The following is a 461,373-nucleotide window of genomic DNA, read 5'->3' on the forward strand; positions in this document are numbered from 1 at the left end:
ACATCGACGCCCAGCGAGATCGCCAGGTCGGCGGGTCCGACGTAGATGCCGGCCAGGCCGGGAACCGCGCAGATCCGTTCCACGTCGGCCAAGGCCGCGGCCGTCTCGATCATCGCGAAGACGTCTACCCGCTCCTGGAGGCCGGCCAGATCGCGGCCCAGGCCGGGCCGCAACGGCCCGAAGCTGCGGATGCCCGCCGGAGGGTAGCGGGTGGCGGCTACCGCGGCGGCCGCCTGCTCGGCGGTCTCGATCAGCGCGATGATGACCGCGTCGGCGCCGGCATCGAGCACCCGACCGATGGGGGCCGGATCCGCGTTGGGCAACCGGACCGCGGTGGCGATCGGCAGGTGCTCGGTGTGCCGGAGCATGGCGGCGATCTCGGCATCGTCGAGGTAGCTGTGCTGGGCGTCGAAACCCACGTAGTCATAGCCGGCGCGGGCGAATTCCTCCGGGCCCAGCACCGTGGGCCCGGTGACCCAGCCGCCCCAGAGCGGTGCCCGGTCCGCCAGGGCGGCACGCAGCGCCGACGTCATGCGACCATCGCGATCTTGACGCGGCCCGGCACCGGCCGGGTCGCCAACTCGAAGGCGGCCTGGGCTTCGTGGCAACCGAACACATGAGTGACATAGTCACCCAACAGTTCTGGATGCCCGGCGGCGAATCTGCCTGCGGCCGCCAGCATCCGGGGCCGCTCCTGGGTGACTCCGGAGATCAACGTGAGGTTGTTGCGCAGCATGGTGCGCATACTGATCGGATAACTGTCGTCGTCGGGGACACCGAAGTAGAACACCGTGCCACCGGGTGCGACGGCCTCGATGGCGTGACCCAGGGTGGCGACCTGGTGTCCGACGGCCTCGATCACGATCTCCGGGCGGTCGCCGGCGTCCAGGTGGCGCACCCACCGGTCGCTGGTCGCCTGCACGACGGTGTCAACACCGAAGGCGGCAGCCATATCTCGACGATCGACCGGGTCCACGCCGGTGACGCGGCGCGCACCCGCGGCTTTGGCGACGGCGCTGAACAGCAGGCCGATCGAACCCTGCCCGATCACCGCCACGTGGCGGCCGGCCAGGTCTGGCAACTGTTCGACGGCGTAGAGCACACAGGCCAGGGGTTGCAGGCCCACGGCTTGGGCGGGCACCAGCGCCGGGTCGTAGGTCATCAGGCCCTCGCCGTCGCTGATCACCTGCTCCATCAGTCCGTCGAAGCCCGATGCCCAGCCGACGACCCGGTCGCCGGGTTGGTGCTGCGGGTGCCGGCTGGTGACGACGTCGCCGACGATCTCGTGGATCGGGAAGCCGAGCTTCTCCGCAGCACCGGCACCGTCGTCACCGGGCAACCTGCCCTGCGCGCCGCGAAAGGCCGGCAGGTCACTGCCGCACACCCCGGCGGCGACGAACTGCAGCAGCACCTGCCCCGCGCCGACCTGCTGCTCGGTGGGGTCGGGGGCCTCGATCTTCTCGAACTGATACGGCGCGATCAACCGGTATGCCCACATGCCTCAGACCTCCACCGGGATGGTGTTCCAGCCCCATTGAAAACTGGACGGCAGCCTGGTCGCGCCGTCGTCGACGATCCGATAGTCCGGGACTCGGCGCAACCATTCCTGCACCAGGACAGTCACTTCCAGTCGGGCCAGGTGGTAGCCGATGCAGAAGTGCTGACCGCGGCCGAACGCCAGGGAGCGTTTGATCGGCCGGTCCCACTGGAATTCGTCGGGGTCGGGGTACTGACGCTCGTCGCGGTTGGCCGACGCGAGCAGGGTGATGATGCGTTGGCCCGGCTCGACAGTCGTGCCGTGCAGCGTGAACGGTTTGCGGGCGGTGCGCGCGAACCATTGCGCCGGTGCGCAATACCGGATCATCTCCTCGCGCGCCAGCTGCACCGTGTCGTGCGGATTCGCCCGCACCGCGGCCAGTTGGTCCGGGCGTCGAGCCAGCTCCCACAATCCGTGCGCGACGATCTTGGGCACGGTCTCGGTGCCGCCGATGAAGATGCACAGCAATTGCGTCGCGGCTTCGACGTCATCCAGGTCGCTGCCGTCCGGTAGCCGGTAGGCCAGCATCCCGTCGACGATCGGCAGGTCGCCGGAGCCCCGCTCGGCGCGCCGGCGTTGCACGGCCGGGATGAGGTACTGCAGGTAATTGGGCCGCGCCGCGGCGGTGTCCACGCCGCTGCCGGCCTGCGCCAGGCTGCCGGCGTTCACCGCCGCCAATACCTCCGCGGCGCAATCGGTCGGAATGCCCAGCAGTTCGCAGACCACCTGGGCCACTACGACTCCGCCGTAATCACAGGTCAAGTCGAACCGGCCCAGCGGAAGCAGCTCATCCAGCCGCTGGTTGGCCAAGGTGCGGACCCGGTCTTCCCAGTCAGCCACCGATCGGGGCCGAAACGCCGGGGACTGCAACCGGCGGATGTCGTCGTAGATCGGCTTGTCGAAGACGGCGTGGAAGGGCAGCGGGTGCAGCGGCGGGTCCGGGACCGGACCGCCGTTGTGGTGCGCCAGCACGTTGGCCGCGGGCAGCGTGCCCTCCGAAGCCACGAAGGTTCCATCACTGACGGCCAGCACATCCCAGATGTCGTCGAAGCGGGACAGGGCGTAGAGGTCCCACTGCGGTACGTAGTACATCGGGTGCTGGTCGCGCAGCACGCGGTAGTACGGCAGCGGGTCGGCCATCACCGCCGGGTCGAACGGATCGTAGGAGAACTCCGGCGCGGCAACGCTTGTCACGACGCGTCTCGCTGCAGCGGCGAGGGGGGCAGGGCCTGCAGGATCGAGTCCTCCCAGCCGTCGCGTAATGCGGGCGCCACGCTCATCCACGTCACGATCTCCGCCGGCGGATGGTCCTTCCACGACGGGTAATGCTCGGCGAAGCAGTCCCAGCCGCCGTCCAGTGCCCAGTAATGGATGACCTCGTTGTAGCGGAACGTGGTGGTGAACGAACCGAGCCAGCGCTTTCCGGTGCTCTCCGACCACGGCACGTACAGCCGCTCCAGTTCCCGGATGTAGTCGTCCTGTCGACCGGGCTTGGTCTGCATGATTTCCTGAATGACCACGGTGGCGTCGAAGTCGGCCGCGCACAGCGCAGACAGGGTCTTGTTGTGCGGGCCGGGGTACATGATGCGGCCCTCCCCCGATGCTCCGATGCCGGCGAGGTAGGCCGACCACTCGGCCGCGCGCTGGGCGTGGCTGCCACCGCGGTTCTGCGCCCGCCCGATTCGGGCGTAGTCGGCGAACGCGTCGATCTCCCAGATGATCGTGACCTGCGGCCAGTGCCCGTTGTAGGCGGTGGACTCCCACAACGCGAACAGGCGGGCACCCAGCTCGGTCATCATCGGCTGGTAGATCTCGGTGAAGTTGCGGGTGAAGTCGTCGCTGACGCCGCGGCCCAGATCGATCGTCTCGTGCAGGTAGAGCAGGGTGTGGTCGTAGTGCTTGCGCATCAGCCGACCGGGATCAGGTCGGAATTGACCGGCAGGCAATGCTTCTGGTCGCTACGGAATATCTCCGGACCGTCGAACGGGTCCGCGTGCCCGACATCGGCGGCAGCCAACGCCTGCCGCTTGAACGCCTGGCCCGCCACGGTGGGCAGGTGCTGCACGGTGCTGAGCCGATGGCTGACCTCCAGCGGCCAGCGCTCGCCCCACAACACGACCTCGGTCAGGCTGCTCCGCAGCGCGTGGTGTATCCGCGCGCTGATTCGGGGATCGGCGGTGAGCGAGTCGGCGACCACCGCCAGGCTGTGCCCGGGTGTATCGCTGCCGGAGGCAGACAGCTCCGTCTCGAGGTCCGCCGTATTGAGGCCCAGGATCTGCAACGGCCGGAGATCCTGGTGCGGTGGCACCAGCACCCGCACGTCCCAGCCGGTCGACGCACGGTGATACAGCCACCCGCCGGCCGCGCGCACCAGGCCGGCGACATCGGGGGCGATGACATCGAGGCGGTAGCGGAGGTAGTGGTCCTGCGCCAAGGAATCCAGCGCCGCAGCGGTACTCGTCATCGCATCATCCCAGCTCGTCGTGAGAATCTCAGACGGTGCCGCCGGCCGGGCGAACTGTCCGGCCGCGCAGCACAACTTCTCCGAGATATTACAGTTGAAGCTAAATTTGTAAAGCCGAATGAGGCGAACACGGGTAGGAGTGAAATGAGTCTGGTTGCCGGACACGGCCCGTTGAGTACCGAGCGCGCCGGTTGGTTCGCCCCGGAGATCACCGGCGCTCTGGTGTATGTCGAACCGCATCCGCGCCGCGTGCGGGCGATCCGCGGTGAGCGCACCGTGATCGACACCGAAAGCGCGCTGCTGGTGCATCGCCAGGGCGAGCCGCTGGGCTACGCCTTCCCCGCGGATGCCGTCGGCGATCTTCCGCATCGGGCGCTGCCCGAGGCAGCGGGCTTCGTGCAGGTGCCGTGGGACGCCGTGGACGCCTGGTTCGAGGAGGGCCGGCGGCTGGTGCACTACCCGCCGAACCCCTATCACCGGGTCGATTGCCGACCCACCCGGCGCGCATTGCGGGTCGACGTTGACGGAGTGCCCCTGGTGGACACCGATGACACCGTGATCCTGTTCGAGACGGCCCTAGTTCCGCGGCTGTACGTCGCCTCCGACCACGTCCGCACGGATCTGTTGCAGGCGTCGACGACGTCGAGCTACTGCAACTACAAGGGCTACGCCCGCTACTGGTCCGCGGTCGTCGGAGACACCGTCGTACCAGACGTGGCCTGGAGTTACCCGGACCCGCCGCCCGAGAGTGCGCCCATCGCAGGTCTATTCAGCTTTGATCTGTCGCTCGTCGGCGGTTTCGCTGAACTACCCTCCGCGGCCGGGCGCCCACGCCTATAACCGAGAGTGCTCGGCGATCTTGTTGTCGCTGGTGCGTAGCGGCCGGATCAGGCCGTCCTGGGTAAACGAGGCGAGTAGAGCACCGTCCTCGGTGTGCACGGTGCCGCGAACGTAGGACATGCCCGAACCCACCTGGGTGCTTTCATGGCTGTAGAGGATCCAGCCGTCCCAGCGCACCGGTTCATGGAAGCTCACCGTGACCGTCATGGGAGGGTTGCGTCCAGCAGAGTGGTGTACGAGTCGGACCTGATCAGCGGGACCGGCGTGTCGTTGCCGAATGATTGAAGGTCATCGCGTGATTCTTCGAGAGACCCGTCAAAGTCCGACTCGATCAAGCGGGTTGAGATTTTGTCGGCGGTGCAGGATCGGGTTCCGTCGTTGCCTGAGGTGGAGACGGCGACGATGGCGGCGTTGGTGACGCTGCAGGAGATCGTCGACTACCTACAATCACTGATGGGTTCATCACCACCGGATCTGGTGGCGCCCAACGGATTGTCGGCAGGTGATCGCGCCCCTTTTGAGTTGACCGGAGCGGAGGTGGCGCGCTACGCGGTACGCGCCACCGCCGCTCCGGTGAGCGGAATGGGCATGCCCGGCCTGTATGCCGCCAGGACCGTCGAGATCGTGACGGCCGAGGAAGCACTGGATGGGCTGATTCAGACGGCCGAGGCCCTGGCCGCAGTTCTGCGCACCCACGGCATTCGCGCGACGATCGCGGCCCGGCCCAGTGCCGACGCCGAAGCGGTCATCCATCTGGGCGGCCTGCGGCCGATCGCCACTCGTGACGAGGCGCTTGCCGTCAACCGGGTGCTGTTCGCCGACGCACAGCGCGTCGCCGCGCAATTCGCCGAACATGGCGGCGTCTTCGTCACCGTTCAAGACACCGGTGGCACGTTCGGTCTGCTCACCGATCCCGGCCTGCGGGTCTGGTCGGGTGGGATCGGCGCGCTGGCCAAGACGGCTGCGCAGGAGTGGACCAGCGCGCAGGTGAAGGCAATCGACATCGCCGTCGGGCACCGTTCCCCGCAAGTCGTCGCCGAGCAGATCGCCGCCGAAGTACTGGCGGGCGGGGTGGAACTCGAAGTGGGCCTGGGTAGTTCGCACGGGCGAACCACAGTCGTCGCGGGCGCACAGCAGGTGAGCACTCGCACGCACCGCATCGGTCAGCAAGACGTCATCGTGGTCTCCGGTGGCGCCCGCGGAGTGACCGCCGGTTCGGTGATCGCCTTGGCGCAGCAGACCCAGGCGGCGTTCGTGTTGATCGGGCGCACCGAACTCAGCGAGGAACCGCCGGAAGCCCACGGCCTGACCACCGATGCCGAGCTCAAGCGGGCGCTGCTCGCCAGCGCTGCGGCGCAAGGCCTCAAGGTCACCCCGAAGCAGTTGGAGCAACAGGCGCAACGGATCCTGGCCGACCGCGAGGTGCGGGCCACCGTGTCCGCGCTGACTGCGGCCGGCTCCCGCGTCCGCTACGCCGCCGCCGATGTCCGGGACACCGCGCAGCTGGGTGCGTTGCTGGACAGCGTGCGAAGCGAGTTCGGCCCCATCACCGGCCTGGTGCACGGCGCCGGTGTGCTGGCCGATGCGCCGCTGCACAAGAAGACCCTCGAGGGGTTCGACCGGGTCTTCGAGACCAAGGTCGGCGGCGCGTGCGCGCTGCTGGATGCCACGGCCAACGACGCGCTCAAGGTGATCTGCCTGTTTTCGTCGGTGGCCGCGCGCAGCGGAAACGTCGGGCAAAGCGACTACGCCATGGCCAACGAAATCCTCAACAAGGTAGCCCTGGCGGAGCAGGCGCGCCGCGGGCCGTCCTGTCTGGTGCGGGCACTGGGTTGGGGCCCTTGGGATTCCGGCATGGTGACACCGGGCCTCAAGGCGATGTTCGAGTCCCGTGGCATCTCGTTGATCCCGCTCGCCGACGGCGCGCGCGCGTTCGCCGCCGAGGTCCTCGACGGCGAAACCGGAAGCTCTGAGGTGACCCTCGGCGACGGCGTGCTCGCCGGACTGCCCACTCACCCGATCCCGCCGGAGGGCCGGGTCGCGCGGGTGCTCGCACACGTGACGCAGCAGCCCTACCTGCTTGGCCACCGGGTCCAGGGCAATGTCGTGTTACCCGTCGTGCAGGCACTCGAATGGTTCATCCGGATGGCCGAGGCATGCCGGCCCGGCCACTACGTGGATCGGGTGCTCGACCTCAAAGTGCTACGCGGTGTGACGCTCTACGAGTTCGAGAAGCACGGCAACCCCCTGCTGGTGCGGTGCGTGCCCGTCGACGATCGGCCCGAACTGCTGACGTTGACGCTCTCCGACATCGAAGACTCGACCGCCTACTACTCGGCCAAACTCGAGATGCGTTCGGGTGCGGCCGTGATCCCGGCCGCCCCGGTGTCGGTACCGGGAAATCGCAGGATCGACCGCGAAACCTGCTACACCGGCGGGGCGCTGTTCCACGGTGCCGCATTCCAGGTGCTCGATGGTGTGGACTGCGCCGAAACGGCTGCGACGGCCTACCTGTCCGGATTGACGACCGTGGGCTGGGCGGGCGAGGGCTGGGCGACGGACCCGGCCGCCGTCGACGGATGCCTGCAGACGGCACTGGTCTGGAGCTACGAGCTGCTCGGCCGCAACGTCCTGCCGCTGCGGGTGGGCGAGATCGTCCGGTACCGATCCGGCGCGCTGGGTGCGGGCCTGCGGTGCGTGCTCACCGGCGGGGACGCCAAGACCAGCCGCGCCGTCTGCGACCTGGATCTGGTCGACGCCGACAACCAGCTGGTGATCAGTCTCAAACGACTCGAGTTGTATCCCTACGGCGGCTGACTCGACGGTGGCTGATTCGAAGTGAAGTTTGATCCCATCGCGATCGTCGGGCAGGGCTGTGTCCTACCCGGGGGACTGAACGCGGGCGAGCTCTGGACAACGGTGCACGACGGCCGCGACGCACTGGGCTCACCCGGCCCCGATTACTGGGGCGTATCGCCGGCACGCGTCCTGTGTGCCCCGGCGGACGTACCCGAACTCGACCACACCTGGTCGGACCGCGGCGGCTACGTCCGCGGCTTCGACGACGTGTTCGACCCCCGCGGACTGTTCCTCGACGCTGACGACCTCGCCGGACTCGACCCGCTCTACCGGTGGGGAATCGAGGCGGCCAGGCAAGCCCTGGACAGTGCGGGATGGCGGGCAGGTGAGGTTCCGGGTTCCGCTGGGATCGTCCTGGGCAACCTGAGCTACCCGACAAAGAAGATGACGGATCTCGCCGAAACAGTCTGGCGGGGACAAGAACCCAGCCTCGAATCCAGGGTGGACTGGCGCAACCGCTTCATGTCCGGGCTACCGGCGCATCTCATCGCGCAGGCCCTGGGTCTGACCGGCGATGCCGCGGCGCTCGACGCCGCCTGCGCTTCGTCGCTGTATGCCATCAAGCTGGCCTGCGATCGGTTGCACGACCGTACCGCCGACGTGATGTTCGCCGGCGGCATCAACGGCGCCAGTGATCTGCTGCTGCACATCGGCTTCACCGCCTTGCAGGCACTGAGCCGAACGGGGCGGTCACGACCGTTCAACAACGGCGCCGACGGGCTGGTGCCCGCCGAGGGCGCGGCCATCCTGGTGTTGCGGCGCCTCGACGATGCGATGGCTAACGGCGACACCATTCTGGGCGTCATCCGGGGCGTCGGCTTGAGCAACGACGGTCGGGGACATGGATTTCTGGTGCCCTCCCAGGACGGCCAAGAACGCGCGATGCGGCTGGCCTACGAGATGGCCGGACTCGAGCCGCGCGACATCTCCCTCATCGAATGCCACGCCACCGGAACATCGCGCGGCGACCTGACCGAAATGTTGAGCATGGCGCGCATCTTCGCCGGCATGACCGACGTGCCCATCGGGTCACTGAAATCCAATCTGGGGCACTCGATTACAGCATCCGGCGCAGCGGGAGCCATCAAGGTGCTCGCAGCGATGCGTGCCGGGGTCCGTCCGCCGACCCTGCACGCCGAGGATCCGTTGCCCTTCATCGCCGACTCGCCGTTCCGGCTACTCACCGAGGCTGAGCCGTGGGACAGCGACGGCCCCCGTCGTGCCGCGGTCAACAACTTCGGCTTCGGCGGCAACAACGCCCACCTGCTGCTCGAAGAGTGGATCGAGGGACGCAGCGCCAACCCGGCTCCGCCGCCAGACGCGCCCCGGACCGAGCCGGAGATCGCGATCGTCGGCCTGAGCCTCCTGCTCGGCGACGGACACGAAACCGCCTCCGTCGCCGAGCATTTGAAGACGTGCCAGCCGATCCCCGCCGACATGGCCGACGGAGCCCGCGGCGCACGCATGGTTGAGGTCAGTCTGGACCTGACCCAAACCCGCTTCCCGCCTGCGGACCTCAAACAGACCCAACCCCAACAACTGGCGTTGCTCGGTGCGGCCCTGGGCATCGGCGAGTTGATCAAGAGCTTGCCGCCGGAGACCACCAGCGTCGTCGTCGGAATGGGCTGCGATGCCGAAGTCACCCGGTTCGGGCAGCGCTGGCGGCTGGCAGACGAATTCGACGAGCCCGACCAACTCGCCGCGGCTCGTGACGACGTCGTTGCGGGGTGGACCGCCGCGGGCGTCGTGGGGGCCATGCCCAACGTCGTGGCGAACCGCCTGAATAGCCAATTCGATTTACGGGGACCCAGTTTCACGGTGTCGCGGGAACAGCTCTCAGGCACCACCGCCCTTGAGCTCGCCGCGCGGGCATTGCGGCGCGGAGAGATCGACGCGGCAGTGGTCGGGGCGGTGGACCTCAGCTGCGAACCCGTGCATCAGGCAGCGGCGCGGGCATTACTGCACGCCGACGAGCAGATACCAGCGGACGCCGCTGTCGTTCTCGTGCTCAAGCGCGCCGCCGATGCGCGCCGTGACGGTAACCCGGTGTACGCGACCCTGCTGCCCGATCAGCAGGTGGACGCCGAATGCCTGCACCTGGGCACCGTTCCCGGGGCGGTGAACCTCTCGGCCCTGTTGGGTCACGCGCACGCCGCCTCGGGACTGCTGCATGTGGCCGCTGGCGTGCTCTACGGAGCCCTCGGAGTGTGGCCCGACGGCGAGCCCTGGACGTCCGAGCAACGGCGCGTCGCCGTGGAACTCACCGGAATGGCCGACCAGCGACAACACCTGACCCTGGTGTCGTCGGCGACCGGGGCGGAGGCCGCGACCTTGCTGGCACCGGTCGCAACCAACGCCGCCGGAAAACCCATCCGGCTCAACTTCCCCGCGCACCTGCCCGCGGTCCACCTGCCCCCACGCGTCACGGGCCCAGGAACGAACCCCCCTGAGCAACTGGAGCAATTCATGCCAACACAACTCCCGATGCCTCCGGCTCTGGCAACGGTCGCGGAGTCGCTGGCCCGGCTGCCGTTGGGTGTAGCCGCGGCGGTGCCGTCGCGACCGGAGCCGCAGGCCGCAGCCACCGAGGCACCCGCCGTCGCCATGCCCGCAGGCGCAAGCCGGGCGATCCAGCCCGTCAAGCCGGCCGACAAGGTGGTCCCGGCGCCGACGGTCAAGCGTGAGCCGGTGGGCCTCAAGCTCGACAAGGACGGCCTGCGCGTGCATTCCTCGGGGAACATCTCCGAGATCTTCGGCCCGGCGTTCGCCGAGCAGGACCAATACCCGCGACAGGTCCGGATGCCCGAACCGCCACTGCTGCTGGCGGATCGGCTGCTGGGCATCGACGCCGAGCCGGCCCGCCACGGCACCGGAACACTGTGGACCGAAACCGATGTCAACGCCGACTCCTGGTGGCTCCAGCAGGGTCGGATGCCCGCCGGCATCATGATCGAAAGCGGGCAGGCCGACCTGATGCTCATCTCCTGGATGGGCGCGGATCTGCTCAACAAGAGCGAGCGGGTCTACCGGCTGCTCGGCTGCGAGGTCACCTACCTGGGTGGCCTACCCGAGATCGGCGACACCCTGCGCTTCGACATCCATGTGGACGGCCATGCCCGCCAAGGCGATGTGCGGCTGTTCTTCTTCCACTACGACTGCACGATCGACGGCGTCGAGCGGATGTCGATGCGCAACGGCCAGGCCGGTTTCTTCACCGACGAGGAACTGGCGGCATCCGGCGGGGTCCTGTGGCGCCCCGAGGAACAGACCGTCAGCGGACCGATGGAGCAGACGCCGGCCCGGACGTCGCGCACCTCACTGCAGCGCACCGACCTGGAGGCGATGGCATCCGGCGAGATCTGGCGGACGTTCGGCGAGGGCTTTGAGAAGGCGGGCAGCCACACTCGCACCCCCAGTATTCACGCCGGCGACATGCTCTTCGTCGACGAAGTGACGGACCTGGACTTCACCGGTGGGCCGTGGGGCCGCGGCTACCTGCGGGCCGTCGCGCCCGTCACACCGGAGAACTGCTTCTTCGCCGGCCATTTCAAGAACGACCCGTGCATGCCGGGCACCCTGATGTACGAGGCGACAATGCAGACCATGGCGATCTATATGACCGCCCTGGGCATGACGCTCGACTGCGACGGCTGGCGCTTCGAACCGGTTCCCTTCGAGACCTACAAGCTGCGCTGTCGGGGTCAGGTCACACCGCAGTCGCGTGAGGTGGTCTATGAGGTGTTCGTTCGCGAGGTGATCGCCGGACCCGAGCCGACGCTCTTCGCCGACCTGCTCTGCACTGTCGACGGGCTGCCCGCCTTCCACTGCGAGCGGATGGGCCTGAAGCTGTCCCCGGGATGGCCGATGGACCTTGGCGCTAAAGAGCTCGAAGGCTACGTCGAGCCCAAACCGGTCGCCGAGGTCAACGGATTCCGCTACGACTACCAGGCGATGCTCGCCAGTGCGATCGCCAAACCGTCCATGGCCTTTGGGCCGTTGTTCGAGAAGTTCGACTCGCCGCGCAAGGCGGCCCGGCTGCCCGGACCGCCGTATCACTTCATGTCTCGGGTCACCGAGCTGGTTGGCGAGACCGGCGTAATGACGGCCGGCGCGGAAGTGGTGGTGGAGTACGACGTTCCCGCCGACGCCTGGTATTTCGCCGAGAACGGCGCCGCGGGCGGACACGAGACGATGCCCAACGCGGTGCTCATGGAGGTCGCGCTGCAGCCCTGCGGCTGGCTGGCCAGCTACGTCGGCTGCCCGCTTGATGGTGAGGCGGACCTGTTCTTCCGCAACCTGGACGGGACGGGAACTCAACACCGTGAGGTGACCCCGGCGACCGGAACGCTGCGCATCAAGGTGAAGCTCAAGAGCCTCGCCAAGGCCGCGGGAACCATCATCGTCGGCTTCGACGGCGAGATCACCGCCGACGACGGACCGGTCTACACCTTCGACACGGTGTTCGGCTACTTCAAACGCGAAGCGCTGCAGAACCAGGTGGGTCTCCCGGTCAGCGACTCTCAACGTGCCTCTCTCGCGCAGCCCTGCGAGGCTCCACTGGTCGATCTGACCACGCAGCCCGCCGAGTTCTTCGGTGCGGGAGCGCGGTTGGCGGACCCGATGCTGCTGATGGTCGACCGGGTCACCGGCCGCTGGCCCACCGGCGGCGCGGCTGGACTAGGCCAGTGGCGCGGCGTCAAGGACGTCAACCCCGGCGAATGGTATTTCAAGGCGCACTTCTTCCAGGACCCGGTTCAGCCGGGGTCTCTGGGCATCGAGATGCTGTTACAGCTCCTGCAATTCGGGATGCTCGACCTCGGACTCGGCAAGGAAGCCGGCCCGGCGGCCCGCTTCGAGCCGGCTGCCCTGCACGACGCCATGACCTGGCGGTATCGCGGCCAGATCATCCCCACCAACAAGCAGATCGCCGCACAGGTCGAGATCACCCGGATCGTCCGCGAGGACGCCGGCATCCTCGCGGTGGCCGAGGCATCGCTGTGGGTGGACAACAAACGCATCTACAGCGCCAGCAACCTGGGCATGCGCATCGTCGCCGGTACGGGCGAACGGCGGTCCCCGGCCGATGCCGACGCCGTCACGACGTCCGCAGGGGCACCCCTTCCCGCGGCAGTCGCAGCCCCCGCGGCAGCGGCGCCGCCCGAGGCGAATACCGCTGCCGCGGTACAGAACACCGCGGTCGCGACCACCACGATGGAGGTTGCGCTCGATCCGATCAACGACTCCTGGATCGTCGATCACTGTCCGACGTACGTGATCCCATCGCTGCCGATGATGTCGGTCATGGACCTGTTCGCCCAGGCGGCGGCCCGGGCCTCCGGCGGAGCCAAGGTCGTCGAGATCACCGATGTCCAGATGGTTCGGTGGGTCGTGGTCGACTCCCCGAAGAAGCTGCGGGTCGTACTGGAGCAGACGCAGGAGACCGGGCATTTCCAGGGCAGCCTCGAGGTCTGGCGTGATGCGCCACGAGCCGAGTTGTCCCGCTGGGAGATTCACGCGCACGCCGTTGTCGTCACCGCCGCGCAGTACAGCGGTGAACCGGAGCCGCCCGCGCCGCTGGAAGGTGCGGTGCCCTACGCCGACCCCTATGACGGAACGGTGTTCCACGGTCCGGCATTCGCGACCCTGACCGATGGTGCCCGTATCGGCCGCAACGGCTCAACCGGAACCCTGGCGATCGACCGCTGCGCCGTGCCGGTCGGCGAACTGCAGCCCGGACTGTTGGACGGCGCGTTGCACGTTGTACCGCACACCGCGATGAGCGTGTGGACCACCGACAGCGCCGATCCGGCGTCGTATGCCGATGCGAGCGACCCCGATGTCGGGTTCCCGCGCCGCATCCTCTCGGCCCGGTTCTACTCCGACGCGCCGGTGGCGGGAAACGTGGATGTTGAAGCGCGATTCGTGGGCTTCGACGACGACGAAGGCCGGATGCCGACCTTCGACCTGTGGCTCAGCGTTGCCGGTAAACCCTGGGCGCGCATCCGGATGGCCGAGTTCCTGCTGAGCAAGGGACCGCTGGCCGAGGTCGGCGGGCCCGAGCGGCGCGCCTTCATGGGTGACCGGCAGGCGGTCCCGGGGCTGTCGCTGAGCGAACGCCTGGGGCGCGGCGTCCTCGAGCTCGACACTGCCCGGATGGCAACCCTCGACTGGTTCAAGGGCACTCTGCAGGCCGTGTACGGCACTGACAGTCATGGCGATTCGTTGATGATCGACATCGTGACCAAGGAAGCGGTGGCCGACGCCGTTCACAATGCGGTCCACCCTGACCAGGTTCAGATCATCGACGGTCGGGTGAGCTGCCCCGCGCTGCCGCTGGAGCGCATCACGGTCGACGTCGAGAAACTGGGGCCGGGAGCGTGCCGTGCGAGCGCGTCATCGGCAACCGACTGGGAGCCGGTCCGAGCCTGGTGGACCGAGAGCGCGGGCATGCCGGACGGCTGGTTCGGCGAGCTGGCGCTGGGGGCGGTGCTGTCGCGCTACGTACGCCACGTTGTGGTCACCGACCCGGCCGCGATGGCGGCCGTGTACGGCCGGCCGGTATTGCTGCTGGCCAATCACCAGGTGCAGGTCGAATCGCTGTTGGGCACCACCATCGGATCGTGGCTGACCGGCACGAAGGTCGTCACCATCGGCCACGCCAAACACGAAACCGGCTGGGTCGGCAACCTCTTGCGAATGATCGACGCGGCCGCAGGCAAGGAGCTGGGCCATCTCCGCTATTTCAATCAGCAGCAGCCCCAGGAGTTCTTCGGGTTGGTCGACGAACTCAAGCGCGAGGCTGAGGCCTTCGGGGTGTCGGTCATGGTGCACGCCGACGGGACACGCAGCGTGAGTTCGGGCCAGCGGGTCGAGAGACTGACGTCGACACTGCTGGACATGGCGATCGAGATGTCGATGCCTATCGTGCCGGTGTACTTCGCGGGCGGGCTGCCCGAGGAGCCGTTGCCGCACAAGCTCGAAGTGCCCTACGGCCATGCCGCCCAGGACTACATCTTCGGCAGGCCCATCCTGCCCGAGGAGTTGCGTGTTCGGCCCTACGCCGAGTTGCGGCGCTACGTCATGGACGCGATCAACGCGCTCGCACCGTTCAGCGACGCACCGCACGCCCCGAATTACGATGTGGAGAGCCGGATCACCGCCGCCGCCCCGGGCGCCTCACCGCTGGAATCGGTGTGGTTCTGCATTGAGGACGCGCTGGACTCGCTGCCGGTCGACTGGCGAAACCTGATCGCCGACGAGGAATGGGAGACGGTCAAGGCGGCTGAACTCAGTCCGTCCTGATCGGGCCGGCTGAGTGCCGGTCTTGTTGACGACGGCGCAGGTGGGCGGCTAGCTTAGTGGCGATCGCGGAACGGCCGTCCAGCTACGCAGCTGGCCGTAGATCGTCCGTTAACGAATCGAGACCAACCAAGTCTTCGCAGACAGGAGCCCACTTATGGCGTCAGCATCTCTGGGCGTCTACACGTGCCTCGCGTGTGTCGTGATGCTTACCCTGGCACTCTTCTTGTCCAGCAAGTCCTGATCGGCCGCACTACCTCACGGATGTAGATTCCACTGGCCACAGTCCTGGGCCAGGACGTCGCTGACGTCGACTTCGATCCCGCCGACGATCGGGCCCGGGTTCGAGGCGGTACTCACAATCCGCTGGTAGAGCACCGCCCCGGGGTCGATCTGACCATGTGACCAGGATCGGGTCTGCCAGGCCCACCGCTTGCCGGGTGTGCGTGAGACCCCGATGACCCCGTCTTCGGCCGCCCACTGGCATGGTCTGATGCCGCCATAGATCCCGGTGCGCTGTACGCCGATCACCGAGTTGATTCCCTTAAACCATTGCAGTGCCACGGCGTTCCAGGTGTTGCGGTCGATGTCGTCGTCGACGCTGAAGAAGACCGGCGCACTTTGGCCGCCGCCGGCCGCGGTGTGCAGTTGCCAGGCGGTGCGGGCGTCGGCGACCCCGCCGGGGTACCCCCGGGTAAAGTCCGACGGTGCTGTTCCTCCAGGCTTGCCGTACTGGAAGTTGCTGACGATCACCAGCCCCGCGGCGGTCAATGACTCGGCGTAGGGCCGGGTGATCGGCTTGGCGCCGAAGTTGGAACCGGGCCGCGACGTCGACACGTAGTTGATGACGCCGGCGTGGCCCGCGGCCCGGATGTCCTGCGCGGGAATCTGGCGCATGGCGTAGTCGATCAACGTGGGTGCCGCAGCCGAAGCCGTCGGTGCGCCGAGGGACGCGGCACCCAGGCCGGTGAGAGCGGCGGCGGATGCGAACCGCAGTGCGTCACGTCGGGAAACATGGTTCCGAGGGCGGGAAGTCCGCGGAGAGTCAGGCACGGCCCGATGTTAACAATGTGACTGCTGTTAACGGTGCCGCCCGCGCCGAGAACGCTCAGATGCTTTGCCGCAAACATCGTTGCTTTGCCCGGATTGCGAGTCGTCGACGGATACGATTCGGGGCGTGTCGACGTCCGTCACCAGCACATCGCCGACGACTCCGCGCGCGCCTGGGGCCCCGCTGGTAATCGCGGGCTGGTGCCTCGTTGTGATCTGCTTCGCTGCGACGGTAACGACGGCGTTGAGTACCGGATCGATATCCGCTGTAGCCGAAGCCATCTCAGGTGCCACGCTGGCGCTGTTCGTGTTGCTCCATGCGTTGACGCTCTACAAACCCGCCGGAGCCCTCGCCTACTTCGCCATCGCCGTGACCGTGGGTTTCGGTCTCGAGGCGTGCAGTATCGCGACCGGCTTCCCGTTCGGCTTCTATGTCCATCACTTAGAAGGTCCCCGGGCGCTCGGCGTGCCGTTCACCGTTGTGGCAGCCTGGGTGATTCTGGCCTGGCTGGCGTGGATTCTGGCCCGGGTACTTGTGGGTCAGTGCCGGAATCGCCTCCTGTACGTGATCGTCACGCCCGTCGTCGCCACCCTCGTCGTCGCCGGCTATGACCTGGTGATCGATCCGATCGGGGCCTACGCGCGTCACCTATTCTCCTATCGGTCACCGAGTGGGGTTCTGGGTGTGCCGTTGAGTAACTACACCGGTTGGTTGATCACGGGATGGTTGCTGTTCCAGACGTTTGCCTTGATCGAACGACGGTGGCGACGCGAACCCGCCTCCTCAACCCGATCGGCGCTGTTGATGCCGGCCGTCATCTGGTTCGGCATGGGCCTGCAGGTGAACCTCGGACTGCTCCGTGCCGGCGACGCCACGACGACCATTGCGGGCACGCCCGTCGCACTGGTCGATATCTACGAGACGTGCTCCGAGATGACCTGGTTCATGATGGGCCTGGTGGTGGTCCTCAGCGTGGTCCGATTGGCCGCCGCCGACAGCCGGTACAGCTAGCCGACCACGACGGGACGCGGCATGACGGTCAACTTGACGCCATAGCGCGGCGTGCCAAGGCCGTAGCTGCCGTTGCGGCCGGCGCCACTCGGGGGAATCGGGGGAGGCATGGCGGTCATCGACCGGCTTTCCGGGGCGACGGTCCAGCCGCTACCCGTCCCAGCGACAGGAGCGCCCGTCGGGGTTGCCGCCGCCCAGCTGGGCGGCGTCGACAACGAACCGACCAGGGTGGCCCGGCCCACTCCCGCGGCCACCGGGGAGGTGGTGCCGCCGGCAGCGCGGCCGGCGGTCTCCAGCCCGCCAGTGGCCGTCGACGCCAGGGTCATGCCCGGGGTGGGGCCGAGCCCGCCGCGGGCCAGGGCGGCCGTGCCGCCATCCATACCACGCGCGAGAAACCCGAGCGTGGCCAGCCCGGAAAAGCCCTCGATGTTGCCACCGGGGTCGAAAATGCCGGTTGCGGCGATGGTGTTCCACAACTGGGCATTGACGTTCAAACCCGACCCGTCATCGTGGCCCCACGTTCCGTCGAAGAGGCCGTCGAAGAACTTCGTCCAGTGCCAGTCCGGATCCGTCGGACGCGTGCCCTCGGCCGGCGACGCCAGGCTCCGCAACGCATCGGGCAGCTGGGCGTGGGCATCCGTGGGGTCTACACCGCCGGCGGCCTGCGTGCCTTCGTCTTGATGAGTGGTGTCCGGAGCATCGGCAAACGGGATCAGTTGGGTGGCGGTGGCAGAAGCCGCGGCGTAGCCGTACATCGCCACCGCGTCTTGGGCCCACATCTGTCCGTAGCGCGCTTCGGTCGCTGCGATAGCCGGTGTGTTCTGTCCCAGAGCGTTGGTCTTGATCAATGACGCCAGCAACACGCGGTTGGTCTCGATCGCCGCCGGCGGCACCGTCATGGCGTGGGCCGCGGCGTACGCTTCGGCCGCGGCGTAAGCCTGTGCCGCGGTCTGCTCAGCCTGCTCGGCGGTCACGCTGAGCCACACAAAGTAGGGTTCGGCGGCCGCCGCCATCGCCGATGCGGATGGCCCCCACCAGCCTTGACTGGCCAGGCTCGCCACCAGCCATTCGAACGATGTTGCCGCCGAACGTAATTCCGCGGCCAGTAAATTCCAGGACGACGCGGCGGCCAGCATCGGCCCTGATCCCGCCCCGGCGTACATGCGCGCCGAATTGATCTCTGGTGGTATCGATCCGTAGTCCATTATCCAAAACCCTTTCAGTAGACCGAGATAACGTTTGCGGCATCGGTCGCTGCGTATGACTGTGCGCTGTGCTGCAGGGTTTTGACGAACATCTCGTGCACCACCGCGGCGCGCTTACTGATCACTTGGTACATCTGTGCGTGTCGGGCGAATTGAGCTGCGGTCAGGGCGGAGACCTCGTCGGCGGCGGCGGGAATCACGCCTGTCGTCGGCGCTGCGGCAGCGGCGCTTTGCGCGGCCACCGTATCGCCGACACCACGCAGATCGGCCGCTGTCGCGATGAGGTCTTCGGGCAGTGCGTACACGTAGGACATAGGGGGCTCTCCTTCGAGAGGGCACGACGAATTACGCCGTCACACAAGAACAGTTGCGCGCCGAAGCGGCGCTCGTCCGCGATGCAGACAGCGCTGATCCGGCACAGGCGAACCGATTCAGAGAGTGAAGGCAGCGCCGGGGCGGGGTTCGAACGAAATGGTCGTCGATCTCGGATAAGGACTATCGCTCGGACTCAATGTCGCTCTCACCTCCTCACGGCCAGGGCACACGGGGATGCCATTGCGGTGGGCACAGCGGGACTAACCGAACCAGCGCAGAGTCGGCCGGACGGCACCCCTCTCGACAGAGTTTTGGCACTGCACGGCGTATCCAGTCATATGCCGAAAGCCACTTGGGCTCAACCCTTAAGCCGGGAAGAGCTGTCCTGACCCTGGGCGTCTCTCGACGTTTGAGGTCAGTGGCCTGTATCCGTACAGACGCCTCACCTAGCGAGGTGCGTTCGCGGCCATGGTGGCATCACCGTAGGGGATAGTCAACTCGGATGAGAACGTCTGCGCGGCCAGACAAGTTGCCCGAAATGAAGCATGAGTTGCGAACGCTACTGGTTTCCAACATGATCCACGACAGTAAAAAGTTTGCCCATCCGCAATCGATGTGGTGTAGCTGAGAATGTCAAAGCAACGTCAGGGGTGAACAACTAGAATTACCAACGTATCCCGATGTCAAAGCCTCGACCGGAAGTCCGGACAGCCTCGTAGACCGGGCGATTCGGTAAACCGATCCGGATGGAGCTCCTGCTATTTGTGAAGTGCTCTCGGTCGATCTGAGCGCGCGTCGTTGCCTCAGTAGGGTTCGGGTTTCACCCTTGACCTATGTCGCTCGGATTTACTTAAATGGGCTAGCAGTCACATCACCGGCTACCCGTTGTCGGCGGTCCGCCGCGGACGGGCCACAGCGGGTGAGGAGGAACTTGTGCAGACGTCGGCGTCCGAGGTCTCCGCTCACCCCCACTACGGCGGCCCGCTGCTCGGGTCCGGAAGCCGACTGGAACGCGCCACGCGCGACGCGCTGGACCGGCTGCAGCAGGTATTGACGCTGCACCCGCTGGGCGATGACCGATTCCGGGCGGACAACGAGGCCGGCCGGTTCGGCCGGATCTTCGGCGGCCAGCTCATCGCCCAGGCGATGACAGCAGCCGCGGCCACGGTCCCCGAGCTCACCGCCCATTCCATCCACGCATCGTTTCTGCGTCCTGGCGACTCAGGTGTACCGCTGGAGATCGCCGTCGACCGCACTCGCGACGGGCGCACCATGTCGGCACGGCAGGTCACCATCCAGCAGGGCGGTCGCACCCTCGTGGTGGCGACGGTGTCCTTCGACACCAGCCCGGACAGCACAGATGCCGCCCCCGTGCCGCTGCCCGGACCCGAACCGGAAGCCCTTCCGCTGCTACAGCACTGGGTGCAATACGCCCCGCCATACCTGGCTGGGCGAGGGAGCATCTGGATAGAACGGCCCCCACCCCTGGAAGTTCGCACCGCTGAAGCTCCCGTATTCCTCGGCGGCCCCCAAGCGTCAGGTCCGCGTGCCCATTGGATGCGGTTGCCGCACGGAATCGACGGCGACCCGCAACTGCACGCGGTGCTGCTTGCCTATGCCAGCGACTACCTCCTAGTGGACACCGCGTTTCGTGCCCACCCGCAGCCGGTCGACCATGCCACGCACACTGGCTTGACCCTGGACCACAGCGTGTGGCTGCACCGCCCAGTCCACTTCGATCGATGGCACCTCTACACCCAGCAGACCGTCGCCACGGCCGGGCATCGCGCCCTGGTGCACGGCGCCATGGTGGATGCCACCGGTAGGCATGTGGCCAGCACCGCGCAAGAAGTCCTCGTCCGGCCGATAGCCGAGCCGCCGGGGCGTCAGAAGCCCGAGGGGCAGTAGTGGTCTTGCGTCGAGTGGCGGCTGCACTCGATGGACGTGTAGCCGTCATCACCGGGGGTGGTTCGGGGATCAGCCCGCCCACGACCACTTAGCGACTCCACGCGAAGGAGAGCCGTATGCGGTTCGCGTTCACCTACCCGATCATCACCCATCCATGCGATCCGGAACTGGTCTCGGCGCAAGCGGTGTCCACCGTTGCGCAGGCCGCAGAGGCCGCGGGGTTCGGCGCCATGGGTTTCACGGACCACCCGGCACCGACTCAGCGTTGGCTCGACGCTGGAGGCCACGACAGTCTCGATCCCTTCGTGGCGATGGGATTCGCCGCGGCGCACACCGAAATGATCCGGTTCATCCCGAACGTCGTTGTCTTGCCCTACCGCAACCCGTTCGTGGTGGCGAAATCGGGCGCGACCCTGGATCTGTTGTCGGGCGGAAGGTTCACCTTGACCGTCGGTGTGGGCTACCTCAAGGGCGAATTTGCCGCTTTGGGGGTGGACTTCGATGAGCGCGCCGCACTCGTCGAGGAGAGCCTGGACGTCATCCGAGCCATCTGGACCGGTGACGACGTCTCATTCGAAGGCAGGCATTTTCGCGCCCGCGGAATCACCGCGCATCCGCGACCGGTCAGCAGTCCCCATCCGCCGATCTGGGTCGGCGGAAACACGGGCAAAGCACGTAAGCGGGTGGCGGAGCGGGGTGATGGCTGGGCGCCGTTCCCGGCTCCGCCCGGCCTGGCCAGCGCCGCCCGCACCGCCGAGATGAATTCGGTCGAAGCCCTGGCAGCTGGCATCGACGACCTGAAACGGCGCTGCGACGGGGCTGGCCGTGACTGGGCCGCCATCGACATCTGCTTCTCGAACCTCGTCGGCGGCCGTCCCGGCTACGACGACTTCGATCCCGGCGTCTACCTGGATGGCCTGGGCAGGCTCGCCGAAGCCGGCGTGACCTGGGTACAGGTCCCCGTTCCCGGCGACAGCCTCAGCCATACGGTGGAGTCCCTGGGCCACTTCGGCGAATCGGTGATCGCGAAGTTCTAGCGGCCGGCCGTCTCCAGCACGGTTCGGGTCAATGATCGAACCAGCTCGGTCACCCGACGTGGCGGGGGTTTACCCGCGAGGAGGTACCGCCGTATCGCCGCCAGCGGCAGATCGAGCATCGCGAAGGCGGCCTGGTCGCGCGGCAGGCCGGTCTGTTTCGCCACCACCTGGAGTGCCCGCGCGATCTGGTGTTGGGTCGCGGAGTCCAGGTCGTTCAACGCGCTGCGTGCGGCCTCCGGCCACTCGTCGGGACTGAAGGCCCGCACCCCGGCCTGCAGCACGAGTGCTTCGTCCAGGTGGTCGCGGCACCAGTCGACCACCCAGGCTGCCGCAGTCACGACTCCTTCGACGGTCGGAGGATCGTCGAGGACGTCGAAGTAGGCCTGCTGGAACTTGCGCGACGTCCGCAACCACAGCGCGGCGAGCAGAGCGGCGCGTTCGGGGAAGCGGTGGTAGATGGACCCGTTCGACGCCCCGAGGTGCTGGGTGACCGACGTCATCGTGAGTCCGCGTTCGCCGCTTGCGGCGAACAACGCCGCCGCCGCATCCAGGAAGTCGTCTTCGGAGTGGACCGCCGCTCTACCCATAACTAGAGAATATCCTCTACTATCGTTTCTAGATGACAGTCTCTAGAAAAAGTTTGGTGGTGTCCACATGGACCTCGCAACGGCTCAGCGGGTTCTCGACGCGCAACCCTTCAACCGAGTGGTCGGGGCACGCCTCGAAGCTTTCGCGGACGGCAACGCCATCCTCGCAATCGATATCGCAGACCAGCATCGCCAGCAGTTCGGATTTGTCCACGGCGGAGTGATGGCCTACGCGGCCGACAACGCACTGACGTTTGCGGCCGGATCGGTCCTCGGCCCGAACGTTCTGACCGGCGGCATGACCGTCAATTACCTGCGGCCGGCCCGCGACGGCGTGCTGCGCGCCCACGCGGCCGTCGCCAGGGGATCGGCCCGCCAAGCCGTATGCACCGTAGAGATCTTCGTGACGGCGAGCGAGGACACCGCACCGACATTGTGTGCTATCGCGCAGGGCTGGGTGGTTCAGACCGATTCGCCGAAGAAGGCGGACTCCGCACCGGCGGACGGCGTCCGTGGAACTGTCGCTGCGCTCTACAGTGCATTCGCCGCCGCCGACGGTGCCGCGCTGGCGGATCTACTGCACCCGCAGTTCGTCGGTCGAGTCAGCTCCGGCATGCCGCTCGGAGCCGGCGGCCCGGTTGAGGGACCCGAGCAGATGCTGCTCGGCGTCTGGGGAGCCACCTTCGCCGAATACGACACCGCGCCACAGCCGGACGAGGTAGTCGTGGTCGGACCGGATCGCGCCATCGTGTTCGGTTACTACCGGGGACGCAGCCGCAGCACGGATCAAAACTTCGAGGCAGCGTTCACGCACGACATCACCGTGCGCGACGGCAAAGTCGCCTCGCTGATCCAGATCACCGACACCAAGCCCTGGCATGACGCGCTCGTTTAGCGGCGCTTAGTGACTGTCGTTTGGGCCGTCCGCCCGCCGAGACGCGGCTAGGCTCCCCGTTGTGACGCGTTCCGCTTCGCGGCGCGACGTGCTGAGGTATGCCGCGTTACTCGGCCCGGCGCTGGCCCTGCCCGGCGCCCTCGGGGCGACGGTCGGCGCTCCGCGGGCCGGCGCGAACGGGCTGCAGGTCATCGATTTCGCCCACCGGTTGGTCTCGCCCGACCAGATCAAGGCCGCCGGATTCGACGGGGCGTTGGTCTACGTCTCCGAGCTGCGGCCGGGCGCGACCTTCGATTTCAAACCCGTCACCCGCGACTATGCCGACGGGTTGCGCGCCGCCGGCCTGCAGGTCGCCAGCTGCTACCAGTTCGGCAAACCGGGTTGGACGCAGTCGCCGTCGGACTTCACCCGGGGCTACGACGGCGGCGTGGCCGATGCGCAGACGGCGCTGCGGCTGCATACCGCGGCCGGGGGGCCGCCGTCAGCGCCGATCTACTTCAGTGTCGACGAGGACATCGACGCCACAACATGGAAGAACGTCGCGGTCCACTGGTTCCGCGGGATCAACTCCGTACTGGGCGTCGACCGTACCGGAATCTATGGCGGCGCCCGCCCATGCACCTGGGCGATCAACGAGGGTGTGATCGGAAAGTCGACCACCCCGGGTCACCGGTGGGCGTGGCAGACCCGGGCATGGTCGCACGGAGACCGCGAACCGGCAGCCGTACTCTTCCAACGAGAAATCGTCACCGCGACCGAGCCGGGTTTCGTCATCGACGGCGCGCATGTGGACGTCAACGACGTCCTTGCCGCGGACTTCGGTCAGTGGGACCTCGCCCGACAACAGGGGGAACTTTCGTGATCGGCACATCCTGGGACGCGCCACGAGTGGCCCGGTGGTCCGGCATCCTGGGCGTCGTCCTGCCCGCGACCACATTGCTGGCCTACCCGATCTGGTCTTTCCCGGGGACCCGAACGCAGTCGATTGACGTGGCTCGGTGGGCCGCAGCCCACCACGACCGGCTGGTCGTGACGATGGCGCTCAACACCGTCGGCGTCACGCTCTGGTTCGTCTTCGGTGCCGCGGTGTGGACGTACATTCGGGATCGCGTTCCCATGAAATCGATCCTTCCGACCTGCTTCGCCGCGGGCTTCATCGGATGTGTGACCCTGCTGCTGAGCGGGTTCACTGCCTTTGACCTCCTGCTGTATCGGCGCCGCAGTGCCGACGCGGCGTCACTGCTCTACGACCTGACGTTCGGGCTGCTGGCCATGTCGGGGATGCCACTGGTGGTAGCCCTGGGCGCATTCGTGATCGCGGTCTATGCCCGCCAGACGTTGCCCGCATACTCAGGTCACCTGGCACTTGCTGCCGCGGTGGTGCATCCGGTGCTGCTCCTGACGTTCGTCTTCCGCAGTGGTCCGCTGTCGCTGGAGGGCTACTCGATCACCGCAATGCCGGCATTCTTGTTCGCCTGGATCCTGGGGACGGCGCTGGCGATGCCACGCTCCGGCGATAGCCCGCCCTCGGGCACGCCGTCAGCGCAGCGTCGCGGGTCCGGCGTGCGTATCACCTCGCCAGGGCGCTAACAGCAGTTCGCAGGCGCGCCGCATGTCGCGTTCGGCCTGCGCAGGCGTCGTTTCACCCATCACCGCCCAGGACAAGATGCCGTAGGCGCACTGCTCCACCAGCAGCGCCAGCTGGGCGTCGCGCGATGCCGGCCGAGAAATCCCTGCGACGGCCAAGATGTTGGCACGAAGGTCGAAGTCCCCGGTCGCCGCTGATTCCGAACGCCGGGCATTGACCGAGGTAATCATGGCGCGAGCCAGCCGCGGGCGCGCGAGCATCGATCGGCAGATGCCGACCATGAGATCGGTGACGTCGGCTACCGGACATCCCCTCGGCGGGTGCGACGGACCGACGGTCTGGGTGTAGTGCAACAACAAGGCGCTGAACAAGTGATGCTTGGTGGGGTAGTAGCGATAGAGGGTCGCGATCGATACCGCCGATTGGTCGGCCACATCCTGCATCCGGACAGCCTCCAGGCCGTCGCGCGCACCGAGCCGGGCAGCGGTGGCAAGAATGCGCTCGCAGCGTCGGCGTTGCGCCGGCGTGCTGGGAATTGCGGCGTCGCGCTCAACCGGCGGGCGGGGCATCAGCGGCTCGGGGTGCGGTTCGGAGCAGCTTCTGCATCAGCCGATGCGAGGCGAGCACGGCTTCGGCGCGATCTGCGGTGGCGCGCAGGGCAGGACTGTCGGCGTGCGCCGAGATGACGTGCACCGGCCCGCGGGAGAGCTGGTCGAGCCCTTCGCGGGCGACCTCGGCCGGATCGGATACTCGCAATCCCGGCACGTCGAAGTTGAGGCCGGCCCGTGCCATGGCCGGCGTCCTGGTCACGCCGAGCACCAACTCCAAGACGTGCACGTTGTAGTGGCGCAACTCCAGCCAAAGGCCCTCGGCGTAGATCCGGCTGAACGCCTTCGTCGCCCCGTAAACGGTCTGCCGGGCCGAACCGAGATACCCGGTCAGCGACCCGACCAGCAGCAGACCACCGCGCCGCCGACCGCGCATCGCCCGCCCGAAATGGTGGATCAGCGCCAGCGGCGTCCGTACGTTCAGGTCGAGCACCCGCTCGAAGGCAGCTAGATCGCCGTCGAGGAACTCCGCGCTGTGAGTGTTGGCGCCCGCGTTGTAGATCAGCAACCCGACTTCGATGTCCGACGTCGCCTCGCTGATCCGCGTGACGGCATCCGCGGCAGTCAGATCCAGAGCGAGCACCCGGACGTCAACTCCGCGCGCCCGGCACCGATCCGCGATGTCGCGCAATGGCTCTGACTTGCGACCGATCAGGACCAGATTGATACCGGCCTCGGCCAGCTGGAACGCGAACTCGGCGCCGACACCTTCCGAGCCGCCGGCGACCACAGCCCAGGGGCCGTATTGCTGCGCCCACTCGGGTCGATCACCGCTGGACAAGAGATGCCTCCATAACTAAAATTCATTCTAGTTTCACTCCGATGAGGCTACCTCACTCTCGCGGCGCAACGAAAGGCGTAGAGCCCTTGCAGTACAACGGTCCCCGGGTTCGGTCCCGCTGATGCGGCTCGGTTTGGCCACGCCGGTTGTCATCCAGGTCCCCGGCACCGCGTCGAGCTGGGAGGCCGAGGGCAGTGTCGAAGACATCGGCCAGATCGCCTCGACCGCCGACGAACTTGGCTTTGCCTACCTCACCTGCTCGGAACATGTCGCGGTTCCCGCCGAGGCTGCGGCCGGTCGTGGAACGACGTATTGGGATCCGTTGGCCACCTTGTCATTTCTGGCCGCCCGCACCCATTCGATTCGATTGGTGACCTCGGTTGTGGTGCTGGGCTATCACCATCCGCTGGAGCTTGCCAAACGCTACGGAACCCTGGACCGGCTTAGCGGTGGTCGGCTGACCCTGGGCGTCGGAGTCGGGTCGCTGCGGGAGGAGTTCGACCTGCTCGGCTGCGCGTGGGACGACCGCGGCGCCCGGGCCGATGACGCGATGCGGGCGTTGCGGGCGTCGTTGTCGACCACCCGCCCCGCCTATCACGGCACCTTCTACCGATTCGACTCGATGGTCGTGCAGCCGTGCGCGGTACAACCGCGGGTGCCGATCTGGGTGGGGGGACGCACCCGCCGCTCGCTTCGACGCGCGGTTGACCTGGGCGACGGCTGGACACCGTTCGGCCTCACCATCGACGAGCTGACGAAATATCTTGGCTCCGTGGATCTCCCGGACAGGTTCGCAGTCGTCTTGTCGACGCCGCCGCTGGACCCGATCGACGCCCCGCAGCAGGCCCTCGATCGGATCGGCAGGCTCGCTGACATCGGTGCCACAGACGCCAGCTGCGTGATCGCGGCGCGCTCTTCGGCGCACTTCTGTGACCAGCTGATCGCATTGGCCGAGCTGGCCGGCCTGTCGCGTCGGGAGGGCCGATGATCGAGCAACGGCTGGCCGAACTGGAGCGGCGCCTACAACAGATCGAGGACGAGCGCGCCATCGAGCGGCTGATCGCGTCCTACGGCCCACTGGTGGACGCCGGCGACCCCGAATCCACCGCAGCGCTGTGGCAACACGATGGCATCTACGACGTCGAGAACTGGCTGATGAACGGCCGCGAGGAGATTGCGGCGATGGTGCGCTCTCGTGGTCACCAGGACCTGATCGGTCGGGGATGTACGCACTTTCTGGGGCCGGCGGTGGTCACCGTGCACGGTGACGAGGCGGTCGCCGTGTGTGAGTCGACGCTGTTGGTCAAACAGGGCAACCAGTTTCGCGTCGCGCGCGGCGGCGCCAATTATTTTCACCTCAAGCGGGTCGCCGGCTCGCCCGGTCAGTGGCAGATCGTCAGGCGGATCACCCGGCTCCTCGACGGTGCCGAGGAGGGTCGCGCGCTGTTGGTGGACGGCATCGCTGGGCGCATCCGCTAGGCAGCTCGCGGTGTATTAGCCGAGGCGGCGGGAGTCGGGCCGGACAGTGCGGCGGTTAGACTGCGCGGCAAAGCGTCTATCCGCCGGTACGGCAGGGGAGATTGATGGATCTGCGGTGGTCGGAGGAAGATCGGGCGTTTCAAGCGGAGGTTCGGGATTTTCTCGACCAGAAACTGACCCCGGAGCTACGTCGCGCGGGCCGGCTGATGACCAGTGTCTACGCCGATCACGAGGCCAGCATGGCGTGGCAGGCGATTCTGCACGAGCGGGGTTGGGCGGCGCCCGCGTGGCCGGTGGAGCACGGCGGCTGTGACTGGAGCCTGACTCAGCACTACATCTTCAGTCGCGAGTCGACGCTTGCCGGTGCACCGTCGTTGTCGCCGATGGGAATCCGGATGGTCGCGCACGCGATCGTCCGCTACGGCACGGACGCACAGAAGGATTACTTCTTGCCCCGGATTCTCACCGGCGAGGTGTTCTTCTGTCAGGGGTACTCCGAGCCCGAGGCCGGATCGGATCTGGCGGCGCTGTCGATGGCGGCCACGGTCGACGCAGACGACCTGGTCTGCACCGGCAGCAAGATCTGGACCACCCACGCCGGCGAGGCGAACTGGATGTTCGCCCTGGTGCGCACCGCCCGGACTGCCAAGAAGCAGCAGGGCATCACGTTCTTGCTGATCGACATGACCTCGCCCGGCATCGAGATCCGGCCGCTGGTGATGACCTCCGGTGAAGAGATCCAGAACCAGGTGTTCTTCGACGAGGTGCGGGTCCCCAAGACCAATGTCATCGGAGAGATCGACAACGGCTGGACGGTCGCGAAATATCTGCTCGAATTCGAGCGCGGCGGTGGCGCGGTGGCGCCGGGCCTGCAGGTGGTGGCCGAGGAGATCGCCACGGCGGCCAAGAACCAGCCGGGACCGGGCGGTGGCCAGCTCACCGACGACGACGCCTTCATGCGCAAGCTGGCGGACGCGCGGATTCGCGCCGAAGTATTGGAGATCCTGGAATACCAGGTGCTTGCCGCCGTCGCCGAGGGACGCAACCCCGGTGCCTCGTCGTCGATGCTCAAGATCTTGGGCACCGAGCTGAGCCAGGAGCTGACCGCCCTGGCGTTGGAGGCGGCCGGCCCGCGCGGACGCATCTATCAGCCGCATGTCACCGCTCCCGGGGGACCGATCGCCGACTACCAGCCGCCCACCGACGGATATGCGTCTGGCGAACCGTGGCAGGCGGTGGCTCCACTGCGCTACTTCAATGACCGGGCCGGTTCGATCTACGCCGGTAGCAACGAAATTCAGCGGAATATTCTGGCCAAAGCGGCATTGGGGCTCTAATGGACTTCAACGTGAACAATGAGCAGCAGATGCTGCGTGACGGCATCACCAAGTTCCTCGCCGCACGCTACGATCTCGAGACGAGCCGCGCCGCAGCCAAGACCGGCGTCGGTTGGCAGCCCGAGATCTGGCGTGCCTTCGCCGGCGAACTGGGCATTCTGGGCGCGACGCTCCCCGAAGAATTCGACGGAATAGGCGGCGGCGCAGTCGAACTCATGATCATCACCGAAGCGCTCGGGCATGCGCTGGTGATCGAACCGTATGTCGACACCGTCGTCGTTGCCGGCGGTCTGCTGCGCCGCTCCGGCAACCCGGTGGCCGCCGGCGTGCTCAAGGAGCTCGTGGCCGGTACCGCGGTCGCCGCATTGGCTGCCGCAGAACCGGGTTCGGCCGACCGGTGGCAGGATGCGGTGACCCTGGCGCGCCCCGATGGGGACGGCTGGGTGCTGAACGGCTCGAAGATCATGGCCGTCGCGGCACCTCTGGCAACGCACGTGTTGGTCACCGCCCGCATCGAGGGTGAAGACGGAATATCGTTGTTCCTCACCGAGGCCGACGCTGCCGGAATCACCCTGCATCCGTATCGCACCATCGACGACCGGAGCGCGGCTGACGTCACCTTCACCGATCTGCGGCTTGGCGCCGACGCCCTGCTGGGTGAGCGCGGCGGGGCGTGGCCGTCATTGGCGCAGGCCCGAGACGAGGGCGCCGCGGCGATCTGCTCCGAGGCGGTCGGCTGCATGCGGAAAGTCTTGGCGGACACCGTCGAATACTGCAAGCAGCGTCAGCAGTTCGGGCAGCCCATCGGCAGCTTCCAGGCTCTGCAACACCGGATGGTCGACATGTTCATGGAGGTTGAGCAGTCGGCCGCGGCGGTCTACCTGGCGATCCTCAACCTCGAGGCCGACGAGGCCACCCGCGCCCGCGCGGTGTCGGCCGGCAAGGCCACCATCGGCCGGGCCGCCCGACTCGTCGGCCAAGAGGCGGTGCAACTGCACGGCGGTATGGGCATGACCGAAGAGTTGGCGATCGGCCACTACTTCAAGCGGCTCACCGCAATTCAATACGAGTTCGGAACCACCGACTCCCACATCGCCCGCTACGCCGAGCTCACGAAGGCGTAGGACGACTACTTCCGCAAGTGCTGCGGGCAGTAAGCATTGGCGGAGGCGGCCGCGAACTGCGCGGCGGCGTCCATGGGTAGCCCGGGATTGTCGGCCGTGAGTTGTTTGACGACCTGCAATCCCGTCTCGCCATTGTTAGCCATGCTGCAGACGGCATGGCCGGCCACAATGGCCTGATCGCTACTGGCGAAGGTGAGCCCGGCTGCCCTTACGGCAGTTAGGAAGGCGGCGTCGCCGCCGCCATCGCCGTCACCGGGATCCGCGTACGCCGGCGCGGCGCACCCGATGGCGGCGACAACGCCCAAGACCGATAGCACTCTGCGCATGTCGTTCCTCCTATTCACTCGGCTGGCTGGGGGCTTGCATACGGTGCGAGCCCCCTACTGCGAGGTAATGAGACGGGCGATCTCGATGTAGAGCGGGATGCCGATCGTGACGTTGTAGGCGAACGTCAGACCCAGCGATGCTGCCAACGGCAAGCTGGGACTGGCTTCCGGGATCGCCAGTCGCTGGATCGCCGGCACCGCGATGTATGAGGCCGCGCCGCACAGCACGGCGAACAGAACATAGGTGCCCAACTGGAAGTGGACGCCGGTCAGCTGCGAGTAGGTGTGTGCAACAAACAGACCCAGCGTCGCGAACAGGTTGGGAGCCAGCAGACCGAAGAGGATGAAACCCCGGCCAGCGGACTTCAGGTCCTTCAGCTTGCGCGCCGCGGTCAGCCCCATCTCGAGCAGGAAGAGGCACAGCACGCCCTGGAACGCGGTGACGAAGACCGGGTCGTCGACGCCGGTGACCTTCGAGCCCTGCAGGCCACTGATGAAGCCGATCGCGATACCACCGAGCAGCAGGCAGATGCCCGGGTTGAGGAAGACCTCTCGCACCAGTTCCCGGCTGATCAGGCGCCCGTTCGAGGTAGCCTCGGTCTCCACGCGACGCTCGGGGCTCATCTCGATGGCCAGGCCGCCGGTGGGGTCACCGGCCTGCGCGGCGCCGATGGCTGCCGGGACCGAACTGGCCGGCACCGTGTAGCCCGGCTCGTGGGGCATATTGCCAGCGGCGTCCATACCCCGATGACGCAACCGGGCGACCAGGAACAGCGCAACCAAGCAGCCGGGGATTTCCATGATGGCCAGCATGACGGGCATGTAGGCGTCGAAGGCCATGCCGATGGTGGCCAACACGCCCATGCAGGTGGCGAAGGTTCCGGCCGAATCGGAGCCGTAGTAGCCGGCGACCGTTGCGCGATCGACTTCGCGCATCTTCGTTAGATACTTCAGCAACAGGTAGGCGATCGTGCCGATCACAAAGTTCAGCATGAAGCCGGTGAGCATGAATCCCAGGATTCCGCCGACCTGGGAGAGGTCGATGCCGGCGAGTTCCTCGCCACCGTGCCAGCCGATGGCCAGCAACAGGTACATCGTCAGGCCTTGATACACCGCGTTCGGGAATTCGAACGGCACCTTGGCCAATGCCAGAAGGAAGCCGAAGTAGAAGAACAACAGCAGTGGCTTGAACAGGTTGTGCGTGAAGTTCTGCCAGAACTCGAGAAGCATGTCTCTCTCTTTCAGGGGAAGGCGGGGGAGGGTTGGCGCCGCTGGTGGGCGTCAGCTGAGGGGGGTTGCGGCTTTCTTGGCGCCCTTGAGGTGTACGGCGTGGACGCCGGGCTTCCGGGACAGCTCGTCGAGCAGTTCGTCGAGTCCGGCCTGGTCGACGTTCCAGTGCTGGACCGCCTCGGGTTGGCTCTGCAGCTTGGCGATCACTGCGTCGAGCTTGACCGGAGTCTTGGCTTTGCCGCCCTGGATCCGGATCCGTCCGCTGCCTCCTACGGTGCGGGGGCGGGCGCTGCCCAGGGCTCCGCCGGCCATACTGCCCAGCGCTGCCTGGTTGAGCAGGCCGCCGGACATGCCCGCGGCGGGGGCGGCAGCCAGGCCTGCAGCGGGCATGCCGGTGGTCGCCAGTCGGATCGCCGGGCTGGCAGAGGCCCAGCTCGGCGGGACGGACAGGTTGCCCACCAGATTCGCCTCCGACATGGTGGCCGACACCGACGAGGTCAGACCCGCCATGCCTCCGACCCGAAGCCCGGCGCCGAGACCGCTGAGCGGCAGGCCCTCGAAGACCCGGCCTATCGGAGTTCCGAACTTGAGGAAGTTCTGGATCGGGAAGTTGATTAGCAGCGAGGTGTCGTTGAACTGCGTGGTCATACCGACCGGCGCCTTCAGCGCCGCGAACAGTGCGGAGAATGTCGCGCCCGCAGACGGGTTCCCGGTGAGTGAGCCCAGCGCATTGTTGATGAAAGTGTTGTAGTCCGTTGCCAAGTCGGCGAAGAACTGCAAGATCGAATTGCTGCCCGAGGTGGTCGCTGCGGATCCCGCGTTGGCTGCCGACGTCGCCTCGGCGGTCCCGGTCGTGGTCTGCGGCGGCTCACTGAACGCATTGACCTTGGTGGCCGCCGTGGCCGAGACTGCGTAGGTCTCCATCGCCGCGGCATCTTGCGCCCACATCTCCATGTACTGAGCTTCGTTGGCCGCGATGGCCGCCAGATTCTGCCCGAGGAAGTTCGTGGCGTACAGCATCTGGTTCTGGGCACGGTTAGCCGCCACGACCTCCGGCGGGACCGTTGCCGCGTGAGCCGTTTCATAGGCGGTGGCGGCGGCCTGCGCCTGCGCGGCCGCCTGGGCCGCAGTGGCCGCGGTGGTCGACATCCAGGCGGTAAAGGGCTGGGCGGCAGCTGTCATCGCAGCAGCGGAAGGGCCGGTCCACGTTTCACCGGTGAGCGACGCGAGTACGGCGTTGTATTCGGATGCTGCGGCGCTTAACTCGCTGGCGAGTCGTCCCCAGGACGTTGCGGCCGCGACCAACGATGCGGAGCCGGCACCGGCGTACATGTTGCCCGAATTGATCTCCGGCGGTAGCAAAGAGAAGTACATTTCGACACCCTTACCTGGTCGAGTGCGACTGAGTCAGCTGGGAGAGGCCACGTTTCGTCATCGCTGGGTCACTCATCCAGTGCCGGAATGACGATGATGGTGGCGGCCGCGGGATCGGCTTCACCGGGCGGAACGGGGCCGAAGGCATCGGATCCGCCGCTGTTGCGCAGCGACCGGGTCGCCGCACCGACGGATTGGGTTGCGGTGCCGCCTATGCCGCGGCCCAACAGGCTCGATAGTGCCATCTCACCGAACATGGCGTCCTGACCGGCGACTGCGGCCATCGGAGCGGCCTCCAGCGTCGCCGGCAAGGACGAAGCCATGCTGACCAGCTTGGTCGCGGGTGCCGCAACCGCCCATGATGCCGGCACCGAGAGCTTGCCGACCGACGCCGCGTTGCCCAGTACACCTGTGGCACTGCTCAGACTTGCCGCCGGTAGTGCTGTTTGCGCCAGGGGTGCGAGCGGCAGGAGCGCTCCGGTAATGGCTTTCGGGCCGGCCAGGAAAGCCTGCGCAGCCATCCCGTTCATGATCCACGAGTACATCTGTCCGAACGCCAGGAAGAGACCGCCGGGGATAGATGTCCAACCGAGCAAGGGGCTGTAGGCGCCCGTCAGCGTGCCCCAGATCGTGTTCCAGTTGGTCAGGTTGGTAGGCACAGTCGCCGCGGCGGGGTTCGACACGAGCGACTGCAATGCCTGGGGCATCGCATTGAGCAGCTGGGAAACTTGCTGCGAGATGTTGGAAGCGGCCGAGTTTCCGGTTGCCTCTGCTGATGCCGCCGCCTGATTGGCCGTGCCGGTCGGGTTGGTGGTCTCCGGGGGCTGGTTGAACGGGGTGAGCTGCGTTGCCGCTGCGGCCGATCCGGCGTAGCCGTACATCGCCCCGGCGTCTTGTGCCCACATCTCCGCGTAGTGAATTTCGGTGGCGGCGATCGCCGGTGTGTTCTGCCCGAGGAAGTTCGTCGCGATCAGGGTCGCCAGTTGCGTCCGGTTTGCCGCGACCACCGGTGGTGGCACGGTGGCCGCGAAGGCCGCCTCGTAGGCTGCCGCGGCGGCGCGGGCCTGGTTGGCGGAGAGCTCGGCTTGTGTGGCGGTCGTGCTCATCCAGGTCACGTACGGTTCGGCTGCGGCGGCCATCGAAGTGGACGACGGGCCGGACCATTCTCCGGTGAGGCTCGACACCGCCGACTCGTAGGACGAAGCAGCAGAACCTAATTCCGCCGCGAGTGCGTCCCAGGCCGAAGCGGCCGCCAGCAGGGGGCCGGAGCCCGCACCCGCGTACATCCGGCCGGAGTTGATCTCCGGTGGCAATGCAGCAAAATCCATCTCGGGTGACTCCTTACGTCACGCGTTTCTGACCATCGACGCTCGAAACTCGCCGTCGAAACCCAAACCCTAGACGGCCGTTGTCTATTCAAGGTTCCCGCGATGTAAACAGCGTGCGACTTTTTCAGTTGATAGTGGTACCAGTACACCTTCGAAAACTGTTGTGAGGCAGCTGTCATCGAGCTAGCTGCAGCGATTCCCCGCTTACATCAAGCTTTTTGACGGCCCTAATGCCGTTAATTCCAAACAAGAGAAATCGCAGCCGGTTCGAGTTATCCGGCTGCGTCAGCAGCCGGTTTGTCGAGTCCGGTCCACGACTCTATGTTCTGGCGGAATTTTCTTCACAAGCGTCTTCTCAGTCGAACTGATAGTACGCAGTGGTTACTGGAAACTGGCTGTCAACGAACTGGGTCTTCCCTGTCGCTGCGCTGGAGGCGGCCTGTCAGGCTTGAACGTTCTCGTACTGAGGCTGAGGTCAGCGGAAGCGGACGTTCATCGTAGCGAGGCCGAAGATCTTCCGGTTTTCGGACTTCGCGGCCACCAAGATGATACCGCTGCGCGTCGCGGCGTCCAGCGACTTGATCCGGCCGCTGAATTCGATGTCGGCGCCTTCTTTGGCGGACACGATCGCGGGCGCGGACAGTCGTACGGCGTAGCGGGTGACGGCGCCCGGGTCACCGGTCCAGGAGGAGGCGAAGCCCGCACCCAGCCCCATGGTGAGCATGCCGTGCGCAATCACATCGGGGAGACCGGCCAGCTTGGCGATCTCCTCGTCCCAGTGGATGGGGTTGGCGTCACCGGCCACGCCGGCATAGTTCACCAGGTCACCCCGGGACAGCCGGGTGTGATGTACCGGCAGTGCGTCGCCGACATTCACGTCGTCGAAGGACGGTGTCGCCGGGACGCGGGTCAGGCCACCCTCGGAGATCCGGATCTCGCCAGCGGGCCGCACCGTCTTTTCGTAGCGCGCGGCCGATTCGCCGACGTCAAGGATGTTGACGTCGTGCATCATCGCGCGCTGCACCGCTGTCTTGACCTCCGGGCCGATGTCCTCGGCGGTGACACCGACGACCGTGGTGTGCAGGGTGTGCACCACTTCCCCCGCTGTGTCGGTGAAGGTGTTGGTGACGGTGATCAGGTCGCGGCCGGCGATCCGGCGCACCGAGGTCAGCTCGACGTCGATGGTCAGTTCGTCGCCGTCGACGATCGGGCGGTGCTGCTCGAAGACCTCTTCGGTCTGCATGTAGGTGTCGTAGCCGACGACGACGGATTCGAACATGCGCCGGTTGCACGCCATGCCCGGGGTCGAGGTGAACGTCAACGGCGCGACCAGACCCGAGTAGCCCATCTCCGCAGCAGCGGCGACATCCCAGTGTGCGGGGTGATAGTCCTGCACCGCGCGCGCGTACTCGCGAACCTTCTCCCGGCCCACCAGGTAGGTGCCGTCCATCTGGTAGTAGTGGCCGACCCGCGATTCCAGCGCCGACGTCTCTGCTGTGGTCATGAGTTGACTCAACCGTTCTATCGGCGGGTTTGCGGACGCCGACTAATGCACCCTAATGGGAATCGATCGGCGTGTCCTTGACGGGGACCTAGCGGCGATCGCAAACCCGGCGCAGCCGGGCGCTGCGGGTCTCCGCCATCAACCCAGCGGGGATCGCGAGCGCGGCGAAGCCAGGCGCTGTACCGGCGTTCGGCAGGTGGTGGGTCGCCACCACCACGGTCCGGTCGGCTCCGAACAGGCCGGGCACGGCTAAGACGTCGCGCAGGAGGTCATCTGCGTCGGCGGCGTGCAGGTGCTCGGTGGGTTCGTCAAGCAGCACGATCCGGGCCGGCGAGAGCAGGGCCCGGGCCAGCAACAGGCGCCGCCGCTGACCCGCCGACACTGCCTCGGCGCCGCCGGCCAGCACGGTTGCCAGACCGTCGGGAAGACCGGCGAGCCAGGGTCCGAGTCCCACCCGGCCCAAGGTGGCGGATAGTTCGTCGTCGCGGCAATCTCCCCGAGCCACCAGCAGGTTGTCGCGGACAGTGGTAGCGAAGATATGCGCGTCCTCGGCAAAGAAGCTGATCGCCAATCGCAGGTCGGCTTCGGACAGCTCCTGCAGGGCGGTCCCGTCGAGGGAAACGTGACCGGTCAGCGGTGCCAGCAGACCGGCCAGGGTCATCAGCAGCGTGGTCTTGCCGGCCCCGCTGGTGCCGGTGATCGCCAGCCGTTCTCCGGGAGCCAGATCAAGCCGCACCTGGACGCGCTGTTCTTCGCGATATCCGGAACGCAGGTCGGCGTGCAGTGCCGGCGTCGGGGTCGAATCGGCCGGGAGCACCACCGGCGTGTCCGCAGCCACGGGGTCTGCCGGTGCCAGGTCGAGCAGGCGTCGCGCCGCGATTCGTGCACGGGTCAGCGCGACGGCGGCCCCGGGCAGTGCGGTGGTCGCCTCAAACGCGGACAGCGGCAACAACATGAGTACGGCCAGGGTGGTGGGCGCCACGGCCTCGGCGAGCCCGATCCCGGCCACCACCGCGCCCAGCACACTGACCCCAATCGCGGCGGTGGGCAGAGCAGCGGCGATCGCGGCCGGTTTGGCGGCCCCGTCCAGGGCTGAGGCCCACGCCCGCTGCCGGTGTTCAGACTCGCCGATGACGGCGGGCAGCAGCCCGGCGATCCGCAGCTCGGGGGCATGGTCGAGCGCTTCCATCGCCGCGACGTCACGTTCGGCGAGGTGGTCGCGCGCCGTGTGTTCCTGGGCTGCGGCGGCCCGTGCGGCCAGCCACGGTGCCACGGCACCGGCGACCAGCAGGCAGACGGCCAGGACCACCGCTGCCCCCGGCGAGATCGCGGCGATCACCGCGGTGGCAACCACGCCCAGCACCGCAGCGACCGAGATCGGCAGTAGGGCACGTACTAGGACGTCTGCAAGTTCGTCGACATCGGCGCCCACTCGCGCCACCAACTCACCACTGGGCAACCGCACCGCGGCCTGCACCGGTCCGTGGGCCAGTCGCCGGTAGAGCCCGCTGCGGGCGCTGCCCGCGGCCCGCAGCGCTGCGTCGTGACTTACCAGCCGCTCGCAGTAGTGCAGTGCGCCGCGGGAGATCGCAAACGTCCGCACCGCCACCACGGCGATCGACAGGTCCAGCACCGGCGGCATCTGCCAGGCCCGAGTGATCAGCCAGGCCGAGATCGCGGCCAACGCGAGCGCGCTGCACAGTGACAGCGTCCCGAGCAGGCCGGCCAACAGCAGCCGGGGCAGGCGCGGCCGCAGTAGCCCGAGGGCTTCGCACAGCGGATCAGGCCGGCGCATGATCTGCGACCCCCTCGCTGTGCACGGCCACAACCCGATCGCCGGTCGCCAGCACCGGAGCGCGGTGGCCCACCACCACTACCGTTGCGCCGGCGCGCGCGCGTCGCACCAGTTCGGCCAGGACCCGTCGTTCGGTGGCAGCGTCCAGGTGGGCCGTCGGTTCGTCGAGCAACAGCACCGGGGCCGTCGACCCCAGCGCTCGCGCCAGCCCCAGCCGTTGCCGCTGCCCCAACGACAAGCCGACACCACCGCGACCCAACACGGTGTGCAGCCCGTCGGGAAGTCCCGCGATCACGTCGTCGAATCCGGCTGCAGCGCAAGCTGCTTCGGCATCGGCAAGATCGCCGAACAAAGCCAGGTTGTCCGCCACCGTGCCCGGGATCAGTGCCGGACGCTGCGGCAGCCAGGACAATTGGGCCCACCACGCCGGCAGGTCCAGGTCGGCGATGTCGACACCGGCCACCGTGATGCGCCCAGAGCTGAGTTCGGTGAGGCCGGCGACGGCTGCCAGCGCGGTGCTCTTGCCGGCCCCGTTGGCTCCGGTCAGCACGGTGACTTGGCCGGGTTCGATCACCGCGGTCAGGCCGGCCGGCGCATCGCCGTCTCGGCCGGCCACGCTGAGCGCGTCGAGGAAAATCTGCGCGCCATGTGCGGTTACCGTGCGGCTACCCGGCGCCGGGCGAGGCGATTCGCCGATCAGCGCAAAGGCCATCTCGGCGGCGGCGCGCCCATCCTCGGCGGCGTGAAACTCCACCCCGATCCGGCGCAGGGGCCAATACACGTCGGGGACCAGCAGCAACACCGTCAGGCCGGCGGTCAGGCTCATCTCGCCGAACACCAGGCGCAGGCCGATGCTGACGGCCACCACCGCCACGCTCAGCGTGGCCAGCAGTTCGAGCACCAGTGCCGACAGGAACGCGATCCGCAGGGTGGCCATGGTCGACCGACGCTGCGCGTCGGACAGTTCGGCGATGCGCCGCTCCGGCCCGCCCGCCCGCCCGAGGGCGCGCAGGGTCGGGATGCCGGCGATCAGATCAAGCAGCCGTGCCTGCAATGTCGTCATGGCGGCCAACGCCGCGGCCGAGCGATCCGCCGTGGCCAGGCCGATCAACACCATGAACACCGGGATCAGCGGCAGCGTGATCATGACGAGCATCGCCGCGCGTCGGTCGTAGCAGGCGATCACCAGCACGGTGACCGGAGTCAGGATCGCCGCCAGCAACAGGGCGGGCAGGTAGGCCGTGAAGTAGGGGCGCAGGCCGTCCAATCCCCGGGTGACCACGGCTGCGGCGGCATCTCGTTCGGCTGCCAGGCGGCGGGGGGAGCGCCCGGCGACCGCGGTCAGCACTTGCCCGCTCAGGTCGGCGATCACCGCACTGGCACCGCGCTGGCCCAGGCGTGCCTGCATCCAGTGCGCCAGCGCACGCACCGCCCACAACAGCGCGAGGGTCGCCAGCACCGGTGACCAGTGCGCGACGCTTCGCGTCGCCGGCTCGGTGATCACGTGAGACACGACGTCGGCCAACATGATCGCGGACCCGATAGCGCAGGCCGAGATCACCACTCCACAGCCCACCATCGCCAGCAGGAAGCGGCGCAAAGCCGCCGATGCCTGCCAAAGCCGAGGGTCCAGCGGCGCCCGAGACGCCTGGGCGCTCAGGAGGGCTGCCTCGTCAACCCGATGGACGGCGGGATCTGGTCCGCTGAGATCCGTTGCCGGAACACCCAGTACGTCCAGCCCTGGTAGACCATTGCCAGCGGGGCGAAGATCACCGCAGCCCAGGTCATGATCTTCAAGGTGTACGGGGTCGACGAGGCGTTGTAGATCGTCAAGCTCCACTGCGGATCCAAAGTGGAGGGCAGCAGGGCCGGGTACAGGGCGCCGAACAACAAGATGACCACCGCTGCGACAACGATTGCGCTGCAGGCGAAAGCCCAGCCGTCGGATACCCGGCGCCACACCAGTGCCACCGCGGCCAACTGCGCCACCACCGCGACGCCCAGCACCAGCCACGTCCACCCGGTGCCATAGGCGAGTTGGGTCCATACCCCGAAGCCGCCGACCAACGCAGTCGCCGGCAGCGCCAGCCTCGTCGCGAAGCGGTGCGCGTCGTCACGGATCGCCCCGGCTGTTTTCAACGCGGTGAAGACCGCGCCGTAAAACAGGAACAGGCTGCCGGTGGCCAGACCCCCCAGCAGGGTGTAAGCGTTGATTACGTCGCCGAATGCCAGGCGGACGTGGTGGTCGGCGTCCACCGGCAGGCCACGGACCAGGGCCGCGAACGCCACGCCCCACAGAATCGCCGGCAGCCAGGAACCGGCGGCGATCCCGAGGTCCGCCCAGGCACGCCACTTAGGGTCATCGACCTTGCCGCGCCACTCGATTGCGACGGCCCGCACGATCATGCCGAACAGGATTGCCAGCAGCGGTAGGTACAGCGTCGAGAACACCGTGGCGTACCAGCCCGGGAATGCGGCGAACATCGCGCCGCCGGCGGTGATCAACCAGACCTCGTTGCCGTCCCAGACCGGACCGATGGTGTTCAGCGCGGCCCGGCGGTGTGCTTCCGCTGAGCCACGGGGCTTATGCGGTGGTCCCAGCTTCGCCTCTCCTTCGTCGAGGCTCGCTGAACCACGGGGCTTATGCGGTGGTCCCAGCTTCGTCTCTCCTTCGTCGAGGCTCGCTGAACCACCGGACCCGAGGCGGCCGAAGGGCGCCATCAGCATGCCCACCCCGAAGTCGAAGCCCTCCAAGACGAAGAACCCGAGAAACAGCACCGCGACCAGTACGAACCACACCTGCTGTAGGTCCATCGCGACGACCCCCTTCTACGTCAGTAGGCGAACGACAGTGGCGCCACGTCGTTCTCGGCTGGCAGTGCCGGCGGTGCGGGTTCGGCGTCGTGCTCCAGTGGTCCCTCGGCCACATAGCGTCTGATCAACCAGAACCAGATCACCGCGAGCACCGCATAAACCATGGTGAACATCACCAGCGAGGTGACCACCACACCCACACTGTTTCCCGAGACGCCTTGGGCCACCGTCAGCCGTACGTTCGGGTCCCCAGTCGGGTTGGGGACGACAACCCAAGGCTGACGGCCCATTTCAGTGAAGACCCAGCCGGCACTGTTGGCCAGAAACGGGGTGGGGATGGTCAGCAGCGCCAACCAGGAGAACCAGCGTTGCCGGGGGATCTGTCCGCGGCGTGTCAGCCACAACGCGACCACCGCGAACAGCACCGGCAACAGCAGGAGCCCGATCATCGCGCGGAACGACCAGTACGTGACGAACAGGTTCGGCCGGTAGTCGCCGGGGCCGAACTTCTGCTCGTGGTGCTGCTGGATGTCCCGGACCCCGTCGAGCCGAACGCCGTTGAATCGGCCCTCGGCCAGGAACGGCAGGACATAGGGCACTTCGATCACCCGGGTCAGGTGGTCGCAGTTGTTCTGCCGCCCGACGGTCAAAACCGAGAAACTGGGGTCGGTGGCGGTGTCGCACAACGATTCCGCCGATGCCATCTTCATCGGTTGCTGGACGAACATCAGCTTGCCCTGGACGTCGCCGGTGAAGAACAGCCCAACCGCGGCGACCAGCGCGACCCAACACCCGAGGATGGTCGCCGGCCGGTACATGGTTGCTGCGTCGCTGTCGGCGCTCTGCGGGGCGCCGCCGGCGCGGGACCGGACCATCCACCAGGCGCATACCGCGGCGACGAACGTCCCGGCCGTCAAGAATGCGCCGGCGACCGCGTGCGACAGCGCGGCCTGGGCGGTGTTATTGGTGAACAACGCCATGATGCTGTCCAACTCGGCGCGCTTGGTCTCCGGATTGAAGTGAGCGCCGACCGGGTGCTGCATGAACGAGTTGGCGGCGATGATGAAGAACGCCGACACGTTGGTGGCGATCGCGACCACCCAGATGCACGCCAGGTGCACCGCCCGCGGCAGTCGGCTCCAGCCGAAGATCCACAGCCCGATGAAGGTGGACTCGAAGAAGAAGGCGGCCAGACCTTCCATCGCCAGCGGTGCGCCGAACACGTCGCCGACGAAGCGTGAGTATTCGCTCCAGTTCATTCCGAACTGGAATTCCTGCACGATCCCGGTGGCAACTCCCAGGGCGAAGTTGATCAAGAACAGCTTGCCGAAGAACTTCGTCAGCCGATACCAGGCGATGTTGTCGGTGAGCACCCACACCGTCTGCATGACCGCGACCAACGGGGCCAAACCTATGGTCAGTGGCACAAATATGAAGTGATAGACGGTGGTGATCCCGAACTGCCACCGCGATACGTCGACAACATCCATGGGCGATCTCCCGAAGCCGCGGAGCCGATTCTACGACCGAGTGTAGTAGTTGTGGCCAGGCAGCACTAGGGGTTTATTTGAACTGCTGTTATCACGCGGTCGACGGGCTGAGGCAGGCTAGGTGAGAATGGCAGTGCGCAGGACTACTGTGCTCAGCTCGGGTTTCCCAAGCGGAACAGGTTGAACCGGTAGGAGTTCACGACCTTGGGCAGAATTCGCGCCAGCGCCGGCAGGCCGTAGCGATAGCGCCACGGCAGCGAAGCGGTCAGCTCAGGCTGCGGGGACGCCATGGTGAGGCTTTCCTGCAGCTCCATGCCCCAGGTGTTGAGTTCACGCGGGTCGTCGCAGACCCATTTCATCCGGGCAGTCACTGCGCGCATCGCACCATTGCGGTGCTGGTTCTCGATCATCGTGCGGCCCCCGGTGTCGACGATGAGTTGCGACCCCGGGAACCGGTGGGCCAGATTGCGAATGGCGCTGCGCGCTTGGTCTTCGGGGAAGTACAGCAGTACGGCCTCGGCGACGAAGAGGTAGGGGCCCGGGGCGCCGGCGACGGTGTCGAACCAATCGGTGTCTAGGACGGAGCCGGCCAGCATGGTGCGACGGTCGGTGTCGGCGAAGTAGCGACGGCGCAGCTTGATGGTGTCGGGCAGGTCCAGGTCGAACCAGCGCAGACCGCCGTTGTCGACCCGTTCGAAGCGGGTGTTGAGCCCCGTGCCGATCTCAGTGATGGTGCCGACGGGATGGTCGCGCAGAAACTGGCGGACCCAGACATCGAAGATCGCGGTGCGCAGAACTGAGCCTGGCAGCGAACCGCCACGAAATCGTGTGAAGTCGTAATCCAGATCGTTCACCAGCTCCGCGGCACGCGCGTCATGGAGTATCGGATGCCGCTTCGCGTTATCGCGTGCGCGTCCGTACAGCGGGATCAGCAGGGTTTCTTGTACCTCACCGAGGTCGGGTTGGACCTTGCCCATTACTCACCTCACAACGCTGCCCCGTAATTTCCCGCCAGACTAGCCACGTTTGCCCCCGCCCGGGGGTTCGCCCGAGGCGTCTCGCGCCGCTGCAGGCGCCGGGCTACGGCGCCAGTGACACACCGCGCTCGAAGATCCGCGTGAGTGTCGGCACGATGGTGTGGCGCGGCACGGTTCCTCGCGCGGCCTCGCTGCAGGCTTTGACCAACAGGCCAAACAGTGCCACCCGAATCCATTCCGCGCTGATGTCGGGATCGAAGACGCCTTCTTGTTGGCCACGAATGATGAGTTCGAGGATCGGCGCGGCGTTCGGCAGGTTCTCGGCGGGGATGTCCCGAAGTACGGCGGGGTCGGCGAACAGGAACACGATCCGATCGCCTTCGGGGGCGAGCGTGGTGATCACACGGCGCATCGCGTCGATTGCCGGACCCTCAGCAGTCGCCGCGGCCGCGAGAATGTCGCTGATGACGCGGATCGAATCGAGGGTGGTCTCGTAGATCAGCCGATCCCGGTCGCTGAAGTAACGGTGCAGGGTCGAGCGGGCGACCTGAGCCGCCGCAGCGATCTCCGGCAGCGTGGCGGTGCGGTCGCGGGCCAGTACCGATGCCGTCGCGTCCAGGATGGCCGCCCGGGTGCGCGATTGCACACCGGTGAGTTCCTGGGACGGCTCGTTCACGATTCCCATGATAACCACAGCGTAGTCCCGTAATGAGATGTTGACGTCTCATTACAGGACGTTTAGCATCCCTAATCAGCTGTCCAGGCCACGGGGCTTGGCTGTTGAGGGCGACTGATTGGGGGCTGGCGTCGGCGATGAACTGGAATGTGTTCGGCACGAACTGGCACCTATTCGGCGATCTCGCGGCGGTCGTCTTTGTCGCGCTGTTGGCCTTCGCCACCGGCTTGTTCCTCTACATCCGGCAACTGCGAAGTCGGCCGCCGCTGCCGATCAGTGAAGGAATCGGCGTTCGTAGGGCGGTGCTGACCAAACTCCGCAAGCGTCAGCCCATGTCGCGCGAAGAGCTGGAGTTCGCCACGCGAGCCGTCACCGACCTGCGTACACCGCTGGCCTTCTGTATCCCCGCTGCCACGTTCTCGCTGGGCTGTCTCTACGTGTTGGGCAGTCTGGAACAACTCCACGGCGCCACCCCTTCGGAGCGAACGTTCATCGGGGTGATCCCGATGCTTGGGTCGTTGAACATGACAGCCCAGATCGTGCGGATCAGGAAGCTCAAGAAGCTACTCCCGGCGGCGTCGAAAATGGAGGTCGAGTGAGCCCGCAGCCGCCAGGCAGATCGATGCTGGCGCGCGCTTGGATGCCGCTGGTCGCCATTATCGCGCTGAGCCTGGGCGGGCTGTCGATGTGGAAGGTTCACCAGATGTCTGCTCCGGGGCCGGTTCTGACCGTCAATCCACCCCAGGCTCCCGAACAGTTCAACCCGAAGAAGCTCACCTATGAGGTGTTCGGCTCCGCCGGCGACGGCGCCTTGCTCTCCTACCTCGATATCAACGGGCATCCCCACACCGTCGAATTGGACGCCCTGCCATGGACGCACGATGAGACGACGATGCTGACCGTGGTGTCGGGCAGCATCTCGGTGCAGGTGCGTGGCGACTTCGTCGGCTGCCGGATCCTGGTCGACGACGTGATCCGCGACGAGCACACCAACACCCATGCGAATGCTGACATCACCTGCCGGGTGAAGTCCGCATGAGCGAGCATCGGGACAAGCGGCCCTTCGTCGCGCGGATTGTCCGCCTGCTGGCGATACCGATCATCGTCTGCTGGGGCCTGCTGGCCATGACCACGAACACCTTTGTGCCCCAGGTGGAGAAAGTCGCCGAGGAACTCGCCGGCCCGATGGTGCCGACCTATGCGCCCTCGCAGGCCGCGATGCTCGCGATCGGCGAGAAGTTCGAAGAGTCCACCTCGACCAGCATGACCATGCTGGTGCTGGAGGCTGACCGCCCGCTGGCCGCCCAGGACCACCGCTACTACGACGAGCTGGTGCGCACGCTGCGCGCCGACACCGAACACGTCCAGTACGTCATGGACACCTGGGGCAAACCGATCACCGCCGCCGGTGCCCAGAGCCTCGACGGCAAGGCCGCCTACGTACTGCTGCGTCTTGCCGGCGACATCGGCCAGATGCAGGCCAACGAGTCCGTCGCCGCTGTGCGGCACACCGTCGCGACCTCCGATCCGCCGCCCGGGCTCAAGGTCTATGTCAGCGGCGCAGCACCTCTGGCTGCCGACACGGTGGCGACGGCGAATTCGAGCCTGAACAACATCACGATCGCCACGATATTCCTGATCATCGTCATGTTGCTGCTGGTCTACCGATCCTTCATCACCATGCTGGTGCCGCTGTTCGGGGTGCTGATCCTGATGCTGGCCGCCAAGGGAGTGATCGCGACCCTCGGGCACTTCGGCTACATCCAGCTGTCGTCGTTCGCGGTGAACATGGTCGTCTCATTGACGCTGGGTGCGGGGACGGATTACGGCATCTTCTTGATGGGGCGCTATCACGAGGCGCGCCTCAACAGCGAAAGCCGGGAAGACGCTTATTACACCGCCTACCGGGGTGTTTCACACGTGATCGTCGGGTCCGGCTTGACGATCGCCGGTGCGGCGTTCTGCTTGAGCTTCGCGCGGCTGAACTACTTCAACACCATGGGGCCGGCGGTGGCCATCAGCATGGTGCTGACCATCGTGGGCGCCTTGACGCTCGGCCCGGCCATCTTGTGCGTCGGAAGCCTTTTCGGGCTGTTCGATCCGAAACGAACCGTCAAGGCGCGGTTGTACCGCCGGATTGCGACCAGCGTGGTGCGCTGGCCCAAGCCGATCCTGACCGCCAGTGCCGCGCTGGTGACGGCCGGGGCAGTGTTCGTGCCGACCTACCAGGTCAGCTTCGACGACCGCACCTACCAGCCGCGCAACTCCGCCGCCAACCTGGGATTCGCCGCCGCCGACCGGCATTTCGCCAAGAGCAAGCTGTTCTCCGAGATGCTGATGGTCGAGTCGGATCACGACATGCGCAATTCGGCGGACTTCATCTCACTGGACCGCGTGGCCAAGGCCCTGATCCGTCTGCCCGGCGTCGCGATGGTGCAGAGCATCACCAGACCGATGGGACGGGCGCTCGAGCACGCCTCGCTGCCGTACCTGTTCACCGTGCAGGGCAGCGCCAACGGCCAGCAGCTTCCGTTCACCCGGGAACAGAACGCCAACACCGAGAAGCAAGCACAGATCATGGGGCACACCGTTGAGGTATTGCAGACCACGATCGCGTTGACCCAGAAGCTGTCCGACGAAATGCATTCCACGGTGCTGACCATGGAGGAGATGCAGTCGCTCACCGAACAGATGGATGAGGAGCTGTCCAATCTGGACGACTTCATGCGGCCGATCCGCAGCTACTTCTATTGGGAGCCGCACTGTTACGACATTCCGGTCTGCTGGGCGTTCCGGTCACTGTGGGACATGATGGACAGCGTCGACAAGCTGGCCGAGAACATCAAGGACGCGGTGACCTCGCTGGAGGTCGTCGACTCGCTGTTGCCGCAGATGGTCGCGCAATTGAACATCATGGCCGACGATCAGATCGCCCTGCGGTCGCTGATTGTGAACACCTACGGTCCCACCAGCATTCAGGCCGAGAACACCGACCAGACCTTCGACGACATGATCAATGTCGGTAACGACTTCGACGCGTCTCGCAGCGATGACTTCTTTTACATACCCCGGCCGGCCTTCGACAACGAGGACATCAAGACCGGCATGCAGCTAATGATGTCCCCCGACGGCAAGGCCGCTCGATTCATCGTCACCCATGAGGGCAACGCCATGGGTCCCGAAGGCATCGAACATGTCGAGAAGTTTCCCGACGCCATCAAGATCGCGTTGAAGGAGACCTCACTGGCCGGCGCCAAGATATACATCGGCGGCTCGGGCTCGAACAACAAGGATATTCAGCAGTATTCGCGATCGGATCTGCTGATCGCCGCGATCGCGGCCTTTGTGCTGATCTTCTTGATCATGTTGGTCATCACTCGAAGCCTGGTGGCAGCGCTGGTGATTCCCGGCACTGTCGCGTTCTCCTACGCAGGTGCGTTCGGGCTGTCGGTATTGATCTGGCAGCACCTGATCGGGCTGCACCTGCACTGGCTGATCCTGCCGCTGACGTTCATCATCTTGGTGGCGGTCGGATCGGACTACAACCTGCTGTTGATCGCGCGCCTCAAGGAGGAGCTTCCGGCCGGGTTGAACACCGGTCTGATCCGGGCGTTGGGCAGCACCGGCGGGGTGGTGACCTCGGCGGGGCTGGTGTTCGCGTTCACCATGCTGGCCATGCTCGCCAGCGATCTGCGCACCATCGGCCAGGTCGGTTCCACGGTCTGTATCGGCCTGTTGCTCGACACCCTGATCGTGCGGTCGTTCATCGTGCCGTCGCTGGTGCGGATCTACGGGCCGTGGTTCTGGTGGCCGACGATTGTGCGGCAGCGACCGCTGCGGCAGCGAGCGCGTCCATTGACGGGTTCGTGACGGTTACTGGGGATTCCATGAGTGCCAAGGGGAGACCGGGTCAGGTCATCCGCCGAGGCGGGCCAACCAAGTCCGGCACTGACCTGGATTTCGGTCGGCTCGACAACGCGATGGCGGCCAGCGGCTCGCCTGCCAGACGCCTGCCGGGGGCCTGTAAACCTCATAGCAGCTGAAGATTTTCCCTTGAAAATTCGTTACTGATGAGTAACTTCAGGTGACGTTACTCATCAGTAACCAGTACCTCGGGTACACCCCTCATAGATCACCGGACACTATTCGCTAGGAGCACTACCAATGGATCGTCGCTTGATTCTGGCTGGTTTGGCCGCCGCTGGCGGGCTGTGCACCACGCCGCTTCTCTTGGCAGCGGTCGCCGCCGCCGATACCGGCACGGACCCCAGTGCCACCGGTGCGGACGCCTTCACCATCGGCAGCTACACCTTCGATCCGTTCACCGTCCCCGACACAGACGGCTTTCCGAGCGCAGTAGACAACCTCCCGCCGAGCGGGACCGAGACCGAGGGCTTCAGCCTTGTCAGCCCGTTGAGCAGCGGCCCCCCGCTGTTGAGCCTCGGCGGCGGATCCACCGGACCCGTCAGCACTGCCGCCCAGTACCTCGAGGTGTACAGCCCCAGCGGCACCGATCTCGGCAGCATCGACGCGGGTGAGACCGTGACGAACCTGGCGGGCTTCACCAACACGCAGTTCACTGTCAACGACGCCTTCCCACCCAGCGGTGGCACTGCCGCGGACCTTCCGGCCGTGGGATCGGTCTATGACTCCTTCAACCTCGGCAACGGGTACTACAACGTCTACTCCGCGGTCCCGGGCGCCAGCGGTGGAGCTGACACCGTCACCGACACGCTGGTCACGCCCTACGGCAACGTCAACCTCGACTCGTTGTTCGGCGGTATCGACGCCGCCGCGCCGCTGCAGCCGGGCGACGCCTTCACCGGGCTGGCGGACAGCGCCGTCGCCAAAGACGCCTTCACCATCGGCGGCTACACCCTGGACCCGACAATGGCGGCCGGCGGCGAGGGCTTTGACCCGATCGCCTCGAACGCCGGCGCGGCGCCGCTGCTGGACATCGGCGGCCTCACACTCGGCCAGAATCCCGCTGTTCCGGGTGACAGTCTGGACGCCCAAAGCTTCACCGTCTACGACGGAACCGGGTCGGGCGCCACTGACGTCGGGACCATCAGCACCGGCGAGGAGGTGGTCAGCTTGTTCGGCCTCACCAACACGGAGCTCTTCGTCACCGGTTCCACCGCCGCCAGCGGGGACACCGCTGCGCAAGCCGCGGACCTGCCGGCCACCGGAACGGTGCTGGACTCGCTCAACCTGGGCAACGGGTTCGAGAACGTCTACACCGCCACCCCGGGATCCAGCGGCACCGTCACCGACACCCTCGTGACGCCCTACGGCAACGTCAACCTCGACTCCCTGTTCGGCAGTAACAATGTCGCCAACCCGATCGACCCGAGTGCCGCCTTCACCGGGCTGGAGACAGCCGGCATCACCGGCGCCCCCGACGCCTTCACCATCGGCGGCACCACCTTCGACCCCACCCTGGCGGCCGGCGGCGAGGGCTTCGACCCGGTCTACCAGGTGGTCGGTGCGCCACCGCTGTTGAACCTCGGCGGTGGCGTGCTTCAACTTCCGGGCTTCCCGGTCCCGCTGGCATCGCAGGCGTTCAACGTCTACGACGGCACCGGAACCAGCGCCACCGAGGTCGGCAACATCGGCACCACCGAGTCGGTGACCAACCTGTTGGGCCTGACCAACACGGAGTTCACCGTGACGACTGCCACCGCGGCCAGTGGCGCAGATGGCACCGATCTGCCGACAGTGGGGACGGTCTATGACGTGTTCAACCTGGGCAACGGAATCGAGAACATCTACACCGCGATCCCGGGCATCAACGGTGCCGCCGACACCGTCACCGACACGCTGGTGACGCCGTCTGGCGACATCAACCTGGACTCGCTGTTCGGCGGTATCGACGCCGCCGCGCCGCTGGACCCGGGTGCCGCCTTCACCGGGCTGGACGCGGCGTCGGCGATGGCCACCTCGGTAGATCCACTGGGCTTCCTCGGGTTCTGAGGAACAACCGGCTGAACTGACCGACGAACCAGACATCCCAGACCGCTTGCGGTCTGGGATGTCTGGCGTTCGGCCGCCGCCGGCTGGGGGCGATTCCAGGTGCGGTCCTGCCGGAGATTTTGTTCACGGGCTCGGCGCATCTGATGGTCAAAGCACCTCCCAAAAGCGGTCAACCTCGACATGATGGTGCCGGGAGCACTGGCCGCTACGACCAAAGGAGCCCTTTGTGTACGACCTCACGATCACCGGTGGCACCGTCGTTGACGGAACGGGAGAACAGCGCTACCTGGCAGACGTCGGTGTCCGGGACGGACGCATCGTGGCCGTCCAGCGCCGCACCGGAGCCGATGATCCGGGGCTGACCGGGCCGGCAACCGAAACGATCGATGCCACCGGCAAGGTGGTCGCACCGGGGTTCGTCGACATCCACACCCACTACGACGGGCAGGTCAGCTGGGACAGTCTGCTGGAGCCGTCCAGCGGTCACGGTGTGACGACGGTGGTCACTGGTAACTGCGGGGTCGGCTTCGCCCCGGTTCGGCCGGGCCGCGAGGAGTGGCTGATCAAACTGATGGAGGGAGTCGAAGATATCCCTGGCACCGCCCTGACCGAAGGCATCACCTGGGGGTGGGAGAGCTACCCCGAGTACCTCGACAAACTCGAGCGTCAGAGTCTCGCCGTTGACGTCGGCAGCCAGGTCGCGCACGGCGCCATCCGTGCTTACGCCATGGGAGACCGCGGCGCCCGCAACGAGCCGGCCACCCCGGACGACATCGCGGCGATGAGCCGGCTGGTGCAGGAGGCCATTGAGGCTGGGGCGCTGGGATTCTCGACGTCACGCACCCTGGCGCACCGGGCCATGGACGGCGAGCCGGTACCGGGCACGTTCGCCGCCGAAGATGAACTGTTTGGCCTGGGCCGGGCCATGGCGGCCGGCGGACAGGCGGTCTTCGAACTGGCGCCGCAGGGGGCGGCCGGTGAGGACATCGTTGCGCCCAAGAAAGAGCTCGAATGGATGCAGCGCCTGGGTGCCGAGATTGATCGGCCGGTGTCGTTCGCGTTGATTCAGGTCGATGCCGACCCGAATCTGTGGCGCGAACAGCTGGATATCTCCGCGGCCGCCCATCAGGCCGGCAGCGCGCTGTACCCGCAGATCGCCGCGCGACCGTTCGGCATGTTGCTGGGCTTCCCCGGGCATCACGCGTTCACCCACCGCCCGACCTACCGCCGGCTGAAGGCCGAATGCAGCCGCGCCGAACTCGCGCAGCGCCTCGCCGAACCGGCGGTCAAGGCGGCGATCCTGTCCGAAGACGACCTGCCGGTGGATCCGTCTCTGCAGTTCGACGCGATGTTTGCGCTGGTCCAGCATTCCCTGCACCGCATCTACGACCTGGGTGACCCGCCGGACTACGAGCCGACCCCGGAGCGCTCGGTGGCAGCGATCGCCGCGGCGCGCGGCGATGATCCGTTGGCGACGCTGTATGACCTGATGCTGGCGGCCGACGCCGGCTCGATGCTGATGTTGCCGTTCTTCAACTACGCCGACGGCAACCACGACGCGATCCGCGAGATGCTCACCCACCCCGCCGGCGTGCTGGGTCTCTCCGACGGCGGCGCGCATTGCGGAATGATCTGTGATGCCTCCTATCCCACCTACCTGCTGACACATTGGGCGCGCGATCGGCATCGCGGCGACAAGCTGCCTTTGGAGTACGTGGTGCGCAAACAGTGCCGCGACACCGCGCAGCTGTTCGGACTCAATGACCGCGGGGTCATCGAGGTCGGCAAGAAGGCCGACATCAATGTGATCGATATGGATGCGCTGACCCTGCAGCCGGCCCGGATGGCTTATGACTTGCCGGCCGGCGGGCGCCGTCTGCTGCAGGGGGCGAGCGGGTATGTTGCGACGATCGTCAACGGTACCGTCACCCGGCGTAACGGCGCCGACACCGGTGCCCGGCCTGGGCGTCTGGTGCGTGGAGCGCGCTAGTAGGCCACCACCGAAAGGAACCAGCAGTTGTCTCGGATGCATCCGTGTGAGCAGGTCGGCCTCGATTTCCTCGAGCGTGCGCCGCAGCGGTTCAGCAACAGCGTTGACCTGGCCGTCACGCCCGATGAGATCTGGGAGGTGCTGGCCGACGCCGAAGCCTGGCCGCACTGGGCGAGTGTCATCACCAAGGTGACCTGGACCAGCCCCGAACCGCACGGTATCGGCACCACCCGCGTCGTCGACATGCGCGGCGGCATCGTCGGAGACGAGGAATTCCTGGCTTGGAAACCCGGAAAACACATGGCATTTCGTTTCAACGCGAGTTCGACCTCGGCGTTGGCGGTGTTTGTCGAGGATTACATCATCGAGCCCACCCCGCAGGGATGCCGGCTCACCTGGACCCTGGCCAATCGGCTGACCGGGCCGGCAGCGTGGTTCTCGCCGATCAGCGGGCCACTGATGAATCTGGGGTTCCGCCGCTTCCTGGTCAACCTGCGCCGCTACACCGACCAGCGTTTCGCGACGGCGGGCCGCGGGTAGATGACCGCGTCCGGATGGTTACCGGACCAGGGTGCTTCGCAGGCCGGCCGGGTAGCCGTCGTGACCGGCGCGAACACCGGCGTCGGCCTCGAAGTCGCGCGGGGACTGGCGATTCTGGGCGCCACGGTCGTGCTGGCTTGCCGCAACACCGACGCGGCTGCCGCGGCCCGGCTAGATATTCTCCGATCGGCTCCGGCCGCACGTGTCGACGTGGTCCATCTGGACGTCAGTGACCTGGCGTCGGTACGTGCTTGCGCGGACGAGCTGCGGGTCGGGTACCCGGTCATCGACATCCTGGTCAACAACGCCGGTGTCATGCACCAGACCCGGCACCTGACGGTCGACGGCTTCGAAGGCGACTTCGGCACGAACTTCCTTGGGCCGTTTGCGCTCACGGGACTCCTGCTCGATCGCGTACTCGCCTCCGCGGCGGGACGGATCATCGCGGTGAGCAGCAAGACCCACCGCAGTGGCCGGATCGCATTCGATGATCTGCAGTTGGCGACGTCGTTCACTCCGGCGAGGGCCTATACCCAGTCCAAGCTTGCCCAACTGATGGCCACCTATGAACTGCAGCGGCGGCTGGAATCGGCTGCCAGTCCGGCGATCGCGTTGGCGGCGCACCCGGGTGGCACCCGAACCTCGATCCTGCGTGAGCAGTCCCGGGCGGTCCGCTGGGTGTTCAACAGCCGGTCTCGTTATCTGACGGGCTGGTTCACTCAAGGCCCCGCTGAGGGGGCGCTGCCGATGTTGCGGGCGGCGACCGACCCGGCCGCCACGGGTGGTCAGTTCTACGGACCGGGCGGGCGTTTCGAGCAGATCGGCCCGCCGGTGCAGGTTCAGGCCGCCGGCCGAGCCTGTGACGCCGACGCGCAGCGGCGGTTGTGGACGGTCGCCGAAGATCTGACCGGCGTCACCTACTCGCTGACGTGCGATCCGGCCTAGCGCTGCGCGCGGCGCTCACCGCCGGGGCGATCCACCGGCGCAGCAGGCGACGTAGTTCGTCGCCCGATGCCGGCAGCGGCGCCAGGATGAATGACTGCAGCGTGCGCAGCACCATCTCGATAATGTCGTCGATGCCCTGATCGTCGAATCCGGTCCAGTCGACGTCGAGGCGCTCCAGCAGGGAGTGCCCGAAGCTTCGGCCGGTGTCGGTCGTGACGGTCACGGCGAAGGCGCTGGCCTGTTGAGTGCGCAGCAGCAGGCCAAGATAGGGGTCGTGAGGGAGGCGCTCCAGGGTGAGCGCGACGCCCTCGGCGACCGCTTCGCCGGGATCGGTCATTCCCGACAGGGCTGCGGCGAGCTGGTCCAGGAAGGCGCCGGCGCCGTCGGCGGCGGTTGCCGTCAGCAGCTCCTCGGTGCTGGGGAAGTAACGGTAGACCGTCTGCCGGGTGACGCCGAGCGTGCGTGCGACGTCGGCGATGCTGGTCTGCTCGCCCCGTTCGTCGATGGTCTGGCGAGTGGCGCGCAGAATCCGTGCCACCGCCTCCTCGTCGCTGGCGGGCACATTCCCGCCCCAACCGCGGGTGCGCATCAGAACCTCCGTGCCCAGGTGCGACGACGATTCATAGCCGGAACCGTAGCCGCGGTCGCCGCCGCCTGGCGCAATGCCCGCTGTTAGCCGCGCCGTGTCTTGAATGCTAAGCAGGTGCAAACGCGTCGTCGCGGGTATTGCCATGATCGGCGGGAAGAGATCTTTGGACCGGTCGTCACCATCTGGAATGGGCCACGAGTTCGGCTACCAGGGCGTCGACGGCCACCTCAAGACCCAGTCGATCTGGTCGGCACTGTAGAGGTCAGCGTGGCAGATTGGGCCACCAGACCCGATCGCCGATCAGTGAGAACAGCGCTGGAATCACCAGGGTGCGAACGACGAACGTGTCCAACAGGATTCCGAGTCCGACGATGATGCCCAGCTGGGTCAGCACGATCAACGGCAGCACCCCGAGCACGCAGAACACCGCGGCCAGCACGATGCCGGCACTGGTGATGACTCCGCCGGTGGCTGATACCGCGCGCACCATCCCGTCGCGGGTGCCGTGTGCGGGCGTCTCTTCGCGGGCGCGGGTCACCAGGAAGATGGTGTAGTCCACGCCCAGGGCTACCAGGAACAGGAATGCGAACAGGGGAGTGCTGTTGTCCAGCGCCGGAAATCCGAACAGGTGCAGGCTGGCCCAGCAACCCAACCCGAGCGCGGCGAGTGCGCTGAGCACCGTCGCCGTCACCAAGACCGGCGGGGCCAACACCGCCCGAAGCAGCACGAACAGCACGGTGAGCACCACCAAAAGGATCAGCGGGATCAGCACCGCGCGGTCGCGCACGGCCGCATCGCGCACATCGAAGGCCTGTGCGTCGGCGCCACCCACCAGCGTGCGTGCATCTACCGCACCGACCGAATGACGAAGGCCAGCAATGGTATTGAAAGCCATTTCTGTTGCCGGAGCGGCGTCGAGCACCACCGACCACATGGTTCGTCCGGTCTCGGAAACGCCCGTCTGGACCACCGAGACGACGCCGGGGACGGCGGTGATCGCCTGTTTGAGTTGCTGCGACCGGGCGGTGGCGCCGATCACGACGGTAGGACTGGCCGCGCCGTCCGGAAAGTGTGCTGCCAGCGTGTCGAATCCGGTCACCGAGTCGGCCTGTAACCGGAACTGCTCGGTCTGCGACAAGCCGATCCCGGCGCCCAGTAGGCCGGTGGCCGATACCGCCAGGACGGCGATCGCCGCCGTGCACACCAAGACCGGACGCCGTGAGACGGCCTCGGCGACGCGGTGCCACGGTCCCACCTGCGTCACCGCATCACCTGTGGCCCGGGGAATGAACGGCCAGAACACCTTCCGGCCGACCAACGCCAGCAGTGGAGGCAAGACCCACAGCACGAACACGGCGGCCACAACCAGCCCACAGCTGGCGCAGATCCCGAGACTGCGGGTGCTCGGGGTGACCGCCAAGATCAGCGTCAGCAGCGCCAGCACCACAGTGGCATTGCTGGCCAGGATCGCCGGGGCGGCTGCGGCCACCGCACGTCGCAGCGCGTCGCGATGCTCGGGTTCGGTTCGCAGTTCTTCGCGATAGCGTGAAATCAGCAGCAGCGCATAGTTGGTGCCGGCCCCGAAGACCAGGACGCTGGTAATGCCTGCGGTGGAGCCGTCAAAGGTCACGCCCGCTGCGCGTGCGACATCAGACCCCACCACGGTGGCTACCCGATCGGCGAACGCGATCACCATCAGCGGTACCAGCCACAACACCGGCGAACGGTAGGTGACGATCAACAGCAGCGCCACCACCAATGCGGTGACCGCCAGCAGGGTGACGTTGGCGCCGGTGAAGGCATCGGCGATGTCGGCACCGAACGCCGGTCCGCCGGTGATGTGGGTCGACAGTGTCGGTGGCAGGCCGTCGGCAGCCGCCGCCCGCAACGCTTTGACGGCATCGGTGAGTGCGAAACCGGACAACTCGGCAGTCAACGGCACGGTCGCCAGGGCCGCCTGACGGTCGGTGGACAGCAGTACCGGCGGGGCGGGGCCGGCGAGCACCTGCGGCACCTGCGCCATGCGGTCGCGGGCCGCATGCACCGCCGCGATGTCGGCCGGTGTCAGTGGCGCTCCATCGCTGCGGGTGGCGACCAACAGCGCGGTCGCCTGCTCCCCGCCGGCGAAGGTGGACAGCGCCGCGGCGGCGCGGGCGGATTCGGAGTTGGCCGGCAGCGCCTCGGGTGATTGGGTCGCGGCCGCGTTGTCGTTGTTGAGCACCATCAGTGCGACCGCGATCAGGATCGGAACCAGCGCGACGAGCCAGGAACGACGGCCAGTGACGGCGGCGGACAAACGCTCCCAAACCATCCGGCGAGCATGTCACCGAAACTTTGGCCGAACAACCGAATGCGCTCTGATCACCTACGGTGAGACTCAACTGGACCAGCTTCTCTACCGCCAGGGCGATTGGCGGCGGCACCAACCACTCCATCCAGTTCACCATCAGGATTCAGCCCGCGCCGCCGGTACCGGGCGAAGCCACCAGCTACCGCATCGACACCCTCAGCATCGCCGGTACCAAACCCGATGGTTTCGCGTTTTCGGTGGTCCCGTCGCTCGGCGAGACCAGTGCGCGGGCGATTTGGTTCCGGCCGCTACCTGAAAATCAGCAGACGGGAATCGGCTGATCGTCGTCGCGATGGCCGAAAATGCCGAAGTTGTCGACCAAGTGCGCTGACGGTTCGGGAGACCAGTCCCACCCGGCGATCTGACCGCGGGAACGCCGGCTGAACAATCCGCGCAGCAGCTCGTAGCCGTCGGCCCGCAAAGTGGTCACGGATTCTCCGGAGCCGCAACGCCATTCCTGCCCCAGTTCATCGCTGATCACCAGCGCCGCGGTATCACGCAGCAGCCGTCCGGGCAGGCGACCCAACACGTCCAGGAACGGCTGCCAGTGCTCGCGGTCGATCCGCGACAGTCCCAGCGCCTCGTGCAGGTCCCCCTCATGGCAGATCGCGTCGGCGGCGAGGTTGGGCCCGGCGAACCGCTCCGGAAGACTCGCCTCTGCCGCCGGGGAGGCGCGCTCCCACTCCTCGAGCAGCTCGCCGACCGGGCGGTCGCGCCGTTCCGCCACGTGCCGTGCGGTCCAGTATTCGCCCGGGGCGCCGTCGAGCCGTTGAGCCAGGACGTCTGCAGCGCCACCGGTCAGATGAGCCAACACATCGTGCACCGACCATCCGGGAGTCGCCGGAACCGCGAGGCTCAGCTGGTCCTCGGTGAGTCCGGCCGCCAGGCTGCTGATCCTGCCGCGCGCGGCCCGGTAGCTGGCGTCAAGCATGGGAGCCTCCTGTGTCGTGGCGTCGGTAAACCAGTGTGCGCAGCAGCTTTTGGGCCAGGCGCCGGTCTGTGGTGTTCTGCGAGCAGGCCAACAGCCAGCCGGTGCCAGTTCGCACCGCGACACTGGTGTTGATCCGCACACCCCGATTTCGGCCCTGCGCGCTCTTGGTCACGACGGCACGTGAGTGGATCAGCGCGACATCCGGTGTCACAAACCGAAGAGTAGATTCCTTGAGTTCGAGCCGCGTCCCTCGCAGCAGGTTGGCGAACAGCGGCGCATACGCCGCGGCAATAGCCTCCCGACCTTGGTAGCGGTCGCCCAGGAAAGTGACGTAGTCCGCGTCGGGGGTGAAGACGGATGCATAGGCCGCGGCATCGCCCGAGTTCCAGCCGCCGACCTGTCGGGCGAGCAGCTCTTGGAGCGCGGTTTCGTCGGCGGTCATGAGGCGAGCCTGGGTCCCCGCAGGTTGGCGAGCAGGATGCGGGCCAGCAGCACCGGATCGCGCAACCGCGCTGGGGAATCCACCAGGTTGCGCACCCGTAGGACGCGCTCGGTGACGGCGATGTCGCGGGACACGGCGGTCCCTACCGCTTCGGTGAACCACCCGCCCAGCCGGCGCCGAATCGGGTGCGGGTGGTCGTCGGCAGCGGGACGATCCTGGGCGGCGTTCGCCGCCCAGATCGGTCCGATCTGGGCGGCCGCCGCGCGGAAGAATCGCTGCGACAGGTCCGGACCACCGGCTGCCAGACAGTCACGTAGCGCCAGCGCTTGCAATGCTGCCACCGTCATCCCTTGTCCGTGTAGCGGATTGAGCCGGCAGAGCCCATCGCCGATCACCACCAGCCCTTCGGGGAAGCGCGTCATCTGGTGGTAGCGGCGCCACAGTGCACCGGTGTCATGAGAGACCGCGATATCGCCCACCGGTCTGGCGTCGCGCAGCCCGGCCATGATCGATGCCGGAAGCATCTGCCTGGCCGCTACCTGCATGGCGGTGAAATTTCTTGGGGGAGAGCCGTAGTCACCGTGGCGGGCGATCGACAGCATCCAGGCGTCATGCTCGTAGGCCACCAGTAGCAGACCGGGATAGGCGCGGCCCTGGTTGATGAAGACCAGCTGGTCGTCGAGCCGTCCGGGCGGGATGTGCAGCAGCTGGCTGGAGTAGGCCCAAGCGGGGCGCAGGCGGTGGTCCGGCACGCAGCCGAAGCCGTGTCTGGCCAGGAAGCCGGCAGTACGCGAGGCCCGTCCGGTGGCGTCGATGACGAGGTCGGCGGGCAGAACCTGGGTGAGTTTGTTGTCCCGGTTCGTGACGCGCACACCGCGGACGACGCCGCGATCGTGCACCGGCTCGATCGCGTCGTGGCCGTCGAGGAACGCGACGTTACCGAGCTTGTCGACGCGCCGCCGGACGTGGAACTCCATGAAGGGTCGGCTCGCGCTGTAGATCGCCAGGGCTTGGGGATCGGCGAGTGTGCCCGTCCGGGTCAGCTCATGGCTGCCGATGCGGGCGTAGCGCCCAGACAGATCACCGTTGTCGATCACCACCGCGCCGGCGGTGGCGAGCTCGTCGAGAATCCCCGGAAACAGTTCGCCGAGGATGCCCGTGCCACGGGTGAGGAAGCTGTGCAGATGGCGCCCCTGCGGGACCCCCTTGCGTTGGGCCGGGTGATCGGGGAGCCGATCGCGGTCCACGACCGTGACGGAGTCGTAGGACTCCGATACCACTCGGGCCGCCAGCAACCCGGCTATCCCGGCTCCCAGCACCACCGCAGACGTACCCGAACTGACCATCGCAAGCCCCTCTCCGTGACGCAAGGGACCCACGATACAGGCAAATTAAGAAAAATAAGAGTATCTTGGCGTCACAGTAAGATTCTTAGCCGGCGGGGACGGGCGGTGGCGGCGTCAGGGCGGGCGGTGTGGGCGTAACGACCGGCGACTTCTGCGCGAGCGTGAAGGTGCCTTCACGCTCGTCCTGCGACGTGCGGCCAACTTCACGCTCGGCGGGGTGGGCAGCCGGTTCCGGGGCCGGCCGCCGGTGCACGTTGATCGGCCACCAGAACCACCGGCCCAGCAGTGCCGCGATCGACGGGGTGATCAGGCTGCGGACGATGAACGTGTCGAACAGCAGGCCCAGTCCGATCGTGGTGCCGATCTGGCCGACGGACCGCAGGTCGCTGGCGATCATGGCGATCATGGTGAAGGCGAACACCATCCCGGCCGCCGTCACCACCTTGCCCGTGGCGCCCATCGCCCGGATCAGGCCGGTGCGCAGACCGGTCGCAGTACCGCTGTAGATCTCTTCCTTCATCCGCGAGACCACCAGCAGGTTGTAGTCCGACCCCACTGCCAGCAGCACGATCACCGACATCGCGATCACCAGCCACTGCAGTTCGATACCGAACACGTACTGCCACAACAACACCGACAGCCCGAACGAGGAGGCCAACGACAGCACCACGGTCCCCACGATCACGATCGAGGCCACCAGCGCCCGGGTGATCAGCAGCATCACCACGAAGATCAACACGATGGCCGCGATCGCCGCGATCAGCAGGTCGTAGTGCGCACCGGTCTGGATGTCGGCGTAGGTGGCAGCGGTGCCGCCCAGATAGAACTTTGCCTTGGCCAGCGGCGTGCCCTTGACGGCTTCCTTAGCGGCTTGCAGCTCAGCGCCCACGTGCGAGATCCCGTCGACGGTCGCCGGATCGGTGTCGTGCGTGATCAGGATGCGCGCGGCCTGGCCATCCGGCGACATCATCAACTCCATCCCGCGCTGAAAGTCGGGACTGTCGAACGCCTCCGGCGGCAGGTAGAACATGTCGTCGTTGCGGGCGTCGTCGAAGACCTGGCCCATCACCGCCGCAGTGTCGGTCATCTGCTCCAGCTGCGTCACCACCTGGCTGAAACTGCTGTGCATGGTCAACATCAGGTCGCGCATGTTGGTGGTGATGGCGATCATCGGCGGGATCTGTTCGGCGATGGCCGGCGTGATCGCGTCGACCCGGTCCAGCTGATCGGCCAGTGCCGTGGTGTTCTCCGCCAGTTTGTCGAAGCCGTCGGTGGCGTCGAACATCGACCGGAACGCGTTGCAGACGCCGATGTTGACACAGTGCGGCTCCCAATAGAAGTAGTTCCGCAGCGGCCGGACCTCGTCGTCGAAGTCGGCGATCCGGTCCCGGACCTCGGCCATGGTGCCTTCCATCTCGTGGGTCGCCTCGTCGGTGCCGTGCGTGGCATCGGAGAGCTGCACGGTCAGGCCGTGCAGCCGGTCCATCACCGTGATCATCGACGAGAGCTGGTCGGCCATGGTCTGGGTGTCGTCGAGGCGGGCCTTGAGGAACTGCAGGTTTTCTCGCATCGTGACGCCCTGGGCGCTGATCTGGAACGGCACCGATCCGTGTTCCATGGGCGGGCCCAGCGGCCGAGTGATGCTCTGCACCCGTTCGATGCCGGGCACCCGGAAGATGTTGCGGGCGATGCGGTCCAGCACCAGCATGTCGCGGGGATTACGCATGTCGTGATCGGACTCGACCATCAGCATGTCGGGGTTCATCCGCGCGGAGCTGAAGTGCTTCTCGGCCGCGGCGTAGCCGATGTTGGACGGCACGTCGGCGGGGATGTAGTGCCGGTTGTCGTAGCTGGTCTTGTAGCCGGGCAGCACCAGGACGCCCACGGCTGCAACGGCACTGGCGGCGGCCAGAATCGGCAGCGGCCAGCGCACCACAGCGGTGCCCACCTTGCGCCACCCACCGGTCTTGGTGACCTGCTTGGGGTCCAGCAACCCGAAGCGGCTGCTGACCGCAAGGACCGCCGGAGCGAAGGTCAACCCCATCGCCAGGATGGTGAACATGCCCAGGGCGCACGGCACCGCCAGGGTGTTGAAGTAGTTCAGCCGGGTGAAGTGCAGGCACAGCATTGCCCCGGCGATGGTCAGGCCGGAGCCCAGGATGACGTGGCTGACGCTGGACAGTGTTGTGTTCTGGGCGGTTTCGCGCTCCTCACCGGCATTGCGTGCCTCGTGGTAGCGGCCGATCAAAAAGATCCAGTAGTCGGTTCCGGCCGCGATGGCCAGCGCGGTGAGGATGCTGACCACGAATGTCGAGATCGCGAAGACGTGGGAGTTGCTCAGCACCGCGATCAGCCCACGGGCCACGCTCATCTCGGTGACGACCACCAGCAGCCCGATCAGCGTGGTCGCGATCGAGCGGTAGACCACCAACAGCATCACCGCGATGACGGCCATGGTGATACCGGTCATCTTCACCATCGAGGCATCGCCAGCCTCGTTGGTGTCGGCGACCAGGGCCGCCTGGCCCGTCACGTAGGCGCGCAGTCCGGCCGGCGGGTCGGAGTCCTCGACGATCTCGCGCACCGCGTCCACCGATGCCACACCCTGCGCCGAGCCTTGGTTGCCCGCCAGATGCACCTGCACGTAGGCGGCCCGGCCGTCCTCGCTCTGCGAACCCGCCGAGGTGACCCGGTCACCCCAGAAGTCCTGCACGTGTTCGACGTGGGTGGTGTCGGCCTGCAGGGTCGTCACCAGCTGGTCGTAGTAGCGGTGTGCGGCGCCGTCCTGGTCGCCGAGCGCCTCGTCACTCTCCAGCACGATCATCAGCACGCTGTCGCTGGTGAACTCACCGAACTTCTCGCCGATGTGCTTCATCGCGATCACCGATGGGGCGTCCTGCGGGGAGAGCGAGACGGCGTTGCGGGCGCCGACGACCTCCAGTTGCGGCACCAGCAGATTGGTCGCGGCGGCCGCAGCAAGCCAGAACAGGATGATCGGGATGGCACACACGCGGATCAGTCCCGGGAACCACGGAGCTCCTGCGCCGGCGGGGGTGTGGTGGCTGCTCATGCCGCCTTCACCACGCAGAATGTCGCGGCGCTGTGGCCATCGGTCTGGTGTTCGTCGCGCAGTTCGCCGTTGACGGTGATCCGGCAGCCCAGCTCGTGGCTGTCGCCCTGGGCCATGACGTTGGCGAACACGCTCGGTTGCGTGGTGGTCAGCGTCAGCGACCAGGGCAGCGAGTGGAACTGGGCTTCCTGGGACTGGGCGCGCTCGTCGACGTAGCTGACCATGCCCGACGTCGACTCGGGGCCGTAGAGCTCGTAGGTGACATATTTCGGCACTGTGGAGACGATCTCGCCACCGGTGCCGCCGGCGACTGCCGCGCCGTCCGCGCCGAACACGCCGTGGAACCGGTAGATGACCAGCCCGCCGATCGCGGCGACCGGGACGATCACCAGCACGATCCACAGTCGCTCGAGCGGTCCGCGAAGACCCCTCGGCTTTTTCTTTGCGCTCATGACGGTTAACCTTACGACCGTAAAGAAACAAGTGTAAAGTTAAACAGTGCCAGCTCACACTTGCGCGCGAGATGTTATGCAGAACGCAAGTGAGGACAACTAACAAACCGTTAGGATCACCGCGTGCCCACCCCCCCTCGTCGGCGCAATATGCGAGGTCACGGCGCGCTGCTGCGCGACGAGATCCTGGCTGCCGCTGTTCGGGTCATCGACGGTGCAGACAGCGAAGCCGAGGTTTCGCTGCGCGGCATCGCCCGGGAGGCCGGCATCGCCGCACCCTCGGTGTACGCGCACTTCGACGACCTGGACCGGGTGCTCGAGGCAGTCGCCGAATCGAGCTGGGTTCAGGTCTCCGACGAGATCGCCGAGCACGTCCAGCAGGCCACTGACCCGCGGCAACGCCTGCTCATCGGCTGTCGGGTGTATGTGTCATTCGCGCAGCGCCATCCGCTGCGCTACGCGCTGATGACCCAGGACGGTCACGCCCCGCCGGCGGCCCGCCGGGCGCTGGCCGTCGTAACCCGAGGGTTGCTGGCGTGCCGGGGCGAGACGCCGGATTCGGACTCGGATCCCGATTCGGACCGGATCGCCGCGGCGTTGTCGGTGGCATTGCACGGCGTCGCGATGCTGCACCGCACCGACGCCCCGAATCTGTGGCTCAGTGATTTCAGCACCGACCAGGTGATCGGAACACTGGTTGACGGCGCCACACTGCTGCTGGCCGAGGCCGAACGCGTCTGAGCTGAAGGCCATCGGGACCTGTCCGTGGCAGCGGTGGTATCCCGCGCGACTTACAGGCAATTTTCATTGAATGCTCAGCTCAAGCGGCCATACGCTTTTGATATCGAGCTCTTCTCTCGCGTCCCGAGGACATGCCATGAATACAGCGCTTCGTCCCTATGCCACCGCCGGTATCACCCTGATCAGTGCCGGACTGCTTGCCGCGACGCCAGTGGCGACGGCTGGTCCTGAGCTGGTGTTACGCGCGGTGCAGCTGACCGCCGGCCAAGATGTGGGCCTGGTCGTCGGCGGCACCGGCACACCGATTCCGTCGCAGGACTACATCGACGGCGCCAATGCCTACATACAGCGGATCCTGCCCGGTGCGGTCTCACAGGGAGTTTTCACCCCCGAGGGCGGGTCGCCGATCTACACCGGCGTCAAGAGCCTGCCGTTCGATACCTCGTTCGCGCAGGGCACCACCATCCTGACCGCCGACATCGAGAATCAGGTCGCCGCCGGCAACACCGTCGCCGTGTTCGGCGAATCGCAGAGTTCCACGATCTCCGGCATGGTGATGCCGAATCTGGAGGCCGACGGTGTCGATGCCAACGCGGTCAAGTTCGTGCTGGTCGGTGACCCCAGCAACCCCGACGGCGGACTGCTGGAGCGCTTCGAGGGACTGAGCCTGCCGGCGCTGGGCATCACCTTCAGCGGCGCCACCCCGCCGGACACCATCTACGACACCACCATCTACACCCAGGAGTACGACGGCTTCGCCGACTTCCCGAAGTACACCCTGAACTTCCTGTCCGACCTCAACGCGTTCCTGGGCATCGAGTTCGTCCACCCCACCTACCGGGATCTGACCCCCGGCCAGATCGACAACGCCATCCAGCTGCCCACCACCGCCGGCTATGACGGCAACACCACCTACTACATGGTGCCGATGGCTGACGGTCAGGTGCTGCCGCTGCTGCGGTTGTTCGAGGGCATCCCGTTGATCGGCAAGCCGCTGGTGGACCTGCTGAACCCGGCGTTGACCCAGATCGTGAACCTGGGCTACGACAACCCCGACAACGAGGGCTGGGATGTCGGGCAGGCCAATGTGCCCACCACGTTCGGGCTGTTCCCTTCGACCGACCAGCTGATGACGGCGCTGAACAATATGGGCCCCGCCTTGCAGCAGGGCTTCCAGGCGTTCGTCAACGATCTGGAGCACCCGGCGGCCACGGCCGATGCGTCGGGGCTGTTCGCCGGTCTGCTGGCGGGAAGCGGCGCCGGTGGTGCCCTGCCGAGCTTCACCGACATCGTCAACGGTCTGACGTCGGCGTTCTCGCAGGGCTACGCGACATTGTTGCCGCAGGCCGACATCCTGACCTCGTTGCTGGTCAACATGCCCGCCTACGACATCAGCCTGTTCACCGAGAACCTCAGCAATCCGATCGACGCCATCGGCCTGCCGTTGGCCGCCGATACCGGGCTGCTCACCCTGGCCGCCGGCATCGACCTCATGGTGCTGCAGGAGACCCTCTCGTCGATCAGCAGCACCCTGCAGGGTCTGTTCTGAGCCGAAAACCCGCCCGTCCGAGTCGGACTTCGGCGACGCGTCCACGGCGTGTCCCGTCGTGAGATTCTAATTTCGCGGGTGGGGCGGGGCCTAGCCGCCGCTGGGAGCGGGGGCTGGCGGCCGAGCCTGCGGCACGAAGCCCTTCAAGACGTCCGGCAGGCCCACCGATTGCTGGGGCACCGGTGCACAGGTGGGCGGGCATTCGGTCAGCTGCCAGGTCTGGCAGCGGTCGGTCCGGAACGCGGTGTCGCTCGGCTCGATCAGCACGACCTGTGACTTCTTGGTCATCGCGCTGTCGAGGGTCTTGTCGCCGCCGATACGGCGCCAGTAGCAGGCCGCGCCGTCACGCGGGCCGTCGGAGCGGTAGGTGCCCGGCACGATGTCCTTGCCGACCGCGAAGGTGCCATCGCCGTCGATAACCTGCTTAGGCGCGGGCGGGGGAGGAGGGGCCGGCTCAGCCCCGGCGATCCCGGCCGCGGTGCACCAGGTTGCCAGCGCGAGCGCCGTCGTCCCGGCCAGCTTCATCGATCTCATACCTAACGAAGGTACCGGGGAGGAATCGCAGAGGACGGCTCGTCGCCTGCCGTTTACGGTTTGACGCCGACCGTGATCAGATCCGAAACGACCAGCGTCCAGGCCGGACGCGCCACGCGATGCTGGTCGGGAACGGTGAAACCGGCGTCGGTGAACAGCGTGCGCATCTCACTGGGCGTCGGCTGCCGCGCCGGGTTCCACCGGATCCCGGTCAGCGCCTTGAGCGGGTCGGACAGGCGGGGGCTCATCGCCGTGACCGCGGCCATCCCGCCCGGCGCCAATACGCGGTGGAACTCGCGCACCGCGGCCGGCTGGTTGAAGAAGTGAAACGCGGAGCTGGTGACCACCGCATCGAGCGCGTCGTCTTCAAACGGCAGCTGTTCGGCGGGCCCGGTCAGCCACTGCACGCGCGACGAGCGTTCCCGTGCCTCGTTGAGCATGCCGTCGGACATGTCCACCCCGTAGACCGCGGCTGGGGACAGTTCACGTTCGATGCGGTCGGCCAGGATGCCGGTGCCGCAGGCGATATCGGCCACCCGGGCCGGCTTGTGCGACCGCAGTGCGGCGATCAGCTCGTCCTGGGCGGGACGATAGACCCAACGTTGCAGAAATCGGGCGTCATAGGCCGGAGCGGCGAAGCTCCAAAATCGGGTGACGACGTCATTGAACGCTTGGCGCGGAGCTTGAGACGACATGGTCTGAAATCTACCGGCAGCACTCGGGAACAAGTGCTCTGAGAGGGTTCTGAGAGGGTATAGCCATGACCGTCTGCTACCGGCATCCCGATCGGGCCACCGCGCTGCGCTGTACCCGCTGTGATCGCTACATCTGTGGCGACTGCATGCGCAGCGCCGCCGTCGGCCAGCATTGCGTGGAGTGCGCCCAGGCGGGCGGAACGCCGGTGCGCCGGGCGGCGCGGCCACTGGTCCGCGCCGCCGCGGGAACACCGGTGGTCACCTACGGGCTGATCGCGCTGAGTGTGCTGGCCTTCATCGCGCAGATGGCGTCGCATGAGATCGAGTCCGAGTTGGTGCTCTGGACACCGGCGGTGGCCGACGGGCAGATCTACCGCCTGCTGACGTCGGCGTTCCTGCACTACGGCCCGATGCACCTGCTGCTCAACATGTGGGCGCTGTACGTGGTGGGCCCCGAACTCGAAGGCCTGCTCGGCCGGGTGCGATACAGCGCGCTCTACCTGCTCAGCGCGCTGGGCGGCTCGGTTGCCGTGTATCTGTTGGCGCCGATCACCACCGCGACCGCCGGCGCTTCGGGCGCCATCTTCGGCTTGTTCGGCGCCACGCTGGTCATCGGACGCCGGCTGCGGATGGATGTCCGTGCGGTGGGCGCGGTGATCGTGGTCAACCTGATCTTCACCTTCACCATTCCGCACATCAGCTGGCAGGGACACGTCGGTGGTCTGATCACCGGGGTGCTGGTCGCGTTCGCCTACGTCTATCCGCCGCAGGCGAACCGGACCCGGATTCAGGCGGTGGCCAGCCTTGCGCTGTTGGCGCTGTTCATCGCGCTGATCTGGTGGCGCACTGCCGAATTGGTCTACTGATCGCGAGCGTGTCATCCGGCTGAGACGCCTGCTCGCCCCCTAAGCTTTCGGTGGTCCACCAGCGAGAGGATCGACCAATCGGCGCCAACGGCGACCAAGATGACATGAGTCGACCGGCCGGGAACCGGACTCGCCGGGCCACCTCGATGCGCACTTCGGGTAAATCCCGTTGGGTTGCGCCGGCCCCGCGTGCCGCCCGGTTGACCACCGCGCGCGCCGCGGACCGGGTTCGGCGGGAGCGACGACGTCCGGGCATTCATGCCCTGGACGGTCTGCGCGCGCTGGCCGTCGCGTTGGTGTTGGCCGACCACGGTGGCATCCCCGGGCTCTCGGGTGGGTTCCTGGGTGTGGACCTGTTCTTTGTGCTCAGTGGATTCCTGATCACCTCGCTGCTGGTCGACGAGCTGGGTCGGACCGGCCGCATCGACCTCACCGGGTTCTGGATCCGGCGCATCCGCCGGTTGTTGCCGGCTCTGGTGCTCATGGTGCTGACCGTCGCGATCGCCCACGAGCTCCTGCCGTCGGAGGCGGTGGTGGGTCTGCGCGAGGATGCGATCGCCGCCTTCTTCTGGGTGGCCAACTGGCGGTTCGTCGCTCAGAACACGGACTACTTCACCGAGGCCGGCACTCCGTCGCCGCTGCAGCACACTTGGTCGCTGGGCGTCGAGGAGCAGTACTACTTCCTCTGGCCGCTGCTGCTGATCGCGATCGCGTTGCTGTTAGGGGCCCGCGCCCGGCGCCGCGGCGGGTGGGCCACCGTCGGCGGGGTGCGACTGACGGTTTTCCTGTTGGCCAGCGCGGGGGCAGCGGCGTCGGCGACTGCCGCAGAGATGCTGGCCTCGGAAGCCACCCGCGATCGCGTCTATTTCGGCACCGACACTCGCGCGCAGGCTCTGCTGATCGGTGCCGCGGCCGCGGCTCTGCTGGTGGGGGACTGGCCGGCGCTGACCGCCGGCTGGTCGGTGGTGCGGAGCCGCCGCTCGCTGTGGGTCGCCCGTCTGCTGCCGCTGGCCGGCCTGGCCGTGCTGGCGATGGCGGTCCACCGGGCCACCGGTACCGCCGCGGAGTTCCATGGCGGCCTGCTCACCCTGGTGGCCGTCGCGGCGATCGCGGTGATCGCCCCGGTGGCCCTGCACCAGAGCGGCCTGCTGGCCCGGGCGTTGGCCTGGTCTCCGCTGGTCTGGCTGGGGACCATCTCCTACGGCGTGTACCTGTGGCACTGGCCGGTGTTTCTGGTCCTCAACGGCCAGCGCACTGGATGGTCGGGGTGGGCGCTGTTCGGCGTGCGGTGCGCCGCGACGCTGGTGCTGGCGGCGGTGTCGTGGTGGGCCTTCGAGGAACCGATCCGCCAGTGGCGGCCCGCGCGGGTGTCGCTGCTGCCGCTGGGGGCGGCCGTCAGCGGCACGGCGGTGGCGGTCACGTTGCTGGTGGTCCCGGTCGTTGAGCTGCCCTCGGCCGAAAACGGTGTGTCCCCGGACGTGGCTGCGGCCGCGGCGGTATCCTCCTCACCCCCGCAGCCTCCGTCGCGGCTTTCGGATTCCAAGAAGCCACGACCGCAGCCCGTGCGGCACGACCCGAATCGGCCGCGCACCGTGTCGGTGTTCGGTGATTCGATCGGCTGGACCCTGATGCACTATCTGCCGGACACGCCCGGCTACGACTTCATCGATCACACCGTCGTCGGCTGCAGCATCGTGCGAGCCGGCCCGTACCGCTGGGCCGGCAAGACCATCGATCAGGGCAAGGAGTGTGACGGATGGCCGGCCCGCTGGACTCGGCAGGTCAAGGCCGACCAGCCCGACGTCGTGTTGTTGTTCGTCGGCCGCTGGGAGACCGTGGACCGGGTCAACGAGGGCCAGTGGTCGCACATCGGCGACCCGACCTTCGACGCGTATCTGACCGCGGAGCTCCGCCGTGCGCTCGACGTGCTGGAGTCCGCCGGCAGCCGGGTCGTGGTGACGACCGTGCCCTACAGCCGTTACGGCGAGCGGCCCGACGGCAGTCTGTGGCCCGAGGACAATCCGGAGCGCGTGGACCGCTGGAACGCCCTGCTACGCCGGGAAGTCTCCGGGCGGAGTGCCGTCACGGTGATGGACCTGAACAAGAAGCTGGGGCCGGCCGGCACCTACACCGCCAAAGTCGACGGCATCAAGGTCCGTAGCGACGGTATTCACCTCACGCCCGAAGGGGTCAAGTGGCTGCTCCCGTGGCTGGAGGAATCGCTGAGCTGACCCTCACTGGCAAACAGCCGTGAGTGCAACGTCACACCCGTTCAGGCATCCTCAATTAAGTTAGTTTTGCTAACGTAGTTTACATCGGCGCAGACCGCGCCCTTGAAAGCCAAAAAAGTCAACTTTCGCGAGATATTCATCAGAGGTTTGAACATGCCCACTGTTTCCACCACAGCTGACGAGGAGCAACTCGCCCGCCACATCACCGATCTAGTCGCCACCGACCCGCAGTTCGCCGCTGCCCGTCCCGACCCGGCCGTCGCCGCCGCTGTCGAAGGACAGTCGCGGCTGGCCCAGATCGTCCGGACCGTCTTCCACGGTTACGCCGAGCGCCCGGCGCTCGGCCAGCGTGCGGTCGAGTACGTCACCGATCCGGCCACCGGCCGTACCGCTGCCGCACTGCTACCGCACTACGAGACCATCACCTACGGCGAGCTGGGGGAGCGAGTCCGAGCCGCTGCCGCCGCCCTGTCCGCCGGCGCGGTGCGGCCCGGGGACCGGGTTGCGGTGCTGGGGTTCACCAGTGTCGACTACACCGTCATCGACGTGGCGCTGGGCCAGATCGGCGCTGTTTCAGTGCCGCTGCAGACCTCGGCGGCGATCAGCACGTTGGTGCCGATCGTGACCGAGACCGAGCCCCGGGTCATCGCTGCCAGCGTCGACTCGCTGCCCGATGCGGTCGAGCTGGTGCGGACGGGCCCGGCCCCCACCCGCCTGGTGGTCTTCGACTACCACGAGCAGGTCGACGACCACCGCGAGGCGCTTGCCGATGCGCGGGCGCGACTGGCCGGCGTCGAGGTGGTTGTCGAGCCGCTGTCGCATCTGTTGACCCGCGGTCACGCGCTGTCTTTGGCGGACCTACCGGACTTCGGCGACGACGCCAACCCGCTGGCATTGCTGGTCTACACCTCGGGCAGCACCGGCGCCCCCAAGGGTGCGATGTACCCGGAGAGCAACGTGGCCCGGATGTGGGTGCGGTCGACCAAGAACTGGTTCGGCCCGACTGCCGTCTCGATCACGCTGAACTTCATGCCGATGAGCCACATCATGGGCCGCGGCATCTTGTACGGCACCTTGGGTAACGGCGGTACCGCCTACTTCAGCGCACGCAGCGATCTGTCCACCTTCCTCGAAGACCTCGCCCTGGTTCGTCCGACCGAACTGAACTTCGTCCCCCGGATCTGGGAGATGCTCTACCAGCACTTCCGCAGCGAAGTCGACGGTGTGAGCGCAGACCGGGCCGCCGCCGAAGCTCAGGTCTTGGCGCAGATGCGCGCCGAGCTGCTCGGCGGGCGGTGCGTGTTCGCGATGACCGGCTCGGCGCCGATCTCCGATGAGCTGCGGTCTTGGGTCGATCAGCTCACCGAGCAGCACGTGCTCAACGGCTACGGCTCCACCGAAGCGGGCATGGTGCTCTTCGACGGCGAAGTGCAGCGGCCGCCGGTTCTCGACTACAAGCTGGTCGATGTGCCGGACCTGGGCTACTTCGGCACCGACACCCCACACCCGCGCGGTGAACTGCTGCTCAAGACCGAGAACCTGTTCCCCGGCTACTACAAGCGTCCTGAGGTGACCGCCGAGGTGTTCGACGTCGACGGCTACTACCGGACCGGCGACGTGGTAGCCGAGATCGAACCGGACCGCCTGGTCTACGTCGACCGGCGCAACAACGTGCTCAAGCTGGCCCAGGGCGAGTTCGTCACCCTGGCAAAGCTGGAGGCGGTGTTCGGCAACAGCCCGCTGGTGCGCCAAATCTACGTCTACGGCAACAGTGCTCAGCCCTACCTTCTGGCCGTGGTGGTCCCGACCCCGGAAGCTGCGGCGCGCTTTGAATCCGAGGCCGCCCTCAAGGCCGGTATCGCCGAGTCGCTGCAGCAGGTGGCCAAAGACGCCGACCTGCAGTCCTACGAAGTTCCGCGTGACTTCATCGTCGAGACCGAGCCGTTCACGCTGGAGAACGGACTGCTGACGGGGATCCGCAAGCTGGCCTGGCCGAAGCTGAAGGCGCACTACGGCGATCGCCTTGAGCGCCGCTACGCCGAGCTGGCGCAGGGGCAGGCCAGTGAGTTGAGCGAACTGCGTCAACATGGGGCGCAGCGCCCCGCGCTGGAGACCGTCAGTCGCGCCGCAGCAGCACTGTTGGGGGCCTCGGCCGGCGACTTGGCCCCAGAGGCCCACTTCACCGACCTGGGTGGGGACTCCCTGTCGGCGCTGACGTTCGGCAACCTGCTGCGTGACATCTTCGACGTCGACGTGCCGGTGGGCGTGATCGTCAGCCCGGCCAACGATTTAGCGGCGATCGCCGACTACATCACCGCCGAGCGGAGCGGCTCCAGACGGCCCAGCTTCGCCTCGGTGCACGGCCGCGACGCGGTCGAAGTGGCTGCGGCCGACCTGACCCTGGACAAATTCCTCGACGAGGCGACCTTGGCCGCGGCACCGTCACTGCCCGGCCCCTCCGAGCAGGTGCGCACCGTGCTGTTGACCGGCGCGACCGGCTTCCTCGGCCGCTACCTGGCGCTGGAGTGGTTGCAGCGGCTGGCCCCGGTGGACGGAAAACTGATCTGCCTGGTGCGTGGCAAGTCCGACGAGGATGCCCGCCGCCGGTTGGACAACGTCTTCGACAGCGGAGACGAACAGCTGCTGGCCCGCTACACCGAACTGGCCGCCAAGCATCTCGAGGTCATCGCGGGCGACAAGGGCGAGGCGAATCTTGGTTTGGACCAAGAGGTTTGGCAGCGGCTGGCGGACACCGTGGACGTGATCGTCGACCCGGCGGCGCTGGTTAACCACGTGCTGCCCTACCGCGAGCTGTTCGGGCCGAACGCGCTCGGCACCGCCGAGCTGATCCGGGTAGCGCTCACCAGCAAGATCAAGCCGTTCACCTACTTCTCCACAATTGGTGTGGGTGACCAGATTCCGCTGGGCAAGTTCACCGAGGACGCCGACGTCCGGGTGATGAGTGCGGTCCGGGCGATCAACGACGGCTACGCCAACGGTTACGGCACCAGTAAATGGGCCGGCGAGGTGCTGTTGCGTGAGGCCAACGACTTGTGCGGCCTGCCGGTCGCGGTGTTCCGCTGCGACATGATCCTGGCCGACACCAGTTACGCCGGCCAGCTGAACCTGCCCGACATGTTCACCCGGATGATGTTCAGCCTGGTGGCGGCCGGTGTGGCGCCCGGTTCGTTCTACGAGCTCAGCGCTGACGGTCAGCGGCAGCGCGCGCACTACGACGGCCTGCCGGTGGAGTTCATCGCCGAGGCATCCACGGCGCTCGGAGCCTTCGCGAGCGGCGGGTTCACCACCTATCACGTGATGAACCCGTACGACGACGGTCTGGGGATGGACGAATTCGTCGACTGGCTGATCGAAGCCGGTTACCCGATCCGGCGGATCGCCGACTACGGCGACTGGTTGCAGCGGTTCGAGACCACCCTGCGCGCGCTGCCGGAAAACCAGCGCCAGGCGTCGCTGCTTCCGCTGCTGCACAACTACCAAAAGCCGCAGCCGCCGATCTGCGGGTCGATCGCGCCGACGGATAGGTTCCGGGCTGCGGTGCAGTCGGCCGGGATCGGGCCTGACCCCGAGCATCCCGACATCCCGCATGTCACGCCGGCGGTGATCGTCAAGTACGTCACCGATCTGCAACTGCTCGGGCTGCTCTGAACGAAGCGCTGAATAGCGCTAGCCGCGAATGGGTTTCGGGACGGTATTGGTCGCCGCCAGTTAGGCGGCCGGCACCGTCGCGACCCGTTTGCGGTTGACGGTCCCGTATTTCGATGCCACCATGGTGGACAATGCCACGACATGCCCGTGTGTCCCGACCGGAAGGGGGTGAGGGCGAAGTGAGTTCTAGTGACGGTCCGCATCCGTATCCGTGTTCCACGATCGATTTGTTCCTCACCGGTTCCGGCGCCTCCGCTAACGTATTTTCCAAAGCCTGAACCACGAGTTCCGCCGACCCGTAAGGGGTTGTGCCGGCCGGTGAGTTTCCCGGCAGGAGAAAATCATGGCTTTCATCACCATCAGTGTTCTGGCTCTCGACGGCTCGACGAACCACCAGGCGGGAGATCGCATGGTGAACCGGCTGCGCAACCGCATGGCCGCCCGTCGCGAAATGCGTCGCGAGCAGCGTGCTCAGCGCTACGTGGCGCACATGCCCACAGCGGTGCTCGGCGCCTGCTGACGCGGTGCGTCCCGGGCCGAGGCCAAGGCGAGCGTAGACGCGGCGAGCAATCGCCGCGTCTACGCTCGCCTCAGGTCTTAAGCCCTAGGCCTGCACGATGATTGGGTCGCCCAGATGCACGGAGTTGAAGTACCAGGCGGCGTCGTCGGGGCTCAGGTTGATGCAGCCGTGGCTGACGTTCGAATAGCCCTGGGAGCCCACCGACCAAGGAGCGGAGTGCACGTAGACTCCGCTCCATGTGACCCGAACGGCGTACTCGCCGTTGAGCAGGTAACCCTCCGGGTCATTGAGCGGGATGCCGATTGTGCGCGAATCGAACTTGATGGTGCGCTCTTTCGACAAAGCGGTGAAGGAACCGATTGGCGTGGGGCGCTTGGGTTTACCCATGGACGCAGCCATGATCCGCTGGATCTCGCCGTTGACACTGACGGTAAAGGTGTGGTCGGAGATGTCGGCGAGTCCCACGACCGCGTCGCCGGTCTCGAAGCCCGTTGACATCCCGTGGGCGTCGACGCTGATCTTGCTGTGCGGTGACCAGTAGCCGTCCGGGACCCACTGCACGACATCGCTGCTTGTCCATTCAAAATGACCGGCATTGTTGCCCGTGGAGTTGATGTGGATCCCGCGTTCGGCGGCCGCCCGGTTCCCAACCGGTCCGTTGAATGTCACGATCACCGGGTAGGCCACCCCCACGACCGAGCCGGCGGCCGGCTCGATCGCCGCGACGGCCAGTCCCGGTGCCGGTGAACTCTGAGCCGCTTCGCTGATTCCGGCCGTCACCCCTATAGACCCGAGAGCCAGGGCCACCGACCCGGCAATCGCCACAATTCCCCGCCTCACGTTGCGCATGCCGTCCATTGTGCCAACAGCAGCGCCGTCAGCGCAGGTTTAGCCGTCCTGCGACGCGCTGAGCAGGTCTCCCCACGCCGCCTCGGTCCCGGTCGAGCCGATGGTGTGGATCGCGAACATCGACCCGCCGGCCAGCGCGATCACCACGGTGACGACTCCCAGCCGCAGCAGTGAACCGACGTTGCTACCGCGCGACAGCGCCACGTGCAAACCGGCCAGCAATGCCGCGGCGACCGCAAGGCCCAACGCCATATAGAGGCCGTACTCGCCGGCGGCCATGTGTGCGTCCAGCTTGGGCGACGGGGCGACCTTGCCGGTGTCGGCCAGCCACTCGCCAGCGGTGACCGTGAGCGGCGTCACGAGCAGCGTGACGGCGGAAAATGTCACGATCAGCCAGACCAATCGCCGTCGGGCCGCCGGCCATACCGCACACACGATCAGCAGGACCGCGGTCAGCGGGACCAGCGAGACCACCACGTGCAGCAGCAGGACGTGTGCGGGCAACCCGGCGATTGTCGACATGAACGTCCTCTCTGCGGCGATCAGGCGGTGCTGGCGGCGTGCGCGGCCGCCGACTCCGACAGCGGTTCGTAGCGGGCGAAGCCGCGGGTGAACGAACCGGCGCCGTGGGTCAACGATCGCAGGTCGACCGCGTACCGGACGAGCTCGGTCTGCGGTACTTCGGCCTTCACGCAGGTGCGGTCGGCGCCGACTTTATCGCTGCCCAGCACCCGGGCGCGGCGGGCGGACAGATCGCCCATCACCGCGCCGACCAGTTCGTCGGGTATCAGCACGGTCACGTCGTCGATCGGCTCGAGCAGTCGCACGGTCCCGTTGGTCGCGGCATCACGGAGTGCGGCTGCGCCTGCCATCTGGAAGGCAAAGTCCGAGGAGTCGACGCTGTGCGCCTTGCCGTCGATCAGGGTGACCCGGATGTCGACCACCGGATACCCGCCGCCGGCGTCGCCGGTCAGCCCACGCTCCATCTGGGCGCGAATACCCTTCTCCACGCTGGGAATGAACTGGCGGGGCACGGCCCCGCCGACCACGCGGTCGACGAACCCGAAGCCGGCTCCTTGCGTCACCGGCTCCACTTCGATGTCGCAGATCGCGTATTGGCCGTGTCCTCCGGACTGCTTGACATGACGGCCGTGGCCTTTGGCCTTGGTGGCGAACGTCTCTCGCAGTGCCACCCGCAGTCCGACCGTGTCCACCGATACCGCATAGCGGTGAGCCAGCGCGTCGAGCACGATCCCGGAGTGTGCTTCACCCATGCACCACAGCACGGTCTGATGGGTTTCCGGGTTCCGCTCGATGCGCAGGCTGGGGTCCTCGGCGGCCAGCCGGGCCAGCCCGACCGCAAGCTTGTCCTCGTCGGTCTTGGCGTGCGGAATGACCGCCACGGGCAGAAGCGGATCCGGCATCGACCACGGTTTGCACACCAGCGGTTCGTCCTTGCCCGACAAGGTGTCTCCGGTCTCGGCATGGCTGAGGCGGCCGATGGTGCAGATGTCCCCGGCCATCACGACCGTGGCCGGGCGCTGTTGTCTGCCGAGCGGAAACGCTAGGGTCCCGATCCGATCGTCTTCGTCGTGGTCGCAGCGACCGGTACCAGCGCCGAAGAAACCCGCGCAATGACCGCTGACGTGGATTCCGCTGTCGGGCTTGATGGTTCCGGAGAACACCCGCACCAGGCTGACTCGGCCCAGATAGGGATCCGATGTCGTCCGCACGACTTCGGCCAGCAGCGGCCCATCCGGGTCGCAACTGAGTCCGGTGCGCGCCACACCGTTCGGGTTGAACACCTCCGGAAGCGGATGTTCCGGCGGCGCGGGGAAGCCGGTCGTGATGACCTCAAGCAGTTCGGGCACGCCGATGCCGGTGACGCTGCACGCCGGGATGACCGGGAAGAATGAACCGCGCGCCACGGCGCGTTCCAGATCGGTGGTGAGCACCGTCGGGTCGATACGCTCCCCGCCCAGGTAGCGGTCCAGCAGCGACTCGTCTTCCGACTCCTCGATGATCGCCTCGATCAGCGCGCCACGCTGCTGCTCGGCGCCGGGCTCGGCCGCCAACAGATCGATCAGGCCTGCGCTCTCGCCAGGCGCGGGTAGATACAGCGGCAGCACGGTGTCGCCGAACGCCGCCCGGGCGCCGGCCAGGCGGGCCGGAAAGTCGGCACGTGCGTGGTCCAGCTTCGTGACGACGACCGCACGCGGCATGGCGACCCGGCTGCATTCCTGCCACAGCGCGCCGGTCGCGTCGTCGACGTCTTCATTGGCCGCGATCACGAACAGCGCACAGTCGGCGGCCCGCAGCCCGGCGCGCAGTTCTCCCACGAAGTCGGCGTAGCCCGGGGTGTCGATCAGGTTGACCTTGACACCGTTGTGCGCCAGCGAGGCGCATGCGACTCCGACCGAGCGCTGCTGACGGAGCTCCGCGTCGTCGTAGTCGCAGACTGTGCTGCCATCGGCGATGCAACCGGCTCGAGGCAACACCCCGGCGGCCACCAACATCGCCTCGACCAGCGTGGTTTTTCCGGAGCCGGGCGGACCGACCAGAACGACATTGCGGATGGCGGCCGGTGTGGCCGCGGTCGGGGCAGCAGCGCCGCCCCGCGAAGTCCCGGTCTTGTCTGCCATGGGAGCCTCCTCGCAGAGTTCAGCCTTCCCTCAACTGGCGCTGAGCACAAGAGTTGCACCCTGAGGGCGTTTGCCCTGCTGGCGTATAGCGTTTGCCAGCCGGACTGGCGGTTCCGGTAAGCTGGGCATTCTTGTTTCGCGAGTCCAGCGTCTGCGATGTCCCGGGACGTGCCGGGTCAACGACGCCTGGACCGTGGCCCTGACTGCAGGAGGTATGACGTATGAGCAGAGCGCATCGCCCCGGACGGTGGCGGCTGCTCAGCGTGACGACCGCTGCGATCGCCACCGCGGCGCTGGTAACGGTGCCGGCCCAGGCGTCGCCCACTCTGCCCGCGCCTCCGCTCGACCCGGCGGCGATGGTGGCGCAGGTCGGCCCCGCGGTGGTCAACATCGACGCCCAGATGAACTACCAGAGCGCGGTCGGTGCCGGAACCGGCATCGTCTTGGACCCGAGCGGTGTGGTGCTGACCAACAACCACGTCATCGCCGGCGCTACCGGGCTCACGGCGGTCTCGGTCGCCAACGGCCAAACCTACGATGTCGACGTGCTCGGATTCGACCGCAGCCACGATGTCGCGGTGCTGCAGTTGCGGGGTGCCGACGGCCTGCCGGCGGCCAACATCGGCAGCTCCGCACGGGTTGCCGTCGGTGACCCGGTGGTGGCGATGGGCAATGCCGGTGGCCACGGCGGCGAGCCGAGCGCTGCACCGGGGCGTGTCATCGGTCTGAACCAGACCGTCTCCGCAGCCGACGAGCTGACCGGCAGCACCGAGACGCTGACCAACATGATCAAGGCCGACACCGCGATCCGACCCGGCGACTCGGGCGGTCCGATGGTGAACGCCGCCGGTCAGGTGATCGGGATGAACACCGCGGCCTCGGACAACTACAAGTTCGCCCAGCCCGGCGGCGAGGGCTACGCGATCCCGATCGACCAGGCGATGGCCATCGCCGGCCAGATCCGGGCCGGCATCTCGTCGAACACCGTGCACATCGGTGAGACGGCATTTATGGGTGTCGGTGTGATCGACAACAACGGCGGTGCGCGGGTCGCCCAGGTGCTCGACGGCACCCCGGCCGCGGCCACCGGTATCGCCCGCGACGACATCATCACCTCGGTCAATGGCCGGCCGGTGAACTCGGCAACCGACCTGACCGACGTACTTGACCAGCGCCACCCGGGCGACACCGTCACGCTGACGTGGCGCAACCCGGGCGGCGGCGAACACAGCGCAACCGTGACCCTGGTTCCGGGTCCGGTCGGCTGACGCACTTGGGCGCGCGTGCTAGATAAACGCTATGGCAGTGAAGCAAGACTGTCCTGGGTTCTTGCTGGGCTGGCCGGGGTCCTGGCCGCCACGGCGTACACCCACTCCGAGGGGTATTTCGTCACCTTCATGACCGGCAACGCCGGCCGTGCAGCGCTGGGCTTGTTCACCGACAGCCAGTGGATGTCGATTTCCGCGGCAGCCCTGCTGGTGTCCTTCATCTCCGGTGTGGTGATCGCCTCGCTGTGCCATCGCCACATGTGGCGCAGCCGGCCACACGGCGCGTTGCGGTTGACCGCGGTGTCGCTGCTGGCCGCGACCGTGACCGACTGGATCGAGGGCGGGCCCGCGCTGCCGGTGCCCCTGCTGCCGATTCTGCTCGTCGCGTTCGGGGTGGGCGCGCTGAACACCACTTTCGTCCGAGACGGCGAAGTGTCGATTCCCCTGAGCTACGTGACCGGCACCGTGGTGAAGCTGGGCCAGGGCATCGAGCGCCACATCAGCGGCGGATCCATTCACGACTGGTTCTTCAATTTCATGCTGCTGACCGGGTACATCTCGGGGGCAGCTGTTGGTGGCGTGATCAGCCTGTTCGTCGGTGGTACCTGGATGCTGGCTACCGCCACCGCCATCTGCCTGATGGCCACCTGGTACAGCCATCGCTATGTCGACCGCCGAGGGTTGTGGCGCTGATCGGGCTCTGATACGCCGAGACCGACGTTTGGCAGGCCCGTTCTCGGGCGTTGTCTGCAAAACGTCGGTCTCGGGTCTGGCGGTGTGTCGACCGTCGATCAGGTCGGGTCGACGCCCACGCCCAGGCTGCGCTGGATGTCGGCCTTCATCGCGACCAGCTGCTGGTTCCAGTACGGCCAGTCATGGGTTCCGTCGGCCGGGAAGTTGAAGACCCCGTTGTTGCCGCCGGCTGCGGTGTAGTTCTGCTGGAACGTCTTGTTGGTGCTCAGTGTCATGCCCTCCAGGAACTTGGCGGGCAGGTTGTCGCCGCCGAGCTCGCTGGGCGTGCCGTTGCCGCAGTAGATCCAGATCCGGGTGCGATTGGCCACCAGCCGAGGGATCTGCACCATCGGGTCGTTGCGCTTCCACGCCGGGTCGGACGACGGACCCCACATGTTGGAGGCGTTGTAGCCGCCGGCGTCACTCATGGCCATCCCGATCAAGGTCGGCCACCAACCTTCGGACGGGTTCAGGAAGCCGGAAAGCGCTGCCGCGTAGGGGAACTGCTGCGGGTAGTAGGCCGCCAGTGTCAGCGACGAGCTGCCCGCCATCGAGAGGCCGACGACAGCGTTGCCGAACGGTGACACGCTCTTGTTGGCCTGCAGCCAGGACGGCAGCTCCCGGGTCAGGAAGGTCTCCCACTTGTAGGTCTGGCAGCCGGACTTGCCGCAGGCCGGCTGGTACCAGTCCGAGTAGAAGCTGGACTGCCCGCCTACCGGCATGATCACCGACAACCCGGACTGGTAGTACTCCTCGAACGCCGGGGTGTTGATGTCCCAGCCGTTGAAGTCGTCCTGGGCGCGTAGGCCGTCCAGCAGGTAGACGGCGTGGGTGCCGCCGGGCTGGAACTGCACCTTGATCTCACGACCCATCGCCGCCGACGGCACCTGCAGGTATTCCACCGGCAGGCCAGGGCGGGAGAACGCTGACGCGTTACCCGCACCACCGACAGCCCCGACGAGGCCGCTCAGCAGCGCGGCCCCCACCGCCGCGACCATCAACCGGCGCGGTAGCCGACTGGCCGCGTTACGCAACTTCTCAACGCTCTTCATAGCTCTTGTCCCATCCCAATGTCGTGCGGTCTAGCCCTTCTGAACGGAGTCAAACACGGCGCGGTGCCGTGTCCTGTTCGCCGCCACGGGTTTTCATATCGCGGTTCGGCAACGATTGAGATTCAGCGCGGACTCGTCACCTCACCGGGTGGGTGTTTTGGTAGGCATATAGTCGAGGTAATCATCGACGAAGGGCAGGTCATGCAGGCCAGTGCTCGGGACTTGGGGACCGCTGGGGCTCCGTTGGCCGGGGTACGCGTCATCGAGATCGCCAGCTTCGTCGCCGTCCCGCTCGCCGGAATGACGCTGGCACAACTGGGCTGCGACGTGGTGCGCATTGACCCGGTCGGCGGTGCGGCCGACTACCGGCGCTGGCCCGTCACCGACGACGGCACCTCGATCTACTGGACAGGCCTTAACAAGGGTAAACGCTCCGTGGTCGCCGATCTGCGCGCGCCCGAGGGGCAGCGTGTGGTGCAGCAACTGATCGCCGACAGTGGCGTATTGCTGACCAATATGGCTGGCCGCCAATGGCTTTCCTACGACACTTTGGCGGCGGAGCGTCCGGACCTGATCCACCTCGAGGTGCTCGGACGCGCTGACGGCTCCACCGCGGTGGACTACACGATCAACGCCGGTGTCGGCTTTCCGCTGGTGACCGGGCCCAGCGACCACGCCGCCCCGATCAACCATGTGCTGCCGGCCTGGGATATCGCCTGCGGGCTACACGCCGCGCTGGCGGTCTCCGCCGCGCTGCATCGCCGTGACCACACCGGGGAGGGCTGCCGGATCCGGCTGGCGCTGGAGGACGTCGCACTGGGCACCGCCAGCACCCTGGGCTTCCTCACCGAGGCCATGGTGAACGGCGACCGCCGGGAACGCATCGGCAATGCGGTCTACGGGCAGTACGGGCAGAGCTTCGCCAGCGGCGACGGTGCGAATTTCATGGTCGTCACGCTGACCGATCGGCACTTCCGGGACTTGGCCGAGCTGACCGGTTCGACGAAAGTCCTTGCGGCGCTGGCTGAAGCGCGCGGCATCGACTTCGGCGACGAGGGCCAGCGCTATCGTCACCGCGACCTGCTGACCGGACTGTTCAGCGGGTGGTTTGCCGAGCGGCCGGCGGCGCAGATCGAAGCCGCCCTGGCGGGAACGTCGCTGCTGTGGGACCGCTACCGCAGCTTTGCCGAGGTGGCCGCCGACGAGCGCCTACGCGACAACCCGATGTTCGCGACGCTGCATCAGCCCCGGGTGGGGGAGTACTTGGCGGCCGGTCTGCCGGCGTCGATCGATGGCGCCCACCCGCCCGCCGTCGCCGCACCTGCGCTGGGCGCCGACACCGAGCAGGTGTTGGCTACCCGGCTGGGTATGAACACTCACGAAATCGACCGGCTGCGCCAAAGCGGCGCGGTGGCAACGGATTAGCAAAGGAGCTCCGACCAAGTGCGTACTTTCGCATCGATTGATGAACTTGCCGCATGCCAGGGCCAGGTGATCGGGCATAGCGACTGGGTGACGATCACCCAGGACGCCGTCAACCTGTTCGCCGACGCGACGGGTGACCACCAGTGGATTCACGTCGACCCCGAGCGTGCGGCCACCGGGCCCTTCGGGACCACGATCGCCCACGGATACCTGACCCTGGCCATGCTGCCGCAGCTGATGGCGCAGATCAGCCGCCTCGACGGAGTGAAGTTGGCGATCAACTACGGGCTGAACAAAGTGCGCTTTCCGGCGCCGGTACCGGTCGGCTCCAAGATCCGGGCCGAGACGTCCCTGGTCGAGGTCGCCGATGTGGGCGGTGGCGCCCACCAGGTGACCTACTCCACCACGGTGTCTATCGACGCCCATGCCAAGCCGGCCTGCGTCGCCGAGAGCGTCGTGCGCTACGTGCTCTGAGGACGGCCTTGCTTCGCGTCCCGGCCCCGGGGGCGGGACGCGAAGTAATGCGCAACGATCGCCGCGATCTGCAGAAATCGGCGACGGGTCGCCGGTGCCATCTCGGTCATCACGTCGATTACCCCGCCCGGGCGCAGGTGCGGGTCGAAGGGCACCTCAACCACCGCCTGGCCGTGCTGCAGGAACTGCGTCGTCAATGCGGAGCGGGTGCGCCGGTCGGCATGGCCGTCGGAGTCGTTGAGCACCACCACGGTGCGCTGCAGCAACCCGCCTTGGCCGCGGCCGGCCAGCCATTCCATGGTCTTGGCGGCCGCGCCGGCACCGTCCGCCCACGGCGAAGACACCACGATTAGCGCGTCCAGGTCACGCAGCGCCTCCTGGGTCACTGGCGAGTCCATCGTCGAACCACAGTCGATGATCGAGATGGTGAAGTGCCGGTCCAGGCGCAGCGCGGCCTCCCGGTACAACGCCGCGTCAAGGATCCGGCGACTTCCCGCGGCCGGCTCGCCCACCAGGACGTAGAGCCCCGCCGCGTTGGCGCCGACCCGGCTGCTGATGTCGGCGAACGATTGCACGCTCTGATCGGCGGCCAGATCCCAATAGGAGCTGGTGGCGCGCGGGTCGATGCGGCTGCCGAGCCGGCCGAACGCAGTGTCAGCGTCCACGGCCACCACATGGTCGGCCCGCCGCAGTGCGGCGAACACCGACCCGACGCTGGCCGCCACAGTCGTCTTGCCGACCCCGCCCTTACCGAGTACGCCGACTTTGTAGCTGCCATTGGGCAGGGATCGGATGGCCACCTGGTAGGCCATTTCTTCCCGCTCGGCCGGCGACGGGCCCAGGTTGACCAACCCCAGCGTCGCGGACAGGACCAGGCGGCGCCAGCCACGGGCCGGCTGGGGCCGCGGCATGGGGGCCGGCGGCAGGGGTTGCGGTGGTCGCTGCGGTGGCGGCGGCGCCCAGTGCCCCGGCTGTTGCTGCTGCGGCGGCATTCGCTGCCGCAGAAAGTCGTCGTCTGCGTTCATCGGCTCCTCGAGGCATACGGCGGCGGTACGGCCAGGTGGCCCAATAACCGCAGCCTAGTCGCGGAGGCGCCCATCTACCGTCAGCCAGCCCGAGAAGCGCGAGTCGGGCCGGCTCACCGGTCAGCAGTCGTAATAGAGGGCGAACTCGTAGGGATGCGGACGCAGGTTGACGGGGGTGATCTCGTTGTCCCGCTTGTAGTTGATCCAGGTCGCGATCACGTCCGGGGTGAATACCCCACCTTCGGTGAGGTATTCGTGGTCGGCCTCGAGGTTGTCCATCACCTCGGCCAGCGAGGTGGGGGCCTGCGAGATCGCCGCCGCCTCGTCGGCCGGCAGGTCGTAGAGGTCCTTGTCGACCGGCGCGGCCGGTTCGATCTTGTTCTTGATGCCGTCGATGCCGGCCATCAACATGGCCGAGAACGCCAGGTAGGGATTGCCGGAAGAGTCCGGGCAGCGGAACTCCAGCCGCTTGGCCTTCGGGTTGGTGCCGGTGATCGGGATACGCACGCAGGCCGAACGGTTGCGCTGGCTGTAGACCAGGTTGATCGGCGCCTCGTAACCCGGCACCAGCCGCTTGTAGGAGTTGATGGTGGGGTTGGTGAACGCCAGCAGTGACGGCGCGTGGTGCAGGATGCCGCCGATGTAGTGCCGGGCGGTGTCGGACAGTCCGGCATAGCCGATCTCGTCGTAGAACAGCGGCTCACCGTCCTGCCATACCGACTGGTGTACGTGCATACCTGAACCGTTGTCTCCGAAAAGCGGCTTGGGCATGAACGTCACCGTCTTGCCGTGCGCCCAGGCGGTGTTCTTGATGATGTATTTGAACAACATCAAATCGTCGGCGGCGTGCAGCAGCGTGTTGAACTTGTAGTTGATCTCCGTTTGCCCGCCGGTGCCGACCTCGTGGTGGCCGCGTTCGACAGTGAAACCAGCGCCTGCGAGGTTGGTCGCCATTGCATCGCGCAGATCGACGTATTGATCGGCCGGCGCGACCGGGAAATAGCCTCCCTTGGGGCGAACTTTGTATCCGAGGTTGGGGCTGCCGTCGGCTTCGGTTGTCCGGCCGGTGTTCCACCAGCCGGCGACCGAATCCACTTTGTGGAAAGAGCCGTTGATCTGTGAGTCGAAGCTCACGGAATCGAAGATATAGAACTCGGCCTCGGCGCCGAAGTAAGCGGTGTCGGCAATGCCGGTGCTGGTGAGGTAGCTCTCGGCCTTGCGTGCGATGTTGCGCGGGTCGCGCGAATAGGGCTCGCGGGTGAACGGGTCGTGGACGAAAAAGTTGAGGTTCAGCGTCTTTGCGGCTCGGAATGGATCGATGCGGGCGGTTTCCGGGTCGGGCAGCAGCAGCATGTCTGACTCGTGGATGGACTGGAAGCCGCGGATCGATGAACCGTCGAAGGCAAGCCCATCCTCGAATACGCTTTCATCGAGCGCGGCGGCCGGGATCGAGAAATGCTGCATAACCCCCGGCAGGTCGCAGAATCGAATGTCGACGTACTCAACCGACTCGTCGGCGACGAGCTTGAAAATGTCGGCGGCCATATTGGTCTCCTTCGCGTGCAGACAGCTAAACGATAGGCAGCGCACATTTCCTGGACATCATCCAGTTATTGCGTTGGCGTAACGCAAACCTCACCGCAAGCCCGCTGTCCAGCGAACTAGCACGTTTGCTAGGTCGGGGTATATCGTGGCGTTGCCTGTGAGATTTTTCAGGCAGGAACGCCGTTCAACGTCGCACGGACCAACCCCCTAGACCGCTTGTCCATATCGGGCAACGGGCGAGAACGTGCGAAGGGTCAGGTGACTCAGGTGGCGATGGCACCCCGTCGGGTGGGGCTCTACAACCCCGCGTTCGAACATGACGCGTGTGGGGTGGCCATGGTGGTCGATATCCATGGCCGGCGCAGTCGCGACATCGTCGACAAGTCGATCACGGCGCTGCTCAACCTTGAGCACCGCGGCGCTGCCGGAGCCGAACCCAACAGCGGTGACGGCGCTGGGATCCTGATTCAGATTCCGGACCTATTCCTGCGTGCCATAACCGATTTCGATCTTCCGCCCGAGGGCAGCTACGCCACCGGGATCGCATTTCTGCCGCAGTCGGCCAAAGAGTCGGCGGCAGCCTGTGTCGGCATGGAGAAAATCGTCGAGGCCGAGGGCCTCCAGGTGCTCGGCTGGCGCGAAGTGCCGACCGACGACTCGTCGTTGGGCGCGCTGGCTCGAGATGCGATGCCGACTTTTCGGCAGCTGTTCATCGGCGGGGCCTCCGGCATGGCGTTGGAGCGCCGGGCCTATGTGGTGCGCAAGCGCGCCGAACATGAGCTGGGTAGCAAGGGGCCCGGCCAGGATGGACCGGGTCGGGAATCCGTCTATTTCCCAAGCCTTTCCAGCCGGACCATGGTGTACAAGGGAATGTTGACCACGCCGCAGCTCAAGGCGTTCTATCCCGACCTGGCCGACGAGCGGTTGCAGAGCGCACTGGGCCTCGTGCATTCTCGGTTCTCCACCAACACTTTTCCGTCGTGGCCGCTGGCCCACCCGTTCCGTCGTATCGCACACAACGGCGAGATCAACACGGTTACCGGCAACGAGAACTGGATGCGCGCCCGGGAGGCGCTGATCCGCACCGACGTTTTCGGCTCTGAAGGCGGCCAACGCAGCGCGGATAAGCTGTTCCCGATCTGCACGCCGGGCGCCTCCGACACCGCCCGGTTCGACGAGGTGCTCGAACTGCTGCATCTAGGCGGCCGCAGCCTGCCGCACGCGGTGCTGATGATGATCCCGGAGGCCTGGGAACGGCACGAAAGCATGGATGGGCCTACCCGAGCTTTTTATGAGTACCACGACTCGCTGATGGAGCCCTGGGATGGCCCGGCCTCGATGACCTTCACCGACGGCACCGTGGTGGGTGCGGTGCTGGACCGCAACGGCCTGCGGCCGTCGCGTATTTGGGTCACCGAAGACGGGCTGGTGGTGATGGCGTCCGAGGCTGGTGTTCTCGACTTGGACCCCGCCACGGTGGTGCATCGACAGCGGCTGCAACCGGGCAAGATGTTCCTGGTGGACACCGCCGCCGGGCGGATCATCTCCGATCGTGAGATCAAGTCGACGCTGGCCGGCGAACGACCGTACCAGCAGTGGATCGATGAGTGCCTGATCGGAATCGGCGAGCTGCCCCCCGGCGATGCTCCCCGGATGGAGCGTCACCGGGTTCTGTTGCGGCAGCATATGTTCGGCTACACCTACGAGGAACTCAACCTGGTGCTCGCGCCCATGGCGCGCTCCGGCGCTGAGCCGATCGGATCCATGGGCACCGACACCCCGGTGGCGGTGCTCTCGGCGCGACCCCGGCTGCTGTTCGACTACTTTCAGCAGTTGTTCGCCCAGGTCACCAACCCGCCGTTAGACGCCATCCGCGAAGAGGTGATCACCAGCCTGCAAGGTGCGCTCGGACCCGAAGGTAACCTGCTCAATACTGACGAACCCACCTGGCGGCAGATCGTGCTGCCCCAGCCGATCCTGAGCAACTCCGAGCTCGCGAAGCTGCTGAAGTTGAGCCCGGACCAGCGGATCGGTGCCCGCGGCCCGCACGGCCTGTCCACGGCCGTCATCAGCTGCCTGTATCCGCCTGCGGCAGGCGGTGCCGGGTTGCGCGCGGCGCTCAAGCAGGTGTGCGCTCGGGCCTCGGAGGCGATCGCCGAGGGCGCCAGCTTCCTGGTGATCTCCGACCGGGAGTCCGACGAGACGATGGCTCCCATTCCGTCGCTGCTGGCCACCGCGGCGGTGCATCACCACTTGGTCGCCGAGCGGACCCGCACCAAGGTGGGCCTGGTGGTGGAGTCCGGCGACGCCCGCGAAGTGCACCACATGGCGGCGCTGATCGGGTTCGGCGCCGCCGCGGTCAACCCGTACCTGGCGTTCGAATCCGTCGAGGACATGCTCGACCGGGGCCTGATCGAAGGCCTCGATCGCGACAAGGCGTTGGCCAACTATGCCAAGGCCGCCGGCAAGGGCGTGCTGAAAGTCATGTCCAAAATGGGGATCTCGACGCGGGCGTCCTACACCGGGGCGCAGCTGTTCCAGCCGATAGGTATCTCGCAAGACGTTCTCGACGAGTACTTCACCGGCCTGTACTGCCCGATCGGTGGGATCACCCTCGACGACATCGCCGCTGATGTCGCCGCCCGCCACGCGCTGGCCTACCTGGACCGCCCAGAAGAGCGGGCGCACCGCGAACTGCCGGTGGGCGGGGAGTACCAGTGGCGCCGCGAGGGCGAATACCACCTGTTCAACCCGGAGACGGTGTTCAAACTGCAGCACTCCACCCGAACAGGCCAGTACGCAGTCTTCAAGGAGTACACGAAGCTGGTCGACGACCAGAGTGAACGCCTGGCCACGCTGCGCGGGTTGTTGCGATTCAAGGCCGGGGAGCGGCCACCGGTTCCTCTTGACGAGGTGGAACCGGCCACCGAGATCGTCAAACGGTTCGCGACCGGGGCGATGAGTTACGGTTCGATCTCCGCCGAGGCGCACGAAACCCTGGCGATCGCGATGAACCGGATCGGCGGCCGCTCCAACTGCGGTGAGGGCGGCGAGCATGCCGGCCGCTTCCTGCCCGACGCCGACGGCTCCTGGCGGCGGAGCGCGATCAAGCAGGTCGCCTCGGCGCGTTTCGGCGTGACGAGCGAATACCTGGTCAACTGCACCGACCTCCAGATCAAGATCGCGCAGGGGGCCAAGCCCGGAGAGGGTGGTCAGCTGCCGGGCAACAAGGTGTACCCGTGGATCGCCGAGGTTCGGCATGCCACCCCGGGTGTCGGGCTGATCTCGCCGCCGCCGCACCACGACATCTACTCCATCGAGGACCTCAAGCAGCTGATCCACGACCTGAAGAACGCCAACCCGGAGGCTCGCATCCATGTGAAGCTGGTCGCCGAGAACGGTGTCGGAACGGTGGCGGCGGGAGTGTCCAAAGCACACGCCGACGTGGTGTTGATCTCCGGCCATGACGGGGGCACCGGGGCGGCGCCGTTGACCTCACTCAAGCACGCCGGAGCGCCGTGGGAACTCGGGCTGGCCGAAACTCAGCAGACCTTGCTGCTCAACGGACTTCGGGACCGGGTTGTGGTGCAGGTGGACGGCCAGCTCAAGACCGGGCGCGACGTGGTGATGGCGGCGCTGCTGGGGGCCGAGGAATTTGGTTTCGCCACCGCGCCGTTGGTGGTGTCGGGCTGCATCATGATGAGGGTCTGTCACCTGGACACCTGCCCGGTGGGCGTGGCAACTCAGAACCCGGAGTTGCGTGAACGGTTCAGCGGACAACCGGAGTTCGTCGAGAACTTCTTCTGGTTCATCGCAGAAGAGGTGCGAGAGTACCTTGCGGCCTTGGGATTCCGCACCATCAACGAGGCAGTCGGGCAGGTGAATGCGCTGGACACCACGCTGGCCCGCGCCCACTGGAAGGCCCACAAGCTCGACCTCACGCCGGTCCTGCATGAACCGGAGTCAGCGTTCATGAACCAGGATCTGTACTGCACCTCCGGTCAGGATCACGGTCTAGACAAGGCCTTGGACCAGCAGCTGATTGTCATGAGCCGCGAGGCGCTCGATGCGGGTACCCCGGTCAAGTTCACCAGTGCGATATCCAACGTGAACCGGACTGTCGGCACCATGCTTGGCTACGAGGTCACCAAAGCCTATGGTGCCCAAGGGTTGCCGGACGGAACCATCGACATCACCTTCACCGGGTCGGCCGGCAACAGCTTCGGAGCATTTCTGCCGCCGGGGATCAACCTGCGGGTCTTCGGCGACGCCAACGACTACGTCGCCAAGGGGCTGTCCGGTGGCCGGATCGTGGTCCGCCCCCCACTGGACGCGCCTGACGGCTACGTCGCCGAGGAAAACATCATCGGCGGCAACGTGATCCTGTTCGGCGCCACGTCCGGCGAGGTGTTCCTGCGCGGGGTGGTCGGAGAACGGTTCGCGGTCCGCAATTCCGGTGCGGTAGCAGTGGTCGAGGGAGTCGGCGACCACGGTTGTGAGTACATGACCGGGGGCAAAGTGGTGGTGCTGGGACCCACCGGGCGCAACTTCGCCGCCGGCATGTCCGGGGGAGTGGCTTACGTCTACGACCCGGACCGGCAGTTGGGTGACCGGCTCAACACCGAAATGGTGGACCTCGACACATTCGACGATTTCGACGCCGACGATGTGGCCTGGCTGCGTGACGTGCTGGCGGCACACGCCGCCGCCACCGACTCGCTGCCCGCTCGCGCGATCCTGGCTGATTGGGCCGACCGCGGAAGGGACTTCGTCAAAGTGATGCCGCGCGACTACCGGCGGGTGCTCGCCGCGGTCGCCGAGGCAAAAGCCAGTGGCATAGATCCTGAGGAGGCAATTATGGCGGCGGCTCATGGCTGACCCGCGAGGATTCATCACCAACACCCAGCGCATCCTGCCGTTGCGCCGCCCGGTCTCGGAGCGGGTGAGCGACTGGCACGAGGTGTATCAGGATTTCGCCGAAGACACCCTGCGCCAGCAGGCGGGACGCTGCATGGACTGCGGTATCCCGTTCTGCCACCACGGCTGTCCGCTGGGCAACCTCATCCCGGAATGGAACGACTTGGTACGTACCGGGCGCTGGCGTGAGGCGTTCGACAGGCTGCACGCCACGAACAACTTCCCGGACTTCACCGGCCGGCTCTGCCCTGCGCCCTGCGAACCGGCCTGTGTGCTGGGCATCAACCAGCCGCCGGTGACCATCAAGCAGGTCGAGTACGAGATCGTCGAACGCGGCTTCGCCGAGGGCTGGGCGCAACCGATCCCGCCGTCGGTCCGCACCGGGAAGTCGGTCGCAGTGGTTGGCTCGGGGCCGGCCGGACTGGCCGCCGCCCAGCAACTCACCCGGGGCGGGCACTCGGTGACGGTCTTCGAGCGCGATGACCGCATCGGCGGGCTGCTGCGTTACGGCATACCGGAATTCAAGATGGAAAAGCGAATTCTGGACCGGCGGCTGGAGCAGATGGTCGGCGAGGGGACGACGTTCAAGACGGGCGTGAATGTCGGGGTGGATCTGACCGTCGAGCAGCTGCGCGAAGACTTCGACGCTGTGGTGCTGGCCGGTGGCGCCACCGCCTGGCGAGACCTGCCGATCCCGGGCCGGGAGCTCGACGGCATCCATCAGGCAATGGAGTACCTGCCGTGGGCGAACCGGGTGCAGGCCGGTGACCTCGCTGAGCCGCCGATCACCGCGCACGGCAAGAAAGTCGTCATCATCGGCGGCGGTGACACCGGTGCCGACTGCCTGGGCACGGTGCACCGCCAGGGCGGGACGTGCGTGCACCAGTTCGAGATCATGCCGCGTCCGCCGGAGATCCGTGATCCGTCCACCCCGTGGCCGACCTACCCGTTGATCATGCGAACCACGTCCGCGCACGAAGAGGGCGGTGATCGGGTGTTCTCGGTCAACACCGAGGCATTCACCGGCCGGGACGGCCGGGTGACCGGGTTGCGGGCCCACGAAGTACGCCGCCGCAACGGCAGCTTCGAGAAGGTCGACGGTACCGACTTCGAACTCGAAGCCGACCTGGTGCTGCTCGCAATGGGATTCGTCGGGCCCGAACGTTCGCCACTGCTGGCCGATCTAGGCGTGGAGTTCACCGAACGCGGCAGCGTGGCCCGCGATCCGGACTACGCCACCGCAGTGCCGGGTGTCTATGTCGCCGGCGACATGGGCCGCGGTCAATCCCTCATCGTGTGGGCAATCGCCGAAGGGCGCGGTGCCGCGGCGAGCGTGGACCGGTACCTGATGGGTCGCACCGCATTGCCCTCGCCGATCACCGCAACAGCGGCGCCGCTTCGCTGAGCCGCTGCCACGGCCGATCGTCCGGGCTCGCCGGCTGGCCGCCGACCAAATCGCCACTGCAGCTACACGCATCACTTAGACAACTTCTGCCCCAAGGTTCGGCGCGTCGGGTTTTGTTTGCCATGCGCTCGGTGTCTAATGGACAGCTATGTGATCCGCGTTAACAACGTGTTAACATGGTCCGCATTATTCCAATCTGGTCCGAGCCGGGGCGGGGGTCAGCGCCGTGTACATCAACCCGATATACCGATACCGGATGGGCCGTATGGCCTGGTCACTGCTGCGACATCCGCGCCGAAGCCGAGAGTTCCCCGCCAAGCACGAGCGCTTGATCACCGCCGACGAACTTTTGCGCTTCGCGACATAGGTCGGATCGAGCCGGTGGCCGCGGTCCCCCGAGAAGAGTTTGCTGACCGTTATCAGTTCGTAATCTGCGCCAGCAGTCCGGAGTCACGGATCGCTTCGGCCAACGGCTCCAGAACGGCCGGGTCGTGGGGCGTCGGCAGGTAGACGATCGCCAGATCCAGGCCCTCGGCGCCGAGCGCTGCGGCATCCTCGATCAGCTGCCCGTAATCGAGATCCGGCTGCAACCGTAGGTGCGCCGACAAGGTGATCTGCTCCGGGGCGCGCCCGATATCGGCGCAATGCGCGGCCAGCACGTCGCGCTTGCGGGCGAACTCGGCAGGAGTGCCCCCGACGAAGTTCCAGTGCTGGGCGTATTTCGCCGTGATCTTCAGCGTGCGCTTCTCACCGTTGCCGCCGATGCAGATCGGGGGATGTGGACGCTGCGGCCCTTTGGGCTCGTTGCGGGCTTCGGTGAGTTGATAGTAGGTGCCAGAGAAGGTGGTGGTGTCCGCGCTCAACAGACCGATGAGGACCTGGCAGGCCTCCTCGAAGCGGTCGAAGCGCTCGGTGATGCTGCCCAACTCGATCCCGTAGGCGCCCGACTCCTCTTCATTCCAACCCGCGCCGATCCCCAGCTCCAACCGTCCGCCGGAGATGATGTCGAGCGCGGCGGCCATGTTGGCCAGCACGGCGGGGTGGCGGTAGTGGATGCCGGTCACCAGCGTCCCCACTCGCAACCGGGTGGTCGCCTGGGCCAACGCCGTTAGGGTGGTCCAGCCCTCCAGACACGGCCCGGTGGGATCGGAGAAGATCGGGTAGAAGTGGTCGAAGGTCCAGCCGGACTCGTAGACGTCGATATCGTCCGCGGCTCGCCAGACAGCCAGCATGTCGGCCCAGGTGGTGTTCTGCGGTGAAGTCTTGAACGCGAAGCGCATCCCGCCGAGCCTAGCGGCGATCGCAAGGTCGGCGGAGCCGGCGGCAGCGGGTCGCCGTTATGGACCCCGCGGCGATCGCAAGGTCGGCGGAGCCGGCCGCAGCGGGTCGCCGTTATGAACCCCGCGGTGCCGTCGAGCTCAGCGGCGGAGCCGCAACCTCAGGTGGCGGGAAGTAGGCTCACCCGGTGGTCATGAATCTGGACATCGACACCAAGGTGACTTTGTTGTCGGCCGGCCTGATCTTTCTGCTCGCGCTGCTGTTGGGTGTGTGGAAGTACCAACAGATCGCCACCTCGGAGAATCGCCAGGCACACGTCTACGTTGACATTGCACACCGAGCGGCGCTGATGTACTCCTTCGCGACCATGCTGGTCGCGGTGTTCGTGGAACTCAGCGCCTGGCCGACCTGGGTGAACATGGTCGCGGCGATGGTCATCGTGTTCTTCTTCGTCGTCGCGATCGGCAGCTACATGCTGCACGGCGCGTTGCGCGACACCACCAACCAATTCGAGCGGCTCGGTTGGCGTCTGCACGCCGGCATGGTGCTGCTGATCATCGGCGAGGTCGGCGGCTTTGCGGTGCTGCTGGCCGGGTTCGGCGTCGGCGAGTTCTGACAGCGTCCGATTGTGGCCAGCGTCAGGACGCCTGGCCGTAGATGCTGCTGACCCAGACGTGGGTCAACGTGTCGACCACCTTCTCGTGAGGCACCGACGGCTGCTCGGCCACCAGTGCCGCCATCATGGTGCGCTCGTTCATCTGATTCAGTGATGTCGCCAGATCCAGGGCGTCGATGGTCGTCGGCGCGGCGCCGCGCTCGCGTTCCGCTGTGATCATCGCAGCGGTCTGCTCGATCCACCTCTGCATGAAGCCATTCCACATCGCCTTGAACTCCGGGCTGGTGGCTAGTGCCTCGGTTCCGGCCCGGGCGATCGCGCGGTGCGAGCTGAAAGCGATGAAGAACGCCTTGATACCGCTGCGCCAGATCCGGCGCGGGTCGGTGGGCAGTCGTTGCACCGCTCCGACGAACTCCGAGTCGGCCGCCGCGATCATCGGCTCCAACAGTGAGAGCAGCACCGAGTCTTTGGACTTGAAATAGAAGTAGAACGTGGGCCGCGAGATCCCGGCGCCCTTGGCCAGGTCGTCGACCGAGATCTCGGCCAGGGGGCGTTGCTCAAGCAGTCGTTCGGCGGTGGCCAGGATGGCCAGCTCCCGATCGTCGCCGGATGGCCGCGTTCCTCGGCGTCCGTGACGGGTCGCATTTGGGCTGGTCATGGCGGATACTTTACACGACGTTGACTGAATCAACAGGGTGTTGACTCAATCAACACACCGTTGATAACCTGGCGCCATGACTGAACATCTCGATGTTGTGATCGTCGGCGCCGGCATCTCCGGTATCAGCGCGGCCTGGCATTTGCAGAACCGCTGCCCGAACAAGAGCTACGCCATCCTGGAAAGCCGGGACAACCTCGGCGGCACCTGGGACCTGTTCAAGTACCCCGGCATCCGCTCGGACTCCGACATGTTCACCCTGGGCTTCCGGTTCAAGCCGTGGCGGTCGGCGCACTCGATCGCCGAAGGCGCCGACATCTGGAACTACATCAATGAGGCCGCCGTCGAGAACGGCATCGATAAGCACATCCGCTACCAGCACCGGGTCGTTTCTGCTGACTGGTCCGACGCCGACAATCAGTGGACGGTCACCGTCGACAACAACGGTAAGGAAGAGCAGATCACCGCGTCGTTCGTGTTTGCGTGCAGCGGCTACTACAACTACGCCGAGGGCTACGCGCCGGAGTTCCCCGGCGCCGAGGACTTCGCCGGGACCATCGTGCACCCGCAGCACTGGCCGGAGGACCTGGACTACGCCGGCAAGAAGATCGTGGTGATCGGCAGCGGCGCTACCGCGGTGACCTTGATTCCCGCGCTGGCCAACTCCGGTGCCGGACATGTGACCATGCTGCAGCGGTCGCCGACCTACATCGGTGCGCTGCCTCTGGTCGACCCGTTCGCGGTGCAGGCAAACCGGTTCCTGCCGACCAAAGCGGCGCACTTCGCCAACCGCTGGAAGGCGATCGGCTTCAGCACCCTGCAGTACCAGCTGGCGCGGAAGTTCCCGAAGTACATGCGCAAGACGCTGATGACGATGGCCAAGCACCGGCTGCCGGAAGGCTTCGACGTGCAGAAGCACTTCGGGCCGCGGTACAACCCGTGGGACGAGCGGTTGTGCTTGGCGCCCAACGGCGACCTGTTCAAGACCATCCGCAGCGGCAAGGCCGACGTCGTCACCGACACGATCGATACCTTCACCAAGACCGGGATTCGGCTGAACTCCGGCCAGGAACTCGACGCCGACATCATCATCACCGCAACCGGTCTGAACATGCAGCTGCTGGGCGGGGCGTCGCTGCTGCGCAACGGTGAGCCGATCGATCTGCCGAAGGCGATGACCTACAAGGGCTTGATGTTCTCCGGTGTGCCCAACGCCGCGGTGACCTTCGGCTACACCAACGCGTCGTGGACGCTCAAGGCCGACCTGGTCTCGGAATTCGTCTGCCGGGTGCTCAACTACATGGACGACAACGGCTTCGACCGGGTCGAGCCGCAGCACCCCGGTGCCGCGGTGAAGGAAGAGCCGTTCATGGACTTCAGCCCCGGCTACTTCCGCCGGGCGATGGACGACCTGCCGCGCTCGGGGTCGGAAGCCCCGTGGCGGCTCAAGCAGAACTATCTGCTGGACCTGCGGCTGATCCGGCACGGCAAGGTGGACGAGAAGTCACTGAAGTTCAGCAAGCACCGGGCGCCGGTGAGCGTCTAGCGGGCCGCCGCCCTTCCTTAAGCGCGCTCCGGCCAGTAGTAGGAGTCGGGGTAGGGTCGGGACCCGAACAGCGCGGTCCCGATCCGTACCTCGGTAGCGCCCTCGGCGATCGCCAGTGCGAAGTCGCCGCTCATCCCCATCGACAGCCGCGGCACGTCATGGCCATGTCCGGCGGCGGCGTCACGTAGCCGGCGCAGCCGGCGGAAACAACCGCGGACAGTGTCGGGGTCGTCGGCGTTGATGGCCAGCGTCATCAGGCCGCGCACCCGCATAGTGGAGTAGCCAGCCAGCTCGTCGAGGAACGGCAGCAGCTGATCGGGATCCAGACCGTACTTGCTGGGCTCGTCGGAGGTTTTGACCTGCACCAGCACGTCGATGACGCGGTTCTCGGCGCGCAGGTGGCGGTCCAGCGCTACCGCCAATTTGGGTCGGTCCAGAGACTGCACCTCGGCGGCCAACCGCGCCACCACGCCGGCCTTGTTGGTCTGCAGGTGCCCGATCATCACCCAGTCGATCCCTGCGTCGGACTCCTCGGTGGCCAGGGCCGCCGCCTTGTCCTTGATCTCTTGGGCCTTGTTCTCGCCGAACCGGTGCATGCCCAGATCGACGGCTTCTCGGATCAGCTCGGGACCGAAGGTCTTGCTCACCGGCAGCACTTCGACGTCCTCGGGCGATCGCCCCGCAGCGCGGCACGCGTCATCGACGCGTGCGCGGAGCTGTTCCCAACGCGCCCGCAAGGTGGCGTCCATCGGTGTGCCGGTCCTAGACGACGACGATGCCGTCGTCGTCACTGTGGGCGATCGCGCCGGGGACGAAGGCGGTGCCGCCGAACTCGACGACGACGTCACGCTCGCCGGCGCCGGTCTTGGTGCTCTTGCGGGGATTGGTGCCCAGCGCCTTGATGCCGATGTCGAGGGTGCGCAGGGTCGAGGCGTCGCGCACCGCGCCGTGCACGATCAGCCCTGCCCAGCCGTTGCTGCGCGCCAGCTCGGCGATGACGTCACCGACCAGCGCGGTGTGCACCGAGCCGCCGCCATCGATCACCAGCACCCCGCCGTCGCCCGGCTCGGAGAGCACCGATTTGAGCAGTGCGTTGTCCTGGAAGCAGCGCACCGTACTGATGCGACCGGCGAACTCCGTGCGGCCGCCGAGTTGGCGGAACTGAACATCACAGCTGCGTACGTCGGGGCCGATCTCGTCGACCAGGTCGGCGGTGGGCCGAAAGCGTGCGGTCACCGGCGGTCAGCCTCGGCGCGCACGCCGCAGCCGGCGAAGCAGCAGCAGTGCGAACACACCGAGGATTCCGGCGGCCAGCAGCGGGCCCGGTGAACGTCGCGCCGGTGACGGCGAGCTCAGCGGATTGCGGGCCGAGTCCACCGTGGACTTCGCCTGAGCGGCCGTTTCTTTGGCGCCCTCAGCGAGGTGTCCCGAGCCGTTGGCGGCGACCGCCGGCGGGCTGGGAACGGCGGGGGCAGGGGCCGCGGGAGCACTCTTGGCGGGCGCTTTCTTCGCGGGCGATTTCTTGGCGGCCTTGGCGGGTGCCTTCTTAGCGGTCGCCTTCTTTACCGGGGCCTTCTTGGCGGGTGCCTTCTTTGCGGGAGTCTTCTGCGGCGCCGGAGCCGGCGGCTCGGCCGGCAGGTCAGCTGCAGCCGGCGTAACCGGCTCGGGCGCAGCCGCGGCTTCGTGGTCGGGCTGGCCTTGCGGTTCGGTCATACGGCAGCTCCTCTGGCGGGTTCTCGTCTCAGATCAACTCGGCGTCACCGGCAACGTCCCCATCATGCCAGCATTCGCCAGCGGCGACCGCTGGCCGAAAGTCAGGACCGCGGACGGTTGAACCACAGACCGACCCCGACGAGCACCACCGCACCGGCGACGAAGGGCCAAATGGGCAGGTCACCCTGGGGGTCGGCGTAGCGGCGCGGAATGGCGGGTACGGCGTCGGTACGGTCGGTGACCGCGGGGCCGGGCTCCCCGGTGCCGGCTACCGTCAGTTGGAACGGCCACGAACCCGACACCACATGCCCGTCGGCGGAGGTGACCCGATAGTGGACCGTGTAGGTGCCGGCGGGTCCCAGCGCACGTACCGCGACACTGGCGACTGCGCCGTCCACCCGGGTGTCCCCGGTAGACCACAGGTGACCGTCGGGGCCCACCACTGTCATGGCCGCGAAGTCGGACTGCAGTTGCTCGTTGAAGGTGGCGCTGACGCGCTCGGGGCCACGCGCCAGTTGCGCGTCGCGCGCCGGGTCCGTCGACACCAGCACGGCGTGCGCGGCGGCCACCCCGGTGGCCGCGAACAGCATCCCCAGCAGGAACAGGCCCGCCAGCGCGCCGCGCAACGCCCGCCTCACGCGCGCCGCCTGCCCAGGGCGATCGTGGCAGCCAGTGCAGCGACCAGCAGTGCGGCGCCGCCGAGCAGCCGGGCCGCATTGTCGCCGTGATGCTCGCCGGCCTCGGATGCCGCCTCGGGCGCCGGGCCGGCGGACACGGCCGGCTCCGGGTGTTGGGCGTGGTGTTCGGCCGCCGACGCCGGGCCGGTGCCGAGTTGCAGCGTGGGTACCGGGTGCTGCGCCTCACCGCCGCCGGGCTGGGCAGTCTCGTCCCAGCGCACCTCGGTGCCGTCGGCGTACCGCTGTGCTGACGGGAAGTTCACCGTTTCTGCGTCGGGCAGCCGCAGTGCAATCCGGAACAGTCCGAACTGGTCGGCGCCGATGCCGGCGCCGGCAGTGGCGGTCCAGGTCACCGAACGCACCGCCCCGGATTTGGGGTCGCGGTCCAGGCGTGCGGTCCAGCCGGGCTTGGCTTCCGTGCGAGCCGAGGCCACATCGGGCAGCGTCACGGTGAGTTCCGTTGTGGCAGAACCGCTCGGTGACTCATTGGGCACCTCAAAAGTGACCATCGCAACCCCGCCGCGCACCGCGCCGGGGCTGCTGGCGTGCACGTGCGCCCAGGCGGGCGTGGCGCCGACGACGGAAGCTGCGGTGATCGCCGCGGCCAGCGCCATGGTGCGCATCCGGACGCTCATGACGGCAGCCCCAGCCGAGCCATCAGATCGGCGTCGATTCCATCGAGCTGATCGCTGATCGAGGCGGAGGCCACTCGCCGACGATCTCCCGGCATGGTCTCGATGGCAGTCACGGCCGTCGACAGGTCCGACAACCGATCGGTGATCGCCGCGACGAACAGCTTGGTTTCGGAGTCCTTGGGCTTGCGGTCTTGCACCAGGCGCAGGGTCTTCTCTGCCCCGGCGATCCGCGCCGAGAGCCGGGCGCTATTTCCGGAGAACTCGCCCACGCGGGCCAGTGGCACCCCGAGCCGGGCCGCTCGCTGCTCGTCGATCAGGCCGCGTACGGCCATCGCGGCCCGGTACACCAGCGGCACAATGACCGGCGCCAGCATGCGGGTGACCACCAGCGTGCGGCGGACGCGCGCGGGCGAGAGGATCCGGCCGTCGCGGGCGGCTTTGAGCTGGCTTTCGGCGGCCTTACGCGCGGTGCGGTCGCGGTTGCGGTCCGACTTGATCTGGGCCTTCAGTGCCCGGGCATCCGCGCGTTGGCTGGCCCTGAAGCGTTTCGCCTCGCCCTTGGCGGCCAGTCGCGCCTCAAGCCTGGCGCCGGCCTTCAGCGCCCGTGCTTCGGCACGCCGGGTCGCGCGGCTCTTGCGTTTTCTGAACAGGCCCATCGCGGCCGCCTCCCCGGTGTCTCGCTGGAACCGATCAAGCCACCCTAATCGCGGCGCCGACGCCTCAGGCGCTGAGGTGCTCCTTGCGACGAAGCTCGTCGATGCGGGCCAGGACGTCCTCCTGGGCCTCGGGCGAGAGCCCGACAGCTTGGGTCGCGATGCGCCGTACTCCGGCGTCGCGGACGCTGTCTAGCCATGACAACTCGGCGTCGAGCTTGGCGTAGTAGTCGTCGTCGGTGAAGAACGCCGGCTTGATCCGGAAGAAGTTGGCCAGCGCTGCCATGGTGGCGGTGGACGGGTTCGTCCGGTTCCCCGAGCGCAACTGGGAGAGGTAGGGGGCCGACATCGTGACGCCCTCCGCTTTGAGTGCCGCGATTACCTCGGCGGACGTGTGCGGTCCGCGGCCGGGTGGATAGACCACATCGAAAAGGCGATTCAAGCGGACAGCGAACGTCGCGCTCATCGATAGGACCTCCAGGGGGTAGGCAGGCGGCCGACAGGCGCTCCGCGCGGGGGAAAGCGGTAGCGCCTGATGATTTGCTGATCATCGTAGCGATAGTTACCGACACAACCAAGGGTGTTTCCGTAGCGAGTTCGATCTTGAAGCACGAGATCGGGCTTGGTGCAGTTCATTCGGCTCACCGTAGAGATCGCTGTGGTTCGATTTTCTTGTCGTACCAAGCACTATTGCGTCGGCACCGGCGAACGAAGCGATCCAGTAACACCGGCCCGTTGGTCCTCACTGCTGGAAGCCACTCCGGCGAAGTGAAGTTTCCACCGCGTGTTGGGTTATCGGCGGGATTTGCTACCGAGTGGTGGAATCGTCTCCGGGGGTCTGTCCGGAACGGCGCAGCGAAGCTCGCCACAGCGCTGACCCCAATGCCACCGAGACCAATCCCGCAACCGAGGCGATGGCCACCGGTCGCCAGCCCAGCGCCTCATCGAAGAGGATCCACAAGCCGCACCCCAGGAAGAGCAATCCGGCCGCTGCGTGCAGCAAGTGTTCGGGCAACCGCCGGTGCAGCACCGTCCCGACCGCGATCGCGACAGCGTCGGCGAGCACCATCCCGATAGTCGCGCCCAGCCACACGCCCAGCCAGTTGCGGTCACTGGCCAGCGCAACCGTCGCCAGCATCGTCTTGTCTCCGAGCTCGGCCAACAGCACCGAGGACACCACCGCGAACAGTACGAATCGAGGCTCGCGGACGGCGGTTTCCCCAGGTGTGGAGTTGGTTCCCTCGCGCCACGTCCACGCCGCGAAACCGATGAAGGCAACACCGGCGGCGGCGGCGATTGGGCGGGCCGGCAATGTCAGCCCGAGAAAGTGCCCCACTGTCACCGAGATGCCGTGGATGGCGAAAGCCGCGATAGCCACTCCGCTGAGAACCACCCACCAGCGGTGCCGTAGCGCGTACGTCATGGTGATCAGTTGTGACTTGTCGCCGAGCTCGGCGAGGAAGACCACGCCCAGGCTGATCAGCATGGCGGCAAGCATGCGGGGACGCCCTTTCGTCAGCTGCCGAGGCTAATGACTCCGCGGCCCGGCCGCCAGCCGACAAGGAATTTCGGCGGGCCGAAGTCGACGATCCGGCAACGGGACAATTTGGCGCGAATTGCTTTATGCCGCAAGCAGCATGGCCAGTACTGCGGTATCGGGGTGGCTGACCGGGTCGACGCCGACCCGGCTCACCATCGAGGTGACGGTGCCGTCGGATTCGGCTTCGACCCAGGCCGCGCGATGCTCTAGGCCCAGGTAGGGCAGGCCGGGCAGCAATATGCATCCCGATGCCGCGCCGCGGCATTCGGGCAGCGAGGGAATGGTCTCCGACGGCGGGTGCAGCATCAGTAGCGCGGAGGGCTGGCGGCCGGCGAAGTATCCCGGTGCGATCGCCGATTCGCCGGCGATAGTGCCTTCGGCCAGCAGCAATCCGACGGTGCCCGGACCGGGGTTGTCGGGCAGTTCCTCGTGAGTGCCGAACACCGTTGTGGTGGGCAGTAATCCGGGCATCGAAGCGACTCGGACGGTGATGCTGAGCAGTTGTGCCCATTCCTTGGTCGAATCCGGCCAGCGGCCGAAGACTACGAATCCGTGAAGCTCGCCACGGGAGTGAAACGGGGCGACTTCGATCGCCCGGCCGGAACCTGTCGTCTCCATCGCGCACCCTCCGCGACATTTTGGCTTGTTGGCTGATTCGCCTGCTCGCATTTCAGCGGGTGGGTTGTTTGGCAGCATGCGGCACCCGTCACGCGGATTCAAGGTGACACGGCGAGGCGGCGGATAACGAAACGGTGAAAAAAGCCGGCGGTTCAGCGAGGCTCGACGGAGGAGAGGCGAAGCTGGGGCCGCCGCATAAAACCCGGCGGTTCAGCGAGGCTCGACGGAGGAGAGGCGAAGCTGGAACCGCCGTATAAAACAAAGTGGGGCGCCACGCCAACGGCGCGACGCCCCACCCATGTCAGCGGTCCGGCTAGAAGATCAGCCCCGAAGTCTTCGAGGTGGCGGCCGCGAAACGCGACTGCACGTCGGCCCAGTTGACCACGTTCCAGAACGCCTTGACGTAGTCGGCCTTGACGTTCTTGTACTGCAGGTAGAAAGCGTGTTCCCACATGTCGACCTGCAACAGCGGGATGATGCCCAGCGGCACGTTGGCCTGCTGGTCGTAGAGCTGGAAGGTCAGCAGCTTCCCGCCCAGGGTGTCGTAGCCGAGCACCGCCCAGCCCGAACCCTGCAGGCCGTTGGCGGCCGCGGTGAACTGCGCACGGAACTTGTCGAACGATCCGAACGCGTCGTCGATGGCCGCGGCCAGTTCGCCCGTCGGCTTGTCACCGCCGTTGGGGGACAGGTTCTTCCACCAGATCGAGTGGTTGACGTGACCGCCAAGGTGGAACGCCAGGTTCTTCTCGTTCAAGAAGATCGCGCCGTGGTCGTCGTTGGCGCGGGCCTCTTCGAGCTTGGCCAGGGCGCCGTTGGCGCCGGCGACGTAGGCGGCGTGGTGCTTGCTGTGGTGCAGTTCGTTGATCTGGCCCGAGATGTGCGGCTCAAGGGCTCCGTAATCCCAGTCCAAGTCCGGCAAGGTGTAGTCGGCCACGGGGTTCCTTCCTTCGGTCTGTGCTGATCCGGTGTCAATCACCGTTGATCATTGTCGACAGGCGTTGACGGTCTAGCGGCACCCCACTTCACCGCGGTTGCAGTGTGATGGGGCCACCTTCAACCACATTGCTCCAACGCCGGGTGTACCGCAACAAACGGGTGGAGCTGATGCGCGACATCAGCCGATCGCAATACTCAGGCTGAGGTTCAGGTCAGGACGAGAACAACCAGGAAAGACAGCAGCACGAGGGCGATTACTCCGGCGCGCAGCGACGCCAGCAGATAGGCGCGCTTATAGGTGGACGATCCCGCGTGCCAGCCCGACGCCGCTGCGACGGGACCGGGTCCGATCGGCCGTGCCGTCATCTGCCTTGCCCCCAACTTCACCGTGCGCCCATCCCAGTGAGGCGCATCACATCTGTTCTGTGACGGCGATCATAGCGCTTTGTCCGCCCAGTGGAAAAATTCACCTCGATAACCCGACTTACCTGCACTGACGCGTTCCGGGTCCTCCTGGTCGTCAAATGCGGGCGGCAGGCGGCTGCTTAGCCGATCAAGCGATTTCGCTCGATGCTGTTAGTCGGTTCGCTTCGACGACGCTGCGTTATCCACAACCGATGCGTCTGTCGACATGTAAGAAGCACATCACGCCCGTGCAGCTGTCGATCGGTGTGTGGATAAACCTGTGGAAACTGTGGATAGCCGGTGGTAGCTGCCGGGCCGCACGGGGCGTCTTTGGCGCCGTTTACCGATGGCTCTGGCCACGGCGCCGCCGACCTTGCGGTCGCCGCGGTGTCGATGGCGTCGACCCGGCTGCGGTCGGCTCCGCCGACCTTGCGGTCGCCGCTAGGCTGGTGCGGTGATCCAGGTGTGTTCCCGCTGCAAGACGCGGTGGAACGTGCGTGACCAGCAGCGGGCCTGGTGCCCACGCTGCAACGGTGCGCTGTGGGCGCCGCTGACACCCGAGCAAGAAGCTGAGTTGCAGTGGACCCAGCCTGGGCCCCCTGCGCCGCCGGCAGCGCCCGGGCAGGCGCCACCACGGCCGGGGCACGGTTACCGGTGGATCGCGGTGCGGCCAGGACCGCCGCCTCCGCAGTCGCCGGCCCGGCGCCCGCTGGGGCCCACCCCGCGTTATTCGGTGATGCCCCGCTGGACGCTGATGGGCGGGCCGATTCGTGCTGCGGCACAGTCGAAACCGGGGGAGCGGCAGGCGCCTACGGCGCGCTCGCTGGAGAAGACGCTCGCTGCCGCGGTCGCCGCGCTGGGCGTCGCGGCACTGGTGCACGCCTTGATTTATGTGCTGATGATCGTCAATCGCACCATGCTGTTGAATCCCCTGATCGCCGGTGGCGCGGTGTGGCTGGGCCGGCTGGCCGGGCTGGCCGCTATCGCGGCAGTGGTCAGCTGTGCCGTGGTGCTGACCAGGTGGCTGCTTGCCCGGCGTTCGGTGGCCTTCGCCCGGTTGCACCTGCCCGAGACCCGCCCGGCTTGGGCGGTGTGGGCCGGTTGCCTGGTGCCGGTGGTCAACCTGGCCTGGGCGCCGGTGTTTGTCATGGAGCTGGCCAAGCGCGAGGACCGGCTGGACCGGCTGCGCAAGCCCATCGTGGTGTGGTGGGTCGTGTGGGCCGCTAGCACTGCCGTCGCGATCTTCGCTACCGCCACCAGCTGGGCAGCGGGGGCCCAGGGCATTGCTAACAACATGGTGGCGACCGTGGTGGCGTACCTCCTCGGGCTGGCAGCAGTGGTGACGGTGGCCCGGGTGGTCGAGGGATTCGAACGGCGATCGATGGGTCGGCCCGCCCACCACTGGGTGGTGGTGGCCGATGGGCGCGATACCGCCGCTGCACCGCCGCCGGCTCCGGCCGCCGCGCCGAAGCCGGAAGAAGGCAACGCCCCGGCCCCGGCTCTTGAGTCCGCGGGACGGGAACCGGCAGCATAAGTCCATGACCCCGGCCGGTGATGTCGTCTCGGAACACCCGTTCGTGGTCGCACACCGGGGTGCGTCTATCGATCGCCCGGAGCACACCCTGGCCGCCTACGACTTGGCGCTGCAGGAGGGGGCGGACGGCGTCGAGTGCGATGTGCGGCTGACCAGTGACGGCCACTTGGTCTGCGTGCACGACCGACGGGTGGATCGGACCTCCAGCGGGGCCGGGGTGGTCAGTGAGATGACGCTGTCGCAGTTGCAGCGCCTCGACTACGGCGCGTGGCATCGCAACGGGCAGACCGGCTCAGCGGCGGGTGTCGGCATTGGTGACACCGGTCTGCTCACCCTCGATGCACTGGTTGCGCTGGTTCTGGACTGGCACCGGCCGGTGAAGATCTTCATCGAGACCAAGCATCCGGTGCGATACGGCTCGATGGTTGAGCGCGAGGTGCTCGCGTTGCTGCATCGATTCGGGCTCGCCGCGCCGGCGTCGGCTTCGCGGTCGCGTGCGGTGGTCATGTCGTTCTCGGCGGCGGCGGTGTGGCGGATTCGCCGGGCCGCGCCCCTGCTGCCGACGGTTCTGCTCGGGTCAGGCGCGCGCTATCTGGGTGGCGGCGCGGCGACGACGGTCGGTGCCACGGCGATCGGTCCGTCGATCGAGACGCTGCGGGAACATCCCGAGTTGGTGGACCAGGCCGCCGTCCGGGGTCGCGCGCTGTATTGCTGGACCGTCGACCGCAGTGAAGACGTTGACTTCTGCAGGGACGTGGGGGTTGCGTGGATTGCGACAAATCAGCCCGCCCGAACCAAGGCGCGGTTGCGGGCGGGCTGATCGGCGGGCGAGGGGTTTACCCGCCGGCGATACGCGGCGCGCCGGCTTCTTGGCCGACCGTGATCTCGCGTGCGAGGAATGTCTCCAGCTCGAACAGGTTGTGCCCGGCGCGGTCGGCGACCCGCAGCAACCGGGTCATCACGGCCACCTCCTCGACCTGTTCGCGCAGGAACCACTGCATGAACTGCTCGCCGAGGTAGTCGCCTTCGTCGCGCGCGGCGCTGGTGAGTCGGCTGATCTGCTCGGTGACGGTCCGCTCCTGCTCCAGCGTCAGCGCCAGCGCATCCCGGGGGGCGTCGAAGTGGTTGCGCACCGCGTCGACACCGGGAATCTCCACTCGGATGTCCCGGTCGAGCAAGTACTGCACCAGCATCATCGCGTGGTTCCGTTCCTCGACGGCCTGGGCGTAAAAGAATTTGGCCAATTGCGGCAAATCCTCGCCGTCGAAATAAACCGCGACCGCGACATATTGCTGTGCCGCGGTAAATTCGTGATAGATCTGCTCTTGAAGCAGCGCGTGGAATTTCGTCTTGTGGCTTTCGTTCTCGATCATGAATGCGATGCTACCCCTGGTCAAAGTGGGTTTGCATCCAAGGCGAGACTTACTCAGGTCAGCATTGCCTAAGTAAAGATAGGGTAGGCTGAAATTGCGTAATCGCGCGTGGAAATTAGGTTCGGCTCAATTATCGGCGCTCGATGGGGGTGGTGCATCGCGGCGCAATGCCTCGAATAGCCGGGCGGCTTCGGCGTGGTTCCATACCACCGTGTCGCCGACGTCGGTCCAGAGGAACTCGCCGATCGGCACGGTCAGCGTGGTGGTGGTGCCATGCAACGCCCAGCCCAGGGCTGCCAGGTCTATGACGCCGGAGCTTTCGTCCAGGGTCACCGCGTGTGCGGCGGCGCGCGGCACCGTGTACCAGCGCAGCGGATTGAGCCAGACGGCCGGATCGGTAATGCGGGCCAGCAGCGCCGACAGGAACAGCCGCTGGTGGGCCATCCGGTCCAGATCGGCGCGCGGAGTGGCCCGACTACGCACGTAGCCGAGCGCGGCCGCGCCGGAGAGCTGCTGGCAGCCGGCCGGCAGATTCAGCCCGGCCAGCGGGTCGTCGATCGGTTCGTCCGGGCACAAGGTGACGCCGCCGAGGGCGTCGACGAGCGAGGCGAAACCGCCGAATCCGATCTCGACATAGTGGTCCAGCCGCAGGCCGGTGGCCTGTTCCACCGTCCGGGTCAGCAGGGGAGCCCCGCCGAGGGTGTACGCGGCATTGATCTTGTCTTTGCCGTAGCCGGGGATCGTGACGTAGGAGTCGCGCGGCAGCGACACCACCGTTGCGGTCGACTCGGATCCCGGGCCGGGTAGGTGTATGAGCAGCACCGTGTCGGTGCGACCGTTGCCGATGTTCCCGCCCGTGCTCAGGTCCTGCTGTTCCTGGAGTGTGAGATCGGCGCGGCTGTCTGAACCGACTAGCAGCCATGTCGTCCCGCGGCCCGGCGTCGGACGGTCGGCGTAACCGGCGAACGCCGCGGTCCGTTGCAGCGCGGTGTCGAGCCAGGCCGCGGCGCCCACCAGGGATGCGGTGGCGAGCAAGGCCAGCAGCAGAGTGAACACCGCCAGTCGGCGCGGCCAGGATCGGCGTCGACGCGAAGCGGGAGACCGCGGTGTGTGAGGACGTGCAGCGGGCGGGCGCGGTCCCGGCGGGCGCGGTGCGGGCCGAGTTGCCGGCCGCGGCACGGCCTGCGGCGGCGGCGAGACCGGTCGGCCGTGGGGGGCGCGGTACAACATCGGCGGAGGTTCACGACGCGGCGGTGGGGGATGCCAGGGCTGGCCCGGCCCGCGATCACCGTTCACCTGCCCAATCTACGTAGCGAGAGGCGTCGGGGCGATCTCCAGGGCGGGGCCAGCCGTGCGGTGGATGCCGAAGATTCCCAGCTCGCCCCCCCAGTTTCCGCGGAATTCTCAGTGATTATTAGTAATCTTCCGAAGAAATCGTTATCTTGGCCACGTCATTCGCCGCCGCGATCATGAAGAGAGATCTACCCGCAGATGACTCGTCAGTGCAGCACGAAGCGGAACCGCCGGGTCGATGCGGCGGTCCCAGCTTCGCCTCTCCTACGTCGAGCCTCGCTGAACCGTCGAGTCGCCGGGTTGGGCACCGCCGTGGGGGCGTTTCTGGCGTTTGGGGTGATGCCGCTGGCGCCGGCGCCGGTGGCGTCTGCCGAGGGCTTCGGCGACGTGTTTGACGTGGCGGTGGCGCCGTTTGTGGATGCGACCACCGGTGGGCTGGACTGGGATGCGGTGCTCAGCCCGGCGGCCTGGGAATCGTTCTTCGACCCGACGCACTGGGATAACGCGCTGGCCGGAGCGGCGGCGGGGCTGAACTTCACCCTCCCGACCCCGACGGCCTTGATGAACGACTGGGTGTACACCCCGATCTACACCGGTATCGACTGGTTGGTCAGTAGCTCGTTGCTGGCGCCGATCGTCGACGGGACCAACCAGATCAGTGAGGCGCTGGGGCTGGGCCTGATGATTGGCGACGGCGCGGCCGGTACGGAGGCATCTGCCGCCGGTGGCGCTGGGGGCTGGTTGTTCGGTGATGGCGGCGCCGGCTGGGACAACACTGAGGTGGGCGCCGTCGGAGGCGCCGGGGGCGCGGCCGGGTTCTTCGGCAACGGCGGCGCGGGCGGTGACGGCGGTGAAGGTGCTGCCGGCGGCGCCGGTGGGGCCGGCGGATGGCTCATGGGTGCCGGTGGTGCAGGTGGTGACGGTGGCGACGGAGTGAACGGCGGCATCGGTGGCGCCGGCGGCGCCGGGATCGGCTGGTTGTTGGGTATCGGTGGTGCCGGTGGCCACGGTGGTGACGGCAGCCACATCGGCGGGAACGGCGGTGACGGCGGCAACGGCGCGATGTGGTTCGGCAACGGCGGTGACGGCGGAGATGCCGGCAACGGTGTCTACCAGGCGCCGGGTGATCTGCCCGCCCTGGGCGGGGCCGGTGGCACCGCAGGCGCGTTGGGCACCCACGGTGCGGTCGGCCATTTCGGCACGCTGGAGGGCGCCCCGGAGAAGGCGCCGGCGGAATACGGCACCGCGGGCCAGTGGATCGTGGACAGCGACGGCCGGGTGGTCATCCTGCAGGGCGTCAACCAGGTCTACAAGTCGGCGCCGTTCTCACCCGGCGGCAACGGCTTCGGCGACGACGATGCGGCGTTCCTGGCCGCCAATGGCTTCACCTCGGTCCGGTTGGGCCTGTACTGGGGCCAGATCGAGCCGCAGCCTGGGGCGTACAACATGGCTTACCTGGAGTCGGTCAAGGAGACCATCGAGACCCTTAAGGCGCACGGCATCGTCAGCATCATCGACATGCACCAGGACCTCTACGGCACGGAGGTCGGTGGCAACGGCGCGCCGGACTGGGCGACACTGTTCAACCTCAAGGACAGCGACACCAGCCATCCGTTCCCGTTCGCCTACGCCCTCAACCCGGCGCAGAACCAGGCCTGGGATGCGTTCTGGGGCAACGAGAAGGCGGACGGCATCGGACTGCAGAACGCCTACGCCCGGATGTGGCAGGTCGTTGCCGACTACCTGGGTGGTACCCCCGGCGTGGCCGGCTACGAAATCATGAACGAGCCGTGGGCCGGCTCGTCATGGCTGGGCAGCCTGCTCGGCAACCCGCACTTCGACACCCAGTCGCTGACTCCCTTCTACGACCAGGTGATCTCGGCGATCCGGTCGGTGGACTCCAGCACCACGGTCTACTACGAGCCCAACGTGCTGTTCGGCAACGCCACCGGGGTCACCCACCTGGGCGGGGTCGACGACGACAATGCCGTCTTCGCGTTCCACGACTACTGCATCTTCGACGCCCTCGGCGGAGGCACCGCCACCGGCTGTTCACTGTGGGACGGCTGGATCAACGACGGCGCTCAGCAGTACAGCGACCGCTACGACGTCCCCGTAGTGGTCACCGAATTCGGCGCCACCCACAATATTCCGACCATCGCCAGCCAGCTGAACTCGATCAATCCCCACATGTTCGGCTGGCTGTACTGGGGCTACACCAACGAGGCGGGCTCGCTGGTGCACAACACCAACCTGCCGCCGACCGGCGACAACGTCGATGAGCCCATCGTGGCCACTCTGGCCCAGCCGTATCCGCAGGTGATCGCCGGAATCCCGAACAGCTGGTCGTTCAACAATGGAGTCTTCTCGTTCAGCTACTCCACGGCGATGGCCGACGGCTCGGGCAACTTCGGCGCCGGATCGGAGACCAAGATCTCCATCCCCGACATCCAGTTCCCGAACGGCTACCAGGTCAGCGTGACCGGGGGCCAGGTGGTCTCGGCGGACAACGCCTCGGTGTTGGTCATCGGATCCAACGCTGGCGCGGGCACCGTCACGGTCACGGTGACGCGCGCGAGCTGAGGTCTGCGCGGCGCCGTCGCGATCAGCGCAGCCAGCCGACCTTGTCGGCGAAGATCGCGTACCCGACGAACGCCACGGTATCGATCAGGGCGTGGGCCAGGACCAGCGGCCACAGCCGTCCGGTGCGCTGCCAGGCGTAGCCGAACACCAAGCCCATCGCGATGTTGCCCAGCCCGGCGCCAAAACCTTGATAGAGGTGGTAGGCGCCGCGCAGCAGGGCTGAACAGGCCAGCGCCATCCGCGGCGCCACCCCCAGCTGCGGTAGCCGGGTCAGCAGGTAGCCGACCACGATCACTTCCTCGGCGAACCCGTTGGCGAATGCGATCACGATCAGCATCGGAGCGCGCCACCAGGCGTCGTTGATCGCGGCGGGAATCACGTCGGCGTTGAGGCCCAGGGTTCGCGCCGCCAGGTACAGGCCCAGGCCGGGCAGCCCGATCAGGGCGGCCAGGCCGAGTGCGCCGGCGAGGTCGGTGCCGCGGGGTCGCCCATTCAGCCCGATGCAGGCGGGTCCGAATCCGCTGCGCCACAGTAGGTATAACGCCAGTGCGCCCCAGGCGATCAGTTGCACCGCCCAGGCGGCGTTGAGACCGAGGTCGATCAGGTCGAAATACGACCGGCGAGGGTTAAGGGCGATCCGCTGGGCGCTGAGGTCGCGCAGCACCGCGTCGGCGAGCTGCAGCATCGCGGTGACGGCGCTCAGGCCGTAAGTGACCGCCAGAACCAGGACGATCTCCAGGCGCAGCGCGTGTCGCGGGTTCTGGCGCTCGGTCACTGACACCACGGTAGCGACCTGCTACTGCTCCTGACGCCGGGCCTGCAACCCGTTGAGAAATGGGCAGCCCATCAGTGCGCGTACCGCCCGATTCAGACTCAGCACATCGTTTACCGGCCGCGGGAAACTCAGCCGCACGTCGCGGTCACCGTCGGGCGCCTCCATCCGCAACCACATGCCGTAGCGATCCACGGCAAGCGGGCGAGCCTGTCCGCGGCGCAGCTGCGGCGGTAGCTTGGCGGCGGCGAGCCGGGCGACCATGTCGGGGTGCGCCGAGTCGAGGTGCTGCAGCCAATGCGCCTCGATCGCGCAGAACGGGTCGGGTCGGGCTGCCAGCAGCTCGTGCACGTCGACCGCTTCGGCGCCGGTGGCGTCGGCCAGTACCGCAGACTCCGGCGTCAGCCGCAGCAGCGCGTAGTCGACGTCGGCGTCGCTGTACTCCGGTGCAGCCATATCGCGGGAGTGCGACGCCGAGCGCGGCGAGACGACCTGGAGCAGAGCAGGGTTGGGGTCCACCGCCGCGATCCGGTCCAGAAGTACCGGGATCTCGCGGTCGGGCACCGGGCGCAGCAGGCCCCGGATCCACGCCAGCGCACGCACGCGTTCGCGCAGCCGCAATGGCGCGTGATCGGTGAGCTCGAGCATCGCCTGCACGCCGGAGTCGGCCGCGGCCTGCGCGACCGGGTCCTCGACCGGGACCGCGACCACCAGGGATCCGTCCCGCAGCAGGTGGCAGACCGGTGCGTTGACCGGCGCGGCGTCGGCGGCGTCGGCGATGGCTAAGAGGGCCTGACCGCGGATGCAGGCGCTGCGAATCCGCTCGGCGGACGTCGGGACGGTTGCTGCTGTAGTCGTGGCCATCGATCACCTTTCGAAGTGAGGTAAGCCTAACTTAATTAATGACTCGGGTAGGCGCAACAGGAATTGCTGAATCGGATCGCGGTGGGACTTCCGCCGAACGTGAAGGTGGCGGCACGTTCGAGGGATCAGCGTGAAGCTGACCTCACGCTCGCGCCGCCGCTGAGCGCGCCGGCGAGCTACTGCCGATAGGGTTGTCCGGTGACCCGCATCAGCTATCTCGGCCCGGCGGGGACCTTCACCGAAGCGGCGCTGCTCGCGTTGAACGGCGCCGGACGGGTTCCCGGCGCCGACCTTCAACCGGTGCCGGCCGAGAGCACGCCGGCCGCTCTCGAGGCGGTGCGTTCCGGCGCCGCCGACTACGCGTGTGTGCCGATCGAGAACTCGATCGAGGGCGGGGTGACGCCCACTCTGGACGGCCTCGCGGTTGGGTCGCCGCTGCAGATATTCGCCGAAATCGCCCTAGACGTCACGTTCTCGATCGTCGTCGCGCCGGGTCGCGGCGAGGCGGCGATTCGCACTGTGGCCGCCCATCCGGTGGCGGGCGCCCAGGTGCGGCGCTGGCTGACCGAGCACCTGCCCGGGGCCCACACCGTGCCGGCCAACTCCAATGCCGCTGCGGCGCAGCAGGTCCATGACGGTGAGGTGGACGCCGGAGTGAGCACCGCGCTGGCTGCCCAGCAGCGCGGGTTGGTGGCGCTGGCCGAGGGCGTCATCGACGAGGCCAATGCCCGCACGCGTTTCGTGCTGGTGGGTGCCCCGGCGTCACCGCCGGCGCGCACCGGCGCCGACCGGACGTCGGTGGTGCTGCGCCTCGACAACGCGCCCGGAGCGTTGGCGGCAGCCCTGGCCGAGTTCGGAAGTCGCAGCATCGATCTGACTCGCATCGAGTCGCGCCCGACCCGCACCGAGCTGGGCACGTATCTGTTCTTCCTGGACTGCATCGGACACATCGATGACGAAGCCGTCGCCGAGGCACTGCAGGCCCTGCGTCGTAGCTGCGCCGATGTCCGCTACCTGGGCTCCTGGCCTATCGAGCCCGTCGGTCGATGCGGGGTGGCGTCATGAGCGGGCGGCTGGTGCTGCTGCGTCACGGCCAGTCCTACGGCAACGTCGACCGTCGACTCGACACCCGCCCGCCTGGATCGGAACTGACCCCGCTGGGCCGCGACCAAGCCAGGGCTTTCGCCGCCGAGGGCATCCACCGTCCGATGCTGGTCGCCCATTCGGTGGCCACCCGCGCGGTTCAGACCGCTGCCGAGATCAGCGGACGGCTCGGCGTGACCGCCCGCGCCCTCGAAGGCATTCACGAGGTGCAGGCCGGTGAGCTGGAGAACCGCAGCGACGACGACGCGATCGCCGAGTTCAACGCGATCTATCAGCGTTGGCACTCCGGTGAGCCCGGAGTCGCATTGCCCGGCGGGGAATCGGCCGAACAAGTGCTCGACCGCTACCTGCCGGTCGTCACCGACCTGCGGCTGCGCTACCTCGACGACGACGACTGGACCGGGGACATCGTCGTGGTCAGCCACGGCGCGGCGATCCGACTGGCGGCGGCGACGCTGGCGGGTGTGGACGGCAGTTTCGTCCTGGACAACCACCTGGAGAACGCCACCGCCGTGGTGCTGGCCCCGATCACCGACGGCCGATGGAGCTGTGTGCAGTGGGGCTCGCTGACGCCGCCGTTCTATCCCGAACCCCACCCGGACCCAGTGGGCGATGCGGTGCGGTCCGACACCGACCCGATGGGCTAGATCGCCAGCGCGTACACCTGCGCGCAGCGACACCCGACCGCTTCGCAATCCAGGGCGAACGAGTGCGGCAGCACCTCACCGGGGCAGCCGTCCTCGGTGCACTCCGCGGCCTGCTGGACGTGGTGGATGAGTGTGCCGTGGCAGTGCTCCAGCCCCGCTCGGCAGTCTCGGCAGTGGTGGGAGTCAGTCGTCATCGTCACCATGATCCACCGTGGCCTGCCATTAGTGGCGTGTTCTCGAAGCGTGTCGGCGAAAGCGCGGCGGCCGGCCAGACGGCCGGTAACGGCGGCAATGGCGGCGCGGGCGACATCGGCGCCCGGGGGCAACGGGTCCCCGGCCACCGCGCCCGTGGAGGGCTAGTCCCAACACCAACGGCGAAAGCCCCGGACGCTGCGGGGCTTTCCCGTGTGCGCACTGGTTTCGCCGGGGGGCGTCCGCGGCCGGCGAAGGTGATTTGCCCCGAGTCGAGGGCCGCCAGGCCTGCGTTTTCGCCGCTAGATCAGTCGAAGACAGTGACCAGGTCGTCGAGCAGTGGGACCTGATCGCCGAGCCCACCCCAATCGGGGTCGTTCAGCAATTGCTCGATCCCCCCGAGCGACGCGTCCGCGGTACCGGTGATCGGTTCGCCGGTGCCGTCGGCATCGGCAACATCCACACCGAACAAGTGGCCCAAACCGATGGCGCTCATGATCTGAACCAGCCACCCGAACGGGTCCACCACGGTGCCGTCGGTGGCGTCCGGAATCCACATGCTGGGCCCCCGGATGATGAAGTTGCCGGCCAACAGGTTGTTCAGCGCTTCGGTGTCGCCTTGCAGTGCCCAAAGCACCTCACCGCCCAAGGTGCCCGTAGAGATGAATGGATCGACAAGACCACCCCAGAACAGTCCGTCGTGTGACCACATGTTGTAAATGAACAGATTGAGCGGGTTGTACGGGCTGCGCAGGTCAAATAAGTCGGACAGCCAGTCGTCGGCAGCCGTCAACTCCACATCCAATGCGATCGGTGCGGGCTGAGTGGGCGCCGAGAATTCAGTCGCCAGTACGGGCACGGCCACCCCGGAACCGATCACAGCCGTTGCCAGGCCGGTCGCGCCCCAGCGCTTTATCGCAAGCACCACGATGTGACGTCCTTTCGACAAGCTGTGGAGGCCCGTGCCCCGGTCGATGTAAGATCGGACAAGCCACGTCGTCGACGAATGTGGAGTCTAATCCATCAATGCGGCGTCGTGGCGAGACCGGCGGCGGTGGTACTCAGCCCCAGCCCAGTTCGTGCAGCCGGTCGTCATCGATACCGAAGTGATGGGCGATCTCGTGGATCACCGTGATCCGAACCTCATCGACCACCTCGTCGTCGGACTCGCACATCTCCAGCAGCGCATCCCGGTAGATGGTGATGGTGTCCGGCAACGACCCGGCATAGCTCGAATCGCGCTCGGTCAGCGCCACCCCTTCATAGAGGCCGAGCAGGTCGGGTTCCTCGGCGTTGCGGTCGGCCACCAGGATCACGACGTTGTCGAAGGCGGCGGCCAGCTCCGGCGGAATCAGGTCCAGCGCGTCGGACACGAGGTCGTCGAACCGGCGCGGGTCCATCTGGACACTCACCGCGGCTGGCTACCGGCGGGTAGTTGGTTCAGCCGTTCCGCGGGGATGGACGGCGGCGGGATCGGGGGCTGGCCATTGATCAGCAGCGATCCGCGGGCGCTGTTGATCAGCGCCGCCCAGCCGCCGTTGCCCAGAGTGGCGCCGAGGCTGCACGCCACCTCACGGCTGCCCGCCGACCAGCTGGGCAGAGAGACCGTGGCGTAGGTCAACGTCAGCGTCGTGTCGCGTAGCTGGACCGGGTCCAGGTAGGCGTCGGTGAGCCGGGTGCAGGACTCCTTGATGAACGCATCCTGCTCGGGCTCTGGCGGTAGCGCGTCGGGGAACCGTTCGGCCAGGTTGACCGTGCCGGTGACTTCCTTGGTATGCGGTGCCGCGCAGTCGACCGGAACGTCGTTGGGCTGGTTGGTGGTCGGATCGATGCCCAGGCAGGTGCCCGGCGGCCAGACCTTGGACTGGTCGATGTCGGCGATCTTGCCGACGAACGCGGTCTGCTGGCCGCCCACGCCAGGCAGTTGCAGGCCGCACAACATCCGGCGCTCACCGTGGTGGCGCCACGCGCGTTCGCCGGCCCACAGCATGCTGGCCACGAACTTGCTGTGCGGGTCGAACTTGGCGCCGAGATACCGGCGCACCGACGACTCGCACTGTTCCTGGGTGATCTGTTCGATCCGGGCCATCGACGGCGGCGGAGCATCGGGACCGTACTCGGCGCCCGGGAACATCTTCATGTCCACCGGGCCGGCCACCTCGAATTTGTGCTCGTCGGCGCAGCTGACGATCGTCGCCGCGTCCAAGTCGTTCTCCGGCCAGTTCAGGCAGTCGCCGGCAACCGCGTGGTCGATCGCTTCGTTGCCCTTGACCGTGCCGAGTCCCAGTCCCGGCCCGGTGCCCTTGCCGCCCGCCCCCGGCGCCGGCTCGGCGTTCAGATGGCTCAGCAGCCCGCCGGGGCCCTCGCCGACGACGGGCACCACGGTGATCAAACCGGCGATCAGCAGCCCACCCAGCGCGGTCAGCAACAGGGCGCGGCGCGTCGGGGCGGCCTGGAGCGTGCGTCGCCAAGACACCCGCTTGGCGGGTGGATTCTCCTGGTCGGCTGCCTCTGACATCGCGTCCATTCTGACAGGCAGCCGCGAGCGCGTGACAAATGATGCGAAAGTGATGCAGCCGGCCAGGTTGTAGGGTTTTGCCGTGATCGACCTGAAGCTGCTGCGTGAAGATCCCGACCGTGTCCGCCGCTCCCAGGTGGGTCGCGGTGAGGACCCGGCCCTGGTGGACGCCTTGCTGGCCGCCGACACCGCACGCCGTGCCGCCATCGCGGCCGCGGACTCGATGCGTGCCGAACAGAAGACCGCCAGCCGGTCGGTCGGGGCGGCATCGCCCGAGGAGCGCCCCGCCCTGCTGGCGCGGGCCAAGGAGCTCGCCGAGCAGGTCAAGGCCGCCGAGACCGCCCAAGGAGTGGCCGAGACCGCGTTCACGGCCGCGCACATGGCGATCGCCAATGTGGTGATCGACGGCGTGCCCCCCGGCGGCGAGGACGACTTTGCGGTGCTCGACATGGTCGGTGAGCCACCGGCCATCGAGAACCCACGGGATCATCTCGAGCTCGGTGAGGCGCTGGGCCTGATCGACATGGGCCGCGGAGCCAAGGTCTCCGGTTCGCGGTTCTACTTCTTGACCGGCCGCGGCGCTCTGCTGCAGCTGGGTCTGTTGCAGCTGGCCGTGCGACTGGCCGTCGACAACGGGTTCACCCCGATGATCACCCCGTCGCTGGTCCGTCCCGAAGTCATGTCCGGCACCGGATTTCTGGGTGCGCACGCCGACGAGGTGTATCGGCTCGAGGCAGACGACCTTTATCTGGTGGGCACCTCCGAGGTACCGCTGGCGGGCTACCACTCCGACGAGATCCTCGACCTGTCGGGCGGACCGCTGCGCTACGCCGGCTGGTCGTCGTGTTTCCGCCGGGAGGCCGGCAGCTACGGCAAGGACACCCGCGGCATCATTCGGGTGCACCAGTTCGACAAGGTCGAGGGGTTCGTCTACTGCCGGCCCGAGGACGCCGAAGCCGAACACGACCGGCTGCTCGGCTGGCAGCGCGAGATGCTGGCCCGTATCGAGGTGCCCTACCGGGTGATCGATGTCGCCGCAGGCGATCTCGGGTCCTCGGCCGCCCGCAAATTCGACTGTGAAGCGTGGGTGCCCTCCCAAGGCACCTACCGGGAGCTGACGTCGACGTCGAACTGCACCACCTTCCAGGCCCGCAGGCTGGCGACGCGCTATCGCGACGAGAACGGCAAGCCGCAGACCGCAGCCACCCTCAACGGCACCCTGGCCACCACCCGGTGGCTGGTGGCGATCCTGGAGAACCACCAGCAGCCCGACGGCAGCGTGCGGGTGCCGCAGGCGCTGGTGCCCTACGTGGGTGTAGACGTGCTGGAGCCGACGGCCTCCTGATCCGCGGCCGGGTCAGGCGGCGAAGAGCCGCCGCGAGCAGTCCAGCAGCATCCGGTGCAGTTCCTCGTTGGGAATGTCCGAAGCCGCGGGATCGGCCGCCGCGCCAAGAATTCCGGGCACCAGAACAGCGTTCGCGATGAGGGTGGCCGGATCGGGTTGGGGTCCCGCCAGGATGGACTGTAAGCGCCGTGAGGCGTCCCGGAATTCTCCGATGGCCTCGACGACCCCCACCACGGCGGGATCGGTGTGGACCAGGGCCGTCGTGCGGCGGTGACGGACCGCCAGTTCGATGATGCCGCTGATGGTGGCCTCGCGCTGGACCTCGCGGGAGTCGATGGCCTCGGCGATGGTGACCACCCGGGCAATGTCCTCGAACACCGGGCGAAACACCGCGACGACAATGTCGTTCTTGCAGTGGAATTGGTAGTACACCGCCGACTTATTGACGCCCAATCGGTCGGCGATCATCTGCAGCGACGTACCGCTCACCCCGTGCTCGGCGAACAGCCCTTGCGCGGCCTCTAGTACGCGCTCCCGCGCGAAACCACGCGGCGACGTCGGCTTCGCCACTCCCATGCCTCCCTGCTCGGATCGACCGCTCACGGGCGTGAGCCACGTCGCGCAGTTTCACTGACCGATCGCTTGATTCTACTTTACTGATCGTATAACTTGACCTTCCGTCACGCTTAACCTCAGATCTGGGCCGAAAGGGGCGTCGCTGATGCTGAACCCACAGGTGCACAGGCTTTCCCGGCCTGAATCGGTCACGCCGGGCGATGGTCCGATGACCCCGGGTGTCACCGCGTATGTGGTTGACGCGCCGGAGATAGCGGCCGGCGACCACCCGTTGTTCGATGCGATCGCCGAACTGGGCGCCACGGCGAATCGGTTCGCGTCCGACACCCATGTCCTGGTGGTGGTCAGCAAGGCCACCGCCAAGACCGGGTCCGCTCGATGAAGGCGCTGCGGCGCGCGTGGATGCCACTGCTCATCGTGGTGGTGGTGGTGCTCGGGACGCTCACCGTCCTACGGTTGCGCACCTACTTCGGCGGCGACAACTCGCACCTGATCAGCACCAAGGTCGACGACACCAAGCCGTACAACCCGAAGGTCGTCACCTATGAGGTCTTCGGCGAACCCGGCGCGACCGCCGACATCAGCTACCTCGACCTGGACAGCAAGCCGCAGCGCGTCGACGCCGCGACGCTGCCCTGGTCGGTGACCCTGAGCACCACGTTGTCCGCGGTATCGCCGAACCTCTACGCGCAGGGCAAAGGCTCCACCCTGGGCTGCCGGATCAGCATCGACAACGAGCTCAAAGACGAGAGAACCACCACCGGCGCCAGCGCCCTGACCTTCTGCTTGGTGAAATCTGCATGAGCACTTCCACGGAGAACTTCCCGCCCGGGGCGCCGACCGAGGTGATCGCCGCTGTCACTGACCACGCCCAGCCCGGCCGGATTGCCAAATGGATTCGGCGGCTGGCCATCCCGATCATGCTGGGCTGGATCGGGATCATCGTCTTGGCGAACGTGACCGTTCCCCAGTTGGAGAAGGTCGCCGAGATGGCCGCGGTCCAGATGACCCCGGACGAGGCGCCGTCGATGATCGCGGTCAAACGTCAGGGCGAGGTATTCAAGGAGTTCACCTCCAACAGCTCGGTCATGCTGGTCCTCGAGGGCGACGAGCCGCTGGGCGCCGACGCCCACCACTACTACGACCAGATCATCGACAAACTGAAGGCCGACACCACCCACGTCGAACACATCCAGGACTTCTGGGGTGATCGCCTGACCGCCGCGGGAGCCCAGAGCCCAGACGGCAAAGCCGCATACGTGCAGATCTATACCGCGGGTAACCAGGGCGAGGCGCTGGCGAATGAATCGGTCAAAGCGGTCAACCAAGCAGTCGACAGTGTCACCGCACCACCGGGCGTCAAGGCCTATGTGACCGGCGGCGCGGCGCTGGCAGCCGATCAGGACAAGGCCGGCACCCGCAGCATGCACATGATCGAGGGCCTGACGTTCGTCGTCATCATCACCATGATGCTGGCGGTCTACCGATCAATCACCACCGTGGCGTTGGCGCTGGCGATGGTGGTGACCGGTCTGGCGTCGGCCCGGGGCATCGTGGCCTTCCTGGGCTATCACGGGCTGATCGGGCTTTCGCCGTTCGCCACCAGCCTGTTGGTCACACTGGCCATCGCGGCAGCCACCGACTACGCGATCTTCCTGATCGGCCGATATCAGGAAGCCCGCAGTGCTGGTGAAGACCGGGAACAGGCGTACTACACCATGTTTCGCAGCACCGCCCATGTGGTGCTCGGTTCGGGCATGACCATCGCGGGTGCCACCTTGTGCCTGCACTTCACCCGGCTGCCCTACTTCCAGTCACTGGGCATTCCGCTGGGGATCGGCATGACGGTCGTGGTCATCACCTCGCTGACGATGGGGTCCGCCGTCATCGCGGTGGCCGGTCGGTTCGGCACCCTGTTGGAGCCCAAGCGGGCCAACCGGGGACGCGGCTGGCGGAAAATCGGTGCGGCCGTAAGCCGTTGGCCGGGGCCGATTCTGATCGCCGCCACCGCGGCAGCCCTGGTCGGCATCCTCGCGCTGCCCGGATACAAGCCCGGCTACAACGACCGCGCCTACATGCCCGCGGATCTACCAGCCAACCAGGGCTTCCTGGCCTCCGACCGCCACTTTCCGTCCGCGCGGATGAACCCAGAGATGCTGATGATCGAAACAGACCACGACATACGAAACTCCGCGGACTTTCTGGTGATCGAGCGAATCGCCAAGCGAGTCACTGGGGTAGAGGGAGTGTCCCGGGTCATGTCCATCACCCGGCCGCAGGGCATTCCGATGGAGCACTCCACCTTCGGCTACCTGCTCGGGATGCAGGCTGTCAGCCAGGACATGACCCGCAAGTTCAACGACGATCGCACGGCGGACATGCTGGCCCAAGCACAGGATATGCAGGTCAACATCGACACCATGACGAAGATGATCGAGCTCATGGAGGAGATGAACGCCACCATGGGGCGCATGGTCGGCAAGATGCACCTGATGGTCGACGACATCGAAGAACTGCGCGACAAGATCGCCAACTTCGACGACTTCTTCCGGCCGATGCGCAGCTACTTCTATTGGGAACCGCACTGCTTCGATATTCCGGTCTGCCACTCGCTGCGGTCGGTCTTCGATGCCATGGACGGCGTGGACACCATGACCGACAACTTCAAGCAGATCGTCCCGGACATGGACGCGATGGCCGCCCAGCTGCCGCAGATGCTCACGCTGATGCCGCCGATGATCCAGATGATGAAGAACGCCAAGGCAATGATGCAGGCTACGTACGCCACCCAGAGCGGACTGGCCAAGCAGGCGCAGGAAGCCCAAGGAGATCCCGCCGCGATGGGGGACGCCTTCGACAAAGCCCGCAACGACGACTCGTTCTATCTGCCGCCGGAGATCTTCGACAACGCCGAATTCCAGCGCGGCATGAAGAGTTTCATATCGCCCGACGGGCATGCCGTGCGGTTCATCGTCAACCACGAGGGCGATCCTCTGAGCGCAGAGGGCATCAAGCACATCGACGCGATCAAGCTCGCCGCCAAGGAAGCCATCAAGACCACCCCCTGGGAGGGCTCGAAGATCTACGTCGGGGGTACCGCCGCGATGTTCAAAGACATGCAGGAGGGCTCCAATTACGACCTGATGATCGCGGGCGTCGCGGCGTTGTGCCTGATCTTCATCATCATGCTGATCATCACCCGTGCCGTGGTGGCCGCGCTGGTGATCGTGGGCACCGTGGTGGTGTCGCTCGGCAGCGCCTTCGGCCTCTCGGTGTTGCTGTGGCAGAACATCATCGGACTGCAGGTGCACTGGATGGTGATGGCGATGGCGGTGATCATCCTGTTGGCGGTGGGTGCCGACTACAACCTGTTGCTGGTGTCCCGCCTGCGCGAGGAGATCCACGCCGGGCTGCACACCGGCATGATCCGGGCGATGGGGGGCAGCGGCTCGGTGGTGACCGCCGCGGGACTGGTGTTCGCCTTCACCATGATGACGATGGCGATCAGTGAACTGCGGGTGATCGGTCAGGTGGGCACCACCATCGGCTTGGGGCTGCTGCTTGACACCCTGATCATCCGCTCGTTCATGACACCGTCGATCGCGACGCTGCTCGGCAAATGGTTCTGGTGGCCGCAGGTGCCGCGGCTGCGGCCCAAGCCCGCTCCCTGGCCGGCGCCGTTGCAGCGCAACCCAAGCGACGAGCTCGTGGAGTCCGGTGGCGGAGCGCATCGGGGAGGTTGGTGATGAGGTTCGGGTCCCTGGCCGTGTTGGCAGGTGTGTCGGCGGCAATCTTTCTCGCGGTACCGGCGCACGCCGATGTCGATACCGATTTCGCCGGCCGGTTGCACGGCTACGGGATCTACGGGGCGCGTGACTACAACGCCTGGATCGGCAAACTCACCTGCAAGCGCTTGGCCAACCACGTCGACCGCGACGCCTTCGAGTCGGCGACCTTCGTCGGCAAGAACATCAAGGGTGCCGACTCCCAACAGGTCTGGCAGTTTGTGGGTACGGCGCTGAGCACCTACTGCCCCGACAAGCTGACCGTTCTGGAACAGGCCGGAGTTACCCGATGATGCGCAACCCCTGGCATTTGGTGATACAGGTTCTGGCAGTAGGGCTTCTGGCCGGTATGGCCGCGGCGGGGACCGCGTCGGCGGATGCGACGGAGAACTTCCCGATTCCCAACCGGATGCTGCACACCAGCTGTACCGCCGAACAGATCATGGCGGCCGCCCGCGATGTCGTGCCGGTCTACTACGAGCGCTACATGATCGACTACAACAACAAGTCCCCGCAGGTACATCAGGCGGTGCAGGACCGGATTCACTGGTTCTACTCCATGGATTACTCGGGCCGGCGCGCCTACTCGGAGAACCTGGCCACCGATATCTACTACGAGAACCTCGCGTTCGTGTGGCCGAACTGGGCCAAGCTGTTCTTCAACAACCATGGCGTCGCTGCCCGGACCACCGACGTGTGCCAGCAGTACCCCGCTGACGACATGAGGGTGTGGAACTGGACCTGACCCTTAGGTCAGCGGTTCGACCACTCGCCGCGCGATGGCCAGCAGGATCTCATGCAGTTCCTCGTCGGCGATGTCTTCGAGTTCCGGATCCGCTGCAGCGGTGAAGGTTCCCGCCATCAGCACGGTGGTGATGACGCGGGCCGTCGCATCCGGTTCGGGACCGTGCAGGATCGCCGCGGCGTCATCACCCACGGCCATGAAGTCTTCGCGGGATCGCACGGCGTGCTCCACGGCGCGGTCATAGAACAGGAATGTGAGCCGGCGGTATCGCACGGCGAGTTCGACGACGCCGCTGACCATTACGTCTCGCTTGCCCTGCTGGGTGGGCATGGCCTGGGCAATCTTGATGACTCGGACGATGTCGTCGAACATCGGCTCCACCAGCGCGATGACGATGTCGTCTCGGGAGCGGAACTGGTAGTAGACGGCCGGCTTACTCACGCCGAGCTGGTCGGCGATCATCTGCATGGACGTACCGCCCACGCTGTGCTCCACGAACAGGGCCAACGCCGCCTGCAGCACTCGCTCGCGCGCGGATCCGCGCGGTGCCACTGGCTTGGCCACGACAGTCCTCCTCCTCGACGCGGCCAGCCTATCGCGGTGCGGTTGGAGGCAGTCCTGCAACGACCCGGCTAGGCCGCAGCCTTGGCATGCCGGTGCTGACGTTCCATGGTGGCGAAGTAGAAGGCATAGGCGAACGCGCAGCTGGTGAACAGACTCGACACGAAGTAGAGCCACGGTCGCCGCAGCCCACGGCGATAGCCGTCGACGATGGTGAACAACGGCAGCAGCACGACGTTGATGATCGTGTAGTCCTGGCTGGCCGAGCCGGCAGCCGGGTTGGTGAACATCAGCTGGATGTACTGCGTCCAGCTGCCCGGCCCCCAGATCGGATTGTGGTTGGGGCCGTGCGCGTATTCCTGGACGAACCGGATGTTGAAGTACCAACCCAGCACGATCGAAGCGATACCGATCGCGTAGTACACCATCTCTAGAAGTGAGAAGGCTTTGCCCCCAGAGGGTTTCGCGAAGACCGCGCGGTTGGACGCCACGATCCACCAGATAGTCGCCAGGCCGAGCACTGCATGCACGATGAGCGAGATCATGCGGTCAGTCTCACCACGCGCCGCAAGTTTTGTCAATAATGACATTTTGGGCGGTTGAGCGCTGAGGTACGTTTACCGGCATGCCTCGAGCGCCCCAGACCGCCCGCAGCGAACGCACCCGCGAAGCGTTGCGCCAGGCCGCGCTGGTCCGCTTCCTGGCGCAGGGTGTGGAGGACACCTCCGCCGAGCAGATCGCCGCCGATGCCGGGGTGTCACTGCGGACGTTCTATCGGCACTTCACCTCCAAGCACGACCTGCTGTTCGCCGACTACGACGCCGGGCTGCAGTGGTTCCGCAGCGCCCTGGCCGCCCGCCCGCCCGCCGAGCCGATGATCGAGGCGGTCCAGGCGGCCATCTTCGCCTTCCCCTACGACGTCGAGGCGGTGACCCGTATCGCCGCGTTGCGTGCCGAGGAGCTCGATCCAGAGCGGATCGTGCGCCATATCCGGCAGGTGGAGGCCGATTTCGCCGACGCGGTGGCCGAGCGATTGCGGGCTACCGCGGCGGGCGAACCGGCTGACCCGCTGCGGGTGGCCGTGACGGCCCGCTGCATCGCGGCTGCTGTGTTCGCTGCGATGGAGGTCTGGATGCTGGGTGCCGACCGCTCACTGGCCGAGCTGGCCCGGATGTGCCGCGCCGGGCTGGACTCGCTGGGCAATCTCTAGTTACGTCAATATTGACAAAACTATCCACGCGTGCCAGCGTTCCTCCGAAAGCGGGAAGGGGCGGATGAATGACCGATTACGACGCGATCGTCATTGGCGCCGGACACAACGGCCTAGCCGCGGCGCTCATCCTGCAGCGCGCCGGACTGCGCACACTGTGCCTGGAGGCGGGGCGCTACGCCGGGGGGATGGCCTCGACGGTGGAGCTGTTCGACGGCTATCGGTTCGAGATCGCCGGCTCGGTGCAGTTCCCCACGTCGGCCGCGGTCAGCGCGGAACTGGGCCTCGACTCTCTGGAGAGCATCGACCTCGAGGTCATGTCGGTGGCGATGCGCGGCGTCGGTGACGACCCGCTGGTCCAGTACACCGACCCGATGAAGCTGTTCGCCCACCTCAGCGAGGTGCACGGCGCCGAGGCGGTCAACGGCATGGCCGGGTTGCTGGCCTGGAGTCAGGCGCCCACCCGGGCGCTGGGTCGGTTCGAGGCGGGTCGGGCGCCGAAATCGCTCGACGAGATGTATGCCTGCGCCACGAATGAATTCGAGCGATCAGCCATCGACGACATGCTGTTCGGATCGGTCACCGACGTGCTGGATCGTTACCTGCCCGATCGGGAGAAGCACGCGGCGCTGCGGGGCTCCTTCACCGTGCTGGCCGTCAACACCCTCTACCGCGGGCCCGACACCCCCGGCAGTGCCGCGGCACTGGCCTACGGACTGGGTGTGCCCGACGAGAACACCGTGCTGATGAAGAAGCTGCGCGGCGGAATCGGCGCGCTCACCGGGCACCTGTGTGACACGTTCACCGGCCTGGGCGGACAGCTGCGGCTGCGCAGCGCGGTCGCGGAGATCCTGGTCGCCGATGGGGCGGTCGGCGGGGTGCGCACCGAGTCCGGCGACATCGTGAGCGCACCGGTGGTGGTGTCGGCGATCGCTCCCGACGCCACCGTCACCGGACTGCTCGACGCGGCTGCGGTTCCAGACGACGTCCGCGCCCGCTACGCCCGTACCGATCATCGCGGCAGCTATCTGCAGATGCATTTCGCGTTGGATGAGGCGCCGGTGTTCGCTACGCCCTACGAGGCGCTCAATGACCCCGCCATGCAGGCCTCGGTGGGGATCTTCTGCACCCCTGAGGAGGTGCAGCAGCAGTGGGAGGATGCGCGCCGCGGCATCGTCCCGGCCGATCCGACCGTGGTGCTGCAGATCCCGTCGCTACACGATCCCGAGCTGGCCCCGCCGGGCAAGCATGCGGCGTCGGCGTTCGCGCTGTGGTTCCCCATCGAGGGGGACGGCAACTACGGCGAGATGAAGGTCGAGATGGGGCAGCGGGTGATCGACAAGATCACCAGGTTGGCGCCGAATTTCGAGCGCAGCGTCACTCGGCACACCACCTTCACCCCGCGTCATATGGGCACCATGTTCGGTGCGCCCGGCGGCGACTACTGCCACGGCTTGCTCAATCCGGATCAGATCGGCCCGAACCGGCCCGGGCCGCGGGGATTTCTCGGCCAGCCGTTACCGGTGGCAGGACTGTATCTGGGAAGCGCGGGTTGTCATGGCGGGCCGGGGATCACGTTCATCCCCGGCTACAACGCCGCCCACCAGGTGTTGGCCGACCGCTGAGCGTGGTAGGCGGCAATTACCGCTGGGCCGCCAGCAGCTCGTCGAGCAGTGCCCGGAACGTGTCCGGATCCGCCGGGGTGAATGCCGGATGCGGCCACGGGTCGCCGTGCAGCTCCAGGGTGATCAGGGTGGACCGCGTTGGGCGCTTGATGTCCAGCGGTAGCCAGCGCCGCAGATCCGAGCTGCCCCAGATCCGGAATCGGTGGGTCAGCATGCCCAGCGGCTCCGCGCGGTAACCGCGGATCGCCGACAGCGGGATCACCTTCGCGGTGCCGGAGGGGAAGTGATAGCGGCGCAACGTGATCGCCCGGCGATCCAGGAGCACTAGCCCATCATCGTAGGAGCCGTAGGAGTCGCCGGTCACAGCTTCTCGCAACGCAATTCGTGGCCCTTGGCGGTCAGGCAGCGGCCGGACTTGAGGTCCCACTCCCAGCCGTGCTGATTGCAGGTGAGAATGTCGCCCTCGACCACCCCGAACTTCGACAGGTCGGCCTTCATGTGCGGGCAGCGACGCTGAACCTGCCAGTCGCCCAGAGTGATGGTTGCCGAGTCGTCGTGACTCTCGCCGAACCAGCCTTCGGCGTAGACGATCCGGTCCTCGGTCAGGCACTTGAAGAAGGTGTAGAGGTACTCGTTGTAACCGCCGACCCGCCACGCCCTGAACCGGGTGGACAAGAAGATGGTGTTGACCCAGTCCGGTTCGCCGTCGCGCAGCACGGTCCGCACCAGCTCGGGCGGAATGCCGAACCCGTAGCGGAACTTCTCGCCGGGAATCGGCTCGCGCACCATGCGTTTGGGGAAGTCCAGCACCACCGTCTCGGTGTGGCCCTGCCCGTCCAGCACCAGCTCGACCGGGTAGCCGATGCCGTCGCAGATCTCGTTGCTGCGGGCCATGATCGGCTCGAACAGGGCGCGCAGCGGCTCGAGCATCGCCGGACCGGCCGCCGGCGCCCAGGACGCCTTCTCGGCGGCCAGCACCGGCGCCATCCGATCGGCGTAGGCGGCGATGTAGTCCGCCTTGCCGGTGGTGAAGATGGCCTCGACGTCGGCGTCGTCCAGCGGGTGGCTCAGCGAATCCAGTTGCGCTCCGGTGAAACTCGCGGTGCTCCCCGGAATCATCAACAACCCGCCGTCGTGGCCGTTACGGCGCAGCTGGTCGAGGAACACCATCTCGTCGGGGAAGATGTTGGCCGGATCGCCGTGGTCGTCGTTGAGGTAACGCAGCTCGGAATCCAGGAAACATGGCGGTCCCGCCGACGGCACCACCCAGGTCGCCCCGACGTGGGTGATGTATTGGCGGGCGCGGTCCATCTGCCGCTGGCGCTTCTGGGTGCCGAACGCCTCCTTGGCCCGGGCCGGCATGTCATAGACCATCGGGTACCAGATCGCCCCGGAGTACTGCACCAAGTGCACGTCGATCGCGTCGAAGGCCTGGAGCACGTCCAGGTCGATCGGGCGGGAGTCGTTCATATTGAAAAGGGTCGTTACACGGTCCGAAATCACCAGGCCGGAGTCGCCGATCGGGCCGTCGGCCGGGGCGCGCAGCGCGATGATCATCACGTCCAGATCGCCCTTGGGGCCGGACACGGTGTGCCGCTGCGAATCGGTCGTCTCGAAGAACCGGTGAAAGCCCAGCTCTTCCAGCTCGCGGCGCAGATCGGGCACGGGGTAATCGGGCAGCAGCACCACCGCGTCCTTGTTGACGTGCGCCGCCAGGTGCCGTGGGTCGAAGTGATCGTGGTGCAGGTGCGAGATGTAGAGGTAGTCGCAGTCTCCGAGGGTGTCCCAGTCCAGCGCCGAGTTGTCCGGGAACGGGAACCACGAGCCGAAGTAGGCCGGATTCACCCACGGGTCGCACAGGATGCTGCCTGCGGCGGTCTCGATCCGGAAGCCGGCGTGCCCGACGCTGGTGACCTGCACTAGTTCCTACTCCCGACGCTGTAAGAGATCCCTCTCGAGCTTACCGGCGGCCGAGCCGGCGTCATCGCCTAGGCTTGAGTGCTGTGGAGGCTTGGTACGGCGGTGTCGCCGCCGCTGCGCGAACCCTGTGGCGCTATGAGGGTCTGAAGATCATCGTCACCGGCCGGGAGCACATTCCCGCCACCGGCGGCGCGGTGGTCGCGATCAACCACACCGGCTACTTCGACTTCTTGTTTGCCGGAGTGGCCTCCTACGACGCGAAACCACGGCGCTGGGTGCGCTTCATGGCCAAGAAGGAGACCTTCGACAACCGCTTCACCGGCCCGATCATGCGAGGCTGCAAGCACATCGCGGTGGATCGCAGCCAGGGCGCGGAGTCCTATGCCACCGCGGTCGCCAAGCTGAAGGCCGGCGAACTGGTCGGGGTCTACCCGGAGGCGACCATCAGCCGCAGCTTCGAGCTCAAGGAGTTCAAAAGCGGCGCCGCACGGATGGCGATCGAGGCGCAGGTGCCGATCATCCCGCATATCGTGTGGGGCGCCCAGCGGCTGTGGACCAAGGACCACCCGAAACAGCTGGGCCGCACCAAGGTGCCGGTCACGGTGACGATCGGTGAGCCGATCCCGCCCACGCTCCCGGTCGACGAACTGCGTGCCCTGCTGCAGGCCCGCATGCAGCACCTGCTCGAACAGGCGCAGGACTCCTATCCCGACGACCATCCCGGCGGCGCCTTCTGGGTGCCGCGGAGCCTGGGGGGCAGCGCCCCCACGCCCGCTGAGGCGCTCGAACTCGATGCGGCCGAAGCGGTACGCAGGGCCGAGGAGCGGTCCGCCGGCCAGAAGAAGCCGCCGAGAACGACGGGCGTCGCGGAGTAGCACTGACATGCAGCCGGTCTTTCGCGCGCTGGAACTCACTGCACTGAGCGCGGTGAGGGTTGCCGGAGCGCGGATCGACTACCTCGGCCTGGAACACATCCCAGCTGAGAGCGGTGCGGTGATCGCGATCAACCACACCGGCTACGTGGACTTCCTGCCCGCGGGGCTGGCGGCGTATCACCGCGGCCGCCGGATGCGGTTCATGATCAAAGCCGAAATGCAGCAGGTGCGGCTGGTGAATTACCTGATCCACCACACCGGCACCATCCCGGTGGACCGTGGGGCCGGCGCCGACGCCTACCAGCACGCGGTGACCGCGTTGCGCTCCGGCGAAGTGGTGGGCGTCTACCCCGAAGCCACCATCAGCCGCAGCTTCGAGCTCAAGGAATTCAAATCCGGGGCGGCCCGCATGGCCCTAGAGGCGCAGGTGCCGATCGTCCCGTTGATCGTGTGGGGTGCCCACCGGCTGTGGACCAAGGATCACCCAAGGGCGCGGTTGGTGCGCAGCAAGATTCCGATCACCGTCCTGGCGGGCGAACCGCTGGCCCCATCCGGTGACGCCGCCGCGCTCAGCGCCCGATTACGCGAGCGGATGGCGCCTCTGCTGGCTCAGGTGCAGCAGGAATACCCGCACCCCGCCGGCGAGTTCTGGGTGCCCCGGCGACTCGGCGGCGGCGCGCCCACCCCCGACGAGGCTAGGGTTGCCGAAGAGCAGGAGCTGGCGGAACGGATGCGCAAGCGCGCCGGTGAGCGCCGGCCCGACCCATCTGGCACGGAGCAGTAGAGCATGGCAGAACCCTTCTTCCGGGCGCTGGAGATCGTGGTCCCGCGGCTGGCGAACGCCAACGGGCCGCATGTGACCTTCGACGGCCTGGAGAACATTCCCGAGCACGGCGGGGCGGTGCTCGCCGTCAATCACACCAGCTACTTGGACTGGTATCCGGCCTCGATCGCGGCCTTGCGGCGGCACCGCCGGCTGCGGTTCATGATCAAGGCCGAGATGACTGAGGTCCCGGTGGTCAACTACGTGATCAAGCACATCAAGTTGATCCCGGTCGACCGCTCCGCCGGGGCCGGCGCCTACGACGAAGCGGTGGCGCGGTTGCGGCAAGGCGAGCTGATCGGTCTGAATCCGGAGGCCACCATCAGCCGCAGCTTCGAGTTGCGGGAGTTCAAGACGGGGGCTGCCCGGATGGCCCACAGCGCGGGCGTTCCGCTCATCCCGATCATCGTCTGGGGAATCCACCGGATCTGGACAAAAGACCACCCGAAGCATCTATGGCGCAACCATATTCCGGTGCTGGCGAAGATCGGTGAGCCGATGGCTGCCGCCGCTGATGTGGCGGCGACCACCACTGAGCTGAGGAACACGATGGCGGCGATGCTCGAAGCGGCGCAACTGGAGTACCCGCATCCAGCAGGGGCCTACTGGGTGCCACGCCGGCTGGGGGGCAGCGCGCCCACCATGGCCGAGGCGTTGGAGATGCGGGCAGCTGAGCTGGCTGAGCGTGATCGCAAACGTACCGAGCAGGCCCAGGGCGGACGCCTGCGGCGGACACTGGCCGAACGGAGTTCGCGCTGATGCAGCCGCACGGCGGACCGCCCGCACTGATCGCCAGCGACGTCGACGGCACCCTGCTCGACGACACCGAGAACATCACCGCGCGGACGCGCGACGCGGTGCACGCAGCGGTGGACTCCGGCGCCCGCTTCGTACTGGCGACCGGACGCCCGCCGCGGTGGATCGCGCCGGTAGTCGACGCACTCGGGTTCGCCCCGATGGCGGTGTGCGCCAACGGTGCGGTGCTCTACGACCCTGCCACCGATCGGGTGGTCTCGGCCCGTACGCTCTCGGCGGACAGTCTGGTCAAGCTGGCCGAGGTCGTCGGCCGCGCCCTCCCGGGGGCGGGTCTGGCCGTGGAGCGCATCGGCGAGAGTGCGCACGACGCGGCCACCCCGCAGTTCGTCAGCTCGCCGGGTTACGAACACGCTTGGCTCAACCCCGACAACACCGAGGTGTCTTTCGAGGACCTGCTGTCGCAGCCGGCGATCAAGCTGTTGGTTCGCAAGGCGGACATGTCCAGTGCCGCCATGGCGGAGCAGCTGCAGGCCCACATCGGAACGGCCGCAGAGCTGACCTACTCCACCAATCACGGGCTGATCGAGGTGGTGCCGGCGGGCATCACCAAGGCCAGCGGGATCGAGGAGCTGATCGCGCCGCTCGGCATCGGCATCGAGCAGGTGGTGGCGTTCGGGGATATGCCCAACGACCTGCCGATGCTGGTGCGTGCGGGGCACGGCGTGGCGATGGGCAACGCCCACCCGGACGTGCTGGCGGCGGCCGCCGAGATCACCACACCCAATAGCGACGACGGCCTGGCTCGGGTGCTGGAGCGGATTTTTCGGCGATGACTCTGCGTCCACCAGGCACTGCACTCGAACTTCTGCCTGGTACACGCAGAGTCAACGGTGGTTAGCCGGCTCCGAACGGGTCGATCACCCGCGAGAAGCGCTCGAGTTGCACCGGCGGGCCCTCCGGCGGAGGCGGCGGCAACACCTCGGCGTTGCCGTCGACGACCCGGATGACCGTCGCGCTGGCCCGGTTGTAGTTCAGGGTGCCGTGCTGGAAGTTCTGGCCCACCCACTCCGGTTCGGCGAGCTCGGCGCTGGTCGGCAGCCCGAGCACGCCACGCTCATAACCCAGCGATGCCCAGGCGTCGTAGATGGCCCCGGTGATCGGCTGCGCGCCGGTCTCCGGCGACCAGTAGACCGCGCCGTGTTCGAAGGTGGCGTACTTGGTGGACCCCTCGCCGATCGCCTCCGGGGACGTCGGGGCGCCGAGCATGCCCTCCGCGCCGCCCAGTTCCATCCAGCGGGTGTGGATGGCGCCGCCCTCCATCACCCGGGCGAGGTCTTCGGGCCCGGGCGGTTCGTTGAACCGGGCGGCGATCTCCCGAATCTCGTTGAGTGCGACGTAGCCCTGCTCGCCGGGGCACTCGGTCGCGTCGAGGTCGCGGTGGCCGATGATCGAGGGCAGCATCAGTGACGCACCACGCGGGAAGTGGGTGAACGAGCCGCCGGCGGAGACCAGCTGCGTGACACCGCGTGGATCGGTGCGGTCCAGGCCCAGCCGCCAGCCCAACAACCGGCCGACCGTCTCGAGTTGGATCGGCGGGGGAGGTGCGTCGTCGAAGGTGCCGATCATGGACACCCCCCAGGTGTTGCTGTTGAACCCGCCCGCGTGGCTGCCCATGATGCCCCGGGCCAGACCGCCGGCCCGGCCCTCGAAAACCTGGCCGTACTTGTCCACCAGTGCGTTGTAGCCGATGTCGCACCAGCCCAGGGTGCGGGTGTGATAGGCGTAGATCGCCCGGATGATCTCCGCGGAGTCTTCGGGGGCGTAGTCGTTGGAGCCTGCGGTGTGGTGCACCACGGCCGCGTGGACCGGGCCGCTCTCCACGGGCTTGCCGCACCGGCCGTAGGCGCCCGCGCCCCAGTGGCTGCGCGGAATGATGTTGGGGGGCTGGCCCGGGCCCAGCACCGCCTTGGGCGGTTGCCACTGTGTGTCGGCCGGGGCCTTGGGCGGCGTGATCAGCACCGCGGAGACGTTCTGGGCGAAGGGTTGCGCGGCGGTGGCCGGCACATAACCGAGATCGCCCGGGGCGGAGTTCCTAGGGGCCGGCTCCGACTTGGTTGGGGAGCCCTTGGTTGTGGCCGGCCCTTTAGCCTTGGGCTTGGGTTGAGCTGGATCGCCGGTTCGGGTCACCGCGATCTGTACTGCTGTGGTCCGGCCGACGAACACCGGTTCGGTCCCGTCCGGGCCGGGAGCGGGTGCATCGGCCGGCCGGGGGCCCGGGGTCTCCTGCTTGGTCTCGTGCGCGGTCGCATACCAGGGCCCCCAGGACCCGTCGGCGCGCTTGGCGCGGATCCGTGCCGACGTGCCGCTCAGGTCGGCGCCGGTGAGCGCGACCATGGTGAACGGTTCGTCCTGGGTGATCTCGCGGACGGTGACGCCCGGTTCCAGGTTTGGCAGCGGCTGCTGGTTCAGCTTGGTCGCGGCAGCGCTGGGGGGCGTCTCAGAGGCGTCGATCGACTTGAAGCCCGACCCGGAGTTCAACGCCCACGGCAGGATCAGCACGGTCGCGAGAGACGCGGTCAGCTTGATCGTCGGCGGGGGACGACGACGGGTTGGCACGTGCTGATGTTACGTATGTGTCATGTGTTGTTGGTGATGCGACACGCGTCCTCCAACACCGGCCGCTTTCCTGGGCATTGTTAACGGCACCGCAGAGTCTTCCGGTGCCCGCCGGATGCGGGCTGACTCTGCGGTGCCGTCGGGGCGGAACAGCTCCGCTGTTGTGTCTGGTTAGGGCAGCGGCGGGGCCGGGGCGGCAACTGCCGGTCCGGCCCCCTGCGCGGCCTGCGCGATGGACGGGATCACCACACCCTTGAGCAGGTCGATGGCCTGTCCGGCGCCCAGCTGGTTGGCGGCGCTCATCAGGTCGCTGACCAGACCGCCGCTACCGCTGCCGCTCTCCGGCATGCCCAGGGACGGGTCGCCGAGGATCGGGTAGGTGCCGTCCAGGCCGGGGTCCAGGCCCACCGGCGAGGTGAGCGGCAGTCCGTCGGACCCGAGCAGGCCGGTATCCGGGCTGGTCAACCCCGGGCTGGTCAACCCCGGGCTGGTCAGGCCGGGGCTGGTCAAGGGGCTGGTCAGGCCGGGGCTGGTCAATCCCGGGCTGGTCAAGCCGGAATCGGTCAGCGGAGGCGTGGTCAGGCCGGGTGTGGTCAGACCAGATGTGGTGGACACACCGGGCGTGCCCAGCGGCGGCGTCGACAGTGACGGAGTGGTCAGCGACGGGTCAGTGAGCCCCGGCGTGCCCAGCCCGGGCGAGGTGAGCCCCGGTGTGCCCAGTCCGGGCGAGGTGAGCCCCGGTGTGCCCAGTCCGGGCGAGGTGAGCCCCGGCGCGCCCAGGGACGGGTCGGTGAGGCCCGGTGCGCCCAGCCCCGGTGAAGTCAGGCCGGGGTACATCCCCGTCGAGGCGGCTCCGTTGGTGAAGCCGGGCACCGGCGGGAGGTTCACCCCGAACTGGGACAGCCCCTGGGTGAGGGCGGTGATCAGCTCACTGGGCAGGTCGGCCACGGACGAAGCCGCGACAAAGTCATGGTGCTGGGGCGCGCTATTGTGGGCGGCCAGCTCGGACACTGCGACAACTGCGAACGGACTCGCGACCGCCAGGGCGGCGACTGCGCTCATGGTTGTCGAGAGCCTGCGTCGACGTCGGTTCGGCACGGAAGTCTCCTCAATATGTTTTGCCGTCAGGCCCCGCACTGCTTCTCCGCTTCGGGGGCCGTCGTGGCGCTTACTGCGCTTGCATCTGTCCTACGTGACCGACGGTACGCGTGTGACTCGTGTTAAAAGAGTGACGAGATCGAATCGTGAGGGAACCGCTATCAACCCTTCTCCGGCGTCCAGAGGCGGCCTCGGCGCCTCCAGATTGCCGAGCCGCTGGGAATCGGCGGGCGATACTCAAGGCGCAAGAGGGGACGGCGGGGCGCCGACGATGCGCGCGAGCGCTGGTCGGCTACCCTTGGCGCCGATGACCGCTCGTTTTGACCTCTTTGTCGTGGGTTCCGGATTCTTCGGCCTGACCATCGCCGAGCGCGCAGCCACGCAGCTCGGCAAGCGCGTTCTCGTCGTCGAGAAGCGCCCGCACATCGGCGGCAACGCCTACTCCGAAGCCGAACCGCAGACCGGCATCGAGGTCCACAAGTACGGTGCGCACCTGTTTCATACCTCTAATAAGAGGGTCTGGGATTACGTGCGGCAGTTCACCGAGTTCACCGGCTACCAACACCGGGTGTTTGCCATGCACGACGGTCAGGCCTACCAGTTCCCGATGGGGCTGGGCCTGGTGTCGCAGTTCTTCGGACGCTATTTCACCCCCGACGAAGCCCGGGCGCTCATCAAAGAGCAGGCTTCGGAAATATCGGCGATCGACGCCGCCAATTTCGAGGAGAAGGCGATCAGCCTGATCGGCCGCCCGCTGTACGAGGCGTTCGTCAAGGACTACACCGCCAAGCAGTGGCAGACCGACCCCAAGGAACTCCCGGCGGCCAACATCACCCGGCTGCCGGTGCGCTACACCTTCGACAACCGCTACTTCAACGACACCTACGAGGGCCTTCCGGTCGACGGCTACACCGCATGGCTGGAGAACATGGCGGCCGACGAACGCATCGAAGTCCGGCTCGACACCGACTGGTTCGACGTCCGCGACGAACTTCGGGCAGCCAGCCCTGAGGCCCCGGTGGTCTACACCGGTCCGCTGGACCGCTACTTCGACTACGCCGAAGGCAAGCTCGGTTGGCGCACCCTGGACTTCGAGCTCGAAGTGCTGCCCACCGGAGATTTCCAGGGCACGCCGGTGATGAACTACAACGACGGCGATGTGCCGTTCACCCGTATCCACGAGTTCCGGCACTTCCACCCGGAGCGCGATTACCCGGCCGACAAGACGGTGATCATGCGCGAGTACTCGCGCTTCGCCGACGACGCCGACGAGCCCTACTACCCGATCAACACCGAGGCCGACCGGGCGGTGCTGACCTCCTATCGGGCGCGCGCCAAGGCCGAGATGGACACCGCGAAGGTGCTCTTCGGTGGGCGGCTGGGCACCTACCAATACCTGGACATGCACATGGCCATCGCCAGTGCGTTGAACATGTACGACAACATCCTGGCGCCGCACCTGTCCGAAGGGGTGCCGCTGGGGGAGGGCAGTAAAGCATGACGGACAGTTCGCGCGCGGTGAGCCGGCTTTCGCGGATCATCCTGCCTCGCCAGGGCGAGCCGCTGGATGTACGCAAGCTCTACATCGAGGAATCCGAGACCAACAGCCGACGGGCACACCCGCTCACCCGCACCAGCCTGGAGATCGGCGAGGAGTCCGAAGTCTCGTTCGCCACGTACTTCAACGCCTTCCCGGCGTCCTACTGGCGTCGCTGGTCGATCGTCGAATCGGTGGTGCTGCAGCTGGAGCTGACCGGGGCCGGACGCGTCGATGTCTACCGCTCCAAAGCGACCGGTGCGCGTATCGCGGTGGACGGCAAGCCTTTCGGATCGGTCGAAAACAATGACACCCCGACGGTGGTGGAATTCGAGATTGGTCTGCAGCCGTTCGAGGACGGTGGCTGGATCTGGTTCGACATCACCACCGACACCGCGGTGACGCTGGACCGCGGCGGCTGGTACGCCCCGACCGAGGCGCCCAGCCGGGCTGACATCGCCGTGGGCATCCCGACCTTCAACCGGCCCGACGACTGCGTCAATGCGCTGCTCGCCCTGACCTCGGACCCGGACGTCGACGAGGTGATCAGCGCGGTCATCGTGCCCGACCAGGGCACCCGCAAGGTCCGCGACCATCCCGGCTTCCCCGCGGCGGCCGCCGGCCTGGGAGACCGGCTGTCGATCCACGACCAGCCCAACCTCGGCGGGTCCGGTGGCTACAGCCGGGTCATGTACGAGGCGCTGAAGAACACTGGCTGCGAACAGATCCTGTTCATGGACGACGACATCCGCATCGAGCCGGACTCGGTTCTGCGGGCGCTGGCCCTGAACCGGTTCGCCAAGACGCCCACCCTGATCGGCGGGCACATGCTCAACCTGCAGGAGCCCTCGCACCTGCACATCATGGGTGAGGTCGTCGACTCGGGCGTGTTCATGTGGACCAACGCCCCGCACACCGAGTACGACCACAACTTTGCCACTGACTCGCTAGCCGAGTCCCCGGACCTGCACCGGCGCATCGACGTCGACTTCAACGGCTGGTGGATGTGCATGATCCCGCGCGCCGTCGCCGAAGAGATCGGCCAGCCGATCCCGTCGTTCATCAAGTGGGACGACGCCGAGTACGGGATCCGGGCCGGCAAGCACGGTTACCCGACCGTCACCCTGCCGGGTGCGGCGATCTGGCACATGGCCTGGAGCGACAAAGACGACGCGATCGACTGGCAGGCGTACTTCCACCTGCGCAACCGACTCATGGTGGCGGCGCTGCACTGGGACGGCAACATCTCCGGACTGATCCGCAGCCACCTCAAGGCAACCCTGAAACATCTTGCCTGCCTGGAGTACTCGACGGTCGCGGTGCAGAACAAGGCGCTGGACGACTTCATGGCCGGTCCCGAGCACATCTTCTCGATCCTGGAGTCCGCGTTGCCGGGCATCCACGCGCTGCGCAAGACCTACCCCGACGCGGTGGTGCTACCGGCGGCCAGTGAACTGCCTGCCCCATCCGGACGCAAAAAGCCGATGCGGCCCCCGGTGCAGCCGCTGTCCATCGGCTACCGGCTGGCCCGCGGCATCCTGCACAACCTCAAGGCCACCGAGCCGGAGCACCATCGGCGCCCGCAGCTCAACGTGCCCACCCAGGACGCCCGCTGGTTCCTGCTGTGCACCCAGGACGGCGTCACCGTCACCACCGCCGACGGCCGCGGTGTGGTCTACCGGCAACGCGACCGGGAGAAGATGTTCGCGCTACTGCGCGAATCGCTGCGCCGCCAATACGAATTGGCGCGCCGCTTCGACACCCTGCGCCGGACCTACCGCCGGGCGTTGCCCACGCTGGCGAGCAAGCAGCAGTGGGAGACGGTGCTGCTTCCCGACGGTGCCGCGTCGTCATGACCGAACTCGGCCGCGCGCTCGACCTGGATGATTCGGTACCCCCGCACGGCGAGGACGCCGTGCTGGTCGGGGTGCAATCGGCACTGACCGGTCGGCCCGGCGTGCTGCCGGTAGCCCGGGCAATGTCGCACTTCGGTGAGCACAGCCTGGGCTGGCTGGCGATAGCGGCGCTCGGCGCCGTGCTCCAGCCGCAGCGGCGCCGCAGCTGGCTGCTTGCCGGCGCCGGAACATTCGCCGCGCACGTCGCCGCGGTGATCGTCAAACGCATCGTGCGGCGCAAACGCCCGAACCACCCGGCGATCGCGGTCAATGTCGGCACGCCGAGTGCCTTGAGCTTCCCCTCGGCGCACGCGACCTCCACCGCGGCGGCGGCCGTCCTGCTGGGCCGCGCGGCCGGCCTGCGGCGCAGGGGCCGATCGGCCCTGATGACACTGCTGGTGCCGCCGATGGCGCTGTCGCGCCTGGTGCTCGGGGTGCACTATCCCAGTGATGTTGCCGCCGGCGCGCTGATTGGCGCCGCCGTCGCCGCAGCCGCGATCCGCCTGGACAACTCTGGAGACTCGGGATGAGCGCAGAAACGCAAGATCGCACGTCGGAGCTCGGCCCGCCGGCCAACCTGCTCTCCGGGGTGATCAAGGCCATGCGGCCGCGCCAGTGGGTGAAGAACGTTCTGGTGGTCGCGGCCCCGTTGGCGGCGCTCGGCGGTGGCGTCCACTACGACTACGCCGATCTGGCACGCAAGTCGCTGATCGCGTTCGTGGTGTTCTCCCTGGCGGCGTCCGCGGTGTACCTGATCAACGACGCTCAGGACGTGGAAGCCGATCGGGCACATCCCACCAAGCGATTCCGGCCGATCGCTGCCGGTGTGGTGCCGGTCGGGTTGGCCTATGCCCTGGCGGCGTTGTTGGGGGCGGCCTCGCTGGGCATCTCCTGGTGGCTGACTCCGAACCTGGCTCTGGTGATGGCGATCTATCTCGCGATTCAGCTGGCTTACTGCTTTGGGCTCAAACATCAAGCGGTGCTGGATATCTGCATCGTCTCTTCGGGGTTCCTGATTCGGGCCATCGCCGGCGGCGTGGCCGCCAGCATCCCGTTGTCGCAGTGGTTCCTGTTGGTGATGGCGTTCGGGTCGCTGTTCATGGCGGCCGGCAAGCGCTACGCCGAGAAGCAATTGGCCGAACAGACCGGCGCCAAGATCCGTAAGTCGCTGGAGAACTACACCAGCACCTACCTGCGCTTCGTGTGGACGCTGGCGGCCACTGCGGCGGTGGTCTGCTACAGCCTGTACGCGTTCGAACGCGACAGCGGTTCGGGGTCGTGGTTCGCGGTGTCTATCATTCCGATCGTCATCGGCGTGCTGCGCTTCGCGGTGGACGTCGACGGGGGTATGGCCGGCGAAGCGGAGGACATCCTGCGACGTGACCGGGTGCTGCAGCTGGCGGCGCTGGCCTGGATCGGAACCATCGGTGCTGCCGTCGCCTTCGGCTAGCTCGGCCCGGGGGGCCACGAGCGGCAGAGCGCCGGACTCCCGGGTCCGGCCGCTGGGCTGGCCCGCGGTCTCCTACAACCCTTCGGTGCGGCTGAGCTCGTGGGCCGGGGTAGCGGTGGTGCTGCTGATGTTCGGCATCGGCGCGTGGCGGCGGCGCTGGATCTCCGACGACGGCCTGATCGTGCTGCGCACCGTGCGCAATCTGCTGGCCGGCAACGGCCCGGTGTTCAATGTCGGGGAGCGCGTAGAGGCCAATACCTCGACAGCCTGGACGTATCTGATGTATCTCGGCAGCTGGCTCGGTGGGCCGGTGCGTATGGAATACGTGGCGCTGGTCTTCGCGCTGGTGCTGACCCTGGCCGGAGTGGCGATGTTGATGCTGGGCACCGCTCGGCTCTACGCGCCGGGCCTGCAGGGTCGCCGCGCGCTGCTGCTGCCGGCCGGGGCGCTGGTCTACATCGCGATTCCCCCGGCCCGAGACTTCGCCACCTCCGGCCTGGAGGCCGGCCTGGTGCTGGCCTACCTGGGGCTGCTGTGGTGGATGCTGGTCTGCTGGTCCCAGGCGCTGCGGATGCCCCGATCGCGTGCTCGCGGCGCTCTTTTCACCGCATGCCTGGCATTCGTGGCCGGTTGCAGTGTGCTGGTCCGCCCCGAATTGGCGCTGATCGGCGGCGGCGCGCTGATCATGCTGTTGATCTCCGCGCGGGAGTGGCGGCCCCGCGCGCTGATCCTGGTGGCCGGCGGCGCGCTGCCGGTGGCGTATCAGATCTTCCGGATGGGCTACTACGCCCTGCTGGTGCCGGGGACCGCGCTGGCCAAAGACGCGGCCGGCGACAAGTGGTCGCAGGGCATGATCTACCTGGCCAACTTCAACGCCCCGTACGCGCTGTGGGTGCCCGCCGTGTTGCTGGTGGCGCTCGGCGCGGCATTGTGGGTGGGCGCTGCCGTCCGTTATCGGCCGCGCCGGCCGGTGCCGCCCGGCGTCGGCCCGTGGGCCCGCCTGGTGCAGAGCCCCGGAGCCGTGGTCTGTTTCTTCGTGTTCAGCGGGCTGCTGCAGGCGGCCTACTGGGTGCGCCAGGGCGGCGACTTCATGCACGGGCGGGTGCTGCTGGCACCGCTGTTCTGCATGCTGGCCCCGGTGGCGGTCATTCCGGTGCTGCTGCCCGACGGCGCGCGGTACCGCCGGGAGGCCGGCCTGCCGCTCAGCGGCGCCGTCGGGCTGCTGTGGCTGGCGGTGGCCGGCTGGGCGCTATGGGCGGCCAACTCGCCGGGGATGGGTGACGATGCCACTCGCGTCACCTACTCCGGGATCGTCGACGAGCGCCGGTTCTACTCCCAGGCGACCGGCAATGCCCACCCGCTGACCGCCGCGGACTACCTCGGCTATCCGCGGATGCGCGCGGTGTTGACCACGATTGCCGCCACCCCCGACGGGGCGCTGCTGCTGCCGTCGGGCAACTACGACCAGTGGGACGTGGTTCCGGTGATCCTGCCGGTGCCCCCGGGGATCGGTGTTGCGGCCGATCCCGATCCGGGCGGAACCGGTCCCCACACCGTCTTCTTCACCAACATGGGGATGCTGGGCATGAACACCGGCCTGGACGTCCGGGTGCTGGACCAGATCGGGCTGATCAATCCGATCGCGGCGCACACCGAACGGCTGGAGCACGGCCGGATCGGTCACGACAAGGACCTGTTCCGGGATTGGATCGTGGCTGACGGCCCGTGGGTCAAGTGGTACCCGCTGATCCCGGGCTACCTGGATCAGGACTGGATCGCCCAGGCGGAGGCGGCGCTGCGATGCCCCGACACCGCGGCGGTGCTGGGCTCGGTGCGTGCACCGATGGGCCCGCGCCGGTTTTTGTCCAATGTGTTGCACTCGCCGGGCTTCACCCGCTACCGCATCGAGCGGGTCCCTCGCGACGAATTGATCCGCTGCGGACTGGCCGTGTCCGAACCGACCCGACCGACCTATACCGGGATGCCGCCTGAGCTCCCCTGACTGTCGGGTGCCGGGCCGACTCAAAAATTGTGACGGACGTCATTCTCCGGACCCGGCAGCTACCCGTCTTGCCGGGTCTCACCGGCTGGAATGCCCACATGAGCGCAGCACGCCGACTGTCACAAAATCCGGTCGCTGGCCGGGTGGTGGGCCCCGTGATGGAACCCGGGGCCCTCGATGGCGAACGTTTTGTGGTTGACTACACCGGCACTGTTGCGTTGGCACGCACAGATCGGGTCCGAGTCGGGCCACGCTATGAGCTAAATACGGCAACGAACGAATGAGGATGCCAAGAATGAAGCTGCTTGACAGGTTGATGGTCGCCGCCGGTGGCGCGGCCCTGCTGGCGGGACTGGTCGGTGTCGTCGGTGGTACCCCGGAGGCGAGCGCGTTCTCCCGGCCCGGTCTGCCGGTCGAATACCTGCAGGTGCCTTCGGCCGGTATGGGGCGTGACATCAAGGTCCAGTTCCAGAGCGGTGGTTCGGACTCCCCGGGCCTGTACCTGCTCGACGGCATGCGGGCCCAGGACGACTTCAACGGCTGGGACATCAACACCCCGGCGTTCGAGTGGTACTTGAACTCGGGCATCTCGGTGATCATGCCGGTCGGCGGCCAGTCCAGCTTCTACAGCGACTGGTACAAGCCGGCTTGCGGCAAGGTCGGCTGCCAGACCTACAAGTGGGAGACCTTCCTCACCAGCGAGCTGCCGGCCTACCTGGCCTCGGAGTACGGCGTGAGCCAGAGCCGCAACGCCGCGGTCGGCCTGTCGATGGCGGGTTCGTCGGCCATGACGCTGGCGATCTACCACCCCAACCAGTTCACCTACGCCGGCTCGCTGTCGGGTTACCTGAACCCGTCCACCGGTAAGGGCTGGATCGGCCTGTCGATGGGTGACGCCGGCGGCTACAAGAAGAACGACATGTGGGGCGACGACAACGACCCGGCATGGTTGCGCAACGACCCGACGGTCAACGTCGACAAGCTGGTGGCCAACAACACCCGCCTGTGGGTCTTCTGCGGTAACGGCAAGGCCAACGAGCTGGGTGGCGACAACATCCCGGCCGTGTTCCTCGAGCAGAACTTCATGATCGGTGCGAACAAGAAGTTCCAGGAGCTCTACACCGCGGCGGGTGGCAACAACGCGATCTTCAACTTCCCGGAGTACGGCACGCACAGCTGGGAGTACTGGGGTCAGCAGCTGCAGGCCATGAAGCCGGACCTGCAGAGCCACCTGGGCGCCACGCCGGGAGGCGGCGCGAGCAGCAGCAGCTCGGGCGAGTAGTCCAGAACGCTAAAGATGTACCGCCGACGGCGGCGACCCCGACGGGTCGTCGCCGTCGGTCGTTTCCTGCCTTGCCCGCGAGTGCCGTGTGATTGACTACCTCCCGGGGTCAGGGCGCGCGACCAGCGGGTGGAATCATCACGAAATCTGTGCCGACGAGCGAGGTGGATATGAGCGGACTGTCGAAGTTGCTGCGGGCGCTGTGCGTGACCGTGCTGATGCTGGGAATGTGGGGCGGGGGCACGATCGTCGGCGCAGCGGCGCATGCCGCACAGTTCGAGAACCTGATGGTCCCGTCGCCCTCAATGGGCCGCGACATCCCGGTGGCGTTCCTCAACCAGGGACCGCACGCGGTGTACCTGCTCGACGCGTTCGACGCCCACCCCGAGGTGAGCAACTGGGTGACCGCGGGCAACGCGATGAACACCCTGGCCGGTAAGGGTGTGTCGGTCGTTGCCCCGGCCGGCGGCGCCTACAGCATGTACACCAACTGGGAGCAGGACGGCAGCAAGCAGTGGGACACCTTCCTGTCCAGTGAGCTGCCGGACTGGCTGGCGGCCAACCGGGGCCTGGCGCCGGGCGGGCACGCCGTGGTCGGTGCGTCCCAGGGCGGCTACGGGGCACTGGCGCTGGCCACCTTCCACCCCGACCGGTTCGGCTTCGCCGGCTCGATGTCGGGCTTCCTGGGGCCGGCCAACACCACCGAGGGCGGCGTCATCGCTGCGGGCCTGCAGAACTTCGGCGGGGTGGACCCGTACGGCATGTGGGGCGCACCGCAGCTCGGCCGGTGGAAGTGGCACGACCCGACCGTGCACGCCACCCTGCTGGCGCAGAACAACACCCGGGTCTGGATCTACGCTCCGCTGGGCGGCGCCTCCAACCCGGCCGCGATGATCGGCGACCCCTCGCAGGCGGCCGGCAGCGGTCGGTACTTCAACTCGCAGTACCGGCAGGTGCGCGGCAAGAACGGGCACTTCGACTTCTCGGCCGGTGACAACGGCTGGGGATCGTGGGCGTCGCAGCTGGGCGCCATGGCTGGCGACATCGTCGGCGCGATCCGGTAACTCTTGCGTTGACTCTGCGTCCACGGCGGGAAAGTTCGAGTAGGCACCGCCCTGGACGCAGAGTCAGTGTGTGCCGTCGCCGATCTGTACCGTGAAAGGCGATATGGCCAAGAAGAAGACATCGAGAACCTCGCGCAAATCCGCGAGATCTCCTCGCAAGTCCCCAGCCAACCGCCGCCGCGTCCTCGCCTGGATCGCCGCCGGCGCGATGGCGCTCGTGGTGGCGCTGGTGATCGTCGCGGTGGTGATCTGGATTCGGCGCCCGGCCACACCCCCGATCGCGGAGCAGCCGGGAGCGGGCGTCCCGTCGACCAGTTCGGTCCCGACGCGGACCCGCAAGCCACGCCCGGCCTACCAGGACGCCAGCTGCCCGGATGTGCAGCTGGTGTCGGTGCCCGGCACCTGGGAGTCCTCGCGGACCGATGACCCGCTCAACCCCACCGAGTTCCCCCGGGCGCTGCTGCTCACCGTCACCCGCCCGATCGCCGAGCAGTTCGACGCGGCCCGGGTGCAGACCTACACGGTTCCCTACACCGCGCAGTTCCATAATCCGCTGTCGGCCGACAAGCAGATGAGCTACAACGACAGCCGGGCCGAGGGCACCCGGGCGACCGTCAAGGCGATGACGGAGATGAACGACAAGTGCCCGCTGACCAGCTACGTGCTGGTCGGTTTCTCCCAGGGCGCGGTGATCGCCGGTGACGTCGCCAGCGACATCGGCAACGGCCGCGGCCCGGTCGACGAGGACCTGGTGCTGGGCGTGACGCTGATCGCCGACGGCCGGCGCCAGGCCGGCAGCGGTAGCGGTGTTGATGTGCCGCCTACCCCGCCGGGGCAAGGTGCCGAGGTCACCCTGCACGAACTGCCGATCCTGTCCGGGATGGGACTGACCATGACCGGTGCACGCAACGGCGGATTCGGAGATCTCGCCCAGCGCACCAACGAGATCTGTGCCCGCGGTGATCTGATCTGTGCCGCGCCGCGAGAGGCGTTCAGTGTCGGCAAATTGCCCGCCACCCTGGAGACATTGGCGGGCGGAGCGGGTCAGCCGGTGCACGCGCTGTACGGCACCACCGACTTCTGGGACCACGACGGCCAGTCCGCCACCCAGTGGACGTTGAACTGGGCACGTGACCTCGTCGACAACGCGCCGCATCCGCCGCACGGGTGATGCCCCCAGCCAACCCGGCGGTTTAGCGAGGCTCGACGAAGGAGAGGCGAAGCTGGAACCGCGGCATGAGCCCCGGCGGTTTAGCGAGGCTCGACGAAGGAGAGGCGAAGCTGGAACCGGCTCGTGACCTGGAGACTGGCGTCACACGCGGTACCGTTTGATTTGGCATGGGCCGCACCGACCTCTAACATTAAGAGAAATTTAAGAGCGGCGGTCCGTGGCCGCAGGGCAGCAGCGCGTCGTCCGGGTGCCGGCAACCATTACCATCTGTGAGGTCCCGGGCCCGCGCGATGTAACGCAGCGGCGTGGCCACACGCGCCCGGCAGCTGATGAGAACGTATGTTCGCGACAGGAGATTTTGCATGGCCCCGGCAACACAGGCCAACTACCACAACCCGTTCGTCAAGGACGGCAAGATCCGGTTCCCGGACAACGCCAACTTGGTGCGCACCGTCGAGCGCTGGGCTGCGTTGCGCGGCGACAAGGTGGCGTACCGCTTCCTGGACTACTCCACCGAGCGCGATGGCGTAGCTCGTGAGATCTCCTGGGCCGACTTCGGCGCCCGCAACCGCGCACTGGGTGCCCGGCTGCAGCAGGTCACCGAGCCCGGTGACCGGGTGGCGATCCTGTGCCCGCAGAACCTGGACTACCTGGTGTCGTTCTTCGGGATCATGTACTCCGGCCGGATCGCCGTGCCGCTGTTCGACCCGGGCGAGCCGGGCCACGTGGGCCGGCTGCACGCGGTGCTCGACGACTGCACCCCGTCGGCGGTGCTGACCACCACCGACTCCGCCGAGGGTGTGCGGAAGTTCTTCCGCAGCCGCCCGGCCAACGCCCGCCCGCGCGTGATCGCCGTCGACGCGGTGCCCGACGAGGTGGGGTCGACCTGGGTTATGCCCGAAGCCGACCGGACCGCGGTCGCCTACCTGCAGTACACCTCCGGCTCCACCCGCACCCCGACCGGGGTGAAGATCAGCCACTTGAACCTGCCCACCAACGTCGTCCAGCTGCTGGACGCGCTCAAGGGACGTGAGGGCGACCGTGGCGTCACCTGGCTGCCGTTCTTCCACGACATGGGCCTGGTCACCATCCTGCTGTCGTGCGTGATGGGGCAGCAGTTCACCTTCATGACCCCCGCGGCGTTCGTGCGCCGGCCCTACCGGTGGATCAAGGAGATGGCCCGCAAGGAAGGGGAGACCGGTGAGTGCTTCTCGGTGGCCCCCAACTTCGCCTTCGAGCACGCCGCGGCCCGCGGCCTGCCCAAGGAAGGCGACCCGCCGCTGGACCTGAGCAACGTCCGGGCGATCCTCAACGGCAGCGAGCCGGTGTCGGCGGCCTCGGTACGCAAGTTCAACGAGGCCTTCGGCCCGTACGGATTCCGCGAAGAGGCCATCAAGCCGTCCTACGGACTGGCCGAAGCCACCCTGTTTGTGTCCACCACCCCGCCCGACGAGGGACCGCGCGTGGTCTACGTCGACCGCGAGGAGCTCAACAACGGCAACCGCTTCATCGAGGTTCCCGCCGATGCCCCCAACGCCGTCAGCCAGGCTTCGGCCGGCCGGGTGGCCGTGGACCAGTGGGCGGTGATCGTCGACTACGAGACCGGCGCCGAGCTGCCCGACGGTCAGATCGGTGAGATCTGGCTGCAGGGCAACAACATGGGCATCGGCTACTGGAACCGGGAGCAGGAGACCGCCGACACGTTCCACAACGTGCTCAAGTCCCGGACCACCCCGTCACGGGCCGAGGGCGCCGACGAGAACGGTTTTTGGGTGCGTACCGGTGACTACGGCGCCTACTACAAGGACGACCTCTACATCACCGGTCGCGTCAAGGACCTGGTGATCGTGGACGGCCGTAACCACTATCCGCAGGACTTGGAGTACTCCGCGCAGGAGGCCAGCCGGGCGCTGCGGGCCGGCTACGTCGCGGCGTTCTCGGTGCCGGCCAACCAGCTGCCCCAGTCGGCCTTCGACAACCCGCACTCCGGGCTGAAGTTCGACGCCGAGGACAGCTCCGAGCAGCTGGTGATCGTCGCCGAGCGCGCCCCGGGCGCCCACAAGCTCGAATACCAGCCGATCGCCGACGACATCCGGGCGGCGATCGCGGTGCGCCACGGCGTGACCGTGCGTGATGTGCTGCTGGTGTCGGCGGGCACCGTCCCGCGTACCTCCAGTGGCAAGATCGGTCGCCGCGCCTGCCGGGCTGCCTACCTGGACGGCAGCCTGCGTGGCGGCACCACCGGCCCGAACGCCTACCCCGACGAGGTCTAACCCCAGATGAGCGAGGCTCCGCAGATGACCGGCGACGGCGACGACGCAACCCTGCGCGGCACCAGCCGCACCGACCTGACCGTCGCCGACATGCGGACCTGGCTGCGCGACTGGGTGGCCAAGGCCACCTCGCAGTCGCCGGACAAGATCAACGAGACCGCCCCGCTGATCGAACTGGGCCTGTCGTCGCGTGACGCGGTGGCGATGGCGTCCGACATCGAGGACTTCACCGGCGTGACGCTGTCGGCGACGGTGGCGTTCCGGCACCCGACGATCGAGGCGCTGGCCACCGTGATCGTCGAGGGCGAGCCGGTGCTGGAGGACGACGCGGCTGGCGAGGACTGGTCGCGGGACGCCGATGTCGCCGACATCGCGGTCGTCGGCTTGGCCACCCGATTCCCGGGCGACATGAATTCCCCCGAGGAGACCTGGGAGAAGCTGCTGGCGGGATTCGACGCCATCACCGATCTGCCCGAAGGGCGCTGGTCGGAGTTCATGGAGGAGCCTCGGGTTGCCGAACGCGTCAAGAAGGCGCGCACCCGCGGCGGCTACCTGTCTGACATCAAGGGCTTCGACGCGGAATTCTTCGCGCTGTCGAAGATGGAAGCCGACAACGTCGACCCGCAGCAGCGGATGGCCCTCGAGCTGACCTGGGAGGCCCTGGAGCACGCCCGAATCCCGGCATCGAGCCTGCGCGGCGAAGCGGTCGCGGTCTACATGGGATCGACCAACGGCGACTACCAGAACCTGGCGCTGTCCGACCCGAGCATCACCCACCCCTATGCCATCACCGGTAACTCGAGCTCGATCATCGCCAACCGGGTGAGCTACTTCTACGACTTCCGCGGTCCGTCGGTGACCGTCGACACGGCATGCTCGTCGTCGCTGGTCGCCGCGCACGCCGGTGTGCAGGCGCTGCGCAACGGCGAGGCGGACGTGGCGGTGGTCGGCGGTGTGAACGCCTTGGTCACCCCGCTGGTGACGGTTGGCTTCGACGAGGTCGGCGGGGTGCTGTCGCCCGATGGCCGGATCAAGTCGTTCTCGTCCGACGCCGACGGCTACTCCCGTGCCGAGGGCGGCGGCGTGCTGGTGCTCAAGCGGGTGGACGACGCGCGCCGCGACGGCGACCAGATCCTGGCGGTGATCGCCGGCTCCGCGGTCAACCACGACGGCCGGTCCAACGGCCTGCTGGCGCCCAACCCGGACGCTCAGGCAGCGGTGCTGCGCAAGGCCTACAAGAACGCCGGTATCGACCCGCGCACCGTCGACTACATCGAGGCGCACGGCACCGGCACCATCCTGGGTGACCCGATCGAGGCCGAGGCGCTGGGCCGGGTGGTCGGCCGGGGCCGCGCCGCGGACAAGCCCGCGCTGCTGGGCGCGGTGAAATCCAACGTGGGACACCTGGAGTCGGCGGCCGGCGCGGCCAGCCTGGCCAAGATCGTGCTCGCTATGCAGCACGACAAGATCCCGCCGTCGATCAACTACGCCGGGCCCAACCCCTACATCGACTTCGCCGGCACTCACCTCAAGGTCGCCGACACCGTCAGTGACTGGCCGCGCTACGGCGGCTATGCGGTTGCCGGGGTGTCCGGATTCGGCTTCGGTGGGGCCAACGCGCACCTGGTGGTGCGTGAGGTGTTGCCGCGTGACGTGATCGAGCGTGAGCCGCAGCCCGAAGATGCTGCCCCGGTTGCCGAGACCGCCGAGCCCGAGATCATCGAGCACGAAGCCCCGCGCTTCGACGAGTACGGCGAGTTCATCACGCCCGAAAGTTCGCACGGCTACGGCGACGAGCCCGAGTACGAACTGCCCGGCCTGACCGATGAGGCGTTGCGGCTGCGCGACGAGGCGCTGGCCGAGCTGGCGGCGCAAGAACCCGTGCAACCGCTGATCCCCTTGGCGATCTCGGCGTTTCTGACCTCCCGCAAGAAGGCCGCCGCGACCGAGCTGGCCGACTGGATCGACAGCGAAGAGGGCCGGGCCACCCCGCTGACGTCGATCGGCCGGTCGCTGTCCCGGCGCAACCACGGCCGTTCCCGCGCGGTGGTGCTGGCCCACGACCACGACGAGGCCATCGCCGGCCTGCGGGCGGTCGCCGAGGGCAAGCAGAAGCCGAACGTCTACTCCGCCGACGGCCCGGTCACCAACGGGCCGGTCTGGGTGATGGCCGGCTTCGGCGCGCAGCACCGCAAAATGGGCAAGAACCTCTACCTGCGCGACCCGATCTTCGCCGAGTGGATCGAGAAGGTCGACGCCCACGTCCAGGACGAGCGCGGCTACTCGGTACTGGAGCTGATCCTCGACGACTCGCACGACTACGGCATCGAGACGTCCAACATCGCCATCTTCGCCATCCAGATCGCGCTCGGCGAGGTGCTCAAACACCACGGCGCCCGCCCGGCCGCCGTCATCGGCCAGTCACTGGGCGAGCCGGCATCGGCCTACTTCTCCGGGGGTCTGTCGTTGGCCGACGCCACCCGGGTGATCTGCTCGCGCGCACACCTGATGGGTGAGGGCGAGGCGATGCTGTTCGGCGAGTACATCCGATTCATGGCGCTGGTCGAGTACTCCGCCGAGGAACTCAAGACGGTGTTCGCGGACTTCCCCGGCCTGGAGGTGTGTGTCTACGCCGCCCCGAGCCAGACCGTGATCGGCGGTCCGCCCGAGCAGATCGACGAGATCGTGGCGCGCGCCGAATCCGAGGGCCGCTTCGCCCGCAAGCTGCAGACCAAGGGTGCCGGCCACACCTCGCAGATGGACCCGCTGCTGGGCGAGTTCTCCGCGGAGTTGCAGGGCATCGAGCCACACACGCCGAACATCGGCATCTTCTCCACCGTGCACGAGGGCAGCTACGTCAAGCCCGGCGGTGAGCCGATCCACGACGTGGACTACTGGAAGAAGGGGATGCGCCACAGCGTCTACTTCACCCACGGGGTCCGCAACGCCGTCGACAACGGCTACACCACCTTCCTGGAGCTGGCGCCGAACCCGGTCGCGCTCATGCAGGTGGGGCTGACGACGGCCAGCGCCGGTCTGCACGATGCCCAGTTGATCGCCACGTTGGCTCGCAAGACCGACGACGTCGACGCCATGACGATCGCGATGGCCCAGCTCTACGTCTACGGCCACGACCTCGACTTCCGCACCCTTTTCCCGCGTGAGGTCGAAGGCCCGGTCAGCCCGGCGGAGTTCGCCAACATCCCGCCGACGCGCTTCAAGCGCAAGCCGCACTGGCTCGACGCCCGGTTCTCCGGGGATGCCACCGGTGTCATGCCCGGCTCGCACGTCGCAACCCCGGACGGCCGGCACGTCTTCGAGTACGCCGGTCGCGGTGAGACGGACTTGGCTGCCCTAGTGAAAGCCGCTGCCGCAACGGTCATTCCGGACTCGACCCTGGTGGCTTCCGAACAGCGGGCGGTACCGGCCGAGGGTTCTCGGCTGGTGACCACGCTGACCCGGCACCCAGGTGGCGCGGCTGTTCAGGTGCACTCGCGCATCGGCGAGTCGTTCACGCTGGTCTACGACGCACTGGTGTCGCGTGGCGGTGCAACCGGAGTCCTGCCGGTGGCAGTCGGCGCCGGGACCGCGGTGACGGCGGAATCTGTTGCGGCACCGGTCGAACCGGAGCAACAGGCCGACGACGCCGCGATCCTGAGCGACAACCTCACCGCGGGAGCCGGGCTGGCGGCCGGCTTCGCCAAGTGGTCACCGGAGAGCGGAGAGACCGTCGCTGAGCGGCTGGGTGCGATCGTCGGCGGCGCGATGGGCTACGAGCCCGAGGACCTGCCGTGGGAGGTGCCGCTGATCGAGCTGGGTCTGGACTCGCTGATGGCGGTGCGGATCAAGAACCGGGTCGAATACGACTTCGACATACCGCCGATCCAGCTGACCGCGGTCCGCGACGCGAACCTCTACAACATCGAAGAGATGCTCCGCTACGCAGTCGAGCACCGCGACGAGGTCGAGGCACTGCACGAGCATCAGCAGACCCAGACGCCCGAGGAGATCGCCGCCGAGCAGGCCGCGATCCTCGCCGCGGCCAAGGCGGCCGAGGCGGCGGAAGCCGCGCCGGTGGCTGCGGCCGAGCCCGCTGCGGCGCCACCCCCGTCGGACATCCCGATCCCGCCGCCGCCGACCAACCCGGCAGGGCCCGCGGTTCCACCGCCGCCGACCGACCCTTCCGGACCGTCCGGCGTGAGTTCCAAGACCGCCGCCGCGGCGGCCGCCAAGGTGCTCACCCAGGAAGCGGTGACCGAGGCGCTGGGCGCCGACGTGCCACCGCGTGACGCCGCCGAGCGGGTCACGTTCGCCACCTGGGCGATCGTCACCGGGAAGTCGCCGGGTGGCATCTTCAACGAGCTGCCCGCTCTCGACGACGACACCGCGACCAAGATGGCCGAGCGACTGTCGGAGCGGGCCGAGGGCATCATCACCGTCGACGACGTGAAGTCGGCGACCACCATCGAGGCGCTGGCGACCATCGTTCGCGATCAGCTCGAGGACGGTGTGGTAGACGGATTCGTTCGCACTCTGCGCGCCAAACCCGAAGGCTCGAACAAGGTTCCGCTGTTCGTGTTCCACCCGGCCGGTGGCTCGACGGTGGTCTACGAGCCGCTGATGAAGCGGCTGCCCGCCGATACTCCGGTCTACGGCATCGAGCGGGTGGAGGGCTCCATCGAGGAGCGCGCCGCCGAGTACGTGCCTAAGTTGCTGGAGCTGCACGACGGGCCGTTCGTGCTGGCGGGGTGGTCGCTGGGCGGGGCGATGGCCTACGCGTGTGCGATCGGGCTGAAGCAGGCCGGGGCCGACGTGCGTTACGTCGGGCTGATCGACGCGGTGATGCCCGGTGAGCCGATCGACCAGAGCAAGGAAGGCATGCGTGCCCGTTGGGACCGCTATGCGCGGTTCGCCGAGCGCACCTTCAACGTCGAGGTCCCCGAGATCCCCTACGAGGAGCTGGAAAAGCTCGACGATGAGGGCCAGGTTCGCTTCGTGATGGACGTCGTGGCCCAGAGCGGGGTGCAGATCCCGGGCGGCATCATCGAGCACCAGCGCACGTCGTACCTGGACAACCGGGCCCTGGACACCGCCGAATACCAGCCCTACGACGGCTATGTGGCGCTTTACATGGCTGACCGCTACCACGATGACGCCATCGTGTTCGAGCCCGCCTACGCCACCCGCAAGCCCGACGGCGGCTGGGGTGAATACGTCAGCGACCTGGAGATCGTGCCGATCGGGGGCGAGCACGTTCAGGTCATCGACGAGCCGTACATTGCCAAGGTAGGCGCCCACATGAGCGAGGCGATCAACCGGATCCAGGGAGAGCAGTGAGTAACAAGACCACCGCCGAACTGCTGGCCGAACTGCGCGAAAAACTGGAGCTGGCCAAGGAACCCGCCGGTGAGGCGGCCATCGCCAAGCGGGCCAAGAAGGGCATCCCGAGCGCCCGCGAGCGGATCCATGCGCTGCTGGACCCGGGCACGTTCCTGGAGATCGGCGCGCTGTGCAAGACCCCCGGTGACCCGAACGCACTGTACGGCGACGGCGTGGTCACCGGCCACGGCCGGATCAACGGCCGGCCCGTCGGGGTGTTCAGCCACGACCAGACCGTGTTCCAAGGCTCGGTCGGCGAGATGTTCGGCCGCAAGGTGGCCAAGCTGATGGAGTGGGTGGCCATGGTCGGCTGCCCGATCATCGGCATCAACGACTCCGCGGGCGCGCGCATCCAGGACGCGGTGACGTCGCTGGCCTGGTACGCCGAGCTGGGCCGGCGTCACGAAATGCTGCGCGGCCTGGTGCCGGAGATATCCATCATTCTGGGCAAATGTGCTGGCGGAGCAGTGTATTCGCCAGTCCAGACTGACCTGCTGGTGGCGGTGCGCGACCAGGGCTACATGTTCATCACCGGCCCCGACGTGATCAAGGACGTCACCGGTGAGGATGTGACGTTCGACGAGCTCGGCGGCGCCGACGCCCAGGCGCAGCGCGGAAACATTCACAAGGTGGTCGAGGACGAGGCTGCGGCGTTCCAATACGTGCGCGACTACCTGTCGTTCCTGCCTGCCAACCACTTCGACGAAGCGCCGATCGTCAACCCCGGCCTGGAGCCGGAGATCACCCCGCACGACCTGGAGCTGGACTCGATCGTTCCGGACGCGGACAACACCGCCTACGACATGCACGAGATCCTGCTGCGCATCTTCGACGATGGCGACGTCTTCGAGATCTCCGACCAGCGCGGCCAGGCGATGATCACCGCGTTTGCCCGAGTCGACGGGCATCCCGTCGGGGTGATTGCCAACCAGCCGATGTACATGTCCGGGGCTGTCGACACCGAGGCCTCCGACAAGGCAGCCAGCTTCATCCGGTTCTGCGACTCCTTCAACCTGCCCCTGGTCTTCGTCGTCGACACTCCCGGCGCCATGCCCGGGGTGGCCGAGGAGAAGAACGGGATCATCAAGCGCGGTGGCCGGTTCTTCAACGCGATCGTCGAGGCCGACGTGCCGAAGGTGACGGTGATCATCCGCAAGGCCTACGGCGGTGGCTACGCGGTGATGGGCTCCAAGCAGCTGTCCGCGGATCTGAACTTTGCCTGGCCCACGGCGCGTATCGCGGTGATCGGCGCCGACGGCGCGGCCCAGCTGCTAGTGAAGCGCTTCCCGGATCCGACCGCTCCCGAGGTGCAGAAGATCAAGGCGGACTTCATCGCCGGCTACAACGAGAACATGGCGATCCCGTGGACTGCCGCCGAGCGGGGCTACATCGACGCCGTGATCCAGCCGCATGAGACCCGACTGCTGCTGCGTAAGTCGCTGCGCCTGCTGCGGGACAAGCAGAACTTCCCCAAGGTGCAGCGCAAGCACGGCCTGCTGCCGATCTAGGCGCCGTCTTGTCCCGAGCCTGAGGGGCTCCAGTCCGCCCGTCGGCGGACAGTCCTGGCCTCCGCCGCGTTGGCGTGCCTGGTCCTCGCTGTCGGGCGAGGGAATAATTCTGCCGGACTAGATTGGGTGTAGGCCCGCCGTGGCTGGTCTCGGGTGGGTAAGTGTTGCGTAACGCTTCAGCAACACCAGTCACTTCTGTAGCAAACCAATTATCGTTTACCCCAGGCGATCCCATGATGGGCTGGCCGCCGAGGTTCCGATTGTGCGGGGCCGGAACGTGATTCCGGCCGCCCGGATCGCCGTGCGAACCGTCGGAGGCCGGATGAGGGGGTCGACGTGTGTGCTGGCAGTGTGTGCCTTAGCGGCGAGGCGCGATGAGTCTGTTGCTGCCGGCCAGGCCGTCGGCGCCGGTTTCGCGGAAACCGCGTAGTGCTCCAGATGAACAAAAGCGACTGCTGCGCAAAGCAATTGCAGCGTCAGCGATCGGCAACGCAACCGAATGGTATGACTACGGCGTCTATGCCGTCGTGGCGACCTATCTGACCGAGGCCTTCTTTCCGGACACGCTCGGCAACCTCGGGACCATGTTCGGCTTCGCCGTTTCATTCGTGCTTCGGCCGCTCGGCGGCATGATCTGGGGCCCGATCGGAGACCGGTTCGGGCGGAAGTCGGTCCTGGTCGCGACCATTCTGCTGATCGCGGTGGCGACGACGTTGATCGGGGTGTTGCCCACCTATGCCGCGGCGGGATGGTGGGCGCCAGGTCTGTTGATCGCGCTGCGGGTGGTGCAGGGCTTCTCGACCGGTGGTGAATACGGCGGCGCCGCAACATTTATGGCAGAATGCGCGCCCGACGACAAACGCGGGACCTACGGCAGCTTCCTGGAGTTCGGGGCCGTAGGCGGCTTCGTTCTCGGCAGTGCCGTCGTGTTGGCGCTGGAGGCGCTGCTGACCCACGAGCAGATGACGGCCTGGGGTTGGCGTATACCGTTCCTGCTGGCCCTGCCGTTGGGAGTGCTGGGGCTGGCGCTGCGCAGTCGGATGCCCGAGACGCCGGTGTTCGCCGAGTGCGTGGCCTGCGACGAGATCAAGGGATCGGCCTGGGACCGACTGGTCGACCTGATGACCAACTACACCCGACCGATCTTGGTCACTTTCGCGCTGCTGGTCGCGATGAGCATCATCGACTACACCCTGGTGACCTACCAGCCGACCTACCTGCACGCCTCCGCCGGCCTGGACGAACGCAGCCGGACGGCAGTGGTGCTGGTCGGGGAGCTGGCCATGATGGCCGGTATTCCGTTCGCGGGCGCCTGGTCGGACCGGATCGGCCGAAAGCCGCTGTGGCGCGGCTCGCTGATCGGGTTCATCGTGCTGGCGCTGCCGATGTACTGGCTCATGGGCCAAGGATTCGCCTGCGCGCTGGTGGGATTCACGGTGCTCAGTGTGCTGTTCGCTGCGCCGCTGGCAACCGTGGCGGCGACGTTCCCGGCGATGTTCCCCACCCAGGTGCGCTACGCGGGATTCGCGATCGCCAACAACGCGGCGGTCGCGGTCTTCGGCGGCACCGCGCCGGTGCTGGCCGACTCGGTCATCGCGCATACCGGATGGCAGCTCTTTCCGGCGGCGTATCTGGTGGCCGCCGCAGCGCTCGGCTTGGGCGCCCTGCGGTTCCTGCCGGAGACCCGCGGTTGCTCACTGCGCGGTACCGGAATCCCCGGCGTGCAGGGCGAACTCGAGCGGGAGCTGGCGGCCGTCATCGCGAAAGCGCCGCTCGGGCTTCGCGGGCCGTGAGCGGGGCGGCGTCAGTTAGGCCTTGATCCGGATCTGGCCCGGTGACCACCAGCCCGAACGCGTCGCGCTGCCCAGGTCCAACTCCGCGGGCGTGGCCGGCGTGATCACCTCGAACTGACGCAACGAGCCCCAGTCGCGGCCCCAGTCGTAGTTCAGGTAGGTGGCCATCACGTGGGCGCGCAGCAGCATGTCGGAGATGCCCAGCAGGCCGCCGTTGACGCCGTCCTGCCAGGTGTCGGTGTCCTGCTTCTTGGCGTTGTAGTCCGGGGTGATCCGGTACTCGGGCACCTCGGTGACACCGTTGGCGTGCAGCATCGGGTGCTGGCACGGGAAGGCCAGGCCCACCGCCCAGTCCAGCAGCACCGGCTTGTCGGAGCCGATGTACTCCTGGATGGTCTTCACCTCGGGCAGTCGCGGCGGGGTGAACGCGATCCAGTCCCGCGGGTTCAGCGACTTGTCCACGGCCACAATGCGTACCGCGACGGCGTCGGCGGGGATCTGGGCCCGCGGGTAGCGCAGGTTGCGCCACATCCGCGGCCACTCGCCGAACAGGTCGTAGGGCACCAGCCGGCCGGCAGCCACCGGCGCGCCGTCGGGCCCGGGCACGCCATACTCCAGCTGCACGTCCTGGCCGGTGGTGTAGCCCTTGAGGACGCTGTTGCCGGCGATGGTGCCAGCGGCGGTCACCGCCACCAGCGGGTGCCCCTCATCGGCCGAGGGCAGCGCGTACCAGGCCGACGTCAGCTTGGACTCCTGCTGACCGTCGGTGCTGTAGCTGCCCGCCAACGGAATCCGGGCCGGGTCCAGACCATAGGGGAGCGGCACGGTCGAGCCATTAACTCCAGCCGTCTTCAGCTTCTTCGGCGCGTCCCAGTCGTAGTCGGTACCCGGCTGGGTGATCGGCATCCGCAGCGACTCGGCGACCACCTTCTCCGGCACCCCGCTGGCGGTGAAGCCCACCGGGTCCACCCCGCCCAGCGGTCCGAGCTCGCCGTACTCACCGGGCAGCGGCGTCAGTGCGCCGTCGTTGGGGTCCGGCTCCACCAGCACGTTGTCGGCCAGCCCGCAGCCGCCCACGAAGGCGCGCACATTGGCCAGGCCATTGGAATACGTCGGGTATTCGCGGATGATCCCGGCCACCATCGAGGCCACGAACACGCACACCATGAAGCCGGCCGCCACCGGAATGGGCGCGGCGGTCAGGGCTCGGGCCAACCGGCCCTCGCCACGATCACGCGGCGCGAAATGCAGCCAGGCCGCCCATCCGGCCGCCACGGCGAACATGGCGAACAGGATTGTGCTGACGGTGATCCCGCCGATGCGCGGCATATCGGCGTTGAACGGCACGCCATAGCTAGAGACGTACCACCAGCCGTTGGTGGTGGCGAAACACAACGCCAGGATGAACAGCACCGCTGCCGCGAACGCCATTCGGTTTCTCGACCAGCGCACCACTTGTCGGGAGACCAGCACCGTGGTCAGCGCCGCCATCGCTCCGGCCACCGCGGCGAACAGCCCGAAGTGGTGCACCCACTTGGTGGGCGCGAACATCAGCGAGAACATGGTCGCCAAAATGACGCCCATCAGTCGCCACACCGGCCCGCTGGCGACACCGGCAACGCGCTTGCGCCGCAACATGATGAACATTGCGGTGAAAAGGCACAGCGCGCAGATCATGAAACCGAACCGACGCGACAGCGAGCCGTCGACGGTCGGCAGGATCAGGTAGTAGTAGCGCAGGTTCTCGGTGTACCAGGCCTGGCTGGGGCCGATCGCGGTGCGAACCCTGGTGGCTTCCAACACCGACCGGATGGTCTGATCGGAGAACACCACGGTCAGGATCACCGCGCCGGCGGCCAGCAGCGGTGCCACCAACGGCCAGGTGCCGTGAATGCGGTGACGGCGCACCAGAATCCGCAACAGCGGTCGGCCGCCGGCCAGCAGTGCGGCCACTGCGATTAGCCCGGTGGGCTGGATGCCCAGGGTGAAGGCCGCGCAGATGATCGCCAGCGCCGCCGGGGTAAGCCTGCTGGAGATGATCGCTCGTTCCACCAGCACCCAGGTGATCAGCGCACCGACCGCGATGATGCCCTCGGGGCGCAGGCCGTTGTTGAACGGCATCCATGCCGCCAGCAGCACCAGGCCGGCCGCCCACAGCGCGGGCTTGCTGGCCGCCACCGCCGGGCCGAATCGGGGCAGCACCTCGCGGCTCAGCAGCAGCCAGCACACCAGCCCGGCGACCAAGTCCGGCAGCCGGATCCAGATGCTGGCGTCGGAGACGTGCGTCATCAGCGCCAGCAGGTTGTAGTACCAGCCGAACGGGTCTTCGGGGCTGCCGAACCACCGGAAGTAGTTGCTCATGTAGCCGGCGTGGTCGGCGACCCGGGCCATCCCGAGGATGTAGCCGTCGTCGGAGGAGTTCGCGCCGATCACGTACCAGAGCAGGAATCCGAACACCACCGCCACGTCGGCCAACGAGAAGAACCGCCAGCGGCTCGGGATCAGCCGGTGCATCCGGTGGCCGTCCAGCCGGTCCAGGCGCCACAGCGCCAGCACCGCGATCACGGTGGCCAGGATGGCCGCGTAGATCGCCGCCCGCTTGAGGGCCGTGGGCTTGGTGGAGAACCGGGTGTCGATGTCGGCGGTCAGCGACAGCCCGGCCGGCGCGGGACCGGCCAGGTCGGTGAACACCCCGACGATCTGCGGGCGCAGGTTCGGGTCGGGCCAGCCGTAGCGTTGGGTGATCCCGCCGATGGTGGCGAAGGTTCCGGCGTGCGACGAGGTGACCTCGATGTCGGTACAGCCGGGGCCTTCGACCTTGGCTCGCGGCGCGGTGGCCAGCACCACGTTGCGGTCGGTGACGTCCACCCGTTTCTCGGTGACGGTGATGAACAGCCCGTTGAGCGCGGCGTCCTTGCCCTTGGCCGGCGCGGTCGCCAGCAGCGTGCCGCCCTCGGCGGGCAGTGCGCGCACCAACGCGCACGGCGCCTTCACCGTCATCGAGATCGGGGTCTGGGAGATCAGCGGGGCGGTCACGCTGCTCAGCTCGCCGTGCTGCGGCCAGTTCAGCGTGGCGGTGGTTTGCACCACCGGCAGCAGCGGGGTGGCCACGGACAGCAGGAAGCCGACCAGGCCGGCGACGGTCGCCACCCAGCGGGTCAATTTCAGGTCACGCGTCATGGCAGTGCTCGAATCGGTCCGGGCCGGCTCCAGCCGGTAACAGTGACGGTGCCCTGCTCGATGACGGCGTCGGGCGCGTCCTTTGCGGGGATGAGTCGGTGATAGGCCTCCACCGCACCCCAATCGCGATACCAGTCATTGCGCAGGTAGGTCGGGACGGTGGTGGTCCACAGCATGGCCTGGGTGATCATGAACGGCCCGCCGTCCTCGGCCGACTGCCACAGGTTCGACGACGCCGCCGTCTGCTTGTGGTCGGGCATAATCCGGTACTCCGGCAGTTCGGCGATGCCCAGGTGCTCGGTGAACGGCCGCTGGCACGGGAAGTTCGCCGCGACGGCGATGTCCATCAGCACCGGGGTCTGCGAGCCCATCAGCTCACTGATGGTCTTGACCACCGGCACCCGCGGCGGGGTGAAGGCGATCCACTGCTCGGTGGACAGATTCGGGTCGTTGGCGACGATGCGCACCACGTCGGTGCCCGGCGGCGCCCAGGCCAGCGGGAAACGCAGGTTGCGCCAGGAGTTCTGCGGCCCGATGTCGATCGGTTCGGTCTGCCCGAGGGCCTTGAACGTGCCGTCGGGGTTGCTGGTGCCCCACTCCAGGTTCAGTGGCTGGCCGTAGTCGAGCTTGCCGTCCTCGCCGTGCGACCAGATGGCGCCGGCGGCGGTGACCACGACAATCGGTGCCCGGTCCGGCGATTGTTCCGGCAGTCGGTACCAGACCGAGGTGGCGTGCGCGGCGACCTGCTCCTTGTACGAGCCGAGCACCGGGGTGACGGCCGGGTCCAGGCCGAACGGCAGCGCCACCCGGGAGCCGTTCACGCCGTCGGGGGCGTCGTCGGGGATCTTGCCGCCGGCGGTGCCCGCTGCGTCACTCTGGTTGGCGCTGGGCTTGTTCGGGGAGGCATCCGCGTTGGGCACACCTGGCTTGGCGATGACGGCCAGCGAGGTGAGGTCTTCGTCCACGGCGTTGGGGTCGAAGCCGTACGGGTCGGAACCACCCAGCGGGCCGAGCTCGCCGTAGGTCTGGCCGCTGACGGGTTGCAGCAGGCCGGCGTTGACGTCGGGTTCGGCCAGCACGTCGTCCGCCATGGCACACCCGGCCAGGCCGGATATCAGCGCGTCGGCGTTGGCCTTGGCGGTGGTGTAGGCGGGGTAGCGGCCCGCGGCGGCCTTGGCCATCGAGCCGACCATCAGCAGCACCATCAGGCTGGCGACGATCAGCAGCGGGGTGGAGGCCAGGATCCGGTTGCGCCGGTTGGGCGTCACCTCGGTGTGTCCCGTGTAGTCCAGCCGGAAGTGCTGCCAGCCGGCCAGCAGGCCGGTGGCGATCGAGGCGGCCAGGAACATCGACGTCACCGGGCGGCTGGCGATCACCGGCGGGATGTCGAACCACGGCACCCCGTATCCGCCGACGTAGAACCAGCCGTTGACCCCGGAGGTCGCCACGGCTACCAGGAACAGCAGCGCGGTCACATACAGGGTCATATTGCGTCGGCTGTGCAGCCCGACGCGGGCGAAAGTGAACGCGGTGAGCGCCGCCAGCGCCCCCGCCAGCCCGGCGAAGCCGCCGAACTGCACCGCCCACTTGGTCGGGGTGAACGTCAACAGCAGCAGGCCCACCGCGGTGGATCCGATCAGCCGCCAGGCCGGGCCACTGGCCACCCCGTTGATCCGGCCGCGCCGCAGCAGCACCACCAACATGGCGAACATGCAGAACAGCAGGACCAGCACGGCGAACCGGCGGGTCAGCGAGGCGTCGACGTTCTCTTCGACGGTCAGGAAGTAGTACCGCAAGAACTCCTGGTACCAGGCGATGGTCGGACCGACCACGTACTTGATGCGGGCCGATTCGGCGACCGCGGCCAGAGTCTGAGACCGGCAGACCACCACGGCGATCACCGACGCGGCCGCGGCCAGCACGGCCAGCGGGGCGATGAGGCCGTCGGTAGCCCGCCGCTTGCGGATCACCGCCTCGATGGCCCGGGAGCCGGTCAGCAGCGGGGCCAGTGCGATCAGTCCGTGCGGAGCCAACGTGACGGTGAAGACCGCGATCAGGACCGCGCACGCGCTGGGCACCAGCCGGCGGGTGGCGATGGTGCGTTCCACCAGCACCCAGACCAGCAGGGTGCCCAGCGCGATCAGCGGCTCGGGGCGCAGGCCGTTGTTGAACGGCAGCCAGGCCGCCGCGAACATGGCCGCGGCGGTGAACACCGCCACCCGGTTACCGGAGAGCCGGCCCAGCCGGGGCAGGATGCGGCGGCTGATGATCAGCCAGCAGGCCACACCGGCCAGCGTGGCGGGCAGGCGCATCCACACCCCGGCGGTGCTGACCGTGCTCAACAGGCCCAGCAGTGACGGGTACCAGTCGAACGGGGCCTCGCTGGCGCCGAAGAACCGGTAGTAGTTGGCCACATAGCCGGCGTGCGCGACGTTGCGCGCCATTGTGAGGTTGTAGCCGTCGTCGGATGAGATGGCGCCGATGACGTGCCACAGTGCCAGCGTGCCGATGACGCCCACGTCGGCGAGTCGGGTCACGGCGTGGACCTTGGATCTGGCGCGCCGACGCCGGGGTCCGTCCAGTACCGCCAGCGCGACGATCGATGCCAGCACCGCCAGCACGCCAAGCGCCATCACGGCGGTCTTGAGCATGGTGGGGCCGGTGATGAACCGGGTGTCGACGTCGATGCGGGCGTTCAGGCCCGGCTGCGGGCCGATCTCCAATTCGGTGAAGACGCCGCCGATCTGCGGCTTGTTCTCCGGCGGCAGGGTGCCGGCCGCGCCGGGGATGCCCACGAAATCGGCGCCGACGCCGCCAGCCCCGGCCCACAGGTGCAGTTCGGTGCAGTCGGCGAGCTTGCTCCGGGGGGCGGCCGCGGCCACGTGGTCGCGATAGGCGGCGAACACGGTGGTCTTGTTGGCCCGCACGAACAGGCCGTGCGCGGTGGCGTCGACGCCACCGGCCGGCACCGTCGACAGCACCAGGCCGCCTTTTTCGCCCAGGGTGGCCATCGCCGAGCAGGGGATGGTGATGTCCAGGCTGCGGGGCGCACCGGACACCAGCGGAGCGGTGACGTCGCTGACGTGGCCGTTGGCGTCGAGCCCCTGGGGCCAGGCGATGGTGGCGGTGGTCTGTTTGACCGGGAGCAGCGGGGTGATACCGCACAGCAGCACGCCGGTGAGGCCGGCCACCACCGCGATCAGCCGGGCGATCCGATGGCGCTGCTTGGGCTGGTCGTAGGTGGAGGACACGAGCCTCGATGTTAGGCGACCGCGTCGGCGCCGCGGGCGGACCATACGGAGAGTTGCCCAGCTTTGAGCGACAACCCACGTTATGTCGGCTTGCGGATGGGTTGCAGATGCGCCGCCTCGGCACGCAGCGCCATCACCCGCTGGTGAATCCGGTGCTCGGTACTGCGCGGCATGGAGGCGGGCCCGTAGCGGCCCCGGCCGCGGCGGAAAACGCGGCCGTGTTCGCGTTCCCAGCGCAGGGCATCCGAGATCGCCTTCGACGGCCGTCCCTGAACGCCGAAGCCTCGGGAGTCCAGTTCCGCGGCCAGTTCGCTGATGCTGCACGTCCCGCGATGCTGCAGGTAGTGGGTAAGTACGTAGCGCAGTTCGATGCCGCGCAATGATCTCCGGTTCGTCATGCGGCGAACCCTGGCACTGCGGTCCGACACGGAGGGCAGTTGTCGCTCAAAGGTGGGCAATCGCCACATGCCTCAGGTCCGGTGACGCGTGGGGTCAGTGAGAACAATGACGTAGATCAGTGCCGCAGCGGCGCCGGGCTCCACAGGCCCGAGCGCACGGCGGTGCCCAGATCCAGATGCGCAGGTGTGGCCGCGGGGTAGTACGGCGTCAATTGCTGCAGCGCACCCCAGTCGCGGAACCAGTCGTGGTTCAGATAACTGGGCACCGTGGTGGCACGAACCAGCAGCTCGGTGATGCCCAACGGGCCGCCACCATTGTTGTCCATCACCGGGGAGTTCGCCTCGGCGCCGAAACGATCCGGCAGGATCCGCCACTTCGGCACCTCGGTGACCCCGTTCTGGTGACCGAATGGACGCTGGCAGGGGAACGCCAGGCCGACCAGCCAGTCCAGCAGCACCGGGTCCTCCGAGCCCACCACTTCCTGCAGGGTGCGCAGCTGCGGGACCCGCGGCGGGGTCACCGCGATCCAGTGCTGCGGGGCCAGGTCGTCGTCGCGGACCACCAACCGGATGCGGGTGGCCTCGGCCGGGATCGCCGACATCGGCGCGCGCAGGTTGCGCCACGCCGGGACCGCACCGATGTCACCGAAGTCCACGGTGCCGCTGGAGTTATGCGGCGGTTCCAGCTTCGCCTCTCCTCCGTCGAGGCTCGCTGAACCGCCCGGTTTGTCGTTCGCCGCGCCGGACTCGGTGGCCCACTGCGCGGTCACCTCGCCGCGGTCGAACCGGCCCGCGGCCGCCACCACCAGCAGCGGCCCGGCGTTGGCCCGGTCGGCGGGCAGCCGGTACCAGGCCGAGCGCAGCAGGGCGGGCACCTGAATGCCCGGGCGCCAGCTGCCCAGCACCGGCACCCGGGCCGGGTCCAGCTTGTAGGGCAGCCGGGCTCGCGAACCGTTGACACCCTCGGCGGCGGTGGTGCCACCCTCGGTACCGGCCTCGCCGCCGGCCACCTGTGCGTCGTCGTCGGCCAGCCGGCCCAACCCGGGCGGGCCGATCACCTGGTCGGCCGAGACGTCGGCGGGGATCCCGTTGGGGGTGAACCCGACCGAGAATGTCGCGCCGAGGGCCTCGTCGACCGGGGAGTCGATCGGGGTGAGTATCCCGGCGGTGGGGTCCTGTTCGACCAGCACGTCGTCGGCGAGACCACAAGTATTGCCAGTGAGGGCGCCCAGGTTCGAGCGGCCCACCGTCCACGCCGGGTACTGGCCGAGCATCGAGGCGGTCAGCGACACCACCTCGAACACGATCAGCACCCAGGAGGCGATCGCCAGCGGATAACCCGACAGCGCCGCCCAGCGCGGTCGCCGCTCGGCGCCGTTGGCGAAGTGGAACCAGGCCGCCACGAGTGCCGCCAACAGCGTCAGCGCCACGCCCATGGTGGCGAACGCCAGATGCCACTTGGGGAAGGCATTCGACCACGGGACCCCGAAGTTGGAGACGTACCACCAGCCGTTGACGCTGGCGAACGACAGCGCGGTGATGAACAGCACCACCGCGGTGAACAGTGTTCGATTGCGCCTCGAGTGCATTGCCGCTGCGCTCACCGCGACGGCGGCCAGCGCACCCAGGGATCCGGCCAGCCCGGCGAACACACCGAAGTGATGCGTCCACTTGGTGGGCGTGAACATCATCGCGATGAACGAGATGATGGTGATCCCGATGATGCGCCGGCTCGGTCCGGCCGCGGTGCCGGGAATCCGGCCCTTGCGCAATGCCATCGCCACCGACACCGCCAGCGCGACGCCCAGTGCCAGCACCGGGAACCGGCGCGCCACCGAGCCGTCGGGGGTGGCCAGGAAAAGCCGTTCGTAGCGGACGTGCTCCTCGAACCAGGCCAGGCTGGGTCCGACCGCGGACTTCAGCGTGCTGGCCTCGATCTCGCCGGCCAGAGTCTGGTCACGGAAGATCACGATCGCGGTGATGCTGACCGCCGCGGCAATGGGCGCCAGTAGCGGCGCCAGCCCGAACTGCTGCCAGCGCCGGTGCAAGATGGTGCGCAGCGGTCCGATCGCCACCAGCAGCGCACCGATCGACGCGATCCCGGTCGGCCCGGAGAACAACGTCATCGCGCCGATGATGCAGGCGATCGCCAGTGGCAGCAGCCGGCTGGTGGCCACCGCCCGCTCCACCGAGCACCAGGTCGCCAGGATGCCCAGCGCGATGATCGGTTCGGGGCGCAGGCCGTTGTTCAGCGGCAGCCAGAACGCCAGGAACATGCCGGCCGCGGTCCAGGCCGCTGCCCGGCTGTGTTTGACGGCGTGGCCCAGTCGGGGGATCACCTCGCGGCTGATCAGCCACCAGCAGGCCAGTGCCATGGCCAGGGTGGGCAGCCTCATCCAGATGCTGGAGGTGGACACGTGCGCCCACACCGCGAGCAGGTCGTAGTACCAGCCAAACGGCGCCTCGGGGGTGCCGAACCAGCGGTAGAAGTTGGCCATGTAGCCGGCATGCTCGGAGATCCGGGCCATGGTCAGGATGTAGCCGTCGTCGCTGGTGTTGGCGCCGACGAAGTGCCACCAGACCAGTACGAGGGTGACCAGCGCGTCCAGCGGCGAGGCCGACCACCAGCGGGCCGGCAGGAAGCGCCGGTGCCGGGTGCCGTCGGCGGTGTCCAGGATGTGCAGGGCGATCAGCGCAACGATCGTCAATGCCACCCCGAGGATCATCGCGGCCAGCTTGAGGGCGGTCGGCGCGCTGGAGAAGCGGGTGTCGACGGTGGCGCTGAAGTCCAGTCCGGCGGGCGCGGGCCCGGACAGATCGGTGTAAACACCCACGATCTGCGGGCGGAAGTCATAACCGCTGCGGGTCCCGGTCAGCGGTGAACCGGGCTTTTCGGCGTTGGGTCCGTATTTGAGGCCGACGAACTCGGCGGTGACCCGATCGGCGTGCGCGGTGAAGGTCAGCTTCTGGCAGTCCGGGCCGAGTACTTGGGACAGCGGCGCCACCACCACCGGCACGTTGCGCACCACCAGGACCAGGTCGTCGTTGACGCGTTCGATGAGCAGTCCGCGGTCGACGGCCTTGGGGGCCTGCTTGGGCACCGTGGACAGCAGCACCGACCTGGCCGGCGTCAGACCGGCCGCGGCCTGGCACGGCACGCTGATGTCGAGGTCGGTGGCGACGTAGCCGATCAAGGGTGCCTGCACACTGGCCAGGGCACCGTTCTGCGGCCAGTTGAGTTCAGCGGTGGTCTGGTTGACCGGTAATAAGGGGGTGAGGATCGCCAGTAGGGTGCCCAGCACGCCGGCGACGACGGCGACAGCCCGAGCGATCCGGAAGTCAGCGCGCGTATCGGTCACGGACCAGATGCTATCGGTGTCCTCGACGGCGTCCGTCAGGTGCGGATGGCAAGCACGAACGGGCCGATCCTCTGCACGTGGAACTGCGGCCCGGCGAACAGGGCCGCATCGAGCTCCACGGTGTAGCGCCGCACGTTGGGATGGTTGGGGTAGACGTCCTTGGCCAGCCGCAGGCTGTAGCTGTCACCCGCGCCCGGCCGCATCAGGAACACCGTCGGCGCCGGCCACGCCAAGTCGTCGAGCGCGTGGGTGAACTGCTCGGGCGTCTCGAGCTTGGACCAGGCTTCGATGGCGGCGGCGCGCGCGGAGAACTGCGCCAGCGGGTTGGCGTAGTGCGGCGTCAGCCCTTGGAAGCCCCAATAGGGGTAGTAGGACAGGAAGCTGTAGTCGGCGGTGAGCACCACGGTCTCGTTGCGCGGCTTGCCGGTGGCCTGCGTGATGGCGGCGTCGATGGCCTCGTAGTACTTCGCCGCGCCGGGTGCGCGTCGGTCGCCGCGGTCGCCGTGGCCGTCGGTGTCGGTGTAGGCGACGGTGATGTCGGGCCGCAGCACCTCGGGAATGTCCTGGCTGAACGCGATCGCCCCGGCCAGCCCCACCGCGGTCGCGACCGGATAGACGATGGTGTGCCAGCCCTGCGCGGCCCGGCCGAGAGCCTGGGCGCCTTCGATGAAGCCGAATACTCCGGCCGTGGCCAGCAGCACCGTCAGCGTCGACTGGAGCCGAAAGCTCAGCAGAGTGGTGAGAGCCAGGGTGGACAGCATCGACAGCAGCGACCACAGGTAGACGCCGACGACGCCGATCGCCAGCGCCCCGGCCCGGGTTGACTTGGTGGCCCGCGTCACCAGCCACAGCGTGCCCAGCAGGCACAGTGCTCCGAGCAGCGTGAACTGCAGCATCGGGAAGCTCAGCTCGGCGCCGTCGCCGGGCAGGTAGTGGAAGGCGCTGCGGGACTCGCCGGGCGGGTGGTAGAGCGCCTGGCGCAGGTAGGGCGTCCAGGTGATGGAGGCGATGGCCGCGGCGATCACCCCGATCACCGCCAGTCGGGCCAGCGGGCTCAACGCGGCTTTGACGCCGGCGCGTTTGACCGCCCGCGACGCCGCCAGCAGCAGCGCCATCAGCGTCACCGTGAACGCGGTGTAGGCCACCAGCAGGGTGTAGAAGGTGGCGGCAAAGCCCAGGAAGACACCGGCGCCGACGACGGCTCCCCAGCCGTTTCTACCGCCGAACCCGCCGAGCGTGAAGCTGGCTTCACGCTCGGCTCCCACCGTGAGCGCAGCTTCACGCTCGGCGGGGGTGGGAGCGGGGGTGGGAGCGGGAGCGGGAAGCCGGTGACCCGCCTGCAGGCCGGACCAGGTCAGGATCAGCACCGGGGGCAGCAGCACGGTGATCATCGCCGCGTAGGGCTCCGGGGAGCTGTAGGCCAGCGTCACCGCCGCCCCGGCGAGGGTGGCCAGCAGCGCGTACTCGAAGCGGATCATCTTGTTCCACAGCACCAGCGCGACCGCAACGGCCACCGTGATCGAGGTGATCGCCCACGGCTTGTACATCTCCCAGGCCGGCAGCCCGGTCCAGGCCGCGGCCCGCCCGCCGAGCCAGAACCAGCCCGGCGGGTAGAACGGCGGTAGCCCGAGATAGGTCATGTCGGCCAACGCGGGACTGTCGGTCAGCCGGGTCAGGTATTCGGTGCGGAACTGCTGGTCCACCGAGATCCCGAACAGGTAGAGCTTGGTGGCGCCCAGCGGCATCGCCAGGGTCACCACCGAGAACGCCGAGACGAACACCACCGCGGCGATCCAGCCCACGGCACGCCGGCCCCTCCGCCAGAGCCACCCGGCGGCGGCCAATCCGGCCAGGCAACAGACCTGCCCGACGGTGGTCAGCGCATGCAGTTGGTTCGACGACGGATATGCGGGCCACTGCACCCGGGCGATCGCCACCAGGGCAACCACCGCGACGACGACGGCCAGCGCGGCGGCCAGGAGCATCTGGGCCACTGTGTTCAGCGCGTTACGCACGACCACCACCAGCCCCAACTGTCACTCGGAAAGAGATATATGGCGATTGCCCGCCTTTGAGCGACAATCGTTGTCGCTCAAAGGTGGGCAACTCACCGCAACCTTCCCCCGCGTGACGTGTGTGACGCACGAGACCGGCGCGGCTCATCGGCTAGATCGGCAGCCGGCGGAAGATCGCCCGCGGGACGTGCCGAAGCACCATCATCACGTAGCGGAACGCCCCTGGCGCCCAGACGATCTCCTTGCCCTTGGCGGCCGCGGCCACCGCCAGTTCGGCGACGTCTTCCTTGTCGACGGTCAACGGCGCTTCCTTGACGTGCGCGGAGAAGCGGGTGCGCACCTGGCCGGGCCGAATCACCAGCACCCGCACCCCGTCTTCGCGAAGCGCCTCGCCCAGGCCGAGGTAGAAGCCGTCGAGCCCGGCCTTGGTGGAGCCGTAGACGAAGTTGGTCCGGCGCACCCGCTCACCGGCCACCGAGCTCATCGCGATGATCTGCCCGAATCCCTGGGCGCCCATCTTGCCGGCGAGCAACACGCCCACCGATACCGCTGCGGTGTAGTTGATCCCGGCGACCTGCACCGCCTTGGCCTGGTTATGCCAGAGCTCCTCGGCGTCGGCATCCATCCCGAACGCCACGATCGCCACATCTATATCGCCGTCACCGAACGCCGAGTCGATCATCGCCGGGTGGCTTGCGGTGTCCAGGGCGTCGAAGTCGACGATCCGCACCGACTTGGCGCCGGCTGCCTGGATCGCGGCCACGGCGCCGTCGCGGCCGGGATCACCGGGCAGGCAGGCCAGCACCACGCTGGCCGAGGCGTTGCGCAGGTAGCGCGCACAGATCGCCAAACCGATCTCGGACGTGCCGCCCAGCAGCAGAATCGACTGGGGATTACCGGTCGCGTCGAACACCATCTACAGAAGCTCCAAACGTCGGGCCATATCGGAGGCGAAGACACCGTCCGGATCCACCTTGCGGCGCACCGCGATCCATTCGCCGATCCGCGGGTACATGGCGTGGAAATTCTCCGCTGTGGTGCGGGAATCCTTGGCGGTGTAGAGCCGGCCGCCGAACTCCATCACGCGGCGGTCGAGTTCGTTGAGCAGCTCGTTGACGCCGGGTTTCATCGGGAAGTCCAGGCACACGTTCCAGCCGGGCATCGGGAAGCTCAGCGGCGCCTCGTTTCCCGGTCCGAACAGCTTGAACACGTTGAGCGCCGAGTAGTGCCCGCTGGCCTGGATGTCGATGATGATGCTCTTGAACTCCTCGACGGCCTCGGTGGGCACCAGGAACTGGTACTGCGCGAAGCCGGCCGGGCCGTAGCCGCGGTTCCACTCACCCAGCAGGTCCAGCGGGTGATAGAACTGCGTCAGGTTCTGCACCTTGCCGCGATAGTGGCCGCCGCGACGGTAGTACAGCTCACCGATGGCGCTCAGGCTCAACTTGTTCATCAACCCGTTGGGGAAGACGTCGGGCACCGTCATCAGCTGCGGTGCGTCGAACTTCAGCGGGTTGCGGGCCAACTTCTTGGGCAGTTCGTCGCGCAGGGCCAAGCGTCCGCGGGTGATGGTGGCGCGGCCCAGTTTCGGCGGCGGGCTGATCGCGTCGAACCACGCACTGGAATAGGTGTAGTTGGCTTCGCTGCCGTCGCTGTGGAAGGCGATGGTCTCATCAAGAGTGGTGGTGTTGTCGCCGTCGTTGATGAAGTACGCCGTCTCGGTCGGCGTCATGGCAATCGTGGCGCGCAGGATGATCCCGGTCAGACCGTTGCCGCCGACCGTGGCCCAGAACAACGCAGTCTCTGAAGCATCCGGGCCGTCCGGGGTCAGGTGCCGCACCGAACCGTCGGCGGTCAGCAACTCCATCGACACCACGTGGTTGCCGAAGCTGCCCTCACTGTGGTGGTTCTTGCCGTGGATGTCGCAGGCGATCGCTCCGCCGATGGTGACCTGACGAGTCCCGGGCAGCACCGGCACCCACAATCCGAAGGGCAATGCCGCCTTCATCAACTGATCCAGGCTCACCCCGCCGTCGACGTCGACGAGACCGCGGTCAGAGGAGATCGAGTGGATCCGGTTAAGCGCGGTCATATCGATCACCAGGCCGCCGCCGTTCTGGGCGTTGTCGCCATAAGAACGGCCCAGGCCACGGGCAATCACGCCCCGTCTTCCGGAATCGGCCGAGCGAGCCACCGCCTTGGCGATGACTTCGGCATCCGGGGTCGACAACACCTGCGCCACGCTTGGCGCGGTGCGGCCCCAGCCGGTGAGGCGGCGCGGTGTGGTCTGCAAGTCGGTGCTCAACATCGCACATGAGGGTACCGCCAACGCGCCGGATCTCGGTTCAGCGTGACTATTCGGAGCTGTGCCGTTACGATCGCGCAATGCCTGAGACTTCTGCGAGCGAATCCTCCTCTGCCAAGCCTAAGACCGCGGGTTTTCCGCAATCTTCCACTCCCGCGCCGGCGTTGTCGGTGCCCACGATTGCCGCGTTGGCGCTGGCCGTGATCGGCATCGTTTTGGCCATCTTCGGTTGGTTCCACCCGTCGACGAGCCAGAAGTTCTCCGACGACCAGCGTGCCGAGGCCAAGGGCAAGATCTGCGAGGCGCAGGGCGTCGTGCGTCAGGGCACCCAGTTCAACACCAACCTGCAGAACCCGGTGCCGGGCGACCTGGCCGGTGACCTGGCGGTGGGCACCAACGCGCGGCTTTCGCTGTTCGCCGGTGGCGCCTTCCTGCACCAGAACCTCGAGGCCAACCCGGCTACCCCGGCCGACCTGTCGAAGGCCGCTGGCGACATGGCCGACACGCTCGAGGCGCTGAGCATCAACTACCTGGCTGGGCACTCGCCCGAGGACGCCGTCCAGCAGCCGCTGCGCGACCAGCTGCGCGGTCAGATCGACGTCCTGGACAACCTCTGCCAGCAGCAGTAACCCCCAACAGGTGATAGGTGCGCTGGGCGCCGTCGGAGACGGCGCCCAGCGCACCTTCATTTGTGGACCTGCTACAGCAGCAGGCACATCGTCACGAACACCAGGCTGCGACCGGCTGACCTGACGCGTGCTGGATCGCCGGCCAAGATCGCTGGCGGCGGCGTCGGGGTCGGCGCCTGCGCAGTGGTTCCCCATCGACGAACTGGCCGCTGACGAATCGGCCGCCGAACGCCATCCGCCAGACCTGGAACGCCGCTGAGCCCGGTCTGCCGCAGACTCTGATTGATCGTCGGTGAGTACACCAGCGCGTACCAAGAAGCGCCGCTCCCCCCATTTTGGCTGCTAAGGACGCATCTACGCCGCCATGACGGCGTCACAGCGGACGTCTTTCCGCGAAATTCCCCCAAACTGCTGCGGAACCACGCAACATCGTGCACTATTCCTTTGACGATGCTGTGAGAGAAACCATGACTCGTCGTAAATCAGGGACGGGTGGGGATCTCCGGGGGGCTTCCCGAGATTTTCGCAGGTCAGACTGTTCTAACGCCGTGCGTTCGCCCGTGCATTGAGGAAAAACGGGGTGCGAACGCCGCCTCGAACGGTCTGTTCGGCGTTAACTTGGGCCGCTTCGCGTCCCGATCTGTCGCGCAACCTGAGGAAAAATGCCCCTGGACTTTGCCTGGTACTCATGTAGCCTTTGAGCAGTTTAGTCCTCTAACGTGGAAGAAAAGTCCAATGCAGCAGATTTTTCGTCCGTACGTCACCGGTGGCATCGCGGTGGTCGGCGCCAGCGTCGTCAGCGTCGCCTCGATGCCGACTCAGGCATCTGATCTGGCATTAGGGCACTCCGATCGGCCGGCGGGGCCGGTGCAGCAGCCGGCTCTGCGGCTGGTCGCAAACACGTCCGACGTGCTGGTCACCTGGGAGGACCTGTTCCGTAACACCGCGGCGAACCTGGACAATCTGGCCCAGCAGGTGGACTCTGGTTCACTGCCGTCTGAGCTGGGAACGATGCTTTCGGCGGTCGGGCCGTTCATCACCGTCGCGAACGCCTTCAACGAGATCTGGCTCGCGATCGCGGCGGACCCGGTCAACACCCTGAGCATCCTGTTCAATGCGCCCGCCACCCTGCTCAACGCCTGGCTCAACGGGACCGACACCATCACCTTGCTGGGCATCACCGTTCCGGCGTTCAACGGACTGCTGGTCGACGCCCAGCCGTTCGACATCGAGCTGACGCTCGACCAGGTGCTCGACGCTGCCCACCTCGGCAACAAGAGCCTGACCGACATCCTCGGCGGAATCGGGATCGGCAATCTGCCGATCGGATCGATGATGACCAGCCTGCTCGACGGGGTGGGGCTGGGCCAGCAGACGCCGCTGGACCTGATCAACGCTATCGGCATCGGTGCTCAGCCCGCCGCGCAGCTCGCTACCGGCCTGCTCGACGCGATGGGGCTGGGGCACAAAAACCTGATCGACATCGTCGGCGACCTCGGACTGAGCGACCAGTCCCTGGCAGCCCTGGCCACCACGTTGCTCGACGCGATCGGCATAGGGAATCCCACGCTGGGCGACCTGCTCGGCGATGTCGGATTGGCCGACCAGTCGGTGTCCGGCGCGCTCGTCGCGGCGCTCGATGCCGCCGGCATCGGCAATCCGACCGTCACCGGCCTACTCGACCAGCTCGGCTTGGCCGACGAGCCGATCTCGGGCCTGGCCACCGACCTCCTTGACGCACTGGGCCTCGGTCAGCAGACACCGGTCGCGTTGATCGAGGCCCTGGGCTTGGGTGACGTGACTGTCGGCGACATCCTGCCTAGGCTGCTCGACGCGCTGGACCTCGGTGAGCGCACGCCGGCGGACCTGATCGACGCGATGGGCCTCGGCGACGTCAGCGTGGGTTCCTTGGCCGCCGACTTCCTCGGCGGCGCCGGGTTGGGTGACACCACGGTCGGCGACCTGCTGAGCGCCGCCGGCGTAGCCGGGCTGACGGTCCAAAACATTGCCGATGCCGCCCAGCTGGGCGACGTGTCGCTGGACAAGATCTTCAAGAGACTCGGCTTCGGCGACATGACCCTCAACGACCTGATCAAGGCGACCGGCGGCAAGGCCGTCGCCGACAAGATCGGTGGCCAGGGCATCGTCAGCGGGTTCAAGGACCAGACCATCAACAGCCTCCTGGCCGATCAGGGTCTGGGCAACCAGACCATCGCCCAGCTGCTCGGACCAATGGCCGACGAGAAACTCAGCACGCTGCTACAAGACACCTTCTCGATGAGCCTCGGCTCGTTGCTCACCGGCCTGGGCTACAACGACCAGTCGTTGGACGACCTGGTCGCCGGCCTGGGCCTGGACAACACCAGCCTGACCTCGCTGCTAACCGACCTGGGCTTCAACGACACCACCCTCGGCGAGATGATCGGCAACCTGCTGGGCACCTCCACGCTGGGGCAGCTGCTCGATGATGCGGGCCTGGGCAACCAGCACCTGGACCAACTGCTGGACGCCCTGCTGGGCGATCAGACACTCGGCTCGCTGCTGGGCGGCACCGATCTCGGCGGCACACACCTGGACACCCTGCTCGACAGCCTGCTCGGCCAGCTGTCGCTGGGCTCGGTGCTCGGCGGATTGGACTTCGCTCACCCGGACCTGGACACGCTGGTCGGCGACTTCCTCGGCGGTCAGTCCATCAGCGACCTCCTCAGCGGCCTGAGCTTCGCCACCACCGATCTGGACAGCCTGCTCGGCGACCTGCTCGGGGACGGCACGTTGAACTCGCTGCTCGATGTCATGGGCCTGGGCGGCCAGAGCCTGAACGACCTGCTGGACCAGCAAGACCTGCTGGATCTCGTGCTGATCAACGCCCATATCGGAGATTTCGGCGGCTTCATCGCCTCGCTATTCGGTGGCGCGTAGCCGGCCCGCCCAGGAATCGATTCGGAGAACGTGATGCTGCAGACCCTTCGCCCCTACGCCACCTCCGCGATCGCCGTCATCGGCGCCGGCCTGATCGCTGCCGTCCCGGCGGCCGCACCGCTGCCCGCCGCCGCGGCGCCGCTCACCCAGCAGCATCAGGTCACACTGACCGCCGATCCGGCCGCCGACGTCACCGGCCTGCTGACCAGCTGGGGCATGCTTCCGACGATCACCGTCCGCTCGCTGCCGCTGCCGGCGCAGATCGACGTCGAGCTGGGTTCGACCCTGCACACCCTGCTCGCGATGATCGGCCCGTTCATCACCGTCTCTAACGCGATCAACGAGATCACCGCCGAGCTCGCCGCCGACCCGAGCAATGCCTTCACGATCCTGCTCAACGCGCCGGGCGTGATCATCAACGCCTTCCTGTATGGCACCGCCGGCATCGACGTCGGGGGCGTGACCATCCCGCTGTTCAACGGACTGCTGGTCGCGTCGCACACCGAGCACGTCGACCTGCAGCTGGGCCAGCTGGTGGACCTGGCCGGTGTCGGCAACACATCGCTGACGGACCTGCTCGGCGAACTCGGCGTCGGCGACCAGTCGGTGGCCGGCCTGCTGACCAGCCTGCTCGACACCCTGGGCTTCGGCCACATGAGCGTCACCGGGCTGATCGAGGAGTTCGGGATCGGCGACCAGTCGGTGGCGGGCCTGGCGTCCAACCTGCTCGAGGCGATGGGGATCGGCAATCCGACGATCTCCGGCCTGGCCGGCCAGGTGGGCCTGAGCGACCAGTCGATCGCCGCCGTGCTGACCGGCCTGCTCGGCCAGGTCGGCATCGGCAACCCGACGCTCGCCGACCTGCTGGACCGGGCGGGCCTGGGCGACCAGTCGGTGGGCGAACTGGCCACCAGCCTGCTGCATTCGGCCGGTGTCAGCGATACCACGGTCGTCGGCCTGCTGGGCCAATTGGGCCTCGGCGACCTCACCCTCGGGGACGCGCTGAAGGACCTGGCCCACCTCACCGTGGGCGAAGACGCGACCATCACCGATCTGGTCAGCCGGTACGGCGGTGCGGACCTGACGCTCGGCAGCATGCTGATACCGCTGCTGGAGGATGCCGGCTACGGCGACCAGAGCCTGGCCGACCTGATCGAGGATTTGGTCGGCGGGCTCTTCGGCACCGACAGCGGCACCGACATCACCTTCGGTGACCTGGTGATCCAGATCTTGAACAGCGCGGGCTACGACATGACGCTGTCGGAGATCCTGGCGAGCTCCGAGATGAGTAACCAGACGCTGGGCGGCCTGCTCGAAGGCACCGACGTCGGCAACCAGCGATTCACCGAGATCCTGACCGAAGCCGGCGTGGGCGACCAGACGATACGCAAGCTCGCCGGCGACAAACTGCCCACCCCCGACATCACCTGCCCCCTGATGCCGGGCCTGTACGGCGTTTCCTGCAGCGACACCCTCAACGACTTGATGGGGAAGAACACCCTGCTGCAGACCCTGCAGAACCTGCGCAGCGACGGTGCCGACGGTGTGGCCAAAGGCACCTCGTTGGCCGACATCACCTTGGGGCAGTTGCTCAGTGCGACCGGGCAGTCCGACGAGAAGCTCAGCGAGATCATCACCGGCCTGCACCTGTCCACGCCGTTCGACAGTTTCCTGACCAGCCTGGGCCTGGGTGATGTCGACTTGATCACCGCGGTCACCAACGGATTCCCGGACCTGCTGAACACGTCCCTGGTGTCGGTGCTCAGCTCCTGGGGCCTGAACAACTTGAACCTCGACACCGCCATCGACCAGATGGGTCTGGATGTGACGGTGGCGGCGCTGCTGGGTCGGCTAGGCCTGGACAACATCGACATCGGCACCGTGCTGGACCGGGTGCTGGGCGGAATGACGCTGGGCTCGATCGCAAATGACCTGGGGCTGGGCAACATTCACCTGGACGGCTTCTTGGACGCCCTGCTGGGCGGCGCCAAGGTCGGTGGCCTGCTGGCCGACCTGGATCTGGACAACGTCCACCTGGACGACGTGCTGCAGCGGCTGCTCGGCGGCGTGACCGTGAGCTCGGTCGCCAACATGCTGGGCCTCGGCACCGTCGACCTCGACTCGCTGATCGCCGGCCTGAACCTGGGCGACCTGACGGTCAACGACCTGGCCGAGGCCTGGGGTCTGGGTGACCTCGACCTCGACGGCCTGCTGTCCAACCTGGGCATCTCCGGCGCCGATCTGGTCAGCGTGAGCATCGGAGCGCTCGGCGGACTGTTCGGCTTCTGACTCCGGTGACGACTCGGCCCAACCAACCTTTCGGAACACAAAGGCGGATGACAACGATGAGCGTGAGGCATGGCGGAGCCCAGCGTCGGACAGCGAACACCAGGGGGGCGCGTCGCAGCGGGCGCATCATCGGCGCCGGAACCGCGGTGGGTGCTTTCCTGGCATTCGGTATGGGTCCGCTGTCCGCCGCGCCGACCGCCAACGCCGACGAGTTCGGCTGGGTCGCCGATCTGCTTGGCGCCAATCTCGGTGCGGCCGTCACCAACCTCGATGAGCCGTCGTCGTGGCAGACGATCTGGGACCCGGAGGCCTGGTCGCCGCTGTTGGCCAACCTGGACCACACCTGGAGTGCCGGGCTGCTCCCGATGTCGGCGGCGGGCACCGACCCGCTCACGGACCTGTTCAACTCCATGGTCTACGAGCCGATGCACGCCGGCATCGAGAACTTCATCAACAGTTCGATCGGTCTGCAGATCAGCGACGTCATCAACAGCGTGGCCGGCCAGTACCTGATCGGTGACGGTGCCGACGGCACCGCGGACAACCCCGACGGCGGCGACGGCGGCATGTGGCTCGGCGACGGCGGCGACGGCTACGGCCTGACCGGCAGCGGCGGCAACGCCGGCTGGCTGTTCGGCAACGGTGGGGACGCCGGCAGCATCCTTGACGCCGGGTCCGCCGGCTACGGCATAGCCGGTACCGGCGGCAACGGCGGCGCCCTGTTCGGCAACGGTGGCGACGGCGCCGACGGTGCCGCCGGGCAGGCCGGTGGCGACGGTGGCGACGGCGGGTCCCTGTTCGGCAACGGCGGAAACGGTGGTGCCGGTGGCGCCGGCCTCGCCGGGACGGCGGCGCACGTCGACGGCGGTACCGGTGGCGCCGGTGGGGCCGGCGGCCGTGGCGGTACCTGGGTAGGCAAGGGCGGCAACGGCGGAAATGGTGGCTCCGGCGGTACCGGTGGCGAGGGCGCGGCCGGCAACGACGGCGCCCGGGGCAGCTTCACCGGTGGTGGCAGCGGCAACGGCGGCGACGGCACCGACGGTGGCGCCGGTGGTACCGGCGGCAAGGGCGGGGTCGGCGGGAATGCCGGCGCCGGCGGCATGTTCGGCGGCGCGGGCAACGGCGGATCCGGTGGTGACGGCGGCGACGGCGGTGCCAGCGGAGCCGGTGGCAACGGTGGTGCCGGCGCGACCGGAACCGCGGCGCACATTAACGGCGGCAACGGCGGACACGGCGGCCAGGCAGGCACGGCCGGTGCTGCTGGGCAGGGCGGTGCGGCCGGTGCCGGTGCCGGCGGCGTGGCGGGTGAGGCCGGTAGTGCCGGGCAGGCGGCCACCGTCAGCGGCAACGGAGGTGACGGTGGAGCCGGGTTCAGCCCGACCGCCGGGGGCCAAGCCGCGGGCGACGGCGGTCGGGGCGGCGACGGCGGGTCGACCGGCAACGGTGGTGCCGGTGGCGCGGGTGGCAATGGTGCAACAGGCGCGGTTGGCGGCACCAACGGAGCCGGCAACGGCTTGCAGGGCGGTGCCGGTGGAACGGCCGGCAACGGTGGTGCCGGCGGCGCCGGTGGATCGGTCTCGGGCAACGGCGGCGCAGGTGGTGCCGGTGGTCTCGGCGGTGGCGGCGGCACCGGTGGAGCCGGCGCGAGCGGAGTAGCGGGCCGTGGCGCGGATGCCGGCAGTGGCGACACTGGCGGGACCGGCGGCAATGGCGGCAACGGCGGTGCGGGCGGCGCAGGCGGCCACGGAGGTAACGGTGGCGCCGGTGGTACCGCGGCGCATGGCACGGTAGGCGCGCACGGCGCGGGCGGCGTCGGTGGTGCCGGTGGCGCCGGTGGCGACGCGGGAGACGGCGGCCGGGGAGGTAGCGGCGCCGGCGGTGGTCTCGATGCCGCGGCCGGGGCCGGTGGACTCGGCGGCAACGGCGGGTCGGTGGGAGCGGGTGGCGACGGCGGCGCCGGCGGTCAGGGGGCAGGCGGTGTGGTGGCCGCGGGTGGTGCCGTGGGGGCGGCCGGCACCGGCGGCGACGGTGGTGCCGGCGGGACCGGCGGAGCCGGACAGCTACTGGCCGACGGAACGGCGCAGGCCGGCGGTGTGGGAGGCAACGGCGGTGACGCGGGTGCGGTCGGCAATGGCGGTGCCGGCGGCACCGGAGGCGCCGGTGCGACCGGTGCGACCGGCACAACCAACGGGGCCGGTGATGGCACCAGCGGGGCGGCCGGCGGCAACGGCGGTGCCGGAGGTGTCGGTGGTGCCGGGGGCTCCATTTCGGGTGACGGCGGCAATGGCGGTGCCGGCGGCGTAGGCGGTGTCGGGGGTGCCGGTGGCACCGGCGCGGACGGCACCGACGGCGTGGATGCGGCGGTGGGAAGCGGCGGCAACGGTGGCGACGGCGGTGACACCACCAGCGTCGGCGGCAACGGCGGCAGCGGCGGCAATGGCGGCAGCGGCGGTGCGGGCGGCAGCGCCGCGCACGGCAGTGCCGGTGTTCAGGGTGTCGGCGGGGTCGGCGGTGCGGGCGGTGCGGCCGGCAACGGTGGCGCCGGCGGCGCCGGTGGCGACGGCGCCGGCGGCGGTACGAACGCCGTGGCAGGTTCCGGCGGCAAGGGCGGCAGTGGCGGCGCGGCAGGGCAGGCCGGTACCGGTGGCGCCGGCGGCGACGGTAGCGGCGGGCAGGCGGCCCACGGAGCCGACGGTGCGGCGGGCCGTGCGGCCGGGGGTGCCGGTGGCAACGGCGGCAACGGTGAGGTGCTGGCCGACGGCACGGCGCAAGCCGGCGGTGCCGGTGGCCGCGGCGGTGATGCGAGTGCAATCGGCACCGGTGGCGCAGGCGGTAACGGCGGCAACGGCGCTGCCGGGGCGACGGGCGGGCGGGACGCTGCAGGCAATGGACTGACTGGTGGCAGCGGTGGCGCCGGGGGTGTCGGTGGTGTCGGCGGTGCAGGCGGCACCATCTCCGGCGACGGCGGCGCGGGCGGCACCGGTGGTGCGGGCGGTGCCGGCGGTACCGGCGGGGCCGCGGGATTCGTCATCCCCAACAGTGGCGAGTCCGGTGGCGCGGGCGGCACTGGTGGCAGCGGTGGCGCCGGGGGTGCCGGTGGCAGCGGAGGTAGCGCGACCGACGGTAACGGCGGCGCCGGCGGCCGGGGCGGTGTGGCCGGTGATGCCGGTAACGGCGGTAACGGCGGCAGCGGTACCGGTGGCGGCACCGGCGCAACTGCCGGTAGCGGCGGCAACGGCGGCAATGGTGGCGAACGTGGCACCGCGGGCGCCGGCGGCGGCGGCGGTAACGGCGCCGGGACCGGCCGGAACGGTGCCGCCGGCTCCACCGGTGGCGCCGGCAGTGGCGGTGACGGGGGTCGGGGCGGCCGCGGCGGCGACGGCCGGGTGCTCAGCGACGGCACGGCGCAGATCGGTGGCGCCGGCGGGGCCGGCGGTAACGGCGGCGCGGTCGGTGACGGTGGCCGTGGTGGCGCCGGCGGCGCCGGCGCGAACGCCGCGCACGCCTCGGGCGCCGGCGCCTCGGGCGGTGATGGCGCTGCCGGCGGGGTGGGCGGTGCCGGCGGGGCGGGCGGCTCTCTCTCTGGGGACGGCGGTGCCGGTGGTCTCGGTGGTCACGGTGGCAACGGCGGTGGCGGCATGGACGGCGTGACCGGTGTTGCGGGCATCGACGCCGCGGCAAACAGCGGACTCGTCGGCGGCAACGGCGGTGACGGCACCGATGGCGGCAACGGTGGCAATGGTGGCGTCGGGGGTCGGGGCGGCGTCGGCGGTTTCGCGGTCAACGGCACGGCGGGCGATGCCGGTCTGGGTGGGATCGGTGGTTCCGGCGGCGATGCCGGCAACGGTGGTTTCGGCGGTGTCGGTGGAGCCGGTGCCGGGGGAGGCACCCAGGCGGTGGCCGGTGCTGGTGGTGTCGGTGGCAACGCCGGTAGCGGCGGGTTGGCCGGTGCCGGCGGGCAGGGCGGCTTGAGCGGTGACGGTGCCAGCCAGCGCGCAGGTGGTGTCGCGGGTGCCGATGCCGGTGCCTCGGCCGGCGGCCGCGGTGGCAACGGTGGCGCGGGACAATTACTGGCGGACGGCACGGCGCAGGCCGGTGGCGACGGTGGTCGCGGTGGCAATGCCGGCTTGATCGGCACCGGCGGTGCCGGTGGTACCGGTGGCACGGGCTCCGTCGGCGCGAACGGTATCGCCGATGCGGTGGGCAACGGCACCACCGGCGGTAACGGTGGCGCCGGTGGTAACGGCGGCGCAGGCGGTGTGGGCGGCTCCGTGTCCGGCGACGGCGGCGCGGGCGGTGCGGCCGGTGCGGGCGGTGCCGGTGGTAACGGCGGCACGGGCGCCACCGGCAGAGCCGGGATCACCGACGCCAACGGCAACGGCACCAACGCCGCAAACGGCGGCGCCGGCGGCATCGGCGGCGTGGGAGGCGCCGGCGGCAACGGTGGTGCCGGTGGCACGGCCAGCAACGGCAACACCGGAGCATCTGGCGGCGGCGGTGCCGGTGGCACCGGTGGAGCGGCCGGCAACGGTGGTACCGGAGGCCGCGGCGGCGACGGCGCCGGCGGTGGCGCCAACGCGGTGGCCGGCACCGGTGGCAACGGCGGCGACGGTGGCGTGATCGGCCAGGCGGGTGCCGGCGGCACCGGCGGCCTGGGTGCCGACGGGATCCGTGCCGCCGACGGCGCGTACGGGGCCGCGGGCAGGTCGAACGGCGGCGCCGGCGGTAACGGAGGCACCGGCCAGATCCTCAGCGACGGAACCGCGCAGGTCGGCGGCCAAGGCGGTAACGGCGGAAACGCCGGAACGGTCGGCACCGGCGGTGCCGGTGGAAACGGTGGCGCCGGTGCGGCCGGTGCGAGCGGAATCACCGACGACGCAGGCAACGGCACGCACGGTGGTGATGGCTCCCAGGGCGGCAACGGCGGTACCGGTGGCGCGGGTGGCTCGGTGGCGGGCAACGGTGGCGTCGGTGGTGCGGGCGGTTCCGGCGGTTCCGGCGGCGATGGCGGTTCCGGTGCGGATGCCAGCGTGGTGGGCACCAACGGCGGCAACGGCGGTACTGGCGGCACCGGCTCCGGCGGTGGCCAAGGCGGTCAGGGCGGGATCGCCCTGCACGGCGATGGTGGTGCCGGGGGCCGGGGTGGTGCGGGCGGTAGCGCCGGCAACGGTGGCGTCGGCGGTCAAGGCATCGGCGGTGGCGGCACGGCGGCGGCCAGCAACGGCGGTAACGGCGGAACCGGTGGCGAGCGTGGCCTTGCCGGGGTGGGCGGTGACGGCGGAACCGGCAGCGGCCAAGACGGTGCGCACGGTGGCATCGGGGCCGCGGCGACCGGTGGCAATGGTGGCAACGGCGGCGTCGGCGGCGCGGGCATCGGCGCGGTCGGTGGGGTGGCCCAGGCCGGTGGTAACGGTGGGCTCGGCGGTGACGCGGGCACCCAGGGCAACGGCGGTGACGGCGGTGCCGGTGGCGTTGGCGCCATCGGTGCAAACGGGGTGAACCCGCCGCCTGCCGGGCAGGCCGCAGCCGGTGCCGGCGGCACCGGTCGAGGCGGTAACGGCGACAACGGTACGGATGGCAGTGCCCCTGGGCAGGCGGGCGGCAACGGCGGATCCGGTGCCGATGACAAGGACCACACCAACGTCAACGCCGGTAACGGCGGTAACGGCGGTGCCGGCGGTGAAGGCGCTCGGGGCGGTGACGGCGGTGCCGGCGGTTACGGAAAGTCCAATGACCGCAGCGGAAATGCCTACGGCGGTGATGGCGGTGATGGCGGTGCCGGCGGGGTCGGCGCGGCCGGTGGCGCCGGCGGAACGGGTGGTGTCGGTGGAGCCGGTGGCAGCGGCGGCTCCATCAGCGGTGACGCCGGCAATGGCGGCGCTGGTGGTGCCGGCGGCAATGGTGGTGCCGGAGCCCAAGGCGGCGGTGGTGGTGACGGTGGCGGTGGCGGCAATGGCCGCGTCGATGCCACCAGCCTCGGAGACGGTCGAGCCATCGGCGGCGACGGCGGCGATGGTGGCGCCGGTGGCACCGGTGGCGCTGGTGGTGCCGGCGGTGATGGTGGCCAGGGTGGGGCGGCCGGCACGGCTGTCAACGGCAATAGCGGCACCGGCGGTGAAGGCGGTGCCAAGGGCGCTGGCGGTGAGGGTGGCCAAGGCGGGGCCGGCGGTTCTGGTGGCGGCAAGGGAGGCGCTTCGGTCAAGGGGACCGGACACGAGACCTCGGGCGACAAAGGAAATGCGGGTGCGACTGGGGACACCGGTGCGCAAGGCCATGACGGCACCGCGGGCAGTCACGGCTGACGTAAGCGTATTCCGCGCGAAACACAAGGAAACACAGGAAGATTAGGGGATTTTCGATGGCCAACAGGCATCGCAACGCAGCTGGTCGGGCGGTCGGAGCGTCGTCGGCGGTAGCGGCGTTTCTGGCCTTCGGACTGGCGCCGGTGGGCGCGCCGGTGTCGCACGCCGACGGGTTGGACTGGTTGTGGGATCTGATCGAGCCGACGGCCATTGGAGCCGACCAGAATGCTGCGGCCGACGGGGGCGCCATTTTCGATGCCGGTTCCTGGTCGGGGTCGGCGGATTCGGGTGCGGTCGATCTGACGGCGTTGATGGATCAGTGGTTCTACACACCGTTGCACGACTCGCTGGAGGACTGGATCCACAGTGACCTCGGCATCCAGGTCAACGGGTTCATCAACGAGGTCGCCGGCCAGTATTTGATCGGCGACGGAGCAGCCGGCACAGCGGACAATCCCGATGGCGGTGCCGGGGGCTGGTTGTTCGGTGACGGTGGCGCCGGTTACACGGGTGGCGTGGGCGGGGCTGCCGGATTATTCGGCAACGGTGGAGCCGGTGGCGCCGGGGTGGACGGCGGGGACGGCGGGGACGGTGGTGCCGGCGGCTGGCTGTTCGGCATTGGTGGCACCGGTGGCACGGGTGGCGTCGGCGTCGCCGGTGCCGGTGGTGCAGATGGTGTCAGCGCAGGCGTTGGTGGCAACGGTGCTGATGGCGGCATCGGTGGTACTGGCGGAGACGGTGGCAAAGGCGGCTGGCTCTTCGGGATCGGTGGCGCCGGTGGTGCCGGTGGCGTCGGGGGCGCCGGGGGCAGCGGTGGTGTCGGCATCGATGGCGCCGATGGCACCTTTATTGGCCTTGACTCCGGCGCCCTGGGCCTGATCGCCAGCAGCGCCGGCAACGGCGCTAACGGTGCGGCGGGCGGTGCCGGCGGCCAAGGTGGCGCTGGCGGCTACGGTGGTGCCGGCGGTGCCGGCGGCCTGTTCGGTACCGCAGGCAGCAACGGCGATGGTGGTGATGGCGGCATCGGTGGTGCGGCCGGTGCCGGCGGCTCCGGCGGAAACGGTGCCGATGGCACCGAAACCCACATCAATGGTGGTAGCGGGGGAGACGGCGCCGACCCGGGCCAGCGTGGTGCCGGCGGCGCTGGCGGCAGGGCCGGCACCGGCGGCGCGACCGGGACTGGCGCCGAAGGGTCCCGGGGCGCGTCCGGCGCGCAGGCAAGCAGCGGCAGCGATGGTGGCAACGGCGGCACGGGTTTCACTGCCCAGTTCTGGTACCAAAGCGCCGGTCTTGGTGGCAACGGCGGCAATGCGGCCCTGGAGGTCGGTGACGGCGGTGTCGGAGGTGCCGGCGGTGACGGCGGTGTCGGAGGTGCCGGCGGTAACGGAGTCTGGAGCGGTGGCCATGGCGGTGCCGGCGGTGATGGTGGCAACGGCGGCGCGGGTGGTCTGGGCAGCCTGACCGGCGCCGGCGGTCAAGGTGGTGCCGGCGGCCAGGGTGGCGCCGGCGGAGCAGGCGGCAACGGCACTGGTGACGGTGTCACCGCGCCCGGCCTGCCCGGTGATGGCGGCACCGGTGGTCGCGGCGGCATCGGTGGCGCCGGGGGCGCCGGTCGCACGGGATCCGACGGCGATTTCACGGCTAACGATGGCGCCGGCGGCCACGGTGGCTCGGGTGGTCAAGGCGGCGTCGGCGGGAGCGGCGGTGACGGCGGCGACGCCGGCACCGGAGCCAACGACGCGGTGGGCCACAACGGTGATGGCGGCTTCGGGGGCAAGGGCGGTGCCGGCGGAGCAGCTGGCGACGGCGGTCGCGGTGCGATCGGCACCGCCGACCATATTCACGGTGGTGACGGCGGTAACGGCGGCAATGTCGGCGTCGGTGGACACGGCGGTGCGGGGGGTAACGCCGGCACTGTCGGTGCCGGCGGCAAGAACGGCGATCACGGCGACGTCGGTGCTGCGGTGCGCAGTGGCAATGGTGGCGCCGGCGGCGACGGTTATGACCCGTTGCAGGACCCCGGCGCCGCGGCTGGGGCATCGGGAGGCAATGGCGGCGATGGCGGCGATGGCGGCGATCACGGCGACGGGGGCCACGGCGGCAACGGTGGGGCCGGTAAGGCCGGCATCGACGGTGTCACCGTTGACGGCTCGGGCACCGACGGCACCCAAGGGGGTTCCGGCGGGAACGGCGGGGCTGGCGGCGTCGGGGGCGCGATCACCGGTGACGGCGGCACCGGGGGTCGGGGTGGTACCGGCGGCCGGGGTGGCAACGGCGGTGATGGCCTCGCTGGTGCGACGGGTTCCTACGACAACGACGGTGATGGCAACGGTGGCAACGGCGGCAACGCCGGCAGCGGCGCTGACGGTGGGGCTGGAGGCTCCGGAGGTGCCGGCGGCGGTGTGGCCGCCGGCGGATCAGGCACCACCGGCGGCGACGGCGATGGTGGCGACGGCGGCAAGGGCGGTAATGCCGGCGCGGTCGGTGACGGTGGCGCCGGTGCGGCCGGCACCGCTACGCACATAGACGGTGGTGCCGGCGGCAATGGTGGCGATGCCGGCGCGGTCGGTGCCGGCGGCACCGGCGGTGGCGGGGCCAATGCCGGCACGGATGGGATCGGCTACTCCGGTGCGGTCGGCAACGGCGGCCGGGGCGGCGACGGCTACACCGATACGGCGGCCGGTGCTGCGGGCGGCAACGGCGGTGCCGGTGGTAACGGCGGCGATCATGGCGATGGTGGCCGTGGTGGTGACGGGGGCGACGGGGTGACTGGCGAAGCTGGCACCGACGCGACGGTTGCCGGTGAGTCCGGCATCGCCGGGCTGCACGGCGGCAACGGCGGTGACGGCGGCACCGGCGGGCTCGGTGGCTCGATCTCCGGTGATGGCGGCGCCGGCGGCACCGGGGGTGGCGGCGGTGACGGCGGTGCCGGGGGTGCAGGCCGCACCGGTGCAACCGGGACCGGCGACGGCGGCAACGGCCAGGCCGGTGGCGACGGCGGTAACGGCGGCTATGGCGGCCATGGCGGTAGCGGTGGCACCGGCGGTGGCGTGTCCGTCGGCGGAACCGGCCAAAGCGGCATCACCGGCAACGGTGGTAGCGGCGGCAACGGCGGTAACGGGGGCACTCCCGGCGACGGCGGTGATGGCGCCGATGCCACCACAGCCGGCAATAACGGAGGCGACGGCGGAAACGGCGGCAACGCCGGAAGCGGGGGAGCCAAGGGTATCGGCGGAGACGGCTCCACCAGTGGCGCAGACGGTTCGGACGGCACACTGCCGGTCGGCACCGCCGGCAACGGCGGCGACGGCGGCAACGGCGCCGCAGCTACTACAGCGGGCGGCACCGGCGGGGCCGGTGGCGACGGCGGCGACGGCGGCAACATCGGCAATGGCGGGCACGGTGGTGCCGGTGGCGACGGCGCGATCGGTGCCAATGGGGTCAACCCGCCGCCTAACGGGCAAGCCGCAGCTGGTGCTGGCGGCACCGGTCGGGGCGGCAACGGCGACAACGGTACGACTGCCAGTGCTCCTGGACAGATTGGCGGCAACGGCGGTTCCGGTGCCGATGACACGAACCACACCAACGTCACCGCCGGCAACGGTGGTAACGGAGGCAACGGCGGTGAAGGCGCTAACGGTGGTGCCGGTGGTTCGGGCGGCTACGGAAAGTCGAACGACCGCAGTGGCAACGCCTACGGCGGTGACGGCGGCCGTGGCGGTCAGGGTGGGGCTGGCGCGGCCGGCAGCGCTGGCGGTGACGGTGGTCAGGGCGGCGCTGGTGGCAACGGCGGATCCATCCGCGGTGACGCGGGCAACGGCGGTGCTGGTGGTTCCGGCGGTTCCGGCGGTGCCGGAGCCCAAGGCGCCGGCGGTGGTGCCGGTGGCGGTGGCGGAAACGGCCGCGTTGATGCCACCAGTGTCGGGAACGGTCGAGCCATCGGCGGCGACGGCGGCGATGGCGGTAAGGGCGGGACCGGTGGGACCGGCGGAGCCGGCGGTAACGGCGGGGCAGGCGGCGCCGCCGGCACCGCAGCCAACGGCAGCGCCGGCACCGGCGGTGAAGGCGGGGCCAAGGGCAGCGGCGGCGACGGCGGGCAGGGCGGCTCCGGCGGTTCCGGCGGCAGTAAGGGGACTGCCTCAGTCAAGGGGTCCGGCCACGAAACGAACGGCAGCAACGGCAGCACCGGTGCCACCGGGGATACCGGTGCGCAAGGCGCCGAGGGCACTGCCGGAGCGCACGGCTGATATCGGGTCGACGCAGGAAGGGCAGGGGTTTGCCGATGACAGCCCGAGGTGATGACACACGGCGTCTGCCCATTTCCGCGAACGCTCGTGTCCCCGGCTCGACGCGCCTTGCGGGCAGCGTCATTTCGCGCGGTCGTGGTGGCTTGTCGGCGTTTGAACTTTGGTACTGATCCTTCTCCTTTCACAAGATCGAGGTTATTCGAATGGCTCGTAAGCGTTGTGGGACAAGTCAACCCGTCAACCATGGCAATGCAGGACGGCGGGCGGTCGGCGTGGCGTCAGCGCTGAGCGCGTTCTTGGCGTTCGGGATGGTGCCGCACGCGCACGCCGACTTCGGTCTCGACGACCTATTCGATCCGAGTGCCTGGGTATCGCTGTTCGACTCCAACACCTGGGATTTGGGCAGTCACGGGGACCAGCTGTTCGCCGGCGACGAGTTGAGCAACGCGCTGGGCGCCGCCTATGCCGATCCGGGTTCGGCGGCGGGGAGTTTCGGTGACCCGTTCGGCATCACGGGGCTGATCGATCAGTGGGTGTATGCGCCGTTGCATGCGGTGATGGTGTGGTGGATCGATGATTCGTTGATCGGTAAGCCGGTGGATGACTTCATCAACACCGTGTTTGGGTTCGGTTCGATCGTCATCGGCAACGGTGCGGCGGGCACGGAACTTGATCCCGATGGCGGCAATGCTGGGTGGTTGTTCGGTGATGGTGGTGCCGGCTACGACGGCACGCTGACGGGCGTTGCCGGTGGCGAGGGTGGCGCGGCCGGAATGTTCGGCAGCGGTGGCGCCGGCGGTGCCGGGGCTGCGGGCTTTGACGGTGGCACGGGTGGCGCCGGAGGTAGCTGGGCCGGTATCGGTGGTGCCGGCGGTATCGGTGGCGGCGGTGGCGATGGCGGCGACGGGGGCGTCGCCGCAGGCTGGTTGTTCGGTGTCGGTGGTGCCGGCGGTGTCGGTGGCGACGGAGTTGTGGGCACGGCCGGCGCGGTGGGTGTTACCGGCGTCGACGGCGGCAACGGGGCTGCGGGCGCCAACGGCGGTAATGGCGGAAACGGTGGCGCCGGTGGGGCGTCCAAGGCACTGCTGTTCGGCTCCGGTGGTCGGGGTGGGGCTGCCGGAAACGGCGGCGCCGGCGGTGCGGGTGGCCAGGGCGCGGCCGGCGACGACGGCACCGAAGGCACGCACGGCACCTTCGCCGACGGCGGTTCCGGCAACGGAGGCGATGGCAGCGCTGGCTCCGACGGCGGCCGCGGTGGCGTCGGCGGAAACGGTGGCGCGGCGGGAACAGTCGGGGCCGCGGGCGGCACCCATGCGCTGTTCGGCTCGGGCGGAAGCGCCGGGGCGATCGGTCACGGCGGCAACGGTGGTGCCGGCGGCAACGGCGGCGACTCCGGGGTAGGCGGCAACGGGGGCGACGGCGCAGCCGGGACGGCCGCCAATTATGACGGCGGTAGCGGCGGCAACGGTGGTGCCACCGGCACGGCGGGCACCGGTGGTGCGGGCGGCCAGGCCGGGGCCGGTGGTGTCGACGGCGAGTCGGGTACTGGCGGTGGGGCATCGACCGGTGCCGCACGTGGCGGTAGGGGCGGCGACGGCTACGACGCGGCAGCGGACCCGAACGCCGCAGCAGGAACGGCCGGCGGTAATGGTGGCGCCGGTGGCAATGCCGGCGCCAACGGTGGTGCGGGTGCCGGCGGTAACGGCGGCAACGGTGCCGCCGGGTTCGCCGGGGTCAGCAGTACGACCCTCGGAGTCGATGGCACCGAGGGCGGCAACGGCGGCGCGGGCGGTAACGGCGGCGTCGGCGGTCTGAACGCCGACGGGATCACGCATGCGGCCACCGGTATCGGTGGTGATGGCGGCGCTGGTGGTGCCGGCGGCAACGGTTACATCGGGTTCAGCGGCGCCAATGCCGGTGATGACGGTGAATCGGGCACCAATGGTGGTGCCGGCGGCAATGGTGGCGCCGGGGGTAGTGGTGCCACCGCCGGTCAGCACGGTGCCGGTGGTGCCGGCGGTAACGGTGGCAGCGGCGGCAACGGTGCGGCCGGAAGTTCGGGTATCGATGGCACCGCGGCCGATCATGACGGCACGGCCGGCGGTCAAGGCGGCAATGGTGGTAATGCCGGTTCCGGTGGCACCGGCGGCCAGGGCGCCGACGGGCCCGCCGCCAGCGGCAGCCACGGCACCGCAGGTGTCGGCGGTAACGGCGGCTCCGGCGGCAAGGGCTTCGACGGAACTGACAGCTCGTCGGCCGGTGTGGACGGTACCGCCGGCGGCAACGGCGGCGCGGGTGGCAACGCCGGCCAGGGCGGCCTGCTCGCCGGCAGCACTACCCAGCACTCAGCCTCCGGTGTGGGTGGCGATGGTGGTGCCGGTGGCAAGGGCGGCAACGGCTACACCGGTCTGAGCGGTGCCAACGCCGGCGACAACGGGGAATCGGGCACCAACGGTGGCCAGGGCGGCAACGGTGGCGCCGGCGGTACTGGCGCCAACGGTGGCCTCGGCGGCAGCGCCGGCACCGGTGGCCACGGTGGCAACGGCGGCAACGGCAGCGATGGGGCTAACGCCACGTCCGCCGGCCTGGACGGTCAACGCGGCGGCAGCGGCGGTACCGGTGGCACCGGGGGCAACGGTGGCCAGGGCGGCAGTGGCGGTGCCGCCACCACCGGCATCGCGGGCGCCAACGGCAACGGCGGCAACGGCGGGCACGGCGGCAACGCAGGTACGGCCGGCGACGGTGGCAGGGGCGCCGACGGCGATGTCACCAACCCCGACGGGGGTAAGGGCGGCGACGGTGGTGAGGTCGGTGCGGCCGGCAACGGTGGCGGCGCAGGCGACCACGGCACCGGCGGCACCGGCGGTACGACGGGAACTGATGGCGCCGACGGCGCCGCGAACTCCGGTCCGGGCGGCAACGGCGGTCAAGGCGGTGACGGCTTCAGCTCCACCAGCTCCGCCGAGAATGGCGGCAATGGTGGTGCCGGTGGTGCCGGCGGTGCCGGCGGCTCGCACGGCAACGGCGGCAACGGCGGAAAAGGCGGTGGGGGCGCGACCGGTGTCGGTGGAACCGGAGCAGTGGGCACCGCGGGTACGGCGGCCCATCCCACCGGTGGTGCGGGCGGTTCCGGTTCGGCCGGCGGCAACGGCGGTAGGGGCGGCGCCGGCGGTGCCAGCGGCGTTCTGGCGGATAACCATGCGGGGAACGGCGCCGCTGGTGGCCGAGGTGGTGACGGCGGCGCGGGTGGTACCGGTGGTGCCGGCTATGACGCCGCCTCCGACCCCGATGCCGCGGCCGGCGGCAACGGCGGCAACGGCGGCAACGGTGGTGAAGCCGGATCCGGTGGCGCCGGCGGTGATGGCGGTAATGCCGGCGCTGTCAACGGTGCGGCCAGTGCGGGTGCCAACGGTAATGGCGGCGCGGGCGGTGGCGCCGGCGTGGCCGGCCAAGGTGGTGATGGCGGCAACGGCGCCGCCGGCGATGCCACCACACCGACCGGCGGCAACGGCGGTAACGGTGGTGATCCGGGCAATGTCGCGGGAACCGGTGGGCAGGGTGGCGCGCACGGCACCGGTGGGACAGGTGGTGTCGACGGCACCAACGGTGCCAGCGGAACCTCCGTCAACACCGCCTCCGGTAATGGCGGCAACGGCGGCCATGGCTACGACGCGGCCTCCGACCCAGCCGCCACACCGGGCACTAACGGCGGGTCCGGCGGTGCCGGCGGCAACGGGGGCTTGGCCGGCAACGGTGGCAACGGCGGTGCCGGCGGTAACGCAGCCACCGGTGTCGGTGGCAACGGTGCGGCCGGTATCGGCGGTGACGCGGTCAACCCCGATGGCGGCGCGGGCCATCAGGGCGACGCCGGCGGCAACGGCGGCAAGGGCGGCGATGGTGGCGACGGCGGCCTGCTGAACAGCAACACTGCCGGTAACGGCGGTAACGGTGGCCGGGGTGGCGACGGCGGGGCCGGTGGTACCGGCGGTGCCGGCTACAGCCCGACCAGCGCCGGCGCCAACGGCGGCGACGGCGGCAACGGCGGTGAGGCCGGCTCGGGCGGCTCCGGCGGTGATGGCGGTAATGCCGGCACTGCACAGTCCGGCACGGTGGTCGGCATCAACGGCAACGGTGGCGGCGGCGGCAACGCCGGGGCGGCCGGCCAAGGCGGTGACGGCGGCCACGGTGCCAACGGCGATGCCACCATCCTCGACGGCGGTGCCGGCGGCAAGGGTGGTGACGCCGGAAACATTGCGGGCACCGGTGGCCAGGGTGGGTCGGCGGGCACCACGACCGGTGGCGGCGGCACCGACGGCCTCGCCGGCGCAAACGGAACCGAAGCCACCGGCCCGTCGGGCAATGGTGGCGACGGTGGCGATGGCTATGACCCGTCCGCCGACCCCAATGCCGGGGCGGGTGCCTCCGGTGGAGCTGGCGGAAAGGGTGGCGACGGCGGCACTCTCGGCAATGGTGGTGACGGCGGCGCCGGCGGTAAAGGCACGGCCGGGGCGGTGGGTGTCAGCGGCGTCGCCGCGGGCTAGTCGGCACCGCCGGTGAGGATGGCGGCTCGGGTGGCAAGGGCGGTGTCCAGTCAGGCGATGGCTCGTGATTGATGGAGATCATCTGCCCCCGTAGCGGCTTCGGCGACCGTGATCCGCGACGCTATCCCACCGGGAAAGCGCCTGTCGTCACGGCACTTCCGGCTCTTTCTGGAACTTGGACGGTTGGCGGCGCGACTGCCGGCGTCCAACCAGTTTCGCGGTCCATTCCTATGACGAACCTGTGAGACATTCTGAATTATCGGGAGCGTGTCGAGAGTAAAGTTTGTGGTTGGCTGTAAATAACCGGCGGTACCGCTTGTAGTTGCGAGTCGTCCTCGTTAGCATCGCCGCTCCGCCGAAGAAAACAGGTGTCAAGTGCGCCGATGTTTCCGTCGTAGAGGCGTGTGGCGGGCGATCGGTCTTAGCCGGGTGCACCGATTAAGTTAACGATTCTTCAAATTCGTTCCGTACTGGCGGTATGAAACGTTTCTTCGAGCCGGGTTGTTATCTGAGAATTTGATGTTGAACCTGCATCGGCACTCATGTAGCGTCGGCCCAGTTTGGTCCCCAGGGGTGAAAGCAATACCGATGCAGCGGGTTCCTCGTCTATGCCGCGCCGCGGGTGTCGCGGACGGTGACGGGTCGGCTGCGGTATCGGATAGCCGGGCCCCGATCGACGACCGCTGGTAGCGGATCGACCCTCCCCGTTCGAGTAGTGAGGTCTCCTTGTGATTGGTAAGCGTCGCAACGCAAGTCGCGCCGGTCGACGAATATTCGGTGCGGGTTCGGCGGTGGCTGCGTTGGTGGCTTTTGGGTCGGGTCCGTTGGATTCGGTGCCGGTGGCGCGGGCTGATGGTGGGCTGGATTGGTTGCTGGATGTGTTTGAGCCGGCGGCGTGGTCTGGGGGTGCTGGCGGGGCTCTTGTCGATGTGTCGTCGTGGGTTGGTTCGGCGGATGGTGGCCAGCTGGGGCTGACGTCGTTGGTGGATCAGTGGTTGTATGCGCCGTTGCATGCCTCGCTCGAAGAATGGGTGAACTCTGATTTCGGGTTGCAGGTCGGTGGCTTCCTCAATGGCGTGACAGGGCTGTATCTGATCGGCGATGGCGCGGCGGGGGTGGACGCCACTGCGACGACTGCGGCTGGTGCCGGTGGTGCTGGTGGCTTGTTGTTCGGTGACGGCGGTGCCGGCGGCGCGGGCTATGGCGAGTTCGCTGGTGGTGATGGTGGCGCGGCCGGGATGTTCGGTGATGGCGGCGGCGGCGGGGTCGGTGTTGCTGGCAGCGACGGTGGCGCCGGGGGCACCGGTGGTTGGTTTATGGGCATCGGTGGTGACGGCGGTGCTGGTGGTTCCGGTGGTGATGGTGGTGCTGGCGGCGATGGCGTCGGGTGGTTGTTCAGTTCGGGCGGCAACGGTGGCATCGGCGGCGATGGTGTAGCTGGTTTGGCTGGTGCGGCTGGTGCTGCGGGTGGTTGGGCCAACGGCGGTACCGGTGTTGGTGCTGTCGGCAGTAGTGGTGTGGCTGGTGGTAATGCCGGCAATGGTGGTGCCGGTGGGAGGGCATCGGGTCTGTTCGGTGATGGCGGCAATGGCGGTGCGGGTGGCGTCGGTGGCGTTGGTGGTGCTGGTGGCCGGGGTGGTGACGGTGCTGCCGGCGACTGGAGCGTGGCGGCCAGCAGCGGCAACGGCGGTGCTGGTGCTGTTGGTGGTGATGGCGCTGATGGTGGTGTCGGTGGCCAGGGTGGTGTCGCGGGTGCGGGCGCCGGTTTCGGTTCGTCGGGTGTCAACGGCCAGGGCGGCCAAGGCGGCGACGGCGGCAATGCCGGGGTCGCCGGTAATGGTGGCGACGGGGCGCAAGGAACGTTGGGCAACGCCGATGGCGGCCGTGGTGCCGATGGGGGCAACCCGGGTGCGATCGGCCATGGCGGTGAAGGTGGCCTCAACGGCGGCTCGACTACCGAGCATGCGGCTAGTGGTGCCGACGGCCAGGCGGCCCATCACGGTGGTAACGGTGGTAACGGTGGCGCCGGGTTCGATGTTGCGGCCTACAACGCCGCGCACGCCGATGATCTCGGCTTCAAGGCACTCGGCATTGCCGGTGGTAACGGTGGCGTCGCCGGCAACGCCGGGCTGGTCGGCGATGGTGGTGCCGGTGGCAACGGGGGCAATGGAGGCAATGGCGGCCCCGGCGGCAATGGCGGCTACGGCGGCGGCAAGGGCGGCGCGGGTGGTGACGGCGGCAATGGTGGTGCCGGTGGTGCCGCCGGTGCGCTGAGCGGCGCCGGTGGCCGGGGCGGTGACGGCGGCCTGGGTGGTGACGGCGGCCACGGCGGTAATGGCATCGGCGCCAACAGCAATGCCGGCAGCGGCGGTGCTGGCGGCAAGGGTGGTATCGGCGGCGAAGGTGGCGCCGGGCAGACGGGCGCCGCGGGCAGCTACACCGACGGTGACGGCAACGGGGGCAACGGCACCGACGGCGGTGCCGGTGGCACCGGTGGTGGCGGAGGCAAGGGCGGCGACGCCGGAACCGCGGCCGGCACCGGTGCGCTGGGCAATAACGGCACCGGTGGTGCTGGTGGTCAGGGTGGCGCCGGTGGAGCAGCCGGCAACGGTGGCCGGGGCGCCGACGGTGATGCCACCAACCTCGATGGTGGCAACGGCGGCAATGGCGGCAACGTCGGCCTAGCAGGTACGGGCGGCGACGGTGGCGCGGTAGGTAGTGGTGGTGTCGGCGGCAATGCCGGGGTGCATGGCGCTGAGGGTGTTGCCCCGACCAGCGGCGGTAATGGTGGTGATGGGGGCACGGGCTTCAGCTCTGCCACCGCGGGTGTCAATGGTGGCGCGGGTGGTGCCGGTGGCAACGGCGGCGACTACGGCAACGGTGGCAACGGTGGAGCTGGCGGGGCCGGTTTCACCGGTAACGACGGGATCAATGCCACTACTGCGGGAGGTTCGGGTACCAGCGGCGGCAACGGCACCGATGGTGGTGCGGGCGGCGGTGGCGGCCTGGGCGGTGTGATCGCTGGCAACGGCGGCAATGGTGGTTTGGGCGGTGCCGGAGGTTCCGGCGGCAAGGGCGGTGCTGGCCTGGCCGGTGCCCTGGTCAGCACGGCCGGCGCGAACGGCAACGACGGTGGTTCCGGCGGCAACGGTGGTAACGCGGGCTCTGGTGGTGCGGGCGGCAATGCCGGTGGTGTGGCTGTCGGCGGGTCGGGCAGCGTCGGCACCAACGGCACTGGTGGTGCCGGTGGCACCGGTGGTAACGCCGGCACGGCCGGTGATGGTTCGGATGGCGCCGCGGGTAACGCGTCGAATGTCAACGGCGGCAAGGGCGGCAACGGCGGCGACATCGGGAGCGCAGGCACCGCCGGCTCCGGTGGTGCGGTCGGCACCGGTGGCGGCGGCGGCAACGCGGGCGCCGACGGCAGTGCCGGTGCGATCACCGGCCCCTCCGGCAACGGCGGCGACGGTGGCAACGGTTACACCCCGACCGCCGCGGGTGCGACCGGCGGCAATGGCGGCGCCGGCGGTAACGGCGGCAGCGCGGGCAACGGCGGCAATGGCGGCGCTGGCGGTAATGGCGTGGCCGGTGGCGACGGCGCGAACGCGACCACTTTGGGCACCAATGGCGGCACCGGCACGGCCGGTAGCCAGGGCGGCAACGGCGGCCAGGGCGGCAATGGCGGCACCCTGGCGGCCAACACCGCGGGTAAGGGCGGTGCCGGCGGCACCGGTGGTGCCGGCGGAGCCGGCGGCAATGGCGCGACCGGCACCAGCAATGCGACTCAGAAAGACGGCGGACGCGGCGGTGACGGCGGCGCCGGAGCCGTAGGCGGTGCCGGGGGCAATGGTGGGGCCGGCGGCACCGCCCAGAACGGTGCCGTGCACGGTGCTGACGGCGCCAACGGCGACGGCGGTAAGGGCGGCGCCGGGGGCAATGCCGGTGCCGGCGGGGTAGCCGGCCGCACCAGTTCAGGTGACTGGACCTTGGGTACCGGCGGTACCGGCGGTACCGGCGGGCTCGGTGGCAACGGCGGGGCGGCCGGCGCCGGACCGAGCGCGACCGGTGTCAACGGCAATGGCGGCAACGGCGGCGCCGGCGGTACTGGTGGCGTGTCGGCCGACGGCGGCGGTAACCCGCACACAATCCCGAACACTGCGGGGGCGGGCGGCAAGGGCGGCACCGGTGGCAACGGTGGCACCGGTCATGTCGGTGGCGCCGGCGGAACCGGCGGCAACGGCGGCAACGCCAACCCGCTCGCTTCGGTCAACAACGGTGGACCCGGCGCCGCCGCCGGGGCCGGCGGCAACGGCGGTGTCGGCGGTACGGCCGCTGGAGCTGGCAGCACCGGCGGCGTCGGCGGTAACGGCGGTAACGGCGGTACGCCCGGCTGGACCAACCAAGGTGGCGCTTCCGGCGGCAACGGTGGTGCTGGCGGCGACGGGGGGACCGTCGGTAACGGCGGTGTCGGCGGTAACGGTGGTATTGGCGGGGTCGGCACCAACGGCCGCGACGGCAGCGGCGATGGCGCTGGCGGCCTCAATGGAGCCACCGGTGGTGTCGGTGGCGTGGGCGGCAATGGCGGCAAGGGCGGTTCGGTTTCCGGCGACGGCGGTAACGGCGGCGTTGGTGGTACCGGTGGTACCGGTGGTACCGGCGGCAACGGCACCAATGGCCACAGCGCCGGCTTCAGCCCCACGAACAGCAAATCGGGCGGCAGCGGCGGCAGCGCCGGTGCCGGTGGTGCCGGCGGCCAGGGCGGCGCCGGCGGCACCGCTACGAACGGTGCCGGCGGCGACGGCGGCACCGGCGGGCGTGGCGGATCGGGCAATAACGGCGGCACCGGCGGGCACGGCGGCAGCGGTTGGGGCCTTTACCCAGCGTCGTACGGAGGTGACGGTGGCGGTGGTGGCGCTGGTGGCACGAGCGGGGCGGGTGGTGCCGGCGGCGCCAGCGCGAACGGATCCGGCGGTGATGGCGGCGACAGTGGCCAAGGCGGCAACGGCGGTAACGGCGGTAACGGCGGAGGCGGTGGCGGCAGCTACAGCAGCAAACCGGGTGGGAACGGTGGCGGCGCCGGTGCCGCCGGCACCGCGGGAGCTGTAGGCAGCGGTGGCGGCGGTACACCGACCGGCGCCCCCGGCTCATCGGGCGGAACCGGGCAGGGCGGTACCGGCGGAACCCAAGGTTCCCATGGCTAGCCACGTCTTCCGGCGTGGGTTTGTTCGGGACGGTGCAGGGCTCGGTCCGCCGAAGCGATCGGCTGCCAGAAGTGATGGCGGTCGCCACAGGTGGATAGACGTCCTCAGATACACACTGGCGCTGGGAGTCGGCCGCGACTCAAGCGAACGTTAAAACTGTGTATGCCCTGTGATTCGCTTGGTGAGGATTTCCGACTACAGACTCTAGTGTCGAGGCTTCCTCGCGGAAGGTTCGGCGACTTGTCCTGTCAACCTGGCCGCGCTCGGTCCGTTCGCCACCGACCCACCGGTCGGTTGCCTTTCACCTGGCCTAATCGGGAGCGCGCGGCGAAAACGGCTAGTCGACCGGGCCCATACCTGGCCCAGCCGGGCACGTCCGATCCCAAGTTAACGACAATTTGAACCTGTTCCAATCGCGCGGCGTCCGGCCTGGAGTGCAGGTGTCCCTGTTACTGAGAATTCCGCGTTGGAAATGTGACTTTGCTCATGTACTGTTCAGAAAGTTTTGGTCCGCGAGATGGAAGAAATGTCCGATGTGGCAGTTGCCTTGTCCCGACGACGCTACGGGTGTCGCGCTGACCGGCCCCGGTCTATCGCTCGAGATAAGGCGCCCGCTGTCGGAGGTTGCCATCGATGGACTGGCGGCGCCAGCTAAAGCGCCGGTCTTCTAAGCAACGGTCAACGAGCCGGCCATTCCCGTCAAGTAGTGAGGGTTTCCTAGTGATCAGTGAGCGCATCAACGCAGCTCGGCTACGGCGTCGGGTGCCGGGTGCGGTCTCGGCAGTGGCGACGGCTTTGGCGTTCGGGATGGCGCCGGGGATGCCGGTGGCGTCGGCTGATGGCGAGTTGGACTGGCTGTTGGACTCATTCGGTTGGTCGGGGTGGTCGGGTGCTGATGCGAATGGGGTGGATTGGGGGTCGTTGTTCGACCCGTCGGCGGGTTGGGCTGGCGGTGATGCGTTCGACGTGACGGCGTTGGTCGAGGAGTACATCTACACGCCACTGCACGCCAGCATGGTGGACTGGATGGAGAGTCCGCTGGGCATCGAGGTCGACACCTTTATCAATGAGACGTTCGGGTTCGGCTCGATCATCATCGGCAATGGTGCAGCTGGTGTTGCCGGTGTTGATGGTGGCAATGGTGGCGACGGCGGTTGGCTGTTCGGTAACGGTGGTGCCGGTGTAGACGGTGGCGATGGTGGCGCTGCGGGGATGTTCGGCAACGGTGGTGCTGGTGGGGCTGGCTTGGCCGGTATGGCCGGTGGTGATGGTGGTGCCGGCGGTTCCTGGATGGGTGTCGGTGGCGCAGGTGGTGCGGGTGGCCTAACTGGCGGTGCCGGCGGCAACGGTGGCGACGGTGCGGGCTGGTTGTTCGGGTCCGGTGGTGCCGGTGGCGACGGTGGTGTGGGCGCGGCTGGTGCCGCAGGCGCAGCGGGTGCGACCGGGCTGTGGGCCGACGGTGGTAGTGGTGCGGCCGGCGGCAACGGTGTGGTCGGCGGCAACGGCGGCAACGGTGGCGCTGGTGGGAAAGCGTCGGGTCTGTTCGGCACCGGCGGCAACGGTGGCGCCGGTGGTGTCGGCGGCAACGGTGGCAACGGTGGCCGCGGTGGTGACGGTGCGCTGGGTGAGTGGGCTGAGGCGACCAGCAACGGCAACGGTGGTGCCGGGGCTGTTGGTGGTGACGGCGCCAATGGTGGTCTGGGCGGAAACGGTGGTGTGGCGGGCACAGGTACGAGCTTCGGTTCCTCGGGTGTCAACGGTTTAGGCGGCCAGGGTGGCGCTGGCGGCAACGCCGGTCTCGCCGGCGACGGCGGTGACGGGGCACAGGGCATGCTGGGGAACGCCGATGGCGGCCGGGGTGCCGACGGGGGGAACCCGGGGGCGGTTGGTCTTGGGGGCATCGGTGGTCTGACCGGTGGGTCCGGTACTGAGCATGCGGCCAGTGGTGCTGATGGGCTGGCCGCTACCAGCGGTGGCAACGGTGGTAACGGTGGTGCCGGGTTTGATGTGGCGGCCTACAACGCCGCCCACGCTGGCGATCTTGGCTTCAAGGCACTGTCGATCGCGGGCGGCAACGGCGGTGCAGCCGGCAATGCCGGATTGCTCGGCAACGGCGGCCAAGGCGGTGACGGCGGTAACGGCGGCAATGGTGGTGCCGGCGGTAACGGCGGCTACGGCGGCGGCAAGGGCGGCACCGGCGGTAACGGCGGTAACGGCGGCGCCGGCGGCGATGGCGGCGCGCTGGGCGGTGTCGGCGGCCAAGGTGGCAACGGCGGCTTAGGTGGTGATGGCGGCCGCGGCGGGAACGGCACCGGCCTCAACAGCAATGCCGGCGACGGCGGTGACGGCGGCAAGGGCGGCATCGGCGGCCAGGGCGGTGCCGGGCAGGCAGGCGCGGTGGGCAGTTACGCCGACGGCGACGGTAACGGAGGCAACGGCACCAGCGGCGGTGCCGGCGGCACCGGTGGTGATGGCGGCAAGGGCGGTGACGCGGGAACCGCAACCGGTACCGGAAACCTCGGCGCTAACGGCAACGGCGGCGCGGGCGGCCAAGGCGGCAACGGTGGGATAGCCGGTAACGGTGGACGGGGCGCCGACGGCGACGCGGCCCACATCAACGGTGGCAACGGTGGCAACGGCGGCGATGTCGGTGAAGCGGGCGTCGGCGGCAACGGTGGCGCGGCCGGAGCTGTTGGCACCGGAGGCAACGCCGGCGTCCACGGAGCGGATGGTCTTGCGTCAACCGCGGGCGGTAACGGCGGCGCCGGCGGCAACGGTTTTGGCTCGACGACCGCGGGTGTCAACGGCGGCGTCGGCGGCAACGGCGGTAACGGCGGAGACCACGGCAACGGCGGCAACGGCGGCGCCGGCGGCGATGGCTTCACCGGCGCGCAGGGCATCAGCGCTACGACCGCGGGCGGCTCGGGTACCAGCGGTGGTGATGGCACCGATGGCGGCGCGGGCGGTGGAGGCGGCCTGGGTGGTGCGGTCGCGGGCAACGGCGGCAATGGCGGCAAGGGCGGCGCTGGCGGGTCGGGTGGCCACGGGGGCGACGGCCTGGACGGCGCGCAGGTGAGCGTGGCCGGGACGGACGGCAACGACGGTGGTTCCGGTGGCAACGGTGGAAATGCCGGCTCCGGTGGAGCCGGCGGCAACGCCGGCGGTGTAGCTGCCGGCGGGTCCGGCAGTACGGGCGTCAACGGGACTGGTGGAGCAGGCGGGTCCGGTGGCAACGCCGGCACGGCCGGTGACGGATCGGACGGCGCGGCCGGTGACACCACCCACGTCGACGGCGGCAAGGGTGGCAACGGCGGCGACGTCGGGACCGCGGGCACGGCCGGCCAGGGTGGTGCTGTGGGTAACGGTGGCACCGGTGGTGCTGCGGGAGCTGACGGTAGCGCCGGCACAGCGATCACCGGTCCCGCGGGCAACGGCGGCAAGGGTGGTGCGGGGTACGACGCGGCCAGTGACGCAAACGCCACGGGCGGTACCAGCGGCGGCAACGGTGGCGCCGGCGGTAGCGGTGGCAATGCCGGCAACGGTGGCGACGGCGGCGCCGGTGGCGACGGCAAGACCGGTGGTGCCGGTGGTGCCGGCGCCGTGGGAACGTCCGGCGCCCCCAATGGCGGTGTCGGTGGTTCAGGCACCGGTGGTGGCAACGGTGGCGAGGGCGGCGCGGGCGGCAATGGCGGCGCGCTGGCGCTCAACACCGCCGGCAACGGTGGCGCTGGCGGCGACGGTGGTGGCGGCGGCAACGGTGGTGCCGGTGGTGCCGGATTCAGTCCGACCGCAGCCGGAGCCGCCGGTGGCAACGGGGGCAACGGCGGCCAGGCCGGTTCCGGTGGTAACGGTGGCATCGGTGGCAATGCCGGAACCACGAGCCATGGCACGGTCGGCGTCAACGGTGATGGCGGCAAGGGCGGTAGCGCTGGCGCGGCCGGTGCGGGTGGCAATGGTGGCCGGGGTGCCGATGGCAACGCCACCACCATCAACGGTGGCAAGGGTGGCAATGGCGGTGACCCGGGTGCCGCGGCCGGAGCCGGCGGTACCGGGGGCGCAGCCGGCACCACGGCCGGTGGCGGCGGCACCGATGGCAGCGACGGCGCGGCCGGAACCGGTGCGGTGGGCGCGTCGGGTAACGGCGGCAATGGCGGCAACGGCTACAACGCGGCCGGCGACGGCAGCGCGGCGGCTGGAACCAACGGTGGCAAGGGCGGCGCCGGTGGTGACGGCGGTGCGATCGGCAATGGTGGCAACGGTGGTGTCGGCGGTAGCGGCAAGATGGGCGCCAACGGCTACACGGCCCCGAACGGTAAAGCCGCCAACGGCGGTACCGGAGGCGCCGGCACCAATGGCACCCAGCCGGGTCAGGCCGGGGGTGATGGCGGCACTGGCAACAGTGTGAGCAGCACGAGCTGGGGGGCGCCCACCATCACTGGCGGTGCCGGCGGAAAGGGCGGCGACGGGGGCCAGGCAGCCGACGGCGGTCAAGGTGGCGCGGGTGGTGGCGCCAATGGGAAAACCGGCGGCATCGGCGCCAAAGCCTATGGCGGTCAAGGCGGCAACGGTGGCAACGGTGGCGAGGGCGCGGATGGCACTGCCGGGGGCAGCGGTGGTGCTGGCGGTGCTGGCGGCAAGGGCGGCTTGATCTCGGGAAACGGTGGCAATGGTGGTGCCGGTGGGTCGGGTGCCAATGGCGGTGCCGGCGAGCAGGGTGGCGACGGCGGTGCCGGCGGTACTGGTGGTAAAGGCGAGAACCACCAGGGCACTGGCTACGCCAAGGGCGGCAACGGCGGCAACGGCGGTACCGGTGGTGCCGGCGGCGACGGCGGGAATGGCGGGAATGGCGCTGCCGGTGGTGCAGCGGGTGTCGCGCAAGGCGCCGGTGTCAGCGGGACCGCTGGCACCGCCGGCGATGCGGGCACCGGTGGTGCGGCCGGTGCCGGTGGTGGAGGTGGCGCCCGCGGTGAAGGCGGTGGAGCCGAAGCGGGTGGTGCAGTCAGTGCGGATAAGGGTTCGCCGGGCCAGGCCGGAGCCGGTGGCGCCGGCGGCACGAAGGGTAACGACGGCACCCATGGCTAGCCGCGTCCTCACGCGCACCCTTTCGCGCCGGTTTGCCGGCGACGAAAACGCAACCAACTAATCGCGAATCAAGGCAGATAGGCATCCCCCCAATGGCTCGTAAGCGTCATAGCTCAGGTCAGCACGTCAACCGCGGCAGTGCGGGACGTCGTGCGGTCGGCGCTGCTGGTGCAGTCAGTGCGTTCTTGACGTTCGGGGTAGTGCCGCAGGCGCAGGCCGACTTCGAGCTGGAAGATCTGTTCGATCCGACTGCCTGGACTGCGTTGTTCGACGGTGGCACGTGGGACCCGGGGTTCAACTGGGATCAGCTGTTCACCGGCGCTGACCTGACCAACGCGCTGAGCGCGGCTTACACCGACCCGGTGCCGGCCGCAGGGGATCCGCTGGACATCACTGGTCTGATTGACCAGTGGCTGTATGAGCCGATGCATAACGCGATGGTCGATTGGATCAACAGCCCGTTTGGCACTCAGGTCGACACCGTCATCAACAACATCTTCGGGTTCGGGTCGATCGTCATTGGCAATGGAGCGGCGGGCACCGAGCTCAATCCCGATGGCGGTAACGGCGGGTGGTTGTTCGGTGATGGTGGCGCGGGCTATGACGGCTCGTTGACCGGTCTCGCCGGCGGTGACGGTGGTGCGGCCGGGATGTTCGGCAACGGCGGTGCCGGTGGTGATGGCGGGGATGGTTTCGCCGGTGGTAACGGGGGTGCCGGTGGTTGGTGGAACGGTGTCGGTGGTGTCGGCGGCAATGGTGGTGCCGGTGGTAACGGTGGTGATGGCGGCGTCGGGGCCGGGTTGATGTTCGGCATCGGCGGTGTCGGCGGTGCCGGTGGCGACGGTGCGGCCGGTGTAGCGGGTACGACCGGTGCCGCGGGCGTCAACGGCGGCAATGGTGGCCTCGGCGGCAATGGTGGCCTCGGCGGTAGCGGCGGCGCCGGCGGGGCGTCCAAGGCGTTGTTCTTTGGTGCGGGCGGCAAGGGCGGTGCCGCAGGTGACGGTGGCGCCGGCGGTGTCGGCGGCGCGGGCTTGGCCGGCACCAACGGAAACGACGGGAAGGCCGGCACGTTCGCCGGCGGCGGGACCGGCAACGGCGGAGATGGCACCGACGGTACCGACGGCGGCAACGGCGGCACGGGTGGCAACGGTGGCGTGGCCGGCACCGCCGGGGCCGCCGGGGTCACGCGCTCGTTGTTCGGCTCCGACGGTGCGGCGGGAGCGACAGGCCACGCCGGTGATGGCGGCAGCGGCGGGGCGGGCGGCGTTGCCGGGCTCGGCGGCACCGGTGGCGCCGGCGCGACCGGTACGGCGGCGCACATCAACGGTGGTACCGGCGGCAACGGCGGCACCACCGGCACGGCGGGCGCCGGTGGTGCCGGCGGCCAGGCCGGGGGCGCCGGAGCCACGGCCGGTACGCAGGGTGTCGACGGAGCTGCGGCGACCGGCATCGGTGGCAACGGCGGCCGGGGCGGCGACGGCTACAACGCCGCCGCGGACCCGAACGCGGCGCCCGGCACCGCCGGCGGCAACGGTGGCGCGGGCGGTAACGCCGGTGCGCTGGGCTTGGCCGGCATGGGCGGCAACGGTGGTAACGGTGCTGCCGGATCAGCCGGAGTCAACAGCACCACGGCCGGCGTAGACGGCACCGACGGCGGTCACGGGGGTGCGGGCGGTAACGGTGGCATTGGTGGTCTGAAGGCGGATGGACACACTCGTGGTGACACCGGTGTCGGCGGTGCCGGGGGCGCCGGCGGTGCCGGTGGCAATGGCTACACCGGATTGAGCGGTGTCACCCCGGGTGCCAATGGCGAGTCCGGCACCGATGGCGGTGCCGGCGGCAACGGCGGAGTCGGCGGTACCGGTTCGGTCGCCGGCCAGCACGGTGCCGGTGGCCTCGGCGGCAATGGTGGCGACGGTGGCAGCGGCGCGACCGGCGCCACCGGTGCGGGCGGAAACCTGACTGATCTCAACGGCCAGACCGGCGGCAATGGCGGCAATGGTGGCAACGCCGGTGCCGGTGGTGCCGGCGGTCAGGGCGCCAACGGCCCGGCGGGCAGCGGCAGCAACGGCACCGCGGGGGTCGGCGGTAACGGCGGTGCCGGCGGGAAAGGCCTTGCAGGCGTCAGCAGTTCGACGGCCGGTGTCGATGGCGCCGCCGGTGGTCACGGCGGCCAAGGCGGTAACGGTGGCCAGGGTGGTTTGGTTGCGGGCAGCACCACCCAACACGCGGCTTCCGGTGTCGGCGGCGCCGGCGGTGCCGGCGGCCGGGGCGGTAACGGCTACACCGGTTTGAGCGGCCTGACGGCCGGCGCCAATGGCGAGTCAGGCACCAATGGCGGCCAGGGCGGTAACGGCGGTGCCGGCGGTGCCGGCTCGGTCGCCGGCGAGCACGGTGCCGGTGGCGTCGGCGGCAATGGCGGTGACGGCGGCAGCGGCGCGTCCGGTGTGACCGGCGTGGACGGCAACGCGATCAACCACAACGGCTTGACCGGTGGCAATGGCGGCAACGGTGGCAACGCCGGTTCCGGTGGCGCCGGCGGTCAGGGCGCCAACGGCCCGGCGGCCAGTGGCAGCAACGGAGCCGCCGGTGTCGGTGGCAACGGTGGTGTCGGCGGTAAGGGCCTTGCGGGCGTTAACAGTTCGGCCGCCGGGGTGGACGGCACTGCTGGCGGTAACGGTGGTCAGGGCGGTAATGGTGGCCAGGGTGGTTTGGTTGCGGGCAGCACTACACAGCACGCGGCTTCCGGCGTCGGCGGTGCCGGTGGTGCCGGCGGCAGGGGCGGTAACGGCTACACCGGTTTGAGCGGTGCCACCCCGGGCGCCAATGGCGAGTCGGGCACTAACGGCGGCCAAGGCGGTAACGGTGGCGCCGGCGGCACGGGTTCGGCGAACGGCAGTCGTGGCGCGGGCGGAGCCGGCGGAGACGGGGGTAGCGGCGGCAACGGCGCAACCGGTACCACCGGTGCGGACGGAACTGCGGAGCACCACGACGGCACAGCGGGCGGCAACGGTGGCAACGGTGGCAACGCTGGTGCCGGAGGAGGCGGTGGCCAGGGCCCCGACGGCATTGTGGCCAGCGGCCGAAACGGCGCCGCGGGCGTCGGCGGCAATGGTGGCGTCGGCGGTAAAGGTGTTGCGGGCGTTAACAGTTCGGCGGCCGGCGTGGACGGCACCGCCGGCGGCGCCGGTGGTACGGGCGGTAACGGCGGCCAGGGTGGTCTGCTTGCGGGTAGCACCACGGCGCACGCGGCCTCCGGTGACGGCGGCGCGGGTGGCGCCGGCGGCAAGGGCGGCAACGGCTACACCGGTCTGAACGGTGTCACCCCCGGCGACAGCGGCCACACCGGTAGCAATGGCGGCGCGGGCGGTGCGGGCGGTAACGGCGGCGGCGGCACCAACGGCGGCGCCGGCGGCGCCGCGGGCGCGGGCGGTACCGGCGGCAACGGTGGCGACGGCCTGGCCGGCACCAACGCGGGTGCAGCCGGAACCAACGGTGGCGACGGCGGTACCGGCGGCACCGGTGGTCAGGGCGGCGCGGGTGGCGCCGGAGGTGCCGGCGGCACAGCCACTACGGGCACCGCGGGTGCCAGCGGCAACGGCGGCGCCGGTGGTTCCGGCGGTGTCGGCGGGCATGGTGCCAGCGGCGGCAAGGGTGCCGACGGCGACACCACCGCGGCCAACGGCGGCAACGGCGGTAAGGGCGGCGGCGCCGGAATCGGTGGCACCGGCGGCAAGGGCGGCAACGCCGGCGCGATCAGCGGCGCCGGCAGTGCGGGCGTCAACGGCAACGGCGGCGCGGGCGGTAACGCCGGGGTCGCCGGCCAGGGCGGCGACGGCGGCAAGGGCGCGTCCGGCACCGCCGCGAACCCCAACGGCGGCAACGGCGGTAACGGCGGCAACGCCGGCAATGTAGCCGGCACCGCGGGTCAGGGTGGTGCGCACGGCACCGGCGGAACCGGTGGCACCGACGGCGGCATCGGCGCAGGCGCCACCGCGGTCACCACCGCCTCGGGCAACGGTGGTGCCGGTGGCGCCGGGTATGACGCGGCCAGTGACGCCGGCGCGGCCGGTGGAACCAGCGGTGGCAATGGTGGAGCCGGTGGTAACGGCGGATCAGCCGGTAACGGTGGCAATGGTGGCGCCGGTGGGGACGGCAAGACCGGCGTCGGTGGCAACGGAGCAGTCGGCACCGCGGGTAATGCCAGCAACCCCAACGGCGGTGTCGGCGGGTCCGGCACCGATGGCGGTAACGGTGGCAAGGGGGGCGCCGGCGGCAACGGCGGTGTCCTGGCGATCAACACCGCCGGAAATGGTGGCGCGGGCGGTGACGCCGGTGACGGCGGTGACGGCGGTACCGGAGGTGCCGGCTACAGCCCCACCGCAGCCGGCGCCGACGGCGGCAAGGGTGGCAACGGCGGCGAGGCCGGCTCGGGCGGCAACGGTGGGGCTGGCGGTGACGCCGGAACCGCCCACGGCACCGTCGGCACCAACGGCAATGGCGGCAACGGCGGTAACGCCGGCGCGGCCGGTGCGGGCGGCAACGGCGGCCGCGGTGCCGATGGCAACGCCACCAACCCCAACGGCGGCAAGGGCGGCAACGGTGGTGACCCGGGCGCCGTTGCCGGCAGCGGCGGCAACGCCGGCGCGCCCGGGACCACCGCCGGCGGCGGCGGAACCAACGGCGTCGCCGGCAACGGCGGTGCGCCGGTTGGCATTACGTCCGGCAATGGCGGCGCCGGAGGCAATGGCTACAACGCGGCCGGTGACGCCGGCGCGGCGGCGGGAACCAACGGCGGTATCGGTGGTGCCGGCGGTGACGGCGGCCTGGTCGGAAATGGTGGCGCCGGGGGCAACGGCGGCAACGGCAAGGTCGGCGCCGACGGCTACACCGCCCCGGCCGGTCAAGCGGCTAACGGCAATACCGGCGGCGACGGTGCCAACGGCACCCAGAACGGCCAGACTGGCGGCAACGGCGGCAACGGCAGCAACAACAGTTGCGCCAGGTTCTTGGGCTGCGACGACTTCTACGCCGGTAATGCCGGCAAGGGCGGCGACGGAGCCCCAGGAGCGGCCGGCGGAAACGGTGGGACCGGCGGACAGGCCGACGCGGAGACCGGCGGTACCCGCGGCAAGGGCCATGGCGGCACCGGCGGTGACGGCGGTGACGGCGGTGACGGGGCGGACGGCACTTCCGGCGGCAACGGTGGTGCCGGTGGGGCCGGCGGCAAGGGCGGTGCCATCTCCGGCGACGGCGGCGCCGGCGGTGCCGGTGGCTCCGGTGCTAACGGCGGTGCCGGTGAGAAGGGTGCGTCGGGCGGTAATGGCGGCACCGGTGGCAAGGCGACCAATGCTCAAGGCTCGGGCCACTCATACGGCGGTGACGGCGGCGACGGCGGCACCGGTGGTGACGGCGGCGACGGCGGTGCGGGCGGTAACGGTGGCGCCGGGGGTGCCGGCGGTGGCGTAGCCGCCGGCGGGTCCGGCAGTACCGGTGCCACGGGAGCCGGCGGAGCCGCCGGTACCGGTGGTGCGGCCGGAGGTGCCGGTGCGGGCGGCGTCCACGGCAACGGGGGACAGGCCACCAGCACCATCGGCACTGTTGGCACAACCAACGGATCCAACGGAAGCGACGGGGCCGGAGGTGCCGGTGGCACGAAGGGTACCGACGGTACCCATGGCTAACTACGTTCTCCCGCAGTCCATTTCACACCCGCGCCGGTTCGTCGGCGCCGAAAACTCACCCAACTGATTCGGAATCAAGGCAGATAGGCGTCGTACCCATGGCTCGTAAGCGTCGTAGCTCAGGACATCACGTCAACCGCAGCAGTGCGGGACGTCGTGCGGTCGGCGCTGCCGGTGCAGTCAGTGCGTTCCTGACATTCGGGGTGGTGCCGCAGGCCCAAGCCGACTTCGATCTCGACGACATGTTCGACCCGACAGCGTGGGCGTCGTTGTTCGACTCCAACACAGGGGACTCGGACTTCAACTGGAGTCAGCTGTTCACCGGCGACGAGGTCAGCACTGCGCTGAGCGCGGCTTACACCGAGCCGGGATCTGCGCAGGCTTGGCTTGGGGACCCGCTCAACATCACCGACCTGATTGACCGGTGGTGGTACGAGCCGTTTCACACCGGGCTGGTGAATTGGATCGAGAGCCCGTTCGGAACACAGGTCGACAACTTCATCAACACCTGGTTCGGGTTCGGCTCGATCATCATCGGCAACGGTGCTGTGGGCACCGAGTCGGATCCCAATGGTGGGGATGCCGGGTGGTTGTTCGGTGACGGTGGTGCCGGGTACGACGGCTCGTTGACCGGTGTCGCCGGTGGCGACGGCGGTGATGCGGGCTGGTTGGGCAATGGTGGCGCCGGCGGTGACGGCGGCGACGGTTACGCCGGTGGTGCCGGTGGTGCCGGTGGTTGGTGGAACGGTGTCGGTGGTGCTGGCGGCAATGGTGGTACCGGCGCCGACGGTGGTGACGGCGGTGTCGGTGCCGGCCTGATGTTCGGCATCGGTGGTGCTGGCGGCGCTGGTGGTGCCGGCGTGACCGGCACTGCGGGGACCGCCGGTGTGACCGGTGTCAATGGCGGTGTGGGTGGTGTCGGCGGCAACGGTGGAGTCGGGGGCAACGGTGGCGCGGGTGGCGCGTCGAAGTCCTGGGTGATCGGCGCCGGCGGCAAGGGCGGTGCGGCCGGAAACGGTGGTGCCGGTGGCGTCGGCGGCGAGGGCCTGGCCGGCACCACCGGCGACGATGGTGCGGCCGGCACCTTCGCCGACGGCGGGGACGGCAATGGCGCCAACGGCACGTCCGGTTCTGACGGCAGCAACGGTGGTGCCGGTGGCAATGGCGGCGCGGCCGGAACGGCTGGGGCCGTGGGGGTCACGCACTCCTTGTTCGGCTACGACGGTGCCTCGGGGGTGGCCGGTCAGGTCGGTGCCGGTGGCAATGGCGGTACCGGCGGTGCGGCCGGCACCGGCGGCACTGGTGGCGCCGGTGCCACCGGTACCGCGGACCACCTCGACGGTGGCACGGGCGGCAATGGCGGGGACTCGGGTGTCGCCGGTATCGGCGGCACCGGTGGCATGGGAGGCACGACCGGCCAGCAGGGCAGTGATGGTGCTGCGGCGATCGGTGCCAGCAACGGCGGTCGGGGCGGCGATGGCTACAACGCGGCCGCGGACCCGAACGCGGTAGCCGGCACTGCCGGTGGCAACGGTGGAGCGGGCGGTAACGCCGGCCTCCATGGCGTCGGTGGCGTGGGCGGTAACGGCGGCAGCGGTGCCACGGGCTCGGCCGGAATCAGCAGCACCACGGCCGGGGTGGACGGGACCGACGGGGGTAACGGTGGCGCGGGCGGCAACGGCGGCGCCGGCGGCCTGAACGAGGATGGGACGCACGCCGCCACCGGTATCGGCGGTGACGGTGGCGCCGGCGCTAAGGGCGGTGACGGTTACACCGGTCTCAGTGGCGTGGCCCCGGGCGCTGATGGCGAGTCGGGCACCAACGGTGGTGCCGGTGGTAGCGGTGGTGCCGGTGGTAGCGGTTCGGTTGCGGGTAGCCAGGGTGTTGGTGGTGCCGGTGGCAATGGCGGTAGCGGCGGAAATGGTGCGGCCGGTTCGACGGGTGCCGACGGTAATGCGCTCGACCACAACGGAACTGCCGGCGGCGACGGTGGCAAGGGCGGTAACGCCGGTGCCGGTGGTGCCGGTGGGCAGGGTGCCGGCGGTGCTGCGGTCGGCGGTTCTGACGGTAACGCCGGTGCCGGTGGCAACGGTGGCGCCGGTGGCAACGGTCTTGCGGGCGTTGACAGTTCGACAGCCGGTGTGGACGGCACCGCCGGTGGTAGCGGTGGCAAGGGCGGTAACGGCGGCGCCGGTGGTCTGCTTGCGGACGGCATCAACTACGCCGCCACCGGTACCGGTGGCGATGGCGGCGCTGGCGCTCAGGGCGGTGACGGTTACACCGGTCTTAGTGGCGTGGCGGCGGGTGCTGATGGCGAGTCGGGCACCAATGGTGGCGCTGGTGGTAGCGGTGGGGCCGGTGGTAGCGGTTCGGTTGCCGGCAACCATGGTGCTGGTGGTGTCGGCGGCAATGGCGGTAGCGGCGGAAATGGTGCGGCTGGTTCGACGGGTGCCGATGGCACGTCGGGCAGCGTCAACGGAACCGCCGGTGGCAACGGCGGCAACGGTGGCAACGCCGGTTCCGGTGGCGCCGGTGGTCAGGGCGCCACGGGCCCGGCGGCCAATGGCACTGGCGGCAACGCCGGTGTCGGCGGTAACGGCGGCCAGGGAGGCAAGGGCCTTGCTGGCGTTGACAGCTTGACTGCTGGGGTTGCTGGCACCGCCGGCGGTGATGGCGGCAAGGGCGGCAACGGTGGTCAGGGTGGCCTGCTCGCGGGCAGCACCACCCAGCATGCGGCTTCCGGTGTCGGCGGCAATGGTGGTGCCGGCGCTAAGGGCGGTAATGGTTTCACCGGTGGCAATGGCCTGACTGCGGGTGCTGATGGTGTCAGTGGCACCAATGGTGGTGCCGGTGGCAATGGTGGTGCCGGCGGTAGCGGTTCGACGGCGGGCACGCATGGTGCTGGTGGTGTCGGCGGCAACGGTGGTAGCGGCGGCAACGGTGCGGCCGGTTCGGCGGGCACCGATGGGGCGGTCGGCAGCGTCAACGGCACCGCCGGAGGTAACGGCGGTAACGGTGGTAACGCCGGAACTGGTGGTGCCGGTGGTCAGGGTGCCTCGGGTCCGGCTGCTGATGGCTCCAACGGCAATGCTGGCACCGGTGGTAACGGGGGTCAGGGCGGCAAGGGCCTTGCTGGCGTTGACAGCTCGACCGCGGGTGTGGATGGCACCGCTGGCGGCAGCGGTGGCAAGGGCGGCAACGGTGGTACCGGTGGTCTGCTCGCGGGCAGCACCACCACGCATGCGGCGTCCGGTATCGGTGGTGATGGTGGCGCGGGTGCCAAGGGCGGTAACGGGTTTACCGGTGGCAACGGTGTCGCTCCGGGTGCTGATGGTGTCAGTGGCACCAATGGTGGTGCCGGCGGCAATGGTGGTGCCGGTGGTAGCGGTTCGGTCGCTGGCCAGCATGGTGCTGGTGGTGTCGGTGGTAATGGTGGCTCGGGTGGCAATGGTGCTGCTGGTGGTGCGGGCGCTGATGGGACTGTTGGCAACGTCAACGGCACTGTCGGTGGTAACGGTGGCAACGGTGGTAATGCCGGTTCCGGTGGTGCGGGCGGGCAGGGGCCGACCGGTGCTGCGGCCAGCGGTAGCAATGGCAATGCGGGCACCGGTGGCAATGGTGGCCAGGGCGGTAAGGGCCTTGCGGGCGTTGACAGTTCGACCGCAGGTGCTGCCGGCACCGCGGGTGGCAATGGTGGCCAGGGCGGTAACGGTGGCCAGGGTGGTCTGCTGGCCGGCAGCACGACGCAGCGTGCGGCAGACGGTGTTGGTGGTGATGGTGGCGCGGGTGCCAAGGGCGGTAACGGGTTTACCGGTGGCAACGGTGTCGCTCCGGGTGCTGATGGTGTCAGTGGCACCAATGGTGGTGCCGGCGGCAATGGTGGTGCCGGAGGTAGCGGTTCCACCGCTGGCAACCACGGTGCCGGTGGTGTCGGTGGTAATGGCGGCTCGGGTGGCAATGGTGCTGCTGGTGGTGCGGGCACTGATGGGACTGTCGGCAACGTCAACGGCACTGCCGGTGGTAACGGTGGCAACGGTGGTAATGCCGGTTCCGGTGGTGCCGGTGGTCAGGGTGCCTCGGGTCCGGCGGCTAATGGCTCCAACGGCAATGCGGGCGTCGGCGGTAACGGTGGTCAGGGCGGTAAGGGTCTTGATGGCACTGCCAGCACGACCGTCGGAGTGGATGGCACGGCCGGTGGCAGCGGTGGCCAGGGCGGTAACGGTGGTACCGGTGGCCTGATCGCGGGCAGCACCACCACGCACGCCGCGTCCGGTATCGGTGGTGATGGTGGCGCCGGTGGTAAGGGCGGTAATGGTTTCACCGGTGGCAATGGCCTGACGGCGGGTGCTGATGGTGTCAGTGGCACCAATGGTGGTGCCGGCGGCAATGGTGGTGCCGGAGGTAGCGGTTCGGTCGCTGGCCAGCATGGTGCTGGTGGTGTCGGTGGCAATGGTGGCTCCGGCGGCAATGGTGCTGCTGGTGGTGCGGGCACTGATGGGACTGTCGGCAACGTCAACGGAACTGCCGGTGGTAACGGTGGCAACGGTGGTAATGCCGGTTCCGGTGGTGCGGGCGGGCAGGGGCCGACCGGTGCTGCGGCCAGCGGTAGCAATGGCAATGCGGGCACTGGTGGCAATGGTGGTCAGGGCGGTAAGGGTCTTGATGGCACCGCCAGCACGACCGCGGGTGTGGATGGCACCGCTGGCGGTAGTGGTGGCCAGGGCGGTAACGGTGGTACCGGTGGCCTGATCGCGGGCAGCACCACCACGCACGCCGCGTCCGGTATCGGTGGTGATGGTGGCGCCGGCGGTAAGGGCGGTAACGGGTTCACCGGTGCTGACGGCGCGGCCCCGGGTGCCAACGGCGGCAACGGCACCAATGGTGGTGCCGGCGGTAACGGTGGTGCCGGCGGCACCGGCTCGACCGCCGGCCAGCATGGCGCTGGTGGTGTCGGCGGCAATGGTGGCTCCGGTGGCAAGGGTGCGGCCGGTTCGACGGGTACGGACGGTAGCGCCGTCGACCACGACGGCACCGCCGGCGGTAACGGTGGCAACGGTGGCAACGCCGGCTCCGGTGGCGTCGGTGGTCAGGGCGCCGCGGGCGCGGCGGCCAGCGGTACCAACGGTGCCGCGGGCGTCGGCGGCAACGGTGGCGCCGGTGGTAACGGCTTTGCGGGCGTTGACAGTTCAGCGGCGGGTGTGGATGGCACCGCCGGTGGCAACGGTGGCCAGGGCGGCAACGGTGGCCAGGGTGGTCTGTTCGCGGGCAGCACCACTCAGCACACGGCCTCGGGCAACGGCGGTGACGGCGGCGCCGGCGCCAAGGGCGGCAACGGCTACACCGGACTCAGTGGTGCCACTGCCGGCGCCAACGGCGAGTCCGGCACCAACGGTGGCCAGGGCGGTAACGGTGGCGCCGGTGGCACCGGCGCCAACGGGGGTAAGGGCGGCAGTGCCGGCGTCGGCGGCAACGGTGGTAGCGGCGGCAGCGGCGTCAACGGCGCCGACGCCAGCACCGCCGGAGCCGATGGTGGCAAGGGCGGCAGCGGCGGCAGCGGTGGCAGCGGCGGCCAGGGTGGCGCTGGCGGCAACGGCGGCACGGCCACCGCGGGCATCGATGGCGCCAACGGCAATGGCGGCAACGGCGGCCAGGGCGGTAACGCCGGCACGGCCGGTGACGGTGGCAAGGGCGGCGACGGGAATGCCACCACAGCCAACGGCGGCAACGGTGGCGCCGGCGGTGACGTCGGCTCCGCCGGCAACGGCGGCAACGCCGGGGCGCACGGCACCGGCGGCAACGGCGGAACCGACGGTTCGACCGGCACCGGCGGTGCCCCGATCACCACCGCGTCGGGCAACGGTGGGCAGGGCGGCAACGGCTATGACGCCGCGTCCGACCCGAATGCCACACCGGGCACCAACGGCGGCAACGGTGGCGACGGCGGCGACGGCGGATCAAACGGCAACGGCGGCAACGGTGGCGTCGGCGGCAGTGCGGCCACCGGTATCGGCGGCAGCGGCGCGGCCGGTGCAGACGGCACCCTCGGCAACCCCAACGGCGGTGACGGCCACGCGGGTGACGCCGGCGGCAAGGGTGGCAGCGGCGGCGACGGCGGGGCCAGCGGCCTGTTGTCCATCAACACCGCGGGCAGCGGTGGCCATGGCGGCGACGGCGGCGACGGCGGCCAGGGCGGCACCGGCGGCAACGGCTACAGCCCCACCGTGGCCGGGGCCAACGGCGGTAAGGGCGGCAACGGCGGTGAGGCCGGTTCCGGCGGCGACGGTGGCGCCGGCGGTAACGCCGGTGCGGTCAACGGTGCCGCCAGTGCGGGCGTCAACGGCAACGGCGGTGCGGGTGGCAACGCCGGCAGCGCCGGCCAGGGCGGCAACGGCGGCAATGGCGCCAATGGCGACGCCACCACGCCGAACGGTGGAGCTGGTGGCCAGGGCGGCGATGCCGGCAGCGTCGCGGGGACCGGCGGCAACGGCGGGGCGCACGGCACCGGCGGCACCGGCGGCGTCGACGGCACCAACGGTGCCACCGGCACCCCGGCCGTGGGCCCGTCGGGCAACGGCGGCAACGGAGGAAACGGGTACGACGCGGCCGGTGACCCGAACGCGGCGGCGGGCACGGTCGGCGGCAACGGTGGTGCCGGCGGTGCCGGCGGCAGCATCGGCAACGGCGGACGCGGCGGCGACGGGGGCGGCGGCGCCACTGATGCGGTGGGCGGCACCGGTGGTGCCGGCGGAAACGCGACGATCGGTGACGCCGGCAACGGTGGCAACGGCGGAGCCGGTGGCGCCGGCAGCGTGGGTGCGGTTGGCGCACAAGGCGGCAACGCGGGGTCCGGTGGTGCGGTGTCCGTGCAGGGCAACGGTGGCGCTGGTGGAACCGGAGGCAAGGGCGGTGCCGGCGGTGCCGGCGCGACGGCCACGGCCGGCAACGCCGGCAACAACGGCGCCTCCGGCGGCCGGGGCGGTGATGGTGGTGTCGGCGGCGCCGGCGCAGGTACCGGCAACGGCGGCGCGGGCGGCAACGGCGGCGCCGGCGGTCTCGGCGGAGACGGTTCGGCCGGGCTCTCTGACGTCGACGGCGTCGGCCAGTCCGGCGGTAGCGGCGGCGACGGCGGCAACGGTGGCTCGGGCAACATCGGTGGCGCGGCGCTCGGATCGGGCAACGGCGGTGCCGGCGGCTCCGGCGGTGTCGGCGGCAACGCCGGAAATGGCGCCACCGGTTCAAATTCCAACGCGGCCGACGGCGACGGCGGCAACGGTGGCTCCGGTGGATCGGGCGGCTCCGGCGGCGTCGGCAACACCGGTGGCAAGGCGTTCGGCTCGGGTACTGGTGGCGCCGGTGGTGCCGGCGGCAATGCCGGACACAGCGGCAACGGTGCTGATGGTGGTGACGGCACTGGCACCGGCAACGGTGGCAACGGTGGCGCTGCGGGCGGCACCAACGCCCTCGGTGGCGGCCAGGGCGGTACGGGTGGTGACTCGGTCGCCGGTGACGGTGGTGCCGGTGGTGCCGGCGGCAACGGCGGCGACGCGGGTGCGGTGGCCGGAAACGGTGGCGACGCGACCGGTACCGGCAACGGCGGCAACGGCGGCTGGGGCGGCCTGGGCGGCTGGGGCGGTCCTGGCGGTGCCGGTGGTAATGCGTTGGGCGCCAACGGAAATGGTGGCGCCGGTGGGGTCGGCGGTAACGGCGGCAACACCACCGCGGTCGGCGGTAACGGCGGCGACGGCGGCTTGAGCGGCAATGGCGGCAACGGCGGCACCGGCGGCTGGGGCGGCGTTGGCCGCGAAGGCGGCGCCGGTGGCAACGCGGCCGGTTCCGGCACCGGCGGCAAGGGCGGCGCCGGGGGTAATGGCGGGGCCAACAGCGCCGCCGGGAACGGCGGGGCCGGCGGCGACGCACTGCCAGGTCAAGCCGCCGGCAACGGCGGCAACGGCGGCAACGGCTCCGGCGGCACCATGACCTTCGCCCCGCCCTACCAGTACGGGCAGGGCGGCGACGGCGGCGCGGGCGGAACCTCGGCGTCGGGTACCGGCGGTGCCGGCGGTGCGGGCGGTCAGGCCACGAGCGGTAGCGCCGGTGGGTTGGCCGGTGCGGGCGGTCAGGGCAACGGCGGCAGCAGCGACGGCGGTAACGGCGGTACCGGCGGCAAGGGCGGTACCGGCGCCCACGGTGGCAACGGCGGCAACGGTGGTGCCTCGACGACCGGTACCGCGGGCGGCAACGGCAACGGCGGCGCGGGCGGTAACGGCGGCAGCGCCGGCCTGCCCGGTGATGGCGGCGACGGCGGCCACGGCGATGCCACGCACATCGACGGCGGCAACGGCGGCAACGGCGGCAACGTGGGTGCCACCGGCACCGGTGGCGCCGGCGGCAATGCCGGAACCGGCGGAGCCGCGGGCACCGGCAGCACGGGTCAGGGCGGAACCGACGGCGCTACGCCGGGCGGCCCGGCCGGCAACGGCGGTGATGGCGGCGACGGCTACACCCAGCCCGGAGCCGGCAACGGCGGTGGCAAGGGCGGCGCCGGTGGTAACGGCGGCGACTTGGGCAACGGCGGCAATGGCGGCAACGGAGGTGATGGTTCGCCCGGCGCATGACGGGCACGAAGGTGAACTAACTTCCGCTGGTGGAGCGGCTGGCCTTGTCGTATCTCCCCAGGTTGATTGGTCACGAGTCGTTGGCACACAGGTAAACATCAGCGTTGGCTGAGGATTCCGCGTGTCGCGCACGGCACCCCGGCTAGACCCGTTTGACATCGGAGGATGTCATGGCATTTGTCAGATTGAGTCTGTGAAACCGGGCGGATTTCGGGTGTTGACTCGGGGGTTCTAACCCATTAACTTAAGGGCCGCGTTAGAATATCCATTCGTTCACTGTGGTGGACCGCTGTAGAGACTTGAGGCAAGCACATGGCAGGAAAGCGTCAGGGCGCGGGGCAGGCTGGGGCCGGTCGGCGCCACGGGGGGCGGCGTCGTCAGGTACTCGGTGCGGGTTCGGCCGCGGCGGCATTCCTGGCGTTCGGAATCACGCCGTTGACGCCGGCGCCGTCGGCACAGGCCGACGGCGAGCTGGACTGGCTGCTTGACCTGTTCAGCCCGGCGGCCTGGCCGAGCGCTGACGCGGATGTCTCGGGTGGATTCGACTGGGCGATGTCCGCCGACTCCAACCCGCTGGACCTGACCGCACTGGTGGACCAGTGGTTCTACACCCCGCTGCATGACGGCCTGGTCGACTGGATCGACAGCCCGCTGGGCATCGAGGTCAACGACTTCATCAACGAGACGTTCGGGTTCGGCTCGATCATTATCGGCAATGGGGCGATCGGTGTTGCCGGTGTCGATGGTGGCAATGGTGGTGACGGCGGCTGGTTGTTCGGTGATGGTGGCGCGGGTGTCGCCGGCGGCGACGGTGGTGCGGCCGGCCTGTTCGGCAACGGTGGGGCCGGTGGTGCCGGTCTGGCGGGTCTGGCCGGCGGCGACGGCGGCGACGGCGGCTCCTGGATGGGTGTCGGTGGCGACGGCGGCCTCGGTGGTGCCGATGGTGGTGCCGGCGGCAATGGTGGCGATGGCGCGGGCTGGTTGTTCGGCTCCGGTGGTAACGGCGGTGCCGGTGGTATCGGCGCGGCCGGGCTGGTCGGTGCTGCGGGTGCGGCCGGCAGCTGGCTGAACGCCGGTACCGGCGCCGGTGCGGTGGCCGGTAACGGTGTCGTTGGTGGCAATGGCGGCAATGGTGGTGCCGGCGGCAAGTCTTCGGGTCTTTTCGGCGACGGCGGCAATGGTGGTGCAGGCGGTGTCGGTGGCGCCGGCGGCAACGGCGGCCAGGGCGGCGACGGCGCCCAAGGTGATTGGGACATCGCTGCCAGCAACGGCGTCGGCGGCAACGCTGGTGCCGGCGGTGACGGCGCCAACGGTGGTCAGGGTGGCCAAGGCGGTCTGGCCGGCGCCGGCAGCAGCATGGGTTCTGCGGGCACCAACGGCCTGGGTGGCGTGGGCGGCGACGGCGGCGACGCCGGTATCGCCGGCAACGGCGGTGCCGGGGCTGCGGGCACAATCGCGCACCCCAACGCCGGTGACGGTGGCGAAGGTGCGGCTCCGGGCAGCGTCGGACACGGCGGTGCGGGTGGCCTGAACGGCGGCTCGACCACCGAGCATGCGGCCAGCGGCGCCGACGGGCAGAAGGCCGACCACGGTGGCAACGGTGGTGCCGGTGGCGACGGCTTTGACGTAGCTGCCTACAACGCCGCGCACGCCAATGACGTGGGCTTCAAGGCGCTCACCATCGCCGGCGGCAACGCCGGCAACGGTGGTGCGGCCACGGTGTTCAGCGTCGGTGACGGTGGCGCCGGTGGCAACGGCGGCGACGGTGGCGCCGGCGGTAAAGGTGGCGACAGTGGTGCCCTGGGGGAGAACCTCCATGCCGGTAAGGGCGGCGCCGGTGGCAACGGCGGCAACGGCGGTAAGGGCGGCACTGGCGGTGGTGCCGGTGGCCAGGGCGGTCAGGGCGGCAGCGGCGGTAAGGGCGGCGACGGCGGGGCCGGCGGCACTGCGCTGAACTCGAATTCCGGCTACGGCGGGGCCGGCGGAACCGGCGGCAAGGGCGGCTTGGGCGGGGCCGGCGGCGCCGGTTACACCGGCCAGACCGGTGTGCAAGGCGTCAACGACGGCGCCGGTGAGGACGGCGGCAACGGCGGTGCGGGCGGCGCCGGCGGTGCGGGTGGTAACGGTGGTGCCGCCGGCTTCGGCGCCACCAGCTACGGCAACAACGGCAACGGTGGCAACGGCGGCACGGGCGGCAACGCCGGGGCCGGTGGTAACGGTGGCACGGGCGCCGACGGTGACGCCACTTACAAGGACGGTGGCGCGGGCGGTCAGGGCGGCAACGTCGGCACCGCCGGTAGTGGTGGTGCGGGCGGCGCTGCCGGTACCGGTGGCAGTGGCGGCAATGGCGGCACCGATGGTGCCGGGGGCAGCTCTGTGACCAGCGGCGGTAACGGCGGTAACGGTGGTAACGGCTATGACGCGGCCAGTGACACCGGCGCGGCGGCCGGCACCTCCGGCGGCAATGGCGGCCAGGGCGGTAACGGCGGTGACTACGGCAACGGCGGCCAGGGCGGCAATGGCGGTAACGGTGTGGCCGGCGATAACGGGGCCGCCGCAACCTCCGCGGCCGAGAACGGCGGCAACGGCGGCAATGGCGGCTCTGGTGGCAAGGGTGGTGCCGGCGGTAACGGCGGATCGATGGCCGGCAATGCCGGCTCCGGCGGTAACGGTGGCAGCGGCGCCAAGGGCGGCAACGCCGGGGCCGGTGCCGCCGGCCTGAACGGTTTGGAATCCGGCAACGCCAGCTATGACGGCACCGCGGGCAGCAGCGCGGGTACCGCGGGCACCGGTGGCGATGGCGGCGACGGTGGCGCGGCCGGCACGGCGACCAACGGCAACGCCGGTACGCAGGGCACCGGTGGTAACGCCGGTAGCGGTGGCGACGGCGCCACGGGCGGCGACGGCGGCGCGGGTGCCGCCGGCGTCTCGGGTCACGCCGACGGCGGTAGCGGCGGTAACGGTGGTGACTCCAGCCAGGGCGGTGCCGCGGGCACGGCCGGTACCGGCTCTGTCAACGGCAACACCGGTTCCGACGGCGCGGGTGTTGACGGCCCGGCCGGTAACGGTGGTGCCGGTGGTAAGGGCTTCACCGACAGTGCGGCCGGCACCTCCGGTGGCAAGGGTGGCGCCGGTGGTGACGGCGGCAACCTCGGTAACGGTGGCCAGGGTGGTGACGGTGGTGACGGTGTGGCGGGCACCAGCGGCTCCGGGACCGACGCCAACGGCAACGGCAACTCCGGCACCGATGGCGGTAACGGTGGTGTCGGCGGCAAGGGCGGCAACGCCGGTACCGGCCTGTCGACCCTGACCGGCGGTGCCGGTGGTAAGGGTGGCTCGGGCGCCGATGGTGGTAACGCGGTCGCGGGCAACGCCGGTGCGCTCGGTGTTGCGGGCACCAATGACGGCAAGGGCGGTGACGGTGGCAACGCTGGCACGGCCGGTACTGGCGGCAATGGCGGCAATGGCGGCGTGGGCGGCACCAACGGTGACGGCACGACGTCGGCCTTGGCCGGTGTTGGCGGCAACGCGGGCAGCGGTGGTGACGGCGCCGCGGGCGGTGACGGTGGCGCGGGTGCTCAGGGCAACGCGCTGTACATCAACGGTGGCGACGGCGGTAAGGGTGGTAACTCCAGCCAGGGCGGCAACGCGGGTACGGCCGGCACCGGCTCCACGAACGGCAACACTGGCAGCGACGGCGCGGGTGTGACCGGCCCGGCCGGTAACGGTGGCGCAGGCGGTGACGGCTTCACCGACTCCGCGGCGGGCGCGTCCGGCGGCGACGGTGGCGCCGGTGGTGACGGCGGCAACCTGGGCAATGGCGGCAAGGGCGGTGACGGCGGCGACGGTGTCGCGGGCACCAGCGGTGTCGGCACCGACGCGAACGGCAACGGCAACTCCGGCACGGCCGGTGGTTCGGGTGGTGTCGGCGGTAAGGGCGGCAACGCCGGTATCGGTTCAGCTTCGCTGGCCGGTGGCGTCGGCGGCGATGGTGGCTCGGGCGCCAAGGGCGGCGACGCCGTGGCGGGCTTGACCGGTGCGGACGGCTCGTTCACCACCGGTGACGGCAACGGTGGTGCCGGCGGCAACGCAGGTACGGCCGGCGCGGGCGGTAACGGCGGCAATGCCGGCGCCGGTGGCACCAACGGTGACGGCAGCACGTCGGCGCTGGCCGGTACTGGCGGCAACGCCGGCTCCGGTGGCAATGGCGCCGCGGGCGGCAATGGTGGTGCGGGTGCCGACGGCGACGGGTCGCACCTTGACGGCGGTAACGGCGGCCAGGGTGGTGACTCCAGCCAGGGCGGTACCGCCGGTAACGCCGGTACCGGATCCAGCAACGGCACGGCCGGGAATGCCGGCACCGGTGTGACCGGCCCGGTCGGTAACGGTGGCAAGGGTGGTGCCGGCTTCAACAACGCAGCCGGTATCGGTGGCGCCGGCGGTAAGGGCGGCGACGGCGGCAACCTCGGCAACGGTGGGGACGGCGGTCAGGGTGGCTCCGGCGGCAACGGCTCCGACGGTAACGCGGGCTCCGTGGGAAGCATCGACGGCACCAACGGCACTGTGGGCTTCGACGGCGGTAAGGGTGGTGCCGGTGGTGCGGGCGGCTCGACCTCCGGCAACGGCGGCGCCGGCGGCGCCGGTGGTACCGGCGGCAAGGGCGGCAGCGGCGGTAACGGTCTGGAAGGCACCGACGGTGTGAACGCCGGCGACTCCGGTACTAACGGCGGGTCCGGCGGCAGCGGTATGAACGGTGGCGCCGGTGGTGCCGGCGGCAATGGTGGTGCCGCCACCAACGGGAACGTCGGCGTCAACGGCAACGGTGGCGCGGGTGGTGCGGGCGGCAACGCCGGCACCGCGGGCGACGGCGGCGACGGCGCCAACGGTGACGCCACGACCACCACCGGTGGTAACGGTGGTGACGGCGGCAACGTCGGTACCGCCGGCACCGGTGGGGCAGGCGGTGCGCACGGCACCGGCGGCACCGGCGGGACCGACGGCAATGGTGGCGGCAACGGCACCGCGATCACCGGCCCGGCCGGTAACGGCGGCACCGGTGGCGACGGCTACGACGCGGCCAGCGACGACGCCGCCGACGGCGGCACCAGCGGCGGCAGCGGCGGTAACGGCGGCAGCGGCGGCGACGCCGGCAACGGTGGTAACGGTGGCGCCGGTGGTGACGGCAAGACCGGTGTCGGCGGTAACGGCGCGGCCGGCACTGCCGGCGACGTCAACCACCCGGACGGCGGCAACGGCGGCCAGGGCCTGGCCGGCGGCAACGGCGGCAAGGGCGGCAACGGCGGTAACGGCGGTTTGCTGGCCGTCAACACCGCCGGCAGCGGCGGCGAGGGCGGCGATGGTGGCGCGGGCGGCAACGGCGGCACCGGCGGCGCCGGCTATGACGCCAGCACCGGCACGGTGGCCGGCGCCAACGGCGGTGCCGGTGGCAATGGCGGTCAGGCAGGCTCCGGCGGTACCGGTGGTAGCGGCGGTAACGCCGGAACCGCGCAGAACGGCAGCGTCGTCGGCACCAACGGCAACGGCGGCAAGGGCGGCGACGCCGGATCCGCAGGCCAGGGCGGCAACGGCGGCAACGGCGCCGCCGGCGACGCCACCACTGTGAACGGCGGCAACGGCGGCAAGGGTGGCGACCCCGGCAGTATTGCCGGCAGCGGCGGCACCGGTGGCGCGGCCGGCACCACGGCCGGCGGCGGTGGCACCGTCGGCGGCAATGGCGCCACCGGAACCCCGGCCATCGGCCCGTCCGGCAACGGTGGTGACGGCGGCGCCGGCTACGACCCGTCCAACGACGCGAATGCGCTCGCGGGTGCTTCAGGCGGCGCTGGCGGCCAGGGTGGCGACGGCGGCGCGATCGGCAACGGCGGTAAGGGTGGCGACGGCGGTAGCGGCACGGCCGGCGACGCCGGTGTCACCGGCACGGTTGCGGGACAGTCCGGCACTGCCGGCCAGGATGGCGGCGCGGGCGGTGCCGGCGGCGCGGGCGGCAAGGGCGGCTCGACCTCCGGTAACGGCGGTAACGGCGGCAACGGCGGCTCCGGCGCCGGCGGCGGCGAGGGTGGCGGCGGCGCCAACGGCGCGGACGGTGCGGTGGCGTCCGGTGTCGCTGACCAGGCCAACAACGGCAGCAACGGCGGCGATGGTGCGGTCGGCGGCAAGGGCGGCAACGGCGGCAATGGCGGCGTCGGCGGCACGGCCACCAGCGGCACCGCAGGAACCACCGGGGCCGGCGGCAACGGCGGTAACGGCGGCGCCACCGGTACTGCCGGCAACGGCGGCAAGGGTGCCGCCGGTGACGCCACCAACCCCAACGGTGGCGACGGCGGCGACGGCGGCAACATCGCCGACACCCCGGCCGCGGGCGGCAACGCCGGCACCGGCTCGGGCACCGCGACATCCGGCAACGCCGGCACCCAACCCGCCGGCCCGGTCGGCAACGGCGGCAACGGCGGCGACGGCTGGACCAACACCGGAACATCGGGCACCGGCGGTGCCGGCGGCGCCGGCGGCGACGGCGGCAACCTCGGTAACGGTGGTGACGGCGGCAAGGGTGGCGACGGCCCGAACGGCCCCGGAGCCGACGGCTGATCCCACCTGCAGACGCTCGACGGGCCAACGCGGCCACCCCGGAAATGGGGTGGCCGCGTTGACCTTTTCTGCGAGAGCGTCTGCTCGGACGTCAACGGCGCGTCGATCTCATCCTGAGTGTCTCCGGATAGGCAATCACTTAGGGCTCGCTCCCATCACCCCGGTGTCTGTTTACCCATAAAAGCGCTGGTAAAACGAGCGTTGACCGGGGCTGTCCGGGATAATGCACTCGAGTTGCCGTCTTTGGAATTGGTGTTAACCTCGATATCTGTTGGGATTCAATGTGGGCCCACTATGGGCCACATAAGGGGGGTATGAGCGTGACTCGTCGTGGTCGAAGTGAGTTCAAGGGGCGTCGTGGCAACCGGGCGCTCGGTGCCGGGACCGCGGCGGGCGCGTTCCTGGCGTTCGGGATGGCGCCGTTGACGGCGGCACCGTGCGCGCGCGCCGACGTCGACGATTTCCTGGACCAAATGTTGGCTCAATCGGCAGCGTGGTTTGAGTCGCCGGATCTGCAGACCGCGACGCCGGATTGGTCCTGGATGGCCCCGGGTGCGGCCGAGGGCGGCATGGTTGATCCGCTGCAAGCCTTCGATGACTTCGTCGCCAACACCATCAACTTCCTGATCTATAGCCCGATCCACAGCATCGGAGAGACCCTGATCTCCAGTGGCCTGGTCATCGATGGCGTGTTCAGCAACGGGGCGGACGCCTACATCGATACCGACGGTGTGTTCCATGCCGCGACCAACGGCGGCTTCCTGTTCGGTGACGGTGGCGCGGGTCTTGACGGTTCGGCCGGTGGTGCCGCCGGCATGTTCGGTGACGGCGGTGCCGGTGGTGATGGCGCGTTCGGTGGCCCGTTGGGTACCAGCGGCGACGGTGGCGATGGTGGAGCCGGCGGCTGGCTGATGGGCAACGGCGGCAACGGTGGTGCGGGTGCGGCCGGTGTTGACGGTGTTGGTGCGGCCGGCGGGGTCGGCGGCAATGGTGGTGCCGGCGGCGATGCCGGATTCGTATTCGGCAATGCCGGAAATGGCGGCGCAGGTGGCGCCGGTGGTGCGGGTGCGATCGGCGCCGCAGGCGCCCTCGGTGCCGCCGGCCTGAGCTTCCCGGGCAACACCGCTGGCGAGCCCGGTGTGGCCGGCGGCAACGGCGGCAACGGCGGCAACGGGTTCAACGGTGGGGCCGGCGGTAACGGTGGGGCCGGCGGTCAGGCCGGGCTGTTCGGCATCTCTGGCAACGGCGGTGTCGGTGGTGTCGGGGGCAATGCCGGTGCCGGTGGTGCCGGTGGTGACGGTGCGGCCGGCGGCGACGGCGCGGACAACGCCGAGGGAGCCGGTGGCGTCGGCGGTGCTGGCGGTGCCGGCGGTGATAGCGGTAACGGCGGTGTCGGCGGTGTCGGAGGCAACGGCGGAGCCGGAGGCAAGGGCGGTTTCCTCGGTCTTCACACCGCGGGCAACGCCGGTGACGGCGGGGCCGGCGGCCTCGGCGGTGACGCGGGTGCGGCGGGCAACGGTGCCGACGGCGGGGCCGGTGGTAACAGTGCCGATGGTGTCGGGGCTACCGGTGGTGCCGGTGGCAAGGGCGGCGACCTGGGTATCGCCGGTGCCGGTGGTGCCGGTGGGCAGGGCGGGGTATCGAGCGGCATCTTCACCGGAACGCAGGGCAAGGCCGGTGCCACCGGCGAGGCGGGCGCGCTGCCGGCCGGGGCGTCGGGTAACGGCGGTACTGGTGGCGTCGGCGGTAGCGGTGGTGGCTTTGAGGAGGACGGCACGGCGTACGCCGGTGGCGTTGGTGGTGCCGGCGGCGCCGGCGGAGATCACGGCAACGGCGGTACCGGTGGCGACGGCGGTGTCGGCGGCGACGGCTCCGGGCAGGGCGGTGCGGGTGGTGTCGGCGGTGCGGCGACCGGTACACAGACCGCCGGTAATGGTGGTAACGGTGGCGCCGGCGGTGTGGGCGACGCCGAGGGCGGTGCACTGACCGGCGGACGCGGCGGCGACGGTGGCGTCGGCGGAACTTCCGAGGACGGCACCGCCGGCAACGGTGGCAACGGTGGGGTCGGCGGCCCGGGGGCACCCGTTGACCCCGACAACCCGCTCAACACCTTGACGACCGGTGGTTCCGGCGGTGCCGGCGGCGTCGGCGGTGCCAGCACCGGCGCCGGTAACGGCGGCGTCGGCGGTGTGGGCGGTGACGGCGGTAAGGGCAGCTTCACCGGCGGGCACGGCGGTGTCGGCGGCGTCGGCGGTGCGGCCAACACCGGCACCGCAGGTGCCGGTGGCAACGGTGGCAACGGTGCGGACGGTGGCGCCATCGGTGACGGTGCGGCCGGGGGGAACGGCGGCGCCGGCGGGGCAGGACAAACCGTGACCGGTAACACCGGAGGCCACGGCGGCGGCGGTGGCGGCGGTGGCGGCGGTGCCACCACCGGCGCCACCAACGGCGGCAGCATCACCGACAGCACCGCGACCGGCGGCGACGGCGGTAACGGTGGCGTGGGCAGTGCCGATGGCGACGGCGGCACCGGCGGCACCGGCGGCTCGGCCACGGTCAGCGCCGACGGGCAAGACAGCACCGTCACCAACAGCACCGCAACCGGCGGTAACGGCGGTAACGGCGGGGTCAACGGCGGGACCGGCGGCGCCGGCGGCGCCGGAACCGTCAGGGCCACCAACGGCGGCACCGTGACTGACGGGATTGCGACCGGTGGTGCCGGCAATGTCGGCAGCAACGCTGGTGTCGGCGGTGCCGGCGGGCAGGGTGGGGTCTTCGCCCTGATGTCCGGCAGCACGGCTACCGGTACCGGTCTCGGTGGGGCCGGTGGCACCGGTGACGGGGCCGGCAGCATCGGCGGCAACGGCGGCGAGGGTACGGTCCGGACCGGCTGGTACGGCCGCGGCAACGACAGCACCGCCAGCGGATATGCCCGCGGCGGTGCCGGTGGGGCGGCGACCACCGGCGGCGCGGGTGGAGCCGGCGGCGTCGGCAGCGTGCTCACCGGCGGGAACGGCTCGCAGGCCACGGGTAACGCCTACGGCGGTGTCGGTGGTGCGGGTGCCAATCACGGAACCGGCGGCGCCGGGTCGATCGGGCAGGTCGTCACGCTCGGCAACGGCAACGACAGCGAAGCCAGCGGCACCGCCACCGGCGGCAACGGCGGTACCGGGACGGGCCTCGGCGTCACCGGTGGTGACGGTGGCCGAGCCGGCATCAGCGTGGGGCTGTCGGGCGGCGGCGGTATCAACTCCACCGCGCAGGGCGCCGCGACCGGCGGCAACGGCGGCGCCGGGCAGAGCGGCGTCGACGGCGGCAACGGCGGCAACGCCTACGTGGTCACCAAGGGCGACAACAACGTCATCACCGACGGCACCGCCAAGGGCGGGAACGGCGCCACCGGTGCGGCCGGCGGCCTCGGCGACGTCCGGGCCAGCCAGACCGGCAGCACCATCTCCGGCGGCTCCGCCTACGGCGGAAACGGTGGCGCCGGTGGTGCGGGCAGCGACGCCAAACTGTTCGCCGGCACCGGCGGCACCATCACCGACAGCACCGCGACCGCCGGGGTTGGCTCCGACACCGCGATCGGCGGCGCGGCCACCATCACCGTCAACGGCACCGGCAGCTCGGTCACCGACTCCTCGGCCCGCGGTGGCAACGCCGGGGCGGGCGATGACGCTATTGGCGTGGGGGGTGCCGGCGGGGCCGGAGCCATCGCCGCCAGTAGCGGTGGCGCAGTTGCCGGCGGCCATGCCGTCGGTGGCGTAGGCGGCGCCGGTAGCAACGGGGGCGCGGGCGGTGCGGGCGGTGGCGGTACCGTCACCGCAACCGGCGGCACTGCCGGCGGCACCGCAACCGGCGGCAACGGTGGGAGTGGTACCGGCATCGGAAGCACCGGTGGTGCCGGTGCGTGGGCCGAGATCCAATCCGGCTATTCCGGCAGCACGCCTACCACCGGCGGTGATGCGAGCGGCAGTGCCACTGGCGGTGCTGGCGGCAGCGCCACCAACGGGGGCACCGGCGGCGCCGGGGGCGCCGCTCTGGTGTTGGCCTCCGGGCCTACCGGCGTGGCGAGCGCCTCGGCCACCGGCGGTACCGGTGGCGCCGCCAGCGCTGCGGGCGCTATCGGTGGTGCCGGTGGTTTCACCAACGTTGCCGCCCTGAACGGAAGTATCACCGGCAGCGTCGCGATCTCGGGTAACGGTGGCGACGCCCTTGGTGGTAACGGCGGTGACGGCGGGATGGGCTGGATTCAGGCCTACGACCCGGCCGCTGCCGCGGGTACCGCGATAACCGGTGGTACCTCGACCGGCGGCAATGGCGGTGACGGCGGGCTGGACGGCACCGGCGGTGCCACCGGCGGTGCCGGCGGCAACGGCGGCAACAGCACCTTCTGGCAGTCCGGCGGCCAAACCTCCACGGACGGAGTCAATTCCGGTGGCGACGGCGGTAATGGCGGCGATGGCAGCGCCCCCGGAGTCGACGGCACCGGCGACGGCGGCAGGGGAGGCGACGGCGGTATCGGCGGCAACACCGCGGGTATCACCGGCCAAGGCGGCGACGGTACCAACGGCGGCGACGGTGGCGTCACCGGTGCACCCGGAACTCCCGGTACCAACGGCGCTAACGACAACTGATCACGAGCGCCCGGCAGCGCCCAACGCTGGTCGTTCAGCAGTTCTAGCAGCAGGTGGTTGGTCGGCGCTGGCACGTCAAATATGAACGCGCGCAATGCTATTACCGCGCGGCGGAGGGTAGGTGCTGGTCGACTGTTGACCGTCTAGCGCCGGTGTGTCCGTGGTGCCGGCAATGAAGCACCGTCGGCGGCCGTGGGCGCGACGGCGACACGGGCGGTGATGGCTCGGCGCAGACGGCTGGGCCTCCGCGGCACTCTCGACCGGGCAACGCGGTGAGGTGGCGCGTTGGCGTTTCCTGAGAAATACGGCAGTGCTGCTTATTTCCTGTGAATAATATTTTTTGCGTTAACTTTTCTGTTAACCTTTTGACCGTTTTGCCTGGTCTTTAAGTTGCGACAACGTCAATAGCCGCCCATCAAACTTCCGGAAGCATAGACGAGGGTTGACCGCAAGAGAATCGTGATTAACCTAACTTCGCATCAGGGCGCATTATATCGCCGTTAATGAGGCCGTTAGGGGAAACGTGCCATGTCTCATCAGCGTTGGAGTGGATTCACAGGTCTAAAAGCTCGCAGTGGCGGCCGGGTCGTCGGCGCAGGTACCGCGGTCGGCGCATTCCTGGCGTTCGGAATGGCGCCGGCCGCGCACGCCGATTTCGACGACATGCTGATCGATCTGTTCGGTGACGGGCTGGGAACCGCCGTCGCCGACTTGGGCGCCAACTGGGATGACCCGGGCGCCTGGGCCGTGGTTTTCGACCCCAGTAGTTGGACGCCCTTCTTCGACGGTCTCGGTGAGCCGGGCGCCTGGGATGCGATCCTGGCTGATCTGCAGCTAAGCGGCATCGGCGCGGCCTCGCTCGATCTGCCGGGCGAGGCGGACGGTTCCTTCAACTGGGGTGACGTCAATTGGCTGATGCCGTTCGGTGACGGAACTGACGGCACGGCCGCCCACCCCGACGGTGGCGCCGGTGGGTGGATCTACGGCAGCGGCGGCGCGGGCTGGGACTCGGACGGTACGGGCGGCATTGACGACGGCGGCTCGGGCGGGCAGGGCGGCCTGTTCGGTGGTGACGGCGGGGATGGTGGCTCCGGCTATGACGGTGGTGCCGGTGGCGCCGGTGGTGCCGCCGGCCCCTTCGCCTGGTTCAGTCACGGTGGTGCTGGCGGCGCTGGCGGTACCGCGGTCACCGCGGGTGGCGATGGTGGTGCTGGCGGCGCTGGTGGTGACGCCTCTCAGTGGGGCCTGTTCAGCACGCCCGGTATCGGCGGCAATGGTGGAGACGGATTGGCCGGTGCCGCAGGCGCTCTCGGCAGCTTTGTCACCGGCGACGGTAACGGCGGATCCGGACAATCCGGCGGTAACGGCGGCAACGGTGGTGCTGGCGGCAGGGGCTCGAACTGGTTCGGCGCCGGCGGCAAGGGCGGCGGTGCCGGGAACGGTGGCGCGGGCGGCAACGGTGGCGACGGTGCCGCTGGTCACGACGCCGGCGTGATTCTCAGCGCCGCCACCGGTGGCAACGGTGGCGCGGGCGGCGCCGGCGGCGGCGCCGGCAAGGCTGGTGCGGGCGGTGCCGGTGGGTGGTTCGCCAGTGCGGGCGCCGCGGGCGCAGGAGCTGACGCCGGTGACGGTGGTAATGGTGGCGTCGGCGGCAACGGTGGTAACGCGAACGGCGCGACCGGCGACGCCGGTGACAACGCTGTCGTCGGCAGCGGCGCCGACGGTGGCAATGCCGGTGCCGGCGGCGCCGGCGGCAAGGCGGGCGATGGCGGCGTCGGGGGGCCGGGGGCGCTGCCGGGACCTCGACGAACGGCACCACAGCGACCGACGGCGTCGGCGGCAAGGGTGGAAACGGTGGTGACGCCAAGGGCGGAACCGGTGGTGCCGGTGGTAAGGGCGCTGGCGGGGGCAGCAATGCGGTCGCCGGCAACGGTGGCAACGGCGGCGGCGGTGGTGCCGGAGGCACGGCGGGAACCGGCGGCGCCGGCGGTGCCAATGGGAGCGGCACCGGTACCGGCGCCAGCGGGACGAACGGGTCTTCCGCAGGTGGCGCCGGTGGCGCCGGCGGCCAGGGTGGCAAGGGCATCAGCACGTACGACTCGTTGGGCGACGCGCAGGCCGGCGGCGCCGGCGGTACCGGCGGCACGGGCGGGGCAGGGACCCACGGCAGCCTCGACGGCAATGGCGGTGCCGGCGGTGCGGGTGGCGACGGGGCCAGCAACGGCACCGGTGGGATCGGTGGCAGCGGCGGCGCGGGTGGCGACGGCGCTCAGGGCAGTACCAGCGGGCCGGGCTACGGCGGTGGCGGTGGCGGCGGTGGTGGTGGCGGCAGCGTCTTCGTCAACGGTGGGGCTTCCGCGAGCGGAACTGCCACCGGCGGTGACGGCGGCTCCGGTGGTGCCGGCACCACCACGGCCGCCGGCGGCAAGGGCGGCACCGGTGGTCAGGGCAACATCTCCGCCTTCGGTGCCGGCAGCAGTGCGGAAGGCGAAGCTACCGGCGGGAACGGCGGCAATGGCGGGATCAACGGCGGCACAGGTGGTGACGGTGGTAGCGGCACCGTTCTGGCCACCAATAGCGGGGCGGCCGGCGGAACCGGTGATGGCGCGACCGGCGGTGCAGGCGGCGCAGGTAGCAACGGCGGAACCGGCGGTGCCGGCGGGGCGGGACTGGTCTCGGCCGGCCAGGACGGCACTACATCGGGCGCCGCCGGCGGCGGCGCAGGCGGCGGTGCCACCGGAGCGGGCAGCGTAGGAGGCGTCGGAGGTGACGGGGAACTCACCAGTGCCTTCAACCAGGGCATCGGTGGGCCCGGTGGGTCCGCGACCGGACTGGCTACCGGCGGCACCGGCGGTAACGCGGCAGGCGGTGGCCACGGCGGATCCGGCGGTCTAGGCAGCGTCTACGCAGGCGGGGTCGGCTCCAGCGTTGACGGCACCGGTATCGGCGGCAACGGTGGCAACGGTCTGGCCGATGGCACCGGAGGCAACGGCAGCACCGGACAGGTATCGGCGCTCGCCGCCGGTGCTCAAGCCAGCGGTACCGGCCAGAGCGGCAATGGCGGCGACGGCACCGGCGCGGGCAGCGTCGGCGGCAACGGCACCCTCGGTTGGATTCAGGCGCTCGGCCAGGACAGCCAGGCGAGCGGCACCGCGACCGGTGGTGACGGCGGTGCGGCCGATGGCGGCGGCCAGGGTGGCACTGGCGGGCAAGGCGCCATTCAGGCATTCGGAACCAACAGCGTGGCCGCCGCCAGCACCGCGACGGCGGGCAACGGCGGTTCCGGCGCAGCCGGGGGCCAAGGCTCCCTGGGCGGGCAGGCCTACGTGTGGGCTGGGACGCGCGGCGTCACGGGCAGCGGCGGCGACATCACCGGCAGCACCGCGACCGGCGGCCACGCCGGTGAGAACTTGGACGGCACCGTCAGCACCGACAACCAGGGCGGAATCGGGATGGTCCAGGCGATCAACGGCACCATTTCTGGCAGCAGTGCGAAGGGTGCCGACGGTGGCTCCGGTGGTCTGGGCGGCTATGCCACGGTAAGTGCCTCCGACGGAGGCAGCGTCACCGACGGCCACGCGATCGGAGGACACAACAGCGACACCGCCGTCGGCGGCAAGGCGACGGTCTCTGCCGACGGGACCGACAGCTCGGTGATTGGCAGCACCGCGACCGGTGGCAACGCCGGTACCGGCGACGCCAACGGCGGCGTCGGCGGCAAGGGCGGCGACGCTCTGGTCGGCGCGAGCCAGGGTGGCACGGTCAGCGACGCCACGGCAGGCGGCGGCAACGGTGGTACGGGTGCCAATGGTGGCCACGGTGGTGCGGGTGGCTACTCCGAGGCCACCGCAGGCCTCCAAGGCGGCGCCGGCGGCAGCGCTACGGGTGATGCCGCCGGTGGCAACGGCGGCAATGCCGATGGTGCAAGCAGCGTCGGCGGCGACGGCGGCAGCGGCAATATCCAGGGTGGATTTGTCAGGACCGGCATCGGCGGAGACGACGGGTCGGCCAGTGGTTTCGGAACCGGCGGCAACGGCGGCAACGCCGACGGCGCGGGTAGCCACGGTGGCAGCGGCGGTATCGGCAGTGTCGTCGCCGGTGGAAGCGGTGCGGTAGCCGACGGCTCCGGCATCGGCGGCGCTGGCGGCAACGGTGCCCAAAGCGGTACCGGCGGCAATGGCAGTAGCGGTCAGGTAGGCGCCTTCGCTGATGGGGCCCACGCCAGCGGTACTGGCCAGAGCGGCAATGGCGGCGACGCCACGGGCGCGGGCAGTGTCGGCGGGAACGGCACTATCGGCAATATCCAGGCATTCGGCCAAAACAGTGCCGCTAGCGGCACTGCGACGGGCGGTGACGGTGGCGCGGCCAGCAACAGCGGCCATGGTGGTACCGGCGGCCAGGGCAGAATCGTGGCCAACGCCAACGGCAGCACCGCCACGGACAGCACAGCGACCGCTGGTGCCGGCGGCTCTGGCGCCAACGGCGGTCAAGGGGCCCTCGGTGGCCAGGCATACGTCGTTGCCGGAACGTTCGGCGACCCCACCAGCGGCGGGCACATCAGCGGCAGCACCGCCGTTGGCGGTGACGCCGGTGAGAATGCGGCCGGCGATACCAGCACCCACAACCAGGGCGGAATCGGCCAGGTCGAGGCGATCAACGGCACCATTACCAATAGCTCCGCCACCGGCGCCGACGGCGGTGCCGGCGGTCTCGCTGCTTACGCCACGGTCAGCGCCACCAACGGCGGCAGCATCGCAAGCAGCAATGCGGCCGGAGGCAACGGTAGTGCCGGTGGCATCGGTGGTGAGGCGACGATCTCCGCCGATGGTGATGGCAGCACGATTCTCGGTAGCGACGCTACCGGCGGTGATGCCGGCAGCGGCGGCAATGGTGGCCATGCCTTTGTCACCGCGACCGACGGCGGCGCCATCACCAACAGTCCCGCTACCGGTGGCAATGGCAGCGACACCGCCAGCGGTGGCAATGCTGATGTCACTGCCGACGGTGTCGGAAGCTCTATCGCCGCCAGCTCCGCGGCAGCCGGCAACGCCGGTGCGGGCAGCGCAAATGGTGGCACCGGAGGTGCCGGTGGCGACGCCTACCTTGACGCCTCAGCGGGCACCACGGTCCACGACGCCACCGCTCAAGGCGGCGTCGGAGGTGCCGGAATCGCCGGTGGCCACGGTGGCGCCGGCGGTGTCGGCGCTGTGTTCGGCACCGGCGCAGGGGACGCCAGTGGCACCGGCACCGGCGGCAACGGTGGCGATGGCATCAACGGAGGTACCGGCGGGGACGGTGGCGACGGCGATGTCAACGTCAACGCGCACGGCACCACGGGCGGCACCGCGAGCGGTGCCGGAACCGGTGGCAACGGCGGAACCGGTACTGGCAACGGAAGCATCGGAGGCAACGGCAGTTTCGGTGAAGTTCAAGCCGGCTACACCGGCAGTCCCGCCGCTGGTACGGCCACCGGCACGGCCACCGGCGGCAATGGCGGCAACGCCAGCAACGGAGGCAAAGCTGGTGAAGGCGGCTACGGCCTGGTGTTATCCGGCGGGACTGGCGTCTCCGGCGGCACCGCCATAGGCGGCGACGGTGGTGGCGCCAGTGCTGCCGGCCGCAACGGAGGTATCGGCGGTACCGCCAACATTGCCGCTCAAACCGGGGCGAACATCAGCGGCGGCCAAGCCACCGCGGGCGCCGGCGGTGACGGCTTCGGTGGTAACGGCGGCGGTGGCGGACGTGCGTGGTTGCAGGCAAGCGACACTGGCAGCGTAATCACCGACGGCACAGCGAACGGCGGCGTCGGCGGTGACGGTGGTCTGGACGGTACGAATGGTGCCGTCGGCGGTGACGGCGGCGACGGCTACTGGGGCAGCATCTTTGTTTCCAACGGCGTCACCTCAGCCGACGGCATCTCCGTCGGTGGCAACGGTGGCAACGGAGGTGACGGTGGCGACGGCGTCGGCAGTGATGGCGGCGACGGCGGCCGGGGTGGTCTCGGCGGTAACGGGAACGGCGACGGTACATCGGGCACCGCCGGCAACGGCGGCAACGGTGGTATCGGCGGAACCAACGGCGGCGCTGGCGGGAAGGGTGGCGAGGGCGGCCAAGCCCTTGCCGCACCCGACAGCGGCACCGCTACCGGTGGCAACGGTGGCAACGGCGGTGCTGGCGGCGACGGCTACGACGGCGGCCAAGGTGGTGGCGGCGGTGCCGGCACAATTACGACCACCAACGGCGCTGTTGTCTCCGCCGATAGCTCCGCGACGGGCGGCAATGGAGGCAACGGAGGTGCCGGTAGCGCCGCCGCCGACGGAGGCGCCGGTGCTACCGGCGGCGGCGGAACTGTCGCCGCCGACGGCGCAGGCAGCTCCGTCACTGCAGACGGTACCGGCGGGGCCGGCGGCAACGGGGGCAGCGGCGGCACTGTTACCGGTGCGACCGGCGGTGACGGTGGGACCGGTGGCCTGGGTCTTAACCTCGACGACGCTTCCGGTACTGGCGGTACCGGTGGAGCCGGCGGCAATGGCGGCAGCACGGCCGGTGGCGACGGTGGCCCCGGCGGTGCTGGCGTCGGCAGTGTCGGGGCACCGGGCACCGATGGCACCGACGGTTAAGCCAAGCGCCAACCCCCGAGGACACCCAATAGGTGCGCCGGATGCCGTCCACTCCGCATTACATCGGTGAACCCGGGCCGCTCCGATGGCTGTCACGCCTTGGTATCACCGGCGATATCCGATTCGGCAACACCCACATGGTCCACCGCGGGTGCGCAAGTGACGGGTGTGGCCCGGGCCCGGCGCTCAGCGCGTCCGGAAGATCAGCGTCCGCTGCACCACGAAGTTGATCACCGTCGCGGTGCCCTGCGCGACTACGAACGCCACCGGCAGTGCCCACCGCTGATAGTCGAGCAGCTCCAGACACAGGTGGTTAATCCCCACCTGGACGGCGAACGTCAGCGCGTAAAGCGCCATCACTGCGACGAAACGCCCGGCGTGCGCCGAAGACTGAAAGGTCCAGCGCCGGTTGATCAGATATGCGGTCGTGGTGCCGGCGATGAAACTGCACGCCTTGGCAAGGTCAACGCCGATGCCCGCACCCAAGTACAGCAATAGGTATAGCCCGAAGTCGACGACCGCCGACAGTGCGCCGGTGACCAGAAAGCGCCACACCTGCGTCGACAGGCGCAAGGGTCGGGTTGTTATCTCCGCCACCCGGGAATCTTAAGCGGCGGCCTGTCGCAGATCGCCCTGAGCGGGTTGCGGCCGCAGACGACGAGTGGGCGGCCGGCGTCCAGGCGAGCCGTGTGACCGTGCTTACCGGCACGCCTGGGTGGGCCTGCCTGACCTGCAGTGATTCTGTCCGTTACCTATCTAACTCACAGCTTTGCGCTCATCGTGAGCGAATCCACCGTGCGTCGTTGGATGCTCATATTTGGACAATCATCCACTAAATGAATAGGTGACGCCGTAAACCTGCTGTTCACGGTCACTTCATCGGCGCGAATGCGTTCAGTTGGCGCGCGCGTGGACCGTCTGTTACCTTAGCGGCAGCTTAGCAATTTACGTCTCTGTCAGCCGCTCAAGAGCTAAACCTCACCTGAAGGGGGAAACCATGTCGAATCGATCCGCTAAGGGCCGGACCGGTCGTCTTACTCGCGCCGTGGGCGCTACCAGTGCCGCAGGCGCGTTCCTTGCGTTCGGTATGACGCCGTTGACGGCGGCGCCGGCCAGCGCTGAGTTCGACTTCGATTTCGGCGACCTGTTCAGCTGGATCGACGCGCCCGCCGCGGACACCTCGGGCTTTGACTGGTCGGCCTTCGGTGCGTTCGACGGTGACCTGGCCGGCTCGGCTGCTGCCAGCCCGCTGGATGACTTGAACGCGTTGGTGGCCAACACCCTCAATACGGTGATCTACCAGCCGATCTATGGCATCGGTCAGTTCCTGATCAACGACCTGGGCCTGCAGATCGACGGCGTCTTCGCCAACGGCTCCAACGCCTACGTCAGCATTGACGGTGACGGTGACCTGCTCTATCACGCCGCGACTGACGGTGGCTTCCTGTTCGGCGATGGTGGCAGCGGCGCGTTCGTCAACGCCGACGGCGACGTGATCGGTGCCGATGGCGCGGTCCTGATGGACGGCGGTAACGCGGTCACGCTGGCTGACATCGAGGACGGCACCTATTCCTTCCACCCCGGCTCGACGGTCGACCTCGATGGCGCCAACGCCGGTCTGATCGGCAACGGTGGTGACGGCGGCAGCTACTACGGCATCGGTGGCGACGGCGGTGCCGGTGGCTTCCTGATGGGTAACGGCGGTATCGGTGGTACCGGTGGGATCGGTGACATCGGCGCGATCGGCTTCGCCGGTGGTAACGGTGGCGGCGGTGGCTTCCTGATCGGCAACGGCGGCACCGGTGGTGTCGGTGGTACCGGTGGCACCGGTGCTGCTGGCGGCGTCGGCCAGGCCGGCGGCGTGGCCGGTAACGGTGGTGCCGGCGGCAACGGCGGCCAGGCCGGCCTGTTCGGCAACTCCGGTGCGGGTGGCACCGGTGGCACCGGTGGTGTCGGTGGCGCCGGTGGCTTCGGTGCCGCAGGTGCGGACACCGAGGATGGCAACGGTGGTGCCGCCGGTGTCGGTGGTGCCGGTGGTAACGGTGGCGTCGGCGGTAACGGTGGCGCGGGCGGCTTCTTCGGTGTTCACACCCAGGGTGCCGCAGGTGACGGCGGTGTCGGTGGCGATGGCGGTGTCGGTGGCACCGGTGGTACCGGCGTGAACGGTGCGAACGGCACGTTCGAGGACGGCGGCGACGGTAACGGCGCAAACGGCGGTAACGGTGGTGCCGGCGCTAACGGTGGCGTCGGTGGTAACGGCGGTGCGGCCGGTGCGAGCGGCAGTGTCGAGGGCAAGGGCGGCGCAGGCGGCAACGGCGGCAAGGGCGGCGATGTCGGCCTGGGCGGCGACGGCGGCAACGGCGCGGCCGGTACTGCTGAGAACCCGAACGGTGGTAACGCCGGTAACGGTGGCGACCCGAGTGATGTCGCCGGTCTCGGCGGTGCAGCCGGCCAAGGTACCGGCGGCAGCGCGGACGGCGTGAACGGTGCGGCCGGCAGCTCCACCCCGATCGTCTCCGGTAACGGCGGCGTCGGCGGCAACGGCTACAACGCGGCCGCCGACAACGGCGCGACTGCGGGCACCAGCGGTGGTAACGCCGGCAATGGTGGCAACGGCGGCAAATGGGGCAACGGCGGCGAGGGCGGCAACGGCGGCAGCGGTGTTGCCGGTAGCGAAGGCAGCTTCGACGACAACGGCAACGGCAACGGTGTCTCCGGCGGCAACGGCGGCAACGCCGGCAACGGCGGCAACTCCGGTGAGCTGGCGGAGAACACCGCCGGCAACGCGGGCCTGGCCGGCAACGGCGCTGACGGCGGCGCCGGCGCGAACGCCATCACCCCGAGCGTCAACGGCGGCAACGGCGGTAGCGGTGGTAACGCCGGTAACGGTGGCGCCGGCGGTAGCTCGGCCAACGGCACGGCGGGTACCGACAGTGACGGCGGTGTGGCCGGTAACGGTGCTGACGGTGGCGACGGTGCCCGGGGCACCGACGGCAACCAGAACCCGGTGTTTAACGCTCCGGCGGCTAACGGCACCGTCGGCGGCAACGGCGGTGCCGGCGGTAACGGCGGTAACGGTGGCGCCGGCGGCGGCACCACCGGTGCGGACACCGACGGCGGCAACGGCGGCAACGGCGGTAACGGCAACGACGGTGGCGACGGCGGCTACACCTACCACGGCGATGAGAACTTGCCGTACAAGGGGCACAACATCGGCACCGGTGCCAACGGCGGCGACGGCGGTGCGGCCGGTAACGGCGGCGCGGCCGGTGGCAGCTCGGCCAATGCCGGCAATGGTGGCGACGGTGGCGACGGCGGCAACGGCGGCAGCAGCGGCGACTTGTCGAACCTGGGCTACATCGACAGCGCCGGGAACACCGCATACGGTGCTGCGGCCAACATCGCCGGTGCCGGTGGCAAGGGTGCTGATGGCGGCAGCGGGTTCGTCGCCGGTAACGGCGGCAAGGGCGGCGACGGCGGCAGTGACCAGTTCGCGGCCGGCTCCAACGGTGGCAAGGGCGGTAACGGCGGTAACGGCGGTGCCGGTGTCGGTGATGGCAGCACCGGTGGCAACGGCGGTGCCGGCGGCGACGGCGGCGACGGCAGCAACATCCGCTGGGGCTACGCAGGTCCGGGGGTACCTCCGAACGAACTCAGCGGCGGAACCACCAGCAGCACCTCGGGTCCGGTGGACAACGTCTCCGGCGGTAACGGTGGCAACGGTGGCAACGGCGGTGTCGGTGACGCGGCCAACGGCACCGGTGGAGCAGCCGGTGACGGTGGCACCGTCATCACTCCGGACCTGCCGACCGGCCCGGGATCCATCGGCGCCAACACTGGTGTGGTCAACGGTGGCGCCGGCGACACGCCGGGCACCGGGTCGACCAACGGCAGCGCGGGCACGCCCGGCACCACTCCGTAGTAATCGCGACAACGCAAAAGAAACACCCCGCACAATCGTGCGGGGTGTTTCTTTTTGGCGTCTGACGAAACTCGACGACAACCGCGGGTCTTCCGAAAGGTGTAGCCGCGCTTACGATCTGGAAGTTTGCGCGGTGCCGCAATCCGATTTGTCGCAATGCTCGGTTTTCAATTCGAAAATGTCGCTGCACTGCAATACAATCGCTGGCTATGTGGACTGCGTCGAACGGATATTCCCGTGCCCTCGCGGGCGTTGCGACCGCCGGAGTGGTCGCGTTGACGGCAGGCGGCGTCACCGCCATCCCGGCCACGGTGCCCGATGCGGCCCTTCCCTCCGCGTCCGTTTTCGCTCCGGTCGAGCTGACTGCGCTGAGCTCCGACTCCAGCCTGATGGACATCATCGGTGCGCTGACCGGATTGGGTTGGATCATCCCGTTCCTGGATGACCCGGAGAACCCGGTGTTCCCGTTTGTCATCGGCCTCGAGGCGCTGGGCGAGTTGTTCGTGGTCATCCCGTTGACCTTGCTGGTTGGCACGCCACTGCTTCTCCTGACCGAGGGCTGGCAGGGTATTGAGGACACCATCACCCTGTTGAGTACCGCCACAGGAGCCGTGTCGAGCGTGTTCGACAACATGGTGGAGTGGTACCAGACGCACAACTGGCTCACTGGTGAGTTGCTCGACCCCAGCTCCAGTGCGGCGGTCGATCTGTCCGGCTGGGGCGATGTCTTCCACCTGGGCGGCGGGGATAACGTGTTCACCCCGGTCGGTCTGGATGATTTGGTCGGCGCGGAGGGTTTCGATGCCGCGCTTTCCGCCGACGGTATCGACGCGATGCTCACGGACATCGGTCTCGGTGACCTGATCGCCTGACCCACGAGCGGCGTCGCCGCCCGACCGACACGTGTCGCCTCGGCGCAGAGGCCTTCCGGGAAGACCTAAACCTGTCATGCCAATCTAGGCGAACTCACAGATTTTGGTTCGTCGTGTGCTAACCGCGCAGGATCCCTGATTCGCCTGGTCCTTACGCAACGGTGCTGGCAGCAAGACAATCTTCTCTAGATAGACGCCAAGTTGCCGGCGAATGCCTACAGGGGCGGTTCCAGTTTGCGGTGACCAACTCGATGGTTGGCCTCCCGCGAGGGGGCCTGATACCTTAACGTGGCCTAAGCAATTTGCGTCACAGTCACAGTTCGCCCCAACAGCCGATCTGCTTGAAGGGAAACCATGCCGCACCGATCCGCCTCCAAGAGCAGGACTCGTCGTCTCACTCGCGCCGTGGGCGCTACCAGTGCCGCAGGCGCGTTCCTTGCGTTCGGTATGACGCCGCTGACGGCGGCGCCGGCGAGCGCTGATTTTGACTTCAGCGACCTGTTCAGCTGGATCGACGTGCCGGCCGCGGACACCTCCGGTTTTGACTGGTCGGGTTTTGGTGCCTTCGACGGTGACTTGGCTGGTTCGGCTGCTGCGAGCCCGCTGGATGACTTGAACGCGTTGGTGGCTAACACGCTCAACACGGTGATCTACCAGCCGATCTATGGCATCGGTCAGTTCCTGATCAACGACTTGGGCCTGCAGATCAGCGGTGTCTTCGGCAACGGTGAGAATGCCTACGTCAGCCTCAACGATGACGGCGACCTGGTCTACCACGCTGCCAGCGCTGGTGGCTTCCTGTTCGGTGATGGCGGCAGCGGCGCGTTTGTCAACGCTGACGGTGAGGTGATCGGTGCCGACGGTGCGGTTCTGCATGACAGCGCCGACAATGTTGTGACGCTGGCTGGCATCGAGGACGGCACGTACTCGTTCGATTCGGCGGGTGTTGCCCTCAACGGTGGTGACGCGGGTCTGATCGGTAACGGTGGTGCCGGCGGCAGCTTCTTCGGTATCGGTGGCGATGGTGGCGCCGGTGGCTTCTTCATGGGCAACGGTGGCACCGGCGGTACCGGTGGTATCGGCGACATCGGCACGATCGGCTTTGCCGGTGGCGACGGCGGTGCGGGCGGTTTCCTGATCGGTAACGGTGGCACCGGTGGTGTCGGTGGTGTCGGTGGTACTGGTGCTGCTGGCGGTGTCGGCCAGGCCGGTGGCGTGGCTGGCAACGGTGGTGCGGGCGGTACCGGTGGTACTGCGGGCCTGTTCGGTAACTCCGGTGCCGGTGGCACCGGTGGTGTCGGTGGTGTCGGTGGCGCCGGTGGTGCCGGTGCTGACGGCGCTGACACCGAGGACGGCAACGGTGGCAACGCCGGTGTCGGCGGTGTCGGCGGTAACGGTGGTGTCGGCGGCAACGGTGGTGCCGGTGGCTTCTTCGGTGTCCACACCGCCGGTGTTGCCGGTGATGGCGGCAACGCCGGTGTCGGTGGTGCCGGCGGTAACGGCGGTAACGGTGTGACCGGTGCTAACGGCTCGTTCGAGGACAACGGCAACGGCAACGGCGCCAACGGCGGCAACGCCGGCGACGGTGCCATCGGTGGTAAGGGTGGCGTCGGTGGCGCGGCCGGTGTCGGCTCCGTTGCGGGCACCGCTGGTGCCAACGCTGACGGTGGTGTCGGTGGTAACGGTGGTCTCGGTGGTGACGGTGGCGTAGGCGCTAACGGCCTGGAGGCTAACGGCCTGGGCGCTGACGGTATGGCCGGTGGCAATGGTGGCAACGCCGGTGCCGGTGGTGCCGCGGCTGCTGGTGGCGCCGCTGGTGGCGAGGGCGCCAACAACGGTGCGGCCGGTGTTGATGGCGACGGTGGTAACGGTGGCAACGGCGGCAACGCCTCCGCGGGAACCAACGGAGCCAACGGACAAGATTCTGCCTATAACGATCCCGGTGCTACCGCCGGCCAAAACGGTGGCTCCGGCGCCAAGGGCGGCGACGGTGGTGCCGGTGGTGCCGGTGGCGGCACGGCCGGTAACGGTGGCAACGGTGGTGTCGGTGGTGCCGGCTCCGACGGTGCCAACGGTGGCAACGGTGCCGTTGACTACCACGACACCTACAACGAGGTCCACGGTTTCACCGCGCCCGGTGCCGGTGGTAGCGGTGGTGCCGGCGGTAACGGCGGAGCGGCCGGTGCCGGTGCGGCCAACGGCAACGACGGTGTGATCGGCGACGGTGGCACGGGCGGTAACGGCGGCAACGGCGGCAACTCCGCGGACCCGACCGCCTACTCCGCGGTGGAGGGCCCCGCCGTGGGCATGCCGACTGGACCTGATGGCGCGGCCGGTGCCGGTGGTGCCGGTGGTGCCGGCGGCTCGGGTGCCACCGGTGGCACGGGCGGTAATGGCGGTAACGGCGGCAGTGACCCGAACGCGGCTGGCACCAACGGCGGTGCCGGTGGTAACGGCGGTGCCGGCGGTCAGGGCCTGGCCAACACCGACGGCACCGGCGGTGTCGGTGGCGACGGCGGTGCCGGCGGTAACGGTGGCAGCGGCAGCACCATCCGCTGGGGCAACCCGGAGGGGCCGACCACCTCCGGCGACAACACCTCCGGCTCGATTGACGGTGTCCACGGCGGCAATGGTGGCGTTGGCGGTGCCGGCGGTGCCGGCGAGGTCACCGGTGGCAACGGCGGACACGGCGGTGACGGCGGCACCGTGACAGTGCCGCACCTCGGCAACGACGGCCTCAACGGCGGGGCCGGCGACACCCCCGGTGCCAACAGCGTCGGTGGAAACGGCGGCGACGGTGGCGCCGGCGGGGACGGCATCAACTCCGGCAACGGCGGCGACGCCGGTAAGGGCGGCGATGGCCTCAACGGCTCCGACGGCACCAACGGCACCGCCGGTGACGCCGACTCCACCACGCAGGCCGGCCTGAACGGCGGCGACGGCACCGACGGTGGCGACGGCGGATCGGGTGGTAACGGCGGTAACGGGGGCGTCGCGGGTACCGCCAACGGCGGGACACAGGGCATCGACGGTGTCGGGGGCAACGGCGGTAGCGCCGGTGCCGGCGGTAAGGGCGGAAACGGTGGTAATGGCGCCACGTCCAGCAGCGACACCGAGGCCTTCAACGGGGGCAACGGCGGTAACGGCGGTCACGGCGGTAGTGCGGGCACGGCCGGCCAGGGCGGTACCGGCTCCACCAACGGCGAGGACGGCGCCGGCGCCGGCGTCGCCGGTAACGGCGGTAACGGCGGCGACGGCGCAACCGACAACGGTCTGAGCTCCAGCGGCTCCCACGCCGGTAACGGCGGCAAGGGTGGCAACGGCGGCAACGGGCAGGGCAGCGACGCGGGCGGCAACGGCGGTCGCGGCGGTAACGGGGCAGACTCCTCGTTCACCGATGACAGCGGTGAAAGCTTCGGCGGCAACGGCGGTGACGGCGGTAATGGCGGCAGCAGCGTGGACGGCCAGGCCGGCAACGGTGGTGACGGCGGAACCGGCGGAACCACCAACAACAGCCTGACCCCGAACCTCCACCAGCCCAGCGGCTTCGGCGGTAACGGCGGTAACGGCGGTGACACCACCAACGGCACCAGCGGCGACGGCGGGGCCGGCGGCAGTGGCGGCAGTGGCATCTTCGGCGGCCGCGGCGGCGCTGGTGGCAACGGCGGTGGCGCCGGATCGGTCATCGACGGCGGCACCGGTACCGGTGGCAATGGCGGTAACGGCGGCACCGGAGGTGACGGCAGCGGTGGGTTCAACCTCGGCGGCGACGTTGACACACCCATCAATGGCGCTGCCGGCGGTGCCGGTGGTCACGGCGGTAACGGCGCCTTCGACACCGACGCGGGCACCTATGTGATCGGCAGCGTCGGAGGTGACGGCGGTGCCGGTGGCAACGGCGGTAACACCGATAGCACCGCGGTAGGTGCGACGCCGGCCGGTGGAACGGCTGGCGCCGGCGGTAACGGCGGTAACGGCGACACCGGTGGCAGGGGCGGCAACGGCGGTAATGGTGGCGGCGCCAGCGCTGACGCCACCACTAGCTGGATCAATGGCCAGGCCGGCGGCGTAGGTGGCAACGGTGGTGACGGTGTCACCGGCAACGGCGGCGCCGGCGGTGACGGCGGTAACGGTGGCGTCACTCACGGAGCCGACGACGGCGCTTACCTGCTCGGTAGCGGTCCCGGCGGCACCGGCGGGCACGGCGGCTACAGCGACAGCGGTGACGGCGGTGCTGGTGGCACCGGCGGTAACGGTGGGGATTCCTCGCACGGCGACTACGGCTCACTGGGCGGCGACGGTGGTGCCGGCGGCAACAGCAACACCGGGACCGGCGGTGCCGGCGGAGCCGGTGGCGCCAGCGGCGCGACCGACCTGGGCGGCACCACGGTCCCGCCGAACCCGGAAAGCACCCACGGTGGAACCGGTGGCGCGGCCGGTGCGTCGGGGCAGAACGGCGGCTGGGGATCCGGCAACCCCGGCGAGGCCGGCGAGAACGGTGGAGCCGATGGCAGCCCGGGCGCCGGTGGCCCCGGCGGCACCCCGTAGCAGTCCGGACAGCTACACAGAAACCACCTCGCACAAACGTGCGGGGTGGTTTTTTTGGCTCCTGTCGTGGTCAAGCTCTTTACGAATCTCCTGGGTTCCGCACATTGATGCAGGCCAGTGCTGGTTTGGCGGCACGCTCTGCACGTCGCCTAATCAACCGTGGTGGAGCGTGGGTCCCGCCCAACGGACACTTGAGTCGCCGACGGCGACCGCTGTGCCGCCCCTCAGACTCGCCGATTACCTCGTATTGCCGGTGTAGCTACCACCCGATCCTGGCGCGGGAGCGTCCGAATCGCGCTGTAGCCCGAGGTTGGAAGGGTGCTGATTGCAAACAAGCATCCTTATCTAGATGTTGCTAGCAACCAATTCGGCACCCCGGCCGATTTATTCCAATGGGGAAGTAAATGTTGATTCTGCTCCCTATAATTGCACGAAAGTCCTCTCGATAAGACTTCGTTCTACGCATAACGCCTGGTCATAGCGTCGTCAGCTGCGCACCCCGGGGCTTCGATTTGTCGCAATTGGTTGCCGAATTTGAAATAGGTCTGTTACCTTAACGCCGGATAAGCAATTTACGCCTCTGTCAACCGTCAAGAGCTAATCGGCCTCGGGGAGATCTCATGTCACACCGCTCTGCTACCAAGACTGCAAATAGCCGAGTTCGCCGCGCCGTGGGCGCCACCAGCGCTGTGGGTGCGTTCCTGGCCTTCGGTTTGACGCCGCTCACGGCCGCGCCGGCCACTGCCGATGGCCTCGACGGCATCTTCGATGACCTGTTCAGCTGGATCGATGCGCCCGCGGCAGACACGTCGGGGCTCGACTGGCTGGGCTTCGACGCGGCTGGCGGCGACCTCGCCGGCGCGGCGGCGGGATCCGACCCGCTGGAGGCTCTCAACGAGCTAGTGGCCAACTCGATCAACATGATCATCTACCAGCCGCTCTACGACATCGGTCAGTTGTTGATCGGCAGTGGCCTGCACATCGACGGTGTCTTCGACAACGGTGCCAATGCCTACGTCAGCTTCGACGATGACGGCGACTTGGTGTACCACGCGGCGAGTGCCGGTGGTTTCCTGTTCGGTGACGGCGGAAGCGGCGCGGTCGTCGACGCGGACGGCGACGTCCTCGGTGCCAACGGAGCGGTCCTGGTGGACGCCGCCGGCAACGACGTGACACTGGCCGACATTGAGAACGGCACCTACAGCTTCGCTTCCGATTCGACATTCAATCTCGATGGCGGCAATGCCGGCATGCTCGGCAACGGCGGCGACGGGGGTAGCGGCGTTGGCCTGGGGCTGGCGGGCGGCAGTGGTGGGGCCGGTGGCTCCCTGATGGGCAACGGCGGCGACGGTGGCGCGGGTGCGTTCGGCATCGACGGCGTGACCGCGGCTGGCACCGACGGCTTGGCGGGTGGCATCGGCGGCGCCGGTGGTTTCTTCTTCGGTAACGGCGGCAACGGTGGTACCGGCGGCAACGGCGGCAACGGTGCGGCTGGGACCAACGGAAACGTGGGCGCCGACGGTCTGAGCCCGGTCGGCGGTACCGGAGCCGACGGCTTCGACGGCGGCAACGGCGGCGACGGCACGAATGGCTTCGCCGGTGGGGTCGGCGGCGCCGGAGGAAACGGCGGCGCCGCTGGACTGTTCGGTACCTCCGGCGCTGGCGGCAATGGTGGCGTCGGTGGTAACGGCGGTGTCGGTGGTAACGGCGGTAACGGTGGCGTCGGTGGCAACGGTGACGTGAACAACGGACCCGAGGTTGTGCCCGCGGCGCTCATTCCCGCCAGTGACCCGGGTGGTAAGGGCGGCGCGGGCGGTAGCGGCGGTAACGCCGGTTCCGGCGGCGCAGCTGGTGCCGGTGGTGCCGGTGGCAATGGCGGCGGCGGCGGGTTCTTCGGCGTGCACCCCTCGGGTGCCGCGGGCAACGGTGGTGCCGGCGGCACCGGCGGTGGTTCCGGCCTGGCCGGTAACGGTGGTGCCGGCGGAAACGGTGGTGCCGGTGGTGGTACCGCTCCGGAAGTTGGAACCGAGGCGGTCGGCGACGAGATCGTCGGCGGCGGTGCCGGCGGCGCGGGTGGTGCCGGCGGCAACCTCGGTGCGGTGGGCGCCGGCGGTGCGGGTGGCGCGGCAGGTACCAGCACTGGTTCCTTCGGTGGCACACCCGGCACCGCTGGTGCGGACGGCGCCGCTGGCACGTTGCCGGACACGGTGTCGGGCAACGGCGGTGACGGCGGCATCGGTGGTGCCGGCATCGGTGGCACGGGCGTGTCCGGCGGTAACGGAGGTGCCGGTGGTAACGGTGGCGACCACGGTAACGGCGGTAACGGCGGCGCCGGCGGTAACGGTGATCAGGGTGCGGCCGGTGTCGACAGCACAGACGTGGGTACGGCCGGCGGCGACGGTGCGGTCGGTGGCAATGGTGGCGCCGGTGGTGTCGGCGGCAATGGCGGCTCGGTTTCGGGCAACGGCGGTAACGGTGGCGCCGGTGGTATCGGGGGCACGGGTGGCACTGGCGGTCGCGGCGCGGACTCCGACAACGCGGCGGTGGACGGCGGAGCCGGTGGCAATGCCGGTGACGGCGGCGTAGGTGGTGTCGGCGGCAACGGTGGTTCGGCGACCAACGGCAACGGCGGCAACGGCGGCGACAGCGGCAAGGGTGGCAACGGTGGCGTCGGGGGTGAAGGAGGCGCCGGCGCCAATGGTGAGGTGATCGCCGCCCTGGTACCCGCAGACACCGTGAACGGAAACGGCGGCACAGCAGGCGTCGGTGGCAACGGTGGAAACGGCGGAGCGGCCGGTGCCACGGCCGGAACCGGTGGCAGCGGCGGCGGCGACGGCCACACCGACGGCGCCGACGGCACCATCGGTCAGATCGGCAACGGCGGTGACGGGGGCGCCGGTGGTGTGGGCGGAAACGCGGCCACCGGCGAGGACGGCAGCTTCATCGGCAACGGGCTGAGCCCGGCCCACGAAGACGCGACGGGCGTGGGCGGCTCCGGTGGCGCCGGCGGTAACGGCGGTACCGGTTATCAGGCCGGCTCCGGTGGCTCCGGTGGCTCCGGTGGCCAGGGCGTCTACGGCGGCACGGGCGGCAAGGGCGGCACCGGCGGCGCGGTGACCAGCACCGCCAACGGTGGCAACAACACCGGCGGCAACGGTGGCGCCGGTGGTGTCGGTGGCGACGGTTCCGGTCATGGCGGCTATGGCGGTGACGGTGGCACTGGCGCCAACGCGACCGGCGACCAGACTGCCGGCAACGGCGGCAACGGCGGCAATGGTGGCAACACCACCGGCGACGGCAACACCGGTGAGAACGGGACGTTGGCCGGCGGACATGGCGGCAACGGCGGCGCCGGCGGAACCTCCGAGGACGGCGCGGCCGGCTCCGGCGGCAACGGCGGCGACGGCGGCACCGGCGCACCCTTGGCCGGGACCCTGCCCGACATCCAGGGCAGCACCGGCGGCTCCGGTGGCACCGGCGGCGACGGTGGCGCGGCCAGCGGTTCCGGTACCGGCGGCAACGGCGGCTCCGGTGGTAACGGCAACACCGGCAGCCTGACCGGTGGTCACGGTGGCGCCGGCGGCAACGGCGGCACCTCCGGCACCGGCACGGCCGGCAACGGTGGTTCCGGCGGCGCGGGCGCCGACGGCGCCGGCATCGGCATCGGTGCGGTCGGTGGTAAGGGCGGTGACGGCGGTGCCGGTGCGGTGGCCGACGGCCAGACCGCCGGCCAGGGCGGTGGTGGCGGCGGCGGTGGCGGCGGCGCCATCGTCGGCGGCGTCAACGGCGGCACTGTGACCGACAGCACCGCGACCGGCGGTAAGGGTGGCGAGGGCGCCGCGGGTACCACTACCGGGGTCGGCGGTAACGGCGGAGCCGGTGGACTCGGAGCGGTCGTCGCAGACGGCGCGGGCAGCACCATCGACGGTGCCCATGCACCCGGCGGCGATGGCGGTGCCGGCGGTGCGAACGGCGTCAACGGCGACGACGGTGCCGACAACATCATCCATTCGACCGGCGGCGGCGCGATCAGCAACGTCACCATCACCAACGGGCAGAACAACGGTGACTTCGTCGGCGGTGACACCACGGTGTCGGCCACCAACGGCGGCAGCATCTCCGACAGCACCGTCACCGGTGGCGACGCCAGCGCGACCGCCAACGGTGGAGCCGCCGGCCTGAGTGCCGACGGTGCCGACAGCGCGATCACCGGCAGCCACGTGACCGGCGGCAACGGCGGTACTACCGACGGCAGTGTCGGCGCCGCGGGTGGCGTCGGGGGCGCTGCCAACATCAATGCCACCGATGGTGCGGTCATCAGCGACACCACCGTCACCGGAGGTGCCGGCGGCAACGGCGCCAACGGCGGCACCGGCGGCCTGGGTGGCTTCGGCCTGGCCGACGCCACCGGCGCCGGCAGCACCATCACCGGAACCGCCACCGGCGGTACGGGTGGCGGCGGCGTCAACGGCACCGGCGGTGACGGCGGCAGCGGCCAGCTGATCGTCGACGGTGCCGGCGGCAGCATCGGCGGTGGCGGCAACGACGCGATCGCTCAGGGAGGCAACGGCGGTATCGGCACCAACGGCGGTACCGGGGGCAAGGGCTCCTGGGGTGAGCTGGAGTCCGGCGAGATCGGCTACGCCGCCACCGGTGGCAATTCCTATGGCACCTCCACCGGCGGTGACGGCGGTAACGCTACCGGTGCGGGAAGCCACGGCGGTGACGGCGGCAGCTCGGACATCCAGAGCTCCAAGACCACCAACGGTGGCACCTTGGGTGGTCCGGGTGGAACGGCCAGCGGCATCTCGACCGGCGGTAACGGCGGCGCGGCCAGCGGCGGCGGCCAGGGCGGTGACGGCGGCAAGGCCAGCATCGCCACCGGTGGTGACCCGGGCAACGTCGCGAACGGAACGTCGACCGGCGGCCAGGGCGGCGACGGTCTCGACGGCGGCACCGGCGGCAATGCCGGGTGGAGCCGAGTCGACGCCTTCGGCAACGACGGCGCGGGCACCCCGTCCACGGCCACCAACGGCACCGCCACCGGCGGCAACGGCGGCGGTGGAACCGGAGCCGGCAACACCGGCGGCAACGGCACCGACGGCAACATCGTCAACCAGGGCGGTACGCAGACGGACGGCCAGGTCGCAACCGGCACCAACGGGGCAAACAACCCGGCAACTCCGTAGCCCAGACAAGAAAGGCCCCGGCTCTGGCCGCCACTGGCGGCGCAGGGCCGGGGCCCTTCCGATTGTGCGGCCCGGTCGAATAGACCCTGTTAACGGCACCCGACACGGTTCTAGGCTAGAAACCATGCCGGCCGCCATCGCCGCCATCGAGGCGATCCCGCTGCGTATTCCGCTCAAACCGGACCTGCCCGGCGCGGCGTTATGGGGTGTCGCGCTGACCGCTGCGGACTCGTTGCTGGTCAAGGTGACCACCGACGACGGCACCGTGGGCTGGGGTGAGGCGTTCGGCCTGTACGGCACCGCGCTGGCCGCCCACGCACTCGACGAACTCGTCGCCCCGCTCTGCCTGGGCGCCGACGCCGCTGACATCGCGGCCCTGATGGACCAGGTGCAACGCAAGCTACACGTCTTCGGCCGCGGCGGCGCGATCACCTACGCACTGTCCGCGGTGGACATCGCACTGTGGGACATCGCCGGTAAGCGAGCCGGCGTTCCGATCGCGACGCTGCTCGGTGGCGGTCCCCGAGAAATGTCCTGCTACGCCAGCCTGGCCTGCTATACCGAGCCGCAACGGGTCCGTGCTGCGGTGCGGCGCGCCGTCGACGCCGGATTCGCCGCGATCAAGCTGCACGAATCCCAGCTGCCCGCAATAGCGGCGGCTCGCGAGGAAGCCGGACCGGACATCGCGCTGATCATCGATGCCGGCTGCGCCTGGACGCTCCCGCACGCGCAAGCCGTCGCAACCGAACTCGCCGAGATCGGACTGCTGTTCCTGGAGGAGCCACTGTGGCCGCCGGAAAACTTCACCGGGCTGGCCGAGCTGCGCCGTGGTACTGGTCTGCCGGTGTCTTCGGGCGAAAACATCGGTACCACGATGGAATTCGAACGACTGCTGAATGCCGGTGCGGTGGACTTCGTGCAGCCCAGCCCGGCCAAGATGGGCGGAATCACCGAGGCGCGCGAGGTCTTTCGGCTAGCTGCGGCCTACCACGTCGAGGTGATGACGCACTCGTTCTACGACGGGCCGGGCCTGCTCGCCGCGATCCAGACCGCGGCCGCGCTGGGCGGCGCGGAGGCGATGGTGGAGTGGCGCTGGTTCGATCTGGAAGCGTCGATCTACGGAGACGCATGGGCGCCGACGGAGGGACGGATCACGACGCCAGCCGGGGCGGGCCTGGGTCTCGACCCCGATCCCGGTGTCGTGAGTACCTATCGGTGCGGGTGACGACGATAAGAGGGCGTTGCTGACAGTCCATCCCGCGAGTCGCGCTGACCGCGATGCCAGCACCGGGGGCTGAGCCGAGAAACGCATCATTTTGCACCGTTGACCGATATCTGGCAGGATCTCGCCGCTTTCGATCTGCAACTGCATCCGTTCGACTTTGCGGTGGAAGGACCGGAAATCGCGGAGATAACGGCCCGGCTCAGACGTAGACACGCCACTGACGCGGCCTATGTGCGCCTGGCGCAACGACTCGGTGTCGCCCTCTGGACCCTGGACGCGGCACTGGCCCGTAATGCCGCCGACATCGGGCTGCCGGTCATGCTCGTCGCCTGATCCGTGGTTCAGCCCTGCTACCGCCCGTGAAATCCGATCGCGTGCCGCCCACCTTCACGTTTGGCAGGGCTGTCTACACCCAGTACGCCACTCGCGCCCGGTACTGGCGCAGCACCAGGGCGGCTACCAACCAGCCGACCACCGTGAGCACCAGCACCACCGCCCAGTGCCGCAGCTCCTGATGCGCGCCCAGCAGTGGGGCCCGCACGATGTCCAAGTAATGCATCAGCGGGTTGAACTCCACCACCGCAGTCCAGCGCGACGCCCCTTGGGCGCGCAGCGTGTCGTAGTTCCAGATGATCGGCGTCATCAAGAACAGCAGCTGCACCACCGAGAACAACAGCGGAGCGATGTCGCGATAGCGGGTGGACAGAATCCCGAAACACAGCGACACCCAGACACAGTTCAGCGCGATCAAGAGCAGCGCCGGGATCACCGAAAGATCCGCCCACGACCAGGGTTTCGGGAAGATCAGCGCGATCGGTAGATAGATGACGATGTTGTGCGCGAACAGGATCATCTGGCGCCACACCAACCGGTAGACGTGCACGCTCAACGGCGTCGGCAGCTGCTTGATCAGTCCCTCGTTGGCGACGAACACGTCAGCGCCTTCCAGGATGGCGGCGTTCAAAAGGTTCCACACGATCAGCCCCAGCGTCACGTAGGGCAGGTGCACCGCCAGATCGAGATGGAACAGCTTGGAGTACAGGCCGCCCATAGCCACCGCGGTGGTGGCGGTGCCGATGGTGATCCAGAACGGGCCCAGCACGCTGCGCCGGTAGCGCTGCTTGATGTCCTGCCAGCCCAGGTGCAGCCACAACTCGTGGCGGCGGAACCCGTCCACCAGATCGGCCCGCGCCCGCGCAAACGTCTTGGACTGCGTGGCAACGTCGTCGAAGCTCATTGCTGCCCCTCCGGTTTGGCGAACTGTTCGCGGCGCCCCTGTCGGCGCAGCCGGGCCCACTGCATCAGGCCGGCCGGATCGCGGCGCGACACCAGGAAGAACCAGCCGAACCGCAGCCATTCCTGGACCAGCAACCGGCGCATCCCGGGCTGCGCCATCAGATAGCCGCGATTGCGGTAGGTGTAGAAGCGTTTGGCGTCGCTGTCCGGATACTGGGCGTGCATTCGGCCGCCCAGGATCGGTTTGAACTCCGCTGAACCGCACGGGTGCAGGTACGCCGCGTTCAGGCACGTCCCGAACGCCAATCCCGACCGCGCCAGCCGGCGGTGTACCTCCACCTCGTCGCCGCGCATGAACAACCGCAGATCCGGCACGCCGACCGCATCCAGGGCATCCGCGGTGAACAGCGCCCCGTTGAACAGTGACGCGATCCCCGGCAGCAGGTCGTCATCCGATGCGCCAGTACGCAATTCGTCGACCTCGCGTCGCCACACCAGCCCGCGCCGGAGCGGGAAGGCCAGCCGGGACGGATCGTCGATGTTGCACACCATCGGGGACACCTCGGCCAGGTGATGTTTGGCCGCGCAGGCCAGCAGTGCCGACAGCACCCCGGCGTCGGCTGGCCGGCCGTCGTCGTCGGCCAGCCACACCCAGTCCGCGCCAGCGGCCAGGGCGTGCAGAATGCCCAGTGCGAAACCGCCTGCGCCACCAAGGTTTCGCCGCGAACCGAGGTAGGTGCACGGCACCGATTGCCCGGCCACCAGCTCGGCTACCGTCGCGTCGTCATCGTTGTCGACGACGATCACGTGGTCGGGTGTTCGGGTCTGGCCCGTCAGCGCCTTGAGGGATTCGGCCAGCTGCTGCGGCCGGCGGTGCGTGACGACGACGGCGTAGACGGTTTCGTTCACGCCTGGTCCCTGGCCTGCGTCTCGGCAAGCACCTCGCGCACGTGCCGGGCCGCATCGGGGCCTTCGTAGGCGCCGACCACTTCCTCGATCCCCCCGGTCATCCGGATGGTGCCGTGGTCGATCCACATCGCGGTCTTGCACAGCCGGGCCAAGAATTCGTTGGAATGGCTGGCGAACACCAGGATTCCGGACCGCTCCACCAGCTTCTGCAGCCGGGTCTGGGCCTTCTTCAAGAACTCGGCGTCCACTGCGCCAATGCCCTCGTCGAGCAACAGGATCTCCGGGTCGATGCTGGTGACCACCCCCATCGCCAACCGCACCCGCATACCCGTGGAATAAGTGCGCAGTGGCATTGCCAGATAGTCGCCCAGCTCGGTGAACTCGGCTATCTCGTCGACCTTGGCGGCCATCTGCTTGCGAGTCTGGCCAAGGAACAGGCCGCGGATGATGATGTTCTCGTAGCCGGAGATCTCCGGGTCCATGCCCACGCCCAGATCGAACACCGGCGCTACCCGCCCGACCACCGATGCCGACCCGCGCGTCGGCTCGTAGATACCCGAAAGCAGCCGCAGCAGTGTGGATTTGCCCGCGCCGTTGTGCCCGACCAGGCCCACTCGATCGCCCAGCGACAGTGACATGGTGATGTCGCGCAGCGCCTCGACCACCACCACGTTGGAGTTGTTGCGGCCGATCGCCCCGCCGGCCTTGCCGAGGAACGCCTTCTTCAGCGACCGTGACTTGGCGTCGAAGATCGGGAACTCGACCCAGGCGTCGCGGGTTTCGATACGAGGATCGTTGTCAGACACGGCAATTCCGCTTGCAGGCTTACAAGTACTGGCCGGAGCCGGTGTGGCCCTGGGCGTGGCCGCCGCCGGCGGGGCCGGGGGGCAGGGCGCCGTGACGCATCTGCTCCAGCTGCGCGCGGGCAGCCATCTGCTGGGCGAACAGCGCGGTCTGGATGCCGTGGAACAGGCCTTCGAGCCATCCCACCAGCTGGGCTTGGGCGATTCGCAGCTCGGCGTCCGACGGTGTGGCGTCCTCGCGGAGCGGCAGCGTCAGTCGGTCCAGCTCCTCGCGCAGCTCCGGGGCCAAGCCGTCCTCGAGCTCGCGAATGCTGGCGGAGTGGATCTCGCGCAGGCGAAGCCGGCTCGCATCATCCAGGGGAGCCGAGCGGACTTCTTCGAGCAGCTGCTTGATCATCGTGCCGATCCGCATCACCTTGGCGGGCTGCTCGATCAAGTCGGTCAGCGACGCCTCGTCATCATCGGCGGCGTCAGTGGAGCTGTTGAGCCCGGCCGCCAGCAGCCGCGGGTCGGCACCGCTGATGATCTCGACACCATCTGCGCTGTCCCTGTCGTCTGCGCTGCTGCTGCCGCCGCTGGTGGTCACCGTGCTCCGCCTCCCTGCCATTCGTAGATGCTGGCCCCGCCATTGTCGTAGATCTTGGCCCACGACCGCGATTTCTCCAGTGACACTAGTCCGTCGGGGAGCGTGAACCCGCGGACCGTCGGGCTGCTGATCAGCACGTAGCGGATATTGAGGCCGTGCACGGCTTCCGCCACCCGCGGATCGGTGTCGGCGTCGTCGGCGTATGCCCAGAAGACGAACCGCTCCGGGCCGGGACCCTGCTGTTGGGGATAGTCGTAGTGCGTCCACAGCGGGTGCAGGTCGGCGACCGCGTACATCCAGGCACTGCCGTCGACGTTGGCGTTGCCGATCACGGTGTCGTGGGCCCCGGGCAGGTCGGCCAGGTACGCGTACGCCTGCAGGTCGCGGGAGTCGACCATCACCGAGTCGTACTTGTCGCCGAACAAGAACGCGTGCCGCGGCAGATAGTGCCAGGCCAGCCCGATGGTCGTCGCCGTGATTATCAACGCCGAGCAGACGTGAAAGCCCCCAAATTGAGCCCATTTAGGGGGCTTTTGTGACTGCTCGCGAAAGAGAAATGAGACCAACCACGCCAGCCCGATCCCGGCCATCGGCATCAGCAGCAGCGTCATCGCGGCCATGATCCGGCGCGGGTCGCTGTAGAACAGGTCGGTGAACAGGCCCAGCACGCTGCCCACCCGGCCGCCGAGCGGCGCCGAGGAGTGCACCACCGCGACCACCAGCACCGCCCACAACGCCAGCGGCCAGTACACCTTGCGGACCGCCAGCACCACCGCCCCGACGGCGGCCAGGCCGACCAGCGTGTACTGGATCGGAAAGTCGTTGAGGTGGCGGGTGTGCATCAGCAACGCGTCCCGCAAACCCGACTTGCGGCCCTCGTGGGTCAGGAACGCGTGCCCGGCGATGATCTCGGCCTGCTTGCGCACACTGAGCAGTTGCGGCAACAGCAACAGGCCGGTCGGGATCAAAACCCCGGCCAACGCCAGGGTGTCCCGCCGCTTCCCGCGCAGCGGGTTCCAGAGCGCGCCATCGGAGGGGCACAGCCACCAGGCCGCGACCAGCAAGACCGTGACCACGCCTCCGGTCAGATGGACCGAGAACACTCCCAGCAGCGCCAGTACCGCCACGCCGATTCGGTCCCGCAGGGTGCGGACCGCGGTGATCAGCGCGAACGCCGGCGCCACCAGGCCGTAGGCCACCAGGTTGGGCATGGCGGCGGTGCCGAACTCGACGTAGGGCAGCGCGGTGAACGACGCCGAGAGTGCGGCGGCGGCGCCCGCTGACACCGCCGTCACGGCGGTGCTCGTCACTCGCTGCAGCAGATTCCAGGTGAGCAGCGCGGCGCTGACCGGGAACAGCCACACCGAGGCAGCCAGGCCGGCCAGGGTGTAGCCGGTGGTGGGTGCGGCGCCGGTCAGTTGGCACAGCACCGCGGTCAGCGCGTGAAATGCCGACGGGTAATACAGCGCGGCGTGGGTTTCGACATTGCGCAGCTCGCCCATATGAGTCGGGGAGGCCTGGCCGGTGTCGAGGATGAATCGGACGGTGTTGGCGTGCCACACCGCGTCCCAGGTGCTGGGAATGCTCTGCCAATCCGGGATGCCCCGCACCGCGGCCCAGCCGATCAGCAGTATCCCCAGCAGCGTTCCAGCGGCCACTGTGAGTATCGGCCACAACGCGGGCGAGGGAGCCCCCACATGGATGCCGGGACGGCGTCCCAGCAAAGATCGCGTTCCCCTCGCCAAGCCGCCCACCGCGGCGCCGACCGCCACCAGCGCAGCCGCTGCAGTGGTTGCGTTCCAAGGGATTCCGACGGCGCCGAAAGGGACGATGGCCAGGCCTACGACTCCGTAGGTAAGTGCCGGCCCGACCGCCACGGCTAATGGCCAGTTCAGCCCGGCGCCGATCGCTACGAGCGCGCCCGGAAGTACCAGCAGCAAAAGCGCCGTGACCAGTCCGAAGACCATTCCGAAGCCCAGAAGCACTGCACTAGTATGTCTGCCAAGGTGGCCTGGCTCCGTATTGCGGGGGAGCTATCTCGTTATCCGAGACGTTCACCGATCGATCTTGAGAAGTTTTAAGGTGGCTGGCATGGCCTATGACGTCGCTCGCGTGCGTGGATTGCACCCGACGCTCGGTGACGGATGGGTTCATTTCGATTCGCCGTCGGGCCTGTTGATTCCGGACTCGGTGGCCACCACCGTGTCGACTGCCTTCCGGGGATCGTTGGCGAAGGCGGAAGGCCCGCACCCGGCGGCCCGCCGCAGCGCCGCGGTGTTGGTCGCGGCCCGCCAGGCGGTGGCCGATCTGGTGGGCGCCGATCCCGCCGCGGTGGTGCTGGGTCCGGATCGTGCCGTGTTGTTGAGCGCTTTGGCCGATGCCGCGTCGTCGCGGGTGAGCCTGGGCTACGAGACAGTGGTCACCCGTCTCGACGATGAGGCCAACATCGCCCCCTGGGTGCGGGCCGCCAACCGCTATGGCGCCAAGCTCAAATGGGCTGAGGTCGACATCGAGACCGGTGAGCTGCCCAGCTGGCAGTGGGAGAACCTGATCACTCCGTCCACCCGGCTGGTGGCGCTCAGCTCGGGGTCGGGGGTATTGGGCACCGTCACTGATCTTCGGCCGGTCACCAAGCTGGTCCACGATGTGGGCGGCGTGGCAGTCGTCGATCACTCGGCCACGGCGCCCTACCAACTACTCGACATCAATGACGTCGAGGCGGACGTGGTGGCCGTCAACGCGGCCTCCTGGGGTGGGCCGCCGGTGGGCGCGCTGGCCTTTCGTGACCCGGCGCTGATCGACACGTTTGGGTCGGTGTCGCTGGACCCGCACGCCGTGGGCCCGGCCCGATTGGAAGTCGGCCTGCACCAGTTCGGTCTGCTGGCTGGGCTGGTGGCCAGTGTCGAGTATCTGGCTTCGCTGGACGAGTCGGCCCGCGGTAGTCGCCGCGAGCGGCTGGCGGTATCGATGCAGTCTGCCGCGGCGTATCTGAACCGGTTGTTCGAGTACCTGCTGAGTTCCTTGCGGTCGCTTCCGCTGGTGATGCTGATCGGCCAGCCCGAGGCACGCATCCCGGTGGTCAGCTTCGTAGTACAGAAGGTGCCGGCCGAACGAGTGGTGCAGCGGTTGGCCGACAACGGTGTGCTGGCGATCGCCAATGCCGGATCCCGGGTGCTGGATGCGATCGGGGTCAACGACATCGGGGGAGCGGTCACCATCGGGCTGGGCCACTACTCGACGATGGCCGAAGTCGACCAGCTGGTTCGGGCGCTGGCGTCGCTGGGTTAGGCCCGACGTCGGGTCGGGGAGCGGCCGCCGGGTGGTTCGTCATGGCCGCATTAGCCAGCACGCCGATGCATCAGACACATCGATCCAGTTGATCTAGTCCACTTTCGTGGCCAATTTTTCGGTCAATGCCGAGTTGTCTAGGGAATTTTAAGAGATCGGTATCGTCTGCGGTCCTTCCCGGAAAAATTCCGGATACCTGCGGTTATCGGGCGGCTTCGGCGGTTCTCGCGGCCGCGGCCGGGTTGCGGATGCTAGTCAAAGGCTTGACTTTGGCTGAGGATATCGACAGACTCAACGACGCGACTGACCATCAGCACGCACATAGTTCCTTGTTATCGGACGGACTTGACGCTGGAGCGGACACCAGGCGTCGGGGTGATTAAGGAGTTTTTCAGTGCGACACCGTGCGGTCTGTTCAATGACGTTGGTCCCGGCGGCCGTTGCCGGCTCGGTCCTGTTGGGTCTGACGCCGATAGTGTCGCCGGTTTCCCCCGGGCTGACGACTGTGACGGCAGCGCCGGCGCTGCTGGCCGACGAGGACTTCCCCGGTATGGCCTTGCTCATGGGCGGCAGCGGTGTGCCGATTCCTCCGATGCGCCTGGTGCAGAAGGCTTTCGACGACTACATCGCGACCAACGGTTACGCCGATTACGGGGTGAAAAGAATATTCACTCCCGAGGGGTTGAACCCCATTTTCACCCCGCCCAAGAGTCTTCCCCTCGACCCGTCCGTGGCCCAGGGTGTGACCATTCTCAACGAGAGCATCAAGGAGGAACTGGCAGCGGGACGCAACGTCGCGGTCGGGGGCGTTTCGCAGAGCGCCACGATTGCGTCGCTGGAGATGCAGAACATTGTCAACGGATCGCTGGGTTTTCAGCCGGACACCGATCAGTTGTCGTTCTTCATGGTTGGCAACCCGAGCAACCCCAACGGCGGGCTGCTGTCGCGCTTCGACGCGCCGGTGGGCTTCCACCCGAGCGTCCCGAGCCTAGGTCTGACGTTCACCGGTGCGACTCCTGCCGACACCGGCTTCGACACCCACATCTGGACAGGTGAATACGATGGAATCGCTGACTTCCCCCGGTACCCGCTGAACATCCTGTCGAATATCAATGCGTTTATCGGGATCCTTTATGTCCACGGTGAGTACTTCAAACTCGACCAATCCGAGATCGACGCCGCGATCGAATTGCCGACGTCTGAGGGCTACGACGGCGGCACCCACTACTACGTGATTCCCACCGACTTCCTGCCGCTGGTGGAGCCGCTGCGCGGCATCCCGATCTTTGGCGACGCGGTGGCCGACCTGCTCGCCCCCAGCCTGCGGGTGCTGGTCAACCTGGGCTACGGCCCAGACCCCACCATCGGCTGGTCAAACACGCCAGCCGACGTCGCGACGCCGTTCGGGGTGTTCCCCGAGCTGACCTCCGATGACTTCGCCACGATCCTGCAGGCGCTGGCCGACGGGGCCGAAAAGGGGTTCAACGACTTCATCGCTGACCTGTCGGATCCAGCCACTTGGGCGCTGCCGGCGGGCGACTCGGCCTCATCGGGCGGGTGGGACTTTTCTGACCCGCCGTCGTTACTCGAGATCGTGAACGCCTTCAGCGGCGCGGCGTCGCTGGCCTATCAGACTCTGCTGCCGACCGTAGACATCCTCAACGCACTGACCACCTCGCTGCCGGCGTACCAGCTGAGCCTCTTCACGCACTACTTGGGAGAGGGCGACCTGCTGAACGCGATCGGGATGCCGCTGGCAGCGGGCGCGGGCCTGACGACGTTGGGTGCCGGCATCGAATTCATGGTGATGGCCCAGGCTTCCAACAGCATTCAGGACATCTTCGACGATCTGTTCTAGATCCGCGACGCGTTGGCCCGGGGCGATCTCATTCGCCCCACCGGTACCACGGGGGTCTAGGTGTGACGGTTGCCCGCCTCCGAGCGACAACAGTCGTTATTTCAGGTCATAGCTGCTACGGGCGGCGGGGTAAAGGACGTGAGCTAGCAGGTGTTGTCGCTCGGAGGCGGGCATTAGTCCCTATGGTTCGGGATCGCCACTGGTCGGATGGCGGTGACCCGCTTCGCCCGGCTCCGCCGCGCTTGCGGTCGCCGCTGGTTGGATGGCGGTGACCCGCTTCGCCCGGCTCCGCCGCGCTTGCGGTCGCCGCTACGCTGTGGTCGTTACTCGATCTAGCTCCCTGAGGCAGAACAGACGATGGCAGAACTGACAAGTTCCTTGGCCCCTTTGGCTCTGGACACCTTGGTTGACTTGATGCAGCAGCAGGCTGCGCGTTTTCAGGACACGCCCGCTTTCATCTTCTGCCCCGAAGGCGATATTGAAGAGGACCGGGTCACCTACCGCGACCTGGACCGGCGTGCCCGCTCGATAGCGGCGAACTTGCAGCGTCACGGTGCCGCCGGTAAGCGTGTGCTGGTGCTCTGCCGCCCCGGTGTGGACAGCATCGCTGGGTTGTTCGGCTGCTTCTACGCCGGCGCTATTGCGATACCGGTCGACGAGCACTGGCCTATCCGGCGGATCGAGACCGTCGTGCCCGAAGCGGATGCGCGCTTCGCGCTGGCGACGGCCAAAACCCAGGCCAAGATGAAGTCTGCGGTGGACGGTCTCAGTTCTGGGCCGAAGCTGACGTGGCTGGCCATGGATGAGGCCTCCGACGACGGCGCGGACTGGGAGCTGCAGAGCGTCCGTGCCGACAGCCTCGCCATGATCCAGTACACCTCGGGCTCCACTGGGGTGCCGAAGGGTTGCGTTCTGACTCACCGCAACTACCTCAGCAATCTGGAGATAATGCGGTGGGCGCTGAATCCGCCGGATGACGCGCCAGTGATGAACAGCCCGGTCAGCGGGGTGTCCTGGCTGCCGCAGTACCACGACATGGGCTTCGTGGGGGGCATCCTCGGCACCATTTATGGCGGCCGCACCACCGTGCTGATGTCGCCGAGCGCCTTCCTGATGCGCCCGATCCGCTGGATGCAGGCGATATCGCGCTACCAGGCGACCATCACCGCCGGACCCAACTTCGCCTACGAGGCCTGCGTCAAACGCAGCACCGCGGAGCAGCGCGCCGCCCTGGACCTGTCAAACCTGTCGATCGCGGTCATCGGTGCCGGGCCGATCAGCGAGGAGACGTTGCGGTCGTTTACCGAGGCGTTCGCGCCGGCCGGTTTCCGGCCCGAGGCCTTTATTCCCGCTTACGGACTGGCCGAGGCAACCCTGGGCGTGACCGGTATGTCCGAGTCGGCGGTGCCGGTGATTCGGCACTACGACCGGAGCGCGCTCAGTGAGGATCGGGTCGTCGAGGTGCCGGCCGTAGCCGCCACCACTGAAACCGCTGTCCCGCTGGTGGGCTGTGGCAAGAAGGCGGAGACCCAGGAAGTCCTGATCGTGGACCCGGAGACCCGATTGCGGCGAGGACCCGAAGAGGTGGGCGAGATCTGGGTGTCCGGGCCGAGCGTCGGCGCGGGCTACTGGGGACGCCCCGAAGAGACCGAGCACGCCTTCAACGCGTTCGTGGCCGACACCGGGGAGGGTCCCTACCTGCGCAGTGGTGACTTGGGGTTCTTTGCCGGCGGCGAGCTGTTCGTCACCGGCCGGTGCAAGGATTTGATGACGATCGGCGGCTACAGCCACTACCCCAATGACATCGAGCTGACCGTGCAGGCATGTCACCCGGCTCTGATGCCCAGCCGTGGTGCAGTGTTCCAGGTGCCGACCCAGCGCAACGCCCCGGAATATCTGGTGGTGGCGCAGGAGGTGCACCACCACGACGCCGTCGGGGTCAATCTGAACGAGCTGATCGACTCGATCCGGGCGGCGATCCGCACTCACCATGGGATCGACGCGCAGGCGGTCGTGCTGCTCAAGCCGATGCGGATACCGACCACCACCAGCGGCAAGATTCAGCGCAGTGCGTGCCGCGACCAGTACCTCGCCGGTGAACTGACGGTGCTGGCGGAGTGGGCGGAGCCGCGGCCGCAAAACGACGCCTCGGACGTCAAGAATGCGCTGATCGGCGGCTTGGTGCAGCTTGCAGCAACCGGTTTGGCGCAGCGGCTGCGGGGATCAAGGGGCCAGCAGGGCTAGAACGCCTTTCCCTCCGAGACCTCCTATTGAGAGCGCCGCTGCTGAATCGCGGCCTTGAACACGTTGCCGAGGGCTCCGAGGTTCAACTGCGGGGCATTACCGGTGCGTTCGGTGGCCGGGGCGTGCCATTCGGCCACCGGGGCGAAGCCTCCGTCGGTGAAGCGCTGACGGCATGCGCTGCGCTGAATCTTGCCGCTGGTGGTGGTCGGCACCTGCATGGGCTCCACCAGCAGCACGTCGTGCGGCGAAATGCCATGCGTGGCCGCGACGCCGGTGCGGATCGCCTCGACGGCATCGGTTAGGTCGTTGCCCAGTGCGGTGCGGTTGACCTCTTGCACGACCACCAGCTGCTCGTCGGCGTGGGGGTTCGGTTTCACCGTGAACACGGCGCCCCGGCCCGGCATCAGCGCCGCGTCGCTGCTGCCCACGGTGTCTTCAATGTCGTTGGGGTAGTACTTGGTGTCGCGGATCGAGACCAGGTCGTTCCACCGTCCGGTCACGAACAACTCCCCGGCGCACATGAAGCCGAGGTCGCCGGTGCGCAAGAACGGCCCTTGAAATTCTTGGCCGGTGTCGGCCAGGGTCGCGCCGAAGGTACGTGCGGTCTCCTCTGGCCGATTCCAGTAGCCCTGGGCGACGCTCGGGCCGGATACCCAGATCTCGCCCACTTGGTCAGGACTGCACTCGAGCCGGGTCTCGGGGTCGACGATCAGCACCCGCATGTCGTCTAGCTCCCGGCCGCAACCCACCAACGCCACCGCGTCGGGGTGGTCGGCCGGAACGTCGACCAGGTGGTTGCGGCCCAGCTCGGTGCGATCGACGTAGCGGGCCCCCGCAACCTCCGGGCTCTGCATCGCGGTGACCAGCAGCGAGGACTCCGCCAGCCCGAACGCCGCTTGGATTCCGTTCAGTTGGAACCCGGCCGGCGCGAAGGCCTCGGCGAAGTTCTGCAGCGTGGTTGCGCGCACCGGCTCGGTACCGATCCAGGCATGCGTCAGGCTGGACAGATCGAGTGCCGCGCGCTGCGCCGCGGTGGTGTTCTTGACGCACACGTCGTAGGCGAAGGTCGGTGCGCCGGTGATCGTGGCGCGGTGCCGGGACAGCATCTCCAGCCAGCGCTGCGGCTTCTTGATGAATGAGTTGGGCGCCATCATGTAGGTGGTGACGCCGACGTAGACCATCTCCAGGACGCCGCCGATCAGACCCATGTCGTGGTGCTGCGGCAGCCACCACACCGCTACGTCACCGTCATGGCCGTTCCATCGCCGGCGGACCACCTCCATGTTGTGCAGCAGGTTGCGGTGGCTGACCATGACGCCTTTGGGGGATTTGGTCGACCCCGAGGTGTATTGGATCAAGGCGATGTCATCCGGGTCGATGTCCGGGGCGACCCACCCGGTCGCGTCGGCGGCCGGGTCCTGGTCGATGGTGCACCACTGCAGCGGGCGATCGGTGGTCAAGGCGTCGATCGGGGCGCGCACCCGGGCCTGCATGTCGGCGGTGGCTAGCGCGAAGTCGGCCTGCACGTCGATGGCGATCTGCTTGAGCCGCGACAGGGTCTCGTTCATCGGTGCGGCGATCGCACCGGCGTAGACGCAGCCGAAGTAGCCGATGGCATTGTCCAGCCCGGGCTCGCAGGCCAGCAGCACCCGCCGCCCGGTGGCGCCACGTCGCTGCAAGTCGGCGGCAAGGGTTCGTGCGCGTGCGTCGAGCTCTCGGTAGGTGATCCGTGCCTGTTCGGCACCGCCATCTGGGGAGAAGCTGAACGCGATCTTGTCGCCGTAACGCTCGGCTTGCTGAACCAGCATGGCCATCAGGTTGGTTGCGCTCATCGTGATGACCACCTTAGCGATCGAGTCGGTTCCAGAATTGACATTAACAAAGACTGAGAGGCGGGGGTGGAGGCGTGGTGCGCAGGGCTACGACATCGGGATATACCTTTCCCGCTGGGCGGACATCTATCGCCTTACGTGCGATTTTGCCGGGTTTTTACGAGGGTTTTCCTTACAAAAATTTCCGTTCGACAAAGCAGAAAACTCATGTAAGTTTAAGCAACGTCCGTAGTCAGTGTCCGTAGGAGAGCATGATGCAGCTGGCGCTTCGCCCGTACGTCACCCCCGGCGTCGCCATTGCTGGTGCCGCCTTAATCGCGGTAAATACCGCGGTGCCGATCGCGGCCATGCGACCTGTTGCGGAACCTCGCCAGCAACTTCACAGCGTCGAGCACCATGCCGTGCAGCTCACTGCGGGCCCGGACTTCTTCGGCCCGTGGGTCGACCTCTTCACCAACACCGCCAACAACTTGGTGGCGATGGGATCGGACAACGGCTGGGGCAACCTGCTGGAGCAGATCATTAGCGATCCGAGCTCGCTGTCGCGGTTGCCGGAGGTATTCGACTTCCTGACCACTGTGATGCCGTCGGTCAGCGGCGCTGACCCGATCATGGTCCTGCTCTCGCCGATCCTGACCATTGGCATGGGCCTCATCGGCCCGCTGGTCACGGTCAACAACGAGTTTTACGAAATCCTCGATCAGATCTTCCGCCCCAACGACTTCCTGGACCCGTTCGCGGCGATCTTCACCGCGATACCCCGGTTGCTGGACGCCTGGCTCAACGGCACGGCCACCCTGGACATCGCCGGCGTGCACGTCCCGCTCTTCAACGGCATCCTGGTCCCCGGCCAGAACCTGGTCATCGACCTGACCGCGGACGATGTGGTTAACGGCCTGAAGATCGGTGACCAGACCATCGCCAGCCTGCTCGACCAGACCGGGATCGGCACGCTTGAAGTGTCGGGCATGCTGACTGGCTTGCTGGACTCCCTGGGGATGGGCGATCAGACCCCGGTCGACGTGATCGACACCCTCGGGCTCGGCGACCTGCAGGTCGCCAGCGTGTTCATGACCGTGCTCGACGCCGTGGGGATCGGCAACCCCACCATCGAAGAGATCCTGGACCAGATCGGCGTCGGCGACCTGCAGGTCGCCGACATCGCGATCGACATCACCCACGCCCTGGGCTTCGACAACCCGACGGTCGTCGACATCGCCGGCGACGTCGGCTTGGCCGACCTCAAGCTGGCTGACCTCGGTATGGACGTGCTCAACGCGCTGGGCATCGGGGACCCGACCGTGAGCGAGCTGCTCGGCGACCTCGGTGCCGACAGTCTGACCCTGAACGGTCTGCTGCAGACCGTGGTGGAGGCGCTCGGTCTCGCAGGTCAGACCCCGGCATCGCTGATCGACGCCCTGGGTGGCGGCGACCTGACTACCCACGAGGTCATTACCTCGCTGCTGAACGGCCTGGGCCTGGGCAACCAGTCGATGATGGACCTGGTCAGCCAGGCGGGTATCGCCAACGTCAACATGGGCGACGTTTTCGTCAGCGTCCTCGGCGACGCGGGCAACACGTCGATGCTCGACGTTGTCAACGCCCTTGGCCTTGGTTCTGTCACGGTCGAGCAATTCACCGACCTGTTGGGCATCACCAACCTGTCGCTGGGCACCGTGTTCGGCAACCTCCACAACATGGGCTTGATCGGCAACATCACGATCAACGACTTCATCGCCGCTACCGGCGGCACTCCGCTGGCCAAGGGCGGTGACTCGTCGTTCATCGACGCGATGGCCGGCCAGACCATCGGCTCGATTCTGGAACAGCAGGGCATGCTCACCGCGCCGATCAGCTCGCTGCTCGGCGACATGGGCAACCAAACGTTGGCCGAGATGATCAGCGCCACCTTCGTCACGACGGTGGGCGAGATGCTCGCCTCGTCCGGCTTTGCCGACATGACCCTGACCGAGTTGGTGCTGGCGAACATGCCCGACCAGCCGCTGGCGGACTTGCTCGGTGTCACGGCCGACACGCCCCTGGCCGACCTGATCAACCAGCTCGTGCCGGCCGACCAGACCATCGTCGACATGCTCAACCAAGCGGGCATCGGCGATCTGAATCTGAGTGCGCTGCTAGACCAGATGTTCGGCGACCAGACCGTGGCCAATGCGCTCGACGACAACGGCGTGGGCAGCATGCACCTCGACGACATCATCCGACAGGCTCTGGGCACGCAGAGCGTCAACGACATGCTCAACGAGTTCGGGCTCGGCGGCCAGTCGCTCAGCGACCTGCTCGACCAATTCTTCGGCACCATGACCGTCCACGACGGCCTGATCGATCTGGGCCTGGGCGATCAGACCCTCAACGAGCTGATCGACTCGTTGTTCGGCACCTCGACCGTCAGCTCGCTGCTTGGCGCCTTCGGCGACCAGACCGTCAACGAGCTGCTGACGTCGCTGGGTATGGGCGATCTGACCGTGATCAACGCGCAGATCGAAGAGTTCTATGGCTCGCTGTCCTACTGGCTCGATGGGCTGGGGAACCAGATTGCGGCGGTGCTCGGTGGCTAAGCGACTTCAACGGCCAAGCAACTTCGGAACTTTCGTCCGGGAGGGCGTCATGCAGCAAACACTTCGTCCGTACGTCACCACCGGCCTGGCCGTTGTCGGTGTGGGTCTCGTCGCGGTTCCCCCCGTCACATCCCACCTGCCGCAGCTGCAACGCGAGCTCGCGGTCATCGAACAGCGGGCCATTGCGCTGACCTCGGGGGGTGACTTCTTCTCGCCCTACACCGATCTGTTCAACCACACCGTCGCCAACCTGCAGGCGCTGAACCAGAACTCCGTCGATATGTGGGGTCTGCTGGAGTACATCGTCACGCACCCGCAGCAGGCGCTGGCTGGCATCCCGGACGTCGTCAACATCTTCACCAACGCGATGCCCACCATCAGCGCGGAACTGATGCCGTTCCCGGCCGACATCAGCATTCAGTTGCCGTTGTGGCTGAACTCGCTGCTCGCCGGAATCGGCCCGTGGGTGACGATGTTCAACGCGCTGGGCGACGTCATCCGCGACATCTTCAACTTCAGCGACCCGATGGGTGCGCTCTCCGCCCTGATCGGTGCGCCGGCGACCCTGCTCGACGCGTTCCTCAACGGCACCGCGAGCTTCAGCATCGGCGACATCAACATCCCGCTGTTCAACGGTTTCCTGACCACCGGGCAACCTATTGATGCCAACTTCACCATCGGCGGCCTCGTCGATCAGTCCGGCTACGGCGACACCACCATCACCGGCCTGCTCAGCCAGCTCGGCGTCGGCGATATCCCGCTGGACACCCTGATCATCGAACTCCTCGACCAGGTCGGTTATGGCCACATGACGCCGGTCGACCTGCTGAACGAGTTCGGGATCGGCACCCAGTCGCTGTCCGAACTGCTGATCGGCGTGTTCAACGAGGCCGGCATCGGCAACCCCACGATCGCCCAGCTGCTGACCGACCTCGGCGGCATCAGCCCGGACGACTCGATCGCGAGTCTGCTGATCGCCCTGCTCAACTCCCCGGAAGTCGGCATCGGCAACCCCACGCTGTCGGAGTTCATCCTGAGCCTCGTCGGTGGCGATGACCAGACCGTCGGTGGCTTGATCAAGGACCTGCTCGGTGCCACAGGCACCGAATCCCTCGCCAGCCTGGTGGACCCGAGTTGGACCGTCGGCGGGCTCATCACCGACACGTTGGGCAATCCTGCGCTGACCGATCTGTTCGCCGAGCTGGGTCTGGGCGATGTCACGATCGGCGCCGGGGTCAGCCTCCTGCTCGGCGAGACCGGCAACGAAACCCTGCTGGACCTGCTCAACAACGGCTTCCTGGGACCGGACATCACCGGCAACACCGGGATTTTCGAGCTAATCGGGTCGATGTTCCCGCCGGGCACCACATTCTCCGACTTCATGGGCGAACTCGGGGACTCGACCCTGGGCGAGTTGTTGGCTGGGATGCCGGTCGGGGAGAACACACTCGGCATCGATCCGACCACCCCAATGACCGACATCAAGTTCACCGAGCTGATGACGATCGCCGGTATCGGCGACACCCCGCTGGCAGAGCTCTCCCCAGAGAACGCCAGCCTGATTGAGAAGATCGGCAACCCGACGCTCAACGCCTTGTTGGGCACCAACACCGTCGGGCAGACCCTGTCGAACTTGAACCTCTACAACGTCACGGTGGCGGAGCTGGTCCAATCGATGGGCCTGTCCAACTACCAACTGGAGACCCTGTTCGACGGCTTGGGCAACCTGAGCGGCAATGTCACCCTGGAGGAGTTCCTCACCGACATTGGCTTCAACCCGACCCTGAACGACCTCCTGACCAGCGCCCTCGACGGGCTGGGGCTGGGCAACACCACGGTGCTGTCCCTCTTCGAGGACTGGGGGATGGGCAGTGTCAGTCTGCAGAACCTGATCGACGCGCTCGGCCTGGACAACCTCAACATCCAGACGATGTTCAACAACCTCGGCTTTAACAACATCGACCTCGACAGCTTCATCGACCGACTCGGGTTGAGCGGCATCTCGCTGGCCAGCATCCTCAGCGGTCTGGGCTTTGACACCCGGACCCTCGATGAGGTCATCGAAAGTCTGTTGGGCGGGGTGTCGATCGGCAGCGTGCTGGACGGGCTGGGCCTCGACGAGGTCCACCTGGACAGCTTCATCACCGACGTGATGACCAGCGTTCTGGGCGACCCGACCCTGGGCACCTTCCTCGGTTGGCTGGGGCTGGACAGCAACGATCTGGACACCATCGTCGCCAACCTCGGCCTCGGCGGCGTGACGATCAACTCGCTGCTCACCGACCTCGGCTTCGGCACTTTGGACATCAACGGGCTGATCGACGGCTTGGGCCTGTCCGACCTGGGCGTGCTCGGTATCAACGGCGACTTCTTCGGGGTGGCCTCCGAGTGGCTGAACGATATTCCGAACCAGATCGCCGCGGCGTTGGGCTTTACCGGCTGAGCCTGACCGGGCAAGCCGATCCAGAACTAAACGACAGACAGAGCTAGCACAACTGTGGGCCACACAGATAGGAAATCCCAAATGGCAGTAGGGCGTAACACTTCGGGCAACGGTCGTTCACGTCGGCTGGGCCGGCCTAGCCGTCGACTGCTGGGGGCCAGTAGTGCGGTTGGGGCGTTTTTGGCGTTTGGGATGGCGCCGTTGTCGGCGGCTCCGGTTGCGCATGCTGATGAGCTGGATTGGGTTGTTGATCTGGTTGGTGCGGATTTGGCTGGGGCGCTTGGGGATTTGGGTCAGGCGTCGTCGTGGGAGACGTTGTTTGATCAGGCTTCGTGGGAGCCGTTGCTGTCGAATGTGGGTTTGTCGTTTGATGCGTCGTTGGCGGGTGTGCCGGGGTCGGCTGCTGCTGATGATTGGTTTGGGTCGTTGTTCTATGACCCGTGGCATGACTTGGGTCAGGCGTGGATCAATAGTTCGTTTGGGTCTGCGGTTAATGACGTCATCAATATTTTCGGGTTCGGTCAGATTCTGATCGGTAATGGTGCCGACGGTATTGATGGTGGTACGGCGGCGCAGGCTGCTGGTGGTGCTGGTGGTTTGTGGTTCGGTGATGGTGGTGCTGGTGGTACGGCTGCTGATGGCACTGGTGGTGTTGGTGGTTCGGCGGGCATGTTCGGCGATGGTGGCGCCGGTGGTGCGGGTCTTGATGGTGGTGACGGTGGCGCCGGTGGTAACGGTGGCTGGTGGATGGGTATCGGCGGTGATGGTGGTGCTGCGGGTGCTGGTATCGCTGGTGGTGCCGGTGGTGTTGGTGGTGCCGGTGGTGATGGCATTGGTTTGGCGTTCGGTTCGGGCGGTAATGGTGGTCTCGGTGGCGATGGTGCGGTGGGTGCTGCGGGGGCGGTTGTTGGTGCTGGGCTGAATGGTCTTGCCGGTGCCAATGGTGGTGCTGGTGGTAATGGTGGTGCTGGTGGTAAGGGTTCGTGGCTGATCGGTTCCGGTGGTTCCGGTGGTGCTGGTGGTCAGGGTGCCAACGGTGGTGCTGGTAGCGATGGTGGTGATGGCATCGACGCCACCACCGCGGGCGCCGCCGGTGGCGCGGCCGGCAACGGTGGCAACGGTGGCACTGGTGGTGCCGCCGGTCATGGTGGTGTGGCTGGTTCTGGCGGTCTGTTGGGCTCGTCGGGTGTCGCCGGTATTGGTGGCGCTGCCGGTGATGGTGGTAACGCCGGTGTTGGTGGTAACGGTGGCGACGGCGCCAACGGCGACTCGACGTATGTCGATGGTGGTGCCGGTGGCCGTGGTGGTGACGCGGGTGTGGCCGGTGCCGGTGGTGCGGCGGCGCCTGGCGGCACTGCGGGTGCTGCGGGTGCGGCGGCGACCGGTGGTGGTAACGGTGGCCGTGGTGGTGACGGTGCCGACGCCACGATCGCCGGCACGGCCGGTGGTGCCGGCGGCCGCGGTGGTGACGCGGGCTCGCTGGGCAATGGTGGCGCCGGTGGTGTCGGTGGTGACGGCGCGACCGGCCTGGCCGGCCACACCGATGCCAACGGTGATGGCACGACGGGCCTGTCCGGTGGCGCCGGTGGTGTCGGTGGCGCCGGCGGTGAGGGCGGTTCGCAAGCCGGTAATGGTGGTGTCGGTGGTGCCGGTGGCCGTGGTGGCACCGGTGGCATCGGTGGTGCCGGCAAGGATGGCACCGCGGGTGTGAATGCGGCTGCCGGTAGCGGCGCCAACGGTGGCGACGGCGGTGACGCCTCCAACACCGGCGGTGTCGGTGGTGTCGGTGGTGTGGGTGGCGATGGTGGCGCGGGTGGTTCCTCGGCGCACGGCACCGCGGGTGCCCACGGTGTCGGTGGTATCGGTGGCGACGGCGGCGTCGGTGGCGGTGCCGGTAACGGTGGTGTCGGTGGTACCGGTGCTGGTGGTGGCACCGGGGCCGCGGCCGGTGCCGGTGGTAAGGGCGGTAACGCAGCTGACGCCGTTGCCGGTCTCGGTGGCGCGGGTGGTGCCGGCGGCTCCAGTGGCGGCTCTACCCAGGCGGCCTCGGGCGCTGCGGGTGCCGCGGGCGCCGAAGGTAACGGTGGCGCTGGCGGCGCCGGTGGCGCAGGCGAGATCCTTGGCGACGGCACGGTACAGGCCGGTGGCCAGGGCGGTAACGGTGGCGACGCCGGTACCGATGGTGACGGTGGTGCCGGCGGTGCCGGTGGCCGGGGCGCGACCGGCGAGAACGGCGTCACCGATAGCAATGGCAACGGCACTGCGGGTGGCACGGGTGGTGCCGGCGGTGCGGGCGGCACCGGTGGTGCCGGCGGTACCAACTCGGGCACGGGCGGCGTGGGTGGCGCCGGCGGCACCGGCGGCACCGGCGGCAACGGTGGCGCGGCCGATGACGCCACGGTGGCCGGCAACGCGGGTGGCAATGGCGGTAGCGCCGGCGCCGGCGGTATCGGTGGTGCTGGTGGTGCCGGTGGTACCTCGGCTATCGGCATCGGTGGTGCCGGTGGCGCCGCGGGTAACGGTGGCGCCGCCGGCCAGGCTGCGGCTGGCGGTAAGGGCCTGGGCGGCGGCGGTGCCGATGCGGCCGGCGCGGGCGGCCAGGGCGGTGACGGTGCAGTCGGCGGTGCGGCCGGCGCAGCCGGTACCGGGACTGACGGCGGCGCTGCCGGTAGTGCCGGAAATGTCGGAGCGGGAAGCAATGGCGGCGCCGGTGGCTCCGGCGCTGATGGCAGTGGTGTGGCCAGCGACGGCGTGACCGGTCAGGCCGGTGGCGCGGGCGGCCAGGGCGGCAACGCAGCTACCGACGGCGACGGCGGCGTCGGTGGCGCGGGTGGCAAGGGCGCTGACGGTACGAACGGGATCACCGACTTCAGCGGTAGTGGTACCGCCGGTGCCAACGCGGGCGCCGGTGGCCAGGGTGGCGCCGGCGGTGCGGGCGGATCCAACTCCGGTGCCGGTGGTTCCGGTGGTACCGGTGGCCAGGGCGGTCGCGGCGGTAACGGCGGCGCGGCTGACAACGCGACGGTGGCCGGCGCCAATGGCGGCGACGGCGGCAGTGCCGGTGCCGGCGGTGCGGGTGGTAACGGTGGCGCCGGTGGCGCTTCGGTCAATGGCACCGGTGGTGCGGGCGGCGACGCAGGTAACGGTGGCGCGGCCGGGTACGCCGCGGATGGTGCCAGCGGTCTTGGCGGTGGCGGCCTCGACGCAGCCGGTAACGGTGGCGCCGGTGGTGCCGGTGCCGACGGTGGTGCGGCAGGTGTCGGCGGTGCTGGTGGGGCCGGTGCCGGCCAGGGCGCCGACGGCGGCGCGGGACAGGCGGGCCTCAACACCGACGGTGCATCCGGTGGCAACGGCGGCGCGGGCAGCGGCCTGGCCAGTGACGGTCTGACCGGTCAGGCCGGTGGCGCCGGTGGCCAGGGCGGCAACGCCGCCACGAACGGCAACGGTGGAGCCGGTGGTGCGGGCGGCGCGGGCGCAGACGCAGCGAACGGCAGCACTGACGGGGCGGGCAACGGCACCACCGGTGGCGTCGGCGGCGCCGGCGGATCGGGCGGTGTGGGCGGTGCCGGCGGTAGCAACTCGGGCAACGGTGGTGCCGGCGGAGCCGGCGGTGCCGGTGCTTCCGGTGGCGACGGTGGTGCGGCTAACGACGCGACGGTGGCAGGTGCGGCCGGTGGTAACGGCGGTAGTGCCGGTGCCGGTGGCGCCGGTGGTGCCGGTGGCGCCGGTGGCGCCTCGGCCAATGGCACCGGTGGAACCGGTGGCGACGCCGGAAACGGTGGCGCGGCCGGTGCGGCCGCGGCCGGTGGCAAGGGCCTCGGCGGCGGTGGCTTCGACAACGCCGGAAGCGGTGGCGCCGGTGGTAACGGCGCCGACGGCGGTGCGGCAGGCAACTTCGGAGCCGGCGGTGCCGGTGCACAGGCGGGCGCCGACGGTGCGGCCGGCGAGGCCGGCGGCAGCAGTGACGGCGCGGCCGGTGGTAACGGAGGCGACGGCAGTGGCCTGGCCAGCGACGGCCTCAGCGGCCAGGCCGGTGGTCACGGCGGCGCCGGTGGTAACGCGGCCGCAGTCGGAAACGGCGGCTCCGGTGGTATCGGCGGTCTCGGTGCCACCGTCGCCGGCAGCACCGACCCCAATGGCAATGGCACCGCTGGTGCGGTCGGTGGCGTCGGCGGCAACGGTGGTACCGGTGGTGCTGGTGGCACCACGTCGGGCAATGGTGGCGCGGGCGGTAACGCCGGTAAGGGCGGCAACGGTGGTGCCGGTGGCGCCGGCGCGGACGCGACCGTGGCCGACACCGCTGGCGGCAACGGCGGTAACGCCGGCGCCGGCGGCCAGGGTGGTACCGGTGGTACCGGTGGTGTGGCCAACAACGGCACCGGTGGTGCCGGTGGCAATGCCGGCGACGGCGGTGACGCCGGTGTCGCCGGTGCCGGCGGTGTCGGCCTCGGTGGCGGCGGTGCTGCCAACGCGGGCGCGGGTGGTGCCGGTGGTGCCGGAGCCGACGGTGGGGTCGCCGGCGGTGCGGGCGTCGGCGGCAACGGCACACAGACCGGAGCCCAGGGCGAGGACGGCAACGGTGGTGCCGGCAGCGACGGTGGTGCCGGCGGCCAGGGCGGTGCCGGCACGGGCCTGATCGGCGGAACCAACACCGGCCAGGGCGGTGGCGCCGGCGGTACCGGTGGGGACGGCTCTTCGCTGGGTAACGGTGGTGCCGGCGGCAACGGTGGTGCCGGCGCGACGGTCAACGGCAGCACCGACGTCAACGGCAACGGCACCAATGGGGCCGACGGCGGCGTCGGCGGCGTGGGTGGCACAGGTGGCGCGGGCGGCTCGGTCTCCGGCGACGGTGGCGCGGGCGGCCGCGGCGGCGCCGCAGGCAACGGTGGCAACGGTGGCAACGGCGCGAACGGAACCGCCGGAACCAATGCCGGCGCGGGCAGTGGCGGTAACGGAACCGCTGGCGGCAACGCCGGCAACGGCGGCAACGGCGGCAACGGCGGCCAGGGCGGCGACGGTGGCGCGGGCGGTACCGCCACCAACGGTGCGGTGGGCGCCGACGGGCTTGGCGGCGTCGGCGGCAACGCAGGCGACGCGGGCAACGCCGGTAACGGCGGCCAGGGCGGCAATGGTGCCGGCGGAGGCGCCGGCACCAAGGCCGGAAGCGGTGGCGCTGGCGGCCAGGGCGGTGTCCGTGGCGAGGCCGGTGGCAATGCCGGCGAGGGCGGCTGGAACGCCGGCCACACCGAGCAGGCTGCCGAAGGTGGGGCGGGCGCCGCAGCCACCGGAGGCAACGGTGGGGCGGGCGGTAACGGCGGCGCCGGTGTGGTGCACGCCGACGGATCGCCACAGGCCGGCGGCGACGGCGGTCACGGTGGCGCGGCGGGCCCGGTCGGCACCGGTGGCGCGGGCGGTAACGGCGGAATCGGCTCCACCGGCACGGCCGGCGTCGACGGCCTCGTCGACGGCGCCGGCAACGGCGGCAGCGGCACCAACGGTGGCTACGGCGGCGAGGGCGGCAAGGGCGGTAACGGCGGCGCCGGCGGCAGCGAGTCCGGCGACGCCGGTGCCGGTGGTGCCGGCGGCGCCGGCGGCGCGGGCGGTCGCGGTGGTTCCGGCGCGAACGGCGCCAACGCCACTAACGCCGCATTCGGCAGCGGCGCTTCCGGCGCCAACGGTGGCTACGGCGGTGACGGCGGCAGCGGCGGCTACGGCGGCCAGGGTGGCCAGGGCGGTATCGGTGGCACGGCCACGGCAGGCAACGACGGAGCGGCCGGCGCCGGTGGCGTCGGTGGTCAGGGCGGCGCCGCAGGCAACGCGGGTAACGGCGGTACCGGTGCCAACGGTGCCGGTGGCGGAACGAACGCCGTTGCCGGGCACGGCGGAAACGGTGGCGACGGCGGCGACCGCGGCGCGATCGGCCTCGGCGGCAAGGGCGGCCTGAGCGGCGACGGCCAGCAAGCCGTCAACGGCGGCAACGGCGGCGCGGGCACTGGCGGCAACGGCGGTGCCGGTGGCCGCGGCGGCAACGGCGCGATCCTGGCCAACGGCAGCCCCCAGAGCGGCGGCTACGGCGGTCTCGGCGGTGACGCCGGAACCTACGGCAACGGCGGCGCCGGTGGCGCCGGTGGTGTCGGCAGCATCGGTGGCAACGGTGCCAGTGGCACGGCCAACTCCGTCGATGGTGTCAGCGGTCAGTCCGGTGGCTCCGGCGGTGACGGTGGCGCGGGCGGCAAGGGCGGCTCCATCGCCGGTAATGGTGGTGCCGGTGGCGGCGCCGGGGCCGCGGGTAACGGTGGCAACGGTGGCAACGGATTCCAGGGCAAGGCCGGCCTTGACGCGGTCGCCAACACCGGCGGCGCCGGCAGCAACGGCGGTAACGGCGGTAACGGTGGCAACGGCGGTAACGGCGGTAACGGCGGCAGCGGCGGTGTCGGTGGTACCGCCACCAACGGCACGGCTGGCAGCAACGGTCTGGGCACGGTCGGCGGCAACGCCGGCAACGCCGGAACCGGCGCGGACGGTGGCCGCGGCGGCAATGGTGCCAGCGGTGGCGTCAACAGCATCGCTGGATCCGGAGGAAACGGCGGCGCGGGTGGCAACGTCGGCACGGCCGGCATCGGTGGCACCGGTGGTTTCAACGGTGACGGCACGCAGCGGGCCGACGGTACCGACGGTCTGGCAGCCGCGCACGGCGGTAACGGCGGTAACGGCGGTAACGGTGCCAATGCGCAAGGCACGGGTCAGGCCGGCGGTAAGGCCGGCAACGGTGGCGACGGCGGCAACATCGGTAACGGCGGTAACGGCGGTAACGGCGGTAACGGGACCACCGGCGTGGCCGGAATCACCGGTGGCGACGGCAACGGAACCAACGGCACGTCCGGTACCGCCGGCGCCGCGGGCGGTAACGGTGGCAACGGCGGCTCCATCTCCGGTAACGCCGGTAACGGCGGCAGTGGCGGTAACGGCGGCAGTGGCGGTAACGGCGGCAACGGCGCCCTCGGCAGCAACGGTGCGGCCGGCGGCAGCGGTGGTGACGGCGGCAACGCTGCCGCCGGTGCGGCCGGTGGTAAGGGCGGCAGCGCCGTCAACGGCACCGCAGGCAACGGCGGCAGCGGTGGAAACGCCGGAAACGCGGGTAACGGCGGCACTGGTGCCAACGGCTCGGGCGGCGGCACCAACGCCGTGGCCGGCGCGGGCGGCAACGGCGGACACGGTGGCGACCGCGCCGCAGCTGGTGCAGGCGGTGCCGGTGGAACCGGTACCGGCGGCCCGGGGACGAACGGCATTGACGGCGGACTCGGCATCGGTGGTAACGGCGGTAACGCCGGTAACGGTGGTGTCGGCCAGGTACTCGCGGACGGCTCTTCGCAGACCGGTGGTAATGGCGGCATAGGTGGCGCGGCCGGAACGATCGGCAACGGCGGCGCCGGCGGTAACGGCGGCAACGGCGCGATCGGTGCCAACGGAATCATCGACGGCAATGGCAATGGCACCAACGGTGTCGACGGCGGTATGGGCGGCAACGGTGGCGTGGGTGGCGCCGGCGGCAGCATCTCCGGTAACGGCGGCGCCGGCGGTCGCGGCGGAACGGGTGGTACCGGCGGAATCGGTGGCGTCGCCCAAGGAACCGACGGCCAGAACGCCGCCGCCGGCAGTGGTGCCGACGGCGGAAACGGCGGCAACGCGGGTGTCAGCGGTAACGGCGGTGCCGGCGGTCACGGTGGTGCGGGTGCCCTCGGTGGCGCCGTCACCAACGGAATCCAAGGCAGCACAGGTGCCGGTGGCATCGGCGGTAACGGCGGCGCCGGCGGTGACGCCGGACGTGGCGGCAACGGCGGGGCCGGAGCCGGCGGCGGTACCGACCACATCGCCGGTGACGGTGGTAGCGGCGGCGACGGTGGTTACGCCGGCTACGGCGGTGCAGCCGGGAATGGTGGCATCGGCGGCGACAACACGATCGCGGCCGACGGCAAGGCTGGCGCCGACGGCAACATGACCACCGGCAACGGCGGCAACGGCGGTAAGGGCGGCGCCGGTGTGATGCTCGGCGACGGCGTCGCACAGTCCGGTGGCAACGGCGGCGGCGGTGGCGTGGGTGTCGGCGTCGGTAACGGTGGCAACGGTGGGGCCGGCGGTGCGGGCGCGACCGGCAGTAACGGCATCACTGAGGCATCCGGTGACGGCACCAATGGTGTCGCCGGCGGCAACGGTGGCCACGGTGGTAGTGGCGGCGCGGGTGGCAGCCAGGGCGGTAACGGTGGCAAGGGCGGTGTTGGCGGCGCGGCCGGTTCGGGTGGCAATGGCGGCGACGCCGCGGACGGCACGGCTGGCGTCAATGCGACAGCGGGCACTGGCGGCAACGGCACCAACGGTGGCGACGCCACCGGCACGGCCGGCAACGGTGCCGCTGGCGGCATCGGCGGCGACGGTGGCGCCGGCGGCAGCTCCGCGTACGGCACGGCCGGCGCGGACGGCGTCGGCGGCAAGGGCGGCAACGGTGGTAACGCCGGTAACGCCGGTAACGGTGGTCGCGGCGGCAATGGCGCCGGCGGCGGCACCAACGCGGTGGCCGGGTTCGGCGGTACGGGCGGCAACAGCTCCAGCACGGCAGGCAGTGCTGGCGCAGCCGGGGACGGCGGCTGGAACGCCAATCACTCAGCGCAGGCAGCCGGTGGGACGGCCGGAGGAACTGGTAGCACCGGAAACGGTGGCGCTGGCGGCAACGGCGGTACGGGTGTGCAACTGGCCGATGGCACCGGCCAAAGCGGCGGGGCCGGTGGTGCCGGCGGCGACGCCGCGCTCAACGGCAACGGTGGCGCAGGAGGCCAAGGCGGGAACGGCGCCTTGGGCGCCGCCGGGACGAACGGGGGCATCGGCGCCCAAGCTGGTAACCCCGGCGGCACCGGTGGCATTGGCACCGACGGTAAAGCCGGTGGAGCCGGTGGCGCCGGCGGCGCTGGTGGCGCCAGCGGCACCGAGTCCGGCGACAGCGGTAAGGGTGGTGCCGGCGGTAACGGTGCCGACGGGGGCAAGGGCGGTAACGGCGGTACCGGCGGTAAAGCAACCAATAAGGACCCCGGTGGTACCGGTGGCGTTGGCGGTGCCGGTGGTAACGGCGGCAACGGCGGTGCGGCCGGCCAAGGCGGCGACGGCGGCGCCCTCCGCAACGGTGGCGGTACGGCCGGCGCTGACGGCTCCGATGGCTCTGTCGGCAAGGGTGGCGATGGCGGCGCCGGCGGCCAGGGCGGCGCCGGTGGCGATGGGAAGTCAAACAACATCCTGGGGAAGGGTGGCTTCTCCGGCGGGACGGGCGGCAAGGGCGGTCAGGGTGGTCATGGCGGCATGAGCGGGGCCGGCCAAGCCGGCCAGGCCGGCGGCGCCGGGTCAAACGGCAGTGGCGGCAGCAAGAACGACGGCGCGGCCGGTGCCGGTGCCGGCGGTGCCGGCGGTGGTGGCGGAAAGGGTGGCGGATCATGATGATCCGCCACCCCGGGCGAGCGGTACTAGGTGTCGTCGCGACGCGCCGGAACATCTTCGGGCGACCGCGGCCAGACGAACAGCGCAAGCCGGTAGTTCAGCGCCGGGATGTGGTGTTCACCGAGGAACACCCCGCCGAACTGTTCCCAGAATCGTCTGCCCTCGGTGTCCGGGTCGCTCCCGGTGTCGCCCAGCAGCCGTCGGCACTGGGGTTCTACGTTGAAGAGACCGGAGATGATGTTGGTGACCACAATCCGTCCGTGCCCTTTTCGCACCATCTCAGGATCGGCAATTGCACCGTGCATGCCCACGTCGTAGGGGTCGGCATCGTAGATGGTGGACATGTAGTCCTGTGCGGCACGGAACAATTCGATGTATCCGAGCGGCTGGCCTTCCAGGCTGAAGACGTACGGACGCGAGTAGTTGCCTTCGAATTGGATGCTCAGGTGTCGGCGCCACTCGTCGGCGGGCCGGTCGTAATGCCACGTCCGAGCCAGGTGCGGGCGGTTCATCCACTCGGAAATCATCTCGGCATCGGCATCCGGATCTGCGAAGCGAAAACTGTACGGCTCCGCGAATACCGGCAGCGGTGGCGCCGGAACCGCGCGGACCTCGTCAGGCACGTCAGCCAACTGTCGTGCCATGAGGGTACTCATAGCACACCTGAATCCATTGTCGCCGAACCCGTTTCGGTCAACATGACAAATGCCTCCTACGATTCCGTTGACGGCAACGCCGTCGCCAATGGGTCCGCCAATGATGCCACGTCCGCAGGTGGGTGGTTGAGCCGAAATGCTGGTCGGCATCGCCTGATTGGGCAGCCGAATTTCCCCCAGCGCTGCTGAGACATCAGCGCCGTAAAAGCACTCAAAAACTTGATCCGACAAGACATCACCGACATGGGTTCGTCGCAGAATAGGGAGTCCCACATGACTGGAAAGCAGCACCGCGCAGAGCGTCGTGGTTTCACTGGCGCAGTTCGTCGCCAGGGTGGCCGAGTGGCGGCTATGGGTAGTGCGGTTGGGGCGTTTTTGGCGTTTGGGATGGCGCCGTTGTCGGCGGCTCCGGTTGCGCATGCTGATGAGCTGGATTGGGTTGTTGATCTGGTTGGTGCGGATTTGGCTGGGGCGCTTGGGGATTTGGGTCAGGCGTCGTCGTGGGAGACGTTGTTTGATCAGGCTTCGTGGGAGCCGTTGCTGTCGAATGTGGGTTTGTCGTTTGATGCGTCGTTGGCGGGTGTGCCGGGGTCGGCTGCTGCTGATGATTGGTTTGGGTCGTTGTTCTATGACCCGTGGCATGACTTGGGTCAGGCGTGGATCAATAGTTCGTTTGGGTCTGCGGTTAATGACGTCATCAATATTTTCGGGTTCGGTCAGATTCTGATCGGTAATGGTGCCGACGGTATTGATGGTGGTACGGCGGCGCAGGCTGCTGGTGGTGCTGGTGGTTTGTGGTTCGGTGATGGTGGTGCTGGTGGTACGGCTGCTGATGGCACTGGTGGTGTTGGTGGTTCGGCGGGCATGTTCGGCGATGGTGGCGCCGGTGGTGCGGGTCTTGATGGTGGTGACGGTGGCGCCGGTGGTAACGGTGGCTGGTGGATGGGTATCGGCGGTGATGGTGGTGCTGCGGGTGCTGGTATCGCTGGTGGTGCCGGTGGTGTTGGTGGTGCCGGTGGTGATGGCATTGGTTTGGCGTTCGGTTCGGGCGGTAATGGTGGTCTCGGTGGCGATGGTGCGGTGGGTGCTGCGGGGGCGGTTGTTGGTGCTGGGCTGAATGGTCTTGCCGGTGCCAATGGTGGTGCTGGTGGTAATGGTGGTGCTGGTGGTAAGGGTTCGTGGCTGATCGGTTCCGGTGGTTCCGGTGGTGCTGGTGGTCAGGGTGCCAACGGTGGTGCTGGTAGCGATGGTGGTGATGGCATCGACGCCACCACTGCGGGCGCTGACGGTGGCGCGGCCGGCAACGGTGGCAACGGTGGCACTGGTGGTGCCGCCGGTCTTGGCGGTGCCGGTGGCTCGGGTGGTCTGCTGGGTTCCTCGGGCACTGGTGGTGCCGGTGGTCACGGCGGCAATGGTGGTGCGGCTGGTGTTGGTGGTAACGGTGGCGACGGCGCCGACGGCGATGGCGCTCACATCGATGGTGGTGCCGGTGGCCGTGGTGGTGACGCGGGTGTGGCCGGTGCCGGCGGTGCGGGTTCGACGTCGGGTACCGCGGGTGCTGCGGGTGCGGCGGCGACCGGTGGTGGTAACGGTGGCCGTGGTGGTGACGGTGCCGACGCCACGATCGCCGGTGGTGCCGGTGGCGCCGGTGGCCGCGGTGGTGACGCGGGCTCGCTGGGCAATGGTGGCGCCGGTGGTGTCGGTGGTGACGGCGCGGCCGGTGTGGCCGGGCACACCGATGCCAACGGTGATGGCACGACGGGCCTGTCCGGTGGCGCCGGTGGTGTCGGCGGCGCCGGCGGTGAGGGCGGTTCGCAAGCCGGTAATGGCGGTGTCGGTGGTGCCGGCGGCCGTGGTGGCACCGGTGGCATCGGTGGTGCCGGCAAGGATGGCACCGCGGGTGTGAATGCGGCTGCCGGTAGCGGCGCCAACGGTGGCGACGGTGGTGACGCCTCCAGCACGGCCGGTAACGGTGGTGTCGGTGGTGTGGGTGGCGATGGTGGCGCGGGTGGTTCCTCGGCGCACGGCACCGCGGGTGCCCACGGTGCCGGTGGTATCGGTGGCGACGGCGGCGCCGCGGGCGCGACCGGCGTCGGTGGCAACGGCGGTGATGGTGCTGGTGGTGGCACCGGGGCCGCGGCCGGCAACGGTGGTAAGGGCGGTGCCGGTGGTGCCATCGGTCTCGGTGGCGCGGGTGGTGCCGGCGGCTCCAGTGGCGGCTCTACCCAGGCGGCCTCGGGCACGGCAGGCGCGGACGGTGCCGGTGGCAACGGTGGTAGCGGTGGTAACGGTGGTCAAGGCCAGGTCCTTGGCGACGGCACGGTACAGGCCGGTGGCCAGGGCGGTAACGGTGGCGACGCCGGTGCGGTCGGCAACGGTGGTGCCGGTGGTGCGGGTGGCCAGGGCGCGACGGGCACGGCGGGTGGTACGAACATCAGCGGTGACGGCACCGACGGCGTTGCCGGTGGTGCCGGTGGTGCGGGTGGCATCGGTGGTGCAGGCGGTACGACCTCGGGCAATGGTGGCGCCGGTGGTACGGGCGGCGTAGGTGGCACCGGTGGTGCCGGCGGTCACGGCCTCGACGGCCAGGCCGGCCTCGACGCGGTGGCCGGCAGCGGCGGCGACGGCACCGTCGGTATCGGCGGCGGCGACAGCGGCAATGGCGGCGCCGGTGGCGCCGGCGGCCAGGGCGGTGCCGGTGGCACCGCCACCGCGGGCAATGCAGGCGTTGACGGCACCGGTGGCCAGGGTGGCACCGGTGGTGCGGCCGGTAACGCAGGCAACGGCGGTAGCGGCGGTGACGGTGCGGGTGGCGGCAACAACGCCACGGCCGGATCCGGTGCACAGGGCGGCACCGGCGGTAACCGCGGCGCGGCTGGCGCCGGTGGCGCCGGTGGCTGGAACGCAGACAACAGCGCTCAGGCGGACCAGGGCGCGAACGGTGCCGAAGGCGGCGGCGGCAACGGTGGCTCCGGTGGCCGCGGCGGCGACGGCGAGCTGCTCGCCGGCAACGTGGCCCAGGCCGGTGGAAACGGTGGCGCCGGCGGCACGGCCGGAACCGACGGCGACGGCGGTGTGGGTGGTGCTGGTGGCAACGGCGCTGCCGCGGCTAACGGGACCACCGTTGGCAATAACGGCACCACCGGTGGAACCGGCGCGATCGGTGGCGACGGTGGCGCGGGTGGCCTCGGTGGCTCGAACTCGGGCAACGGCGGCACAGGCGGTGCCGGTGGTAACGGCGGTGCCGGTGGTGACGGTGGTGCGGCTCTCGATGCCACCGACGCCGCGCCCGACAGCTCCGGCGGCAACGGCGGCGGCGCAGGGGCCGGCGGCGCGGGCGGTAACGGCGGTGTCGGTGGCGCGGCGGCCAACGGGGCCGGCGGGACCGGTGGCGCAGCGGGCACCGGGGGTAACGCCGGTACCGCCGCGGACGGCGGCCAGGGCATCGGTGGTGGCGGTGCTGCCAACGCCGGTAGCGGAGGCAACGGCGGCGACGGCGCCGTCGGCGGTGCGTCGGGTAACGCTGGAGCCGGCGGCGCCGGTGCCGAGCAAGGTGCCGCTGGCGCCGACGGCACCGCGGGTACCAACGCCGACGGTGGTAGGGGTGGCCGCGGTGGCGACGGCTTCGGTTTGATCGGTGGATCCAACACCGGCCAGGGCGGTGGCACCGGTGGCCAGGGCGGCAACGCGGGGGCGATCGGCAACGGCGGCAATGGCGGTACCGGCGGTACGGGCGCGACCGTCGACGGCGAGACGGACCCCAACGGCAACGGCACCGACGGCTATGCCGGTGGTGTCGGCGGCACGGGCGGTCAGGGCGGTGCCGGCGGTACCACCTCCGGCAACGGCGGTGCCGGTGGTGTCGGCGGTATCGGTGGCAACGGTGGTGCCGGCGGTGCGGGGGCGGACGCCACCGTGGCCGACACCGACGGAGGCAACGGCGGCAACGCCGGAACCGGCGGTAACGGCGGTAACGGCGGCCAGGGTGGTGCGGCAACCGACGGTGTCGGGGGCGCGGGCGGCAACTCTGGCTACGGCGGCGACGGCGGCGCCGCGGGCGTCGGCGGTAAGGGCCTTGGTGGCGGCGGCGGAGACAACGCCGGTAACGGCGGTAAGGGCGGCGCCGGCGCCGACGGTGGCCTGGCCGGCACCGTCGGGACCGGTGGAATGGGCACCACAAACGGTGCCGACGGCAGTGCCGGCCAGGACGGAAGCGCCAGCGACGGTGGAGCCGGCGGGCAGGGTGGCGTCGGTGAAGGCCTGATCGCAGGCACCAACGTTGGCCAGGGTGGCGGCAACGGCGGGATCGGCGGCAACGCATCCACCGTGGGTAACGGTGGTGCCGGTGGTGCTGGCGGCGTCGGCGCCACCGTGGACGGCATCACCGACCCCAATGGCAATGGCACTGCTGGTGCGGTCGGTGGTGTCGGTGGCAACGGTGGTACCGGTGGTGCTGGTGGCACCACGTCGGGCAATGGTGGCGCGGGCGGTAACGCCGGCAAGGGCGGCAACGGTGGTGCCGGTGGTGCCGGCGCGGACGCGACGGTGGCCGACACCGCCGGCGGCAACGGCGGTAACGCCGGCGCCGGCGGCCAGGGTGGTTCCGGTGGCCAGGGTGGAGACGCCGCCGGCGGCACCGGCGGTGTCGGTGGTAACGCCGGTGCCGGCGGTAATGCCGGTGCGGCTGGCGCCGGTGGCAAGGGCCTCGGTGGCGGCGGCGCGGCCAACGCGGGCGCGGGCGGCGCGGGCGGCGACGGCGCCGACGGTGCCGCCGCGGGCACCGCGGGTGCAGGTGGCTCCGGCAGCGACGGCGACGGCGCCGACGGTGGCGGCGGCGTGGCCGGTATCGGCAGCGACGGCGGCGCGGGCGGCAATGGCGGCGCCGGCACGGGTCTGATCAGCGGCAGTAGTGACACGGGCCAGGGCGGTGGCGCCGGCGGGCACGGCGGTAACGCCGCGTCGGTGGGCACCGGCGGTGTCGGCGGCAACGGTGGCGCAGGTGCGGCCGGTGAGAATGGCGCCACCTTGAGTGACGGCAACGGCACCAACGGCACGCACGGCGGCGCCGGCGGTGCTGGTGGTGTCGGTGGTGCTGGCGGTACGGATGCCGGCAACGGCGGCGCGGGCGGCAAGGGCGGTGTTGGCGGCGCCGGCGGTAACGCTGGCCACGGTGCCGATGGCACGTCCGCCCCGGTCACGCCGGGCACGGGGGCGTCCGGTGCTAACGGAACCAATGGCGGCAACGGTGGTGTCGGCGGTAACGGCGGTATCGGTGGTGACGGTGGTGCCGGCGGTACCTCCAGCCACGGCAGCGCCGGCGTGGACGGATCCGGTGGCACCGGTGGCAACGCCGGCAACGCCGGCAACGCCGGCAACGGCGGTCGCGGTGCCGACGGCACCGGTGGTGGCAGCGGTGCGGCGGCCGGCAACGGCGGCAACGGGGGCGACGGCGGGGTACGCGGCACGGCGGGTACCGCGGGTACGGGCGGCTGGAACGCCGGGCACACCAGTCAGGCGGCCGACGGCAACGCCGGCACCTCGGCCACCGGCGGCAACGGTGGAGCGGGCGGTAAGGGCGGCACGGGTGTGCTCCTCGCCGACGGCACCGCGCAGATGGGCGGCGCCGGTGGTGACGGCGGTAATGCTGGACCGGTCGGCAACGGTGGTGCCGGCGGCAACGGTGGTGCCGGCGCGGCCGGCGCGACGGGATCGACTGCGCTGGCCAACGGCGGTACCGGTGGCAACGGCGCGGCCGGTGGTAGCGCGGGCAACGGCGGTAAGGGCGGCTCGGTCTCCGGCAATGGCGGTCAGGGCGGTATCGGTGGTGCTGGCGGCAACGGTGGTGCCGGTGGTGCTGGCGTTCAAGGCCTCGCTGGCGCCGACGCTGGCGCGGGAAGCGGCGGCGACGGTGGCAACGGCACCGACGGTGGTAACGGTGGTCAGGGCGGTAACGGCGGCAACGGTGGTGCCGGCGGCCACGGCGGTAGCGCCACGAACGGCAATGCTGGACTCAATGGCAGCGGTGGTATCGGTGGCAACGCTGGCGCGGCCGGTAACGCGGGCGACGGTGGTCGCGGCGGCAACGGCGCCGGCGGTGGCACCGACGACACCGCTGGGCACGGTGGCAACGGTGGTGTCGGTGGCGACCGCGGTACCGCTGGTACCGCCGGCAAGGGCGGCTTGAACGGTGACGGTGTCACCTACCGGTCTGACGGTGCGGCCGGTGCGGCCGCTGGCGGCGGCAACGGCGGCGCCGGTGGTGCCGGTGGCAACGGCGCGATGCTCGCTGACGGTACGACCGGCCAAGCCGGCGGTTACGGCGGTCACGGTGGCGCGGCCGGTGCGATCGGTACCGGTGGCGTGGGTGGCGCCGGCGGTCACGGTGGCAACGGCGCGGCCGGTTCAACCGACATCGGCGGTAACGGGACCCTCGGTGGTGACGGTGGAACCGGTGGCGCTGGCGGCAACGGTGGTGCAGGTGGCACCACCTCCGGTGCTGCGGGTGCCGGCGGTGCCGGTGGCGTCGGCGGTAGTGGCGGCAACGGTGGCGACGGCGTCTTCGGCGCCGCCGGAAGCACCGGCGGTAACGGTGGCCTGGGCGGCAACGCGGCCGCCGGTGGTGCCGGTGGCCAGGGTGGTGCGGCCAGCAACGGTGCCGGTGGCGTCGGTGGTGCCGGCGGTAACGCCGGTAACGCCGGCAATGGTGGCGCGGGCGGCAACGGCGGCGCCGGTGGCGTCGATGCCACTGCCGGCAACGGCGGTGTCGGCGGCAACGGCGGTGACCGGGACCTCGGTGGTGCCGGCGGTAGTGGCGGTGTCGGCCAGGGCGGCGTTCAGGCCGCCGACGGCCAGGACGGCACCAACGGCTCCGGCGGCGACGGTGGTGCCGGCGGTAACGGTGGCGCCGGCCAGACCTTGGGTGACGGCTCGGCGCAGGACGGTGGTTCCGGCGGTAAGGGCGGCAACGCCGGGGCGATCGGCACCGGCGGCAAGGGCGGTAACGGCGGCGTCGGCTCGGCCGGCCTCGACGGTGGCACCGACATCAACGGCGACGGCACGGCCGGTACCGCAGGTGGCCACGGTGGTAGCGGCGGCCAGGGTGGCAACGGCGGCCTCACGGCGGGCAACGGTGGTGTCGGTGGTGTCGGTGGCGCCGGTGGTGCCGGTGGCCACGGCGGCGCCGGCGACAACGGTGCCACCGGAACCAATGCATCGGCCGGCAGCGGCGACAACGGCGGCAACGGCGGCGACGCCACCAGCACCAACGGTGACGGTGGCGCCGGTGGTAACGGCGGTAGCGGTGGAATCGGCGGTGACGCCACCAACGGCAACGTCGGCGCCGCCGGTGCCGGCGGCAAGGGCGGTGCTGGCGGCAACACCGGTGACGGCGCCAACGGTGGTAATGGCGGTTCGGGCGCCGGCGGTGGCAGCGACGTGATCGCCGGATCCGGCGGTGACGGCGGCCACGGCGGTCTTGCCGGCAACGCGGGCCAGGGCGGCACCGGCGGCACCGGAGGCGACGGCACTGCTGCCTCAGACGGTCAGGACGGTCTGGTGCTCGGCGGCAACGGCGGCCACGGCGGCCACGGCGGTAACGCGGCAGTCGGCCAAACCGGCGGTAACGGCGGCACCGGCGGCGCGGCCGGTGAGGTCGGACAGGGCGGTATCGGAGGCGACGGCGGCGCCGGGGCCAACGGGGTGGCTGGAGCCGCCAGCGGCAACAACGGCACCGACGGCACGGCCGGTACGGCCGGCGGCAACGGTGGTGCCGGTGGTGCCGGCGGCTCCCTCTCCGGTGACGGCGGCGCCGGCGGCCGCGGCGGTATCGGTGGCAACGGCGGGGCCGGCGGCAATGCCGCCAACGGCACTGCGGGAACCAACGCCACAGCCGGTACCGGTGCCAACGGCGGCAACGGAGGCGACGCGACCGGCCAGGCCGGTGCCGGCGGCGCCGGAGGTGCCGGCGGCCAAGGTGGTGCCGGCGGTGCGGCGACCGTCGGCAACGACGGTGCCGACGGTTCTGGCGGCCACGGCGGCGACGGCGGCAAGGGCGGCAACGCCGGTGTCGGCGGTCGCGGCGGTGACGGCGCGGGCGGCGGCACCAATGCCGCCGCGGGATCCGGCGGTAAGGGCGGCAACAGCAGCAGCACGGCCGGTGCGGGCGGTGCAGCCGGTACTGGTGGTCTCGGTGGTGACGGCGTCACCCAGGCCGACAATGGCACCACCGGCAGCGGCGGTGCGATCGCCGCTGGCGGTGCCGGCGGTAACGGCGGCAACGGCGTCACGCTGGGCAGCGGCCTCGCGCAGGTCGGCGGTAACGGTGGTGTCGGCGGCAACTCCACGGCTGAGTTCGGCAACGGTGGTGCCGGCGGTAACGGCGGTAACGGCGCTGCCGGCACGTCGGGGGCCAATGCCGCGACCGGTGCCGGCGCCAACGGCGGTAACGGCGGTAACGGCGGTGCGGCCGGCGAGCACGGCACTGGTGGAACCGGCGGTAAAGCCGGCAACGGCGGCGCAGGCGGCGCCAACACCACGACCGGTGTGACCGGTTCCGCCGGCCAGAACGTGCCCCTGGACCCCCAGGGCAAGGGCATGGCCGGTGGCAGCGGCGGCCAGGGTGGCAAGGGTGCCACCGGGTTCGCCGGCGGTGCCGGTGGTGTCGGTGGTGTCGGTGGTGCTGGTGGCACCATCTCCGGTGACGGTGGCCAGGGTGGTATCGGTGGCCTTGGTGGCGACGGCGGCAAGGGTGGCACCGGTGGTACCGGCGGACAGGGTGGTACCGGCGCCGACGGCTCCCTCGGCCTGCCCGGGCGGCAAGGCGGCACCGGCGGTATCGGTGGTCTGGGTGGCGACGGCGGCCTCGGTGGCGCGGCCGGTCAGGGCGGTGCCGGCGGTGTGGCCCTCGGTGACGGTAAGGCCGGTGAGCACGGTGACGGTGGCGAGGCCGGCAACGGTGGCCAGGGCGGCGCCGGTGGTGTCGGCGGCAAGGGTGGTACCGGCGGTAAGGGCTATGGCGGCTTCCTTGGCCAGGGTAAGGGCGCTCCGGGCGCCGGCGGCACCGGTGGCAAGGGTGGTAACGGCGGTACCGGTGGTACCGGTGGCGAGGGTCTTGAAGGTCCCGGCTCCGGTGGTGACGGCGGCGCCGGTGGTACCGCCGGTGGCGGTGGCGGTGCCGGTGCAACCAACGGGACGAGCGGCGGGACGCCGAAACCCGGCGTCCCGGGGGGACCCGGCCAGGGCGGCCAAACCGGCCAGCACGGCTAATCCGCGCCGAAAGTACGAGGGCCCGGTCCGACATCAGTCGGGCCGGGCCTCGTGCTTTGTCGGTGCCGCCTAGGAGTCTGCTGAATTAGTGGTCTTCGGGGGCGGGGTGCCTCGCGGCGCTCTCGTTGGCGCTGGTTTGAAGTCAGACCCTGAGGTCGACAGAAGAGGTCACCCCGCCGTGGCGATCGTGGCACGGGGTTGGTTTGAAGGCAATGCCCGGGCGCTGAGTCAGGCGATGGTCCAGGCGGTGCCGGTGTGGGTCAGGCCCATGGTGATCAGGCGGCGCAGGTTCAATGCGCCGGCGCGGTGGTGCAGCCAGCGATCGTTCTTGGCTATGCCGCGGTAACGCACTTTTCGGTTGCCTCGAGTGAGCCAGGCGATGGAGCGTTCCACCATGGGGCGGTGGCGTCGATATTCGGCTTGCCAGTCGGGATGGCGGGCTGCGGCGCGCGCAGCGCGCAGCGACTGCTCATGAATGTGGATGGTGAGTTTTCGTCCGCGAACCGCGGTAGTGCAAGCAGACGCCAACGGGCATGAGCGGCAGTGTCTTTCGAAGGCGGCTCCGCCGCTGGGGCTGATTGGCGTTTGGTGGCCCGCCGGGCACGTCACGATACGGGTGTCAAAGTCGATGGCGAAATCGTCGCTGGTGAACCCACCGGGCACCGGCGCACGCAACGGCAGCGGTTTGATCACCGCGACGTGGCGGGCATCCGTCAGTGCCACCCGGGCAGCCCCGGTGCCATACGCCGAATCAGCTAGCACCCGCACCGGGGTGTTTTCGTCGGCGAGCAGCCTAAGTCCGACGACGGCCTCGTGATTGTCGGGGCCGCTGGCCTTGGTCAACTCGCACTCGGTAATGATTCCGGTGTCGGGTTCGATGGCGATGTGGGCTTTGAACCCGTCCTGGCGCCGGTGCACCGTCTTGTGCGCGTGCCGAGCCTCCGGGTCGACGGTGGAGATCACTCGATCCCCAGCGACCTTTTGCGCGATGCGCCATTGCCCGTCGGTGCCATCGGAGCCCTCGACCGGCTCGACGTCCTGGCCGGCGGGGGGTGTCAGATGGTCTGTGTAGGTCCTGGGATGGGAAGGATCTCAGTGCATGGCGACAGACAAGGACGCGGAAGTGAAGTTGGCGGAGGCTGCCTCGACTGAGGAGATGGCCGAGGCGCTGCGGGCGTCGGGCGTGGTCGATGACCTGCTGGCCCAGGTCGACGGCGGGCAGGTAGCGCTGACCGGCGATGGCGGGCTGCTGCCCGGGCTGATCAAGCTCGCCCTGGAGCGGGGGCTGGCTGCGGAGCTGACCGATCATCTGGGCTACGAGAAAGGCGACCCGGTCGGGCGTGAGCTGCCCAACGCTCGCAACGGCCACTCACCCAAGACGGTGCAGACCGAAGCAGGCCCGGTGCCCCTGGACGTGCCCCGCGACCGGGACGGATCGTTCACGCCGCGACTGGTACCCAAGGGGCAGCGTCGCCTCGGCGGGCTCGACGACATGATCATCTCCTTGTACGCCGGTGGAATGACGTTGCGCGACATCGCTTTCCACCTGTCATCGACGCTGGGTACCGAACTGTCGCACGAGACGATCTCCAAGGTCGTCGACGAGATCTCCGATGAGGTCCTCACCTGGCAGCGCCGGCCGCTGGAGCCGCTGTATCCGGTGATCTTCCTCGACGCGATCGTCGTCAAGGTCAAAGACGGCGGCCACACCCGCAACAAGGCCGCTCACATCGCCGTGGGCGTCGATATGGCCGGGATCAAGCATGTCCTGGGCATCTGGGTCCAGCAGAACGAAGGGGCGGCGTTTTGGGCTTCCGTCTGCGCGGATCTGGCCAACCGCGGGGTGAGAGACGTGCTGGTCGTGTGCTGCGACGGGCTGACCGGGTTCCCCGAGGCGATCGCAGCGACCTGGTCGCAGGCCGCGGTCCAGACCTGCGTGGTGCACCTGATCCGCAACGCCCTGCGGTTTGTCTCCTATGCCGAGCGCAAGGCGGTGGCCGCCGCCCTCAAGCCGGTCTACACCGCGGCCAACGCCGAGGCGGCTCGCGCTGAGTTGGATGCGTTCACCGCATCGGAGCTGGGCAAGAAGAACCCGACGGCAGCAATGGTTTTCCAGCGGGCATGGGAACAGTTCATCCCGTTTCTGGCGTTCCCGCCCGAGCTGCGGCGGGTGATCTACACGACCAACTCGATCGAGTCGCTGAATTACCAGTTGCGCAAGGTCACCAAGAGCCGCGGGCAATTCCCCAACGACGCCGCCGTGGTCAAGCTGCTGTGGCTGGCGATCTGCAACATCGAGGACAAACGAGCCGCCGAGCGAGCCAAAGAACGCGGCAAGAAGACCGGCCGAACAGCCCCGGGCAGGCTCGTGGAAGGACAGGTGGTCACCAACTGGAAGAAAGCGCTCGAACAGCTCGTACTGGTCTACCCAGACCGCGTCGAGCCGTACCTGTAAGCACCACAATCGAAGAATTCAGCAAGACGACTTACACAAAAAACTTGACACGCTCGGCCGGCGATCAGCGCCAACAACGCCACCGCCTCGGCCGCGCGTGGCGCTAGCTCCTGCTCGGGCAGATACCCCAGTACCCGGTGAGCGTCGCCGACCAGGGCATCGACGAGCCGGTCCCGGGCGGCACTGTCGTCCCAGGCGATCGCTGGTTTGCCCGGGTCGGTGTAATCATGAGCGCGGCAGTGCGCGGCGATGACCTCGCCGGCGCCGGGGACATCGCGGGCCACCCGGCGGATCGCGCCGATCAGCTGGGTCACGGTGTCCTGGGTGGCCACCGCATCGTCGAGGACTGTGGAATCCAGAGCCCGCCGGGTCTTGCCTGCCAGCACCCCGGTTTGGGCCACGACGGCCTTGACCGCCTCGAAGATCCGGTCCGGTCGATCCGAGGCCGCCAACCGGCGCCTCCAGTACGTCAACGTCGTGGAATGAAATGCCGGCGCTGTCACCGCCAGACCGCACGCGGCTTTCCATCGCAGGTCGAAAGCCACCGCATCGACGGTCTCGTTATCCGACATCCCGTGCAGAGCCTGCAAAGTGATTACCGAGGCCATCACCTCGGCCGGCACACTCGGCCGGCCCCGGCGCGACGGAAACAGATCGGCGAACATCTCCTCGGGAAATAACTCACCGCGATGGGCTGCCAGGAACGCAAACATGCTGTCGGCCTTCAACAGATGCCCGGCGACCGACTCCGCATCCAACAACTCACGCTGATCATCAGAGCGACCCTGCACCCAACAATCATCAGCGAAAACCCGAGCACCACCACCCCGCCACGCGGGATTAATTCAGCAGACTCCTAGACCGTCAGCACAACCTTGCCGGTCACCTCGCCCGACGACAGCAGGCGATGAGCCTCGGCCGCCTGCGTGATGGGCAGCCGCGCGCCGATCACCGGCTTGATTCGGCCGTCGCCGACCATCGGCCACACCTCAGTGGCCACGGCGTCGACGATGGCGCCCTTGCTGTGCGGGCCTTCCACCGGCCGGCCGCGCAAGGCGGTGCCGATCACCCGGGCGCGTTTGGAGATCAGCTTGCCCAGGTTCAGCTCGCCTTTGACCCCGCCCTGCATCCCGATGACCACGAGTCGCCCGTCGTTGGCCAGCGCATCGACATTGCGGTCTAGGTAGGCCGCCCCCATGATGTCCAGGATCACGTCGGCACCGCCGGCCTCGCGCACCCGCGCCACGAAGTCCTCGTCGTGATAGTTGACGGTGATCTCGGCGCCCAGTTCACGGCAGAACGCCAACTTGGCCGCTGATCCGGCGGTGACGGCCACCCACGCCCCGAGTTGACGTGCCACCTGAATGGCGTGGCTGCCCACGCCGCTGGCTCCACCGTGCACCAGCAGCAACTGACCCTCGGACAACCCGGCAGTCAAGACCAGGTTCGACCAGACGGTGCAGGCCACTTCCGGCAGTCCGGCCGCATCCAGCAGGTCTACCCCGGCCGGAACAGGCAGCATCTGGGGGGCTGGAACCGCGACGTACTCGGCGTAGCCGCCGCCGGCCAACAGAGCGCAAACCTGTTGGCCGATTGTCCAATCCGACACCTCGTCGCCCACCGCAGCGATGACGCCGGAGACCTCCAGGCCGAGGGTGTCGCTGGCCCCGGGTGGGGGAGGATACAAGCCTGCCGCCTGCAACAGATCGGCCCGGTTCACCCCGGCTGCGGCGACCCGGATCAGTACCTCGCCCGGAGCCGGTTGCAGATCGGGGACCTCTCGCCAAGCGAGCACTTCCGGGGATTCAGCGATGATGGCGCGCATGTCGGACACGCTACTACCGGCCTGACGCGGTCGAAAACGATGAGGAAAGCTAAGTGTTGGGCTTAGCATGACGCTGTGCAGCGCAATGATCGCCGCCGGACGGGGAGTGATTTACCCGGCTTGGATCTGGCCGAACGCCAAGCATGGCAACACTATTTGGAAGCCGTGCTGCGATTCGACGCGGCGCTGAACCGGGCGCTCTACGCTGATCATCAACTGTCGGTGATCGACTTGCGGGTGCTCGACATCCTGGCCAAGTCCGCGGACGGATCCGCTCGGATGGGCGATCTCGCTGACCTGTTGGGCGCTTCCCGCCGTCAGATGACGACACGGATCGACCGCCTCGGGGAGCGGGGATTGGTGCGCCGCGAGCCCGATCCGCAGGACAAACGCGGGGTGGTCGCGCTGCTCACCGACGACGGGCGCACGATGATCGATCAGGCGATCATCAGTTACGCGAAAGCTGTCTCGACCTATTTGCTCGGATCGTTATCGACTCGCCAGGTCAACACTGTTGCGGAGAACTGTTGGCGTATCGGCGAGGGTCTGCGGCTTTCTGAACTGCGGCGTGCATTGGTCGAACCTGGTGCGCCTATTTCGGTTCGCGTTGATTCCCAAGTCTTTCCGGAGGCGCCCACGTGCTATCTGCCCGGGGTTGATGATGCTGGGAAGCGTTGCTGGAATCAGTTCATGTCGTCATCGGCGACGCTCTTCCCGGTATTGAACGAACGTTTGACCCAGGCGATCCAGCTCAGCTTGATCGACATTCTGCTGCTGGATCTGATCGCGAAATCGCCGGGCGGATCAGCGCCCCTGAGCGCGCTGGGTCAAGCGTTTTCACTGCAGCCCAGCCGGATAACTCAGCAGATCACCCGCCTGGAGTCCGAGGGTCTGGTGTGCCGGGCACCCGTTCAGGGCGATCGACGACGCGTCGTCGTCAACATCACGCTGCCCGGCCGAGTCCGGCTGGGGCCGGCGCTTTCCTTCTACGCCAGGGAAATTCGCAGGAACTACTTGGACCCGATGTCGCGCCAGCAGGCGATCGCGCTCGGCGATGCGTGCCGCCGGATCAGCTTGCCCCTCAAAACCCGCGTCGACCGGCAGGTGCGGACCGTTCGCCGGAGCGCGCCTACAGCCGCCGTCGAAAGCGACGCTGGTCGCCGGTAGTCCGCCCCTCGATATACGGCGTCGTCCCACCGTCGCATTGTGCTTACCGGTGTTTCCACAGTTTGCTGATGGTGGATGGCGTCATTCCGCATGGGGGACAAGCGGAATGGTTACCCACTGGTAGTTACAGGTTGAAACAGTTGAGTCCGCTGTGCGGGTTGATTCACAACCTCCGATTACGGCACTGACCTGGGAATCCACGGCCCGTCGTCGCAACCCGGCTTGGTGTGACAGCAAACGTATTCGGGGATAACAACGTTCGATTAGAGACACTCAGCCCTCGCTTAGTTACGTTCATCGCTGTTCACTGCGTCACCAATCCATCAGCCGAGGAGTCCCCCTTGCACGCCACCGTTCGCCCCTATGCCACCGCCGGCGTGGCACTGGTCGGAGCCAGTCTCGTCGCGGTCACGCCGTTGTCTGCGCCGGTGCCGGCTCTGTCTGATGTCCAATCCCACGCGGTCGCATTGACGGGGGCGTTCCAGGACGTCGTCAATGCCGCGTCGGCTAATGCCACAACGATGCTCAACAACTGGTATCTGGCACCCGGTGTAGGGATGCAACAGTTTTTGGCCAACCAGATGGATTACGCCGACCGGCTGCTCAATGACCCATCGGGTTCCACCAACGACGTCAACGAGGAAATCCAGAAGCACCTGAACGCGGTGATCTCAGGCTGGGCGCTGCAGAACGAGACCGACGCGACCCACGCCACGGTGCTCAACCACACCATGGATGGCACCCATCAGTTGATGTTCGGCCAGGTCGCCGGCTACATCCCTGCCGACGTGGACAAAGAGTCGATCATGCCGATCATCGACTATCTGGGATCGCCTGCCAGCGCGGTCCTGATGGGAATGATCGGACCGATGATCAGCCCGTGGGTGGCGTTGCTTAACGGCATCACCGACGGTGACAACCCGTTCGACATTCTGGCCAACATGGGTGGTGCGTTCTTCAACGGTGCCACCTTGAACTTGGATGCCCTGCTGCCGATGATCAACTCGTCGGGCTATTTCCCGGCCGGCATGAACATGGACCACCTGGACTTCGCGTTCGGTGGGCTGTTGTCCACGGGTGCGGCCGCGGTGAGCTACCAGGTACTCGGCCCCGGAGGTGGGGTCGCAGCCGAGACGCCCGCGGTCGGCGGCTCGATCTTCCAAAGCGTGGGAATCGAATTCAGCGGGGTGCCAGTAATAGGCACCCTCGATCTCAACAGTGCCGGAATCGGGCCGATCGCGGCCTGGCAGGCCTGGGGCCAGACCGTCGGCGCCCTGCTGGGGTCGGGTTGGGACGGCAAGGGTCCGGTGGTGGTCACCCCGCCGTTGGCCGGTGCGGAACTGCCCATCCTCGATGACGGCGGCGCCGGTGCTGAAGCGACTGACGCGTTCGGCTGGCTGGGCGACCTGCTCGGCCTCTGATCCCCTAAACCCTTAAATCCCAGTTGCTTAGAGAGGCAATCGCAATATGACTCGTCACCTCACCACTCGTCGCCGCGTGACCGGCGCCGCCAGCACCATCGGTGCGTTCCTGGCCTTCGGAATAGCCCCGCTCACCGTGGCACCACCGGCCCAGGCCGATGAATTCGATTGGATCGTAGACCTTTTCGATTCCTCCGCATGGCTGGCCGCCAACCCGGCCGATGCCGGGACCTTCGACATGACCGCCATGCTCGGCCAATGGTTCTACGAGCCGATCCACGCCTCGATGGAGAACTGGATCAACAGTGACTTCGGTGAGATGGTCAACGGCTGGATCAACACCTCCGCGGGTCAGTTCCTGATCGGTGACGGTGCTGACGGCACCGAAACGAACCCTGACGGCGGCAACGGCGGCCTCTGGTTCGGCGACGGCGGAAACGGCTGGGACAGCACCGAAGCCGGCGTGGCCGGCGGTGCTGGCGGCAATGCGGCCGGCTGGCTCGGCGACGGCGGTGTCGGCGGTGATGGTGGAGCGGGCGCCAACGGCGGTGACGGCGGAGCCGGTGGACTCTGGATGGGCAACGGCGGTGCCGGCGGCAATGGTGGGATCGCCCTGGATGCCAGTGTCGCTGGAGGCAACGGTGGAGCCGGCGGCAACGCATCGGGCTGGTTCTTCGGCAACGGCGGGATCGGCGGCAACGGGGCGGATGGAACGGCCGGCGCCGCAGGCACATTCGCCAACGGCGGCGATGGCAATGGCATAGCCGGCGGTTACGGCGGCAACGGCGGTGCCGGTGGGCGCAGCAGCTTCATATTCGGCAACGGCGGCAACGGCGGCAACGCCGGAGCCGGCGGTAAGGGTGGCGACGGCGCCACCGGCACCGCCGAGCACGTCGATGGCGGCAACGGGGCCTGGTCCTGGGGTGGTGGCGCCGGTGGTGCGGCCGGCGGGCGCGGATCCTCCATCTACACCAGCCCCATGTACGGACATGCCGGGCAGCTCGGAAACGGTGGCGACGGGGGCGACGCCGGTAACGGCGGGAACGCCTACCAAGACGTCAACGGCGACTACCTGGGCAACGGTGGGGCCGGAAGTGACGGCGGGTACGCCGGCAACGGCTATATCGGTGGTAACGGCGGTGACGGCGGCGCCGGCGGCGCCGGTCTCAACGGTGGTGGCGGCGGGTGGGGCGGTAACGGCGGCCAGTCCGCCGGCAACAACACTGGCGGCGCAGGTGGAAACGCCGGCGCCGGCGGAGATGCCACCGCGGGTACCGGTGGCAGCGGCGGTTGGGGTGGTTGGGGCGGCCCCTCGGAAAGCGGAGCCGGTGGGGCTGGTGGTGACGGTGGCTCCGGTGGCAACGGCGCCACCGACGACAACACCGTCAAGACCATCGGCGGCGACGGCGGCGGTGGCGGCATGGGCGGAAGCAGCCAGACCGGAGTCGGTGGGGCCAGCGGCGACAGCGGGGACGGCGGTGCCGGAACCTATGCCGGCGGCAATGGTGGTGACAGCTTCTTCGGCGCAGGATCGGGTGCCACCGGCGGGGCTGGCGGCCGCGGCGGCAACGGCGGCGACAGCACCGGGTGGGACGACGGAGCCGGCACCATCTGGAGCCACGGCGGTAACGGCGGCAGCGGCTCATCGGGCGGCGGTGCTTACACCGGCGATGGTGCGGTCGGCGGCGCCGGCGGAAACGGCGGTAACGGCGCTTCCGGGCCGGGCGTCATCAGTGTTGGTGGCAACGGCGGCAGCGGCGGTACCGGCGGCACCGCGTATGGCGGCGGCAATGCCGGCACGGGCGGCGCAGGAGGAAACGGCGGAAACGGCACGGCGTCGGGTGGCAATGGCGGCACCGGTGGCAGTGGCGGCGCGGGCATGGTCCTTCTCGGCGGTAGTGGGTCAGGCGGCACCGCCGGTGACGGCGGTGCCGGCGGGGCCGGCGGCAACAGTGGCGGAGTCGCCATGCCCGCCAACAACCCCTACGGTGCCGGCCCCAGCCACGCCGGCAACGGCGGCAACGGCGGGATGGGCGGAACCGGCACCATCGGCGCCGGCGGTGCTGGCGGTGCTGGCGGCGCCGGTGGCAACGCGCAAGGCAGCCGATGGTGGCAATGGCGGTAACGGTGGCGTCGGCGGAACCGGCTACACGGGCGCGCCGGCTACTAACCCCGCGCATGAACCGGGCGGTAACGGCCACGACGGTGGCGCCGCCGGCAACGGCGGCAAGGGCGGCGCCGGCGGTACCGCGGTGGACGGTAACGGCGGCAACGGCGGTACTGGTGGAGCCGGCGGCGCCGGCGGCGCAGGAAGCCGCGGCGGCAACGGCGGCACCGACTCCAGCGGCAACACCCTGCCCGGCGGCACCGGCGGCGACGGCGGAACCGGCGGCAACGGCGCAGCCGGCGGCGCGGGCGGCACCAGCACCAACGGCACCAACGGTGCCCACGGCGCAGCCGGAGCGGCCGGCTCCGGTGGCACCGGCGGTGTGGCCGGTACCGGAACCCCGCCGGGCCAGCCCGGCACCACCGGCGGCAGCGGCCAACCCGGCTGACCCGGTGACGAGCAGTCGCAGACTCGCACTAAAGGCTCCATGCGCGTGCGCGTTTGCGGCTGCTCGGGAGCGCTGACCCGGCCAAGGTACGATTTCCCGCGGTGGCGTGGCAGAGCGGCCTAATGCACTCGCCTTGAAAGCGAGAGACGGCTAACACCGTCCGGGGGTTCAAATCCCTCCGCCACCGCCCTTTTTCGTATCCGATGCACACCGGGTTAGGCGGCCCCAGGACGCCGTCTGCCCTCCGGGCGCACGCATATTCAGCGCACAGGGATTCTGCGGCAGATTCGGGCGCTGCCGCGACAGTTCCGAGACGCCCTGTACATCGCCAACCGATCAATTTGTATACAAAATAGGGATGAGTGGTCGGCCCTTGGATTTCTCGTAGCACTGACCCAACGAGCGCATGCCATTCGCCCCTTGGCCTTGGTCGGTATTTGTACCGACCGGCTCGGCGGCATTAAATGTATTCAACGATCCACTGGAAACGTCGCTGAATAACGGCTACGCGTTACTCAGGTGCGGAATGATGTTGGCGCACTGGAACTAAGCGTGGCTACCATGACGCTATGCAACGTCCGGCTCGTCGCCGCACCCCCAGTGATCTTCCCGGATTGGACATCGCCGAACAGAAGTCGTGGCAGAACTTTCTGCACGCTGCGCTGCGCTTTCACGCCACGATGGACCGCTGGCTGACCGAAGCGCACAATCTCTCCGTCATTGACTTGCGGGTGCTCGACATCCTGGACAAGTCTGACGACGGCGCAGCGCGGATGGGCGACCTGGCCGACGCGCTGGGCGCGAACCCCCACCACATGACCAAACGGATCCGTCGACTCGAAGAGCGGGGTTTGGTTCAGCGCGAACAGAATTCCGATGACCGGCGAGGGGTGGTCGCTCGGATCACTGACGACGGCCGCCGGGTGGCCGGGCATGCCAGCCACAACTACGCTCAAGGGGTCAAGACCCACCTCATCGGTACCCTGTCGCGGCGCCAGCTCGCCACTCTCGAGGAGAATTGCCGACGGATCAATTCCGGCCTGAAGCAGGCTGACTCGACGCTCTATGTCTCCCGCGCGGTCCAGAGCGGACCCGCCGCGAACTCGCCGTTGTGACCAGCTTTGCGCGGCGCGCATCCGCTGATGAGTTTGCTCGTGAGGGGTTTTCACGGTCGCGGCATAGGGCCGTCGAGCGGGTGAGGGGCATTTCTTCGGGTGGAATGAGTGGTTAACCTTGTTGGTTGGGCATCATGGCCTGTAGCTGCACTTACCGGATGGTTGGCTGCTAGCTAGCTAAGTCTGGGCTCGGCGAGGGCAGGTTCTGACGGTTAATCACGAATTACTTTCCGGTTGAATTAACCAAGATACTCCGGATTATTGCTGCTGCGATACTGGAACCTCTGCGATCAGCGCCGATGCGCTTGCTGCTGTGTTGCTGGCCACGACCGAGCATCGTTGATGTATGTAAAACGATGGGAACATCGGCGGTTTCCGTGGCTAATGTCTGAAGGGTTTCGGTACCGTCGCCCGCCGTGGAGGACACAGGGGCTCAAGCGCCGGCGATGCGGCTGCCGGGGCTCGAAGACATCGAGCAGAATTCTTGGCAAGAGTTCGTCGAGTCGTCGACCAATCTGTTGGGCGCGCTCAACCGAAGCCTGCTTGGCCGGCACCGGCTGGACCTGTCCGAGCTTCGACTGCTAGATCTCCTCGCCAAGTCCGACAGCGGATCTGTCCGAATGAGCGAACTGGCCGCGGCGCTGATGCTGCTCCGAAGCCGGGTGACTTGGCTGACCCGGCGGCTGGAAAGTCGCGGCCTGGTTCGCCGGATACCTATTCCCGGTGATGGTCGGGGAGTGCGGGCCGAGCTCACGCCCGAGGGCCGAATAAGGTTGGGGGAGGCCCGCAAAACCTACGCCGAACAGATCCGCCGGCTCTACGTGAACCAGATGTCCCGCCAGCAAATGCTTGCCCTAGGTGCCAGCTGCCATCAGATCAGCGCGTCGCTGGACGTCGCGGACCTTCCGAAAAAGTCGACGATGGACTGAGCTGCTCGCCTCTCGCTCAATCTGCAGCACTAAAGTTCCTGAATCAGACACCGGTCGTCGCATCTCGTGGATACGATCGGCCGGCATGGGGCACCTGCGGACTCTTGAGCGGCCAGTGTGGGAATTGCCGGCGCTTGACGCCGCTGAAAGTGCCTGCGTGCACCAATTCGTGGACACCTCCGAGCGCCTGCTGGCCGCGTTGAACGAAAGCCTGGTTCATGCCCACGGACTGACCCTCTTTGAAATCCTGGTCTTGGACCGCCTCGCCAGTACAGATACCGGTTCGGCCCGAATGAGGGAGCTGGCCACGGCTTTCGCGCTGGCGCCGAGTCGGGTGACGTCGCTGATCGATCGCCTGGTGGCCGAGGCGTTGGTCGACAGGCGTCCGCATCCGGCTGACCGCCGAGTGGTGCTTGCCCAGATCACCACCGAGGGCCGGAAGCGATCGGCAGCGGCGGGCGTGACCTACGCGCGCGGGATTCGTGCGTACTACCTCGCCCAGCTGTCGCGACAGCAGGCGATCGCCCTCGGGGACGTCTGCCGGCGAACCGGCCTCTCCTCGCAGCCCTGAGTGCAGCTCAGGGCCGGGGTCAGCCTGGGCCGGGCGACCCTAGGCATAGCTTAAAAATGTCTCAGGGAGTGCGGCCTGTGAGCTGAGATCCACATCCCTTGCGTACGGCTGCTAACGGCAGGCCGGTGTCACTACCTGCGTAGACACGCGTCAAACCACATGTTAGTCAAGGTTTGCCTGATAGCCACCTATGTCAGAGGAAAATGCGTTGACACCTGTTTCTGCAACGTGGCCCTGGACTTTATCGGCAGGTCGATACGCCCCAGTTCAACGCCTATTTCGCGCCGCCGAGAAGCGGAATAGCTCAAAATGAACGTGTTGCAATTCCTACTGGTCGGTAATTTCCAGTTGAATCACCAGACTGACGATAAACATTTGCTGTTTGTGCATAGGTAGCCACTCTGCCTGGTGATACGTGGAGTTATGTAGATTGCCAGTTGCGTATGGGGTGGATGTCTTTGTTGTCGCCCCCTTCCTGACTGCTGATTTTCAGGTCTCCCTCAGTTACGTTCCGTGTGCTGAGTCACATGACCTGAAGGAGCTCCCTTGCACGCCATTCTTCGCCCCTACGCAACGGCCGGCGTCGTCATCGCCGGGACCGGCCTGATCGCTGCCACACCAGTGGTGGCGCCGGCGCCCGAGCCCACTTCGGTCGTTGATGTCGCGCTCACGGGCCTGTCCGGCTTCCTCGACACCTGGCAGGACGTCATCAACACCACGAATGCCAACATTTCGACGCTGGTGAACAACTACATGATCGCCCCCGGGGTGGCCTGGCAGCAGGTGTACGCCAATGTCATGGGCTACATGCAGCAGTTCCTCGACGACCCGAGCAGCAGCACTTTGGCTGACATCAACACCCAGCTTCAGGAGCACTGGGTGGCGGTGCGCGACGGCTACTCGCTGCCGTTGGACACTTCGGACGCGACCAAGACCATGGTGCTACACCACACCATCGACGGCGGGCCCACTACCGGCCATAGCGTGCTGATCAGTCAGGTTCCGAGCTTCTTGCCGCCCGGCACGGACGTCGACATGGTGAACTCGGTGCTCAACTTCATGACCTCACCGCTGTCGGGCATCATCATGGGCCTGCTAGCCCCGGGCATCAGCCCCTGGGTCGCCCTGCTGAACAGCGTCACCGACGGGGACAGCCTGCAGGAGATTATCGCCAACACCTGGGGCGGCTTCCTCAACGGCGCCACCCTCAACCTCGACTCGCTGCTGCCGACGATCAACGACGCCGGATTCCTTCCGGATGGCATGAGCCTCGATCACTTGGAGTTCGCCTTCGGCGGCCTGTTCAGCACCGGGCAGGTGTCGCTCACCACGTATCAGGTGATGGGCGCCGGCGGGGCAGTGGAGGCCTCGGTTCCGGTGGTCGGCGGTTCCCTCTTCAACTCTCTCGGTCTGGAAATGGTCGGCGTCCCGATCCTGAATTCGATCAATGTCGCGGGCCACGGGATCGGCCCGATCGCCGCCTTGGAAGCATGGGGACAGACCGTCGGGGCGTTGCTGGGCTCGGGTTGGGACGCAAAGAGCGGCGCCGTCGTCGTGACGCCGCCAGCGGTCGGAGTCGAGTGGCCCACCATACCGGACGACTTCATCGATGACGGCGGCTCTAGCGCCGAAGCCACCAACATATTCGGCGCGCTGGACGGCTTGCTTGACAACATCTTCGGCTAATCCGACAACCCCAAACTTCAACTACCCCAAAGCTTTATATCTGACGAAAGGTGTTCCTCAATGAGTCGTCGACACAGCAGCAGCCGGCGCCGCGGTCAGCAGGAGGCTGGCCAGGCGCGCCGCAAGCGGGTGATCGGTGCCGGTGGTGCCGCCGCCGCATTCTTGTCGTTCGGCATGGCGCCGCTGGTCGCCTCCCCGGCGGCCCAGGCCGACGGGCTGGACTTCTCGTGGGACTGGTTCGACCCCACAACATCGGTGGCCGATGCGCCGCTGTCCGCTGCCGGTGGCTTCTTCGACATGAGCACCATCATCGAGCAGTGGATCTACGACCCGATCCACTTCGGCGTCGAGGCCTGGATCAACAGCGACTTCGGCGAACTGGTCAACGGTTGGATCAACGAATCCTCTGGCCTGTTCCTGATCGGCGACGGCGCTGACGGTACCGCCGAGAACCCCGATGGCGGTGACGGCGGCTTGTGGCTCGGCGACGGCGGCGCCGGTTGGGACAGCGATGACGCGACAGTGGTCGGCGGCAACGGCGGCACCGCCGGCTGGTTCGGCAACGGCGGCGCAGGCGGTGACGGCTTCGAGACCGGCACAGGCGGTAACGGCGGTATGGGCGGGTCCTTCATGGGCCTCGGCGGTGACGGCGGTGCCGGTGGGATGGGTGTCGGTGACGGCGGCAACGGCGGTGCCGGCGGAAACGGTGGCGACGCGGTGGGCTGGTTCTTCGGTACCGGCGGCAACGGGGGTGTCGGCGGCGGTGGCACGGCCGGCGCGAATGGCACGTTTGCCAATGGCGGTACCGGCATCGGCGGCTCAGGCGGCAACGGTGGTGCCGGCGGTACGGGTGGCCGCAGCGGGTACCTCTTCGGCAACGGCGGCAACGGTGGTGCCGGTGGCGTTGCTGGAAACGCCGGTACCTCCGCCAACGGCGTCGACGACGGTGTTGCTGCTCACCTGAACGGGGCCGCTGGTGGCGCCGGTGGCAACGGTGGGGCCGGCGGTGCCGCTGGCGTGAAGTTCGACGGCTCGTACGGCAGCGCCGGTCAGAACGGTGCTGCCGCTGAGGGCGGCGCCGGAACCGACGGTGGTGACGCCTTCAAGGACGCAGGCGGTGATTACCTCGGAAACGGCGGCGCCGGCGGCACGGGCGGAACCGGCGGGGCCGGTCCCCTCGGCGGTAACGGCGGGGCAGCCGGTAACGGCGGTGACGGCCTGACCGGTGGCACCGGCGGCGCCGGCGGTAAGGGCGGAGCCGGAGCCGGAATCGGCGGCGTCGGCGGCAACGGAACCGATGGCGGCACCGGCGGGTTCGGTGCACTCCGCGGCGGCAACGGCGGCAACGGCGGCGCCGGGGGCGCTAACACTCTCGAAGACGGCCGCGGCGGTAACGGCGGTAACGGTGGCGCTGCCGGTGACGCGGCCACCGATGACAACACCGTGCAAACCACCGGTGGTAACGGCGGTACGGGCGGCACCGGTGGTCAGGGCGGTATCACCTCGATTCTGGGCGCCGTCAACGGCTGGGGAGGCCAGGGCGGTGACGGCGGCGCGGCCGGCACCGGCACCTACATCGGCGGAAACGGCGGCAACGGCGGCAACGGCGGCAACGGCACACTTGGTGGTGGTGGTGACGCCGGTCATGGCGCCGACGGCGCGGCCAGCACCGGGTGGAAGTCCGGCGATGGAACCATCTTCAGCAAGGGCGGCAACGGCGGTAACGGCGGCACCGGCGGTGCCGCGTCGGCCAACGCCTTCGCCGGTGACGGCGGTGACGGCGGTGTGGGCGCAGCCGGGGCGACCGGTGCCGGCGTGATCAGCACCGGTGGTAACGGTGGTAACGGCGGTACCGGCGGCGCCGCCTCGGCCGGCTTCTCGTCCGGCGGCGGGAACGGCGGTACCGGCGGTACCGGTGGGGCCGGTGGTGATGGCACCGCGTCCGGTGGTAACGGTGGCAACGCCGGGAATGGCGGTGCCGCGCAGCTCCAGGGCGGTACCGGTGGTGACGGTGGTGCCGGTGGCGATAGCGCCGGCGCCACCGACCCGAACAACCCCTTCGGCGCCAGTCACGCCGGTAACGGCGGTAACGCCGGAAACGGGGGCAACGCCCCGGCCGGTAACTTCGCGCCTGGGCCCGGCGGTAACGGCGGAACCGGCGGAACCGGCGGAACGGGAGCCGGCTCGGTGGACGGCGGCAAAGGCGGCGCCGGTGGTTCCGGCGGTGGGGGCTCCACCGGCGGCAATGCCGGCGATGGCGGCGATGGCGGCGCGGCGACGGGCACCGGTAACGGTGGAAACGGCGGCAACGCCGGCTTCACCGGCGGTAACGCAACTGCCGGGACGAAGGGAATCCCGCACCCCCGCGCGGCTGGCGGCGACGGCTACGACGCCGGAAATGGCGGAAATGGCGGTAACGGCGGTGACGGCGGCAGCGCGGTCTCCGGTAACGGTGGCGCTGGCGGCAACGGCAGCACCGGTGGCACCGGTGGCACCGGCGGCGTCGGCGGCAAGGGCGGTGTGGACGCCAACGGCAACGGCTTTGACGGCGGTAACGGCGGCAAGGGCGGCGCTGGCGGCACTGGCGGCGTCGGCGGTAAGGGCGGTGTCAGCACCAGCGGTTCCAACGGAACCGCCGGCACCGACGCCCTCGACGGCAACGGCGGCGCCGGCGGTAGCGGTGGCGCGGGCGGCAGCGGAGTCAACGGCGGCTCGGCCGGTAACGGCGGCAATGGTGGTACCGGTGGCACCTCCGGGTCCGGTACCGGCGGTGTCGGCGGTAGCGGTGGCGCGGGTGGGGCCGGCGCCGCGGGCGTTGCCGGAGACAGTCCGGCCAAGGGCGCCGGCGGCGACGGAACCGACGGCAGTGCCGGCGGCAACGGCGGTAAGGGTGGCACCGGTGGCACATCTTCCACCGGCGACGGCGGTAAGGGTGGCGCCGGTGGTTCTGGGGGACTTGGCGGCGCCGGTGGCAACGGCGGCAAGGGCGGCGTCGACTCCGCCGGCAACGGCCTGGCCGGCGGTGACGGCGGCAACGGTGGCAAGAGTGGTAACGGTGGCGCCGGCGGCACTGGCGGCACCAGCACCAGCGGCACGGCCGGCACCGGCGGCAACGGCGGCGCCGGTCCGAACGGTGGCAAGGGCGGCAACGGCGGCAACGGCGGCACGCCGACCGGCGGCGGCACCGGTGGTGCGGGCGGCGAGGCCGGCACCGGCGGTGGAGGCGGTACTGGCGGTAGCGGTGGCCCGGGTGGCAACCCCGGCACCGACGGCAGCGCCGGCGCCAACGGCACCCCCGGCACCCCCGGCTAACGCCAACAGATCGCGTATCGCGGCCGTCGGGTCCCTCACCGGACTCGGCGGCCGCGGTCGCGTTTGCGGCCTAACCGTTCACTCTGCGCTCACGGCGCACCCCACTCGCACTTTCCCGCCCCGAGCGCAGGGTCATCAACAACGTGGAGTGCCGCGGTAGGGGCTCAATCCGGTTGACATAATCCGAGCTGTCGCTCAGAGGCGGGCGCCAACCCACATGACCCCGGGCGGTGACGGATGTGGCGCCTGTTACGTGCGCGGGATCTCCGCGGCGATGGTGTTCATCAGCGCGGTGTAGCGCTTGGCCTCCGGGTCCTGGCCCGGCTTGCCGCTGGAGATCAGGCCGGCCGAAAGCCCCCGCTCGGGGTCGGTCCAGATGGCGCAGTTGACCAGGCCCAAATGCCCGAACGCGGCGGGCGCGCCGCGGCCGAACGGCCCGAACCGCTTGGACCCCAACATGAAGCCGGTGCCCCAGCGCAGCGGCGCCAGCCCGGTGGCGACATCGGGCCGCAACCGGCGGCACTGGCGCACAGCACCGCGCAGGGTCTCCGGCGACAGCACCCGCACGCCATCGAGTTCGCCTCCGCGACGCCAGATCTCGGCGAATCGCGACAGCTCGAAGGCGGTGGAGATGGTGTTCGACGACGGCACCACCGTGGTCAGGAAGAACGGGCTGTTGGTGACCGGAATGATCTCGTGGACCGACCCGCCGATCGCTTTGCGGAACACCGCGACACCCGCACCGGTCGGTTGCTTGCCGGTGGCGTGGCTGGGAGCTACCAGCGGAATGTCTTGTGGAGCAACGCCGTAATTGGTCCACCGGAAGCCCAGTGGGTCCAGGATCTCGGTGGCCAGCACGTCCCGGATGTCCTTACCGGTGGCCGCCCGCACGATCTCCCGCGTCAGCGGCCCCCAGGTCAGGGCGTGGTACATGTGCATCAGCCCGGGCGGGTACACCAGCCGCAGGTTGGCCAGCTGTGCCTGGGCGTACCCCGGGTCGTCGGCGCGGTTGAGGTCTGGCTTGGGTCCGGTGGCGAACGGCACTCCGGCGCTGTGCGTCATCACGTGCCGAATCGTGGTGCGGTGCTTGCCATGTCGGCCGTAGTCGGACAGATAGTCGCTGACACGGTCATCCAGGGAGAAGGCGCCGCGCTCGGCCAGCATGTGCATCACGGTGCTGGTGATGGCCTTGGCGGTCGAGTACACGCAGAACGGGGTGTCCACGCTCACCGGGACCAGCTCCGCATCAGCGGGATCTTCGGGACCATTGCCCCAGCCGTGCCCGATCGCCCGGTTGAGCACCACGCGGCCGTTGTGGCGCAGGCACAACTGGATGGCCGGGTGCAGGCCGGCGGAATACCAGTGCCGGGCAGCCTGCCAGATCCGGTCCACGGCCGCCGGGTCGATACCGGAGTGGTCCTCGTCGCCGATCACGGTCGCGGCGTCGAGGTCGGCGGGGACACGGATGGTGCCGTCGGGTGTCATGCTCGCCAGGTTACGTGTGCGGCCCCACGAACCTCAGCGACGCGGCCCCCGGCCGAAATAGAGCTCCTGGGTCGCCACGCAGACCAGCTGCCCCGCCCGGTTGTACATCGTCGAGGTCGTCAGGCCCCGCCCGGCGATGCCGCTGGGGGTGAACTGATCCGAGAGCACCCAGTCCGACAGGTCCACGGGCCGCTGGAACCACAGCGCATGGTCGATCAGCGCGTTGAAGGTGCTGGCCTGGTTGGTGCGCCGCATGGCCAGCGCGGCCTCCACCATGGTGGTGCCGGACAGGTAGGTCAGCAGGGCACTGTGCATCGCGGGATCAGCGGGAACCGGCTCGGCGGGCTTCCACCACAACCGCAACCGCGGCGACGGTTCGGCACGCTCCATGGCGATCCGCGGCGGCGGGTCCACGTAGCGCAGGTCGAACGGGTGCGGCTGAACCCAGTAGCCACCCAGTTCGTCGGCGTAGGCCGCCAGTTGTTCCTGCGACGACGGCAGCGAATCCGGGTCGGGGACATCCGGTATCGGCTGCTGGTATTCCGGTGCGTCGACGGCAGTGGTGAACGACGACAGCACTTCGAGCAGGATCTGGCCGTCCTGGCGGGCGGTGACCTGTCGCGTCGACAGCGTGCCGCCGTCGCGGGCAACCTCGACATGCAGGTCGACCGGGCGGCGGGCATCTCCGGCCCGCAGGTAATAGACGTGCACGCTGTGCGGCACCCGGCCCGGCGCGGTGCGGCTGGCCGCGATCAGCGCCTGGCCGGCGATATGCCCGCCGACGATGTGGTGGATCCGATTGTCCAGCTGGGTGGCCACGAAGTGCTCGTCATCGACGCGGTCGACGTCGAGGGTGGCGATGATGTCGGCCAGGGCCGGCTGGCGGTGCGGCACATCGTCGCTCACGCGTGCGCGCCCATCTCCATCAGGTACACGCCCGCACCGATCAGCACCACGCCACCGGCCATCATGGGAGTGAACGGATCGTCGAACAAGAACCGGGCCAGCACTGCCGTCAGCGCGACTCCGACACCCGACCAGACGCCGTAGGCCACCCCGACCGGAATGCCGCGCTTGAGCACCATCGCCAGCAACACGAAGGACAACACATAGCCGACGGCCACCGGGATCACCCACTGCCATCGAGCGAAGCCGTCGGAGGCGCGCATCGACAGCGTTCCGGCGACCTCGAAACCGATCGCCCCGAACAGGAAGAGCCAGGCCATCACTCGCCGGTGAACTCGGGCTTGCGTTTGCCCATGATGGCGCCGATACCCTCCATCAGGTCTTTGGACGCCAAGAACGCCGAGTTCCACGCCGCGACATAGCGCAGGCTGGCCGCCACCCGGTCGGTGCGCTGCTCGTCCAGCACGTCTTTGACCCCGGCCACGGTCAGCGGCGGGTTGGCGGCGATCTCGGTCGCGGTGGCGTGTGCGGCGGCCAGGCAGGCCTCCGCGTCGGCATAGACGTCGTTGACCAGGCCGATCTTCTCTGCCCGGGCGGCGTCGATGTCCTTGCCGGTCAGCGCGAGTTCGCGCAGGTGCCCGTCGGACAGGATCAGCGGAAGCCGGGCCAGGCTGCCCACGTCGGCGACGATGGCCAGCTTGACCTCGCGCACGCTGAACTTGGCGTCGGCCGCGGCGTAGCGGATGTCGACCGCCGAGATCAGGTCGACGCCGCCGCCGATGCACCAGCCCTGGATCGCGGCGATGGTCGGGGTGCGGCAGTCGGCTACCGCGGTGATCGCCCCCTGCATGCGCTGCAGCTCGCGGTGAAAGTCCGCCCGCGGCCGGGCCAGCGCTCCCTCGGCCAGCATCGGTGTCATGGTGCCGCCCATCGCGGCCAGATCCAGCCCGTAGCTGAAGTTCTTGCCGGAGCCGGTCAGCACGATCGCCCGCACATCGCGGTCGGCGTCCAACTCGGCGAAGACCCCCGGGAGCTCCGCCCAGAACGCCGGGCCCATCGCATTGCCCCTGCCCGGCCCGATCAGCGTGACCTGGGCAACGTGGTCTTTGATCTCGACGGTGACGGATTCATAGGTCTTGGCCATACTCCAGACCGTAGCTTGGACCCATGGCCTCCGATCTGCGACCCGGTCCCGACGCACCCCCTGCCGACGAGCTGGCCGGCGCCGAAGCCGCCCTTGGGGTGTTGGTCCAGGTGCTGCATCACATCAGCAGCGACGAATTGACCAATCCGACACCGTGCTCGGAATTCGACGTCGCACAGCTGACCGAGCATCTGCTGAACTCCATTCATGTCCTGGGTGGCGCGGCCGGTGCCGTGTTTGCCGAAGGCGACACCGCCGAGCCGCCGGAACGGCAGGTCGTCGCCGCGGCCCGGCCGGCTCTGGACGCCTGGCACGGGCGCGGCCTGCAGGGCACCGTCGCGATCGGCCCCAACGAGCTGCCTGCGACGATGGCGGTGGGCATTCTGGCGCTCGAATTCCTGGTGCACGCGTGGGACTACGCGACGGCGACGGGCCGCACGGTGCAGGTGGCCGAACCGCTGGCCGAGTACGTGTTGAGCCTGGCGCACGCGATCATCACACCCGCGGGCCGGGTGCGAGCGGGGTTCGACGCCCCGGTGGACGCCCCCGATTCGGCATCGAGCCTGCATAGGCTGATCGCCTTCACCGGACGGTCATAACTTCGCAACCTGCTGGCCAATCCAGCGTCGTTCAAGGTGCCTAGCGTGGGTAGGACATGGACATTGCCGGATGGTTATGGGCATTGACGATCGTCGGCCTACTAGGGCTCCTGGCGTTCGACTTCTTCATGCATGTCCGCAAGGCACACATTCCGACGCTGAAGGAATCCGCGCTCTGGTCCGCCGGCTACATCGGCGTCGCGGTGCTCTTCGGGGTCGGCGTGTTCGTCTTCGGTGGAGCTGACCCAGGCTCCGAGTACTTCGCCGGCTACGTCACCGAGAAGGCGCTCTCGGTCGACAACCTGTTCGTGTTCCTGGTCATCATGGCCAGCTTCCGGGTGCCGCGCGCCGACCAGCAGAAGGTTTTGCTGTTCGGAATAGTCATGGCGTTGGCCGCGCGGACCGGCTTCATCTTGCTCGGTGCCGCGCTGATCAACCGTTTCGCCTGGGTTTTCTACTTCTTCGGCCTGCTCCTGCTGCTGGCGGCGGGCAACATGCTCAAGTCGGGCAGCGCAGGGGAGGCGCACCGAACCCCGGATGTCATCGTCGGGCTGGTGAAGAAGGTGGTGCCCACCAGCGAGCGCTATGACGGCGACCGGCTGTTTACCCGGATTGACGGGCGCTGGGCGATCACCCCGATGGTGTTGGTGATGCTGGCGATCGCCGGCACCGACGTGCTCTTCGCGCTCGACTCGATCCCGGCGATCTTCGGCCTGACCCAGAACAGCTATCTCGTGTTCACCGCGACGGCCTTCTCCCTGCTGGGCCTGCGACAGCTCTACTTCCTGATCGACGGCCTGCTCGACCGGTTGGTGTACCTGTCCTACGGACTGGCGGTGATCCTCGGCTTCATCGGCGTGAAGCTGATCATGCACGCGATGCACGAAGGGGGCGCCGGTGGCATCGAGATCGGCACCGGACCGTCGCTACTGGTGATCGTCGGCGTGCTCGCGGTCACCGTCGTCGCCTCACTGCGGCACCATCGGGAGGCACCGGACGCAACCCGGAGCAAGACCGAGCCCGAGCTTGTACTGCACCGCTGATCGCAGCGACGGCTACACCCGCTCGAGATAGAAGTAGAAGTACCGGCCGTTGTCCAACACTCCGGCTTTGCCGTTCATGATGCCCAGCACGGTGTTGTCGTCGACCCGCTTGAAGTGGTCATGGGTGGGCTGACCGTCGTAGACCATGGTCGCGACTACCTCGCCGCGGAACTCCTCGGCCCACAGGCTCGCCTCGCCCTTACCGAGTTGGGTGTTGGAGAACTTGTTGCCGTCTTCGTCCAGGCACACCAGCGGCTGCACGTCGGTGATCGAGTTGAACGTCTTGCCGAACCAGCGGGCCTTCTCCAAGAGGCCGTTCATCTTGTGGCCGGTGACGAACTCCCCGCCGCGCCATTCGCCGATCATCTGCTCGACAGTGGCCGGCGGCAGCGTCGTCCAGAACTCGTCGATCTCGGCGTCGGGGATCTGGTCGGTGCGCTCCTTGAGCGCATTGAACGTCTTGCGGGCCAGCTCGTCATTCATGGTGCAAATCCTTTGGTTTTGTCGCCGAACGTGAAGTTAGCTTCACAAGCGCCGGTCGAGTGTGAAGCTGATTTCACGCTCGGCCTGAAGGGAAAGGCTCAGGCGGCCTTGTTCACGGCCCGCTTGAGGCCGAACAGCAGGCCTTGCGCCAGCACCGCGGCGACCCCGGGCAGGCGGTTGTCGGCGCTGACGGTGTAGCTGATCTCCGTGCCGGCGTCTGTCGACCGCAGGGCCACGTCGCCGACGTAGTTGCGAAACGGGATGCCTGAGACGCCCCGATAGCTCAGTCGCTGATCCGGCTCGAACGCGATGATCTCCTCCACCAGCGGCGCCATGCCCGGCACCGCCTGGATGCGACGCTGGGCGCCGACGCCGTTGGGCTCGGGTGTTCCCGGCCGGATCACGGTGATCTTCAGTCCGGGGGCCCAGCTGGACATGCCCTCGTAGTCGGAGAGCACCGCCCACACCTGAGCCGCAGATGCGGCGACGGTGGCAGTCGCAGTCGCGTGCATTTCAGTTCCTCCTCAGCGGTACGTCTGTGCGAACCGTAACAGCGCGTCGTTCTCTTCCGGCGCGCCGATGGTCACCCGCACTCCGTCTTGCCCGTAGGGGCGGACCACGATGCGGGCCGACGCGGCAGCGGCTACGAAGTCGGCGGTGCGCTCGGCCAGCGGCAGCCACACGAAGTTGGACTGCGAATCCGGCAGCTCGAATCCGGCGTCACGCAGTGCAGCGGAGACCCGGGCCCGCTCGGCGACCACCGTGTCGGTGCGGGCCATCAGCTCCTCGGCGGCGTCCAGGGAGGCGATTCCGGCGACCTGCGCCACGCTCGACACCGTGAAGGGTACGTAGACCTTGCCCAGTGCGGTAATGATCTCCGGATCGCCGACCGCGTAACCCAGGCGCAGTCCGGCCAGCCCGTAGGCTTTTGAAAACGTGCGCAGCACAACCACATTCCGGTGGCGCCGCACCAGTCCCAGGCTGTCGGGCAGCAGGCCGTCGCGGATGTACTCCACATAGGCCTCGTCGATGGCGATCAGGATGTGCGGTGGCACCGCGGCGACGAACCGCTCGAGCGCGTGGGGGTCGACGACGGTGGACGTCGGATTGTTCGGGTTGCAGACGAAGATCAGCCGGGTGCGCTCGGTGATGGCGGCCAGCATCGCGTCCAGGTCGTAGGTGTGCTCGCGCAGCGGCACCTGCACCGGCACCGCGCCGGCGGTGCGTACCTGCAGCGGGTAGATCTCGAAGCTGCGCCAGCCGAACACCACCTCATCGCCGGCTCCGGCACTGATCTGGATGAGCTGCTGGCACAGGCTCACCGAGCCGCAACCGGCCGCCACGTGCTCTCGGCTGAACCCGACGTGCTCGGCGAGCCGGGCCCGCAGCGCGGCGTAGCCGTTGTCCGGGTAGCGGTTGGTGGTGGCCAGGGCGGCTTCGACGGCTTTGGCCACGCTGGGCAACGGCGGGAACACCGTCTCGTTGCTGGCGAGTTTGATCGATCCGGGGACCGTCTTACCCTCGACGTAGGCTGGCAGCGCGGCGATCTCCGGGCGCAGTCGGGCGGTCACGGACCACAGCATATGTGGGTCGTTGACGCCCAACTTCGCCGCACTAACCCCGCGGTTTCAGAACTGGGGGAGTGATCCGGTACCCTCAACGAGTTCGAGGAGGCGTGCCAGAGCGGCCGAATGGGACTCACTGCTAATGAGTTGTCCCCTTTACGGGGGACCGGAGGTTCAAATCCTCTCGCCTCCGCAACGGCCGGGCTTGCTCGACCGACAACTGAAGACAGGCGCCCGTAGCTCAACGGATAGAGCATCTGACTACGGATCAGAAGGTTGGGGGTTCGAATCCCTTCGGGCGCACATTTTTCATCGGTGACAGATTGCCCCGGCTACGGCCGGGGCTTTTCTGTTTGATGGGCCGGATGTGGCCGATCCGGACACCAAATCTCTCTAATTAGGCTAGCCTTACCTTCATTGGATATCTTCGTGTTCCGCTCGTGATTGGCGAAGACGGCTGCGATCGCCGCGGGAGGTTATGGGTTGTGGCTGCGCGCATTGGGTTGGGTGATCTCGAACGCACGGTCATGGAATGCCTGTGGTCGGCGTCGGGGCGTTGACCGTCCGCGAGGTTCACGCGTCGGTGGCCGTGAAGCGAAACCTGGCCTACACCACGATCATGACTGTGCTGCAACGACTTGCGAAGAAGAACCTGGTGGTCCAGTGGCGTGACGATCGCGCCCACCGGTATGTACCGACGCAGGGCCGTGCCGAGTTGGTCGCCGACCTGATGTCTTATGCGCTCGATCAGGTTGCCGATTCCTGCGGGCGCGAGGCGGCGTTGATGCACTTCGTCGAACGCGTCGGCGCCGACGAAGCCGCAGCGCTCAGACGAGCGTTGGCTGAACTCTGATCTGCTGCGACCCCACGACGGACAGGCCCACACGGGGACCATGCCAGGATGCCCTCACCGCTGGGTCAAGGGATCCGGCGAGAACCAGGCTTGCTTCGCCTGCCAGGACTTGGCCAATCCGTAGGCGAAGATGCCCACCGACAGGCAGATGCAGGCCCAGATCGCCGGGCCGGCGTAGCCGCGGGCCCAGATCGAGCAGACCGCAATCAGGCAGGCCCCCACCGCGAATACCATCGAGACCAGGTACAGCTTGATAGTCGTCCTGGCCCGTGGATCGTTTCGGAGGGCCAGCATCAGCCGCCCGACGTAGCCGCTCAAGTACAGCACCAAGACGCACACCGTCACCTCGTAGGCCGTCAGCCAGAAGTCGCCGGTCAGGCCGGCGAACGTGTCTGGCTCGAAGCCCCGTGCGCTCATCGCGTAGGTCACCACCATCACGACGACATTCAGTCCCACCGGTATCTGGAGATGCTTACGCATGATCGGTGGCACCTGATCGGGATCTGCGAGGCGAACCAGCATGTGGTAGATGTTCGCCAGCACCGCCACGATCAGGAACATGTTGCCCAGCAGCTGCTGGGCGTTCCACACGCCCAAATAGCCATGTAGCCGCGGCCCCAGCGAATCGCCGGCCCAAGGGGACAGCAACACCAACGCGCAGCCCTCCATCGCGATGGCAAAGGTGGCGGCGGCCTCCCAGCGTGACCACCACGTGTCGCGGCGAACCCACAGGCTGTACAAGACCACACCGAGTGTGATGACGATGAATAGGGAAATCATTGCGCGCCGATCACCTTACCGTCACCGGAGGTAAACCAAGCGCTTTTCGCCTTCCAGGATTGCGCGGACCCGTAGGCGAACGTGCCCACCGCCAAACAGATGCACAGCCAGATCCCGGGGCTGGCGTTGTCACCGTCGACCCAGGTCGAACCGACCACGATCAGACATGCCGCAGTGGCGAACGCCATCGAAACCAGGTAGAGGTCAATAGTGGGCTTGGCGCGCGGATCATGTCGCAGCGTCAGCATCAGCCGGCTGACGTAGCCGCTGAGGTAGATCACCAGCGCGCAGCCGACAAGCTGGTACAGCTCCATCCAGGCGTCGGTCCTGGGTGCGGCAAACGCATCAGGTTGGTAGTCCTGGTCGGAACGTAGGTAGGCCGGCACCATCACGGCGATGCCTAACCAGATCGGGATCATGAGCTGGCGGCGCATGATGAACCGCACTTGATCGGGGTCGGCCAGACGCACCAGCATGTGATTGATGTTCGCCGTGACGGCCACGATCAGGCAGAGGTGGCCGATCAGCTGTTGAACGTTCCACACCCCGAGGCCGTTGTGCAGCACCGGGCCGATCTTGGCTCCGGCCCAGGGCGACATCAGAAGCAGCGCACAGGCTTCCAATGCCAACGCGAAGGTGGCGGCGCTCTCCCAGCGCGTCCACCAGGTGTCGCGGCGAACCCAGAGGCTATAGGCGACGACTGCCAATGTGGTGACAATGATTCCCGAGGTCATCGAGTGCCCTCACGACAGGGCTTGCGGTGGATTCTGCTCCGCAACCGGACGATCACTGTTGGTGAACCACGCGGCTTTGGCCTGCCAGGAACGGGCCGAGCCGTAGGCGAAGATCCCCACGGAAATACACGCGCACAGCCAAATCAGCGGGCTGACATCGGCTTTGGACCAGGCATTGCTCAAAAGTGCCATGATGGCCGCCACCGCGAAGGTTGTCGAGGCCGTGTAGAGCTCGACGGTCTCTTTGGCGCGTGGATCGGAGCGCAGCATCGATAGCACCCGCGTCGCGTAGCCGGACAGGTAGATCAGCATCAGGGACAGCAGCACCCAGTAGGCGCGCGCCCAGGCACCGCCGCCCCCGAGCGATGAGAAACCGTCCGGTCGATAGCCGGCGTCGGCGACGACGAACACTGCCACCATCGCCACCACGCCGGCCTGTAGGGGCAACTGCACGTGCAGACGGAACAGCGGGCGGACTTGGTCGAAGTCGGCCAGGCGTGCCAGCACGTGGTAGATGTTGGCCGCGATGGCGACGACGAAGCAGATGTGACCGGCCAGCTGCTGGATGTTCCATATCCGCGTGACATGGTGCAGTACCGGCCCCAGGTTTTCGGCAGCCCATGGCGACATCAGTACGAGCGCGAGGGTCTCCAGTGCGATCGCCACGGTGATACCGATCTCCCACCGCGACCACCACGTATCGCGGCGCACCCACAGGGTGTACAGCGCCACCGGCACGGTGGCAGCAATTAGCGCCGACGTCATGCGTCGACGGTACTTCCTAGCGGTCCGGTTAGACGGGCGGTTTGTCCAGATCGGCCTTCAGATCACCCAGCCGCAGCGGCCGCGATGAGGACTCCAAGTATTCGGCGACGGCGTCGTGCTCGATCAATCCGAACCGTACCTGCAGGTCGACGGGGTTGAGGCCGAAGTACCTGGCGACTCGGATCAGATTGTCCGCGCTGATCAGTCGGCCCTCATGCGCCGCCTTGTAGTAGGCGGACTTGCGATAGCCGAATGCCTCGTAGACCTCGGTCGCTCCTAGCGGCCTGCCCACGAGGTAGGGCAACACGACGGTTGGGTCTTTGTGACGATCGTCCACAGCAATACACCTTAGCTCGTCTTCGTGGACCGCACAAGTATTTCGGAAACTCGGCGGAGTGTAATTACTACTAAAACCGACTGGGAGTAAGCAATTCAAGCATTGCACAGGCTGCAATCCTGGTTCCGAGCGGGATAGCGGAAAGGTCGACCACATAGTCCGGCGAGTGCGGTGTGTAGGGGAACAATTGGCCTTTTTCTGCGGACTTCGCGTACACCTGTGGATCGGCCACCCCGACCAGCAGATATGCCAGCGGAACGTCGACGTGCGGCCCTTTGAGCAGGTGGCAATCCTCCGAGCCGGTCAGCGCCGGAAGCTGACGCACGACGTTATCCGGGCCGAGCAGATCGCCCAGCGCGGTTGCCACCCGGTCGGTCAGCGCGGTGTCGTTGACCAGTGGCGTGGCGCCACCGGCCAGGGTGATCTCCGGCAGCCGGTCTTCGGGCATGCCGTAGCTACGTGCGATACCCGTGCAGATCGTCCGAATACCGGTCAGCATCGTTTCGCGCACCGCGGGGTTGAACCAGCGCAGGTTGACTTTGAGCAGTGCCCGGTCCGGGATGACGTTGTAGGCACTGCCGGCCTGTACCGAGCCGACAGTCAGCACCGCTGTCTCGCTGGGGGCGACGGCCCGGCTGACAATGCTCTGGAACTGCACGACCGCCTGTGCCGCCATGAGCACCGGGTCGCGGGCCAGCTGGGGCATCGACCCATGCCCGCCTACGCCGTGGAACACGATGTCGAGCTGATCGGTACCGGCCATCCGTTCTCCGCCGACCGCGGCGACCATGCCGACCGATACCGGCGCGGTGTGCAGCGCCAGGAAAGCGTCCGGTCGGGGAGCGACGTCATAGAGGCCCGCGTCGATCATGGCTTGGGCGCCGGTGATCAGTTCCTCGGCGGGCTGTCCGATCAGCACTGCGGTGCCCGACCAGGAGTCGGTGGTCTCGGCGAGCACCTTGGCCAACCCCAACATCCAGGTCACGTGCGCGTCGTGGCCGCACATGTGCCCCAGTGCCGGGTTACTGCTGGCGTAGTCCAGGCCGGTGGCCTCGGGCACTGCCAGCGCGTCCATGTCGGCCCGGTACATCACAACCGGGCCGGCGCCGTTGGCCAGCACCGCCACCACGCCGGTGCGACCGATCCCGGTGGTCACTGTGAAGCCGAGGTTGCCCAGTGCCTGCGCGGCGGTCCGCGCGGTGCGCACTTCGTGGAACCCCAACTCGGGGTTGCGATGCAGGTCTTTGAAGATGTCGACCAGGCGCCGAGTGTCGGCCTGAACAATCCGGTCGATGTCGGCGACGTAGTCGCGCTGGTCCGTCATTTCGCGCTCGCCATCCAGGTCTGGGACCGGTCGAAGAGCCAGACGGCGGCCTCGTGCAACTGGTCGCCCACTTCCTTCTGCGCCATGCCTGCCGAGGCCCGGGCCAGGGTGCCCTCGATCACGATGGCCAGCTTGAAGGCGGCCATCACCGTGTACCACCCGATATGCGTCAGATCGCGCGAGCTGCCCGCGGCGTAGCGCTGTATCAGGTCATCGGGGGAGGCCAGCCCGTCCATGCCGGTCAGCGTGTGGCTGAACACGCTGGACCCGTCATCCTGGCGCCAGGTGGCCAGCAGCCAGCCCAGGTCCAACAGTGGGTCCCCGATGGTCGACATCTCCCAGTCCACGATGGCCGCCACCTCCGGTCCGGTGGGGGAGAACATCACGTTGGCCGCGTGATAATCGCCGTGCAGGATCCCCGGCTGCCAGGATGTCGGCACGTTGCGCTGTAGCCAGTCAGCGACGTCGTCGAGTCCGGGCAGGTCGGGCCCCCGGTAGTTCTCGAACTGCCGGTAAGAGTCCAGTTCGGAAAGCCACCGCGGCACTTGGCGTTCCAGGAAGCCGTCGGGTTTGCCGTAGTCCGCCAAGCCCACCGCGACATGGTCGAGGGCACCGAGCTTCGCCAGCGCGTCGGCCATCGACAAACCCATGCCGTACCGGACCGTCGGGTCGCCGGCGTGCAGGGCGGGCAGTTCCCCACTCGCGTTGAACCCGTCGACCGGCTCCATCAGGTAGAACACCGCGTCACCGAGCACCGCGGGGTTATCGCATACCGCGATCAATCCCGGATGCGGCACGTCGGTGCCGGCCAACGCGGCCAGCAGCTGGGTCTCCCGCAGCATCACCGCGTTGCTGCGTGGTCGCAGATGCCGAGGGCCGCGCCGCAACACGTAGCTGCGGCCGGATCGGGTGAACTGCAGCATGACGTTCTGGGTGCCGCCGGACAGCTCGGTGACGTTCTCCAGCGGGCCCTCGCCCAGGCTCTGGGCGGACATCCAGTCCGCGACAGCTTCGAGGCTCACGGGGGAAACGTACCCGGCTGGCCGCCGCGGCTTGCCCGGATTCGCGTCAGCTCTTGGGGCGCACCTGCTGCGAAATCGTCTGCACCCGAATCGAGTCGTCGTCGAACAGGAACGTGTCTACCCCGTCGACGCGGAAACCGCGTGGGCCCCGTGCGTCCAGAGTCCATTCCAGCAGCAGCACATTGCCGCTGTAGGTCTGCGACTTGATCTCGAACGTCGCATCTGCCAGTGCGGCGGCAAGCTGGCTGAACGCGGCCCGAATGCCGTCCGTGCCCTGCGCCACGCCGGCGGCGGTGATCAGTGCGGAGTCGTCGGTGTAGTCGACGAGCAGCTCGTCGACGTCGCGGGCGAGCAACGCTTGGATGTGATGGTCGAAGATTTCCTGCGGTGAGCGTGCCATGCGATGAACATATCGGCGGGACCGACATACTGGAACGTGATGTCTGCGCCACGGGGATCGGTCGAACGCGTCGTGATGTCGCGCGCCGACGGCAAGCCCATCACGGTGCTGGTGGTCGACGACGAGTCGGTCCTGGCCGAGATGGTGTCGATGGCGCTGCGCTACGAGGGCTGGACCACCGCGACCGCGGGGGATGGCGCTTCGGCGATCGCCGCTGCCAAGGCCGAACGCCCCGACGTCGTGGTGCTCGACGTGATGCTTCCCGACATGAGCGGACTCGACGTCCTGCACAAGCTGCGGGAGATCAACCCGCGGCTACCGGTGCTGTTCTTGACCGCCAAGGACGGCCTGGAGGACCGCATTGCGGGGCTGACCGCCGGCGGCGATGACTACGTCACCAAGCCGTTCAGCATCGAAGAAGTGGTGTTGCGGCTGCGGGCGCTGTTGCGCCGCACCGGGGTGAGCACCGCCGAGGCCGGCGCCCAGATCGTGGTCGGTGACCTGGTGCTCGACGAGGATTCCCATGAGGTGACCCGGGGTGGTGATCCGATCACGTTGACGTCCACCGAATTCGAGCTGCTGCGTTACCTGATGCACAACGCCAAGCGGGTGCTGTCCAAGGCGCAGATCCTGGACCGGGTGTGGGACTACGACTTCGGCGGCCGGGCCAACATCGTCGAGCTTTACATCTCCTATCTGCGTAAGAAGATCGACAACGGCCGACCGCCGATGATCCACACGCTGCGCGGTGCGGGCTATGTGCTCAAGCCGACTGTGTAAATCGCGGCAAGCCAGCCTGTGGCGCACCTGGTCGCTGCGGGCGCGGCTGCTGGCCGGTCAGATCGTGCTGCTCACCGTGGCCTGCCTGGGTATCGGCGCAGTGACGGAACTGGCCCTCTACCAGTATCTGGTCGGCCAACTCGACCACCAGCTCTCCGACGCCTCGCGCCGCTCCGCGCGGCTGCACGGCCAGCCCCTGCCCCCGCCCGGGCACCGCCACCACCGGCCGCGCCCGGGGCCTGGCCCGGACTTCCTGGACGCCCCCGGCCAGCCGGCCGGCATGGTCGGTGCCGTGATGGAAAGCGGGAATGTTCCCGGGCCCGGTCAAGAAGTCGAGGCGGGCTATCTGAGCATCTCGGGTCAGCGGGAGGAGCTGAGTCCTTCTGCCACAACACGATTGACCGATGTATCGGCTGGGGAACCTCCGGTGACTCGCCGCCTCGACGGCGTGGGCCGCTACCGGGTGGTTGCGACCACCGCTCGACGTGGTGACGACGTGATCGTCACCGGGCTGCCGCTGGCTGCGGTGGACGACACCATGGTTCGGGTGCTGCTGATCTTCGGGCTGGTCACCCTGGTCGCCGTGGCCGCGGTGGCCACCGCCGGCAGTGTGGTAATCCGGCGAGCACTGACCCCGCTGCGCCGCGTCGCGCAGACCGCCGGCGAAGTCGCCGGCCTGCCGTTGGATCGCGGTGAGGCGACGCTGCCGGTGCGGGTCGCCGAATCCGACGCCAATCCCCGCACCGAGGTCGGACAACTCGGCGCGGCGGTCAACCGGATGCTCGACCACATCGCGGCCGCGCTGTCCACCCGCCAGGACAGCGAGACCCGGGTGCGCCAATTCGTCGCCGACGCCAGTCATGAGTTACGCACGCCGCTGACTGCGATCCGCGGTTACACCGAATTGGCGCAACGCATCCCGGTATCCGATGGCGCGGACTCCGAATCCCTGGCGCATGCGTTGAGCCGGGTGCAGTCCGAGACCGAGCGGATGACCCAACTGGTCGAAGACCTGCTGCTGCTGGCCCGGTTGGACTCCGGCCGACCGCTGGAGCACGAACCGGTGGACCTGTCCCGGATGGCGGTCGACACGGTCAGTGATGCCCACGTGGGAGGACCGGACCATCAGTGGCAACTCGATCTGCCCGACGAGCCGGTGACGGTGCCCGGTGACGCCGCCCGTTTGCACCAGGTGGTGGCCAATCTGCTGACCAACGCCCGCGTCCACACCGGCCCGGGAACCGTGGTGACTCTTCGGCTGGGTATCGACGGGGATGAGGCCGTGCTCAGCGTCACCGATGACGGGCCGGGCATCCCCGCGGAGTTCCTTCCGGAGATCTTCCAGCGGTTCGCCCGCGGCGACACCTCCCGGTCGCGCAAGGGCGGCAGTACCGGTCTCGGGTTGGCGATCGCCTCGGCGGTGGTCCGGGCGCACCGGGGCACCATCGCCGTCAGCAGTGAACCCGGCCGGACCGCGTTCACCGTGCGCCTGCCCCGGTAGTCACCTCCCGCGAGTGTGCGTGTCTGTCCCGCGACTCGCGGGGTTTGCCGTACAACTGCGCACGCTCGCCCGGGTTTGCACCCGCCGCCCGGCGGGTAGGTGACCCAGATGAATCCCGAACTGCCACCCGAGCCGGGCCGGCCGGAAGAGCCGCCGCACCGGCGTGCTCCCGAGGAGCCGCCGGAACGACTGGTGCCCGCGGAACCGCCGGAACGCCTGGCGCCCACGGAGGTGCCGGAACGGCTGGTTCCCGAAGACCCGCCGGCCCCGCCCGACGACTCACCGGAGAGGTGATCTGACGCGTGCTGAAGAAGGCGACGAATCCATCCGTGACTACGCCCACGAGGCACGCGAGACCCGCGACCGGGTCGCCCGCCCGTCGTGGCCGACGCGGCCGCGCAACGCACTGACCTCGTTGCGCCGGCGCCGTTGACGCGGCAACCCACGCCGGGACACGGCATTGGTGGCAAGCTGGGCGCCATGGAAGACCAGCCGGTGAGTGCAACGATCGAGGCCGCCCATGCCGAGCACCGCAGCACGCTGCCCTTCGGCGACACAACAGATTTCGCCGACGCCGACCGCGGCTTCATCGCCGCATTGACGCCGTGCGTCATCACCGCCGCCGACGGCCGGGTGGTGTGGGACAACGACAGCTACGACTTCCTCGCCGGTGACCCGCCGACCTCGGTGCACCCGTCGCTGTGGCGCCAATCGCAGCTGGCGGCCAAACAGGGCCTCTATGAAGTGGTTGAGGGCATCTACCAGGTCCGCGGCTTCGATCTGTCCAACATCACCTTCGTCGAGGGCGACACCGGCGTCATCGTCATCGATCCGCTGATCTCCACCGAGGTCGCCGCCGCCGCCCTGAAGCTCTACCGCGAACACCGCGGTGGTGAGCGCCCCGTCACCGCGGTCATCTACACCCACAGCCACGTCGACCATTTCGGCGGTGTGCTGGGTGTGACCTCGCAGGCCGACGTCGACGCCGGCCGGGTGGCCGTACTCGCCCCGGAGGGCTTCATCGAGCATGCGGTGTCCGAGAACGTCTACGCCGGCACCGCGATGACGCGGCGTGCCGCCTACATGTACGGCACCGTGCTGGCGCGCGGCCCCCACGGGCAGGTCGGCTGCGGCCTGGGACAGAACACCTCGACCGGGGAAGTGTCCGTCATCGTCCCCACCGTCACCATCTCCCAGACCGGCGAGTCCCATGTCATCGATGGCGTACAGATCGAGTTCCAGATGGCGCCGGGCACCGAGGCGCCGGCCGAAATGCACTTCTACTTCCCGCAATTCCGGGCGCTGTGCATGGCCGAGAACGCCACCCACAACCAGCACAACCTGCTGACCTTGCGGGGCGCGCTGGTGCGCGACCCGCGGGCCTGGGCCGGCTACCTCACCGAGGCCATCGACGCTTTCGCCGGGCGGGCCGACGTCGTGTTCGCCTCGCACCACTGGCCGACGTGGGGCACCGAGCGGATCGCGGAATACCTGGGGCTGCAGCGCGATCTGTACGCCTACCTGCATGACCAGACGCTGCGGTTGCTCAACCGCGGCTACACCGGGATCGAGATCGCCGAACAGTTCCAGCTACCACCCGCGCTGGAAAACGCCTGGCACGCCCGCGGTTACTACGGATCGGTGAGCCACAACGTCAAAGCCGTCTACCAACGGTATCTGGGCTGGTTCGACGGCAACCCGGCCCGGTTGTGGCCGCACCCCCCAGAGGAACTGGGACCCCGCTACACGGCAGCGCTGGGCGGCGTGGACCGCGTCGTCGAACTGGCCGACGCGGCCTTCAAAGACGGTGATTTCCGTTGGGCGGCAACCCTGCTCGATCATGCGATCTTCACCGACGCTGACCATGCCGGGGCGCGCAGGCTCTACGCCGACACGCTGGAGCAGCTGGCCTACGGCGCGGAGAACGCGACCTGGCGCAACTTCTTCCTCTCCGGTGCCACCGAATTGCGCACCGGCAACTTCGGCACCCCCACCCGGGTCGCCTCGATGGGGCTGCTATCTCAGCTCAGCGCCGAGCAGCTCTTCGAGAGTCTGGCGATCCGGATCAACGGGCCGCGCGCCTGGGACCTGGCGCTGGCGCTGGACGTCTCGTTCGCCGACACTGGGGTCAACTATCGCCTCACCCTGCGCAACGGGGTGCTCGTGCACCGCAAGGTGCCGGCGGACCCGGCCAGCGCGGACGTCACGGTCACGGCGGCCACCACGCTGGCGCTGCTGGCAGCGCTGCTGGGCGACGGGGGACTGGTGGTCACCGGCGACCAGGCCGCCTGGGCGAACCTGCTGGGCGTACTCGACGAGGCCGACCCGAACTTCAACATCGTCACCCCATGAGGCCGGGCCAAGCTGGCCCTTTATGGTGGCAGGCGTGCAGTTGTTGCTGATCCGCCACGCCCTCCCGCTACGCAGCGAGTACGGCCAGGGCTCAGATCCCGAGCTGTCCGAGACCGGATGCGCCCAGGCGCAGCGCCTGCCGGATGCGCTGGCGCGGTTCCCGATCACCCGGCTGGTCAGCAGCCCGCAGCGCCGCGCGATCCAGACCGCTGAGCCGCTCGCCGCGAAGCTGGGACACGGCGTCGACATCGATGAGCGGTTCGCCGAATACGACCGCGACCTGGCCGGCTACCTGCCCGTCGAACAGCTGGCCACCGAGCGACCGCAGGATTGGGCCCGGATGGCCCAGGGGCATCTGCCCGCCGACGTCGACGAGGCCGCGTTCTGCGCCCGAGTCTCTGACGCCGTCGCCGACGTGGTGGCCGGGGCCGAACCCGACGACACGGTCGCGGTGTTCAGCCACGGCGGCGTGATCAACGTGATCCTGCACCAGGTTCTGGGCACCCAGCGGCTGCTGTCGTTTCCCATCGACTATGTGTCGGTCACCCGCCTGCTGTACCCGCGGTCCGGGCAGGCCGCGGTGGCGTCGACGAACGGCACCGAGCACGTCTGGGACCTGCTGCCGCGCAACCAGGCCCGCTTCTAAAAGCCGCGGGCTGAGCCGGCCGACTAGCGGTGAGCCGCGAGCGACTTCTTGGCGGCGCGACGCAGCTGGAAGATCCGCGCGGTCCCGACCAGGGCGGTCAGTAGCCCGCCGCAGATCGCCGCGAGCAGGATCGCCACCCCAGTCGGCAGGCTCCAGGTCCAGGTCAAGAACGCCAGGTCGACCGGACCCGTGTTCTGGGTGACGAACACCAGCAACACGATCAGTACCAGAAAACCGGCGATCAGCGCGCTCCACAGCGCGCCGGCGCGGGTCAACGGCATCGCCGCCGGAGGCGGCGGCGGGGGGCTGGCTTCACCCTGAGGTGGGTCGACGGGCACGCGCGGGTCGCTGCTCATGGGGACATCTTGCCGCGTAGGGCCCAGAAATGAACGGATTCTGGTGAGTTTGCACACCGGGGGGCCTGCCTGCGGATCGTTGGCCGGTCGCTTACGGTGGATTGGTGAGTGCAGCCCCGTCCGGCCAGTGGCCGGCGATTCTGACCTGGCGGGCGCCCGACGCCCCCCGGATGGAATCGGTACGTGTGCAGCTGTCCGGAAACCGGATCCGGGCCAACGGCCGCATCGTGGCCGGGGCCACCGCCGACCACCCGGCGTTCGGTGTCTATTACGACCTGCACACCGATGAGTCCGGCGCCACCAAACGTCTGGGGCTGACCGTCACCCTCGCCGAACGGGAACGTCAGCTGGTGATCGCCCGCGACGAAGAGAACATGTGGCTGGTCACCGATGCCCGGGGTCAGTCCCGCGCCGGCTATGACGGTGCGTTGGACATCGACATGCTGTTCAGCCCGTTCTTCAACACGCTGCCGATCCGGCGGGCCCGGCTGCAGGAGCGGGAGGCGGCGATCACGCTGCCCACCCTGTACCTGAACCTGCCCGACATGTCGGTGGTGGCGGCGACCGCCAGCTACAGCAGCGTCGGGACGCGGCCCGGCATCAAGGTGATCACCCCGGGTACCGATGCCCGCGGCACCACCGTCACCGTCGATGCCGACGGCTTCGTCATCGACTATCCCGGGTTGGCAACGCGGATCTGATCACCCCACCGGCCCGGCCGGCCGCGGCCAGTTCCCGGCGCCAGTCCTTGGCGCCGACGACGACGGTGACGATCTCGCTGCGGGGGAAGTTGTCGTAGCGCGTGCGGGCGGCGTGCCCATGATTGACCAGTTCGGCCACCGAATCCGAGGCCGACAGCGAATCACGCGCATCGGCCAACAGTGCGATCGCGCGATCCAGCGCCGGCAGCAGCCGCTGCCAGTTGGCCTCACACATGGCCCGGACCAGATCCGGTGCTGTTCCGGCCACCCGGGTGCCGTCGCGGAAGGAGCCGGCTGCCAGCGCGAACGCCAGCGGTACGTCGGCTGCCGTCACGGCCAGCGCCTCAGCCATCAGGTGCGGCAGGTGAGAGATGGCGGCCGCGGCCGCATCGTGTTCCTCCGAGCGCGCCGGTACCGCCAGCGATCCACAGTCCAGAATCAGGTCCAGCACCTCAGCGAACACCGCCGGATCCACGTGGTCGTCGACGCTGATCACCCACGGTGCACCCTGGAACAGATCAGCGTGCCCGGCCGGCCAACCGGAGTGGGCGGTCCCAGCCATCGGATGGCCACCGACGAAGCGAGCCTGCAGTCCCGCGGCGGTGATCTCGTCGAGCACCGGGTTCTTGACGCTGGTGACATCGGTCAAGGGGCATTCGGGTGCCAAGCGGCTGATGGGGCCAAGCAGCATCGGCAGCGCCGGGACCGGGACGGCGATCACGATCAGCGCGCCGGTCGCCGCGGCGCGCTTTAGGGCCGTTTCCAGCTCGGTGGTGGCGTCGAATCCGTCGGCGACTGCGGCGTTCACCCCGTCGGCCGACCTGTTGTAGCCGAACGCTGTCCGGCCTGCCGCCGCGGCTGCACGCAGCACCGAACCGCCGATCAGGCCGAGCCCCAAAACGCACACCGGAGTTTTCACTGTGCTTACTGCCACCTGTCCAGGTTGGCACACGCTGGTCAAGGGCGTAAGCGGCGACTACCGTAGGCGCCCATGGGAGCACAGAGCTCGTCTGCACCGGGCCGGCCGGCAGAGACGCTGGACGGTTTCGGAGTGGCTGTTGTGCGAGAAGAAGGCAAGTGGCGTTGCACGTCGATGCGTGCCGCGGTCCTTACCAGCCTGTCCACAGCAGAGACCGAACTACGTGAACTACGCAGCGCCGGAGCCGTTTTCGGTCTGATCAATGTCGACCACGAGTTCTTCGTGATCATCCGCCCGGGACCGGCCGGCACCCGCCTGCTGCTCTCGGATGCCACCGCGGCCCTGGACTACGACCTCGCCGACGAGGTGCTTGAGGAGATCGACGCCGACATCGACGCCGACGACCTGGAGGACGCCGACCCGTTCGAAGAGGGCGATCTGGGGGTGCTGTCCGACATCGGCCTGCCCGCCGCGGTCCTCGGCGTCATTCTCGACGAGTCCGACCTGGCCGTCGACGAGCAGCTGCACCGAATCGCCAACGAGATGGGATTCGACGAGCAGCTCACCGCGGCGCTGCCGCGACGCAGTCGGTGAGCGGCCCATTCACCGACGAGGACCTGATCCGCGCGGCCCTGGTGGCCGCCGGCCAGGCCGGGCCGCGCGATGTGCCGGTGGGTGCCGTGGTGGTCGGTCCCGACGGCACCGTGCTGGCCCAGGCGGCCAACGCGCGCGAAGCTCTGGGAGACCCGACCGCGCATGCCGAACTGCTGGCCATCCGCGCCGCTGCCGCCGTCCTCGGTGACGGTTGGCGGCTGACCGGCGCGACGCTGGCCGTCACCCTGGAGCCGTGCACCATGTGCGCAGGAGCGCTGGTGGCCGCGCGGGTGGAACGACTGGTGTTCGGGGCCTTCGAACCCAAGACCGGGGCGGTCGGTTCGCTGTGGGATGTGGTGCGGGATCGCCGGCTCAACCATCGCCCCGAGGTGCGTGGTGGAGTGCTGGCCGCAGAGTGCGCTGCGCCACTGGAAGCGTTCTTCGCCCGGCAGCGATTGGGCTGATGGCCCTCTCGTTGGGTACGCTGTCCCGCGGTGGCGTGTCCGAGCGGCCTAAGGAGCACGCCTCGAAAGCGTGTGTGGGGTAACCCCCCACCGAGGGTTCAAATCCCTCCGCCACCGCCAAGTGATGTTAGTGATCACCCCGGCCGCTGCCGGGGTGATCACTAACTCGCGAGATCCGATTCACGCAGGAAAAGTTCGAGTAGCGGCCTGCGTCAGCCCGATATCGCGGACTTATGGGTTGAAGTACCAGGGCGGACGCCGTGTCTGCCGGATGCGCCGTCAGACGCCCGCCGCCACGTCCTTCTGCACCGCCGCAGCGTTGCGTTTGGGTGCGGTCCGCGAATGCGTCGCGTACATCGCCAGCCCGGTGAACGCCAATCCGCCCACCAGATTGCCCAGCACCGTGGGAATCTCGTTCCACTCGATGTAGTCCAGGATGGTGAAGTGCCCGCCGAGCATCAGGCCGGAGGGGAACAGGTACATGTTGACGATCGAGTGCTCGAAACCCATTGCGAAGAACAGTGACACCGGCAGCCACATGGCGATCACCTTGCCGGTGACGTCGGTGGCCAGCATGGCACCGACCACCCCGGTGGACACCATCCAGTTGCACAGCATGCCGCGCACGAACAGGGTCAGCATGCCCTGATAGCCGTGCGCGGCATAGCCGAGCGTGCGGGCCTCGCCGATGTGCCCGATCAACTGACCGACTTCGTTGGGCGGGCTGGAGAAGCCGTAGGTGAACACGATCGCCATGAGCACCGCGACGGTGAAGGCACCGGCGAAGTTGCCGATAAACACCAGCCCCCAGTTCCGCAGCACCCCGCCGATCGTGACACCCGGGCGCTTATCGAGCCAGGCCAGCGGCGCCAGCACGAACACACCGGTCAGCAGGTCGTATCCGAGCAGGTAGAGGATGCAGAAGCCGGCTGGAAACAGCAGTGCCCCGATGATCGCCTGACCGGTCTGCACGGTCATGGACACCGCGAACGCCGCGCCCAGCGCCAATGTCGCACCGGCCATGAATGCGCGGATCAGGGTGTCGCGGGTGGACATGAAAATCTTCGACTGGCCGGCGTCGATCATCGCGTTGATCAACTCGGGCGGCTTGACGTAGGTCATCGAACTCCTCAGATACCGCAGGGCAGTAGTTTGGATCGGCGCGTGTGACCCTACGTCGCAGCGGCCCGCCCGAAGGAAGATCGTCAGCCAACTCCTAGTTAGCCCACAGACGTTGCCCAACAACGCCTTTACCGGGACTTTTCCGCGTTTTACCAGCTAAGACATCACCGCGGCCGGTCGACCGCATACGTCCCGGCGTCGTCGGTGAACTCCGCGAGCACCCGGCGCTGGGCGCCGTCGACAGTGACCACACAGCTGAAACTGGTGCCCTTGCGCACGGTCGGGTTCACCCCGTTGTTGCACCGGACGTTGGTCACGTCGTCGCGGCCGTAACCGTTGATCGGGTCGGTGAGCACCTGGCGGACCCTATGACGCGACGCGGCACCCAGGGCGGGGCGCCGGTTTTCACCTATGCCCCAATGCATGTATCAGCTATGTCGTGAACTCACACGCCCCATCACCCCGAGCGGAACACGCGCCGAATGTGCGGTTCGACGGGTGGGCCCCGCTCAGCTGCTACTGACCGCCGAGGCCGTCGCTAGTCCTCGTGGCGAGAAAGACTGCCTTATCTTTGAATGGCCAGAATCCACTGTCCATCAGCGGAGTCCCCGAAGAGCTGGTGGCTGAGGTAATGGTCGGACTGGAGCTACCGTATCCGGTGTAATAGTCGTACAGGAACACTCCGTCTGACCGGTAGACCGATACATGGGTGCCAGGCGGGACGGAATCACCTGGAGCGCCACCGGTCAGTAACGTGTTCGGAACTGTTCCGGATTCGCCGGTAGTGTTTAACAACAGCCGTACGGCTTCCGCATCACCGCCGTTGATCCGTACGAATGCATCGGAATACGGAGCCGACCCCTCTTCTCCGAAGAGAGTGCCGTACGGATTCAGCGGATCGCGTCCGAATTGCGCAAATCCGTAGCTTTCGATCAGGGTGATGCCGTCGCCGAGATGGCCGGGCAGTTGGGCTACCACGTTAGGCCCGGGCCCGGGTGCGGAGAGTCCGAACCCTAGTACGCCGTCAGCATTGCCGTGCAAGTAGTCTCCCAACGACATCGGGTAGTCAGCGAGGTAATCGACGACCAGGAGCTTTGCGCCAGGGATAATCCCGATTATGGAGCTGACCAGGTCGGTGTTCAGGAGGTATTTCAATCCGGACTCGGATATGAAATCGTTCGGCGGTAATGCCGTCAGAACGGCATGAACATCGGTCGGTTCTGTGACAATATTGCCGCTCGATCCGACGTAGTTTATGTAAAGGCCGTAATCGGTAGGAAGAATTCTTGCTCCGCTGTCGGCACCGAAGTTTACAGGCGCTTGGAACGTTAGGTACAAGAAATTCGGCAGGTCATCGTCTCCGAAATTTGTGCTGGCAATTCCAGTCGGCAAGCCGAATTGTGTAATAGCTCCGATTATGCCATCTGCGAATGATGCTGATTTGACGATTGGGTCCAACCAGGCGGGAATGCCCGGGATTTGAAGAAGCGAGGCAAGTTCAAGCACTGAGCCGACAATCGAGAATTCGGGTGAAGCATTGCCGAGGCTCTCGATTGGGACAAAGAGTCCGTTGGTCGAGCTGTCCAGTGCGACGGATATCGACGAGCTGTTACCTATTGAAATATCGGCCACCGGATAGGTGCCGGACACGTGGATGGGTATCGAGGCGACATCCAAGGCATGGCTAACGTCATCGAAACCTGAAGCAACCGCCGGCAGTGGCACGGTAACGGCTGCGACCTGTTCGGCGGCGTCGGAGATGGCGTCGCTGACGAGATCGTCGAAGTCGGCGTGCGCGGCGGGTAGGGCGATCAGGGGGAGGGTGCTGAGGCCGAACAACGTAGCGAGCCTGCGAGGCGTGACGCCAAGCCTCTCGCGCGGACCCGCAGGCGCATAGGGCGACATAGTGTGAACTTCCTGTCGTATGCCTAAGCAAAGGATAAGTTGGAGCAATAACTACAACAGGCTCTCGTGCTAGTTGTCAACAGTTCGTTATTAGAGACAAATTGATGTGGGTGCGGACTCGTGGTGTCGTTGGGTGACAGGTAGGCGGCCTCCGCTGGGAAAGCGGTGAAGGATCATGTGACCCTGCAACCGGTCCCGAGCATCACCGCGGCCGGTCGACCGCATACGTCCCGGCGTCGTCGGTGAACTCCGCGAGCACCCGGCGCTGGGCGCCGTCGACAGTGACCACACAGCTGAAACTGGTGCCCTTGCGCACGGTCGGGTTCACCCCGTTGTTGCACCGGACGTTGGTCACGTTGTCGCGGCCGTAACCGTTGATCGGGTCGGTGAGCACCTGGCGAACACCCTCTTGGGCCTTGAGCACATCGAGTTCGACGGGGCCCGAGCCGCCGACGGTGCCGCGCAGCACCAACGTCAGAAGCACGCCGAGGGCGAGCAGTCCGGTCAGGCCCGCGGCGATCAGCAGGGCACGGTTCGACGGAGGTTGTGGGCTCGCCGGGTTCGGGGCACCGGCATCCGAGCCCGCCCGTGGCTGGCGCCGGTCCGGCGGTACCGGAGGCCGAGGACCCGACGGCGGCGGCCGGTGCGGCCGCGCGGGCGGTGGCACTCGGTGCGGCGGGGGCGTCGGGGGCCGGCGGACTTCGAGATACCAGGGCCGTTCGGGCGGCCGCGGTCGCTGCGGTGGTGGCCCCTGCGGACCACCCGGCCCACGTGGTCCCTGCGGCTGCTGCGGTGGCCGCGGTATCGGCGTGATCCGCCGCTCCGGCCGTTCGCGCGGGTCGTCTGGACGGTTCATGACCTCACGCCCATCACGGGAACCGCTCGAAGCATCCGTCGATGTCGCCGTGCAGGCCGGAGCGGAACGCGAGGATCCGGGTGAAGCCCGCCGGCACGGTGTTGTCGTCGGCGTCGCTGGCGACTATGCCGTTCATCAGCAGGCCCGTCACCGCCTCGTCGAGGTCGCCGCCGGCCAGCGTCAAGCCCGGGCCGGATGACAGTGTCATGGGCTCGGCCATCCGGCGCTGGGCCACCCCGGTCAGGCACGCGGTGCGTAACGCCGCCGCCGCCGACTCCAAGCCGACCTCGCGTTCACGTTGCACCGCAAGCGCATACCGCGACGTGACGGCCGACAACCCAGTGTTGTCGCCCTGCGGCATCCCCAGCGTCGACTGATCGGTCGGCGCGCTCATCTCCTGCAGTCCGGCCAGATCGACGACGATGCGGTTGGACTCCGGGCAGTAGGCCACCGGGTCGGGCTGGTGACCACTGGGGCATTTGCCCGACGTGGACAGCTCCGGCGGGCGGGACACGCCGAAGATCTGGCCCAGCTGCTCCATCAGGGTCGACAACACCGACTCGTCGATCGTGAGGTCGCTTTGCGGGTTCTCCGAATCGAACAGGGAATTGGGCAGATTGCCACGGCGCTTACGGATCTCGTCCATGTCGATCTCGGCGCACATCGCCGCGCCGCCGTCGAAGCCGGTTTGGAAGGCGCCGACCCGGTCCAGTGCGGTGCCATGCTCATCAGAGATCGACACCGGATTGTCCGGCGTCGACACCGGGTCGCGGATCACGATCAGCCCGGCCAGGACATGGTTGAGGCCGTCGCCGGTGCTCAACTGCACCCGCGAGGAACTGCCCGCGGCCACCCATTGCAGATACACCCCGGCAAAACAGTCGGCCTGCTGTTCGCGGACCAGGGTGCGCGTCAGCGGGTTGACGATCCCCGCCATGTTCTGCAGGGCGTGCCCGTATTCGTGCGCCAGCGTCCCGTTGATCGCCATGTCGCCGAAGTACTTTCGGGCAGTGGGCAAGAACTTGGCGCGGTCCCAGGCCATGGTGTCCATCCGGCGGCAATACATCGCGTTCGGCAGGTGGTAGACGTCGCCGCCGCACACCGACGGTCCGTCTGCGTCGGTGGAGTCATACGACATCAGCGTCGAGACCGGCTGGAAGCGTCCGCGCAGCGCCTCGGCGTAATGCTGCGTCCAGAAGTCCTCGATGTCATCGATTGCCAGCAGCGACAGTCGGTCGATATCACCGCCGTCACTGTTTCGCACCCGGGCGGTGACCGGCGGAACGTCGCCACGCGGGCCGCTGGGACCCTCCGCGGTGGGCAGTCCGCCGACCCGTCCAGGGTCATACAGCATCGATATCGCATGCCCGTCGATCACCGTCGGGGCGCTGCCACCCGAGCAGCCCGTTACAGCCAGGGTCAGGGCGGCCACCCCGAAAAGTGTTCTGGCGGTAAGGCCGAATCCGCGTTGAGACATCGTCACCTGCTGAGGTAGGCCACGATCCCGCTGGTGACCGCCGCGGCGTACTGCGCTCGCCCGTCGGCACTTTCCAGCAGCGCCGCGTCCTGGGCATTACGCATGTTGCCCAGCTCGACCAGCACCGCCGGATACTCGGCCAGATTCAGCCCGGCCAGATCCGCTCGCCCGTACAGGCCGTCGGCGCCGAGATAGCTGGATGGGGGAATTCCCGCGGCTGTCAAGGAATCCCGGATGTCGCCGGCCAGGACCACCGCCGGTCCGGACTGGGCGTCGTTGAGCGCCGGGCTGGAGTAGTTGACGTGAAACCCGCGGCCTGAGGCGGGCCCGCCGTCGGCGTGGATGGACACGATCGCGTCCGGATGCGCGGCATTGGCCGCGGCGGCGCGCGCGTCGATACACGGGCCTACCGAGGTGTCATCGGCACGTGAGAGTGCGGTGTGCACGCCGAGCCCCTCGAGTTCGGTCCGGATCCGGTTGGTCACGTCCCAGTTCAGGCTGTGTTCGGGGTAGCCGTCATCGGCGGCGGTTCCGCTGGTCTGACAGGGCTTGGTGCCCCCGCGCCCGTTGGGAACCTGCCGGGCGATCGAGGCGTCGTTGGCGCCGCTGTGCCCAGGGTCCAGAAACACTGTCTTGCCGGCAAGGGCGGGGTTTGCGGGATCTGCCGGAGCGGCGGGCGCGACAATGCCGGCCGCGAGCAAGCACGCGGCCGAGGCGACACAGACAACGGCCCGGCGACGCACGGGGCAAGACTAGCAAGCGGCCATGTGCCCCTCCGGGGTCTAATGGGTTGATGCAGCTGATGTCACCGCTCGACTCGGTCTTTTTGCTGACGGAAACACGTGAGCACCCCATGCACGTCGGCGGGCTGATGTTGTTGGAGCCGCCGGCGGGCTCCGGACCGGAATTCGTCGGCGAGATCTACCGGGGCCTGCTGGGCGCCCGTGATCTGCAGCCGGCATTCCGGAAGCGCCCGGCGTCGCTGTTCGGTGGCATCTCAAGCGTGCGCTGGGCCTTCGACGACGACGTCGACCTCGAATACCACGTGCGGCGCTCGGCGCTGCCGGTGCCCGGGCGAGTGCGCGACCTGTTGGAGCTGACCTCTCGGCTGCACGGCAGCCTGCTTGACCGGCACCGCCCGCTGTGGGAAGCCCACGTGGTGGAGGGTCTGGCCGACGGCCGGTTCGCCGTCTACGTCAAGATCCACCACTGCCTGATCGACGGTGTCTCGCTGCTGCGGCTAATGCGCCACACGCTCTCGACCGACCCGCGCGAGTCGGAACTGCGCACCCCGTGGTCGGTCCGGCCCCCATCGCGGCCGCGCCCCGACTCGCCGTCCCCGTTGAGCGAACTGACCTCGATGGTCAAAGGCGTTGCCGCCCTCGGGCCGTCGACGGTGAAGCTGGCGCGTGCCGCACTGCTGGAGCAGCAACTGACCCTGCCGTTCGAAGCGCCGCGAACCATGCTCAACGTCAAGATCGGCGGCGCCCGTCGGTGCGCGGCGCAGTCCTGGCCAGTGGAGCGGGTGATCGCGGTCAAGCGCGCGGCCGGGGTGACGGTCAACGACGTGGTGCTGGCGATGTGCGCCGGGGCGCTGCGGGCCTACCTCGACGAGCAGCACGCCCTGCCGGATCATCCCCTGGTGGCGATGGTCCCGGTGAGCCTGCGCACCGAAGCCGAGGCCGACGCCGGCGGCAACATGGTTGGCGCGATCCTGTGCAACCTGGCCACCGATCTCGAGGACCCGACGCAGCGGCTGGAGACCATCAGCGAGTCGATGCGCCGCAACAAGAAGGTGTTCAGCGAGCTGCCGCGTACCCAGGCGCTGGCGTTGTCGGCGGCGAACATGGCGCCGCTGGCCTTGGCGGCCATCCCCGGATTCGTCTCGGCGGCCAAGCCACCGTTCAACATCGTCATCTCCAACGTGCCCGGCCCGGCCGAGCCGCTGTACTGGCGCGGCGCCCGCCTGGACGGCAACTATCCGATGTCGATCGCGCTGGACGGGCAGGCCCTGAACATGACCGTCGTCAGCAACGCCGGCAACCTCGATTTCGGGCTGGTCGGCTGCCGGCGCTCGATTCCGCACCTACAGCGCCTGCTCGGGCACTTGAACACCGCGCTGGAAGACCTGGAACACGCCGTGGGGGTGTGAGGCGTGGCGAAGCGCAGCGCCGGGTTGCTGGTGTACCGGTCGAGCGCCGACGGCGGAGTCGAGGTGTTGATCGCCCATCCCGGTGGACCGTTCTGGGCGCGCAAGGACGACGGGGCCTGGTCGATTCCCAAGGGCGAACAACCCCAGGGTGAGGACCCGTGGGACACCGCGCGACGTGAATTCGCCGAGGAGCTCGGCCTGCAGCCGCCGGACGGCGAGCGAGCAGATCTCGGTGAGGTGCGCTCACCCGGCGGAAAGGTGGTCACGGTGTTCGCCGTACGTGGCGACCTCGACGTGACCGACGCCCGCAGCAACACCTTCGAATTGGAGTGGCCGCCGCGGTCGGGACAACGGCGGGAGTTTCCTGAAGTCGACCGGGTCGGCTGGTTCTCGGTGGCCCAGGCGCGAATCAAGTTGTTGGCCGGGCAGCGGCCATTCCTCGACCGACTGGTGGATCTGCTGGGTGCCACGTGCGCCCAACGGTGCGACTAGGAACGTGGCGCCTCTGAATGGCCGGCGCACCACTGCTCCGGAGGCACCTGGGCCTTCACCTCTGCGATGTGCTCGCCGCACCCGTCCCAGGTGGTCTTACCGCAGACTCGACAGGGCACGGGGTAGCACATCGGCGGTCCTTTCAGGTGGTGCGCAACGCAACCGTCAGCGTATCGATGACGGTGCGGATTTTCTCGCGCACCTCCTCGGCGATCGCCGCTAAAGCCGGATTGTCGATGACCTGGGCCATCAGTTGCGGATTCATGGCCTCCACCAGCACCGTGCCCGGATGCTCGGTGTCTTCGCGGACCACGACGTTACAGGGCAGCAGCACCCCGATGCGCTTCTCAGCGGTCACGGCCCGGTGCGCCAGCGGTGGATTGCACGCACCCAGGATCAGGTAGCGCTCCATCTCCTCGCCGAGCTTGGCTCTCAGCGTTGCCTGCATGTCGATCTCGGTCAGCACGCCGAAACCGTTGTCCTTCAAAACCTCTCGAGTCTTCTCGGTGACTGCGTCGAAATCGGCGCCGGTCAGTGCTGTGCTCATTGCCACGGACATTCCAGACCTCCTTGATCGCGGTGAACCCAGTCTATCAGACACCCCCGGGGGTATATACCAGCGCGGTATCGTCGCCACATGCAGACGCTGCGTACGCCTGAGGACAGGTTCATCGGCCTCCCGGATTTCGCCTACCCGCCGCAGTTCTGCGACCTCGACGACTTGGACGAGGATGAGCCCGGCGGCACGCTGCGGGTGGCGTGGGTGCAAGACGGTCCCGAGGATGGGGACCCGATCCTGATGCTGCACGGCGAGCCGTCGTGGTCGTATCTGTACCGCAAGATGATGCCGACCCTGGCCGAGGCCGGGTATCGGGTGATCTGTCCGGACCTGGTCGGATTCGGTCGTTCCGACAAGCCGACCCGTGCCGAAGACCACACCTATGCGCGTCATGTCGAGTGGATGCGTGCGCTGGCGTTCGACGTCCTCGACCTGCGCAACGTCACGCTGGTGTGCCAGGACTGGGGCGGGCTGATCGGGCTGCGCGTGCTCGCCGAGAACCCGGACCGGTTCGCCCGTGTCGTCGTGGCCAACACCGGTCTGCCCACCGGCGACATTCCGATGCCGGAGGTGTGGTGGCGCTTTCGGGAGGCGATCCAGACCGCGCCGACGATCAACGTCGGATGGTTCGTGCAAGCCGGATGTCGCCGGCCGATGAGCGACGCCGTGCGGGCCGGCTACGACGCCCCGTTTCCCGACGACAGCTATTGCGTCGGTCCCCGGACGATGCCGTCGCTGATCCCGACCACGCCCGAGGATCCCGCGGCCCCGGCCAATCGGGCGGCGTGGGCTGCGCTGTGCGCATCGCAGACCCCGATGCTGGTCGCGTTCAGTGACGGCGACCCGATCACCGGTGCCATGGCGCCGATCTTCGAGCGCGAGATGGTCGGGGCGCACGGCCGGGCGCATCCGATGATCCACGACGCCGGGCACTTCCTGCAGGAGGATGCCGGCGTAGAGCTCGCCCGCCACATCGTGGAGTTCCTGCATTCTCAGCGGTAGCAATCCGTTCTTACCGCTAAGTCCGCTGGTCCGGACGTAGTTCCCGTTCCTGAAACCATTACCGTAATGTTAACGTTGGTGCCCGCCTAGGAGCTTGGGAAAATTTCAGGCTTGCCGGGGCCTTTTTATTATGTACAGTTTAGGATCTCTGGCGGATTGAGGGAGGGCGACGATGCTGCAGACGCTTCGTCCGTATATGACCAATGGCTTGGCTGTTGCGGGTGCCGCAATGGTCGCGGTCGTGCCGGTAGCACCTCGGCTGCCTGAAGTCGCGCAGCAGTCGCCGCAGACCCGCCACCTGCCGGTCAAGTTAACCGGCGATCCGACCGGGCTGTTCGCGCTGACGGAGTTGCTTGGCGCGACTGGGCTGGGGGGGCCCGGGCCCGCCGATGCCGCGGTGACTATCGCTCCCGAACTGTCGCAATCGATCATGCTTGCCCTGGCCTTCATCGGCCCCTTCGTGACCGTCAACGAGGCGATCAACGAGATCATCGCCCAGGTCTTCGACTGGAGCCAGCCGCTGCAGGCCTTGCTGGCGCTGATCCAGGCCCCGTTCACCATCCTCAACGCCTTCCTTAACGGCGAGGCCAGCCTGAACGTGTTGGGTGTGAGCATCCCGCTGTTCAACGGCATCCTCGTCGCCCCGCACGACGTCGACGTCGACGTGCAGGCCGGCCAGTTGCTGGAGGAACTGGGCCTGGCCGACCAGACCCTGCCTCAGCTGCTGACCCAGCTCGGGATCGGCGACCAGCAACTCGTGACTCTGGCGACGAACCTGCTCAACGGCCTGGGGCTGGGCAACCCGACGATCACCGACCTGGTCGACATGCTTGGTCTCGGCACGGTTCCGGTGGCCAGCCTGGCCGAATCGGTCCTGAACGCGTTGCAGATCGGCAATCCGACCATTCTCGAGCTGACCCAGCAGTTGGGCCTGGCCAACACCGAGGTTGCGGATCTGGCCAAGGACATCCTCGACGCGCTGGGCATCGGTAACGCCACCATCGGCGACCTCACCGACGACGTCGGCCTGGGCAGCATGACCATCCCCGACCTGCTCAGCGACGTGTTCAACGCGTTGGAGATCGGCAACCCGACCATCCTCGACCTGGCCACCGACGTCGGCCTGGCCCAGCAGCCGCTGGCCGACCTGGCCAGCACCCTGCTCAACTCCCTGAACCTGGGCCAGCAGACCCCGGTCGACCTGCTCGACGCCCTGGGCGTCGGCGGCCTGGGCGTGGGCGACGTGGCGACCACCCTGCTCGACGCGTTGAGCCTCGGCCAGCGGACTCCGGTGGACCTCATCGACGCCGCGGGCTTCGGCAGCTTGAGTGTGGGGCAGATCGGCGTCGACCTGCTCACCGGGCTGAACCTGCAGGACCTGACCTTCAACGGACTGCTGCAGGCCGCCGGTCTCGATGACCTGAAGGTGGCCGACATCCTGGGCGCCGCGCACCTGGAGACCACCACGCTCGGCGACATCATCAGCAACCTCGGTTTCGGTGGGCTCACGATCAACGACGTGATCAACGCGTCCGGCCCGGGCGCCGACCCGCTGCCCGGGTCGATCCACATCACCGGCAAGCTGACATTCGCCGTGGGCGACCAGCTGCTGGCGCCGAATATGGGTCAGACACTTCTCAGCTTCCTGCCAGACCCCAACGCGACGTTGGGCGACATGCTCGGGGACTTCGGTAACACCAAGATCAGCGACATGCTGGAGACCAGCCTGACCATGTCCCTGTCGCAGTTGCTCACCGACATGGGTCTGAACGACACCACCCTCGACGACCTGGTCGGCCAGCTGCTCGGTGACCAGACGGTGTCCGAGCTGCTCACCAGCATGGGCCTGAACACCTCGACGCTCGACGACCTGGTGGCCAGCCTGCTGGGCACCACCACCGTGGGCGACGTGCTGGCCGAATCCGGTTTCGGCAGCCTGGATCTGAACTCGATCTTCGAGCAGCTGTTCGGCGGCATGACCGTCGGCAACGCGCTGGACGACTGGGGTCTGGGCAACACCGACCTGTACTCGCTGATCGACCAGCTGCTGGGCACCACCACCGTGGGCGACCTGCTCACCCAGTCCGGCTTCGGCAGCATGGACCTGTTCGGGATCCTGGAATCGGCGCTGGGCACCACCACCGTGGACGACCTGCTCAGCAGCTCCGGGTTCGGCAACCTGGACCTGGACACCATGCTGACGCAGCTGTTCGGCGACGCGACCGTCAATTCGCTGCTCGACGACCTTGGCCTCGGATCGCTGGATCTGAGCGGGCTGCTCGACCAGTTGGGCCTGGCCGACATGGATGTGCTCAACCTCCACATTGCAGATGTCGCGGGCCTGATTCCCACCCTCTTCAACTTCTGATCGTCCCGATTACCGATGGGGAAAGCTATGACGCACAAGTCGCTTCGGCCATATGTGACCACCGGAATGGGCATCGCCGGTGCTGCGATGATCGCGGTCGTTCCCGCCGCACCGCAGCTCCCGGAGGTCGCCCGGCAGCTCGACCACGCCCAACACCGGGCGGTCGCACTGACCGCGGATCTGGGCGACATCTTCACGCCCTACACCGACCTGATCACCAACACGGCCAACAACCTGGCCAGCCTGGGACAGCACGCGTTCGACTTCCCGATCCTGACCCAGTTCTTCAGTGATCCCCTCGGGTCGCTGATGCATATCCCCGACGCGCTGATCATGTTGAACACCCTGCTGCCCAGCGTCGAGACCATCTCGTCGGGGCTGCCGATCGAGATCGGCACCGAACTGACGCCGACGCTCGGCCTGCTGCTCTCGGCGATCGGCCCCTTCGTCACCCTCGGCAACGCCTTCAGCGACCTGATCAGCCAGATCTTCGACTTCTCCGACCCGCTAGGCGCACTGTTCGCGCTGCTCGGCGCCCCCGCCACCCTGCTGGATGCCTTCCTCAACGGCCAGGACGGCCTGGACTTCGCCGGCATCCACCTCCCGGTCTTCAACGGCCTGCTGGCTCCCGCCCAGCCCTTCGACCTCACCCTGACCATCGGCCAGCTGGTCGACATGGCGGGCATGGGCAGCCTGACCGTCGGTGACCTGGCCGACCAGACCGGCCTGGCCGACATGCCGGTGGCCGGCGTGGTGACCGGAGTCCTCGACGCCGTCGGCCTGGGCGACTCGTCCATCACCGATCTGGCTGACCAGTTCGGCTTCGGTGACCTCTCGCTGTCCGAGCTGATGATCGGTCTGCTCGACACGATGGGCATCGGCAACCCGACCATCAGCGGCTTGGCCGACATTGCCGGCCTGGGCGAGATGTCGGTGTCGAGCCTGCTCATCGAGGTGCTCAACCAGGTCGGGATGGGCACCAACCAGTCGATGACGAGCCTGGCGATGAGCGTGCTGGAAGCCGCGGGCTATGGCTCCGACCCGACGGTGGGGTCCTTGGCGGTTGCGCTGATGGACGCCATGGGCATGGGCGACCTGACGATCACCGGTCTGGTCCAGCAGTTCGGCATCGGCGACATGACCCTGGGCGACGTGCTCAAAGAGGGCCTGCACGCGGTGGCCGGCGACGACGCCACGATCACCAGCCTGATGGAGTCCATGGGCATGGGCGGCCTGACCATCGGCAGCATGATCAACTCCCTGCTGGACTCCACCGGCTACGGAGACCTGACCCCGGTCGACCTGGTCGACTCGATGATGGGCACCGACGCCGACCTCACCCTGACGCACCTGCTGGTCAACATCATGCAGGGCCAGGGCATGGACTACACCCTGGTCGAGCTGCTGCAGCAGATCCCGAATGCCGCTGACCCGGGTACAACCTATGCCGACCTGACGCTGGGCGAGCTGCTCAACACCACCCTGGTTCCGCCGGCCGACCCGGCCAACCCCGACCCGGTCCTGGACCCCTATGCCGGCCAGCCGCTGGGCAGCGTGCCGTGGGCGGACTTCCTGGCCAGCAACATGGCGATGAACTACGGCGCCAAGACCATTCAGGACCTCGCGGCCGAAGCGGGCATGCCGCTGGACAGCACCACCTGCTCCCTGGCCATCGTGGTCGGCATCGACTGCTCGGCGACGCTGAGCTCGCTGATGGGCAGCAACACCGTCTACGAGACGCTGCACAACCTGAAGGCCGACGGCAACGGCATCGCCGGGGTTCCGGCCGGCACCTCGCTCACCGACGTCAACCTGGGCCAGTTGGTGGCGGCCACCGGACAGGGCGACGAGCACCTGAGCACCATCCTGTTCGGCCTGCCCGTGGACACCACGCTGCACGACTTCCTGGTCAACCTGGGCCTGGACGACGTGACGGTCACCGACATCGTCAACAACGGTTTCCCCTGGCTGGTCGACACCAACCTGGTGTCGCTGCTCAGCTCCTGGGGCCTGAACAACCTGGACCTGGACACGGTGATCGACCGACTCGGCCTGGACATGACCGTGACGCAGATGCTCAACAGCCTGGGTCTGGGGTCGATTCACGTGACCGATGTGGTCAACGACCTGCTAGGCGGCGTCTACGTCCAGAACCTGCTGAACGACCTTGGCCTGGGCGGGGTCACCCTCGAGACGTTCCTCAACAACCTGTTGGGCGGCGTGTACGTGGGCGACCTGCTCGACGACCTGAACCTCGACAACGTCCACCTGGATGACGTCCTCACCGCCCTGCTGGGCGGGGTGAATGTGAACTCGGTGCTGACCAGCCTCGGGCTGAACAACGTGTATCTCGACGACGTCGTCAACGACCTGCTCGGTGGCACCACCATCGGCACGATCCTCAACGACCTGGGCATCAGCGACGCGACGATCGCGAACATCCTGGGCAGCCTCGGCTTGAACGACACCGACATCCTGGGCGTCGTCACCGGCGACTTCTTCGGCTTGTTCGCGCAGCTGGGCCAGGGCATCCCGCAGATGATCGCGGATGCGCTCGCCGGATAGCGGTCAGTACCACCACAACGAGAACTTCAACTTCGGATAAGCACAGATAGGAAAATCCGGATGGCTGAGAACAAGAGGTCCGCGCGGGGCCGGGGTGCGCGTCGCCGGGTGGCGGGCGCCGGCACGGCGGTCGGAGCGTTTCTGGCGTTCGGGTTGAGTCCACTGGCGGCGGCCCCGCCGGCGCAGGCGGACGATCTCGGCTGGATCGCCGACCTGGTCGGGTGGGACTCGGGGGATGCCTTCGCCGGCATCGCCGATTCGACCCTGCCGTTGAGCTTCACGTTCGATGATCTGTTCAGCGCGCTCGTGTACGTGCCCATGCACGACGCGATCGAGGGCTGGATCAACAGCGATCTCGGCCTGCAGGTCAACGGTGCGATCAACGCTCTGGCCGGGGTGTATTTGATCGGTGACGGCGCGGATGGCACCGAGGCGAATCCCGACGGCGGCAACGCCGGGTTGCTGTTCGGTGACGGTGGCGACGGCTGGGGGTACAGCGGCAGCGGTGGCAACGCCGGCTGGTTGTTCGGCAACGGCGGTAACGCGGGCGGCGCGTATGACGTTGCCGGAGCGCCCTATTCGGCCGACGCCACCGGCGGCTCAGGTGTATCAACCCTGGCCGCGGACGGTTCAATCGACGGAACGGCCGGTAAGGGCGGCAACGCCGGGTTCTTCTTCGGTGCCGGGGGTAACGGATCCAACGGCGGCGACGGGCAGTTCGGCGGCGCCGGCGGGGCCGGCGGCCGCGGTGGTGACGGTGGCTTCTTCTGGGGCGCCGGCGGGAACGGCGGCAACGGTGGCAACGGTGCGGACGGTACGGCGTCGCATATCGCCGGCGGCAACGGCGGTGTCGGTGGTGAAGGCGGCCGCGGCGGCTTCTTCTTCAGCGCCGGTGGTGTCGGTGGTGCCGGTGGTGACGCCGGCTCCGGATATGCCGGTGGGACGTACCACCCCGGTGGCACCGGTGGTGCCGGTGGTGCTGGTGGTGACGGTGGCCTGTTCTTCGGTGGTGGCGGCGACGGCGGTGTCGGTGGCGTCGGCGGCCTCGGTGGTAACGGTGGTGCTGGCGGGGTCGGCGGCGCGGGCGGGTTGTTCCTCGGTGGTGGCGGCGACGGTGGTGTCGGCGGCCTCGGTGGTGCCGGCTGGACTGGCTCGGTCGGGGACTCCGGTCACAATGGCGGCGCGGGCGGCGCGGCCGGCAACGGCGGCGTCGGTGGCGCCGGCGGTGCCGGTGGAATCTTCTTCGGCAGTGGCGGCAACGGCGCTCTCGGCGGTGCGGGTGGCACGGGTGGCGTCGGTGGTGCGGGCGCTGACGGCGCGGACGCCACGGCAGCCGGCGGCAACGGCGGCAATGCCACCAACGGTGGTGCGGGTGGCACCGGTGGCGCGGCCGGTGCCGGTGGTGCGGGCGGTGCGGGTGGCATCTTCGCCAGCGCGGGCAGCCACGGCCACGGCGGTGTCGGTGGCGACGGTGGCGCCGGCGGCACGGCCGGCAATGGCGGCGACGGTGCCAACGGCAGCGCCGGCGCAGCGGGCGGCAACGGCGGTGCCGGCGGTAACCGGGGCGTAGGCGGCGCCGGCGGTGCCGGCGGTGACAACGGCGACGGCACCCGCGGCGCGGCCGGCGCGACCGGGACGGTCGGTGCGGGCGGTGGCAACGGCGGTAACGGCGGCGACGGTGGCGACGCCACCTCCGCCGGCCACGTCGGTGGTGCCGGCGGCCGGGGCGGTGCGGCCGGGACCATCGGTGCCGGCGGCAACGGCGGCGACGGTGGCAATGGAGCTGCCGGGGTGAACAGCGTGGGCGGTGCCGGTGGTGTGGGTGGCGCTGGCGGTGCCGGCGGCTCACAGTCCGGTGGTGGCGGCAACGGCGGGCACGGTGGCAACGGTGGTGCCGGCGCGGCCGGCACACAGGGCAGCACCGGTAGCACCGGTGTCGCCGGTGTCAACAATGGCCGCGGCGGTGACGGCAGCGCGGGCGGTAACGGCTACGCCGGTGGTGCCGGCGGAGCCGGCGGTAACGCCGGGACTGCGGCGCACGGCAGCGCTGGCGTCAACGGCAGCGGCGGTGACGGCGGCAAGGGTGGTACTGCCGGTGCGGCCGGCAACGGCGGTGACGGCGCGGCGGGTGTCTGGGGCAAGACCGGTTCTGGCGGCCAGGACGGCGCCGGCGGTGACGGTGGTACCGCCGGTAACTCCGCGGGCAATGCCGGCGCCGGCGGTAAGGGTGGCGCGGCCGGCACCGGTGGTACCGGTGGCACCGCCGGGCACACCGGCGCAGCCGGCGGTGCGGCGACCGGCGCGGTTCATGGCGGCAACGGTGGCGTCGGGGCAGCCGGAAACTCTGCACATCTCAACGGTGGCGCAGGCGGCAATGGTGGTAGCGGCAACCTGACCGGCAACGGTGGGCGCGGCGGCGACGGTGGGGTGGGCGCGACTGGCACCACCGGAACCACCGACCCGATCACCGGAGTCGGCAACATCGGCGGCACCGGCGGCAACGGGGGCACCGGCGGTATCGGTGGTGCCGGCGGCTCGCTGGCTGGTAACGGCGGTGCGGGCGGCCGTGGTGGCGCGGGCGGTGTCGGTGGCACCGGCGGCTCGGGTGCCTCCGGCGTGGACGGCACCGACGCGATCGCGGGCAGCGGCGACAACGGCGGCAACGGCGGCGACGCCACCGGTCAGGGCGGCGGCGGCGGCAATGGCGGTGTCGGCGGCAATGGCGGTGCCGGTGGCACCGCCGCGCACGGCAACGCCGGTGCGGTCGGCGCTGGTGGCGTCGGTGGCGCGGGCGGGCTCGGCGGCGACGCCGGTACCGGTGGCGCCGGCGGTGACGGTGCCGGCGGCGGCGCGAACGCGGTGGCCGGCAGTGGCGGCAACGGCGGCAAGGGCGGCACCGACTACGGTGCCGGCGGTGTCGGCGGTGCCGGCGGCTGGGACGCCAACCACGCGGTTCAGGCTGCCGGTGGAGCGGCCGGCGCACACGGCGCCGAAGGTGACGGCGGTGCCGGCGGTAACGGTGGCGCCGGCGAGGGTGTGATCGGCGGTGTCGCGCAGTCTGGTGGTGCCGGCGGAAATGGTGGCGCAGCCGGGCAGCACGGCGACGGCGGTGCCGGTGGTAACGGCGGCGCCGGCGCGGCTGGTGCGGCCGGGACCACCGACGGCAATGGAGTCGGCTCCAACGGCGGGGTCGGCGGTCACGGCGGTGTCGGCGGTAAGGGCGGTGCCGGCGGCACGATCGCCGGAAATGGCGGCGCGGGTGGTATCGGCGGTGCCGGCGGTGTCGGCGGTGTCGGCGGATCGGCCGCGGATGGAACGGACGGCATCGACGCAATCGCTGGAACCGGCGGTAACGGCACCGACGGCGGCGATGCCTACGGCAGCGGCGGCAATGGCGGTATCGGTGGCATCGGCGGCAACGGTGGTCTGGGCGGCAGTGTCACCAACGGCACCGCGGGCGCGCAGGGCGCCGGCGGCGTGGGCGGCGCGGGCGGCGCCGGCGGTAGCGCCGGTGAGGGCGGCCGCGGCGGTAACGGCGCCGGCGGCGGAAGTAATGCGGTGGCTGGTCACGGCGGTAACGGTGGTGCGGGCGGCGACGCGTACGGCACCGGTGCGGCCGGCGGTGCCGGCGGCCAGGGTGCCGGCGGTCAGGCCGCATCCGGCGCGGCCGGTGCGGATGGCTCCGATGGTTCCGGTGGTGCCGGCGGCAATGGCGGCGATGCGGGAAGCACCGCGCAGATCGGTGGCGACGGCGGCAAGGGTGGTGCTGCCGGCGCACTCGGCACCGGTGGTGTGGGCGGCAACGGCGGTGCCGGTGCGGCCGGCGCGAACGGAACCACCAACGGCTCGGGCAACGGCACCCTCGGCGGCAACGGCGGGATGGGCGGTAACGGCGGCATTGGCGGCGCTGGCGGCACCACCGCCGGCGACGGTGGCGCCGGCGGTCAGGGTGGCGCGGGTGGTCGCGGCGGCACCGGCGGTAATGGCGCCAACGCCAGCGTCTCGGGCGCCAACGGCGGCACCGGCGGCAACGGTGGGGTCGGCGGCAAGGGCGGGATCGGCGGCGCCGGTGGCGTTGCGACCAACGGCGACGGCGGTGCCGGTGGCCAGGGCGGTGCGGCCGGGGACGCCGGCAACGGCGGCCGCGGCGGTAACGGCCTCGGCGGCGGCGGCGGACAGACCGCCGGTAACGGCGGGGCGGGCGGCACCGGCGGCGAACGCGGGACGGCCGGTACCGGAGGTGCCGGTGGCTCGGGCGGTGGCGTCGGTCAGGTCGGTGCGGCCGGCCTGATCGGCGGCGCCGGTGGCGGCGGCAACGGCGGGGCCGGCGGCAACGGCGGCACCGGCCAGGGCTTCTACACCGTCGGCGCGGACACCTACGGCCAGGCCGGCGGCGCCGGCGGCCTCGGCGGCAACGCCGGATCGTTCGGCAACGGCGGCGCCGGCGGCAAGGGTGGTGACGGCGTGGACGGCACCACCGGCACCGTGGTCACCGCCAACGGTTCCAAGGCGGGCAGTGGCTCCACCGGCGGTAACAGCGGCGGTGCGCTGGCCGGCGATGTGAACGCGGGTAATGGAACCAACGGCTCCAACGGCGTCATCAACGGCATCCACTCGCAAGACGGCGGCAATGGCGGCGCGGGTGGTGCCGCCTACACCTCGGGCTGTGAGGGTGGCGCGGGCCCCATCGGCTTGTGCATCGGTGGCCACGGGGCGACCGCGCACGCTGGTAATGGCGGCAATGGCGGCGACGGTATCGCCGGCTCCAACGGTGGCAACGGTGCCGCCGGCGGGACCGCCTACAGTGCGGCGTACAACGCAACGGCCTATGGCGGCGACGCCGGCGACGGCGGTCGCGGTGGTGATGGCGTGAACGGCATTATCGGTGGTGCCGGCGGTGCCGGTGGTGCCGGTGGTGCTGGCGGATCGGTCTTCGGCAACGGCGGTGACGGCGGCGTCGGCGGCAACGGCGGTGACGGCGGGAACGCCACCGCTGGCGGCAACGGCGGCGACGGCGGCTCCGGTACCTGGGGCGCCAACGCCTTCAATGGCGCTCAGACCGGCCAGGCCCAGCTGATCGCGCCGACGGGCGGCCATGGCTACGCCGGCGACGGCGGCGACGGCGGCGACGCGGGCAACGGCGGTAACGGCGGCGCTGGCGGTGCCGGTGGTACCGGTGGCGCCGCGGGTGCGGCCGGCGGTGGCGGCGGGACAGCCGGTCACGCCGGTGGCGGTGGCAACGGTGGCAACGGTGGTGACGCCGGTGCCGGTGGCAATGGTGGCAACGGTGGTAACGGTGCCGACGGTTACGTGCCGGCCGGCCAGGAAAGCAAGATCACCCCGGGTGACGGCGGTATCGGCGGCAAGACCGGGCTGAGCGGCGCTTTCGGCGTCGGCGGTGCGGCCGGCCAAGGTGGGCAGGAAGCCGACGGCACCCAGGCCGACGGCGGAGCCGGCGGTATCCAGGGTGACGGAGCTTCTGCCGGCAAGGCGGGAATGTACGGCACCACCGGCGCCACCTATGCCGTGTGGGCCCCGACACCCCCGTTCTGATCGGCCGATCGTTTGACCAATTTCGAATCAGCACAGTTAGGAAACTCGGATGGCTAAGAACGACGGTCGGGTTGTGCGTCAGCGGCAGCGGGGCCGTCGGGTGGCAGGCGCCGGTACGGCGGTGGGCGCGTTTCTGGCGCTTGGCTTGACGCCGTTGGCGCTGCCGCCGGTCGCGCATGCCGATGTGGAATTGGACTGGATCGTCGATCTGCTGGGGCCGACGCTCGGTGACTCGTTGATCGGTTCGTCCGGCGATTTGCCATGGACAGCGGAGTCCACCAATCCGGATACGTTGACCGATTTGGTCAATAGCTGGTTCTACACCCCGATGTATGACCTCGGGCAGCTGTGGATCACCAGCTCGGTCGGTGCGTTCCTCGACGAGTACCTGATCAACCCGCTGCCGCAGTTGCTCTTCGGGCAGGACCTGATCGGCAACGGAGCCGATGGTATCGATGGCGGCACCTTGGCCGAGGCCGCCGGCGGGGCCGGCGGCTTGTGGTTCGGCGACGGCGGTGCCGGTGGTGTCGCCGCTGACGGCACCGGTGGTGCCGGCGGGGATGCGGGGTCGTTCGGCAACGGTGGCGACGGTGGTGCCGGTGTCCTCGGTGGCGATGGTGGTGCCGGTGGCGCTGGCGGCTGGTTCATGGGTATCGGCGGCGACGGCGGTTCCGGTGGGGCCGGCGCGCTGGGTATCGACGGCGGCCTCGGCGGCGCCGGCGGTGCAGGCGCGGGCCTGCTGTTCGGCAACGGTGGTGTCGGCGGTGCGGGTGGCATCGGCGGAACCGGCACGGTGGGCGCCGCGGGTGGTGCCGGTGTCACCGGCGATAACGGCGGTGTCGGTGGTGCCGGCGGCAATGGTGGTGCCGGCGGCCGCGGTGGCTGGCTGATCGGATCCGGCGGCAACGGTGGTGCCGGCGCACTGGGCGGCACCGGTGGTGTCGGCGGGGCCGGCGGTAATGGCCTGGACGCCATCGTGGCCGGGGCGGCCGGCGGAGACGCCGGTGACGGCGGGCTCGGTGGTACCGGTGGTGTGGGCGGATCCGGTGGTGCCGGCGGTGCGAGCGGTTTGCTGGGGGCGACGGGTTCGACCGGCGTCGGCGCTATCGGCGGTAACGGCGGTGCCGGTGGCGCGGCCGGTAACGGCGGCGCGGGCGCCGACGGCGGTGCCGGATCGGCCGGAGGCGCCGGTGGTGCCGGCGGTGACCAGGGTCTCGGTGGCGCCGGTGGTGCCGGCGGCGCCAACGGCGACGGCACCCATGCCGCGAGTGGCGTGACGGGCGGTACCGGTGTCGGCGGCGGCAATGGTGGCGCGGGTGGCGACGGCGGCGACGCCATGGTCGCCGGTCAGGCCGGTGGCCAAGGCGGTGCCGGCGGTGACGCCGGGCGCAGCGGTAATGGCGGTGCCGGTGGTGACGGTGGCGCCGGTATGGCCGGTGCGGCCGGGGTGACCAGTGGCAACGGCAATGGCACCAACGGCGGCAATGGTGGTGCTGGCGGCAACGGTGGTGCCGGTGGTGCCGGTGGCTCCGAGGCCGGTAACGGTGGGGTCGGCGGCAATGGTGGTGCCGCCGGTGTCGGTGGCGCCGGTGGGGCCGGAGTCGCCGGAACCAACGGCACGGACGCCGTTGCGGGCAGCGGCTCGGCGGGCAACGACGGCACCGACGGTGGCAACGGTGGCGTCGGTGGTAAGGGCGGCGTCGGCGGCAACGGCGGTGTCGGCGGTGCAGCGGCCAACGGCACCGTGGGAGCCCACGGTGTTGGCGGGGTCGGCGGCACCGGTGGCGCTGGTGGCGCGGCGGGTGCCGGCGGCAGCGGTGGTGACGGAGCCGGCGGCGGCAACGCTGCGGTCGCCGGTCACGGCGGTAAGGGCGGCAACGGCGGAAATGCCGGAGCGGCCGGGGCCGGCGGCAGTGGCGGCCAGGGCCCGAACGGTGCGCTGGCTACCGGTGGCGCCAACGGTGCCGCCGGCAGCGGTGCTAACGGCGGGGCCGGTGGCGATGGCGGCGCGGGCGCGGGTGTGATCGGTGGCGTTGCCCAGTCCGGCGGTACCGGCGGAGCGGGCGGTAACGCGGGGACGCTCGGCAACGGTGGCGCCGGTGGTAACGGTGGCGTGGGCGCGGCCGGCCTGGCCGGAGTTACCAACGGTTCCGGCAACGGCACCGGCGGTGGGCTCGGTGGCAATGGCGGTAGCGGTGGTGTCGGTGGCCTCGGTGGCACCGTCGCCGGTAATGGTGGCGCCGGCGGGCAGGGTGGCACCGGCGGCGCAGGTGGGGCCGGCGGCTCCGCCAAGGACGGGATCGACGGCATCAATGCCGCGGCGGGCAGTGGCGGCAACGGCACCAATGGTGGCAACGCCACCGGCACCGGTGGCAACGGCGGTGCGGGCGGTGTCGGTGGCACCGGCGGCGCGGGTGGCGCCACGGTGGGTACCGGCAAGAGCGGGATTGACGGATCCGGTGGCGTCGGCGGTGTCGGTGGTGCCGCCGGCGACGGCGGTGACGGTGGCCGCGGTGGCGACGGTGCCGGTGGCGGCAACAATGCCGTCGCCGGTGTTGGCGGTAGCGGCGGCAACGGCGGCACGGTGGGTCAGGCCGGCACCGGTGGGGCCGGCGGCTGGAACGCCGGGCACACGAGCCAGGCGGCGACCGGTGTGGCCGGTGCGGCGGGCAGCGCCAATGGCGGCGCCGGCGGCAACGGCGGCACGGGTGTCGGCGTGATCGGCGGTGCCCCGCAGTCCGGCGGCGCCGGCGGTGCGGGTGGTAACGCGGGCACTGTCGGTACCGGCGGTGCCGGCGGCAACGGTGGTGCGGGTGCGGCCGGCGTGGCCGGAGGACGGGACGCGTCCGGCGCCGGCCTCGCCGGTGGGCAGGGCGGTAATGGCGGCCTCGGCGGTCACGGCGGCAACGGTGGCACGGTCTCGGGTGACGGCGGCGTCGGCGGTGCCGGTGGTGCCGGCGGTGCCGGCGGCACGGGCGGCAACGCCGGCTTCGTGGCGCCGGGCACCGGTGCCTCCGGACTCAGCGGCGGCAACGGCGGGGTGGGCGGCACCGGTGGGCTCGGCGGGGTCGGCGGCAACGCGACCAACGGCGCCGGCGGTGTCGGTGGCCAGGGCGGCGCGGCAGGTGCGGCCGGTAACGGCGGCAATGGCGGCGTGGGCACCGGCGGTGGGGCCGGCGCGGTGGCCGGCAGCGGCGGCAATGGCGGTGCCGGTGGACAGGCCGGGTCGGCCGGGAGCGGCGGGCAGGGTGGTGTCGGCAACGGCACTCAGGCCTCGTCCGGAACCATCGGCAGTGCCGGCGGCGGCGGCAATGGCGGCCAGGGCGGCCGCGGCGGCGACGGCAAGATCGCGACCGACGGCACGGCACAGGTCGGCGGCGCCGGCGGTGCGGGCGGTAACGCCGGGCCGACCGGTAACGGTGGACGTGGTGGCGACGGCGGTGCGGGCTCGAACGGCGTCTCCGGTGCCGCGGGCAGTGGCCTGGCCGGCACCAACGGCGCGGTCGGCGGCGCCGGCGGTGCGGGCGGTGCGGGCGGCGCACTTTCCGGCAACGGCGGCGCCGGTGGTGTCGGCGGGCACGGCGGCAACGGTGGTGCCGGCGGTACCGGTATCAGCGGTGTCGACGGCACCGATGCGATTGCCGGCAGCGGCGGTAACGGCGGCAACGGCGGGGACGCCAGCGGTGTCGGCGGTAACGGCGGCGACGGCGCGGCCGGCGGTACCGGCGGTGCGGGCGGTGCGGCGGCCAACGGCATCGCGGGTGCGGCCGGTGTCGGCGGCATCGGCGGCGACGGCGGATCGGGCGGTAACGCCGGGACCGGCGGCCGCGGCGGTGACGGCGCCGGCGGTGGCGCCAATGCCGCCGCGGGTAACGGCGGCAACGGCGGTAAGGGTGGTGAAGGCCCCGGCGAGGGCGGTGCCGCGGGCCAGGGTGGCATGAGCGGTGACGGAGCTTCCCAGCGTGCCAACGGCACAGACGGGGTGGATGGACACGCGGGAACCGGCGGTGCCGGCGGTAACGGCGGTGTCGGTCAGGGCATGATCGGCGCCACCCCGCAGGCCGGCGGCGACGGCGGCACCGGCGGCCAGGGCGGTTCGACCGGCAATGGCGGTGCCGGCGGTAACGGCGGCGTGGGTGCGACCGGCGTGGCCGGCGTGACGGACGGTTCCGGCAACGGCACCAACGGTGGTGTCGGCGGGGCCGGCGGCAATGGCGGCGTCGGTGGCCTGGGCGGGAGTGTCTCGGGTAACGGCGGTGCCGGTGGCCAGGGCGGCGGCGGCGGCGCCGGTGGCGCCGGCGGCTCAGGCAAGGACGGGACTGCCGGCATCGATGCCACGGCAGGCAGCGGCGGCAACGGTGGTAACGGTGGTGACGCCACCGGTCACGGCGGCACCGGCGGGCAGGGCGGTGTCGGTGGCACCGGCGGTCTGGGCGGCGCGGCGGTAGGCATCGGCAACGTCGGGGTCGGCGGTGCCGGCGGTGTCGGCGGTGCTGGCGGCGCGGCCGGTGACGGCGGTGACGGTGGCCGCGGCGGCAACGGTGCCGGTGGCGGCGCCAACGCCGTGGCCGGCTACGGCGGCAACGGCGGCAGCGCCGGTGCGGTGGGCCAGGCGGGCACCGGTGGGGCCGGGGGCTGGAATGCCGGACACACCAGTCAGGCGGCGACCGGTGCGCTCGGTGCAGCAGGCAGTGCGGACGGTGGCGCCGGCGGCAACGGCGGTACCGGCCAGGTGCTGGGCGGCGGGATCGCGCAGACCGGCGGCCGCGGCGGTGATGGTGGAAAGGCCGGCGATGTCGGCACTGGCGGGGCCGGCGGCAATGGTGGTGCCGGCGCCACCGGTAACACCGGCGTGGTCGACGGCAACGGCAACGGCACCAACGGCACCAACGGTGGCCTAGGCGGCAATGGCGGTATCGGCGGCGCTGGCGGCACCATCTCCGGTGACGGCGGTGCGGGCGGTAAGGGCGGCGCCGGTGGCAATGGTGGCGACGGTGGCAAGGGTGCCGACGCCAGCAGCGTGAGCGTCAACGGTGGCAAGGGCGGCAACGCCGGCAGCGGCGGTGTGGGCGGCATCGGCGGCAACGGCGGCGCCGCGCACAACGGCGACGGCGGCGCCGGCGGTGCGGGCGGAGCAGCCGGCAATGCCGGTAACGGTGGCTGGGGCGGTAACGGCACCGGCGGTGGCGGCACCGCGATCGCCAGCAATGGTGGTAACGGCGGTGCCGGTGGCGAGCGCGGTACCGCTGGAACCGGTGGTATCGGTGGCGCCGGTGGCGCCGGTGGGTCCAACGGCACCGACGGCGCTCAGGGCGCTGCCGCAACGGGCGGCAATGGCGGTAACGGCGGCGCCGGTGGCAAGGGCGACGGCGTAACCGGCAACGTCGGCCAGGCCGGCGGCAACGGCGGTCTCGGCGGTGCGGCCGGCAGCCAGGGCAACGGTGGAAACGGCGGGTCCGGCGGTGCCGGTGCGGTCGGCACCAACCCGGCCACCCCGACCTCGGGCGGGAGCAGCCCGAACGCGAGCAGCGGCGGCAGCGGCAGTGACTGTGGTGGCGGCGGTAGCACTTCCTCGTGTACGGCCGGCACCGGCGGAGTCGGCACGGCCGGCAATAACGCCAATAACGGCGGGCACCTGCAGAACGGTGGCACCGGCGGCACCGGTGGTGAAGCCAGCACCGGGGCCTGGCTGGGGCAGACGGCGACCGGTGGTAAGGGCGGGTCCGGTGGTACCGGCGGGGTGAGCGCCAACGGCGGCAATGGCGGCACTGGCGGCTATGCCTACGTCGGTGGTAGCTCCAGCTCCGCGGTCGGCGGTGCTGGCGGCACCGGCGGCAACGGTGGCGATGGCATCAGCGGGGTCACCGGCGGTGCCGGTGGTGCCGGTGGTGCCGGTGGTGCTGCCGGCTCGGTCTCCGGCGTCGGCGGTGACGGCGGCGTCGGTGGCGCCGGGGGTAACGGTGGCGACGGCACTAACGGCGGCAATGGCGGCACCGGCGGCCACGGCGGCGAGGCGCACATGCAAGCGCCCATCGCCGCCACCTCGGCGACCGGAGGCAAGGGTGGTACCGGTGGCGTCGGTGGTGATGGCGGCGATGCCGGTAACGGCGGTGCCGGTGGTGCGGGTGGTGCCGCGGGAGCGGCTGGCGGCCAGGGGGTGGCCGGTCAAGCCGGGCGCGGCGGTTTCGGTGGTGACGGCGGCCAAGCCGGCAACGGAGGTTCCGGCGGTAACGGCGGTGATGGTGGCGACGCCACGCGCAGCACTAGCTACGGCGACCGCAACGTGGGTGCCGGCGGCACTGGTGGTGGGGCGGGTACCGGCGGAACCGGCGCGCAGGGCGGTGCCGGTGGCGCCGGCGGACAGCAGGCCGACGGAACGTTTGCCCCTAACGGCAACAACGGCAACAACACCACGAACGGCAACGACGGGTCCGCGGGCGGTAGCGGCAGCAGCGGCCACCAGGGCTAGCCACCGTCAGCGGGTTCTACAGTCGACGAATGACGCCCACCCCGGACACCCTGCTGGACCTGCTGCTGCAGCAGGCCGACCGCCGGGCCGATCAGGTTGCGTTTCGGTACTGCCCCGAAGGGGACGCCGAGCAGGGTCGGCTCACCTACCGGGAACTGGACACCAGGGCGCGGGCGATCGCGGCTGGCCTGCAACGCCACGGCGCTGCAGGCCAGCGGGTGCTGCTGTTCAGCCATCCGGGTCTAGACAGCGTCGCGGGCTTCTTCGGCTGCTTCTACGCGGGAGCGGTGGCGGTTCCGGTCGACGAGCAGTGGCCGACGAAGCGGGCAGCGGCCGTCATTCCCGACGCTCGGGCCCAGTTCGCGCTGTCCACGGCCGACCGGCAGGCGAAGTTGCGGGCCAAGGTGGAAACCCTGTCGCAGGGACCGCTGCACTGGGCGACCCTCGACGAGCCGGAGGCGGACCCCGACAGCTGGATACTGCCGCCCATCGACTCCCACATCCCCGCCGTGCTGCAGTACACCTCCGGTTCCACCGGGTCCCCCAAGGGTGTGGTGCTCAACCACAGCAACTACCTGCACAACCTGGCGGGCATGTGCGCGGCGTGGCGACTCGGCTTCGACGGCTCACCGATCGACGACCCGACCATCGGGGTGTCCTGGCTGCCGAACTTTCACGACCTCGGCTTCGTCGGCGGTGTGCTGGCCCCGCTCTACATCGGCGGCACCATGGTGCTGCTGTCCCGCAGTTCCTTCTTCATGCGCCCGATCCGGTGGATGCAGGCCATGTCGAAGTATCGCGCCGAGATCAGCGCGGCCCCCAACCTGGGCTATCACCTCTGCGTCAAACGCACCAGTGAGGCCGAGCGCGCCGGCCTGGATCTGTCGCACTGGAAGGTCGCGGTCAACGGTGGTGACCCGGTGGATGCGGCCACCCTGGACAGCTTCGCCGAGACCTTCGCACCGGCGGGGTTCGCCCCGGAGGCGTTCCTGCCGGCCTACGGGCTGGCCGAGGCCACCCTGGCGGTCACCGGCGGATCGGCTTCGCCTATGCCGGTGATTCGACACATCGACCGTCGTGCGCTGGGCGAGGACCGCGCGGTCGACGCCGTAGCCGAGAACCCCGAGGCCGCGCCGGTAGTGGGCTGTGGTCGACCCGGCGGAGGCCAGGAGGTCGTCGTCGTCGACCCGGACACCCGTCGGCGCTGCTCGGACGACGAAGTGGGCGAGATCTGGGTGGCCGGTCCCAGCGTCGCGCAGGGTTACTGGCGCAAGCCGGCGGACACCGCGCGGACCTTCTCGGCGTTTTTGGCCGACACCGGGCAGGGCCCGTTCCTGAGGACCGGGGATCGGGGATTCCTGCATGATGGCGAACTGTTCATCGTCGGCCGGTGCCAGGACCTCATCACCATCGACGGCACCCACTACTACCCCAACGACATCGAAATGACTGTGCAGGCCTGCGATCCGGTGCTGTTGGCGGGCCGCGGCGCGGTGTTCGCGGTCGAACCGAGATGGAACGCCGTCGAGCAATTGACGGTGGTGCAGGAAGTGCACCGCCATCACACGGTCGAGCTCGGCGAGGTCATCGAGAAGATCCGGGCTGCGATCGACACCCACCACAAGATCCAGGCGCACACCGTGCTGCTGGTCAAGCCGATGAGCATTCCCACCACGACCAGCGGCAAGATTCAGCGCAACGCCTGCCGGGAGAAGCTCCTCGCTCGCGAGCTGACGGCGGTCGCCGAATGGCGAGCGGATCCACCGGGTAGCCGGGGCGTCGACATGCAACAGGTGAAGGCTGGCCTGGCCCGGGCCATCGGCGGGATGTTGGTACGCCGGTATTGGGAGCCCCCCGAAACCGGGGTATAGCCGCACAGCGAACCCCGCTGTCGCGCGAAGGCGGGCAACAAACACATCCCTTGCTCGTCGTGGCTGCTGTGACAGATGGGGCCGCAGCCTCCATCATGGAGACCATGGACCTGCCTGTGGTGCCGCCGGTCGATCCGATGCTGGCCAAGGCGGCCGTCAAGGTTCCCCAGGACGCGGGCTGCTGGTCCTACGAACCCAAATGGGATGGCTTCCGTGCCATTGTGTTTCGTGACGGCGACGACGTGCTGCTGCAGTCGCGCAACGGCAAACCGCTGAGCCGTTATTTCCCGGAATTGCTGACCGCGCTGCGCGCCGAGACCGCCCCGCGTTGTGTGCTCGACGGTGAAGTGGTGGTGCCGCGCCAGATCGGCGGGCGGACCCGGCTGGACTGGGACTCGCTGAGCCAGCGGATTCACCCCGCGGACAGTCGGGTGCGGTTGCTGGCCGAACAGACGCCCGCGCAGTTCATCGCCTTCGACGCATTGGCCACCGGTTCGGCCTCGCTGCTCGACGAGCCGTTTCGGGTGCGGCGCGATGCGCTGGCCGATCTGATCACCGGCGGCGCCAGCTGTCACATCACCCGGGCCACCGCCGACCCCGAACAGGCCACCCGCTGGCTCACCACGTTCGAAGGTGCTGGGCTGGACGGGGTGGTTGCCAAGCGGAATGACGGGCCGTATCTGCCCGGCAAGCGCGAGATGGTGAAGGTCAAACACCACCGGGACGCTGACTGCGTGGTGATGGGTTACCGCATCCATAAGAGCGGCGTCGGCATCGGTTCGCTGCTCTTGGGGCTGTATCGCCCCGACGGCGAGCTGGCGATGGTGGGCGGCTCGTCGGCGTTCACCGACGCCGATCGGCTCAAGCTCCAAGCCGAGCTGGAGCCGCTGCGCATCGGTGACGTCCGCGACGGCGAACCGAGCCGATGGAACTCTGCCTCGAAAGGGAAAGACAAGCAGTGGGTCCCGATCCGGCCCGAGCGTGTCGCCGAGGTCGCCTACGACCAGATGGAAGGGGTGGGGGTACCGCCCGCTTGCGGGGGACGCTTTCGGCACACCGTGAAGCTGCTGCGGTGGCGCCCCGAGCGGGACCCGGCTAGCTGCACCTTCGATCAGCTCGAGGTGCCGCTGAACTACGACCTCGCCGACGTACTGGAGACCTGAGATGGCCGGCCCCGAAGAATTGGACGTCAGTGGCACCGCCGTCCGTTTCACCAGCGGCGACAAGGTGTACTTCCCTCGGTTGGGTGACGACGGCACCAAGCGGGCACTGGCCGATTACTACCTGGCGGTGGCGGGCGGGCCGCTGCTGCACGCCCTGGCCGACCGGCCCAGCCACCTGCAGCGGTTTCCCGACGGGATTCAAGGCGACGAGGTCTACCAGAAGCGGCTGCCGCGGGGGCATCCGGACAGCCTGCAGTCCTGCCAAGTGACCTTCCCGTCCGGCCGTACCGCCGACGTCCTCAAGGTCACCCGGCCCGCCGACATCCTGTGGGCCGTGCAGATGAGCACCGTGACCTTCCATCCCTGGCCGGTACGCTGCCCCGACACGGACCACCCCGACGAGCTGCGCATCGACCTGGACCCGCAGCCCGGCACCGGCTTTGCCGAGGCACGTGCGGTCGCGCTTGAGGTGGTGCGGCCGCTGCTCGACGAGCTCGGGCTGGTCGGCTATGTCAAGACCTCCGGCGGCCGCGGCCTGCACGTCTACCTGCGGATTAAGACCGACTGGGATTTCATCGAGGTCCGCCGGGCCGGTATCGCGCTGGCCCGCGAGATCGAGCGGCGCGCACCGGACGCGGTCACCGCTGAATGGTGGAAAGAAAAGCGTGGTACGAGGGTCTTTCTGGACTTCAACCAGAATGCCCGCGACCGCACCATGGCATCGGCCTATTCGGTGCGGGCCACGCCGATCGCCACCGTGTCCACGCCGTTGACGTGGGACGAGTTGGCCGACGGCGCCGATCCGGACGACTACACCATCGGCACGGTGCCCGACCTGATCGCGCGGCGCGGTGACCCGTGGAGCACCATCGACGACCTCGAGCAGTCCCTCGAGCCGTTGTTCGACATGGTGGCTGCCGACGAAGCCCGCGGACTGGGGGACATGCCCTACCCGTCGGTGTTCCGTAGGAAGTAGGTATGTGCGGGCGTGTCGCGCCCGATGGACTTTTGATCCGGTTTACGGTGCAGTCATGCTGTCCGCCGCCGCTCCAGCAAAGACGTGGACAGTGCTGACAACCAGTAACGCGGGTACCTGGCCGTCCGGGTATTCGGATGTGCTGGATGACTGCAGCGCGGTGGACGGACGTGATCATCCACCGGGGCTCGTGACGGGTACGCCGATCCTGCTGTCGAGTAACGGCGAACTCGATGAGTGGCTGGTGCTCTATTTCACTTCGTGCCCGAAGTTCACCTCCTTGGACTTGTCGTCCCGAAAAACGTACGCACTCGAGATCGCAAAGTGGTGCGGCTTTCTTGGAGGTCAGGACGATCCGCTGACCTGGCTGGAAGCAACGGAAGACGACTTCATCGACTACAAGATCCGCCGAACTGATCACCTGCAGTTCGCTGATTCGGTGACGGGCGCAACGTGGAACAAGGCGGTCTTCGCGCTCAGGGGTTTGTACGACTGGGCCGTGAGCCGCAAGGTACTGATCACACCGAATGGCCCTGTGATTGAGGCGAGTCCAGTGCCCGGCGGGCACGGTGCCACAAGGGTGCCCGGGGTAAGGGCCAACGCAGCGTTCGTGCGCAAGGACAGGGACCGGTGGATCGTCCCCGGCACCTACCGGCTGTGGCGTGACGTTGGCTTACGTGGCCGCGGTGTTGAACGGATCGGTGCGAGCCAGTGGCGAGCGGCTGGCGACGACGAGTCGTGTCGCGCCCGCAATTCACTGCGCAACACGGCATTCACCGACTTCGTCTATTCAACCGGTCTGCGCGTGCAGGAAGCAGGCGCGCTGCTGCTGGCGGAACTGCCATCAGCGGACGCGATTGAGGCGAAGTTGCCGGCAGCGATCGCCAAGTACAGCAAGGCGCGGATGTGGTACGCGGCGCCCACTGTAATGCAGACATTGCGCAGCTACATGACTGTCGCCCGGGCCGCAGCCGTCCGCCGGGCAATACGGGAGGGCCGCTACGACGCGATCGAGGACATCATCTGGGTAACGGAGGTCCGGCGCTCTCGCAAGGGAACGTTCGAAGCCGTCCGAGACGACGGCGCTGTGATGTCGCTGAACACTCTGAAGCCAGCTCTGCGCCGCCGCCTGTTCTGGCTCCGCGACGGTCGCCCGGAACCGATGGCGTTGTGGCTCAGCGAAGGTGGAACCCCGTTTCATCACGAGTCGTGGATCGGGGTTTTCGATGCGGCCAACGAGCGGCTTTGGTCAGCAGTTGAAGCCACCGGCGGGGCGGCCAGTGACGAGTTGACCGTGACGCCGCATTGCCTTCGTTTCAGTTTCGCGCTGGCGCTGGCAGTTCAACTGCATCAGCGGCTCGACGCCGCGCACGGGTGGGACGAGAGCATCGCCTACGGGGATGGGTCTCGCTACGACGAGGTCTTCCGCACGGTGAAGGACGTTTTGGGTCACAGGTCGGTGGAGACGACGCGGAATACCTATATGCCGCGGGTGCAACGGCTGCGTTTCGACCGGCTGTTCGGCCTCCCGAATGCCCAGATGGCCACCACGAGCGATCTGGTGTCAGCCCTGGCGCGCGACCTTGTTGAGATTCGCGATTTAACCGGGTCCGGCGCATGACGGCAAGTTCGCGCCGAGAGTCAGCTGACGGCGTTGTCACGCGCCGCGAGGATCCGCAAGTGGTGGTCGCCTCCCTTCCAGGGGCGTATGCGCCTACTGTCATTGATCTTCGGGAGTGGCCGTGTGATGCGCGTCTCCGGGTTCAATTCGCCGATGCCGTCGAGGCCCTTACGGGAGTGAACGGAGTTTGGAAGAGTGCCCAATCGGCACGGCAAAATCGGGACAGGACGAAATATTTTGCGAGGTGGTGCGGCGAACACGATGTGCGCGACCTGGACCAGTTGAGCCCGGACCGGTGGAACGACTACCTGCTGCACTTGGCGGCGAAGGGAACCAAGAGCAATACCCAGCACAGGCAATTGGTCACGGTGCGGCAGGTGCTTCGTCGGTATCCACGTCGACTTCACCCCGACCTGCCGAAACACCTCAATCGACGGCTCCCGAAGAGGGACGCCGCCGAAAGTCAGCCCTATCCAAAGGTTGTGTACGACGCGATCCTCAAGGCAGCAACAGTCGCCGTCAATGCCGAGTACCAGCGCATCTATCCAAATCTCCTCATGCTGCGGCGGCGTGACAGTACGAAACTCCCACCTGAGCAGAGGGCTCGCGTCGACGCGCTTCATGAAGTCGCCACGGCCGGTGCTCCGCTATCGGATGCGACTCGCGATGCGCTGGGAATCACGGTCTCCGACTACAGATATTCGGGGGTCAACGCGGCACGACCGATGCTGTTCGTCAGCCAGGAGGGGGCAGTCGCTATCGCTGTGCTCATCGCCTGCCTGGAAGGAGCGAACTTCACCCCGATCAACGAACGGAAGGTTCCATCGGCCGCTCCGGGGCTCGGTGTCAGTGAAGATATTTGGAGTGTCGAAGATGAAAAGCGGCGGCGACACGATCACCCATACGACTTCCATGCGATACCGAAGAACGCGCGCCGGGCGATGACAAAAATCATCCAGATGACGCAACCGGGACGTGACTACTTGGCGGCGAACGACCTGCCCGGAGCTGATCGCCTCATCGTCTACTGGCCTGTGATGAAGGCTCTGGACTCGTCTCCTTCGGTCGGCCTGACCCCCAGTCACCTCAAGCTGAGCAGGCTCAAATGGTGGCCGAACCAGGACGAGCCGATCTCGTTCACCCGCATCCGCAAGACGGTCCGAGTACTCGTTGACCGGACGCCCCAGGGCCATTCGCGCGCAACGTGGTCCACAAGCTACATCGAAGCGTCGGAAGTCGAACGTGAGCGCCTTATGACTGAAGCGGTCGAAACGGGACTGTGGGCGGTGATCAAGAACGCCGAGCGCCACCTCAAAATGCGGTTTGAGCGCGGCATGGCGATGGCCGACACCGATACGACTATTGGCGGCTGCATCGACTGGGAGCACCACCCCCTAACTGGCAAGCCATGCGGTGACGACTTCCTGCTGTGCCTGCAATGCACTAATGCCTTCGCCACCTCGCGCCACCTTCCCCGGCTCATCGAACTTCGGCACCAGTTGGAAGCCATCGCATCCACCGACGGGCCGGACTGGACAGACTTTCGAGCCATGGCCTACGGGTGCCTGCTCGCCCTCATCGACGACCGCACACTCATTAGCGCCGACGAATACGCTGTCGCCGAACAAACCATCACCGACGAAGATCGAACCGAAATTCATCTGCTACTCAACGGGCGATACACGTGAGCCGAGGCACTACGAACGCCCGTGATCTTGCCGGCAGCAACGACATTAGAGCCGCCGTCGACTGGGCCGCCGTCGAGGCCGGCCCGGTCATCGTGCATCCGCTGCGAGTGAAGCACCCCGATCTTCCAGGAAGCGTATTCGCCGATGACACATGGTCGCTTCGTCCCATGGGGGTCACCCGCGGCACCGTCCAGAACCTGCACTGGATCCCCGGGCTCAAAGAGCAGCAGTATTCGGTCCCGCCGCATCTGATCACACCATTCAAGCGCGTCGTATGGCTGATCATTAACAGGCCGGCCCCGGTGGCCTACCTTGCGGGAAGCAACGGTCGGAGGTGGCCATCGGCAGCATCGGTGTACCAACGGTTCGCGGCGCTGCGCCGCTTTGCTCATTTCCTCGGACAGCATGGGATCACCCAACTCTGCGACGTGAGTACCGACTTGCTCGACACGTATGCAACGGCACTCCTCGCTGACGAAACGCGATCCAGCCAGTCTGCGAAGGCGCAGCACTTGGGGTATACAGCGGTGATTGCGCACCTGGCCGACGATCTCCCAGAAGCCAACCGCATGGTTGAACCGTCTTGGTCTGGCGAATACCTCGGAGGGGGCCGCCGTGCGCGTGCCGCTGACAACAGCAAAGAGATCATTCACCCGGACGCATTCGCGCCGCTGCTGTGGTGGTCTCAGCAGATACTCAAATGCACCCCTGACATCGTCGCCGCCGTGAAGTGGCGGAACGCGGTTTCGAGCTGCCCCCAACCTAAAGAAAGTTCACGCGCGGGCTTCGACGCGGTCGAACAGATTGTGGCCTCCCGCGGTGGGATCCTGCCTCAAGGCGAGATCACGGGGCATATCGCTGCGCAATACCTCATCGCCCTCCACGGAGGAGAGATCCATGTTCGCGACTTCAGCAGTTGGCGCCGGCAACGTGGCGGCACGTTCTCAGTGAACCCGGCTCTGCCGCAGCCGATTCCGGTGCCGGTCGCGGGCGTCATCGAGGGGCAGCCCTGGCTTCAGCTGATCGACTACCGAGATATCGGGAAATTGCAGCGCGTCCTCCAGGCGGCGGCGGCGATCCTGATTTGCACGTGCACAGGAATGCGTGGCGAAGAGTGCGCGAAGCTGAAGCGCGGCGCGCTGCGGACAATTCCACGCCCGGACGGTGCCTACTCCTACCGGATCGACGGGCGCATCTTCAAGGCTGTCCGTGACGACAACGACCAACAGGACCGCGGCGGCAAGCAGTGGGTGTGGGCCACCATCAAGCCCGGCGCCGACGCGATCACGGCGCTCGAACGCCTCGCCGAAATCACCGGCTCCGCTGGGCTGATGACTTACCCAAAGTCGCACGATCAACCAGTATTGACCACGACGATGACTCGATGGATCAAGGAACTCATCGAGTTCGCGAACGGTTTGAGTACCGAACTCGGCATCGATCAGACCCATCACATCGACCCCGAACCGGCGAGAAACGTCACGCTCGACCGCTTTCGTCGCAGCGTCGCCTGGCACATCGTCAATCAACCAGACGGTCTTGCCGCCGCGGGCGTCCAATTCGGCCACATGCAGTCGACCACCACCGATGGGTACGCCTCCACGATTACCTCCGGCATCGCCGCGACAATGGACGAAGAACGCACACGTGCTCTCTACACCACACTGCAAGACCATGCGAACGCCGCGAAAACCGGAATGAAAGCGTCCGGCCCAGCGGCCAAACAGCTCGGAAAGGCTCTCAACCGGTTCGGCGCCAAACGGTTTCCCGGCACCTATGCCGACCTGTCAAGGAAGGACGAACGCCGACTTCGTAGCGACCCCGATCTGATCGTCCGGGAGAATCCAGGCCATGGCTGTCTTTGCCTGGCCAATCCTCTGAAGCCGGAAACGATGGCCTGCTCGCGAGAAAACGACGGTGAACCGAACCGAAACGACTGCAAGGTCTACTGCGGCAACCGTGTTTACACCGACGCGACGATCGCCCAAGACAAAGAAGAAGCCACCCAACTCCGAGCGCGAGTAAAGAACGCGAACCCGATCCTGGCCGCGCGGATCAACAAGCGGATCACGCACCTCGAAGAGCACATCGCCGACCACGAAACCACAGCGTTGCCCCTACTGGACATCATGACCGCCGAACAGGCTATGACAAGCACGGCCAGCACGGGAGAGTCGGAAACTGATGTCCGAGACGAATGAACGCTGATGCAATCGCCCCGCTTCACAAAGCAGGGGTACCTGGCATGACATCCGGCTCTGAGATCCCCATCGCGGAACGGAACTGGCCTCCCACCGACGACGAGATCAAAGCAGAACGTAACCCCACCCGCAAGGCCGTCCTCGTCGCGATGCGCAGCCTGCTAACCGGTGATCCGGCCCCGAAGCCCATAAACCGGAGCAAGCGCAGCATCGTCGCTTTGGCCAACGAAGCGGGGGTGGGACGCACCCGACTCGTGCGGGGCGCACTCAGCGATCTCGGTGACTGGATGGACCGGGCAGTAGCGAAGCAGAACCAGATCGTGACGCCGCAAGAACATGAATGGCACAAGAAGCTCCAGGCGATGACCGAACGTGCCCTCGATGCTGAACGGCGCTACAAATCAGCTCGTGAAAAGCGCACGGAGCTTGAAGCCGTCGTCCAGGCCCTGTCCGAGCAGCTTCAGGTCAGTATTCGAGATCGGGCCAGACTCCAAGGCAAGCTCGATCGAATGGCCAGACATTCTGTCGATGTTCTCCCACTGAATGAGTCCAGTCCGTCTTAGCTTATGGGTCGAGCCTCACAAGCAACGCGGGACTGACACCGATGACGAGGGTTTGTGCCTAAACTCAACCCGTGTGGTCGCCAATGCCACGGACGGCCTGCGCTGGTAGGCGGCAATCTTTATGCCGCTGCGAGCGTGCCCGGGAGCCAGCGTAGGTGTTCGAACGGGCCCAGTAGTTCCAGGCGCCGCCACAGCACACTGGTTGGCAGCGCTTGGCTCAGGTGGCGGCGCACCGCCTGGTATTGCTGACGCCGGTTAACCGGCACAATCAAGTCGATGTCGGTGATGCCATGCCCGACGAACGACGTGTGATATTCGCCGTTGAGGGCGTCGGCAACTGTGGTGGGCAGCGTCCAGCCCAGCACCGGCAGGCCAACCTCGGCTGCGGCGGCCCGCGCCGCAGCGGTTGCTTGCCGGTGGTCGGGGTGCCCGGTGATACCGCTCGGGTCGAACACCAGCAGCCCCTGTGCGCCGAATCGTTCCGCGAAATCGATAATCGGCATCGTCAGCTCCTCGGGGAGCGTGTCGGCGAGGTGCCCGTCCGGGTAATCCAGCAGCTGCACGGCCGACACCCCGAGTACCTCGGCGGCAGCAGCCAGCTCGCCGGCCCGTATGTCACGCAGGTCACCAGTAACCCCGTGCAATGTTGACGCCTCGCCGCGGGTCAGGCACAGCACAGCCAGCTTCGCCCCTTGGTCGGCGAACGCCGATAGGATCGCGCCCAAGCCGAACGACTCGTCGTCGGGGTGGGCGACTACGACCAGAACGGATCGCCATTCGGGCAACTCCCTGTTGGTCATCGCGATCACTCTTTATGCGCCGTGGACGATGCGCCGTGGATGGCGGATTCGACCTCGTCAGCAGAAAGCTCTTTGGTGCAAAAGAACCAGTCTTGACACTCGACGCCGTCTGCGGATTCGTCCATGCGCTCCTGCGCATCGTTGGAGGAGCCGGGCGTGGGCAGGATGACGGGCTCGCCGGGTTGCCAGTCCGCCGGCGTGGCGACGCCGAAATGGTCGGTGGTCTGTAGCGCCTTGACGACACGCAGCAACTCATCGAAGTTGCGGCCGAGGCTTAGCGGATAGTAGATGATCGCGCGGATGGTGCCCGTCGGGTCGATGACGAAGACCGCGCGCACCGCCTTGGTGGAATCCTTACCGGGCATGATCATCCCGTATTTGTCGGCGACAGCCATGCCGACATCGTCGATCAGCGGAAAGGCGACGTCGACGGCTCTAAGGCCGCGGAACGTGATTTTGTCTTTGATCGCCCGCAGCCAGGCGATGTGGCTGTAGAGCCCGTCGACCGAGAGTCCAAGCAGTTCGGTGTTGTAGGCCTTGAATTGCTGCTGCATCGAGGCGAAGGTCATGAACTCGGTGGTGCAGACCGGGGTGAAGTCGGCTGGGTGGGAGAAAAAGATGACCCATTTGCCGGCGTAGTCGGCGGGAAAGTTGATCTCCCCCTGCGTGGTGACAGCCGTAAACGTGGGCGCTGGGTCGCCAATGCGGGGCATGGCTCTTGCGGCGGGCGCCTCGGTGGGAGTGCTCATCACAACCTCATCCTTATTCGTAGAGTGGTTCTCATCCTTATTCGTAGAGTGGTTCTCACTTCATCAACGGATACCCGTAGGGGTATATTCCGGGGAAGTTTGTCACTGTCGGGCCAGCCATCCGGGCGCCTAAGACGGCCGGTGTCTCACCGGTTCCACGGTCGCTGGGGTTATCGCTCGCCTCCGATTGCTTCACTCGGCGGTGTCTGCGAGGACGGTTGTCGTGTTTCGTTAAGTGAATCCGAGGCGGCCGACAGCTGACACGTCAGCGGCGGGGTCGGTTGCGACCGGCTTCGCTGCGTACCGGACCGGTTTGACGCCCGCTACTGGCCGTGGCGGCCGATATGGACTTCGGTGCGTAGTCGTTCGATCATGTGCGGGTAGTGCAGTTCAAAGGCGGGGCGCTCCGATCGGATCCGGGGCAGCTCGGTGAAGTTGTGGCGCGGCGGCGGGCAACTGGTGGTCCACTCCAGCGAGTTGCCGTATCCCCACGGGTCATCGACGGTAACCACCTCGCCGTACCGCCAGCTTTTGAAGACGTTCCAGATGAACACGATCATCGACACGCCGAGGATGAACGATCCGATGGTGGAGACGATGTTGAGGCCCTGGAAGCCGTCGGTGGGCAGGTAGTCGGCGTAGCGGCGCGGCATGCCGGCGTTGCCCAGCCAGTGCTGCACCAAAAACGTGGTGTGAAACCCGATGAAGGTCAGCCAGAAGTGCAGCTTGCCCACCTGCTCGTCGAGTAGCCGCCCGGTCATCTTCGGAAACCAGAAATATACTCCGGCGAAGGTGGCGAACACGATGGTGCCGAATAGGGTGTAGTGGAAGTGGGCCACCAGGAAATAGGTGTCGTGGACATGGAAGTCCAGCGGTGGGCTGGCCAGGATTACCCCGGTCAGGCCGCCGGCTAGGAACGTGACCGCGAAGCCGACCGAGAACAGCATAGGCGTCTCAAACGTCAGCTGGCCCTTCCACATGGTGCCGATCCAGTTGAAGAACTTGATGCCGGTCGGCACTGCGATCAAATACGAGGTGATGGTGAAGAACGGCAGCAGCACCGCTCCGGTGGCGAACATGTGATGCGCCCACACCGCCGTTGACAGCCCGGCGATGGCCATCGTCGCATAGACCATGGTGGTGTAGCCGAATAGCGGTTTACGAGAGAAAACCGGGAAGATCTCGGTGACGATGCCGAAGAACGGCAGCGCGACGATGTAGACCTCAGGGTGGCCGAAGAACCAGAACAGGTGTTGGTAGAGGATGACGCCTCCGTTGGAGGCGTCGTAGATGTGGGCCCCGAGGTGCCGGTCGTAGGCCAGCCCGACCAGTGCCGCTGTCAGAATCGGAAAAGCCGACAGCACCATGATCGACGTGATCAAGATGTTCCAGGTAAAGATCGGCATCCGAAACATCGTCATGCCGGGGGCGCGCATGCACACCACGGTGGTGATCATGTTGACCGCACCCAAGATCGTGCCTAGACCAGAGACAACCAGACCCATGATCCACAGATCACCACCGGCGCCGGGACTGTGGATGGCGCTGCTCAGTGGCGGATACCCTGTCCAGCCGAAGTCCGCGGCCCCGCCGGGGGTGATGAAACCGGCGATCACGATCATGGCACCGAGCGCAAACAACCAGAACGAAAACGCATTCAGCCGCGGGAAGGCCACATCCGGAGCGCCGATCTGCAACGGCAGCACCAGATTGGCGAACCCAAACACGATCGGGGTGGCGTACAACAGCAACATGATGGTGCCGTGCATGGTGAACAGCTGGTTGTACTGCTCGTTGGACAAAAACTGCAGGCCCGGCGCCGCCAACTCGGTGCGCATCAATAGCGCCATCAGACCGCCCGCGAAAAACAACACGTAGCAGGTGATGACGTACATGATCCCGATCAGCTTGTGATCGGTTGTCGTCACCAGCTTGTAGACGAGACTGCCCTTCGGGCCCAGCCGGACCGGAAACGGCCGATGCGCTTGCAACGACGCAACAGGCGGTGCTTCAGCAGTCATGGCATCTCCAGACCTACCCGACGACGGGCGGGCTCAAACGCGTGTAACCGTTAGCTCTGGGAGTCGCCCGAGGTGCCTCTACGGGGGTTAGGTGTTGCCTTGCGGGGTCCGTACGGCAGGTGCATCGCTGGCTAGGCGGCAGGGGGTTCATGACATTGTCGGCATGGCGGCCACAGCCCGCCCAGGTCGTTTTACCACAGTCTGGGCAGCGGACGGGATAACACATGGTGCCTCCGGAATTATGTGAGAGTTGTTGGGCGGCTATGTGTTGGCGGCGGTTTCGCGGTCGACGATCTTGGTGCGTGCCGCGGCCATACCGAGGACCTTGATGTCGATGAGGGCTTTCGCCCGCTGATGGCATCGCTTCGGGCTGACTGTCGACAAGAAGGATGCCGGCGCGAAACGCCGTGATGGTGGGGAGCCGAGCGGGTCCGCGCCATAGCCGCCAGATCCCGCTCAGCCTCGATATCGACCGCTGGCGTGCACGATGCCAGGCTCAGGCTGGAGCCGGCCATGGCGCCCCCTTTCGGCCTTGGAGGTGGCGATGACTGGCCCCTGACCCTGCAGCGATTGTTGGGGCGAGTCCCCAACCCGAAGCACCGACGCGTTGCGAGTCTGTGCGCCACGCGGTGCTCATTGGGGCGATCCCGCCGAAGCACCGGCGGCATCGGCGAATTCGCAGAAGGCGGTGTAGGCCCGGGCACCGTAAATGGTGGCCGGCCCACCGTGCATGAAGATGCTGACACCGATGGCTTCGGCGGCTTCTTCTTTGGTGGCGCCGGCACGAGCGGCGGCTTGGGCGTGCGAGGCGATGCAGCCGTCGCAGCCTGCTACGACCCCGATGGCCACCGCGATGAGTTCTTTGACTTTTTTGTCCAATGCGCCCGAGGTCAGCGCGGCGCTGCTCATCTCAGCGAATCCGCGGTAGACCCCGGGGATCATCTGCCGCAACGCGCGGTGTTGCGGATTGAGGTCATCGAGTACGTCGTGGTAGTGGTCGTGTTCGTCCATGACGGCCATAATACCTATACCCGTATCAGTATGCTAGTGCGGTAGCTTGATCGACTCAGCGGCGTGGACGTTTGGCGCGCTTATACCCCAGGGGGTACGCTTACAGCTATCAACCGGATGTGGAGGAAACGATGATTGGTGACGAGGACAGCATCACCGCGGTTCTCAACAGGTTGCGGCGTGCCCAGGGGCAGCTGGCCGGGGTGATCGCCATGATCGAGCAGGGCCGCGGTTGCAAAGACGTGGTGACCCAGCTGGCAGCGGTGTCACGCGCCCTTGACCGGGCCGGCTTCAAGATCGTCGCCTGCGGGCTTCGGGACTGCATCAGCGATACCAGCTCGGGCGGCGGGCCACGTCTGACCGAAGCCGAACTGGAGAAGCTTTTCTTGGCCCTGGCCTAAATTTCACCCGTGCGCGATCACCAACCGACACCGTGACACAGACGACATAGAGGAGGACGAAATGACCTTGGGGTTGAGCACCACGTTGCACACCTCGTTCGCCGATGCCGTGGAGCGGACGACTCAGGCGCTGGCCGATCAGGGCTTCGGTGTGCTGACCACGATCGACGTTCAGTCCACGCTGAAACAAAAGCTCGGCCAGGACATGGAGGACTATCTCATCCTGGGGGCCTGTAACCCGGAGCTGGCGCACGGCGCTTTGGATGTGGATCGCCAGATCGGCCAGTTGCTGCCGTGCAACGTTGTTGTGCGGGCCGATTCAGCCAATAACCAAGGCGGCACGGTCATCGTCGAGGCGATGGACCCGCAACTCATGGTGCAGGTCACCGGCCAGCCGAGCCTGCAAGATATAGCCGACCAAGCCGCCGCTAAACTGCGCGCCGCGATCAGCGCGCTCTGATCTGAGCTGATCTGTGGCGACCTCCACCCCGTCAGCCCCCACCGGGAAAGGGTTGATCACCGCCATCATTCCGCTGAGACTTCTCGGCTACGTCGCGCCGCGCTACCAGCCGACGCAGCTACCTGACCTGACGACTTGACCGATAAAGAACAAAATGAGCCGGTAGCCGAAACGACGAGGAGGGCTGCGATGCAGGACCAGATGTTAACGGAGCGCGGCATGTTCGGTATGCCCAATCCGCAGGGATGGACGATCGAGCGGATCGTGAGCCTCATGGCCGGCACTGTGGTGCTGGTAACTCAGGTCGCGCAGTCTGGGCATGTGAGTCGCCTGCGGGTGCTCGCGGGGTGGGTCGGGGCGAACTTGGTGCTCAATGGGGCGCTGGGCTGGTGTCCGATGAGTGTGCTGTTGCATCGGCTGGGGTTCGTAACGGCCGCCGAACGCGAGCGCCGAAACTACTACACTACGTAGTAATAAGTTCGCGGCGGCTGGGGAGGTGACCGATGAATACCCTTGATGTTTCCCGGTGGCAGTTCGGCATCACCACCGTCTACCACTACATCTTCGTGCCGCTGACCATCGGTCTGGCGCCGCTGGTGGCGCTGATGCAGACGGTGTGGACGATCACCGACAACCGGGCGTGGTATCGGCTCACCAAGTTCTTCGGCAAGCTGTTCTTGATCAACTTCGCGCTGGGTGTGGCCACCGGCATCGTGCAGGAGTTCCAGTTCGGCATGAACTGGGGTGAGTACTCCCGGTTCGTCGGCGACGTGTTCGGCGCCCCGCTGGCCATGGAGGGTCTGGCGGCTTTTTTCTTCGAGTCGACCTTCATCGGGTTGTGGATCTTCGGGTGGGGCCGATTGCCCCGGTGGGTGCATCTGGCCTGCATCTGGATCGTGGCGGCCGCGACCAATGTGTCGGCGTTTTTCATCATCGCGGCCAACTCGTTCATGCAGCACCCGGTCGGCGCGCACTACAACCCGGAAACACACCGCGCCGAGTTGGACAGCATCATGGCGATATTCACCAATAACACTGCGCAAGCAGCGGTTTCACACGCTATAGGCGGGGCATTCCTCACCGCGGGGGCGTTCGTCGCCGCGGTGTGCGCCTGGTGGCTGGTCCGCTCCCGAAACGGGCGTGCCGCCGGCGCGGGCACCGACACCACGACAGCCCAATCCGACGCCGGCAGCATGTATCGCCCGGCGACCATCCTGGGCTGCTGGGTGACGCTGATCGCCGCGGTGGGGTTGTTGTTCACCGGTGACATCCAGGGCAAGCTGATGTTTGCCCAGCAGCCGATGAAGATGGCATCCGCGGAAACGTTGTGCGACACCCAGACCGACCCGCATTTCTCGATCCTGACGATCGGCCGGCAGAACGACTGCGACCACCTCACCCGGGTGATCGAGGTTCCTTATGTGCTGCCATTTTTGGCTAAAGGGCGGTTCAGCGACGTGCAGCTGCGGGGTGTGCGCGACATCCAGCAGGACTCCGAGCAGCGGTTCGGGCCGAACGACTACCGGCCCAACATGTTCGTCACTTACTGGTCGTTTCGGGCGATGATCGGGCTGCTGGCGGTGCCGGTGCTGTTCGCGCTGGCCGCGCTGTGGCTGACCCGCGACGGCCAGGTCCCGAATCGGCGGTGGCTTTCCTGGTTTGCGCTGCTGACCATTCCCACGCCGTTTTTGGCGAACAGCGCGGGCTGGGTCTTCACCGAGATGGGGCGCCAGCCGTGGATCGTCGCCCCCAACCCGACTGGTGACCAGCTGGTCCGTCTTACCGTCGCCGACGGTGTGTCGAGTCACTCACCCGGGATGGTGGTCACGTCGCTGGTGATGTTCACCCTGGTCTATGGGGTGCTCGCGGTCATCTGGTTCCGGCTGCTGCAGCGCTACGTCGTCGAAGGGCCGCAGGAGCACGACGCCGAACTCGCACCGCCGGCTCCGCCCGGTAGCGACGAGGTGGCTCCGCTGTCATTCGCCTACTAAGAGCAGCGAATTTGGGAAGGAGACGATCGAGATGGGCCTGCACGAGCTGTGGTTCGGTCTGGTTGCGGTGCTGTTCTTGGGGTTTTTCATCTTGGAGGGCTTCGACTTCGGCGTGGGCATGCTGATGGAGCCGTTCGGCCGGATCGGCAGCGGCGACGCCGAGCAACATCGCCGGGCGGCGCTGAACACCATCGGCCCGGTCTGGGACGGCAACGAGGTCTGGCTGATCACTGCCGGTGGCGCAATGTTCGCCGCGTTTCCGGGCTGGTATGCCACCGTGTTCTCCGCGTTGTATCTGCCGCTGCTGGTGATCCTGTTCGGCATGATCGTGCGGGCGGTCGCGATCGAATGGCGCGGTAAGATCGACGATCCGAAGTGGCGAGCCTGGGCTGACTTCGGTATCGCGGCTGGGTCCTGGCTGCCCGCGGTGCTGTGGGGGGTGGCGTTCGCGGTGCTGGTCCGCGGGCTGCCGGTAGGCGCCGACCACCAAGTTCACCTGTCGGTCACCGATGTGCTCAACCCCTACACGCTGGTGGGCGGGCTGGCCACCGGCGGGTTGTTCTTGTTGTACGGCGCGGTGTTCGTGGCGTTGAAAACCGCCGGTGCGATCCGCGATGACGCGTTGCGATTTGCGACGTGGTTGTCGCTGCCGGTGGCCGCGCTGGTGGCCGGTTTTGGGTTGTGGACCCAGCTGGCCTACGGCAAGAGCTGGACCTGGCTGGTGCTGGTCGTCGCGGTCGTCGCCCAGTTGGCGGCGGTGGGGTTGGTGTGGCGCCGCGGCTCTGACGGCTGGGCTTTCTTCTCGACCGCGGTGGTGGTGGCCGCGGTGGTGATCCTGTTGTTCGGTGTTCTGTATCCGAACCTGCTGCCGTCAGCGCTGGACCCACAGTGGAGCCTGACGATCTATAACGCGTCGTCGACCCCCTACACGCTGAAGATCATGACATGGGCAGCGCTGATCTTCGCCCCGTTGGCGATCACCTACCAAGGTTGGACGTATTGGGTGTTCCGGCAGCGGATCTCGGCCGAGCGGATACCTCCGTCGATCGGCCTTTCGAGGACCCCTTCTTGAGCGGACGCGACTCGTCAGGCCATCCACCGCTGGACCCACGCTTGTGGCGGGCATCGACGGCGATGCGCCGGTTCCTGGCCGCCACGGTGGCCTACGGTGTGGTGATCTCCGGCTGCGCGGTCGCCTCGGCGATGGTGTTGGCACAGATCGCCTCCCAGGTTATCACCGACCCGTCCACCCGCAGCGTCGAGCGTTGGATGCCGCTGATCTCAATCCTGGCGGCACTATGGGCAATTCGCACAGCGGCCCACTGGCTGCAGGCGCGGCTGGGCCAGCGGGGCGCCAGCGCGGTGATCGCCGATCTGGCCGGTCAGGTGCTGACCGCCGTGACCGCGCGAGCCCCCCGTGAACTAGCCGCCCGGCGCGACGCCGCCGCGACGGTGGTGACCCGCGGCCTGGACGGGTTGCGCCCCTACTTCACCGCCTACCTACCCGCATTGGTGCTGGCCGCGATCTTGACCCCGGCAACCGTGGCGGTGATTGCGCTCTACGACCTGAAGTCGACGGTGATCGTGGCGTTCACGTTGCCGCTGATCCCGATCTTCATGGTGCTGATCGGCCTGGCCACCGCCGACCGGTCGGCGGCGGCGCTGGCGGCCATGACGAGCTTGCAGGCCCGGCTACTGGATCTGATCGCCGGCATTCCCACGCTGCGCGCGCTGGGTCGGGCTGCCGGGCCCGAGAATCGCATCGCTGAATTGTCGGCCGCGCACCGCCGTTCGGCGATGGCCACACTGCGGATCGCCTTCTTGTCGGCACTGGTGCTGGAGCTGCTGGGCATGCTCGGCGTTGCCGTGGTCGCGGTCAGCATCGGGCTACGCTTAGTGTTCGGGCAGATGAGCCTGACCGCTGGGCTCACAGTGCTGCTGCTGGTGCCGGACGTGTACTGGCCGCTGCGCCGAATCGGGGTGGAATTTCACGCGGCCCAGGACGGCCGCGCCGCCGCCGACAAAGCTTTCGCGCTCATCGACGACTCGCCCGGCCCTACCACGGGACACCGGAGCGTGTCCGCGCGCGGTGCGGTGATCGGCACCGAACGTCTTAGCGTCGCCGGCCGGGACGGCTTTGCGCCGCGCGATCTCACCGCGGTGATCGAGCCCGGCCAGGTGACGGTGCTGACCGGCGCCAACGGCGTCGGCAAGAGCACCATGCTGGAGTGCGTCGCCGGGCTCACTGTGCCGACGTCGGGGCGGATCACCGTGTCCGGGATCGACGTCGCCGATCTGGACCCGGCCCGGTGGTGGCGTCAGCTGTCCTGGCTGCCGCAGCGCCCGATGCTGATCCCGGGCAGTATCGCTGAGAACCTAGCCCTGTTCGGCGAACTTGATGACGCAGAAACGTCCTGTGCGACATCGGGTTTCGACCTGGTATTGGCGGAGCTGCCCAGCGGCGTGCACACCCAGATAGGGGGCGGCGGCGTCGGGCTGTCGCTGGGGCAGCGACAGCGGCTCGGCCTGGCCCGCGCGCTCGGATCCACCGCACCGGTGCTGCTGTTCGACGAGCCGACCGCCCACCTGGACGCCGAGACCGAAGACGCGGTGTTGCGGGCCCTCGTCGAGCGGGCGCAGGCCGGCGTAACGGTGATCGTCGTCGGCCACCGTGACCCGGTGCTGGCGATCGGCGATCGAGTGATCGATGTGGAAGCGAGTCGTCATGCGCCGGCCTGATCTGCTGAGCGCGTCAACCCTGCTGCGCCCGCGACTGCCCCGGCTGGCGCTGGCAATCACGCTGGGGGTGTTGTCGCAGGCCAGCGCGCTGGGGCTGGCCGGGGTGTCGGCCTGGCTGATTACCCGTGCCTGGCAGATGCCGCCGGTACTGGACCTGTCGATCGCCGTCGTCGCGGTGCGTTCGCTCGCGATTTCCCGAGGCGTGCTGCACTACTGCGAGCGGCTGGCCACCCATGACACCGCACTGCGCGCGGCCGGCACCGGCCGCGGCGCAATCTATCGCCGGCTGGCCCACGGACCCGCAGACGTCGCGACCCGGCTGCACAGCGGTGAGCTGGTGGCGCGGGTCGGCGCCGATGTCGACGTGCTGTCCGACGTGCTGGTGCGCGCCCTGCTGCCGATCGGTGTCGCGGCGGTCCTGAGCCTGGCCGCTGTGGTGGTGATTACGGTGATTTCGCCGGCGGCCGCCGCGGTGCTGGCGGTTTGCTTGCTTGCTGCCGGAGTGATCGCACCGTGGTTGTCGGCGCGGGCGGCGGCGGCGCAGGAAGCCGTTGCCCGCCAACACCTGGCCGAGCGTGACGTGGCGGCGATGCTCGCGCTGGAGCACGCCGCGGAGCTGCGCGTCAGCGGCAGACTGCCCGCTATCATCGCCGAATCGCAGCGTCGGCAACGCGCCTGGGCCGACGCGGTCGACGCCGCGGCAACACCGGCCGCGGTGGCCGCCGCCATGCCCACCGCCGCGGTCGGGGTCAGCGTGCTCGGCGCGGTGATAGCCGGCATCTCGATTGCGTCCACCGTCGCGCCCACCACCCTGGCGATCCTGATGCTGTTGCCGCTGTCGGCATTCGAGACGACCGCGTCGTTGCCGGGCGCGGCGATCCAGTTGACCCGGTCGCGGATCGCGGCACGGCGGCTGCTCGACCTGACCCCCGCAGATCAGCCGGGCACCGACCCGGCTCGCCCGCCGGCGCAGTCGCATCCACCGGTGACCCACCGGCTGTGCGCCGCCGATATCCGCGTCGGTCACGGTGCCGAGCGCTCGACCCTGGTGACGGTGGACTTGCAACCCGGTGCCCGGCTCGCGGTCACCGGCCCCAGCGGCTCCGGCAAAACGACGCTGCTGATGACGCTGGCCGGCCTGTTGCCGCCACTACACGGCCAGGCCGAGTTGGACGGGAGGGCGCTCAGTGATTTCGACGAAGACCAATTGCGCAATGCCATCACCTTTTTCGCCGAAGACGCACACATTTTTGCCACCACCGTCCGCGACAACCTGCTGGTGGCCCGCCGCGACTGTCGAGACGACGAGCTGATGGCGGTCATCCACTGGGTCGGGCTCGGTGGGTGGCTGGCGGGCCTGCCCGACGGCTTGGCCACGGTGTTATCCGGTGGCGCGCACGCGGTGTCCGCGGGTCAACGCAGGCGGCTGCTGCTGGCCCGGTCCGTGCTCTCACCAGCGCGCATCGTTTTGCTCGACGAACCCACCGAGCACCTCGACGCCGGCGACGCCGATCTGCTGCTGCGCCGGCTGCTTGAGCCCGAAGGCGGGCTGATCGAAGCAGAACGGACGGTGGTGATAGCCAGCCACCACCTACCCAACGACATCCGCTGTCCAGTACTCGGTATCAACCCTGCTCTACCTCACCACGCTGTGTCGGCGGGTCCAACATGAGTGCACGGTCCGGGCAGTAGAACGTGAGCGCGGTGGCCAGAAACGCCCACGCCTGCGCCTGGCTGGTATTCCGGGCAAGGTTGGTGGATAGGAAACGGGTTGAGTCGGCGGTGGTGGCGTCCACGCCGCGGCGCAGTCGTTCGCAGGTGATCTTGGCCAGCCACGCGTTGTGGTCGCGACTGCCGTAGATGCCGTGGCTGTGGAGTTGATCAGCAAACTCGGTGTCGATGTCGGCATGCGCAGGCGCCGCCAAGGTGATCGCGGTAGCGACAATCGCCGCGAGTCCTGTCTGTCTCATCACGGCGTCTCACCAGTCCCATAGGGAGTCATCGTCGGGAGGATATTGGGAGCACGCGCCAGTGGTCTTTGCGACGATTCCCTTGTTGTTGAAGAAGATCTTCCCCCAGTTCGGCCACGCCGCGGTCAGGGGGTCAGCGAAATGAGTGGCCCATTCCTCGGATTGGGCTCTGCGGCCGTCGGGGCTCAGCGAAAGAAACCAATGTATTTCCTCCTTCGTCGCCCGCTGAACTTCTAACGGGTGATTACGAAAGTCGGTCATATACCGGTCGTAATATACGGGAGATCGGTCGCGCGCGGCGCCCAAGAGTTGCTCTGCGGTGCACGTTGTCTGAATGATCCTGCGTGGTATCGGGTAGTCCTGCGTGGAATCAGCCGCCGCGACACCGGGCAACACCGTCGCGGCGATGGTGCTGGCCAACAGGATAGTGGCCGCGCTCAACACCCGGCGCTGTCGGCGCCAGTAGCCGCCGATGCCACTTTTGGCGCGCCACGCCGAGTAACCGAACCCGCGCACATTGTTCCCGCACATCATGGGTGCACTCCTTATATGTCGGCAGGGATAACGGTTGAAACTCGGCTTATTTCGTCGGAATCTCCTCGGTAGGAGCTTCCGAGCCAGCCGACGGGCTCCGAGGAGCCCGAGACATATAACTGGCCGGGCGTTGGCGCACCTTCTGCGGCCACCAGAACCAGGGTCCGAGCAGCGCCGCGGAAGACGGCGTCAGGAATGACCGCACGATCAGGGTGTCGAACAGCAGTCCGAGCCCGATCGTGCTGCCGGCCTGGCCGATCGAGTAGAGGTCACTGGCGACCATGGACATCATCGTGAACGCGAAAACCAGTCCGGCCGCGGTGACCACCGATCCGGTACCGCCGATCGAGCGGATGATCCCGGTCTTGATCCCGGCACCGATTTCCTCTTGGAAGCGTGAGACCAACAGCAGGTTATAGTCCGAGCCCACCGCAAGCAGGATGATGACGCCGAACACCGGTGCGATCCAGTTCAACTCCAGGCCGAACAAGTGCTGCCAGACCAGCACGGTCAGCCCGAACGCCGCACTCAGTGACAGCAGCACCGTTCCGACGATCACCGCCGAGGCCACCAACGCCCGGGTGATCAGCAGCATCACGATGAAGATCAGGGTCACCGCCGCTGCTCCGACGATCAGGATGTCGTAGGTGGAACCGGACTGGATGTCGTTGTACACCGCCGCGGTTCCGGTGAGATAGAACTTGGCAGTGGTCAGCGGGGTGCCCTTGACCGCGTCGTGCGCTGAGGCGAGCATCGGCTCGACGAACGAAATACCTTTGGGCGTGGCCGGGTCCGCGTCGTAGGTGACGATGAACCGTGCTGCCGTGCCGTCCGGGGACAAGAAGAGTGCTAAGCCCTTCTGGAAGTCCGGGTTGTCGAAGGCCTCCGGTGGCAGGTAGAAGTAGTCGTCGGCTTTGGATGCGTCGAAGGCCCGGCCCATCTCGCTGGCGGTGTCGGTCATCCGCGCCATCTGGGTCACCAGTCCGGCGAAGCTCGAGTGCATCGAGAGCAGATTGGCCTGCATGGATTTTGCGACCGCGATCATCGGGTCGAACTGCCCGACGATCTGCGGCATCACCGTGTTCATGTCGGCGATGTCGGCGAGCAACGGCTCCATGTTCTCGCTGAACTTGTCCATCCCGTCGTAGGCGTCGAACACCGACCGGACCGCATGACAGACCGGGATGTTGAAGCAGTGCTGCTCCCAGTAGAAGTAGTTGCGGACCGGGCGCGCGACGTCGTCGAAATCGGCGATGTGGTCGCGGATCTCGTTGACGGTCTCGTCTATCGCCGCCATGTGGTCGGTCATGTGCGCGGTGGTGGTGTTCATTTGCCCAACAAGATCCCGCAGTCGCACCATCGAATCGATGGTGGCGCCCAGGTCATCGCTCATCGTGACCATGTCGGCGAGTCGGTCGGTCATGAACTGCAGATTCTCCTGAATCGGGACGGCACCCATGCTGATCTGGAACGGGATCGAGGTGTGCTCGATGGGGCTGCCCAGCGGCCGGGTGATGCTCTGCACCCGCTCCACACCGCGGGTGCGGAACATGTTTTTGGCGATCCGATCCAAGATGATCATGTCGGCCGGATTGCGCAGGTCGTGATCGGCTTCGACCATCAGCACATCGGGATTCATCCGTGCCGCGCTGAAATGGCGTTCGGCGGCGTCGTAGCCGACGTTCGCCGGCAGATCGGCCGGAATGTAGTAACGGTCGTTGAAGCTGATCTTCATGCCCGGCACTGCGAGCATGCCGGCCAGGGTGACCAGCAGCGCGGCCACGAACACCGGCCCCGGCCAGCGGACGTTGGCGGTGCCGATGCGCCGCCAGCCGCGACCCTCCACCCGCTTGGGATCCAGCAGCCCGAACCGGCTGGCGACCGCGACGACAGCCGGGGCGACGGTCAGCGCACCGGCGACCACCACCACCAGACCCAGGGCCGACGGGATGCCCAGCGCTTTGAAATACGACAGCCGGGCGAAGTGCAGGCACAGCGAGGCCCCCGCGATCGTCAACCCCGAACCCAAAATGACATGCCAGGTACCGCGGAACATCGAATACCAGGCGGTTTCGCGGTCCTCGCCAGCATTGCGGGCCTCGTGGTAGCGCCCGATCAAAAAGATCGCATAGTCGGTGCCGGCCGCGATCGCCAGCGACGACAGCATCGCCACCACGAACGTCGAGAACCCCAGCAGGCCCAGGTCTCCCAGCAACGCGACCAGGCCGCGGGCGGTACCCATCTCGAAACCGACCATCACCAACGCCAGCGCCACGGTGCTGGCCGACCGGTAGACGATCGCCAGCATGATGATGATGACCAGGCCGGTCACGCCCATCATCTTGAGCATGCTGTGGTCGGCGGCCTCGGTCATGTCGGTGGTGAGCGCCGCCTGCCCGGTGACGTACGCGCGCACCCCATCCGGTGCCGGCACCGAGGCGACGATCTTGCGCACCGCATCGACCGACTCGTTGCCCAGAGTGCTGCCCTGATCACCGGCGGTGTTGATCTGCGCGTAGGCGGCTTTGCCGTCGCTGCTCTGCACGCCGGCGGCGGTGATCGGGTCACCCCACAGGTTCGCGATGTGCTGGATGTGTTCGTGATCGGCGGCCAGTTTCGCGATGAGCGTGTCGTAGTAGCGGTGGGCATCCGGGCCGAGTTCACGCTCACCTTCGAGCACCAGCATGACCATGGAATCGGAGTCGAACTCCTCGAACTTCGCACCGGTGCGCTTTGCCGCGATCATTGCGGGCGCATCCTGCGGGGACATCGTCACCGCGTGGTCCCGCGCCACCGATTCGATCGGCGGCACCAGCACATTGAGGCCGACGGTCAGCAGCAGCCAGCCGATGATCAGCGGCCAGGCGAGGCGGCGAACCAGACGCATGTACCCCGGACGGAGGTTCTCGTGGCTGCTCATGCGGCTTTCACCAGACAGAAGACCTGGGCGTGGTGACCGGTGGCGAAGTGTTCATCTTTGACGTCGCCGTTAACCGTGATGCGGCAACCGATCTCATCGCCGTCCCCCTGGGCCACCAGATTGCCGATCACCGCCGGACTCGTCGTGGTCATCGTGTAGCTCCACGGCAGGGTTGTGAACGATGTCTGCACCGGCTGCGTCCCCTCATTCAGGTAGCTGATTCCCCCGCTCGCGTCACCAGGCCCGAAAACCTCATACACGACCCGCTTTTCATTGATCGACTCGATCACCGACGAGCCGCTGCCATCCCAGCGGAAGATCTCGCCGGAACCGAAAACGCCGCGAAGGTTGACTACCGCCAGGGTCCCGGCGACCGCCACCAGCGCGACGACCAGCGGCACCCAAACCCGCTTGAGAAGGGTCAACATTCAAGCCTCTCCATCCGTGGCCGCCTCCCACTACAGCCTCCCGGCCGCCGTGCACCCGTCCCAAGTGGATCGGCTACAGAGATATATCTTACCCGAGGGGGTATATGCCAGTGAAGCACCTCGGCGGCTGCACCCGCTGGTCCCGTCCAACTTGCACGACGCAAAACGGATTCAGGCCACGCCGCGGGGATCACAGCCGCGGGTGTACAACTCGGTATCCTCACCGAACTCGGTGAGCTCAGCCTGCGTCAACGACGGGCAGGTTTCGCTGATCGCCCGCAGGTAGTCCGACGTCTGCGCCGCTTCGTCGCGGCGGAACTCGATTTCGCGTTCGAATCCGAACTGCGCACCCTTGCGCGCAGCAAACTCGATATCTGCCGGGGGTGAACATCGCGGTCTCGGCGACCAGCGCGTCAACATCGACGGTGTCTGCGGCCGAACCGAGAAATCGCTCCCACATCGCAATGCGGGCCGTCGCATACGGCGGGCCAATCGGAATGATGCAGTCGAATCGTCCTCGTTGCAGGAATGCCGGATCCAGCGCCCGCACCGAGTTCGTGGCACAGATCAGCAGCCGATCGTCGGCCTGCCGAAACATGGGTATCAGCTTTGGCAACTCGTTGGTGACGCCGTGCACAGGGTCCGATGGCATCCCTGACCGCGATCCGGCAATCTCCTCCACCCCTCGCCGATGAACACCACCGCGGCTTCCAGCTCAATCAAGATGGTGAAGGTGTCCCGCAGCTCCCACGGCGGCGACAACTGCCGGACGCCCCGACCGAGCTGAGGGCACCAGCTCAGAAATCGTAAAGACCGGCGGCGCCCCTGGGGGTATGAATCTGCAAATTGCGCAGTTGCGCGCGGTGGCCGTGGCGCAGGCCAAGGCATAGTGGCGAATCATGTTAGCGCCGGCCCGATCTGGGGGCCTGGTCGTCAAGGTGGCGGACGCATACTCGACGTTCGTGGCACACATGGATCGAGGTCAAGGGCGTTAAGGGGCCGCGCGGCAATTGGCGCGTATACCCCATGCGGTATACCATGGGGGTCGGATCGTACTGTCGACCGAGGAGCACCAATGGCACGAACCGTAATCCTCGGCGCGGGTATCGCCGGGCATACCGCCGCGCTGCACCTGCGCCGAATGCTTTCCCGCGCACATGAGGTCGTCGTGATCTCACCGGAGCCCGACTGGAACTGGATACCGTCGAACATCTGGGTCGGTGTCGGCCGGATGGACGTCGATCAGGTGCTGATTCCGCTCAAGCCCGTCTACAGCCGAAAGGGCATCGTCTTCCATCAGGGTCTTGCCACCGCGATCCGTCCCGAGGGTACGGGCGAGCAGTCGTCGCCGTCGGTGGACTTCACCTACACCGACGAGGAACACCGTGGTGAGACCGGAAATCTCACCTATGACTACCTCATCAACGCCACCGGACCGCAGCTGAACTTCGCCGCCACTCCCGGCCTCGGACCCGATGGGCACTCCTGGTCGGTGTGCACCGCTGCCCACGCCGCAGCAACGGCCCAGGCATTTGAACAAGTCGTCGCCAAGCTGAAGGCCGGCGAGAAGCAGCGCCTGGTCGTCGGCGTCGGCCACGGCAACTGCACCTGCGAGGGCGCGGCGTTCGAGTACACCTTCAACGTCGAGCGCACGCTGCGCAACGCCGGGGTGCGCGACCTCGCCGAGATCTACTACCTCACCAATGAATACGAATTGGGCGACTTCGGCGTCGACGGCATGCAGTTCGTCGAGAAGGGCTTCGTGCAGTCCAGCCGGATGTGGACCGAGTCCCTATTCCGTGAGCGCGGCGTCAAAGCCATCACCCAGGCTCATGTCAGCAAGGTGATGGAAGGCAAGCTGCGTTACGAGCAACTCGACGGCAACGAGCACGACCTGGACTTCGACTTCGCCATGCTCCTGCCACCGTTCAAGGGCGTGACCCTCGCCGCCTACGACAGGGACGGCGCGGATATCACGTCCGCCATGTTCGCGCCATCGGGATTTTTGAAGGTCGACGCCGACTACTCGGGCAAGCCCTACGAAGAATGGTCTGCCGAGGACTGGCCGCGCACCTACGAGTCGCCGGCCTACCCGAACATCTTCGCGCCCGGCATCGCGTTCGCGCCTCCACATCCGATCTCGAAGCCGCGCAAGAGTGTCAGGGGAACGGTCATCACCCCAGCCCCGCCGCGCACCGGCATGCCGTCGGGCATGATGGCCAAAGCGGTCGCCGAGACCATCCGCGACCGGATCACCAAGTCCACCCAAGTTCCTGCGCACGCGGCCTCGATGGCGGCCGTGGGTGCCGCGTGCGTCGCCTCGGCCGGCACCGGCTTCCGGCAAGGATCGGCCGCCGCGATGACGATGTACCCGGTCGTCCCGGATTGGAAGACGTATCCGCAGACCGGCCGCGATCTCGCCGGCACGTCCGGAGAGATCGGCCTGGCCGGGCACTGGATGAAACTGCTGCTGCACTACCTGTTCATCTACAAGGCCAAAGCCAGGCCGTTCTGGTGGCTGATCCCCGAATGACCCGTATGGAAGGTGCTCCCGTGGACGACGACAGCCTCCACCCAACGGGCAACGACCGGACTGCCGAAGGCATCGCCGCTGCCCCGTTGCCCACCCGCAGCAAACTGCGAGCGCGTCAGAACCTACTCATCCAGTCCTGGCGGTTCACCCGCTTCACCCTCAAGATGATGCGGATAATCTTCCGCGGGCACGGCTGACCCCGACCGGGAAATTCAGGATTGCTCGTCGAGGTAGTGGACAGCTTGCGCAGTGTAGGTGGGTTCGATCTTCATGATTGCGTCGATGCGGACTCGGTCTCCGACGGCGAGTCTGCGGGTTTCTTGTCCGCCGATCCGCATGTCCACGCCATCGACGTCGACGTCGCAAACGTCGAGATGGCTCTCCAGGCCACCAGTCATGCCGCGGGGCACGCGGCCGAGAAGCACCCCCGCCAATTGGGTCAGCGGTGTACTACCCAACGAGATCCGGCTCGATACCACGCACTGAAGTACCGAGGTGCCTGGTCACGGGTCCTCGATCACTACCGCGAGGCACCTCATGTTCAGTGAGGACGTGCCACCTGATGTCGGAACCAGGCTTCCGAGGCAAACATGCTGACTGCTCGCCGATCCCTGGGAGGACGGTCCGATCTGGTGGGGGGCGAACCTAAAACCGCACAGGGTTGAAATGCCCTGAGAACCGAATTACCCGAAGATGCCGGGCGAGCCCAAGCGGGTGCAGCCCAGCCGGGAGAAATCAGACTGACGGCTCCAACAGGCCGATGCAGGTGGCGGTGAGCAGCCGGGTCAGCGCAGTGCTGAAGTCCAGATTCCAATCAGGCGGAACCTGGGACTCCGCGGAGTAGGCGTCGGCAAGGTCGGCCGGCGGATGGGCGATCTGCCACAACGGCGCCGCCAGTGAGTACGAGGCCAGCAGCAGGTCCAGCGCGCGTTCCTTGCCGAGGCCGGGCAGAGCCCGCTCGATGGCATCGGCCATGGCCAAGCCCGCTGTGGAGCTCCTGCGGCGAACCTCGATCACCCGGTCGACGTCGACCTCGTGCTCCAGATGCAGGTGCAGATTCGCCAGCATGTCGCAGAACAGGGGGTCCGCGACCAATCCGCTGGTCAGGATCGTCGCGACCCGCGCCGGAGACATCGGCCCGGGCTCGCTCAGCGCCGCGCAGACGGTGGCAGACCAGCGTTCCCAGCTTTCCGCGGCCAGGCGCAGCAGCACCTCTTTGTGCGAGCTGAAGTAGCGCCGCACCGCGGAGTAGTGCACTCCGGCGCGGCTTGCGACCGCCGTCAGGGTCACCGAGGCGACACCGGTCTCCAACGCCACCGAACGCGCCGCCTCCATCAGTGCTTCGGCCCGCTGACGTTTCTTCTCGTCGCTGCGGGCGCGTTGGAAGGTCGCCTGGCGCACAGCGCGAGGATAACGCACACAGCGTGCGTTGCAGGCGTCCTCAGAAGTGCTGTAGCGTGCGCTTACGCTCGTCGACGTGGGTTAGGGTGCCCAAAGATGTCTGGTAAAGGGGACTCCGATTTTCAAGGTGCTGAGCCGGGTGTGGATACCCCTGGTGATACTGGCCGTGGTCGGCGTTGCCGGCTTCACGGTAACGCGTATCCACGGCATGTTCGGATCCGAGAAACGCCCGTCGTACTCCGATGGCAAGGTCGACGAAACCAAGCCTTTCAACCCCAAGCGGATGACCTATGAGATCTTCGGTCCGCCCGGGACCGTCGCGGACATCAGCTATTTCGACGTCGACTCAGAACCACAACGGGTCGCCGACGCCGTGCTGCCGTGGCAATTGGAGATCGTCACCACCCTGCCGGCGGTAGTGGGAAGCATTATGGCCCAAGGCAACAGCGACAGCATCGGCTGCCGAATCATCGTCGATGACGAAGTCAAGGCGGAACGCGTCTCCAACGAGGTGAACGCCTACACGTTCTGTCTGTTGAAGGCCGCATGAGTCCGTCGACGATCCAAGGTATCGGCGGGCAACCTGAGCGGACGTTCATCGCGCGCACCATTCGCCGACTGTCGGTGCCGATCATCCTGGGGTGGCTGGCGCTGATCGTGGTGTTCAGCGCCATGGTGCCCCCGCTGGAGCAGATCGGCAAGGAGAACGCCGTCTCGGTCAGCCCGACGGATGCCCCCTCGGTGCAAGCCATGACCCAGATGGGCAAGGTCTTTCAGGAGTCGGATTCCGACAGCACCGCGATGATCGTGTTGGAAGCCGATCACGAACTCGGCGACGCCGAGCACGAGTACTACGCCGAGTTGGTCGCCAAGCTCAAAGCCGACACCGCGCACGTTCAGCACGTGCAGGACTTCTGGGGCGATCCGATGACTGCGGTCGGAGCCCAGAGTGCCGACGGCAGAGCGACTTACGTGCAACTGAACCTGGTCGGCAACATCGGCGAGGCCGCGGCGAACGACTCCATCGAGGCGGTCCGCAACGCGGTGGACTCCATCGAGAAACCCTCCGGGTTGACGGTCTATGTCACCGGCACCGCGGCGCTGGCCAACGACATGAACCATGCCGGCGACAAGTCCATGTTGAAGATGATGGCCGTCACCGTCGTGGTGATCCTGACCATGTTGCTGGCCGTCTACCGGTCCATCACCACCGTCGTGCTGCTGCTGGTCATGGTGTACCTGGAGCTGTCCGCCGCGCGCGGTGTAGTGGCGTTCCTCGGGCATAACCACCTGATCGGATTGACCACGTTCGCCGTCAATCTGTTGGTCTCACTGGCCATCGCCGCCGGTACCGACTACGCGATCTTCCTGATCGGCCGGTATCACGAGGCCCGGCACGCCGGCGAGGACCCGGAAACCGCGTACTACACGGCTTTTCACGGAGTTTCGCACGTCATCCTGGGCTCCGGCCTGACGATCGCCGGCGCGCTGTTCTGCCTGCACTTCACCCGGATGCCCTACTTCATCTCGCTGGGCATTCCCTGTGCGGCCGGCATGCTCGTCTCGGTGGCCGCCGCGCTGACTCTGGGCCCAGCGATCATCACCGTCGGCAGCCGGTTCGGCCTGTTCGAGCCCAAGCGCAAGATGAGCACCCGCGGCTGGCGCCAGTTGGGGACGGCCATCGTTCGCTGGCCGGGACCGATTCTGATTGCCTCGCTGATCGTTTCGACCGTCGGTCTGCTGGCCCTGCCGGGCTATCAGCCGGCCTACGACGACCGGAAGTACATTCCGACCGATATCCCGGCCAATGAGGGCTTCGCCGCAGCGGATCGGCACTTCTCGCAGTCCCGGATGATGCCAGAGGTGCTGTTGATCGAGTCCGATCACGACATGCGCAACCCGTCGGACTTCCTGATCATCGACAAGCTGGCCAAGTCGGTGTTCAAGGTCGTCGGGATCTCCCGGGTTCAGGCGATCACCCGCCCGCAGGGCACCCCGCTGGAACACACCTCGATTCCGTTCCAGATCAGCATGCAGAACGCCGGCCAGCTGCAGACCATGCAGTTTCAGAAGAAGCGCATGGACGACATGCTCACCCAGGCCGAGGCGATGGCCGAGACTATCGCCACCATGCGCCAGATGTACGGCCACATGAGCCAACTGGCCAACACCACCCACGAGATGGTCGTCGACATGGATGACCTACAAGCTCAGATCTACGACATCCGGGACCACATCGCCGATTTCGAAGACTTCTGGCGGCCGATCCGCAACTACTTCTACTGGGAACCGCACTGCTACGACATCCCGATCTGCTTCTCCCTGCGCTCGGCGTTCGACATGGTCGACAGCGTTGATCCGATGAGCGAGAGCATGGACAAGATGATCGCGCACATGGGCGATATGGATGCCCTGATGCCGCAGATGCTGAGTACCTTCCCGCCGATGATCGACACCATGGAGACCATGCGGACCATGATGCTGACGATGCACAGCACCATGGCCGGCATCTTCTCCCAGATGGACGAGATGAGCGATAACGCCACCGCGATGGGCAAGGCGTTCGACGAGTCGAAGAACGACGACTCCTTCTATCTGCCGCCGGAGGTATTCGAGAACCCGGACTTCAAGCGTGCGATGGACATGTTCATCTCCCCGGATGGCAAGGCGGTGCGGATGATCATCTCGCACCGGGGCAATCCCGCCACCGCGGAAGGTATTTCGCATATCGACAAGATTCGTGAGGCGGCCGAGGAAGCACTCAAGGGCACCCCGCTGGAGGACGCCACGATCTACCTCGGCGGGACGGCCGCGATGTTCAAGGACATGCACGACGGTTCCTTCTACGACCTGCTGATCGCCGGAATCTCCTCGCTGTGCCTGATCTTCGTCATCATGCTGTTGATCACCCGTGCACTGGTCGCCGCGGCGGTGATCGTCGGCACCGTCGCGCTGTCGCTGGGAGCGTCGTTCGGATTGTCAGTGTTGGTTTGGCAGTACCTCATCGGCATGCCCCTGCACTGGCTGGTGATGGTGATGTCGGTGATCGTGCTGTTGGCGGTCGGGTCGGACTACAACCTGATGCTGGTCTCCAGACTGAAACAGGAGATCCACGCCGGGTTGAACACCGGCATCATCCGGGCGATGGGCGGTACCGGCAAGGTGGTGACGGCGGCTGGCCTGGTGTTCGCCTTCACCATGACCTCGATGGTCGTCAGTGACCTGCGCATCATCGGGCAGGTCGGCACCACTATCGGCTTGGGCCTGATGTTCGACACGTTGATCGTGCGGGCGTTCATGACGCCGTCGATCGCGGCGCTGCTGGGCCGGTGGTTCTGGTGGCCCATCAACGTGCTGCCGCACGTCGGCGGCAAAGCCGCCCGGCACCGAGAGGCCGCCGCTCTCGCACCAGCGGATAACACCGAGGAGCTGGCCCACAACCGGTAGCCGAGTGTGAGCGATCGCATGCTCAGAGGCCAGAAAACCAATTAGGTAGCATGGCTAAAGTTATGTAGCATTGCTTACTGAGTTCGGATGGCTAAGCGGCCATTTGCTGGCGCATTCGCCTCACCTGCTTCACCCGACTCAGCGGTCTCACCGGCGGGTTTAGCGTCCGAGAACTGACAGAGTGAAAGGACCGGGGGAATGGCTACAGTGGACTCCATGCGTACGCACCGCTCGATTCTGCGGGGCATCGTCGTGACCGCTGCTGCCGCGGGCGCAGCCGTGGCCGCGGTGCTGTTGCCCGCCACCGCCTCCGCCGACGCGACCGACGACTTCCCGATCCCGCGTCGCGTGATTCGCACCGACTGCAGTGCCGAGCAGATGCTGGCCGCCAGCCGCGACCTGTCGCCGATCTACTACGAGCGCTACATGATCGACATGCACAACAAGCCGGTCCAGGTGCAGCAGGCCGCCATCGACAAGATGCACTGGTTCTTCTCGCTGAACCCCGATCAGCGCCGGGCCTACTCCGAGGAACTGGCGACCAATTTCGCCGACCCGCTGACGGTGTCGTGGCCCAACCACGCCAAGATCTTCTTCAACAACAAGGGCGTCGTCGCCAAGTCGACCGAGGCCTGCAGTCAGTACCCGCGCGACGACATGTCGGTGTGGGACTGGGCCCCCAAGCCGTAACAGGAGACCGATGAACGGTTCCGCCCGTCGAGTCATGCGGGTTCTGCTCGTCTCCGGCGCGGTGGGCGGCCTGTTTCTGGGGGCCCCGGGATCACCTGCGGGCGCGCAACCTGCGGGGTTCCCCAACTTCGACGACTTCACCACGGTTCCGGTGGACAACTACATCTCGACGGGCCCCAAGGGGCCGGGGCGCTGGGTGAACTTCTCCACGCCCTACAACGTCGCCTGCCAATTCGACGCCATCGACCCGCCCGCGGGATCGTCGCAGGCCATCATGTGCGACGGCGATATGCCGGGCTTGGCCAACGCGCCGCTGGGTTCGGGCGCCCCGGTGCCGGGCGGCTGTGTGATCGGGACGGTGCGCTCGCAGGGCGCGGCGGGGCTGCGACTGAACCGTGAATCGACCGGCTGCGGCCGCCAATTCTCCAACGGAGCCTTCCTGGGCGTCGGGCAGAAGTTGTCGTACGGCAACGTCACCTGCGCGGTGGGCACCGACCAGCTTGTCGCCTGCCTGGACACCTCTCTAGGGCATCACGGTTTCGTGCTGAGCCCGTCGGGCAGCACGGCATTTTAGAGGTCCTGCGCTACGGGTTGACGTTGAACGTGGTGGTGTAGGTGCGTGGGCGATAGGGCGGCGGCGGGGCATCTGGCCCGGTCGGCCAGCCCTCGGGTCTCGGCCACGTGCTGAGCCGCATCGTGACCTGCTCTTGCCCGTTGGGAAGCGTCTCGATGTTGACAATGCTCGGCCCGTACGGGACGGCCGGCTCATTACCAGGGCTCGGGATGAATCCGGGGCCGGTGAGATCCTGCGAGGGAGCCTGCAGCAGTCCCTGCGGGCTGCCGGCGGTGACCCCCACGGCCTGGCCGTCGTCGCTGGCGCTGGCCAACAGATACCCGCCCTGGGGCAGCGACACAATCTGATTCTCCCGATCGGCTGGACCCAGATTGTTGAAGGTGCCGACCTCGTGCAGGCTGTTCATCCAGGCATTCGGCGGGTCACCGGCGGCGACCGGGGCCGACTGCCACAGGGCGCGCTGGCCGTCCTGGCCGACGTTGCCGACGATCATCATGGTTCTGGATGCCGGGTCGTAGACGCCGCTGGCCTGGGAGATGCCCACCTTGGTGTCCGAGCCGAGCGGAGTGCCCAGCAGCGGCCCCAAATCCGTTGCCGGATCGGCCAGATTCTGGACCCGCGATTCCGGCGCGATGTAGTTCTCCGGTGAGGTGCCGAGCCCGTAGGGCCGCACACTGTAGAAGGCGTATTGCTGGCCGTCGGGGCCGATCGCGGTGCCGGTCGGCAGTGCCCGGAAACCCTCGTCGACGGGGAACGGATTATCGATGTCGGGCTTGCCGGGGGTGTGCAGACGGGGGTGGCCGCTCTCCGGGTCGCCGGTGATGACGATGCCGGTGCCCGGGATCGTCGCGCCCAGGTCATACGGCGAACCGTGCTGCTTCTCCGGCATCGGTGGGCTGCCCACGCCGGCGATGGTGGGATCGCGGGGCTGCTGGCCGTTAGCAGGAATCGTGCTGTCCACCAGTCGGATGTGCGGGTCCTGGCCGTCCTCACCGCTGCCCAGCTTGTAGTGGTTGGTCAGGGTCTGCGCCAGCTGCGCCCGGTGCCGGCTGTCGGCGGCGGCATCGGAGACCACCCGGTAGATTTCGCGGGTCTTGGCGGTGAGGAATCGCTGGAACTGGCGGGAACCGGTGGGGGTGTCCAGTCCTGGCCAGGTGGCGGCCGATTCGCGGATCTCGGCCTCGATGGCGTCAAGGCGTTGCCGTGAACTCACGGCATTGCGTACGGCCTGCTGCAGGATCGTCTGGAGTTCTTTGTCGGCTGCTACCGATGTGGCCAGCCGGTTTGCGAGCTCCTCTTCACGCGCGCGCGCCGCATCCGCGAAGGCACCGCGTTGACGCGGCGGTTCCAGCTTCGCCTCTCCTGCGTCGAGCCTCGCTGAACCGCCGAGGTTCTCGGCCATAGCGAACAGGGTAGCCGCGCCAGATTGGGCTTACTGGCCCTTCTTCGCCCGGCGCTTTCCGGACGGGCGCGGCTTGTCCTCGCTGGTTGAGGCCGGCTCGTCCGGTTCTTCGCTCGTCGGCTCGGCGATCTCAGTGGCTGCAGGCTCGTCGGCAACCGCAGCGTCGGCGTCGTCGTCGGTCTCGTCGCCCGACTCTTCGTCGGTGTCAGCGTCCTCGGCGTCTTCGGCGTCTTCGGCGTCTTCGGCCTTTGCGTCGCCGGACTTCTTGCCCCGCCGACGCTCTTTCTTAGGCTGCTTTTCGGCCTTCGGCTTGATCGGTTTGGGCGGCGGCGGCGGCATTTCGGCGACGAACGCCAGGTAGAACGCGCCGATTCCCAACAGGGCGATCGCGGCCGCGGCCCCGTAAATCCCGAACAGCCACATTCCGAAACTGTCCAGCGACAACCAGATCTCGCTGATCGCGGTGCCGGCGATCAACGCTGCGGCCACCAGGTGCGCCACGATCGAGCCGGTCCGCAGCGACAGCGCAAGCTGCGGGGTGCCGTACTCGGGCTTGCGGGACTGCTTCAACACCGCTGCCACCGGCAGGGCCATCGCCCCGACCAGCAGTCCGAGGAGGACTCGCATCACGGTGCCCAGCACATGCGGGCTGAAGCCGGTCAGCTCCCACCACCGCGGCAGGACAAAGAGGAAATACAGGATGGCGGCGAGAGTCGAGAGCGACGCGTGCCAAACCGTGGCGACGGTACGACTCACGCCACCTCCCATGCTCGTCAGCTAGTGAGTCAGGTGCGACCGGACCTCGATCTTTCGGTCCGGCCGCACCTGAATCGGGTGCGGAGGATAGGGGATTTGAACCCCTGAGGGCTATTAACCCAACCCGCGTTCCAGGCGAGCGCCATAGGCCACTAGGCGAATCCTCCGTCGGCAATGGTAGCTGAGTCTCTTGGATGCCCTGCGCACTCCTCTTCCTGCCCGCCTCCACCGCGCTCTGCTGGACTGCCCGACTCCTCAGCTGTCTGCTCCGCCGACCGCATCGTCGCCGGGCGCCCGACCACCGCTGTGCTCCATGGCGGTGGCCCGCAGCGCCCGGCTTCGCCGTGCTCGCGACCACCGCTAGACTTGCCCGTGGACCCCGCGCGGCGTCCATCCTGTGAACTCCCCTAGGGCCGGAAGGCAGCAAGGGTCAATGGGCTCTGGCGGGTGCGCGGGGTCCCCTTATATGTCGGGCCTTCGCCGGCTGATCGCGCCTGATAAGGGACTTGAAAGGGACAGAGTGTCGCTGCATACCCTCAACCGTGCCGACCTGACCGCGCAATATGAGCGCTACCAGCGGGACTACGCCGAGCTGCAGGCCAAGAAGCTCGCACTGGACCTCACCCGCGGCAAGCCGGCGCCCGAGCAGCTCGACCTGGCCAACGGCCTGCTGGCCCTGCCCGGTCCGGACGACTACCGCGGCGACGACGGCACCGACACCCGCAACTACGGCGGCCTGCAAGGTCTGCCCGAGCTGCGCTCCATCTTCGGGGAGCTGCTCGGCATCGCGGTGCCCAATCTGATCGCCGGCAACAACGCCAGCCTCGAATTCATGCACGACGTCGTCGTCTACTCGATGCTGCACGGCGGCGTGGACTCGCCGCGGCCCTGGAGTCAGGAGCCGGTCGTCAAGTTTCTGTGCCCGGTGCCCGGCTATGACCGGCACTTCGCGATCACCGAGACCCTGGGCATCGAGATGATCCCGGTCCCGCTGCGCGAGGACGGCCCAGACGTCGACCTGATCGAAGAACTCGTCGCCGCCGACCCGGCCATCAAGGGCATGTGGACCGTGCCGGTGTTCGGCAACCCGACCGGCATCACCTACTCCTGGGAGACCGTGCGCCGACTGGTCCAGATGAAGACCGCCGCACCCGACTTCCGGCTGTTCTGGGACAACGCCTACGCGGTGCACACCCTGACCACCGAGTTCCCCCACCAGATCGATGTGCTGGGGCTGGCCGCGGCCGCCGGCAACCCGAACCGGCCGTACGTGTTCGCCTCGACCTCGAAGATCACCTTCGCAGGTGCCGGCGTCAGCTTCTTCGGTGGCTCGCTGGGCAACATCGCCTGGTACCTGCAGTACGCCGGGAAGCGCTCGATCGGCCCGGACAAGGTCAACCAGCTGCGTCACCTGCGGTTCTTCGGCGACGCTGACGGTGTGCGGCTGCATATGCGCCGCCACCAGGAGATCCTGGCGCCCAAGTTCGAGTTGGCCGCCGAGATCCTGGAGAACCGGCTCGGTGACTCCAAGATCGCGTCGTGGACCGACCCCAAGGGCGGCTACTTCATCAGCCTGGATGTCTGGCCGGGCACCGCCCGACGCACCGTGGCGCTGGCCAAGGATGCCGGCATCGCGGTCACCGAAGCCGGCGCCTCGTTCCCGTACCGCAAGGACCCCGACGACAAGAACATCCGGATCGCTCCGTCGTTCCCGTCCACCGAGGACCTGCGCAACGCTGTCGACGGACTGGCCACCTGTGCGCTGCTGGCCGCCGCCGAGCACCTGCTGGGCTGACATGCCACGTGCTTGGGGCTGCGCGGTACTGACGGCAGCGTTCTGTGTACTGGGCCAGGTGCCCGCGGCGCACGCGGTGCCGGATCGGCCGGTCGAACCTGCGCCGGTGCAGGCGGGGCCCGACGAGACCGGGGCATTGTCGCCGAGGGCAGCCGAACAACTCGATGCCTTCCGCCGCGATGCCGCCGAGGGCGCGCTGGGAAATCCGGTGGTGTACGGCGACGGCCAGTGCTATCCGCTGGTCCAGCAATACATTCATGCGCTCGGTTACCCCTGGCAAAATAGGGATCCCAGCGGCAATGCGTTCGATCTCTACGAACATTTCCCCACCAATGGCCTGGGTGAGTACTTCGAGCAGATCCCGTTCGACGGCGGCCTGAACCAGCCGCGGGTCGGCGACATCGTCATCTACGGCCCCGGTGGGTATGTCAGTGAGCACGGGCATGCCGCAGTTGTCACCGCCGTTCGGGGCAGCGGTCCCCTGTTCGGCTACGAGGTCGCCGAACAGAACTCCAGCGGCCGGTTGTTCGTGACGCTGAACTGGCGTGACGTCAGCTCCATGTGGAACACGTTGGGGTATCTGCGCCCCAAGGCGTAGCGCTTCGGCTGCCGGGCCTGCACCGTCGTCGGGCCGAGCAAGTACCCTGCTGGCGTGGCGCTTTACCGCAAATACCGGCCGGCATCCTTCGCCGAAGTGGTGGGGCAGGAGCACGTCACCGAACCCCTGTGCACCGCGTTGTCGGCGGGCCGGATCAACCACGCCTATCTGTTTTCGGGACCTCGCGGCTGCGGCAAGACCTCGTCGGCGCGCATCCTGGCCCGATCGCTGAACTGTGTGCAGGGGCCGACCCCGACACCGTGCGGAACGTGTGACTCGTGCGTGGCGTTGGCCCCCAACGGCCCGGGCAGCATCGACGTCGTCGAACTCGACGCGGCCAGCCACGGTGGCGTCGACGACACCCGCGATCTGCGGGATCGCGCCTTCTACGCACCCGCCCAGTCGCGCTACCGGATCTTCATCATCGACGAAGCGCACATGGTGACCACCGCGGGTTTCAACGCGCTGCTCAAGATCGTCGAGGAACCGCCCGACCACCTGATCTTCGTGTTCGCCACCACCGAACCGGAGAAGGTGCTGCCCACCATTCGGTCGCGCACCCACCACTACCCGTTCCGGCTGCTCGCGCCGCGAACCATGCGCGAGCTGATCGGCCGGATCTGCGCGCAGGAGAACGTCGCCGTCGACGACGCGGTGTTCCCCTTGGTGATCCGGGCGGGCGGCGGCTCGCCGCGTGACACCCTCTCGGTGCTCGACCAGCTGCTGGCCGGCTCGGAGAAAGACGACGCCGGCATTGACCACGTCCACTATCAACGGGCGCTGGGTCTGTTGGGGGCCACCGATGTCGCGCTGATCGACGAGGCGGTCGACGCCTTGGCCGCCGGGGACGCCGCATCGCTGTTCGGAGCGGTGGAGGCGGTCGTTGACGCCGGCCACGACCCGCGCCGGTTCGCCATCGACCTGCTGGAGCGGTTCCGGGACCTGATCGTGCTGCAGGCGGTCCCCGACGCGGTCGCCAAGGGTGTGGTCGACGCGCCCGAAGACATGCTGGAGCGGATGCATGAGCAGGCCGCCCGGCTGGGCCCGGCGACCTTGGCCCGCTACGCCGAGGTGGTGCACGCCGGCCTCGGCGAGATGCGCGGCGCGACTGCTCCCCGGTTGCTGCTGGAGGTGGTGTGTGCCCGGCTGCTGCTGCCGTCGGCCGCCGACACCGAAGCCGCACTGCTGCAACGGGTTGAGCGCATCGAGGGCCGACTGGACATGTCGATCCCGGCGGCACCCGCACGGACCGGGGCCGCCCCCGCGGCGAGCTCGCCGGCTCCGGCCGCTGCCGCCACGCAAGCGGCACCCGCCGCGTCACCCGCCAAGCAGTTCACCCGTCGCTCTACCCGGGCCGCTGAGCCCGCGCCCGCGCCTGCGCCGGAGCCCGCCGCCACACCCACTCCCGAGCCGGTGCCGGCACCCGCCGCGACGGCGCCCGAACCCGAACCCGCTGCACCACCCGCGCCGGCCCCCGCGCCGCCGCCCGAACCGGAGCCCGCTGCGGCGCCGCCGGCACCCGCACCCGCTGCGGTGGTGACTCCGGGCGAGCCCGATGCCGCCGCCGTGCGCGCGATGTGGACCACGGTGCGCGACAAGGTTCGTCAGCGCAGCCGCACCACCGAGGTGATGCTCGCCGGCGCGACCGTGCGCACCGTGGACGGCAACACGCTGGTGCTCAGCCACGAGTCCGCCCCGCTGGCCCGGCGGCTCTCCGAGCAGCGCAACGCCGACGTCATCGTCGAAGCGCTCAAGGATGCCCTCGGGGTGAACTGGCGGGTGCGTTGTGAGGCCGGCGGACCCGCTCCGGACGCGGGCCCGGCGGCGGCGCCCGCTCAGGTCGACGTGGAGTCGGCGCGCCGCGCCGACGAGGAGGCCATGCTGGCCGAGGCCGCCGTAGATGCCGGCTCCGACGCCCCGCCTCGTCGCGACCCCGAAGAAGTGGCCCTGGAGTTGTTGCAGAACGAGCTGGGTGCCCGCCGGATCAGCGGCGACTGATCGGCTAGGGCTGCCACCAAGGCCTCAGCGGCAGATCGTCGTCGCCGTCACGGTCGACGTTGCTGGCCAACACCTGATGCAGCTGGAACAGGTTGCGTTCGAAGCACAGCACCGACGCCGCCATGTACAGCCCCCACACCTTGGCCCGACCCAGCCCGACCTCGGCGACGGCCTCGTCCCAGTGCGACACCAGGTTGCGGCCCCACTGCCGCAGCGTCATCGCGTAGTGGTGGCGGAAGTCCTCCTCGTGCAGCACTTCGAGCCCGGACTGCTGAATGTCGGAGATCACGCGGCCCGAGCCGGTGATCTCGCCGTCGGGGAAGACATAGCGGTCGGTGAAGGCGTCGCCGCGGTAGATCGAGTTGTCCGGCATTGTCACGCATTGATTGAGCAGCAACCCGCCGGTGCGCAACTTCGACTTGAGGAAGCCGAAGTAGGAGCGATAGTTCTTCACCCCGATGTGCTCGCTCACCCCGATCGATGAGATGGCGTCCAACCCATCCTCGCGGATGTCGCGGTAGTCGCAGTGCCGCACCTCGGCCAGGCCCGCGAGTCCCTCGTCGGCGATTGCCGTTCGTGCCCACTCGACCTGTTCGGCCGACAGGCTCACCCCGAGCGCCTGAACGCCGCGGCGGGCGGCGTAGCGCACCATGCCGCCCCAGCCGCAGCCCACATCGAGCAGCCGGTCGCCGGCTTGCAGGCGCAGCTTTTCGAAGATCAATCGGTACTTGTTCTCCTGCGCTTCCTCCAGGCTCGCACCGGGATTGGGGTAGATCGCGCAGCTGTAGGTCATCGACGGACCGAGCACCCACTCGTAGAAGGTGTTGGAGACGTCGTAGTGGTGATGAATCGCATCGGCGTCGCGAGCCTTGGAATGCCGCAGTCCCTGCGCGGTACGACGCCATCGGGGTGGGGCTTCCTCCGGTGGTGGCGGAATCGGCTTCAGGTTCTTCAGCCCGACGGACCGGACGATGTTGGCCAATTCGCGCGGCGACGGGTGCTTGAACTCCAGATCCGCCATGGCGTTGAGTACCGGGTACGGATTGCCGGGATGCACGCCGCGCAGTTCCAGGTCGCCGGCGACGTAGGCGCGGGCGATCCCGAGTTGACCGAGTGACGTGGCCAGATAGGCGGTGGCGCGGGGGTTCAGCAGATCGACGCCCAGCTCCGTGTCGCTGGGTCCGACGCTGCTGCCGTCGTAGGCGGAGATCTTCAGTGGTGGCTGGCCTCCGCCCGCCAGGAGCATCAGAACCTCGGCCAAGCCGAGCTTGCCGTTCGTGGTGGTTTTCGTACTTTTGGTCAGTGTCTTGGCCGTCATGATGTGCCCCCCTTGCCGAGTTGCGAATAACCGCCCGGGCGCCGCCTCAAACACGCGTAACGTGGCACCCCAATGGGCGATATCACCGAAACAACCACCTGCGCGATCGTCGGTGGCGGACCGGCAGGCATGGTTCTCGGGTTGTTGCTGGCCCGGGCCGGCGTAGAGGTGACGCTGCTGGAGAAGCATGCCGACTTCTTGCGCGATTTCCGTGGCGACACCGTGCACCCCACCACCCTGCGCCTACTCGATGAGCTCGGGCTCTGGGAGCGTTTCACGACGCTGGCGCACAGTGAGATCCATCAGGTCAGCCTTGACGTGGCCGGGCGCGACGTCACGGTGGTCGATTTCGGCCGGCTGCGTCGCCAGCCGCACCCCTACGTTGCGATGGTGCCGCAGTGGGACCTGCTGAACCTGCTCGCCGAGTCCGCGCAGACCGAGCCGACGTTCACCTTGCGAATGCAGACCGAGGTCACCGGGCTGCTGCACGAGAACGGTCGGGTGGCTGGAGTGCGCTACCGCGACGCCGAGGGCACCGGAGAACTGCGTGCCGACCTCACGGTGGCCTGCGACGGGCGCTGGTCGGTCGCGCGGCATGAGGCGGGCCTGCACTCACGCGAGTTTCCGGTGAACTTCGATGTGTGGTGGTTCCGGCTGCCGAACGACCGCGCCGCCCAGCCCACCTTGTTGCCCCGCCTCGGGCCGGGGCGGGCCGCGATCATGATTCCGCGCGACAGTTACTTTCAGGTCGCCTACCTGGGGCGCAAGGGCACCGACGCCGACAAGCGGGCGCGCGGTATCGAGGGGTTCCGCCGCGACGTGGTCGAGCTCATCCCCGAGGCCGCGGATTCGGTGGAGGCGCTGCAGAGCCTGGATGACGTCAAACACCTCGATGTACGGGTGAATCGGTTGCGGCACTGGAGCATTGACGGGCTGTTGTGTATCGGCGACGCCGCACACGCGATGTCGCCGGTGGGTGGGGTCGGCATCAATCTGGCGGTGCAGGACGCGGTGGCCGCTGCGACCATCCTGGCCGAACCGCTACGGCAAGGGCGGGTGACCGCTCGGGATCTGGCCGCCGTGCAGCGACGTCGGGAGCTGCCCACCGTCGTCACCCAATCGGTGCAGCGGGCAGCGCACCGGGCACTGAACCCCATCCTGCGCGGCCAGAACCTCAGCCCGCCGGCGAGCGTGGGCAGGCTGTTCGCGATATTGCCCTGGCTCTCGGCAATTCCGGCTTATCTGGTCGGTGTGGGCGTTCGCCCGGAGCGGGCCCCGGCCTTCGCGCGCCGACCCTGAAGTTAGGGCCGCCACCACGGCCGCAGCGGCAGGCCGGCGTCGTCGCCGCCGTTGACCGCCAGCGCGTGATGAAGCTGAATACCGTTGTGCTCGAAGCCCAGCCGGGAACCGGCCATGTACAGGCCCCACACCTTGGCAGTGGCCAGCCCGACCTCGGCCACGGCGTCGTCCCAGTGCGCCACCAGGTTGGCGCACCAGTCGCGCAGGGTCAACTCGTAGTGATTGCGCAGGTTCTCGGTGTGCAGTACCTCTAGGCCGACGTCCTGAATCTCGCTGATGATCCGGCCCGATCCAGCCAGCTCCCCATCGGGGAACACATAGCGGTCGATGAAATCGCCCGCGGTCGCACTGGATTTGTTGTCCGCTCGGGTGATGCAGTGGTTCAGCAGTAGGCCGCCACGACGCAGCTTGGACTTGAGGAAATCGAAATAGGCGGGGTAATTGGCCACGCCGATGTGTTCGGTCATCCCGATCGAGGAGACCGCGTCGAACCCGGATTCGCCGACATCGCGATAGTCGCAGTGCCGCACCTCGGCTCGGTCGGCCAGGCCAGCGTCGGCGATCGCGCGCTGCGCCCACTGGGCCTGCTCGGCCGACAGCGTCGCACCGATGGCGCGCACCCCGTGCCGCGCCGCGTAGCGCACCATGCCGCCCCAGCCGCAGCCCACGTCGAGCAACACGTCGCCGGGGCTCAACCGCAGCTTGTCGAAGATCAGCCGGTACTTGTTCTCCTGGGCCTGCTCCAGCGTCGCATCCGGAGTCGGATAGACCGCGCAGGTATAGGTCATCGACGGCCCCAGCACCCACTCGTAGAAGTCGTTGGACACGTCGTAGTGGTGATGGATCGCCCCGGCGTCCCGAGACTTGCTGTGTCGCAACCCTTCCGCGATACGTCGCCACCGGGGGAGTGCCTCTTGGGGTGGCGGGGCGATCGGCACCAGATGCTCGATCCCGATCGAGCGCACGATGTTGGCCAGCACCCTGGGCGAGGGCCGTTTGAAGTGCAGTTCGTCGGCCAGTGCCTTGAGCAGCCGATAGGGATCCCCGGGGTGCACGCCGTGCAGCCCCAGGTCGCCGGAGATGTAGGCGCGGGCCATCCCCAGGTCGCCGGGGGCGGTGGCCAGATAGGTGGTGCCGCGCGGGGTCAGTAGGTCCAGGCCCAGGGGTGCGTCCTCGGGGCCGGTGCTGCTGCCGTCGTAGGCGGTGAAGCGCAGCGGCAGGCGTCCGTCGGTGGCCAGGGTCTCCAGCACCTGGGCCAGGCTCAATCTGCCGGTCGAAGTGCGTACCTGCTCGCTGTCGATCGTCATCGTCGTCGCACCGCCTTGGCGTAGAGGTCCAGTAGCCGCGAGTCGGGGTCGTAAGTCTTTTTGATCCTCCGATAGGTTTCACCGCCGTAGAGCTCGTCAAACTCCGCGGCGGTGTAGTAGGAGTCGGAGTACAACGACTTGTGGCCGTCGAGCTCGCTCACCTTGGCCTCGATCAGGCGATTGGTGGCTCCCTCGGTAGCGCCGGCCGGGACCGACGACCAGAAGCCGACGTTGACGTAGGTGCGATTGGACCGGATCGGGTACAGCGGCCACTCCTCGTCGCCGCGCAGCCGCAGCGGGCACAACCACACCGGCTCGATCGGCACGTGGGCGAAGAACCAGTCCAGGAATTGCCGGCAGCGCTCCAGCGGGACCTCGACGTCCTGCACCACTCGCTCACGAGGCGGGCGGTGATGCCGCTTCTCGATCCGGTCGGCGATGGCGAAGCGCTGGTCGTAGGCGATCAGCTTCGAGTAGACACTGCTGCGCCGGTAGCGCCGCGGCCACCACCGGCGCACCAGGGGGCGCTGTGCCCCGAACGCGCGCGAGCACCAGAACCAGTCGGTGTCCCAGCGCCACAGGTAGTCGTGGATGGTCAGCCGGTCGTCTTTGATCCCGTGCGCGTGCCTAATCGAGCGGTAGTAGATCTGCTGGCCGGTGTAGTCGCTGACGGCGCCGGGAGTATCGGTCGCGATACCGACACACAGGTAGCACTCTCGGGGGCTGAACACCACCCCGTCGAGGTAGTCCACCGGAACGCCTTCGAGTCCGCCGGTGTCGATGATGCGGTCCATCGTCGAGACCAGCTCGTCCAGGGAATCGAAGCGGATGTGCCGCAACGCGACGAATGGCTTGACGGCCTCTAGCTCGATCCGCAGGCGCGTCGAATATCCCAGCGTGCCATAGGAATTCGGAAACGCGTGGAATAGATCCTCATGCCGGTCGCGCGACACCGTCAGCAGTTCGCCGTCGCCGGTGAGCACGTCCATCTCCAGCACCGACTCGTGCGGCAGCCCATTGCGGAACGACGCCGACTCGATTCCCAGGCCGCTGACCGCACCGCCCACCGTGATCGTCTTGAGCTGCGGGACCACCAACGGCGCCAGACCGTACGGGAGGGTGGCGGCGACCAGGTCCTCGTAGGTGCACATGCCGTCGACGTCGGCGGTGCGGTTCTCCGGGTCGATCGCGATGACGCTCACCAGGCCCGAGGTGTCCAGCCCGGGTGCCTGGCGCTTCGCGCGAGCCCGAAACAGGTTGGAGGTGGGCTTGGCCAGCCGGACCGATTCGTCGGCGGGGATGTTGCGGTAGCTGTCCAGCAGCCGACGCACCCCCCGCGCGTGGGATGTCGGTGTATCGGCCGGCCGAACGGACATCACCTCCCACGCTAACGGCGGATCGGCGGGCGTGCACGCAGCAGCGCTGCGAGTTAGGGCACTTGTGTCTGAGCGCTCAGGAAGCTGGCGATGCCGCGCGCCACCGCGTCGGCGTAGCGCTGGCGGCCCGCCGGGCTCTCCATCAAGGCCGCATCGGTGGCGTTTTTCATGTTGCCCAGCTCGACCAAGACTGACGGGTATTCGGCCAGGTTGAGCCCGGCGAGGTCGGCGCGCCCCTTCAAGCCGTCGGTGCCGATATAGTTGGCCGGCGGAATGCCCGCGGCCTGCAACTGGCTGCGCATGATCTGGGCGAACCGCACCGCCGGGCCCTCCTGGGCGGGGTTCAGCGGAGGTGCGGAGTAGTTGACGTGGAATCCGCGGCCGGCGGGCTGCCCGCCGTCGGCGTGGATCGACACGATGGCATTGGGGTGCAGCGCATTGGCCGCCGCGGCGCGTGCGTCGATGCACGGAGCCGGCCCGTTGTCGTCACCGCGCGACATTGCGGTGCGGACCCCGGCGGAGTTGAGGGCTTGGCGGATCCGCAGCGTGGTGTCCCAGGAGAAGCTGTGCTCGGGATAGCCGGAGTTGGTCGCGGTGCCGCTGGTCTGGCAGTTCTTGGTGCCGCCCCGGCCGTTGGGCACCTGACGCGACAGGGCAGCGGGGTCGCCCGCGCCGCTGTGGCCGGGGTCGAGGAACACGATCATGCCGGCGATATTGGCCGGACCGGCCCAGGCCAAGGGAGCCAGCGGGGCGTTCGGCACCGCGGCGGCCACCACCAGGCCGGTGGTGATCGCGATACCGACACGGACAAGAACTGGTACGCGCACGCCGCCAACGTAGGCCGGGGCCGACTACGCTGGAATTCTCACACGCACCGGGTCTCGGAGCTGAAACCAAGCCGCAACCCAGTCGAGACCACGCACACGACAACGCAAGGGGAGTGTCATGCAACCAGGAGGCCCGCCCGACATGTCGGCGTTGCTGGCCCAGGCTCAGCAGATGCAGCAGCGACTGCTGCAGGCGCAGCAGGAGCTGGCCGTCACCGAGGTGCAGGGGGAGGCCGGAAACGGCCTGGTCAAAGTCACCTCCAATGGCAGCGGCGAGGTGCTCGCGGTGCACATCGACCCCAAGGTCGTCGACCCCGAGGACATCGAGACCCTGCAGGACCTGCTCGTGGGAGCGCTCGCCGACGCGTCGAAGAAGGCGCACACGCTGGCCCAGCAGCGGCTCTCGCCGCTGGCCGGCGGCATGGGCGGCGCGCTCGGCATGCCGGGAGCCTAGGTGTTTGAGGGTCCGGTTCAGGACCTGATCGACGAGCTGGGCAAGCTGCCGGGCATCGGCCCCAAGAGCGCCCAGCGGATCGCTTTTCACCTGCTGTCGGTGGAGCCGCCGGAGATCGACCGGCTTACCGCGGTGCTCACCAAGGTCCGCGACGGGGTGCGGTTCTGCGAGGTGTGCGGCAACGTCTCCGATGCCGAGCGGTGCCGGATCTGCGGGGACCCGCGCCGCGACTTCGCCCAGATCTGCGTCGTCGAGGAGCCCAAGGACGTCGCCGCCATCGAACGCACCCGGGAGTTCCGCGGTCGCTACCACGTGCTCGGCGGCGCGCTGGATCCCTTGTCGGGGATCGGCCCCGAGCAACTGCGGGTGCGTGAGCTGCTGAATCGGGTCGGGGAGCGGGTCGATGGGGTGGACGTCAGCGAGGTGATCATCGCCACCGACCCCAACACCGAGGGCGAGGCCACCGCCACCTACTTGGTGCGGGTGCTGCGTGACATTCCCGGGCTCAGCGTGACGCGTTTGGCGTCCGGGCTGCCGATGGGCGGCGACCTGGAATTCGCCGACGAGCTGACCTTGGGCCGGGCCTTCACCGGCCGCCGCGCCATGGCCTGAGTCCCTACTGCCGCGAAATCGACGTTTTGGCGGGTCCTTCTCGCACTTTTCCTGCAAAACGTCGGTTTCGAGGAGGTGTCAGAGGGGCCTGGCACCATCCCGCCATGGACGGGGTATTCATCGGCAGCGAGGCGATCGCCGACGGCCGCCTGACTCGCCACGAACTGCGCCGCTGGTATCGCCCGCTCCACCGCGGGATCTACCTGAGCAAAGACGCGACTCCTACGCTGCGTGACCGCACGATGGCGGCTTGGTTGAGTGCCGGGCGCAAAGGAGTGATCGCCGGGGTCGCGGCGTCTGCCCTGCATGGCGCCCAATGGGTCGACCACAACATCGCTGTCGAGCTCATCGCGACCGATATACGGTCACAACGCGGTTTGATCGTGCGCGACGAAACGCTGCGTGACGACGAGATCACTCATGTCGGGCGACTACCGGTCACCACCTCGGCCCGCACCGCCTACGACCTGGGCCGCCATCTGCCCCGCGGTAAAGCACTCGCCCGGCTCGATGCCCTGGCCCGCGCCACCCCGTTCAGCGCCGAGGACGTGCTGCTGATCGCCAAGCACCACAAGGGTGCACGCGGCCTGAAACGGCTGCGGGCGGTGCTGCCGCTCGTCGACTCCGGTGCCGCCTCACCCAAGGAGACCTGGCTGCGATTACTTCTGGTCGACGCGGGTCTACCGACTCCGACCACCCAGATCCCGGTGTGCGGCCGCAGTTACCGGCCGTTCGCTTACCTCGATATGGGCTGGGAGGAATACCGGGTCTCCGTCGAGTACGACGGCGACCAGCACCGCAAGGACCGCCCGCAGTACGTCAAGGACCACCGGCGTCAGCGCAAGCTGGAGGCCATCGGCTGGATCAATATCCGGGCGATCAACGAGGACTCGCCCACCGGCGTCATCGCCCGGGTTCGCACAGCCCTGCAGTCTCGCGGCTGGCGGCCCTAGACAGGTTGCAGCACCTCGCTGATCGACGCCCCTGAGGCGATCTTGCCGCGCGCCGTGCGGACTAGCTCCGGGATGCCCGCACCCACCGCGGCGACCACGACGCCGTCGCGCTCGTAGTACCCGGCGAAGCGCCGGCCGTCGTCTTGCACCAGGTGCACGGTGTCGCCGGGCAATGGGTGGCCCAGGCACTGGATCTTGAGGTCGTACTGGTCGCTCCAGAAGTACGCCACGCCCGCGCCGGCCACCGCGTCGAGATTCAGCATCGCCGCCACCAGGATCCTCGCCTGCTCGGCGACATTGCTCCAATGCTCCACGCGCACACCGTCCCAGGACGCCACGTCACCGATAGCCCAGACATCCGGGGCGCTGGTGCGGCCCACCTCAGAGCAGACGATGCCGTTCGCCACCTCGATGTCGCTACCGGCCAGCCAGTCGCAAGCCGGACGCGAACCGATCCCGACCACCACCAGATCGGCGGGGATCATCGAGCCGTCGGACAGCGTCACCGACTCGACGCCGCGTGTCCCGGCCACCGACGCCACCCCGACGCCGGTGCGCACGTCGACGCCCTCGGCCTGGTGCAGCCGGGTGACCAACGCCCCGACCTGCTCGCCGAGCACCGAGGCCAGGGGCGTGGCCTGCGGCTCGACCAGCACCACCGACACCGCGGCAGCGCGCAGGGCGGCAGCGACCTCGCAGCCGATGAAACCCGCGCCGACCACCACGGCCTGGCGTGAACGGGCGGCTCGGGAGCGCAGCGCCACGCAGTCGTCGAACGTCCGCAGCACGTGGATGCCGTCCAGCTCGACGAACGACGGAATCCGTTTGGGCACAACGCCGGTGGCGATCACCAGCTGGTCGTAGCCGAGCACCTCGCCGTCGGCCAGCGTCACGGTGTGGGCCGCGGCGTCGACGGAGCGGGCGCACACACCGAGGCGCAACGTGATGCCGTTGTCGTCGTAGAAACTCGCTGGTTTCAAGGCAACGTCATCTACCTCGCCACGCAGCATCTCCTTGGACAGCGGCGGCCGGTCGTACGGTGGGTGATCTTCGGCGCCGACGATCGTGATCGGGCCGCCAAAGCCGTTGCGGCGGAGCTGTTCGGCGGTGCGGACCGCGGCCAGGCCTGCCCCGACGATGAGCACCCCGCTCACGGCCGGGCCACTTCCACCATCTCGAAGTCGGCTTTCGCGGCGCCGCAGTCCGGGCAGCTCCAGTCCTCGGGGATGTCGGCCCAGCGGGTGCCGGGTTCGATGCCGTCCTCGGGCCAGCCCAGCGCCTCGTCGTACTCGAAGCCGCACTGCAGGCAGCGGAACAGTTTGTAGTCGTTCATGAGCTCTCTCCTATCAGTTCGAAATCCAGCTTTTCGCGTACCGCGCAGTCCGGGCAGGTCCACTCGTCGGGAACCTGCTGCCATCCGGTGCCGGCGGGGAACCCCTCGCGGGGTTCCCCGGTGGCCTCGTCGTAGACGTAGCCGCAGCCCGGGCAGCGGTAGCCGGCCATCAGGCGGCCACCTGGTAGCGGGCCAGGATCTTCTCCCGGCGCCGCGGCGAGATGTTGGCGCGGGTGATGTCGCCGTTGTAGTGCTCGAGCACCCGGTGGTCCATCAGCTTGCGCCACACGGTGGGGAAGTAGGTCACCCCTATGAGCGCCCCATATCCGGCCGGCAGGTTCGGTGAGTCTTCGAAGCTGCGCAGCGTCTGGTAGCGCCGGGTCGGGTTGGCGTGGTGGTCGCTGTGCCGCTGCAGGTGGTAGAGGAACAGGTTGGTCACCATGTGGTCGGAGTTCCAGCTGTGCTGCGGTGTGCAGCGCTCGTAGCGGCCGCTGGCCTGCTTCTGGCGCACCAGCCCGTAGTGCTCCAGGTAGTTCACCGACTCCAGCAGCGACGACCCGTAGAAGGCGTTGATCAGCACGTAGGGGATCAGCGCCACGCCGAACACCGCGATCATCACGCCCCAGAACAGCACCGACATCGCCACCGCGTTGATCACGTCGTTGCCGGCCCAGGTCCGCGGGTCCCAGGGGTTCTTGCCGGTCCGGCGGATCCGCGCCGCTTCCAGCTCCCATGCCGAGCGGATGCCGCCCCAGGTGCTGCGCGGCAGGAACTCCCAGAACGTCTCACCGAAGCGGGCCGACGCCGGGTCCTCCGGGGTGGCCACCCGAACGTGGTGGCCGCGGTTGTGCTCGACGTAGAAGTGCCCGTAGCAGACCTGGGCCAGGGTGATCTTGCCCAGCCACCGCTCCAACGATTCCCGCTTGTGGCCCAGTTCGTGGGCGGTGTTGATGCCGACCCCGGCCACCACTGCCGCCGACATCGCCACACCGATCTTGCCGAGGGCGCCCAGCGACCCGTCGAAGCCGAGCCAGCCCAGGTCCGAGGCGGTGAACAGGTAGGCGCCGAAGATGGCGCTGGCGTACTGGAACGGGATGTAGGCGTAGGTCGCGTAGCGGTAGTACTTGTCGTTCTCCAGCGCGGTCATCACCTCGTCCGGCGGGTTCTGCCCGTCGGCCCCGATCAGCAGGTCCAGCGCCGGCAGGATCACGTAGAGCAGGATCGGCCCGATGTACAGCGGCAGTTGCGCCGCAGTGTGCCAGCCGGCCTTGTTCATCGCCCACACCAGCGGCAGCACCAGGAACATCATGGTGGGCACCACCAGGCCCAGCAGCCACAGGTGACGTTTCTTGTCCTGCCAGAGCTTCGGTTCGCTGGCCATCTCGGTGCTCATCGCATTCAACCCCTTGCCTTGGTCACACCACGTGTTTTCGGATGTGCCTGACGTTAGGTAGTAGCGCCCCCTGGCCGCTCGTCTCGCGAAACCGGAATTCTGCCGGCTATTCGTCCTCCGGAGACAACACACTGTGGCCATACCACTGACACAGCAGCAGGGCGATCTCGACGTCCAGGCGGTCCTCGGCGATCGGGCGGCCGCGGCGTTCGACCGCCCGCTGGACCCGGTACTTCATGGTGTTGACGTGAAAGTGCAGCTGCTCGCCGGCAGCTTTGAAACTGGAGCCGGTCCGCAGGAACACTCGCAGGGTGTCCCGGAGCCGTTCGTCGCCCTCGGTGGCGCAGGCCAGCGGGCCGAGCACTTCGGCAACCCAGGCCCGGGCGGCGGGCAGGTTGTCGGCGCCGAGCAGTGCCGCGGCGGCCAACCCGGGATCGCCGGCCGCGCTGACCCGCGCCGTACCGGAGGCGACCGCCAGCGTGTGCGCCGCCAGGGCCTGCTGGTGCGACCGGCGGAAGCCCTCGACTCCGGGCAGCGGGTCACCGATCGCCACCCATGGCTTGTCGTCCGCGGAGTGTGCGAAAGCCCGGATCTGCTCCACCACGTCGGGCGCGTCGGCTGACGGTAGTGGAAGCCATGCCCACCCGGTGGTGCTGTCGGCCGGGACGAACAGCGGTGCGCCGTGCACCGCCAGCGATTCGGCGAGTTGTTTGACGAAACCCTCGGCGGCGGCCAGTTTGTCGCCGCCGGATTCGGGATACCACACGACCAGCGCCACGTGGGTTCGTCGCAGCGGGTAGCGGATCGCGGTCGTCATCGTATCGACATCCAGGCTCTCGCCGGCAAGAATCTCTCGGACCCGTAACGCGCGCACCGCATTTCGGCTCTCCAACCAGCGTTCCCGCTCGGCCTGGTAGACGGTGACCACTTGCTGCGACATCTCGTCGATATAGCCAAACATGAGCGTCGACATGGCGCCGAGCACGCGCAGGCTCAGGTCCGGGTCCAGCTCCGCGGAGCGAACCTCCTCCAGCACCAGTTGTAGCGCCACCGAATGCCCGAGCCGGTAGCCGCGCACCAACGCGTTCACCGGCACCCCGCGCTGCGCCAGCCGGCGAGCGTGCTCCAGGGCAACGGTCGGCGCGGCGATCTCGGCCACCGGAATGTTGTGGCGGATCGCCGAGAAGTACGCGTCGACGTTCGCCGCCACCGTCTCGTGCAGCAACTGCAGCAGCGGTGAATCCACCGTCAGCTCCGGCGACCCCTTGGCCACCAGATCCTCGATCACCCGGGTCGTCTCGGCCAAGCGGTCATCGAGGCGCTGCGAGATCAGCACCGCGGTCTCGGCAACGGCCGCGTCATCCGCGACGTTCGGCTTCGCCATGGGCCCGACCGTAGTCCGCGTACCAAGCGGCCACCGACGATTTCGGCCAGCGCGCCGTCAAGGCAGGGGGTACGGTGTGACGGGGAGCACATCGGCAGTGGTGTTCGAGGACTACATCGAGAACTCATGGGTGACAAGCACAAGAGGAAGCGCAAGCAAGCGCAGGCGGCCGGTGGGGCGCCGTTACTGGCTCTGTTGGATGTCGTAAACCGGCTCGGCGCCGTTCCGGCGCCCGCGGACGATCGTGGCAAGGCCGGCAAACCCACCCGTAAGCGGAAGAAGAAGTCGAGCGGGGAATCGCCGTCAGTCGAGTTTGCCGGGGCCGGCCCGGCCAATCCGCTGAATGTGCTCGGTCAGCTGGCGTCCGGTGCGACGGTGGTGAACAGCCTGCTGAACGTGCCGGGCAGGCCACTGTCCGACGCGCCCTCGCCGGCAGCCGGTTCGCCGATACCGGTGGTGAATGAGCTGGTATCCCGGTTGGGATTGCCCCTGGGCAACACTGCGCTGGGCGGCTTGGCCGATACCGCGATCACCCCAGTAATCGACACGGTGGGACATGGTCTGCGGCAGGCCGGGGAGCTGGCCAACAGCCCACCGCTGAGCGAGGTCACCGACCTGATCGCTCGGGTCATCAACGGCGGTGGGCCGGCGGAGGCCGCCGAAGCGCTCCGGCATCGCGGCACCGCCCTGGTGCGGGTGTCCTACAAGCCCGAGTTGCAGCGCCGCGATGTGCACCCGTCGTTCTCTCGGATCATCGATGAGCTTGTTCCCGACGAAGCGCGGATTCTGCGGTTCCTCAAAGTCGCCGGAACCCAGCCGATGATCGATGTGCGGACCAAGACGTGGTTTCAGATCGGTTCGGAGCTGGTGATCAGCGGCGTCAGCATGATTGCGCGGATGGCCGGTTGTCTGTGGCCCGACCGCGACCAGCACTACTTCGCCAATCTGGACCGCTTGGGCCTGGTGGCCATCTCGAACGAGCCGGTTGACGACTATCGGCGATACGCGTTGTTGGAGGTGCAGCAGTCCGCGGTGGAAGCGATCGAGAGCGTGCCCAAGGCGGTGACGATCTACCGGAGTGTCCGGCTGACCGCTTTCGGCGAGCAATTCGTCGACGTGTGCATCGACTGTGACGGATACACCGCGGGCGGCTGGGATACCGATGGGCGCCAGGACAAGATCAAGGGCAAGGGACCGCCGGCCACGCGTGACAGGGGTGACGGGAAGGCGCTCGCGCAGATCCGCTAACGCTCACGCGCCGAAGATCAGCAAGTGGGCGGCGCCGACGAGAATTCCGAGCAGCCCGCCGTGGGCGTACAGCAACCAGGCATCCTGTTCAATTGCGGCGTAAAGCATTTCGCTGAACTCCGCGGGTGGTAGTTTGCGGAATTTTTCGGTGGCGAAGTCCGCGATCTTCTTCGCCTTGTCCTCGTTGAACTCGGTGGAATAGAACACCTCCGGCGCGAAGTTCATGATCTCCGCGCTGGCGTTCCGTTGGATCGCCTCCATGTCGACCGCGCCCGTCGCCTTGCCGATGGCGGCGACGACCGGGGTGAAGATGACGTCGATTTCTTCGGCGATGGTTTCGGCGAGAAAGCCCGCCGTTTTGTCGCCGCTGGCCCCGAACAGCAGCTCGCGGGTGAAGTTGGTGACCGTCAGCACCTTCTCCGACATCATCGTGGCGACTTGCGCGGCGGCTTCGTGTTGGCGTTTGGGAAACAGTCCCTGTTTCCATGGGTATCTCAGGCTGCGTTTCGGATCGCCCGGCTCGAAGATGACTTTGATCGCGAGAATGTTGACCAGGACCCCGATGGTGGCTGCTCCTCCGAGGACGACGAGCCACGAAGGGACCATGCTCAAAACCGGCGGGTGGTAGTAATGAATCCAGCTCAGGTACAGCGCCAGGGGGATTCCGAAAACGAATCCGAGTGCCCCGATCTTGACCATGAAACGCAGTTCCGGGGCGCCCATGCCGCGGAAGATGTCGCTGAGCACCTTCGGATTACGCCGCAGGTGATTGACCGTCATCAGTTTGACGTCGAGCAGCTCGTCGATGTGGTTGCCGACTTTGGCGAACGCCGCCCGGGAGATGTGGGGCAGTCGTTGGTCGATGGTGGCGAGCACGCTCTCCTGGACCACCAAGGGCAACGCGTACCACAACCAGCCGTGGTTGTTCCTGATGATGTCGGTGGCGATCTTGCGGATGCTCGGCCGCATCTTGTCGGCCATCAGGTCGGCCATCTTGTTGGGTTCGAGTTGTTCGTAGAAATCGCCGATGCTGCCGATCCGGGCAATCGACATGTCCACCATGAGGCTCGCCATCTTCTCCGCACGGCAGGGAATGAACCCCTGGAATCCGAGAATGCCGTTCGGGGCGAATGTCGGCAGGATCTGGACTTTGCGTGGAAGCAGTGGGAAGACGGTCTTGAGGCCGGGAACATAAAAGCCGGTGAAATGGGTGGGGGAGAACAGCATGATCACGCCGGTCCAGTTGGTTATCAAGCCGGCGATGGCGCTGAAAATCGGGATGCTGACGATATCGATGATGAATTTGGACTGGCCGGTCAGCTCTTCCCAGTCGACCAATCCGGATGCGACCGCGCTCTGGATCATGTCAAGCCGTTTCTGTCGTCGCAGTTGGGAAAGCCGTGCGTAGCCCCACTGGCGGCGTGATCGTTGTCAGTGGGGCTCTCGCCGGGCACCGGAAGTGCTACTTCGCGGCCTTCTTGGCCTTCTTGGACTCCTCGACCTTGGCGAGCTTCTCGATCTGCTCGTTGAGGCTCTTCGCCCGTGCGCGCAGGGCCTCGATGCTGGAGTCTTTGGTGTCCTTGGTGATGTCGGTCAGATCCGACTCGAGGTTCTCGGCGTTGTCGAGCAGCTCGTCCACGAATTCCTTGGTGCTGTCGAGAACCTTCGAGACCAAATTGAAAACACTCGGGGTTGCCATTTTTTAATTCCTTGTCCTATTCGGTTTCCGTCGTCTACGGATGTATGCGACGTCGGAAACGCTACGGAGATGGACAGGCAATTACTTGTCCTCGGAAGCCAGGATGTCCGCACCGATTCGTCGGCCGAGGACATCGGGGCCGCCTTAGACCCGTCGGGGTGCGGCCAGCCGTTCGCGGCGCAACACGTCCACTTCCGGCAGCTCCAGGGGTGCCAGCTCGCCGACCACCTTCGACAGCAGCAGATCGGCCAGTTCCGGGTTGCGGGCCAGGCACGGCCCGTGCAGATAGGTGGCGACGATGCTGCCCTGCACCGCGCCGTCGTAGCCGTCGCCGGCCTTGTTGCCGGCGCCCTTGGTGACAGCGCTCAGCGGCGAGGCGTCCGGGCCCAGCACGGTGCCGCCGCGATGGTTCTCGAAGCCGGTCAACGGCGCCGACAACCCCGCCAGCAGCGGCGTGGCGACCACCTCGCCGATGGTGCGCGATTCCTGCGGAGAGGTCGTCACATCGAGCAATCCGACCCCCTCGACGCGCTCGCCGGCCGAGGTCTCATACCAGTGCCCGAGCACCTGGATTGCCGCGCAGATCGCCAGCACGGGCGCTCCCCGCGCCGCCGCGCGTTGCAAGCCCGGGTGGGTGATCAGATGCCGGGTGGCCAGTCGCTGGGCGTAGTCCTCGGCGCCGCCCAGGGTGTAGAGGTCGAGGGATTCCGGCACCGGGTCGGCCAGGGTGATCTCGACGATCTCGGCGGGAATGCCCCGCAGCAGCAGCCGTTGCCGCAGCACCACCGCGTTGCCGCCGTCGCCGTAGGTGCCCATCACGTCGGGCAGCACCAGCCCGATCCGCACCGGCTCAGCCCTGCTCATAAGGGGCCCAACCTCCGCTGCAGCGCCAGGAACGCGGTGTAGTTGGCGACGACTTCGACCGGCCCGGGCGGGCAGGACTCAATCGCATCGACGGTGTCGTGTACCAGGGTGTGCTGCACGCCGGCGTAGCCCAGCCGCACCGCCAGGTCGGTGCCGCGCTCGCCGGCCGCGACCACCGGAACCTCCTCGAAGTGCTCGAAGCGCACGTCCCAGAGCCAGGACAGGTCCTCGCCGTCGGGCACCTGTCCGTTGACGGCGATCACCACCCCGGCGGCGTGCTTGTCGACCATCGAGAGCGCCTCCTGCCAGCCGGCCGGGTTCTTGGCCAGCAGCATCCGCACGGTGTGGTCACCGACCCGCACGCTGCGGTAGCGGCCGGCCACCTCGTCGACGGCGGAGACCGCCGCCACCGCTTTGACCGGATCGGCGCCCAGGGCGACTGCGGCAGCGACGGCCTGGGCGGCGTTGCCGCGGTTGACGGTGCCGGGCAGGGCCAGGCGCATCGGCAGCACCAGACCGTCCGGCCCGTAGAGCGAGTCGTCGTCGAACCACCAGTGCGGGGTGGGCCGGCTGAACTCGCTTCCGGTGGATCGCCAGTGGCCCTCGTGGCGGTCGATCACCTCGCCGCTGCGCGGGCAACTGACCGAGTCGCCCGACCAGCCGGCGCGGGCGGCGACCCAGACCACGTTGGGGGAGTCGTAGGCGGCCGAGGTCATCAGCACGTCGTCGCAGTTGGCGACGACCACCGTCTGCGGATGGCGGGCCAGGCCGGTGCGCAGCGCGCGTTCCACGGCATTGATCTCGCCGACCCGGTCCAGCTGGTCCCGGGACAGGTTGAGCAACACCACCACGGCCGGCGATACCGCATCGGCGACGTGCGGGACGTGCATCTCGTCGACCTCGAGCGCCGCCAGTTGCGCGGTCCGGTCGGCGGCCAGCGCCGCCACCAGCCCGGCGTCCATGTTGGCGCCCTCGGAGTTGGTGGCCACCGCGCCCAGGTCGCTCAGCGCGGCCGCGAGCATGCGGGTGGTGGTCGACTTGCCGTTGGTGCCGGTGACGATGGCGGTGCGCCGGCCTGCGCCGAGCTGACGCAGGATCGATTTGTCGAGGGTCATCGCGATCAGACCGCCGATCATCGCGCCGGCGCCGCGGCCGGTCACCCGCGACGCCCACCGGGCACTCGCGCCGGCGGCCAGGGCCAGGCGTCCTCGGGCGGTGATCACGGCGTGAGTTTAGGGCGATCACAAGCGCGGCGCTCGCGCCGGGCGCAGTGGGTCGCCCTCGATCAATTCAGTGCCCCGACACGGGCCATCGCCGGCCGGCATCGTCCGACCCGCATGCCATCCTCGTCACATGAGTGCTCGGTGGGGCCGTCCGGCTCGCGAACCCGGCGACGGCTGGGTTGTGGTCGACGTCGAGACGTCGGGGTTTCGGCCCGGGCAGGCGCGGGTGCTCAGCGTCGCTGCGCTGGCGCTCGACGCCGACGGCCGGGTGGAGCAATCGGTATCGCACCTGCTCAACCCGGGCACCGACCCGGGCCCCACCCACGTGCACGGACTGACCGCAGAGATGCTGGCCGGACAGCCGCAGTTCGCCGATGTCGTCGACGAGGTCGTCGCGCTGCTGTCCGGCCGCACCCTGGTGGCCCACAACGTGGCGTTCGACTACACCTTCCTGGCGGCCGAAGCCGAGATGGCTGGCGCCGCACTGCCCGTCGATTCGGTGATGTGCACCCTGGAACTCGCGCGACGGTTGGACCTGGGCCTGCCCAACCTGCGGTTGCAGACGCTGGCCGCGCACTGGGGCGTGGTCCAGACCCGGGCGCACGACGCACTCGATGACGCCCGGGTGCTGGCCGGCGTGCTGGCGCCTGCGCTGCAGCGGGCCCGGGAGCGCGATGTGTGGTTGCCGGTGCGGCCGGTGACCCGGCGGCGCTGGCCCAACGGGCGGATCACCCACGAGGAACTACGGCCGCTGAAGGCGCTGGCGTCGCGGATGCCGTGCGCCTACCTCAACCCGGGCCGCTACGTGCGGGGACGCCCGCTGGTGCAGGGTATGCGGGTGGCGTTGTCGGCGGAGTGCACCCGCACCCATGAGGAGCTCGTCGAACGCATCCTGCACGCGGGGCTGGCCTACAGCGACGTCGTCGACACCCACACGTCACTGGTGATCTGCAACGACGACCGCCCCGAGCAGGGCAAGGGCTACCTGGCGCGCGAGCTGGGTGTGCCGATGGTCTCTGACTACGACTTCATGGCCTGTGTCGACCGGGTTGCCCAAGGCACCGACATCGAGGAGTTCGTCGACACCGGGGTCGCCGGCGATCAGATCTCGCTGTTTTAGTGCCCGCCCGAGGCGGCGCGTGTCCCAAATTGGGACATCGACAGGTGAACGGATAACGCCATGCTGTTAACCGTGACGAAACATTTGCGGTCATCGGCGGTACAGCGATGACCACCGCTGTACGCGAAGACCGGGCAACCCCCGGCGTGACCCCGCTGCTAGGACGGGCTCGTCGAGGCGCGTCGAGCCCGGCGCGCCGGCGGGATTCCTCGATGCCCGACGAGGTCGTGGAGGACGGCCCCAGTCTCGCCGGCCAACTCGTCGGGCTCGCCGCCCGACTCAGCATCTGGCCCATCCTGGCCATCGGCAGTCAGCTGCCGAAGGCGCCATGGCCGTGGGGCCTGGTGGACCACGCTGCCCGGGTCGTCCCCTCCGCCCCGGGCAGCGTTCGCCACACGGTCCGGTTGTCGCGCTGCAGGGCACGGCTGGTCCGCGCCGCCGGCGTGCTGCCGGCGGACGGCACCGGGCGCGTCGTGCTCTACCTGCACGGCGGCGCATTCTTGACGTGCGGTGTCAACACCCATGACCGGTTGATCACGATGTTGTCGAAGTATGCGGACAGCCCCGCATTGGCGGTCGACTACCGCAAGATCCCCAACCACTCGGTGGGCGCCGCGCTCGACGACTGCTACGAGGGTTATCAGTGGCTGCGTAGCCAGGGGTATGCACCGGACCAGATCGTGGTGGCCGGTGACTCCGCCGGCGGCTACCTGGCTCTGGCGTTGGCCCAGCGACTCCTCGATGAGGCCGAACAACCCGCGGCCCTCGTCTGCATGTCACCGCTGACCCAGATCGCCAAGGCGTCTCGGCGCACCCACTCCAATAGCGGCACCGATGCGATGTTCCCGGCCAGGGCCTTCGATGCGCTGGTCGAGCTGATCACCCACGCTGCCGAGCGCCGGCGGGTGGACGGCACGCGTGAGGAGGTCTTCGAACCTCTGGACCACATCGAATCCGGGATGTGCCCCACCCTGATCCACGTCTCCGGCTCCGAGGCCATGTTGCAGGACGCCCAGCTGGTTGCGCACAGCCTGGCCAGCGTTGGCGTGCCGGTCCAACTGCGGGTGTGGCCGGGCCAGATGCACGTGTTCCAGATCGCCGGCCCGATGGTGCCGGAGGCCACCCGATCGTTGCGCCAGATCGGCCAGTACATCCGCGAGGCGACCGATTGGATGACGGTTCCGGACGCGATCGACGACTACGTGGTGATGCCGTAGGTCTTCAGTTTCCGGTACAGACTCGACCGCGACATCCCCAGGTGCATCGCGGCGGCGGCCCGGTTGTCGCCGGCCTGTCGCAGGGCCGCGACGATCGCATCTCGTTCGATGACTTCGAGCTGAGTCAAGGCCCGGCGGGCGACGCTCTGGCAGTATCCGGGTAGGTCGGTGTCGGCGATCTCGCCGATCTGGCGTTGGCGAAGCGCATGCATCAAGGCCGCCCGCAGCTGAGTAATGTTGCCGGGCCACGGGTATCGGCTGATGAGCCGGTGCGCCGCCGGGCTGAGCCGTACCTTGCGTTCCGGTGCGATCCCGCGTAGCAGGGCGGCGGTGATGCCCGGCAGATCATCGGTGCGGTATCGCAGCGGCGGCACGGTGATCGCGGCATGAAAGTGGCTCAGCAGCTCACCGAACTCCGGCGCTGATGGCGTTGAGCCGTACGGGTCCTGCGACACCGTCGCGACCACCCAGCTGGGTAAGGCGAGCGCTTCGACCGCTGCGAAGTAGGCGTTCAGTGCTGCGATGCCCGCCGGGCTCGCCCGATCGATGTCACGCGCGATGTGCAAAGCGGGCCCACCCGGACCGCTGGGGGGCGGGCTGGCCGCGCCGTGTGCCGCAAGCTGTTCGGCGTCGATGGTGATGCTGCGAGCGCCGGGATGGACCGATTGAAAAAGCTGCGTCGCCAGAGTGAACTTGCCAACTCCGGATTCGCCGACCAGCAGTACCGGCATCTGGCTCTCCAGTGCCTCGCGTAGTTCGTCGCAGGCCCGCACCCATGCCGGGGAGCGACCGCCGGCCAGGGATTTCTGCGAGCCGAACAGCGTGGTCACCCCGAGTGGGACCACGCCGGGCTCAGCGGCGGCCCCCGCCGATCCGGCGCGCCCAGAGGTCGCCGGTTCGGCGATCACCAGCATGCCGGCGACTTCGGTACCGGCGAAGACACGGGTTCCGCGAATACGAACGATGCGTTGGCTGCTCGGCAGCACGACTGTGTCGCTGGCGCGTTCTCTGCGGGCCAGCAGGAACGTCGCGTGGTCGCGGAGCACCTGCTGTTCCCCGGCGTCGAACATCTGCTGGGCGGCGGGGCTGGCGATCAGTAGCGCGGCACCGAAGGCGAACACCGCCGCGCGGGCCGACCGGGCCGTGACGCGTAGGTAGGCGTCGAAGACGGCCTGTTGCGTCTGGCTGCGGTCCAGCAGCAGGTTGCGGCTGATCTCCTTCGCGGCGTTCTTGACCAGAACATGCATCACGGGGTTCCACGCCTGGGTCAAGGTGGCGATCGCCACGACGCCCTCGACACGGCCGGTGACCGGGTCGAGGATCGGAGCGCCACAGGCGGCGAAGTTCTCCAGGCTCTCGCTGTAGTGCTCCGGGCCGACGATGCTGACGGGCTGGCCCGACTCGAAGACGGTTCCGGCCCCGTTGGTGCCCACGGCCGCCTCCGAGAAGTCGAATCCGGGCGCGTATTGAACCCGGTCGAACAGGCGGGTGGCCGTCGAGGAGGAGTCGATCCGTTGGACGACGCGCACCTTGCGGTCGCTCAGGCCGATGGCCAGCGGCAGGTCGGCGGCGGAGGTGTCGTCGCCCAACTGCTCCAGCACTGGGCGCGCGCAGCGCGCCAACAGCGAATCGGTGTCGATCTCACCGGTGAACGTGGAGATCGGGCGGACGGCATCCACACCGGCATCCCGGCTGCGCTCCCACGAAGCGATAACCAGGTCGGATACTCCCGCCACGCTTGGCCGGCCGAACTCCAGGAATGCCATCCGGTCGGCGGCAGCCCTCAGCAGCGGGTTGTCATCCCCGGACATCGCGTCACTCGCGTCATGCCTGCCCCCCCCGTAGGTCGCGTCAGCCGAGCCGGGCCGCCCGGTTCACCGCGGAGACCACCGCCCGCAGCGACGCGGTGGTGATCGACGGTGCGATCCCGACGCCCCAGACGGTGTTGCTCTGCTCATGCGTCCGACCCGCTTCGCCCGGCTCCGCCGCGCTCGCGATCGGCCGGCTGATCCGAGCCTCCACGTACGCCGCGGCCTGAGCCTCCTCACCGGCACTCATCGCGTGCTCCGAATAGTCCAGCACATGGACCTGGACATCGACGCTGCTCAGTGCGTCGACAAACGCGGCCAGCGGGCCGTTGCCGGCCCCGGTGATCTCGGTCTCCACGCCGTCGACCAAGACGGTGGCCTCGATGCGGTCGGTGCCGTCGTCGGTCTCGGCGGCGAGCAGCTTCTGGTGCATGCGCTCCAGCGGACGGATCGGGTTCAGGTACTCGTCGGCGAAGGCATCCCACATCTCCTTCGGCGTGACCTCGCCGCCCTCGCCGTCGGTCAGTTGCTGGATCACACGCGAGAACTCGATCTGCAGCCGGCGCGGCAGCACCAGGCCGTGGTCGGTCTTCATCACATACGCCACGCCGCCCTTGCCGGACTGCGAGTTGACCCGGATCACCGCTTCGTAGGTACGGCCCACGTCGCGGGGGTCGATCGGCAGGTAGGGCACCTGCCAGAGCATGTCGTCGACGTCGGAATCGGCTTCGTCCGCGTCGATCTTCATCTGGTCCAGGCCCTTGTTGATGGCGTCTTGGTGGCTGCCGGAGAACGCGGTGTAGACCAGGTCGCCGCCGTAGGGGTGGCGCTCGGGCACGTTCAGCTGGTTGCAGTACTCGACGGTGCGGCGGATCTCGTCGATGTTGGAAAAGTCGATCTGCGGGTCCACGCCGCGAGAGAACAGGTTCAGCCCCAGCGTCACCAGGCAGACGTTGCCGGTGCGTTCGCCGTTGCCGAACAGGCAGCCCTCGATCCGGTCGGCCCCGGCCGCATAGCCCAGCTCGGCCGCGGCCACCGCGGTCCCGCGGTCGTTGTGCGGGTGCAGGCTCAGGATCACCGAGTCGCGACGCTTCAGGTTGCGGCTCATCCACTCGATCGAGTCGGCGTAGACGTTCGGGGTCGCCATCTCCACGGTGGCCGGCAGGTTGAAGATGATCGGGTTATCCGGGGTCGGCGCAATCACATCGCCGACCGCGTCGCAGACCGCCTTGGCGTAGGCCAGTTCGGTTCCGGTGTAGGACTCCGGCGAGTACTCGTAGCGCCACCGGGTGTCCGGGTACTTGGCCTGCTCCTCCAGACACTTGCGTGCCCCGGCCACCGCGATGGCCTGCACCGCCGCCTGATCCGCGCGGAACACCACCCGGCGCTGCAGCACCGACGTGGAGTTGTAGAAGTGCACGATCACGTTCTTCGCGCCCGCGCAGGCCGCAAAGGTGCGCTCGATCAGCTCGTCCCGGCACTGGGTCAGCACCTGCAGGGTGACGTCGTCGGGCACGGCGCCCTCGGTGATGATCTCGCGGACGAAGTCGAAGTCGGTCTGGCTGGCCGACGGGAAGCCGACCTCGATCTCCTTGTAGCCCATCGCCACCAGCAGGTCGAACATCCGGCGCTTGCGGGCCGGGCTCATCGGGTCGATCAGCGCCTGATTGCCGTCGCGCAGATCCACCGCGCACCACAGCGGGGCGCGGTCGATGACACGGTCCGGCCAGGTGCGGTCGGGCAGCGTGATGTTCTCGACTTCATCGGCGAAGCTGCGGTACCGGTTGACCGGCATTGCCGACCCGCGCTGAGGGTTCCAGGTGGGTTGGCCGGGGCCCCGTGGTCCCGCGGGTTTGGTGATGGCACGGGTGGACGTGAAGGCGTCAGGGCTAGAAGGCTGGGAAAAGGTGGTCACGATTTTCGCTCCGGCTTGTCAGGGACTTGTCCAGTGGACTCAAGAACCGGCGCATCGGCGAAACCCGCGACGGGGAGCCGGTCCTGGTCAGACCCCGTCGCGGCGTCCGAGCAGGAGCGCGCGCTGCACGTGGAGAAGCTTACACGCCGATCCTGCGGCCGCAGCGCGATGTCCTCGCACGTCCTCGCCCCGGAGGCCGAGTGAACCGGCGAAGTCCTTCCCCTATCCTTGTTGAGGTTCTGGTAGAGGCCCGATCACCCAGATCGGCGGAAAGGACGACCGTGGCGCTCGTCGTGCAGAAATACGGCGGATCGTCGGTGGCCGACGCCGACCGGGTCCGCCGGGTCGCCGAGCGCATCGTCGAGACCAAAAGAGCTGGTAACGAGGTTGTAGTGGTCTGCTCGGCGATGGGCGACACCACGGATGACCTTCTGGACCTCGCGCAGCAGGTCTGTTCCGCTCCGCCGGCCCGTGAACTGGACATGTTGCTGACCGCCGGGGAGCGGATCTCCAATGCCCTGGTCGCGATGGCCGTCGAGGAGCTGGGCTGCAACGCTCGCTCGTTCACCGGGTCGCAGGCCGGAGTCATCACCACCGGTGCGCATGGCAAGGCCAAGATCATCGACGTCACCCCGGGCCGGCTGCAGGCCGCGCTCGGCGAAGACCAGGTGGTGCTGGTTGCCGGTTTCCAGGGCGTCAGCCAGGACACCAAGGACGTCACCACCTTGGGCCGCGGCGGCTCGGACACCACCGCGGTCGCGCTGGCCGCAGCGCTCAAAGCCGACGTCTGCGAGATCTACACCGACGTCGACGGCATCTTCAGTGCCGACCCGCGCATCGTGCCCAACGCCAAGCGCCTGGACACCGTCACCTTCGAGGAGATGCTCGAACTGGCCGCGTGCGGCGCCAAGGTGCTCATGCTGCGCTGCGTGGAGTACGCCCGCCGCTACCACCTGCCCATCCACGTCCGGTCCTCCTACTCGGACAAGCCCGGCACCATCGTTTCCGGATCGATCAAGGACATCCCCATGGAAGACGCCATCCTGACCGGAGTCGCACACGACCGCAGCGAAGCCAAGGTGACCGTGGTCGGCATCCCCGACCTGCCCGGCTACGCGGCCAAGATCTTCCGCGCCGTCGCCGACGCCGACATCAACATCGACATGGTGTTGCAGAACGTCTCGAAGATTGAGGACGGCAAGACCGACATCACCTTCACCTGCCCGCGCGACAACGGGCCGGCCGCGGTGGCCAAGCTGGAATCGCTCAAGGGCGAGATCGGCTTCACCGAGGTGCTTTACGACGCCAAGGTGGGCAAGGTGTCGCTGATCGGCGCCGGGATGCGCAGCCACCCGGGCGTGACGGCCACCTTCTGCGAGACGCTGGCCGACAACGGAGTCAACATCGACCTGATCTCCACCTCCGAGATTCGCATCTCGGTGCTGTGCGCCGAAGATGATCTGGACAAGGCCGTCGTTTCGCTGCACGAGGCCTTTGGTCTCGGCACCGACGAGGCGGCCACGGTCTACGGCGGGACGGGGCGCTAAATGGTTTCCATCGGTGTGGTCGGTGCGACCGGCCAGGTCGGCCAGGTGATGCGCGCCCTGCTGGAGGAGCGCAGCTTCCCGGCCGAGCAGGTGCGATTCTTTGCCTCGGCGCGTTCGGCTGGACGCAAGCTGGAATTCCGCGGCGCCGAGATCGAGGTCGAGGACGCCGAGACCGCGGACCCGTCCGGGCTGGACATCGCGGTGTTCTCCGCCGGGGCAACGATGTCGCGGGTGCAGGCGCCGCGGTTCGCTGCCGCCGGGGTCACGGTGATCGACAACTCGTCGGCGTGGCGCAAGGACCCCGATGTCCCGCTGGTGGTTTCGGAGGTGAACTTCGACCGCGACGTGCGCGGGAAGCAGTTGGCCAAGGGCATCATCGCCAACCCGAACTGCACCACGATGGCGGCGATGCCGGTGCTTAAGCCGCTGCACGACGAGGCCGGCCTGACCCGGCTGATCGTCTCGACCTACCAGGCGGTTTCGGGTAGCGGGCTGGCCGGCGTGCAAGAGCTGGCGACGCAGGTCCGTGCGGTCGTCGACGGCGCCGAGCAACTGGTGCACGACGGTAGTGCCGTGGATTTCCCGGCTCCGAACAAGTACGTCGCACCCATCGCGTTCAACGTGGTCGCGCTGGCGGGCTCGCTGGTTGACGACGGCTCGGGCGAGACCGACGAGGACCAGAAGCTGCGCTACGAGAGCCGCAAGATCCTGGGTGTGCCAGAGCTTTTGGTGAGCGGCACGTGTGTTCGCGTGCCGGTCTTCACCGGGCACTCGCTGTCGATCAACGCCGAGTTCGCCCGCCCGCTGTCGCCGCAACGGGCCGCCGAGATCCTGGCCGACGCCCCGGGTGTGACGCTGACCGACGTGCCGACCCCGTTGGCTGCCGCCGGCGCCGACGACTCGCTGGTGGGCCGAATCCGGGTTGACCCGGGCGCCCCCGACGGGCGTGGCCTGGCGTTGTTCGTCTCCGGGGACAATCTGCGTAAAGGTGCGGCGCTCAACACGATTCAGATCGCCGAGCTGCTGGCTGGATCTTCCGGGTCCTGACGCGGCCCTGCCGAGGCGCCGAACGTGTACTCAGCCCGAAATTTTCCGCGATTTTTCGGGCTGAGTACACGCTCGGCGGGCGCGGCGTTGATGGCGCTGCTGTTGGCGCTACCTGGGGTAGCGCACGCCGAGCCGCCCGCACCCATTCCGCGTCCGGTGCTGTGGCCCCTGGCCGAAGGCCAAGTGGTGCGAATCGGGCCCAGTGCCGGAACCGGAACGCCCACCGGCGATTACGGTATCGGCGCCACCGACCTGTGTGAGTTCATGGAGTTCCCCAGCGCGGTACTGCAGATCTGTGGGGATAGCTTCGCCGGTCAGGGCGTCGGGTATGGCGGCTGGTATTCGCCGATCGCGCTGCGGTTGGATCCCGATTCGGTCGATGACTCCGACGGGGTGCGCTACACCGGGGTGCTCGGGGTGGACAAGCCCTTGTTGGCCGACCCGGGCCCCGCGGGCAGTACGCAGCTGCCGGCCGGGATCGTCTCGATCAACCGGACCAATTATCTGATGGTGACCACCGCCGAGATGCTGGTGCCGCAAAGCTCACGGCTGGTGAAAGCCGATCCGGCGCAACCGGGTTGGCAGACGGTGCCGGGATCGGTGCGGCCCGCGTCGTATCAGGATTACGGTCAGTCGCAGATCAGTGGTTACTACGATCCGGTTCCGACCCCGGATTCGGTCACCGGCTGGGTGTACGTGGTGGCCAACAACTTTGACCGCAGCGCATCGGTGACGCTGTACCGGGTCGCGCCGGCCAAGTTCACCGACCGGGCGGCCTGGCAGGGCTGGTCGGCCACCGCGGGCTGGGGCCATGCGCCCACGCCGCTGTGGAACGACCAGATCGGTGAGCTCAGCCTGCGCCAGATCGACGGCAGGCCGGTGCTGTCCTACTTCAACGGCACCACCGGGAACATGGAAGTGCGGGTGGCCTACGAACCGACCGGGTTGGGCACCGCCCCGGTGACCACGGTGGTGCAGCACGCCGAGTGGCCGGATCCGCCGGTGCCCGTCGAGACCCTGCCGTCGCCCTACGACAACCGGCTGGCCCAGCCCTACGGCGGCTACATCTCGCCGGGATCAACCCTCGATGAGTTGCGCGTGTTTGTCAGCCAGTGGAATACCCAGCCGCGTGACCGCGCGCCCTATCGGGTGATCCAGTTCGCGGTGAACCCGTTCAAGCCCTGGTCGGTCAGCTGAACAGGTGCCACAGGTCGGCCCAGAAGCCATCGTCGAACAGGTCGGCGCCCGCGACGCCGGAGCTGGGGACGACGTCCGTCGTGTAGTCGCCGATGGCGCTGGCCACGTTGCCGCTACTGCCGTCAAGGCCGGTGGTGGCGAAGGAGTGCGCGCCTTCAACTGTGGACGAGTTGAAGCTGCCGCCCGCAATCCCCCCGTTGGGGACTCCCGCGTAGGCCGTGGAGAAGTCACCGGTGACGCTGGCGACATTGCCGTTCGCGGTGACTCCGTTGACCCACCCCGCATACGCGGCGCTGTTCTCACCCTCCACGGTGGCGGTGTTGAACGATCCGCCGCCAGTCCCGGCGCCGGCGACGCTGTGGTCGCCGGTGGCCGAGGCGTAGTTGAACAGGCCGTGCCACGCTGTGGCGACGGCGCCGTCACCGTGGGCGATCGCAAGGTTGCCGAAGTCTGACACGGCAAACGCGGTACCGGACTGGTACAACGGAATCCCGCTGAACGAGATGGCGAAGTTGGCATAGTCGGTGGGGATGGTGGGCGGGGTTATCGAGCCCGCCGCACCGATCCCAGCGACCGCGTCGCTAACGTCCGCCGCTGCAAAGGCGGCGACGACGCCCAGTGCGCCGGCACCGCCGTCCACCGACGATGTCCCGGCGAAAGCGACCCCCGGTGTAGCCGCCAACGCGGCACCGATGCCCGCCGCGGCCGCCAAGACGCTAAGGCTGCCCACACGTTTGAGATTCCCCATTGTTGTGCCTTCCCCTGCTGTTCCCGGCCCTGATGGCTGGTTCTGAGGGCGATGCTAGGAGTTCGGGGCGGGACGGGGATACAGGGTTTCCCCTGGACTTTCTGACCCAATTTATAGGGTGGCTGGGCGCTCCGGCTCATAGCTGATGCATAGCCAAGACCTAGCGGCGCCGGGTGTTGCCCCCGGCAGGATGCCTTGTATGAGCGAAACACCTGACACCACAACCACCCCACCGGCACCGCCGGGTGAGCCCAAACCCTACTGGCTCTACCGGCTCGCGGCCTGGGTCGCCATCGTCGCCGGCATCGTCTTCATCGTCTCGTCGATCTTCTTCGCCGGAGTCTGGGTCAGCCGCGGCGGCCCGGGCGGGCACCACTGCCACGGACATCACGGGCATCACGGCCAGCACGCGATGTTCCACAAGGGCCACCACCGCGGACCGGGGCCGATGGGACCCGGCCCGGACCAGTGGGGACCCGGTGAGTTGCCGCCTTCGGTGACCACCCAGGCCCCGCCATCCGGCCGGTAGCCCGGTCCGGCCACGAGCAACCGGCCGCCGCCCCTCCCGAAGGGCGGCGGCCGGCGTCGTTGTGGGGCATGATGGATCGGTATGAGCGAGTCGCCAGTTTCCACCACACCGCCTCCTCCGTCACCACCGCCGAACCGGCTCTACCAAGCCGCCGCCTGGGTGGTGATCGTCGCCGGAACCGTCTTCGTCGCGGCCGTCATCTTCGGCACCGGCGTTTACCTCAGCGGCGGCGGTTGGTACGGGCATCACCACCACGGACCGTGCATGATGCATCACGGTCCTCCGATGGGCCCCGGCTTCGGACCCGGCGGCCCGGGTTTCGGGCCGATGGGCCCCGGTGAGGAACCGGGGTGGCCGGGATTCCGGCCGGCCGGCCCGGGTAATGGCCCCGGCGGGCCCGGCGGGCCACCAGCTCCGCCGTCGGCACCCGCGCCGCCACCCCCGCCGTCGCCGCCCCCGCACCGCTGATCCTTTCCAAAGCTGCCGAGTGTGCGGTTTCCTGCGCGACGTGCCATGTCAGCCGTAGGTAATCGCACACTCGTTGGCGGTCTGAGTCGAACGCGTTGAGTCACAGGCTCTTGAGCGCAAGAGGAGACAAGCAGATGACCGAGCACCACACCACTACCGATTCCGGAATCCCGGCGCCCAGCGACGGTGAGTCGCTGACGATCGGCCCGGATGGTCCCATCCTGTTGCAGGATCACTATCTGATCGAGCAGATGGCGATGTTCAACCGGGAGCGCACCCCGGAACGTCAGCCGCACGCCAAGGGCGGTGGGGCATTTGGGCACTTCGAGGTCACCGCAGACGTCACCAAGTACACCAGGGCCGCGGTGTTCGCGCCGGGCGCCAAGACCGAAACGCTGACAAGGTTTTCCACCGTCGCCGGCGAGCGGGGCAGCCCAGACACCTGGCGGGACCCCCGCGGTTTCGCGACGAAGTTCTACACCTCTGAGGGCAACTTTGACCTGGTTGGCAACAACACCCCGGTCTTTTTCATGCGTGATCCGTTGAAGTTCCAACACTTCATCCGCTCGCAGAAGCGTCGCGCGGCCAGCAACTTGCGCGACCACAACATGCAGTGGGACTTCTGGAGCCTCACACCGGAGTCGGCTCACCAGGTCACCTGGCTGATGGGAGACCGGGGCATCCCGAAGAACTGGCGTCACATGAACGGCTACTCCAGTCACACCTATAGCTGGATCAACGCCGCCGGAGAGATCTTCTGGGTCAAATACCACTTCATCAGCGACCAGGGTGTGGAGTTCCTCGCCCAGGATGAGGCCGACCGGTTGGCCGGCGTCGATGCCGACTACCACCAGCGGGACCTCTACGAGGCGATCGAGCGCGGTGAATATCCGAGTTGGACGCTGAAGATGCAGATCATGCCGTTCGAGGAGGCAAAGACCTACCGCTACAACCCGTTTGATCTGACCAAGGTGTGGCCGCACGCCGACTACCCGCTGATCGACGTCGGCACGCTGACCCTGGACCGCAATGTCAGCGACTATCACAGTGAGATCGAGCAGGCGGCGTTCCAGCCCAACAACATGGTGCCCGGCACCGGTTTGAGCCCGGACAAGATGCTGCTGGCTCGAGGTTTCTCCTACGCCGACGCCCACCGGGCCCGGATCGGGACGAACTACAGTCAATTGCCGGTCAATGCACCGAAATCCGAGGTGCACAGCTACTCCAAAGACGGTGCCATGCGGTTCGTCAATGCGACGGACCCGGTGTACGCGCCGAACTCGATGGGCGGCCCCAAGGCTGACCCGGCGCGTGCTGCCGAAGTGCGATGGCACGCCGACGGGGACATGGTGCGCTCCGCCTACACGCTGCGCCCCGACGACGACGACTTCAGCCAGGCCCGGACTCTGGTCCGCGATGTCCTCGATGACGACGCTCGGAAGCGGTTGGCTGCCAATATTATTGGCCACGTGTCGGCCGGTGTCACCGAGCCGGTGCTGTCCCGGGTGTTCGAGTACTGGCGCAACGTCGACCCCGATCTGGGTCGCGCGGTGGAGGCCGGGGTGCGAGCCAACCTTGCCTGACGGCCGGCGGTCCGCCGCGACTTTGCTGGCGGGGCTGGGACTGGCCGCTGTCGGTGCAGCGGTCACTCCGGTCGCCGCCGCCGGGCCCTCCGAACCCGGCGTGGTCTCCTACGCGGTGCTGCCGAAGGGTTCGGTCGGCAACATCGTCGGGGCCCCGATGGGCTTCGAAGCCGTCTCCGGCCAGCCGTTCCAGGCTTACTGGGTCGATGACCCGGCATGCAACAACTGGGCCGACGTCGGACTGCCCGAGGTCTACAACGATCCCGACCTGGCATCGTTCAACAGCGCCGTCACCCAGACCTCGGCCACCGATCAGGGCCATTTCGTCAAGCAGGCGGTGGGGGTGTTCGCCACCAACGATGCTGCCGCCGCAGCGTTCCACCGTGTCGTCGACCGGACCGGCGGCTGTTCGGGCCGCACCACCGCGATGCATCTGGACAACGGAGTTACCCAGGTCTGGGAGTTCAGCGGCGGGCCGGCCACGGCTACGGACGCGGCCTGGACCAAGCAGGAGGCCGGCACGGACCGGCGCTGTTTCAACCAGACCCGGCTGCGGGCCAACGTCTTGTTGCAGGCCAAGGTCTGCCAGTCCGGTAACGCCGGCCCGGCGGTGAACGTGCTGGCAGGAGCGATGCAGAACTCCCTAGGTCAATAATCACCGGTCCGCTTGTCGCCCCTCTCCGGTAGCGTCGGGAAGATCGACGGGCGGAGGGGTTGATATGGGGTTCGCCGCGGCGACGCAACTGTCCCGCGGAGATGAATCTTGCCTGGGCGGCCCCGAGCTGTCCGGTGCCGCCGACGCCGCGGACTACATCACGCAGCGTTGCCTCACCGACGCCCCGCACGGCCGGGTGGGTTTGGAGATCGAAGCACACTGCTTCGACCCGACCGACCCGCACCGTCGGCCCGGCTGGGCCGAGATCGGTGACGTGCTGCGGCCTCTGCCGGCCTTGCCGGGCGGCAGTGTCGTCACGGTCGAGCCCGGCGGTGCTGTGGAGCTCTCCGGCCCACCGCTGACCGATGCCCTCGCCGCGATCGACGCGATGGCGGCCGACCAGGCGGTGCTGCGGGCGGCGTTCGCCGACGCCGGCCTAGGGCTGGTACAGCTGGGCGCCGACCCGCTGCGGCCCACGGAGCGGGTCAACCCCGGTGAGCGTTACGCGGCCATGGAACAGTTCTTCGCCGCCAGCCACACCGGTTCGGCCGGTGCGGCGATGATGACATCGACGGCGTCGGTCCAGCTCAATCTGGATGCCGGTACACGTTCCGGTTGGGCCGACCGTATCCGGCTGGCCCACGCCCTGGGCCCGACGATGGTCGCGATCGCCGCGAACTCACCGCTGCTGGCCGGAGAGTCCTCTGGCTGGCGCTCCACCCGGCAGCGGGTGTGGAGCCGGCTGGACTCGGCGCGCTGCGGTCCCGTCCTCGGCCTAGACGGCACCGACCCCGCCACCGACTGGGCGCGGTACGCGCTCAAAGCGCCCGTCATGCTGGTGCACACTCCCGAAGCGATTCCGGTCAGCCGCTACGTGCCGTTCGCCGACTGGGCCGACGGGCGGGTGCGGCTCGGCGATCGCCGAGCCGGCACCAAAGACCTCGACTACCACCTGACCACACTGTTTCCGCCGGTGCGGCCGCGCGGATGGCTGGAGATCCGCTACCTCGACAGTGTCGACGACACCCTCTGGCCGGCACTGATATTCACCCTGGCCACCCTGCTCGACGACCCGGTCGCCGCCGACAGCGCCGCCGACGCCGTCGCCCCCGTCGCTACCGCCTGGGACGTCGCCGCCCGGATCGGCCTGGCCGACCCGCGGCTGCATGCGGCGGCCGGACACTGCGTTGGACTGGTCGCTGATCGGGCACCGGCATCGCTGCGCGACGGGATGGATCGGCTGGTCGGCATGGTCGAACGAGGTCGCTGCCCGGCCGACGACGTCACCGACGAAGTGACCCGGACCGGCGCCACCGCGATGGTGACCCGATTGGCACGCAGACAGTTATGACCACATCCGAAATATTGGCCCGCGACCTGACCCGGGCGCGGCAGCGCACGCTGGCGCTCGTCGACTTCGACGACGCCGAGCTGCACCGCCAATACGACCCGCTGATGAGCCCGCTGGTGTGGGACCTGGCCCATATCGGTCAGCAGGAGGAGCTGTGGCTGTTACGCGACGGGGACCCGGTGCGGCCCGGCATGCTCCCGGCCGATGTCGAGGGCCTCTACGACGCCTTCACCCACCCGCGGGCCAGCCGCGTCGAGCTGCCGCTGTTGGCGCCTGAACAGGCCCGGAAGTATTGCGCCACGGTGCGTTCCAAGGTCTTCGACAAGCTGGAGTCCCTGCCCGTGGAGGCGGGAGGTCCCCCGGACAGGTTCGTGTTCGGCCTGGTGCTCAGTCATGAACACCAGCACGACGAGACCATGCTGCAGGCGCTGAACCTGCGTGCCGGCGCGCCGCTGCTCGGCGCCGGGGGCGGCCTGCCCGCCGGGCGGCCGGACTGGGCGGGAACCTCGGTGCTGGTACCGGGCGGTGAATTCGTGCTCGGCGTCGACGCCGCCGATGAGCCCTTCTCGCTCGACAACGAGCGCCCCGCGCACCGCGTCGAGGTGGCGGCGTTCCGGATCGGCCGAGTGCCGGTGACCAATCGCGAATGGCGGGAGTTCATCGACGACGGCGGCTACCGGCGCCCTCAGTGGTGGAGCGAACGGGGTTGGCGTCACTGTGTGCAGGCCGGGTTGACCGCGCCGGAGTTCTGGGGCCCCGACCATCGATCCCGGGTCCGGTTCGGCCACGCCGAGACCCTCCCCGACGACGAGCCGGTGCAGCACATCAGCTACTTCGAGGCGCAGGCATACGCGGCATGGGCCGGGGCCCGGCTGCCCACCGAGATCGAATGGGAGAAGGCCTGCGCCTGGGATCCGTCCGCAGGCGCGCGACGCCGCTACCCCTGGGGCGGCACCGATCCGTCGGCCGAGGTGGCCAACCTCGGCGGGGCGGCGCTGCGACCGGCGCCGGTCGGGGCCTACCCGGACGGGGCGTCGGCCTATGGCGTGCAACAACTCCTCGGCGATGTCTGGGAGTGGACGAGCTCGCCGCTGCGGCCATGGCCGGGCTTTTCTCCGATGATCTACCAACGCTATTCGGAGCCGTTCTTCGGTGGCGACTACCGGGTGCTGCGCGGCGGCTCGTGGGCGGTGGCCGGCGAGATCCTGCGGCCGAGCTTCCGCAACTGGGACCACCCCTATCGGCGGCAGATCTTCGCCGGTGTCCGACTGGCCTGGGACGCCTGATGTGCCGGCACCTGGGCTGGCTGGGCCGGCCGCGGTCGTTGGCCGAGCTGATGCTGGAGCCGCCGCAGGGCCTGCTGGTGCAGTCCTACGCTCCGCGCCGACAGCAGCACGGGTTGCTCAACGCAGACGGTTGGGGTGCAGGACTTTTCGACGGCGACGTGCCGCGGCGGTGGCGCAGCGCGGCGCCACTGTGGAGCGACGGGTCGTTCGCCTCGATCGCCCCGATGCTGGCCAGCCACTGCGTGGTGGCCGCGGTGCGTTCAGCCACTGTCGGGATGCCCATCGAGGCCAGCGCCACCGCGCCGTTCACCGACGGCAGTTGGCTGCTGTCGCACAACGGCGTGGTGAACCGCGAAGTCCTGACTGTCACCGATCGTGCCGAATCGGTGTGTGACAGTGCCGTACTGTCGGCGGCGATCTTTGCCCGCGGGGTGGCATCGCTGGGCGAGGTGATCACGGAGATCGGTGCGGCTGACCCGCAAGCGCGACTGAACATAGTGGCTGCCAACGGTTCCCGGATGTTGGCGACGACCTGGGGAGATACCTTGTCGATGTTGCACGGTGCCGATGGGGTGGTGCTGGCCAGCGAGCCCTACGACGACGACCCACGCTGGGTGGATATCCCAGACAAGCACCTGGTGGAAGCGTACGACGGCGAGGTCCGTGTCACGGCCTTGGATGCCATCCGATGACGGTCTCGATAGCCAATCATCTGGCGGCCGACGCGGCGCGCACCGCACTGCGGGCCGATGTCCGCCAAGGGCTGGCGCAGCATCCGAAGTCTTTGCCACCCAAGTGGTTCTACGATGACGTCGGCAGCGAGCTGTTCGACCAGATCACCCGGCTGCCCGAGTATTACCCGACCCGCGCCGAGGCGGAGATCCTGCGGGCACATTCGGGCGAGGTGGCGGCGCTGTCGGGTGCGGACACCCTGGTCGAACTGGGCAGCGGCACCTCGGAAAAAACCCGGATGCTGCTCGACGCACTGCAGGACGCCGGGACGCTGCGCCGATTCATCCCGTTCGACGTGGACGCCGGGGTGCTGGAGACGGCGGGGGAGGCGATTGCCGGTGACTATCCCGGCGTGCGAGTGGACGGTGTCTGCGGCGACTTCGAGCACCATCTGGCGCAGATCCCCGACGGTGGCAGACGATTGTTCGTGTTTCTGGGATCGACCATCGGCAACCTGACACCGGGTCCACGTGCCGATTTCCTGGCAGACCTCGCCGCAGTCATGCATGACGGTGATGGCCTCTTGCTGGGCACCGATCTGGTCAAAGACACCGGCAGGCTGGTGTGTGCCTACGACGATGCGGCCGGGGTGACCGCGGCGTTCAACCGTAACGTGCTCGCGGTGGTGAATCGTGAACTCGATGCCGACTTCGACCTGGACGAGTTCGCCCATGTGGCGCGCTGGAATTCGGCGGAACAGCGGATCGAGATGTGGCTGAGGGCCCGCCGCGCCCAGCATGTCGTAGTCGGTGCGCTGGACATGGCTGTCGATTTCGTGGCCGGTGAGGAGATGCTGACCGAGGTGTCCTGCAAATTCCGTCCGGAGCAGGTGGCCGACGAACTGGCCGACGCGGGTCTGCGACGCAGACGGTGGTGGACCGACGCGGCAGGTGATTTCGGCCTGTCGCTCGCCATCAAATGAGCCTCGCCGACAGCTGGCGCGCCGCGCGCCCACCGGTCGCCGGGCTGCACCTGGACAGTGCGGCCTGCTCACGGCAGAGCTATGCGGCACTGGATGCCGCAGCCCGCCATGCCCGTCACGAAGCCGAGGTCGGTGGCTACGTCGCCGCCGAGGCGGCCGTGCCGGTACTCGATGCCGGGCGGGCGGCATTCGCGGCCTTGACCGGCATGGCCGATGCCGACGTGGTGTTCACCACCGGGTCGCGAAATGCGCTGGATCTCCTGCTGTCCCGATGGCCGGGGGTGCAGCGCACCTTGGCCTGCCTGCCCGGCGAGTACGGCCCGAATCTGGCGGTGATGGCGGCGCACGGGTTCAGCTGGCGGCTGCTGCCGGTGGACGACGCCGGCCGTCTGGTGCTCGACGAGGCGGCGACCGCACTAGCCGCCGACCCGCCGAGCCTGGTGCACCTGACTCCGGTCGGCAGTCACCGCGGGCTGGTGCAGCCCCTGGCGCAGATGGCGGGTATCTGCCGCGGGCTCGGCGTTCCACTGGTTGTCGACGCGGCGCAGGCCCTGGGGCAGATCGACTGCGCCGTTGGTGCCGATGCCGCCTATTCGTCGTCACGCAAGTGGCTTGCCGGGCCGCGCGGTGTCGGGGCGCTGGCGCTACGGCCGGCGTTGGCCGAACTGTCGGCGGTCGGACCGGAGGCCGGTGACGTCAACGTCGCTGCGCAGGTAGGGTTCTCCGTTGCACTGGGGGAGCACCTGGCGGCCGGGCCGGTGGCGGTTCGTGCTGCGCTGGCCGACGGGGGCGCCCGGAGCCGACGGGTGCTGGCTCAGTTGCCCGGCTGGCGGGTGGTCGAGCAGCTCGACGAACCGAGCGCCATCACCACCTTGGTACCGCCCCCGGGAACCGATCCGGTGGCGGTACGGGCATGGCTGATCGCTGAACACGGGATCGTCACCACCGCAGCCGGAGTCGAACGCGCACCGCTGGAGCTGACCGTGCCCGTGCTGCGAATCTCACCGCACGTCGATACCACCGAGGACGACGTGGAGGTGCTCGCTACGGCGTTGGCCGCTGCGCCGCACGGCGGATGAAGACTGTTCTGGGCGAACGCTAGTGGCCGAACAGGCCGCCGCCGTGGCCGCCGCCGAACAGGCCGCCACCACCGCCGCCGAACAGTCCACCACTGCGGGATCCGCCGCCGCCGAACAGGCCGCCGCCACCGCCGCCGAACAGTCCGCCGCCGGGCTTGCCGCCGCCGAAGATTCCGCCCGGCTTGCCGCCGCCGCCGAACAGGCCACCACCCAGGTTGGGCATGGACGGTGCGCTCGGTGCGGGCAGCGAGGGCAGCGAGGGTGCCTGCGGTGCGGTGAACGACGGCAGCGAGGGCAGCGTGGGCGCCTGGGGTGCCGGAATCGACGGGAGCGAGGGTGCCTGCGGTGCGGTGAACGACGGCAGCGTGGGCGCCTGGGGTGCGGGCAGCGACGGCAGTGACGGCGCCTCGGGAACCGGAAGCCCGGCCGGGGGGCCCGAATTCGGTAGTTGGATGGGCAGATTCGGCAGCTGGATTCCCGGGTTGGGGTTGACGGCGGGCGCGTCGGGAACCTTGACCGGCAGCTCCGGCAGCTGAATGCCCGGGTTGGGGTTGACGGCGGGAAGATCCGGCACCTGAACCGGCGGATCCGGCAGTTTCACTACCGGGGGGTTCGGGTTGACCACCGGGATTTCAGGTTTGACGACCGGTGGGTTCGGCTTGACCACCGGGATTTCCGGCTTGACGACCGGTGGGTTCGGCTTGACCACCGGGATTTCGGGTTTGACCACCGGGGGATTGGGCTTCACGACCGGCGGATCGGGTAGCTCGATCGGCGGGTTCGGTTTCACCACCGGGGGATGCGGCTTCACGACCGGCGGATTGGGCTTGACCACCGGGGGATTGGGCTTCACGACCGGCGGATTGGGCTTGACCACCGGGGGTTCGGGCTTGACCTCGGGCGGTTGGGGCTTGACCACCGGGGCAGGTGCCGCCGGCTTCTTACCGGGCAACCCCCACAGGAATGACAGATCGGGCATCCCCGACAGGACGGGCCGGTGTGGGGCCGGCTGCGGAAGAGGCGCCAACAGGAAGGGCGACGGAGTCTGCGCCGCCGGCGGGTGGATGGGCAACGACGGACCGAAGACCGGGGCGGGAACGAACAACGGTCCGGTGCTGGCCCCGGCCGCCACCGGCTGTGGAACCGGCGAACCGGCCGCAGGCGCACCCAGCGGCACTGCCGCCGGAAGGTCGGGTGCCGACGGCAGGCTCAACGGCGGCAGCGGAATCGAGTCCGCTGGTGCCTGCCCCATCACCGGTGGTTGTCCCCCGAACGGCTCGGTGGCGGGTACCTGAAGATTCGGAGCCCGGTGCGGAATGGTCAGAGCCCGCCCCAGATCCGGCCGCAGCGCAACCAGGTTGGGAGTGATGTCCAGCGTCATGGCCACCATCAGCGCCGACGCTGCGGCGAAAGCGGCAGACGCCAACGCCGCGCCGGCCACCAGCAGCGGACGGCGGGGCGGGTGGCCCGCCGCTTCGAAGAGCTCGGTGGCCGCTTCGGCGTCTTCGTCGGGCACTGCGCTGTAGGCCAGATCGTCGGCGTCGAATCCGGGGATGTCGTAGTAGCGGGGCCCGACGGCACCGGATGCGGGCTCTTGCGTGTAGGCCAGCGCGGCGGACTCCGCCTCGACACCGACCAGGCGGGCAGAGGCCAGTGCCGCACCGCGGGCCAGCGCGGCACGTGGCTCCGCGGGTTCACACACCTCGTGGTCGACCGTCGCCTCCAACCGCGGCCGCAACGCGGTCGAATCGCCCTCGGCGCAGAGCAGAAAAAGACCGTCCGGAGACGTGTGGGCGGCGTTGAGCCGATCGGCGACCGTGTCGACCGCGGCGGTGGCGTCGCCATCATCGAGGGCTTGCCGAAAGATCCGGGTGACGGTGCCGTCGGTGCAGTCGACCATGGCCAGTGTCGCGGTCGACGCCTCGACGGACAGCAGCCCCATCTGGTCGCAGCCGACCGTCTGTCCCAGGTTGTGGGCCAAGCTTGCCGCCGCAAGCACGGGGGAGACCAGAGCCACGTTTTCCAATCCATCGAGGGCGCCGCTGGAAAGCCGTGAACTCAGTGCTGCTGCGTCGAGCGGATCGGTCACCGTGACGCCGGTCGACACCAGGTGAAGACCGGCCGAGTCCGCGGCGTCACGCGCCCGCAGGATGGCCGCGATCAACGCGTCGACGGCGGCGAATTCGACGGAGTCGTCGGGAGGCACGTCAATGCTGAGCTCTTCCAGCGTGACGCCGTCCCCGCGTTCGCCGCAGACCAACACGGTGTGGATGGTGGCGGGTGTGCTCGACGCAAGTGCCACACCGAGGACGGCGTCCATGTCTTCTCCGATTCAGTTCTGACCTGCACGCGGTCGGCCACGGCGGCTTTTGGGGGGCATAGACATCGGCGGCGTTCCGACACCGTTTGTTCACCATTACGACATCTACTCGCAATACTTCGAAATATGCGCCGGAGTGAATGAATAGCGTCTGATGGGTTCGTGAAGAACGTCTAATTTTGTGGACTGACCGGTCCCGGTCGTCGCGATCCTGTCGGGTAGCGCCACCCCGGTCGGACTAGGTGGGCCATGATGGACGCGGCACCGACCGGCACCGGTATGGACAGGAGTCAGACTTGGCCGATTTCGTCGCGTCGATCGACCAGGGCACCACCAGCACTCGCTGCATCATCTTCGACCATGACGGTGCAGAGGTGGGCCGCCATCAGCTCGAACACGAACAGATCCTGCCGCGAGCCGGCTGGGTGGAACACGATCCGTTCGAATTGTGGAACCACACCGCGGCGGTGCTGGTCTCGGCGCTCAACACCACCAAGCTCCACGCATCGGACCTGGCGGCGCTGGGCATCGCCAACCAGCGCGAAACGACGGTGGTGTGGAACCGCAAGACCGGTCAGCCCTACCACAACGCGATCGTCTGGCAGGACACCCGAACCGACGCCATCGCCGCGGCCCTGGAGCGCGACGGCCACGGGGAGGTGATCCGGCGTAAGGCGGGATTGCCGCCGGCCACCTACTTCTCCGGCGGCAAGCTGCAGTGGATTCTCGACAACGTCGAGGGGGTGCGTGCCGATGCCGAACGTGGCGACGCGCTATTCGGCACCTGCGACAGCTGGGTGCTGTGGAACCTGACCGGCGGGCCGCGCGGCGGCGTGCACCTGACCGACGTCACCAACGCCAGCCGCACCATGTTGATGAACCTCGAGACCCTCGACTGGGACGACGAACTGCTGGCGTTGTTCTCGATCCCCAAGGCGATGCTGCCGCGTATCACGGCGTCGTCGACGCGACGCCGGCATGCGGTCACCGCGAGCACCGGACCGTTGCGTGGCGAGGTGCCGATCGCCGGCATCCTGGGCGACCAGCAGAGCGCCATGGTCGGCCAGGTGTGCTTGTCGGCGGGTGAAGCGAAGAACACCTACGGCACGGGAAACTTCTTGCTGCTCAACACCGGTGAGCAGATCGTCCGTTCCAACAACGGATTGTTGACCACGGTCTGCTACCAGTTCGGCGACGCCAAGCCCGTGTATGCGCTGGAAGGCTCGATCGCGGTCACCGGCTCCGCGGTGCAATGGCTGCGCGACCAACTGGGCATCATCAGCGGCGCCACGCAGGTCGAGAGCCTCGCCCGCCAGGTCTCCGACAACGGCGGGATGTACTTCGTGCCGGCATTCTCCGGGTTGTTCGCACCGTACTGGCGTTCGGATGCGCGCGGCGCGATCGTGGGGCTGTCCCGCTTCAACACCAACGCGCATCTGGCCCGGGCCACCCTGGAGGCGATCTGCTACCAGAGTTGCGATGTGGCCGAAGCGATGGAAGCCGACTCCGGTGTGCACCTTGGTGTTTTGAAGGTCGACGGCGGTATCACCGCCAATGACCTGTGCATGCAGATTCAGGCCGACGTGCTCGGGGTCGACGTGGTCAAGCCGGTTGTACCCGAAACCACCGCGCTGGGCGCGGCGTATGCGGCCGGGCTGGGCGTCGGTTTCTGGAAGGGGCCCGACGATCTTCGCGCCAATTGGCGCGAAGACCGGCGCTGGAGCCCGAACTGGTCGGATGAGCAGCGCGCCGAAGGCTATGCCGGCTGGCGAAAGGCCGTGCAGCGCACGCTGGACTGGGTCGAGCTGCCCTGAGAATGGCCGCACGCAAGCGGGTGCTGCCCGGCGCGCTGGTTGCGCTGGTGGTAGTGGCCGCGGTCGGCTGGGCGTGGTGGCAGCAGGCCGGGTGGTTTTCGCAGCCGTCGGAACCATCGCCGACTCCGACGCCGCCGATGCCGAGTGCGGTGCCGCTGGACCCTGGCTATGACGACGCCCGCCGGCTGCTCGAAGCGCTGCCGGTCAAGGGCTGGGATCGTGAGAAGGACTTCAAGCGCTACCGGTTCGGCGAGCGATGGAGCGACGACGTCGACGTCGAATTCGGCCACAACGGCTGCAATACCCGCGACGACATCCTGCGCCGCGACCTGACTCAGGTCGAACTGCGACGGGGAACCTGCCTGGTGCAGCGTGGCGTCCTGCACGACCCCTACTCCGGCGAGACCATCGCATTTATGCGTGGCCCCGAGACGTCCGAGGCCGTGCAGGTCGACCATCTCGTGTCGTTGGCCGACGCCTGGTACAAGGGAGCGCGAACCTGGGACGAGCGGCGCCGCCGCGATTTCGCCAACGATCCGCGCAATCTGCTCGCGGTCAGTGCCCAAGCCAACTTCGACAAAGCATTCCGCGACGCCGCCGGCTGGCTGCCGGCGAACGCCGCGTTCGAATGCGAATTCGTGGCCCGTCAGATCGCAGTCAAAACCGCTTACGGACTGTGGGTTTCATCTAACGAGAAGACCGCGATGCATCGGGTCCTTCGCCACTGTTGACCCTCGGGCAGTCGAGCTCAGTCGGTCTCCCCGAGGATTCCGTAGATCTCCTTGCGGGCGCTGTTGATGATGTCGACGATGCGCTGCTGCTGTTCGGGCGTGGCTGCCTGGCCGGCCTGAGCGACGGCGCCGAACAGTTGGCCGGTGGCGGTGCGCAGGTTGATCTGCCCTGGGTCGGCGCCGTCGGCGATCTGCTCCCACGGTGGGGTTTCGATCGTCTCCGCAACCCCGCGGCCTTCCTCGGTCAACTCGAAAAGCCGCTTCTTGCCATCGGTTTCGCTGCCGGCGATCAGGCCCTCATCGACCAGCATCTGCAAGGTCGGGTAGACCGATCCGGGGCTGGGACGCCACAGCCCTTGGCTGCGTTCGGCGATCTGCTGGATGATCTCGTAGCCGTGCATCGGACCCTCGGCGAACAGGGCCAGGATGGCGAGCCGCACGTCGCCGCGTCGGCCGCGGTTGCCGCGCCGGTGTCCACGGTGCCCGCCCGGACCGAAGCCGAAGCCGAAGCCGGGACCGCCGGGTCCGAAACCAGGTCCGAACCCCGGGCCGAATCCATGCCGGAAATCCGGGCCGAATCCGGGGCCGGCGGCCTCGTGGCCGGGGCCGAAGCCCAACGGCGCGCAGTGCTCGGCGGCGTGGTCGCGCAACTGCCGGCGAAACTCACGCCGGGCCTGCCGGCGCGCGATGTGTGCGGCGCGGCGCTGATGTGGCGTCGCGGGGCCGAAGCCGAAGCCGACGTGGTGTTCGGCGTCTTCGGTGAAGGGTCCGCCGGGCGGACCAAAGGGGCTGTTCATGCGTACCTCTTTGCTTGGGAAGGGGGAGCGTGATTCGCTCCCGATACGTTAACGATATATCGAGACCTATCGAGATGCAACGGTGCCGTCGAACCGACCGAGGCGGAGTCGAGGCAATGCCGAACGGGATCTGCTGCGGTAGCGCCATCGCCGGCGGAAGCCCTGCCGGCAGCGTCGGCCGCCAGGGAACAAGGGCTCGGCCCGCTAGCTCGGGGGAAAGAAACCGCCGGTATTCGGTGGCGGCCACGGCGCCGGAGGCGGCGGGAAATACGGCCCGGGCGGCACGACCTGAAACCGCGCCAGCTCGCGCTGATGTCGTTCGGCCAGCACCGCGGCCAGCACCAGCTCGGGCGGGGCATCCGGGGGCGGTGGTGGCGAGATGTGCGCGAGCACATCACCGGAGATCCGGTAGGCCATCATCTGCCGGGTATGCGGGTCGAGCTGTGCGGCCCGACCAAGGAATTGCCTTGCCAGTTCGGCGGATTCCGCCCGCAGGCCCGACAACTGCAAACTCGAGGCCCACCAGGCCAGCCCCGGCGGCATCATGGGCGGCGGCGTCGAAGCCGGCGCGCGTTCGCTGATCACCACCGTGCCGGCGAAGATGTCGCCTAGGCGCTTTCCGCGCGGCGACAGCAGGCTGCAGATCACCGCCGGGCTGCCGGTCAGTCCCCAGATCTCGATAACTGAGGCCAGCGCCCGAAAGAGTGCCTGCCGGAAGCGTTCCGGGCCGCCGTCATCAGACACCACCCGCAGCCCCATCGCCATCTTGCCCAGCGACCGGCCCCGGGTGACGGTCTCCATGATGACCGGGTAACCGACCAAGAGCAGCACCGCGAAGATGATCATGATGGCCGTGGTCAACGCGTCGTCGAACCGGCCGAGCGTGGTGGCCCACAGCACGATCGCGCACAGGTATCCCACTATCACGACGGTGATGTCGATCAGCGCGCTGACCGCGCGTACCGGCAGCTGCGCGATCGCGATGTCGAGGACGACGGCGTCGCCGGTCACCAGCTCGGGGCTGCGGTTCGCCATAGCTCAGACGCTACTCGCCGAACAGGTCTCATCGAGGCGCTCGCGGCTGTGCCGCAGGGCGCAGATCTGTATCGCCTGGCGTGGCCGTGCTCACGGCTAGGCCTGTTGGCGTGGACCTGCGTCGCCCGGCTTCGCCGTGCTCGCAGTCCTCGCTGTGCCTGTTGGCGTGGACCTGCGTCGCCCGGCTTCGCCGTGCTCGCAGTCCTCGCTACGCTCGGCAACGTGGATGTCGACGCCTTCGTGCTGACCCATCGACCGATCTGGCACCGGCTGGAGACACTAGTCAAGAATCGGCGGCGGCTCACCGGCGCAGAGGTCGACGAGCTGGTCGACCTCTATCAGCGTGTGTCCACCCATCTTTCGGTGGTGCGCTCATCGTCTTCGGACGCAGCGCTGATCGGCCGACTTTCCGCCCTGGTGGCGCGGGCGCGTGCCGCTGTCACCGGTGCCCATGCGCCGTTGGCCTCGGAAGTCGTCCGGTTCGTGACGGTGTCGTTTCCGGTGGTTGCCTACCGCGCCTGGCGGTGGTGGCTCGGCACCGCCGTGGTGTTTCTGGCGGTGTCGGCGGTCATCGCCTGCTGGGTGGCCGGCAACCCCGACGTGCAGGCGGTGATCGGCACCCCCGCCGAGATCGACCGGCTGGTCAACCACGACTTCGCCGCCTACTACAGCGATCACCCGGCCGGATCCTTCGCGCTGCAGGTCTGGGTGAACAACGCCTGGGTGGCCGCTCGCGCCATTGCGTTCTCGGTGCTGCTGGGCCTGCCGATCCCGGCGCTGTTGTTCTCCAATGCGGCCAACCTCGGCTTGGGACTCGGACTGATGTTCCACGCCGGACGGGGCGGTTTCATGCTGGGACTGCTTGCCCCGCACGGACTGCTGGAGCTGACGGCGGTGTTCTTGGCCGGCGCGGTGGGCATGCGCCTGGGCTGGACGGTGATCGCCCCGGGAGATCGGCCCCGCGCCCAGGCACTCGCCGAACAGGGCCGCGCCGTCGTCGCCGTCGCGGTGGGGTTGGTGGTGGTGTTCGCCGTGGCCGGGCTGCTCGAGGCGGTGGTGACCCCGTCGCCGCTGCCGACGTGGCTGCGGATCGGCATTGGGGCCGTAGTGGAGGTCGCGTTTCTGGCCTATGTGGTGTACTTCGGGCGCAAGGCGGTGGCCGCCGACGAAACCGGTGACATCGCCGATGCTCCCGACGTCGTCCCCACCGGCTGATTTCCTCCGCCGAGCAGACATGAAAGCCCCTTTTTCAAACGCAATTCGGGGGCTTTCGCGACTGCTCGCCGACGATAAGGATCAGAGCTGTCCCGCAGCCTTCATCGCCAGATAGGCATCGGCCAGCGCCGGCGCCAGATCCTCGGGCGGGGCGTCGATGACCTGCACGCCGTTGCGACGCAATCGGGCCGCCATCGCGCGGCGGTCATTGCGGGCCCGCTCGGCAGCGCCAGCGTCATAGACCGCGGCCGCATCGCCGCGTCCTTGAGCCAGCCGTTCCACTCGCGGATCGGCGACCGCCGCGAGAATCACCTGGTGGGCTGCGGTCAGATTCGGCAACACCGGCAGCAGGCCCTCTTCCAGGGCGGAGGGGTTGAGATCGGTCAACAGCACAACGAGGTTGCCTCGGCGCGCCCGGCGGGACAACGTGGCCAGCATCGCCGCGGCATCGGATTCGACCAGCGCCGGCTGCAGTGGTGCCATCGCGTCGACCAATTGAGCGAACAGCCGAGTCCTCGACGCCCCGAACACCCCGGCCCGGGTCACCTGGTCATGGGCGAGCAGATCGACGTGATCGCCGGCGCGTAATGCCAACGCCGCCAGCAACAGTGCGGCATCCATCGACCAGTCCAGCCGCGGCCAGCCCGCGGGATCGCGTGCGGTCGGGTCGACACCGATCCGGCCGGCAGCCGTGCGGCCGGTGTCGAGCACGATGACGACCCGCCGGTCCCGTTCGGGCCGCCAGGTGCGCACCACCACCTCGGAGCGCCGTGCGGTGGCCCGCCAGTCGATCGAGCGCACGTCGTCGCCCGCGACGTATTCGCGCAGCGAGTCGAATTCGCTGCCCTGGCCGCGCACCAGTGCCGGAAGATTCCCGTCGACCTCCCGCAGCCGGGCCAGCCGTGCCGGTAGGTGCCGGCGGGACAAGAAGGGCGGAAGTACCCGCACCTGCCCTGGCACCTGCCGAGACCGCTGCCGCCCGGCCAGTCCCAGCGGCCCGATCGAGCGGACCGTGACCCGGTCGGCCTGCTGGTCGCCGCGGCGAATCGGCCGTAGCTCGGTGACTACCCGGGATAGCTGGCTGGCCGCCAGCTCCAGCGGATGGGAGCGCGGTGCGGCGCGGGCGCTGGGCGACCAGGCGTCACGGATCTGACCGCGCAATGGGCGGGCGCCGTTGACGATCCACAAGGTGGTCGTGATCGTCTGGCCGAGTCGTACCGCGTTGTCCATGGACCGATCGATGTGCAGCGTGGCGGGATCTGTGGTCAACCCGACGTCGAGCAGCACTGCCGCGGTGAGTCCAGCCAGCAGCATCGCGAACGCGGCCGCCGGCCAGGGGGCCAGCGTGATCGGCACGGCGCAGAGCAGTGCGATCAGCGCGACGCGACCGGTGAGAATCACCAGCGCGGCACCGGAACCGAGGCCAGAATGCTGTCGAGAACGCCGTCGGCGGTGGCGCCTTCGAGTTCAGCCTCCGGGCGCAACATCACCCGGTGCCGCAGCGTGGAGCGGGCCATCGCCTTGACGTCGTCGGGTGTCACGTAGTTGCGCCCGGACAGCCACGCCCACGACCGTGAGGTGGCGAGCAACGCGGTCGCACCGCGCGGTGAGACACCCAGCTGCAAGGCGGGTGAGTGCCGGGTCGCCGCCACCACGTCGACGATGTAACCCAATACCTGGTCGGCCACCAGCACCTGGCGCACCGCGGCACGCGCGGCCGTCAGATCCTGCGCGCCGGCCACTGGGGCCACCGCGGACAGGTCGTGCGGATCGAAGCCCTGCGCGTGCCGAGCCAAGATGTCGATCTCGGCTTCGCGCACCGGCAGCGGCACAGTCAATTTGAGTAGGAATCGGTCGAGCTGGGCTTCCGGCAGTCGATAGGTGCCCTCGTACTCGATGGGGTTGGCGGTGGCCGCGACGATGAACGGGTCGGGCAGCGGCTTGGCCGCGCCGTCGACGCTGACCTGACCTTCCTCCATCGCCTCCAGCAGCGCCGCCTGGGTCTTGGGCGGAGTCCGGTTGATCTCGTCGGCCAGCAGCAGGTTGGTGAAGACCGGTCCGGGTCGGAACACGAACTCGGCGGTGTGGGTGTCGTAGACCAGCGAGCCGGTGATATCTCCGGGCATCAGGTCCGGGGTGAACTGGACCCGTTTGAAGTCCAACCGCAACGCAGCGCTCAGGGTTCGGACCAGCAGTGTTTTCGCCACGCCTGGAACACCTTCGAGCAGCACATGGCCGCGGCACAACAGTGCGATCACGAGGCCGCTGACCACAGCGTCCTGGCCGACCACTACCTTGGCGACTTCGCTGCGCAACGCCAGCAATGCGTCGCGGGCTGCGGCAGCGGCTGGATTCTCTGCGGGAGTGTGAGTCACGATCCGGTGACCTGCCTTTCGATGTCGTCGAGTGCGTGGGCCAGAGTGACCAGGGCATCGTCGGATTCCGGACGCGGACCGAACAGTAAGTGCCACAACCAGTCGGGGTGCGCCCCGATGCGGGTCGACACTGCCGCGACCAACGCGGGCGGTTCGGGTCCCGGGCCCAATCCCAGGCGTGGAGCCAGTCGGCGCAGGGCCGCAGTGCGCAGGGCGACGGCTGCTCGATCGCGGGCCCGATGCGAGCGGTAGAGGCGGCCGAGCCCTTCGACGGTCTCCGATGCGCGGACGACGACGGGCAATTGTTCGGCGACCAGGGGGCCGAGCCGGCGGCCCTTCCAGACGGCGGCCAGGGCCAGGGCCACACACAGTTGCCAGAACAGCCATCGCAGGTTCGGTGGGATCAGGCCGGCAATCGCGGCCTTCCCTGATTTTGCGCCTTGAATATGTTGGGGCGCATACCAGATCAGGCGATCGGAGGTGCCGGCAAGATTCATCGCCAGCGCGGCGTTGCCTTCCCGGGCCAGGTCGGCGTTGGTCATGAATGTCTCGCTGCCGATCACGGTGATGGTCCGCTTGCCGTCGCGGTAGCGCACCAGGGCGCCGTCATAGCAGCTGTCCAGTGAATGGCCTTTGTTTGCAACATAGGTCGCAGTGGTGCGCAGGTCGATTGCTCCGGCCTGTTGTGCCTCGCGCAGGTTGCAGCCGGGCTGGTGGGTGTATGCCCGTGCGGGGCCGGACCGGATGCCGGGCGCGAGGGCCTGGCGGGCCAGGGCGTCCGGTGCCACCAGAAGCAGGTCGCCGGGCAGATCTGCCAGCCGGTTCATCAGCTCACTGCCGGCGATGCGCGGGGTCTGGGCCAGCAAGACCAACGTGTCGGGACGTGCGTGCAGGGCGACGTCATCGACGGTTGCGGCGGGCACAACCTCGACCCCACGGTGGCGCAGCAGTGTCACCAGTGCGTGGGCGCCCTCGGGGCCGGTGGCATTGGGATCCATTCGGCCGCCCGGCCGCGGTGTGGTCAGGTAGGCGCCCACCGCCGAAACCGCCACGATCACGGCCAAGGCCGCCGCGACCCACAGCCACGTCCGCCGCCTGGTCGTCATCGGTATACCCGAGCCGGTGTTGTGTCCTGCACCCGTTCGTCGAGTTCTGTGACGATCCGATAGCCCTCCGGGGTGGCGGGCAGCTCGCCGTAGTTGACGTCGTTGAAACTTTCGGCAGCCCGGAACAGCGCACCGGCCAGGGCAGGTAGAGCCGCACCGGCGTCGCGGGCCAGTTCGGTGGCGGTACGGCCCGTGGCGGGACGCAAGACCCCGTTCTCCTCGAGTGCGCGGGCCACGGCCCGCAGGCGGTGCCGGATCGCCTCGCCCCAATCTGCCGATGCGGCATGCTGCTGCGCGGCGGTCCGGTGTTCGGCGGCGCTGAGCTGTGTTGCGCCGTACAACGGTTCGCCTCGGTGTCCGTCGTGCAGCATGCGGCGGCTGACGTGGACGGCGGCGACCACGGCCGCCGCGAGGACGATCAGCAACACGCTGATGGTGAACCATCCGCCGGGCAACTCCGCACCCTTGAGCACCAACCGCCGTATCAGGGTCTCGATGAAGGCGAGGAACTGCTGCTTGGGCGACGGCCGCGGGTACATCGGTTTTGCCAGCTCGCGTTCGGCCGCCTCGCGGGCGGCTTCGCGGTCGACGTCGACGGTGGGCACCCGCGATCCTTACCCCGGGGGCCGGGTCAGCCAGAGGTTGTCGGTCCACCCGCCGACGTACGGCCCACCGGTGGCGCCGGTGCGCAGCACCAGGTCGAAGGCCTCGCCCCGGATGCGGCGGTCGGTGTACAGCAGTACTGACACTCCGGCACTGAAGGGCAGCACGATGATCTGACCGATCGTGGTTCCGATCCGGGAGAACAGGCTCAACTGTGCACCGCCGGTCAGGGCGTCTGCGCCGTGGGCGACGATCATCCCGAAGATGTTGAAGGGAAACGCCACTGCGCTGCTGATCAGGGAGACGATCAGTGCCGTCAGCGCCATGATGCCCAGCACTCGCCAGAAACTGTTGCGCACCAAGTAGAACGAGCGGCGCATCGCTTCGAACACGGGTTGGCGCTCCAGCACGATCACGGTCGGCGCGAAGACCAGCACGGTGTAGCCGTAGGCCAATGCTGCGATCAGTGCCGGTACCAGCGGCACGGCGATCAACACTGCGGCGCCGGTGCCGCCCGCTCCGGCGGCGACGGCGATCAGGGCCGCCGCGAAACCACACAGCACCACCGCGGCGAGGCCGATCAGGGCGGTCAGTCCGATCAGCGGACCGAAGCGATCACGCACGATCGCCCAGGCTTCGGCGATGGTGATCGGCGACCCGAACACGGCGCGGCCGACCACCACCGTCAGCAGGCCGGTCAACACGATGGTGCCCAGGGCGGTCACGATAGCCGCGCCCACAGAACCGGTCAGCCACGCTGCCACGTCACCGCCGGAGAGCTCCGACGACGACCTACCCGGGCCTGACGGGTCGAGCGCCGACAGCAGGCCGAACAGGGCGATTCCGCTGATGATCTGGGTGGCCACCACCACCACGGCGGTAAGGCCGAGCACGGTCTTCGGGTTGGCCCGGATGTAGCCGACGGCGCCGTTGTAGATGTCGGTCAGGCTCAGTGGGCGCAGCGCAATGATGCCGGGCTTGAGGTCAGGCTGCGGATAGCCCACCGGGGCGCCGTATCCCGGCGGCGGGCCGTAGCCGGGTGGCGGGCCGTAGCCCGGAGGTGGTGGGCCATAGCCGGGCGGGGGGCCGTAGCCCGGAGGTGGTGGGCCATAGCCGGGCGGGGGGCCGTAGCCAGGAGGTGGTGGGCCATAGCCCGGTGGCGGGCCGTAGCCGGGAGGCGGAAAACCAGGTCCGGGGTAGCCGGGCGGAGGCGGATTCACCATGTGGCTGAGCGTAGCGTTATGGGGCATGGCGGAACTCAAATCCCAGTTGCGTACCGATCTCACGACGGCGATGAAGGCGCAGGACAAGCTGCGCACGGCGACTCTGCGAATGTTGTTGGCCGCGATCCAGGCCGAAGAGGTCGCCGGCAAACAGGCCCGGGAACTGACCGACGAGGACGTCCTGAAGGTGTTGGCGCGCGAAGCCCGCAAGCGTGCGGAGTCCGCGACGATCTACACCCAGAACGGCCGCGGTGACCTCGCCGCCGAAGAGCATGCCGAGGCTCGGATCATCGACGAGTACCTTCCCGCGCCGCTCAGCGACGCCGAACTGGCCGATGTCGTCGACACCGCGCTGGCGCAGGTTGCCGAGGCGATTGGGGAGCGGCCGCACATGAAGCACATGGGCCAGGTGATGAAGGCCGCTACCGCGATTGCCGCGGGCAAGGCCGACGGTTCGCGGCTGTCGACCGCGGTCCGCGAACGGCTCTAGCGATAGCCCGATGCGTCGGCGCCGATCAAGGCCGATCAAGGCAGTGGTGCTCAAATCAATTTCGGCGCAAGCGCTGATTGATGTGGCCAGCACGGAGGGGTGATCCCGGACCGGCCCCCATCGAGGCCGAATTTCGGTATCGATGTCGCCGACTCGTAACCACCGCTCAGTCGTGGTTGAAATGTGCCGAAAGCGCAATCAGGATCGTCACGATCACGAGAATGACGACGACGGGAAGCGCCCACGGGACCACCGCTTCGATCACCCCACCAGCATAGGCCGGTTCCGGCTGGCAGGAGCCGGGCCGACGTGGGAGCACACCGCTCCAGTAATCGAAGGGCGTCCGCTATTTAGCTAGGCGGAAGTACGGTTCAACCGTGCCGCTGAGCTTGACGACCATCGGATTTCCACGGCGATCCTTGGCGGTAGGCACTTCCACACGCACCCAACCCTCGGCCACGTCGTATTCGTGCACGTTGGTTCTCTCGACGCCATTGAAGCGAATACCCACGTCGCGGCGGAGCACCTCTTCGTCGTAGAAGGCGCTGCGCGGATCGATGGAGAGGTGATTCGGTGGAACGTCTGTGTTCTGATCCTCGGACATGATGGCCTTCGTTGAATGCTGCGTTACGTTCTCGGATTTGGTTCTCTGAGAACCTACGCGACCAAGCCTGGCTGGATGAAATCACAGCCACCCAGGTCACCGGGACAAACGTCGCCCCCGACGCCGCAGGCCGACGAACTTCCCGGTGGTAACGCCACACAATCTGCGACATACCGCCGCCACGTTGGCGATCCGTGCCGGCGCTGATAGCTATGGCGGACCCCAACGGAAAAAGGCCCCGACCGGATCAACCGGTCAGAGCCCTCTACCTGCAACAACCTGAGTCGGGGTGGCGGGATTCGAACCCACGACCTCTTCGTCCCGAACTCTACGAACTGGGCGTTTGCGATTAACGGCATTGTTGGCGGTGTTGGATAATTGCAGCTCAGTGCGTTGGTGGTGTTGGTCAACGATGGGGTGCGCTGAAACTACTGCGGACGCACTGCGGACGGAGCCCCGGCCGAGGCTCCCCGAAGGGTGGGGGACGGGCCCCAGCGGTCACCACACCGCCTCTCGTGGCTTAGGCATCTGTGTGTGTCACCGGGGGGTAGGGGGTACCCCTCGGGTCAAATAGCGCCTGCATACCCATGCATGATTTGCGAAAAAAAAAGACCGCTCCCTCTATTAACGCCAATGGAGTGGCGCTTGACCCTGCGGCCGGGGTCACTCCCCCACCCATCTCCGCAGGTCAGAGCGTTATCGGGTGGCTCGCGGCCGGCTGGCGATGCGTCGACCGACAGTCCTGATTGCATAGTTATGCATGGGTGCGGCCCGACACCTTGGCTGACGAGGACAGGGTGTCGGGCCGACTTCCGCCACAACCACTCGCGTGGTCGACGTCACCGGCTGGTCGAGGAGTTGGGCGACCAAGCCGGTGGTGCTTGGGGTCCGGCCGTCGGGCGGTGTCGGCGTGTACTTCCGACGGCCGGACCGGTCTAGCTGCTGCCGTCGTCGCTGGCGATGGTGAACTTGCCAATACGGGAGGCCCGCATGACCTGCCAGCCGATTGACCAGGTGGCGCGCAACATGACGCTGTCCTCGGCGAAAAGTGCATGCTCACTCTGGGCGATGTTCAGCGGGCCGACGGCGGCCACGATTGCCGCCGGGTCGATGACCAGGCCACTGCCCGCCGGGATGAACGGTGACCGCAGCACCGGTAGGCCGAGCAACATGGGCGTGGCGTCGGTGGTGCCGGCACCGAGCAAGGAGGCGTTGATCTGGTCGCCGCCCACCTTCAGCTTCCGCAGCGATGCCCACACGTCCGGCGACACCACGATGTACTGCGGGGTGGCCAGGTTGGCTTCCAGTTCGGCTACCAGGTCCACCAGGCCGTCGAGATTGGCGGCGACCTCGCCACCGTCGACAACGTTCGCGGTGTTCAGGATGCCGGTGGAGCCGGTGGCCGGCGGTGTCGGCGCGGTCTCAGCAAGGTAGGACAGGTCGGCCTTGCGAATGAGGTCGCGTGCCACGCTCTGGGCGGTCTGGGTGGCGGTCTCGGGCTTGTTGAACTGCTCACGGCTCAAGCTGACCAGGCGGGCCAGCTTCTTGACGTGCACGGTGGCCTCGGACAGTGTCGGGCCGCTGTCGGTGATCTGGGCGCCCTCTGCGACGTAGGCGGCTGATTCGTCGTCGGTGATGTACGCAACCCTCAAAGACGGGCTGTCGCCTTCGATGTGGCCGGAGACGGTGCTGGTCTTCAAAATCAATGCTTCGGGAACGACATCGGCCGCAGCGAAGCTGTACTGATCCGGCGACCAGGCGCCCGCCGTGGTCGATGTGGTCAATTCGATAGTCATGGACTGCCTTTCAACGGGTGCGGCCCGGAAGCGCGCACATCAAGTGATTGATGGCGTGGCTCCGGGCCGCGACCTATTTCCCGCATCAGGCGAGTTGGGCCAAGTCTACTACCTTTCACGCGGGGCAAATGCTTCCGCGAATCCCTTCGGCGTCTCCTGCGGGACACCGGAGCCGCTGGCGAACATATTCCGGGACCGTGGTGGCTGTGGCCGCCCGCTGACCCCGAGAGTGCTTCGCGCGGTACCGATTGCGCCCTTGACCAGTTCGGCGTCGACGCTGCCATCTTCGCCGAGCAGGGCGCCCAGTTCGGCGACCGCCCAGATAGCGGCGGGCTTGATTCCCGCGTCATCGGCCAGGCGCTCCACCTGCTGGCGCTGGAGGGCTTCAACGGCGGCCTCGGCAGCCTTGGCGCGGTCGCGGTAGCCGGCCGATTCCTTCCGTAGTTTCTCGACGTAGTCACGCGAGAATTGCTCTGCGGCATCGCTATCGGCGTCGTCCGCCGCAGGGTCCGGCGCCCGCTCGTCGGACTCAGGTTCGGGCTGAACCTCGGTCGTCGGGGTGTCGGCCACCTCGGTTTCGGTGGGGGTCTCGGTGCTACTCACTGATTTCTCCTTCGGTTGTGGCTACACCGTCGCGTAGCCATTGGACAATTTGGTGGGGGTCGGTCTCGGTGAGTTCGCCGATGCGGCGGGCGAACACTTCGGTGATGCTGAGTAATTGCCTAAGCAATACTCCCGCGTTATCGACATAGGTTCCGGCGATGAATTGCGCGGCGGCATTGTTGCCGTCGAGGGCGGCGTCGACCAGGGCGAGCGCGTCTCGGGCGGCGTCGATTTCCTCGGCTGCTTCGGGATTCATCGGTTTTCCTTTCGGGCGGCGGTTACTGCGATGGATCGGGAGCGGTCCCTCCGCGCCCAGTGCGGCGTCTCGATGCCGCGGTGGCACGGTTCACCCGGTGGTGCGTGGCATGTTGGGCAACGGGTGGCGAGAGCGGTGTCGGTCACTGGTTTCCCCCGCCACCGATGACCCGCAGCCGGCTGCGGTTGACGTTCTCGGCGCAGCGATCACGTACCGGGCATCGGCCGCAGATTTCGATGGCGTCCTCGGCGGCCTGGCGGTCACCATCTGCCGCCTGGTCGAATAGTCCGACGTGATCGCGGCAGGCGGCACGGCCGGGTAGGCGCGGGACATCGGTCAGGATCGCGCCGAGGAGCACCATCCATGGCGGTGGGGCGGTGTCCGGGCGGCCCCGGCGGGTGGGGGCGGTCAAGGCCGGACTCCCCTCGCCGCGTCCACAAGCCGGCAGGTGTGACAGCTATGGCACGGGTGCCCGTCCTGCGGTCGGCGGCAGGACCAGCACAGGTCGACCAACTCCGGCGGCATCGCAGCGATAATGTCGCGCTTGGTCAGACTCCGGGCCGGATGCGAAAGCCAGAACTGGCGGCGGCCAACGTTGGCCGCGATCCGCCAGAAAAGCTGGTCACGTACGTCGTCACGAGGTCCGGCATCGTCGGCTTGTACCCCGACGATCACGCTGGCGATGAACGGATCGGCGTGCAGGATGGCGCCCGCCCAGAAGGCGAGCATGAAGCCGTCCCAGAGCCCATGCAGGGCAAGGTCCCCATGGTCCAGCCGGCTCGCGGTGTGCGTGATCAACCCGTGGCCACCGTTGCGGGCCAGCCACTCCAAGATGTCGGCGACGGCGGCGGCTTCGGCGTCGGCGCGATTGTCCGAGTTTTGGAAGTGGACGTGATGTGTCCGGGTGGGCAGTCCGGCCTGCACCCGCTGCCAGAGACAGAACGCCGAGTCGATGCCGCCGGACAGCATCAGGAGGGTGTCGGGATGATTCACGCGGTCTCCTCGGCGTCGGTGGAAGTCGGTGGGGCGATCTTCCACACGGCGTTCGGCCCCATCGTGGAAGTGATGCGGGGCTGGTTGCGGATGGCCTTGCGTAAGGCTTCCCAGGCGTAGCCGTCGGCTTCCCCGGCGGCACGGAAGTGATCACGGTCGATCTCGGTGGTGTTTGCTGGAAGCCTGTCGATATAGGCGCTGATGAAGTCGTCGGTGCTGGGGTACGGGTCGTGTTCGCCGGTGAGTGACCACTGTCCGCGGCCGAGTGCTTTGAGGGTCGGGTGGGCGCTGGCGGCGGTGTGGATCTGGTGCTTGGTGTATCCGGCGGCTTGGCCGGCGGTGATCACAGCAAACGATTCGACGCGGGTGGTACCGGCCGTGATGAGTTGGTCGACGTGGTGGTTGAACCACTTCTGGCACGACACCTTTGGCCGCTCAGATTCGTGCGACCTGCGGGAATCCAGTTCGGTGACGGTAGCGGATGGTTCACCCTGAACTTTCGGTTCACCCTCTTTGAACTGCTGATATGCACCCTGAACCGCCGGTTCACCCTGAACCGGCGCCAAGCGGTATCGAGTACCGCGTGCAACCTCCATTGAGGCCACCAGACCCTCGTGTTTCAGCAAAGCAATAGCTTGGTCGAACATGTCGCGTCGATCTCGCTTTCCCATCTTGCTGCGCAGTTCGTTGCCAGCCTGTTCGCCATCGCGTTCGAGGGTTCGGAGGATGCTGGTGCGGACACCGTCGAGCAGGCGGCTGTCATAGACCTCGTCTCCGACAGCCCTGGCGATTGCCCGCTCCCGCACCTTTGCTCGTGCTGCTTGGCGGGCGTGCTCCAAGACGACGTTTCGGGTGGCGTCGGATACCTGCATGACGGCCTCGGACAGTGCCCAGTCCTGCTCGGAGACGACTGACCGGTGGTGCATGATCGCCAGGAGGGTGGCGACCTTGCAGCGGACCAACATCGCGTGACCATCGAGGGCGTCACCGTCGCCGCGCTGGCGGGCTAGGTGCGCGGCAATGATCGTCTCGGCGATCTCCGCCGGCCCGTAGGCGATCTCCACTACTCCGTCGGCACCGGGCGCCCATAGGGGGATGCCGGTGTCGAGCGGGCCGGGGTCAGCGGAACGTTCGTCGGGCATCTGCGGGTCTGTCGAGGGGAACCACAAGGTGCGCTGAGGGGTTCCGCCCGTCGCGTCATCGAGGATCACCCCGCAGTGTCCGAACTGGCCGGCGACCGAGAGGCACATGCGATAGGTGTGCGGCGCGACCATCCGAGACGTGGCCGACGAAGCCCCCTTGCTGCCGAGCCGTTCACCCATGATCGCGGCCTTGAGGGTGGCGCGGGTGTTGTTCCCTTGCCCTGCGTCCAGTGCGGCCAGGTGGTCGATCTCGGGCACCATGAAGATCGCCCTGCTGATCCGGTCCTCGGGGTTCTTCGTCTCCTTGAACAACTCGGAGATGCCCTGACCCGATCCGAGTCCTTCCTCGTGGATATCAGCCGGCCATGCCAAGCGGGCTGTCGCGTCTGAGATGCCCTTGCCGCCACCGGATGCCGCGACGAACACGGCCATCATGTTGAGGCTGGCTCGGCCGCCGATGACGCCGGGGAGTTGCACGTGCGGACCAGTGCTAGCGGCCACCCGGAGCAGGACGGCGCCGAATACGGCCCAGGGGGCTGCGTAGCGGGCGCGCGCCCACTGGTAGATCCGGGTGAGTTGGTCGGACTCGGATTCGAGGAAGAACTTGTTGGTCAGGGCGGGGTCGATCACGCGGGCTCCTTTCGGCGCGGAACGTATGCGCCACCGCGGCCAGCCCGGATCTGGCGGGCAAAGCTGGGCCAGTCTTCGGCGGCGGCAATAGATTTAGATGCCTCGGCTTGGGCTTCCTGGGCGGCCTCCCAGCGCAGGACCGAGTGCACTCCGGCATCGGCGAGGGCCAGCAGCTTAGCCGGATCGTCGTCGGCCAGGGCCTGCCAGCTAGGCGTGCCGGCCAGCGGAAGCGTGCCGCAGTTAGCTTGCGCAAGAGCGGCTTCCAAAAACGTGTGGACCGGCCACCATGAGACTTGGCGGCTAGTCACGCCGCCCCCTACACGTGGGGCCAACACCGAGCTGGACGCTGGCGGGGTCGGTCAACCACCGGCGGCAGCAGCGGCACTGGACGGCGATCCGCCAGGGCACGAGGTCGGCGGGGACACCGGCCCGTGTGGGGCCGGCTCCCTTCGCTCCGTTGCGCACCGCCATCAGGCACCGCCCGTGCGCGGCCCGGTGTATATCGACATCCGGGAGACCGCCCAGTCCTCGTAGACCACCATCGCGCCCCACTCGTAGCGCAGTTCCTGGAGGACCTTGGCGATGTCGCACAGCTCGTCGAGTTCGGCGGCGACCAGGTCGGTGGTGCCGTGCTGCGGCAAACCGCGGATGCGTGCCTCGTACGTCAGCTCCCCGTCGGGGTGTACCCAGCGGACCAGCTCACCCGTAACAAGGCCGTCGTACACCCCGGACAGGCACGTTGACATCACGTGCAGGACGGGTTCGTCGGCGTCCTGCGCCGCCTGGAGTGCCTCGGCGTCGGTGGGCTGGAAGTGCCGGAAGATGCCGCGTTCGCCGAGCCAGCGGCCGGTGTCTTCGTTCAACTCGACGCGGTGTGGGACGGCGGTCGTGGCCTGTTCGTTGCTCATCGGGTCACCGCCCCGTCGTTGATGACCAGCGCCGCAGCCAGGAGAACCCCGGCCAGCAGGCGGGCATTGGCCGGGGTGAGCGCTACGTCGGCGGCGGCGTTCTCGGCGCTCGTGGCGGCCATCAGGATGCTGTCGGCGTGGCGACGGAGCGCGCGGGCGGTATCGGCCTCGTCGGTGGCGCAGCTCCGGGTGTGTCCGCCGATGCCACCGCAGCAGGTGCGGGTGGCGCTGTCCACGGGGTAGAGGTGACTGTCGGGGTCAGCACCCAAGTCGGTCAGCTCGTAGCCGATGGGGTCGTGATCTGTCATCATGTTGGTTACCTGCTTTCTGTAATGGGTTGGTGGGTTTGAGCGGTCCCCGCCAGGTGTTGGCGCACCTGGGGTTCGGGGGCCGTTCTGCTATTCGGCCGAAGATCCTCGGTCAGGTCGTTGTCGACCAGGCCGAGATCCGCGTGTGATTCCTGCGGGCGGGCGTAAATCAAGCCGCACCGCCAGGATCGATCCGGCTTCTGGTGAGCGCATTGCTGCGTGCTGTGGTTCCACCAAGTTTCGGGACGGCTGCCGCGAGATCATGCTTGGCCGGCGAAGTGGATACGCCAATGGCATGGGGGTGGGCCACGAGGCCCGGTGGCTCACCGCCGCCGCGGCGGGTGGCCTGTTCCTGCTCGGCAATCCACTTCTCGAGCTCGGCGCGCCGGTAGACGACGCGCTTGCCCAGGGAGAACGACGGCGGCCCTTGATTGGTGCTGCGCCAGTAGCGCAGCGTTCCCGCGTTGATGCCGGTCTCTCCGGCAACGTCGGCGGTGGTCATGTACTCAGCCATCTCACCTCGATCTGTCGTAGTTTGCGTCAGTAAACAGATTTAGTCGGGATTACTGTCGCCAAGCACGACTATAGCCACGAGTTGGCGCCAAGCGCAACCAACACGGGCCGATTCTGTGAGAAACTGTCGCAATGAGCGACAGAGCCGACTCGGATTGGACGCTATGGACCGGCGTAGCGATGGAGCGGGCGCGGAAGGCTGTCGGTTGGAGTGCCTCAAGACTGTCGGATCGATGCCGTGAACTTGGCGTACCGATTCACCGGGTGGCACTGGGGAAGATGGAGACGGGGGAACGGACTCCGACCGTTGACGAACTAACCGTGATTGCCGCCGCGCTCAACACATCGCCGGCCATGCTGCTATTTGGGACTGACCTAGTAGAGGGTTCAGTCGCACTACTTCCATCACTACGCACGTCAGCGGACCATGCACTGCAATGGTTTTCGGGCAAATCTTCACTGACTCCCGATGCGCAGAGTGCGTATTCTCAGGCGAATCGCCCGATATCTCTGGCGCGGGATCTTGAAACCGCCCGCCATATGCTGCGGCACTCAGTTAACGACCTAGCGGCGGCGATAAGCAGGGACGACGAGCGGGTTCAGATGTTCCGCGAGATACTGCGTCGAAGCCAAGACGAGGTCGAGTTTATCGAGTCGGAAATCCGCGAAAGCGGCCTAGTGCTGAACAGCGATGATGCCTCAGACACGTAACCGCCGCTCCGGCATCGAAGATCGTTGGCACAGGGCTGGCGACGGTGAACCATGCACCGACAAGGGGCACGGCAAGCTCGGAACCCTGGTTCAGAGCAAGGCTCATGGTGTCGGGAAACGTTGGCGGGCACGATATGTGGATGCGGGCGGTCGCGAGGTTGCCAAGGGCTTCGCACGCAAAGCGGACGCGACGGCGTGGCTGGAGAACATCACATCGACCATCGTCACCGGCACCTACGTCGCACCGGGTGCTGGCAATGCCACCATCGGCGAGATCCACAAGCAGTGGGTCGGAACATTCGGGCACCTAAAGGACACGACCGTCGCGGCCAGAGCCTCCGCGTGGGCGGTGCACGTTCGTGATACCTGGGCAGAGACCGCGGTGGCGGAAGTCCAAACGTCGGCTGTGCGGGCTTGGGTAGCTGATCTGGCTGCGGCCGGTGCGGCGGCTCCGACAATCGAAAATGCCCTTGGTGTGCTCCGCATGATCCTGGCTCTCGCCGTCGAGGACAAGCGCATACCCCGCAACCCGTGCGACGGCGTGAAAGCGCCTGCCCGTGAACATTCCCAGCGGGCCTATCTGACCCATGCCCAGGTGGACGAGCTGGCCACGGCTATGGAGGGCTACGGCCTGGTGGTGCTGTTCCTGGCCTACACAGGCTTGCGGTATGGGGAGATGGCGGCGCTGACTGTCGCTGACTTCGACATGCTGCGACGGCGCGTGAATGTTCGTCGGTCAGTGACCGAGGTGGTGGGGAGGCTGGTGTGGTCGACCCCGAAGAACCACGAACGACGCTCGGTGCCCTTCCCGAAGTTCCTGGCCGACGATCTGGCAGCCGCGATGGTGGACAAGCGCCGCGACGATCTGGTGTTCACCGCGCCGGCTGGTGGGGTGCTGCGGATCGCCACGTTCCGCACCCGCGTGTTCAACCCGGCAGTGACCAACCTGCGGGCACCCGACGACGACGGTAACCCGACAACGGACTGGCCCCGGCCCACGATGCACGATCTGCGGCACACGGCGGCGTCGCTGGCGATCAGTGCCGGCGCCAACGTGAAAGCCGTGCAGACGATGCTGGGCCACAAGAGCGCGGCCCTGACGTTGGACACCTACGCAGACCTGTTTCCCGACGATCTGGAGGCTGTCGCGGACGCTCTGGACGTTGCTGCGCGGGCGGCCAGGAAAACTACTGCGGACGCACTGCGGACGGAGCGAAGCCCGGTCTCGTAGAGCAGAAAGGCCCCGACCGGGTTACCCCTGGTCAGGGCCATTCTCACACTGTCGGGGTGGCGGGATTCGAACCCACGACCTCTTCGTCCCGAACGAAGCACGCTACCAAGCTGCGCCACACCCCGTGTGAAGCCACGACAGCGTATCGCACCGCGCCGCCGGTCACCCAAACGCCCAGGCTGTGCCGATAGCGGAGACCCGTCCCCCGCAAGCGGGAGGTACCCCAGCGCCCGGCTTCGCCGCGCTTGCGAGCCCCGCGAAACGGTCATCGAGGCCCAGCTCACTAGCGCCGGGGAGCATGAAACGCCCCACATCTGGCGTGTGGAGCTCGCAAACATAGGCGGACTTAGGCAGACTGACTAACAAGGTTTAGTGCAAAGGGAGTCAGATCATGACGCTGTTAGGCGGAGCGGTGTATGCCGGCTTCTTCGCTCTGGCTGCGGTGTGGCTGGTAGCCACCAACCCCGACGCAGCCGAAGAGCGGGCTCAGGCGAACGCGAACCGGCAGGACCTCTCGAATTCGGCCAAGACTGCGGCTGGGCCCGTCGGGTCGAGTCCTTGCTGCGCCAGCCAGTCGTCGTTGTAGTAGGTGTCGGCGTAGCGGTCGCCGCTGTCAGCCAACACGGTGACCACCGATCCGTTGCGCCCGTCGGCAACCATCTCTGCCAGTAGCGCAAAAGCGCCCCAGATATTGGTGCCGGTCGAGGCGCCCACCCGACGCCCCAACACCGCGCTGACGTGCCGGGCCGTGGCCACCGAGGCGGCATCGGGCACGGCCATCATCCGGTCCACCACGTCGGGCAGGAACGACGGTTCCACCCGCGGCCGGCCGATGCCTTCGATCCGCGACGATTCTTCGACCACCACGTCGTAGCGGCACTGCGAATAGGCCGGGTAGAAGGCCGAATTCTCCGGGTCCACCACGCACAACCTGGTCGCGTGCCGGCGGTACCGGATGTAGCGGCCGATCGTTGCGCTGGTGCCGCCGGTGCCGGCCCCCACCACGATCCAATCCGGGATCGGATGGGCTTCGTCGCGCATCTGGGAGAACATCGACTCCGCGATGTTGTTGTTGCCGCGCCAGTCGGTGGCCCGCTCGGCGTTGGTGAACTGGTCCAGGTAGTGCCCGCCGGTGTCGGCGGCGATCCGCTCCGCTTCGGCGTAGACATCGGCCGAATGCGCGACGAAATGACAGCGCCCGCCCTGCGCCTCGATCAGCGCCACTTTTGATGCACTGGTCGAGGACGGCATCACCGCGACGAACGGCAGGCCCAGCAGGGCCGCGAAGTAGGCCTCCGAGACCGCGGTGGACCCCGACGACGCCTCGACCACCGTGGTGCCCTCGGCGATCCGGCCGTTGCACAGCCCGTAGAGAAACAGCGAGCGGGCCAGCCGGTGCTTGAGGCTGCCGGTGATGTGGGTGGTCTCGTCCTTGAGGTACAGCGCCACATCGGACTCGGCGGCCCACGCTGCGGGCAGCGGGTAACGCAGCAGATGGGTGTCGGCGCTGCGCCGTGCGTCGGCTTCGATCAGCCGGATCGCGTTGTCGGCCCAGCGCCGTGGATGCCCGTGGTCGGCAATCCGCCCAGTCAACGGGCCGACACGGAGGGCTGGGTCGAGCCGCGGGTGAGCTGCGAGTCGTCACCGCCGGTCGGCGCCGCCACCAGGGTCAGCAGGCTGGCCTCGGGGCGGCAGGCGAACCGCACCGGCGCGAACGGCGAGGTGCCGATCCCCGCCGAGACGTGCAGGCGCATGTGCGCACCCCACTGTGAGGGCCCCTTGACCCGGGACCGATCCAGCCCGCAGTTGGTCACCAGTGCGCCGTAGAACGGCACGCACAGCTGGCCGCCGTGGGTGTGGCCGGCCATCACCAACTGGTAGCCATCACCGGCGAACCGGTCCAGCACGCGTGGCTCCGGCGAATGGGTCAGCCCTAGGCGCAGATCGGCGGTCAGGTCGGCCGGACCAGCGATGGTCTCGTAGCGGTCCCGCTCGATGTGCGGGTCGTCGACACCGGCCGCGGCAATCCGATGGCCGGCCACATCGAATTCACGACGGTTGTGAGTCAGGTCTAGCCAGCCCCGCTCGGTGAAGGCCGCACGCAGGTCCTGCCAGGGCAGCGGGACGCCGTGGATGCGATGCGTCGGCTTGGTCAGGTACTTGGCCGGGTTCTTCAGCCGCGGACCGAAGTAGTCGTTGCTGCCGAACACGAACACGCCCGGCACCGACAGCAGATCACCCAGGGCCTGCACCACCGCCGGGACTGCCTTCGGATGTGCAAGGTTGTCGCCGGTGTTGACCACCAGGTCGGGCTCCAGGCGTACCAGTTCCCGCAGCCAGGCCTGTTTGCGGTGCTGCCCGGGACGCATGTGAATGTCGCTGATGTGCAACACCCGCAGCGGTGAGGAGCCGGGAGCCAGCACCGGCATCGTCGCCTCGCGCACCACGAACGCGTTGCGTTCGATCAGCGCGCCGTAGCCGATAGCGAGCGCCGCCGGCCCGAGCGCTGCCGAAGCGGCGACGACGGACCGGGTCAGGGCAGGTGAAGGAGCCATGGCGTTCAGACTACTGCGCCCAGAGCGCACTACCGCGGTTACGGCGGCGGCGCAGGGGGCGGCAGCAGCGGAATGGTGATCGGCGGCAGCCCGGGAATCTCCACCACCGTCGAACCCACCGGCCCGATCGGCGGTAGGCCGTCCGGCGGCGGTGGCGGTGGCGGCGGGATGCCGTTGCTGACCTCGATGGTGATGATCGAACCGGGAATGGTCTGACCATTCGGTGAGGTGCCGACCACCGCCCCGGAACGGGCGCTGCTGTTGACCCAGTTCGGCTGGTCGGCGACCTGGAATCCGACTTCCTTCAGGCGCGCCCGGGCGGCGTCCACGTCCAGGCCGGTGACGCTGGGCACCCGTGAGTTGGGGCCGCCGTCGACGTACCGCGGATCGGTCGGCGGCATGATGATGTCGCCGAAGTCGGTGGAGATCGGTTTCATTGCCGCAAACCAGGTCCGGGCCGGCTCATTGCCGCCGTAGAGGTCCCCGTCGCCGCAGTGCCGCAGCGGGAACGAGCACAGGTCGCCGGGCGAGAGGGAGTCGTCGAAGATGTAGTTGGCTGCCGCGTAACGGTTGGTGAAGCCCAGAAAGCCCGACGAGCGGTGCGCCTCGGTGGTGCCGGTCTTGCCCGCCATCGGCAGATCCCAGCCCACCGAACCGGCGGCCGGTGCCGCGGTGCCGCCGCCTTGGATGTCCTTGCTCAAGGCGTTGGCCATCGTGTTCGCGAGCCCTTCGGGAACCACTCGCTCACAGGTCTCGGTGGTCACAGCCACCTCGTTGCCGTTGCGGTCGAAGACCTTGTCGATCGGGTTCGGCGGGCACCAGACCCCACCGGAGGCCAAGGTTGCGGCAACGTTGGACAGCTCCAGCGCGTTGACCTCGATCGGGCCCAGGGTGAACGAGCCCAGGTTCTGCCGTTTGACGAAGTCGGCGAGGCTCTCGTTGCTGTCCGGATCGTAGTCGCGGGCGGTACCCGGATCGGCGTAGGAGCGCAGACCCAGCTTGATCGCCATGTCCACGGTGCGGCCGACGCCGACCTGGGAGATCAGCTTCGCGAACGCGGTGTTGGGCGAGGTCGCCAGCGCGGTGGAGACGTTCATCGGCGACCGGTAGGGCGCGACGTTGACCACGCACCAGGTCTCCTTGGGGCAGCCCTTGGCGCCGCCTGAGCCCATGCCCTTGGTCTGGAACCGGCCGGGCACTTCGAGATCGGCGCTGATGCCCATGCCCATCTCCAGCGCTGCGGCCACGGTGAAGGTCTTGAAAATCGACCCGGCGCCGTCGCCGACCAGTGAGAACGGTTGCGGCCGCATGGTTTCGCCGAGGTCAGCGTTGAGCCCGTAGGTACGATTGCTGGCCATCGCCAGCACCGGGTGTGCGTCGCTCCCGGGCTTGATCACGCTCATCACACTGGCGATGCCCTGCACGTTGGGGTTGGCGAAGCTGTCGATCGCCTCTTTGATCGGGGCCTGCACGTCGGGGTCCAGCGTGGTGTGGATGACGTAGCCGCCGCGGGCCACCTGCTCCTTGCTGATCCCCGCCCGCGTGAGGTACTCCTGCACGTAGTCGCAGAAGAAGGCCCGGTCGCCGGCCGCGATGCAGCCCCGCGGCAGCTCGTTGGGCTGCGGCAGGATGCCCAGTGGCTCCTGCTTGGCCGCTCGCAGTGCGTCGGCCTCGCCGGGGATGTTTTCGATCATGGTGTCCAGCACCAGGTTCCGTCGCGCCAGCGCACCCTCGGGATTGGTGTAGGGGTTCAGCGTACTGGTCGACTGCACCATGCCCGCCAGCAGGGCCGACTGCTGCCAGTTCAGGTCCACGGCGTCCACGCCGAAGTAGGTCTGGGCGGCGTCTTGGATGCCGAACGAGTTGTTCCCGAACGACACCAGGTTCAGGTAGCGGGTCAGGATCTGCGGTTTGGTGAAGGTCCGGTCCAGCGTGAGCGCCATCCGGATCTCGCGGAGCTTGCGTGCGGGGGTGGTCTCGATCGCGGCACGCTTCTCGGCGTCGGTCTGGGCCAGCACCAGCAGTTGGTAGTTCTTGATGTACTGCTGCTCCAGCGTCGAGCCGCCGCGGGTGTCGATGTCTCCAGAGGCGTAGCCGGCCAGCCCGGTCAGCGTGCCCTTCCAGTCCACCCCACTGTGTTCGGCGAACCGCTTGTCCTCGATGGAGACGATCGCCAGCTTCATCGTGTCGGCGATCTTGTCGCTGGGCACCTCGAACCGGCGCTGCGAGTACAACCACGCGATCGTGTTGCCCTTGGCGTCGACCATCGTCGACACCGCGGGCACGTCACCGCTGACCAGCTGGGCCGACCCATTGGCCACCACGTCGGAGGCGCGGTTGGACATCAGGCCGATACCGCCGGCGACGGGAAACAGCAGCGCCGCGAGCAATACGGCGGCGAGCAGACAACACCCGGCCAGTTTGAGCACAGTAGGGCCGGTCGGGGGGCGCTCCGACATGGCTAACACACTAGCGGTGGTCGCAAGCGCGGCGGAGCCGGGCGAAGTGGGCCACCGCCATCAACCCAGCCCCGGGGCAAGCGGGTGCTCGCCGAAGACCCCGAAGACCGTGGGGACCCTGGGCGGATTTAACTGACATAGGCGTCAAAAAATACTGGTTCATGCGGCGGTTCCAGCGTCGGCTCTCCTGCGTCGGGCCTCGCTGAACCGCGGGGTTCATGCGGCGGTCCCAGCGTCGGCTCTCCTGCGTCGGGCCTCGCTGAACCGCCGGGTTCAGGCGGACTCGCGCTGCTGATGGCGACGCAGATCATGATCGGACTGCACGGTCGTCCCAAAAAAGTGGCGATCAACCTGTTGCGCAGACAGCACCTGACCACCTAACTTGGACATCGAGTGCGATTCAGGTAACACTGATGACACGATGTGGCGTAGATCGCAGTGTGTCGATCGGCGCCGATGTTGAATAGGTGGCTGCCGGCGGCGGCCGGGACGGAGGATCGTCAGTGTCTGTTGCAGGGACAGCGGTTCACAACGCCAGCATGCCAACGGCTTCAGCATCCCAACCCCCCCGAACCGTCTTGCGCGGCGTGCAGGACGAGGGTCGAATCGCCTGGGTTTCCAAAGCCGTCTGCCGCGGTGCGGATCCCGATGAACTCTTCGTACGCGGTGCGGCGCAACGCAAAGCCGCGGTGATCTGTCGGCACTGCCCGGTCGTGCTTGAGTGTCTGGCCGACGCCCTCGACAACCGGGTCGAGTTCGGTGTGTGGGGCGGCATGACCGAACGGCAACGCCGGGCGCTGCTCAAGCAGCACCCCGAAGTGACCTCCTGGCGCGAGTACTTCGCCGCCCAGCGCAAGCAGCGTGACGCCGGCTGACGCTGGGCTGAGTCCCTCTTCGCTTCTACTTCTACTTCTTCGCCGTCAACTGATCGGCGATCGCGCCGAGCGCCTCCAAATCGGAGACGTCGAACGGCAATGACGGCACCCCTACGATGGGAACCCGCGGGTTGGCCCGGGTGAAACGCGACAGCAGTCGGATCTCACGCTTAGCGGTAGCGCCGCGCTCGGCGTGAATCTGCAGCGCCGCAGTGGTGAGCGACTTCGTCCCTTCCGGCAGCGATGCGCTGACCTTGGGCTCCTGCAGCGTCTCGATCGCGTCGATGGCGCGCTCGACGGGCAGGTCGCACAACATCGGATGGGTGCGGTTGAGAATCAGCCCAGCCAGCGGCATGTGCTCTTGGGAGAGTCGGTCGACGAAGAACGACGCCTCCCGCAGCGCGTCCGGTTCGGCTGCCGACACCACTACGAACTGGGTGCCGCGGCGCTTGAGCAAGTCATAGGTGCGGTCTGCCTTCTCCCGGAAGCCGCCGAAGGTGGCGTCGAGGGACTGCACGAAATTCGCTGCGTCGGAAAGCATTTGCGAACCGAGAACAGTCGACAGCGCTTTCATCGCCAGGCCGAGCGCACCGGCGACCAGCTTGCCGATGCCCCGTCCGGGGCCCAACAGCAACTTCCACAACCGGCTGTCCATGAAGCTGCCCAGCCGCTTCGGTGCGTCCAGGAAGTCCAGGGCGTTGCGCGACGGCGGGGTGTCGACCACCACCAGGTCCCAGCGGTCCTCGGCGAGAAGCTGGCCGAGTTTCTCCATCGCCATGTACTCCTGCGTGCCGGAGAGCGAGGTGGCGACCGTTTGGTAGAACTGGTTGCCCAGGATCGCCTCGGCCCGCTCCGGGCCGGAGTACTGCGTCACCATCTCGTCGAAGGTGCGGCGCATGTCGAGCATCATCGCGTGCAGCTGACCGGGTACTTCGGCAGGCAGTTGCACCCGCTGCGGGTGATTGCCCAGATCGTCGATGCCCAGCGCCTGGGCCAGCCGTCGCGCAGGGTCAATGGTCAGCACGACCACGGTGCGGCCGTATTCCGCGGCCCGCAGCGCCATCGACGCGGCAGTGGTGGTCTTGCCCACGCCACCGGCGCCGCAGCACACCACCACGCGATTGGAGGTGTCGGCCAGGATCGCCGCCAAGTCCAGTGCCAGCGGCTTGCCGGTCTTATCGGGTGTCATCGAACCCCCTGTTGGCCGAGAATTTCGGAGAGCTCATAGAGGCTGCCGAGGTCCACCCCGTCGGGGATCGTCGGCAGATGCAGGCGCGGCACATCCAACTGCTGCAGCTGCTCGGCCGTCTCCGTCCGGGCGCTGACGCGGGTGGCGTGCTGGATGGTTTCGGTCAGCAGACCGGCGAAGTCGTCGTCGCTCAGCGTGATCCCCGCCGCGGTCAGGCCAGCCCGGAGCGCGTCGGCGTCGACGACGCCTTCGGCGGCCTTGGCCAAGTCCGCGGGATCCAGGTGTGCGGGGATGTCGCGGTTGACGATCACGCTGCCGATCGGTAGGTCCAGCTGCCGCAGCTCATCGATGGCCTCCAAGGTCTCCTGCATCGGCAGGGCCTCCAGCAGCGTCACCAGATGGATGGCGGTCTGGTCCGAGTGCAGCAGCTTCACCACGCCGTCGGCCTGCGAGTGCACCGGGCCGCCCTTGGCCAGCTGCGATACCGCCTTGGTCACGTCGAGGAACCGGGAGATCCGGCCGGTCGGCGGTGCATCCACCACGACCGCATCGTAGATCGGCTTGTTGTTCTTGTCGGTCTGGATCACGTGGTACTTGATCTTGCCGGTGAGAATGACGTCGCGCAGGCCGGGCGCGATGGTGGTCGCGAACTCGACCGCCCCGACTCGCCGCATCGCCCGCCCGGCGATCCCCAGGTTGTAAAACAGGTCCAGGTACTCCAGGAACGCGGCCTCGATGTCCATCGCCAGCGCGTCGACCTGCCCACCGTCCTCGGCGGTCGCGACCTTGAGTGGGGTAATGGGCAGCGGCGGCACGTCGAAGAGTTGCGCAATGCCTTGGCGTTCTTCGACTTCCACCAGTAGCACTCGGCGTCCGCCGGCTGCCAGCGACAACGCCAGCGCGGCCGCAACCGTCGACTTGCCGGTACCGCCCTTGCCGGTCACGAAATGCAGCCGGGCCTTCGTCAATCGCGAAGGCCAGCCGAGAAGCGGCTCGCTGCTGGATGTGGCTGTCACCACTGCATGCTAACCAAGTACTTGGGCGTCCTAGCGATAAGCTCGCTGCCATGACTCAACGCACGGTCTGGGAGTACGCCACCGTCCCCTTGATCACGCACGCCACCAAGCAGATCCTCGACCAATGGGGAGAAGACGGCTGGGAGTTGGTGTCGGTGCTGCCGGGGCCCTCCGGTGAGCAGCTCATCGCCTTCCTAAAGCGCCCGCGATGAGCTGGCGGGTTCGGCTGACCGAACTCGGGATCGACCTGCCGGAGGTGGTGGCGCCGCTAGCGGCCTACGTGCCGGCGGTGCGCACCGGCAACCTGGTCTACACGTCCGGCCAGCTGCCGATGCGGGCCGGCGAGTTGCCGCAGACCGGAAAGGTGGGTGGGCAGGTCAGCCCGGAGGAGGGCCACGCGCTGGCCCGGATCTGCGCTCTCAACGCGCTGGCCGCCGTGGATGCCCTGGTCGGGCTCGATGCCGTGGCCCGGGTGGTCAAGGTGGTCGGATTCGTCGCGTCGGCGCCGAACTTCAACGGGCAGCCCGCCGTGGTCAACGGTGCCTCCGAACTGTTGGGTGAGGTGTTCGGCGATGCCGGCAAGCACGCGCGCTCCGCGGTCGGGGTCTCCGAGCTGCCGCTGGACGCGCCGGTGGAGGTCGAACTGATCGTCGAGTTGAAGGCCGCGGCGGAGTAGCCGAGCGGTGTCGGCTAGTCATCCCGCGTACGGTCGGCTGCGGCCGGTCACCGAGACCGCGTCGGTGCTGCTGGCCGACAATCCCGGGCTGATGACCCTGGATGGCACCAACACCTGGGTGCTGCGTGGCCGGCGCAGCGACGAGGTGGTGATCGTCGACCCGGGGCCCGACGATGACGAGCACATCGGCCGGCTGGCTGAGGTCGGCCGGATCGCCCTGGTGTTGATCAGCCACCGGCACTTCGATCACACCGAGGGCATCGACAAGCTGGTGGACGCCGTCGGGGCACCGGTCTACTCCGCAGGTAGCGGATTTCAGCGGCGGCTCGGGGGCGGGTTGACCGACGGTCAGGTGATCGAGGCGGCTGGCCTGCGGATCACCGTGTTCGCCACCCCGGGGCATACCGCGGACTCGCTGTCGTTCGTGCTGGACGATGCCGTCTTGACCGCCGACACCGTGCTGGGTCGCGGCACCACGGTCATCGACTCCGAGGACGGCGACCTGACGCACTACCTGGACTCGCTGCGGCGCCTGCGCGGGCTGGGTGGACGCACGGTGCTGCCCGGGCATGGACCGGAGCTGCCCAACATCGAGGCGGTGGCCAGCGGCTATCTCGAGCATCGCGAACAGCGGCTCAACCAGGTCCGTTCGGCGCTGGCCGCGCTGGGTGAGGACGCCACCGCCCGACAAGTCGTCGAATACGTCTATACCGACGTCGACGAAGAGCTCTGGGGTCCCGCCGAATGGTCGGTGCAGGCCCAGCTGAACTATCTGCGGGGCTGAACAGCCCCGCGAGCAGACACATAAGCCCCCTATTTCGCGTGGAAATGGGGGCTTATGTGTCTGCTCGGCGAAACTAGCGGGCGCGCCTGGCCAGCCGCTCGGAGTCCGAGATCAGCACGCTCTTGCCCTCGAGCCGGATCCAGCCACGGTGGGCGAAGTCGGCTAGGGCCTTGTTCACCGTCTCCCGCGAGGCCCCGACCAGCTGGGCGATCTCTTCCTGGGTCAGGTCGTGGGTGACCCGCAGGGCCCCGCCTTCCTGGGTGCCGAACCGTTGCGCCAGCTGCAGCAGCTGCTTGGCGACCCGGCCGGGCACGTCGGTGAAGATCAGATCGGCCAGGTTGTTGTTGGTGCGGCGCAGCCGGCGGGCCAGCACTCGCAGCAGCTGCTCGGCGATCTCGGGCCGATCGGAGATCCACGACCGCAGGGCGTCACGGTCCATCGAGACCGCTCGCACCTCGGTGATGGTGGTCGCGCTCGAGGTCCGGGGGCCCGGGTCGAAGATCGAGAGCTCACCGAACATGTCTGAGGGGCCCATGATGGTCAGGAGGTTCTCCCGGCCATCAGGAGAACGCCGGCCGATCTTCACTTTCCCGGAGACGATGATGTACAGCCGGTCGCCGGGCTCTCCCTCGGCGAACACGGTGTGTCCGCGCGGAAAGTCCACGGGCTGAAGCTGCTTGGTCAGCGCGGCTACGGCGCTGGGCTCAACTCCCTGGAAGATTCCGGCCCTCGCCAGGATCTCGTCCACGATGCCCCTTAGATGTTTTTGATGAAGGTTTGAAATCGTAAGTGCGGGCCGCTACCCGGCCAGCCACCTGAGTCTAGAGCCACGCGTCAAGCGAGATTACAA

Annotated in this window: 314 protein-coding genes, 6 tRNA genes, 1 other RNA gene, 42 pseudogenes and 1 riboswitch (1 of these 364 only partly in view); of the genes and pseudogenes, 182 read left to right on the plus strand and 181 right to left on the minus strand. The window is 68.3% G+C overall.

The window, feature by feature from the left end:
* The 5 genes in view from NM962_07995 to NM962_08015 are tightly spaced (at most 50 nt apart) and all read right to left on the minus strand, a layout consistent with a single transcriptional unit that may run on beyond the window.
* Nucleotides 1–533 carry the 5' portion of an aldolase/citrate lyase family protein gene (locus NM962_07995; protein UVO13985.1) on the minus strand. 217 nt of this gene lie to the left of the window's left edge, so only the first 533 of its 750 coding nucleotides appear in the window; it begins with the start codon at nucleotides 531–533; the stop codon falls past the left edge of the window.
* Nucleotides 530–1,498 (minus strand): zinc-binding dehydrogenase, encoded by a 969-nt coding sequence (locus NM962_08000; protein ID UVO13986.1) that lies wholly within the window; start codon nucleotides 1,496–1,498, stop codon nucleotides 530–532. Before NM962_08000 ends, NM962_07995 begins: the two co-directional genes overlap by 4 nt.
* Nucleotides 1,499–1,501: 3 nt before the next feature.
* Nucleotides 1,502–2,677, minus strand: coding sequence for a cytochrome P450 (locus NM962_08005; protein ID UVO14611.1), 1,176 nt, complete (start codon nucleotides 2,675–2,677; stop codon nucleotides 1,502–1,504).
* Between the two features lie 50 nt (nucleotides 2,678–2,727).
* Nucleotides 2,728–3,444, minus strand: coding sequence for an NIPSNAP family protein (locus NM962_08010; protein ID UVO13987.1), 717 nt, complete (start codon nucleotides 3,442–3,444; stop codon nucleotides 2,728–2,730).
* Nucleotides 3,444–4,001 (minus strand): hypothetical protein, encoded by a 558-nt coding sequence (locus NM962_08015; GenBank protein ID UVO13988.1) that lies wholly within the window; start codon nucleotides 3,999–4,001, stop codon nucleotides 3,444–3,446. Before NM962_08015 ends, NM962_08010 begins: the two co-directional genes overlap by 1 nt.
* A 144-nt stretch (nucleotides 4,002–4,145) precedes the next feature.
* Here NM962_08015 and NM962_08020 point away from each other — a divergent pair, with 144 nt between their 5' ends.
* Entirely contained in the window at nucleotides 4,146–4,841 is a 696-nt protein-coding gene (locus NM962_08020; protein ID UVO13989.1) for a DUF427 domain-containing protein, read from the plus strand.
* Here the strand turns inward: NM962_08020 and NM962_08025 are convergent.
* A pseudogene (locus tag NM962_08025) lies at nucleotides 4,836–5,051 on the minus strand (thioesterase family protein). The gene NM962_08020 and the pseudogene NM962_08025 sit on opposite strands and share 6 nt — an antisense overlap.
* Before the next feature lie 147 nt (nucleotides 5,052–5,198).
* Here NM962_08025 and NM962_08030 point away from each other — a divergent pair.
* Entirely contained in the window at nucleotides 5,199–7,658 is a 2,460-nt protein-coding gene (locus NM962_08030) for an SDR family oxidoreductase (protein UVO13990.1), read from the plus strand.
* Nucleotides 7,659–7,679: 21 nt separating this feature from the next.
* On the plus strand, nucleotides 7,680–15,002 hold the full coding sequence (locus NM962_08035; protein UVO13991.1) for a polyketide synthase dehydratase domain-containing protein: 7,323 nt from the start codon (nucleotides 7,680–7,682) through the stop codon (nucleotides 15,000–15,002).
* 255 nt (nucleotides 15,003–15,257) lie between these two features.
* Here the strand turns inward: NM962_08035 and NM962_08040 are convergent, their stop codons facing one another.
* Nucleotides 15,258–16,052, minus strand: a complete 795-nt coding sequence (locus NM962_08040; protein ID UVO13992.1) for a DUF1906 domain-containing protein — start codon at nucleotides 16,050–16,052, stop codon at nucleotides 15,258–15,260.
* A 124-nt stretch (nucleotides 16,053–16,176) separates the two neighbouring features.
* Between NM962_08040 and NM962_08045 the strand changes: the two genes are divergently transcribed.
* Nucleotides 16,177–17,061: a carotenoid biosynthesis protein gene (locus tag NM962_08045; protein UVO13993.1), complete on the plus strand. Its 885-nt coding sequence runs from the start codon at nucleotides 16,177–16,179 to the stop codon at nucleotides 17,059–17,061.
* Here the strand turns inward: NM962_08045 and NM962_08050 are convergent.
* Complete coding sequence (locus NM962_08050) at nucleotides 17,058–18,197, minus strand: PPE family protein (protein UVO14612.1); 1,140 nt, start codon at nucleotides 18,195–18,197, stop codon at nucleotides 17,058–17,060. The two genes, NM962_08045 and NM962_08050, sit on opposite strands and share 4 nt — an antisense overlap.
* An 83-nt stretch (nucleotides 18,198–18,280) precedes the next feature.
* Nucleotides 18,281–18,580, minus strand: coding sequence for a PE family protein (locus NM962_08055; protein ID UVO13994.1), 300 nt, complete (start codon nucleotides 18,578–18,580; stop codon nucleotides 18,281–18,283).
* 289 nt (nucleotides 18,581–18,869) lie between these two features.
* Nucleotides 18,870–19,042, minus strand: a riboswitch (M-box (ykoK) riboswitch).
* A 472-nt stretch (nucleotides 19,043–19,514) separates the two neighbouring features.
* Between NM962_08055 and NM962_08060 the strand changes: the two genes are divergently transcribed.
* Together NM962_08060 and NM962_08065 are read left to right on the plus strand one after the other, a co-directional pair.
* Complete coding sequence (locus NM962_08060; protein ID UVO13995.1) at nucleotides 19,515–20,489, plus strand: thioesterase family protein; 975 nt, start codon at nucleotides 19,515–19,517, stop codon at nucleotides 20,487–20,489.
* 116 nt (nucleotides 20,490–20,605) lie between these two features.
* The gene (locus NM962_08065; protein UVO13996.1) at nucleotides 20,606–21,526 is read left to right on the plus strand and encodes an LLM class F420-dependent oxidoreductase; all 921 of its coding nucleotides are present in this window, start codon (nucleotides 20,606–20,608) and stop codon (nucleotides 21,524–21,526) included.
* Here the strand turns inward: NM962_08065 and NM962_08070 are convergent.
* Complete coding sequence (locus tag NM962_08070) at nucleotides 21,523–22,113, minus strand: TetR/AcrR family transcriptional regulator (GenBank protein ID UVO13997.1); 591 nt, start codon at nucleotides 22,111–22,113, stop codon at nucleotides 21,523–21,525. The two genes, NM962_08065 and NM962_08070, sit on opposite strands and share 4 nt — an antisense overlap.
* A 67-nt stretch (nucleotides 22,114–22,180) precedes the next feature.
* Here NM962_08070 and NM962_08075 point away from each other — a divergent pair, with 67 nt between their 5' ends.
* From NM962_08075 to NM962_08085, 3 genes are all read left to right on the plus strand, one after another.
* Nucleotides 22,181–23,008: a hotdog fold thioesterase gene (locus NM962_08075; GenBank protein ID UVO13998.1), complete on the plus strand. Its 828-nt coding sequence runs from the start codon at nucleotides 22,181–22,183 to the stop codon at nucleotides 23,006–23,008.
* Nucleotides 23,009–23,069: 61 nt separating this feature from the next.
* Nucleotides 23,070–23,870, plus strand: a complete 801-nt coding sequence (locus NM962_08080; GenBank protein UVO13999.1) for a DUF1906 domain-containing protein — start codon at nucleotides 23,070–23,072, stop codon at nucleotides 23,868–23,870.
* Nucleotides 23,867–24,598 carry a hypothetical protein gene (locus NM962_08085; GenBank protein ID UVO14000.1) on the plus strand — a complete coding sequence of 244 codons (732 nt, stop codon included), beginning with the start codon at nucleotides 23,867–23,869 and terminating at the stop codon, nucleotides 24,596–24,598. The genes NM962_08080 and NM962_08085 overlap by 4 nt, the downstream gene beginning before the upstream one ends.
* Here NM962_08085 and NM962_08090 read toward each other — a convergent pair.
* Both NM962_08090 and NM962_08095 read right to left on the minus strand, forming a co-directional pair.
* A complete protein-coding gene (locus NM962_08090) occupies nucleotides 24,548–25,165 on the minus strand; it encodes a TetR family transcriptional regulator (protein UVO14001.1) in 618 nt (205 codons plus the stop codon). The genes NM962_08085 and NM962_08090 overlap by 51 nt on opposite strands.
* The gene (locus NM962_08095; GenBank protein ID UVO14002.1) at nucleotides 25,146–25,985 is read right to left on the minus strand and encodes an SDR family NAD(P)-dependent oxidoreductase; all 840 of its coding nucleotides are present in this window, start codon (nucleotides 25,983–25,985) and stop codon (nucleotides 25,146–25,148) included. Before NM962_08095 ends, NM962_08090 begins: the two co-directional genes overlap by 20 nt.
* A gap of 121 nt (nucleotides 25,986–26,106) precedes the next feature.
* On the opposite strand from NM962_08095, the gene NM962_08100 reads away from it, so the two are divergent.
* The 4 genes from NM962_08100 to NM962_08115 all read left to right on the plus strand — a co-directional run bounded on the left by NM962_08100 (nucleotide 26,107) and on the right by NM962_08115 (nucleotide 29,925).
* On the plus strand, nucleotides 26,107–26,973 hold the full coding sequence (locus NM962_08100; GenBank protein UVO14003.1) for an LLM class F420-dependent oxidoreductase: 867 nt from the start codon (nucleotides 26,107–26,109) through the stop codon (nucleotides 26,971–26,973).
* On the plus strand, nucleotides 26,970–27,464 hold the full coding sequence (locus NM962_08105; protein UVO14004.1) for a nuclear transport factor 2 family protein: 495 nt from the start codon (nucleotides 26,970–26,972) through the stop codon (nucleotides 27,462–27,464). The genes NM962_08100 and NM962_08105 overlap by 4 nt, the downstream gene beginning before the upstream one ends.
* 104 nt (nucleotides 27,465–27,568) lie before the next feature.
* A complete protein-coding gene (locus NM962_08110; protein ID UVO14005.1) occupies nucleotides 27,569–28,801 on the plus strand; it encodes an acyl-CoA dehydrogenase family protein in 1,233 nt (410 codons plus the stop codon).
* Nucleotides 28,801–29,925, plus strand: a complete 1,125-nt coding sequence (locus NM962_08115; GenBank protein ID UVO14006.1) for an acyl-CoA dehydrogenase family protein — start codon at nucleotides 28,801–28,803, stop codon at nucleotides 29,923–29,925. The genes NM962_08110 and NM962_08115 overlap by 1 nt, the downstream gene beginning before the upstream one ends.
* Before the next feature lie 5 nt (nucleotides 29,926–29,930).
* Here the strand turns inward: NM962_08115 and NM962_08120 are convergent, their stop codons facing one another.
* From NM962_08120 to NM962_08170, 11 genes are all read right to left on the minus strand, one after another.
* Nucleotides 29,931–30,251, minus strand: a complete 321-nt coding sequence (locus NM962_08120; protein ID UVO14007.1) for a DUF732 domain-containing protein — start codon at nucleotides 30,249–30,251, stop codon at nucleotides 29,931–29,933.
* A gap of 54 nt (nucleotides 30,252–30,305) precedes the next feature.
* Entirely contained in the window at nucleotides 30,306–31,481 is a 1,176-nt protein-coding gene (locus tag NM962_08125; GenBank protein UVO14008.1) for a sodium-dependent bicarbonate transport family permease, read from the minus strand.
* Nucleotides 31,482–31,532: 51 nt separating this feature from the next.
* Nucleotides 31,533–32,855, minus strand: a complete 1,323-nt coding sequence (locus NM962_08130) for a PPE family protein (GenBank protein UVO14009.1) — start codon at nucleotides 32,853–32,855, stop codon at nucleotides 31,533–31,535.
* Between the two features lie 68 nt (nucleotides 32,856–32,923).
* A complete protein-coding gene (locus NM962_08135; protein UVO14010.1) occupies nucleotides 32,924–34,183 on the minus strand; it encodes a PPE family protein in 1,260 nt (419 codons plus the stop codon).
* A gap of 475 nt (nucleotides 34,184–34,658) precedes the next feature.
* On the minus strand, nucleotides 34,659–35,687 hold the full coding sequence (locus NM962_08140; GenBank protein UVO14011.1) for a fused (3R)-hydroxyacyl-ACP dehydratase subunits HadA/HadB: 1,029 nt from the start codon (nucleotides 35,685–35,687) through the stop codon (nucleotides 34,659–34,661).
* Nucleotides 35,688–35,775: 88 nt separating this feature from the next.
* Nucleotides 35,776–37,482, minus strand: coding sequence for a thiol reductant ABC exporter subunit CydC (gene cydC, locus NM962_08145; GenBank protein ID UVO14012.1), 1,707 nt, complete (start codon nucleotides 37,480–37,482; stop codon nucleotides 35,776–35,778).
* Complete coding sequence (gene cydD / locus NM962_08150) at nucleotides 37,469–39,058, minus strand: thiol reductant ABC exporter subunit CydD (GenBank protein UVO14613.1); 1,590 nt, start codon at nucleotides 39,056–39,058, stop codon at nucleotides 37,469–37,471. The genes cydC (NM962_08145) and cydD (NM962_08150) overlap by 14 nt, the downstream gene beginning before the upstream one ends.
* Nucleotides 39,059–39,138: 80 nt before the next feature.
* Nucleotides 39,139–40,296 (minus strand): cytochrome d ubiquinol oxidase subunit II, encoded by a 1,158-nt coding sequence (gene cydB / locus NM962_08155; GenBank protein UVO14013.1) that lies wholly within the window; start codon nucleotides 40,294–40,296, stop codon nucleotides 39,139–39,141.
* Nucleotides 40,297–40,316: 20 nt separating this feature from the next.
* Nucleotides 40,317–41,786 (minus strand): cytochrome ubiquinol oxidase subunit I, encoded by a 1,470-nt coding sequence (locus NM962_08160; protein UVO14014.1) that lies wholly within the window; start codon nucleotides 41,784–41,786, stop codon nucleotides 40,317–40,319.
* A gap of 152 nt (nucleotides 41,787–41,938) precedes the next feature.
* A complete protein-coding gene (locus tag NM962_08165) occupies nucleotides 41,939–42,763 on the minus strand; it encodes a class I SAM-dependent methyltransferase (GenBank protein UVO14015.1) in 825 nt (274 codons plus the stop codon).
* A 103-nt stretch (nucleotides 42,764–42,866) separates the two neighbouring features.
* A complete protein-coding gene (locus NM962_08170) occupies nucleotides 42,867–43,448 on the minus strand; it encodes a TetR/AcrR family transcriptional regulator (GenBank protein UVO14016.1) in 582 nt (193 codons plus the stop codon).
* A gap of 128 nt (nucleotides 43,449–43,576) precedes the next feature.
* On the opposite strand from NM962_08170, the gene NM962_08175 reads away from it, so the two are divergent.
* The 7 genes from NM962_08175 (at nucleotide 43,577) to NM962_08205 (ending at nucleotide 52,887) form a co-directional block, all read left to right on the plus strand.
* Nucleotides 43,577–44,038 carry a hypothetical protein gene (locus tag NM962_08175; GenBank protein ID UVO14614.1) on the plus strand — a complete coding sequence of 154 codons (462 nt, stop codon included), beginning with the start codon at nucleotides 43,577–43,579 and terminating at the stop codon, nucleotides 44,036–44,038.
* Complete coding sequence (locus tag NM962_08180; GenBank protein ID UVO14017.1) at nucleotides 44,035–44,478, plus strand: MmpS family protein; 444 nt, start codon at nucleotides 44,035–44,037, stop codon at nucleotides 44,476–44,478. The genes NM962_08175 and NM962_08180 overlap by 4 nt, the downstream gene beginning before the upstream one ends.
* Entirely contained in the window at nucleotides 44,475–47,309 is a 2,835-nt protein-coding gene (locus NM962_08185) for an RND family transporter (protein ID UVO14018.1), read from the plus strand. Before NM962_08180 ends, NM962_08185 begins: the two co-directional genes overlap by 4 nt.
* Nucleotides 47,310–47,603: 294 nt before the next feature.
* Nucleotides 47,604–49,412 carry a hypothetical protein gene (locus tag NM962_08190; protein UVO14019.1) on the plus strand — a complete coding sequence of 603 codons (1,809 nt, stop codon included), beginning with the start codon at nucleotides 47,604–47,606 and terminating at the stop codon, nucleotides 49,410–49,412.
* A 226-nt stretch (nucleotides 49,413–49,638) separates the two neighbouring features.
* Nucleotides 49,639–51,402: an amidohydrolase family protein gene (locus tag NM962_08195; GenBank protein ID UVO14020.1), complete on the plus strand. Its 1,764-nt coding sequence runs from the start codon at nucleotides 49,639–49,641 to the stop codon at nucleotides 51,400–51,402.
* Nucleotides 51,403–51,438: 36 nt separating this feature from the next.
* Nucleotides 51,439–51,942, plus strand: coding sequence for an SRPBCC family protein (locus NM962_08200; GenBank protein ID UVO14615.1), 504 nt, complete (start codon nucleotides 51,439–51,441; stop codon nucleotides 51,940–51,942).
* Complete coding sequence (locus NM962_08205; GenBank protein UVO14021.1) at nucleotides 51,943–52,887, plus strand: oxidoreductase; 945 nt, start codon at nucleotides 51,943–51,945, stop codon at nucleotides 52,885–52,887.
* On the opposite strand, the gene NM962_08210 is transcribed toward NM962_08205, so the two are convergent.
* Nucleotides 52,856–53,476, minus strand: coding sequence for a TetR/AcrR family transcriptional regulator (locus NM962_08210; protein ID UVO14022.1), 621 nt, complete (start codon nucleotides 53,474–53,476; stop codon nucleotides 52,856–52,858). The genes NM962_08205 and NM962_08210 overlap by 32 nt on opposite strands.
* A gap of 262 nt (nucleotides 53,477–53,738) precedes the next feature.
* The gene (locus NM962_08215; protein UVO14023.1) at nucleotides 53,739–55,787 is read right to left on the minus strand and encodes an MMPL family transporter; all 2,049 of its coding nucleotides are present in this window, start codon (nucleotides 55,785–55,787) and stop codon (nucleotides 53,739–53,741) included.
* 59 nt (nucleotides 55,788–55,846) lie between these two features.
* Between NM962_08215 and NM962_08220 the strand changes: the two genes are divergently transcribed.
* Nucleotides 55,847–56,107: a hypothetical protein gene (locus NM962_08220; protein ID UVO14024.1), complete on the plus strand. Its 261-nt coding sequence runs from the start codon at nucleotides 55,847–55,849 to the stop codon at nucleotides 56,105–56,107.
* On the opposite strand, the gene NM962_08225 is transcribed toward NM962_08220, so the two are convergent.
* From NM962_08225 to NM962_08245, 5 genes are all read right to left on the minus strand, one after another.
* Nucleotides 56,086–56,757: a maleylpyruvate isomerase family mycothiol-dependent enzyme gene (locus NM962_08225; protein UVO14025.1), complete on the minus strand. Its 672-nt coding sequence runs from the start codon at nucleotides 56,755–56,757 to the stop codon at nucleotides 56,086–56,088. The two genes, NM962_08220 and NM962_08225, sit on opposite strands and share 22 nt — an antisense overlap.
* Nucleotides 56,750–57,199, minus strand: coding sequence for an SgcJ/EcaC family oxidoreductase (locus tag NM962_08230; GenBank protein ID UVO14026.1), 450 nt, complete (start codon nucleotides 57,197–57,199; stop codon nucleotides 56,750–56,752). The genes NM962_08225 and NM962_08230 overlap by 8 nt, the downstream gene beginning before the upstream one ends.
* Complete coding sequence (locus tag NM962_08235; protein ID UVO14027.1) at nucleotides 57,196–58,545, minus strand: hypothetical protein; 1,350 nt, start codon at nucleotides 58,543–58,545, stop codon at nucleotides 57,196–57,198. Before NM962_08235 ends, NM962_08230 begins: the two co-directional genes overlap by 4 nt.
* Nucleotides 58,546–58,630: 85 nt before the next feature.
* Entirely contained in the window at nucleotides 58,631–61,615 is a 2,985-nt protein-coding gene (locus NM962_08240) for an RND family transporter (GenBank protein UVO14028.1), read from the minus strand.
* Nucleotides 61,612–62,067: an MmpS family protein gene (locus NM962_08245; protein UVO14029.1), complete on the minus strand. Its 456-nt coding sequence runs from the start codon at nucleotides 62,065–62,067 to the stop codon at nucleotides 61,612–61,614. The genes NM962_08240 and NM962_08245 overlap by 4 nt, the downstream gene beginning before the upstream one ends.
* A gap of 123 nt (nucleotides 62,068–62,190) precedes the next feature.
* On the opposite strand from NM962_08245, the gene NM962_08250 reads away from it, so the two are divergent.
* Nucleotides 62,191–62,808 (plus strand): TetR/AcrR family transcriptional regulator, encoded by a 618-nt coding sequence (locus NM962_08250; protein ID UVO14030.1) that lies wholly within the window; start codon nucleotides 62,191–62,193, stop codon nucleotides 62,806–62,808.
* Nucleotides 62,809–62,944: 136 nt separating this feature from the next.
* Nucleotides 62,945–64,357: a PE-PPE domain-containing protein gene (locus tag NM962_08255; GenBank protein ID UVO14031.1), complete on the plus strand. Its 1,413-nt coding sequence runs from the start codon at nucleotides 62,945–62,947 to the stop codon at nucleotides 64,355–64,357.
* A gap of 90 nt (nucleotides 64,358–64,447) precedes the next feature.
* Here NM962_08255 and NM962_08260 read toward each other — a convergent pair whose 3' ends face one another.
* Both NM962_08260 and NM962_08265 read right to left on the minus strand, forming a co-directional pair.
* On the minus strand, nucleotides 64,448–64,891 hold the full coding sequence (locus tag NM962_08260; protein UVO14032.1) for a hypothetical protein: 444 nt from the start codon (nucleotides 64,889–64,891) through the stop codon (nucleotides 64,448–64,450).
* 53 nt (nucleotides 64,892–64,944) lie between these two features.
* Nucleotides 64,945–65,586, minus strand: a complete 642-nt coding sequence (locus NM962_08265) for a methyltransferase domain-containing protein (GenBank protein ID UVO14033.1) — start codon at nucleotides 65,584–65,586, stop codon at nucleotides 64,945–64,947.
* A 65-nt stretch (nucleotides 65,587–65,651) separates the two neighbouring features.
* Here NM962_08265 and NM962_08270 point away from each other — a divergent pair, with 65 nt between their 5' ends.
* From NM962_08270 to NM962_08285, 4 genes are all read left to right on the plus strand, one after another.
* Nucleotides 65,652–66,452: a rhomboid family intramembrane serine protease gene (locus NM962_08270; protein UVO14034.1), complete on the plus strand. Its 801-nt coding sequence runs from the start codon at nucleotides 65,652–65,654 to the stop codon at nucleotides 66,450–66,452.
* A 146-nt stretch (nucleotides 66,453–66,598) separates the two neighbouring features.
* A complete protein-coding gene (locus NM962_08275; protein UVO14616.1) occupies nucleotides 66,599–68,683 on the plus strand; it encodes an acyltransferase in 2,085 nt (694 codons plus the stop codon).
* Nucleotides 68,684–68,836: 153 nt separating this feature from the next.
* On the plus strand, nucleotides 68,837–72,352 hold the full coding sequence (locus NM962_08280) for a carboxylic acid reductase (protein ID UVO14035.1): 3,516 nt from the start codon (nucleotides 68,837–68,839) through the stop codon (nucleotides 72,350–72,352).
* Between the two features lie 343 nt (nucleotides 72,353–72,695).
* A complete protein-coding gene (locus NM962_08285; GenBank protein UVO14036.1) occupies nucleotides 72,696–72,872 on the plus strand; it encodes a hypothetical protein in 177 nt (58 codons plus the stop codon).
* A gap of 84 nt (nucleotides 72,873–72,956) precedes the next feature.
* Here the strand turns inward: NM962_08285 and NM962_08290 are convergent, their stop codons facing one another.
* From NM962_08290 to NM962_08300, 3 genes are read right to left on the minus strand one after another with little or no spacing between them, the layout of a single operon-like run.
* On the minus strand, nucleotides 72,957–73,730 hold the full coding sequence (locus tag NM962_08290; GenBank protein ID UVO14037.1) for a L,D-transpeptidase: 774 nt from the start codon (nucleotides 73,728–73,730) through the stop codon (nucleotides 72,957–72,959).
* Between the two features lie 30 nt (nucleotides 73,731–73,760).
* A complete protein-coding gene (locus NM962_08295) occupies nucleotides 73,761–74,243 on the minus strand; it encodes a hypothetical protein (protein ID UVO14038.1) in 483 nt (160 codons plus the stop codon).
* Between the two features lie 20 nt (nucleotides 74,244–74,263).
* Nucleotides 74,264–76,363, minus strand: coding sequence for an elongation factor G-like protein EF-G2 (locus tag NM962_08300; GenBank protein ID UVO14039.1), 2,100 nt, complete (start codon nucleotides 76,361–76,363; stop codon nucleotides 74,264–74,266).
* Between the two features lie 356 nt (nucleotides 76,364–76,719).
* Here NM962_08300 and NM962_08305 point away from each other — a divergent pair, with 356 nt between their 5' ends.
* Both NM962_08305 and NM962_08310 read left to right on the plus strand, forming a co-directional pair.
* On the plus strand, nucleotides 76,720–77,631 hold the full coding sequence (locus NM962_08305; GenBank protein ID UVO14617.1) for a S1C family serine protease: 912 nt from the start codon (nucleotides 76,720–76,722) through the stop codon (nucleotides 77,629–77,631).
* Nucleotides 77,632–77,646: 15 nt separating this feature from the next.
* A complete protein-coding gene (locus NM962_08310; GenBank protein ID UVO14040.1) occupies nucleotides 77,647–78,324 on the plus strand; it encodes a YoaK family protein in 678 nt (225 codons plus the stop codon).
* Nucleotides 78,325–78,422: 98 nt separating this feature from the next.
* Here NM962_08310 and NM962_08315 read toward each other — a convergent pair whose 3' ends face one another.
* Nucleotides 78,423–79,415 (minus strand): esterase family protein, encoded by a 993-nt coding sequence (locus NM962_08315; protein UVO14041.1) that lies wholly within the window; start codon nucleotides 79,413–79,415, stop codon nucleotides 78,423–78,425.
* Between the two features lie 201 nt (nucleotides 79,416–79,616).
* On the opposite strand from NM962_08315, the gene NM962_08320 reads away from it, so the two are divergent.
* Together NM962_08320 and NM962_08325 are read left to right on the plus strand one after the other, a co-directional pair.
* Nucleotides 79,617–80,840: a CoA transferase gene (locus tag NM962_08320; protein UVO14042.1), complete on the plus strand. Its 1,224-nt coding sequence runs from the start codon at nucleotides 79,617–79,619 to the stop codon at nucleotides 80,838–80,840.
* An 18-nt stretch (nucleotides 80,841–80,858) separates the two neighbouring features.
* Complete coding sequence (locus NM962_08325; GenBank protein UVO14043.1) at nucleotides 80,859–81,314, plus strand: MaoC family dehydratase; 456 nt, start codon at nucleotides 80,859–80,861, stop codon at nucleotides 81,312–81,314.
* Here NM962_08325 and NM962_08330 read toward each other — a convergent pair.
* Both NM962_08330 and glnA read right to left on the minus strand, forming a co-directional pair.
* Nucleotides 81,302–82,339, minus strand: coding sequence for a MinD/ParA family protein (locus NM962_08330; protein UVO14044.1), 1,038 nt, complete (start codon nucleotides 82,337–82,339; stop codon nucleotides 81,302–81,304). The two genes, NM962_08325 and NM962_08330, sit on opposite strands and share 13 nt — an antisense overlap.
* A gap of 120 nt (nucleotides 82,340–82,459) precedes the next feature.
* The gene (gene glnA / locus NM962_08335) at nucleotides 82,460–83,884 is read right to left on the minus strand and encodes a type I glutamate--ammonia ligase (protein UVO14045.1); all 1,425 of its coding nucleotides are present in this window, start codon (nucleotides 83,882–83,884) and stop codon (nucleotides 82,460–82,462) included.
* A gap of 273 nt (nucleotides 83,885–84,157) precedes the next feature.
* Here glnA and gltB point away from each other — a divergent pair, with 273 nt between their 5' ends.
* Both gltB and NM962_08345 read left to right on the plus strand, forming a co-directional pair.
* On the plus strand, nucleotides 84,158–88,762 hold the full coding sequence (gene gltB / locus NM962_08340; GenBank protein ID UVO14618.1) for a glutamate synthase large subunit: 4,605 nt from the start codon (nucleotides 84,158–84,160) through the stop codon (nucleotides 88,760–88,762).
* Nucleotides 88,755–90,206: a glutamate synthase subunit beta gene (locus tag NM962_08345; GenBank protein ID UVO14046.1), complete on the plus strand. Its 1,452-nt coding sequence runs from the start codon at nucleotides 88,755–88,757 to the stop codon at nucleotides 90,204–90,206. Before gltB ends, NM962_08345 begins: the two co-directional genes overlap by 8 nt.
* Nucleotides 90,207–90,625: 419 nt before the next feature.
* Here the strand turns inward: NM962_08345 and NM962_08350 are convergent, their stop codons facing one another.
* The gene (locus tag NM962_08350; GenBank protein ID UVO14047.1) at nucleotides 90,626–91,486 is read right to left on the minus strand and encodes an LLM class F420-dependent oxidoreductase; all 861 of its coding nucleotides are present in this window, start codon (nucleotides 91,484–91,486) and stop codon (nucleotides 90,626–90,628) included.
* 191 nt (nucleotides 91,487–91,677) lie between these two features.
* On the opposite strand from NM962_08350, the gene NM962_08355 reads away from it, so the two are divergent.
* Nucleotides 91,678–92,100: a hypothetical protein gene (locus NM962_08355; protein UVO14619.1), complete on the plus strand. Its 423-nt coding sequence runs from the start codon at nucleotides 91,678–91,680 to the stop codon at nucleotides 92,098–92,100.
* Nucleotides 92,101–92,122: 22 nt separating this feature from the next.
* Here the strand turns inward: NM962_08355 and NM962_08360 are convergent, their stop codons facing one another.
* Nucleotides 92,123–92,758 (minus strand): TetR/AcrR family transcriptional regulator, encoded by a 636-nt coding sequence (locus tag NM962_08360; GenBank protein ID UVO14048.1) that lies wholly within the window; start codon nucleotides 92,756–92,758, stop codon nucleotides 92,123–92,125.
* A 76-nt stretch (nucleotides 92,759–92,834) separates the two neighbouring features.
* Between NM962_08360 and NM962_08365 the strand changes: the two genes are divergently transcribed.
* Nucleotides 92,835–94,304 carry an NAD(P)/FAD-dependent oxidoreductase gene (locus NM962_08365; protein ID UVO14049.1) on the plus strand — a complete coding sequence of 490 codons (1,470 nt, stop codon included), beginning with the start codon at nucleotides 92,835–92,837 and terminating at the stop codon, nucleotides 94,302–94,304.
* A gap of 17 nt (nucleotides 94,305–94,321) precedes the next feature.
* On the opposite strand, the gene NM962_08370 is transcribed toward NM962_08365, so the two are convergent.
* The 11 genes from NM962_08370 to NM962_08420 all read right to left on the minus strand — a co-directional run bounded on the left by NM962_08370 (nucleotide 94,322) and on the right by NM962_08420 (nucleotide 101,442).
* Nucleotides 94,322–95,053, minus strand: coding sequence for a YggS family pyridoxal phosphate-dependent enzyme (locus NM962_08370; protein ID UVO14050.1), 732 nt, complete (start codon nucleotides 95,051–95,053; stop codon nucleotides 94,322–94,324).
* Between the two features lie 13 nt (nucleotides 95,054–95,066).
* Nucleotides 95,067–95,540, minus strand: a complete 474-nt coding sequence (rraA, locus tag NM962_08375) for a ribonuclease E activity regulator RraA (GenBank protein ID UVO14051.1) — start codon at nucleotides 95,538–95,540, stop codon at nucleotides 95,067–95,069.
* Between the two features lie 6 nt (nucleotides 95,541–95,546).
* Nucleotides 95,547–96,017 (minus strand): nucleoid-structuring protein H-NS, encoded by a 471-nt coding sequence (locus NM962_08380; GenBank protein ID UVO14052.1) that lies wholly within the window; start codon nucleotides 96,015–96,017, stop codon nucleotides 95,547–95,549.
* A gap of 101 nt (nucleotides 96,018–96,118) precedes the next feature.
* Complete coding sequence (locus NM962_08385) at nucleotides 96,119–96,607, minus strand: copper resistance protein CopC (protein ID UVO14620.1); 489 nt, start codon at nucleotides 96,605–96,607, stop codon at nucleotides 96,119–96,121.
* 44 nt (nucleotides 96,608–96,651) lie between these two features.
* Nucleotides 96,652–97,317, minus strand: a complete 666-nt coding sequence (locus NM962_08390) for a YcnI family protein (protein ID UVO14621.1) — start codon at nucleotides 97,315–97,317, stop codon at nucleotides 96,652–96,654.
* Between the two features lie 8 nt (nucleotides 97,318–97,325).
* Nucleotides 97,326–97,985 carry a DUF6474 family protein gene (locus NM962_08395; GenBank protein ID UVO14053.1) on the minus strand — a complete coding sequence of 220 codons (660 nt, stop codon included), beginning with the start codon at nucleotides 97,983–97,985 and terminating at the stop codon, nucleotides 97,326–97,328.
* Nucleotides 97,986–98,049: 64 nt separating this feature from the next.
* Entirely contained in the window at nucleotides 98,050–98,448 is a 399-nt protein-coding gene (locus tag NM962_08400) for a helix-turn-helix transcriptional regulator (protein ID UVO14054.1), read from the minus strand.
* Nucleotides 98,449–98,790: 342 nt separating this feature from the next.
* The gene (locus NM962_08405) at nucleotides 98,791–99,480 is read right to left on the minus strand and encodes a TMEM165/GDT1 family protein (protein ID UVO14055.1); all 690 of its coding nucleotides are present in this window, start codon (nucleotides 99,478–99,480) and stop codon (nucleotides 98,791–98,793) included.
* Between the two features lie 123 nt (nucleotides 99,481–99,603).
* Nucleotides 99,604–100,140: a peptidase gene (locus tag NM962_08410; GenBank protein ID UVO14056.1), complete on the minus strand. Its 537-nt coding sequence runs from the start codon at nucleotides 100,138–100,140 to the stop codon at nucleotides 99,604–99,606.
* A 313-nt stretch (nucleotides 100,141–100,453) separates the two neighbouring features.
* Entirely contained in the window at nucleotides 100,454–101,074 is a 621-nt protein-coding gene (locus tag NM962_08415) for a superoxide dismutase (protein UVO14057.1), read from the minus strand.
* Between the two features lie 209 nt (nucleotides 101,075–101,283).
* The gene (locus NM962_08420) at nucleotides 101,284–101,442 is read right to left on the minus strand and encodes a hypothetical protein (GenBank protein ID UVO14058.1); all 159 of its coding nucleotides are present in this window, start codon (nucleotides 101,440–101,442) and stop codon (nucleotides 101,284–101,286) included.
* 493 nt (nucleotides 101,443–101,935) lie between these two features.
* Here NM962_08420 and NM962_08425 point away from each other — a divergent pair, with 493 nt between their 5' ends.
* On the plus strand, nucleotides 101,936–103,015 hold the full coding sequence (locus NM962_08425; GenBank protein UVO14059.1) for a DUF4328 domain-containing protein: 1,080 nt from the start codon (nucleotides 101,936–101,938) through the stop codon (nucleotides 103,013–103,015).
* A gap of 4 nt (nucleotides 103,016–103,019) precedes the next feature.
* A complete protein-coding gene (locus NM962_08430) occupies nucleotides 103,020–103,835 on the plus strand; it encodes a glycerophosphodiester phosphodiesterase (GenBank protein ID UVO14060.1) in 816 nt (271 codons plus the stop codon).
* A gap of 16 nt (nucleotides 103,836–103,851) precedes the next feature.
* Here the strand turns inward: NM962_08430 and NM962_08435 are convergent, their stop codons facing one another.
* Together NM962_08435 and NM962_08440 are read right to left on the minus strand one after the other, a co-directional pair.
* Nucleotides 103,852–104,388, minus strand: coding sequence for a ferritin (locus NM962_08435; GenBank protein UVO14061.1), 537 nt, complete (start codon nucleotides 104,386–104,388; stop codon nucleotides 103,852–103,854).
* A 126-nt stretch (nucleotides 104,389–104,514) separates the two neighbouring features.
* Nucleotides 104,515–105,684: an LCP family protein gene (locus tag NM962_08440; GenBank protein UVO14062.1), complete on the minus strand. Its 1,170-nt coding sequence runs from the start codon at nucleotides 105,682–105,684 to the stop codon at nucleotides 104,515–104,517.
* A gap of 1,059 nt (nucleotides 105,685–106,743) precedes the next feature.
* Between NM962_08440 and NM962_08445 the strand changes: the two genes are divergently transcribed.
* Entirely contained in the window at nucleotides 106,744–108,264 is a 1,521-nt protein-coding gene (locus NM962_08445) for a cellulase family glycosylhydrolase (protein UVO14622.1), read from the plus strand.
* Nucleotides 108,265–108,286: 22 nt separating this feature from the next.
* On the opposite strand, the gene NM962_08450 is transcribed toward NM962_08445, so the two are convergent.
* Both NM962_08450 and NM962_08455 read right to left on the minus strand, forming a co-directional pair.
* A complete protein-coding gene (locus tag NM962_08450; GenBank protein ID UVO14063.1) occupies nucleotides 108,287–109,039 on the minus strand; it encodes a CPBP family intramembrane metalloprotease in 753 nt (250 codons plus the stop codon).
* Between the two features lie 21 nt (nucleotides 109,040–109,060).
* Nucleotides 109,061–109,900, minus strand: coding sequence for a DUF2470 domain-containing protein (locus tag NM962_08455; protein UVO14064.1), 840 nt, complete (start codon nucleotides 109,898–109,900; stop codon nucleotides 109,061–109,063).
* A 198-nt stretch (nucleotides 109,901–110,098) separates the two neighbouring features.
* Here NM962_08455 and pheA point away from each other — a divergent pair, with 198 nt between their 5' ends.
* Complete coding sequence (gene pheA, locus NM962_08460) at nucleotides 110,099–110,965, plus strand: prephenate dehydratase (protein UVO14065.1); 867 nt, start codon at nucleotides 110,099–110,101, stop codon at nucleotides 110,963–110,965.
* Nucleotides 110,962–111,651, plus strand: coding sequence for a histidine phosphatase family protein (locus tag NM962_08465; protein UVO14066.1), 690 nt, complete (start codon nucleotides 110,962–110,964; stop codon nucleotides 111,649–111,651). The genes pheA and NM962_08465 overlap by 4 nt, the downstream gene beginning before the upstream one ends.
* Here the strand turns inward: NM962_08465 and NM962_08470 are convergent.
* The 4 genes from NM962_08470 to NM962_08485 form a co-directional block, all read right to left on the minus strand.
* Nucleotides 111,648–111,845 carry a hypothetical protein gene (locus NM962_08470; GenBank protein ID UVO14067.1) on the minus strand — a complete coding sequence of 66 codons (198 nt, stop codon included), beginning with the start codon at nucleotides 111,843–111,845 and terminating at the stop codon, nucleotides 111,648–111,650. The genes NM962_08465 and NM962_08470 overlap by 4 nt on opposite strands.
* 305 nt (nucleotides 111,846–112,150) lie before the next feature.
* Nucleotides 112,151–112,771: a hypothetical protein gene (locus NM962_08475; GenBank protein UVO14068.1), complete on the minus strand. Its 621-nt coding sequence runs from the start codon at nucleotides 112,769–112,771 to the stop codon at nucleotides 112,151–112,153.
* Between the two features lie 133 nt (nucleotides 112,772–112,904).
* Complete coding sequence (locus tag NM962_08480; GenBank protein ID UVO14069.1) at nucleotides 112,905–113,255, minus strand: metallopeptidase family protein; 351 nt, start codon at nucleotides 113,253–113,255, stop codon at nucleotides 112,905–112,907.
* The gene (locus NM962_08485) at nucleotides 113,252–114,361 is read right to left on the minus strand and encodes a septum formation family protein (GenBank protein ID UVO14070.1); all 1,110 of its coding nucleotides are present in this window, start codon (nucleotides 114,359–114,361) and stop codon (nucleotides 113,252–113,254) included. Before NM962_08485 ends, NM962_08480 begins: the two co-directional genes overlap by 4 nt.
* Nucleotides 114,362–114,443: 82 nt before the next feature.
* Here NM962_08485 and serS point away from each other — a divergent pair, with 82 nt between their 5' ends.
* Nucleotides 114,444–115,706, plus strand: coding sequence for a serine--tRNA ligase (serS, locus tag NM962_08490; protein UVO14071.1), 1,263 nt, complete (start codon nucleotides 114,444–114,446; stop codon nucleotides 115,704–115,706).
* Nucleotides 115,707–115,718: 12 nt separating this feature from the next.
* On the opposite strand, the gene NM962_08495 is transcribed toward serS, so the two are convergent.
* Nucleotides 115,719–116,276 (minus strand): TetR/AcrR family transcriptional regulator, encoded by a 558-nt coding sequence (locus tag NM962_08495; protein ID UVO14623.1) that lies wholly within the window; start codon nucleotides 116,274–116,276, stop codon nucleotides 115,719–115,721.
* Between the two features lie 151 nt (nucleotides 116,277–116,427).
* Between NM962_08495 and NM962_08500 the strand changes: the two genes are divergently transcribed.
* The 5 genes from NM962_08500 to NM962_08520 are packed head-to-tail and all read left to right on the plus strand — an operon-like array spanning nucleotide 116,428 to nucleotide 120,812.
* The gene (locus NM962_08500; protein UVO14072.1) at nucleotides 116,428–116,664 is read left to right on the plus strand and encodes a hypothetical protein; all 237 of its coding nucleotides are present in this window, start codon (nucleotides 116,428–116,430) and stop codon (nucleotides 116,662–116,664) included.
* Nucleotides 116,661–117,086, plus strand: a complete 426-nt coding sequence (locus tag NM962_08505; GenBank protein ID UVO14073.1) for an MmpS family protein — start codon at nucleotides 116,661–116,663, stop codon at nucleotides 117,084–117,086. The genes NM962_08500 and NM962_08505 overlap by 4 nt, the downstream gene beginning before the upstream one ends.
* On the plus strand, nucleotides 117,083–120,028 hold the full coding sequence (locus tag NM962_08510; GenBank protein ID UVO14074.1) for an MMPL family transporter: 2,946 nt from the start codon (nucleotides 117,083–117,085) through the stop codon (nucleotides 120,026–120,028). The genes NM962_08505 and NM962_08510 overlap by 4 nt, the downstream gene beginning before the upstream one ends.
* Nucleotides 120,028–120,360, plus strand: a complete 333-nt coding sequence (locus NM962_08515) for a DUF732 domain-containing protein (protein UVO14075.1) — start codon at nucleotides 120,028–120,030, stop codon at nucleotides 120,358–120,360. Before NM962_08510 ends, NM962_08515 begins: the two co-directional genes overlap by 1 nt.
* Complete coding sequence (locus NM962_08520; protein ID UVO14076.1) at nucleotides 120,357–120,812, plus strand: DUF5078 domain-containing protein; 456 nt, start codon at nucleotides 120,357–120,359, stop codon at nucleotides 120,810–120,812. Before NM962_08515 ends, NM962_08520 begins: the two co-directional genes overlap by 4 nt.
* Nucleotides 120,813–120,815: 3 nt before the next feature.
* On the opposite strand, the gene NM962_08525 is transcribed toward NM962_08520, so the two are convergent.
* The gene (locus NM962_08525; protein UVO14077.1) at nucleotides 120,816–121,376 is read right to left on the minus strand and encodes a TetR/AcrR family transcriptional regulator; all 561 of its coding nucleotides are present in this window, start codon (nucleotides 121,374–121,376) and stop codon (nucleotides 120,816–120,818) included.
* Nucleotides 121,377–121,444: 68 nt separating this feature from the next.
* A complete protein-coding gene (locus NM962_08530) occupies nucleotides 121,445–121,918 on the minus strand; it encodes a DUF2834 domain-containing protein (GenBank protein UVO14078.1) in 474 nt (157 codons plus the stop codon).
* Nucleotides 121,919–121,998: 80 nt separating this feature from the next.
* Between NM962_08530 and NM962_08535 the strand changes: the two genes are divergently transcribed.
* Both NM962_08535 and NM962_08540 read left to right on the plus strand, forming a co-directional pair.
* A complete protein-coding gene (locus tag NM962_08535) occupies nucleotides 121,999–122,583 on the plus strand; it encodes a TetR/AcrR family transcriptional regulator (protein UVO14079.1) in 585 nt (194 codons plus the stop codon).
* Nucleotides 122,584–122,651: 68 nt separating this feature from the next.
* Nucleotides 122,652–124,208, plus strand: coding sequence for an NAD(P)/FAD-dependent oxidoreductase (locus tag NM962_08540; GenBank protein ID UVO14080.1), 1,557 nt, complete (start codon nucleotides 122,652–122,654; stop codon nucleotides 124,206–124,208).
* 16 nt (nucleotides 124,209–124,224) lie between these two features.
* Here NM962_08540 and NM962_08545 read toward each other — a convergent pair whose 3' ends face one another.
* Nucleotides 124,225–124,572, minus strand: a complete 348-nt coding sequence (locus tag NM962_08545) for a hypothetical protein (GenBank protein UVO14081.1) — start codon at nucleotides 124,570–124,572, stop codon at nucleotides 124,225–124,227.
* Complete coding sequence (locus NM962_08550) at nucleotides 124,569–126,128, minus strand: MBL fold metallo-hydrolase (GenBank protein ID UVO14082.1); 1,560 nt, start codon at nucleotides 126,126–126,128, stop codon at nucleotides 124,569–124,571. Before NM962_08550 ends, NM962_08545 begins: the two co-directional genes overlap by 4 nt.
* Before the next feature lie 83 nt (nucleotides 126,129–126,211).
* Here NM962_08550 and NM962_08555 point away from each other — a divergent pair, with 83 nt between their 5' ends.
* From NM962_08555 to NM962_08570, 4 genes are read left to right on the plus strand one after another with little or no spacing between them, the layout of a single operon-like run.
* Entirely contained in the window at nucleotides 126,212–127,003 is a 792-nt protein-coding gene (locus tag NM962_08555; protein ID UVO14083.1) for a 1-acyl-sn-glycerol-3-phosphate acyltransferase, read from the plus strand.
* Between the two features lie 7 nt (nucleotides 127,004–127,010).
* On the plus strand, nucleotides 127,011–127,787 hold the full coding sequence (locus NM962_08560; GenBank protein ID UVO14084.1) for a 1-acyl-sn-glycerol-3-phosphate acyltransferase: 777 nt from the start codon (nucleotides 127,011–127,013) through the stop codon (nucleotides 127,785–127,787).
* A gap of 3 nt (nucleotides 127,788–127,790) precedes the next feature.
* Nucleotides 127,791–128,585 (plus strand): 1-acyl-sn-glycerol-3-phosphate acyltransferase, encoded by a 795-nt coding sequence (locus NM962_08565; protein ID UVO14085.1) that lies wholly within the window; start codon nucleotides 127,791–127,793, stop codon nucleotides 128,583–128,585.
* Nucleotides 128,585–129,415, plus strand: coding sequence for an HAD family hydrolase (locus tag NM962_08570; GenBank protein UVO14086.1), 831 nt, complete (start codon nucleotides 128,585–128,587; stop codon nucleotides 129,413–129,415). The genes NM962_08565 and NM962_08570 overlap by 1 nt, the downstream gene beginning before the upstream one ends.
* 61 nt (nucleotides 129,416–129,476) lie before the next feature.
* Here the strand turns inward: NM962_08570 and NM962_08575 are convergent, their stop codons facing one another.
* A complete protein-coding gene (locus NM962_08575) occupies nucleotides 129,477–131,198 on the minus strand; it encodes an N-acetylmuramoyl-L-alanine amidase (GenBank protein UVO14087.1) in 1,722 nt (573 codons plus the stop codon).
* Nucleotides 131,199–131,369: 171 nt separating this feature from the next.
* A complete protein-coding gene (locus NM962_08580; protein UVO14088.1) occupies nucleotides 131,370–132,296 on the minus strand; it encodes a hypothetical protein in 927 nt (308 codons plus the stop codon).
* 298 nt (nucleotides 132,297–132,594) lie between these two features.
* On the opposite strand from NM962_08580, the gene glf reads away from it, so the two are divergent.
* The 12 genes from glf to NM962_08640 all read left to right on the plus strand — a co-directional run bounded on the left by glf (nucleotide 132,595) and on the right by NM962_08640 (nucleotide 153,650).
* Nucleotides 132,595–133,797, plus strand: coding sequence for a UDP-galactopyranose mutase (gene glf / locus NM962_08585; protein ID UVO14624.1), 1,203 nt, complete (start codon nucleotides 132,595–132,597; stop codon nucleotides 133,795–133,797).
* Complete coding sequence (locus tag NM962_08590) at nucleotides 133,794–135,689, plus strand: glycosyltransferase (GenBank protein UVO14089.1); 1,896 nt, start codon at nucleotides 133,794–133,796, stop codon at nucleotides 135,687–135,689. The genes glf and NM962_08590 overlap by 4 nt, the downstream gene beginning before the upstream one ends.
* Entirely contained in the window at nucleotides 135,686–136,258 is a 573-nt protein-coding gene (locus NM962_08595; protein UVO14090.1) for a phosphatase PAP2 family protein, read from the plus strand. The genes NM962_08590 and NM962_08595 overlap by 4 nt, the downstream gene beginning before the upstream one ends.
* On the plus strand, nucleotides 136,255–137,178 hold the full coding sequence (locus tag NM962_08600; protein UVO14091.1) for a decaprenyl-phosphate phosphoribosyltransferase: 924 nt from the start codon (nucleotides 136,255–136,257) through the stop codon (nucleotides 137,176–137,178). Before NM962_08595 ends, NM962_08600 begins: the two co-directional genes overlap by 4 nt.
* Nucleotides 137,179–137,305: 127 nt before the next feature.
* Nucleotides 137,306–139,180 carry a hypothetical protein gene (locus NM962_08605; GenBank protein UVO14625.1) on the plus strand — a complete coding sequence of 625 codons (1,875 nt, stop codon included), beginning with the start codon at nucleotides 137,306–137,308 and terminating at the stop codon, nucleotides 139,178–139,180.
* 280 nt (nucleotides 139,181–139,460) lie between these two features.
* Complete coding sequence (locus NM962_08610; protein ID UVO14092.1) at nucleotides 139,461–140,462, plus strand: esterase family protein; 1,002 nt, start codon at nucleotides 139,461–139,463, stop codon at nucleotides 140,460–140,462.
* Between the two features lie 170 nt (nucleotides 140,463–140,632).
* Nucleotides 140,633–141,526, plus strand: a complete 894-nt coding sequence (locus NM962_08615) for an esterase family protein (protein ID UVO14093.1) — start codon at nucleotides 140,633–140,635, stop codon at nucleotides 141,524–141,526.
* A gap of 208 nt (nucleotides 141,527–141,734) precedes the next feature.
* Nucleotides 141,735–142,697 carry a cutinase family protein gene (locus NM962_08620; GenBank protein ID UVO14626.1) on the plus strand — a complete coding sequence of 321 codons (963 nt, stop codon included), beginning with the start codon at nucleotides 141,735–141,737 and terminating at the stop codon, nucleotides 142,695–142,697.
* Nucleotides 142,698–143,059: 362 nt separating this feature from the next.
* A complete protein-coding gene (gene fadD32 / locus NM962_08625; GenBank protein ID UVO14094.1) occupies nucleotides 143,060–144,970 on the plus strand; it encodes a long-chain-fatty-acid--AMP ligase FadD32 in 1,911 nt (636 codons plus the stop codon).
* 24 nt (nucleotides 144,971–144,994) lie between these two features.
* On the plus strand, nucleotides 144,995–150,307 hold the full coding sequence (pks13, locus tag NM962_08630; GenBank protein ID UVO14627.1) for a polyketide synthase Pks13: 5,313 nt from the start codon (nucleotides 144,995–144,997) through the stop codon (nucleotides 150,305–150,307).
* Entirely contained in the window at nucleotides 150,304–151,857 is a 1,554-nt protein-coding gene (locus tag NM962_08635) for an acyl-CoA carboxylase subunit beta (protein ID UVO14095.1), read from the plus strand. Before pks13 ends, NM962_08635 begins: the two co-directional genes overlap by 4 nt.
* Before the next feature lie 374 nt (nucleotides 151,858–152,231).
* Nucleotides 152,232–153,650 carry an MFS transporter gene (locus NM962_08640; GenBank protein UVO14096.1) on the plus strand — a complete coding sequence of 473 codons (1,419 nt, stop codon included), beginning with the start codon at nucleotides 152,232–152,234 and terminating at the stop codon, nucleotides 153,648–153,650.
* A gap of 15 nt (nucleotides 153,651–153,665) precedes the next feature.
* Here the strand turns inward: NM962_08640 and NM962_08645 are convergent, their stop codons facing one another.
* From NM962_08645 to NM962_08675, 7 genes are all read right to left on the minus strand, one after another.
* On the minus strand, nucleotides 153,666–156,830 hold the full coding sequence (locus tag NM962_08645; GenBank protein UVO14097.1) for an arabinosyltransferase domain-containing protein: 3,165 nt from the start codon (nucleotides 156,828–156,830) through the stop codon (nucleotides 153,666–153,668).
* On the minus strand, nucleotides 156,827–160,081 hold the full coding sequence (locus NM962_08650) for an arabinosyltransferase domain-containing protein (protein UVO14098.1): 3,255 nt from the start codon (nucleotides 160,079–160,081) through the stop codon (nucleotides 156,827–156,829). The genes NM962_08645 and NM962_08650 overlap by 4 nt, the downstream gene beginning before the upstream one ends.
* Nucleotides 160,082–160,161: 80 nt before the next feature.
* On the minus strand, nucleotides 160,162–160,479 hold the full coding sequence (locus NM962_08655; GenBank protein UVO14099.1) for a hypothetical protein: 318 nt from the start codon (nucleotides 160,477–160,479) through the stop codon (nucleotides 160,162–160,164).
* Between the two features lie 116 nt (nucleotides 160,480–160,595).
* The gene (locus NM962_08660; GenBank protein ID UVO14628.1) at nucleotides 160,596–163,877 is read right to left on the minus strand and encodes an arabinosyltransferase domain-containing protein; all 3,282 of its coding nucleotides are present in this window, start codon (nucleotides 163,875–163,877) and stop codon (nucleotides 160,596–160,598) included.
* Nucleotides 163,874–165,853 carry a galactan 5-O-arabinofuranosyltransferase gene (locus tag NM962_08665; protein ID UVO14629.1) on the minus strand — a complete coding sequence of 660 codons (1,980 nt, stop codon included), beginning with the start codon at nucleotides 165,851–165,853 and terminating at the stop codon, nucleotides 163,874–163,876. Before NM962_08665 ends, NM962_08660 begins: the two co-directional genes overlap by 4 nt.
* A gap of 151 nt (nucleotides 165,854–166,004) precedes the next feature.
* Nucleotides 166,005–166,769, minus strand: coding sequence for a decaprenylphospho-beta-D-erythro-pentofuranosid-2-ulose 2-reductase (locus NM962_08670; GenBank protein UVO14100.1), 765 nt, complete (start codon nucleotides 166,767–166,769; stop codon nucleotides 166,005–166,007).
* A complete protein-coding gene (locus NM962_08675; protein UVO14101.1) occupies nucleotides 166,770–168,161 on the minus strand; it encodes an FAD-binding oxidoreductase in 1,392 nt (463 codons plus the stop codon). It abuts the gene before it with no gap.
* Nucleotides 168,162–168,238: 77 nt separating this feature from the next.
* Between NM962_08675 and NM962_08680 the strand changes: the two genes are divergently transcribed.
* The 5 genes from NM962_08680 (at nucleotide 168,239) to NM962_08700 (ending at nucleotide 181,758) form a co-directional block, all read left to right on the plus strand.
* Nucleotides 168,239–168,787: a hypothetical protein gene (locus NM962_08680; protein UVO14102.1), complete on the plus strand. Its 549-nt coding sequence runs from the start codon at nucleotides 168,239–168,241 to the stop codon at nucleotides 168,785–168,787.
* A 735-nt stretch (nucleotides 168,788–169,522) separates the two neighbouring features.
* Nucleotides 169,523–171,706, plus strand: coding sequence for a hypothetical protein (locus NM962_08685; protein ID UVO14103.1), 2,184 nt, complete (start codon nucleotides 169,523–169,525; stop codon nucleotides 171,704–171,706).
* A 33-nt stretch (nucleotides 171,707–171,739) separates the two neighbouring features.
* Nucleotides 171,740–173,995 carry a hypothetical protein gene (locus tag NM962_08690; protein UVO14104.1) on the plus strand — a complete coding sequence of 752 codons (2,256 nt, stop codon included), beginning with the start codon at nucleotides 171,740–171,742 and terminating at the stop codon, nucleotides 173,993–173,995.
* A 56-nt stretch (nucleotides 173,996–174,051) separates the two neighbouring features.
* Nucleotides 174,052–180,297, plus strand: coding sequence for a PE family protein (locus NM962_08695; GenBank protein ID UVO14105.1), 6,246 nt, complete (start codon nucleotides 174,052–174,054; stop codon nucleotides 180,295–180,297).
* A 1,068-nt stretch (nucleotides 180,298–181,365) separates the two neighbouring features.
* Nucleotides 181,366–181,758 carry a hypothetical protein gene (locus NM962_08700; protein UVO14106.1) on the plus strand — a complete coding sequence of 131 codons (393 nt, stop codon included), beginning with the start codon at nucleotides 181,366–181,368 and terminating at the stop codon, nucleotides 181,756–181,758.
* 19 nt (nucleotides 181,759–181,777) lie between these two features.
* Here the strand turns inward: NM962_08700 and NM962_08705 are convergent.
* A pseudogene (locus NM962_08705) lies at nucleotides 181,778–181,909 on the minus strand (DUF3494 domain-containing protein).
* Nucleotides 181,910–182,699: 790 nt separating this feature from the next.
* Between NM962_08705 and NM962_08710 the strand changes: the two are divergent.
* The 5 genes and pseudogenes from NM962_08710 (at nucleotide 182,700) to NM962_08730 (ending at nucleotide 199,368) form a co-directional block, all read left to right on the plus strand.
* On the plus strand, nucleotides 182,700–184,544 hold the full coding sequence (locus NM962_08710; protein UVO14107.1) for a PE family protein: 1,845 nt from the start codon (nucleotides 182,700–182,702) through the stop codon (nucleotides 184,542–184,544).
* Between the two features lie 3,704 nt (nucleotides 184,545–188,248).
* A pseudogene (locus NM962_08715) lies at nucleotides 188,249–188,536 on the plus strand (PE-PGRS family protein).
* 2,084 nt (nucleotides 188,537–190,620) lie between these two features.
* Nucleotides 190,621–190,824, plus strand: a pseudogene (locus NM962_08720) (hypothetical protein).
* Between the two features lie 396 nt (nucleotides 190,825–191,220).
* Nucleotides 191,221–191,436: pseudogene (locus NM962_08725) on the plus strand (hypothetical protein).
* A gap of 3,570 nt (nucleotides 191,437–195,006) precedes the next feature.
* A complete protein-coding gene (locus NM962_08730) occupies nucleotides 195,007–199,368 on the plus strand; it encodes a PE family protein (GenBank protein UVO14108.1) in 4,362 nt (1,453 codons plus the stop codon).
* Nucleotides 199,369–200,248: 880 nt separating this feature from the next.
* On the opposite strand, the pseudogene NM962_08735 reads toward NM962_08730, so the two are convergent.
* Nucleotides 200,249–200,497: pseudogene (locus tag NM962_08735) on the minus strand (hypothetical protein).
* A 520-nt stretch (nucleotides 200,498–201,017) separates the two neighbouring features.
* Here NM962_08735 and NM962_08740 point away from each other — a divergent pair.
* Nucleotides 201,018–201,287: pseudogene (locus tag NM962_08740) on the plus strand (hypothetical protein).
* 1,260 nt (nucleotides 201,288–202,547) lie between these two features.
* A pseudogene (locus tag NM962_08745) lies at nucleotides 202,548–202,835 on the plus strand (PE family protein).
* A 329-nt stretch (nucleotides 202,836–203,164) separates the two neighbouring features.
* On the opposite strand, the pseudogene NM962_08750 reads toward NM962_08745, so the two are convergent.
* Nucleotides 203,165–203,293: pseudogene (locus NM962_08750) on the minus strand (murein L,D-transpeptidase).
* A 1,857-nt stretch (nucleotides 203,294–205,150) separates the two neighbouring features.
* Here NM962_08750 and NM962_08755 point away from each other — a divergent pair.
* Nucleotides 205,151–205,912: pseudogene (locus NM962_08755) on the plus strand (hypothetical protein).
* Nucleotides 205,913–207,438: 1,526 nt separating this feature from the next.
* On the opposite strand, the pseudogene NM962_08760 reads toward NM962_08755, so the two are convergent.
* Nucleotides 207,439–207,588 (minus strand): annotated as a pseudogene (locus NM962_08760) (DUF3494 domain-containing protein).
* Nucleotides 207,589–210,076: 2,488 nt separating this feature from the next.
* On the opposite strand from NM962_08760, the pseudogene NM962_08765 reads away from it, so the two are divergent.
* Nucleotides 210,077–210,307, plus strand: a pseudogene (locus NM962_08765) (hypothetical protein).
* A gap of 800 nt (nucleotides 210,308–211,107) precedes the next feature.
* Here the strand turns inward: NM962_08765 and NM962_08770 are convergent.
* Nucleotides 211,108–211,257 (minus strand): annotated as a pseudogene (locus tag NM962_08770) (DUF3494 domain-containing protein).
* Between the two features lie 3,160 nt (nucleotides 211,258–214,417).
* On the opposite strand from NM962_08770, the pseudogene NM962_08775 reads away from it, so the two are divergent.
* Nucleotides 214,418–214,897, plus strand: a pseudogene (locus NM962_08775) (hypothetical protein).
* Between the two features lie 596 nt (nucleotides 214,898–215,493).
* Here the strand turns inward: NM962_08775 and NM962_08780 are convergent.
* A pseudogene (locus NM962_08780) lies at nucleotides 215,494–215,679 on the minus strand (hypothetical protein).
* Nucleotides 215,680–218,761: 3,082 nt separating this feature from the next.
* On the opposite strand from NM962_08780, the pseudogene NM962_08785 reads away from it, so the two are divergent.
* Together NM962_08785 and NM962_08790 are read left to right on the plus strand one after the other, a co-directional pair.
* Nucleotides 218,762–219,040, plus strand: a pseudogene (locus NM962_08785) (PE-PGRS family protein).
* A 1,553-nt stretch (nucleotides 219,041–220,593) separates the two neighbouring features.
* Nucleotides 220,594–221,592 (plus strand): annotated as a pseudogene (locus tag NM962_08790) (hypothetical protein).
* Nucleotides 221,593–222,227: 635 nt separating this feature from the next.
* Here NM962_08790 and NM962_08795 read toward each other — a convergent pair.
* Nucleotides 222,228–222,485, minus strand: a pseudogene (locus NM962_08795) (hypothetical protein).
* 2,079 nt (nucleotides 222,486–224,564) lie between these two features.
* Nucleotides 224,565–224,801: pseudogene (locus NM962_08800) on the minus strand (hypothetical protein).
* 1,117 nt (nucleotides 224,802–225,918) lie between these two features.
* Between NM962_08800 and NM962_08805 the strand changes: the two are divergent.
* The 3 genes and pseudogenes from NM962_08805 to NM962_08815 all read left to right on the plus strand — a co-directional run bounded on the left by NM962_08805 (nucleotide 225,919) and on the right by NM962_08815 (nucleotide 231,530).
* Nucleotides 225,919–226,137: pseudogene (locus NM962_08805) on the plus strand (hypothetical protein).
* A gap of 180 nt (nucleotides 226,138–226,317) precedes the next feature.
* Nucleotides 226,318–226,542 (plus strand): annotated as a pseudogene (locus NM962_08810) (hypothetical protein).
* A 470-nt stretch (nucleotides 226,543–227,012) separates the two neighbouring features.
* A complete protein-coding gene (locus tag NM962_08815; protein UVO14109.1) occupies nucleotides 227,013–231,530 on the plus strand; it encodes a PE family protein in 4,518 nt (1,505 codons plus the stop codon).
* Between the two features lie 186 nt (nucleotides 231,531–231,716).
* Here NM962_08815 and NM962_08820 read toward each other — a convergent pair whose 3' ends face one another.
* On the minus strand, nucleotides 231,717–232,127 hold the full coding sequence (locus tag NM962_08820; GenBank protein ID UVO14110.1) for a GtrA family protein: 411 nt from the start codon (nucleotides 232,125–232,127) through the stop codon (nucleotides 231,717–231,719).
* Between the two features lie 1,060 nt (nucleotides 232,128–233,187).
* On the opposite strand from NM962_08820, the pseudogene NM962_08825 reads away from it, so the two are divergent.
* From NM962_08825 to NM962_08840, 4 genes and pseudogenes are all read left to right on the plus strand, one after another.
* A pseudogene (locus tag NM962_08825) lies at nucleotides 233,188–233,370 on the plus strand (hypothetical protein).
* A 2,291-nt stretch (nucleotides 233,371–235,661) separates the two neighbouring features.
* Complete coding sequence (locus tag NM962_08830; GenBank protein ID UVO14111.1) at nucleotides 235,662–236,324, plus strand: hypothetical protein; 663 nt, start codon at nucleotides 235,662–235,664, stop codon at nucleotides 236,322–236,324.
* A gap of 405 nt (nucleotides 236,325–236,729) precedes the next feature.
* The gene (locus tag NM962_08835; protein ID UVO14112.1) at nucleotides 236,730–240,872 is read left to right on the plus strand and encodes a PE family protein; all 4,143 of its coding nucleotides are present in this window, start codon (nucleotides 236,730–236,732) and stop codon (nucleotides 240,870–240,872) included.
* A 1,301-nt stretch (nucleotides 240,873–242,173) separates the two neighbouring features.
* Nucleotides 242,174–242,596: pseudogene (locus NM962_08840) on the plus strand (PE family protein).
* Between the two features lie 293 nt (nucleotides 242,597–242,889).
* On the opposite strand, the pseudogene NM962_08845 reads toward NM962_08840, so the two are convergent.
* Nucleotides 242,890–243,153, minus strand: a pseudogene (locus NM962_08845) (hypothetical protein).
* An 81-nt stretch (nucleotides 243,154–243,234) separates the two neighbouring features.
* Nucleotides 243,235–243,480, minus strand: a pseudogene (locus NM962_08850) (hypothetical protein).
* Between the two features lie 2,705 nt (nucleotides 243,481–246,185).
* Here NM962_08850 and NM962_08855 point away from each other — a divergent pair.
* Both NM962_08855 and NM962_08860 read left to right on the plus strand, forming a co-directional pair.
* Nucleotides 246,186–247,286 carry a mandelate racemase/muconate lactonizing enzyme family protein gene (locus NM962_08855; GenBank protein UVO14113.1) on the plus strand — a complete coding sequence of 367 codons (1,101 nt, stop codon included), beginning with the start codon at nucleotides 246,186–246,188 and terminating at the stop codon, nucleotides 247,284–247,286.
* A gap of 99 nt (nucleotides 247,287–247,385) precedes the next feature.
* Entirely contained in the window at nucleotides 247,386–247,619 is a 234-nt protein-coding gene (locus NM962_08860; GenBank protein ID UVO14114.1) for a hypothetical protein, read from the plus strand.
* Nucleotides 247,620–247,692: 73 nt separating this feature from the next.
* Here the strand turns inward: NM962_08860 and NM962_08865 are convergent, their stop codons facing one another.
* Genes NM962_08865 through NM962_08885 form a run of 5 tightly spaced genes read right to left on the minus strand, consistent with a single transcriptional unit; the run spans nucleotide 247,693 to nucleotide 252,787 of the window.
* Nucleotides 247,693–248,523, minus strand: a complete 831-nt coding sequence (locus NM962_08865; GenBank protein ID UVO14115.1) for an ABC transporter permease — start codon at nucleotides 248,521–248,523, stop codon at nucleotides 247,693–247,695.
* Entirely contained in the window at nucleotides 248,520–249,431 is a 912-nt protein-coding gene (locus NM962_08870; GenBank protein UVO14116.1) for a glycosyltransferase family 2 protein, read from the minus strand. The genes NM962_08865 and NM962_08870 overlap by 4 nt, the downstream gene beginning before the upstream one ends.
* Nucleotides 249,428–250,237: an ABC transporter ATP-binding protein gene (locus tag NM962_08875; GenBank protein UVO14117.1), complete on the minus strand. Its 810-nt coding sequence runs from the start codon at nucleotides 250,235–250,237 to the stop codon at nucleotides 249,428–249,430. Before NM962_08875 ends, NM962_08870 begins: the two co-directional genes overlap by 4 nt.
* A gap of 19 nt (nucleotides 250,238–250,256) precedes the next feature.
* Nucleotides 250,257–250,841: a bacterial proteasome activator family protein gene (locus NM962_08880; protein UVO14118.1), complete on the minus strand. Its 585-nt coding sequence runs from the start codon at nucleotides 250,839–250,841 to the stop codon at nucleotides 250,257–250,259.
* On the minus strand, nucleotides 250,817–252,787 hold the full coding sequence (locus tag NM962_08885; protein UVO14630.1) for a hypothetical protein: 1,971 nt from the start codon (nucleotides 252,785–252,787) through the stop codon (nucleotides 250,817–250,819). Before NM962_08885 ends, NM962_08880 begins: the two co-directional genes overlap by 25 nt.
* 124 nt (nucleotides 252,788–252,911) lie before the next feature.
* On the opposite strand from NM962_08885, the gene NM962_08890 reads away from it, so the two are divergent.
* From NM962_08890 to NM962_08905, 4 genes and pseudogenes are all read left to right on the plus strand, one after another.
* Nucleotides 252,912–254,108: a cysteine desulfurase-like protein gene (locus NM962_08890; GenBank protein ID UVO14119.1), complete on the plus strand. Its 1,197-nt coding sequence runs from the start codon at nucleotides 252,912–252,914 to the stop codon at nucleotides 254,106–254,108.
* 418 nt (nucleotides 254,109–254,526) lie between these two features.
* Nucleotides 254,527–255,966: a PE-PPE domain-containing protein gene (locus NM962_08895; GenBank protein ID UVO14120.1), complete on the plus strand. Its 1,440-nt coding sequence runs from the start codon at nucleotides 254,527–254,529 to the stop codon at nucleotides 255,964–255,966.
* Nucleotides 255,967–256,148: 182 nt separating this feature from the next.
* Nucleotides 256,149–256,278 (plus strand): annotated as a pseudogene (locus NM962_08900) (hypothetical protein).
* Between the two features lie 45 nt (nucleotides 256,279–256,323).
* Complete coding sequence (locus NM962_08905; GenBank protein ID UVO14121.1) at nucleotides 256,324–258,210, plus strand: fatty acyl-AMP ligase; 1,887 nt, start codon at nucleotides 256,324–256,326, stop codon at nucleotides 258,208–258,210.
* 23 nt (nucleotides 258,211–258,233) lie between these two features.
* On the opposite strand, the gene NM962_08910 is transcribed toward NM962_08905, so the two are convergent.
* Nucleotides 258,234–260,042 carry a fatty acyl-AMP ligase gene (locus NM962_08910; GenBank protein ID UVO14122.1) on the minus strand — a complete coding sequence of 603 codons (1,809 nt, stop codon included), beginning with the start codon at nucleotides 260,040–260,042 and terminating at the stop codon, nucleotides 258,234–258,236.
* Nucleotides 260,043–260,296: 254 nt separating this feature from the next.
* Between NM962_08910 and NM962_08915 the strand changes: the two genes are divergently transcribed.
* From NM962_08915 to NM962_08925, 3 genes and pseudogenes are all read left to right on the plus strand, one after another.
* The gene (locus NM962_08915) at nucleotides 260,297–262,618 is read left to right on the plus strand and encodes a hypothetical protein (protein UVO14123.1); all 2,322 of its coding nucleotides are present in this window, start codon (nucleotides 260,297–260,299) and stop codon (nucleotides 262,616–262,618) included.
* Nucleotides 262,619–262,667: 49 nt separating this feature from the next.
* A complete protein-coding gene (locus NM962_08920; protein UVO14124.1) occupies nucleotides 262,668–265,061 on the plus strand; it encodes a hypothetical protein in 2,394 nt (797 codons plus the stop codon).
* Nucleotides 265,062–267,242: 2,181 nt separating this feature from the next.
* Nucleotides 267,243–267,560 (plus strand): annotated as a pseudogene (locus NM962_08925) (hypothetical protein).
* Nucleotides 267,561–269,887: 2,327 nt separating this feature from the next.
* On the opposite strand, the pseudogene NM962_08930 reads toward NM962_08925, so the two are convergent.
* Together NM962_08930 and NM962_08935 are read right to left on the minus strand one after the other, a co-directional pair.
* A pseudogene (locus NM962_08930) lies at nucleotides 269,888–270,094 on the minus strand (hypothetical protein).
* Nucleotides 270,095–274,567: 4,473 nt separating this feature from the next.
* Nucleotides 274,568–275,197, minus strand: a complete 630-nt coding sequence (locus tag NM962_08935) for an acetyltransferase (protein UVO14631.1) — start codon at nucleotides 275,195–275,197, stop codon at nucleotides 274,568–274,570.
* Between the two features lie 273 nt (nucleotides 275,198–275,470).
* Here NM962_08935 and NM962_08940 point away from each other — a divergent pair, with 273 nt between their 5' ends.
* Nucleotides 275,471–284,461, plus strand: a complete 8,991-nt coding sequence (locus NM962_08940; protein UVO14942.1) for a hypothetical protein — start codon at nucleotides 275,471–275,473, stop codon at nucleotides 284,459–284,461.
* Nucleotides 284,462–284,689: 228 nt separating this feature from the next.
* Here NM962_08940 and NM962_08945 read toward each other — a convergent pair.
* Nucleotides 284,690–285,508, minus strand: a pseudogene (locus NM962_08945) (transposase).
* A 52-nt stretch (nucleotides 285,509–285,560) separates the two neighbouring features.
* Between NM962_08945 and NM962_08950 the strand changes: the two are divergent.
* Nucleotides 285,561–286,916, plus strand: a complete 1,356-nt coding sequence (locus NM962_08950) for an IS256 family transposase (GenBank protein UVO14125.1) — start codon at nucleotides 285,561–285,563, stop codon at nucleotides 286,914–286,916.
* 53 nt (nucleotides 286,917–286,969) lie between these two features.
* Here NM962_08950 and NM962_08955 read toward each other — a convergent pair.
* Together NM962_08955 and NM962_08960 are read right to left on the minus strand one after the other, a co-directional pair.
* Nucleotides 286,970–287,707 (minus strand): annotated as a pseudogene (locus NM962_08955) (transposase).
* 65 nt (nucleotides 287,708–287,772) lie between these two features.
* Nucleotides 287,773–288,741, minus strand: a complete 969-nt coding sequence (locus tag NM962_08960) for an NAD(P)H-quinone oxidoreductase (GenBank protein ID UVO14126.1) — start codon at nucleotides 288,739–288,741, stop codon at nucleotides 287,773–287,775.
* 75 nt (nucleotides 288,742–288,816) lie between these two features.
* Between NM962_08960 and NM962_08965 the strand changes: the two genes are divergently transcribed.
* Together NM962_08965 and gjpA (NM962_08970) are read left to right on the plus strand one after the other, a co-directional pair.
* Nucleotides 288,817–289,908 (plus strand): MarR family transcriptional regulator, encoded by a 1,092-nt coding sequence (locus tag NM962_08965; GenBank protein UVO14127.1) that lies wholly within the window; start codon nucleotides 288,817–288,819, stop codon nucleotides 289,906–289,908.
* A gap of 341 nt (nucleotides 289,909–290,249) precedes the next feature.
* Complete coding sequence (gene gjpA / locus NM962_08970; GenBank protein ID UVO14128.1) at nucleotides 290,250–291,329, plus strand: outer membrane porin GjpA; 1,080 nt, start codon at nucleotides 290,250–290,252, stop codon at nucleotides 291,327–291,329.
* A gap of 1,122 nt (nucleotides 291,330–292,451) precedes the next feature.
* Here the strand turns inward: gjpA (NM962_08970) and NM962_08975 are convergent.
* From NM962_08975 to NM962_08985, 3 pseudogenes are all read right to left on the minus strand, one after another.
* Nucleotides 292,452–292,532 (minus strand): annotated as a pseudogene (locus NM962_08975) (RNA-binding protein).
* Between the two features lie 111 nt (nucleotides 292,533–292,643).
* Nucleotides 292,644–292,853 (minus strand): annotated as a pseudogene (locus NM962_08980) (hypothetical protein).
* Between the two features lie 622 nt (nucleotides 292,854–293,475).
* Nucleotides 293,476–293,661, minus strand: a pseudogene (locus tag NM962_08985) (hypothetical protein).
* A 323-nt stretch (nucleotides 293,662–293,984) separates the two neighbouring features.
* Between NM962_08985 and NM962_08990 the strand changes: the two are divergent.
* The 6 genes from NM962_08990 (at nucleotide 293,985) to NM962_09015 (ending at nucleotide 301,497) form a co-directional block, all read left to right on the plus strand.
* A tRNA-Ser gene (locus NM962_08990) sits at nucleotides 293,985–294,071 on the plus strand.
* A 382-nt stretch (nucleotides 294,072–294,453) separates the two neighbouring features.
* Complete coding sequence (locus NM962_08995) at nucleotides 294,454–294,999, plus strand: MarR family transcriptional regulator (GenBank protein ID UVO14129.1); 546 nt, start codon at nucleotides 294,454–294,456, stop codon at nucleotides 294,997–294,999.
* A 416-nt stretch (nucleotides 295,000–295,415) separates the two neighbouring features.
* Nucleotides 295,416–295,928, plus strand: coding sequence for a MarR family transcriptional regulator (locus NM962_09000; protein ID UVO14130.1), 513 nt, complete (start codon nucleotides 295,416–295,418; stop codon nucleotides 295,926–295,928).
* A gap of 169 nt (nucleotides 295,929–296,097) precedes the next feature.
* The gene (locus NM962_09005) at nucleotides 296,098–296,499 is read left to right on the plus strand and encodes a MarR family transcriptional regulator (GenBank protein ID UVO14131.1); all 402 of its coding nucleotides are present in this window, start codon (nucleotides 296,098–296,100) and stop codon (nucleotides 296,497–296,499) included.
* Between the two features lie 546 nt (nucleotides 296,500–297,045).
* Nucleotides 297,046–298,185, plus strand: coding sequence for an outer membrane porin GjpA (gene gjpA, locus NM962_09010; GenBank protein ID UVO14132.1), 1,140 nt, complete (start codon nucleotides 297,046–297,048; stop codon nucleotides 298,183–298,185).
* Nucleotides 298,186–298,245: 60 nt separating this feature from the next.
* Nucleotides 298,246–301,497 carry a hypothetical protein gene (locus tag NM962_09015; protein ID UVO14943.1) on the plus strand — a complete coding sequence of 1,084 codons (3,252 nt, stop codon included), beginning with the start codon at nucleotides 298,246–298,248 and terminating at the stop codon, nucleotides 301,495–301,497.
* Between the two features lie 249 nt (nucleotides 301,498–301,746).
* Here NM962_09015 and lipE read toward each other — a convergent pair whose 3' ends face one another.
* Genes lipE through NM962_09035 form a run of 4 tightly spaced genes read right to left on the minus strand, consistent with a single transcriptional unit; the run spans nucleotide 301,747 to nucleotide 305,032 of the window.
* Nucleotides 301,747–302,982 (minus strand): lipase LipE, encoded by a 1,236-nt coding sequence (gene lipE, locus NM962_09020; protein ID UVO14133.1) that lies wholly within the window; start codon nucleotides 302,980–302,982, stop codon nucleotides 301,747–301,749.
* A gap of 33 nt (nucleotides 302,983–303,015) precedes the next feature.
* Nucleotides 303,016–303,888 (minus strand): thioesterase family protein, encoded by an 873-nt coding sequence (locus tag NM962_09025; protein UVO14134.1) that lies wholly within the window; start codon nucleotides 303,886–303,888, stop codon nucleotides 303,016–303,018.
* Nucleotides 303,885–304,208: a multidrug efflux SMR transporter gene (locus NM962_09030; GenBank protein UVO14135.1), complete on the minus strand. Its 324-nt coding sequence runs from the start codon at nucleotides 304,206–304,208 to the stop codon at nucleotides 303,885–303,887. Before NM962_09030 ends, NM962_09025 begins: the two co-directional genes overlap by 4 nt.
* Nucleotides 304,208–305,032 (minus strand): crotonase/enoyl-CoA hydratase family protein, encoded by an 825-nt coding sequence (locus NM962_09035; GenBank protein ID UVO14136.1) that lies wholly within the window; start codon nucleotides 305,030–305,032, stop codon nucleotides 304,208–304,210. Before NM962_09035 ends, NM962_09030 begins: the two co-directional genes overlap by 1 nt.
* Nucleotides 305,033–305,055: 23 nt before the next feature.
* On the opposite strand from NM962_09035, the gene NM962_09040 reads away from it, so the two are divergent.
* Complete coding sequence (locus NM962_09040; GenBank protein ID UVO14137.1) at nucleotides 305,056–305,631, plus strand: TIGR03086 family metal-binding protein; 576 nt, start codon at nucleotides 305,056–305,058, stop codon at nucleotides 305,629–305,631.
* Nucleotides 305,632–305,687: 56 nt separating this feature from the next.
* Nucleotides 305,688–306,674: a TerC/Alx family metal homeostasis membrane protein gene (locus NM962_09045; protein UVO14138.1), complete on the plus strand. Its 987-nt coding sequence runs from the start codon at nucleotides 305,688–305,690 to the stop codon at nucleotides 306,672–306,674.
* Nucleotides 306,675–306,686: 12 nt separating this feature from the next.
* Here NM962_09045 and NM962_09050 read toward each other — a convergent pair whose 3' ends face one another.
* The 3 genes from NM962_09050 to hisC all read right to left on the minus strand — a co-directional run bounded on the left by NM962_09050 (nucleotide 306,687) and on the right by hisC (nucleotide 308,728).
* Nucleotides 306,687–307,157, minus strand: a complete 471-nt coding sequence (locus tag NM962_09050) for a DUF4334 domain-containing protein (protein ID UVO14139.1) — start codon at nucleotides 307,155–307,157, stop codon at nucleotides 306,687–306,689.
* Nucleotides 307,158–307,255: 98 nt separating this feature from the next.
* Complete coding sequence (locus tag NM962_09055; protein UVO14140.1) at nucleotides 307,256–307,669, minus strand: SRPBCC family protein; 414 nt, start codon at nucleotides 307,667–307,669, stop codon at nucleotides 307,256–307,258.
* A 12-nt stretch (nucleotides 307,670–307,681) separates the two neighbouring features.
* Complete coding sequence (hisC, locus tag NM962_09060) at nucleotides 307,682–308,728, minus strand: histidinol-phosphate transaminase (GenBank protein ID UVO14141.1); 1,047 nt, start codon at nucleotides 308,726–308,728, stop codon at nucleotides 307,682–307,684.
* 98 nt (nucleotides 308,729–308,826) lie between these two features.
* On the opposite strand from hisC, the gene NM962_09065 reads away from it, so the two are divergent.
* From NM962_09065 to NM962_09075, 3 genes and pseudogenes are all read left to right on the plus strand, one after another.
* Nucleotides 308,827–308,915: transfer RNA gene (locus NM962_09065), tRNA-Ser, on the plus strand.
* A gap of 37 nt (nucleotides 308,916–308,952) precedes the next feature.
* Nucleotides 308,953–309,025 (plus strand) — tRNA-Arg (locus NM962_09070).
* 224 nt (nucleotides 309,026–309,249) lie between these two features.
* Nucleotides 309,250–309,575: pseudogene (locus NM962_09075) on the plus strand (BlaI/MecI/CopY family transcriptional regulator).
* A gap of 54 nt (nucleotides 309,576–309,629) precedes the next feature.
* Here NM962_09075 and NM962_09080 read toward each other — a convergent pair.
* The 7 genes from NM962_09080 to NM962_09110 all read right to left on the minus strand — a co-directional run bounded on the left by NM962_09080 (nucleotide 309,630) and on the right by NM962_09110 (nucleotide 314,937).
* Nucleotides 309,630–310,355 carry a hypothetical protein gene (locus NM962_09080; GenBank protein ID UVO14142.1) on the minus strand — a complete coding sequence of 242 codons (726 nt, stop codon included), beginning with the start codon at nucleotides 310,353–310,355 and terminating at the stop codon, nucleotides 309,630–309,632.
* Nucleotides 310,352–311,089, minus strand: a complete 738-nt coding sequence (locus NM962_09085) for a hypothetical protein (GenBank protein ID UVO14143.1) — start codon at nucleotides 311,087–311,089, stop codon at nucleotides 310,352–310,354. Before NM962_09085 ends, NM962_09080 begins: the two co-directional genes overlap by 4 nt.
* A 9-nt stretch (nucleotides 311,090–311,098) precedes the next feature.
* Nucleotides 311,099–311,854, minus strand: a complete 756-nt coding sequence (locus tag NM962_09090; GenBank protein ID UVO14144.1) for a hypothetical protein — start codon at nucleotides 311,852–311,854, stop codon at nucleotides 311,099–311,101.
* A gap of 28 nt (nucleotides 311,855–311,882) precedes the next feature.
* Entirely contained in the window at nucleotides 311,883–312,191 is a 309-nt protein-coding gene (locus NM962_09095; protein UVO14145.1) for a hypothetical protein, read from the minus strand.
* A 70-nt stretch (nucleotides 312,192–312,261) separates the two neighbouring features.
* The gene (locus tag NM962_09100; protein ID UVO14146.1) at nucleotides 312,262–313,515 is read right to left on the minus strand and encodes an amidohydrolase; all 1,254 of its coding nucleotides are present in this window, start codon (nucleotides 313,513–313,515) and stop codon (nucleotides 312,262–312,264) included.
* A complete protein-coding gene (locus NM962_09105; protein UVO14632.1) occupies nucleotides 313,512–314,510 on the minus strand; it encodes a phosphotransferase family protein in 999 nt (332 codons plus the stop codon). The genes NM962_09100 and NM962_09105 overlap by 4 nt, the downstream gene beginning before the upstream one ends.
* A 73-nt stretch (nucleotides 314,511–314,583) precedes the next feature.
* The gene (locus NM962_09110; GenBank protein UVO14147.1) at nucleotides 314,584–314,937 is read right to left on the minus strand and encodes a nuclear transport factor 2 family protein; all 354 of its coding nucleotides are present in this window, start codon (nucleotides 314,935–314,937) and stop codon (nucleotides 314,584–314,586) included.
* Between the two features lie 75 nt (nucleotides 314,938–315,012).
* On the opposite strand from NM962_09110, the gene NM962_09115 reads away from it, so the two are divergent.
* From NM962_09115 to NM962_09135, 5 genes are all read left to right on the plus strand, one after another.
* On the plus strand, nucleotides 315,013–315,717 hold the full coding sequence (locus NM962_09115) for a response regulator transcription factor (protein UVO14633.1): 705 nt from the start codon (nucleotides 315,013–315,015) through the stop codon (nucleotides 315,715–315,717).
* Nucleotides 315,710–317,218, plus strand: a complete 1,509-nt coding sequence (locus tag NM962_09120; GenBank protein ID UVO14634.1) for a HAMP domain-containing histidine kinase — start codon at nucleotides 315,710–315,712, stop codon at nucleotides 317,216–317,218. The genes NM962_09115 and NM962_09120 overlap by 8 nt, the downstream gene beginning before the upstream one ends.
* A gap of 108 nt (nucleotides 317,219–317,326) precedes the next feature.
* Nucleotides 317,327–317,512, plus strand: coding sequence for a hypothetical protein (locus NM962_09125; protein UVO14148.1), 186 nt, complete (start codon nucleotides 317,327–317,329; stop codon nucleotides 317,510–317,512).
* Between the two features lie 186 nt (nucleotides 317,513–317,698).
* Entirely contained in the window at nucleotides 317,699–319,570 is a 1,872-nt protein-coding gene (locus NM962_09130; GenBank protein ID UVO14635.1) for an MBL fold metallo-hydrolase, read from the plus strand.
* 34 nt (nucleotides 319,571–319,604) lie between these two features.
* The gene (locus tag NM962_09135; protein ID UVO14149.1) at nucleotides 319,605–320,216 is read left to right on the plus strand and encodes a histidine phosphatase family protein; all 612 of its coding nucleotides are present in this window, start codon (nucleotides 319,605–319,607) and stop codon (nucleotides 320,214–320,216) included.
* A gap of 23 nt (nucleotides 320,217–320,239) precedes the next feature.
* Here the strand turns inward: NM962_09135 and NM962_09140 are convergent, their stop codons facing one another.
* Nucleotides 320,240–320,572: a lipopolysaccharide assembly protein LapA domain-containing protein gene (locus NM962_09140; protein ID UVO14150.1), complete on the minus strand. Its 333-nt coding sequence runs from the start codon at nucleotides 320,570–320,572 to the stop codon at nucleotides 320,240–320,242.
* A 170-nt stretch (nucleotides 320,573–320,742) separates the two neighbouring features.
* Here NM962_09140 and NM962_09145 point away from each other — a divergent pair, with 170 nt between their 5' ends.
* Nucleotides 320,743–321,273, plus strand: coding sequence for a putative glycolipid-binding domain-containing protein (locus NM962_09145; protein ID UVO14636.1), 531 nt, complete (start codon nucleotides 320,743–320,745; stop codon nucleotides 321,271–321,273).
* Here NM962_09145 and NM962_09150 read toward each other — a convergent pair.
* Nucleotides 321,239–322,180, minus strand: coding sequence for a prephenate dehydrogenase (locus NM962_09150; protein UVO14637.1), 942 nt, complete (start codon nucleotides 322,178–322,180; stop codon nucleotides 321,239–321,241). The genes NM962_09145 and NM962_09150 overlap by 35 nt on opposite strands.
* An 84-nt stretch (nucleotides 322,181–322,264) precedes the next feature.
* On the opposite strand from NM962_09150, the gene NM962_09155 reads away from it, so the two are divergent.
* The 3 genes from NM962_09155 to NM962_09165 all read left to right on the plus strand — a co-directional run bounded on the left by NM962_09155 (nucleotide 322,265) and on the right by NM962_09165 (nucleotide 323,370).
* The gene (locus tag NM962_09155) at nucleotides 322,265–322,786 is read left to right on the plus strand and encodes a tRNA adenosine deaminase-associated protein (GenBank protein ID UVO14151.1); all 522 of its coding nucleotides are present in this window, start codon (nucleotides 322,265–322,267) and stop codon (nucleotides 322,784–322,786) included.
* Nucleotides 322,783–323,250 (plus strand): nucleoside deaminase, encoded by a 468-nt coding sequence (locus tag NM962_09160; GenBank protein UVO14152.1) that lies wholly within the window; start codon nucleotides 322,783–322,785, stop codon nucleotides 323,248–323,250. The genes NM962_09155 and NM962_09160 overlap by 4 nt, the downstream gene beginning before the upstream one ends.
* 29 nt (nucleotides 323,251–323,279) lie before the next feature.
* Nucleotides 323,280–323,370, plus strand: a tRNA-Ser gene (locus NM962_09165).
* Between the two features lie 159 nt (nucleotides 323,371–323,529).
* Here the strand turns inward: NM962_09165 and NM962_09170 are convergent.
* From NM962_09170 to NM962_09195, 6 genes are all read right to left on the minus strand, one after another.
* Complete coding sequence (locus NM962_09170) at nucleotides 323,530–324,372, minus strand: formate/nitrite transporter family protein (GenBank protein ID UVO14153.1); 843 nt, start codon at nucleotides 324,370–324,372, stop codon at nucleotides 323,530–323,532.
* A gap of 164 nt (nucleotides 324,373–324,536) precedes the next feature.
* Entirely contained in the window at nucleotides 324,537–324,728 is a 192-nt protein-coding gene (locus NM962_09175) for a DUF4333 domain-containing protein (protein UVO14154.1), read from the minus strand.
* A 160-nt stretch (nucleotides 324,729–324,888) separates the two neighbouring features.
* Nucleotides 324,889–326,277 carry a hypothetical protein gene (locus NM962_09180; protein ID UVO14155.1) on the minus strand — a complete coding sequence of 463 codons (1,389 nt, stop codon included), beginning with the start codon at nucleotides 326,275–326,277 and terminating at the stop codon, nucleotides 324,889–324,891.
* Between the two features lie 202 nt (nucleotides 326,278–326,479).
* On the minus strand, nucleotides 326,480–327,133 hold the full coding sequence (locus NM962_09185; protein UVO14156.1) for a DUF4333 domain-containing protein: 654 nt from the start codon (nucleotides 327,131–327,133) through the stop codon (nucleotides 326,480–326,482).
* A 13-nt stretch (nucleotides 327,134–327,146) separates the two neighbouring features.
* Nucleotides 327,147–328,610 (minus strand): neutral zinc metallopeptidase, encoded by a 1,464-nt coding sequence (locus NM962_09190; GenBank protein ID UVO14157.1) that lies wholly within the window; start codon nucleotides 328,608–328,610, stop codon nucleotides 327,147–327,149.
* Between the two features lie 2 nt (nucleotides 328,611–328,612).
* Entirely contained in the window at nucleotides 328,613–329,353 is a 741-nt protein-coding gene (locus NM962_09195) for an Rv3717 family N-acetylmuramoyl-L-alanine amidase (protein UVO14158.1), read from the minus strand.
* Between the two features lie 50 nt (nucleotides 329,354–329,403).
* On the opposite strand from NM962_09195, the gene NM962_09200 reads away from it, so the two are divergent.
* Entirely contained in the window at nucleotides 329,404–330,762 is a 1,359-nt protein-coding gene (locus tag NM962_09200; protein UVO14159.1) for a wax ester/triacylglycerol synthase family O-acyltransferase, read from the plus strand.
* Between the two features lie 3 nt (nucleotides 330,763–330,765).
* The gene (locus NM962_09205) at nucleotides 330,766–331,254 is read left to right on the plus strand and encodes an NUDIX domain-containing protein (GenBank protein ID UVO14160.1); all 489 of its coding nucleotides are present in this window, start codon (nucleotides 330,766–330,768) and stop codon (nucleotides 331,252–331,254) included.
* 142 nt (nucleotides 331,255–331,396) lie between these two features.
* On the opposite strand, the gene NM962_09210 is transcribed toward NM962_09205, so the two are convergent.
* Nucleotides 331,397–331,813, minus strand: coding sequence for a DUF302 domain-containing protein (locus tag NM962_09210; protein ID UVO14161.1), 417 nt, complete (start codon nucleotides 331,811–331,813; stop codon nucleotides 331,397–331,399).
* 78 nt (nucleotides 331,814–331,891) lie between these two features.
* Here NM962_09210 and NM962_09215 point away from each other — a divergent pair, with 78 nt between their 5' ends.
* The 5 genes and pseudogenes from NM962_09215 (at nucleotide 331,892) to NM962_09235 (ending at nucleotide 344,901) form a co-directional block, all read left to right on the plus strand.
* Nucleotides 331,892–332,815, plus strand: a complete 924-nt coding sequence (locus NM962_09215; GenBank protein ID UVO14162.1) for a haloalkane dehalogenase — start codon at nucleotides 331,892–331,894, stop codon at nucleotides 332,813–332,815.
* A 172-nt stretch (nucleotides 332,816–332,987) separates the two neighbouring features.
* Entirely contained in the window at nucleotides 332,988–335,183 is a 2,196-nt protein-coding gene (locus tag NM962_09220) for a hypothetical protein (protein UVO14163.1), read from the plus strand.
* Nucleotides 335,184–335,210: 27 nt separating this feature from the next.
* Nucleotides 335,211–337,748 (plus strand): hypothetical protein, encoded by a 2,538-nt coding sequence (locus NM962_09225; protein UVO14164.1) that lies wholly within the window; start codon nucleotides 335,211–335,213, stop codon nucleotides 337,746–337,748.
* A gap of 60 nt (nucleotides 337,749–337,808) precedes the next feature.
* A complete protein-coding gene (locus NM962_09230; GenBank protein UVO14165.1) occupies nucleotides 337,809–343,301 on the plus strand; it encodes a PE family protein in 5,493 nt (1,830 codons plus the stop codon).
* A 49-nt stretch (nucleotides 343,302–343,350) separates the two neighbouring features.
* A pseudogene (locus tag NM962_09235) lies at nucleotides 343,351–344,901 on the plus strand (hypothetical protein).
* Between the two features lie 2,066 nt (nucleotides 344,902–346,967).
* On the opposite strand, the pseudogene NM962_09240 reads toward NM962_09235, so the two are convergent.
* A pseudogene (locus NM962_09240) lies at nucleotides 346,968–347,153 on the minus strand (hypothetical protein).
* Between the two features lie 2,080 nt (nucleotides 347,154–349,233).
* On the opposite strand from NM962_09240, the pseudogene NM962_09245 reads away from it, so the two are divergent.
* A pseudogene (locus NM962_09245) lies at nucleotides 349,234–349,449 on the plus strand (PE family protein).
* Nucleotides 349,450–349,481: 32 nt separating this feature from the next.
* Here the strand turns inward: NM962_09245 and NM962_09250 are convergent.
* Nucleotides 349,482–349,661, minus strand: a pseudogene (locus tag NM962_09250) (hypothetical protein).
* A 138-nt stretch (nucleotides 349,662–349,799) separates the two neighbouring features.
* On the opposite strand from NM962_09250, the gene NM962_09255 reads away from it, so the two are divergent.
* From NM962_09255 to NM962_09285, 7 genes and pseudogenes are all read left to right on the plus strand, one after another.
* Nucleotides 349,800–351,641 (plus strand): fatty acyl-AMP ligase, encoded by a 1,842-nt coding sequence (locus NM962_09255; GenBank protein UVO14166.1) that lies wholly within the window; start codon nucleotides 349,800–349,802, stop codon nucleotides 351,639–351,641.
* 95 nt (nucleotides 351,642–351,736) lie between these two features.
* Nucleotides 351,737–352,804: an ATP-dependent DNA ligase gene (locus NM962_09260; protein ID UVO14638.1), complete on the plus strand. Its 1,068-nt coding sequence runs from the start codon at nucleotides 351,737–351,739 to the stop codon at nucleotides 352,802–352,804.
* A 1-nt stretch (nucleotide 352,805) separates the two neighbouring features.
* A pseudogene (locus NM962_09265) lies at nucleotides 352,806–353,759 on the plus strand (DNA polymerase domain-containing protein).
* A 76-nt stretch (nucleotides 353,760–353,835) separates the two neighbouring features.
* The gene (locus NM962_09270; protein ID UVO14167.1) at nucleotides 353,836–355,401 is read left to right on the plus strand and encodes a tyrosine-type recombinase/integrase; all 1,566 of its coding nucleotides are present in this window, start codon (nucleotides 353,836–353,838) and stop codon (nucleotides 355,399–355,401) included.
* A 263-nt stretch (nucleotides 355,402–355,664) separates the two neighbouring features.
* Nucleotides 355,665–357,089 (plus strand): hypothetical protein, encoded by a 1,425-nt coding sequence (locus NM962_09275; protein ID UVO14168.1) that lies wholly within the window; start codon nucleotides 355,665–355,667, stop codon nucleotides 357,087–357,089.
* Nucleotides 357,086–359,290: a hypothetical protein gene (locus tag NM962_09280; GenBank protein ID UVO14169.1), complete on the plus strand. Its 2,205-nt coding sequence runs from the start codon at nucleotides 357,086–357,088 to the stop codon at nucleotides 359,288–359,290. Before NM962_09275 ends, NM962_09280 begins: the two co-directional genes overlap by 4 nt.
* Nucleotides 359,287–359,853, plus strand: coding sequence for a hypothetical protein (locus NM962_09285; GenBank protein ID UVO14170.1), 567 nt, complete (start codon nucleotides 359,287–359,289; stop codon nucleotides 359,851–359,853). The genes NM962_09280 and NM962_09285 overlap by 4 nt, the downstream gene beginning before the upstream one ends.
* Before the next feature lie 119 nt (nucleotides 359,854–359,972).
* Here NM962_09285 and NM962_09290 read toward each other — a convergent pair whose 3' ends face one another.
* The 5 genes from NM962_09290 to NM962_09310 form a co-directional block, all read right to left on the minus strand.
* A complete protein-coding gene (locus NM962_09290) occupies nucleotides 359,973–360,653 on the minus strand; it encodes a PIG-L family deacetylase (GenBank protein ID UVO14171.1) in 681 nt (226 codons plus the stop codon).
* 5 nt (nucleotides 360,654–360,658) lie between these two features.
* Nucleotides 360,659–361,402 (minus strand): peroxiredoxin, encoded by a 744-nt coding sequence (locus tag NM962_09295; protein UVO14172.1) that lies wholly within the window; start codon nucleotides 361,400–361,402, stop codon nucleotides 360,659–360,661.
* 323 nt (nucleotides 361,403–361,725) lie between these two features.
* Nucleotides 361,726–363,423, minus strand: a complete 1,698-nt coding sequence (gene ctaD, locus NM962_09300; protein UVO14173.1) for a cytochrome c oxidase subunit I — start codon at nucleotides 363,421–363,423, stop codon at nucleotides 361,726–361,728.
* A 13-nt stretch (nucleotides 363,424–363,436) separates the two neighbouring features.
* Entirely contained in the window at nucleotides 363,437–363,649 is a 213-nt protein-coding gene (locus tag NM962_09305; protein UVO14174.1) for a hypothetical protein, read from the minus strand.
* Nucleotides 363,650–364,056: 407 nt separating this feature from the next.
* The gene (locus tag NM962_09310; protein UVO14175.1) at nucleotides 364,057–364,434 is read right to left on the minus strand and encodes a carboxymuconolactone decarboxylase family protein; all 378 of its coding nucleotides are present in this window, start codon (nucleotides 364,432–364,434) and stop codon (nucleotides 364,057–364,059) included.
* Nucleotides 364,435–364,565: 131 nt separating this feature from the next.
* On the opposite strand from NM962_09310, the gene NM962_09315 reads away from it, so the two are divergent.
* The 7 genes from NM962_09315 (at nucleotide 364,566) to cydC (NM962_09345) (ending at nucleotide 371,697) form a co-directional block, all read left to right on the plus strand.
* Nucleotides 364,566–364,835, plus strand: coding sequence for a metal-sensitive transcriptional regulator (locus NM962_09315; GenBank protein ID UVO14176.1), 270 nt, complete (start codon nucleotides 364,566–364,568; stop codon nucleotides 364,833–364,835).
* A 61-nt stretch (nucleotides 364,836–364,896) separates the two neighbouring features.
* Nucleotides 364,897–365,295: a DUF302 domain-containing protein gene (locus NM962_09320; GenBank protein UVO14177.1), complete on the plus strand. Its 399-nt coding sequence runs from the start codon at nucleotides 364,897–364,899 to the stop codon at nucleotides 365,293–365,295.
* Nucleotides 365,296–365,484: 189 nt separating this feature from the next.
* A complete protein-coding gene (locus NM962_09325; protein ID UVO14178.1) occupies nucleotides 365,485–365,766 on the plus strand; it encodes a DUF2892 domain-containing protein in 282 nt (93 codons plus the stop codon).
* Nucleotides 365,767–365,798: 32 nt separating this feature from the next.
* Complete coding sequence (locus NM962_09330; protein UVO14179.1) at nucleotides 365,799–367,286, plus strand: cytochrome ubiquinol oxidase subunit I; 1,488 nt, start codon at nucleotides 365,799–365,801, stop codon at nucleotides 367,284–367,286.
* A 31-nt stretch (nucleotides 367,287–367,317) separates the two neighbouring features.
* On the plus strand, nucleotides 367,318–368,358 hold the full coding sequence (gene cydB, locus NM962_09335) for a cytochrome d ubiquinol oxidase subunit II (GenBank protein ID UVO14180.1): 1,041 nt from the start codon (nucleotides 367,318–367,320) through the stop codon (nucleotides 368,356–368,358).
* Nucleotides 368,359–368,420: 62 nt separating this feature from the next.
* The gene (gene cydD / locus NM962_09340; protein UVO14639.1) at nucleotides 368,421–370,025 is read left to right on the plus strand and encodes a thiol reductant ABC exporter subunit CydD; all 1,605 of its coding nucleotides are present in this window, start codon (nucleotides 368,421–368,423) and stop codon (nucleotides 370,023–370,025) included.
* Nucleotides 369,994–371,697: a thiol reductant ABC exporter subunit CydC gene (cydC, locus tag NM962_09345; GenBank protein UVO14181.1), complete on the plus strand. Its 1,704-nt coding sequence runs from the start codon at nucleotides 369,994–369,996 to the stop codon at nucleotides 371,695–371,697. Before cydD (NM962_09340) ends, cydC (NM962_09345) begins: the two co-directional genes overlap by 32 nt.
* Here cydC (NM962_09345) and NM962_09350 read toward each other — a convergent pair.
* From NM962_09350 to NM962_09375, 6 genes and pseudogenes are all read right to left on the minus strand, one after another.
* Nucleotides 371,651–371,995 (minus strand): DUF732 domain-containing protein, encoded by a 345-nt coding sequence (locus NM962_09350; protein ID UVO14182.1) that lies wholly within the window; start codon nucleotides 371,993–371,995, stop codon nucleotides 371,651–371,653. The genes cydC (NM962_09345) and NM962_09350 overlap by 47 nt on opposite strands.
* Before the next feature lie 9 nt (nucleotides 371,996–372,004).
* Entirely contained in the window at nucleotides 372,005–372,529 is a 525-nt protein-coding gene (locus NM962_09355; GenBank protein UVO14183.1) for a DUF5078 domain-containing protein, read from the minus strand.
* Between the two features lie 46 nt (nucleotides 372,530–372,575).
* Nucleotides 372,576–375,449 (minus strand): MMPL family transporter, encoded by a 2,874-nt coding sequence (locus tag NM962_09360; GenBank protein ID UVO14184.1) that lies wholly within the window; start codon nucleotides 375,447–375,449, stop codon nucleotides 372,576–372,578.
* Entirely contained in the window at nucleotides 375,446–375,877 is a 432-nt protein-coding gene (locus tag NM962_09365; GenBank protein ID UVO14185.1) for an MmpS family protein, read from the minus strand. Before NM962_09365 ends, NM962_09360 begins: the two co-directional genes overlap by 4 nt.
* A gap of 171 nt (nucleotides 375,878–376,048) precedes the next feature.
* Nucleotides 376,049–376,297 (minus strand): hypothetical protein, encoded by a 249-nt coding sequence (locus NM962_09370; GenBank protein UVO14944.1) that lies wholly within the window; start codon nucleotides 376,295–376,297, stop codon nucleotides 376,049–376,051.
* Nucleotides 376,298–376,427: 130 nt separating this feature from the next.
* Nucleotides 376,428–376,529, minus strand: a pseudogene (locus NM962_09375) (hypothetical protein).
* Between the two features lie 423 nt (nucleotides 376,530–376,952).
* On the opposite strand from NM962_09375, the gene NM962_09380 reads away from it, so the two are divergent.
* Nucleotides 376,953–378,410 (plus strand): NAD(P)/FAD-dependent oxidoreductase, encoded by a 1,458-nt coding sequence (locus NM962_09380; protein ID UVO14186.1) that lies wholly within the window; start codon nucleotides 376,953–376,955, stop codon nucleotides 378,408–378,410.
* 20 nt (nucleotides 378,411–378,430) lie between these two features.
* Nucleotides 378,431–378,607 carry a hypothetical protein gene (locus tag NM962_09385; GenBank protein ID UVO14187.1) on the plus strand — a complete coding sequence of 59 codons (177 nt, stop codon included), beginning with the start codon at nucleotides 378,431–378,433 and terminating at the stop codon, nucleotides 378,605–378,607.
* A 15-nt stretch (nucleotides 378,608–378,622) separates the two neighbouring features.
* On the opposite strand, the gene NM962_09390 is transcribed toward NM962_09385, so the two are convergent.
* Together NM962_09390 and NM962_09395 are read right to left on the minus strand one after the other, a co-directional pair.
* The gene (locus NM962_09390) at nucleotides 378,623–378,868 is read right to left on the minus strand and encodes a hypothetical protein (GenBank protein ID UVO14188.1); all 246 of its coding nucleotides are present in this window, start codon (nucleotides 378,866–378,868) and stop codon (nucleotides 378,623–378,625) included.
* Nucleotides 378,869–379,145: 277 nt separating this feature from the next.
* Nucleotides 379,146–379,811 carry a TetR/AcrR family transcriptional regulator gene (locus NM962_09395; GenBank protein ID UVO14189.1) on the minus strand — a complete coding sequence of 222 codons (666 nt, stop codon included), beginning with the start codon at nucleotides 379,809–379,811 and terminating at the stop codon, nucleotides 379,146–379,148.
* 127 nt (nucleotides 379,812–379,938) lie between these two features.
* On the opposite strand from NM962_09395, the gene NM962_09400 reads away from it, so the two are divergent.
* The 4 genes and pseudogenes from NM962_09400 to NM962_09415 all read left to right on the plus strand — a co-directional run bounded on the left by NM962_09400 (nucleotide 379,939) and on the right by NM962_09415 (nucleotide 384,522).
* Nucleotides 379,939–380,361 carry an MmpS family protein gene (locus NM962_09400; protein UVO14190.1) on the plus strand — a complete coding sequence of 141 codons (423 nt, stop codon included), beginning with the start codon at nucleotides 379,939–379,941 and terminating at the stop codon, nucleotides 380,359–380,361.
* Nucleotides 380,358–383,156: pseudogene (locus NM962_09405) on the plus strand (RND family transporter). The gene NM962_09400 and the pseudogene NM962_09405 overlap by 4 nt, the downstream one beginning before the upstream one ends.
* A 309-nt stretch (nucleotides 383,157–383,465) precedes the next feature.
* Nucleotides 383,466–383,948, plus strand: a complete 483-nt coding sequence (locus NM962_09410) for a DUF5078 domain-containing protein (GenBank protein UVO14640.1) — start codon at nucleotides 383,466–383,468, stop codon at nucleotides 383,946–383,948.
* A 10-nt stretch (nucleotides 383,949–383,958) separates the two neighbouring features.
* Nucleotides 383,959–384,522, plus strand: a complete 564-nt coding sequence (locus NM962_09415; protein ID UVO14191.1) for a hypothetical protein — start codon at nucleotides 383,959–383,961, stop codon at nucleotides 384,520–384,522.
* A gap of 10 nt (nucleotides 384,523–384,532) precedes the next feature.
* Here the strand turns inward: NM962_09415 and NM962_09420 are convergent, their stop codons facing one another.
* The 3 genes from NM962_09420 to NM962_09430 all read right to left on the minus strand — a co-directional run bounded on the left by NM962_09420 (nucleotide 384,533) and on the right by NM962_09430 (nucleotide 386,847).
* Nucleotides 384,533–385,924 (minus strand): DUF4226 domain-containing protein, encoded by a 1,392-nt coding sequence (locus tag NM962_09420; protein UVO14192.1) that lies wholly within the window; start codon nucleotides 385,922–385,924, stop codon nucleotides 384,533–384,535.
* Between the two features lie 30 nt (nucleotides 385,925–385,954).
* Nucleotides 385,955–386,680 carry a hypothetical protein gene (locus NM962_09425; GenBank protein UVO14193.1) on the minus strand — a complete coding sequence of 242 codons (726 nt, stop codon included), beginning with the start codon at nucleotides 386,678–386,680 and terminating at the stop codon, nucleotides 385,955–385,957.
* An 81-nt stretch (nucleotides 386,681–386,761) separates the two neighbouring features.
* Nucleotides 386,762–386,847, minus strand: a tRNA-Ser gene (locus tag NM962_09430).
* A 204-nt stretch (nucleotides 386,848–387,051) separates the two neighbouring features.
* Here NM962_09430 and ffs point away from each other — a divergent pair.
* The 4 genes from ffs (at nucleotide 387,052) to NM962_09450 (ending at nucleotide 391,071) form a co-directional block, all read left to right on the plus strand.
* Nucleotides 387,052–387,146, plus strand: an RNA gene (gene ffs, locus NM962_09435) — signal recognition particle sRNA small type.
* 54 nt (nucleotides 387,147–387,200) lie between these two features.
* Entirely contained in the window at nucleotides 387,201–388,475 is a 1,275-nt protein-coding gene (locus tag NM962_09440) for an aminotransferase class I/II-fold pyridoxal phosphate-dependent enzyme (GenBank protein UVO14194.1), read from the plus strand.
* A gap of 1 nt (nucleotide 388,476) precedes the next feature.
* The gene (locus NM962_09445; GenBank protein UVO14195.1) at nucleotides 388,477–389,073 is read left to right on the plus strand and encodes a CHAP domain-containing protein; all 597 of its coding nucleotides are present in this window, start codon (nucleotides 388,477–388,479) and stop codon (nucleotides 389,071–389,073) included.
* Nucleotides 389,074–389,127: 54 nt separating this feature from the next.
* Nucleotides 389,128–391,071, plus strand: a complete 1,944-nt coding sequence (locus NM962_09450; GenBank protein UVO14196.1) for a DNA polymerase III subunits gamma/tau — start codon at nucleotides 389,128–389,130, stop codon at nucleotides 391,069–391,071.
* Between the two features lie 4 nt (nucleotides 391,072–391,075).
* Here the strand turns inward: NM962_09450 and NM962_09455 are convergent, their stop codons facing one another.
* Complete coding sequence (locus NM962_09455) at nucleotides 391,076–392,389, minus strand: class I SAM-dependent methyltransferase (protein ID UVO14197.1); 1,314 nt, start codon at nucleotides 392,387–392,389, stop codon at nucleotides 391,076–391,078.
* An 81-nt stretch (nucleotides 392,390–392,470) separates the two neighbouring features.
* Here NM962_09455 and NM962_09460 point away from each other — a divergent pair, with 81 nt between their 5' ends.
* Nucleotides 392,471–393,688 (plus strand): FAD-dependent oxidoreductase, encoded by a 1,218-nt coding sequence (locus NM962_09460; GenBank protein ID UVO14641.1) that lies wholly within the window; start codon nucleotides 392,471–392,473, stop codon nucleotides 393,686–393,688.
* 2 nt (nucleotides 393,689–393,690) lie between these two features.
* On the opposite strand, the gene NM962_09465 is transcribed toward NM962_09460, so the two are convergent.
* From NM962_09465 to NM962_09475, 3 genes are read right to left on the minus strand one after another with little or no spacing between them, the layout of a single operon-like run.
* Nucleotides 393,691–394,995 (minus strand): class I SAM-dependent methyltransferase, encoded by a 1,305-nt coding sequence (locus tag NM962_09465; protein ID UVO14198.1) that lies wholly within the window; start codon nucleotides 394,993–394,995, stop codon nucleotides 393,691–393,693.
* Entirely contained in the window at nucleotides 394,992–396,371 is a 1,380-nt protein-coding gene (locus tag NM962_09470; GenBank protein ID UVO14199.1) for an FAD-binding oxidoreductase, read from the minus strand. The genes NM962_09465 and NM962_09470 overlap by 4 nt, the downstream gene beginning before the upstream one ends.
* 53 nt (nucleotides 396,372–396,424) lie before the next feature.
* Nucleotides 396,425–397,198, minus strand: a complete 774-nt coding sequence (locus NM962_09475; protein ID UVO14200.1) for an Rv3717 family N-acetylmuramoyl-L-alanine amidase — start codon at nucleotides 397,196–397,198, stop codon at nucleotides 396,425–396,427.
* Nucleotides 397,199–397,316: 118 nt separating this feature from the next.
* Between NM962_09475 and NM962_09480 the strand changes: the two genes are divergently transcribed.
* The 3 genes from NM962_09480 (at nucleotide 397,317) to NM962_09490 (ending at nucleotide 399,217) form a co-directional block, all read left to right on the plus strand.
* Entirely contained in the window at nucleotides 397,317–397,652 is a 336-nt protein-coding gene (locus NM962_09480) for a YbaB/EbfC family nucleoid-associated protein (protein ID UVO14201.1), read from the plus strand.
* Nucleotides 397,653–398,264, plus strand: coding sequence for a recombination mediator RecR (gene recR, locus NM962_09485; GenBank protein UVO14202.1), 612 nt, complete (start codon nucleotides 397,653–397,655; stop codon nucleotides 398,262–398,264).
* A gap of 104 nt (nucleotides 398,265–398,368) precedes the next feature.
* Entirely contained in the window at nucleotides 398,369–399,217 is an 849-nt protein-coding gene (locus NM962_09490) for a DUF559 domain-containing protein (protein ID UVO14203.1), read from the plus strand.
* Here NM962_09490 and NM962_09495 read toward each other — a convergent pair.
* The 5 genes from NM962_09495 to NM962_09515 form a co-directional block, all read right to left on the minus strand.
* A complete protein-coding gene (locus NM962_09495; GenBank protein UVO14204.1) occupies nucleotides 399,214–400,371 on the minus strand; it encodes an FAD-dependent oxidoreductase in 1,158 nt (385 codons plus the stop codon). The genes NM962_09490 and NM962_09495 overlap by 4 nt on opposite strands.
* On the minus strand, nucleotides 400,368–400,550 hold the full coding sequence (locus NM962_09500; protein ID UVO14205.1) for a rubredoxin: 183 nt from the start codon (nucleotides 400,548–400,550) through the stop codon (nucleotides 400,368–400,370). The genes NM962_09495 and NM962_09500 overlap by 4 nt, the downstream gene beginning before the upstream one ends.
* Nucleotides 400,547–400,720, minus strand: coding sequence for a rubredoxin (locus NM962_09505; protein ID UVO14206.1), 174 nt, complete (start codon nucleotides 400,718–400,720; stop codon nucleotides 400,547–400,549). The genes NM962_09500 and NM962_09505 overlap by 4 nt, the downstream gene beginning before the upstream one ends.
* Nucleotides 400,720–401,943: an alkane 1-monooxygenase gene (locus NM962_09510; protein UVO14207.1), complete on the minus strand. Its 1,224-nt coding sequence runs from the start codon at nucleotides 401,941–401,943 to the stop codon at nucleotides 400,720–400,722. The genes NM962_09505 and NM962_09510 overlap by 1 nt, the downstream gene beginning before the upstream one ends.
* A gap of 106 nt (nucleotides 401,944–402,049) precedes the next feature.
* Nucleotides 402,050–403,327, minus strand: coding sequence for a helix-turn-helix domain-containing protein (locus NM962_09515; GenBank protein ID UVO14208.1), 1,278 nt, complete (start codon nucleotides 403,325–403,327; stop codon nucleotides 402,050–402,052).
* 126 nt (nucleotides 403,328–403,453) lie between these two features.
* Here NM962_09515 and NM962_09520 point away from each other — a divergent pair, with 126 nt between their 5' ends.
* The gene (locus tag NM962_09520) at nucleotides 403,454–404,575 is read left to right on the plus strand and encodes a DUF4393 domain-containing protein (GenBank protein ID UVO14209.1); all 1,122 of its coding nucleotides are present in this window, start codon (nucleotides 403,454–403,456) and stop codon (nucleotides 404,573–404,575) included.
* A 3-nt stretch (nucleotides 404,576–404,578) separates the two neighbouring features.
* Here the strand turns inward: NM962_09520 and NM962_09525 are convergent, their stop codons facing one another.
* The 4 genes from NM962_09525 to NM962_09540 form a co-directional block, all read right to left on the minus strand.
* Nucleotides 404,579–405,913 (minus strand): hypothetical protein, encoded by a 1,335-nt coding sequence (locus NM962_09525; protein ID UVO14210.1) that lies wholly within the window; start codon nucleotides 405,911–405,913, stop codon nucleotides 404,579–404,581.
* A gap of 124 nt (nucleotides 405,914–406,037) precedes the next feature.
* Nucleotides 406,038–406,274 (minus strand): hypothetical protein, encoded by a 237-nt coding sequence (locus tag NM962_09530; GenBank protein UVO14211.1) that lies wholly within the window; start codon nucleotides 406,272–406,274, stop codon nucleotides 406,038–406,040.
* A 144-nt stretch (nucleotides 406,275–406,418) separates the two neighbouring features.
* Nucleotides 406,419–407,138 carry a type 1 glutamine amidotransferase gene (locus tag NM962_09535; GenBank protein UVO14212.1) on the minus strand — a complete coding sequence of 240 codons (720 nt, stop codon included), beginning with the start codon at nucleotides 407,136–407,138 and terminating at the stop codon, nucleotides 406,419–406,421.
* Nucleotides 407,135–408,361, minus strand: a complete 1,227-nt coding sequence (locus tag NM962_09540) for a Mur ligase family protein (GenBank protein ID UVO14213.1) — start codon at nucleotides 408,359–408,361, stop codon at nucleotides 407,135–407,137. Before NM962_09540 ends, NM962_09535 begins: the two co-directional genes overlap by 4 nt.
* Nucleotides 408,362–408,491: 130 nt before the next feature.
* Between NM962_09540 and NM962_09545 the strand changes: the two genes are divergently transcribed.
* Nucleotides 408,492–409,481 carry a DEDDh family exonuclease gene (locus NM962_09545; GenBank protein ID UVO14214.1) on the plus strand — a complete coding sequence of 330 codons (990 nt, stop codon included), beginning with the start codon at nucleotides 408,492–408,494 and terminating at the stop codon, nucleotides 409,479–409,481.
* 107 nt (nucleotides 409,482–409,588) lie between these two features.
* Complete coding sequence (locus tag NM962_09550; GenBank protein ID UVO14215.1) at nucleotides 409,589–410,698, plus strand: alpha/beta hydrolase; 1,110 nt, start codon at nucleotides 409,589–409,591, stop codon at nucleotides 410,696–410,698.
* On the opposite strand, the gene NM962_09555 is transcribed toward NM962_09550, so the two are convergent.
* Together NM962_09555 and leuA are read right to left on the minus strand one after the other, a co-directional pair.
* Nucleotides 410,680–412,509, minus strand: coding sequence for a GAF domain-containing protein (locus NM962_09555; GenBank protein ID UVO14216.1), 1,830 nt, complete (start codon nucleotides 412,507–412,509; stop codon nucleotides 410,680–410,682). The two genes, NM962_09550 and NM962_09555, sit on opposite strands and share 19 nt — an antisense overlap.
* Nucleotides 412,510–412,549: 40 nt before the next feature.
* Nucleotides 412,550–414,421: a 2-isopropylmalate synthase gene (leuA, locus tag NM962_09560; GenBank protein ID UVO14217.1), complete on the minus strand. Its 1,872-nt coding sequence runs from the start codon at nucleotides 414,419–414,421 to the stop codon at nucleotides 412,550–412,552.
* Between the two features lie 281 nt (nucleotides 414,422–414,702).
* On the opposite strand from leuA, the gene NM962_09565 reads away from it, so the two are divergent.
* From NM962_09565 to NM962_09575, 3 genes are all read left to right on the plus strand, one after another.
* A complete protein-coding gene (locus NM962_09565) occupies nucleotides 414,703–415,968 on the plus strand; it encodes an aspartate kinase (GenBank protein ID UVO14218.1) in 1,266 nt (421 codons plus the stop codon).
* Entirely contained in the window at nucleotides 415,969–417,015 is a 1,047-nt protein-coding gene (locus NM962_09570) for an aspartate-semialdehyde dehydrogenase (protein UVO14219.1), read from the plus strand.
* 90 nt (nucleotides 417,016–417,105) lie between these two features.
* Nucleotides 417,106–418,212: a DUF4185 domain-containing protein gene (locus tag NM962_09575; protein UVO14642.1), complete on the plus strand. Its 1,107-nt coding sequence runs from the start codon at nucleotides 417,106–417,108 to the stop codon at nucleotides 418,210–418,212.
* Here NM962_09575 and NM962_09580 read toward each other — a convergent pair.
* A complete protein-coding gene (locus NM962_09580) occupies nucleotides 418,205–418,942 on the minus strand; it encodes a hypothetical protein (protein UVO14220.1) in 738 nt (245 codons plus the stop codon). The two genes, NM962_09575 and NM962_09580, sit on opposite strands and share 8 nt — an antisense overlap.
* A 217-nt stretch (nucleotides 418,943–419,159) precedes the next feature.
* Here NM962_09580 and NM962_09585 point away from each other — a divergent pair, with 217 nt between their 5' ends.
* From NM962_09585 to egtE, 9 genes are all read left to right on the plus strand, one after another.
* Nucleotides 419,160–419,489, plus strand: a complete 330-nt coding sequence (locus NM962_09585; protein UVO14221.1) for a hypothetical protein — start codon at nucleotides 419,160–419,162, stop codon at nucleotides 419,487–419,489.
* A gap of 81 nt (nucleotides 419,490–419,570) precedes the next feature.
* Nucleotides 419,571–419,957: a hypothetical protein gene (locus NM962_09590; GenBank protein ID UVO14222.1), complete on the plus strand. Its 387-nt coding sequence runs from the start codon at nucleotides 419,571–419,573 to the stop codon at nucleotides 419,955–419,957.
* Nucleotides 419,958–420,091: 134 nt separating this feature from the next.
* A complete protein-coding gene (locus NM962_09595; protein ID UVO14223.1) occupies nucleotides 420,092–421,540 on the plus strand; it encodes a catalase in 1,449 nt (482 codons plus the stop codon).
* Nucleotides 421,533–422,195, plus strand: coding sequence for a sensor domain-containing protein (locus tag NM962_09600; GenBank protein UVO14224.1), 663 nt, complete (start codon nucleotides 421,533–421,535; stop codon nucleotides 422,193–422,195). Before NM962_09595 ends, NM962_09600 begins: the two co-directional genes overlap by 8 nt.
* A 64-nt stretch (nucleotides 422,196–422,259) precedes the next feature.
* Nucleotides 422,260–423,546, plus strand: a complete 1,287-nt coding sequence (egtA, locus tag NM962_09605; GenBank protein ID UVO14225.1) for an ergothioneine biosynthesis glutamate--cysteine ligase EgtA — start codon at nucleotides 422,260–422,262, stop codon at nucleotides 423,544–423,546.
* Nucleotides 423,543–424,832: an ergothioneine biosynthesis protein EgtB gene (gene egtB / locus NM962_09610; protein UVO14226.1), complete on the plus strand. Its 1,290-nt coding sequence runs from the start codon at nucleotides 423,543–423,545 to the stop codon at nucleotides 424,830–424,832. The genes egtA and egtB overlap by 4 nt, the downstream gene beginning before the upstream one ends.
* Nucleotides 424,832–425,524 (plus strand): ergothioneine biosynthesis protein EgtC, encoded by a 693-nt coding sequence (gene egtC, locus NM962_09615; GenBank protein UVO14227.1) that lies wholly within the window; start codon nucleotides 424,832–424,834, stop codon nucleotides 425,522–425,524. The genes egtB and egtC overlap by 1 nt, the downstream gene beginning before the upstream one ends.
* Nucleotides 425,521–426,486, plus strand: a complete 966-nt coding sequence (gene egtD, locus NM962_09620) for an L-histidine N(alpha)-methyltransferase (GenBank protein ID UVO14228.1) — start codon at nucleotides 425,521–425,523, stop codon at nucleotides 426,484–426,486. Before egtC ends, egtD begins: the two co-directional genes overlap by 4 nt.
* Complete coding sequence (egtE, locus tag NM962_09625) at nucleotides 426,483–427,565, plus strand: ergothioneine biosynthesis PLP-dependent enzyme EgtE (GenBank protein UVO14229.1); 1,083 nt, start codon at nucleotides 426,483–426,485, stop codon at nucleotides 427,563–427,565. Before egtD ends, egtE begins: the two co-directional genes overlap by 4 nt.
* A 19-nt stretch (nucleotides 427,566–427,584) precedes the next feature.
* On the opposite strand, the gene NM962_09630 is transcribed toward egtE, so the two are convergent.
* Nucleotides 427,585–429,885, minus strand: a complete 2,301-nt coding sequence (locus NM962_09630) for a hypothetical protein (protein ID UVO14230.1) — start codon at nucleotides 429,883–429,885, stop codon at nucleotides 427,585–427,587.
* Nucleotides 429,886–430,127: 242 nt separating this feature from the next.
* Between NM962_09630 and glpK the strand changes: the two genes are divergently transcribed.
* Complete coding sequence (glpK, locus tag NM962_09635; GenBank protein UVO14231.1) at nucleotides 430,128–431,699, plus strand: glycerol kinase GlpK; 1,572 nt, start codon at nucleotides 430,128–430,130, stop codon at nucleotides 431,697–431,699.
* Nucleotides 431,700–431,701: 2 nt separating this feature from the next.
* A complete protein-coding gene (locus tag NM962_09640; GenBank protein UVO14232.1) occupies nucleotides 431,702–432,430 on the plus strand; it encodes an HNH endonuclease family protein in 729 nt (242 codons plus the stop codon).
* 17 nt (nucleotides 432,431–432,447) lie between these two features.
* On the opposite strand, the gene NM962_09645 is transcribed toward NM962_09640, so the two are convergent.
* Both NM962_09645 and NM962_09650 read right to left on the minus strand, forming a co-directional pair.
* A complete protein-coding gene (locus tag NM962_09645; protein ID UVO14233.1) occupies nucleotides 432,448–433,227 on the minus strand; it encodes a PadR family transcriptional regulator in 780 nt (259 codons plus the stop codon).
* Nucleotides 433,228–433,431: 204 nt separating this feature from the next.
* Nucleotides 433,432–434,262, minus strand: coding sequence for an RDD family protein (locus NM962_09650; GenBank protein ID UVO14234.1), 831 nt, complete (start codon nucleotides 434,260–434,262; stop codon nucleotides 433,432–433,434).
* Nucleotides 434,263–434,484: 222 nt separating this feature from the next.
* Between NM962_09650 and NM962_09655 the strand changes: the two genes are divergently transcribed.
* Nucleotides 434,485–435,477, plus strand: coding sequence for a stage II sporulation protein M (locus NM962_09655; GenBank protein UVO14235.1), 993 nt, complete (start codon nucleotides 434,485–434,487; stop codon nucleotides 435,475–435,477).
* A gap of 81 nt (nucleotides 435,478–435,558) precedes the next feature.
* Here the strand turns inward: NM962_09655 and NM962_09660 are convergent, their stop codons facing one another.
* From NM962_09660 to NM962_09680, 5 genes are read right to left on the minus strand one after another with little or no spacing between them, the layout of a single operon-like run.
* Complete coding sequence (locus NM962_09660; GenBank protein ID UVO14236.1) at nucleotides 435,559–436,878, minus strand: DUF58 domain-containing protein; 1,320 nt, start codon at nucleotides 436,876–436,878, stop codon at nucleotides 435,559–435,561.
* Entirely contained in the window at nucleotides 436,875–437,852 is a 978-nt protein-coding gene (locus NM962_09665) for a MoxR family ATPase (GenBank protein UVO14237.1), read from the minus strand. The genes NM962_09660 and NM962_09665 overlap by 4 nt, the downstream gene beginning before the upstream one ends.
* The gene (locus NM962_09670; protein UVO14238.1) at nucleotides 437,849–438,958 is read right to left on the minus strand and encodes a DUF4350 domain-containing protein; all 1,110 of its coding nucleotides are present in this window, start codon (nucleotides 438,956–438,958) and stop codon (nucleotides 437,849–437,851) included. The genes NM962_09665 and NM962_09670 overlap by 4 nt, the downstream gene beginning before the upstream one ends.
* Nucleotides 438,955–439,563 carry a DUF4129 domain-containing protein gene (locus NM962_09675; protein ID UVO14239.1) on the minus strand — a complete coding sequence of 203 codons (609 nt, stop codon included), beginning with the start codon at nucleotides 439,561–439,563 and terminating at the stop codon, nucleotides 438,955–438,957. Before NM962_09675 ends, NM962_09670 begins: the two co-directional genes overlap by 4 nt.
* Nucleotides 439,564–439,572: 9 nt before the next feature.
* Nucleotides 439,573–440,784: a hypothetical protein gene (locus NM962_09680; protein UVO14240.1), complete on the minus strand. Its 1,212-nt coding sequence runs from the start codon at nucleotides 440,782–440,784 to the stop codon at nucleotides 439,573–439,575.
* A 25-nt stretch (nucleotides 440,785–440,809) separates the two neighbouring features.
* On the opposite strand from NM962_09680, the gene NM962_09685 reads away from it, so the two are divergent.
* On the plus strand, nucleotides 440,810–441,274 hold the full coding sequence (locus NM962_09685) for a GatB/YqeY domain-containing protein (protein ID UVO14241.1): 465 nt from the start codon (nucleotides 440,810–440,812) through the stop codon (nucleotides 441,272–441,274).
* A 346-nt stretch (nucleotides 441,275–441,620) separates the two neighbouring features.
* Here NM962_09685 and NM962_09690 read toward each other — a convergent pair whose 3' ends face one another.
* The 11 genes and pseudogenes from NM962_09690 to NM962_09740 all read right to left on the minus strand — a co-directional run bounded on the left by NM962_09690 (nucleotide 441,621) and on the right by NM962_09740 (nucleotide 449,028).
* Nucleotides 441,621–441,878: a DUF3297 family protein gene (locus tag NM962_09690; protein ID UVO14242.1), complete on the minus strand. Its 258-nt coding sequence runs from the start codon at nucleotides 441,876–441,878 to the stop codon at nucleotides 441,621–441,623.
* 935 nt (nucleotides 441,879–442,813) lie between these two features.
* Nucleotides 442,814–443,674 carry a phage major capsid protein gene (locus NM962_09695; protein UVO14243.1) on the minus strand — a complete coding sequence of 287 codons (861 nt, stop codon included), beginning with the start codon at nucleotides 443,672–443,674 and terminating at the stop codon, nucleotides 442,814–442,816.
* 108 nt (nucleotides 443,675–443,782) lie between these two features.
* Nucleotides 443,783–444,277, minus strand: coding sequence for a hypothetical protein (locus tag NM962_09700; protein UVO14244.1), 495 nt, complete (start codon nucleotides 444,275–444,277; stop codon nucleotides 443,783–443,785).
* Nucleotides 444,270–444,533 carry a hypothetical protein gene (locus tag NM962_09705; GenBank protein UVO14245.1) on the minus strand — a complete coding sequence of 88 codons (264 nt, stop codon included), beginning with the start codon at nucleotides 444,531–444,533 and terminating at the stop codon, nucleotides 444,270–444,272. The genes NM962_09700 and NM962_09705 overlap by 8 nt, the downstream gene beginning before the upstream one ends.
* Nucleotides 444,534–444,675: 142 nt before the next feature.
* Nucleotides 444,676–444,945: a WhiB family transcriptional regulator gene (locus tag NM962_09710; protein ID UVO14246.1), complete on the minus strand. Its 270-nt coding sequence runs from the start codon at nucleotides 444,943–444,945 to the stop codon at nucleotides 444,676–444,678.
* Entirely contained in the window at nucleotides 444,942–445,526 is a 585-nt protein-coding gene (locus tag NM962_09715) for a 7-cyano-7-deazaguanine synthase (GenBank protein ID UVO14247.1), read from the minus strand. The genes NM962_09710 and NM962_09715 overlap by 4 nt, the downstream gene beginning before the upstream one ends.
* On the minus strand, nucleotides 445,523–447,298 hold the full coding sequence (locus NM962_09720) for an ArsR family transcriptional regulator (protein ID UVO14248.1): 1,776 nt from the start codon (nucleotides 447,296–447,298) through the stop codon (nucleotides 445,523–445,525). Before NM962_09720 ends, NM962_09715 begins: the two co-directional genes overlap by 4 nt.
* Nucleotides 447,295–447,606: a DUF2742 domain-containing protein gene (locus NM962_09725; GenBank protein ID UVO14249.1), complete on the minus strand. Its 312-nt coding sequence runs from the start codon at nucleotides 447,604–447,606 to the stop codon at nucleotides 447,295–447,297. The genes NM962_09720 and NM962_09725 overlap by 4 nt, the downstream gene beginning before the upstream one ends.
* Before the next feature lie 162 nt (nucleotides 447,607–447,768).
* Nucleotides 447,769–448,206, minus strand: a complete 438-nt coding sequence (locus tag NM962_09730; GenBank protein UVO14250.1) for a hypothetical protein — start codon at nucleotides 448,204–448,206, stop codon at nucleotides 447,769–447,771.
* Nucleotides 448,203–448,517, minus strand: coding sequence for a hypothetical protein (locus NM962_09735; GenBank protein ID UVO14251.1), 315 nt, complete (start codon nucleotides 448,515–448,517; stop codon nucleotides 448,203–448,205). Before NM962_09735 ends, NM962_09730 begins: the two co-directional genes overlap by 4 nt.
* A 322-nt stretch (nucleotides 448,518–448,839) precedes the next feature.
* Nucleotides 448,840–449,028 (minus strand): annotated as a pseudogene (locus tag NM962_09740) (helix-turn-helix domain-containing protein).
* A gap of 179 nt (nucleotides 449,029–449,207) precedes the next feature.
* Between NM962_09740 and NM962_09745 the strand changes: the two are divergent.
* Both NM962_09745 and NM962_09750 read left to right on the plus strand, forming a co-directional pair.
* Nucleotides 449,208–449,738 (plus strand): helix-turn-helix domain-containing protein, encoded by a 531-nt coding sequence (locus NM962_09745; protein ID UVO14643.1) that lies wholly within the window; start codon nucleotides 449,208–449,210, stop codon nucleotides 449,736–449,738.
* Between the two features lie 136 nt (nucleotides 449,739–449,874).
* Complete coding sequence (locus NM962_09750) at nucleotides 449,875–450,969, plus strand: site-specific integrase (GenBank protein ID UVO14252.1); 1,095 nt, start codon at nucleotides 449,875–449,877, stop codon at nucleotides 450,967–450,969.
* Nucleotides 450,970–451,020: 51 nt separating this feature from the next.
* On the opposite strand, the gene NM962_09755 is transcribed toward NM962_09750, so the two are convergent.
* The 4 genes from NM962_09755 to ponA2 form a co-directional block, all read right to left on the minus strand.
* A tRNA-Pro gene (locus NM962_09755) sits at nucleotides 451,021–451,094 on the minus strand.
* Between the two features lie 361 nt (nucleotides 451,095–451,455).
* The gene (locus NM962_09760; GenBank protein UVO14253.1) at nucleotides 451,456–452,562 is read right to left on the minus strand and encodes a PLP-dependent cysteine synthase family protein; all 1,107 of its coding nucleotides are present in this window, start codon (nucleotides 452,560–452,562) and stop codon (nucleotides 451,456–451,458) included.
* Nucleotides 452,559–453,524, minus strand: a complete 966-nt coding sequence (locus NM962_09765; GenBank protein ID UVO14254.1) for a metallophosphoesterase — start codon at nucleotides 453,522–453,524, stop codon at nucleotides 452,559–452,561. Before NM962_09765 ends, NM962_09760 begins: the two co-directional genes overlap by 4 nt.
* A gap of 38 nt (nucleotides 453,525–453,562) precedes the next feature.
* Nucleotides 453,563–455,983 (minus strand): transglycosylase/D,D-transpeptidase PonA2, encoded by a 2,421-nt coding sequence (ponA2, locus tag NM962_09770; GenBank protein ID UVO14255.1) that lies wholly within the window; start codon nucleotides 455,981–455,983, stop codon nucleotides 453,563–453,565.
* Between the two features lie 539 nt (nucleotides 455,984–456,522).
* Here ponA2 and NM962_09775 point away from each other — a divergent pair.
* Entirely contained in the window at nucleotides 456,523–456,858 is a 336-nt protein-coding gene (locus NM962_09775) for a WhiB family transcriptional regulator (GenBank protein UVO14256.1), read from the plus strand.
* A gap of 31 nt (nucleotides 456,859–456,889) precedes the next feature.
* Here the strand turns inward: NM962_09775 and NM962_09780 are convergent, their stop codons facing one another.
* Complete coding sequence (locus NM962_09780; GenBank protein ID UVO14257.1) at nucleotides 456,890–458,047, minus strand: ArsA family ATPase; 1,158 nt, start codon at nucleotides 458,045–458,047, stop codon at nucleotides 456,890–456,892.
* Nucleotides 458,044–459,066 carry an ATPase gene (locus tag NM962_09785; protein ID UVO14258.1) on the minus strand — a complete coding sequence of 341 codons (1,023 nt, stop codon included), beginning with the start codon at nucleotides 459,064–459,066 and terminating at the stop codon, nucleotides 458,044–458,046. The genes NM962_09780 and NM962_09785 overlap by 4 nt, the downstream gene beginning before the upstream one ends.
* 47 nt (nucleotides 459,067–459,113) lie before the next feature.
* Here NM962_09785 and NM962_09790 point away from each other — a divergent pair, with 47 nt between their 5' ends.
* Genes NM962_09790 through NM962_09800 form a run of 3 tightly spaced genes read left to right on the plus strand, consistent with a single transcriptional unit; the run spans nucleotide 459,114 to nucleotide 460,523 of the window.
* Nucleotides 459,114–459,275: a DUF4177 domain-containing protein gene (locus NM962_09790; protein UVO14259.1), complete on the plus strand. Its 162-nt coding sequence runs from the start codon at nucleotides 459,114–459,116 to the stop codon at nucleotides 459,273–459,275.
* On the plus strand, nucleotides 459,272–459,739 hold the full coding sequence (locus NM962_09795; GenBank protein UVO14260.1) for a RidA family protein: 468 nt from the start codon (nucleotides 459,272–459,274) through the stop codon (nucleotides 459,737–459,739). Before NM962_09790 ends, NM962_09795 begins: the two co-directional genes overlap by 4 nt.
* A gap of 7 nt (nucleotides 459,740–459,746) precedes the next feature.
* Nucleotides 459,747–460,523, plus strand: coding sequence for an MBL fold metallo-hydrolase (locus tag NM962_09800; GenBank protein ID UVO14261.1), 777 nt, complete (start codon nucleotides 459,747–459,749; stop codon nucleotides 460,521–460,523).
* 73 nt (nucleotides 460,524–460,596) lie between these two features.
* Here NM962_09800 and crp read toward each other — a convergent pair whose 3' ends face one another.
* Nucleotides 460,597–461,271, minus strand: coding sequence for a cAMP-activated global transcriptional regulator CRP (crp, locus tag NM962_09805; GenBank protein UVO14262.1), 675 nt, complete (start codon nucleotides 461,269–461,271; stop codon nucleotides 460,597–460,599).
* Nucleotides 461,272–461,373 lie beyond the last annotated feature (102 nt).

The organism is Mycobacterium sp. SVM_VP21, from assembly GCA_024758765.1.
In the GTDB taxonomy this organism is placed as follows: Bacteria; Actinomycetota; Actinomycetes; order Mycobacteriales; family Mycobacteriaceae; genus Mycobacterium; species Mycobacterium heraklionense_C.

Bases quoted from the DNA above. Each gene is read 5' to 3' on its own strand.
- NM962_08000 (UVO13986.1), bottom strand. From the start codon at position 1,498: ATGTGGGCATACCGGTTGATCGCGCCGTATCAGTTCGAGAAGATCGAG.
- NM962_08005 (UVO14611.1), bottom strand. From the start codon at position 2,677: ATGGCCGACCCGCTGCCGTACTACCGCGTGCTGCGCGACCAGCACCCG.
- NM962_08010 (UVO13987.1), bottom strand. From the start codon at position 3,444: ATGCGCAAGCACTACGACCACACCCTGCTCTACCTGCACGAGACGATC.
- NM962_08015 (UVO13988.1), bottom strand. From the start codon at position 4,001: ATGACGAGTACCGCTGCGGCGCTGGATTCCTTGGCGCAGGACCACTAC.
- NM962_08020 (UVO13989.1), top strand. From the start codon at position 4,146: ATGAGTCTGGTTGCCGGACACGGCCCGTTGAGTACCGAGCGCGCCGGT.
- NM962_08050 (UVO14612.1), bottom strand. From the start codon at position 18,197: ATGCTGGCCGCCGCGTCGTCCTGGAATTTACTGGCCGCGGAATTACGT.
- NM962_08055 (UVO13994.1), bottom strand. From the start codon at position 18,580: ATGTCCTACGTGTACGCACTGCCCGAAGACCTCATCGCGACAGCGGCC.
- NM962_08065 (UVO13996.1), top strand. From the start codon at position 20,606: ATGCGGTTCGCGTTCACCTACCCGATCATCACCCATCCATGCGATCCG.
- NM962_08070 (UVO13997.1), bottom strand. From the start codon at position 22,113: ATGGGTAGAGCGGCGGTCCACTCCGAAGACGACTTCCTGGATGCGGCG.
- NM962_08075 (UVO13998.1), top strand. From the start codon at position 22,181: ATGGACCTCGCAACGGCTCAGCGGGTTCTCGACGCGCAACCCTTCAAC.
- NM962_08090 (UVO14001.1), bottom strand. From the start codon at position 25,165: ATGCCCCGCCCGCCGGTTGAGCGCGACGCCGCAATTCCCAGCACGCCG.
- NM962_08100 (UVO14003.1), top strand. From the start codon at position 26,107: ATGCGGCTCGGTTTGGCCACGCCGGTTGTCATCCAGGTCCCCGGCACC.
- NM962_08105 (UVO14004.1), top strand. From the start codon at position 26,970: ATGATCGAGCAACGGCTGGCCGAACTGGAGCGGCGCCTACAACAGATC.
- NM962_08110 (UVO14005.1), top strand. From the start codon at position 27,569: ATGGATCTGCGGTGGTCGGAGGAAGATCGGGCGTTTCAAGCGGAGGTT.
- NM962_08115 (UVO14006.1), top strand. From the start codon at position 28,801: ATGGACTTCAACGTGAACAATGAGCAGCAGATGCTGCGTGACGGCATC.
- NM962_08120 (UVO14007.1), bottom strand. From the start codon at position 30,251: ATGCGCAGAGTGCTATCGGTCTTGGGCGTTGTCGCCGCCATCGGGTGC.
- NM962_08125 (UVO14008.1), bottom strand. From the start codon at position 31,481: ATGCTTCTCGAGTTCTGGCAGAACTTCACGCACAACCTGTTCAAGCCA.
- NM962_08130 (UVO14009.1), bottom strand. From the start codon at position 32,855: ATGTACTTCTCTTTGCTACCGCCGGAGATCAATTCGGGCAACATGTAC.
- NM962_08135 (UVO14010.1), bottom strand. From the start codon at position 34,183: ATGGATTTTGCTGCATTGCCACCGGAGATCAACTCCGGCCGGATGTAC.
- NM962_08140 (UVO14011.1), bottom strand. From the start codon at position 35,687: ATGACCACAGCAGAGACGTCGGCGCTGGAATCGCGGGTCGGCCACTAC.
- cydC (UVO14012.1), bottom strand. From the start codon at position 37,482: ATGCGCCGGCCTGATCCGCTGTGCGAAGCCCTCGGGCTACTGCGGCCG.
- cydB (UVO14013.1), bottom strand. From the start codon at position 40,296: ATGGACCTACAGCAGGTGTGGTTCGTACTGGTCGCGGTGCTGTTTCTC.
- NM962_08160 (UVO14014.1), bottom strand. From the start codon at position 41,786: ATGGATGTTGTCGACGTATCGCGGTGGCAGTTCGGGATCACCACCGTC.
- NM962_08165 (UVO14015.1), bottom strand. From the start codon at position 42,763: ATGGGCAAGGTCCAACCCGACCTCGGTGAGGTACAAGAAACCCTGCTG.
- NM962_08170 (UVO14016.1), bottom strand. From the start codon at position 43,448: ATGGGAATCGTGAACGAGCCGTCCCAGGAACTCACCGGTGTGCAATCG.
- NM962_08175 (UVO14614.1), top strand. From the start codon at position 43,577: ATGAACTGGAATGTGTTCGGCACGAACTGGCACCTATTCGGCGATCTC.
- NM962_08185 (UVO14018.1), top strand. From the start codon at position 44,475: ATGAGCGAGCATCGGGACAAGCGGCCCTTCGTCGCGCGGATTGTCCGC.
- NM962_08190 (UVO14019.1), top strand. From the start codon at position 47,604: ATGGATCGTCGCTTGATTCTGGCTGGTTTGGCCGCCGCTGGCGGGCTG.
- NM962_08200 (UVO14615.1), top strand. From the start codon at position 51,439: ATGCATCCGTGTGAGCAGGTCGGCCTCGATTTCCTCGAGCGTGCGCCG.
- NM962_08205 (UVO14021.1), top strand. From the start codon at position 51,943: ATGACCGCGTCCGGATGGTTACCGGACCAGGGTGCTTCGCAGGCCGGC.
- NM962_08210 (UVO14022.1), bottom strand. From the start codon at position 53,476: ATGCGCACCCGCGGTTGGGGCGGGAATGTGCCCGCCAGCGACGAGGAG.
- NM962_08215 (UVO14023.1), bottom strand. From the start codon at position 55,787: ATGGTTTGGGAGCGTTTGTCCGCCGCCGTCACTGGCCGTCGTTCCTGG.
- NM962_08225 (UVO14025.1), bottom strand. From the start codon at position 56,757: ATGCTTGACGCCAGCTACCGGGCCGCGCGCGGCAGGATCAGCAGCCTG.
- NM962_08230 (UVO14026.1), bottom strand. From the start codon at position 57,199: ATGACCGCCGACGAAACCGCGCTCCAAGAGCTGCTCGCCCGACAGGTC.
- NM962_08235 (UVO14027.1), bottom strand. From the start codon at position 58,545: ATGGTCAGTTCGGGTACGTCTGCGGTGGTGCTGGGAGCCGGGATAGCC.
- NM962_08240 (UVO14028.1), bottom strand. From the start codon at position 61,615: ATGAGCAGCCACCACACCCCCGCCGGCGCAGGAGCTCCGTGGTTCCCG.
- NM962_08245 (UVO14029.1), bottom strand. From the start codon at position 62,067: ATGAGCGCAAAGAAAAAGCCGAGGGGTCTTCGCGGACCGCTCGAGCGA.
- NM962_08255 (UVO14031.1), top strand. From the start codon at position 62,945: ATGAATACAGCGCTTCGTCCCTATGCCACCGCCGGTATCACCCTGATC.
- NM962_08260 (UVO14032.1), bottom strand. From the start codon at position 64,891: ATGAGATCGATGAAGCTGGCCGGGACGACGGCGCTCGCGCTGGCAACC.
- NM962_08265 (UVO14033.1), bottom strand. From the start codon at position 65,586: ATGTCGTCTCAAGCTCCGCGCCAAGCGTTCAATGACGTCGTCACCCGA.
- NM962_08270 (UVO14034.1), top strand. From the start codon at position 65,652: ATGACCGTCTGCTACCGGCATCCCGATCGGGCCACCGCGCTGCGCTGT.
- NM962_08275 (UVO14616.1), top strand. From the start codon at position 66,599: ATGCGCACTTCGGGTAAATCCCGTTGGGTTGCGCCGGCCCCGCGTGCC.
- NM962_08280 (UVO14035.1), top strand. From the start codon at position 68,837: ATGCCCACTGTTTCCACCACAGCTGACGAGGAGCAACTCGCCCGCCAC.
- NM962_08285 (UVO14036.1), top strand. From the start codon at position 72,696: ATGGCTTTCATCACCATCAGTGTTCTGGCTCTCGACGGCTCGACGAAC.
- NM962_08290 (UVO14037.1), bottom strand. From the start codon at position 73,730: ATGGACGGCATGCGCAACGTGAGGCGGGGAATTGTGGCGATTGCCGGG.
- NM962_08295 (UVO14038.1), bottom strand. From the start codon at position 74,243: ATGTCGACAATCGCCGGGTTGCCCGCACACGTCCTGCTGCTGCACGTG.
- NM962_08300 (UVO14039.1), bottom strand. From the start codon at position 76,363: ATGGCAGACAAGACCGGGACTTCGCGGGGCGGCGCTGCTGCCCCGACC.
- NM962_08305 (UVO14617.1), top strand. From the start codon at position 76,720: ATGGTGGCGCAGGTCGGCCCCGCGGTGGTCAACATCGACGCCCAGATG.
- NM962_08315 (UVO14041.1), bottom strand. From the start codon at position 79,415: ATGAAGAGCGTTGAGAAGTTGCGTAACGCGGCCAGTCGGCTACCGCGC.
- NM962_08320 (UVO14042.1), top strand. From the start codon at position 79,617: ATGCAGGCCAGTGCTCGGGACTTGGGGACCGCTGGGGCTCCGTTGGCC.
- NM962_08330 (UVO14044.1), bottom strand. From the start codon at position 82,339: ATGAACGCAGACGACGACTTTCTGCGGCAGCGAATGCCGCCGCAGCAG.
- glnA (UVO14045.1), bottom strand. From the start codon at position 83,884: ATGGCCGCCGACATTTTCAAGCTCGTCGCCGACGAGTCGGTTGAGTAC.
- gltB (UVO14618.1), top strand. From the start codon at position 84,158: ATGGCACCCCGTCGGGTGGGGCTCTACAACCCCGCGTTCGAACATGAC.
- NM962_08345 (UVO14046.1), top strand. From the start codon at position 88,755: ATGGCTGACCCGCGAGGATTCATCACCAACACCCAGCGCATCCTGCCG.
- NM962_08350 (UVO14047.1), bottom strand. From the start codon at position 91,486: ATGCGCTTCGCGTTCAAGACTTCACCGCAGAACACCACCTGGGCCGAC.
- NM962_08355 (UVO14619.1), top strand. From the start codon at position 91,678: ATGAATCTGGACATCGACACCAAGGTGACTTTGTTGTCGGCCGGCCTG.
- NM962_08360 (UVO14048.1), bottom strand. From the start codon at position 92,758: ATGACCAGCCCAAATGCGACCCGTCACGGACGCCGAGGAACGCGGCCA.
- NM962_08365 (UVO14049.1), top strand. From the start codon at position 92,835: ATGACTGAACATCTCGATGTTGTGATCGTCGGCGCCGGCATCTCCGGT.
- NM962_08370 (UVO14050.1), bottom strand. From the start codon at position 95,053: ATGGACGCCACCTTGCGGGCGCGTTGGGAACAGCTCCGCGCACGCGTC.
- NM962_08380 (UVO14052.1), bottom strand. From the start codon at position 96,017: ATGACCGAACCGCAAGGCCAGCCCGACCACGAAGCCGCGGCTGCGCCC.
- NM962_08385 (UVO14620.1), bottom strand. From the start codon at position 96,607: ATGCTGTTCGCGGCCACCGGGGTGGCCGCCGCGCACGCCGTGCTGGTG.
- NM962_08390 (UVO14621.1), bottom strand. From the start codon at position 97,317: ATGCGCACCATGGCGCTGGCCGCGGCGATCACCGCAGCTTCCGTCGTC.
- NM962_08395 (UVO14053.1), bottom strand. From the start codon at position 97,985: ATGGGCCTGTTCAGAAAACGCAAGAGCCGCGCGACCCGGCGTGCCGAA.
- NM962_08400 (UVO14054.1), bottom strand. From the start codon at position 98,448: ATGAGCGCGACGTTCGCTGTCCGCTTGAATCGCCTTTTCGATGTGGTC.
- NM962_08405 (UVO14055.1), bottom strand. From the start codon at position 99,480: ATGCTTGCCGCCATGCTGATCAGCCTGGGCGTGGTCTTCCTCGCCGAG.
- NM962_08410 (UVO14056.1), bottom strand. From the start codon at position 100,140: ATGGAGACGACAGGTTCCGGCCGGGCGATCGAAGTCGCCCCGTTTCAC.
- NM962_08420 (UVO14058.1), bottom strand. From the start codon at position 101,442: ATGACGGCACGGCCGATCGGACCCGGTCCCGTCGCAGCGGCGTCGGGC.
- NM962_08430 (UVO14060.1), top strand. From the start codon at position 103,020: ATGACCCCGGCCGGTGATGTCGTCTCGGAACACCCGTTCGTGGTCGCA.
- NM962_08435 (UVO14061.1), bottom strand. From the start codon at position 104,388: ATGATCGAGAACGAAAGCCACAAGACGAAATTCCACGCGCTGCTTCAA.
- NM962_08445 (UVO14622.1), top strand. From the start codon at position 106,744: ATGTGGTTCGGCAACGGCGGTGACGGCGGAGATGCCGGCAACGGTGTC.
- NM962_08455 (UVO14064.1), bottom strand. From the start codon at position 109,900: ATGGCCACGACTACAGCAGCAACCGTCCCGACGTCCGCCGAGCGGATT.
- NM962_08465 (UVO14066.1), top strand. From the start codon at position 110,962: ATGAGCGGGCGGCTGGTGCTGCTGCGTCACGGCCAGTCCTACGGCAAC.
- NM962_08470 (UVO14067.1), bottom strand. From the start codon at position 111,845: ATGACGACTGACTCCCACCACTGCCGAGACTGCCGAGCGGGGCTGGAG.
- NM962_08485 (UVO14070.1), bottom strand. From the start codon at position 114,361: ATGTCAGAGGCAGCCGACCAGGAGAATCCACCCGCCAAGCGGGTGTCT.
- NM962_08500 (UVO14072.1), top strand. From the start codon at position 116,428: ATGCTGAACCCACAGGTGCACAGGCTTTCCCGGCCTGAATCGGTCACG.
- NM962_08505 (UVO14073.1), top strand. From the start codon at position 116,661: ATGAAGGCGCTGCGGCGCGCGTGGATGCCACTGCTCATCGTGGTGGTG.
- NM962_08510 (UVO14074.1), top strand. From the start codon at position 117,083: ATGAGCACTTCCACGGAGAACTTCCCGCCCGGGGCGCCGACCGAGGTG.
- NM962_08515 (UVO14075.1), top strand. From the start codon at position 120,028: ATGAGGTTCGGGTCCCTGGCCGTGTTGGCAGGTGTGTCGGCGGCAATC.
- NM962_08520 (UVO14076.1), top strand. From the start codon at position 120,357: ATGATGCGCAACCCCTGGCATTTGGTGATACAGGTTCTGGCAGTAGGG.
- NM962_08530 (UVO14078.1), bottom strand. From the start codon at position 121,918: ATGATCTCGCTCATCGTGCATGCAGTGCTCGGCCTGGCGACTATCTGG.
- NM962_08535 (UVO14079.1), top strand. From the start codon at position 121,999: ATGCCTCGAGCGCCCCAGACCGCCCGCAGCGAACGCACCCGCGAAGCG.
- NM962_08540 (UVO14080.1), top strand. From the start codon at position 122,652: ATGACCGATTACGACGCGATCGTCATTGGCGCCGGACACAACGGCCTA.
- NM962_08560 (UVO14084.1), top strand. From the start codon at position 127,011: ATGCAGCCGGTCTTTCGCGCGCTGGAACTCACTGCACTGAGCGCGGTG.
- NM962_08565 (UVO14085.1), top strand. From the start codon at position 127,791: ATGGCAGAACCCTTCTTCCGGGCGCTGGAGATCGTGGTCCCGCGGCTG.
- NM962_08570 (UVO14086.1), top strand. From the start codon at position 128,585: ATGCAGCCGCACGGCGGACCGCCCGCACTGATCGCCAGCGACGTCGAC.
- NM962_08590 (UVO14089.1), top strand. From the start codon at position 133,794: ATGACGGACAGTTCGCGCGCGGTGAGCCGGCTTTCGCGGATCATCCTG.
- NM962_08595 (UVO14090.1), top strand. From the start codon at position 135,686: ATGACCGAACTCGGCCGCGCGCTCGACCTGGATGATTCGGTACCCCCG.
- NM962_08600 (UVO14091.1), top strand. From the start codon at position 136,255: ATGAGCGCAGAAACGCAAGATCGCACGTCGGAGCTCGGCCCGCCGGCC.
- NM962_08605 (UVO14625.1), top strand. From the start codon at position 137,306: ATGTTCGGCATCGGCGCGTGGCGGCGGCGCTGGATCTCCGACGACGGC.
- NM962_08610 (UVO14092.1), top strand. From the start codon at position 139,461: ATGAGGATGCCAAGAATGAAGCTGCTTGACAGGTTGATGGTCGCCGCC.
- NM962_08615 (UVO14093.1), top strand. From the start codon at position 140,633: ATGAGCGGACTGTCGAAGTTGCTGCGGGCGCTGTGCGTGACCGTGCTG.
- NM962_08620 (UVO14626.1), top strand. From the start codon at position 141,735: ATGGCGCTCGTGGTGGCGCTGGTGATCGTCGCGGTGGTGATCTGGATT.
- fadD32 (UVO14094.1), top strand. From the start codon at position 143,060: ATGGCCCCGGCAACACAGGCCAACTACCACAACCCGTTCGTCAAGGAC.
- pks13 (UVO14627.1), top strand. From the start codon at position 144,995: ATGACCGGCGACGGCGACGACGCAACCCTGCGCGGCACCAGCCGCACC.
- NM962_08640 (UVO14096.1), top strand. From the start codon at position 152,232: ATGAGTCTGTTGCTGCCGGCCAGGCCGTCGGCGCCGGTTTCGCGGAAA.
- NM962_08645 (UVO14097.1), bottom strand. From the start codon at position 156,830: ATGACGCGTGACCTGAAATTGACCCGCTGGGTGGCGACCGTCGCCGGC.
- NM962_08655 (UVO14099.1), bottom strand. From the start codon at position 160,479: ATGACGAACCGGAGATCATTGCGCGGCATCGAACTGCGCTACGTACTT.
- NM962_08670 (UVO14100.1), bottom strand. From the start codon at position 166,769: ATGGTGTTCGACGCGACCGGTAATCCCCAGTCGATTCTGCTGCTGGGC.
- NM962_08675 (UVO14101.1), bottom strand. From the start codon at position 168,161: ATGTTGAGCACCGACTTGCAGACCACACCGCGCCGCCTCACCGGCTGG.
- NM962_08680 (UVO14102.1), top strand. From the start codon at position 168,239: ATGCCTGAGACTTCTGCGAGCGAATCCTCCTCTGCCAAGCCTAAGACC.
- NM962_08685 (UVO14103.1), top strand. From the start codon at position 169,523: ATGCAGCAGATTTTTCGTCCGTACGTCACCGGTGGCATCGCGGTGGTC.
- NM962_08690 (UVO14104.1), top strand. From the start codon at position 171,740: ATGCTGCAGACCCTTCGCCCCTACGCCACCTCCGCGATCGCCGTCATC.
- NM962_08695 (UVO14105.1), top strand. From the start codon at position 174,052: ATGAGCGTGAGGCATGGCGGAGCCCAGCGTCGGACAGCGAACACCAGG.
- NM962_08700 (UVO14106.1), top strand. From the start codon at position 181,366: ATGGCACCGAAACCCACATCAATGGTGGTAGCGGGGGAGACGGCGCCG.
- NM962_08830 (UVO14111.1), top strand. From the start codon at position 235,662: ATGTGGACTGCGTCGAACGGATATTCCCGTGCCCTCGCGGGCGTTGCG.
- NM962_08855 (UVO14113.1), top strand. From the start codon at position 246,186: ATGCCGGCCGCCATCGCCGCCATCGAGGCGATCCCGCTGCGTATTCCG.
- NM962_08865 (UVO14115.1), bottom strand. From the start codon at position 248,523: ATGAGCTTCGACGACGTTGCCACGCAGTCCAAGACGTTTGCGCGGGCG.
- NM962_08880 (UVO14118.1), bottom strand. From the start codon at position 250,841: ATGGCAGGGAGGCGGAGCACGGTGACCACCAGCGGCGGCAGCAGCAGC.
- NM962_08885 (UVO14630.1), bottom strand. From the start codon at position 252,787: ATGGTCTTCGGACTGGTCACGGCGCTTTTGCTGCTGGTACTTCCGGGC.
- NM962_08890 (UVO14119.1), top strand. From the start codon at position 252,912: ATGGCCTATGACGTCGCTCGCGTGCGTGGATTGCACCCGACGCTCGGT.
- NM962_08895 (UVO14120.1), top strand. From the start codon at position 254,527: ATGACGTTGGTCCCGGCGGCCGTTGCCGGCTCGGTCCTGTTGGGTCTG.
- NM962_08905 (UVO14121.1), top strand. From the start codon at position 256,324: ATGGCAGAACTGACAAGTTCCTTGGCCCCTTTGGCTCTGGACACCTTG.
- NM962_08910 (UVO14122.1), bottom strand. From the start codon at position 260,042: ATGAGCGCAACCAACCTGATGGCCATGCTGGTTCAGCAAGCCGAGCGT.
- NM962_08915 (UVO14123.1), top strand. From the start codon at position 260,297: ATGCAGCTGGCGCTTCGCCCGTACGTCACCCCCGGCGTCGCCATTGCT.
- NM962_08920 (UVO14124.1), top strand. From the start codon at position 262,668: ATGCAGCAAACACTTCGTCCGTACGTCACCACCGGCCTGGCCGTTGTC.
- NM962_08935 (UVO14631.1), bottom strand. From the start codon at position 275,197: ATGAGTACCCTCATGGCACGACAGTTGGCTGACGTGCCTGACGAGGTC.
- NM962_08940 (UVO14942.1), top strand. From the start codon at position 275,471: ATGACTGGAAAGCAGCACCGCGCAGAGCGTCGTGGTTTCACTGGCGCA.
- NM962_08950 (UVO14125.1), top strand. From the start codon at position 285,561: ATGGCGACAGACAAGGACGCGGAAGTGAAGTTGGCGGAGGCTGCCTCG.
- NM962_08960 (UVO14126.1), bottom strand. From the start codon at position 288,741: ATGCGCGCCATCATCGCTGAATCCCCGGAAGTGCTCGCTTGGCGAGAG.
- NM962_08995 (UVO14129.1), top strand. From the start codon at position 294,454: ATGCAACGTCCGGCTCGTCGCCGCACCCCCAGTGATCTTCCCGGATTG.
- NM962_09015 (UVO14943.1), top strand. From the start codon at position 298,246: ATGAGTCGTCGACACAGCAGCAGCCGGCGCCGCGGTCAGCAGGAGGCT.
- lipE (UVO14133.1), bottom strand. From the start codon at position 302,982: ATGACACCCGACGGCACCATCCGTGTCCCCGCCGACCTCGACGCCGCG.
- NM962_09030 (UVO14135.1), bottom strand. From the start codon at position 304,208: ATGGCCTGGCTCTTCCTGTTCGGGGCGATCGGTTTCGAGGTCGCCGGA.
- NM962_09035 (UVO14136.1), bottom strand. From the start codon at position 305,032: ATGGCCAAGACCTATGAATCCGTCACCGTCGAGATCAAAGACCACGTT.
- NM962_09040 (UVO14137.1), top strand. From the start codon at position 305,056: ATGGCCTCCGATCTGCGACCCGGTCCCGACGCACCCCCTGCCGACGAG.
- NM962_09045 (UVO14138.1), top strand. From the start codon at position 305,688: ATGGACATTGCCGGATGGTTATGGGCATTGACGATCGTCGGCCTACTA.
- NM962_09050 (UVO14139.1), bottom strand. From the start codon at position 307,157: ATGAATGACGAGCTGGCCCGCAAGACGTTCAATGCGCTCAAGGAGCGC.
- NM962_09055 (UVO14140.1), bottom strand. From the start codon at position 307,669: ATGCACGCGACTGCGACTGCCACCGTCGCCGCATCTGCGGCTCAGGTG.
- NM962_09080 (UVO14142.1), bottom strand. From the start codon at position 310,355: ATGATTTCCCTATTCATCGTCATCACACTCGGTGTGGTCTTGTACAGC.
- NM962_09085 (UVO14143.1), bottom strand. From the start codon at position 311,089: ATGACCTCGGGAATCATTGTCACCACATTGGCAGTCGTCGCCTATAGC.
- NM962_09090 (UVO14144.1), bottom strand. From the start codon at position 311,854: ATGACGTCGGCGCTAATTGCTGCCACCGTGCCGGTGGCGCTGTACACC.
- NM962_09100 (UVO14146.1), bottom strand. From the start codon at position 313,515: ATGACGGACCAGCGCGACTACGTCGCCGACATCGACCGGATTGTTCAG.
- NM962_09105 (UVO14632.1), bottom strand. From the start codon at position 314,510: ATGTCCGCCCAGAGCCTGGGCGAGGGCCCGCTGGAGAACGTCACCGAG.
- NM962_09110 (UVO14147.1), bottom strand. From the start codon at position 314,937: ATGGCACGCTCACCGCAGGAAATCTTCGACCATCACATCCAAGCGTTG.
- NM962_09115 (UVO14633.1), top strand. From the start codon at position 315,013: ATGTCGCGCGCCGACGGCAAGCCCATCACGGTGCTGGTGGTCGACGAC.
- NM962_09125 (UVO14148.1), top strand. From the start codon at position 317,327: ATGAATCCCGAACTGCCACCCGAGCCGGGCCGGCCGGAAGAGCCGCCG.
- NM962_09130 (UVO14635.1), top strand. From the start codon at position 317,699: ATGGAAGACCAGCCGGTGAGTGCAACGATCGAGGCCGCCCATGCCGAG.
- NM962_09140 (UVO14150.1), bottom strand. From the start codon at position 320,572: ATGAGCAGCGACCCGCGCGTGCCCGTCGACCCACCTCAGGGTGAAGCC.
- NM962_09145 (UVO14636.1), top strand. From the start codon at position 320,743: ATGGAATCGGTACGTGTGCAGCTGTCCGGAAACCGGATCCGGGCCAAC.
- NM962_09155 (UVO14151.1), top strand. From the start codon at position 322,265: ATGGGAGCACAGAGCTCGTCTGCACCGGGCCGGCCGGCAGAGACGCTG.
- NM962_09170 (UVO14153.1), bottom strand. From the start codon at position 324,372: ATGACCTACGTCAAGCCGCCCGAGTTGATCAACGCGATGATCGACGCC.
- NM962_09180 (UVO14155.1), bottom strand. From the start codon at position 326,277: ATGTCGCCCTATGCGCCTGCGGGTCCGCGCGAGAGGCTTGGCGTCACG.
- NM962_09185 (UVO14156.1), bottom strand. From the start codon at position 327,133: ATGAACCGTCCAGACGACCCGCGCGAACGGCCGGAGCGGCGGATCACG.
- NM962_09190 (UVO14157.1), bottom strand. From the start codon at position 328,610: ATGTCTCAACGCGGATTCGGCCTTACCGCCAGAACACTTTTCGGGGTG.
- NM962_09200 (UVO14159.1), top strand. From the start codon at position 329,404: ATGCAGCTGATGTCACCGCTCGACTCGGTCTTTTTGCTGACGGAAACA.
- NM962_09210 (UVO14161.1), bottom strand. From the start codon at position 331,813: ATGTCCGTGGCAATGAGCACAGCACTGACCGGCGCCGATTTCGACGCA.
- NM962_09215 (UVO14162.1), top strand. From the start codon at position 331,892: ATGCAGACGCTGCGTACGCCTGAGGACAGGTTCATCGGCCTCCCGGAT.
- NM962_09220 (UVO14163.1), top strand. From the start codon at position 332,988: ATGCTGCAGACGCTTCGTCCGTATATGACCAATGGCTTGGCTGTTGCG.
- NM962_09225 (UVO14164.1), top strand. From the start codon at position 335,211: ATGACGCACAAGTCGCTTCGGCCATATGTGACCACCGGAATGGGCATC.
- NM962_09230 (UVO14165.1), top strand. From the start codon at position 337,809: ATGGCTGAGAACAAGAGGTCCGCGCGGGGCCGGGGTGCGCGTCGCCGG.
- NM962_09255 (UVO14166.1), top strand. From the start codon at position 349,800: ATGACGCCCACCCCGGACACCCTGCTGGACCTGCTGCTGCAGCAGGCC.
- NM962_09260 (UVO14638.1), top strand. From the start codon at position 351,737: ATGGAGACCATGGACCTGCCTGTGGTGCCGCCGGTCGATCCGATGCTG.
- NM962_09270 (UVO14167.1), top strand. From the start codon at position 353,836: ATGCTGTCCGCCGCCGCTCCAGCAAAGACGTGGACAGTGCTGACAACC.
- NM962_09285 (UVO14170.1), top strand. From the start codon at position 359,287: ATGAACGCTGATGCAATCGCCCCGCTTCACAAAGCAGGGGTACCTGGC.
- NM962_09290 (UVO14171.1), bottom strand. From the start codon at position 360,653: ATGACCAACAGGGAGTTGCCCGAATGGCGATCCGTTCTGGTCGTAGTC.
- NM962_09295 (UVO14172.1), bottom strand. From the start codon at position 361,402: ATGAGCACTCCCACCGAGGCGCCCGCCGCAAGAGCCATGCCCCGCATT.
- ctaD (UVO14173.1), bottom strand. From the start codon at position 363,423: ATGACTGCTGAAGCACCGCCTGTTGCGTCGTTGCAAGCGCATCGGCCG.
- NM962_09305 (UVO14174.1), bottom strand. From the start codon at position 363,649: ATGTGTTATCCCGTCCGCTGCCCAGACTGTGGTAAAACGACCTGGGCG.
- NM962_09310 (UVO14175.1), bottom strand. From the start codon at position 364,434: ATGGACGAACACGACCACTACCACGACGTACTCGATGACCTCAATCCG.
- NM962_09315 (UVO14176.1), top strand. From the start codon at position 364,566: ATGATTGGTGACGAGGACAGCATCACCGCGGTTCTCAACAGGTTGCGG.
- NM962_09320 (UVO14177.1), top strand. From the start codon at position 364,897: ATGACCTTGGGGTTGAGCACCACGTTGCACACCTCGTTCGCCGATGCC.
- NM962_09325 (UVO14178.1), top strand. From the start codon at position 365,485: ATGCAGGACCAGATGTTAACGGAGCGCGGCATGTTCGGTATGCCCAAT.
- NM962_09330 (UVO14179.1), top strand. From the start codon at position 365,799: ATGAATACCCTTGATGTTTCCCGGTGGCAGTTCGGCATCACCACCGTC.
- cydB (UVO14180.1), top strand. From the start codon at position 367,318: ATGGGCCTGCACGAGCTGTGGTTCGGTCTGGTTGCGGTGCTGTTCTTG.
- cydD (UVO14639.1), top strand. From the start codon at position 368,421: ATGCGCCGGTTCCTGGCCGCCACGGTGGCCTACGGTGTGGTGATCTCC.
- cydC (UVO14181.1), top strand. From the start codon at position 369,994: ATGTGGAAGCGAGTCGTCATGCGCCGGCCTGATCTGCTGAGCGCGTCA.
- NM962_09350 (UVO14182.1), bottom strand. From the start codon at position 371,995: ATGAGACAGACAGGACTCGCGGCGATTGTCGCTACCGCGATCACCTTG.
- NM962_09355 (UVO14183.1), bottom strand. From the start codon at position 372,529: ATGATGTGCGGGAACAATGTGCGCGGGTTCGGTTACTCGGCGTGGCGC.
- NM962_09360 (UVO14184.1), bottom strand. From the start codon at position 375,449: ATGAGCAGCCACGAGAACCTCCGTCCGGGGTACATGCGTCTGGTTCGC.
- NM962_09365 (UVO14185.1), bottom strand. From the start codon at position 375,877: ATGTTGACCCTTCTCAAGCGGGTTTGGGTGCCGCTGGTCGTCGCGCTG.
- NM962_09370 (UVO14944.1), bottom strand. From the start codon at position 376,297: ATGTTGACGCGCTGGTCGCCGAGACCGCGATGTTCACCCCCGGCAGAT.
- NM962_09380 (UVO14186.1), top strand. From the start codon at position 376,953: ATGGCACGAACCGTAATCCTCGGCGCGGGTATCGCCGGGCATACCGCC.
- NM962_09415 (UVO14191.1), top strand. From the start codon at position 383,959: ATGAACGGTTCCGCCCGTCGAGTCATGCGGGTTCTGCTCGTCTCCGGC.
- NM962_09420 (UVO14192.1), bottom strand. From the start codon at position 385,924: ATGGCCGAGAACCTCGGCGGTTCAGCGAGGCTCGACGCAGGAGAGGCG.
- NM962_09445 (UVO14195.1), top strand. From the start codon at position 388,477: ATGCCACGTGCTTGGGGCTGCGCGGTACTGACGGCAGCGTTCTGTGTA.
- NM962_09455 (UVO14197.1), bottom strand. From the start codon at position 392,389: ATGACGGCCAAGACACTGACCAAAAGTACGAAAACCACCACGAACGGC.
- NM962_09465 (UVO14198.1), bottom strand. From the start codon at position 394,995: ATGACGATCGACAGCGAGCAGGTACGCACTTCGACCGGCAGATTGAGC.
- NM962_09470 (UVO14199.1), bottom strand. From the start codon at position 396,371: ATGTCCGTTCGGCCGGCCGATACACCGACATCCCACGCGCGGGGGGTG.
- NM962_09480 (UVO14201.1), top strand. From the start codon at position 397,317: ATGCAACCAGGAGGCCCGCCCGACATGTCGGCGTTGCTGGCCCAGGCT.
- NM962_09490 (UVO14203.1), top strand. From the start codon at position 398,369: ATGGACGGGGTATTCATCGGCAGCGAGGCGATCGCCGACGGCCGCCTG.
- NM962_09500 (UVO14205.1), bottom strand. From the start codon at position 400,550: ATGAACGACTACAAACTGTTCCGCTGCCTGCAGTGCGGCTTCGAGTAC.
- NM962_09505 (UVO14206.1), bottom strand. From the start codon at position 400,720: ATGGCCGGCTACCGCTGCCCGGGCTGCGGCTACGTCTACGACGAGGCC.
- NM962_09510 (UVO14207.1), bottom strand. From the start codon at position 401,943: ATGAGCACCGAGATGGCCAGCGAACCGAAGCTCTGGCAGGACAAGAAA.
- NM962_09515 (UVO14208.1), bottom strand. From the start codon at position 403,327: ATGGCGAAGCCGAACGTCGCGGATGACGCGGCCGTTGCCGAGACCGCG.
- NM962_09520 (UVO14209.1), top strand. From the start codon at position 403,454: ATGGGTGACAAGCACAAGAGGAAGCGCAAGCAAGCGCAGGCGGCCGGT.
- NM962_09530 (UVO14211.1), bottom strand. From the start codon at position 406,274: ATGGCAACCCCGAGTGTTTTCAATTTGGTCTCGAAGGTTCTCGACAGC.
- NM962_09535 (UVO14212.1), bottom strand. From the start codon at position 407,138: ATGAGCAGGGCTGAGCCGGTGCGGATCGGGCTGGTGCTGCCCGACGTG.
- NM962_09545 (UVO14214.1), top strand. From the start codon at position 408,492: ATGAGTGCTCGGTGGGGCCGTCCGGCTCGCGAACCCGGCGACGGCTGG.
- NM962_09550 (UVO14215.1), top strand. From the start codon at position 409,589: ATGACCACCGCTGTACGCGAAGACCGGGCAACCCCCGGCGTGACCCCG.
- NM962_09555 (UVO14216.1), bottom strand. From the start codon at position 412,509: ATGTCCGGGGATGACAACCCGCTGCTGAGGGCTGCCGCCGACCGGATG.
- NM962_09570 (UVO14219.1), top strand. From the start codon at position 415,969: ATGGTTTCCATCGGTGTGGTCGGTGCGACCGGCCAGGTCGGCCAGGTG.
- NM962_09575 (UVO14642.1), top strand. From the start codon at position 417,106: ATGGCGCTGCTGTTGGCGCTACCTGGGGTAGCGCACGCCGAGCCGCCC.
- NM962_09585 (UVO14221.1), top strand. From the start codon at position 419,160: ATGAGCGAAACACCTGACACCACAACCACCCCACCGGCACCGCCGGGT.
- NM962_09590 (UVO14222.1), top strand. From the start codon at position 419,571: ATGAGCGAGTCGCCAGTTTCCACCACACCGCCTCCTCCGTCACCACCG.
- NM962_09595 (UVO14223.1), top strand. From the start codon at position 420,092: ATGACCGAGCACCACACCACTACCGATTCCGGAATCCCGGCGCCCAGC.
- egtA (UVO14225.1), top strand. From the start codon at position 422,260: ATGGGGTTCGCCGCGGCGACGCAACTGTCCCGCGGAGATGAATCTTGC.
- egtB (UVO14226.1), top strand. From the start codon at position 423,543: ATGACCACATCCGAAATATTGGCCCGCGACCTGACCCGGGCGCGGCAG.
- egtC (UVO14227.1), top strand. From the start codon at position 424,832: ATGTGCCGGCACCTGGGCTGGCTGGGCCGGCCGCGGTCGTTGGCCGAG.
- egtD (UVO14228.1), top strand. From the start codon at position 425,521: ATGACGGTCTCGATAGCCAATCATCTGGCGGCCGACGCGGCGCGCACC.
- egtE (UVO14229.1), top strand. From the start codon at position 426,483: ATGAGCCTCGCCGACAGCTGGCGCGCCGCGCGCCCACCGGTCGCCGGG.
- NM962_09630 (UVO14230.1), bottom strand. From the start codon at position 429,885: ATGGACGCCGTCCTCGGTGTGGCACTTGCGTCGAGCACACCCGCCACC.
- NM962_09640 (UVO14232.1), top strand. From the start codon at position 431,702: ATGGCCGCACGCAAGCGGGTGCTGCCCGGCGCGCTGGTTGCGCTGGTG.
- NM962_09645 (UVO14233.1), bottom strand. From the start codon at position 433,227: ATGAACAGCCCCTTTGGTCCGCCCGGCGGACCCTTCACCGAAGACGCC.
- NM962_09650 (UVO14234.1), bottom strand. From the start codon at position 434,262: ATGGCGAACCGCAGCCCCGAGCTGGTGACCGGCGACGCCGTCGTCCTC.
- NM962_09670 (UVO14238.1), bottom strand. From the start codon at position 438,958: ATGACGACCAGGCGGCGGACGTGGCTGTGGGTCGCGGCGGCCTTGGCC.
- NM962_09680 (UVO14240.1), bottom strand. From the start codon at position 440,784: ATGGTGAATCCGCCTCCGCCCGGCTACCCCGGACCTGGTTTTCCGCCT.
- NM962_09685 (UVO14241.1), top strand. From the start codon at position 440,810: ATGGCGGAACTCAAATCCCAGTTGCGTACCGATCTCACGACGGCGATG.
- NM962_09690 (UVO14242.1), bottom strand. From the start codon at position 441,878: ATGTCCGAGGATCAGAACACAGACGTTCCACCGAATCACCTCTCCATC.
- NM962_09695 (UVO14243.1), bottom strand. From the start codon at position 443,674: ATGACTATCGAATTGACCACATCGACCACGGCGGGCGCCTGGTCGCCG.
- NM962_09705 (UVO14245.1), bottom strand. From the start codon at position 444,533: ATGAATCCCGAAGCAGCCGAGGAAATCGACGCCGCCCGAGACGCGCTC.
- NM962_09730 (UVO14250.1), bottom strand. From the start codon at position 448,206: ATGAGCAACGAACAGGCCACGACCGCCGTCCCACACCGCGTCGAGTTG.
- NM962_09735 (UVO14251.1), bottom strand. From the start codon at position 448,517: ATGATGACAGATCACGACCCCATCGGCTACGAGCTGACCGACTTGGGT.
- NM962_09745 (UVO14643.1), top strand. From the start codon at position 449,208: ATGGAGCGGGCGCGGAAGGCTGTCGGTTGGAGTGCCTCAAGACTGTCG.
- NM962_09765 (UVO14254.1), bottom strand. From the start codon at position 453,524: ATGGCTCCTTCACCTGCCCTGACCCGGTCCGTCGTCGCCGCTTCGGCA.
- ponA2 (UVO14255.1), bottom strand. From the start codon at position 455,983: ATGTCGGAGCGCCCCCCGACCGGCCCTACTGTGCTCAAACTGGCCGGG.
- NM962_09775 (UVO14256.1), top strand. From the start codon at position 456,523: ATGCCAACGGCTTCAGCATCCCAACCCCCCCGAACCGTCTTGCGCGGC.
- NM962_09780 (UVO14257.1), bottom strand. From the start codon at position 458,047: ATGACACCCGATAAGACCGGCAAGCCGCTGGCACTGGACTTGGCGGCG.
- NM962_09790 (UVO14259.1), top strand. From the start codon at position 459,114: ATGACTCAACGCACGGTCTGGGAGTACGCCACCGTCCCCTTGATCACG.
- NM962_09795 (UVO14260.1), top strand. From the start codon at position 459,272: ATGAGCTGGCGGGTTCGGCTGACCGAACTCGGGATCGACCTGCCGGAG.